General features: G+C 61.0%; 412 protein-coding genes, 2 tRNA genes, 2 pseudogenes and 2 riboswitches (2 of these 418 cut by a window edge). Of the genes and pseudogenes, 187 read left to right on the forward strand and 229 right to left on the reverse strand.

What is annotated here, in order from left to right; genetic code table 11:
* A protein-coding gene (locus tag RLCC275e_RS19950; protein ID WP_171816875.1) for an Lrp/AsnC family transcriptional regulator crosses the window boundary here: on the reverse strand, window positions 1–43 show its 5' end (the start). Its footprint begins 395 nt before the window's first position; only the first 43 of its 438 coding nucleotides appear in the window; it begins with the start codon at window positions 41–43; the stop codon falls past the left edge of the window.
* Between the two features lie 124 nt (window positions 44–167).
* On the opposite strand from RLCC275e_RS19950, the gene rocF reads away from it, so the two are divergent.
* The 4 genes from rocF to RLCC275e_RS19970 all read left to right on the forward strand — a co-directional run bounded on the left by rocF (window position 168) and on the right by RLCC275e_RS19970 (window position 5,219).
* On the forward strand, window positions 168–1,103 hold the full coding sequence (gene rocF / locus RLCC275e_RS19955; protein ID WP_033179374.1) for an arginase: 936 nt from the start codon (window positions 168–170) through the stop codon (window positions 1,101–1,103).
* Window positions 1,104–1,179: 76 nt separating this feature from the next.
* Window positions 1,180–2,379 carry an ornithine--oxo-acid transaminase gene (gene rocD / locus RLCC275e_RS19960; protein WP_033179375.1) on the forward strand — a complete coding sequence of 400 codons (1,200 nt, stop codon included), beginning with the start codon at window positions 1,180–1,182 and terminating at the stop codon, window positions 2,377–2,379.
* 301 nt (window positions 2,380–2,680) lie between these two features.
* A complete protein-coding gene (locus tag RLCC275e_RS19965) occupies window positions 2,681–3,157 on the forward strand; it encodes a chemotaxis protein CheW (RefSeq protein WP_003543427.1) in 477 nt (158 codons plus the stop codon).
* Window positions 3,158–3,458: 301 nt separating this feature from the next.
* Complete coding sequence (locus RLCC275e_RS19970; RefSeq protein WP_033179376.1) at window positions 3,459–5,219, forward strand: methyl-accepting chemotaxis protein; 1,761 nt, start codon at window positions 3,459–3,461, stop codon at window positions 5,217–5,219.
* A gap of 93 nt (window positions 5,220–5,312) precedes the next feature.
* On the opposite strand, the gene RLCC275e_RS19975 is transcribed toward RLCC275e_RS19970, so the two are convergent.
* The 10 genes from RLCC275e_RS19975 to soxR all read right to left on the reverse strand — a co-directional run bounded on the left by RLCC275e_RS19975 (window position 5,313) and on the right by soxR (window position 16,174).
* Window positions 5,313–6,971 carry an OFA family MFS transporter gene (locus RLCC275e_RS19975; RefSeq protein WP_033179377.1) on the reverse strand — a complete coding sequence of 553 codons (1,659 nt, stop codon included), beginning with the start codon at window positions 6,969–6,971 and terminating at the stop codon, window positions 5,313–5,315.
* 135 nt (window positions 6,972–7,106) lie between these two features.
* Window positions 7,107–7,343 (reverse strand): formate dehydrogenase subunit delta, encoded by a 237-nt coding sequence (locus RLCC275e_RS19980; protein WP_018448151.1) that lies wholly within the window; start codon window positions 7,341–7,343, stop codon window positions 7,107–7,109.
* The gene (gene fdhD / locus RLCC275e_RS19985) at window positions 7,333–8,157 is read right to left on the reverse strand and encodes a formate dehydrogenase accessory sulfurtransferase FdhD (protein WP_033179378.1); all 825 of its coding nucleotides are present in this window, start codon (window positions 8,155–8,157) and stop codon (window positions 7,333–7,335) included. Before fdhD ends, RLCC275e_RS19980 begins: the two co-directional genes overlap by 11 nt.
* A gap of 37 nt (window positions 8,158–8,194) precedes the next feature.
* On the reverse strand, window positions 8,195–11,074 hold the full coding sequence (gene fdhF / locus RLCC275e_RS19990) for a formate dehydrogenase subunit alpha (RefSeq protein WP_033179379.1): 2,880 nt from the start codon (window positions 11,072–11,074) through the stop codon (window positions 8,195–8,197).
* 57 nt (window positions 11,075–11,131) lie between these two features.
* On the reverse strand, window positions 11,132–12,688 hold the full coding sequence (locus tag RLCC275e_RS19995) for a formate dehydrogenase beta subunit (RefSeq protein ID WP_033179380.1): 1,557 nt from the start codon (window positions 12,686–12,688) through the stop codon (window positions 11,132–11,134).
* Window positions 12,685–13,164, reverse strand: a complete 480-nt coding sequence (locus RLCC275e_RS20000) for a formate dehydrogenase subunit gamma (protein ID WP_130678444.1) — start codon at window positions 13,162–13,164, stop codon at window positions 12,685–12,687. The genes RLCC275e_RS19995 and RLCC275e_RS20000 overlap by 4 nt, the downstream gene beginning before the upstream one ends.
* 135 nt (window positions 13,165–13,299) lie before the next feature.
* On the reverse strand, window positions 13,300–14,193 hold the full coding sequence (locus tag RLCC275e_RS20005) for a LysR family transcriptional regulator (protein WP_003543441.1): 894 nt from the start codon (window positions 14,191–14,193) through the stop codon (window positions 13,300–13,302).
* 191 nt (window positions 14,194–14,384) lie between these two features.
* Window positions 14,385–14,726, reverse strand: a complete 342-nt coding sequence (locus RLCC275e_RS20010) for an ArsR/SmtB family transcription factor (RefSeq protein ID WP_033179381.1) — start codon at window positions 14,724–14,726, stop codon at window positions 14,385–14,387.
* A 102-nt stretch (window positions 14,727–14,828) separates the two neighbouring features.
* Entirely contained in the window at window positions 14,829–15,599 is a 771-nt protein-coding gene (locus RLCC275e_RS20015; RefSeq protein WP_024323362.1) for an SDR family NAD(P)-dependent oxidoreductase, read from the reverse strand.
* A gap of 110 nt (window positions 15,600–15,709) precedes the next feature.
* Entirely contained in the window at window positions 15,710–16,174 is a 465-nt protein-coding gene (gene soxR, locus RLCC275e_RS20020; RefSeq protein WP_033179382.1) for a redox-sensitive transcriptional activator SoxR, read from the reverse strand.
* Window positions 16,175–16,257: 83 nt separating this feature from the next.
* Between soxR and RLCC275e_RS20025 the strand changes: the two genes are divergently transcribed.
* The 7 genes from RLCC275e_RS20025 to RLCC275e_RS20055 all read left to right on the forward strand — a co-directional run bounded on the left by RLCC275e_RS20025 (window position 16,258) and on the right by RLCC275e_RS20055 (window position 22,825).
* Window positions 16,258–16,854, forward strand: a complete 597-nt coding sequence (locus RLCC275e_RS20025; RefSeq protein ID WP_033179383.1) for an NADPH-dependent FMN reductase — start codon at window positions 16,258–16,260, stop codon at window positions 16,852–16,854.
* Window positions 16,855–17,097: 243 nt separating this feature from the next.
* Window positions 17,098–17,211, forward strand: a riboswitch (TPP riboswitch).
* Window positions 17,202–17,810: a YkoF family thiamine/hydroxymethylpyrimidine-binding protein gene (locus RLCC275e_RS20030; protein ID WP_033179384.1), complete on the forward strand. Its 609-nt coding sequence runs from the start codon at window positions 17,202–17,204 to the stop codon at window positions 17,808–17,810. (Overlaps the previous riboswitch by 10 nt.)
* 12 nt (window positions 17,811–17,822) lie before the next feature.
* A complete protein-coding gene (locus RLCC275e_RS20035; RefSeq protein WP_130707876.1) occupies window positions 17,823–18,629 on the forward strand; it encodes an ABC transporter permease in 807 nt (268 codons plus the stop codon).
* Complete coding sequence (locus RLCC275e_RS20040; protein ID WP_033179386.1) at window positions 18,626–19,438, forward strand: ABC transporter ATP-binding protein; 813 nt, start codon at window positions 18,626–18,628, stop codon at window positions 19,436–19,438. Before RLCC275e_RS20035 ends, RLCC275e_RS20040 begins: the two co-directional genes overlap by 4 nt.
* A gap of 68 nt (window positions 19,439–19,506) precedes the next feature.
* The gene (locus tag RLCC275e_RS20045; RefSeq protein WP_033179387.1) at window positions 19,507–20,517 is read left to right on the forward strand and encodes an ABC transporter substrate-binding protein; all 1,011 of its coding nucleotides are present in this window, start codon (window positions 19,507–19,509) and stop codon (window positions 20,515–20,517) included.
* 182 nt (window positions 20,518–20,699) lie between these two features.
* On the forward strand, window positions 20,700–21,920 hold the full coding sequence (locus RLCC275e_RS20050) for an acyltransferase family protein (RefSeq protein WP_033179388.1): 1,221 nt from the start codon (window positions 20,700–20,702) through the stop codon (window positions 21,918–21,920).
* A 167-nt stretch (window positions 21,921–22,087) separates the two neighbouring features.
* On the forward strand, window positions 22,088–22,825 hold the full coding sequence (locus RLCC275e_RS20055) for a sugar transferase (protein WP_033179389.1): 738 nt from the start codon (window positions 22,088–22,090) through the stop codon (window positions 22,823–22,825).
* A 203-nt stretch (window positions 22,826–23,028) separates the two neighbouring features.
* Here the strand turns inward: RLCC275e_RS20055 and RLCC275e_RS20060 are convergent, their stop codons facing one another.
* The 13 genes from RLCC275e_RS20060 to RLCC275e_RS20120 all read right to left on the reverse strand — a co-directional run bounded on the left by RLCC275e_RS20060 (window position 23,029) and on the right by RLCC275e_RS20120 (window position 36,951).
* Entirely contained in the window at window positions 23,029–23,436 is a 408-nt protein-coding gene (locus tag RLCC275e_RS20060) for a F0F1 ATP synthase subunit epsilon (RefSeq protein WP_033179390.1), read from the reverse strand.
* On the reverse strand, window positions 23,436–23,675 hold the full coding sequence (locus tag RLCC275e_RS20065; RefSeq protein ID WP_033179391.1) for a hypothetical protein: 240 nt from the start codon (window positions 23,673–23,675) through the stop codon (window positions 23,436–23,438). The genes RLCC275e_RS20060 and RLCC275e_RS20065 overlap by 1 nt, the downstream gene beginning before the upstream one ends.
* Window positions 23,675–25,111, reverse strand: coding sequence for a F0F1 ATP synthase subunit beta (atpD, locus tag RLCC275e_RS20070; RefSeq protein ID WP_012759248.1), 1,437 nt, complete (start codon window positions 25,109–25,111; stop codon window positions 23,675–23,677). Before atpD ends, RLCC275e_RS20065 begins: the two co-directional genes overlap by 1 nt.
* Before the next feature lie 23 nt (window positions 25,112–25,134).
* Window positions 25,135–26,019 (reverse strand): F0F1 ATP synthase subunit gamma, encoded by an 885-nt coding sequence (locus RLCC275e_RS20075; RefSeq protein WP_033179392.1) that lies wholly within the window; start codon window positions 26,017–26,019, stop codon window positions 25,135–25,137.
* A gap of 28 nt (window positions 26,020–26,047) precedes the next feature.
* Window positions 26,048–27,577: a F0F1 ATP synthase subunit alpha gene (gene atpA, locus RLCC275e_RS20080; RefSeq protein ID WP_012759250.1), complete on the reverse strand. Its 1,530-nt coding sequence runs from the start codon at window positions 27,575–27,577 to the stop codon at window positions 26,048–26,050.
* Window positions 27,577–28,143, reverse strand: coding sequence for a F0F1 ATP synthase subunit delta (locus tag RLCC275e_RS20085; protein ID WP_012759251.1), 567 nt, complete (start codon window positions 28,141–28,143; stop codon window positions 27,577–27,579). The genes atpA and RLCC275e_RS20085 overlap by 1 nt, the downstream gene beginning before the upstream one ends.
* A gap of 255 nt (window positions 28,144–28,398) precedes the next feature.
* Window positions 28,399–28,788, reverse strand: a complete 390-nt coding sequence (locus RLCC275e_RS20090) for an AGROH133_08824 family phage infection protein (protein WP_033179393.1) — start codon at window positions 28,786–28,788, stop codon at window positions 28,399–28,401.
* Between the two features lie 79 nt (window positions 28,789–28,867).
* A complete protein-coding gene (locus tag RLCC275e_RS20095; protein WP_033179394.1) occupies window positions 28,868–31,084 on the reverse strand; it encodes a primosomal protein N' in 2,217 nt (738 codons plus the stop codon).
* 106 nt (window positions 31,085–31,190) lie between these two features.
* Complete coding sequence (locus tag RLCC275e_RS20100) at window positions 31,191–32,078, reverse strand: ABC transporter ATP-binding protein (protein WP_033179395.1); 888 nt, start codon at window positions 32,076–32,078, stop codon at window positions 31,191–31,193.
* Complete coding sequence (locus RLCC275e_RS20105; protein ID WP_082229701.1) at window positions 32,075–33,109, reverse strand: ABC transporter ATP-binding protein; 1,035 nt, start codon at window positions 33,107–33,109, stop codon at window positions 32,075–32,077. Before RLCC275e_RS20105 ends, RLCC275e_RS20100 begins: the two co-directional genes overlap by 4 nt.
* Window positions 33,110–33,113: 4 nt before the next feature.
* A complete protein-coding gene (locus RLCC275e_RS20110; RefSeq protein WP_017995361.1) occupies window positions 33,114–33,971 on the reverse strand; it encodes an ABC transporter permease in 858 nt (285 codons plus the stop codon).
* Between the two features lie 6 nt (window positions 33,972–33,977).
* A complete protein-coding gene (locus tag RLCC275e_RS20115; protein WP_033179396.1) occupies window positions 33,978–34,982 on the reverse strand; it encodes an ABC transporter permease in 1,005 nt (334 codons plus the stop codon).
* A gap of 67 nt (window positions 34,983–35,049) precedes the next feature.
* Entirely contained in the window at window positions 35,050–36,951 is a 1,902-nt protein-coding gene (locus tag RLCC275e_RS20120; RefSeq protein WP_130712122.1) for an ABC transporter substrate-binding protein, read from the reverse strand.
* A gap of 351 nt (window positions 36,952–37,302) precedes the next feature.
* Between RLCC275e_RS20120 and RLCC275e_RS20125 the strand changes: the two genes are divergently transcribed.
* Window positions 37,303–38,931: a GH39 family glycosyl hydrolase gene (locus RLCC275e_RS20125; RefSeq protein WP_033179397.1), complete on the forward strand. Its 1,629-nt coding sequence runs from the start codon at window positions 37,303–37,305 to the stop codon at window positions 38,929–38,931.
* A gap of 55 nt (window positions 38,932–38,986) precedes the next feature.
* On the opposite strand, the gene RLCC275e_RS20130 is transcribed toward RLCC275e_RS20125, so the two are convergent.
* Both RLCC275e_RS20130 and RLCC275e_RS20135 read right to left on the reverse strand, forming a co-directional pair.
* The gene (locus RLCC275e_RS20130; protein ID WP_033179398.1) at window positions 38,987–39,658 is read right to left on the reverse strand and encodes a GntR family transcriptional regulator; all 672 of its coding nucleotides are present in this window, start codon (window positions 39,656–39,658) and stop codon (window positions 38,987–38,989) included.
* A gap of 131 nt (window positions 39,659–39,789) precedes the next feature.
* Window positions 39,790–40,815 carry a Gfo/Idh/MocA family protein gene (locus tag RLCC275e_RS20135; protein WP_033179399.1) on the reverse strand — a complete coding sequence of 342 codons (1,026 nt, stop codon included), beginning with the start codon at window positions 40,813–40,815 and terminating at the stop codon, window positions 39,790–39,792.
* Window positions 40,816–41,055: 240 nt separating this feature from the next.
* On the opposite strand from RLCC275e_RS20135, the gene RLCC275e_RS20140 reads away from it, so the two are divergent.
* The 3 genes from RLCC275e_RS20140 to RLCC275e_RS20150 are packed head-to-tail and all read left to right on the forward strand — an operon-like array spanning window position 41,056 to window position 44,584.
* Window positions 41,056–42,768, forward strand: coding sequence for an IlvD/Edd family dehydratase (locus RLCC275e_RS20140; protein ID WP_033179400.1), 1,713 nt, complete (start codon window positions 41,056–41,058; stop codon window positions 42,766–42,768).
* Window positions 42,765–43,637, forward strand: coding sequence for an amidohydrolase family protein (locus RLCC275e_RS20145; RefSeq protein ID WP_033179401.1), 873 nt, complete (start codon window positions 42,765–42,767; stop codon window positions 43,635–43,637). Before RLCC275e_RS20140 ends, RLCC275e_RS20145 begins: the two co-directional genes overlap by 4 nt.
* A gap of 14 nt (window positions 43,638–43,651) precedes the next feature.
* Complete coding sequence (locus tag RLCC275e_RS20150) at window positions 43,652–44,584, forward strand: dihydrodipicolinate synthase family protein (RefSeq protein ID WP_033179402.1); 933 nt, start codon at window positions 43,652–43,654, stop codon at window positions 44,582–44,584.
* On the opposite strand, the gene RLCC275e_RS20155 is transcribed toward RLCC275e_RS20150, so the two are convergent.
* Both RLCC275e_RS20155 and RLCC275e_RS20160 read right to left on the reverse strand, forming a co-directional pair.
* The gene (locus RLCC275e_RS20155) at window positions 44,565–45,062 is read right to left on the reverse strand and encodes a GNAT family N-acetyltransferase (RefSeq protein ID WP_082229702.1); all 498 of its coding nucleotides are present in this window, start codon (window positions 45,060–45,062) and stop codon (window positions 44,565–44,567) included. The two genes, RLCC275e_RS20150 and RLCC275e_RS20155, sit on opposite strands and share 20 nt — an antisense overlap.
* A gap of 21 nt (window positions 45,063–45,083) precedes the next feature.
* A complete protein-coding gene (locus tag RLCC275e_RS20160; RefSeq protein ID WP_033179404.1) occupies window positions 45,084–46,034 on the reverse strand; it encodes a GNAT family N-acetyltransferase in 951 nt (316 codons plus the stop codon).
* Between the two features lie 139 nt (window positions 46,035–46,173).
* Here RLCC275e_RS20160 and RLCC275e_RS20165 point away from each other — a divergent pair, with 139 nt between their 5' ends.
* The 3 genes from RLCC275e_RS20165 to RLCC275e_RS20175 all read left to right on the forward strand — a co-directional run bounded on the left by RLCC275e_RS20165 (window position 46,174) and on the right by RLCC275e_RS20175 (window position 49,070).
* Entirely contained in the window at window positions 46,174–47,109 is a 936-nt protein-coding gene (locus tag RLCC275e_RS20165) for a tyrosine recombinase XerC (RefSeq protein ID WP_033179405.1), read from the forward strand.
* A gap of 296 nt (window positions 47,110–47,405) precedes the next feature.
* Window positions 47,406–48,482, forward strand: a complete 1,077-nt coding sequence (locus tag RLCC275e_RS20170) for a TraB/GumN family protein (RefSeq protein ID WP_033179406.1) — start codon at window positions 47,406–47,408, stop codon at window positions 48,480–48,482.
* 30 nt (window positions 48,483–48,512) lie between these two features.
* Window positions 48,513–49,070 (forward strand): hypothetical protein, encoded by a 558-nt coding sequence (locus RLCC275e_RS20175; RefSeq protein WP_033179407.1) that lies wholly within the window; start codon window positions 48,513–48,515, stop codon window positions 49,068–49,070.
* 69 nt (window positions 49,071–49,139) lie between these two features.
* Here RLCC275e_RS20175 and RLCC275e_RS20180 read toward each other — a convergent pair whose 3' ends face one another.
* From RLCC275e_RS20180 to sdhC, 18 genes are all read right to left on the reverse strand, one after another.
* Window positions 49,140–49,640, reverse strand: coding sequence for a cytochrome b (locus RLCC275e_RS20180; RefSeq protein ID WP_033179423.1), 501 nt, complete (start codon window positions 49,638–49,640; stop codon window positions 49,140–49,142).
* A gap of 100 nt (window positions 49,641–49,740) precedes the next feature.
* Complete coding sequence (lpdA, locus tag RLCC275e_RS20185; RefSeq protein ID WP_033179408.1) at window positions 49,741–51,147, reverse strand: dihydrolipoyl dehydrogenase; 1,407 nt, start codon at window positions 51,145–51,147, stop codon at window positions 49,741–49,743.
* Window positions 51,148–51,241: 94 nt separating this feature from the next.
* Window positions 51,242–51,994 (reverse strand): SDR family oxidoreductase, encoded by a 753-nt coding sequence (locus tag RLCC275e_RS20190; protein WP_033179409.1) that lies wholly within the window; start codon window positions 51,992–51,994, stop codon window positions 51,242–51,244.
* A complete protein-coding gene (locus tag RLCC275e_RS20195; RefSeq protein ID WP_033179410.1) occupies window positions 51,991–52,521 on the reverse strand; it encodes a hypothetical protein in 531 nt (176 codons plus the stop codon). The genes RLCC275e_RS20190 and RLCC275e_RS20195 overlap by 4 nt, the downstream gene beginning before the upstream one ends.
* Window positions 52,518–53,267, reverse strand: a complete 750-nt coding sequence (locus RLCC275e_RS20200) for a DUF4241 domain-containing protein (protein WP_033179411.1) — start codon at window positions 53,265–53,267, stop codon at window positions 52,518–52,520. The genes RLCC275e_RS20195 and RLCC275e_RS20200 overlap by 4 nt, the downstream gene beginning before the upstream one ends.
* A gap of 13 nt (window positions 53,268–53,280) precedes the next feature.
* Entirely contained in the window at window positions 53,281–54,558 is a 1,278-nt protein-coding gene (gene odhB / locus RLCC275e_RS20205) for a 2-oxoglutarate dehydrogenase complex dihydrolipoyllysine-residue succinyltransferase (RefSeq protein ID WP_130673212.1), read from the reverse strand.
* Window positions 54,559–54,597: 39 nt separating this feature from the next.
* Complete coding sequence (locus RLCC275e_RS20210; protein WP_033181816.1) at window positions 54,598–54,906, reverse strand: YciI family protein; 309 nt, start codon at window positions 54,904–54,906, stop codon at window positions 54,598–54,600.
* Between the two features lie 16 nt (window positions 54,907–54,922).
* Window positions 54,923–57,907, reverse strand: coding sequence for a 2-oxoglutarate dehydrogenase E1 component (locus RLCC275e_RS20215; RefSeq protein ID WP_026157494.1), 2,985 nt, complete (start codon window positions 57,905–57,907; stop codon window positions 54,923–54,925).
* A gap of 172 nt (window positions 57,908–58,079) precedes the next feature.
* Window positions 58,080–58,982, reverse strand: coding sequence for a succinate--CoA ligase subunit alpha (gene sucD, locus RLCC275e_RS20220; RefSeq protein WP_012759277.1), 903 nt, complete (start codon window positions 58,980–58,982; stop codon window positions 58,080–58,082).
* A 13-nt stretch (window positions 58,983–58,995) separates the two neighbouring features.
* On the reverse strand, window positions 58,996–59,487 hold the full coding sequence (locus RLCC275e_RS20225) for a DUF1579 family protein (protein ID WP_033181817.1): 492 nt from the start codon (window positions 59,485–59,487) through the stop codon (window positions 58,996–58,998).
* Between the two features lie 8 nt (window positions 59,488–59,495).
* Window positions 59,496–60,689: an ADP-forming succinate--CoA ligase subunit beta gene (gene sucC / locus RLCC275e_RS20230; protein WP_033181818.1), complete on the reverse strand. Its 1,194-nt coding sequence runs from the start codon at window positions 60,687–60,689 to the stop codon at window positions 59,496–59,498.
* Between the two features lie 34 nt (window positions 60,690–60,723).
* Window positions 60,724–61,686 (reverse strand): malate dehydrogenase, encoded by a 963-nt coding sequence (mdh, locus tag RLCC275e_RS20235; RefSeq protein ID WP_003543522.1) that lies wholly within the window; start codon window positions 61,684–61,686, stop codon window positions 60,724–60,726.
* 177 nt (window positions 61,687–61,863) lie between these two features.
* Window positions 61,864–63,027, reverse strand: a complete 1,164-nt coding sequence (zapE, locus tag RLCC275e_RS20240; protein WP_033181819.1) for a cell division protein ZapE — start codon at window positions 63,025–63,027, stop codon at window positions 61,864–61,866.
* Window positions 63,028–63,074: 47 nt separating this feature from the next.
* Window positions 63,075–63,590: a protease inhibitor Inh/omp19 family protein gene (locus tag RLCC275e_RS20245; RefSeq protein ID WP_033182110.1), complete on the reverse strand. Its 516-nt coding sequence runs from the start codon at window positions 63,588–63,590 to the stop codon at window positions 63,075–63,077.
* Between the two features lie 374 nt (window positions 63,591–63,964).
* Window positions 63,965–64,744 (reverse strand): succinate dehydrogenase iron-sulfur subunit, encoded by a 780-nt coding sequence (locus RLCC275e_RS20250; protein WP_028743655.1) that lies wholly within the window; start codon window positions 64,742–64,744, stop codon window positions 63,965–63,967.
* Window positions 64,745–64,762: 18 nt separating this feature from the next.
* On the reverse strand, window positions 64,763–66,604 hold the full coding sequence (gene sdhA, locus RLCC275e_RS20255) for a succinate dehydrogenase flavoprotein subunit (RefSeq protein ID WP_028743656.1): 1,842 nt from the start codon (window positions 66,602–66,604) through the stop codon (window positions 64,763–64,765).
* A gap of 6 nt (window positions 66,605–66,610) precedes the next feature.
* Window positions 66,611–66,991 (reverse strand): succinate dehydrogenase, hydrophobic membrane anchor protein, encoded by a 381-nt coding sequence (gene sdhD / locus RLCC275e_RS20260; RefSeq protein WP_028743657.1) that lies wholly within the window; start codon window positions 66,989–66,991, stop codon window positions 66,611–66,613.
* 10 nt (window positions 66,992–67,001) lie between these two features.
* Window positions 67,002–67,397 carry a succinate dehydrogenase, cytochrome b556 subunit gene (gene sdhC, locus RLCC275e_RS20265; RefSeq protein ID WP_012559217.1) on the reverse strand — a complete coding sequence of 132 codons (396 nt, stop codon included), beginning with the start codon at window positions 67,395–67,397 and terminating at the stop codon, window positions 67,002–67,004.
* 315 nt (window positions 67,398–67,712) lie between these two features.
* Here sdhC and RLCC275e_RS20270 point away from each other — a divergent pair, with 315 nt between their 5' ends.
* Window positions 67,713–68,201 (forward strand): hypothetical protein, encoded by a 489-nt coding sequence (locus tag RLCC275e_RS20270; protein ID WP_033181820.1) that lies wholly within the window; start codon window positions 67,713–67,715, stop codon window positions 68,199–68,201.
* Between the two features lie 128 nt (window positions 68,202–68,329).
* On the opposite strand, the gene RLCC275e_RS20275 is transcribed toward RLCC275e_RS20270, so the two are convergent.
* The 6 genes from RLCC275e_RS20275 to RLCC275e_RS20300 all read right to left on the reverse strand — a co-directional run bounded on the left by RLCC275e_RS20275 (window position 68,330) and on the right by RLCC275e_RS20300 (window position 73,822).
* Complete coding sequence (locus tag RLCC275e_RS20275) at window positions 68,330–68,683, reverse strand: RidA family protein (RefSeq protein ID WP_028743659.1); 354 nt, start codon at window positions 68,681–68,683, stop codon at window positions 68,330–68,332.
* A gap of 177 nt (window positions 68,684–68,860) precedes the next feature.
* Window positions 68,861–69,730 (reverse strand): LysR substrate-binding domain-containing protein, encoded by an 870-nt coding sequence (locus RLCC275e_RS20280; protein ID WP_028743660.1) that lies wholly within the window; start codon window positions 69,728–69,730, stop codon window positions 68,861–68,863.
* A 131-nt stretch (window positions 69,731–69,861) separates the two neighbouring features.
* A complete protein-coding gene (locus tag RLCC275e_RS20285) occupies window positions 69,862–70,926 on the reverse strand; it encodes an ABC transporter ATP-binding protein (protein WP_033181821.1) in 1,065 nt (354 codons plus the stop codon).
* 10 nt (window positions 70,927–70,936) lie between these two features.
* Window positions 70,937–71,776 (reverse strand): ABC transporter permease, encoded by an 840-nt coding sequence (locus RLCC275e_RS20290; RefSeq protein WP_130684026.1) that lies wholly within the window; start codon window positions 71,774–71,776, stop codon window positions 70,937–70,939.
* Window positions 71,773–72,657 (reverse strand): ABC transporter permease, encoded by an 885-nt coding sequence (locus RLCC275e_RS20295; RefSeq protein WP_033181823.1) that lies wholly within the window; start codon window positions 72,655–72,657, stop codon window positions 71,773–71,775. The genes RLCC275e_RS20290 and RLCC275e_RS20295 overlap by 4 nt, the downstream gene beginning before the upstream one ends.
* Before the next feature lie 88 nt (window positions 72,658–72,745).
* Window positions 72,746–73,822, reverse strand: a complete 1,077-nt coding sequence (locus tag RLCC275e_RS20300; protein ID WP_033181824.1) for an extracellular solute-binding protein — start codon at window positions 73,820–73,822, stop codon at window positions 72,746–72,748.
* Window positions 73,823–74,080: 258 nt separating this feature from the next.
* Here RLCC275e_RS20300 and speB point away from each other — a divergent pair, with 258 nt between their 5' ends.
* The 18 genes from speB to RLCC275e_RS20390 all read left to right on the forward strand — a co-directional run bounded on the left by speB (window position 74,081) and on the right by RLCC275e_RS20390 (window position 95,198).
* On the forward strand, window positions 74,081–75,142 hold the full coding sequence (speB, locus tag RLCC275e_RS20305) for an agmatinase (protein WP_033181825.1): 1,062 nt from the start codon (window positions 74,081–74,083) through the stop codon (window positions 75,140–75,142).
* Window positions 75,143–75,226: 84 nt separating this feature from the next.
* Complete coding sequence (locus RLCC275e_RS20310) at window positions 75,227–76,024, forward strand: transporter substrate-binding domain-containing protein (RefSeq protein ID WP_033181826.1); 798 nt, start codon at window positions 75,227–75,229, stop codon at window positions 76,022–76,024.
* A gap of 144 nt (window positions 76,025–76,168) precedes the next feature.
* Window positions 76,169–76,837, forward strand: a complete 669-nt coding sequence (locus tag RLCC275e_RS20315) for an amino acid ABC transporter permease (RefSeq protein ID WP_033181827.1) — start codon at window positions 76,169–76,171, stop codon at window positions 76,835–76,837.
* Window positions 76,834–77,481 (forward strand): amino acid ABC transporter permease, encoded by a 648-nt coding sequence (locus tag RLCC275e_RS20320; protein ID WP_033181828.1) that lies wholly within the window; start codon window positions 76,834–76,836, stop codon window positions 77,479–77,481. Before RLCC275e_RS20315 ends, RLCC275e_RS20320 begins: the two co-directional genes overlap by 4 nt.
* 160 nt (window positions 77,482–77,641) lie before the next feature.
* Window positions 77,642–78,613 carry a bifunctional Delta(1)-pyrroline-2-carboxylate/Delta(1)-piperideine-2-carboxylate reductase gene (gene lhpI / locus RLCC275e_RS20325; RefSeq protein WP_033181829.1) on the forward strand — a complete coding sequence of 324 codons (972 nt, stop codon included), beginning with the start codon at window positions 77,642–77,644 and terminating at the stop codon, window positions 78,611–78,613.
* 111 nt (window positions 78,614–78,724) lie between these two features.
* Window positions 78,725–80,575, forward strand: coding sequence for a LysR family transcriptional regulator (locus RLCC275e_RS20330; RefSeq protein ID WP_033181830.1), 1,851 nt, complete (start codon window positions 78,725–78,727; stop codon window positions 80,573–80,575).
* Between the two features lie 152 nt (window positions 80,576–80,727).
* Complete coding sequence (locus RLCC275e_RS20335; RefSeq protein WP_033181831.1) at window positions 80,728–82,170, forward strand: UbiD family decarboxylase; 1,443 nt, start codon at window positions 80,728–80,730, stop codon at window positions 82,168–82,170.
* Window positions 82,167–82,742, forward strand: coding sequence for a UbiX family flavin prenyltransferase (locus tag RLCC275e_RS20340; RefSeq protein WP_003543560.1), 576 nt, complete (start codon window positions 82,167–82,169; stop codon window positions 82,740–82,742). Before RLCC275e_RS20335 ends, RLCC275e_RS20340 begins: the two co-directional genes overlap by 4 nt.
* A gap of 108 nt (window positions 82,743–82,850) precedes the next feature.
* Window positions 82,851–84,461 carry an ABC transporter substrate-binding protein gene (locus tag RLCC275e_RS20345; protein ID WP_033181832.1) on the forward strand — a complete coding sequence of 537 codons (1,611 nt, stop codon included), beginning with the start codon at window positions 82,851–82,853 and terminating at the stop codon, window positions 84,459–84,461.
* A gap of 145 nt (window positions 84,462–84,606) precedes the next feature.
* Entirely contained in the window at window positions 84,607–85,545 is a 939-nt protein-coding gene (locus RLCC275e_RS20350) for an isocitrate lyase/PEP mutase family protein (RefSeq protein ID WP_033181833.1), read from the forward strand.
* Between the two features lie 67 nt (window positions 85,546–85,612).
* Window positions 85,613–86,608: an ABC transporter permease gene (locus RLCC275e_RS20355; protein WP_033181834.1), complete on the forward strand. Its 996-nt coding sequence runs from the start codon at window positions 85,613–85,615 to the stop codon at window positions 86,606–86,608.
* A complete protein-coding gene (locus RLCC275e_RS20360) occupies window positions 86,605–87,528 on the forward strand; it encodes an ABC transporter permease (protein ID WP_033181835.1) in 924 nt (307 codons plus the stop codon). The genes RLCC275e_RS20355 and RLCC275e_RS20360 overlap by 4 nt, the downstream gene beginning before the upstream one ends.
* A 1-nt stretch (window position 87,529) precedes the next feature.
* On the forward strand, window positions 87,530–88,561 hold the full coding sequence (locus RLCC275e_RS20365) for an ABC transporter ATP-binding protein (protein ID WP_033181836.1): 1,032 nt from the start codon (window positions 87,530–87,532) through the stop codon (window positions 88,559–88,561).
* A complete protein-coding gene (locus tag RLCC275e_RS20370; protein ID WP_033181837.1) occupies window positions 88,558–89,625 on the forward strand; it encodes an ABC transporter ATP-binding protein in 1,068 nt (355 codons plus the stop codon). The genes RLCC275e_RS20365 and RLCC275e_RS20370 overlap by 4 nt, the downstream gene beginning before the upstream one ends.
* On the forward strand, window positions 89,625–90,203 hold the full coding sequence (locus RLCC275e_RS20375) for a TIGR02444 family protein (protein ID WP_033181838.1): 579 nt from the start codon (window positions 89,625–89,627) through the stop codon (window positions 90,201–90,203). The genes RLCC275e_RS20370 and RLCC275e_RS20375 overlap by 1 nt, the downstream gene beginning before the upstream one ends.
* 194 nt (window positions 90,204–90,397) lie before the next feature.
* Window positions 90,398–92,011, forward strand: coding sequence for a histidine ammonia-lyase (gene hutH / locus RLCC275e_RS20380; protein WP_033181839.1), 1,614 nt, complete (start codon window positions 90,398–90,400; stop codon window positions 92,009–92,011).
* A gap of 85 nt (window positions 92,012–92,096) precedes the next feature.
* On the forward strand, window positions 92,097–93,287 hold the full coding sequence (locus RLCC275e_RS20385) for an amino acid aminotransferase (protein ID WP_033181840.1): 1,191 nt from the start codon (window positions 92,097–92,099) through the stop codon (window positions 93,285–93,287).
* 108 nt (window positions 93,288–93,395) lie between these two features.
* On the forward strand, window positions 93,396–95,198 hold the full coding sequence (locus RLCC275e_RS20390) for an adenine deaminase (RefSeq protein ID WP_033181841.1): 1,803 nt from the start codon (window positions 93,396–93,398) through the stop codon (window positions 95,196–95,198).
* A 206-nt stretch (window positions 95,199–95,404) separates the two neighbouring features.
* On the opposite strand, the gene RLCC275e_RS20395 is transcribed toward RLCC275e_RS20390, so the two are convergent.
* The gene (locus RLCC275e_RS20395; RefSeq protein ID WP_033181842.1) at window positions 95,405–95,662 is read right to left on the reverse strand and encodes a CrpP-related protein; all 258 of its coding nucleotides are present in this window, start codon (window positions 95,660–95,662) and stop codon (window positions 95,405–95,407) included.
* A 222-nt stretch (window positions 95,663–95,884) separates the two neighbouring features.
* On the opposite strand from RLCC275e_RS20395, the gene RLCC275e_RS20400 reads away from it, so the two are divergent.
* From RLCC275e_RS20400 to aroQ, 5 genes are all read left to right on the forward strand, one after another.
* A complete protein-coding gene (locus RLCC275e_RS20400) occupies window positions 95,885–96,883 on the forward strand; it encodes a TRAP transporter substrate-binding protein (protein ID WP_033181843.1) in 999 nt (332 codons plus the stop codon).
* Window positions 96,884–96,977: 94 nt separating this feature from the next.
* A complete protein-coding gene (locus tag RLCC275e_RS20405; protein WP_033181844.1) occupies window positions 96,978–97,442 on the forward strand; it encodes a TRAP transporter small permease in 465 nt (154 codons plus the stop codon).
* Window positions 97,439–98,725 carry a TRAP transporter large permease gene (locus RLCC275e_RS20410; RefSeq protein ID WP_033181845.1) on the forward strand — a complete coding sequence of 429 codons (1,287 nt, stop codon included), beginning with the start codon at window positions 97,439–97,441 and terminating at the stop codon, window positions 98,723–98,725. Before RLCC275e_RS20405 ends, RLCC275e_RS20410 begins: the two co-directional genes overlap by 4 nt.
* Window positions 98,698–99,996 (forward strand): aspartate aminotransferase family protein, encoded by a 1,299-nt coding sequence (locus RLCC275e_RS20415; RefSeq protein WP_082229777.1) that lies wholly within the window; start codon window positions 98,698–98,700, stop codon window positions 99,994–99,996. The genes RLCC275e_RS20410 and RLCC275e_RS20415 overlap by 28 nt, the downstream gene beginning before the upstream one ends.
* A 66-nt stretch (window positions 99,997–100,062) precedes the next feature.
* The gene (aroQ, locus tag RLCC275e_RS20420; protein ID WP_033181847.1) at window positions 100,063–100,509 is read left to right on the forward strand and encodes a type II 3-dehydroquinate dehydratase; all 447 of its coding nucleotides are present in this window, start codon (window positions 100,063–100,065) and stop codon (window positions 100,507–100,509) included.
* Between the two features lie 2 nt (window positions 100,510–100,511).
* Here aroQ and RLCC275e_RS20425 read toward each other — a convergent pair whose 3' ends face one another.
* The 3 genes and pseudogenes from RLCC275e_RS20425 to RLCC275e_RS20435 all read right to left on the reverse strand — a co-directional run bounded on the left by RLCC275e_RS20425 (window position 100,512) and on the right by RLCC275e_RS20435 (window position 102,369).
* On the reverse strand, window positions 100,512–101,369 hold the full coding sequence (locus tag RLCC275e_RS20425; protein WP_033181848.1) for a LysR substrate-binding domain-containing protein: 858 nt from the start codon (window positions 101,367–101,369) through the stop codon (window positions 100,512–100,514).
* A gap of 151 nt (window positions 101,370–101,520) precedes the next feature.
* Window positions 101,521–101,655, reverse strand: a pseudogene (locus RLCC275e_RS20430) (IS701 family transposase); the annotation flags it as partial.
* A 30-nt stretch (window positions 101,656–101,685) separates the two neighbouring features.
* Window positions 101,686–102,369 carry a GntR family transcriptional regulator gene (locus RLCC275e_RS20435; protein WP_011653845.1) on the reverse strand — a complete coding sequence of 228 codons (684 nt, stop codon included), beginning with the start codon at window positions 102,367–102,369 and terminating at the stop codon, window positions 101,686–101,688.
* 112 nt (window positions 102,370–102,481) lie between these two features.
* Here RLCC275e_RS20435 and RLCC275e_RS20440 point away from each other — a divergent pair, with 112 nt between their 5' ends.
* From RLCC275e_RS20440 to RLCC275e_RS20475, 8 genes and pseudogenes are all read left to right on the forward strand, one after another.
* Window positions 102,482–103,135, forward strand: a complete 654-nt coding sequence (locus tag RLCC275e_RS20440) for a GntR family transcriptional regulator (RefSeq protein ID WP_171816937.1) — start codon at window positions 102,482–102,484, stop codon at window positions 103,133–103,135.
* Window positions 103,136–103,250: 115 nt separating this feature from the next.
* Window positions 103,251–104,087 (forward strand): ABC transporter substrate-binding protein, encoded by an 837-nt coding sequence (locus RLCC275e_RS20445; protein WP_033181850.1) that lies wholly within the window; start codon window positions 103,251–103,253, stop codon window positions 104,085–104,087.
* A gap of 77 nt (window positions 104,088–104,164) precedes the next feature.
* Window positions 104,165–104,857, forward strand: coding sequence for an amino acid ABC transporter permease (locus RLCC275e_RS20450; protein WP_033182113.1), 693 nt, complete (start codon window positions 104,165–104,167; stop codon window positions 104,855–104,857).
* A gap of 15 nt (window positions 104,858–104,872) precedes the next feature.
* A complete protein-coding gene (dapA, locus tag RLCC275e_RS20455; RefSeq protein ID WP_033181851.1) occupies window positions 104,873–105,763 on the forward strand; it encodes a 4-hydroxy-tetrahydrodipicolinate synthase in 891 nt (296 codons plus the stop codon).
* A gap of 8 nt (window positions 105,764–105,771) precedes the next feature.
* A complete protein-coding gene (locus RLCC275e_RS20460) occupies window positions 105,772–108,708 on the forward strand; it encodes an FAD-dependent oxidoreductase (RefSeq protein ID WP_406659954.1) in 2,937 nt (978 codons plus the stop codon).
* Complete coding sequence (locus RLCC275e_RS20465) at window positions 108,705–109,433, forward strand: amino acid ABC transporter ATP-binding protein (RefSeq protein ID WP_130707886.1); 729 nt, start codon at window positions 108,705–108,707, stop codon at window positions 109,431–109,433. Before RLCC275e_RS20460 ends, RLCC275e_RS20465 begins: the two co-directional genes overlap by 4 nt.
* Window positions 109,434–109,444: 11 nt before the next feature.
* Window positions 109,445–109,618: pseudogene (locus RLCC275e_RS34765) on the forward strand (dihydropyrimidinase); the annotation flags it as partial.
* Between the two features lie 258 nt (window positions 109,619–109,876).
* Entirely contained in the window at window positions 109,877–110,290 is a 414-nt protein-coding gene (locus RLCC275e_RS20475) for a DUF3830 family protein (protein WP_018072093.1), read from the forward strand.
* A 608-nt stretch (window positions 110,291–110,898) separates the two neighbouring features.
* Here RLCC275e_RS20475 and RLCC275e_RS20480 read toward each other — a convergent pair.
* The 6 genes from RLCC275e_RS20480 to tsaD form a co-directional block, all read right to left on the reverse strand.
* Window positions 110,899–112,578, reverse strand: a complete 1,680-nt coding sequence (locus RLCC275e_RS20480; protein WP_033181853.1) for a glycoside hydrolase family 3 protein — start codon at window positions 112,576–112,578, stop codon at window positions 110,899–110,901.
* Between the two features lie 80 nt (window positions 112,579–112,658).
* Entirely contained in the window at window positions 112,659–113,339 is a 681-nt protein-coding gene (locus tag RLCC275e_RS20485; protein ID WP_033181854.1) for a class I SAM-dependent methyltransferase, read from the reverse strand.
* On the reverse strand, window positions 113,336–113,767 hold the full coding sequence (locus RLCC275e_RS20490; protein ID WP_027666901.1) for an EVE domain-containing protein: 432 nt from the start codon (window positions 113,765–113,767) through the stop codon (window positions 113,336–113,338). The genes RLCC275e_RS20485 and RLCC275e_RS20490 overlap by 4 nt, the downstream gene beginning before the upstream one ends.
* Window position 113,768: 1 nt before the next feature.
* On the reverse strand, window positions 113,769–114,062 hold the full coding sequence (locus tag RLCC275e_RS20495) for a YciI-like protein (protein WP_033181855.1): 294 nt from the start codon (window positions 114,060–114,062) through the stop codon (window positions 113,769–113,771).
* Between the two features lie 9 nt (window positions 114,063–114,071).
* Window positions 114,072–115,055, reverse strand: a complete 984-nt coding sequence (locus tag RLCC275e_RS20500) for an NAD(P)H-dependent glycerol-3-phosphate dehydrogenase (protein WP_033181856.1) — start codon at window positions 115,053–115,055, stop codon at window positions 114,072–114,074.
* Window positions 115,052–116,173, reverse strand: coding sequence for a tRNA (adenosine(37)-N6)-threonylcarbamoyltransferase complex transferase subunit TsaD (gene tsaD / locus RLCC275e_RS20505; RefSeq protein WP_033181857.1), 1,122 nt, complete (start codon window positions 116,171–116,173; stop codon window positions 115,052–115,054). Before tsaD ends, RLCC275e_RS20500 begins: the two co-directional genes overlap by 4 nt.
* Before the next feature lie 72 nt (window positions 116,174–116,245).
* Here tsaD and hemC point away from each other — a divergent pair, with 72 nt between their 5' ends.
* The 6 genes from hemC (at window position 116,246) to RLCC275e_RS20535 (ending at window position 122,108) form a co-directional block, all read left to right on the forward strand.
* On the forward strand, window positions 116,246–117,175 hold the full coding sequence (gene hemC / locus RLCC275e_RS20510) for a hydroxymethylbilane synthase (protein ID WP_033181858.1): 930 nt from the start codon (window positions 116,246–116,248) through the stop codon (window positions 117,173–117,175).
* Between the two features lie 7 nt (window positions 117,176–117,182).
* Window positions 117,183–117,890, forward strand: a complete 708-nt coding sequence (locus tag RLCC275e_RS20515; RefSeq protein ID WP_033181859.1) for a uroporphyrinogen-III synthase — start codon at window positions 117,183–117,185, stop codon at window positions 117,888–117,890.
* Window positions 117,891–117,958: 68 nt separating this feature from the next.
* Window positions 117,959–119,230 carry a COG4223 family protein gene (locus tag RLCC275e_RS20520; RefSeq protein ID WP_082229779.1) on the forward strand — a complete coding sequence of 424 codons (1,272 nt, stop codon included), beginning with the start codon at window positions 117,959–117,961 and terminating at the stop codon, window positions 119,228–119,230.
* Between the two features lie 4 nt (window positions 119,231–119,234).
* Complete coding sequence (locus RLCC275e_RS20525) at window positions 119,235–120,863, forward strand: heme biosynthesis protein HemY (protein WP_033181861.1); 1,629 nt, start codon at window positions 119,235–119,237, stop codon at window positions 120,861–120,863.
* 17 nt (window positions 120,864–120,880) lie between these two features.
* Complete coding sequence (locus RLCC275e_RS20530; RefSeq protein ID WP_012759325.1) at window positions 120,881–121,366, forward strand: tellurite resistance TerB family protein; 486 nt, start codon at window positions 120,881–120,883, stop codon at window positions 121,364–121,366.
* On the forward strand, window positions 121,335–122,108 hold the full coding sequence (locus RLCC275e_RS20535) for a glutamine amidotransferase (protein ID WP_033181862.1): 774 nt from the start codon (window positions 121,335–121,337) through the stop codon (window positions 122,106–122,108). The genes RLCC275e_RS20530 and RLCC275e_RS20535 overlap by 32 nt, the downstream gene beginning before the upstream one ends.
* Before the next feature lie 6 nt (window positions 122,109–122,114).
* On the opposite strand, the gene RLCC275e_RS20540 is transcribed toward RLCC275e_RS20535, so the two are convergent.
* Entirely contained in the window at window positions 122,115–123,365 is a 1,251-nt protein-coding gene (locus RLCC275e_RS20540) for an MFS transporter (RefSeq protein ID WP_012759327.1), read from the reverse strand.
* A gap of 137 nt (window positions 123,366–123,502) precedes the next feature.
* Between RLCC275e_RS20540 and RLCC275e_RS20545 the strand changes: the two genes are divergently transcribed.
* Both RLCC275e_RS20545 and RLCC275e_RS20550 read left to right on the forward strand, forming a co-directional pair.
* Window positions 123,503–123,802, forward strand: a complete 300-nt coding sequence (locus tag RLCC275e_RS20545) for a YggT family protein (RefSeq protein ID WP_033181863.1) — start codon at window positions 123,503–123,505, stop codon at window positions 123,800–123,802.
* Window positions 123,799–124,110 carry a DUF167 domain-containing protein gene (locus RLCC275e_RS20550; RefSeq protein WP_033181864.1) on the forward strand — a complete coding sequence of 104 codons (312 nt, stop codon included), beginning with the start codon at window positions 123,799–123,801 and terminating at the stop codon, window positions 124,108–124,110. Before RLCC275e_RS20545 ends, RLCC275e_RS20550 begins: the two co-directional genes overlap by 4 nt.
* Before the next feature lie 4 nt (window positions 124,111–124,114).
* On the opposite strand, the gene ppa is transcribed toward RLCC275e_RS20550, so the two are convergent.
* The 4 genes from ppa to RLCC275e_RS20570 all read right to left on the reverse strand — a co-directional run bounded on the left by ppa (window position 124,115) and on the right by RLCC275e_RS20570 (window position 129,669).
* Window positions 124,115–124,648, reverse strand: a complete 534-nt coding sequence (ppa, locus tag RLCC275e_RS20555; protein ID WP_012759330.1) for an inorganic diphosphatase — start codon at window positions 124,646–124,648, stop codon at window positions 124,115–124,117.
* Window positions 124,649–124,849: 201 nt separating this feature from the next.
* Entirely contained in the window at window positions 124,850–125,356 is a 507-nt protein-coding gene (locus tag RLCC275e_RS20560; protein ID WP_003543622.1) for a GNAT family N-acetyltransferase, read from the reverse strand.
* A 247-nt stretch (window positions 125,357–125,603) separates the two neighbouring features.
* On the reverse strand, window positions 125,604–127,424 hold the full coding sequence (gene typA, locus RLCC275e_RS20565; RefSeq protein ID WP_027666911.1) for a translational GTPase TypA: 1,821 nt from the start codon (window positions 127,422–127,424) through the stop codon (window positions 125,604–125,606).
* Window positions 127,425–127,581: 157 nt separating this feature from the next.
* Window positions 127,582–129,669: a M3 family metallopeptidase gene (locus tag RLCC275e_RS20570; RefSeq protein WP_033181865.1), complete on the reverse strand. Its 2,088-nt coding sequence runs from the start codon at window positions 129,667–129,669 to the stop codon at window positions 127,582–127,584.
* Window positions 129,670–129,897: 228 nt separating this feature from the next.
* Between RLCC275e_RS20570 and RLCC275e_RS20575 the strand changes: the two genes are divergently transcribed.
* Window positions 129,898–130,329, forward strand: coding sequence for a hypothetical protein (locus RLCC275e_RS20575; RefSeq protein WP_033181866.1), 432 nt, complete (start codon window positions 129,898–129,900; stop codon window positions 130,327–130,329).
* A gap of 6 nt (window positions 130,330–130,335) precedes the next feature.
* On the opposite strand, the gene RLCC275e_RS20580 is transcribed toward RLCC275e_RS20575, so the two are convergent.
* The 4 genes from RLCC275e_RS20580 to RLCC275e_RS20595 form a co-directional block, all read right to left on the reverse strand.
* On the reverse strand, window positions 130,336–130,977 hold the full coding sequence (locus tag RLCC275e_RS20580) for a LysE family translocator (protein WP_033181867.1): 642 nt from the start codon (window positions 130,975–130,977) through the stop codon (window positions 130,336–130,338).
* Between the two features lie 252 nt (window positions 130,978–131,229).
* Entirely contained in the window at window positions 131,230–134,070 is a 2,841-nt protein-coding gene (locus RLCC275e_RS20585; RefSeq protein WP_033181868.1) for an ATP-binding protein, read from the reverse strand.
* Between the two features lie 87 nt (window positions 134,071–134,157).
* Window positions 134,158–134,577: an Ohr family peroxiredoxin gene (locus RLCC275e_RS20590; protein ID WP_171816938.1), complete on the reverse strand. Its 420-nt coding sequence runs from the start codon at window positions 134,575–134,577 to the stop codon at window positions 134,158–134,160.
* A gap of 51 nt (window positions 134,578–134,628) precedes the next feature.
* Window positions 134,629–135,936 (reverse strand): epoxide hydrolase family protein, encoded by a 1,308-nt coding sequence (locus RLCC275e_RS20595; protein WP_130707887.1) that lies wholly within the window; start codon window positions 135,934–135,936, stop codon window positions 134,629–134,631.
* Between the two features lie 316 nt (window positions 135,937–136,252).
* Here RLCC275e_RS20595 and RLCC275e_RS20600 point away from each other — a divergent pair, with 316 nt between their 5' ends.
* Window positions 136,253–136,648: an Ohr family peroxiredoxin gene (locus tag RLCC275e_RS20600; protein ID WP_012759338.1), complete on the forward strand. Its 396-nt coding sequence runs from the start codon at window positions 136,253–136,255 to the stop codon at window positions 136,646–136,648.
* A gap of 105 nt (window positions 136,649–136,753) precedes the next feature.
* Window positions 136,754–137,764 carry a DUF3095 family protein gene (locus RLCC275e_RS20605; RefSeq protein WP_033181869.1) on the forward strand — a complete coding sequence of 337 codons (1,011 nt, stop codon included), beginning with the start codon at window positions 136,754–136,756 and terminating at the stop codon, window positions 137,762–137,764.
* A gap of 316 nt (window positions 137,765–138,080) precedes the next feature.
* Here RLCC275e_RS20605 and RLCC275e_RS20610 read toward each other — a convergent pair whose 3' ends face one another.
* The 3 genes from RLCC275e_RS20610 to RLCC275e_RS20620 all read right to left on the reverse strand — a co-directional run bounded on the left by RLCC275e_RS20610 (window position 138,081) and on the right by RLCC275e_RS20620 (window position 140,002).
* A complete protein-coding gene (locus RLCC275e_RS20610; protein WP_029870914.1) occupies window positions 138,081–139,304 on the reverse strand; it encodes an argininosuccinate synthase in 1,224 nt (407 codons plus the stop codon).
* Window positions 139,305–139,409: 105 nt separating this feature from the next.
* Window positions 139,410–139,700: a type II toxin-antitoxin system RelE/ParE family toxin gene (locus tag RLCC275e_RS20615; RefSeq protein WP_033181870.1), complete on the reverse strand. Its 291-nt coding sequence runs from the start codon at window positions 139,698–139,700 to the stop codon at window positions 139,410–139,412.
* The gene (locus tag RLCC275e_RS20620; protein WP_406659946.1) at window positions 139,697–140,002 is read right to left on the reverse strand and encodes a type II toxin-antitoxin system ParD family antitoxin; all 306 of its coding nucleotides are present in this window, start codon (window positions 140,000–140,002) and stop codon (window positions 139,697–139,699) included. The genes RLCC275e_RS20615 and RLCC275e_RS20620 overlap by 4 nt, the downstream gene beginning before the upstream one ends.
* A 26-nt stretch (window positions 140,003–140,028) precedes the next feature.
* Between RLCC275e_RS20620 and RLCC275e_RS20625 the strand changes: the two genes are divergently transcribed.
* Together RLCC275e_RS20625 and RLCC275e_RS20630 are read left to right on the forward strand one after the other, a co-directional pair.
* Complete coding sequence (locus RLCC275e_RS20625) at window positions 140,029–140,880, forward strand: SDR family NAD(P)-dependent oxidoreductase (protein ID WP_033181871.1); 852 nt, start codon at window positions 140,029–140,031, stop codon at window positions 140,878–140,880.
* A gap of 85 nt (window positions 140,881–140,965) precedes the next feature.
* Entirely contained in the window at window positions 140,966–141,607 is a 642-nt protein-coding gene (locus RLCC275e_RS20630; RefSeq protein ID WP_033181872.1) for a LysE family translocator, read from the forward strand.
* A gap of 34 nt (window positions 141,608–141,641) precedes the next feature.
* Here RLCC275e_RS20630 and RLCC275e_RS20635 read toward each other — a convergent pair whose 3' ends face one another.
* From RLCC275e_RS20635 to RLCC275e_RS20655, 5 genes are all read right to left on the reverse strand, one after another.
* Window positions 141,642–142,436: an ABC transporter ATP-binding protein gene (locus RLCC275e_RS20635; RefSeq protein ID WP_105007624.1), complete on the reverse strand. Its 795-nt coding sequence runs from the start codon at window positions 142,434–142,436 to the stop codon at window positions 141,642–141,644.
* The gene (locus tag RLCC275e_RS20640; protein ID WP_033181874.1) at window positions 142,433–143,311 is read right to left on the reverse strand and encodes an ABC transporter permease; all 879 of its coding nucleotides are present in this window, start codon (window positions 143,309–143,311) and stop codon (window positions 142,433–142,435) included. The genes RLCC275e_RS20635 and RLCC275e_RS20640 overlap by 4 nt, the downstream gene beginning before the upstream one ends.
* A 130-nt stretch (window positions 143,312–143,441) precedes the next feature.
* Complete coding sequence (locus RLCC275e_RS20645) at window positions 143,442–144,395, reverse strand: ABC transporter substrate-binding protein (protein WP_033181875.1); 954 nt, start codon at window positions 144,393–144,395, stop codon at window positions 143,442–143,444.
* A 93-nt stretch (window positions 144,396–144,488) separates the two neighbouring features.
* Window positions 144,489–145,718 (reverse strand): dual-specificity RNA methyltransferase RlmN, encoded by a 1,230-nt coding sequence (rlmN, locus tag RLCC275e_RS20650; RefSeq protein WP_033181876.1) that lies wholly within the window; start codon window positions 145,716–145,718, stop codon window positions 144,489–144,491.
* Window positions 145,719–145,964: 246 nt separating this feature from the next.
* On the reverse strand, window positions 145,965–146,474 hold the full coding sequence (locus tag RLCC275e_RS20655) for an invasion associated locus B family protein (protein WP_033181877.1): 510 nt from the start codon (window positions 146,472–146,474) through the stop codon (window positions 145,965–145,967).
* A gap of 336 nt (window positions 146,475–146,810) precedes the next feature.
* Here RLCC275e_RS20655 and RLCC275e_RS20660 point away from each other — a divergent pair, with 336 nt between their 5' ends.
* Window positions 146,811–147,371 (forward strand): sigma-70 family RNA polymerase sigma factor, encoded by a 561-nt coding sequence (locus RLCC275e_RS20660; protein WP_029870908.1) that lies wholly within the window; start codon window positions 146,811–146,813, stop codon window positions 147,369–147,371.
* Window positions 147,372–147,427: 56 nt separating this feature from the next.
* On the opposite strand, the gene RLCC275e_RS20665 is transcribed toward RLCC275e_RS20660, so the two are convergent.
* Window positions 147,428–147,820 carry a YkvA family protein gene (locus RLCC275e_RS20665; protein WP_033181878.1) on the reverse strand — a complete coding sequence of 131 codons (393 nt, stop codon included), beginning with the start codon at window positions 147,818–147,820 and terminating at the stop codon, window positions 147,428–147,430.
* Between the two features lie 80 nt (window positions 147,821–147,900).
* Window positions 147,901–148,206: a 4a-hydroxytetrahydrobiopterin dehydratase gene (locus RLCC275e_RS20670; protein ID WP_018497649.1), complete on the reverse strand. Its 306-nt coding sequence runs from the start codon at window positions 148,204–148,206 to the stop codon at window positions 147,901–147,903.
* Between the two features lie 35 nt (window positions 148,207–148,241).
* On the opposite strand from RLCC275e_RS20670, the gene RLCC275e_RS20675 reads away from it, so the two are divergent.
* Window positions 148,242–148,742, forward strand: a complete 501-nt coding sequence (locus tag RLCC275e_RS20675; RefSeq protein WP_082229780.1) for a low molecular weight protein-tyrosine-phosphatase — start codon at window positions 148,242–148,244, stop codon at window positions 148,740–148,742.
* On the opposite strand, the gene thpR is transcribed toward RLCC275e_RS20675, so the two are convergent.
* Entirely contained in the window at window positions 148,649–149,242 is a 594-nt protein-coding gene (gene thpR, locus RLCC275e_RS20680) for an RNA 2',3'-cyclic phosphodiesterase (RefSeq protein WP_026236728.1), read from the reverse strand. The two genes, RLCC275e_RS20675 and thpR, sit on opposite strands and share 94 nt — an antisense overlap.
* 68 nt (window positions 149,243–149,310) lie before the next feature.
* Window positions 149,311–149,955: an arylesterase gene (locus tag RLCC275e_RS20685; RefSeq protein ID WP_033181880.1), complete on the reverse strand. Its 645-nt coding sequence runs from the start codon at window positions 149,953–149,955 to the stop codon at window positions 149,311–149,313.
* A gap of 72 nt (window positions 149,956–150,027) precedes the next feature.
* Between RLCC275e_RS20685 and RLCC275e_RS20690 the strand changes: the two genes are divergently transcribed.
* From RLCC275e_RS20690 to RLCC275e_RS20705, 4 genes are all read left to right on the forward strand, one after another.
* On the forward strand, window positions 150,028–150,735 hold the full coding sequence (locus tag RLCC275e_RS20690; protein ID WP_033181881.1) for an ABC transporter ATP-binding protein: 708 nt from the start codon (window positions 150,028–150,030) through the stop codon (window positions 150,733–150,735).
* Entirely contained in the window at window positions 150,732–153,275 is a 2,544-nt protein-coding gene (locus tag RLCC275e_RS20695; RefSeq protein ID WP_033181882.1) for an ABC transporter permease, read from the forward strand. The genes RLCC275e_RS20690 and RLCC275e_RS20695 overlap by 4 nt, the downstream gene beginning before the upstream one ends.
* 180 nt (window positions 153,276–153,455) lie before the next feature.
* Window positions 153,456–154,184: a Bax inhibitor-1/YccA family protein gene (locus tag RLCC275e_RS20700; RefSeq protein ID WP_033181883.1), complete on the forward strand. Its 729-nt coding sequence runs from the start codon at window positions 153,456–153,458 to the stop codon at window positions 154,182–154,184.
* Between the two features lie 108 nt (window positions 154,185–154,292).
* On the forward strand, window positions 154,293–154,850 hold the full coding sequence (locus RLCC275e_RS20705; protein WP_033182118.1) for a GNAT family N-acetyltransferase: 558 nt from the start codon (window positions 154,293–154,295) through the stop codon (window positions 154,848–154,850).
* A 6-nt stretch (window positions 154,851–154,856) separates the two neighbouring features.
* Here the strand turns inward: RLCC275e_RS20705 and RLCC275e_RS20710 are convergent, their stop codons facing one another.
* From RLCC275e_RS20710 to acnA, 3 genes are all read right to left on the reverse strand, one after another.
* Window positions 154,857–155,258 carry a DUF2794 domain-containing protein gene (locus RLCC275e_RS20710; RefSeq protein WP_026238963.1) on the reverse strand — a complete coding sequence of 134 codons (402 nt, stop codon included), beginning with the start codon at window positions 155,256–155,258 and terminating at the stop codon, window positions 154,857–154,859.
* A gap of 315 nt (window positions 155,259–155,573) precedes the next feature.
* A complete protein-coding gene (locus RLCC275e_RS20715; RefSeq protein WP_003543652.1) occupies window positions 155,574–156,314 on the reverse strand; it encodes a DUF1223 domain-containing protein in 741 nt (246 codons plus the stop codon).
* A 234-nt stretch (window positions 156,315–156,548) separates the two neighbouring features.
* Window positions 156,549–159,239, reverse strand: coding sequence for an aconitate hydratase AcnA (acnA, locus tag RLCC275e_RS20720; protein ID WP_033181884.1), 2,691 nt, complete (start codon window positions 159,237–159,239; stop codon window positions 156,549–156,551).
* Between the two features lie 262 nt (window positions 159,240–159,501).
* Between acnA and ccmA the strand changes: the two genes are divergently transcribed.
* From ccmA to RLCC275e_RS20745, 5 genes are all read left to right on the forward strand, one after another.
* Window positions 159,502–160,149: a heme ABC exporter ATP-binding protein CcmA gene (gene ccmA, locus RLCC275e_RS20725; protein ID WP_033181885.1), complete on the forward strand. Its 648-nt coding sequence runs from the start codon at window positions 159,502–159,504 to the stop codon at window positions 160,147–160,149.
* 226 nt (window positions 160,150–160,375) lie between these two features.
* Window positions 160,376–161,035, forward strand: coding sequence for a heme exporter protein CcmB (gene ccmB, locus RLCC275e_RS20730; protein ID WP_033181886.1), 660 nt, complete (start codon window positions 160,376–160,378; stop codon window positions 161,033–161,035).
* A gap of 47 nt (window positions 161,036–161,082) precedes the next feature.
* Window positions 161,083–161,844 carry a heme ABC transporter permease gene (locus tag RLCC275e_RS20735; RefSeq protein ID WP_017989729.1) on the forward strand — a complete coding sequence of 254 codons (762 nt, stop codon included), beginning with the start codon at window positions 161,083–161,085 and terminating at the stop codon, window positions 161,842–161,844.
* 2 nt (window positions 161,845–161,846) lie between these two features.
* Window positions 161,847–162,026, forward strand: a complete 180-nt coding sequence (gene ccmD / locus RLCC275e_RS20740; RefSeq protein WP_012759361.1) for a heme exporter protein CcmD — start codon at window positions 161,847–161,849, stop codon at window positions 162,024–162,026.
* The gene (locus RLCC275e_RS20745; protein WP_033181887.1) at window positions 162,023–162,631 is read left to right on the forward strand and encodes a DsbE family thiol:disulfide interchange protein; all 609 of its coding nucleotides are present in this window, start codon (window positions 162,023–162,025) and stop codon (window positions 162,629–162,631) included. The genes ccmD and RLCC275e_RS20745 overlap by 4 nt, the downstream gene beginning before the upstream one ends.
* A gap of 19 nt (window positions 162,632–162,650) precedes the next feature.
* Here the strand turns inward: RLCC275e_RS20745 and RLCC275e_RS20750 are convergent, their stop codons facing one another.
* The 6 genes from RLCC275e_RS20750 to RLCC275e_RS20775 all read right to left on the reverse strand — a co-directional run bounded on the left by RLCC275e_RS20750 (window position 162,651) and on the right by RLCC275e_RS20775 (window position 168,109).
* Window positions 162,651–163,238 carry a DUF2585 domain-containing protein gene (locus RLCC275e_RS20750; protein WP_033181888.1) on the reverse strand — a complete coding sequence of 196 codons (588 nt, stop codon included), beginning with the start codon at window positions 163,236–163,238 and terminating at the stop codon, window positions 162,651–162,653.
* Window positions 163,235–163,879, reverse strand: a complete 645-nt coding sequence (locus RLCC275e_RS20755) for a septation protein A (RefSeq protein ID WP_033181889.1) — start codon at window positions 163,877–163,879, stop codon at window positions 163,235–163,237. The genes RLCC275e_RS20750 and RLCC275e_RS20755 overlap by 4 nt, the downstream gene beginning before the upstream one ends.
* Window positions 163,880–163,954: 75 nt before the next feature.
* Window positions 163,955–165,574 (reverse strand): signal recognition particle-docking protein FtsY, encoded by a 1,620-nt coding sequence (gene ftsY / locus RLCC275e_RS20760; protein WP_033181890.1) that lies wholly within the window; start codon window positions 165,572–165,574, stop codon window positions 163,955–163,957.
* A gap of 16 nt (window positions 165,575–165,590) precedes the next feature.
* Window positions 165,591–166,865: a tRNA (N(6)-L-threonylcarbamoyladenosine(37)-C(2))-methylthiotransferase MtaB gene (mtaB, locus tag RLCC275e_RS20765; RefSeq protein ID WP_033181891.1), complete on the reverse strand. Its 1,275-nt coding sequence runs from the start codon at window positions 166,863–166,865 to the stop codon at window positions 165,591–165,593.
* Window positions 166,862–167,767, reverse strand: coding sequence for a diaminopimelate epimerase (gene dapF, locus RLCC275e_RS20770; RefSeq protein ID WP_033181892.1), 906 nt, complete (start codon window positions 167,765–167,767; stop codon window positions 166,862–166,864). The genes mtaB and dapF overlap by 4 nt, the downstream gene beginning before the upstream one ends.
* A gap of 117 nt (window positions 167,768–167,884) precedes the next feature.
* Window positions 167,885–168,109 carry a hypothetical protein gene (locus tag RLCC275e_RS20775; RefSeq protein WP_017962453.1) on the reverse strand — a complete coding sequence of 75 codons (225 nt, stop codon included), beginning with the start codon at window positions 168,107–168,109 and terminating at the stop codon, window positions 167,885–167,887.
* A 469-nt stretch (window positions 168,110–168,578) separates the two neighbouring features.
* On the opposite strand from RLCC275e_RS20775, the gene ffh reads away from it, so the two are divergent.
* From ffh to RLCC275e_RS20835, 12 genes are all read left to right on the forward strand, one after another.
* Window positions 168,579–170,165 (forward strand): signal recognition particle protein, encoded by a 1,587-nt coding sequence (ffh, locus tag RLCC275e_RS20780; RefSeq protein WP_033181893.1) that lies wholly within the window; start codon window positions 168,579–168,581, stop codon window positions 170,163–170,165.
* 16 nt (window positions 170,166–170,181) lie between these two features.
* A complete protein-coding gene (locus tag RLCC275e_RS20785) occupies window positions 170,182–170,502 on the forward strand; it encodes a chorismate mutase (protein ID WP_003543666.1) in 321 nt (106 codons plus the stop codon).
* Between the two features lie 49 nt (window positions 170,503–170,551).
* A complete protein-coding gene (rpsP, locus tag RLCC275e_RS20790) occupies window positions 170,552–170,923 on the forward strand; it encodes a 30S ribosomal protein S16 (protein WP_012759371.1) in 372 nt (123 codons plus the stop codon).
* 113 nt (window positions 170,924–171,036) lie between these two features.
* Window positions 171,037–171,606: a ribosome maturation factor RimM gene (gene rimM / locus RLCC275e_RS20795; protein ID WP_012759372.1), complete on the forward strand. Its 570-nt coding sequence runs from the start codon at window positions 171,037–171,039 to the stop codon at window positions 171,604–171,606.
* Window positions 171,606–172,289 (forward strand): tRNA (guanosine(37)-N1)-methyltransferase TrmD, encoded by a 684-nt coding sequence (gene trmD / locus RLCC275e_RS20800; RefSeq protein WP_033181894.1) that lies wholly within the window; start codon window positions 171,606–171,608, stop codon window positions 172,287–172,289. Before rimM ends, trmD begins: the two co-directional genes overlap by 1 nt.
* 334 nt (window positions 172,290–172,623) lie before the next feature.
* Window positions 172,624–173,178, forward strand: coding sequence for a 50S ribosomal protein L19 (rplS, locus tag RLCC275e_RS20805; protein ID WP_033181895.1), 555 nt, complete (start codon window positions 172,624–172,626; stop codon window positions 173,176–173,178).
* Between the two features lie 144 nt (window positions 173,179–173,322).
* Entirely contained in the window at window positions 173,323–174,120 is a 798-nt protein-coding gene (locus tag RLCC275e_RS20810) for a basic amino acid ABC transporter substrate-binding protein (RefSeq protein WP_033181896.1), read from the forward strand.
* A gap of 9 nt (window positions 174,121–174,129) precedes the next feature.
* A complete protein-coding gene (locus RLCC275e_RS20815; RefSeq protein ID WP_033181897.1) occupies window positions 174,130–174,942 on the forward strand; it encodes an amino acid ABC transporter permease in 813 nt (270 codons plus the stop codon).
* A gap of 70 nt (window positions 174,943–175,012) precedes the next feature.
* On the forward strand, window positions 175,013–175,378 hold the full coding sequence (locus tag RLCC275e_RS20820) for a hypothetical protein (protein WP_033181898.1): 366 nt from the start codon (window positions 175,013–175,015) through the stop codon (window positions 175,376–175,378).
* Entirely contained in the window at window positions 175,375–175,728 is a 354-nt protein-coding gene (locus RLCC275e_RS20825) for a hypothetical protein (protein WP_033181899.1), read from the forward strand. The genes RLCC275e_RS20820 and RLCC275e_RS20825 overlap by 4 nt, the downstream gene beginning before the upstream one ends.
* 302 nt (window positions 175,729–176,030) lie before the next feature.
* A complete protein-coding gene (gene leuC, locus RLCC275e_RS20830; protein WP_033181900.1) occupies window positions 176,031–177,440 on the forward strand; it encodes a 3-isopropylmalate dehydratase large subunit in 1,410 nt (469 codons plus the stop codon).
* A gap of 320 nt (window positions 177,441–177,760) precedes the next feature.
* On the forward strand, window positions 177,761–178,114 hold the full coding sequence (locus RLCC275e_RS20835; RefSeq protein WP_033181901.1) for a hypothetical protein: 354 nt from the start codon (window positions 177,761–177,763) through the stop codon (window positions 178,112–178,114).
* 86 nt (window positions 178,115–178,200) lie between these two features.
* Here RLCC275e_RS20835 and RLCC275e_RS20840 read toward each other — a convergent pair whose 3' ends face one another.
* On the reverse strand, window positions 178,201–179,031 hold the full coding sequence (locus RLCC275e_RS20840) for an aldo/keto reductase (protein ID WP_033181902.1): 831 nt from the start codon (window positions 179,029–179,031) through the stop codon (window positions 178,201–178,203).
* 131 nt (window positions 179,032–179,162) lie between these two features.
* Window positions 179,163–179,684: a L,D-transpeptidase family protein gene (locus RLCC275e_RS20845; RefSeq protein WP_033181903.1), complete on the reverse strand. Its 522-nt coding sequence runs from the start codon at window positions 179,682–179,684 to the stop codon at window positions 179,163–179,165.
* Window positions 179,685–179,851: 167 nt separating this feature from the next.
* Between RLCC275e_RS20845 and RLCC275e_RS20850 the strand changes: the two genes are divergently transcribed.
* Together RLCC275e_RS20850 and RLCC275e_RS20855 are read left to right on the forward strand one after the other, a co-directional pair.
* Complete coding sequence (locus tag RLCC275e_RS20850) at window positions 179,852–180,535, forward strand: response regulator transcription factor (RefSeq protein WP_017995455.1); 684 nt, start codon at window positions 179,852–179,854, stop codon at window positions 180,533–180,535.
* Between the two features lie 114 nt (window positions 180,536–180,649).
* On the forward strand, window positions 180,650–181,105 hold the full coding sequence (locus RLCC275e_RS20855; RefSeq protein ID WP_017995456.1) for a cyclic nucleotide-binding domain-containing protein: 456 nt from the start codon (window positions 180,650–180,652) through the stop codon (window positions 181,103–181,105).
* 49 nt (window positions 181,106–181,154) lie between these two features.
* Here the strand turns inward: RLCC275e_RS20855 and RLCC275e_RS20860 are convergent, their stop codons facing one another.
* The 6 genes from RLCC275e_RS20860 to tesB form a co-directional block, all read right to left on the reverse strand.
* A complete protein-coding gene (locus tag RLCC275e_RS20860) occupies window positions 181,155–181,958 on the reverse strand; it encodes an exodeoxyribonuclease III (protein WP_033182119.1) in 804 nt (267 codons plus the stop codon).
* A gap of 146 nt (window positions 181,959–182,104) precedes the next feature.
* On the reverse strand, window positions 182,105–182,773 hold the full coding sequence (locus tag RLCC275e_RS20865; RefSeq protein WP_033181904.1) for an outer membrane lipoprotein carrier protein LolA: 669 nt from the start codon (window positions 182,771–182,773) through the stop codon (window positions 182,105–182,107).
* Between the two features lie 139 nt (window positions 182,774–182,912).
* Window positions 182,913–185,612, reverse strand: a complete 2,700-nt coding sequence (locus tag RLCC275e_RS20870; RefSeq protein WP_033181905.1) for an FtsK/SpoIIIE family DNA translocase — start codon at window positions 185,610–185,612, stop codon at window positions 182,913–182,915.
* Between the two features lie 250 nt (window positions 185,613–185,862).
* Window positions 185,863–187,293 (reverse strand): ammonium transporter, encoded by a 1,431-nt coding sequence (locus tag RLCC275e_RS20875; RefSeq protein WP_033181906.1) that lies wholly within the window; start codon window positions 187,291–187,293, stop codon window positions 185,863–185,865.
* A 27-nt stretch (window positions 187,294–187,320) separates the two neighbouring features.
* Window positions 187,321–187,671 (reverse strand): P-II family nitrogen regulator, encoded by a 351-nt coding sequence (locus tag RLCC275e_RS20880; protein WP_003543684.1) that lies wholly within the window; start codon window positions 187,669–187,671, stop codon window positions 187,321–187,323.
* 210 nt (window positions 187,672–187,881) lie between these two features.
* Window positions 187,882–188,766 carry an acyl-CoA thioesterase II gene (gene tesB, locus RLCC275e_RS20885; protein WP_033181907.1) on the reverse strand — a complete coding sequence of 295 codons (885 nt, stop codon included), beginning with the start codon at window positions 188,764–188,766 and terminating at the stop codon, window positions 187,882–187,884.
* Window positions 188,767–188,849: 83 nt separating this feature from the next.
* Here tesB and RLCC275e_RS20890 point away from each other — a divergent pair, with 83 nt between their 5' ends.
* Window positions 188,850–190,064: a ubiquinone biosynthesis hydroxylase gene (locus RLCC275e_RS20890; RefSeq protein ID WP_033181908.1), complete on the forward strand. Its 1,215-nt coding sequence runs from the start codon at window positions 188,850–188,852 to the stop codon at window positions 190,062–190,064.
* Window positions 190,065–190,109: 45 nt separating this feature from the next.
* On the opposite strand, the gene RLCC275e_RS20895 is transcribed toward RLCC275e_RS20890, so the two are convergent.
* The 4 genes from RLCC275e_RS20895 to RLCC275e_RS20910 form a co-directional block, all read right to left on the reverse strand.
* Complete coding sequence (locus tag RLCC275e_RS20895) at window positions 190,110–190,298, reverse strand: Trm112 family protein (RefSeq protein WP_012759389.1); 189 nt, start codon at window positions 190,296–190,298, stop codon at window positions 190,110–190,112.
* A 9-nt stretch (window positions 190,299–190,307) separates the two neighbouring features.
* The gene (locus RLCC275e_RS20900; protein ID WP_017995461.1) at window positions 190,308–190,994 is read right to left on the reverse strand and encodes an LON peptidase substrate-binding domain-containing protein; all 687 of its coding nucleotides are present in this window, start codon (window positions 190,992–190,994) and stop codon (window positions 190,308–190,310) included.
* A gap of 176 nt (window positions 190,995–191,170) precedes the next feature.
* Window positions 191,171–192,145, reverse strand: a complete 975-nt coding sequence (trxA, locus tag RLCC275e_RS20905) for a thioredoxin (RefSeq protein ID WP_033181909.1) — start codon at window positions 192,143–192,145, stop codon at window positions 191,171–191,173.
* Between the two features lie 160 nt (window positions 192,146–192,305).
* Entirely contained in the window at window positions 192,306–192,815 is a 510-nt protein-coding gene (locus RLCC275e_RS20910) for a prolyl-tRNA synthetase associated domain-containing protein (protein WP_033181910.1), read from the reverse strand.
* Window positions 192,816–193,071: 256 nt separating this feature from the next.
* Between RLCC275e_RS20910 and RLCC275e_RS20915 the strand changes: the two genes are divergently transcribed.
* The 10 genes from RLCC275e_RS20915 (at window position 193,072) to RLCC275e_RS20960 (ending at window position 205,918) form a co-directional block, all read left to right on the forward strand.
* Window positions 193,072–193,146, forward strand: a tRNA-Gly gene (locus tag RLCC275e_RS20915).
* A 723-nt stretch (window positions 193,147–193,869) separates the two neighbouring features.
* Window positions 193,870–195,312 carry a M81 family metallopeptidase gene (locus tag RLCC275e_RS20920; RefSeq protein ID WP_033181911.1) on the forward strand — a complete coding sequence of 481 codons (1,443 nt, stop codon included), beginning with the start codon at window positions 193,870–193,872 and terminating at the stop codon, window positions 195,310–195,312.
* 209 nt (window positions 195,313–195,521) lie between these two features.
* Window positions 195,522–196,253 (forward strand): FadR/GntR family transcriptional regulator, encoded by a 732-nt coding sequence (locus tag RLCC275e_RS20925; RefSeq protein WP_033181912.1) that lies wholly within the window; start codon window positions 195,522–195,524, stop codon window positions 196,251–196,253.
* Between the two features lie 91 nt (window positions 196,254–196,344).
* On the forward strand, window positions 196,345–197,853 hold the full coding sequence (locus RLCC275e_RS20930) for an ABC transporter substrate-binding protein (protein WP_033181913.1): 1,509 nt from the start codon (window positions 196,345–196,347) through the stop codon (window positions 197,851–197,853).
* A gap of 229 nt (window positions 197,854–198,082) precedes the next feature.
* Window positions 198,083–199,030 (forward strand): ABC transporter permease, encoded by a 948-nt coding sequence (locus tag RLCC275e_RS20935; protein WP_033181914.1) that lies wholly within the window; start codon window positions 198,083–198,085, stop codon window positions 199,028–199,030.
* The gene (locus RLCC275e_RS20940) at window positions 199,027–199,902 is read left to right on the forward strand and encodes an ABC transporter permease (protein ID WP_027689426.1); all 876 of its coding nucleotides are present in this window, start codon (window positions 199,027–199,029) and stop codon (window positions 199,900–199,902) included. The genes RLCC275e_RS20935 and RLCC275e_RS20940 overlap by 4 nt, the downstream gene beginning before the upstream one ends.
* Before the next feature lie 21 nt (window positions 199,903–199,923).
* Window positions 199,924–201,708: a gamma-glutamyltransferase family protein gene (locus RLCC275e_RS20945; RefSeq protein ID WP_033181915.1), complete on the forward strand. Its 1,785-nt coding sequence runs from the start codon at window positions 199,924–199,926 to the stop codon at window positions 201,706–201,708.
* A gap of 2 nt (window positions 201,709–201,710) precedes the next feature.
* Window positions 201,711–202,466 carry a DUF1028 domain-containing protein gene (locus RLCC275e_RS20950; RefSeq protein WP_033181916.1) on the forward strand — a complete coding sequence of 252 codons (756 nt, stop codon included), beginning with the start codon at window positions 201,711–201,713 and terminating at the stop codon, window positions 202,464–202,466.
* Window positions 202,467–202,490: 24 nt separating this feature from the next.
* Window positions 202,491–204,329 (forward strand): ABC transporter ATP-binding protein, encoded by a 1,839-nt coding sequence (locus tag RLCC275e_RS20955; protein WP_130707892.1) that lies wholly within the window; start codon window positions 202,491–202,493, stop codon window positions 204,327–204,329.
* Window positions 204,330–204,583: 254 nt separating this feature from the next.
* Window positions 204,584–205,918, forward strand: a complete 1,335-nt coding sequence (locus tag RLCC275e_RS20960) for a glucoamylase family protein (protein WP_033181917.1) — start codon at window positions 204,584–204,586, stop codon at window positions 205,916–205,918.
* Window positions 205,919–205,986: 68 nt separating this feature from the next.
* Here the strand turns inward: RLCC275e_RS20960 and RLCC275e_RS20965 are convergent, their stop codons facing one another.
* The 6 genes from RLCC275e_RS20965 to hglS all read right to left on the reverse strand — a co-directional run bounded on the left by RLCC275e_RS20965 (window position 205,987) and on the right by hglS (window position 214,430).
* Window positions 205,987–207,024: an ABC transporter ATP-binding protein gene (locus RLCC275e_RS20965; protein WP_033181918.1), complete on the reverse strand. Its 1,038-nt coding sequence runs from the start codon at window positions 207,022–207,024 to the stop codon at window positions 205,987–205,989.
* Complete coding sequence (locus RLCC275e_RS20970) at window positions 207,021–208,688, reverse strand: ABC transporter permease (protein ID WP_033181919.1); 1,668 nt, start codon at window positions 208,686–208,688, stop codon at window positions 207,021–207,023. Before RLCC275e_RS20970 ends, RLCC275e_RS20965 begins: the two co-directional genes overlap by 4 nt.
* Before the next feature lie 149 nt (window positions 208,689–208,837).
* On the reverse strand, window positions 208,838–209,854 hold the full coding sequence (locus RLCC275e_RS20975; RefSeq protein ID WP_033181920.1) for an iron ABC transporter substrate-binding protein: 1,017 nt from the start codon (window positions 209,852–209,854) through the stop codon (window positions 208,838–208,840).
* 209 nt (window positions 209,855–210,063) lie between these two features.
* Window positions 210,064–211,602 (reverse strand): L-piperidine-6-carboxylate dehydrogenase, encoded by a 1,539-nt coding sequence (gene amaB, locus RLCC275e_RS20980; RefSeq protein WP_033181921.1) that lies wholly within the window; start codon window positions 211,600–211,602, stop codon window positions 210,064–210,066.
* A gap of 45 nt (window positions 211,603–211,647) precedes the next feature.
* Complete coding sequence (locus RLCC275e_RS20985) at window positions 211,648–212,931, reverse strand: NAD(P)/FAD-dependent oxidoreductase (RefSeq protein ID WP_033181922.1); 1,284 nt, start codon at window positions 212,929–212,931, stop codon at window positions 211,648–211,650.
* Between the two features lie 68 nt (window positions 212,932–212,999).
* A complete protein-coding gene (gene hglS, locus RLCC275e_RS20990; RefSeq protein ID WP_033181923.1) occupies window positions 213,000–214,430 on the reverse strand; it encodes a 2-oxoadipate dioxygenase/decarboxylase HglS in 1,431 nt (476 codons plus the stop codon).
* 84 nt (window positions 214,431–214,514) lie between these two features.
* On the opposite strand from hglS, the gene RLCC275e_RS20995 reads away from it, so the two are divergent.
* From RLCC275e_RS20995 to RLCC275e_RS21005, 3 genes are all read left to right on the forward strand, one after another.
* On the forward strand, window positions 214,515–215,423 hold the full coding sequence (locus tag RLCC275e_RS20995) for a LysR family transcriptional regulator (RefSeq protein WP_033181924.1): 909 nt from the start codon (window positions 214,515–214,517) through the stop codon (window positions 215,421–215,423).
* A 68-nt stretch (window positions 215,424–215,491) separates the two neighbouring features.
* The gene (locus tag RLCC275e_RS21000) at window positions 215,492–215,728 is read left to right on the forward strand and encodes an Lrp/AsnC ligand binding domain-containing protein (RefSeq protein ID WP_003543721.1); all 237 of its coding nucleotides are present in this window, start codon (window positions 215,492–215,494) and stop codon (window positions 215,726–215,728) included.
* 147 nt (window positions 215,729–215,875) lie between these two features.
* Window positions 215,876–217,054, forward strand: coding sequence for a glycosyltransferase family 4 protein (locus RLCC275e_RS21005; RefSeq protein WP_033181925.1), 1,179 nt, complete (start codon window positions 215,876–215,878; stop codon window positions 217,052–217,054).
* Window positions 217,055–217,128: 74 nt separating this feature from the next.
* Here the strand turns inward: RLCC275e_RS21005 and RLCC275e_RS21010 are convergent, their stop codons facing one another.
* The 9 genes from RLCC275e_RS21010 to epmA form a co-directional block, all read right to left on the reverse strand.
* Window positions 217,129–220,440, reverse strand: coding sequence for an oligosaccharide flippase family protein (locus RLCC275e_RS21010; RefSeq protein WP_033181926.1), 3,312 nt, complete (start codon window positions 220,438–220,440; stop codon window positions 217,129–217,131).
* 190 nt (window positions 220,441–220,630) lie between these two features.
* On the reverse strand, window positions 220,631–221,809 hold the full coding sequence (locus tag RLCC275e_RS21015; RefSeq protein ID WP_033181927.1) for a glycosyltransferase family 4 protein: 1,179 nt from the start codon (window positions 221,807–221,809) through the stop codon (window positions 220,631–220,633).
* A gap of 45 nt (window positions 221,810–221,854) precedes the next feature.
* On the reverse strand, window positions 221,855–224,335 hold the full coding sequence (locus RLCC275e_RS21020) for a glycoside hydrolase family 2 protein (RefSeq protein ID WP_033181928.1): 2,481 nt from the start codon (window positions 224,333–224,335) through the stop codon (window positions 221,855–221,857).
* Between the two features lie 16 nt (window positions 224,336–224,351).
* On the reverse strand, window positions 224,352–225,314 hold the full coding sequence (locus RLCC275e_RS21025; RefSeq protein WP_033182120.1) for a DUF1839 family protein: 963 nt from the start codon (window positions 225,312–225,314) through the stop codon (window positions 224,352–224,354).
* Window positions 225,315–225,322: 8 nt separating this feature from the next.
* Entirely contained in the window at window positions 225,323–226,231 is a 909-nt protein-coding gene (locus tag RLCC275e_RS21030) for an amino acid--[acyl-carrier-protein] ligase (protein ID WP_033181929.1), read from the reverse strand.
* Between the two features lie 5 nt (window positions 226,232–226,236).
* Window positions 226,237–227,418, reverse strand: coding sequence for an acyl-CoA dehydrogenase family protein (locus RLCC275e_RS21035; protein WP_033181930.1), 1,182 nt, complete (start codon window positions 227,416–227,418; stop codon window positions 226,237–226,239).
* Window positions 227,418–227,669 (reverse strand): acyl carrier protein, encoded by a 252-nt coding sequence (locus RLCC275e_RS21040; RefSeq protein WP_012759417.1) that lies wholly within the window; start codon window positions 227,667–227,669, stop codon window positions 227,418–227,420. Before RLCC275e_RS21040 ends, RLCC275e_RS21035 begins: the two co-directional genes overlap by 1 nt.
* A gap of 264 nt (window positions 227,670–227,933) precedes the next feature.
* Entirely contained in the window at window positions 227,934–228,986 is a 1,053-nt protein-coding gene (locus RLCC275e_RS21045; RefSeq protein WP_033181931.1) for a lysine-2,3-aminomutase-like protein, read from the reverse strand.
* A complete protein-coding gene (epmA, locus tag RLCC275e_RS21050) occupies window positions 228,983–230,044 on the reverse strand; it encodes an EF-P lysine aminoacylase EpmA (protein WP_033181932.1) in 1,062 nt (353 codons plus the stop codon). The genes RLCC275e_RS21045 and epmA overlap by 4 nt, the downstream gene beginning before the upstream one ends.
* 148 nt (window positions 230,045–230,192) lie before the next feature.
* Here epmA and efp point away from each other — a divergent pair, with 148 nt between their 5' ends.
* Entirely contained in the window at window positions 230,193–230,762 is a 570-nt protein-coding gene (gene efp, locus RLCC275e_RS21055; RefSeq protein ID WP_003543742.1) for an elongation factor P, read from the forward strand.
* 79 nt (window positions 230,763–230,841) lie between these two features.
* On the opposite strand, the gene RLCC275e_RS21060 is transcribed toward efp, so the two are convergent.
* The 6 genes from RLCC275e_RS21060 to metA form a co-directional block, all read right to left on the reverse strand.
* Window positions 230,842–231,570, reverse strand: coding sequence for an SIS domain-containing protein (locus RLCC275e_RS21060; protein WP_012759421.1), 729 nt, complete (start codon window positions 231,568–231,570; stop codon window positions 230,842–230,844).
* 18 nt (window positions 231,571–231,588) lie between these two features.
* Complete coding sequence (nagA, locus tag RLCC275e_RS21065; RefSeq protein WP_033181933.1) at window positions 231,589–232,740, reverse strand: N-acetylglucosamine-6-phosphate deacetylase; 1,152 nt, start codon at window positions 232,738–232,740, stop codon at window positions 231,589–231,591.
* Window positions 232,740–233,771, reverse strand: coding sequence for an SIS domain-containing protein (locus tag RLCC275e_RS21070; protein ID WP_033181934.1), 1,032 nt, complete (start codon window positions 233,769–233,771; stop codon window positions 232,740–232,742). Before RLCC275e_RS21070 ends, nagA begins: the two co-directional genes overlap by 1 nt.
* Window positions 233,768–234,541: a GntR family transcriptional regulator gene (locus RLCC275e_RS21075; protein WP_033181935.1), complete on the reverse strand. Its 774-nt coding sequence runs from the start codon at window positions 234,539–234,541 to the stop codon at window positions 233,768–233,770. Before RLCC275e_RS21075 ends, RLCC275e_RS21070 begins: the two co-directional genes overlap by 4 nt.
* Window positions 234,542–234,704: 163 nt before the next feature.
* Window positions 234,705–235,727, reverse strand: coding sequence for an aldose epimerase family protein (locus RLCC275e_RS21080; protein ID WP_033181936.1), 1,023 nt, complete (start codon window positions 235,725–235,727; stop codon window positions 234,705–234,707).
* Between the two features lie 225 nt (window positions 235,728–235,952).
* Window positions 235,953–236,876 carry a homoserine O-acetyltransferase MetA gene (gene metA, locus RLCC275e_RS21085; protein WP_027682436.1) on the reverse strand — a complete coding sequence of 308 codons (924 nt, stop codon included), beginning with the start codon at window positions 236,874–236,876 and terminating at the stop codon, window positions 235,953–235,955.
* Window positions 236,877–236,923: 47 nt separating this feature from the next.
* Window positions 236,924–237,001, reverse strand: a riboswitch (SAM riboswitch).
* A gap of 114 nt (window positions 237,002–237,115) precedes the next feature.
* Between metA and RLCC275e_RS21090 the strand changes: the two genes are divergently transcribed.
* Window positions 237,116–239,005, forward strand: coding sequence for an ABC transporter ATP-binding protein/permease (locus RLCC275e_RS21090; protein ID WP_171816940.1), 1,890 nt, complete (start codon window positions 237,116–237,118; stop codon window positions 239,003–239,005).
* Window positions 239,006–239,078: 73 nt separating this feature from the next.
* Here RLCC275e_RS21090 and RLCC275e_RS21095 read toward each other — a convergent pair whose 3' ends face one another.
* The 4 genes from RLCC275e_RS21095 to RLCC275e_RS21110 form a co-directional block, all read right to left on the reverse strand.
* Window positions 239,079–239,708, reverse strand: a complete 630-nt coding sequence (locus RLCC275e_RS21095) for a hypothetical protein (protein ID WP_033181938.1) — start codon at window positions 239,706–239,708, stop codon at window positions 239,079–239,081.
* Between the two features lie 120 nt (window positions 239,709–239,828).
* Window positions 239,829–241,646: an ABC-F family ATP-binding cassette domain-containing protein gene (locus RLCC275e_RS21100; protein WP_033181939.1), complete on the reverse strand. Its 1,818-nt coding sequence runs from the start codon at window positions 241,644–241,646 to the stop codon at window positions 239,829–239,831.
* 3 nt (window positions 241,647–241,649) lie between these two features.
* The gene (locus RLCC275e_RS21105) at window positions 241,650–242,306 is read right to left on the reverse strand and encodes a thiamine diphosphokinase (protein ID WP_171816941.1); all 657 of its coding nucleotides are present in this window, start codon (window positions 242,304–242,306) and stop codon (window positions 241,650–241,652) included.
* Between the two features lie 57 nt (window positions 242,307–242,363).
* Complete coding sequence (locus RLCC275e_RS21110; RefSeq protein ID WP_033181941.1) at window positions 242,364–242,891, reverse strand: MarR family winged helix-turn-helix transcriptional regulator; 528 nt, start codon at window positions 242,889–242,891, stop codon at window positions 242,364–242,366.
* A gap of 116 nt (window positions 242,892–243,007) precedes the next feature.
* Between RLCC275e_RS21110 and RLCC275e_RS21115 the strand changes: the two genes are divergently transcribed.
* Both RLCC275e_RS21115 and RLCC275e_RS21120 read left to right on the forward strand, forming a co-directional pair.
* Window positions 243,008–244,546 (forward strand): MDR family MFS transporter, encoded by a 1,539-nt coding sequence (locus tag RLCC275e_RS21115; protein WP_033181942.1) that lies wholly within the window; start codon window positions 243,008–243,010, stop codon window positions 244,544–244,546.
* Between the two features lie 391 nt (window positions 244,547–244,937).
* Entirely contained in the window at window positions 244,938–246,482 is a 1,545-nt protein-coding gene (locus tag RLCC275e_RS21120; protein WP_033181943.1) for a M48 family metalloprotease, read from the forward strand.
* A gap of 114 nt (window positions 246,483–246,596) precedes the next feature.
* Here the strand turns inward: RLCC275e_RS21120 and RLCC275e_RS21125 are convergent, their stop codons facing one another.
* From RLCC275e_RS21125 to RLCC275e_RS21145, 5 genes are all read right to left on the reverse strand, one after another.
* Complete coding sequence (locus RLCC275e_RS21125; RefSeq protein ID WP_012759432.1) at window positions 246,597–247,460, reverse strand: RNA polymerase factor sigma-32; 864 nt, start codon at window positions 247,458–247,460, stop codon at window positions 246,597–246,599.
* A gap of 377 nt (window positions 247,461–247,837) precedes the next feature.
* Complete coding sequence (locus RLCC275e_RS21130; protein ID WP_003543775.1) at window positions 247,838–248,410, reverse strand: CarD family transcriptional regulator; 573 nt, start codon at window positions 248,408–248,410, stop codon at window positions 247,838–247,840.
* Window positions 248,411–248,803: 393 nt separating this feature from the next.
* On the reverse strand, window positions 248,804–249,142 hold the full coding sequence (gene fdxA, locus RLCC275e_RS21135; RefSeq protein WP_003543777.1) for a ferredoxin FdxA: 339 nt from the start codon (window positions 249,140–249,142) through the stop codon (window positions 248,804–248,806).
* Window positions 249,143–249,336: 194 nt separating this feature from the next.
* Window positions 249,337–249,741, reverse strand: coding sequence for an RNA-binding S4 domain-containing protein (locus RLCC275e_RS21140; RefSeq protein WP_033181944.1), 405 nt, complete (start codon window positions 249,739–249,741; stop codon window positions 249,337–249,339).
* 2 nt (window positions 249,742–249,743) lie between these two features.
* Window positions 249,744–253,007, reverse strand: coding sequence for a helicase-related protein (locus RLCC275e_RS21145; RefSeq protein ID WP_033181945.1), 3,264 nt, complete (start codon window positions 253,005–253,007; stop codon window positions 249,744–249,746).
* 863 nt (window positions 253,008–253,870) lie between these two features.
* Here RLCC275e_RS21145 and RLCC275e_RS21150 point away from each other — a divergent pair.
* The 3 genes from RLCC275e_RS21150 to RLCC275e_RS21160 all read left to right on the forward strand — a co-directional run bounded on the left by RLCC275e_RS21150 (window position 253,871) and on the right by RLCC275e_RS21160 (window position 254,765).
* On the forward strand, window positions 253,871–254,026 hold the full coding sequence (locus RLCC275e_RS21150; protein ID WP_071414346.1) for a DUF3309 family protein: 156 nt from the start codon (window positions 253,871–253,873) through the stop codon (window positions 254,024–254,026).
* A 27-nt stretch (window positions 254,027–254,053) separates the two neighbouring features.
* On the forward strand, window positions 254,054–254,311 hold the full coding sequence (locus tag RLCC275e_RS21155) for a YMGG-like glycine zipper-containing protein (protein WP_003589657.1): 258 nt from the start codon (window positions 254,054–254,056) through the stop codon (window positions 254,309–254,311).
* Window positions 254,312–254,606: 295 nt separating this feature from the next.
* Window positions 254,607–254,765, forward strand: coding sequence for a hypothetical protein (locus RLCC275e_RS21160; protein ID WP_165419076.1), 159 nt, complete (start codon window positions 254,607–254,609; stop codon window positions 254,763–254,765).
* 143 nt (window positions 254,766–254,908) lie between these two features.
* On the opposite strand, the gene RLCC275e_RS21165 is transcribed toward RLCC275e_RS21160, so the two are convergent.
* Window positions 254,909–255,634 carry a beta-ketoacyl-ACP reductase gene (locus RLCC275e_RS21165; protein WP_026230971.1) on the reverse strand — a complete coding sequence of 242 codons (726 nt, stop codon included), beginning with the start codon at window positions 255,632–255,634 and terminating at the stop codon, window positions 254,909–254,911.
* Between the two features lie 71 nt (window positions 255,635–255,705).
* The gene (locus RLCC275e_RS21170; protein WP_033181947.1) at window positions 255,706–256,887 is read right to left on the reverse strand and encodes an acetyl-CoA C-acetyltransferase; all 1,182 of its coding nucleotides are present in this window, start codon (window positions 256,885–256,887) and stop codon (window positions 255,706–255,708) included.
* 237 nt (window positions 256,888–257,124) lie between these two features.
* On the opposite strand from RLCC275e_RS21170, the gene phaR reads away from it, so the two are divergent.
* Window positions 257,125–257,697: a polyhydroxyalkanoate synthesis repressor PhaR gene (gene phaR / locus RLCC275e_RS21175; RefSeq protein ID WP_033181948.1), complete on the forward strand. Its 573-nt coding sequence runs from the start codon at window positions 257,125–257,127 to the stop codon at window positions 257,695–257,697.
* On the opposite strand, the gene RLCC275e_RS21180 is transcribed toward phaR, so the two are convergent.
* The 5 genes from RLCC275e_RS21180 to mtgA all read right to left on the reverse strand — a co-directional run bounded on the left by RLCC275e_RS21180 (window position 257,692) and on the right by mtgA (window position 260,851).
* A complete protein-coding gene (locus RLCC275e_RS21180) occupies window positions 257,692–258,099 on the reverse strand; it encodes a hypothetical protein (protein ID WP_026157508.1) in 408 nt (135 codons plus the stop codon). The genes phaR and RLCC275e_RS21180 overlap by 6 nt on opposite strands.
* A 143-nt stretch (window positions 258,100–258,242) precedes the next feature.
* Entirely contained in the window at window positions 258,243–258,428 is a 186-nt protein-coding gene (gene rpmF / locus RLCC275e_RS21185; RefSeq protein ID WP_003543812.1) for a 50S ribosomal protein L32, read from the reverse strand.
* Window positions 258,429–258,583: 155 nt separating this feature from the next.
* Window positions 258,584–259,231, reverse strand: coding sequence for a glutathione S-transferase family protein (locus tag RLCC275e_RS21190; RefSeq protein ID WP_033181949.1), 648 nt, complete (start codon window positions 259,229–259,231; stop codon window positions 258,584–258,586).
* A 13-nt stretch (window positions 259,232–259,244) separates the two neighbouring features.
* A complete protein-coding gene (locus RLCC275e_RS21195) occupies window positions 259,245–259,967 on the reverse strand; it encodes a DUF1868 domain-containing protein (protein ID WP_017995508.1) in 723 nt (240 codons plus the stop codon).
* Between the two features lie 146 nt (window positions 259,968–260,113).
* On the reverse strand, window positions 260,114–260,851 hold the full coding sequence (gene mtgA / locus RLCC275e_RS21200) for a monofunctional biosynthetic peptidoglycan transglycosylase (protein WP_033181950.1): 738 nt from the start codon (window positions 260,849–260,851) through the stop codon (window positions 260,114–260,116).
* A 135-nt stretch (window positions 260,852–260,986) separates the two neighbouring features.
* On the opposite strand from mtgA, the gene RLCC275e_RS21205 reads away from it, so the two are divergent.
* The gene (locus RLCC275e_RS21205) at window positions 260,987–261,901 is read left to right on the forward strand and encodes a polyprenyl synthetase family protein (RefSeq protein WP_012759443.1); all 915 of its coding nucleotides are present in this window, start codon (window positions 260,987–260,989) and stop codon (window positions 261,899–261,901) included.
* Between the two features lie 9 nt (window positions 261,902–261,910).
* On the opposite strand, the gene hisC is transcribed toward RLCC275e_RS21205, so the two are convergent.
* The 4 genes from hisC to RLCC275e_RS21225 all read right to left on the reverse strand — a co-directional run bounded on the left by hisC (window position 261,911) and on the right by RLCC275e_RS21225 (window position 266,469).
* The gene (gene hisC, locus RLCC275e_RS21210; RefSeq protein WP_012759444.1) at window positions 261,911–262,972 is read right to left on the reverse strand and encodes a histidinol-phosphate transaminase; all 1,062 of its coding nucleotides are present in this window, start codon (window positions 262,970–262,972) and stop codon (window positions 261,911–261,913) included.
* Window positions 262,973–262,988: 16 nt separating this feature from the next.
* A complete protein-coding gene (gene ispG, locus RLCC275e_RS21215; RefSeq protein WP_012759445.1) occupies window positions 262,989–264,239 on the reverse strand; it encodes a flavodoxin-dependent (E)-4-hydroxy-3-methylbut-2-enyl-diphosphate synthase in 1,251 nt (416 codons plus the stop codon).
* Between the two features lie 199 nt (window positions 264,240–264,438).
* Window positions 264,439–265,629, reverse strand: a complete 1,191-nt coding sequence (locus tag RLCC275e_RS21220) for an MFS transporter (RefSeq protein WP_017995513.1) — start codon at window positions 265,627–265,629, stop codon at window positions 264,439–264,441.
* Between the two features lie 63 nt (window positions 265,630–265,692).
* Window positions 265,693–266,469: a DeoR/GlpR family DNA-binding transcription regulator gene (locus tag RLCC275e_RS21225; RefSeq protein WP_033181951.1), complete on the reverse strand. Its 777-nt coding sequence runs from the start codon at window positions 266,467–266,469 to the stop codon at window positions 265,693–265,695.
* A 131-nt stretch (window positions 266,470–266,600) separates the two neighbouring features.
* Between RLCC275e_RS21225 and RLCC275e_RS21230 the strand changes: the two genes are divergently transcribed.
* The 4 genes from RLCC275e_RS21230 to RLCC275e_RS21245 all read left to right on the forward strand — a co-directional run bounded on the left by RLCC275e_RS21230 (window position 266,601) and on the right by RLCC275e_RS21245 (window position 270,126).
* A complete protein-coding gene (locus RLCC275e_RS21230; protein WP_171816942.1) occupies window positions 266,601–267,548 on the forward strand; it encodes a DMT family transporter in 948 nt (315 codons plus the stop codon).
* 152 nt (window positions 267,549–267,700) lie between these two features.
* Window positions 267,701–268,474: an amino acid ABC transporter substrate-binding protein gene (locus RLCC275e_RS21235; protein WP_033181952.1), complete on the forward strand. Its 774-nt coding sequence runs from the start codon at window positions 267,701–267,703 to the stop codon at window positions 268,472–268,474.
* Between the two features lie 213 nt (window positions 268,475–268,687).
* The gene (locus RLCC275e_RS21240; RefSeq protein WP_012759450.1) at window positions 268,688–269,368 is read left to right on the forward strand and encodes an amino acid ABC transporter permease; all 681 of its coding nucleotides are present in this window, start codon (window positions 268,688–268,690) and stop codon (window positions 269,366–269,368) included.
* A complete protein-coding gene (locus RLCC275e_RS21245) occupies window positions 269,365–270,126 on the forward strand; it encodes an amino acid ABC transporter ATP-binding protein (protein ID WP_017995517.1) in 762 nt (253 codons plus the stop codon). The genes RLCC275e_RS21240 and RLCC275e_RS21245 overlap by 4 nt, the downstream gene beginning before the upstream one ends.
* Before the next feature lie 157 nt (window positions 270,127–270,283).
* Here RLCC275e_RS21245 and RLCC275e_RS21250 read toward each other — a convergent pair whose 3' ends face one another.
* From RLCC275e_RS21250 to RLCC275e_RS21260, 3 genes are all read right to left on the reverse strand, one after another.
* On the reverse strand, window positions 270,284–270,856 hold the full coding sequence (locus RLCC275e_RS21250; RefSeq protein WP_012759452.1) for an NADPH-dependent FMN reductase: 573 nt from the start codon (window positions 270,854–270,856) through the stop codon (window positions 270,284–270,286).
* A gap of 190 nt (window positions 270,857–271,046) precedes the next feature.
* On the reverse strand, window positions 271,047–274,511 hold the full coding sequence (gene pyc / locus RLCC275e_RS21255; RefSeq protein WP_033181953.1) for a pyruvate carboxylase: 3,465 nt from the start codon (window positions 274,509–274,511) through the stop codon (window positions 271,047–271,049).
* A 216-nt stretch (window positions 274,512–274,727) separates the two neighbouring features.
* Window positions 274,728–275,483 carry a helix-turn-helix transcriptional regulator gene (locus tag RLCC275e_RS21260; protein ID WP_033181954.1) on the reverse strand — a complete coding sequence of 252 codons (756 nt, stop codon included), beginning with the start codon at window positions 275,481–275,483 and terminating at the stop codon, window positions 274,728–274,730.
* A 318-nt stretch (window positions 275,484–275,801) separates the two neighbouring features.
* Between RLCC275e_RS21260 and RLCC275e_RS21265 the strand changes: the two genes are divergently transcribed.
* The 3 genes from RLCC275e_RS21265 (at window position 275,802) to RLCC275e_RS21275 (ending at window position 278,888) form a co-directional block, all read left to right on the forward strand.
* Window positions 275,802–277,565, forward strand: coding sequence for a glucan ABC transporter ATP-binding protein/ permease (locus tag RLCC275e_RS21265; RefSeq protein WP_012759455.1), 1,764 nt, complete (start codon window positions 275,802–275,804; stop codon window positions 277,563–277,565).
* A gap of 195 nt (window positions 277,566–277,760) precedes the next feature.
* Window positions 277,761–277,952: a transposase gene (locus tag RLCC275e_RS34770; protein ID WP_438269891.1), complete on the forward strand. Its 192-nt coding sequence runs from the start codon at window positions 277,761–277,763 to the stop codon at window positions 277,950–277,952.
* 582 nt (window positions 277,953–278,534) lie between these two features.
* Entirely contained in the window at window positions 278,535–278,888 is a 354-nt protein-coding gene (locus RLCC275e_RS21275; RefSeq protein ID WP_033181955.1) for a VOC family protein, read from the forward strand.
* A 49-nt stretch (window positions 278,889–278,937) separates the two neighbouring features.
* Here RLCC275e_RS21275 and RLCC275e_RS21280 read toward each other — a convergent pair whose 3' ends face one another.
* The 13 genes from RLCC275e_RS21280 to RLCC275e_RS21340 all read right to left on the reverse strand — a co-directional run bounded on the left by RLCC275e_RS21280 (window position 278,938) and on the right by RLCC275e_RS21340 (window position 300,203).
* A complete protein-coding gene (locus RLCC275e_RS21280; RefSeq protein WP_033181956.1) occupies window positions 278,938–280,176 on the reverse strand; it encodes an OpgC family protein in 1,239 nt (412 codons plus the stop codon).
* A gap of 100 nt (window positions 280,177–280,276) precedes the next feature.
* Complete coding sequence (locus RLCC275e_RS21285) at window positions 280,277–288,796, reverse strand: glycoside hydrolase family 94 protein (RefSeq protein ID WP_130707895.1); 8,520 nt, start codon at window positions 288,794–288,796, stop codon at window positions 280,277–280,279.
* 575 nt (window positions 288,797–289,371) lie between these two features.
* Window positions 289,372–289,536 (reverse strand): hypothetical protein, encoded by a 165-nt coding sequence (locus RLCC275e_RS21290; protein WP_165402819.1) that lies wholly within the window; start codon window positions 289,534–289,536, stop codon window positions 289,372–289,374.
* Between the two features lie 127 nt (window positions 289,537–289,663).
* The gene (locus RLCC275e_RS21295; protein WP_033181957.1) at window positions 289,664–289,852 is read right to left on the reverse strand and encodes a hypothetical protein; all 189 of its coding nucleotides are present in this window, start codon (window positions 289,850–289,852) and stop codon (window positions 289,664–289,666) included.
* Window positions 289,853–290,015: 163 nt separating this feature from the next.
* Entirely contained in the window at window positions 290,016–290,765 is a 750-nt protein-coding gene (locus tag RLCC275e_RS21300; protein WP_033182122.1) for an ABC transporter ATP-binding protein, read from the reverse strand.
* On the reverse strand, window positions 290,762–291,595 hold the full coding sequence (locus RLCC275e_RS21305) for an ABC transporter ATP-binding protein (protein WP_018244086.1): 834 nt from the start codon (window positions 291,593–291,595) through the stop codon (window positions 290,762–290,764). Before RLCC275e_RS21305 ends, RLCC275e_RS21300 begins: the two co-directional genes overlap by 4 nt.
* The gene (locus RLCC275e_RS21310; protein WP_033181958.1) at window positions 291,592–292,527 is read right to left on the reverse strand and encodes an ABC transporter permease; all 936 of its coding nucleotides are present in this window, start codon (window positions 292,525–292,527) and stop codon (window positions 291,592–291,594) included. Before RLCC275e_RS21310 ends, RLCC275e_RS21305 begins: the two co-directional genes overlap by 4 nt.
* Window positions 292,524–293,591: an ABC transporter permease gene (locus tag RLCC275e_RS21315; RefSeq protein ID WP_033181959.1), complete on the reverse strand. Its 1,068-nt coding sequence runs from the start codon at window positions 293,589–293,591 to the stop codon at window positions 292,524–292,526. The genes RLCC275e_RS21310 and RLCC275e_RS21315 overlap by 4 nt, the downstream gene beginning before the upstream one ends.
* Window positions 293,592–293,610: 19 nt before the next feature.
* A complete protein-coding gene (locus tag RLCC275e_RS21320) occupies window positions 293,611–295,254 on the reverse strand; it encodes an ABC transporter substrate-binding protein (protein WP_033181960.1) in 1,644 nt (547 codons plus the stop codon).
* A 37-nt stretch (window positions 295,255–295,291) separates the two neighbouring features.
* Window positions 295,292–296,350: a dipeptidase gene (locus tag RLCC275e_RS21325; protein ID WP_033181961.1), complete on the reverse strand. Its 1,059-nt coding sequence runs from the start codon at window positions 296,348–296,350 to the stop codon at window positions 295,292–295,294.
* Between the two features lie 250 nt (window positions 296,351–296,600).
* On the reverse strand, window positions 296,601–297,626 hold the full coding sequence (locus RLCC275e_RS21330; RefSeq protein ID WP_003543867.1) for an ABC transporter permease: 1,026 nt from the start codon (window positions 297,624–297,626) through the stop codon (window positions 296,601–296,603).
* A gap of 34 nt (window positions 297,627–297,660) precedes the next feature.
* Window positions 297,661–299,202, reverse strand: coding sequence for a sugar ABC transporter ATP-binding protein (locus tag RLCC275e_RS21335; RefSeq protein WP_033181962.1), 1,542 nt, complete (start codon window positions 299,200–299,202; stop codon window positions 297,661–297,663).
* Window positions 299,203–299,273: 71 nt separating this feature from the next.
* The gene (locus RLCC275e_RS21340; RefSeq protein ID WP_130712128.1) at window positions 299,274–300,203 is read right to left on the reverse strand and encodes a sugar ABC transporter substrate-binding protein; all 930 of its coding nucleotides are present in this window, start codon (window positions 300,201–300,203) and stop codon (window positions 299,274–299,276) included.
* 375 nt (window positions 300,204–300,578) lie between these two features.
* Between RLCC275e_RS21340 and RLCC275e_RS21345 the strand changes: the two genes are divergently transcribed.
* A complete protein-coding gene (locus RLCC275e_RS21345; RefSeq protein WP_033181975.1) occupies window positions 300,579–301,076 on the forward strand; it encodes a DUF1993 domain-containing protein in 498 nt (165 codons plus the stop codon).
* A gap of 6 nt (window positions 301,077–301,082) precedes the next feature.
* Here the strand turns inward: RLCC275e_RS21345 and RLCC275e_RS21350 are convergent, their stop codons facing one another.
* Together RLCC275e_RS21350 and galE are read right to left on the reverse strand one after the other, a co-directional pair.
* On the reverse strand, window positions 301,083–302,642 hold the full coding sequence (locus RLCC275e_RS21350) for an alkaline phosphatase family protein (protein WP_033181976.1): 1,560 nt from the start codon (window positions 302,640–302,642) through the stop codon (window positions 301,083–301,085).
* Complete coding sequence (galE, locus tag RLCC275e_RS21355) at window positions 302,620–303,603, reverse strand: UDP-glucose 4-epimerase GalE (protein WP_011654001.1); 984 nt, start codon at window positions 303,601–303,603, stop codon at window positions 302,620–302,622. Before galE ends, RLCC275e_RS21350 begins: the two co-directional genes overlap by 23 nt.
* A 266-nt stretch (window positions 303,604–303,869) precedes the next feature.
* On the opposite strand from galE, the gene RLCC275e_RS21360 reads away from it, so the two are divergent.
* Window positions 303,870–304,514, forward strand: a complete 645-nt coding sequence (locus RLCC275e_RS21360) for a ThuA domain-containing protein (RefSeq protein WP_033181977.1) — start codon at window positions 303,870–303,872, stop codon at window positions 304,512–304,514.
* A gap of 139 nt (window positions 304,515–304,653) precedes the next feature.
* Entirely contained in the window at window positions 304,654–305,223 is a 570-nt protein-coding gene (locus tag RLCC275e_RS21365) for a GNAT family N-acetyltransferase (RefSeq protein ID WP_033181978.1), read from the forward strand.
* Between the two features lie 33 nt (window positions 305,224–305,256).
* Here RLCC275e_RS21365 and RLCC275e_RS21370 read toward each other — a convergent pair whose 3' ends face one another.
* Complete coding sequence (locus RLCC275e_RS21370; protein WP_033181979.1) at window positions 305,257–305,511, reverse strand: DUF2934 domain-containing protein; 255 nt, start codon at window positions 305,509–305,511, stop codon at window positions 305,257–305,259.
* A gap of 201 nt (window positions 305,512–305,712) precedes the next feature.
* Here RLCC275e_RS21370 and RLCC275e_RS21375 point away from each other — a divergent pair, with 201 nt between their 5' ends.
* Both RLCC275e_RS21375 and RLCC275e_RS21380 read left to right on the forward strand, forming a co-directional pair.
* Entirely contained in the window at window positions 305,713–307,149 is a 1,437-nt protein-coding gene (locus RLCC275e_RS21375; RefSeq protein WP_033181980.1) for a DUF6880 family protein, read from the forward strand.
* Between the two features lie 36 nt (window positions 307,150–307,185).
* Window positions 307,186–307,746: a DsbA family protein gene (locus RLCC275e_RS21380; RefSeq protein WP_033181981.1), complete on the forward strand. Its 561-nt coding sequence runs from the start codon at window positions 307,186–307,188 to the stop codon at window positions 307,744–307,746.
* Between the two features lie 206 nt (window positions 307,747–307,952).
* On the opposite strand, the gene RLCC275e_RS21385 is transcribed toward RLCC275e_RS21380, so the two are convergent.
* Window positions 307,953–308,042, reverse strand: a tRNA-Ser gene (locus RLCC275e_RS21385).
* Between the two features lie 304 nt (window positions 308,043–308,346).
* On the opposite strand from RLCC275e_RS21385, the gene rplU reads away from it, so the two are divergent.
* The 4 genes from rplU (at window position 308,347) to RLCC275e_RS21405 (ending at window position 310,334) form a co-directional block, all read left to right on the forward strand.
* Window positions 308,347–308,664 carry a 50S ribosomal protein L21 gene (gene rplU, locus RLCC275e_RS21390; RefSeq protein WP_012759478.1) on the forward strand — a complete coding sequence of 106 codons (318 nt, stop codon included), beginning with the start codon at window positions 308,347–308,349 and terminating at the stop codon, window positions 308,662–308,664.
* Between the two features lie 33 nt (window positions 308,665–308,697).
* Window positions 308,698–308,967: a 50S ribosomal protein L27 gene (gene rpmA / locus RLCC275e_RS21395; RefSeq protein WP_003543909.1), complete on the forward strand. Its 270-nt coding sequence runs from the start codon at window positions 308,698–308,700 to the stop codon at window positions 308,965–308,967.
* Between the two features lie 126 nt (window positions 308,968–309,093).
* Window positions 309,094–309,750 carry a GNAT family N-acetyltransferase gene (locus RLCC275e_RS21400; protein WP_033181982.1) on the forward strand — a complete coding sequence of 219 codons (657 nt, stop codon included), beginning with the start codon at window positions 309,094–309,096 and terminating at the stop codon, window positions 309,748–309,750.
* Window positions 309,747–310,334 carry a GNAT family N-acetyltransferase gene (locus tag RLCC275e_RS21405; protein WP_033181983.1) on the forward strand — a complete coding sequence of 196 codons (588 nt, stop codon included), beginning with the start codon at window positions 309,747–309,749 and terminating at the stop codon, window positions 310,332–310,334. The genes RLCC275e_RS21400 and RLCC275e_RS21405 overlap by 4 nt, the downstream gene beginning before the upstream one ends.
* A gap of 190 nt (window positions 310,335–310,524) precedes the next feature.
* Here the strand turns inward: RLCC275e_RS21405 and RLCC275e_RS21410 are convergent, their stop codons facing one another.
* Entirely contained in the window at window positions 310,525–311,391 is an 867-nt protein-coding gene (locus tag RLCC275e_RS21410) for an endonuclease/exonuclease/phosphatase family protein (RefSeq protein WP_033181984.1), read from the reverse strand.
* An 84-nt stretch (window positions 311,392–311,475) separates the two neighbouring features.
* On the opposite strand from RLCC275e_RS21410, the gene obgE reads away from it, so the two are divergent.
* The 7 genes from obgE (at window position 311,476) to modC (ending at window position 318,827) form a co-directional block, all read left to right on the forward strand.
* Window positions 311,476–312,564 (forward strand): GTPase ObgE, encoded by a 1,089-nt coding sequence (obgE, locus tag RLCC275e_RS21415; RefSeq protein WP_033181985.1) that lies wholly within the window; start codon window positions 311,476–311,478, stop codon window positions 312,562–312,564.
* Window positions 312,551–313,720, forward strand: coding sequence for a glutamate 5-kinase (gene proB, locus RLCC275e_RS21420; RefSeq protein ID WP_033181986.1), 1,170 nt, complete (start codon window positions 312,551–312,553; stop codon window positions 313,718–313,720). Before obgE ends, proB begins: the two co-directional genes overlap by 14 nt.
* Window positions 313,713–314,996, forward strand: coding sequence for a glutamate-5-semialdehyde dehydrogenase (locus RLCC275e_RS21425; protein WP_033181987.1), 1,284 nt, complete (start codon window positions 313,713–313,715; stop codon window positions 314,994–314,996). The genes proB and RLCC275e_RS21425 overlap by 8 nt, the downstream gene beginning before the upstream one ends.
* Complete coding sequence (locus RLCC275e_RS21430; RefSeq protein WP_033181988.1) at window positions 314,971–315,651, forward strand: nicotinate-nucleotide adenylyltransferase; 681 nt, start codon at window positions 314,971–314,973, stop codon at window positions 315,649–315,651. Before RLCC275e_RS21425 ends, RLCC275e_RS21430 begins: the two co-directional genes overlap by 26 nt.
* Before the next feature lie 524 nt (window positions 315,652–316,175).
* Window positions 316,176–316,967 carry a molybdate ABC transporter substrate-binding protein gene (gene modA, locus RLCC275e_RS21435; protein ID WP_033181989.1) on the forward strand — a complete coding sequence of 264 codons (792 nt, stop codon included), beginning with the start codon at window positions 316,176–316,178 and terminating at the stop codon, window positions 316,965–316,967.
* Window positions 316,968–317,061: 94 nt separating this feature from the next.
* Complete coding sequence (gene modB / locus RLCC275e_RS21440; RefSeq protein WP_033181990.1) at window positions 317,062–317,763, forward strand: molybdate ABC transporter permease subunit; 702 nt, start codon at window positions 317,062–317,064, stop codon at window positions 317,761–317,763.
* Window positions 317,760–318,827 (forward strand): molybdenum ABC transporter ATP-binding protein, encoded by a 1,068-nt coding sequence (gene modC, locus RLCC275e_RS21445; RefSeq protein ID WP_033181991.1) that lies wholly within the window; start codon window positions 317,760–317,762, stop codon window positions 318,825–318,827. The genes modB and modC overlap by 4 nt, the downstream gene beginning before the upstream one ends.
* Here the strand turns inward: modC and RLCC275e_RS21450 are convergent, their stop codons facing one another.
* Window positions 318,828–319,205, reverse strand: a complete 378-nt coding sequence (locus RLCC275e_RS21450) for a winged helix-turn-helix domain-containing protein (protein WP_033181992.1) — start codon at window positions 319,203–319,205, stop codon at window positions 318,828–318,830.
* A gap of 210 nt (window positions 319,206–319,415) precedes the next feature.
* Here RLCC275e_RS21450 and rsfS point away from each other — a divergent pair, with 210 nt between their 5' ends.
* The 6 genes from rsfS (at window position 319,416) to RLCC275e_RS21480 (ending at window position 325,250) form a co-directional block, all read left to right on the forward strand.
* Window positions 319,416–319,859, forward strand: coding sequence for a ribosome silencing factor (gene rsfS, locus RLCC275e_RS21455; RefSeq protein WP_032984631.1), 444 nt, complete (start codon window positions 319,416–319,418; stop codon window positions 319,857–319,859).
* Between the two features lie 118 nt (window positions 319,860–319,977).
* Window positions 319,978–320,460 (forward strand): 23S rRNA (pseudouridine(1915)-N(3))-methyltransferase RlmH, encoded by a 483-nt coding sequence (gene rlmH, locus RLCC275e_RS21460; protein ID WP_033181993.1) that lies wholly within the window; start codon window positions 319,978–319,980, stop codon window positions 320,458–320,460.
* Window positions 320,461–320,648: 188 nt separating this feature from the next.
* Window positions 320,649–322,067, forward strand: coding sequence for a murein hydrolase activator EnvC family protein (locus tag RLCC275e_RS21465; protein ID WP_033181994.1), 1,419 nt, complete (start codon window positions 320,649–320,651; stop codon window positions 322,065–322,067).
* Entirely contained in the window at window positions 322,057–323,379 is a 1,323-nt protein-coding gene (locus RLCC275e_RS21470) for a S41 family peptidase (protein ID WP_017995549.1), read from the forward strand. The genes RLCC275e_RS21465 and RLCC275e_RS21470 overlap by 11 nt, the downstream gene beginning before the upstream one ends.
* 77 nt (window positions 323,380–323,456) lie before the next feature.
* Complete coding sequence (locus RLCC275e_RS21475; protein ID WP_033181995.1) at window positions 323,457–324,653, forward strand: divergent polysaccharide deacetylase family protein; 1,197 nt, start codon at window positions 323,457–323,459, stop codon at window positions 324,651–324,653.
* Window positions 324,654–324,716: 63 nt separating this feature from the next.
* Window positions 324,717–325,250, forward strand: coding sequence for an RNA pyrophosphohydrolase (locus RLCC275e_RS21480; protein ID WP_033181996.1), 534 nt, complete (start codon window positions 324,717–324,719; stop codon window positions 325,248–325,250).
* 86 nt (window positions 325,251–325,336) lie between these two features.
* Here RLCC275e_RS21480 and bfr read toward each other — a convergent pair whose 3' ends face one another.
* The 5 genes from bfr to RLCC275e_RS34320 all read right to left on the reverse strand — a co-directional run bounded on the left by bfr (window position 325,337) and on the right by RLCC275e_RS34320 (window position 332,180).
* Window positions 325,337–325,822 carry a bacterioferritin gene (bfr, locus tag RLCC275e_RS21485; RefSeq protein ID WP_003543950.1) on the reverse strand — a complete coding sequence of 162 codons (486 nt, stop codon included), beginning with the start codon at window positions 325,820–325,822 and terminating at the stop codon, window positions 325,337–325,339.
* Entirely contained in the window at window positions 325,788–326,186 is a 399-nt protein-coding gene (locus RLCC275e_RS21490) for a (2Fe-2S)-binding protein (protein ID WP_082229788.1), read from the reverse strand. The genes bfr and RLCC275e_RS21490 overlap by 35 nt, the downstream gene beginning before the upstream one ends.
* A 132-nt stretch (window positions 326,187–326,318) precedes the next feature.
* Entirely contained in the window at window positions 326,319–329,783 is a 3,465-nt protein-coding gene (locus tag RLCC275e_RS21495; RefSeq protein WP_033181998.1) for an error-prone DNA polymerase, read from the reverse strand.
* Window positions 329,780–331,195 (reverse strand): Y-family DNA polymerase, encoded by a 1,416-nt coding sequence (locus RLCC275e_RS21500; protein WP_033181999.1) that lies wholly within the window; start codon window positions 331,193–331,195, stop codon window positions 329,780–329,782. The genes RLCC275e_RS21495 and RLCC275e_RS21500 overlap by 4 nt, the downstream gene beginning before the upstream one ends.
* A 40-nt stretch (window positions 331,196–331,235) precedes the next feature.
* Complete coding sequence (locus RLCC275e_RS34320; protein WP_033182000.1) at window positions 331,236–332,180, reverse strand: ImuA family protein; 945 nt, start codon at window positions 332,178–332,180, stop codon at window positions 331,236–331,238.
* Between the two features lie 161 nt (window positions 332,181–332,341).
* On the opposite strand from RLCC275e_RS34320, the gene RLCC275e_RS21505 reads away from it, so the two are divergent.
* Window positions 332,342–332,779 carry a metallopeptidase family protein gene (locus RLCC275e_RS21505; RefSeq protein ID WP_033182001.1) on the forward strand — a complete coding sequence of 146 codons (438 nt, stop codon included), beginning with the start codon at window positions 332,342–332,344 and terminating at the stop codon, window positions 332,777–332,779.
* A 108-nt stretch (window positions 332,780–332,887) separates the two neighbouring features.
* On the opposite strand, the gene RLCC275e_RS21510 is transcribed toward RLCC275e_RS21505, so the two are convergent.
* Entirely contained in the window at window positions 332,888–333,094 is a 207-nt protein-coding gene (locus tag RLCC275e_RS21510) for a DUF1737 domain-containing protein (protein WP_033182002.1), read from the reverse strand.
* Window positions 333,094–334,014: an HpcH/HpaI aldolase/citrate lyase family protein gene (locus RLCC275e_RS21515; RefSeq protein WP_033182003.1), complete on the reverse strand. Its 921-nt coding sequence runs from the start codon at window positions 334,012–334,014 to the stop codon at window positions 333,094–333,096. Before RLCC275e_RS21515 ends, RLCC275e_RS21510 begins: the two co-directional genes overlap by 1 nt.
* 138 nt (window positions 334,015–334,152) lie before the next feature.
* Between RLCC275e_RS21515 and RLCC275e_RS21520 the strand changes: the two genes are divergently transcribed.
* The 3 genes from RLCC275e_RS21520 to leuD all read left to right on the forward strand — a co-directional run bounded on the left by RLCC275e_RS21520 (window position 334,153) and on the right by leuD (window position 335,663).
* On the forward strand, window positions 334,153–334,386 hold the full coding sequence (locus tag RLCC275e_RS21520; protein WP_012759501.1) for a hypothetical protein: 234 nt from the start codon (window positions 334,153–334,155) through the stop codon (window positions 334,384–334,386).
* A 112-nt stretch (window positions 334,387–334,498) separates the two neighbouring features.
* Window positions 334,499–334,921: a VOC family protein gene (locus RLCC275e_RS21525; RefSeq protein ID WP_012759502.1), complete on the forward strand. Its 423-nt coding sequence runs from the start codon at window positions 334,499–334,501 to the stop codon at window positions 334,919–334,921.
* A gap of 133 nt (window positions 334,922–335,054) precedes the next feature.
* Window positions 335,055–335,663: a 3-isopropylmalate dehydratase small subunit gene (leuD, locus tag RLCC275e_RS21530; RefSeq protein ID WP_033182004.1), complete on the forward strand. Its 609-nt coding sequence runs from the start codon at window positions 335,055–335,057 to the stop codon at window positions 335,661–335,663.
* A 60-nt stretch (window positions 335,664–335,723) separates the two neighbouring features.
* Here leuD and RLCC275e_RS21535 read toward each other — a convergent pair whose 3' ends face one another.
* Window positions 335,724–336,656, reverse strand: a complete 933-nt coding sequence (locus RLCC275e_RS21535) for a pyridoxal-phosphate dependent enzyme (RefSeq protein WP_033182005.1) — start codon at window positions 336,654–336,656, stop codon at window positions 335,724–335,726.
* Window positions 336,657–336,821: 165 nt separating this feature from the next.
* Here RLCC275e_RS21535 and leuB point away from each other — a divergent pair, with 165 nt between their 5' ends.
* Together leuB and lpxE are read left to right on the forward strand one after the other, a co-directional pair.
* Entirely contained in the window at window positions 336,822–337,934 is a 1,113-nt protein-coding gene (gene leuB / locus RLCC275e_RS21540; protein WP_012759505.1) for a 3-isopropylmalate dehydrogenase, read from the forward strand.
* A gap of 262 nt (window positions 337,935–338,196) precedes the next feature.
* Window positions 338,197–338,931: a lipid A 1-phosphatase LpxE gene (gene lpxE, locus RLCC275e_RS21545; RefSeq protein WP_082229790.1), complete on the forward strand. Its 735-nt coding sequence runs from the start codon at window positions 338,197–338,199 to the stop codon at window positions 338,929–338,931.
* Between the two features lie 166 nt (window positions 338,932–339,097).
* Here lpxE and RLCC275e_RS21550 read toward each other — a convergent pair whose 3' ends face one another.
* From RLCC275e_RS21550 to RLCC275e_RS21570, 5 genes are all read right to left on the reverse strand, one after another.
* Window positions 339,098–340,984 (reverse strand): MFS transporter, encoded by a 1,887-nt coding sequence (locus tag RLCC275e_RS21550; protein ID WP_033182006.1) that lies wholly within the window; start codon window positions 340,982–340,984, stop codon window positions 339,098–339,100.
* A gap of 246 nt (window positions 340,985–341,230) precedes the next feature.
* Window positions 341,231–342,547 carry an ABC transporter permease gene (locus RLCC275e_RS21555; protein ID WP_033182007.1) on the reverse strand — a complete coding sequence of 439 codons (1,317 nt, stop codon included), beginning with the start codon at window positions 342,545–342,547 and terminating at the stop codon, window positions 341,231–341,233.
* The gene (locus RLCC275e_RS21560; protein ID WP_033182008.1) at window positions 342,544–343,236 is read right to left on the reverse strand and encodes an ABC transporter ATP-binding protein; all 693 of its coding nucleotides are present in this window, start codon (window positions 343,234–343,236) and stop codon (window positions 342,544–342,546) included. Before RLCC275e_RS21560 ends, RLCC275e_RS21555 begins: the two co-directional genes overlap by 4 nt.
* A gap of 6 nt (window positions 343,237–343,242) precedes the next feature.
* On the reverse strand, window positions 343,243–343,710 hold the full coding sequence (locus tag RLCC275e_RS21565; RefSeq protein ID WP_033182009.1) for a hypothetical protein: 468 nt from the start codon (window positions 343,708–343,710) through the stop codon (window positions 343,243–343,245).
* 104 nt (window positions 343,711–343,814) lie between these two features.
* A complete protein-coding gene (locus RLCC275e_RS21570) occupies window positions 343,815–345,569 on the reverse strand; it encodes an alkaline phosphatase (protein ID WP_033182010.1) in 1,755 nt (584 codons plus the stop codon).
* A gap of 87 nt (window positions 345,570–345,656) precedes the next feature.
* Between RLCC275e_RS21570 and RLCC275e_RS34690 the strand changes: the two genes are divergently transcribed.
* The 3 genes from RLCC275e_RS34690 (at window position 345,657) to RLCC275e_RS21585 (ending at window position 348,109) form a co-directional block, all read left to right on the forward strand.
* Complete coding sequence (locus RLCC275e_RS34690; RefSeq protein WP_033182011.1) at window positions 345,657–345,869, forward strand: hypothetical protein; 213 nt, start codon at window positions 345,657–345,659, stop codon at window positions 345,867–345,869.
* A gap of 111 nt (window positions 345,870–345,980) precedes the next feature.
* Window positions 345,981–347,015: an aspartate-semialdehyde dehydrogenase gene (locus tag RLCC275e_RS21580; RefSeq protein ID WP_012759513.1), complete on the forward strand. Its 1,035-nt coding sequence runs from the start codon at window positions 345,981–345,983 to the stop codon at window positions 347,013–347,015.
* 272 nt (window positions 347,016–347,287) lie between these two features.
* Window positions 347,288–348,109: a lytic murein transglycosylase gene (locus tag RLCC275e_RS21585; RefSeq protein WP_033182129.1), complete on the forward strand. Its 822-nt coding sequence runs from the start codon at window positions 347,288–347,290 to the stop codon at window positions 348,107–348,109.
* Window positions 348,110–348,177: 68 nt separating this feature from the next.
* Here RLCC275e_RS21585 and RLCC275e_RS21590 read toward each other — a convergent pair whose 3' ends face one another.
* The 3 genes from RLCC275e_RS21590 to pdxY all read right to left on the reverse strand — a co-directional run bounded on the left by RLCC275e_RS21590 (window position 348,178) and on the right by pdxY (window position 351,482).
* Window positions 348,178–349,797 (reverse strand): GGDEF domain-containing protein, encoded by a 1,620-nt coding sequence (locus RLCC275e_RS21590; protein ID WP_033182012.1) that lies wholly within the window; start codon window positions 349,795–349,797, stop codon window positions 348,178–348,180.
* Window positions 349,798–349,893: 96 nt separating this feature from the next.
* Window positions 349,894–350,535, reverse strand: a complete 642-nt coding sequence (locus tag RLCC275e_RS21595) for a carbonic anhydrase (protein ID WP_033182013.1) — start codon at window positions 350,533–350,535, stop codon at window positions 349,894–349,896.
* Window positions 350,536–350,606: 71 nt separating this feature from the next.
* Window positions 350,607–351,482: a pyridoxal kinase PdxY gene (gene pdxY / locus RLCC275e_RS21600; protein ID WP_033182014.1), complete on the reverse strand. Its 876-nt coding sequence runs from the start codon at window positions 351,480–351,482 to the stop codon at window positions 350,607–350,609.
* On the opposite strand from pdxY, the gene RLCC275e_RS21605 reads away from it, so the two are divergent.
* The 3 genes from RLCC275e_RS21605 to RLCC275e_RS21615 are packed head-to-tail and all read left to right on the forward strand — an operon-like array spanning window position 351,454 to window position 357,951.
* Window positions 351,454–351,747, forward strand: a complete 294-nt coding sequence (locus tag RLCC275e_RS21605; RefSeq protein ID WP_197725678.1) for a hypothetical protein — start codon at window positions 351,454–351,456, stop codon at window positions 351,745–351,747. The genes pdxY and RLCC275e_RS21605 overlap by 29 nt on opposite strands.
* A gap of 12 nt (window positions 351,748–351,759) precedes the next feature.
* A complete protein-coding gene (locus RLCC275e_RS21610) occupies window positions 351,760–356,535 on the forward strand; it encodes an NAD-glutamate dehydrogenase (protein WP_033182015.1) in 4,776 nt (1,591 codons plus the stop codon).
* A gap of 27 nt (window positions 356,536–356,562) precedes the next feature.
* Window positions 356,563–357,951: an MFS transporter gene (locus RLCC275e_RS21615; RefSeq protein WP_050516822.1), complete on the forward strand. Its 1,389-nt coding sequence runs from the start codon at window positions 356,563–356,565 to the stop codon at window positions 357,949–357,951.
* Window positions 357,952–358,003: 52 nt separating this feature from the next.
* Here the strand turns inward: RLCC275e_RS21615 and purH are convergent, their stop codons facing one another.
* The 4 genes from purH to htpX all read right to left on the reverse strand — a co-directional run bounded on the left by purH (window position 358,004) and on the right by htpX (window position 364,057).
* A complete protein-coding gene (gene purH, locus RLCC275e_RS21620) occupies window positions 358,004–359,620 on the reverse strand; it encodes a bifunctional phosphoribosylaminoimidazolecarboxamide formyltransferase/IMP cyclohydrolase (protein WP_033182016.1) in 1,617 nt (538 codons plus the stop codon).
* A gap of 205 nt (window positions 359,621–359,825) precedes the next feature.
* Window positions 359,826–361,499, reverse strand: a complete 1,674-nt coding sequence (locus tag RLCC275e_RS21625; RefSeq protein WP_033182017.1) for a heparinase II/III family protein — start codon at window positions 361,497–361,499, stop codon at window positions 359,826–359,828.
* A gap of 216 nt (window positions 361,500–361,715) precedes the next feature.
* On the reverse strand, window positions 361,716–363,104 hold the full coding sequence (locus tag RLCC275e_RS21630) for an RsmB/NOP family class I SAM-dependent RNA methyltransferase (protein WP_033182018.1): 1,389 nt from the start codon (window positions 363,102–363,104) through the stop codon (window positions 361,716–361,718).
* Window positions 363,095–364,057, reverse strand: a complete 963-nt coding sequence (gene htpX, locus RLCC275e_RS21635) for a zinc metalloprotease HtpX (protein ID WP_033182019.1) — start codon at window positions 364,055–364,057, stop codon at window positions 363,095–363,097. The genes RLCC275e_RS21630 and htpX overlap by 10 nt, the downstream gene beginning before the upstream one ends.
* Before the next feature lie 111 nt (window positions 364,058–364,168).
* Between htpX and RLCC275e_RS21640 the strand changes: the two genes are divergently transcribed.
* On the forward strand, window positions 364,169–364,393 hold the full coding sequence (locus RLCC275e_RS21640; RefSeq protein WP_033182020.1) for a DUF1674 domain-containing protein: 225 nt from the start codon (window positions 364,169–364,171) through the stop codon (window positions 364,391–364,393).
* Between the two features lie 98 nt (window positions 364,394–364,491).
* On the opposite strand, the gene acs is transcribed toward RLCC275e_RS21640, so the two are convergent.
* Window positions 364,492–366,447 carry an acetate--CoA ligase gene (acs, locus tag RLCC275e_RS21645; RefSeq protein WP_033182021.1) on the reverse strand — a complete coding sequence of 652 codons (1,956 nt, stop codon included), beginning with the start codon at window positions 366,445–366,447 and terminating at the stop codon, window positions 364,492–364,494.
* Window positions 366,448–366,679: 232 nt separating this feature from the next.
* Between acs and RLCC275e_RS21650 the strand changes: the two genes are divergently transcribed.
* Window positions 366,680–367,384: a DUF1013 domain-containing protein gene (locus tag RLCC275e_RS21650; RefSeq protein ID WP_007632151.1), complete on the forward strand. Its 705-nt coding sequence runs from the start codon at window positions 366,680–366,682 to the stop codon at window positions 367,382–367,384.
* A 78-nt stretch (window positions 367,385–367,462) separates the two neighbouring features.
* Here RLCC275e_RS21650 and RLCC275e_RS21655 read toward each other — a convergent pair whose 3' ends face one another.
* The 3 genes from RLCC275e_RS21655 to RLCC275e_RS21665 all read right to left on the reverse strand — a co-directional run bounded on the left by RLCC275e_RS21655 (window position 367,463) and on the right by RLCC275e_RS21665 (window position 371,300).
* Window positions 367,463–368,398, reverse strand: coding sequence for a flagellin N-terminal helical domain-containing protein (locus RLCC275e_RS21655; RefSeq protein WP_033182022.1), 936 nt, complete (start codon window positions 368,396–368,398; stop codon window positions 367,463–367,465).
* Between the two features lie 256 nt (window positions 368,399–368,654).
* The gene (locus RLCC275e_RS21660; RefSeq protein ID WP_033182023.1) at window positions 368,655–370,565 is read right to left on the reverse strand and encodes a propionyl-CoA synthetase; all 1,911 of its coding nucleotides are present in this window, start codon (window positions 370,563–370,565) and stop codon (window positions 368,655–368,657) included.
* A gap of 75 nt (window positions 370,566–370,640) precedes the next feature.
* Complete coding sequence (locus RLCC275e_RS21665) at window positions 370,641–371,300, reverse strand: YggS family pyridoxal phosphate-dependent enzyme (RefSeq protein ID WP_033182024.1); 660 nt, start codon at window positions 371,298–371,300, stop codon at window positions 370,641–370,643.
* Between the two features lie 200 nt (window positions 371,301–371,500).
* Between RLCC275e_RS21665 and leuS the strand changes: the two genes are divergently transcribed.
* The 3 genes from leuS to holA are packed head-to-tail and all read left to right on the forward strand — an operon-like array spanning window position 371,501 to window position 375,693.
* Window positions 371,501–374,131, forward strand: a complete 2,631-nt coding sequence (gene leuS, locus RLCC275e_RS21670; protein ID WP_033182025.1) for a leucine--tRNA ligase — start codon at window positions 371,501–371,503, stop codon at window positions 374,129–374,131.
* Entirely contained in the window at window positions 374,121–374,642 is a 522-nt protein-coding gene (gene lptE / locus RLCC275e_RS21675; protein WP_033182026.1) for an LPS assembly lipoprotein LptE, read from the forward strand. Before leuS ends, lptE begins: the two co-directional genes overlap by 11 nt.
* Before the next feature lie 10 nt (window positions 374,643–374,652).
* A complete protein-coding gene (holA, locus tag RLCC275e_RS21680; protein WP_033182027.1) occupies window positions 374,653–375,693 on the forward strand; it encodes a DNA polymerase III subunit delta in 1,041 nt (346 codons plus the stop codon).
* A gap of 180 nt (window positions 375,694–375,873) precedes the next feature.
* Here holA and RLCC275e_RS21685 read toward each other — a convergent pair whose 3' ends face one another.
* The 9 genes from RLCC275e_RS21685 to RLCC275e_RS21725 form a co-directional block, all read right to left on the reverse strand.
* Entirely contained in the window at window positions 375,874–376,755 is an 882-nt protein-coding gene (locus tag RLCC275e_RS21685) for a ParB/RepB/Spo0J family partition protein (protein ID WP_033182028.1), read from the reverse strand.
* A 30-nt stretch (window positions 376,756–376,785) separates the two neighbouring features.
* On the reverse strand, window positions 376,786–377,580 hold the full coding sequence (locus tag RLCC275e_RS21690; protein ID WP_011654065.1) for a ParA family protein: 795 nt from the start codon (window positions 377,578–377,580) through the stop codon (window positions 376,786–376,788).
* Between the two features lie 19 nt (window positions 377,581–377,599).
* Window positions 377,600–378,217 (reverse strand): 16S rRNA (guanine(527)-N(7))-methyltransferase RsmG, encoded by a 618-nt coding sequence (gene rsmG / locus RLCC275e_RS21695; protein WP_033182029.1) that lies wholly within the window; start codon window positions 378,215–378,217, stop codon window positions 377,600–377,602.
* A gap of 25 nt (window positions 378,218–378,242) precedes the next feature.
* Window positions 378,243–380,120: a tRNA uridine-5-carboxymethylaminomethyl(34) synthesis enzyme MnmG gene (mnmG, locus tag RLCC275e_RS21700; protein ID WP_033182030.1), complete on the reverse strand. Its 1,878-nt coding sequence runs from the start codon at window positions 380,118–380,120 to the stop codon at window positions 378,243–378,245.
* A gap of 75 nt (window positions 380,121–380,195) precedes the next feature.
* Window positions 380,196–381,509, reverse strand: coding sequence for a tRNA uridine-5-carboxymethylaminomethyl(34) synthesis GTPase MnmE (gene mnmE, locus RLCC275e_RS21705; protein ID WP_033182031.1), 1,314 nt, complete (start codon window positions 381,507–381,509; stop codon window positions 380,196–380,198).
* 110 nt (window positions 381,510–381,619) lie between these two features.
* Window positions 381,620–382,885, reverse strand: coding sequence for a transcription termination factor Rho (gene rho / locus RLCC275e_RS21710; RefSeq protein WP_012759538.1), 1,266 nt, complete (start codon window positions 382,883–382,885; stop codon window positions 381,620–381,622).
* Window positions 382,886–383,082: 197 nt separating this feature from the next.
* Window positions 383,083–383,619 (reverse strand): protoporphyrinogen oxidase HemJ, encoded by a 537-nt coding sequence (gene hemJ / locus RLCC275e_RS21715; RefSeq protein ID WP_029874613.1) that lies wholly within the window; start codon window positions 383,617–383,619, stop codon window positions 383,083–383,085.
* 2 nt (window positions 383,620–383,621) lie between these two features.
* Entirely contained in the window at window positions 383,622–384,653 is a 1,032-nt protein-coding gene (gene hemE / locus RLCC275e_RS21720) for a uroporphyrinogen decarboxylase (protein ID WP_033182032.1), read from the reverse strand.
* 73 nt (window positions 384,654–384,726) lie between these two features.
* On the reverse strand, window positions 384,727–385,023 hold the full coding sequence (locus RLCC275e_RS21725; RefSeq protein WP_165418933.1) for a hypothetical protein: 297 nt from the start codon (window positions 385,021–385,023) through the stop codon (window positions 384,727–384,729).
* A gap of 31 nt (window positions 385,024–385,054) precedes the next feature.
* On the opposite strand from RLCC275e_RS21725, the gene RLCC275e_RS21730 reads away from it, so the two are divergent.
* Genes RLCC275e_RS21730 through dnaQ form a run of 5 tightly spaced genes read left to right on the forward strand, consistent with a single transcriptional unit; the run spans window position 385,055 to window position 388,685 of the window.
* The gene (locus tag RLCC275e_RS21730; RefSeq protein ID WP_011649834.1) at window positions 385,055–385,876 is read left to right on the forward strand and encodes a pyruvate, water dikinase regulatory protein; all 822 of its coding nucleotides are present in this window, start codon (window positions 385,055–385,057) and stop codon (window positions 385,874–385,876) included.
* A gap of 33 nt (window positions 385,877–385,909) precedes the next feature.
* Complete coding sequence (locus RLCC275e_RS21735; RefSeq protein WP_033182033.1) at window positions 385,910–386,509, forward strand: Maf-like protein; 600 nt, start codon at window positions 385,910–385,912, stop codon at window positions 386,507–386,509.
* The gene (locus tag RLCC275e_RS21740) at window positions 386,502–387,359 is read left to right on the forward strand and encodes a shikimate dehydrogenase (RefSeq protein ID WP_033182034.1); all 858 of its coding nucleotides are present in this window, start codon (window positions 386,502–386,504) and stop codon (window positions 387,357–387,359) included. The genes RLCC275e_RS21735 and RLCC275e_RS21740 overlap by 8 nt, the downstream gene beginning before the upstream one ends.
* Window positions 387,359–387,970 (forward strand): dephospho-CoA kinase, encoded by a 612-nt coding sequence (gene coaE, locus RLCC275e_RS21745; protein ID WP_033182035.1) that lies wholly within the window; start codon window positions 387,359–387,361, stop codon window positions 387,968–387,970. Before RLCC275e_RS21740 ends, coaE begins: the two co-directional genes overlap by 1 nt.
* On the forward strand, window positions 387,963–388,685 hold the full coding sequence (gene dnaQ / locus RLCC275e_RS21750; protein ID WP_033182036.1) for a DNA polymerase III subunit epsilon: 723 nt from the start codon (window positions 387,963–387,965) through the stop codon (window positions 388,683–388,685). Before coaE ends, dnaQ begins: the two co-directional genes overlap by 8 nt.
* Before the next feature lie 67 nt (window positions 388,686–388,752).
* Here dnaQ and secB read toward each other — a convergent pair whose 3' ends face one another.
* Both secB and RLCC275e_RS21760 read right to left on the reverse strand, forming a co-directional pair.
* Entirely contained in the window at window positions 388,753–389,235 is a 483-nt protein-coding gene (gene secB, locus RLCC275e_RS21755) for a protein-export chaperone SecB (protein WP_012759545.1), read from the reverse strand.
* Between the two features lie 100 nt (window positions 389,236–389,335).
* Window positions 389,336–389,842, reverse strand: coding sequence for an FxsA family protein (locus RLCC275e_RS21760; protein WP_033182131.1), 507 nt, complete (start codon window positions 389,840–389,842; stop codon window positions 389,336–389,338).
* A gap of 132 nt (window positions 389,843–389,974) precedes the next feature.
* On the opposite strand from RLCC275e_RS21760, the gene RLCC275e_RS21765 reads away from it, so the two are divergent.
* The 5 genes from RLCC275e_RS21765 to gyrB all read left to right on the forward strand — a co-directional run bounded on the left by RLCC275e_RS21765 (window position 389,975) and on the right by gyrB (window position 395,301).
* Window positions 389,975–390,679, forward strand: coding sequence for a Tim44/TimA family putative adaptor protein (locus tag RLCC275e_RS21765; RefSeq protein ID WP_033182037.1), 705 nt, complete (start codon window positions 389,975–389,977; stop codon window positions 390,677–390,679).
* A complete protein-coding gene (gene mltA / locus RLCC275e_RS21770; protein ID WP_033182038.1) occupies window positions 390,672–391,790 on the forward strand; it encodes a murein transglycosylase A in 1,119 nt (372 codons plus the stop codon). The genes RLCC275e_RS21765 and mltA overlap by 8 nt, the downstream gene beginning before the upstream one ends.
* On the forward strand, window positions 391,790–392,356 hold the full coding sequence (locus RLCC275e_RS21775) for a Smr/MutS family protein (protein ID WP_012759549.1): 567 nt from the start codon (window positions 391,790–391,792) through the stop codon (window positions 392,354–392,356). Before mltA ends, RLCC275e_RS21775 begins: the two co-directional genes overlap by 1 nt.
* Window positions 392,353–392,730 carry a helix-turn-helix domain-containing protein gene (locus tag RLCC275e_RS21780; protein ID WP_003544097.1) on the forward strand — a complete coding sequence of 126 codons (378 nt, stop codon included), beginning with the start codon at window positions 392,353–392,355 and terminating at the stop codon, window positions 392,728–392,730. Before RLCC275e_RS21775 ends, RLCC275e_RS21780 begins: the two co-directional genes overlap by 4 nt.
* A gap of 135 nt (window positions 392,731–392,865) precedes the next feature.
* Complete coding sequence (gyrB, locus tag RLCC275e_RS21785; RefSeq protein ID WP_033182132.1) at window positions 392,866–395,301, forward strand: DNA topoisomerase (ATP-hydrolyzing) subunit B; 2,436 nt, start codon at window positions 392,866–392,868, stop codon at window positions 395,299–395,301.
* Between the two features lie 86 nt (window positions 395,302–395,387).
* Here gyrB and RLCC275e_RS21790 read toward each other — a convergent pair whose 3' ends face one another.
* Window positions 395,388–395,987, reverse strand: a complete 600-nt coding sequence (locus RLCC275e_RS21790) for a nitroreductase family protein (protein ID WP_033182039.1) — start codon at window positions 395,985–395,987, stop codon at window positions 395,388–395,390.
* A gap of 46 nt (window positions 395,988–396,033) precedes the next feature.
* Window positions 396,034–396,318, reverse strand: coding sequence for a DUF2218 domain-containing protein (locus tag RLCC275e_RS21795; RefSeq protein ID WP_033182040.1), 285 nt, complete (start codon window positions 396,316–396,318; stop codon window positions 396,034–396,036).
* 223 nt (window positions 396,319–396,541) lie between these two features.
* Here RLCC275e_RS21795 and RLCC275e_RS21800 point away from each other — a divergent pair, with 223 nt between their 5' ends.
* From RLCC275e_RS21800 to RLCC275e_RS21845, 10 genes are all read left to right on the forward strand, one after another.
* A complete protein-coding gene (locus RLCC275e_RS21800) occupies window positions 396,542–397,501 on the forward strand; it encodes a glutathione S-transferase family protein (protein ID WP_082229791.1) in 960 nt (319 codons plus the stop codon).
* Window positions 397,502–397,644: 143 nt separating this feature from the next.
* Entirely contained in the window at window positions 397,645–398,487 is an 843-nt protein-coding gene (locus tag RLCC275e_RS21805) for a fumarylacetoacetate hydrolase family protein (protein WP_033182042.1), read from the forward strand.
* Between the two features lie 204 nt (window positions 398,488–398,691).
* Window positions 398,692–399,969, forward strand: coding sequence for a polyhydroxyalkanoate depolymerase (locus RLCC275e_RS21810; protein ID WP_033182133.1), 1,278 nt, complete (start codon window positions 398,692–398,694; stop codon window positions 399,967–399,969).
* Between the two features lie 145 nt (window positions 399,970–400,114).
* A complete protein-coding gene (locus tag RLCC275e_RS21815; RefSeq protein ID WP_033182043.1) occupies window positions 400,115–400,549 on the forward strand; it encodes a DUF2852 domain-containing protein in 435 nt (144 codons plus the stop codon).
* 107 nt (window positions 400,550–400,656) lie between these two features.
* On the forward strand, window positions 400,657–401,415 hold the full coding sequence (locus RLCC275e_RS21820) for a M48 family metallopeptidase (protein WP_033182044.1): 759 nt from the start codon (window positions 400,657–400,659) through the stop codon (window positions 401,413–401,415).
* 167 nt (window positions 401,416–401,582) lie between these two features.
* Window positions 401,583–402,251 (forward strand): phosphoribosylanthranilate isomerase, encoded by a 669-nt coding sequence (locus RLCC275e_RS21825; protein WP_033182134.1) that lies wholly within the window; start codon window positions 401,583–401,585, stop codon window positions 402,249–402,251.
* 2 nt (window positions 402,252–402,253) lie between these two features.
* Window positions 402,254–403,474: a tryptophan synthase subunit beta gene (gene trpB / locus RLCC275e_RS21830; RefSeq protein WP_033182045.1), complete on the forward strand. Its 1,221-nt coding sequence runs from the start codon at window positions 402,254–402,256 to the stop codon at window positions 403,472–403,474.
* A 3-nt stretch (window positions 403,475–403,477) separates the two neighbouring features.
* Window positions 403,478–404,317: a tryptophan synthase subunit alpha gene (gene trpA, locus RLCC275e_RS21835; RefSeq protein WP_033182046.1), complete on the forward strand. Its 840-nt coding sequence runs from the start codon at window positions 403,478–403,480 to the stop codon at window positions 404,315–404,317.
* 128 nt (window positions 404,318–404,445) lie between these two features.
* Window positions 404,446–405,351, forward strand: coding sequence for an acetyl-CoA carboxylase, carboxyltransferase subunit beta (accD, locus tag RLCC275e_RS21840; RefSeq protein ID WP_033182047.1), 906 nt, complete (start codon window positions 404,446–404,448; stop codon window positions 405,349–405,351).
* A gap of 27 nt (window positions 405,352–405,378) precedes the next feature.
* Window positions 405,379–406,731 carry a bifunctional folylpolyglutamate synthase/dihydrofolate synthase gene (locus RLCC275e_RS21845; RefSeq protein WP_171816944.1) on the forward strand — a complete coding sequence of 451 codons (1,353 nt, stop codon included), beginning with the start codon at window positions 405,379–405,381 and terminating at the stop codon, window positions 406,729–406,731.
* A 72-nt stretch (window positions 406,732–406,803) separates the two neighbouring features.
* On the opposite strand, the gene trxA (RLCC275e_RS21850) is transcribed toward RLCC275e_RS21845, so the two are convergent.
* From trxA (RLCC275e_RS21850) to RLCC275e_RS21905, 12 genes are all read right to left on the reverse strand, one after another.
* Window positions 406,804–407,124, reverse strand: a complete 321-nt coding sequence (trxA, locus tag RLCC275e_RS21850) for a thioredoxin (protein ID WP_003544118.1) — start codon at window positions 407,122–407,124, stop codon at window positions 406,804–406,806.
* Window positions 407,125–407,199: 75 nt separating this feature from the next.
* Window positions 407,200–410,751: a double-strand break repair helicase AddA gene (gene addA / locus RLCC275e_RS21855; RefSeq protein ID WP_033182049.1), complete on the reverse strand. Its 3,552-nt coding sequence runs from the start codon at window positions 410,749–410,751 to the stop codon at window positions 407,200–407,202.
* Window positions 410,744–413,935, reverse strand: a complete 3,192-nt coding sequence (gene addB / locus RLCC275e_RS21860) for a double-strand break repair protein AddB (RefSeq protein ID WP_033182050.1) — start codon at window positions 413,933–413,935, stop codon at window positions 410,744–410,746. The genes addA and addB overlap by 8 nt, the downstream gene beginning before the upstream one ends.
* A gap of 3 nt (window positions 413,936–413,938) precedes the next feature.
* Window positions 413,939–414,670 (reverse strand): nucleotidyltransferase family protein, encoded by a 732-nt coding sequence (locus RLCC275e_RS21865; protein WP_033182051.1) that lies wholly within the window; start codon window positions 414,668–414,670, stop codon window positions 413,939–413,941.
* Between the two features lie 13 nt (window positions 414,671–414,683).
* Window positions 414,684–416,201 carry a tRNA (adenosine(37)-N6)-threonylcarbamoyltransferase complex ATPase subunit type 1 TsaE gene (tsaE, locus tag RLCC275e_RS21870; protein ID WP_033182052.1) on the reverse strand — a complete coding sequence of 506 codons (1,518 nt, stop codon included), beginning with the start codon at window positions 416,199–416,201 and terminating at the stop codon, window positions 414,684–414,686.
* A complete protein-coding gene (locus RLCC275e_RS21875) occupies window positions 416,198–418,783 on the reverse strand; it encodes a sensor histidine kinase (RefSeq protein ID WP_033182053.1) in 2,586 nt (861 codons plus the stop codon). Before RLCC275e_RS21875 ends, tsaE begins: the two co-directional genes overlap by 4 nt.
* Before the next feature lie 203 nt (window positions 418,784–418,986).
* Complete coding sequence (ahcY, locus tag RLCC275e_RS21880) at window positions 418,987–420,387, reverse strand: adenosylhomocysteinase (RefSeq protein ID WP_003544127.1); 1,401 nt, start codon at window positions 420,385–420,387, stop codon at window positions 418,987–418,989.
* A 157-nt stretch (window positions 420,388–420,544) separates the two neighbouring features.
* On the reverse strand, window positions 420,545–420,820 hold the full coding sequence (locus RLCC275e_RS21885) for an HPr family phosphocarrier protein (RefSeq protein WP_033182054.1): 276 nt from the start codon (window positions 420,818–420,820) through the stop codon (window positions 420,545–420,547).
* Window positions 420,821–420,829: 9 nt separating this feature from the next.
* A complete protein-coding gene (locus RLCC275e_RS21890; RefSeq protein ID WP_033182055.1) occupies window positions 420,830–421,231 on the reverse strand; it encodes a PTS sugar transporter subunit IIA in 402 nt (133 codons plus the stop codon).
* 150 nt (window positions 421,232–421,381) lie between these two features.
* The gene (locus RLCC275e_RS21895; RefSeq protein WP_033182056.1) at window positions 421,382–421,834 is read right to left on the reverse strand and encodes an HPr kinase/phosphorylase; all 453 of its coding nucleotides are present in this window, start codon (window positions 421,832–421,834) and stop codon (window positions 421,382–421,384) included.
* Window positions 421,831–423,621: a sensor histidine kinase gene (locus RLCC275e_RS21900; protein WP_033182057.1), complete on the reverse strand. Its 1,791-nt coding sequence runs from the start codon at window positions 423,619–423,621 to the stop codon at window positions 421,831–421,833. Before RLCC275e_RS21900 ends, RLCC275e_RS21895 begins: the two co-directional genes overlap by 4 nt.
* Before the next feature lie 185 nt (window positions 423,622–423,806).
* A complete protein-coding gene (locus RLCC275e_RS21905) occupies window positions 423,807–424,541 on the reverse strand; it encodes a response regulator transcription factor (RefSeq protein ID WP_197725694.1) in 735 nt (244 codons plus the stop codon).
* Window positions 424,542–424,878: 337 nt separating this feature from the next.
* Between RLCC275e_RS21905 and RLCC275e_RS21910 the strand changes: the two genes are divergently transcribed.
* The 3 genes from RLCC275e_RS21910 to RLCC275e_RS21920 all read left to right on the forward strand — a co-directional run bounded on the left by RLCC275e_RS21910 (window position 424,879) and on the right by RLCC275e_RS21920 (window position 427,651).
* A complete protein-coding gene (locus tag RLCC275e_RS21910; protein WP_033182058.1) occupies window positions 424,879–426,489 on the forward strand; it encodes a phosphoenolpyruvate carboxykinase in 1,611 nt (536 codons plus the stop codon).
* Window positions 426,490–426,597: 108 nt separating this feature from the next.
* Window positions 426,598–427,038: an alternative ribosome rescue aminoacyl-tRNA hydrolase ArfB gene (arfB, locus tag RLCC275e_RS21915; RefSeq protein ID WP_033182059.1), complete on the forward strand. Its 441-nt coding sequence runs from the start codon at window positions 426,598–426,600 to the stop codon at window positions 427,036–427,038.
* A gap of 1 nt (window position 427,039) precedes the next feature.
* On the forward strand, window positions 427,040–427,651 hold the full coding sequence (locus tag RLCC275e_RS21920; RefSeq protein ID WP_033182060.1) for an alpha-ketoglutarate-dependent dioxygenase AlkB family protein: 612 nt from the start codon (window positions 427,040–427,042) through the stop codon (window positions 427,649–427,651).
* A 13-nt stretch (window positions 427,652–427,664) separates the two neighbouring features.
* Here the strand turns inward: RLCC275e_RS21920 and coaA are convergent, their stop codons facing one another.
* The 9 genes from coaA to hisB all read right to left on the reverse strand — a co-directional run bounded on the left by coaA (window position 427,665) and on the right by hisB (window position 433,173).
* On the reverse strand, window positions 427,665–428,660 hold the full coding sequence (gene coaA, locus RLCC275e_RS21925) for a type I pantothenate kinase (RefSeq protein WP_033182061.1): 996 nt from the start codon (window positions 428,658–428,660) through the stop codon (window positions 427,665–427,667).
* Window positions 428,657–428,980: a phosphoribosyl-ATP diphosphatase gene (locus RLCC275e_RS21930; protein WP_017995608.1), complete on the reverse strand. Its 324-nt coding sequence runs from the start codon at window positions 428,978–428,980 to the stop codon at window positions 428,657–428,659. Before RLCC275e_RS21930 ends, coaA begins: the two co-directional genes overlap by 4 nt.
* A 17-nt stretch (window positions 428,981–428,997) precedes the next feature.
* A complete protein-coding gene (gene hisF, locus RLCC275e_RS21935; protein ID WP_011649867.1) occupies window positions 428,998–429,786 on the reverse strand; it encodes an imidazole glycerol phosphate synthase subunit HisF in 789 nt (262 codons plus the stop codon).
* The gene (gene hisA, locus RLCC275e_RS21940) at window positions 429,787–430,533 is read right to left on the reverse strand and encodes a 1-(5-phosphoribosyl)-5-[(5-phosphoribosylamino)methylideneamino]imidazole-4-carboxamide isomerase (RefSeq protein WP_033182062.1); all 747 of its coding nucleotides are present in this window, start codon (window positions 430,531–430,533) and stop codon (window positions 429,787–429,789) included. It lies immediately after the preceding gene.
* Between the two features lie 6 nt (window positions 430,534–430,539).
* Window positions 430,540–431,097: a hypothetical protein gene (locus RLCC275e_RS21945; RefSeq protein ID WP_033182063.1), complete on the reverse strand. Its 558-nt coding sequence runs from the start codon at window positions 431,095–431,097 to the stop codon at window positions 430,540–430,542.
* On the reverse strand, window positions 431,094–431,276 hold the full coding sequence (locus tag RLCC275e_RS21950; protein WP_033182064.1) for a hypothetical protein: 183 nt from the start codon (window positions 431,274–431,276) through the stop codon (window positions 431,094–431,096). The genes RLCC275e_RS21945 and RLCC275e_RS21950 overlap by 4 nt, the downstream gene beginning before the upstream one ends.
* Before the next feature lie 127 nt (window positions 431,277–431,403).
* Window positions 431,404–432,054, reverse strand: a complete 651-nt coding sequence (gene hisH / locus RLCC275e_RS21955) for an imidazole glycerol phosphate synthase subunit HisH (RefSeq protein ID WP_033182065.1) — start codon at window positions 432,052–432,054, stop codon at window positions 431,404–431,406.
* Window positions 432,055–432,056: 2 nt separating this feature from the next.
* Window positions 432,057–432,542 (reverse strand): DUF2628 domain-containing protein, encoded by a 486-nt coding sequence (locus tag RLCC275e_RS21960; RefSeq protein ID WP_033182066.1) that lies wholly within the window; start codon window positions 432,540–432,542, stop codon window positions 432,057–432,059.
* A gap of 22 nt (window positions 432,543–432,564) precedes the next feature.
* On the reverse strand, window positions 432,565–433,173 hold the full coding sequence (hisB, locus tag RLCC275e_RS21965; protein ID WP_033182067.1) for an imidazoleglycerol-phosphate dehydratase HisB: 609 nt from the start codon (window positions 433,171–433,173) through the stop codon (window positions 432,565–432,567).
* Window positions 433,174–433,329: 156 nt separating this feature from the next.
* On the opposite strand from hisB, the gene hslV reads away from it, so the two are divergent.
* The 6 genes from hslV (at window position 433,330) to RLCC275e_RS21995 (ending at window position 440,617) form a co-directional block, all read left to right on the forward strand.
* A complete protein-coding gene (hslV, locus tag RLCC275e_RS21970; RefSeq protein ID WP_012759582.1) occupies window positions 433,330–433,857 on the forward strand; it encodes an ATP-dependent protease subunit HslV in 528 nt (175 codons plus the stop codon).
* Window positions 433,844–434,356 carry a GNAT family N-acetyltransferase gene (locus RLCC275e_RS21975; protein WP_033182068.1) on the forward strand — a complete coding sequence of 171 codons (513 nt, stop codon included), beginning with the start codon at window positions 433,844–433,846 and terminating at the stop codon, window positions 434,354–434,356. The genes hslV and RLCC275e_RS21975 overlap by 14 nt, the downstream gene beginning before the upstream one ends.
* Window positions 434,353–435,660, forward strand: coding sequence for an ATP-dependent protease ATPase subunit HslU (hslU, locus tag RLCC275e_RS21980; protein WP_018481385.1), 1,308 nt, complete (start codon window positions 434,353–434,355; stop codon window positions 435,658–435,660). The genes RLCC275e_RS21975 and hslU overlap by 4 nt, the downstream gene beginning before the upstream one ends.
* Window positions 435,661–435,951: 291 nt before the next feature.
* A complete protein-coding gene (locus tag RLCC275e_RS21985; RefSeq protein WP_033182069.1) occupies window positions 435,952–436,899 on the forward strand; it encodes a DUF1402 family protein in 948 nt (315 codons plus the stop codon).
* Between the two features lie 48 nt (window positions 436,900–436,947).
* Complete coding sequence (locus tag RLCC275e_RS21990; protein WP_033182070.1) at window positions 436,948–438,360, forward strand: cytochrome P450; 1,413 nt, start codon at window positions 436,948–436,950, stop codon at window positions 438,358–438,360.
* Between the two features lie 85 nt (window positions 438,361–438,445).
* Window positions 438,446–440,617, forward strand: coding sequence for a malate synthase G (locus RLCC275e_RS21995; protein ID WP_033182071.1), 2,172 nt, complete (start codon window positions 438,446–438,448; stop codon window positions 440,615–440,617).
* Window positions 440,618–440,694: 77 nt separating this feature from the next.
* Here RLCC275e_RS21995 and RLCC275e_RS22000 read toward each other — a convergent pair whose 3' ends face one another.
* The gene (locus tag RLCC275e_RS22000) at window positions 440,695–441,378 is read right to left on the reverse strand and encodes a L,D-transpeptidase (RefSeq protein WP_012759588.1); all 684 of its coding nucleotides are present in this window, start codon (window positions 441,376–441,378) and stop codon (window positions 440,695–440,697) included.
* A gap of 179 nt (window positions 441,379–441,557) precedes the next feature.
* Between RLCC275e_RS22000 and RLCC275e_RS22005 the strand changes: the two genes are divergently transcribed.
* Complete coding sequence (locus tag RLCC275e_RS22005) at window positions 441,558–442,052, forward strand: MmcB family DNA repair protein (RefSeq protein ID WP_027682292.1); 495 nt, start codon at window positions 441,558–441,560, stop codon at window positions 442,050–442,052.
* Window positions 442,053–442,075: 23 nt separating this feature from the next.
* Here RLCC275e_RS22005 and RLCC275e_RS22010 read toward each other — a convergent pair whose 3' ends face one another.
* The 3 genes from RLCC275e_RS22010 to hrpB all read right to left on the reverse strand — a co-directional run.
* Window positions 442,076–442,654 carry an ActR/PrrA/RegA family redox response regulator transcription factor gene (locus RLCC275e_RS22010; RefSeq protein ID WP_033182135.1) on the reverse strand — a complete coding sequence of 193 codons (579 nt, stop codon included), beginning with the start codon at window positions 442,652–442,654 and terminating at the stop codon, window positions 442,076–442,078.
* A gap of 67 nt (window positions 442,655–442,721) precedes the next feature.
* Entirely contained in the window at window positions 442,722–444,050 is a 1,329-nt protein-coding gene (locus RLCC275e_RS22015; RefSeq protein WP_033182072.1) for an ActS/PrrB/RegB family redox-sensitive histidine kinase, read from the reverse strand.
* Between the two features lie 22 nt (window positions 444,051–444,072).
* Window positions 444,073–446,171: the 3' portion of an ATP-dependent helicase HrpB gene (gene hrpB, locus RLCC275e_RS22020; RefSeq protein ID WP_033182073.1), read on the reverse strand. Its footprint extends 367 nt past the window's final position; the window shows 2,099 of its 2,466 coding nt (coding positions 368–2,466); the start codon falls outside the window, past its right edge; the stop codon is at window positions 444,073–444,075.

A 446,171-nucleotide genomic window follows, 5' to 3' on the forward strand; every position in this document is an offset into this window, starting at 1 on the left:
GTGCACTCAGAAGTTCAGTGTCGAGATCATCCACGCTGATCACTTTGTCAAAATATGTTTATCAATCTGCGCAATCATAATCCATTTCTGACACTTTTCCATCTTTTTGCCGCCAGCCCTTTATCCCACTATCGGTCGAAACAGGCCTCAACACGGAGCCCTCCAAAATGAATACCCACTCGCGATCTGTCACCCTCATCGGCGCGCCGCTGGAAGAAGGCTCCGGCCGCAGAGGGGCTGCCATGGGCCCTGCGGCCCTGCGCATTGCCGGCGTCGACCAGACGCTGATCGAGCTTGGCCATGACGTCGCCGATCTTGGCGATCTCAGGATCGTGCCGGCGATGGACCTGCCGAACCACCCGAAGGCTCACAATCTGAGGATCGTCGGTGCCTTCACCCGCGCACTCGAAAGCAGCGTCCACGACGTCGCCGCCTCCGGGCGTTTTCCGCTGATTCTTGGCGGCGACCACAGCCTTTCCATGGGCAGCGTCTCCGGCATGGCCCGTTATGCCGCCAGCAAAGATCGCCCTCTCTTCGTCCTCTGGCTCGATGCCCATGCCGATTTCAACTCTCCGGCGACATCGCCCTCCGGCAATATTCACGGCATGCCCGTCGCCTTCTTCTGCGGCGAGGCCGAGTTCGCCGAGATCCTGCCGAAGGGCCGTCCGTTCGTCGATCCGAAGAATGTCTTCCAAGTCGGCATCCGTTCGGTCGATGCGCGCGAGCGCGAGGAAATCCACGAACACGGCGTCAACGTCTTCGATATGCGCGCGATCGACGAGCAGGGCATCGGCGCCATCATGCGTGAGATACTCGATGTCGTCACCAAGGCGAACGGCCTGCTGCACGTCAGCCTCGACCTCGATTTCCTCGATCCCGAGATTGCGCCCGGCGTCGGCACGACGGTCCCCGGCGGCGCGACCTTTCGCGAGGCGCATCTGGTGATGGAAATGCTTTCGGACAGCGGCCTCGTCTCGTCGCTCGATCTCGTCGAACTCAATCCGTTTCTCGACGATCGCGGCAAGAGCGCCCGCATCCTGGTGGAGCTGACGGCAAGCCTCTTCGGCCGCCGCATCTTCGATCGTCCGACACGCGCCGCGTAAGAGCATGTCGAGCAAAAGTGTGCAGCGGTTTTGCGATTACGACATGCGTTGAAATAAGATTAGAGGGAGAACGGCCATGAACACTTCGGAAAAACTGATTGCCACGGAACAACGGCTCGGCGCCCATAACTACAAGCCGCTCGACGTGGTGCTGACGCGTGGCGAAGGTGTTTATGTCTGGGATACCGACGGCAACCGGTATCTCGATTGCCTATCGGCCTATTCCGCCGTCAACCAGGGCCATTGTCATCCGAAGATCCTCGCCGCCATGGTCGAGCAGGCGGGCAGGTTGACGCTCACTTCCCGCGCCTTCCGCAACGATCAGCTCGCCTATCTCTACGAAGAGCTTGCGGCTCTCACCGGCTCGCACAAGATCCTGCCGATGAATTCCGGCGCCGAAGCGGTGGAGACCGCCATCAAGGCAGTGCGCAAATGGGGCTACGAGGTCAAGGGCGTGCCGGAGGGCAAGGCGGAGATCATCGTCTGCGCCGATAATTTCCATGGCCGGACGCTGAGCATCATCAGTTTCTCCACAGATCCCGAGGCCCGCACGGGCTTCGGCCCCTATACGTCGGGCTTCCGCATCATTCCCTTCGGCGATGCCGAGGCTTTCGCCGCCGCGATCAATGCCAATACGGTGGCCGCCCTGATCGAGCCGATCCAGGGGGAAGCCGGCGTCATCATTCCGCCGGCGGGTTATTTCACGCGCATCCGCGAGCTCTGCACGGCAAACAACGTCACTCTTATCCTCGATGAGATCCAGACCGGCCTCGGCCGTACCGGCAAGCTGCTGGCGGAGGAACACGAAGGCATCGAGGCCGACGTGACGCTGATCGGCAAGGCGCTGTCCGGCGGTTTCTATCCCGTCTCGGCCGTGCTTTCGAATTCCGAAGTCTTGGGCGTGCTGAAACCCGGCCAGCACGGCTCGACATTCGGCGGCAATCCACTCGCCTGCGCGGTGGCGCGTACCGCACTCAAGGTGCTGACCGAAGAGGGCATGATCGAGAACGCCGCCGTTATGGGCGACTATTTCCTCGAAGGCCTCAGATCGATCCGTTCGAACATCGTCAGGGACGTACGCGGCCGTGGCCTGATGATGGCCGTCGAGCTGGAACCCGAAGCCGGCGGCGCACGGCAATATTGCCATGTGCTGAAAGAGCGCGGCCTTCTCGCCAAGGATACCCACGAGCATACGATTCGCCTCGCTCCTCCACTGGTCATATCAAGAGAGCAGGTGGATTGGGCCGTCTCGCAGATTGAAAGGACGATAGGCTGAGTAAATCGTCGAGATTCTTCTTCACCATCCCGAATAAGCCGGGACGATCCTGAATGCGCAAATTATCGGCTTGAGGAGATCGGCAGCAAAACTGCCTGGCTTTCATTCGAGTTTAAAAACCTTTGTAATATCGTCGCCCAATTTAGATTTGGGCAACACTCTTTCGCTAATGTCGTCGAGATAACCGTAACGATGCTTCGCCGAGCGCAAAGCCATCGCGTGGTATGAAGGCAAAGCTTGGCCGCGCCAATGGTGGCGCATCCGCTTCTGCCCTGGCTTACGACAGTTGGGAAAAATTCTAATGGCCACGATCAATTCGACTAACTTCAGCGGCGATACGCTCGAAATTATTGCCTTCCGCCTGCATGACCAGGAATTCTGCGTCAAGACCACGACCATCCGCGAAATCCGCGGCTGGGCGCCGTCGACACCGATCCCGCATGCCCCGGCCGATGTCATCGGTGTCATGAACCTGCGCGGCTCGGTGATCCCGATCATCGATCTTGCTTTCAAGCTCGGCATGAAGAGCACGGTCGCCAACGAACGCAGCGCCATCGTCGTCGCCGAAGTTCATAGCATGGTCATCGGCATGCTTGTCGACCGCGTTTCGGACATTCTCACCATCTCGTCCAGCCAGGTCCAGCCGGTGCCTGAAGTGACCGCCTCCTTCGACCGCGCCTATTGCGAAGGCATCATCGCTTCGGAAAATGGCATGATCTGCTTCCTGAACCTCGCCAAGATGTTCAAGGAAAACGAGACGGATGAACTGGCCGCCTGATTCGGACAATACAATCGAATGATGGAAACCGCCCGCTTCGGGCGGTTTTTTGTTGCGCCGTCATAAGCAGATTTCAACAGCTCATTTTTTCGGCTCTGATGTTGAATATTAGCGATGCCTTATACCGGATATTAACCATACTTCGTCAGCATGAATTACGAAGCATAAGGACGACACGTTCCCCGATAGACGTGAAAAATAGCCGGTTATCGGCTGTCTTCCCGGCGCCGGTATTTCTCGCCCGACCGGCTTCGCCTTACCAGTCGTAGCAGCATAAGCTGCTCATCTCATGGGGACGAGAATGTTTGGCCTATCTACCGATTCGAAATATGTTCTCAATGCCATTTCCAAATCGCAGGCGATCATCGAATTCGATCTCAAAGGAAATATCCTCAGGGCGAACGAGAATTTCTGCAACGCGCTTGGTTATCGCCTAGACGAGATCGTCGGCAAGCATCACAGCATGTTCTGCGAGACGGCCTATACGGCAACCCCGGAATATCGCGCCTTCTGGGCACGGCTCGGCCGTGGAGAATATGATGCCGGTGTTTATAAGCGCCTTGCCAAGGGCAACAGCGAGATATGGATCCAGGCTTCCTACAATCCTGTTTTCAAAGGCGGAAAGCCATACAAGGTGGTGAAATTCGCCGCCGATATCACTGCCGCCAAGAAGCAGGCGGTCGAGGATTCCGGCAAGCTGCAGGCGATCTCGCGCTCGCAGGCAGTGATTGAATTCACCCCGAAGGGTGAGATCCTGACCGCGAATGAGAATTTCTGCAAAGCCATGGGATATTCGCTGGCCGAGATCACCGGCAAGCATCACAGCATATTCTGCGATCCGGCCTATACGCGCACCGAGGATTACAGCAGCTTCTGGCGGCGTCTTGCCAATGGCGAATTCATCGCCAACGAATTCGTTCGCTTCGGTAAGGGCGGCCGCGAAATCTGGATCCAGGCGGCCTATAACCCGATCGTCGATGCCGACGGCAAGGTCTACAAGGTCGTGAAGTTCGCAACCGATGTCACCCCGCGCATGAGCGCGATTTCTCTGCTCGGCGGCGCGCTGCGTCAGCTGTCCGAAGGTGATCTGACAAGGACGGTGGACACGCCCTTCGTCCCGTCGATGGAACAATTGCGTCACGATTTCAACACCGCGATCAAAGGTCTTGCCGAGACGATGAAGACGATCGGCGAGAATGCCAGTGCGATCGCCAGCGGCTCACACGAGATTGGCTCATCGGCGGATTCCTTCTCCAAGCGGACGGAACAGCAAGCCGCATCGATCGAAGAGACGGCCGCCGCGCTGGAAGAGATCACCACCACCGTCAACGATTCCAGCCGTCGCGCCGATGAGGCCGGGCGCCTCGTCGCCATGACCAAACAGGGCGCCGAACAATCCGGTGTCGTGGTCCGCAATGCCGTCGCCGCCATGGGCCAGATCGAACAGTCCTCCCGCGAGATCACCAACATCATCGGTGTCATCGACGATATCGCCTTCCAGACCAACTTGCTGGCATTGAATGCCGGCGTCGAGGCGGCCCGCGCCGGCGAAGCCGGCAAGGGCTTCGCCGTGGTGGCCCAGGAGGTGCGGGAGCTCGCCCAGCGCTCCGCCACCGCCGCCAAGGAGATCAAGGCGCTGATCAACACGTCGGGCGAGCATGTCAGGAACGGCGTCGGCCTGGTCGGTCAGACGGGCAAGGCGCTCGAGGAGATCGTAACCCAGGTCGGCGATATCGACGGCAACGTCGTCGCCATCGTCGAAGCCTCCAGGGAGCAGGCAACCGGCCTCAAGGAAATCAACCAGGCCGTCAATACGCTGGACCAGGCAACCCAGCAGAATGCCGCGATGGTCGAGGAAAGTACCGCCGCCAGCCATAGCCTTGCCAAGGAAGCCGAAACGCTGCGTGTCCTGCTGACGAGGTTCCGTCTGCCAGGCCAGACCCAGACCGCCGGCAGGCATGAGGCAAGACAGACAGGCTCACCGGCGCTGCATCTCGTTTCACGTGTCGCGAAGGCGCAGGGCGCCGCCGCAGCAACCGCCCAGAGCTGGGAAGAGTTCTGAACCATGCCGGTACAAGGTGGCACCTTGACCGGATTGCGCTGTATACGACGATAAAGCGCGCCGCATGAAACCCATGCGACGCGCTTTGATGGCTTACCCGAACAGCGCGAAAGTCGCCCTCAGCGTCACCCAGACACCCCACAGCAGCGGAATGCCGACGACGGCCCAGGCAAGCATCGCCTTGGCGTCCAGCCCGCCTGTGCCGATGCCGAAGGAACCCGTCGGGCCGGCATTGACGGCCGCCGACTTCGCCTGCAGCGCGGCGACCTCGCCATCGGACATGAACCACTTGTCCGGCAGCGGCCTGATCAGCGCATTGGCGATGAGCCCGAGCGCCAGCATGCCGGCGAGGATATACATGGTGCCGGTATAGAGAGTTGGCCCGGGCGCGACGCCGGCGGCGATCTGCGCTTCGCGGATGTAGTTAACGACGACAGGCCCGACGATGCCGGCCGTTGCCCAGGCTGTCAGCAGCCGGCCATGGATGGCGCCGACGAACTGCGTGCCGAAGATATCGGCAAGATAGGCCGGGATCGTCGCAAAGCCGCCGCCGTACATCGACAGGATGATGCCGAAGGAGAGAACGAACAGCGCCTTGTTGCCCATGCCTGCGAAAGTGGGCGCCAGCGCATAGAGCACGATGCCGAGGACGAAGAAGCAATAATAGGTATTCTTGCGGCCGATCTTGTCGGAAAGCGACGCCCAGAAGAACCTCCCGCCGATATTGAACAGCGACAGCAAACCAGCGAAACCGGCGGCGATCGTGGCGATCGATGCCTTCTGCCCGGCGTCGAGCTGGGCGAAGCCGACATCCGGCAGGCCGATCAGCGAACCGGCAAAGATTTCCTGCAGCATTGGCGAGGCCATGCCGATAACGCCGATACCAGCCGAAACGTTGAGGCAAAGCACCGCCCAGATCAGCCAGAACTGTTTGGTCCTGTGAGCATTGCTGAGGTGCACATGTTTGCTGGTGATCATCGTGCTCTTGGCTGCAGGCGGCGTCCAACCCTCGGGACGCCAGCCGGCCGGCGGAATGCGATAGCCGAAGGCGCCGCCCATCATGAAGACGAAATAGATCACCGCCATGACGATGAAGGTCTGCCAGACGCCGACCGAACTATCGGTCTTGAAACTATTCATCAGAAGGTTGGCCAATGGGGCGCCGATCATCGCCCCGCCGCCGAAGCCCATGATCGCCATGCCAGTCGCCATGCCGCGCCGGTCGGGAAACCACTTGATCAGTGTCGAGACCGGCGAGATGTAACCGAGGCCGAGACCGATGCCGCCAATAACGCCGGCACCGAGCCACATCATCCAGAGCTGATGAGTGATGACGCCGATCGCGGCAAGAATGATGCCGCCGCACCAGCAGCAAGCGGAAACGACGCCCGCCTTGCGCGGACCGGCGCGCTCGAGCCAGCCGCCCCAGATGGCTGCGGACGAGCCCAGCAGAACGAAGAACAACGTATAGATCCAGCCGAGGTCGGCAACGCGCCAGTCGCAGGTCGTGGTGAACAGCGCCGAGGCGAGTGTCAGATCGGGGCAGGCCGTCGAGGCCGTGATCCCGAGCGACTTGGAAAGCGGCAGCCAGAACACGCTGAAACCATAGGCCATGCCAATGCAGAGATGGATGGCGAGCGCTGCCGGCGGCACCAGCCACCGATTGAACCCGGGCCTTGCGACAATCCTTTCACGATCGAGCAGGCCTACCCCCGCCAACGCCCCGTCTGTACGTGTTTCCGCTGCAGTCATGAAAACTCCTCCTTGATTCAAAATCTGGTTTGATTTCAGCTTTTGCGCAGGCAGGTTGCCCCCCCTCGCGCACGGCCGATCCTTGTTTTTTGGACTAAAGCATTGAATAAAGATATAAAGCGCGAGGAACGCGCTTTAGTGTGTTACCGGCTCCGGCTTTCGGATAAGAGGAACGGCCTGAAGCACGAGCGCATCCAGGCCGTTCTCTTCATTTTCCAGAATTTCGAACAATTGCCGTCGCATGCGAGGATCCCAGAATTTATTGATATGGGTGGCCACGCCCTGCGCAGCCTCGCTTTCCGGCTGGCTCTTGAAGAAGGTGGCGATCTGGTTTGCCATATAGACGAGCTTGGTCTTGGTATCATGCGACATCGGCAATGCTTCCGGGCGAGATGCGGTGCGGGTGGGTGAAAATCTCGAAATCCTCGCCACGCACCAGCGCGACGAGCGTCATGCCGGCTTCTTCGGCCGTGCGGATGGCGAGAGCCGTCGGCGCCGAAATGGCGATGAGCACCGGGCTGCCGAGGATCGCCGCCTTCTGCACCATCTCGACGGAGAGCCGGCTGGTGACGACGACGGCGCCGTCCCCTCCTCTTTCACTGGCGCCGATGACGGCGCCGCAGAGTTTGTCCAGCGCATTGTGCCGGCCGACATCTTCGCGCACGGCAATCAGCCCCCTGCCGGGAAGATAGAACCCGGCGCCATGCACCGCCCGCGTCTCGCGATGCAGCGGCTGTGCCTCGTTCAGAAGCGAAACGGCCCGCACGATATCCGCGTGCGACAGTGCCAGCGGCGATGTCGAAACATCAGGCACCGGCCGTACCGCCTGTTCGATCGATTCGATGCCGCAGAGCCCGCAGCCGACCGGTCCCGCCATGCTGCGGCGCCGTGCCCGCAGCCGATCGGCGACATCGTCGACCAGGCTCACCTGCACATCGATCCCCTGCTCACCCTCAATGACCTCGACGCCCGATATCTCCGCCGGCCCGGCAATGATCCCTTCGGTCAGACTGAATCCGACGGCAAAATCCTCGAGATCCGCAGGTGTTGCCATCATCACCGCATGCGAACTGCCGCCATAGGAAAAGGCGATCGGCACCTCTTCCGGCACGATTCGCGAACCCGTCTGGAGGATGCCGTTGCGGCGGGCGGTTTCGGGCGCATGGGCAGTGACGGTGAAGGTCATGATGCGCGTTCCGGTTTACAGAGCCGCCCCCGCATCGTCACTCCGCTGCCTCGAGCTTGCCGGCGATGCGGCGCGATTGCCGCGCCTGCTCGTCATATTCGAGTTGCCATTCGCTCGGCCCGTTGGAGGGCGAGACCTGCACCGCCGTCACCTTGTATTCCGGGCAGTTCGTCGCCCAGTCGGAGAAATCGGTGGTGATGACGTTCGCCTGCGTCGTGGGATGATGGAAGGTCGTATAGACGACACCCGGCGCGACGCGATCGGTGATCAGCGCCCTGAGCGTCGTGTCGCCGGAGCGGCTTCCGAGCTTCACCCAGTCGCCGTCGCGAACGCCGCGCTGCTCGGCATCGTGCGGATGGATTTCCAGCCGGTCTTCAGCGTGCCAGACGATATTCTCGGTCCGCCGCGTCTGCGCTCCGACATTATATTGGCTGAGGATGCGGCCGGTTGTCAGCAGCAGCGGGAAACGCGGACCGGTACGTTCGTCGGTCGCTACATATTCGGTGCGGATGAACTTGCCCTTGCCGCGCACGAAGCCATTGACATGCATGATCGGCGAGCCGAGCGGGTTCTTCTCGTTGCAGGGCCACTGCACCGAGCCCATTTTGTCGAGATAGTCGTAGGAGACCATCGCAAAACTCGGCGTCGTCGCGGCGATCTCGTCCATGATCTCCGACGGATGGGTGTAATGCCAGTCGAGCCCCATCGCCTGAGCAAGCTTCTGCGTCACTTCCCAGTCGCCAAAACCGTTGCGCGGCGACATCACCTTGCGCACACGGTTGATGCGGCGCTCCGCATTGGTGAAGGTGCCGTCCTTCTCGAGGAAGGTCGAGCCCGGCAGGAAGACATGGGCGTAATTGGCGGTCTCGTTGAGGAACAGATCCTGCACGACGACGCATTCCATCGCCGCAAGCCCGGCCGCGACATGTTTGGTATCGGGATCGGACTGGAGGATGTCTTCGCCCTGGATGTAGATGCCTTTGAAAGAGCCATCGACTGCCGCATCCAGCATGTTCGGAATACGCAGGCCTGGCTCGTTGTTGAGCTTCACGCCCCAGAGCTTTTCGAAGATGTCACGCGTCGCGTCGTCGGAAATGTGCCGGTAGCCCGGCAGTTCGTGCGGGAAGGAACCCATGTCGCAGGAGCCCTGCACATTGTTCTGGCCGCGCAGCGGGTTCACGCCGACGCCCGGACGGCCGATATTGCCGGTCGCCATCGCCAGGTTGGCGATCGCGATGACCGTGGTCGAGCCCTGGCTGTGTTCGGTGACGCCGAGGCCGTAATAGATCGCACCGTTGCCACCCTTGGCATAGAGCCTTGCCGCGCCGCGCAGATCCGCCGCCGGCACGCCGGTGAAGATCTCGGTCTCTTCGGGACTGTGCTGCGGTTCGGCGACGAAGGCGGCCCAATCCTCGAACTCCGACCAGTCGCAGCGCTCGCGGATGAACGCCTCGTCAAAGAGGCCTTCGGTGACGATCACATGCGCCAGCGCCGTCATGACCGCGACATTGGTGCCGGGCTTCAGCGGCAGGTGATACGAGGCCTCGATATGCGGCGAGCGGACGATATCGGTGCGGCGCGGATCGATGACGATGAGCTTGGCGCCCTGGCGCAGCCGCTTCTTCAGCCGCGAGCCGAACACCGGATGCCCGTCGGTCGGATTGGCGCCGATGACAACGACGACATCCGAATGCTCGACGCTGTCGAAATCCTGCGTGCCCGCCGACGTGCCGAACGTCTGGCCGAGGCCGTAGCCGGTCGGCGAATGGCAGACGCGGGCGCAGGTATCGACATTGTTGTTGCCGAAGCCGGCGCGGATCAGCTTCTGCACCAGATACGTTTCCTCATTGGTGCAGCGCGACGAGGTGATGCCGCCAATCGCCTCGCGGCCATATTGATACTGGATGCGGCGGAACTCCAGCGCCACATGCGCGAAGGCTTCGTCCCAGCTCACTTCCCGCCAGGGATCGCTGACCTTTTCGCGGATCATCGGATTGAGGATACGGTCCTTGTGGGTGGAATAGCCATAGGCGAAGCGGCCCTTGACGCAGGAATGGCCGCGATTGGCCTGACCGTCCTTCCACGGCACCATGCGCACCAGTTCCTCGCCGCGCATCTCCGCCTTGAAAGAACAGCCGACGCCGCAATAGGCGCAGGTGGTCACGGCCGAATGCTCCGGCTGGCCGATCTGGATCACCGATTTCTCCGTCAGCGTCGCCGTTGGGCAGGCCTGGACGCAGGCGCCGCAGGAAACGCATTCGGAATCGATGAAATGCTCGTGCATGCCAGGCGAAACGCGTGAGCCGAAGCCGCGGCCCTCGATCGTCAGCGCGAAGGTGCCCTGCACTTCCTCGCAGGCGCGCACGCAGCGCGAACAGACGATACACTTGGAGGGATCATAGGTGAAATAGGGATTGGATTCGTCCTTCGGCATCCATTTCAGATTGATGTCGCCATTGCTGCGCGCCTTGACGTGGTTGTCGCCCTCATAGCCGTAGCGCACATCGCGCAGGCCGACGGCGCCCGCCATGTCCTGCAATTCGCAATCGCCGTTGGCCGCGCAGGTGAGACAGTCGAGCGGATGGTCGGAAATATAGAGTTCCATCACGCCGCGGCGGATATCCTTCAGCCGCCCCGTCTGCGTGTGCACCACCATGTTTGCCGCCACCGGCGTCGTGCAGGAGGAGGGCGTGCCGTTGCGGCCCTCGATCTCGACCAGGCAGAGCCGGCAGGAGCCGAAAGCGTCGACCATGTCGGTGGCACAGAGCTTCGGCACCTTGATGCCGGCCTCCATCGAGGCGCGCATGATGGAGGTGCCCTCCGGCACGCTGATCTGCTGTCCGTCGATGGTGAGGGTCACCATGGCCTCGGATTTCGAAGCCGGAGTCCCGTAGTCGATTTCATGGATGAGAGACATGATGGGTCTCCTTGCTTGAGATGGTGAGGTCAGCGCAGGCGTTCCATGAAAAACGCGTCATTCCGCCGCCTCCACCAGAGGTGCCGGCGAAAAATCGTCCGGGAAATGCGTCATGGCGCTCATGACCGGATAGGGCGTGAAACCACCCAGCGCACAGAGCGAGCCGAACTTCATCGTGTTGCAGAGATCGGCAAGCAGCGCCCGGTTCTTCTCCGGTTCGATGCCGTGAGCGATCTTGTCGGCCGTCTCCACGCCGCGCGTCGAGCCGATGCGGCAGGGCGTGCACTTGCCGCAGCTTTCGACGGCGCAGAATTCCATCGCGAAACGCGCCTGCTTCAGCATATCGACTGTGTCGTCGAAGACGACGATGCCGGCATGGCCGATAAGCCCGTCCTTGGAGACAAAGGATTCGTAATCGAACGGCGTGTCGAACAGCGCCCGCGGGAAATAGGCGCCGAGCGGTCCGCCGACCTGCACGGCTTTGACCGGCCGTCCCGTCACCGTACCGCCACCGATCCTGTCGACGATATCTCCGAGCGAAAGACCGAAGGCCGTCTCAAAGAGGCCGCCATATCTGACATTGCCGGCAATCTGCAGCGGGATGGTGCCGCGTGAGCGGCCCATGCCGAAATCGCGGTAGAAGGCCGCACCCTTTTCCATGATGACGGGCACCGAAGCCAACGAGATCACGTTGTTGATGACGGTCGGACAGTTAAACAGCCCCTTATGCGCCGGCAGCGGCGGCTTGGCACGCACGATGCCGCGCTTGCCCTCGAGGCTGTTGAGCAGAGCCGTCTCCTCGCCGCAGACATAGGCGCCGGCGCCGGTGCGCACCTCGATATCGAAGGCGCGGCCGGATCCGAGCACCGATGGTCCGAGAATACCGGCCTGGCGCGCGAGGCCGACGGCCTCGGTCATGACAGCGATTGCATGCGGATATTCCGAACGCGTATAGACAAAACCCTTGGTCGCTCCGGTCGCGAGCCCTGATATCGCCATGCCTTCGATCAATACGAAGGGATCGCCCTCCATGATCATCCGGTCGGCAAAGGTGCCGCTGTCGCCCTCATCGGCATTGCAGACGATATATTTACGTTCGCCGGCGGCATCGAGAACGGTCTTCCACTTGATGCCGGTGGGAAAGCCGGCGCCGCCGCGTCCGCGCAGGCCGGAATCGGTGACTTCCTTGACGATTTCGGCTGATGTCATCGAAATGGCGCGGCGAAGACCGGCAAGACCGCCATGCGCCTCGTAATCGCCTAGCGAAAGCGGATCGGTTACGCCGCAGCGGGCGAAGGTCAGGCGAGTTTGTTCCTTGAGGAACGGGAGGTCTTCAACCTCCCCGAGACAGAGCCGATGCTCGCCTCCATCAATCATCCCGGCATCGAACAGATCAGCCACATCCTTGGACTTCACCGGTCCATAGCCGATGCGCTTGCCGGCAACCTCGATCTCGACTAGCGGTTCTAGCCAGAACATTCCGCGCGAGCCGTTGCGCACGATCTCGGCATCGAAGCCGCGGGCGGCGATCTCCTGGGCAATCGCCTTTGCCACCTTTTCGGCCCCGAGCGCCAGCGCTGCGGCATCGCGCGGAACATATATCCTGACAGTCATCGGCGTGCCTCCGCGACGAGTTCCGCCGCCGTCTGTTCATCGACCCGGCCATAGACCTCGCCGTCGAGCATCGCCGCCGGCGCGCAGGCGCAGAGTCCGAGACAGTAGACCGGCTCCAGCGTCACGCCGCCATCGAGCGTCGTCTGATGAAAATCGATGCCGAGCAGCGTCTTGACGCGTTCGGCCAGCGCATCGCCGCCCATCGACTGACAGGCTTCGGCGCGACAGAGCTTCAGCACGTGCCGGCCGGCGGGATGGTCGCGATAATCGTGATAGAAGGTCACCACGCCATGCACCTCGGCACGCGAGAGGTTCAATTCCTCCGCGATAACAGGCATGGCTTCCTGCGGCACATAGCCGAATTCCTGCTGAACCTCGTGCAGAATGGGAAGCAGCGGCCCTTCGAGAAAGCGAAGATCGGCGACGATGGCTCGGGTGCGCGCTGCAATATCGCCTTCGGCGATATGAATGGTCATAAGGCAGCCCTCCCGGCGGCTTGCTCGTTGCGGAAGAGCAGGCCTCCCCCGGCTGAGTGCTATTCCGCAACCACCATTTCAGGGAAGCAGCCGGTAATCAATAAAGCTATCTCGTTGCTTGATAGTTTTTTTCTATCAGAGTTCTTCATCTTGCACGAGCACCCTCGCCTCGTGCAGCAAGGCAGATACAAGCGGCGTGAAGGGCTCACGATAAGGCGCGACAAGGCCGACCAGATGGTGCGCCTCCGGCTCGACGATCGGGATCATGCGGATTTCCACTGGAAATCCAAAGGATTTGGCCACGTTCCGCGGCATGATGCTCGCCCAGCGTCCAGTCCTGACATGCGAGAACAGCACGATCATCGAGTTGGATTCGAGCGTCGGATGCGCTGTAGCGCCTGCTTCCGTCAGGTGGCGGTTGATGATCCGACGGTTCTGCATGTCGGCAGTCAATAGACAAAGCCGAAGATCGCCGATCTCCCGCCAAGTCACGTTGTCGCGATCGGATAGCGGGCTGCCGGCAGCCGTGATCAGATTATAGCGCTCGGCATAGAGGGGAACGGTCGTGACGCGGCCGAGCGGCTCGTTTTCGAGATAGGTGATGCCGGCATCGATTTCGAGGTTTTCGAGCATGCTCAGCACCTGCAGCGAATTCCGCGAGACGATCGAAAAGGTCACGCCGGGATGCCGCTCCTGAAAAGGCGTGGTGATGCGCGAAAGCATGGCGAGCGCGGTCGGAATGGCGGCGAGGCGAATGTGGCCGGAAAGGCCGCGGCGCGCGGCGCGCATCTCTTCGCGCATGGTGCGGGCATCGCCGACGATGCGCCTGGCCCATTCGAGCACGCGCTGCCCTTCCGGCGTCAGCCCCTGGAATCGCGAACCGCGCTGCACCAGCATGACGCCAAGCTGATCCTCGAGCTGCCGGATGGCAGCCGAAAGCGTCGGCTGCGAGATCCCGCACTCCTCCGCGGCGCGGCCAAAATGCTTTTCATTGGCAAGGGCGATGAAGAATTCCAGCTTGTCGATCATCCGATCTCCCGATCCGGCATGACATCATCCGGGTCAGTTCATCTTTGACGCAGCTGCCGTGCTCCGCAAGGGCGATCTCTAGATCAGGATGATTTTAGGCCCGATCGGCCTAAAATCTGAATCCTGATCTAAATCAAAGAAATAGAGCATGATGTCGTCCGAATACCACGCACACTTTTCGGCATCATGCTCTAACTGTTTTCTGCAGCCGGAAAAAGATCGAACAGCGATTCGAGGAAGGCAAGCACGCTGACATTGCCGATGCTGTAATAGACCAGCCTGCCCTCACGGCGCGTATGGACCAGGCCTTCCAGCCTCAAACGCGCGAGTTGCTGCGAGACCATGGCCTGCTGTATGCCGAGGATATTTTCGATCTCACCCACCGTCCGCTCCTCGTTAGCCAATATACAGAGGATCAGAAGTCGGGTTTGGTGCGCTAGCGCTTTCAGCAGATCGCTCGCTTCGTGGGCTTTACCAGCGAGTGTGTGCAATTCCTGGCCGGTCATCCCCGGCTCGGGTTTGGGCAGCGGCATTCGGTATCTCGGAAGGGAGCAATAAGGTAGATCAGCACAATAGCATATTCGCACAAGCGAATTGGTCAAAAGTGATGAAATGTCAAAAAAAGTCCAAACAAATCAGCAGATAAGCTGACCTCCGTTAATCTCGATCACCTGTCCGGTGATGTAGCCCGAGAGCGAGGGAGCCGCCAGGAATAGGTAGGCCGGCGCACAATCCTCCGCCGTGCCGAGCCGCTGCAGGGGGATGGATTTTCTCGTCTGCTCAAGCTTTTCGCGGGAGGAATAGCGCTCATGGAATTCCGTCTCGATCGTTCCCGGCGACACGCAATTGACGCGGATTCCGTCCGGTGCAAGCTCACGGGCAAGCGCCTTGGAATAGGTCGCAACGAAGGCTTTCGAAGCCGAATAGATCGACGAACCGGGGCTGCCGCCGGTCAGCGCCGAAATCGAAACCGTGTTGACGATGGCAGCGCCCTCGGCCGCCTTCAATGCCGGCAGCAGCGCGCGCGTCAACGCCACAACCGATGTCTGGTTGAGCCGCACGACCGCCTCATATTCTGCGTCGGTGAGCGTGGCAGCGGGAAAACGGCCAAGCATGGTGCCGGCGTTGTTGACGAGTACATGCACCCTGTCGAAGAAGGCGAGAGCATCTTCAGCAAATTGGGCTGCCCCGCCGACTGCTGAGAAATCGGCATGCAGCAGCAGCGCCCGTCTTTCGGATTCGGCCGTCAGCAGGAAATCCGGCAGGTCGCGTCCCGGCTTGCGCCCGGTATGGACGATCACTTTCGCGCCGCAGTCCAGGAACTGCCGGGCCACTTCAAGGCCGATGCCGCGACCGGCGCCAGTCACCACGACATTGCGATTTTCGAACAGTCTGGGATGGAACACGAAGCCGTCCTCCTCGCGGACGATGCCGCCGGTTGCGTCATTCGCCCTTAACATATGACCGCGCCGACTGAAAGAAAGGCGCGCATCGATCTTTCCCGGAGAAGACCGGGTTAGCTTTCGGTCTCCAGAAGCCGCGCTCCTGGCCCCTCCTTGCCCAGCCGGTCGCAGGGATTGCGCAACGGACAGCTTTCGATCGACAGGCAGCCGCATCCGATGCAGCCGGTCAGACGGTCGCGCAGCAGGCTAAGCCGCCTGATTCGCGCGTCGAGATCATCCTTCCAGCGCGCCGACAGCGTCTGCCAGTCGGCGACGGTCGGCGTGCGTCCCTGCGGCAGAGACTCGAACGCCGCCTGGATTTCCGAAAGCGGAATGCCGACACGCTGCGCCACCTTGATGATGCCGAGCCGGCGAAGCACATCGCGCCCATAGCGCCGCTGATTGCCACGGGAGCGAATGCTCGAGATCAGCCCCTTGGTCTCGTAAAAATGCAGCGCCGAGACGGCCAGGCCGCTGCGCTCCGCCACTTCACCGACCGTCAGGAGCTTGCCGAGCGGCACTGCAAGAATTGTATCCATCGCCTCTTGACCTCAATATTAGTTGAGGTTTTATAACCCTTGCTCCTGCAATCGTAAAGTCCAATCGCAATAAGGAGCGACGCATGCAAACACCCACCAGGCTGGCTGTCATCTATGGGAGCACGAGAGAGGGCCGCATCTGCGACCGGGTGGTCAAATGGCTGACGCAGGAGCTCGTCCGCTTCCCGCAATTTGATATGGATATCATCGACCCGCTCGATTTCGCGCTGCCGGTCAACCGTGACACGACGCACCCCGAAATCGACAGGCTCGCCGGCCGGCTTGGCGTGGCCGACGCCTTCATCATCGTCACGCCGGAATACAATCACAGCTTCACCGCCCCGTTGAAGTCGATCATCGATCTCTTCTTCGAGCCCTGGCAGGGCAAGCCGGTCGCCTTCGTTTCCTATGGCGGCATCTCCGGCGGCCTGCGCGCCGTCGAACAGCTGCGGCTCGTCTTTGCCGAACTGCACGCCGTGACGATCCGCGATTCGGTGAGCTTTGCCGCACCTTGGAACCGCTTCGACACGGAGGGACGGCTCGACAATCCCGCCGACACAATCCGCTTGCTCGATCGGATGATGACGAGGCTGGAATGGTGGACACGGGCACTCGTCACTGCCCGCAGCGATCGTCCCTACACTGACACAGAGCGCCGCGCGTCTTTTCAGACGCGCTAAGGACGCTCTATCACTTTGAATCTGCGTATAATCCTTTCCGAAAATCGATTCCGATTTTCGGGGTTATGCGCTAGCCGCCTGAGGCAGAAAGCTCCGGTTCCGTTCCCGGCAGGTACGGAACCATGGGAACACCCGGGTAGGACCTCCGCCCGGGTGTTTCCCGCCACATCAGGCTCATTCCGACCGCGCGGACGGGTTCGCAATTTTGCGGTTGCGGGGAGAAAAGCCCGGTGATAGTTTCCGCGCAAATAACAGGGGAGCTCCGTATCGCCGGGGCTGAGATGTGAGGTGCAAGCCTCTGGACCCTTCAAAGCTGATCTGGGTAATGCCAGCGGAGCGAGGTTCAGATGTTCTCAGGCGCACAAGTGTCACTCTATCCGATGTCCGGCAATTTCGTCGGCATCATTCTCGATGCCGTCAAGGCGCTCGATCCCTATCGCGACCGGCTGCGCATCGAGACCGATGACATCTCCACGCTGCTGGTCGGACCGCCTGACATTCTCTTCGCCGCCATGCACGATCTATTCGTCGCCGCTGCAAAGACCGGCGAGCATTGCGTGCTGTCCGCCGCCGTTTCACGCGGCTGCCCCGGCGAGCCCGACGACGCCATTTGCGGCGTCAACCCTTCCCTCGGTCAGGCGGAGCCGCTTGCCGACCGCATAAGAGCCGCACTTGCCGCCGTTGAAATCACCGCCGAGACCGGACACCCGACCGCTGCGCAATTCTCGCTCTACGTCATGGGCACCGGTACCCATATGGACGAGATCTATGGCTGCATCGACTTCCTGAAGCGCTCCGGCACTTTCGACCGCGCCAAGAATTTTTGCACCAGGCTTTCTGGTGATGCCGGCGCGGTCTTCGCCACCATTCGCGAGGCCTTCTATCGCTTCGGCGACCCCGAGGGACATGTTACCCTCGATGTCACGGTTTCCGCAAACAGCCCGACGAAGGTCTGAAATCGAACGCTGATGACACCGTCAAAACCATCGGATTCGCGCCTTGCCGCGCTCCGCGCCGCTCTCTACCGGGGCATACCCGCCTTGTTCGCCGGCTGCGCCTTCTTGGCGGCATGGGAACTCTATGTCGATCTCTCCGGCATCAAGCCGTCCATCCTGCCGGCGCCGTCGCGTATCGTCGTCCAGGGCTGGCTGAACCGCGAGGCGCTGATCGCTAACACCTGGCCGACGCTCGGCGCGACACTCGGAGGTTTCGCCCTGTCGCTTGCCTTCGCCTTCGCCGCCTCGATCCTCATGGATTTCGTGCCCTTCATGCGCCGGGCATTGCTGCCGATCTTCATCGCCAGCCAGACCCTGCCGCTGGTGGCGATCGCGCCTCTCGTCGTCCTCTGGTTCGGCTTCGGCCTGTTGCCGAAGGTCCTGCTGGTGGCGCTCGTCACCTTCTTCCCGCTGCTCGTCGCCTTGCTGCAGGGCTATGAATCGACCGACCGCGACATCGCCGAATTGCTGAATTCGATGAAGGCGAGCCGCTGGCGCATTTTCCGCCTGGCACGGCTTCCCTCCTCGCTGCCCTATTGCTTCGCCGGCCTGCGGATCTCGATCACCTATGCCGTCGTCGGCGCGATCTTTGCCGAATATGCCGGCGCCGCCCGCGGCCTCGGCATCTATATCCTCAACGCCAAGAACAATTTCCGTCCCGATCTCGTACTCGCCGCCGTCGTCGTCAGCGCCGTGCTGACACTCTGCCTCTTCGGAGCGACGCTGATGGTCCAGCGCCTCGTCATGCCCTGGCAGCCAACCGCGGAGCAGCGCCGATGAACGATGGAATGGTCGAATTGCGCAACATCTCGAAGTCCTTCGACGGTATGAAGGTGCTGGGCGATATTTCGCTCACCGTCGCAGACGGCGAGTTCGTTTCGATCGTCGGTCCCTCCGGCTCCGGAAAATCGACGGTGCTGCGACTGCTGACCCAGGCGCTTCGACCCGATTCCGGCAGCATGCTTTTCAAGGGCGTGCCGCTGGAACAGGCGCCGCATTCCTTCGCCTTCATGCCGCAACGCGATGCGCTGATGCCCTGGCGCCGGATCATCGACAATGCGGCACTCGGTCTCGAGGTGAAAGGCATGAGCCGTCGTGCGGCCCGCACCGCCGTCGCGCCGCTGTTCGAGAGCTTCGGCCTTGCCGGCTTCGAACACCACTATCCCTCCGAACTATCCGGCGGCATGCGCCAGCGCGCCGCGCTGCTGCGTACCGTCGTCCAGACCCAGGACATGCTGCTGCTCGACGAACCTTTCGGCGCGCTCGACGCGCTGACGCGCACGCAGATCCAGGAATGGCTGCAGGGCATGTGGACCGAGCACCGCTGGACGGCGCTGCTGATCACCCATGATGTTCGCGAGGCCGTGTTCCTCTCCGACCGGATCTACGTGCTTTCCGCCCGTCCGGCGCGTATCATCCGTGAATTCCGCGTTCCCCTGCCCCGTCCGAGAAGCATCGCCGATCTCGGCTCGCCGGCGGCCCAGGCGATCGAAACCGAAATCCTGCAAACCCTGCTTCATCCGCTAGAACAGGATGATTTTAGGCCGGTCGGCCTAAAATCTGAATCCTGTTCTAATTTAAAGAGTTAGAGCATGATGTCGTCCGAAAACCGCTCACACTTTTCGGCATCATGCGCGAGAGACCTGAGGAGGTCACCATGCTGCTTCTCACCCGTCGCCAGACAATCTTCGCCGCCATAGCGGCAAGCCTCGCCGGCCGCACCGCCTTCGCCCAATCGGCGCCCGCAAAGGTTCGCATCGCGCTCGACTGGACGCCCAACACCAACCATATCGGCATCTATGTCGCCAAGGCGAAGGGCTTCTATGCCGATGCCGGGCTCGATGTCGAGATTCTTCCCTTCACCGATACCAGCGCCGGAACGCTGGTATCCAACGGCGTTGCCGATTTCGGCATCAGCAGCGAGATCGAGACCCTCACGCAGCGCGCCGGCGGCGGTGACGTGAAGATGGTCTACGGCGTCGTCCAGACGGAAACCGCACGCCTGATCTTCAAGGACGGACGCGACGACATCAAGAGCCCGAAAGACCTCGACGGCAAGACCTATGGCGGCTTTGGCGGCACCTGGGAGAGCGCACTGATCTCCGCGATGATCCGCAATGACGGCGGCAAAGGCGACGTCAAGACCGTCACCCTCGGCACCTCGGCTTACGAGGCGCTGGACAATGGCTCGATCGATTTCACGCTGGAGATCTACACCTGGGAAGGCATCGCCGCCGAACTGGAAAACCGGAAGATCGGCCGCTTCCACTATTCCGATTACGGCATTCCCGACGAGCAGACGACGGTCATCGTTTCCAGCGACGCCTATCTCGCCGCAAGTCGGGACCACGCCCGCGCCTTCATCCAGGCGACACGAAAGGGTTATAGCTACTCCGTCGACCATCCCGACGAAGCCTGCGACCTGCTGATCTCTGGAAGCAACGGCGCACTGATGAATACGGAACTGGTAAAGGCTTCTCAGAAGGCATTGATCGAGGGGCACTTCCTGAAATCCGAGGCCGGCGTAATCGGTGCGCTCGACCCGGCAAAGGCCGAGGCCCTCGGCGGCTTCCTGATGGAGAATGGCATTCTGGTCGATGCGAATGGCGCCGCACTGAAGGAGAAGCCGGACTTTTCCACCTATTATACCAACGAACTTCTCGACTGAGCCGACCCGCTGCCTTGCCCGTCGCGGCTTTCAGCTGCAAAATCCGAGATACTGATTCAGATCTTGGGCCGATCCGGCCTAAGATCCGAATCAGTATCTAAATCAAAGAAGTGGAGCATGATGTCGTCCGAAAACCGCTCACACTTTTCGGCATCATGCTCTGGGCACGGTGGGGAGGCAGGATGCGACAACAGGAGAGACTGGCCGGAGCGGACTTTCTGCGCGCGACGGCCTGTCTGCTGGTGCTCGCCCACCACTTCGCGCTGCGGCTGGATATGCGCAGAATCCCTGACGAACTCGGACCGACCGCACATATTCTCCGCTTCGGCAATTTCGGCGTCGCCATCTTCTTCGTGCTTAGCGGCTTTCTTCTTGCCCATCCCTTCTGGCGCGCGCTCGACGCCGGCGCCGACATGCCGAGCCTCCGCCATTACGCGATCCGCAGGACGGTGCGCATCGCTCCGGGCTTCTGGTTCGCCGCCACCATCGGCTTCGCTCTCAGCCTGACGCTGCTTGACCTGCCGCTGACACCGGAGCTTGTGCTCCGCTACGTCTCCGGGCTGCTATTCATGAGCCAGTGGCATTGGCGCACCTTGTTTCCTGTCGAAGCCGACGGACCGCTCTGGTCCATTGCCTTCGAGGTCACCAGCTACGTGCTCCTGCCGATCTGCTTTCTCCTGCTGTTTCGTTTGCCCGTGCTGAGGCGGCGCCCGTTGCCTGCCCGCTTCGGCTGGCTTTGCGTCATGACAGCTGTGCTTCTCGCCCATGTGCTGATCCTGACCTTCTTTCCGCTCGACGACATCGGACGCGGCTGGCAGTACGGCCTGCAGGGTGGCGCGAAGGAGTGGATGCCGAGATATAATCCGATCGGCTTCTTCGCCGTCTTCGCGCTCGGCGCACTCTCCGCCGGCGTCGAGGTCATGCTCCCCGCAAAGCGCTCCTCCTGGTTCGATGCCGCAGCGGCCCTGGCCATCGCCGTTGCCGGCTACCGCCTCGTCATATCGCCCGGCGGCTCCGACGCGGGTTACGGCTGGCTCGAAATCCCCTATGGTTTTCCCGTCTTTCCGCTGGCGGCCGCAACGGCGCTCGTTTCGCTCAGCCATTCGCAACGCCTTGGCAGGCTGTTCGACAACGCTGCTGTCCGCTACATCGCAAAGATCTCCTTCGGCATCTATATCTGGCAGGAGATCATCTTGATATTGATCCAGAGGCTCGACCCGGGTTCGTTTGGCTTTTCCTCGGAAAATGTCGTCACCGGCTGGCTGCAATCTTGCGGGCTGGCGGCGGCGCTCATCCTTCTGGTCGCGAGCCTCAGCTACTTCCTGCTGGAAAAGCCGGCGATCGATTTCGGCAACCGGCTGACATCTCGCCAACCCAATCGGGCTACTCCTTTCAAAGTATAAATTTCCCGTAAGCGCAACTACAGGCGTTAAGGTTAACGCGAAATACTCCCATTTTTGGCGTCTTTAGGGTTATCAAATTCCTATTTATCCCGATGACAAACGATACGTGACCATGTATCTGTCTCACTGTTGTTCAGTACCGCATCTAAACTTGTGGACCTTGCGTAATGAATGCTTTTACTTCGAAGACGAATTCACGCTTCGATCCGTCTCAGCGTCAGGACAAAACCAAGACCCTGGTTATAGCGAACTCCAACATTCGCCAGCCGGACAGCTTTTCCCCTGTAGAAAGAAAAATGGTGTTGCGGCTGGCCATGAAGCGGTTGATCGACATCGTCGCCTCAGTCAGCGCCCTCCTCGTGCTGGCGCCGCTTTTTCTGGCAATCGCTCTTTTCATCAAACTCGACGATGGCGGTCCGGTGTTTTTCCGCCAGATCCGCTGGGGGCTGAACGGCCGGAAGATTACGGTCTTCAAGTTCCGGTCGATGCGCGCCGAAGCTTGTGATCCGAGCGGCGTTCAACAGACCGTCAAGGGCGACAGCCGGGTGACAGGCATCGGCGCGGTGCTCCGCAAGACCAATATTGACGAGCTGCCGCAGCTTTTCAACGTCCTCAGGGGCGAGATGTCGCTGGTCGGCCCGCGCTGTCACGCCATCAACATGCGGGCAGCCGGCAAGCTCTACGAAGAACTCGTGCCGGACTACCATCAACGCCACATCATGCGCCCCGGCATTACCGGTCTTGCGCAGACACGCGGTTGGCGGGGGCCGACGGCGCGATCGCTGCAAGCCCGCGCCCGCATCGCCTGCGATATCCATTATGTCAGGAATTTCAGCCTGCTGCTCGACCTGAAGATACTGCTCAGGACGGTGGTCATGGAGCTGCGCGGCGGCACGGGCTTCTGAGATGACCCGGCATCACTGCCGGAGGTAGGCGGTCCTACAGCGCCACGCGTCTTTTCAGACGCGCAAAGATCGCATTCGCACTTCGAATTGCTGCTGCCGCTTCTTCATTTCAGCTCATCCGACAGCCGGTCTTTCCGTATACCGACAGATGAAACAAAAAAGCGGCCATCGCGGCCGCTTTTCAATGGTCGTACCGATTGCAATCAATCCTGTTGAACGACGCCGCGCAGATGCGTCAGTTCCATGATAAAGTGCTCGAGCTTCGACTTGTGCTCGTGCAGCTCGGCATGTTCGAGTTCCTGGCGGGCGGCCTCGATACGACGGGTCAGCTCGTCCTTGTTGAGCTCCTCGACCGGAACCGCGGATTCGGCGAGCAATGTGCAGCCGGTCGGCAGGATATCGGCAAAACCGCCGAACACCACGTAGTCCTGCTTCTTGCCGGAGGCCGAACGTACGCTCACGACACCCGGCTTGATCGTCGTCATCGTCGGCGCATGGTTTGCCATGACCGTCATCTCGCCTTCAGTCGCGGGGATGACGACCTCGGTCACCATCTCCGACAGCAGCAGACGCTCCGGCGAAACGAGCTCAAAGTTGAAATTGTCAGCCATCAGTGACTTACCTTCTCGGCTATGGCGTTCGCATCTTGCAATTTAGTCCCGCAGAACGGGCAGTGCATTATCGCTTGGTCGAGATAACCGAGGCCTTCCTCGCTCTGGACCAGCCCCACCACCATCATCAGCACGCTATTATCGGCGCGATAGACGGTCGGCGCTGCTGGTTCCGGAAGATCCTCCACGACCCCTTTCAGGGAGTTGCAGCAGAATATCTCGTCTAGCGCATCGCTCATTAAGCAGCTGCGAGCTTCTTGGCCTTTTCGACCGCTTCTTCCATCGAGCCGACCATGTAGAAGGCAGCTTCCGGCAGATGATCGTATTCGCCGTTGACGAGGCCCTTGAAGCCCTTGATCGTGTCTTCGAGAGCAACCAGCTTGCCCGGCGAGCCGGTGAAGACTTCGGCAACGAAGAACGGCTGCGACAGGAAACGCTCGATCTTGCGGGCGCGGGCAACAGCAATCTTGTCCTCTTCGGACAGTTCGTCCATGCCAAGGATCGCGATGATGTCCTGCAGAGCCTTGTAGCGCTGCAGCGTCGACTGGACCTTACGGGCGACGTCGTAATGTTCTTCGCCGACGACCATCGGGTCGAGCATGCGCGACGTGGAGTCGAGCGGATCGACCGCCGGGTAGATGCCCTTTTCAGCAATCGAGCGCGACAGAACCGTCGTTGCGTCAAGGTGAGCAAACGAGGTTGCCGGTGCCGGGTCGGTCAAGTCGTCGGCCGGAACGTAGATAGCCTGAACCGAGGTGATCGAGCCGGTCGTCGTCGTGGTGATGCGCTCCTGCATCTGACCCATGTCCGTTGCCAGCGTCGGCTGATAACCGACGGCCGACGGGATGCGGCCGAGCAGAGCCGACACTTCGGAACCTGCCTGCGTGAAGCGGAAGATGTTGTCGACGAAGAACAGAACGTCCTGGCCCTGGTCGCGGAAGTGTTCGGCGACCGTCAGGCCGGTCAGGGCGACGCGGGCGCGGGCGCCCGGCGGCTCGTTCATCTGACCGTAAACCAGCGCAGCCTTCGAGCCTTCGCCGCCGCCATGCTTGTTGACGTTCGATTCGATCATTTCGTGGTAGAGGTCGTTGCCTTCGCGGGTACGTTCACCGACGCCTGCGAAAACCGAGTAACCACCATGCGCCTTGGCGACGTTGTTGATCAGTTCCATGATCAGAACGGTCTTGCCGACGCCGGCGCCGCCAAAGAGGCCGATCTTGCCGCCGCGTGCATAGGGAGCCAGAAGATCGACGACCTTGATGCCGGTCACCAGAATCTGCGATTCCGTCGACTGTTCGACATAGGACGGCGCCTCCTGATGGATGGAGCGCTTGTGAGCGGTGACCAGCGGACCGGCTTCGTCGACCGGCTCACCGATCACGTTCATGATGCGGCCGAGCGTCTCGTTGCCGACCGGAACCATGATCGGAGCGCCGGTATCGGCGACTTCCTGGCCGCGAACGAGACCTTCGCTCGAGTCCATCGCGATCGTACGGACGACGTTTTCGCCAAGGTGCTGCGCAACTTCGAGAACCAGGCGGTTGCCGTTGTTGCTGGTTTCCAGCGCGTTCAGGATCTTCGGCAGTTCGCCTTCGAAAGCAACGTCGACGACGGCGCCGATAACCTGGGTGACTCTGCCGACAGAGCCGATCTTGGGGGTAGCTGCCTCAGCCATTTTCTGACCCTCTTTTCCTAGCCTCAGAGCGCTTCCGCGCCCGAAATGATTTCAATGAGTTCCTTGGTGATCTGCGCCTGACGCTGGCGGTTGTAGCTCAGCGTCAGCTTGTTGATCATCTCACCGGCATTACGCGTCGCATTGTCCATAGCGCTCATCTTGGCGCCCATCTCCCCTGCGACGTTCTCAAGGAGCGCGCGGAAGATCTGAACGGAGATGTTGCGCGGGATCAGATCTTCGAGGATCGATGCCGGATCCGGCTCGTATTCGTAGACGGCGCCTGCATGCGCGGCATCTTCGGCCTGCACGGCTCCCGTTGAAGCCGGGATAAGCTGCTGAGCCGTCGGAATCTGGCTGATCACCGACTTGAACTCGGAATAGAACAGCGTGCAGACGTCGAACTCGCCGGCAGCATACATCTCGATGATGCGCTTGCCGATCTGGTCCGCATTCTCGAAGCCGACGCGCTTGACGTCGCGCAATTCCTTGCGCTCGATGATCAGCGAGGCAAATTCGCGGCGAAGGATGTCGTGCCCCTTCTTGCCGACGGTGAAGATCTTCACCGTCTTGCCTTCGGCAAGCAGCTTGCGGACATGTTCGCGTGCAAAGCGTGCGATCTGCGAGTTGAAACCGCCGCAAAGACCACGTTCGGCCGTGCAGACCACCAGCAGATGAACCTTGTCCTGACCGGTGCCGGTCATCAGCGTCGGTGCACCGTCGGCATCGGTGACGGCCTTGGCGATGTTCGCCAAAACCACACCCATGCGCTGCGAATAAGGCCGGGCGGCCTCGGCCGCCTCCTGCGCACGCCGAAGCTTCGCCGCGGCGACCATTTTCATCGCCTTGGTGATCTTCTGCGTCGCCTTGACGGAGGCGATCCGGTTTTTCAGATCCTTAAGTGAAGGCATCCGTGATCCGTCCTAACTTAGGGCCCGATTACGAGAAAGACTTTGCGAAGCTATCGAGAGCAGCGTTGAGCTTGCCCTTGGTATCGTCGCTGATTGCCTTTTCCGTGCGGATCGCGTCGAGGATGGCGGAGCCTTCCGAACGCAGATATGAGAGGAAGCCCTGCTCGAACTTGCCGACCGAAGCGACCGGCAGTTTGTCGAGATAGCCGTTGACGCCTGCAAAGATCACGGCGACCTGCTCTTCCGTCTTCAGCGGCGAGAACTGCGGCTGCTTGAGGAGTTCGGTCAGGCGTGCACCACGGTTCAGCAGGCGCTGCGTCGCAGCGTCAAGGTCCGAACCGAACTGAGCGAAGGCGGCCATTTCGCGATACTGGGCAAGTTCGCCCTTGATCGAGCCGGCAACCTGCTTCATCGCCTTGATCTGTGCCGACGAGCCGACGCGGGAAACCGACAGACCGACGTTCACGGCCGGGCGGATACCCTGGTAGAACAGATCGGTTTCAAGGAAGATCTGGCCGTCGGTGATCGAGATCACGTTGGTCGGAATGAAGGCCGACACGTCGTTGCCCTGCGTTTCGATGACCGGCAGAGCGGTCAGCGAACCGGCGCCCTTGTCGTCGTTCATCTTCGCAGCGCGCTCGAGCAGGCGCGAGTGCAGATAGAAAACGTCGCCCGGATAGGCTTCGCGACCCGGCGGGCGGCGCAGTAGCAGCGACATCTGGCGGTAGGACACGGCCTGCTTGGACAAGTCGTCGTAGCCGATGAGCGCATGCATGCCGTTGTCACGGAAATATTCGCCCATGGCGCAGCCGGCAAACGGTGCCAGGAACTGCATCGGCGCCGGATCGGAAGCGGTGGCGGCAACGATGATCGAATACTTCAGCGCGCCGCGCTCTTCGAGCACCTTGACGAACTGGGCAACGGTCGAACGCTTCTGGCCGACGGCGACGTAGACGCAGTAAAGCTTTTCGCCTTCCGGACCGTTGTCGTGAATGGCCTTCTGGTTGAGGAAGGCATCGAGAAGGATCGCGGTCTTGCCGGTCTGGCGGTCACCGATGACCAGCTCGCGCTGGCCGCGGCCGACCGGGATCAGCGCGTCGATGGCCTTGAGGCCGGTCGACATCGGCTCATGAACCGACTTGCGCGGAATAATGCCCGGAGCCTTGACGTCGACGCGCGAACGGCGCGTCGCGTTGATCGGGCCCTTGCCGTCGATCGGATTGCCGAGCGCGTCGACGACGCGGCCGAGCAGTTCCGGACCAACAGGAACGTCAACGATGGCGCCGGTCCGCTTGACGGTGTCGCCTTCCTTGATATCGCGGTCGGAGCCGAAGATGACGACGCCGACATTGTCGGATTCGAGGTTCAGAGCCATGCCGCGGATGCCGCCCGGGAACTCGACCATTTCACCGGCCTGGACATTGTCCAGACCGTAGACACGAGCGATACCGTCACCGACGGAGAGAACCTGGCCGACTTCCGAGACTTCTGCCTCTTTGCCGAAATTTTTAATCTGGTCTTTGAGAATTGCGGAAATTTCCGCGGCGCGGATATCCATCAGCCAACCTCTTTCAATGCGAGCTTAAGGGTAGAGAGTTTGGTACGAAGAGACGTATCAATCTGACGGGACCCGACCTTCACGATCAGACCACCAAGAATTGACGGATCAACCGTGACGGCAATCGTCACGTCTTTGCCGGTAACGCTCTTGAGTGCCACCTTCAATTCGGTTTCCTGCGCTTGCGAAAGCGCATGCGCCGAGGTGACCTCGGCGGAGATTTCACCGCGATGGTTCGCGGCGATGATGCGGAAGGCCTTGATCATGCCCGGCAGGGCGAACAGGCGGCGGTTGCGCGCCACGACCTTCAGGAAATTGGCGAAGAAGCCGCTGATGCCGGCCTTCTCGCTGATGGCGACGATCGCCTTCAGCTGGTCTTCAGCGGAAAAAACCGGGCTTGCGACGAAGCGCTTCAGATCGGCGCTCTCATCCAGCATAGCCTGGAAATGGTCAAGATCGGCGGTGACGCTGTCGACGGCGCCCTGCTCGAGCGCCAGTTCGAAAAGCGACGAGGCATAGCGTTCGGCAACACCAGAAGTAAGCTGGGACGTGTCTGCCACTGGCACAAATTTCCCTGATTTCAACCCAAAATCCGGCTCTCGGCGGGCGCCGAACCTATGATCTTGAATTCGTTTTGATTTCCCCCAGAAATCACAAGAGAAGCCTCTTGCTTCTTCCGAAATTCGGGGTCCGTCTAACATAGGATGTTCGGACTCGCAACACGCGTAATGCCCGAATACGCCTTTCACATGAATTTCTGTCGGCAAAATCGCGCAATGGCCTGAAAGCAGGCCGAGGAAGCCGCCTGACGGCAGCGAGAGTCACGTCTGGATGAAGCCAAAAACGTAGAGCAGCGGTAGCGCGGCCAAAGCGATCTGCACAACCAGGAGTAAATAGTTGACGAGATTACTCCCCTTATCGGACAGAATCGAGACGATCCGGGCAAAGGCCGCCATCGCGAAGGAGGCGCCGAGCGCCATATAGATCGTGGTCTGGGCGAGCATGATCGCCGACAGCCCGAAGCCGAGATAGAAACCGCCCATCGAGCGCCCCTCGCCGAAGCCTTCCGGCCGCCCCTCCTGCGCCTGCAAACCGAGAAGACGGAAAGTATGGCCCGGCGCAAACATCATGATGAAGCCGGCTAGCGCCGTGAAAGCGGCAGAGCAAAAAGCAAGCTGCTCGCCAAGCTCGGTCGGAAAGTAAAACTCCATGCGTCAGCCCCAAATCACCGGATGAATCAGTGTTTTATGGCATGGGCCGAAAAAGGAGGGAATGGCGGCGCCATTCGATTTAGAGAAAACTCTGCGGATCGATATCCAGCTGCACCTGCACCGATCCGCGCTCCTTGGGAGATTGTGAGAGCATCGCCCGCAGGAACCCCTGCATGTCCGAGTTCCGCCGGCCGTGCACCAAAAGACGGAAGCGGTGGCGGCCGCGCACCAGCGCAAGCGGCGCTTCGGCCGGACCGAGCACCGAGATGCCCGACACCTGCGGTGCGGCGTTGCGCATGCCGCGCGCATGGTTTTCGGCGTCTTGGCGGGTTTCGGCCGAAACGATGATCGAGGCGAGCCTGCCGAAGGGCGGCAATAGGGCGCGTTCGCGTTCGGTGATCTCGCGCTCGTAGAAAGCATCGGAATCGCCGGAAACGATCGCCTGCATGACAGGATGCTGCGGCTGGTAGGTCTGCAGCAACCCATGGCTCTTGAGGCCGGTGCGCCCGGCCCGGCCCGTCACCTGCGACAGGAGCTGGAAGGTACGCTCGGCCGCGCGCGGGTCGCCATTGGCAAGGCCGAGATCGGCATCGACGATGCCGACCAGCGTCATCAGCGGAAAATTGTGCCCCTTGGCGACAAGCTGCGTGCCGATGACGATATCGGCCTCGCCCTTGGCGATCGCTTCCAGCTCCAGCCGTAGCCGCTTCACCCCGCCCATGATATCCGAAGAGAGAACGATCGTCCGCGCCTCCGGGAAATGCCGTTCCACCTCTTCGGCGATGCGCTCGACGCCTGGCCCGCAGGCGACGAGATGATCGAGCGTGCCGCATTCCGGGCAGGCCTCCGGCGTGCGCTCGGCATGGCCGCATTGATGGCATTGCAACTGCTTGCGGAAACGATGCTCCACCAGCCAGCTCGAACATTGCGGGCATTGGAACCGGTGGCCGCAGACCCGGCAGAGCGTCAGCGGCGCATAACCGCGCCGGTTGAGAAAGAGCAGCGCCTGTTCGCGCTTTTCCACCGTCTTGCCGATCGCCCGGATCAGCACCGGCGACAGGAAGCCGCCCCGCTCCGGCGCGTGCCTACGCATATCGACCAGATGCAGGTCCGGCATCGCCGCATCACCGAAACGCGTCGGCAGGTGGACGGTGCTGTAGCGCCCGCTCTGGCCGTTGACCTGGCTTTCCACCGACGGCGTCGCCGACACCAGAATGACCGGAAAATCACCGATGCGGCCGCGCACGACCGCCATGTCGCGAGCATTGTAAAAGACCCGATCCTCCTGCTTGTAGGCGGGATCGTGTTCCTCGTCGACGATGATCAGGCCGAGATCCTCGAAGGGCAGGAAGAGCGCCGAGCGGGCGCCAGCCACCACCCTGACTTCACCGGTCACCGCCTGGCGCCAGACCTTTTCGCGCATGCGCGGCGCAAGATCGGAATGCCATTCGGCCGGCTTTGCCCCGAAGCGGTCCTGGAAGCGCTCCATGAAACTGGCCGTCAGGGCGATCTCCGGCAGCAGGATCAGCACCTGCTTGCCACGTTTCAGTGTCTCGGCAATCGCCTCGAAATAGACCTCGGTCTTGCCGGAGCCGGTCACCCCGTCGATCAGTGACACCGAAAATTCGCCCTTGCGGACATCGGCAACGATCTCTTCGGCCGCTTGCCTCTGCGGCCCTTCGAGACGTGCGGCGGCAAAATCCGGATCGGGCATCGCAACGACCGGCGGCGGCGGCAGGAATATCGCCTCAAAAATGCCGAGCGTGATCAGCCCGTCGACGACACTCGTCGAGACACCCGCTGCATGCGCAAGGCCGCTGCGTGTCCAGGAAAAGCCGTCGGAGGCGGTATCGAGCACCCGGGCGCGCGCCGGCGTCATCCGTTCCGGTTCGCCGCCGACGAGCTTCAACCCCTCCACCATCGGTTCCGGCTCGAAGGCGTTCGGCGCTCGCAGCGCCATGCGGGCGACGAGGCCGGGCGGCGAGACCGTATAGGTCGCCACCCAATCGATGAAATCCCGCATCTCCCTGGCAAGCGGCGGGCAGTCGAAGACATGGCTGATCGGCCGAAGCTTCTTCGGATCGACGCCGTCCTCGCCGCCGTCCCAGACGACGCCGATCACCTGCCGCGGACCGAGCGGCACCTGCACGACCGAGCCGGGCTCGACCGCCATGCCATCCGGCACCGAATAGGAATAGGGTTTCGGCGCCGGCATCGGCACCAGCACGGGAACCGTTCGGTTCGCGGGCGGTGCCTCGAAAAGCGCGCCAAAGAGATCGGACGAATCTGTGCTCATCGCGCGAGACCATGCCCGCAAATCGATGGAATTGGAACCGCAAAGACGGAGCGACGCGTTCGGGTCGTCGCGACCGATTTAAACAGTGAAGCTCAGAAGTTGCGCTTCACCTGGCAAGGCGATCGCTACTGCCGGAAGTGGCTTCATTTGTCTCGGCGTTGCGCTGCCGCAGACGGAGGATCGCCGATGCCTCGCGAGGATTGGGCGGCAGGACAGCGTTCTTCAACGCGATCGAATAGGCGTGCTTCGGATGTTCGAGCACATCCCTGGCATCGCCGCTCTCCACCACCACGCCCTTGCGCATGATCACCACGCGGTCGGAAATGTAATAGGCGGTCGCAAGATCATGGGTGATGTAGACGATCGAAACGTTGAGCGCATCACGCAGATCGCGGAAGAGATTGACGATCGACATGCGAAGCGATGCGTCGACCATCGAGACCGGCTCGTCCGCCACGATCAGCTTCGGCTCGGGTATCAGCGCACGGGCGACGGCGATGCGCTGCAATTGGCCGCCTGAAAGCTCGTGCGAGAAGCGGCCCTTTATCTCCGCCATCGACAGGCCGACGCGTTGGAGGGCAACGTCGGCAAGCACCTCTTTCTCGGCGCGGCTCTTCGCGCCCTTGAAGCGATGAGCGGTGGCAAGCAGATACTCGTCGATCCGGGTCAGCGGATTGAAGGCCTCGAACGGATTTTGGAAGACCGGCTGGACCTTCGCCATGAAAGCCTCGCGATCCCTGCGGGAACGCACCGCCTTCACATCCGTGCCGTCGAAATGAATGCTGCCCCGATCGGCCTTTTCGCTGCCGAGGATCATCTTCGCCAGCGTCGATTTTCCGGAGCCGGATTCGCCGACGATCGTGAATATCTCGGGCTTATCGGCGCTGAGCGCGAAGCTGACATCGTCGACCGCCTTCATCTTTTCACGCGAGAAGAAACCGCCGATCGGAAAGAGCTTGGTCACATGGTCGAGTTCGAGGAGATTGCTGCTCATTGGATCTGGTACTCCCCGGCACGGAAGCACGCGACCCGCCCGCCCGTGGCGCTCGGCAGCATGGCCGGCACTTCACGTGCGCATTTGTCGATCGCGATCGGGCAGCGTGGATGGAAGCGGCATCCCGAAGGCGGATCCGAAAGTGCCGGCGGCTTGCCCTTGAGGCTTTTCCGCGTCGAGACATCGCCGATGCGCGGCAGGCTGCCGATCAGGTGGACGGTGTAGGGATGCTGGGGATTGTCGAAGATCGCCTGCGTCGGCCCCTCCTCCGCCAGCCGTCCCGCATACATGATGGCCAGCCGGTCGGTGATGGCGGCATGCACCGACATGTCGTGGGTCACGAAGATGACTGAGGACTGCAGGCGGGTCTGCACTTCCTTGATCAGCGCCAGCACGTCCTGCTGGACGAGCACGTCGAGCGCCGTCGTCGGCTCGTCGGCGATGATGAATTCCGGCTCGCAGACGGTGGCAAGGGCGATTGTCAGACGCTGGCGCATGCCGCCCGAAAGCTGGTGCGGGAAGGCTTCGAGCACATGCGGATCGAGATGCAGCCTGGCAAGATGCGCCTCGACGCGCGCCCGGAAGGCGGCGGGATCGAGGTTCATATGGCGGGAGGCGAAATCGGTGAAGGCGTGTTTGACCCTTCTGACCGGGTTCAGCACGTTCATCGAGCCCTGCATGATGTAGGAAAGGTGACGCCAGCGTGCCGCCTTCATCTTCGCCGGTTCGCCATAGACGTCGATCGGCCCGTCGGCAAAATTGAATTTCACCGTCCCGCCGACGACGCGCATCGGTGGACGGATGGCGCCGGCAAGCGTCTTGATCAGCGATGTCTTGCCGCTCGAGGATTCGCCGGCAATCCCGTAGATCTCGTTCCTACGGATCGTCAGACTGATATCGTCGACCGCGCGGATCTCCCGCCGCACACCGAAATAATCGTTGACGTAGTAGCATTTCAGCCCGTCGATCGTCAGTGCGTCCATGGCGTTTTCGGCAAGGGTCAAAGGCTGCGTCCTCATCAGGTTCTGCATCTCCTCAAGCTCCCATGCGGGCGAGCCGCGAGCGCGGGTCGATATATTCGTTCACCGACATGGCGAGCATGAACAGTCCGAGGAACAGGATGACGACGAAGAGCATCGGAAAGGCGACCCACCACCATATGCCCGATACCATCGCGGAATGCGCATTGGCCCAGTAGATCATGCCGCCGATCGTCGGCCGGTTGATGTCGGAAAATCCGAGCACCGAGAGCGTTACTTCGAGACCGATTGCCCAGATCATGTTGTTCATCGTCGTGAAGAAGACGATCGGCATGACATAGGGCAGGTGTTCACGGATGAGGATCTGCGGTGTGCGCATGCCCGAGAAGACCGCGTGCCGGGTGAATTCCCGCTGACGCAGAGACAGGGCGACGGAACGGATCAGACGGCTGTCATGCGTCCATCCGAGCAGCGCTGCGGTGATCGCCAGCATGAACCACGTCATCTGGTCGCGGAGCACGAAGACCAGAAGCAGCAGGATCGGAATGTTCGGCAGGGCGCCGAGCGTATCGTTGACCGCCATGATGATCTGGTCGGTTCGGCCGCCGATATAGCCGGAGATCAGCCCGACGGCGATAGCGATGATGCGGCTGACGAAGGCGACGATGATGCCAAAGAACAGCGTATTGCGCATCGAGGCGGCGATCTGCCAGAAAACCTCCTGGCCGCGCGAGGTGGTGCCGAGCCAGAATTCGGCCGAAGGCGGCATGTCGGGCGCGACGACATAGATGGCATTCTCGTCATAGGGCGAGAAGAACGACGCCACGATCAGGGCCAGGATGATTGAGATCAGGATGGTTCCGAGCAGGAACTCCTTGTTGTAGCGCAGCAGGTCTCTGAGGACTTTGAACATCACGGATTACCCCAGTTTCACGCGTGGATCGATCAGCGGATAGATGATGTCGATCACGAAGACCGCGGCGGCAACCGCGATGATGGCGATGGTGGTGACACCGAGCACCAGGCTGTAATCGCCGGAATAAATGCCAGAGATCAGAAGCTTGCCGATCCCTGGATAATTGAAGACGAACTCGACGATGACGGCGCCGCCGAAGACATTGCCGAGACTGAGTGCCAGGCCGGTGACCTGCGGCAGCATGGCGTTGCGCGCCACATATTGCGAAAAGATGCTGCGCGAGCGCACGCCGCCAAGTTCGGCATAGACGACGTGATCGTCGGTGACGATGTTGGAAACCAGCGAGCGCATCGAGATGAACCAGCCGCCGATGCCGACGAGCACGAGGGTCAGGGCCGGCAGGATGCCGTGTTCGATCACCGATCTGATGAAGGCCCAGCTGAAGGCCGGCGCGAGATTGACCTGGGCGCCGTCGCTGATTGGCAGGATCGGCCAGATGAAACCGAATAGGATCACCAGGCTGAGACCGATGATGTAGGTCGGGATCGGCTGCAGCGCCATGATGACGATGCCGGCGACCTTCAGCAGCTTGCCGCTGCGGAAATAGCCGGCAAGCGCGCCCAGAAAATTGCCGATGATCCAGGAAATGATCGTTGCGAGCGTCAGAAGCCCAACGGTCCAGGGCAGTGCACGGCCGATAACGGTCATCACGGGGGTTGGGAAAGAGGAAAGCGACGGGCCGAAATCGCCGGTCAGGACACGGCCCCAGAAGGTGAAATACTGCTCGAGCAGCGGGCCGCCGGTGCCGTAGAGCTCGCGCAGCGATTCGCGGAGGATTTCGACGGCCTGCGGATCGGTGGAGCCGAAGCTCGTCAACAGCGACACGGTCTGCTCGATCGGATCGACCGGCGAAAAATGCGCGATCAGGAAGGCCAGCGTGATGCCGGTGAAGACCACGAAGAGAAATTGCAGAAAGCGTTTTGCCGCATAGATCAGAAAGCCGTTCATGACATCGACCTCTCAATAGCAGAACGGGAACAGCCGGCGGCCGGCTGCTCCCACGATATTGCCTCGATCAAGGCTTCGGCGCGTCCGGATTGGCCTTCAGGCCGACCACCATGTAGCGGATGTTCGACCAGTTCGGACCCGAGGCCGAATAGGGATTGTCCGCGCTCGGATAGTTGGTCCAGTAGGTCGTATCGAGCGGTGCGAACTTGTTGTAGGCCATCAGCGGGATCATCGGCATTTCCTCGACGGCAAGCTTCAGGAAGTCCTGGCCGAGTTTGGCGACATCGGGTGAATCGAATGCGATCGACCGATTGCGCTCGATGATCTGGTCGAGACGCGGATCCTGCCAGCGCTGCAGATTGCGCGGCGGCTGGATCTGCCCGACCGGCTTGATGAACTCCGAATGATAGCTGTCGAGGAAGAAGGAGAGGTCGGGATGACCGCCCCAGGTCTCGATGCTCCAGTAGATCGCCGTTTCGAAATCGCCGGTGCCGAGGCGTTGGCCATTGGTCGGGCCGGCGACATCGACCTTGGTGGCGATGCCGGCTTGCGTCCATTGCTGAGCAATCACCGTACCGGCGCGGGCAAGCGTCGGGATGGCATCGCCTTCCACCTGCAGGCGGATCGTAAAGGGCGTGCCGTCAGGCTTCACCCACTGGCGGCCGCTTTTCTTGAAGCCTGCCTTCTGCAGCAGCTCGGTTGCAGCCTGAACGTCCTTCTTCCACCAGCCGAAGCCGAATGTGCGCTGCAGCTTGGCCGGATCGGTCGGGATCTGATCGGCCCATTGACTACGCACCATATTGGCGATCTGCGTCGAGATGTTCGGATCGTAGGGTTTGATCTTGCGGGATCCGGTGTCGAGCTCGAAATTCGTCAGCCAGTCCTGCATCGGTGCGTAATAATCGTCCGGGGCAGAACCCGTCGGCGGCGTGGCAAGGGCGGCGATATTGGCCGCGCCGCGATAGGAGCCGAGCGCCACTTCGCGGATGTCGATCAGTAGAGCGAGAGCCCAGCGCACGTCTTTGTTGTCGAAGGGCGCCTTCTTCGTATTGAAGAGAACCGAAGGCAGCGTCGGGTCCGGATGCGCGAAAGGAAAGCCCTTCAGCCAGGAAGCCGTGCTTTTGCTGTCGCGCATGATCGAGAACATGCCCTCGGGCGCCATGTCGTTGATCACGTCGAGATTGTGGTTGCGCTGTTCGATGACGCGAGCTTCCGGATTGCCGGCCGCCCGATAGACGACGTATTTAACCTCGGGCGGCTGTGCCGCAGCCAGGCCGATCGACGTGCGCTGCCAGTCGTCGCGCAGTTTCCAGATCGTCCAGTTGCCGCCCTTGTCATAACTCTGCAGCTGGTAAGGCCCGAGCGAAACCGGCGGGTTGTTGTTGAAGGACAGCGGATCTGCGGCCTTCTCGAAGACGTGCTTCGGCATGATCCAGGCGGCATTCCAGCGCACCGTGAACAGCGTATGGAAGCGCGAGTTCGGCTTTTTCAGATGGAAGACGACGGTCTGTGGATCCGGATTTTCGATACTCGCGACATTGACGGTGAAGGGCGCGCTCCAGGCCATGCCGGGATGGTCGATCTGCGTCTGCACGGTATAGACCACGTCGTCGCTGGTGAATTCGACGCCGTCGCTCCAGAAGATCCCTTTGCGCAATTTCACCGTCATCTCGGTGAAATCGGCGTTGTAGCTCGGCGGTTCGCTGGCAAGCGCATTCTGCCAGGCATCCTTGCCGCCCTCGGGATTGATGAACCACAGCGTATCGGTGGTCAGCTGCTGCAGGCCGTTGAGGTTTGCCGCCGCCCCTCCGCCCGGAGCCCAGACGTTGAACCAGTCGGCATTCTGCTGCGGCGTGCCCTGGATGATCAGCGTTTCGTTGCGCGGTATGCCGGCAATGAAATCCTGCGCAAATGCCGGAAGGGCCATGAGAGACAATAAGGCAATGGCTGCATATTTACGGAACTTCATTGGATGTTCCTCCTCCTCAACTCGCCACGGCGAGCGCTTCCCGTAATCAATTGACGATAGCGTCCAGCGAACCCCTGCCTGCACGTGCCGCAGGGACACATGCACTCCTCGGCGGCGGGCGAACTCACGCCGTAGTTATCGACAATTTTTTGAGAAACGGCAACTAATAATTTTGCTGGTCATAAAAAATAGCGCATTTTCAGGCATTTTTGGCGCAGGGCAGCGATGTGCTTTTTTATATTATTGACAAAGTGAGCGTTTGGCTTAGCTTTTGCGGCGAGCGCGGCGCCCTCCCAAGAGGCCGCACTTCATCACCAGACAGGTCAGCTGCTTTCGGGAGGAGGCTTTGGCATGACCGCTCAAGAGGACACCAGGATGAGCAGCCCCTATGACGTGACAATCTCCGTTCACGCCAACCGCCCGACCGGCAAGTACGAACCCTTATGGAACTGGTTCGGATACGACGAGCCGAACTACACTTACTCCCCGCACGGCAGGAAGCTGCTCAAGGAACTGGCAGAGCTCAGCCCCGAGCCGCCCCGCATCCGCGCGCACAATCTTCTGACCAGCGGCGATGGCCTGCCTGCTCTCAAATGGGGTTCGACCAATGCCTATACCGAGGATGCGAACGGCAATCCGGTCTATGACTGGACAATCATCGACAAGATCTTCGACACCTATGTCGAAGCCGGCAACATTCCGCTGATCCAGATCGGCTTCACGCCGGAGGCGCTCTCCGATTTCGACGGTCCTTATCGCCACCAATGGGAACCGGCCGACAAATACGCAACGATCACCACCGGCTGGACGGCCCCGCCGAAAGACCTGAAGAAATGGGGCGACCTGATCGAAGCATGGGCGCGCCATCTGGCCGAAAGATATGGTGAGGACGTCGTTTCAAGCTGGCCGTGGGAAGTGTGGAACGAGCCGGACGGCCACTATTGGACCGGCACCATCCCGCAATTCTGCGAAATGTATGACGTCAGCGCCAAGGCCTTGAAGCGCGCTTTGCCGAAGGCTCGCGTCGGCGGCCCGCACACCTGCGGCGCCTTTGCCAATGAAAAGGCCCAGACCTTCCTGCGCGCCTTCCTCAGGCATGTCGTCGACAACAAGTCGCCGATCGATTTCCTCGCCTTCCACGCCAAGGGCAATCCGGTGATCTATGAGGGTCACGTGCGGATGGGCCTGCACAAGCAGCTCCGCGACATCGAGACGAACCTTGCCATCATCAACGAATTTCCGGAACTCCGGCACCTGCCCGTGGTGATCGGCGAATCTGATCCGGAAGGCTGTGCCGCCTGCTCCGCACGCGTCCATCCACAGAACGGCTATCGCAACGGCCCGCTTTACGGCGTCTATGTCGTCGAAAGCATGATCCGCACCTATGAGCTTGCAAGACGCGCCAACATCCACATCGAAGGCGCAGTCACCTGGGCCTTCCTCTTCGACGACCAGCCCTATTTCGACGGCTTCCGCGATCTTGCCACCAATGGCGTCGACAAGGCTGTTCTCAACGGCTTCCGCATGCTCGGCAAACTCGGCGGCGAATGGCTGGAATCGGAAAGCGATTATCGTCGCCATATCGAAGATATCATGAGCCATGGCGTTCGCGGCAAGCCCGATGTCAATGTCGTGGCAACCCGCGACGACAAGGGCGTTTCCATTCTCCTCTGGCATTACCACGACGATGATGAAGCCGGGCCGTCGGCCGATATCACGGTCAATCTCGACGGCTGGGGCGACAAGTCCGCCTCGCTCAGGCATTTCAGGATGGACGAGGAGCATTCCAACGCCTTCGGCGTTTGGAAAGCGATGGGCAAGCCGCAGAATCCGGTTGGCGAAGACTATGCCAGGCTAGAAGCCTCGGGAAAACTCGCCGAGATCGACGGTCAGACGTCGGTCAAGGTCGATGACGGCAAGATCGCCCTCAGGGTCTCCCTACCGCGTCAAGGCGTGTCTCTCCTGCGCCTCGATTGGTGAGCCGGTAGGCGAAGGGAGCGCAATCGAATGATTGCGCTCCCTTTCAAACGACCGGTCAATTCTCGCTGACATAGGCAAGATAACGTTTCTTGCTCGGCTGCAGATGGTCGACGCAGAGCTGGGCGAGAACCCAGTTATCCCCACCGCGCAACATCTCGATCATCAGCCGGTGGTGTTCGTGCGAGATGCGCAGCGACTCCTTGCTCGACATCGAATTGGCGCGCACCGGCAGGCTGAGCCGCATATAGAGCTCGATCGATTGCACCAGATGTCCATTGCCGCAGGCGCTAAAGAGCGTCAGGTGGAACTTGTCATTGGCCTCGTGCACACCCCTGAGATAGCCGGATTCGATGTGGCGGCCATGCTCTTCGTGCAGCGCCAGCAGTTCCTCGATCAGTGCCTCGGGCGCCGGCAGCTTTATCCAAAGTGCCGCCTGCCGTTGCAGCAACTCACGCACATCGTAGATTTCCTGAACCTGGCGGGCCGTCAGCGAGCGGACGGTCGCCCCCTTGTTGCGCTCCCGAACCACGATGCCCATCGTCTCGAGCTGCACGATCGCCTGCCGGGCGAAATGGCGCGTGACGTGAAAGCGGGCAAGGAGCGTGTCTTCCGTCAGGCGGGTTCCGGGCGCCAGCCGCCCGAAGATGATGTCCTCCTCCAGCGCGCGGGCAATACTTAGATCATCATGCTCGATGCCGTCTTCGCGGCTTTCGTTGAGCGTCTGCAATGTCATCTCCTCTGAAGCATAACCCCGAAAATCGAAGTCGATTTTCGGAAAGGGATTATGCGCCAATTTAGTGTGATAGAGCGTCCTTAGCGCGTCATGTCGGACGCGCGGCGCTCTAACGGCGAGCCATGTTACAGTGGATTGCGTTCCGGGTCGAACCGGCTCAGGCGATAGATATCCTCGACAAGAGCAAGCGTTTTGATGTTATCGCCCGGCGATGTCTCCATCGCCACCCTTCCATCGAGGCTGTCCAGGAAATGCGCAATGGTCGCATCATAGGCGCCCTGGTAGGTCTCGTCAGGATCGAAGCTCTCCTGGCGCTGCTGCGCACCCTCAGCCGAGAGCAGATTGCCGTTCAGTTCGAGCGTGCCGCGCGCCCCGAAGATGCGTAGGTGATCGAGCGGCGCCGGCGGCGCGCCATGCACGGCGAGATTGGCATTGACGGTGACGAGAACGCCATCGCTCGTCCGGCGCAGGACGACGCTTGCGACATCCTCCGCGACGATATCGCGATTGCTCCTCTCAAGCCGGGCATTGACCACCTCCATCTCGCCCAGAAGATATCTCAGCGTATCGAGATGATGGATCATGACCTCCATGACCAGCAATCGCTGCTGCGTCCGGAAGAACGGCTGGCGCATCAGCGCCGATCTCTTTCCCTCCGCATCCGCGATCATGCCGCTGGACAGGAATTCGAACTGCACCTGGCGGATCTCGCCGGCAAGCCCCTCGTCGAGCCACGCCTTCAGCCGTCGATAGTAAGCGCGGAACCGCCAGTTCTCGTGGATCATCAGCCTGCCCCTGCCGGAAAGGCTTGCCAGCAGGTCGACCGCCTCGCCGTAGGAGGGTGCGAGCGGCTTCTGGCAGATGATGTCGAGGCCCTTTGCTGCCGCCAGCCGGACCAGTTCGACATGAAACTCCCGCGGCGCGCAGATGTCGACGGCATCGAGCTGCTCGGCATCCAGCATCGCCCGCGCGCTCGCATAGCTGCGCGCGATATCGAAGGCGGCAAGCCGGGCTTCGACGGCGCTCGGCGACGGGTCGGCAATCGCCACGACCTCGGCTCTTTCCGATTGCCGCATCCATGCAGGCAGATGGTAGGCACTGACCCAGCCGGCACCGATAATGCCGATACGCCGTCGTTCCATCCCCATCATCGCGCCTCCTCTGCATCCAATTCCATTTTATCAATAATCTATCCTGCTTCTTCGCGAAAGCCAATCGGTCGATTGTCGAACGAAAGCGCGAATTTCGAGGATTCCCGTTGTATTTTATGGTGATCGCCGAAGAAATCCAAAAATACGATACAGTGACACCATCTTATTTATTGACAATCCTTCGTATCCCTCTACGCTGACACCACGGCCATGGATCAATTTGGCGAGGGAGGAACAGGTTTGTCGAACGGTCTTCGCCGCAAGCTGACGAGTTATGGCGATCAGGGATTCTCCCTTTTCCTGCGCAAAGCATTCATCAAGGCCATGGGTTATTCGGACGATGCGCTCCGCCGCCCGATCGTCGGCATCGCCAATACCTACAGTGATTTCAATCCCTGTCACGGCAATGTGCCGCAACTCATCGAGGCAACCAAGCGCGGCGTGATGCTGACGGGTGCGATGCCCATGGTGTTTCCGACGATCTCGATTCACGAGAGCTTTGCCTCGCCGACCTCGATGTATCTGCGCAATCTGATGGCGATGGAAACGGAAGAGATGATCCGCGCCCAGCCGATGGATGCCGTCGTCCTGATCGGCGGCTGCGACAAAACCCTGCCGGCCCAGATCATGGCCGCCGCGAGCAGCGAGATACCGGCGATCTTCCTGCCGACCGGGCCGATGGCCGTCGGCCACCACAAGGGCCAGCGGCTTGGCGCCTGCACGGATTGTCGCCGCTTCTGGGGACGCTTCCGCGCTGGAGAGATCGACGAGGCCGAGATCGCCGAGGTCAACAACAAGCTGGCCAGCTCGATCGGCACCTGCACGGTGATGGGCACGGCGAGCACCATGGCGAACCTGACTGAAGTCATGGGGCTCTGCCTTCCCCGCGCCGGTTCGGCGCCCGCGGTCGAATCCGAGCGTGTCCGCCTTGCCGAGGAGACGGGCCGTGTCGCGGCGCGCCTCGCCATGGATGAGGCCGCACCGACGGTGCGCGATATCCTGACGCCACAGGCAATCCGCAACGGCCTCGTCGCGCTTCAGGCGATGGGCGGCTCGACCAATGCCGTCGTTCATCTTGCCGCGATAACCGGCCGCCTCGGCCTGCGCCTCGACATGGCCGAACTCGACCGGCTGGGCCGAAGCATTCCCCTGCTCGTCGACCTGCAGCCCTCCGGCCAGCACTACATGGAGCAGTTCCACGAGGCGGGCGGCGTCCCGGCTCTGTTGAAGGCGGTGCGCCATGAAATTGACGGCAGCGCCCCGACGGTCTACGGCAGAACGATCGGCGAAATCATCGACGATGTCGTCGACGAACCGGGCCAGACCATCATCCGCACCGTCGAGAAACCGTTGAAGCCGATCGGAACGATCGCCGTCCTGTACGGCAATCTTGCGCCGCGCGGCGCCGTCATCAAACAATCGGCTGCCTCCAAGGAACTGCTCCAGCATATCGGACGCGCCGTGGTCTTCGATTCGGTCGAGGATATGACGCTGCGCATCGACAGCGACGATCTCGACGTCCATGCCGATGACGTTTTGGTTCTGCGCAATGCCGGACCAAAGGGTGCGCCCGGCATGCCGGAAGCCGGCTACCTACCCATCCCCCGCAAGCTCGCGCGGCAGGGCGTGAAGGACATGGTGCGGATTTCCGATGCCCGCATGAGCGGCACGGCCTTCGGCACCATCATCCTCCATATCGCGCCTGAAGCCGCCGATGGCGGCCCTCTGGCGATCGTCCGCACCGGCGATCGCATTCGCCTCGACGTCGAGGGCAGGCGCATCGACCTTGACATCGACCAGGCGGAATTCGATCGCCGCATGCTTGATGTCGTCAACCGGCCCTCCCCGGCCCCGGCGCGCGGCTATGCCAAGCTCTATCAGGAGCGCGTGCTCCAGGCTGACGAAGGCGCCGACTTCGACTTCCTGCAAAGCGAGGAGTTCGACGCGCGATGAGCGCCGCTGATATCGAGGCACCGCTTTGCCTGCCCCACCGGCCGCTGACGCGGCTGCCTCGGGCGGCACTGCCGCAAGGCACGGTCGATACGCATTTCCACGTCTTTCGCGCTGGCGCTCGGCTCAATACCCCACGTAGCTACACGCCTGACATTGCGACGATTTCCGACTGGATCGAATTCTCCGGCAGCCTTGGCATCGCCAGAGGCGTTTTGGTGCAGCCAAGCGTCTATGGCCTCGACAACAGGGTGCTGCTGGAGGGACTGGCCGCCTATCCAGATCGTCTGCGCGGCATCGTCGTCATCGATCCCGAAACCGCGGAGACCGAAATCGAGCGGCTCGACCGGCTCGGCGTGCGCGGCGTGCGGATCAACACGCGCAACAAGGGCGGCCTCCCGCTCGCCGCCGCCAGGACATTGGCGGAAAGCATAGCCCCTCTCGGCTGGTCGCTGCAATTGCAGATCAATCCCGAACAACTTCCCGATATCGCGGCAGCCCTGTCCGGCATTCGCCTGCCCATCGTCATCGATCATCTCGGCTTCATTCCGCTTGCCACGGAGACGAGATCACGGCATGTCGATGGGCTGAGAAGGCTGATGGACGCGGCTGATACCTATGTCAAAGTCACCGCACCCTACCGCTTGACGAAGGACATGAACGACCAAGGTTTCGCCGAAGTCGGCCGCGCCCTCGCCGCCACCCACGCAGAAAGGCTGCTCTGGGGCAGCGACTGGCCGCATACCGAATTGTGGGACGGCATGCCCGATGACTCTGAGCTGGTAGAGACCATGCAGGCCGCCATCGACGACCCCGCGGTTGCAGAAAAGATTTTTGTTCGAAATGCCGAAGCGCTGTTCTTCGGCCGCTGAATTGGAGAGCACCAATGGCCAGACTGACCGAGGATGCCAAGGGCGTCTATGTGATCGCCGTAACCCCCTTCACCGATGACGGCGCGCTCGATCTCGCCAGCATCGACAGCATGGTCGATTTCTATGAAGGCGCCGGCGTGACCGGCCTGACGGTGCTCGGCCAGCTTGGCGAGGCTCCGAAGCTGACCGCCGAAGAATCGCGAACCGTGGTCGAGCGCGTATTGAAGCGCCTCGACGGGCGGCTCCCGGTCGTTGTTGGCGTTTCGGCGCCAGGGCTTGCGCCGATGAGCGAGCTCGCCGAAGCCGTCATGCGTGAGGGTGCCGCCGGTGTCATGGTCGCGCCACCCTGGACCGTCAAGACCGACGATCAGGCTTTCGCCTTCTACCAGTCGGTCGGCGAGGCCCTGGGCGATACGCCCTTCGTGCTGCAGGATTATCCGCTCACCACCAATGTGACGATTGCGCCCAAGGTCATCGAGCGCATCGTCAACGAGGTGCCGAACTGCGTCATGCTCAAGCATGAGGATTGGCCGGGTCTTTCGAAAATCTCGGCACTTCGCGCCGCCAGCGAAAAGGGCGCCATGCGGCGTATCTCCATCCTCTGCGGCAATGGCGGGCTTTTCCTGCCCGAAGAAATGGGCCGCGGCGCCGATGGCGCCATGACCGGCTTTTGTTATCCCGAGATGATGGTTGGTGTCGTCGAGGCCTATGCCGCCGGAAATCCCGATCGCGCCCATGCGATCTTCGATGCCTATCTGCCGCTCGCCCGCTACGAACAGCAACAGGGCATCGGTCTTGCCTCGCGTAAATATGTGCTTGCCAAGCGCGGTGTGATCAAGTCCGCCACCCTGCGCAAGCCGGGCGCCAAGCTCTCGGCGCTTGATATTGCCGATGTCGAGCGGCTGCTGGCGCGCCAGGCCATCCGCCTCAAGGAGATCGGGGCGTAGCACACCGGCGCAAATCCGAAGCCGCTGGATCATCGCTATGGCGCTGCAGCGCGAGCAGATGCGTATATCCATCTCGTCCGTGGGGTTGAAACCCGAGCGACTCCCAGAACTTCGCTGCACCATCGTTCCCCGCATGAACGGTGACGACAGTGCAGAAGGAACGCGCATGATCGAGCAGAGCCAGGGCAAGAATCCGGCCGATGCCGCGCCCGCGCGTTGCAGGACGAACGTAGAAACGCCGCATCCGCAACACCCCGGACATGGCCGTTTCGACGGTCATGCTACCGATGCCGGCGAGCGCGTCGTCGACATAGGCTCCAAGCAGCCTTTCACCGTCACGCTGGAACCTGTTGTCGCCGGTCGACCATTCGTCGATAAGACGGGTGATATGGAGATAGCCTTCTTGCCGGGCCTCGCTTTCGAGATCTGCGATCTCCTGTGGCAATCGATCGCGGAGCCGGCGGATATTGATCGTCATGGCAATGCCGGTGGTTAGATGTTAGATTGCAGGAACCGGTATCTCGCGGCGCGTCGGCGCAGCCGGCAGGCCGACCGGCGCGAAACTCGCGTCACCATCTCTAGCCATGTCGTGCACGGTATGTTTCTCCAGCGCCTTGGTCACCTCATTGAGGTCGCCGTCCAGCTGTTCGGCCGGAATGAGATTGCCGATGACGAAATCGAAGCGGTCGCCGCGTTTGTTCAGCAGTTCGTGGAACACAGTCATGTCGCGAAGCTCCGTCGACCATTTCGCCAGCCAGTAGAACAGCCCCGAATTGCGCGCCGTAATATGGACGGGAAGGATCGGCAGATTGTATTTGCGCGCCAGCCCGACGGCCGAGGTCTTCCATGGCCGTTCGTTCAGACGGCCGTTCGCCCAATAGGCGATGCGGCCTGAGGGAAAGAGCACTGTCGCCTTGCCTTCCTTCACCGCATGGTTGGTCAGCTGCAGCGTTTCACGCGCCTTCAGCTTGCTCTTATGCTCCTCCCGCCATTCGACGGGAATGATCATCTCGGCAAAGCGCGGATTGACGCGGATGGCATCGCGATTGGCGAAGAACATCATGTCCGGCCGTCGCGTTTTCAAAAGATCGAACACGGCAACGCCGTCGGCGATGCCGGTCGGATGGTTGCTGACGAGGATGAAGCCGCCCGAGGCTGGAATGCGCTCGCCATTGGTGATGCCGATGTCGAGCCTCAGCACATCGCTCAGATATTCGAACGACTGGAAGCCCGGCATTTTGGCGACCGCATTGGCGAATTCGAGCGCCTTGTTGTAGCGCAGCAGCGTGTAGAGGAACGGCCGCATGAGCGGCCAGAGCGGATTTTTCACGATCCTCTGGCCGCGTTCGGCAATCAGCGTATCGACGATATGACCGGGCTTTCCCTGTGAAACGAGAGCGATCGCTTCCGCGATCTGTCCGAAAGCCGTCATGGAATCGCGCCGTGCCATGAAAGATCCTGTCTATGGGGTATAAGCTATCGCAATAGAATATGATCGAAGGATGACAAAGGCTTGGCCGGCATTATCAATTCCATAACTGTTCCTGCTCCAAATTGGCGGACTTGAAGGCAAAATCAAGGCCCGCAACGTGAACGAACTGCTTGTTATCGCCGATCAGCGCCTGATGGCGGAGCGTGCCGCATGGCTTGAAAACCTCGCCCACGAGCGCCGTCTTTCCGAGCACACGCTCGACGCTTACGAGCGCGACACCCGCCAGTTTCTCACCTTTATGACCGGCCATCTCGCCGGCCCGGTGACGCTTGGCGATATCAGGGAGTTGCGCTCCGCCGATTTCCGCGCCTTCCTGGCGGCCCGGCGCAAGCAGGGCTCCGGCGCCCGCTCGCTCGGCCGCAATCTCGCCGGTCTTCGCTCGCTGCTGCGCCATCTCGAAAAGAAGGGCTTGGTCAACGCCGCCGGTGCTGCCGCGGTGCGCTCGCCGAAACAGCCGAAATCGCTGCCCAAGCCGCTGTCGGACACCCAGGCGATCACCGTCGTCAGCGACGACGCCCAGCTCCATGACGAACCCTGGATTGCGGCGCGCGATGCGGCTGTCATGACGCTGCTCTACGGCTGTGGCCTGCGCATCTCCGAGGCGCTGGATCTTACTCCCACCGACCTGCAGAAGGGCGCGACGACGCTGCGCATCACCGGCAAGGGCAACAAGACGCGGCTGGTGCCGCTGCTCTCTGTGGTTTTCGATGCGGTCGAGAAATATCGCACGCTCTGCCCCTACCATCTCGAAAGCGGCGAACCGTTGTTTCGCGGCGCCCGCGGCGGCAAGCTGCAGGCGGCGATCATCCAACGCACCATGCAGAAGATGCGCAGCGCCTTCGGTCTGCCGGAGACGGCGACACCGCATGCACTGCGCCATTCCTTCGCCACCCACCTGCTTGCCGGCGGCGGCGATCTGCGCACCATCCAGGAGTTGCTCGGCCATGCCAGCCTTTCCACAACACAGGTCTATACCGGCGTCGATGCATCGCGGCTGCTCGAGGTGTATGATCGGGCGCATCCGCGAGCGTAGCGCATCGGCCCGAAAATCGGACCGATTTTCGGAAAAGCACGATGCGTAGATTGAAAGTGTTACAGCGTCCTTTGCGCGTCTGAAAGACGCGCAAAGGACGCTATAATGCATGTCGCCCAAAAGTGCGCAGCGGTTATGAAGCAACGACATGCATAAACGATAGGCTTAAAGCGCATCGCATGGATGCGATTGAATGTGAGGCGCTTTAAGCTCTCGTTAAGGCATTCTCTTAAAGGAATATGCGCAAGCCGGGCGTAGAGCATGAACGCACAAGGCATGTGATCGGAACACCCATCATGACGACATCAATCGGCCGCCGGACGTCTTACCTCGCAGTGCCGGCCAATCTGTTGCTCTGGCTGATCGCAGCCTTTCACATGCTGCTTCTTGCCGCCCTGTTTGGCGCCTTCCTGACGGCAAGGCCGGCAGCGGCCGAAGACGTCGCCTGCACCGGCCGCAATCTGATGGTCGAGCTGCGACAGAACGACCCTGCCCGCTACGCAGAGGCGCTGAAGGAAGCCGACGCCACGCCGAACGGCAAGGGTATCTTCTGGAAGATCGAGAAGCCGGGATTGGCACCGTCGTGGCTGCTCGGCAGCATGCATGTCACCGATCCGCGCGTGCTGGCCCTGCCGCCACGCGCCCAGGCAGCCCACGACGCCGCCGACACGATCATCATCGAATCCGACGAGATCCTCGATGAGCGGAAGGCGACCGCCGCCCTGCTCGCAAAGCCGGAACTGACGATGTTCACCGACGGCACGACGATCGACATGCTGCTTTCCCCCGAGGACTACAAACGTCTCGAAACCGGCCTCAAGCAGCGCGGTATCCCGATCAGCGCCGTTTCCCGGATGCGGCCCTGGATGATTTCGAGCGCCGTCGCCCTGCCGGCCTGCGAAATCGCCCGCAAGGCAAAAGGCGCGCAGTTCCTCGACCAGAAGATCGCCACCGATGCCATTGCCCAGGGCAAGCAGGTCAAGGGGCTGGAAACTCTTGCCGAGCAGATCCAGGCCATGGCCGATCTGCCGGTCGAATTCCATCTGAAATCGCTGATCGAGACGCTGGAACTCGGCGACAAGATGAGCGACGTCGTCGAGACGATGACCGACCTCTACCTCTCCGGTGATATCGGCATGACCATGCCGATGCTGAAAACCGTGACACCAGAGGAAGAAGGCGAAAACAGCGATTATGCCGCTTTCGAGCAGCGCGTCATCCTTGACCGCAACAAGGTGATGGCCGAGCGCGCAGCGCCCATCCTCGACAGCGGCAACGTCTTCATGGCCGTCGGCGCCCTGCACCTGCCCGGCAAGGACGGCGTCATCGAACTGCTGCGCCAGCAGGGCTTCACCGTGACAGCTGTAAATTAAGCATTCAGTGCCAAGATTGACGGATGGGACATGCTTGGCAAAATAGGCCTTGTGCACCGGATGGGCGGCGTGAAAACGAGCTCTGGTTCGGGAAGCGAATTAATTTCGCCGGAGATGGAAACTATAAATCGGCCCAGCTTTTTGCCGCCACCGCGGAAACACAAATTGAAAGCTATTCGCAGTTTACGAACGGTCGCGATTCTTGCCGCTTCCAGCATCCCATGCATCGCCACCGCCACTCAGAGTAATCGACTTCCGCTGGGGAGATATTGCGGGGAGCTCCTGTCGAACGGCATCATGGCAGAGGCGCAGACAACGTTCGGTCCGAGTGTCACAGACGGCAAGATAAGCGGAAGCTACGTATTCTTCGAGGAAGGGCAGACTGTCACGGGCTTGCTGGCTGAGCCGAGCGACGACGGTGATGGAAGTGACTTAACGCGCAATCTCGTTTGGCAGGACAGGTATGGCCACGGGAATCTGGTTATAACCTTCACATCGGATTTCTCCGAATTCCAAGGATACTGGAGTGACGGAGGGAAGGCGTCTTTTCCATGGAACGGGATGCGTTGCGAACCAACGATAAGCTAAATTAAACTCCCAATTGTGCCACCTCATCGATTAACGGGGCAAGGCGCATGTGATCGCTTATGCCGAAGGTCAGCCGAGCGTCATGCGGCGCAGAACATTGCTTTTCCAATAGAACTGATGGACGAGGGCGCCGGCGATATGCGCCGCGATCAGCGCCCAGAGAATGATCTTCAGGACATCCGCGTGGAACGAACCGGCGGGATCGATACCGAAATAGTAGGCGGCGATGCCCGAAAGCGGCATCGCGAAGATCAGGATGTAGAGGCCGGCATGGGCAAGCCTCGCTGCAAGGCGGAAGATCGCCGGCTCCTGCACGACCTCGTCCGGAACGCCCTTGGTAAAACGCAGCCCGAGCCTGAGGACGGCAAGCAGCAGGATGGCGATGCCGACATAGGCATGGATATTCGCCGACGAAATCTGCTCCGGCGTCGGTACCTGGCCTCTGCGCATCAGCCGATGCCAGATATTCATGCCGTCGGGAAACAGCAGATTGAAGAAGATCAGCAGCGCCACGGCCCAGTGAAGAAAACGCTGGCTCAGGCTGTAAGTCACGATGGACGGCTGCTGCATTTCTGGACCTTCGCGGATGCTGAACTCAACGATACGCAACAACTAAACAACCGCTTGCCTTCCGGCAAGCGGCTGTATGCTTTGTTACGAATATGTAAGATTACATATGGATCGGCTTGAAGAAGGTTGCGAGCGCAGCCTCTTTCACCGCTTCCGACATTGTGGGATGCGCGTGGCAGGTACGGCCGAGATCTTCCGAAGAACCGCCGAACTCCATCAGTACGGCGATCTCGTGGATCATCTCGCCGGCGCCGAAGCCGACGATATGGCCGCCGAGCACCCGGTCGGTTTCCTTGTCGGCAAGGATCTTGACGAAGCCGTCCGTTGCCAGCATCGCGCGAGCGCGGCCGTTCGCCGTGAATGGGAACTTGCCGACCTTGTAGGCGACGCCTGCCGCCTTCAGCTCTTCCTCGGTCTTGCCGACGGAAGCGATTTCCGGCTGGGTATAGACGACGCTCGGAATGACCTCGTAGTTCACATGGCCGTGCTGTCCGGCGAGGATTTCGGCAAGCGCCACGCCCTCGTCTTCCGCCTTGTGCGCCAGCATCGGACCCTTGACCACATCGCCGATCGCATAGATGCCGGCGATATTGGTCTTGAAGTGACCGTCGATCTCGACACGGCCGCGATTGTCGAGCGTAACACCGGCCTCTTCGAGGCCGAGGCCGGCCGTATATGGCTTGCGTCCGGTGGCAATCAGCACGACTTCGGCGTCGAGCGTCACCTTGTCGCCGCCCTTGACGGGCTCGAAAGTGACCTTGGCGCCCTTGTCGCCCTTTTCGACGCCTGTGACCTTGGCGCTGAGATTGAAATCGATGCCCTGCTTGGCAAGCATACGCTGGAATTGCTTGGAGACTTCGCCGTCCATGCCGCCAAGGATGGTGTCGAGATATTCGACGACGGTGACCTTGGCGCCGAGGCGCGACCAGACGGAACCGAGTTCGAGGCCGATGACGCCACCGCCGACGACGATCAGCGTTTCCGGCACCTTCTCCAGTGCGATGCCGCCGGTGGAGGAGATGATGGTCTTTTCGTCGATCTCGACCTGCACGCCGGGAATGCCGGCGACGTCGGAGCCGGTGGCGATGACGATGTTCTTGCCTTCGATCTCCTGCACCTTGCCGTCATCTGCGGTGACGGAAACCTTGCCGGCCGAGACGATCTTGCCGGTGCCCTGGAAGGTATCGATCTTGTTCTTCTTGAAGAGGAAGGCGACGCCGTCGACATTCGACTTCACCGTCGCATCCTTGTGGGCCATCATATTGCCGAGATTGAGCGTCGGCGCCGGCACGTCGATACCGAGCGCGCTCATCCCGTGGCCGGCCTGATGGAACATTTCGGAGGCATGCAGCAGCGCCTTCGATGGAATGCAGCCGACGTTCAGGCAGGTGCCGCCATAGGTCGCCCGCTTTTCGACGACGGCGACCTTGAGGCCAAGCTGGGCCGCCTTGACGGCGCACACATAGCCGCCCGGACCAGTTCCGATAATGATCACATCGTAGGACATTGCTTCTTTCCCTTTGGATTTCGTTTAATCGGCCGCGCGCAAGATCAGGCCGAGGAATTCGAGAATATATTGCAGGTTGTTTTTCCCAGTCGTTCTAGCGGCCGCCGCTCACATTGAGGATCGCGCCGGTTATATAGGAGGCCGAAGGTGACAGAAGATAGAGGATCGCATCCGCCACCTCCTCGGGCGTGCCCGCGCGCTGCATCGGGATCGACGGCGCCAGTTCCCGCGGCCGATCCGGCAGGCCGCCGGAGGCATGAAGGTCGGTTTCGATGACGCCGGGCCTTATCGCATTCACGCGGATACCCTCGGCTGCGACCTCGCGCGCCAGCCCGACGGTGAAGGTGTCGATCGCCGCCTTCGAGGCGGCATAATCGACATACTGCGTCGCCGAACCGAGGACCGCCGCCATCGACGAGATGTTGACGATCGCTCCTCCCTGCCCGCCATGCCGGCTCGACATGCGGCGTATGGCCTCTGCGGCGCAGAGTATCGAGCCTGTCACATTGACGCGTAGCATGCGCTCGATCCGCTCCGCCGACATCTCGTCGATGCGCTGGGGATAATCGACGATGCCGGCATTGTTGACGAGCCCGTCGAGCCGGCCGAAATGCCGGTCGACTGCCGTAAACATCGAGACGATATCCGCAGCCTTGCCGACATCGCCCTGGATCGCCACGGCCTCGCCGCCATCCTCGACAATCGCAGCCACGACGGCATCCGCAGCTTGACGGTTGGCGGCGTAGTTCACCGCGACACGCCAGCCCTGGCGCGCGGCAAGCCGTGAAGCCGCAGCGCCGATACCCCGGCTTCCGCCGGTAATGAGAACAACAGGTGTATCGCTCATGTCGCACACTCCTTAAATGTCAGCACATCCCAGGGTGCCACCACGGCCTTGCCCTCGCCCCAGGCGCTGGATTCGCGGATGGCGGGACCAAGGCCGGGAAGCACGAGCTTTTCAGCCGCCTCAGCGCCTTCGGGCTGCAGATTGTCCATCTCACCCTCGGCATCCATGCCATAAACGGCGCCCTGCCAGACCGTGCAGGCATTGAGATCGGCGCCGGTCGCATCACCCTCGGGGCAGTTGAACATCAGGATGCCGATGGCGCGCACCGGATCTTCCGACGGCATGACATAACCTTCCATCACGACTGACGTCTTCAGCGCGCTGACCTTGAACTGGTTGCTGGCGGCGGCCGATGGAGAATTCAGCGGTGCAAAGCGCAATTCATAGGCACCATCGCGATCGACGTAGACGGCCTGCTCCTGCTTGCATGCGGCACCTAAGGTGGAGGCCGGAACGACGAAAAACGCCGCGGTTGCGATTGCAGCCACGCCTGTCCGTCTTGCCGTGATCCCGATCCTTCCGCTCATTGCAGCTTCGGCTCCTTCCGCCCGTCGGCGTTCTCGACAACGCTGAAATCCGTCAGCAGCACCAGCGCGCGGCCATCCCTGTCGAGCCCCCAGAAGGCTGGATAGAAACCGTCGCCCCAGCCGCTCCAGAACACCGCGACATTGCCTCGTCTGCCGGCGACCGGCCGGTGCAGCGCATAAGTGCCCTTGTTGGCCTCAAGGTCCGACGCCAGCACGTCGTCGTAGTAGTTGACGTCGGAATCCGTTTTCTGCGCCTGCACCTGCTCTTCCCGCTCCCCGATCAAATCAAGCGTATCGGCATCCATGTAGCAGCCGAGGCCGGCATCGACAGGATAGCCGAAGATCTCGCCGTCCTTCAGCGTCGCCGGATCCTGCCCCGGCAGGACCGCAAGCTCCCAACGATCCGGCTTGCCCTCGGCAAACCGCATGCTGGCAGCGGCGACGCGTCCGAAGGCCTGGTAGAGCGTTACCGGATACTCGCCCGGCGGAACCGTTCTTGCGAGTGCCGGACGATCGGGCTGGGCGAGCGGATCGGCCGCAACGATGCGCCCTGATATCAACTCGACATTGCCCATATGGATCACGCCGATCGACCGGCCGGAGAGTTCGGCGTCACTGAGAGCCACCAGGTCGAAATTGCTGCTTGCCTTACCGATATCCCAGCCGGCAGCCAATGCGGAGACCGGAATATGCGCGGCGGCAGCGCAAAGAAGAAGGCGCGCCGCTCGCATGATCCCGTTCCGCATCGAAAGCGCTCCCTTAGAGATCGAGAACCAGACGTTCCGGATCTTCCAGGCTTTCCTTGACGCGCACGAGGAAGGTGACCGCTTCCTTGCCGTCGACGATGCGGTGATCGTAGGACAGCGCCAGATACATCATCGGACGGATGACAACCTGGCCGCCGATCGCAACCGGCCGCTCCTGGATCTTGTGCATGCCGAGAATACCGGACTGCGGCGCGTTGAGGATCGGCGAAGACATCAGCGAACCGTAGACGCCGCCATTGGTGATGGTGAAGGTGCCGCCCTGCATGTCGGCCATGGAGAGCGAGCCATCACGAGCTGCCTTGGCAAGACGGCCGAGTTCCTTCTCGATTTCGGCGATCGACATCTGGTCGGCATCGCGGATGACGGGAACGACGAGGCCTTTGTCCGTACCGACGGCCATGCCGACATGGCAGTAGTTCTTGTAGATGACGTCGGTGCCGTCGATTTCGGCATTGACGGCCGGCAGTTCCTTCAGCGCATGAGTCACCGCCTTGGTGAAGAAGCCCATGAAGCCGAGCTTGACGCCGTGCTTCTTCTCGAAAATGTCCTTGTACTTGTTGCGCAGATCCATGACCGCCTTCATGTCCACCTCGTTGTAGGTGGTCAGCATGGCGGCGGTATTCTGCGCGTCCTTGAGGCGCTTGGCGATCGTCTGGCGCAGGCGCGTCATCTTCACGCGCTCTTCGCGCGAGGCATCCTCGACCGTCGACGGGCCGCGCGCGGCGGCAGGCGTTGCCGCGGGTGCGGCGGCCGGAGCGGAAATGCCCTTGGCGACGGCGGCGATGACATCGCCCTTCAGCACCTGGCCGCGCTTGCCGCTACCGTCGACCTGATCGGCGGAAAGGTTGTTTTCGGCAAGCATCTTCGAAGCCGCCGGTGCCGGCGGCATGGTGGAGACGGAGGCGCTCGAGGACGATGCAGCAGCAGCGGCAACCGCCGGCTGGGCCGGAGCGGCAGCGGCCGGTTGGGCCGGAGCCGGAGCAGCAGGCGCGGCGGCCGGTGCAGCGGCAGCCGGCGCGGCGGCAGCGGCAGCACCTTCGGCAATCTGGCCGAGCAGCGCGCCGAGGCCGACGGTCTCGCCGGCGGCAACGACGATTTCTGAAAGCGTGCCGGAGGCGGGTGCCGGAACTTCGATGGTCACCTTGTCGGTTTCAAGCTCGAGAATCGGCTCGTCGGCCTTGATGGCGTCGCCGACCTTCTTGAACCAGGTGCCGACGGTTGCCTCGCTGACGGATTCACCGAGAGTTGGAACGCGGATTTCTGTGGCCATTGTTCAGATCCTGATTTCGTGTGTTTTCGTTTATACGTTTCAGACCGCGGGCGGCCGCGAGATGATCGAGGGCATCGGCAGGATATCGAAGCGGAAACCGAAACCGGAAGCGATGATCGGATCGCCGTCGGCAAGAAGCTGCGCCGCCGCCTGATCCTCGACCTCGACGATCGCCATGCCCCAGGCGCCTTCACCCTCGAAGACGGGGCCGACGATGATCGCCGATCCCGCAAGGGCGTTCCGATGCCAGTATTCGGCATGGCGTTTCATCGCCGCCATTTCCTCCCCGGTCCCGTCATGCGGGAAAGTGGGGCGCGGCGGCTGCAGTCTCAGAAAGAAATAAGCCATTGCGCCCCCCCCTGTTTTAACCGCCCAATGCATCCTCGAGGAATGCGGCGAGCTGCGACAGATGCTTGGACATCAGGCCCGTCGCCGGCGAGGCGGCGGCCGGACGGCCGGTATAGCGGACGCGCTGGTACTTCGCGTCGATATGGGCGAGCACCCATTCGAGGAAGGGGTCGATGAACGACCATGCGCCCATATTCTTCGGCTCTTCCTGGCACCAGACCATCTCGGCGTTGCGGAAGCGCGACAGTTCGTTGATCAGCGCCTTTGCCGGAAACGGGTAAAGCTGCTCGACACGCAAGAGATAGATGTCGTCGATGCCGCGCTTTTCACGCTCTTCGAGAAGATCGTAATAGACCTTGCCGGAGCACATGACGACGCGGCGGATTTTGTTGTCCTTCTGCAGCTTGATCGGGCCGTCCTTGATCACCTCGGCATCGTCCCAGAGCAGACGATGGAAGGCGGATTCGCCGGCCATTTCGGCAAGCGTCGAGACCGCCCGCTTGTGGCGGAGCAGCGACTTCGGCGTCATCAGGACCAACGGCTTGCGGAAGTCGCGCTTCAGCTGCCGGCGCAGGATGTGGAAATAATTTGCCGGCGTCGTGACGTTGGCGACCTGCATGTTGTCTTCGGCGCAAAGCTGCAGGAAACGCTCGAGGCGGGCCGAGGAGTGTTCCGGACCCTGGCCCTCATAGCCGTGCGGCAGCAGGCAGACGAGGCCCGACATGCGCAGCCACTTGCGTTCGCCCGACGAGATGAACTGGTCGAAAACCACCTGCGCGCCGTTGGCGAAATCGCCGAACTGGGCTTCCCAGAGCGTCAGCGCATTCGGGCGGGCGAGTGAGTAGCCATATTCGAAACCGAGCACGGCCTCTTCCGAAAGCATCGAATTGATGACTTCGTAGCGCCCCTGCGTCGGCGAAAGATTGGCGAGCGGGATGTAGCGCTCTTCGGTTTCCTGATCGTAGAGAACCGAGTGGCGCTGCGAGAAGGTGCCGCGCTCGCAATCCTGGCCGGAAAGGCGGATCTTGCTGCCTTCGACGCAGAGCGCGCCGAAGGAGAGCGCTTCGGCCATCGCCCAGTCGATACCCTCGCCGGTGGCGATCATGTTGGCGCGGTTTTCCATGAAGCGCTGGATCGTCCGATGCGCATTGAAGCCTGCCGGGATCTCAGACAGCTTGCGGCCGATCTCCTTCAGCGTCTTCATCGGCACGGCGGTCTTGCCGCGGCGCTGCTCGTCGGCATTGTCGGCCGTGCGCAGGCCCGACCACTCACCATCAAGCCAGTCGGCCTTGTTCGGCTTGTAATGCTGGCCGGCTTCGAACTCCTGCTCGAGATGGGCGCGCCAGTCGGCCTTCATCTTCTCGACTTCACCGTCGGTGAGCAGGCCCTCGGCGACGAGACGGGCCGCATAGAGCTGCAGCACGGTCTTGTGCGCGCGGATCACCTTGTACATCTTCGGCTGCGTGAAGGACGGTTCGTCGCCTTCATTGTGGCCGTAGCGGCGATAGCAGAACAGGTCGAGCACAACAGGCTTGTGGAACTTCATGCGGAATTCGGTGGCGATCTTCGCCCCATAAACCACCGCTTCCGGATCGTCGCCGTTGACGTGCAGGATCGGCGCCTCGATCATCTTGGCGACGTCGGACGGATAAGGCGACGAGCGCGAGAAGGCCGGGTTGGTCGTGAAGCCGATCTGGTTGTTGATGATCACATGCATGGTGCCGGCGACGCGGTGACCGCGCAGACCGGACAGGCCGAGGATTTCGGCAATGACACCCTGGCCGGCAAAGGCCGCGTCGCCATGGATCAGCAGCGGCAGAACCTTGGCGCGTTCGGAAAGCGGGATGATGTCGCCGTCCCAGACGGTGGCGTTCATATCCTGCTTGGCGCGGGCCTTGCCCATGACGACGGGATCGACGATTTCGAGATGCGACGGGTTCGCCGTCAACGAAACGTGGATCTTGTTGCCGTCGAATTCGCGGTCGGAGGAGGCGCCGAGATGGTACTTGACGTCACCCGAGCCCTCGACCTCGTCGGGAGCGGCCGAGCCGCCCTTGAACTCATGGAAGATCGCCCGGTGCGGCTTGCCCATGACCTGGGAGAGCACGTTCAGGCGGCCGCGATGGGCCATGCCGAACACGGCTTCCTTCAGGCCGAGATGGCCGCCACGCTTGAGGATCTGTTCCAGCGCCGGGATCAGCGATTCGCCGCCGTCGAGACCGAAACGCTTCGTGCCCTTGAACTTGACGTCGAGGAACTGTTCGTAGCCTTCGGCTTCGACGAGCTTGGCAAGGATCGCCTTCTTGCCTTCCGGCGTGAAGGCCACACCCTTGTCCGGTCCTTCGATACGCTCCTGGATCCAGGCCTTCTCTTCAGGATTGGAGATATGCATGAATTCGACGCCGAGCGTCGAGCAATAGGTGCGCTCGAGGATTTCGATCATTTCGCGGATGGTCGCGTATTCGAGGCCGAGCACGTTGTCGATGAAGATCTTGCGATCATAATCGGCGGCCGTGAAACCGTAATTCTCCGCTGACAGCTCGTGATAGTCGTCGACGGGAGCGGCGATGCCGAGCGGGTCGAGCTTGGCATGCAGGTGGCCGCGCATGCGGTAGGCGCGGATCATCATGATGGCGCGCACGGAATCGCGCGTCGCCTGCAGCACCTCGGTGCTGTCGGCAGGCTTGCCCTGAGCTTCGGCCTTGGCTTTGACCTTGGTCTCGATCACTTTCTCGACGATGCCCCAGTCGCCATCGAGAGCCGACACCAGATCGCCGCTTGCCTGAAGCGGCCAGTTCTTCTTGCGCCAGGAAGCACCCTTGGCCGCCCTCTTCACATCGCTGGGATCCTCCTCCAGCGCCTTGAAGAAGGACCGCCACTGATCGTCGACCGATGCCGGGTCCTCTTCATACCGCGCGTAGAGCTGCTCGATATAGGCAGCGTTAGCGCCATCCAGAAACGAGGTGATCTGAAACTGCTCGTTGGCTTCTTGCCGTGCCATGGTGTTATGCGGACGCTTCCGTCCGCCTCCTGACTTTGATGAATTTGCCGGCTTGATGGCCGGCTGCCGCATTCCGATTGCCGCCTGTCCGCGGCGCATCTGCTGGTCTCGTGTTGTCGATGCCGGGCGGAAGGCGCAGATGCCGTTCCTCCGCCCGGTCTATATAGGTGGCTTAGCCCTTGAGGACTTCAACCAGCGTCTTGCCGAGGCGGGCCGGAGAGGGCGATACCTTGATGCCCGCCGATTCCATCGCCGCGATCTTCGATTCCGCATCGCCCTTGCCGCCGGAAACCACAGCACCGGCATGGCCCATGGTGCGGCCCTTCGGCGCCGTACGGCCGGCAATGAAGCCAGCCATCGGCTTCTTGCGGCCCTTCTTGGCTTCGTCCTTGAGGAACTGCGCTGCGTCTTCTTCAGCCGCACCACCGATTTCGCCGATCATGATGATCGACTGGGTGGCTTCGTCGGCCAGGAACATTTCCAGGACGTCGATGAACTCGGTGCCCTTGACCGGGTCGCCGCCGATGCCGACGGCCGTCGTCTGGCCGAGACCTTCGTTGGAGGTCTGGAACACCGCTTCATAGGTCAGCGTGCCCGAGCGGGAAACGATACCGACCGACCCCTTGCGGAAGATCGAGCCCGGCATGATGCCGATCTTGCATTCTTCCGGCGTCAGGATACCCGGGCAGTTCGGACCGAGCAGGCGCGACTTGGAGCGGTCGAGGCGAGCCTTGACCCGCACCATGTCCATGACCGGGATGCCTTCGGTGATGCAGGTGATGAACGGGATCTCGGCGTCGATCGCCTCGATGATCGCGTCGGCAGCACCAGCCGGCGGAACATAGATGACGGACGCGTTGGCGCCGGTCTTTTCCTTGCCTTCGGCAACGGTTGCAAAGATCGGCAGGCTTTCGCCCTTCGCGCCGGTCCAGGTTTCGCCACCCTTCTTCGGGTGGATACCACCGACCATCTGGGTGCCGTAGTAAGCGAGCGCCTGTTCGGTGTGGAACGTGCCGGTCTTGCCGGTTAGGCCCTGAACGAGAACCTTGGTGTCTTTGTTGACGAGAATGGACATGCGAGGCCTTTGTTTAGGAGAGGTTGGAAGACGTGGGGGACGCACGACGATAGACGCCGCTGACGACCTCCTGCCAAGTATCGCTGCCTGCAGGCGAAAAGCTGACGCCCATCCGGTAGCAGTCTTCATTTTCAAATGTGAATACGGTGCGCTGGCTGCCGCGCGGCGAAGTCTTCATCAGCACAAGCTCATTGCCGTTCCACTCGCCGGACGCCGGCACGGGCGGCGCAAAACCTGCGGTGTCGAACTGGTAGAGCTTGTAGGTCTTGTCCGAAACATCGAAGCCGAAAACATTTCGCGCCTCGAACGAAACAGCACCATCGCGCGTCTGGCGATAGCGCTGCTCGAGGAAGAACCCGCCGAACAACGCCTCGCCGGAAAACTCAGCACTGGCCTTGCCTTCACTCGTCCACGCCGACGCCGCGACACGCTCATCCCCTTCCCACACGCCGGCGAAGGCGTTGAGGCGGAAATGAGCAGCGGAGGGCGTGGACGGGAAGGCCATGATCGTTCTCAGCCGTTGATCGCCGCGACGATCTTCTTGGCCGCATCGTCCAAGTCGTCGGCAGCCGTGATCGCCAGACCCGACTCGTTCAGGATCTTCTTGCCGAGCTCGACATTGGTGCCTTCAAGGCGCACGACGAGCGGAACCTTGAGACCGACTTCCTTGACCGCAGCAATGACGCCCTCGGCAATGACATCGCACTTCATGATGCCGCCGAAGATGTTGACGAGAATGCCTTCGACCTTGGGATCTGCAGTGATGATCTTGAAAGCCGCAGCAACCTTCTCCTTGCCGGCGCCACCGCCGACGTCGCAGAAGTTAGCCGGCTCCTTGCCGTAGAGCTTGATGATGTCCATCGTCGCCATGGCCAAGCCTGCGCCATTGACCATGCAGCCGATATTGCCGTCGAGCGCGACATAGGCGAGGTCCCACTTCGAAGCCTCGATTTCCTTGGCGTCTTCTTCGGTCTCGTCGCGCAGCGTCTTGACGTCGTCGTGACGGAAGAGCGCATTGCCGTCGAAAGACATCTTGGCATCGAGGACGCGCAGGTGGCCGTCCTTCATGACGATGAGCGGATTGACCTCCAGCAGAGCCATGTCCTTTTCACCAAAGGCCTTGTAGAGCGTCGGGAAAAGCGTCTTGGCGTCTTCGGCGGCAGCACCATCGAGCTGAAGAGCCTTGGAGATCGCAACAACCTCGGCAGCCGTCACGCCGGCTTCCGGATCGATGGCGATCGTGTGGATCTTCTCGGGCGTGTCGTGGGCGACGGCCTCGATGTCCATGCCGCCTTCGGTCGAGACGACGAAGGCCACGCGGCCGACCGAGCGGTCGACAAGGATCGAGCAATAGAGTTCGCGAGAAATGTCGGCGCCGTCTTCGATGTAAAGGCGGTTGACCTGCTTGCCGGCTTCGCCCGTCTGCGCCGTCACCAGCGTGTTGCCGAGCATTTCCTTGGCGTGGGAAACGACTTCCTCGATCGACTTGGCGAGGCGAACGCCGCCCTTGGCGTCAGGGCCGAGTTCCTTGAACTTGCCCTTGCCGCGGCCGCCGGCATGGATCTGGCTCTTGACCACGTAAAGCGGACCGGGAAGCGACTTAGCGGCAGCCTCGGCTTCTTCAACCTTGAGAATAGCCACACCTTCGGCAACCGGCGCGCCATAGCCCTTCAGCAGAGCCTTGGCCTGATATTCATGAATGTTCATGGGTCTATCCCTATTTCGATTACTTCAGCGCCAATCACTTCAGGGCAGGCGCGATGTTGATGCAGGCTTCGCAGAGACCGGCGACGGCGCCGACGGACTTGTCGAAGGCTTCCTTCTCGGTCTTGTTGAGATCGATCTCGATGATGCGCTCGACGCCGCCAGCACCGATGACGGTGGGAACGCCGACATACATGTCCTTGACGCCGTACTGGCCGGAAAGGTGGGCAGCACAAGGCAGAACGCGCTTCTTGTCCTTAAGGTAGGATTCGGCCATCTCAATCGCCGAAGCAGCCGGGGCGTAATAGGCCGAGCCGGTCTTCAGCAGGCCGACGATTTCGGCGCCGCCGTCACGGGTGCGCTGGATGATCTCTTCGAGGCGCTCCTTGGTGACCCAACCCATGGTGACGAGATCGGTGAGCGGAATGCCGCCGACCGTCGAGTAGCGGGCGAGCGGCACCATCGTGTCGCCGTGGCCGCCGAGAACGAAGGCCGTGACGTCCTGAACGGACACGTTGAATTCCTTGGCGAGGAAAAGACGGAAGCGCGAGGAGTCGAGAACACCGGCCATGCCGACGACCTTGTTGGCCGGAAGACCCGAAAACTTTTGCAGCGCCCAGACCATGGCGTCGAGCGGATTGGTGATGCAGATCACGAAGGCGTTGGGGGCATACTTCTTGATGCCGGCGCCGACCTGTTCCATGACCTTGAGGTTGATGCCGAGAAGATCGTCGCGGCTCATGCCGGGCTTGCGGGCGACGCCTGCGGTGACGATGCACACGTCAGCGCCTTCGATCGCGGAATAGTCGCTGGCACCCGTCAGATTGACGTCGAAGCCTTCGACGGGCGACGACTGGGAAATATCGAGACCTTTGCCCTGGGGAATGCCGTCCGCGATGTCGAAGAGAACGATGTCGCCCAGTTCCTTCAGGCCGGCGAGGTGCGCCAGCGTGCCACCAATCATGCCAGAACCAATCAGTGCGATCTTGTTACGCGCCATTTTCGCTGTTTCCTTTGCGATCAAATTCGTCGAACGGACGCGCAAGGCACCGCCCAATGACGCAATCGCATAGACCCAAAGCCAAAAAATGGCAATTCATTATTTTTGATGCAGCGTTTTCAATCGTTTAGATACAAAAATTCTTACGTAAACGTAAGACATTCTGTCACTGAATTGTTACTCTGCGGCGCGTTTCTCATGGTGCAGCGCAAGATATTCCGCACTGCGCATCTCAAACAGGCGCGATGCCGTGCGGTCGAATTCGAAGCCCTCGGTGCCCCGGCGCTGCAACAGCAGTTCCTCCGGCATCGCCGCCGCGGAAATGTAAAGCCGCACGGCATGATCGTAAAACGTATCGACCATAATGATGAACCGTTTGATCTGGTTCCGCTTTTCCGGCCCGAGCAACGGAATGTGATCGACGAAGACCGTATCGAAGCGTTCGGCGATGGCGAGGAAGTCGATCGCGCCTAGCGGTTTGTCGCAAAGATCGGTGAAAGAGAACCGCGCCATGCGGTCGACGGCGAGCGGCACATGGATGTGGCGCCCCTTCATCGGGATATCCAGCGGCTGGGCCTTGCGCCCATGCAGCGCCTGCGTCCAGGACGCGTCCATCGCCATGTCGTTATGCTCGTTGAGCGGCACCAGATAGACCGGTTGGCTGCTCAGCTTCTCCATCCGGTAGTCGGTCGGCGAATCCAGGCTGACGACATCGACATGCTGCTTCAGCAAGGCGACGAAGGGCAGGAAGAGGCCGCGATTGAGACCATCCCGGTAAAGATTGTCGGGCTCGACGTTCGAGGTCGCGACCAGCACGCATCCGCGCGCGAAAAGCTCGGAGAACAGCCGCGACAGGATCATCGCATCGGCGATGTCGGTGACCGTAAACTCGTCGAAGCAGAGCAGTTCGGCCTCACCGTAAAGCGCTGCGGCGACCGGCGGCATCGGATCGGCCTGCTTCGTCTCGCCGTTCTTGAGCTTCAGCCGGTGTGCCGCGATGCGGTTGTGCACATCCGCCATGAATTCGTGGAAATGCGCCCGCCGTTTTTTCCTGCACGGCGCCATCGCGAAGAACATATCCATCAGCATGGTCTTGCCGCGCCCGACGCTGCCGTGGATATAAAGCCCCTTGATGCCGTCGGCGGATTTCTTCCTGGCGGCAAACAGCCAGCCGAGCGCGCTCGATTTTGCCGCCGGCCGCAGCTGCTTCAGGCCGGCAAGCACCCGATCGAGGCTCTTTGCCACGTCCATCTGGGCGGAATCGACCTGAAGGGCGCCCGATGCGGTCAGCGCTTTAAGCTGTTCGCAGACGCTGAGCGCATAATCCGGCATTGGTTGCATGAGGGCATATCCGCCTGTCAGTCAACGGCGGAGACCCGCCGGACCATTTACCGGCTGAGACTGATCGACTGGCCTGTGCTCGTCTGTCCCTGGAAGCGGTTGTCGGCCGTCTTGTAGACGCTGCCGAGCTGGTTGCCCGAGCGGTCCTTGAGCAGCACCTGCTTGCCGGCGACCTCCCAGGAGCCCATCGCCGTCAGCTCGCCGACACAGCCACGCGTTCCACCGCGCGAACCGCTGCCGAGATTGGTGAGCGTCAGGAACATGTCGCAGCTACCGTTGACGCGCCAGCTTCCGACCATCGATTCCTTGGTGATATCGAGCGCATTCGCGGCCATTGCACCAGGCTCAGCGCCCGGCATCGGCGCCGTCGTCGTCGGCGCCGCCGGAAACTGCGAGCTGCCGGTCGGCGGCGGAAGCTGCCCGCCCTGCACCGAGGGCACCGGCTGCGCCGTCAACGGCGCCGGGCCGGTACTGGCGTTGGAGCTGTAATCATATGCCGTACGCTGACAACCGGCTAGCGACAGAACCACCACCAGACCTGTCATCGCATATCGCAACTGCATCATCATACTCCTGAATTCGGCCATCGCCGTAGAGAAACGGGCGTGAGACAAGTCCGATTATCGTAATTCGATTTGGTTAATCAAGTCGTGCTGCATAAATTGCCCGTGACAACAACTAACCGAAAAACGATACAGTTCAACTGTCCCGCTGCAAAACTTCCTGCACATAGAATTTGTCAGCAAGGTGTTGAGCGCGTTCATCTCTGTCAGGATCCCTGTCGAACGCGCGCAATGTCCTGGAATAGTGTCTCACCGCTTCTTGCAGAAGGATTGCACCGGGACCGATGCGGATGCCCTGTTCGCGCACCGCGACCGGATCTCGGTGACGGCTTCGGGATCGAAGCCGTCGATTCCGCCCTCGGTATGCACGCGGATCAAACCCGGCGCTCGACCATCATCTTCTTGATTTCGGCGATCGCCTTGGCCGGGTTGAGGCCCTTCGGGCAGGTCTGCGCACAGTTCATGATCGTGTGGCAGCGATAGAGGCGGAACGGATCCTCGAGATTGTCGAGGCGCTCGCCGGTCGCCTCGTCTCTGGAATCGATCAGCCAGCGATAGGCCTGCAGCAGAACGGCCGGACCGAGATATCGGTCGCCATTCCACCAGTAGCTCGGACAGGAGGTCGAGCAGCAGGCGCAGAGGATGCATTCATAAAGGCCGTCGAGCTTCTGCCGGTCCTCATGGCTCTGCTTCCACTCCTTGGCCGGCGCCGGCGACACCGTCTTCAGCCATGGCTCGATCGAACGATGCTGGGCATAGAAGTTGGTGAGGTCCGGAACCAGATCCTTGACGACGGGCAGATGCGGCAGCGGATAGATCTTCACCGCGCCCTTGATATCGTCGAGCCCCTTGGTGCAGGCGAGCGTGTTCGTGCCGTCGATATTCATCGCGCAGGAGCCGCAGATGCCCTCGCGACAGGAACGGCGCAACGTCAGCGTCGGGTCGATCTTGTTCTTGATGTAGAGCAGACCGTCGAGCACCATCGGCCCGCAATCGTCGACGTCGATATAGAAGGTGTCGATCGACGGGTTTTGACCGTCGTCCGGGCTCCAGCGGTAGACGCGGAACTCGCGGGTGTTTTTGGCACCCGCCGGCTTCGGCCAGACCCTGCCTTCGCGCATCTGAGAATTCTTGGGGAGGGCGAGCTCAACCATATCAGGTTCCTCTTGAGATCAGTACACGCGAGCCTTCGGCTCGATCTTGTGCGGATCGATGCCTTCGGCAATGAGCTCGGTGTGAACAGGACGATAGTCGAGTTTCACATCGCCTGCCTCGTTCACCCAGGCGAGTGTGTGCTTGCGCCAGTTGACGTCGTCGCGGCCGGCGAATGCACCCTCGGTATAGTCTTCGCGGGCATGCGAACCGCGGCTCTCCTTACGGGCCTCGGCGCCGTAGATCGTCGTGATGGCGTTGGCCATCAGGTTCTGCAGCTCAAGCGTTTCCACGAGGTCGGAGTTCCAGATCATCGAGCGGTCGGTGACCTTGATGTCCTTCATCTCGCCCCAGATTGCCGAGATGCGCCGGCAACCCGACTCCAGCGATTCCTGCGTGCGGAACACCGCGGCGTCTTCCTGCATGGCGCGCTGCATCTTCTCGCGCAGTTCCGCCGTCGGCGTGCCGCCGCTGGCATGACGCAGACCGTCGAAGCGGTCCATGATCTTGTCGCAGGCTGCGACGTTGAGATGCGGGATCGGCGCTGCGCGGTCGATCACCTCGCCGGCGCGGATCGCAGCGGCGCGGCCGAAGACCACGAGGTCGATCAGCGAGTTGGAGCCGAGACGGTTGGCGCCGTGCACCGAGGCACAGCCGGCCTCGCCCACAGCCATCAGGCCGGGGATGATCCGTTCCGGATTGGCACCGTCGGCGTTCAGCACTTCGCCCCAATAATTCGTGGGAATGCCGCCCATATTGTAGTGAACGGTCGGCAGAACCGGGATCGGTTCGCGCGTGACGTCGACACCGGCGAAGATTTTGGCGCTCTCGGAAATCCCCGGCAGGCGTTCATGAAGAACGGCCGGATCGAGATGGTCGAGATGCAGGAAGATGTGGTCCTTCGCCTTGCCGACACCGCGGCCTTCGCGGATTTCCAGCGTCATGCAGCGCGAAACGACGTCGCGCGAGGCAAGGTCCTTGGCCGAAGGGGCGTAACGCTCCATGAAGCGCTCGCCCTCGGAGTTGACGAGGTAACCGCCTTCGCCGCGCGCGCCTTCGGTGATCAGACAGCCCGAACCATAGATGCCGGTCGGGTGGAACTGGACGAATTCCATGTCCTGCAGCGGCAGGCCGGCACGCGCCACCATGCCGCCGCCGTCGCCGGTGCAGGTATGGGCAGACGTTGCCGAGAAATAGGCGCGGCCGTAGCCGCCGGTCGCCAGCACCACCATCTTGGCGGCGAAGCGATGGATCGTACCGTCATCGAGGCACCAGGCGATGACGCCGGTGCAGCGGCTGCCATCTTCCGACATGATCAGGTCGAGCGCGAAGTACTCGATGAAGAATTCCGCATTGTTGCGTAGCGACTGGCCGTAGAGCGTATGCAGGATGGCATGGCCGGTCCGGTCGGCAACGGCGCAGGTGCGCTGTACCGGCGGGCCTTCACCGTAATTCTGCATGTGGCCGCCGAACGGGCGCTGATAGATCTTGCCTTCCTCGTTACGCGAGAACGGCACACCGTAATGCTCGAGCTCATAGACCGCCTTTGGCGCTTCCATGGTGAGATACTGCATGGCGTCGACGTCGCCGAGCCAGTCGGAGCCCTTGACGGTGTCGTAGAGGTGCCACTGCCAGCTATCCGGCGTCATGTTGCGCAGCGAAGCGGCGATGCCGCCCTGGGCCGCGACCGTATGCGAGCGGGTCGGGAATACCTTGGTGATGCAGGCCGTGCGGAAACCCTGCTCGGCCATGCCGAGCGTGGCGCGCAGCCCGGCGCCGCCGGCGCCGACGACGATCACGTCGTAGGAGTGATCGACATACTTGTAGGCCTTGCCATTCTGGGCGGGTGAAGTCGGTGCCATATCAGCTTATCCTACGAATGCGATTTTCAGAATGGCGAAGAGACAGAGGCCGGCAATCAGGATCGCAAAGAACGTGTTCAGCATCAGGAGAACGATCTTGCCGAATTCGCCATGCACGTAATCCTCGATGATGACCTGCATGCCGAGTTTCATGTGGATGACACCGGAGATCACCATCAGCCCCATGACCACGGCGACAAAGGGGTTCGACAGCGCGCGAACCACATCCGCATAGGGCGCGCCGGCATAGGCGAGCATGAAGAAGACGAAGAAGAGGATGAGCGGAACATTGGCGACGGCCGTCAGCCGCTGGCGCCAGAAATGATCCGTTCCTTCCTTGGCGGAGCCGAGCCCGCGAACCTTGCCGAGGGGGGTGCGCATATCCATGAGAGGGCCTTCAGAAGCGAATGAGGAAGCCGATCACCCAGACCAGCACGGTCAGACAGAGCGACCCGATGATGTTGGCGATGGCGAGCTTGGTCGAGAACTCTTTCCCGAACCCATAACCGAGATCCCACATGAAGTGGCGGAAGCCGCCGAGCATGTGGTGCAGCAGCGCCCAGGTATAGCCGAGAAGCACGAGCTTGCCGAGAAGGCTGCCGAGCACCCAGTTGGCCCAGTCATAGGAGCCCTGGCCGCTTGCCGCCGCGATCAGCCACCAGGCGACGAGCAGCGTGCCGACATAGAGCGCGCCACCGGTAATGCGGTGGACGATGGACATGACCATGGTGGGAATAGGCTTGTAGATTTGCAGATGCGGCGATAGGGGCCGGTTATTTGTCACGTTCGCCATCAGAACCTCGCGGCGGCTTCTCTGCGCTCCCGGATTTCGGAGCATGCTCAGTCAACCACACGAATGACAAAATTCTCTGTGTGCGTTGCATCAATTGCGACGTTTAATCACCGGGAACGCCGACGACAAGCACAATCGCTGTCTGCTTTTAATTTAATCGATTCGCGTTACCGGGAAGTTTGCAGGCTAACAAAACTGGTCTTTTCCGCTCAAATTTTGAGCCGGTTGTCCGACCTGAATGGACAAGCTCCGGCTTTTGGCGCAATCTGGCGTTAACGATTTGTTAAGGATCGGAATTCCGGAGGCCGGCCACCCATGTTTCGCAGTCTGTCCGCAGTCACCTTGCTTACCCTGTCCGCGCTAGCCGCATTTCCCGCCGAAGCCGGCGACCGCCGTCATGATCGTCGCTTTTCCGACCACCGCCAAGCTTTTCATGGCGGACTGCTTCTCGGCGAACGTGTAAACTGGCGCAATCGCGGCATCCGTTTCGACAATGCCTATCGAAATCGGAACCGCAAAGAACGGATGCCGTTCCTGAAACAGTTTTCATCGCCGGCGACCAATCGCGTCGCCCGCAACAATCTCATCGTCGTCCTACCCCAGGCGCAGGGCGGCGGCGACACCTACGCCGGCACGTCTTACGTCTATCAGGCCGATGGCGGAACCTATGTCGGCGGCGAGCGCTACGGCTTCTATCCTCCCGCGCGGCCTGAGCCGCTAGCCCCGAAAGCAAAGGTCATCGATATCGCAGTACAGGACGATCCCTGCTCCTATGAGGCCAATGTCTGCGTCATCCGTCCTTAGAGCATGTCGCACAAAAGTGTGCCGCGGTTTTGCGACAACGACATGCGTAGAAACAAAGACCTAAAGCGCGGGGAGCGAATCTGAAAGATCGCGACGCGCTTTAGAGCAGGATGACGAATGCAGGCGGCTCAAATTTGCCCGGCCCCACTCTTTCGCGACGCGGCTACGTCGATACGGATGGCGCACATCGGCGGGAGGTTTTTGTCCTCAAACGTCGCCCGCCGTGGCGTTCCGCTATCCGGCATCCAAGCATCCCAGGCTCTGTTCATTTCCTCGAATGAGGCAAGGTCCCTGAGCCAGATGTTGGCGAGAATGATCTCTGACTTGTCGGTACCTTCGCGCAGCAGCATGTCATCGATGCGCTCCAGTATTTCGTTGGTCTGCGCCGTCACGCTCGCTCCCCTCGTCAGGTTTGCGACCTGGCCGGGCAGATAGGCGGCATCTGCGAGGAGAGTTTCGTCAACTTTGGCTTGCCCCATCATCGTATTCGCAGACTTCCATGAAAGCTTGAGATTGGGTCGTCGACCCTTCATGGATCACGATGGGGCTTCGCTCGCCACTCCGGTAGAGGGAATTATATTGACCCGATATAATGGAAGCTGAACGCTCCTAGAACAGGATGTCGTCCGAAAACCGATCACACTTTTCGGCATCATGCTCTAGCTGGACAATATGGCGGTATGCCGCGAAATGAAGTCCACAAGATAGCGCGCGCCTTCGGCCGTCTCGGATTGAGCATACAGGCCGATCTCGATGCGCACCGGACCGGGCAGGTCCGCCGATCGGTCAAGCGTCCGGCAGCCCTCCGGTTTCGTCGTGAGCATCATTGGCGCGATACCGATGCCGACGCGAACCGCGGTCGCCATGGCCACCAGCGTCGATGCGACGCACGCCGTCTTCCACTTGATGTTCCGCTGGGACAGAGCCGCAATCGTCGGAAGCGTCCAGGGACACTCCTCTTCGAACATGATGATGGGAAGCGGTTTTTCCGTATCCGCCACAAAGTCGGATCTGACCGTCCACATCAAATATTCGGTCCAGATCAGGGTCGGCTTTCGCGAAAGGCAGGTGATGTCGCAAACCACGAGATCCAGCTTCCTGTCTTCAAACAGGCTAGCGAGGCGGCGATTCGGCTCGACGATGATATCGATCTCGACCTTCGGGTTCTGGGCTCTGAAGGCACTAAGAATGTCGATCAGGTGACCGGCTGCGAAGTCCTCAACGACGCCGAGGCGAATGCGATCCTCGATCATCTTGCCTGTCAGCCTTTTCCCGACCTCGTCGCTGAGGGCGACCATTTCGCGGGCATATGCCAGCATGATCTGCCCATGGCTCGTCAGCTCGAGGCCCTTTGACGAACGCGAAAACAGCGTAACGCCGACAAGCTCCTCCAGCTTGCGGATCTGCATGCTCACGGCCGCCTGCGTTCTGTTCAGCTTGACGGCTGCTCCATTGACGGTGCCGATCTCCGCGACGGTCAGAAATGCACGAAGCAGATACGAATCAAGATCAAGCATCAGAAGCCGCATTCCATACTTTGTGACGCTCGAGAGCCAAGAGCCTCTCTGCCCGTAAGTGGATATTGGACGAACCATGTCCTTCCGGCAACTGGTGACCCTTAGCCCGGGCGCAGCATAGGCTGCACCCCATCAATGCCAGCCTATCGCGCGAACAGAACGCATGCCTCGGGCGGAATGGAAACGCTGATCTCCTGCCCGCGAGCGAATGCTATGTCCGGACGGTTCGGGCAAGCCGAGATTATCCGGTCGCCACTGACGAGGTCCAGAACGACATGCCTGAAGGCACCGAGTGTCACGACGTCGGCAACGCGTCCGGTCATGGCTCCGGCAGCCGGAGCGCCGGACGATATCTCGACGCTTTCCGGCCTCACGCAAATCTCGGCGGCACCTGAAAGACTTGCCGTGGACACGACCGGAAACTCCCAGCCGGATTCGGAGCGAAATTTCCGGGCCGTTCCGCCCGCGGCCGAAATCGAGCCGTGAATCCAATTCGTCCGACCCATGAAATCGGCGACGAAACGCGAGTCTGGACGCCAATACACATCATCCGGCTTGCCGGATTGCATGATTGCCCCGCGGTTCATCACGAATATACGCTCTCCCAGGCTCATCGCCTCCTCCTGGTCGTGGGTTACCACGATGGCGGTCGAGCCGACTGCGGCGAGCACATCCTTCAATTCGGTGCGCAGCTCATGCCGAAGTTTGGCGTCGAGGGCCGACAGGGGCTCATCCAGAAGAACGAGGCTTGGATGGGTGGCGAGCGCCCGCGCAAGCGCAACACGCTGCTGTTGGCCGCCGCTCAACTGGTGCGGCCGCCGCTGTCCGAAACCGACGAGCCGAACGAGCTCAAGCATCTCCGCAATGCGGCGCGGTATCTGCCCCGGCGGATGGTTGCGATGGCGAAGTCCGTAGCCGATGTTCTGTTCGACGGTCATATGCGGGAAAAGAGCGTAGTGCTGAAACAGCAGCCCGACATTGCGCTCATAGGGTTTCAATCCGGCCATCGGCTCGCCATCGATCAAGATCGAGCCTTTGTCGGGCCGCTCGAATCCGGCAATGAGCCGAAGAATGGTGGTCTTGCCGCAGCCGCTCGGTCCAAGCAGTGCGATTGTTTCACCTGGGTTCACAGAGAAGGAGATATCACCGAGGGCAACAGTTTCGCCGAAGCGCTTGCTGACCCCTCGAAATTCCACGGCAGAAATCATCGTATTGTCCTCATGAACGAAACAGGCCTTGGCCGACGACAGTGTCGAAACCCACGACACGGTCCAGCACGACGATCAGCAACGCAGTGACGGCAATCAGGACCACGGCCGCCGCAGCGATCGTCAGATCGAAAGCCGCGCGCATGTTGCTGACCAGCGTAACAGGCAAGGTCGTTGCGGACGGATCGCTCAGAAACAGACTGATCGATACGTCATCCATCGAAATTGCGAAGGCGAAGATCGCGCCGGTGACGACGCCCGTCCGCATGAGCGGCAGGGTAATGGTCCAGAAGGCCTGGCGCTCGGTGGCGCCGAGAACCATTGCGGCCTCCGTCAATCGTTGGTCGCTGCCGAGAAGGCTGGCGAGACTGGTCCTTATGCAATAGGGCAACGTCACGATCACGTGGCCGAGCAGCAGGCGCGCCATACCATTTGTGATACCGGCCTTGGAAAGGAAAAGCAGCAGACCGAATCCAATGACAACAGGCGGGACGATGAGTGGCGAGAGAAAGGCCGAAGTCAGCGCTGCCTTTCCTGGAAAATTGCCCCGGGCAAGACCGACAGCCGCCGCAGTTCCGATCGTGACGGACAGAACCGTCGTGAATACCGCCAAGATGAGGCTGGTGCGCAGGCTGGTAAGGATATCCGCCTGGGAGACGAGCCGTTCGAACCAGTGAAGCGACAAGGCAGGTGGCGGCATCGGGCCGAGGTAGGTCCTGGCGTCGAAAGCCATGACGCATGTTATCACCAACGGGATGGCGAGGAATGCCAATCCAAGGCCGATGACACCGTAGGCAAGGGATCCGGCGATCCGGTCTCCGGTTCTCGCTGCAAGAGACTGTATGTTCATCGGGAAACCCTCCGCGCCTGCGCAAACGTTATGACAGCGACGACCGCCAACGCCACGGCAAGCATCACGAGCGAGATCGCTGCGCCGCTCGGATAGTTGGCGATATCGCTGAACCGGGTGTAGATGACGTTCGACATGAAAAGCACCCTGCCCCTCCCGAGCACCATCGGAATGACGAAGGCGCTGATCGCGAAAGTCAGCGACACAAGCGTGCTTGAGATCAGAGCCGGGAAGCTCAGGGGAAGCGTGATCGACAGATGGGCTTTCCATCCCGGTGCGCCGAGCGACTGGGCCGCATCGAGCAGACGCGGATCGATCGATTGCATCGCGCCAATCAGCGTCAGCGTTGCGACCGGTATGATCGAGTGAACCAAACCCGCAATAACGACGATATTAATATATTCGCGGCTGTTGGGAGAAAGGCCCAGTGTCAAGAGGAAGGGTCGGAAGATGCCGACCGACCCGAAGGTCAGCTCGATTGCGTACGTCTTGATCAGGACGCTGGAAAGAACAAGCGTAATCAAGAAGCCGAGGGTGAGCGTGCGCATCCGCGGTGAAATGCGCCGCACGATGAAATAGGCCAGCGGGAATGCCACAAGCTGGCCGATGATCGCGGCAACTCCGCCAATCCAGAAGGTCGTCAGCAGGACGCTTGCAAACGCCTGGTTTGCAAGCTCGTAATAGTTTTGAACCGTTGCCGCGGCATTTTCCACGGAGCCGACGCGCCCCGGCGTAAACTCCTTCAAGCTTTCGATTGCCAGATTGATGAGCGGTGACAGAAAACCGAATGCGAACACCAGCAGGGCTGGCCCGAGCGTCAGGGCAGCATCTCGGCGATCCGGAATTGAAATGGCAACGGGTTGCCGCCTTACCTTGGTCATGATGGAACAGCCTTTTCCTCGCCCTTGCGGGCCATGAGAAAGGGAGGTTGTCGAAGCCCGCGCCTACGACAACCTGCCGCGAGGTGTCTTAGAGCAACGGGGCGATATCCTGCTCCCAGCGTTTGGACCAGGCATCCTGCTGTTCGAGAACGACATTGTAGTCCGGCACATAGACGAAGCTCGAAAACTCGTCCGACGTGAAGGACAGATGCTTGAGATTGTCGGGCGTGACCGCCTTGCTGTTCAACGGCGCCTCGCCAGCCACCTTGGCGTAGAGCGAATTCATGTCCGAGCTGATCGCGAAATTGACGAAATCGAGCGTCGCCTTGGTGCTCGGCCTATTCTTCAAGACGCCGAAACCGCTCTGGTAGAGGAAGGCTTTGAAGTTGCTGTCCTTGGTGAACCGCGTAACCGGGAAGTTCTTCGCCACGGCCGCCCAGCCGGGCTCGGCGAAGAAGCCGACGGAGGTCTCGCCCGACGTCAGCGAATTGGTGAAATCGATATCGGTGACGGCAACGCGGCCGATATTGCCGGATTTCGCCAATTCCGTCATGAGCTTCCACCCGGGCTCCATATTCGTTTCACTGCCGCCGCCGTGAAGGGCGAGTGCGACAATCTGGAGCATCATGCTCTGTGTCGGGCCTGGCCAGCAGATCGCGCCCTTGAGATCGGGGCTCAGCAGATCATCGATGGTCTTCACAGCGATCGGAGCCGTGTCGGTTCGGGCACCGAAATACATGCCGCCAACTGCGCGCGGGACCGCCTTGATATTGCCCTTGCCATCCCGAATGATGATTTTCTCGGGAATATTCGCAAGGTTGGGAACATCGGCAGGATTGATGGTCTCGAGCCAATCCTCTTTCACCATGCTGTTGAACGAGCCTTCCCAGCCGGCGACATAGTCGTAGTCGACATTCGGCCAGACGGCCTTGATCTTCGGCAGGATCGCGCCCGCGCCGCCCTGGTGAAGAACCCAGTTGAATGTCGCCGCATTCTGGTCGGCGGCAATCTGCTTCATCGCTTCGACGACATCGCCGCCCCATTCGACAGCGGTGAGATTGCCGCTGCCGGCTGCGGCGGATCTCGCAAACCCGGTCATCGTGCCGGCAATCCCCGCGGCGGCGGCGGATCCGAGGAAGCGGCGGCGTGTCATATCGTGCAACATGGTAGGTTCCCTTTGCTGTCGGCCCTCTGCCGGGCCGTTCGCATCGGAGACTGCTTGGACGTTGCCAGCCGCGGTAGTGGGAAAATTCTCGCCGGGTTATAAAGTTTTCTGAACATCCCAATGAACGCGCTACCCGCATCGCTGAGCCTCGGCGGATCCGAGCTATCAAGAATCGTTATATCCCCTCTCGAATTTTCGCGGTTCCAAGAGAAGCGGGCGGCGCTGATGATGGCAGCATCAATACCGTGGGAGCCTGCCTTGACCATTGACCGGGATTTTCTGGAAGACTTGAGAAAGCGCTTCGGCAGCGCTGCAGGCGGGGAGATGGAAGATCCGCACTTCCGCGCCGTGGCGGCGAGCGTATTCAAGGACGGCGACAGCCGCAAATGGCCCTTCGCCGATCCCGCCACCTTTCTGGATGCCCGTTTCATCGAGAACGGCTTGCAGCCCGAGGTGCTTGAGGCGCTTGACGTGGCTTTGATCGGCGTGCCGATGGACCTCGGCGTCACCAATCGCGCCGGCGCACGGCTGGGGCCGCGGGCCGTCCGGGCGGTCGAGCGTATCGGTCCCTACGAACATGTTCTGCGTGTCGCGCCAATGGGAGGGCTAACGGTCGCCGATGTCGGCGACGTGCCGATGCGCAGCCGGTTCGGCCTGGCCGAGTGCCATGCCGACATCGAGGCCTGCTACCGGATGATCGCGGCAACCGGGGTCATCCCTCTGTCGATCGGCGGCGACCATTCGATCTCCGGCGCCATCCTCAAGGGCCTGGCGGCCAGCCAGCCGGTAGGCATGATCCACATCGACGCTCATTGCGACACCGCCGGCCCCTATGAGGGCTCGAAGTTCCATCACGGCGCGCCCTTCCGCGAGGCGGTTCTGGCGGGCGTGCTCGATCCGAAGCGTACGATCCAGATCGGCATCCGCGGCGGCGGCGAATATCTCTGGGAGTTCTCCTTTGCCTCCGGCATGACCGTCATCCACGCCGAAGAGGTGGCGGAGATGGGGCTCAAAGCGGTGATCGCAAAGGCTCTGGAGGTTGTCGGCGCCGGTCCGACCTATCTCAGTTTCGATGTGGACAGCCTCGATCCGGCCTTCGCTCCGGGAACCGGCACGCCAGAAGTCGGCGGGCTTCAGCCGAGGGAGGCCCTGACCCTGCTGCGCGGCTTCAAGGGCATCAACCTCGTCGGCGGCGACGTCGTGGAAATCGCGCCGCAATACGACAACACCACCAACACCGCGCAGATCGCCGCCCAGGTCCTGTTCGAACTCCTGTGCCTCGCGATGTTCAGTCCCGCGGTCAGGACAAAGCTGACCTGAGAACCAGCTCCACAACGGCAGCGTGCCTCGCGCCCGCTGCCATCCATCACCTGTCGCACAACACGTCTCAAAAAGGGGAACGACATGACTGCTCTTATGAAATTGCGCTACACCGCCACTGCGGCAATTGCCGTGTTCGGCATCCTGGCAGGAGCCGCACAGGCCGACGAACTTGCCGATATCAAGGCCGCAGGCGAGATTAACATCGGCATCTTCTCCGATTTCCCGCCCTTCTCTTCGGCAAGCGCCGATATGAGCATCAAGGGCTATGACGTCGACGTCGCCCAGAAGATCGCCGACGGGCTCGGCGTGAAACTCAATCTCGTCAGCGTTACCGGCCAGAACAGGATCGCCTACCTGAACGACGACCGCGTCGACCTGCTGATGAGCGTCGGCTATTCGAAGGAGCGCGCCGAGGTTATCGATTTTGCCGCCCCGTACGCCCCCTACTATATCGCCGTCATCGGTCCGGCAGCACTGAAGGTGAGCGGCAAGGAAGACCTCGCCGACAAGAGCGTTGCCGTCAATCGTGGGACGCTCGAAGACACGTCGCTGACGGCCGTCGCCCCCGGCTCGGCTGCGATCCAGCGTTTCGAGAACTACAATTCGGTCATTCAGGCCTTCATATCCGGCCAGACCCAGCTGATGGTGGTCGGCAACGATGTCGGCGCACAGGTTCTGGCGCGACAGGACGAGCTGAAGCCGGAGCAGAAGTTCCAGCTCCTCAGCTCCCCCTCGCACATCGCGCTCCGCAAGGGCGAGGAAGGCCTGAAGAAGGCTGTCAATGACAGCGTCGCCGCAATGATCGCCGATGGTTCGCTCGACGCTAGCTCGAAGAGCTGGCTGAAAGCGCCGCTCAACCCTGAAAACCTGAAGGACTGACGAGCACGGCCTCCCGCTCACCAGAGCATGATGCCGAAAACTGCAAGCGATTGCGGTGGCATCATGCTTCAATTCTCTGGTTGAGAGGCGGATCGGGATTTCGGGCCGACCCGGCCCAGGTCATCCGGCTCCAAAGGACAAGCGATGAGATACAGCCTCGATTTCAATTGGCTTTGGGACGGAATGGCAGCTCTGGCTTATGGCGCAGGCACGACGCTTGCACTGACGGTCTCCACATCGGTCCTCGGGATCGTTCTCAGCATTCTCGGCGCGGCTGCGCGCCGGGGACCTTATCCATGGTTGCGCAAGCTCGTCGGCCTGTATGTGGAAATCATGCGCAACACGCCATTCCTGGTGCAGCTTTTCTTCATCTTCTTTGGCTTGCCTAGCCTCGGCATTCGCCTCGATCCGATCACTGCCGCCGTCCTTGCCATGACCCTCAACATGGCGGCCTACACGATCGAGGTGGTCGGGGCCGGGCTCGATGCCATACCGAGAGGCCAGAAAGAGGCGGCGCAGGCACTCGGCCTCAGGCCTCGGCTGGTGTTCTTCAAGATCATCCTGCCGCAGGCGATCGCCATCATTTTTCCGGCGCTGACGAGCCAGATCATCATCATGATGCTGGAATCGGCGGTGGTTTCGCAAATATCCGTCCGCGAGCTGGCGCAGGAGGCCGATCTGCTTCAATCGCGCACCTTCCGCTCCTTCGAGACCTATCTGGTGGCCACGTTGATCTACCTTTCGATGTCCGCCGCACTTCGCCGGCTCCTTTTCGCCGGGAAGCGCCGTTTTCTGGGAGCCGGTCTGGCATGATTGAGTTCACCTTCTGGGACATTCTGCGCAATCTTGTCTTCGCGACACGCTGGACCCTTATGCTTTCGCTCGCAGCTTTTGCCGGCGGCGCCATCGTTGGCCTGGCGATCCTGTCTGCACGGATATCGAAAACACGCTGGCCGCGCAGCTTCGCGTCCGGCTACATTGCCCTGTTTCAGGGAACGCCGCTCCTGATGCAGCTCTTTTTGATGTTCTTCGGCCTGCCGATGCTCGGCTTCCGGATCGAGTCATGGACCGCCGCCGTCTGCGGCCTGACGTTCTACGCCAGCGCTTATCTCGCCGAAATCTGGCGGAGCGGCGTCGAGGCGGTGCCGCGCGGGCAATGGGACGCCGCAGCCAGCCTGGGCTTGCATCGTCTCCTCGAACTTCGCCTTGTCATCCTGCCGCAGGCTTTCCGGATCACGCGCGCGCCGACCGTCGGGTTCTTGGTCCAGTTGATCAAGAGCACCGCACTTGCCTCGATCCTCGGCTTCGACGAACTGCTGAAAACCGCAAACGCCATCAACAACGCGACCTTCGAACCTTTCAAGGTCTACGGTCTCGTCGCGCTGATCTTCTTCGCCCTGTGCTATCCGCTGACGCAATACGCCAGATTTCTGGAGAAGAAAGCGGCGTTTAGCTGAGCGGTGCCGAGTTGCTGCTCCGCATTCCGATCGCAACGGAGTGTCCAAAGGGCCGATGCCGGTTGAAAGCTGGTACGCCGCGCAGCGGCGACGCGGCTCTCGTTCAATCACAGAGAATTCGCTTTATCCAGCAGTCAGAACTTACCGGGAGATCGCTTCAATGACCGACACACAAATCCGTATTCTCGATGCCCGGACAACGGGCGAGCTTCTCCCTTTCGGCGCGCTGGTCGCGACCCTGCGGCAAGCATTTGCCGAAGGCTGTGTCGTGCCGGTACGGCATCACCACACGATAGCCAATAGCGGCGAACCGGATGCGACGCTGCTTCTGATGCCGGCCTGGCATGAAACGCACCGGTCGGAGCGCTACCTTGGCATCAAGATCGTCACCGTCTTTCCCGGCAACACGGTGCGCGGCATTCCCGGTTTGACCTCGACTTACATGCTCTATGATGGTCGGACCGGGATGCAGCTTGCGCTCCTTGACGGAAACACGATCACCACGCGCCGCACGGTCGCAGCATCGGCCCTTGCCGCGGATTATCTTGCTCGAAAGGACGCCCGCCGTCTGCTGGTGATCGGCGCAGGCCGCGTTGCGAGCCTCATACCCGATGCCTATCGCGCCGTCCGGCCGATCGCAGATGTCGATATCTGGGATATCGATCCCGCCAATGCGGAACGGCTGGCGCAGAGCCTCCGGCAACAGGGGCTCCAGGCCACTGCCGTCACCGATCTGGAAGCAGCAGTGCGGCAAGCCGATGTCGTCAGCGCGGCGACGCTGGCGACAGCACCGCTTATCCGGGGCGAATGGCTGCGGCCGGGCACCCATGCCGATCTGATCGGCGGCTTCACCCCGGCGATGCGCGAGGCCGATGACGAGGCGCTTCGGCGCTCCTCGGTCTATATCGACACGCACGAAGCCCTTCACGAAGCGGGCGATCTGGTTCAGCCGATCAGGGCCGGCGTCATTTCCGCAGACGCGGTGCGTGCGACACTTGACGAGCTGTGTCGCCGGGATGTTCCAGCGCGGGCGTCCAACGATGAGATCACTCTCTACAAGGCAGTCGGAACGGCGTTGGCCGATCTTGCCGCCGCGACAATGGTGTATGAGGCAGTCTTGATTGCAGGCTGATGTCTTTGGGGCGAAGGGGAAGCAACGGGCCGGCGCTGATATTCGTGCGATATAACGCTTTGTGTGCCATAGTCGGGTAAGCCCCTTGAGCAAATCCGATATAGACCCGCAGTGATTACAAATCCGCCGCGCATCGAAATCCAGCAACTGGCCCATTTCGTACTGGCCTGTCAGAGCCCGACGCTGGCAGAGACCGCGCGCGAGCTTGGGATTGCTCCTTCGGCGCTGACATCAAGTCTGCGTACTTTGGAAAATGAACTTCAACTCAAGCTCTTCATTCGGAAAAGCGGTCACCTCAGCCCTTTGCCAGCAGCCTTCTGGCTGTTTCAGCAGGCAACGGCCATCCTTCATCGCGAAAGGTTCGTGCGTCGGATGCGGAATGGGGACACGGACCATCTTCGCATCGATATTCGTCTCGATCTCAGTTTCTCCATCGGCCGGTTTTCGAAGGCGATCGGACGTACTGTCGAAGATATGGAACGCGAGCGGCCCGACCTGCTGATCGACGTGATGTTTGCAGACATGCGAGGAAAATCCCTTGTTGACGACGAGGCCGAGGAAATCCCTGGCAATGCGGGTTCGATGGAAATCGAAGTCGGCTATATGACCGGCGTGCCATCTGCGAACCTGCCTGCGATGACGCCCTTTTACGATGAGGTCTGGTTTTCCGTCGGAACGGCGGAGGCCGCGATTGATCTTCGCTCCCCCAATCAGAAATTTGTCGTTTTGAAAATGCGTCAGGCACTTCGCGATGCCGTCACCCGATATGCGGACGAGCATGGCATCCGCGACCGCATGATCCTGATGGATGAGGAGCCGGCAGACCTTCATCGGCTGCTCAACGAGTTTCCGCAGATGCGGTTCCTGATGCCCCGCAGTATGGTCGCCGACCGGCTCGGACTTGCGCGCCTGCATCTGGAGCCCCTCGATCCGCCATTGTCGAGCACCCTGGGCGTGCGCGCAAACGGGCCGGACCAGGAGGTCGTGTCCGCCCTGCTTTGTAACCTCAAGAAAAATCTGGAGGCAACGGAGGCCAATATCGTCTTCCGGCCGCAGTTGACGGCACGTCAATTGCACTACTTCAACCTTGCGCATCTCAGCGGAGGTATTTCGGCGGCGGCGCGCGCGGCGCATATTACGCAACCTTCCGTTTCGACTCAGATTCAGAAGATCGAGGCAGTTGTCGGGCAACCCCTGTTCGAACGGCGGCGCAACGGTGCCGAGAGCACGAAGGCCGGCAAGGCATTGCTTCCCTTCACCCTGGAGATCGAAGAGCGCATCGATAGCCTCCTTCGCGCCAGTCTGGATATTGCCGCCCACACACAGGCGACCATCTCAATCGGCATGCTGCCGAGTTCGGGGCATGACAGCGTCATGACGGACAAGGTGGCGCAGGCACTGACGGCAACCCGCCTTGGCCATCCCGAGTACCGGCTGAGGATCGTCGAAGGTTCCAACGCTGCGCTTCACGACCAGGTGCGCGCGGGAGAGCTCAATCTGGCCATCGTCGGCGTCGTCCAGACGCAGATGACCCGGATCCATCTCGGACCGAGCGAGCGCCTCTCGGTCATTGCCAATCCGGCCTTGAACCTTGCCGGCCGAACGGAAATTCCACTGGCCGAAGTTTGCGGATTTCCGCTGGTTCTCGGAATCAAGCATCTCAGTATCCATCAGGCGTTCATGGCAGCCGCCAGCGCGCGGCATCTGCGTGTCGAGCCCGTCATGGACGTCGGTTCTCTGCCATTGGCCATCGCCATGGTCCGCCGCTTGCCGGTCTGCACGGTCCTTCCGGTGTCCTCGGTCCAGCAGGACATCGGCAGCGGACGCCTCACCGCGGCGTCGATTACGGAAGACGTCATCGCCGGAAACCTCTCGGTGATTTTCTCTGGCGAAAGGACGCTGTCCGAGGCGGAACGGACGATGATCCAGTCACTCGTTGCCGTCTTCGGCCAACAGGCGTGATCTAACGCATGTCGCGTCGGATCGGGATCATGCGCCGAGCATTCTGATTTTCCTATCCTCCAATTCATGATTTTCGAGCTACCCAGCCTCCGGCCTGCGGCTGATACTTGGCGCATCAAACAGCTCGGAAATGACTTTCACAGGATTGCCGGATGAATGATCGCCCTGATCCGCTTGAAGACGCGGCCATGACATCCAAGACGGCCAGCGCTGCAATGCGCGGCAGCGAAAGCGATCAATCCTGTCGAGGCATTCTTCAGGAACTCGACCGACGCGGTCAGCTGCTGGTGATTTCGGAGGAGATCGACCCGATCCACGACGTGTCGGCCATCCTTTCCATCGTCGATGAAAAGGCGGCGGTGCGGCTCGACCGCATCAAAGGTCACGACATGCCGATCTTCGGCAACATCCTGTCGGATCTCGATCGTGTCGCCCTGGCGCTTGGCGTCGCAAAAAGCGAGATCCAGGAAAAGCTGCTGTCCTCGATCGCCTCTCCCATGCCGCCTGTCTTCGTGGACGATGCGCCGGTACAGCAACAGCTCTTCCAGGACGACATCCTGACCCGGCTTCCAGTCCCGACATTCTTTTCCAAGGAGACCGGTCCTTACATTACCGCGGGTCTGATCGTGGCGCGCGACCCCGAAACCGGCTTGGGCAACGCGTCCTATGCCCGTATCAAGATGCTTGGTCCGAACGAGGCGATGATCGGAATTGCACCGAACCATCATCTCGCCATCATGGCCCGCAAGGCGGGCGCCAAAGGCGAGCCGCTCCCCTTCGCCGTCGTCCTCGGCGCGCATCCAGCCATTCAGCTTGCCGCCTGCTTCTATCTGGGGCTTGGTGACGATGAAATGCACTGCGCCGGATCGCTGCTCGGCGAGCCGGTGCGGCTTGCCCGCTGCAAGTCGGTCGATCTTGCCGTGCCTGCAGAGGCGGAGATCGTGCTCGAAGGTCATATTCATATCGACGAGCCGATCCTCGAAGGACTGGTCTCAGAATATCACGGCATGTACGAGGATTACGGTTCCGGAGTGCGCGTCAGATTTGAATGCATGACTTGCCGCTCCGACGCGATGTTGCAGGTGATCGAGCCCGGTTACCACATGGAGCACCTCTATCTCGGCGCGGTGCCGATCGCTGCCAGCCTCAAGGCCGTCATCCGGCGGTCCGTTCTCAATGTCGGCGAGGTTGCCGTCACCGCATCAGGCAGCGGACGGAACAACGTTGTCGTGCAGATCGATACGCCCCGCCCGGGACAGGCACGCCGCATCATGTCGATCTGCTGGGGTGCGGTCAGCATCGTCAAGAACATCACGATCGTCGACAGCGATGTCGATCCTTGGGACCTCGATGCCGTCGAATTGGCAAAGATGACGCGCATGCGCGCGGAGCGCGACATTCTCATCGTCACCGACCTTCCGGCAGACCGGTCCGAGCCTCAGGAATCCGGCGGCGTGATCGCCAAGGTCGGTTACGACGCCACGATGAAGGCGGGCGATCGAAGGGAAGGGTTCGACAAGGCGCTTCCGCCGCCGGATTCCTACGAACGGATGCGCCAGCTGCTGTCGCGCGTCAAGCCGGAGATACTCGTTTGAGGCGGTTGATCATCGGCATATCAGGGGCTTCCGGTGCAATCTACGGCCTGCGTGCGCTGGAGATGCTCCGGGATTTCGACGACGTCGAGACGCATCTCGTCATATCGCCCTCAGCGATCCGCACGGCACTGGCTGAAGGGACGGGAAAGACCGCGGACGAAATCCGTGGCCTCGCCGACCGGGTCTACAGCCACGGGGATATCGGCGCCTCGATCGCCTCCGGCTCCTTCCGGTGCGACGGCATGCTGGTTGCGCCATGCTCGATCAAGACGCTGAGCGGGATCGCGCATTGTTATGCGGACGATCTGATCGTGCGCGCCGCCGATGTCTGCCTGAAGGAACGCCGCCGGCTGGTGCTGATGGTGCGGGAAACGCCGTTGCATGCCGGCCATATCGCACTGATGGACCAGGCAACACGCAACGGCGCGGTCATCATGCCGCCGGTGCCGAGCTTTTACACACTGCCGAAATCAATCGCCGAAATGGTCGACCAGACCGTGGGGCGTGCGCTGGATCAATTCGGGCTTCATCATCCGACGGTCCGGCGCTGGACGGAGGATCATAACGACTGAGCCATGAAGAGCAGTGCTGAAAGCTGCCGGGCCATCATGTCAACCGCATGCAAAACAACGACGCACAATCACTCCCCCAGGGGAACTCAAAAAAAAGGAGATAGAGTGATGTTGTCAGACAATCGTTCCAGAAGCTTGCAGAGCCTGTTCATGCGCGGCGCCGCCGCCTTGCTGTTGTCGCTGACGACGGCCGCACCCGTGATGCTCGCCGCATCTCACGCGGGTGCGCAGACGGAAAAACCCGTCAGCGGCGGCACGATGACCATTATCAACGGTTCGGACATCAAGAGCTGGGATCCGGCGATCACCGCCGGCACCTATCCCGGCGGTCCAATGGATGTGCTCGACGCCGTCTACGGCTTTATCGTCTACGTCAACGACAAGGGCGTCGTGACCGGCGGCATGGCCGAAAGCCTGGCCAGCACCGACGCCGTGACCTGGACCTTGAAGCTTCGCAAGGACATGAAGTTCACCGACGGTACGCCCTATGATGCGGAAGCCGTCAAATACAATTGGGACCGCGCCGCAGATCCGGCCACGCTTTCACCGGCGCAGCCGTTCATATCCTCTTGGAACAAGGCGATCACCGTCGTCGATCCGCAGACGCTGACGATCAAGCTGTCCTCCCCGAACGCCAATTTCGCAGCCCAGGTCGCCGAGCTGTGCCCCTTCATCGCCTCGCCGGCAGCGTTGAAGGCCGCCAAGGAAAAGACCGACATCAAGCCGGTGGGCGCCGGCGCCTTTACGCTGACCGAGTGGAATCAGGGCATATCGATGACCATGGCCCGCAATCCCGGTTATTGGGATCAGCCGCGCCCTTATCTGGATACGATCAAGTTCGCGATCATTCCCGAAACCAACAGCCGCATCGCCACCGTCGTTCAGGGCGGCGCAACGATGATGGCCGGCTATCCCTATCAGTTCGGCTCGAACGCAACGGCGCCGGGGGTTGCGACCCACGAGATCCCGATCCGCGGCATCAACCGCGCCTATCTCAACCAGGCCAAGGGTATCTTCACGGATGTTCGCGCCCGCGAGGCCTTCTATTCCGCCATCGACCGCGCGCGGCTGATGCAGGCCTTCACGCAGATGCCCGGATACAAGGCACCCAGCAATTATTTTGGAGAGAATTCGCCCTATTTCGACAGCGCTTCATCTCTTCCAGCCTATGATCCGAAGAAGGCGCAGGAACTGTTCGATGCTCTGAAGGCGGACGGCAAGCCATTCTCGATCAAGATCGTCACCTATACCAACTCGGACCTGAAGCGTCTTGCCGCCTACATCCAGCAGGTGCTGACCGGCTATGAAGGCGCCTCGGCCGAGATCGTCGAGGTCGACCAGGCCTCGCTGATCCAGCGGTGCAAGACGCAGCTCGACTTCGACATCTGCGTCGAAGGCGGGGTGCTGGTGTCGAACGGTGCCGAGCCGAACATTTCCAACCTGCTCAGTTCCGGCGGTGCTTTCAACTGGGGACAGTACAAGAGCGCCGAGATGGACGCTGCATTGAAGGAGGCCAGCTCCACCCTCGACCCTGCTGCTGTCAAAGCCGCCTATGTCAAGGTTCAGAAGCTCGTTGCAACCGAAATGCCGCTTTACATCTTCGGGGAACAGACGCGCTCGCTGCTGCTGCGCGACAATACCGGCGGCGTCGTTCCTTCGAATGGCGGCATCCTGCAAAAGCAGTTCCTCTACGTCTGCACGGATGCCTGCCAGAAATAGCAGGTTGCAGATCACGACGCGCAGGCTCGCCCGGAAGATCCGGGCGAGCAGCGAAGGGCCGGTCGATGGGCTGGACGACCATACACGCCAGAGACGTTAAGACGACAGAATGAGCCCTGCGATGCGGGGCGATCGGAAAAGGTGGATGACGATGATCGGCAATCGCAAGAAGGTGAAGTTTCGGGACCTGGTTTCCCGCAAGCAGGTGTTCACGCCCTGCGTCTGGGATTGCTACTCCGCCAAGGCGGCGGAAATGGCCGGCTTCGAGGCGATCCTGCTCAGCGGCGCATCGCTGGGATTCAGCATGTCCGGAGTGCCCGATCTTGGCCTGCACAATCAGGAGGAACTGGTCTACGCGACCGACCGCATCGCCGACTACTCGCCTTTGCCGCTGGTCATCGATGCTGATGACGGCTTCGGTGATGTCGTCCAGACCTTCCGCACCTGTTATCGTCTCGCCAAGGCCGGTGCCGGAGCGATCCTGATCGAGGATACACCCAATGAACGCGGCTATGCGCGGTTCGGCCGCGCCATGGAGGCGGCGACGCTGGCCGGCAAGGTCGATGGCAACGTGCCGCATGAGGTCGTCTCGCAGGAACTGTGGCTCGCCAAGATCAAGGCCTCGATCGAGGCCTGTCAAGGCACCGATTGCGTGGTGATAGCGCGCACCGAATCCAAGCTCGAAAAGGGGTTGGACGACGCTATCGAACGCTGCGTGCGCGCCGCAGCACTCGGCGCTGAGATGACCTATGTGCACGGCCTGCGCACGTTGGAGGAATGCCAGAAGGTGGCCAAGGAATTGCCCGGCTGGAAGATGTTCGGCGATGTCGCGACCGTCAACGGCGTGCCCTTCGTGCGGCTCGAGGAAATCGAGGCGCTCGGCTTCAACCTGGTGACCATGCACTATCTCGAGAAGGGATCGATGTATGGCATGATGGATTACGGTCGACATGTCTTCAAGGACCGCAGCACGCGCTATGCGGACGAGCATAGCATGGGCGGCATGACGCCTGCCGAGCAGAAAGCCTCGCTGGAGCGGGACAGCGGCTGGCTCGATGCCGAGGACAGATGGAAGGCGCTCTGATCCCGGAGGCTGGCCGCTCTGCCATCTCGTTTTGCGAAATCCGGATGCCGGTCCAGTCCGGCATTGGATGTTCCACCTAACAATCGGAGTCCGATCGTTGCGAATTGCCAAGCTCTCCTATCTGAAAGCGGTTGGCGTGCGGCTTCTGGCCGGCATTCCGGTCTTCCTGCTGGTGACGTTCTCGGCGACGGCGTTGTCGAGCCTGATGCCGGGGTCGGCGGCGCAGCTGATCCTTGGAGAGAACGCGACGCAGGCGCAGATCGATGCGCTGAACAGCCGCTACGGCTACGATCTGCCGGTCTGGGAACGTTATCTCGGCTGGCTCGGGCGGCTTCTTCAGGGAGATCTCGGGCAGACGATGTTCAGCCAGCAGTCCGTGGCAAAACTCCTGGTCGACCGGGCGGCGGTGACGTTCGAGATTGCGCTGCTTGCGATGTTCGTCTCGCTCCTGATCGGCGTGCCGCTCGCCATGTATACGGCCAGCCGGCCGGGCGGCATCGTCGATACGGTGCTGCGGGCGGTCTCCTCGGTCATGCTGTCGATCCCGACTTTCGTCATCGTGGTTCTGCTCGGCTTCGTCTTCGCAATCGTGCTGCGCTGGCTGCCGGCGACCGGCTGGGTTACCTTCGGCGAAGATCCGATCGGCAATCTCTATTACGTCGCCTTGCCGGTCATGTGCCTCAGCGTGCACCAGGCAGCCTATTTCTACAGGGTGAGCCGCAGCGAATTCGTCGCGATCCTCCAGGAGGACTATGTCCTCGTTGCCAGGGCCAAGGGCCTGCCGACGCGCTATATCCTGATGCGCCACGTGCTGCGCCCGGCCTCTCCCCAGGTGTTGACGGTGATGGGCCTGTCCATGACCTATCTGCTCGGCGGTTCCTTCATCGTCGAGAGCTATTTCGCGGTGCCCGGCATCGGCTGGACCGTTCTCAACGCGGTGAGCAGCCACGACCTGCCCGTCATGCAGGCCATTCTGTCGCTGACGGTGGTGATCTTCGTCGTCATCTTCATCCTGGTCGATCTCGGTTACGCGCTGATCGATCCGCGGGTGGACGTGTCATGAGCCGCCTTAAGCCGACACAAACGGACCTCGTGCCCGGCGAAGCGGCCGCATTGGCGGAGACGTTGAATGCCGCGATGCCGAAGACCGCGCGTTTCCGCATGCCGAGCGGCCATCCGATGGAATGGTTCGCCTTCGTGTTCCTGGCGGTCCTGATCATCTCCTCGGTTTTCGTGGAGTTCATTCCGGGTCTCGTTCGGGCAAGCTTCCCCTATGGCGATTTCTCGCAAGGCCCGGAATGGAGCCTGAACGGCCTGTTCGGAACCGATGCGCTCGGGCGCAGCATCCTGTCCCGGGTGCTCTACGGTGCGCGAACGACGCTCGCCATCGTCTCGGTCGCGACGCTGATCTCGCTGGTGATCGGCATGATCCTCGGAATGCTGGCCGGCTTCTATCGCGGCCCGGTCGAGCGGATCGTCGATCTCTATGCCAATTCCATGGCGTCGCTTCCGCCGATCCTCGTCATCCTGGCGCTGATATCGGTGACCGGAAATTCGGTTTTCACGATGATGCTGGCACTTGGCCTGCTCGATATCGGAACCTATGCACGCATCGCCAAAGGCGGCGTGATTGCCCAGAACGACCGTGATTACGTGCTGGCGGCACGCGCCATGGGCGCGTCGGACATGCGCCTTCTGCTGCGCGAGATCCTGCCTAATCTCGTTCCGGCGCTGACGGCCATCGTTCCGCCGCTGATGGCGGGGCTGATCATCACGGAGGGATCGCTGAGTTTTCTCGGTTACGGCATTCCAGCGCCGGCGCCGAGCTGGGGCGGGATGATCGCCAGCTCGACCGACCTGCTCAGCCGCTTTCCACTGCTGATCTTCGGACCAATCGTCGCCATCGTTCTAACAGTTTACTCGCTCAACACGGTCGGGGATTGTCTGGCCCGTCGCATGAACCATCGCGGCAGGGAACTCTGATATGAACGAGGCAGCGAACACCACCCCGGTCCTCGATTGTCACGAGCTGTCCTGTCATTTCAGGTCGCCGTTCGGGCCGATCCGCGTGCTGCATGACGTGAGCTTCAGCATCCCGCCGCGCACGACGCTCGGCATCGTCGGAGAATCCGGCGCGGGCAAATCCATGCTGGTCAAGACGATCATGGGCATTGCGCCGGAGGGCATGAAAACCAGCGGTCGCATCCTTGTCGACGGGACCGATCTCTCGACGCTTAACGAGACGAAACGCCGCGCCTTTCTCGGCCGCAGGTTCGGGATGGTTTTCCAGAACCCGATGACATCCCTCAACCCGTTCGTACGGGTGGGGCGGCAGATCGAAGAGGCGAGCCGCTTCCATCTGCGGCTTGGAAAGGCGCAGGCAAAGGCACTCGCGATCGAACTGCTGGCAAGCGTCGGCATTCCCGATGCCGCGGAATGTTACGGGCATTATCCGCATCAGTTTTCGGGCGGCATGAAGCAGAGGATCATGATCGCCACGGCACTTGCCTGCCAGCCGGATCTGCTGATCGCCGACGAGGCGACGACCGCGCTCGACGTGACGGTTCAGAAGGAAATTCTCGATCTGCTGCAGCTTATCCAGCAGCAGCGGCAGATGTCGATGATCCTGGTCACGCACAATCTGGGCATCGTCGCGGGACGCACCGACGACATCCTCGTGCTCTATGGCGGGCATGTCGTGGAATACGGCCCGACGGACGCCGTCTTTTCCCATCCGCGCCATCGCTATACCGAGGCTCTGCTTTCGGCGATGCCGCGCATGGACCAGCCGGCTCATACGAAATTGCACACGATCCCGGGCCGTCCGCCCGATCTCGCCGATCCCGCGCCGGGATGCCCGTTCGCACCGCGCTGTCCCGCCGCCGAGGCTCGCTGCCATGTCTCGATGCCGCCGATGACCACCAGTGCGGACGGCAAGCATCGCTTCGCCTGCTATGTGCCTGTTCAAACCGGCGATGCAGCCGACGCTGCGGTCGAAAGGAGGGCATTGTCATGAATGACAAGGCTTCCGGCCGGGCCGTCGATTCAGGTGCCGCAACGCATACCTTCGATGCTTTCCTGCGCGACGACGCGCTTTTGAAAGTACGCGATCTCTCGGTCAGATACCGGCGCGGCGGCAAGATCTTTGTTGCGGTCGACGGCGTCTCCTTCGACGTGGCACCCGGGGAAACGCTCGGTCTCGTCGGAGAGTCGGGCAGCGGCAAGACGACCATCGGCCGTGCCCTTCTGAAGCTGCTGCCGAAGGCGGACACGCGTGTCGACGGCCACGTCGAATATGACGGCCTGAATGTTGCCGACCGGTCTGCTTCCGATCTTCGCGCCATCCGCAGCAAGCTGCAGATGATCTTCCAGGACCCGATTTCTTCCTTCAATCCGCGCCGCAAGGTGCAGGATATCGTCGGAGAAGGCCTTGAGATCCAGGGCATCCGCAAAGCGGAAAGACTGGAAAGGGTCGATCGTGCGCTCAACGATGTCGGCATGAGCCGGACGATGGTGGAGGGCCGCAGGCCGCATCAGTTTTCCGGCGGCCAGTGCCAACGTATTGCGATCGCGCGGGCGCTTGCCGTTGGGCCGGAGCTGATCGTCTGCGACGAGCCGGTTGCATCTCTCGACGTGTCGGTGCAGGCGCATGTGATCAATCTTCTGCAGGATATCCGCCAGAAGCGAAACCTGGCGCTGATCTTCATTTCCCACGATCTCGCCGTCGTGCGCAATGTCAGCGACAGGGTCGCCGTCCTCTACATGGGTAAGATCGTCGAGATCGGAACCGGCGATGCCATCTATCAGCGTCCGGCGCATCCCTATACCCGCATGCTGCTGGAAGCAGTCCCGGTTCCCGATGCCAGCCGGAAGATCGTGCCGAGCGCAACGCCGACTCAGGCCTCCTCGCGGAGCGCGCCGCCGTCCGGATGCCGGTTCCGCCTGCGTTGCCCACGCGCTCAGGCGGTCTGCGCAGCGCAGGAACCGAAGCTTGCAGCGATGCCCTACGGCCAATTCGCGGCCTGTCATTTCCCTCACGACGAACCGGCACCCGGAATGAAGACGGCGGAGCAAGCGTGATGGAAAAAGCCCCTGATGCATTCGACGAAAAAACGCTGGCAAGCGGCACCGCGCGCTCGGAACAGGATGCTGAAGCTGCGAGGCGCGCTACTTTCTGTGCCAATGTGTTCGATGTCATGGTCCAGCTCTACGGCGAGCCCGGCATCGCGTCTTGGTGCCTCGAAGCCCAGAACAGTCATGCGGTGGACGTGCCGTCTCTGCTGTTCTTCGCTCTTGCGGATAGTGACGGACACGGCGCGGATGACGGCGAGATGCAGCGGCTTCTGGAACGTGCCGGCGAATGGCGTTCGCTTTTCGTCCTGCCGTTGCGACATCTTCGGCTAACCCTGCGTCAAGGCCGCAGGAACACGGCAGAGATTGAATTTTACGAGAAGATCAAAGCAGCGGAGCTGGAGGCGGAACGGTTGCAGGTCCGGCGTCTGGCCGACGACTTTCTCCCGCTCGAAGGGCCGGGCGGGCTGGCAGCCCGTTATCTCGAAACGATTTCCATGCCGGAACCCAAGGCAGGGGCGTTGATCGGGCGGCTTCGAGCCGCCGCCAAAGCCGTGTGCTGCGGCCTTCCCCATCATGCGCACTGAGGATCTGAAGACATCATGAGCGATTTCGACGTCCTTTTCACGGGAACCATCGTCATCGAAGAAGGTGTCGCGGAAAACTCCGTCGCCGTCACTGGCGGCATTACCGCTGCGATCGAGACAGGCTGCGCTCCCGGCGCGCGTGTTCGATTTCGGCACTTACCTTCTCACACTTATCGAGCTTCAAGGACATCGAGATGAACACCATAATTTTAGACGGTGACAGCCTGACGATCAAAGATACCGTTCGCATCGCGCGCCAGGGTGCCAAGGTAGCGCTCGCCGATGCAGCGCGCGCCGAAATCATCAAGGTGAGAAACTATATCGAGGAAAACTGGCTGACCGAAAACGCGCCGCCAACCTACGGCTTCAACACCGGCGTCGGCAAGCTCAAGGACTATGCGATCAACCAGGCCGACAACGACCGCTTCCAGCGCAATATCGTCCTCTCTCATTGCTCCGGCATCGGAGTACCGGCGTCGGAAGAAATCGTCCGCGCCATGATGGCCGTCCGTATCAACGCCTTCTGCCTCGGAGTTTCCGGCCTGCGGATCGAGGTGGTTGACCGTCTCGTTGAGATGTTGAACCGCGGCGTTCACCCTGTGGTGCCGATCCAGGGGTCGGTCGGCGCGTCTGGCGATCTGGCGCCGCTCGCGCACATGGTTTCGGTGCTGATCGGCTATGAGGAGGCGGAAGCCTATTACCAGGGCGAACGCATGCCGGCGCCGCAGGCTCTGGAAAAAGCCGGCATCTCCCCGATTGCTTTCGATCTCAAGGCGAAGGACTGCCTTGCCCTCATCAATGGCAACAGCCTCTGCGCGGCCATGGCGGTTCTCAACCTCCACGACGCCGAGATGCTGATGAAGACAGCCGATGCGGCCGGTGCGCTCAGTCTGGAGGCGATCCGCGGCGAGCAGGCGGCGTTCGATCCCCGCATTCATCTCGTGCGCAAGCAGCCCGGGCAGATCGCGACAGCGGAAAATATCCGTCGCATTATCGAGGGTAGCCGTCGGACAACCGAGGCAGCGCGTGCGGTACGCCTCGAGGACGATATTCTGCATCCGAAACACACCGCCCGGGTCCAGGATCAGTATTCCTTCCGTTGCCTGCCGCAGGTGCATGGAAGCTGCCGCGACCAGTTGGAGCACGCCAAGGAGTTGATCACGCGCGAGCTCAACGCCGCGACCGATAATCCGCTCGTCTTCTGGAACGAACTCGGCGCGCTGGAATTCCTGTCCGGCGGCAATTTCCATTGCGAACCTATCGCTTTCGCCATGGACATCCTGACGATCGCTTTGGTGGAAATCGGCAATATTTCCGAGCGACGCCTGTTCTCGCTCTGCGACACGACATTGAACTACGGTCTGCCGCCGAACCTTGCCGGCAAGCCGATCGGCCTCAATTACGGCTATGGCATCATCTCGACGGCTGCGGCGTCCGTCGCATCGGAAAACAAGACGCTGGCTTTTCCCGCCGTTGCCGATAGCATCCCGACCAAGAGCAGCCAGGAAGACCATGTTTCGATGGCGACATGGGCATGCCGCAAGACGCGTCAGGTGGTCGACAACATGCCGAAGATCCTTGGTGTCGAATGCCTGCTTGCGGCCCGCGCCATCTTCCTGACCGAAGAGGCGCTCGGCGGCTACAAGCTCGGAGCCGGCAGCCAGGCGCTCTATGACGCGCTTCGCGACGCGATCCCGTTCCAGCAGGAGGACAGCTACATGCCCAAGCAGACCACACCGGCGCTCGAGATCGTGCGGTCCGGCGCATTTCTCGAGGCCATCGAAAACAAGATCGGCGCGCTGAAATAGGCGGGCCGGCTGATTTCGGCTGCGGCCGCATCATGAGGCGCCGGCGTTTCATCGCCGCCTGCAATTCCCCTGACCGGAGACAACCATGTTCGATGATCTGACAATGCCGCCAGCCGACAAGATCCTGTCGTTGATGCCGATTTTCCGGCAGGACAGTCGTTCGAACAAGATCGATCTCGGCGTCGGAGTCTACCGGGACGCCTCCGGTACGACGCCGATCCCGCGGGCGGTGAGGGAGGCAGAAAAGCGAATCCATACCGCGCAGACGACCAAAGCCTATGTCGGCCCGGCCGGAGATCCTGTTTTCTGCGATCTCATCGGCAGGCTTGTCTTCGGCGAGGCTGCGCCGTGGGAGCGAATTCGCGGCATCCAGACGCCGGGCGGGGCGGGCGCCCTGACGGTGCTCGCCGGCCTGATCTCCCTGGCGCGCCCGGGTGCTGCGGTGCATGTGCCCGACCCGACCTGGGTGAACCATGTGTCGATCCTCGAAGACAATGGGCTTCAGATCGTCACCTACCCGTACCTCGATAGCCGAACAGGCGAGGTGGATTTCGACGCCCTGCTCGATCATTTCTCACGTGCGGAGCGGGGCGACATCGTGTTGCTGCACGGCTGCTGCCACAATCCGACGGGCGCCGACCCGAGCCGTTCGCAATGGCAGGCGCTGGCGGAGATCATAGCTGAACGCGGGCTCGTTCCACTGGTCGATATCGCTTATCAGGGGTTTGGCGACGGTCTCGAGGACGACGCCTTCGTCGTGCGGCTGCTCGCCGGCATGGTTCCGGAAATGCTCGTCTCCGCGTCATGCTCGAAGAATTTCGGAATCTATCGCGAGCGTACAGGTGCTGCATTCATTCTCGCCGCCAACGCGGATCGGGCGGATGCAACCAAGGCGCAACTCACGGTGCGAGCCCGTGTCGTCTATTCGATGCCGCCGGATCATGGCGCGGCTATCGTTCGCACCGTCCTGGAGGACCCGGCACTCGCGGCCGACTGGCGCGCCGAACTGGACGGCATGCGCTCCAACATCCTGTCGCTGCGCCTGGGGCTGGCTGCCTCGTTCCGGCGTTTCACCAATGGCAACGACTACGATTTCCTCGCCAAGAACAAAGGCATGTTTTCTCTGATCGGTCTGACGCCTGGGGAAGCTGTGATGCTGCGCGAGCACCACGCCATCTACATCGTAGAGGACGGACGCATCAATGTCGCCGGGCTGCAGGCCAGCCAGATCGACACCTTTGCGGAAGCGGTTCTGGCAGTTCGCGGAAAACGCTGATTGGCATCCGTTTGAGGCCAGAGACAAGAACTATTCGTGCTTCCCTCCCCTGACGGCGTTCCTTACAATCTCGCCAGTCCTCCCCCGAGCCCTGGAAATGAGGTTTACATGAGCACGCTTACCCGCTTCTCCGTTCAGCCGCTCTCGACCATGACCCGCCGTCTTGCCGATGTCGCCTCCGCTCGTCGCGAACCCGACCTCGTCATCCAAGGCGCACGCGTTTTGTCCACCTATTCGGAGCGCTTTCTCGACGGACGCGAAGTCTGGATTTCGGGGGGCCGCATTGCAGCCGTGAAGCCGGTCGGCAGCTACAGGGGCGGGAGCGCCAAGCTCTACGACGCCAGGGGCGGCATCATCGCCCCGGGCCTGGTCGATCCGCATATCCATATCGAATCGTCGATGGTGACGGCCTGCACCTATGCGGAAGCGGCGCTCCTCAACGGCACGACGACGATCTTCTGCGACAGCCACGAGATCGGCAATGTCATGGACGTCGCCGGCGTCGAGGCCATGCTCGAGGATGCACGGCAGGCGCCGCTGTCGATCTTCCTGACCGTGCCGAGCACCGTGCCGGCGACGACGCCGGATCTGGAAACAGCCGGCGGCGACCTGACGCCGGACAAGATCGCCGCCCTGTTCGACAAGTGGCCGGAAGCCGTGGCTCTCGGTGAGAAAATGGATTTTGTCCCCGTTGCGATGGGCGACGAGCGCAGCCATGCGATCCTGGCTGCAGCACTCGAGCGCGGCAGGCCGGTGTCGGGCCATGTCTACGGACGAGAGTTTGTTGCCGCCTATGCCGCATCCGGCGTTACCGACACGCATGAAGCCATCGATCGCGACATTGCCGACGACCTGCTGGAAGCCGGCGTGTGGATCTTCCTGCGCGGCGGCCCGCCGACAACACCCTGGCATTCGCTGCCGCAGGCGATCAAGACGATCACCGAGCTCGGCGCTTCCCACAAGCGCGTCGCCGTCTGCACCGACGACCGTGATGCCGAAGATCTGCTCGCCTTCGGCCTGGACTGGGTAACGCGCGAAGCCGTGAAATACGGCATGAGGCCGGAACAGGCCTGGGCGATGGGTTCGCTGCACGGCGCGACGCGGTTCGGCATGGAAGGCGAAATCGGCGGTCTGGGCGGCGGGCGCCGCGCCGACCTGGTGCTTCTCAGCGACGACCTTACGCCTGTTAGCACCTGGTATGGTGGCGAGCTCGTCGTCGACGGCAAGAAGATCACGCCGATCCTCGACGAAGCCCTGTCGAAACCATACCGCTATCCGGATGCCGCCTACCACACGGTCAAGCTGCCAAAAAATCTCAAACTGACACCGAACCTGCCGACGGAGACGGTCGTCGCTCATACGATCAAGACGGAGCTGCCTGGCATTACCCTCGGCCATGTCACCGTCACGCTGGAACCGGCCAATGACTGGCAAGCCCATTTCGACAAGCACGACCTCTGCTTCGTGACGGTGGTGGAACGTCACGGCAAGTCTGCCGGCAATGTCGCCCACGGCCTGCTCAACGGCTTCGGGCTCAGACAAGGCGCGGTCGCATCCTCGGTCGGCCACGACAGCCACAACATCATCGTCGCCGGGACCAATGCCGCGGACATGCAGGTGGCGCTCGACGCGATCGAAGAAAAGCAGGGTGGCGTCTGTGTCGTCATGGACGGCAGGGTGACGGCCATGGTGCCACTGCCGATCGCCGGGCTTTTGTCCGACAAGCGCGTGCACCAGGTCGCCGACGAGGTAAAGGCCCTAAAGCTCGAATGGGAAAAGGCAGGCTGCACCATCGCCTATATGGGCTTCAACCTTATCCCGCTATCAGTCATCCCGGAAATCCGGATAACCGACAAGGGCCTGGTGCTGGTGCCGGAAATGGTGATCTCGCCGCTCTTCGAAAAGGCCTGAACGCTGGTAATCCGATGGTGAAAGAGGTGCCGATCCTTCGCCGTGACGAGGCAGGAAAACCGAACTCGTCGTTAGAGCATGATGCCGAAAAGTGTGCGCGGTTTTCGGACGACATCATGCTCTATTTCTTTGATTTGATCAGGATTCAGATTTTAGGCCGATCGGGCCTAAAATCATCCTGATCTAGCGAACCACCATCAATAACGTTAGGCATCGAGCGCACCTCGTTTCGCAATCGAGACCAGCTCCTTGAAGTGCGTAACAATTCTACCTTCGCGGCTAGCGTCCTCCGCTTCCCAACCGAACTTCCACGCGTCGTGACGCGCAAGCCAATCCCCGAGGGCGCTGGTATCACCAGTCGGCATCCTATGGGCGGCGAGGTATGGGTTTTCGTGAGCCTTCAGGCCGAGCACCCGCGCCCTAGAGCCTGCTTCCTGTAAATCAATCAGCTCTTCAATCGTCATACGCGATCCCCCACGATGCCGGCGACGGTAGCATCGCAGTCCACGCATGCAAGTGAATGCTAATTAATGGGTTAATTTGGGACAGTTGCAGTGACAAGCGGCGCAGCATAGCGATCCGATATAGCAACATAACGTTTCCTGATCGAAGACGTTGCTTTACCGATTGTACCCCTGAGAAAGGCCGCACATACTCTTGGTCATAACAATGACAAAGAGGGTAACATGTTAGAATTCAATATCATGCGGGCTCACGCCGGTCGCCTTTCCATGTCCGCCATCGCCGGCATCCTGTTGCTTTGCACCGGCCAAGCGAATGCCGAAACTCTTCGGCTCGCCCATGCGTCAAGCTCGAAGAGCCTCATTCAGGAGGCTGTCGCCATGTTCGCCGACAAGCTCGCCGGCGAAACCAAGGGCGGCCTTACCGTCCAGATTTTTCCAGATGGTCAGTTGGGCGATGAGGGACCGATCGCCGATGGTGTGGGCTCCGGCTCCATCGATATCGGGCTAGGCGGCGTTGCGGATGCGATCGATCCGAAGCTCAACGTCGTCACCTTGCCGTTCTTGTTTTCCGATGCAAAAGCGGCGCACGCCTTTCTTGACGGACCAATCGGGAAAAAGGTCTTCGATACGGGTGCAGACAACGGCTTCAAGATGCTGGGTGCGCTTGATTCCGGTTTCCGTCAATTTGCAACCGTCAGCAAATCAATCGCGACACCGGAGGATATCAAGGGTCTGAAGCTGCGGACGCCGCCGAACCCCGTCATTCTTGCAACCATCGAACAGTTGGGCGCCCTACCGCAATCGATTCCTTTCGGGGAAGTCTATACCTCGCTGCAATCGCATGTGGTCGACGGTGTGGAGCCGGAAATACGCGATTTCGCGGATCAGAAATGGTATGAGAGCGCGAAGTTCCTGTCTGTTTCGAATTATATCTGGACGCCGAACTTCTGGTTTATGAACAAGGAGCGCTTCGACGCTCTGAGCCCGGAAAACCAGGCTGCGGTGACCAAGGCAGTGGAAGAGACGACGATCTGGTACCGCGGAAAACTCGACGAGGTCTATGCCCAGGTCATCGAAGACCTCAAGTCGAAGGGCGTCACCGTAACGACGGTGGATACGACACCCTTCCGTGCGATGGTTGATCCCGTTTACGCGAAATTCGGGGCGGAATGGGGGGGCGATCTGGTGTCGTCCGTGCGCTCGGCAGCAGCCGGAAAATAGGCAATGCCTGCGGTGAAGATGCGATCGGTCCTCCGACCTGTCCTTGCCGCATTCGTCGCCCGTGCAACTACGTCCACCTTTGATGGAAAGCCCCATGAAACGCCTCGCTTCTTCAGCGGTCTTCGTCGTGACGATCGTTGGTGTCCTCGTTGTCGTCGCCCTAATCCTTTCTACCGGGCTTGGCGCCGTGGGCCGGTATCTCGGTCTTTCCGGTATCACTTGGTCATTTGAAATGGTCGGTATCCTGTTCTTGTGGACGACCGCGATCGGCGCTGTTCTGTCGGAGGTCGCCGGGGAGAACGTCTCCATCGACGGCAACACATCCACCAGTGGGCGCAACCGCTGGTTTCGCATCTATCACAATCTCATCCTGCTCACCGTCGCCGCCGCCTTTCTGTGGAGCGGCAAGGCCATGCTTGCGCGCACGGGATTTGTTCCGACCCCCGTCATGCGCGCACCGAGTTGGACCGTTCAGAGCATCATCGTCTTCATGGGCGCCACTCTGGCTGTCATTGCGATTGCGCGCATCGTTTCGGCATTCCGGGAGCGTGGCCAATGACGCTTCTGGTTCTCTTCGGCGTCTTCGCCATCACGCTCTACACTGGTGTGCCGGTCGCGTGGTCGATCGCGTTTTCCACCCTGGCCGTCATTTATTTCGGTCTGGTTCCGCTCCCACCCTCCTGGTTTGCGCAACAGGTCTATATGGGAGCCGATTCCATTTCATTGGCGTCCATCCCGCTGTTTCTCGTGGCCGGCGGTATTATGAACGAGGGTGGCCTGACGCGCCGGATCATCGACCTTGCCAATGACATGGTCGGATGGGTGCGAGGAGGATTGGGTGTCGTCAATGTCGCGACCTGCATGATCTATGGCGGTATCACCGGATCGGCCACGGCCGACACGGGTGCTGTCGGCGCCATCATGATCCCGGCGATGGCCGAACGGGGCTATCCAAGAGACTTCGCCGCAGCAGTTACGGCCGCGGCCGGCACGCTCGGCATCATCCTGCCCCCGAGCGTTGTGATGATCATGTACGGGGTCATAACGGATACATCGATTGGTGGGCTATTTGCAGCAGGCATCATTCCGGGTCTTATGTTGGCGGTCACATTCATGCTCACGGCCTGGTGGGTCGGGGTGAAGGAGAACTTTCCAAAGTCCGAGACCCGTCCGACCATAACAAGCTTCAGCAAGCACCTTTTGCGGGCACTTCCTGCGTTAATGATGCCTATTGCGGTTCTCAGTTCCATGCTGAGTGGGCTTGCGACAACGACGGAGGCTGCTTTCGTGGCAGTGGTCTGGGCTCTTCTGGTCGGAGGCGTCCTCTACCGCGAAATTACCTTGGCCGGCCTTTGGAAGATTGGGGTGGAGACGGTGCGCATGACCGGCGCAATTATGATCATCATGGCTGTCTCGGTTCCATTCTCCTGGATATTGACCGTCGAACAGATACCGCAATGGACCGCCGGGCTCCTCCATGCTTGGGGAGCCGGTCCGACCATCACCATCCTGCTGATTCTGGCGCTTCTGACCTTCGTCGGCACCTGGGCGGACCTTGGGCCTTCGTTGATCATCCTCGCACCGATATTACATCCGATCGGCATCGAAGCCGGATTACAGCCCTATCAGCTTGGTCTGATCTTCACCATGGCGCTGGGTATCGGATTGTTCACCCCACCGGTGGGCACCAACATCTTCGTCGTGTGCAACGTCGCCAAGGTCGGAGTGAACGCGGTTACGCGCAGGCTTATCCCATTCTTCATTACCAGCAACATCTGCCTCCTGCTCGTCGCCTTCATTCCGGAGACGACGGAATGGCTTCCGCGTTACTTCGGGTTCTAGCAACCGTCCGTGGCAGCAACGAATGGACAAATACGATGACGACACATCTGGTTGGGGGAATCTCCAGCGCCGGGCGGGCCTTGCCACCGATGGACGGCAAACCCTTTGTCGCCCGACGGTCCCAAGGTGCCTATATCTGGGACGACAGACAGCGCAAATATATCGATACGGCGCTCGGATTTGGGGCGACGGTGATCGGCCATGCGAATCCTCTGGTTGTCGAGGCCGTCACTGCCGCCCTGCGCAACGGGCCGATGCCGGCCTTTGCCCATGATGGAGAGGAGGAAGCTGCCAGCGTTTTGACCGCGGCGACGCAGCATTTGTCGCGGGCGATCTTTACCAATACCGGTAGCGAGGCTGTTCATCTCGCTTGCCGGCTCGCTCGCGCTGCCACGGGCCGCTCCTATATCGCAAAAATGGCTGCCGGCTATGATGGCTGGTATGACGACGTCACGCTAGGCCAGGCGGGATCCGCCGATGCGGCAATGCTCGCAAACGCAAGGCCGGTGCGCGAGAGAACCACGCTGCTGCGCTTTAACGACTTCAATGACGTCGACCAACTGTTCGCGGAAAACAGCAGCATCGCTGCCGTTATCCTGGAACCCATGCTCGCCAATGCGGGGTGCATTCCAGCAGCGCCCGGGTATCTTGCGCATGTGGAAGCGACGGCGCGGCGCTATGGCGCGCTTGTCATTCTCGACGAAGTGCTGATGGGATTTCGCACGCGTTTCGGGCTGACGGGGCATAGCATGGAGGTGGAAGCCGATCTCGCCACCGTCGGCAAAGCCATCGGCAGTGGCGTCGCAGTTGCCGCTGTCGTCGGTCGACCCGACCTCATGGCGCTTGCAGAAGAGGGTACGGTCAACCGCGCCGGAACTTACAGCGGCAATCCTGTAGCCACGGCCGCCGTCACCGCAACGTTTCAGCTTCTGAGAGACCTCGATTACGCTGCCTTGCTGGCGCGCGGCGAGCGGTTAAGGCATGGCATAAATTCAGCTTTTGCCAGTTATGGCAGGGCGGTTACAACCTCTGGGGAGGGCTCTGTGTTTACAATCTGGTTTGCCGATAGCCCGCCCTCGAACTACGCAGAGACGCTGGACAGGGCAAATGCCGTCATGACCCTCAAACTTCATGAGGCGCTTCGCCGCCGCGGGCTGTTGATCATGCCGTTTGCCTTCGGTCGTCTCTATCTTTCCGATGCCCATACCGATGGCGTCATCGACGACATGATCGGCATCTTTGAAGACGCCGCAAGAGACATGGCGGCTTAGCCAATTTGCTGTTTTGGGATCCTGAAAACCATATGCCTTGCCCGCGACGGAGATTGGAAGGAAAACATGAGCCTGATCTATGTCATCAACGGTCCTAACCTCAATCTCCTTGGCAAGCGCCAGCCCCATATCTACGGTGACGAGACGCTCGTCGATGTGGAGGCAGGTTGCCGTCGAGTTGCGTCTGAACTGGGGCATGAAATCCGGTTCCACCAGAGCAATCGAGAATACGAGATCATCGACTGGATTCACGAGGCTCGAGAGGACGCGTCCGGGATTGTTATCAATCCCGCCGCATTCACTCATACCTCTGTTGCCATCCTCGATGCGTTGAACACGTTCGAGCCGCCGGTCATCGAGGTGCATATATCGAATGTGTACAAGCGCGAGCCGTTCCGCCACCATTCCTTCGTGTCCCAACGCGCAGATGGCGTTATCGCCGGTCTTGGAACCGAGGGCTATCAACTGGCCGTCCGCAGTATCGCCACCCTGATCAGGGCGACCAGCAGATAGCGTCAAAGCTGCTGAAAATGCGAGCGGACGAAGCTGGCGACCGTGCGAACAGCGGCTCGCGCGCCATGTGGAACCAGAAGGGCGATCTCAAGCGGTTTCAGCGACGGCAGGCCGCCGTCTTCCGCGGTCAGACGGCGGTGTCGCGAAGCGACAACCGAGGCCGGCAAAGCTGTAACCGCGGCACCCGCATCCAGCGCCGCCTGAATCGACGGCAGATGTGAGGATGTCCATGCCGCTCGCCATCCGATGCCGGCCTGGGTGAGAGCGTGGACGATATGGGGCCGTGCCCGACAATCTTTCTCTGGAAACAAGGCAAGAGGGAGGGGCCGCTGTCGCTCAATCTGCCCGTCCGGAGGTCCGCACCAGACCAACGGCTCGCGACGCAGCAACTCGCCGACGATTGAATCCGGTGCACGAGTGATGATAGCGAGATTGATGGTGCCATGTTCGACCATCGCCTCGAGCGAGCGGGAGAAGTCGCACTGGATCTCGACCTGGATACGGGGATTGGCACGCGAAAACTCTTCGATCAAAGGCTTGCCGAACAGCTCGATATAGTCGTCCGGCATTCCAAGACGGACATAGCCGCGCATGGCACCTGGATCGAGCGCTGCCAGCGCCTCGTCCTCGATCGCAATGATACGGCGGGCATAGCCAATCAGGATCTCGCCTGTTTCAGTCAGGTGCACGCCGCGTCTTGTCCGGTCAAACAGCTTCCGCCCGATCTGTTCTTCAAACCGGGCGATGATGAGACTGACGGCCGCTTGCGACTTGCCGATCCTCGTCCCTGCTGCAGTAAAGCCACCGGCGTCGGCCACTGCCACGAAGGTCGCGAGCGCATCTGTGTCGAAGTGCTGCATTTTGAACCTTGGAACTCGCTATGGGACGTGCGGCAAGCTGATCGTTCCGACCAAGCGAGCTTTACCAAAAGACCGCCGGACTGCAGATATCATTCTCCCTTTCCTCAAGTGAGTAAAGCGCTGGCCATGATGCGAACACGCCGATCTGGCCAGCCAATGTCTCAAGCGCATGGACACACACCATGTCGCACAAACCAGCCGCGTCCCAATGACCACGCCCCAGAATAGCCGGCTGCCACCACGGGCCGGTGTCGCCCGCCGCCTCCGCCCGCATCCAACCCGTCTTGCCGTGACACACAAAGATGCAACTGCAATACTAAAGGTCAGCGACTTGTAGATGCATTCGCGTAAATGCGATTAGGCTTTCGATGTGTTGGGCGACAGCTCGGCGCGTTTCCTCGACCTCGCCCCGGTCGATCGCCTCGATGATAACGAGATGTTCCGTGGAGTCCGGCTTCAGGCGATCTTTCAGGCGGTCGATTTCGAAGAGACGCGTGGTCGCCCGAAGCTCTCGCAGTACCTTTGCCATGACCGCGTTACCGCAATGATCAATGATCATATTATGAAGATTGTCGTCCGAGAACCAATGCGCGTCTGTGTGATACGCCGTCGCGCCCAAAAGGTCGTGGATTTCCTGCCGGACGCTCATCAAAAGCCGTCGCGGAATGGCGTTGATCGACAATACCGCTGCTTCAGGTTCGATCAACAATCTCAGTTTCAAGCTTTGAAGATACTCGCCGACATCCACCTGTCGCACGACGTAGTTTCGGCCGTCGCCCTTGCGAACCAGGCCTTCGCCCTCCAACCTCTGCAGCGCTTCGCGCAGCGGCGTCCTCGAAATCCCGAGTGTCTCGGCAAGCCTTGCCTCAACGATGACGTGCCCGCCTTTCAGCCGACGATGCCGGATCATGTCGGACACGGCCTTGTAGGTCAGCGATGCAAGATTGTGCTGCCCTTTCTCGGCAATTTTCCGACCCGGGGCCGCCAAAGCGTCTGTCACCGTTTGCCATTTCCTTGTTCTTTAGGGCGCTGGCCGCTCGACGCGGCACCGCGCTTTCCTTACGCGATCACTTGTTACATATGATAGCCGATTTGGAAAAGGACTGGAACGAGTGCAGATGGACGATGGTCTGAATGAAGTTGGCGACTCCAGCCTTGCTGACGAAACCTACCGTTCCCTGCTGGCCGATATTCTATCAGCCAGGCTTGCCGGGGGATCGGTCGTCCAGCAACGCCGCCTGGCGACAAAACATGCTGTTTCGCGTTCTCCCATGCGCCACGCGCTGGGACGTCTCGAAGGAGAGGGACTACTTGTCAGAAACGAAAAAGGTGTTCTCGCGGTCAGGGTCATCAGTCTCAAGGATTACCTTGACAGTCTCACTATGAGGATGCTGCTCGAACCGACTGCGGCAGCGCTCGCCAGTCCCCATGTTTCGCGACGTGAGCTGGACCCTTTGACAAGGATGCTGGACGAGATCGAGGCCGACCCCGAACCTGACCCTGAGGTGGTCTGGGCGTTTGACGATGCGCTTCACAACTATATCGCAAGCGAGAGCCGCAACCCCTTTATGGCAACCACGATCGCGGAGATGCGGCGCTACACAACGATCTTCGAGCGACAGCTGCCTGTCGTGCGCGCAAAGCCGGGCGTGCGAGAACATCGAGCGATCCTGCTTGCCTTGGCCGCCAACGATGCTGAGGCGGCTCGCCGAGCCATGACCGATCATCTCGAAGTCGTCCGTCAGGGCGTCCTTGCAAACTACTGAATCGACGAGCTGAGAATGCACTTGCATCTACGGCGAACTTTTGTATAAAAGTGGGATCCCACTTGAATGCAGGGTCGGGATCCAACGATAAAGAACCGAACTCCAGAGGCTCTCCATGCTCCGTTCACACTTCTCTCGCAGCGTTCTTGCCGCGTCCTTCCTGTCGGTCACAGCGTCTTTTGCGTTCGCTCAATCCTGCGAACCCAAAGTGGCGGCAGGCGAGTTGATCAAGCCCGGCACGCTCGTCATGTCGACCAATCCAACGCTTCCTCCGCTCCAGTTCATCGACTCCACGGGTGACCTGAAGGGCATGCGCATCGACCTCGGCAAAGAGATCGCCAAGCGCCTTTGCCTTGAGCCCGAATATGTCCGCATCGAATTCTCCGCGATGGTTCCGGGCCTGCAGGCCGGCCGCTGGGACATGATCAATACGGGCATTTTCTTCACCGAAGAACGCGCCAAGATCATGCAGATGATCCCCTATGAAGATCAGGCCATCAGCGTCTCCGTGGCACCAGATTCGAAGAAAAACGTCGCCGCAAAAGAGGATCTTGCCGGCATGACGATTGGTGTCGAAATCGGTGGTTTCGAGGAAACAAAGACGCGCCTTCTCGACAAGGAACTGCGTGACGCGGGCAAAGAAGGCTTGACCATCCAGACGTTCGATAATTTTGCCCTCGCCTATCAGGCTCTGCGGGCAGGCCAGGTGCAGGGTGTCGTATCGATCGACGCCGTCGCCAAGGAGTACGATTCTCGCGGGGACTTCAAACGGGCAATCAGCGGCCTTTACCCCGCTCCGGTTTCTGTCGCATTCAAAAGCCCGGCTTTGGCTGATGCGGTGTCTGCGACGTTGAAAGACATGAAGGCGGATGGGTCTCTAAAGGCGCTCTTTGACAAATACGGTCTGCCGATGGTCGCGGGTGACTATTCGGTCAAAGGCCCCGGTCGCTGAACTGATTTCAAAGATCGTCTAGAGATGAGGCGGGGCGCGACCACGTCGCGCCAAACCTCTTGCAGAAAGTCGTCTTCATGTCGCTTTGGAACTGGTCTGGCTTTTTCGGTTATCTGTTCAACCCCTTTATACTTGGCGGGGTGTTCACGACCGTTTGGCTCACCGTCGTCTCGTTGATTGCGGGGCTTATTCTGGGCTTTGCTCTTGCATTGATGCGGCGATCGTCGCGGCGGGTGCCATACTACAGTGCCAAGGCGTATATCTGGCTTTTTCGCGGCACGCCGCTTCTCGTACAGTTGATTGCGATCTACACGGCGCTTCCACTGTTCGGCATCAAGTTCACCGTCATAGAGGCGGCGTTGCTCGGATTGGCTCTCAACGAGGCGGCTTATCTCGCGGAGATCATTCGCGCCGGTATCGAAGCCGTGCCGGAAGGCCAGACCAGGGCAGCGCGCGCGCTCGGCATGACGGAGCGTCAGATCATGCGCTACATCGTCATGCCGCAAGCCTTCAAAGTTATCGTTCCGCCTCTCGGCAATTCGGTGAACGGTCTCTTGAAAACGACCTCTGTCACCTCCGTCATCTCGGTCGAAGAACTCCTTCGCCGGACCCAGGTTCTCATCCAGGAGCGGTTCATGGTGCTCGAACTGTTTGCTGTCGCGGCGATTTATTACCTCCTCCTCACAACACTCTGGGACTTCTTCCAGAGCCATATCGAAAAGCGTCTCGGTCAAGCCGGATCTCGGCTTTCCATTAACGAGAAACGCTAGAACCAGGATTTTCAAATGCAGAAGACGTTCCGCGGTGTCTACACCGTGATGATTACTCCCTTGGATCCCAGCGGCGCGGTCGATCTGAAGGGGCTGGCTTCCTTTACCGACTGGCAGGTCAAGGAAGGTATCCATGGTCTGATCCCTCTTGGATCGACGGGTGAGTTTCTGTCGCTCAGCGAGGAAGAGCGCGATAGTGTGGCGAGGACCGTCATCGAAACTGTCGCGGGACGGGTGCCTGTTCTGATCGGCACGGGAGCGGAAGATACGCGGGAGTCCATTCGCCTTAGCGTCAAGGCCGAGGCAATGGGCGCTGACGGCGTCATGATTATTCCGCCGTTCTATTCCACCCCAACGGATGACGAACTCGTTCACCACTACAAGAGCATTGCGTCTGCCGTGGCCATCCCGATTATGGTCTACAACAATCCCGCGACCGCAAACGTCGATCTGAAGCCGGAGTTGGTTAAGCGCATCGCCGAAATCGACGGCTGCGACTATATCAAGGAGTCCACCCTCGAAGTGACGCGCGTGCGCGATATCATCCGGCTGGCCGGCGACGATATGACTGTGTTCGGGGGTATTCTCGGGTTCGAGTCTTTCGTTATGGGTGCGCAGGGCTGGGTGGCAGTGGCTTCAAATGTTGCGCCAGGACCGATGGCGCGGATCTTCGAACTTGTCGCAAATGAGAAAAAGTTCGATGAGGCAAGAGAGCTTTACCTCAAATGGCTACCTGTCATTCAGGCGGTCGGGGGCCAGGCCTATGTCGCAGGAACGAAGTCACTGCTGACCCACATGGGATTTGGCGCAGGCCTGCCGCGCCCGCCGCGCCTACCGTTGCCGCCCGAGCAGGACGCCGCCATGAAGAAGCTGGTGGCCGATTTCGGTCTGACGTTCAGCGTCTGAGGAATTCCATGATACCCGTCGCTTCCATAAACCAGAGCTTGAGGCCCGACGATACGCGGGTCAGGCTCTCGGTCGACGGTCTGCAGATATTTGCCGAAAAAGGCATGTCTGTTGCCGCCGCCATCGAGGCGACGGGGCGGCATGAATTTTCCCGAGGCATCAAAGGCGACGGCCGTGGCCTCTTCTGTGGAATGGGTGTCTGTCACGATTGCCTCGTGACGATCGACGGAAAAGTCAGCCAGCGGGCCTGCATGACCACTGTCGACGATGACATGCAGGTCCTGCGCCCTGCTGCGCGGCCAGATCTTGCCACTGGTCAGATTGCCGATCTCTGCAGTGTGCCGCAGTCCTTGACGACAAGGACGATGGACGTTCTGATTGTCGGAGCGGGGCCTGCAGGGCTTGCCGCCGCGGAGGTCGTTGCTGCAGCCGGCGCCAAGGTGACTGTCATTGATGAACGGCCGTCTGCCGGCGGGCAGTATTTCAAACAGCCCTCGACACGGAGCGCCGCCGAGCATTTGAGTGGCGACGAGCAGGCTTTATCCGGCGCCGCGCTTATAGGGCAAGTGCGCGACCATGGCGTGATATTTCTAACCGCTACAGTGGTGTGGGGTGCCGCACGTGATAACGACGGTTCGCTTATTATCGCCTGCTATGGATCCGCCCAGGCGTTCTACTGCAAGCCGAAAATGCTCATCATCGCGACGGGGGCCTACGAACGCCCAACGCCGGTGAGGGGTTGGACACTTCCTGGTGCGATGACAACAGGGGCCGCCCAGACGTTGCTGAGGAGCTATGGCACCGTTCCCGGCCGAAGGATCATTGTCGCCGGAAACGGTCCTTTGAATATGCAGGTCGCAAACGAACTTCGAAAGGCAGGAGCCTCCATAGTCGCTTTACTGGAAGCAGCGCCGCCACCCTGGTCTCGGCCGATGGCAGCCCTCGGCCTTCTGACAACGGATCCCGCTCTCGCCCGCCACGGATTGCGCCAGATATCGTCGCTTAGGTCCACGGGCGTCAAGATAGGCTGGAATAGCGTGCTCACCTCGATCAACGGTTCGCAACGTGTCGAGAGCGTCACGTTCGCCGGACCAGGCGGCGAGACCAATCTCGATGCTGACACGGTCCTTATCGGCGGCAATTTCGCATCCTCCAATGAACTGTCCCGGCTACTCGGATGCGGCCATGAGGTCGTTGGCGGCGATCTGCGGGCAGTGCGAGATCTCGACGGTCAGACAACGCTTGCGAACGTGCATATTGTCGGTGAAGCGGCGCGTTTTGGCGGCGCGCATGTTGCGATGGCAGAAGGGCAGATCGCCGCCGCGGCGATTGCGCGAAAACTGGGCCTCCTTGTCCAATCCGACGAGAGCACAGCGAAAAGGCTCGCCCGCCATAGACGGTTTCAGGGGGCGCTTTGGCAGGTCTTTGCGCCGAAGGACGATGCAAAGACAAAGACGGCAAGTCTGCCAGATGATGCATTGATCTGCCGTTGCGAAGGGGTGACTTACGGTGTCTTGAGGACGCTCAGCGCAGATAGTGCGCAGGACGTTTCGACATTAAAGCGCCTGTCGCGTGCAGGCATGGGGCGGTGTCAGAGCCGCTACTGCGGCAAAGCGATCGCTGACGTTGCGAAGGAACGGCACCTCACTGGCGAAACAAGCGGTTTTCTGGCTCCGCAAATGCCACTTCGACCTATTCCGCTGGCGGCGCTTGCGGTCGAAAAGCCGGAATGGGGCGGCCACAAGCGCGCACTTTTGCCGGAAAAACCGCCAGTGGCGAGCCCTCAAGCTTTGCCGGTGGCGGAAACGTCCACGCTGGTAATCGGCGCAGGCATTGCAGGCCTTTCGACGGCGCTCTTCCTGGCTAGGGAAGGCGAGGACGTTGTGGTGGTGGAGCGCGCTTTTGCGAACTCGCTGGCGTCTGGAGGGAATGCAGGAAGCCTTCATGCGCAGCTGCTTTCCTTCGACCACGGTGCCCGAGCCGAAGCTGGCGGCGGAGCGGCCGCACAAACACTTCCCCTCCAGCGTGATTCAATCGCTCTTTGGGCGGCGCTGCAAAGCGAACTCGGACAGGATTTCGAGATGAAGGTCACAGGCGGCCTCATGGTGGCCGAAACCGATGACCACATGCGTTTTCTAGCGGAGAAGGTCGGGGTCGAGTGCGCGGCCGGGATCGATTGCCGCTTGATCGGGCAAGAGGAACTGCGCTCCCTGGAGCCTGCTCTGTCTTCTCACTTCGTCGGCGCTGCCTACTGCTCTCAGGAGGGCAAGATCAATCCTCTCGTCGCTACGCAATATATATTGGAGGCGGCACGGCGAGACGGCGCTCAAGTCTTCGAAAATTGCGAGGTCACCGGAATAAGGACCTCGGACGACGGGTTTGAGGTCAAGACATCGAGGGGCATCTTGCGGACAAAACGGATCGTCAATGCAGCCGGAGCCTTCGCTTCAAGGATCGGCGCGATGCTCGGTTTCGACGTGCCCGTATTCGGTGCTCCGCTGCAGATGGTGGTTACCGAGGCCGCAGCACCTTTGATCTCGTGTCTCGTCGCCCATGCCGACCGCCATTTGACACTCAAGCAGGCGGCAAACGGGAACTTCATCATCGGCGGCGGCTGGACGGCAGGCCTCGATCCCGTCCATCAACATCCACGCCCGCTACTGTCGAGCCTTGAGGGGAACCTTTGGGTTGCCCAGCACGTCGTTCCCGCTCTGCGCAAACTTCACGTCATCCGAAGCTGGGCGGCGATGAACATCAACATCGACGGTGCGCCGATCCTCGGCGAACATCCGTCAATGCCCGGGTTCTTCAACGCCGTCACTTCAAACGGCTATACGCTCGGCCCGATCGTCGGTCAGTTAACATCCCGGCTCGTTCTCGGTCGCGAGACCGCTAGAGCCTTGCAACCCTTTTCTATCGCGCGTTTCCAGAAAGGTCGGGCATGATTGAGATCACTGGCGTTACCAAATATTACGGTCAGTTCGCTGTCCTTAAGAACTGCTCGGTGAACGTCGAGCGCGGTGAGGTCGTGGTTGTCTGCGGCCCCTCGGGGTCGGGCAAATCGACATTGATCAAATGCGTCAACGGGCTCGAGCAGTTTCAGGAAGGTTCGATCCGGGTGCATGGTATCGAAGTCGGCGACCCGAAGACCGACCTGCCGAACCTTCGCACACGGGTAGGCATGGTCTTCCAGAATTTCGAATTGTTTCCACATCTGACGATCATCGACAATATCATGCTGGCGCAGAAGATTGTCATTGGCCGCAGCGAAACGGCAGCCCACGGCAAGGCCATGGCGCTTCTTGATCGCGTCGGGCTGACCGACCACGCGAAAAAATATCCAAGCCAACTCTCCGGCGGGCAGCAGCAGCGCGTGGCGATCGCGCGGGCGCTCGCGATGGATCCGCTTGCCATGCTCTTCGACGAGCCGACATCCGCGCTTGATCCAGAGATGATTTCCGAAGTGCTCGACGTCATGACCGGACTGGCAAAGGACGGCATGACGATGATGGTCGTCACCCATGAGATGGGATTTGCCCGCCGGGTGGCGACACGCGTCATTTTCATCGATCAGGGCGAGATCGTCGAGGATCGTCCGAGCGAGGAGTTTTTCGCGGGAAAACACAATCCGCGGACCGAAGCTTTCCTTGGCAAAATCCTGCAACACTGAAGGTCAGGCTTGTGAGCAACTACGATCTCATCATTCAGAACGGCACGGTGGCAACTGCTGCGGATGTTTTCCAGGCGGATATCGGCATTAAAGACGGCAAGATTGTCCAGATCGGGCAGAACCTGTCGGGTGCTGCGCGCACGATCGACGCCTCGGGCAAATATGTCCTTCCAGGCGGCATCGACATCGCGATCTGGGATCCAGCCATCGAACGGACCATCCATCATGCGGAACCGCATGATGGCGCAGACTATTCGCCTACGAGGGGATCGAGATCACCCTCTACGAGGGGATCGAGATCACCGGCTGGCCGATAACGACAATTGTCGCCGGAAAGCCTGTCGTCGAAACCGGTGTCCTGGTGGGCACCAAGGGCCACGGGCATATCGGAAAGCCGTGGCGAGAAAAATCAACAAGCAGTCAAATCTAACAAGAGCGACATCATGAAACTGAAAATTACAGCAGGGCCATTCATCTTCGACGCTGTTCTGGAAACTGCCAGAGCGCCCAAAACCTGTGAAGCATTCATCAAGCAGATGCCGTTCGATGGTAAAATCGTCCACGTTCGCTGGTCTGGCGAGGGCGTTTGGATCCCGCTTGGCGACCATGATTTCGGCGTCGGTTATGAGAACCATACAAGCCATCCGGCCCCCGGTCATATCATCCTTTACCCGGGAGGCATTAGCGAAACGGAAATCCTGCTTGCCTACGGAGGCGTCGATTTTTCATCGAAAATGGGCCAACTGGCTGGCAATCATTTCATCACAATCACCTCTAATCTCGACCAACTCGCCGAAATAGGGCGCCTCACGCTGTGGGAAGGCGCGCAATCCATTCGATTTGAGGCCGTGTCCTAGAGCATGATGCCGAAAAGTGTGGGCGGTTTTCGGCTGACATCATGCTCTAACTATATAATTTAGAACAGGATTCAGATTTTAGGCCGACCCGGCCTAAAATCATCCTGCTCTAGGCGCAATAGCGCGAGGCGACAGGGTTGACGCCGGCGTGCCGGCACCGCCTGACGCTGCGGTTGGCACGTTTCCTGCATTCTAGTCTTCGAGATTTTCTTCGAGATTTCCAAATGCTGGACGAGGCCCGAAATGTCTTTTGATTTTGACTTCGAACTTGCTAAAAGAGCGGCGCAAGAATTGCCTCCGCCGCAGAAGCAGCCCAAAACGCGTAAGATGTCTCTTCTGCAGAGGCTCATGGCTTCGCCGCCAATTCCTCCTCGCCCGTCTCTCAGCATTCTGCGCCCATATAGAGGTGGTGATGCGCAATGACGCTGTGATACCCCTGTCGAGCAGGTAAGGCGGTGCTGTGCCGACGGTCCTATTCCCGTCGAGGCGGCGTCATTTCTACAGATGCGGTGCGTGCGACACTTGACGAACTGTGTCGCCGGGATAGTCCATTGGAACGCGCCTGTTGCCCCGTTCCAATAGGCCGGCAGCCTCTGCTCCCAGCGACTTCAATAGCGCGCATCTTCAAGGCCACAGAAAGGGTCTACCGGGTTGGTGCCGAGGAAGGGCTTGCGACCGAGCATACAATCAACGACGGCTTCCTGGACGCTGTCCATGGTGGAGTACGCATTGATATAGGCCGGTACGCGCGGCGCATCGTAAAGGTGATAGGGATGCCCAAAGGAGATCATGGCGGAGGGAATATTCGTCCAGGGTCGGTACATCGCCTTGAAAAGGCCTCCACCACCCATCCTATGCCAGTCGACGAATATCCGGCCTCGAACGAGCAGCGACTCGTCGCCTAGCGCGTAGAGGACGAGGTCGAAGTCGTCGGGGGTCGGCACGATGTCCGGTCGGTCGATCGTGACTTCGAAACCTTCCTTCCGCAACAGCGCGGGTAGCAAAAATTTCAGTGGCTGCGGCATGAGCGGATGAATGATGCCGCCGTCGACCAGCAGCACGCGCTTTGTTTTCGCCGGATCGAGCGGAAAGATGCCATTGACGTCCTTCACAAGCGTAGGCGAGCGGCCGATGTATTCCCTTGATGCAGCGACATTGTCTGGATGCGCAAGCAGGTGGCGCGCTTCCGCCGCATCGGGGAGGACGTCTGACGGTTGAAAAAGTTTGAGATGCGCCTTGAGCGCCAGCACGCGGAGAACCGCTTCCTCAAGTCGTTCCGGAGTAATTCGTCCATCTTCGACGGCAGCCTTGACCCCCGCCATATCCTGCTCAGGTGCATCGCTGAAGAGGATCATGTCGCAGCCATTTGCGATGATATCGGGCAGCGTATCGAGGTGGTGGCCCCAGGCGGACAGGCCTCCCATGGGTGTCGCGTCAGAGACGATGATACCGTTGAAGCCGAGCTCGTCTCGGAGAAGATCAACGTTCAGCAACCGGGAAACCGAGGCCGGTCGGAAAGCTTCAAGCCCGGCATCTGGCATCTTCGATCGAATATAGGCCGGAAGCGAAATGTGCCCGCTCATGATTGCCAACACGCCTTCGGTGATCAGCGTTCCATAGAGCCGACCGAAGGTTTCCTTCCACTCGTCCATGGAAAGCGGATTGGTCGTCGTAACGAGGTGCTGATCGCGGTCGTCATATCCCTCGCCCGGCCAGTGCTTTGCGGTGGCGGCAACGCCATTTCGTTGGAGACCGTGGACATGGGCAACCGCGTGCCGCTCGATCTTGTTGACATCGGAACCGTATGACCGTGTACCGACAATCGGCGATCGGAACGCGGCATTTATGTCGATGACTGGCGTGAAGGACCAGCGCACCCCCATCGCGCGGCCCTCGCGCGCCAAGATTTCCGAGCTTTTCTCGGTCGCCTGGACGTCATCGACAGCGGCAAGGCCAAGTTGTCCCAGCACCGGAGTGCCGAAAGCGAAGGAATGACGGCTGCCTTCGAGGTCTGCGCTGATGATGGGCGGGACTTTGCTCTTGGCCACGAGGTCAGAGATGACCCGCCGCTCGAACTCGAGATCGGCCGTGAAGAAGCGGGTTACGCCGCCCGGCCTTAGTGAAGCAATGCGTTTGAAATCCTCTTCATCCGTCCCGATCATGATCAAGGTGAAGAGTTGGCCGATCTTGTCATCGAGATCGAGCGAGGCATAGACGTCGCGGATCCAGGATATCGCAGCGTCGTCGAGGTTGAACGGCGCTTTGCGAAGCTCGTCGTAGATCGTCATAAGTTCCCCCGTTGATCAACGCTCTGCGGATAGCCCCTGTGAATATGCACGCTATCCCGTCATAAGCCAGCGCGGTGATGTCAGGGTAAGTTCGGGAGCATTTTGGATATCTCATGCCGAGCGAAGCGCCACACCGTCGTCTTCTTGATTTCGCTGTCCTCCAGCGCCCGCGTCACCGGCACCTCATAAACCGCGCAGAATTCTAGTCGCTCTCTGGGCACGTAACTGCGTCCGGGGTCTCCGACCAGCACCCGCTTTCCGTCGGCTGCGAGCTTCGCGAACCAGGGAACGAGCGCATCGGCGAAAGCGCGGTCGTAGAAGACGTCGCCGGCAAGCACGATATCCGCATCGACGGCCTGCCCGATCAGATCGGCGCCGGTAAATCCGAGCGAAACGCGATTGGCCTCGGCATTCAGGCGGACTGCCGTCTCCGCCCAGGGATCGATATCGGCAGCCATGACCTCCCGGGCACCGGCCATCACAGCCGCAATGCCGACAAGCCCGGAACCGCTGGCGAAATCCAGCACCCGCTTGCCGCGCACCGTTTCCGGATGATCGAGTACGTAGCGTGCCAGTCCCTGGCCGCCCGCCCAGGCAAAAGCCCAGAAGGGCGGCGGCAGGCCGATCGCCTCCAGCTCCTCCTCCGTCTTCAACCAGAGCTCATGCGCCTCGCTTGCCAGATAGAGCGAAATCTCCGGCACATGCGGCGGCGGCATCAGGCTGGTATTGGCGCGGATGAACGCTTGCGGATCAGTCTTCAACGCGGCGGATTGTCCAGTCCGCCCATGCGGCAGACTTCGAGATATTCTTCCTCGGTGACCGGCTGCACCGAAAGCCGCATCGAGGTGACGAGCGCCATCTTGGCGAGCTTCTCGCTCGCCTTGACATCCTTCAGCGTCACTGGCTTCGGCACGTCGATGACGGCGCGGATATCGACGCAATCCCACTTCGGATCACCCTTGGCGGAAGAATCGGGATGCGACAGGGCGCAGACTTCGACGATGCCGACGATCTCCAGCCCGTCATTGGAATGATAGAAGAACCCTTTGTCGCCGATCTGCATCGCCCGCATGTTGTTGCGCGCCAGGTAGTTGCGGACGCCGGTCCATTCCGTGCCCTTTTCGCCGGCAGCCTTCTGCTGCTCCCAGGACCAGGAGGCGGGTTCTGATTTATAAAGCCAGTGCGCCATGTCACGCCTCCGGTTTGTTGAAGACCCAGTTGTAGGCCTTGACGTCGACGCTTTCGAATAGTCCGGCCTTGGCATAGGGATCGGCATCGGCAAGCGCACGCGCCGCCTCTTTCGAATCCGCTTCGACGATGATCAGGCTGCCGCAGGGCTTGCCGTCGTCATCGAGAAACGGGCCGGCGATCTTCAGCGTGCCCTCGGCATTCAGCTTGTTCAGATGCTCGATATGCGTCGGACGCGTATCCATGCGCACGTTCAGATGTCCCGGTTTGTCCTTGCAGAGAAGGGCGAAAAGCATGTCTGTCTCCTATTCGGTGGTGATCGGACGCGTCATCAGCTGCTCTATCGCCTCTGATATATCGAGCCTGCCGTCGATGATGGCGGAAACGGCATCGGTGATCGGCATGCTGACCTTCAACTCCGCCGCAAGCCGCGAGGCGACGGAGGCTGCAAACGCGCCTTCCACCAGCGCACCCTGCAGGGGATCGGTCTTTTCGCCGCGCCCGAGCGCGATGCCGAAGCGCAGGTTTCGCGATTGATGGCTCGTTGCCGTCAGCACCAGATCGCCGAGGCCGGAAAGTCCGCGCACCGTATCCGCCTGCCCGCCCTTGGCGACGACGAAACGCGACATTTCCGCAAGACCGCGGGCAATCAGCGCCGCACGCGCGGAATCGCCGATGCCACGGCCTTCGACGATGCCGCAGGCGATCGCCAGTACATTCTTCAGCGCGCCGCCGAGCTGCACGCCGATCCGGTCGTTGGAAGCGTAAAGCCGGAAGGTCCGCCCGGAAATCGCCTGAGCGAGCCGCTCCGCGGTCTCCATGTCGGCTGCAGCAATCGCCATCGCCGTCGGCAGGCCCTTGGCGATATCGGCGGCAAAGCCCGGACCGGAAAGCACGGCGATCGGATGGTCCGGCAGTTCCCGTTCCAGCATGTCGGTCAGAAGATTGCCCGTCGTCCGTTCGATACCCTTGGCACAGGTGACGACGACAGCATCCTTGGAGAGATAAGGTCCGTATTGCCGCGCCGCATCGGCCTGCGCCTGCGACGGCATTGCAAAAAGCACGATGGAGGCACCAGTGATCGCATCCGCCTCGGCGGAAAATTCCAACGTGTCGGGCAGGAGAATGCCGGGCAGCACCGCATCATGCAGCCGTTCGGCCTTCAGATCGGCAATCAGCGACGGATCGCGCCCGACGAGTGTCACGGCGCTGCGGCCGGCAAGCGCGATGACAGCGGCAAGCGCCGTGCCGAAAGCCCCGGATCCGACGACGGCGATGTTTTCACTCATGCCTTGGCCCCTCGTTTTCCGAAGCCGATCAGCGTTTCCGCATTGGAATCGAGCGGCCAGCGCGAACGCGGCTGCACGTCGAGCGTATCCGGCGCGGCACCGGTCGCCATTCGTTCCAGTCCTGCCCAGGCGATCATCACGGCATTGTCGGTGCAGAGGTGCAGCGGCGGCGCGACGAAGCGGAAGCCGTTCTTGTCGCACAGCGCCTGCAGCGTGCCGCGCAGTTCGAGATTGGCGGCGACCCCGCCGGCCACGACGAGCGCCGGCTTTTCGCCAGTAGCAGGGCCAGTAGCAGGGAATGTCGCCGGAAATTCCGTCTTGAACCGCAGCAGGCCGCGGCCGATACGGTCCTTCAGCGTCCGCGAAACCGCCTTCTGGAACGAGGCGCAGATATCCGCCACGTCCTGATCGCTGAGCGGCGCGATATCCTGCGCCGCCTGTCGCACCGCTGTCTTCAGGCCGGAGAAGGAGAAGTCGAGCCGTGCCTCGCCGACCAGCGGCCGCGGAAAATCGAAGCGCGCGGGATTGCCGTCCCGCGCCATCCGTTCCACTGCCGGTCCGCCGGGATAGGGCAGGCCGAGCAGTTTTGCCGTCTTGTCGAAGGCTTCGCCGAGCGCATCGTCGATCGTCGTGCCCCAGCGCTCGTATTGTCCGACGCCGCGCACCAGGATGAGCTGGGTATGGCCGCCGGAGACGAGCAGCATCAGATAGGGAAAGGAAAGTCCGTCCGTCAGCCGCGCTGTCAGCGCATGGCCCTCGAGATGGTTGATCGCATAGAGCGGCTTGCCGGCGGCTCTGGCGATCGCCTTGCCGGTCATCAACCCCACCAGCAGCCCGCCGATCAGCCCCGGCCCCGACGTGGCGGCGATGGCGTCGACATCGTTGAGCGACACATTGGCGCGCTTCAGCGCCTCCTCGATCAGCTCGTCCAGCGCCTCGACATGGGCGCGTGCGGCGATCTCCGGCACCACGCCGCCATAGGCGCTATGCTCGTCGAGCTGGGAAAGTACCACGTCCGACAGCACGTTGGAATGCCCCTCTGCATCGCGTTCGACGACCGCCGCGGCGGTCTCGTCGCAGCTCGTTTCGATGCCAAGGATACGCAGAAAGGGAACCATGAAGCCTGTTCGTTGATTGCGATGGGATGGAAACCCGTTTACGAGAACTCCGGTAACAACGGAATAGAACGGATGCAAACAAAACCTTTCCGGATCGGCACGCGGGGCAGCCCGCTGGCGCTTGCCCAGGCGCATGAGGCCCGCGACAGGCTGATGGCGGCGCATCATCTGCCCGAGGACATGTTCGAGATCGTCGTGCTGACGACCAAGGGCGACCGCATCACCGACCGGTCGCTGGCCGAGATCGGCGGCAAGGGGCTGTTCACCGAAGAGCTCGAACAGAAGCTTACCGCCGGCGAGCTCGATTTCGCCGTGCATTCCGCCAAGGATATGGCGACGAAGTTGCCTGAGGGGCTTTATCTGTCCGCCTATCTGCCGCGCGAGGATATCCGCGACGCCGTCATCGGCCGCACCGCGCGCAAACTGATCGACCTGCCGCATGGCGCTACCGTCGGTTCATCCTCGCTCCGCCGCCAGGCGCTGATCCGCCGCATGCGGCCTGACATCAACGTCATCACCTTCCGCGGCCTGGTCGAAACCCGCCTGCGCAAGCTCGAAGAGGGCGAGGTTGATGCCACCCTGCTGGCGCTTGCCGGCCTGAAGCGTCTCGGCAAGGTCGACGTGCTGACCGATATCCTCGATCCCGATACCTTCCCGCCGGCGCCGGCGCAGGGAGCGATCTGCATCGAAAGCCGCATCGGCGATACGAGGGTCGACGATCTGCTGGCGCCAGTTAACGATGGCCCGACTTTCGACACCGTCTCCTGCGAACGTGCCTTCCTCGCCGCGCTCGACGGCTCCTGCCGCACGCCGATCGGCGGTTATGCCGTCTGCGAAGGTGACCTGATCCGGTTCTCCGGCCTCATCATCACCCCCGACGGCCGTGACCAGCATGCGGTGACGACTGACGGCCACCGCCGCGATGCGGCAGCACTCGGCACCCGCGCCGGCCAGGATGTGCGCGCCAGGGCCGGCAGCGCCTTTTTCGACGACTGGCACTGAAGCGGCCATGCGCGTGCTCGTCACCCGCCCCGCGCATTCGGCCGAGCGAACTGCACAACGTTTGCGCGATTTGGGCCATGAGCCCTTGCTGCTGCCGCTGCGTCAGCCGCTGCACGACAGCGCCGCCGCCCTAGCCGCGCTTGCAACCACCAGCGGCGCAATCGCGGTGACCAGCGCCGAGGCCATCAGGGTCCTCTCCGCACTCGGCGAAAAACTTCGTCCGCATCTCGCCCGCCCGCTTTTTGCAGTGGGGGAAACGACAGCAGAAGAAGCGCGCAGCCTCGGCTTCCGATTGGTCGCCTCATCCCAGGGCAACGGCCGCGATCTCGCCGATCTCGTCGCGGCGGAGAAACCGGGCACGCTGTTCTACCTCGCCGGCACCCCGCGCGCCGAAACTTTTGAAGGAAGATTGCGCGAACTCGGCATCCATTTTTCCATCGCCGAATGCTACCGCATGCAGCCGGCCGTCCCCGATCCCGCCGAGATTGACGCGATCTTCGCTAACGGTTACCCGGACGCCATCCTCTTCTATTCCCGGCAGACAGCAGTGGATTTCTTTCGCGTGCCGGAACTGCGATCAGCCATGCCGGAACACAGCGGAATCCGCATTCTCTGCCTTAGCGAGGCCGTGGCCGAGGCCGTTCCGGTGGCTTTGAAAAAAAGCGTCGAGATATCACCGATGGCGGATGAGAAAAGTCTTCTGTCGTTCCTTTGAAGGCTCTAACCGCCCAAATTTGATCTAACCTCTTCCCTTAACTGGCATCACTGTCTAGTTTCGTTGCAATGCAGGATAAAGAGGACCTCATGGTATCGGGAAACCCGCCACGCCATTCGAAGAGCGCCGACGAGCCGGTCACGATCGACCTCGATGCACAGGAATTCGCCGCTGCAGCCGATACCGAAAAACCGGTAGACAATGAAACCGGCGACGCCGACAGCACCGCTGCCGCCGATGCCGGCCTGCCGCCCGAAACCGAGACTGCGTCGCATGCCGAATATGAAGAGAAGCCTGTGATGGATACGCCGGAGGACGAACCGGCAGCTCCGGAACCTTCCTTCACCCCTCCTCCCGAACAGCCTGCGCCGAAGAGCGCTGGCACCTCCGGTCTCATTGCCGCGGGCATCTTCGGCGGCCTCGTGGCGTTGCTTGGCGCCGGCGCCATCCAGTATGCGGGTTACCTCCCGGGCTCCTCCACGCCGCAGACGACATCGCCGGAGACGGCCAATCTTGCCGGCGAGATCGACGGCCTGAAGCAGGCCGTCGCCAACCTTGCCGCCAATCCGGTGAGCGCGGATGACGGCGAGCTTGCGAAACGCGTTGCTGCGTTGGAAACGACTGCCAAGGCCCCCGCAGCGGGCGCCCCGGCCGATTCGGCAAATGTCGAGGCACTCAACCAGAAGATTGCAGAACTGACCGGTCAGGTTGACCAGCTGCGCTCGACCCTTGCCCAGTCATCCGAGCAGCAGACGACGAACGGCGCCGATATCTTCAAGCGCCTCGAAGACGCCGAAAAGAAGCTGAACGAGCCGCGCGAGGACGTCGCCGTTGCCCGAGCGATCGCGGCTGCCGCCCTGAAGGCGGCGATCGATCGCGGTGGCCCGTTCCTGACCGAGCTCGACACTTTCGCCGGCGTCGCCCCCGACGATCCAGCCGTTGCCGACCTTAGAGCCTTTGCCGAAACCGGCATTCCCTCGCGCACCGAGCTGGTGGGCGAGGTTGCCGATGTCGCCACCGCGATCGTCGAAGCCGTCAACCAGCCGGACCCGAACCAGAGCTGGTCGGACCGGCTGATGTCGAGCGCCAAGTCGCTGGTGAGTGTCCGTCCCGTTGGTAATATCGAGGGCGAAAGCGTTGAAGCCATTGCCGCCCGCATGGAGGAAAAGGTGAAGAACGGCGACCTGCCCGGCGCTTCCGCCGAATGGAACAACCTGCCGGCTCTCGGCAAGCAGGCCTCCGCCGCCTTCAAGCAATCGCTCGAAGCGCGCATCCGCGTCGAGGAGCTGGTCGGCGGGGCGCTGTCGAAAGCGGTCTCCGGCACCGGCAAGGAGGGATGAGACCATGCTGATCCGCCTTGTCGTCTTCGCCCTCTTCGTGCTGCTTCTTGCCTATGGCTTCTCCTGGCTCGCCGATCGTCCGGGCGACCTCTCGCTGATCTGGGAGGGCCAGATCTACCAGACGAAACTGATCGTCGCCGCCAGCGCGATCATCGCCCTCGTCGCCGCCGTGATGATCGCCTGGTGGTTTGTCCGTCTCGTCTGGACCTCGCCGCATTCGGTGACGCGGTATTTCCGCGCCCGCAAACGGGATCGCGGTTATCAGGCGCTGTCGACCGGCCTGATTGCCGCCGGCGCCGGCAATGCGCTGCTCGCCCGCAAGATGGCCGCCCGCTCGCGCGGCCTGATCCGCGCCGATCAGGAACCGCTGATCAACCTGCTCGAGGCCCAGGCCGCCCTGATCGAAGGTCGCCATGATGAGGCGCGCGCCAAGTTCGAGGCCATGGCCAACGATCCCGAGACGCGCGAGCTCGGTCTGCGCGGCCTCTATCTGGAAGCCCGCCGTCTCGGGGCCAACGAGGCCGCCCGCCAATATGCCGAAAAGGCTGCCGACAACGCGCCCTATCTTCCCTGGGCCGCACAGGCGACGCTCGAATATCGCAGCCAGGCCGGCCGCTGGGACGATGCGATCCGCTTGCTCGAACAGCAGAAAGCCGCGCGCGTCGTCGAAAAGGCCGAAGCCAACCGTCTGCACGCCGTCCTCCTAACGGCGCGCGCCGGCGAGAAGCTGGAAAGCAATCCGACGGGTGCCCGCGACGACGCCCTGCAGGCGTTGAAGCTTGCCGCCGATTTCATTCCGGCAGCCCTCATTGCCGCAAAGGCGCTGTTCCGCGAAGGCGGCGTGCGCAAGGCCGCCTCGATCCTCGAACAGGCATGGAAGTCGGCACCTCATCCTGAGATCGGACAAGCCTATGTCCGGGCCCGCAGCGGCGATTCCACGCTCGACCGGCTAAAGCGCGCCGAGCGGCTGGAAGGGCAGCGCCCGAACAACGTCGAATCCCTTCTCGTCGTAGCCCAGGCAGCACTCGACGCGCAGGAATTCGCCAAGGCGCGCGCCAAGGCGGAAGCGGCGGCCCGCATGCAGCCGCGTGAGGCCGCCTACCTGCTGTTGGCCGACATCGAAGAAGCCGAAACCGGAGACCAGGGTCGCGTGCGCCATTGGCTGGCCCAGGCGCTCAAGGCGCCGCGCGATCCGGCCTGGGTGGCAGACGGCTTCGTGTCCGACAAGTGGCTGCCGGTATCACCCGTGACCGGCCGTCTCGATGCCTTCGAATGGAAGGCGCCCTTCGGCCAGATCGACGGTGCGCTCGAAGATGGTTCAGCCCCGGCCTCGATCGAAACGGCTTTGAAGACACTGCCGCCGCTGCGTGATGTCAGGCCGGAAAGCCCGGTTAACGACCATCGTATCATTGAGCTGGAACGCGCCGCGACGATTGCCGAGGCTGTGCGTCCCACGCCGGCACCGACCCCGGCACCGACATCGGCAAAACCGAAACCCGTCGAATCGGCCGCGGGCGATAAAGCGCCCGCGCCGAGCGAGACGAAACCTTTCTTTGGCGGACTGCCGGATGATCCGGGCGTTCGCGATCCCAGGGTGGAACCGGAACCCAAGACACGGCTCCGCCTTTTCTGAAATGGAACGAAAACCGCATGTTCGAACGCTTTCAGGCATTCTTCCAGAATCTCACCGCCGACCACCCGAAGAAAGGTTTTGCCCCTGATGATCCGCGCATCGCAGTGGCAGCGCTCTGCATGCAGGTCATGGAGGCCGACGGTCAGATCAAAGCCAGCGAAAAGAAGCGGCTGCGCAAGCTTCTGAAGGAGCAGTATGCACTCGACGGCAAGCAGCTCGATGCTCTGATAGCCGCCGGCCTTGAGGCCGAAAGCTCCGCCGTCGACTATTATCGCTTCACCGCCGACCTGAAACGCCATCTCAATACCGAGCAACGCCTCGAGCTGATCGGCGTCCTCTGGGACATCGTCTATGCCGATGGCGAGCGCAGCGAGATGGAAGACCATGTGATCTGGCGTATCGCCGATCTGCTCGGCGTCTCCTCGCGCGAGCGCATCCAGAAGCGGCAGGAGGCCGCCGCCAGGGTGACAGATGTCCAGGTTGCGCAAGATGATACCGACTGAGCAAAACCCGAACCGCGACGGGCGCCCGATCCTCATCGTCCTGCATCAGGAGGGGTCGAGCCCTGGCCGTGTCGGCCAATTGCTCGTCGAAAAGGGTTACCGCCTCGATATCCGTCGCCCGGTTCTCGGCCAGCCGCTTCCGACAACACTTGAAGACCATGCCGGCGCCGTCGTCTTCGGCGGGCCGATGAGCGCCAATGATCCCGATGATTTCATCAAGAAGGAGATCGACTGGATCGATGTTCCGCTGCGGGAAAAACGCCCCTATCTCGGTATCTGCCTCGGCGCGCAGATGCTGGTGCATCATCTCGGCGGCAAGGTGCAGTCGAATGCCGACGGCTCGACGGAGATCGGCTGGTATCCGCTGGACCCGACCGAGAAGGGTCGCCTGCTGATGCACTGGCCGAAGATGGTCTATCATTTCCACCGCGAGGGCTTCGAGCTGCCGCGTGGCGCCGACCTCTTGGCCGAAGGCGATGCCTATCCGAACCAGGCCTTCCGCTACGACGGCAACGCCTGGGGCCTGCAGTTCCATGCCGAACTGACTCGGGTGATGATGCATCGCTGGGTCGTGCATGGCGCCCATCGCTTCATCCTGCCGAATGCCCAGCAGGGCCGCGAACATCTCGAAGGCCGGATGCTGTTCGACGCGCCGCTGAAAGCCTGGCTGACCGAATTCCTCGATATCGTCTTCGAGGGAAAGACGGCGAAGGCGACGTCTTCTATCGCTCTTCGCGCCTAACCTTCTTTAAATCGATTTCGACGATGCGCTGGGCGCGTCGAGCGTATCGATCCCACGCAGTTTGGGGAAACTCGACGCCCAGATCGCTGCCACGACAAGCGTCCCGATCCCGCCGATGACGACCGCCGGCACAGCGCCGAAGAGCGCCGCCATGGTGCCCGCCCTGAATTCCCCGAGCTCGTTCGAAGCGCCGACGAAGACCATGTTGACCGCATTGACGCGCCCGCGCAGCTGATCCGGCGTCCAGAGCGCAATCAGGCTCTCGCGCACATAGACCGATACCATGTCGGCCGCCCCCATCAGAGCCAGCGCCGCGATCGAGACCTCGGTGTTGGTCGAGATGCCGAAGATGATCGTTCCGACGCCGAACAGGGCGACGCCGATAAACATGTAGATGCCGGCGCGATGTCTGAGCGGATAGGCGGCCAGGAAGATCGCCATGACGATGGCGCCAAGTCCGGGTGCGGCGCGCAGCAGTCCGAGGCCCCAGGGACCGAGGGTGAGGATATCGCGCGCAAAAATCGGCATCAGCGCCGTGGCCCCGCCGAGCAGCACGGCGAACAGATCGAGCGAGATCGCCCCGAGCACCACCTTTTCGGCACGGATGAAACTGAAGCCGCCGAGGATCATCGCCCAGCTCTTGGTCTCGCCGGTCGTCTTCTGCACCGGTTTCGGGATCATGTAGAGAAGGGCCGCACCGAGCACCGAAAAGATCACCGCCACCGTATAGGCCGTCGGCGCACTGACACCATAGAGCAGGCCACCGAGCACCGGCCCGGTGATTGCCGCGAGCTGCCAGGACGACGAATTCCAGGCGATCGCATTGGAGAGTGCCTCCTCCGGCACGAGATTGGGAGCCAGCGACTGTACCGCCGGCGACATGAAGGCGCGCTCGATGCCGAAGATCAAAAGCACCGCGAAGACAGGCAGCGGCGTAAAGCTTCCCATCAAAGTCATGACCAGCAGCGCCAGCGTGCAGAGCGCGCTCACCAGCGAGCAGAGGGCGGCGATCGCCCGGCGATTGTACCGGTCGGCCACCGAACCGGTGACGAGGATGAGCAGTAGCGACGGCAGGAACTGTACGAGACCGATCAAGCCGAGATAGATCGCGCTGCCCGTCTGGTCGTACATCTGCCAGCCGACGGCGACGCTGACGATCTGCTGCGAGAAGGAAAGCAGGAAGCGCGCGAAGAAGAACCGCGTGTAGGACGAATGCCGGAACGCGGCAAAACGGTCTCCGGTGGGCGAAAACGACATGGATGTTGTCCGAGGAAGCGGGCTGCATGGCCGCGAAGCCGCCCGTTAAATATGATCTGCCATGCGTTTCGACACAGCACTTGCCCGTTTAGTCGCCAATGTCTACATGTCTGTCAACAACGAATTTGGAGATGACGATGTATGCGCTGTTGGCAACCATTGATTTAGCTTTGCAAATTTATATTTGGATTTTGATTGCCAGCGCTATTTTCTCGTGGCTCTTCGCATTCAACGTCATCAATTCCAACAACCAGTTCGTCAATCAGATCGGGATGTTCCTGTACAACGTCACCGAGCCTGTTCTACGTCCGATCCGCCGCCTACTGCCCAATCTCGGGGGCATCGATATTTCGCCGATCATTCTGCTGTTGATAATCTTCTTCATCCGAATGCTGCTGGCCACTAGCATCGCGCCGCTCTTCGGCGTTCGCATTTGAACCGTCCCTGGAAGCAATTTGACGACCATGTCCGCCTCGCCATACGGTTGACGCCAAATGGCGGGCGTGACGCAATCGATGGCGTCGAGGCTGACGGTGAAAGCGATCCGCATCTGAAGGTTCGCGTCACCGCCGTGCCCGAGAAGGGCAAGGCCAACAAGGCCCTCATCCTGTTGATCGCCCAATCGCTCCGCATCCCCAAATCCAGCGTCAGCCTTATCTCCGGCGACACGGCACGCAAAAAAATCCTCCGGATCGATGGCGATCCGGAGGACTTGGTAAAAAAGCTCGAGATATTTTTAGGCTGAGCGATCAGCCTTTCTTCTTGGCGCGCTCGACGGCTTCGAGGATGAGTTCGCCGGCTTCCTTGGAGTCGCCCCAGCCGAAGATCTTCACCCACTTGCCAGGTTCCAGATCCTTGTAGTGCTCGAAGAAGTGCTCGATCTGCTTCAGCGTGATCTCGGGAAGATCGGTGTAGTCCTTCACCTTCTCATAGCGCAGCGTCAGCTTCGGCGACGGCACGGCGATGATCTTCTCGTCCTTGCCGGAATTGTCTTCCATCTTCAGGACGCCGATCGGGCGCACATTGATGACGCAGCCGGGAACCAGCGGGCGAGTGCTGGCGATCAGGACGTCGATCGGGTCGCCGTCTTCCGACAGCGTATGCGGCACGAAACCATAATTGCCCGGGTAGGTCATCGGCGTATAGAGGAAACGATCGACCACCAGCGTGCCGGCTTCCTTGTCCATCTCATACTTGATGGGATGACCGCCGACCGGAACCTCGACGATAACGTTGACGTCCTCAGGTGGATTATTACCGATTGCAATGGCGTCGATGCGCATAAGAAGCTCCCGCGAGGTTGAATGTGCTGGCAGCCAGATAATCAGTTTCATGTGGCAACGCAACATCGCACAGCGCCAATGCTTAACTGCACCGGGCCACATTCACATCAAAAGTTTCTAATAGGAGATAGGCGACCGCCGACTTCGGCGCCGCGCGTCTTTTCAGACGCCGAAGGACACCGTGGCACTTTGAATGGCCGTTCAGCTCCAGATGAAGCCGATCTTCTTCAATTGCCTGTGGTCGAAACTTTCCATGCCTTCGCAGAAATCGACGCCGCCATGATTGCGGTAGAAGTGGCTGGCGGTTTCGTTATCCTCGAGGCACCAGACGACCAGCCCGTTGCAGCCGAGCGACTTCAAGAGACGGCGCGCCTCGCCGAACAGCATCCTGCCAAGACCGATGCCCTGATACTCAGGCCGAAGATAAAGCTCGTAAATCTCGCCTTCCTGCGGCAGAGCGCGGGCCCTGTTGAGGCCGAGCGTCGCATAGCCGGCGACTGTCCCGGCAACATCGAGAACCAGCAGCGTCGCCGGTCCGCGCGTTGCCTTGCGCCACCAGCTTTCGCCGCGCCGCTCGATCATCTGCGTCAGTGCGCGATGCGGAATGATGCCTGCATAGGTGTGTTGCCAGGCAAGCCTATGTGTTTCCGATATGGCTCGGGCATCTTGCGGCTCGGCCCGCCGGACATCGATCGACAACGTCTTCATAACGTTTACTCTGGTCCCGCCGAAGGCAACTAACCATATGCACAGAGGCATTGTGATCGATTGCCCACAGACTTGATATGTGGACGACGATCAAAAGTTAACGCTTTTTTAACGATTGTCACAAGACGGAATCGACGCGGCGCACAATAAAAAACCCCGGCGCGACGGCCGGGGTTTTGAAGGATTTCTCTCCAGCGCCGCGCCTCTTTTCGAGAGACCCAAAACGCTGCAGCACTTTGAATGGCGCTCAGAGCGCCGCCTTCGTCTTTTCGAAACGCTTGCGATCGTTTGCGTCGAGATACATCTTGCGCAGACGAATATTCTTCGGTGTCACTTCCATCAGCTCGTCATCCTGAATCCAGGAGAGCGCGCGATCAAGCGTCATGCGGATCGGCGGCGTCAGCTTCACCGCTTCGTCCTTGCCGGCGGCGCGGATGTTGGTGAGCTGCTTGCCCTTCAGGACGTTGACTTCAAGGTCGTTGTCGCGCGAATGGATGCCGATGATCATGCCGGCATAGACCTTTTCGCCCGGCTCGATGATCATCGGGCCGCGATCTTCCAAGTTGAACATCGCATAGGCGACGGCTTCGCCGGGAGCGTTGGCGAGCAGCACGCCGTTGACGCGGCCACCGATCACACCCTTGTAGGGCTGATAGTCGTGGAACAGGCGGTTCATGATCGCCGTGCCGCGCGTATCCGTCAGCAGCTCCGACTGGTAGCCGATCAGGCCACGGGTGGGTGCGTAGAAACGCAGGCGAAGGCGGTTGCCGCCCGACGGACGCAGCTCGACCATTTCGGCCTTGCGCTCGGACATCTTCTGCACGACGACACCGGAATGTTCTTCGTCGACGTCGACGACGACCTCTTCGATCGGCTCCAGAAGCTGGCCGTTTTCATCCTTGTGCATCACGACGCGCGGACGCGACACGGCAAGCTCGAAGCCTTCGCGACGCATGGTTTCGATGAGAACAGCGAGCTGAAGTTCGCCGCGGCCGGACACGTAGAACGAATCCTTGCCTTCGGCTTCTTCGATCTTCAGGGCGACATTGCCTTCCGCTTCCTTGAAGAGACGGTCGCGGATGACGCGTGAAGTCACCTTGTCGCCTTCGGTGCCGGCCAGCGGGCTATCGTTGACGATGAAGGACATGGTGACGGTCGGCGGATCGATCGGCTGCGCCGGCAACGGTATTGTGATCGAAGGATCGCAGAAGGTGTCGGCGACCGTGCCCTTGGAAAGGCCGGCGATCGCGATAATGTCGCCCTGATGCGCTTCGTCGATTGCCGTGCGCTCGATGCCGCGGAAAGCGAGGATTTTCGAAATACGGCCGGTTTCGATCGTCTTGCCGTCGGCGTGGAGAACCTTCACGGCCTGGTTCGGCTTGATGGAACCGGAATTGATACGACCGGTGATGATGCGGCCGAGGAAGGGGTTGGCTTCGAGGATCGTGCCGATCATCGTGAACGGACCTTCGTGGACGGTCGGCTCCGGAACATGCTTGAGCACCAGGTCGAGAAGCGGCGTAAGACCCTGATCCTTCGGACCTTCCGGATTGACGTTCATCCAGCCGTCGCGGCCGGAACCGTAAAGGATCGGGAAGTCGAGCTGCTCGTCGGTCGCGTCGAGGTTCGCAAAGAGGTCGAAGACTTCGTTGATGACTTCTTCGTGGCGGCCATCCGGACGGTCGATCTTGTTGATCGCGACAATCGGACGAAGACCGACCTTCAACGCCTTGGAGACAACGAATTTCGTCTGCGGCATCGGGCCTTCAGAGGAGTCGACGAGAACGATCGCGCCATCCACCATCGAGAGAATGCGCTCGACTTCACCGCCAAAGTCGGCGTGGCCGGGGGTGTCGACAATGTTGATGCGGACACCCTTCCATTCCACCGAGGTCGCCTTGGCGAGAATGGTGATGCCGCGTTCTTTTTCGAGATCGTTCGAGTCCATCACGCGTTCAGCGACACGCTGATTTTCGCGGAACGAGCCGGACTGCTTGAGAAGCTCATCCACCAGGGTCGTTTTGCCATGGTCAACGTGCGCGATGATCGCGATATTGCGAAGTGACATATGTGAAATCTCTGAGGCTGGGGCGCACGCTCTAGAGGACGCGCCTATTAGTTTGGGGCGTCCATACAGTTTTTTTTGCGTTTGCGAAAGGGGGGAACGCGCAAAAGCTGCGGCAAGGCTGTCGCCCCGCCGCATCATAGCGTGTCATCAAATTGTCTTAGGCGTCGCTGCCTGTCAATTCCTCGAAGGTCGAAAGTCCTTTTTTGACAAGCATTGCATCCGGGCTCGGCAGCTTGCCGCGGAAGGCCTTGTAGGCATCTTCAGGATCGACCGAACCGCCAACGGAATAGATATTGTCCTTGAGCTTGCGGGCCATCTCGCTGTTGAAGGCGTCTCCCGTCTCCTCGAAGGCGGCAAAGGCGTCGGCGTCGAGCACTTCCGACCACATGTAGGAGTAATAGCCGGCCGAATAGCCTCCCGAAAAGATGTGCTGGAAGTGCGGCGTCGCATGGCGCATGACGATCGACTTCGGCATGCCGATTTCGGCCAGCACCTCGGCCTGCACCGCCATCGGGTCCTCGACGGCCGTTCTCGTGTGAAACGCCATGTCGACCAGCGCCGACGAGGTGAACTCGACGGTATTGAAGCCGGCATTGAAGGTCCGGGCGGCAAGCACCTTGTCGAGCAGGGCCTGCGGCATCGGCTCGCCGGTTTCGACATGCACGGCGTAACGCTTCAGGATAGCGGGCACCGTCAGCCAATGCTCATAGAGCTGCGACGGCAGCTCGACGAAATCGCGCGAAACGCCGGTGCCCGCAACCGAGGGATAGGTGACGTTCGAAAGCATGCCGTGCAGCGCATGGCCGAATTCGTGAAACAGCGTGCGAGCATCGTCGAGCGACAGCAGCGCCGGCTTGCCTTCCGCAGGCTTGGCGAAGTTGCAGACATTATAGATGATCGGCAATTCGCCATGGCGGCCGTTCTTCAGTTCCAGCCTGTGCTGCGATTGCAGCGAACTCATCCAGGCGCCGGAGCGTTTCGAACTGCGGGCGAAATAATCGCCGAGGAAGAGGGCGACGAGCTTGTCCTCGCGGTCCCTGATTTCGAACACCCTAACGTCAGGGTGATAGGCGGCCACGCCCTTCTTCTCGACGGCCCGGATGCCGAACAGCCGGCCGGCCACGTCGAAGCAGGCTTCGATGATCTTCTCGAGCTGCAAATAAGGCTTGAGCTCGGTTTCGGAGAAGTCGAACTTCCGCGCCCGGATCTTTTCGGCATAGTGGCGCCAGTCCCAGGGCATCACCTCGTGGTTCCGGCCCTCCTCGGCGATCAGTGCCGCGATATCGATCTCCTCCTCGCCGGCGCGTTTCACCGCCCGTTCCCAGACGGCCCTCAGCAGACCGTTCACGGCCTCCGCCGTCTTCGCCATCGTGTTGTCGAGTTTCAGCTCGGCGAAATTGCCGTAGCCAAGCAGCGTCGCCACCTGATGGCGCAGCGCCAAAGTTTCGCGGATGACGGCGCGGTTGTCCGTCTCTCCGTCATTTTCGCCGCGCGCCACCCACGCCTTGAAAGCCTGCTCGCGCAGATCGCGGCGCTCCGAAAAGGTCAGGAACGGCTCGATGATCGAGCGTGACAGCGTCACCGCATATTTGCCCTCCTCACCGCGTTCGCGCGCTGCTGCCGCCATCGCGTCACGCAGGAATTCCGGCAGGCCCGCGAGCTCGGCACTGTCCGAAAGGACCAGTGCCCAGGCCTTTTCGTCGGCCAGCACGTTCTGGCCGAATTGCGTCCCGAGGCCGGCAAGCTTTTCGTTGGTCGCCGCGAGTTTTTCCTGCTCGGCCTTCTCAAGCTTGGCGCCCGATTTGACGAAGCCTTTCCAGTGGCGCTCCAGCACCCGTGTCTGTTCGAGCGTCAGGCCCAGGCTGTCGCGGCTCTCCCAGAGCGTGTCGATGCGGGCAAAAAGTGCTGTATTCATGCCGATCTTCGAATAATGGCGCGACATCTTCGGCGAGATCTCCCGCTCCAGCGCCTGGATCACATCATTGGTATGGGCGCCCGCCTTGTTCCAGAACAGCGCCGAGACACGCGACAGCGCGTCGCCGGCAATCTCCAGCGCCACGACCGTATTGTCGAACGTCGGCGCATCGCCGTTTCCGGCAATCTCGTCGATCTCCTTTTCATGCGCGGCAAGTGCGGCTTCGAAGGCGGCGGCAAAGTCACCGTCATCAACAGCATCGAAACGCGGCAGGCCGTGAAGACCGTCCCAGGTCACCAGCGCCGGATTAAAGTCATGTGGAGAAGGCATCGGAGAATTCCTTTTGGCATGCAGATGGATCGTCAATATAGGAGGACTATCGTAGGATTGGTATGTTGTCGGGAAGGACCTTTTGCCTCGCCTGCCAAATTTGGCGGGCGCCTGCCAAATCTGGTGGACAACAATTGATACGTGAAAATTAACCAATCGTTAACAATTGACGCGAATCACGCGCAGGCGCTAGTTTTCCGATGTTCTTCTTGTAAGGGGACATGCGCCATGGAAATTTTTTCTGTGCGGTCTTCTCAGAGTTTGCTTTTTAAAAACAATCCTAACAACGCAAAAAGTTCGAAGACCCCTGATATTGAAATCGAGACCAGAGCTGTCGCCCCGGCCTCGTTCCAGATCGAAGACGATGTTGGCGAAGGCCCGGATTTCACCGCGGTCAGCCCTGGAGAGCTGCGCAATTACGCACGCCAGAGCTTCGACAGCGGCCTGATCGATCAGAACACCTACGCCGCGATCTCAGAACCCCTGCCGATGCATGCGATCGATCCACTCGGCAACATCGTCGATCTCTCCAGCGTCACCGACGGCACCAGCTTCAATTTCCTCGATTATTACAAGAACCAGCTGCAGATCGCCATGTCGATCGGCGATTCTGACGAGGTCCAGACACTGAAATCGATCGTCAATTTCCTGAATGCCTGATTGCGTTTAAGCCTTGCGCCAACCGAGCAGGCCGGGCGTTGCGTGCCAGAGCGCCTGGGCGGCAAATCCCATGAAAAGCACGCCGGAGCAGCGCACGATCAATCGCTCATGGGCACGATAGAAGCGCCGCACCGTGCCGGCGCCGATGATGCCGATCAGGATGATGTCGGCCGTCACGAAACCGACGAACGACACGCCGAGCAGCACCGGCAACGCCTCGAAATCGAGCGCGCCGGCCGAGCCTGCAACCAGTGCGGTGAAGGTGGCGAGCGCCACCGGATAACCCTTCGGATTGGTGACGCCGAAGATCAGACCGCGGCGAAACGGCCGCTCGACCACAACAAGCGCCTGCCCTTCCGCCTTCGGCTTGGCATTGACGGTGCTCCAGCCGATCCAGGCGAGGTAGAAACCGCAGGCAAGGCCGAGCAGGTCGAAGACGAAGGTTCCGATCGTCTTTACCCCGACGATCGCGATCAGCGCCAGCGACGACCAGATGATATCGCCGACCAGATGCCCCATCATGAAGAAGGCGCCGGCCTTGCGCCCCTGCCCGGCGCCGATGCCGAGCAGCTGCAGGAAGGCAGGTCCTGGAATGAGCACATAAAAGAGCGCCGCCAGAAAGGCGCCGAAGACCAGTGACTGCGTCATGGGAATGCTCCGGAGGATGATGTTGCAGACTAGGCAATCGCGGGCATTCGTCAAGAGTGGTTGCATTAGCACGAAAAGCGGAGCGGCTTTCGGCCCTAAGCGAACTTTTTCGCTTTCGAAGGATAAGGCCGCTTTGCGCGCCCATGTCGACCATAGAGGGCGGCTTCGCAGCTTCCTGAAAGCGGACATCGTCTTGGGCACGGTCTCCGTCCCCCTGTGCACCAAAAGCAGCCACTTCAGTTACTCGCGAGGTTATGACAGGTTTTGTAGTAGTGTCTCTGCGGCCATCACGTCTGTCGTGTCCAAACCCTCTTCAAATCGCTGACACACTGGCGTCAGCAGTACCCGAGCCTCGCGTAACCTACCGTCGCTGGCCATCAGTGCGGCCAGATCGGTTGCTGCCCGCAGCTCCCAGGCATGTGCACCCATGCTGGCACTTCTTTCCAAAGACGAGACCAAGCAAGCCTCGGCGTCGGTTGCGGAATTGATCGACAGCAAACCTGCCTTCACGCGCAGCAGCTCCGGCATATAGCAAAGGTCGCCGTTCCTCTCGACAAGTTCGATGGTCTTGTTGATCCGGGCCATCCCTTCCTCGCGCTCTCCGATCAGTGCCAGTCCTTTTGCAAGGGACAGCTCCAACATCGTCGTGAACACCTCGTAGGTGGATGCATGAAGCTTCTCGATGCATCGTCTGAGTGTCTCGATCCCCAGCTTCACCTGTCCCCGACGGATGGCCAGTTCGCCTTCGAAGCCCCGAGCCACCGACACGTAGGGAGACAGGTTGTGTAGCCCCGCACGGGAGACCAGCCATTCAATGTGTTCCTCGGCACTCGGCACGTCGCCCCGCCATAGGAAGACTGCAATGCCTCCAAGCAGTGCGATGCAGAGTGTCAGCGAGTGATCCAACCTAGCGGCATCGCTGATCGCCTGTCGCGCTTGGACGTCGGCCTGCTCCGGGTAGCCTTGTAGCCAAAGGTTCCGTGCAAGAATTCCGCCAGCGAGATGCTTTCCCTCGAAGCCGACGTAGCTTGCAGGTGTTCGTTGTGGCTGCTGTTCGCTTCTTGTAGCCGCTTCGAGTTCGGTGCGGGCGTGGCGAAGATTACCGGTAAAGTGCAGCGAATTGCCGAGGAAGAAATGCGCCAGTTCGACAGTGGCGGCGTCATCGAGAGTGGCGGCGATTGCCGAACACCGCCGGGCATAATCAAGAGCGGCGTTAAAATCTCCTATCCGAAGGCTGAACATGTGCAACGGACCTAGTATGCGCAACTGGTCGAGCGCGTTCCCCCGGTCCTCGGCAATATGGAGGGCGCGACCAAGAGCGATCTGCGGTGTCTCGCGGCCTCCCTGCAGATACATCCGGGAAATTCCCAGACCGGCTTGTAAGTGCATTTCCTCGACGCCTCCCCTGAACGCCTCATCCAGTGCAAGAACCGCCCGTTCCGACCATCGCTGGCACTCCGGGAAAAGTGACATCACCTGGAACACAGGTACAGCAGCAGCCGCAAGCCTTATGCCGACGTCGATATCGCCATGCTCCCCGAACGCCCATTCCAGTGCCGCCCGCACGTTGTTGATGCTCACGAAATACGGCAATCGCTCAGGCCCCGTAGAAAGCGTCGGCCAATCCGGTCCGAATTGCTCCAGCCAACGCTGATAATAGGTCGCGTGACGCGCATTCAATCCGGCGCGGTCCTCGTCCGTCTGCGCATGGAGCGCGTAGGCACGTGTCGTATCCAGCAAGCGGTAGCGCATCGTCGCCCCTGCCGGCCGCGTTGCGAGCAGAGACTTGGCGACCAGATTGTCCAGTGCCTCGAATATGACCGAGGGCGCCATGTCCGCTGTGGAAATGACCTCCAGCGCAGCGTCGAGGGTGAAGTCGCCGACAAAAACGGCAAGCCGCCGGAGCACCGTGCGCTCCAGGTCTGTTAGAAGTCCAAAGCTCCAGTCGAGCGTCGCCTGTAGGGTCCTTTGTCGCGGCGGTGCGTTTCGCGATCCCGCCCACCCCAATGTCAGATGCTGATCGAGCAGCTTGGCGGTCTGAAGGAGGCCATAGCTTTCGACGCGTCTGGCGGCGAGTTCTAACGCAAGCGCCATACCATCGAGTTTTCGGCAAATACTCGCGACGACGCGGGCATCCTGGTCGCTGAGATTGAGATTGGCACCGCTCGCCGCAGCCCGTTCGACGAACAGCCGAGTCGCCGGAAAGGCAAGTATCGTGTCGGTCGTAAGTTCCAGGTCATCCGGGGGGAAAGCGAGGGTATCTAGCCGGTAGACGCTTTCGGCCTCGATCCTTAACGCCTCGCGACTTGTTGCCAGCAGAAAGACCTGAGGGGCGGCTTCGACAATAGCGGCCACGAGATCGGCAATGGCGTCAATCAGATGCTCGCAGGTGTCGAGTATCAGCATGATTTGCTTGTCGCGGAGGTAGGCAATCAAACTGGGACGTACATCGCTGGAGCTGACGGACAAACCAAGCATCGAGGCGATCCCGGCCGCGACTAGAGCCGGATCGCTCACCATGCCATAATCGGCAAACAGGACCGCTCCCTTGAATGTGGGAGCGAGGTGATGCGCGACTGCCGTGGCGACGGTCGTCTTTCCGACACCACCGACGCCGACAATGGTGACCATTCGCGAGGCCATCAGCTTTTCGGTCAGCGCAAGAACGTCCTGCTCTCGGCCGACCATGCGATCCGGTCGGCCCGGCAGAATAGCGTAACGGAAATCGAGTTCGGCGGAGACTTGTCGAAGGAGACCGGATCGTGAGATTGGCGCGACGAAACAATAGCCCCGTCCGGCAATAGTGGTGATGTACCGTGCTCCATCGTGACCGTCGCCCAGCGCCTTCCTCAGGCCTGTCATGTGGAAACGCAGGCTGCCTTCATCGACGATGACATCAGGCCAGACGCGGGATATCAGGTCTTGCTTGCTGACGATGACATTGGGAGCGAGGGTGAGAGCGACCAGCAAGTCCAGTGCACGCGCCCCGAGGTTTATCGGAACCCCGTCCTTCGCGAGAAGCCGTTGGCCGACACTCAAACGGAACGGACCGAAGGATAACTCCTCCGCTTTAACGTCGCCGCCTATGTTCATGGCTTTGCCCCAGCCGTCCCCACTGGCTGCTTATACTCCAATCGCACTGCTGAGGCTATTGAGGACGAACACTGCCGCAGCGCGCCCTCACCCGATCCTGAATACGACCTCGACATTGCCCCGTGTAGCCCTGGAAAATGGACATATCCGCCGCGACTCTTCGATCAAAGAGGAAGCGACGTCTCTTTCCAGACCGGGAAGTAGAATGGCGAGCCGAACGCCGAAGATTGATTGATCGTCGTCCGATGACAGATCGACTTCGGCATGAATTTTGACGTTGGCGGGAAGGTTCACTCCGGTCTCTCTGGCGACCTTCGCCATGGAGCTTGCGAAGCTCGCCGACCAGGCGGCAGCCATGAGCTGTTCGGGATTGGTGCCGATTCGGGCCGAACCGGGTTCTGAAAGCCTGATGTCGAGCACGCCGTCGGTGCTGCGGGCGATCCCGTTCTGACGCCCACCTGTCGTTTCGGTGATTGCCGTGTAGATCAGATGCATGGTGTTGTTCATGGACATATCCCTTGAGCGGCGAGCGCCGGTTGGGGCGCTCGCCTGATAAGATCAGCCGGACTTCCGCAGGCTGCGAAAGCCGACACGGACCTCGTCTGTGAAGAGCTTCGGCTGCTCCCATGCTGCAAAGTGTCCACCCTTCGGAAGCTTGTTGTAGTGAACCAGGTTTGGATAAGCCTTCTCGGCCCAGGCGCGGGGCGTCTGGTAGAGTTCGTCTGGGAAGACGCTGACTGCGACCGGCACCTTGACGCCCTTCGGAGCGAAGAATACGAGCTTGTTCTCCCAATAGAGCCGCGCGGCGGATACGCCGGTATTTGTCAGCCAAAACAGCGTCACGTTGTCGAGGACATCGTCAGGGCTCACACCCTCATCCTGGCCGTCGAATGATCGTGCGATCATCGCCAGGCTCGCCCTGTCATGATCGAGCATATAGGTCGCGAGTGCGATGGGTGAGTCCGACAAGCCGGTGAGGGTCTGGGGACGCGTGCCCATCAGAAATGCGTAGTAGACATTCTTGTAGAAGGAGACGAGCTGGTCGTAGGAGGCTTTTTCTTCGTCCGACAGCCCTGCTGGAGCAGGGGCTCCGACAAAGGATGCGTTGTTGATGTCGTTGGGGATCGCTCCCGGCATGTTGGTATGGATGCCGAGCAATTCCGGAGGAGCCTGCACACCGATCATATCGGTCACGACTGCGCCCCAATCGCCGCCTTGCGCAACGAATTGCTTGTAGCCCAGACGCCGCATCAGAGTGATCCATGCCGTCGCTATCCGTTCTGGTCCCCAGCCGGTCGCATCAGGCTTTCCGGAAAAGCCATATCCTGGCATCGACGGGATGACGATGTGAAATGCATCCGAGGCACTGCCACCGTAGGCTGTCGGGTCGGTGAGCGGCCCGATGATCTTCAATTGCTCAATGATCGAGCCCGGCCATCCGTGGGTCACGATCAGAGGAAGCGCGTTCTCGTGCTTGGAACGAACATGGATGAAATGGATGTCCAGCCCATCGATCTCGGTGATGAAATTCGGCACGGCATTGATCCGGGCTTCGACCTTGCGCCAGTCGTATTTGTTCTGCCAGTGATCGAGCAACTGCTTGGTGGTTTTGAGCGGTACACCCTGGGAGAAATCGCTGACTGTCTCCTTTTCGGGGAGGCGGGTGTGAGCAAGGCGATAGCGAAGGTCGGCGAGATCAGCCTCTGGAACGTTCACCCGGAACGGGCGGATGGCATCGGATTCCGTTGCGGCAGTCGAACCCGCGGGAAGCAAACTTGCGATGCCCAGGGCAGCAATGCCGGACGCTGCAGCAGCCAGAAGGCGACGGCGATCCTCGTCGATAACGTCAGTCTTGATAGCGGTCATGATCATTCTCCTTGGAAACAGGTTGATCGTCTGCACGACTGTGCTGCTTCAAGGGGTACGCTGGGGACGTGGAGTTCACACGTTAGGTGTTGTGAGATCTTGATAACGGCCCGATGCTTATCGGAAGCAGCGTCCGTTGGCCTGCGAGCCCCCGTGTGGACGGGCTTCTCGCTTATACGGTGCTCGTGTGCCGTTAATCGCAGCTATTAACAGCTAGCAACGCATAACGTGCGATCCCGGTCTCGGCGAGGTAGGTCTTTGGTCAGCACACGGTGCAGACGCTCAATCATCAACAGCTACCAAAAGGAATTTCGCCATGACCTCCAAGGTTCTCTTCACTGGTAAGACACACAACACCAATGGCCGCGATGGCGGTGCTCGCAGCGCCGATGGCTTTCTGGACATCAAGATGAAGCAGCCGCATCCGGCCGCCGAAAACCTGTTCGGAGCCGCCTGGTCCGCCTGCTACATGGGAGCCATCGAACTGGTGGCCTCCAGGAAACAGATCAAGCTCCCTGCCGGGATATCAGTCGACGCTGAAATCGATCTGAACAATGACGATGGCAACTTCTTCCTCAGTGCCCGCCTCAATGTCAGCGTCCCCGGCATCGACCCGGTGATTGCTCGCGAGCTGCTCGATGCCGCCCACGGCATTTGCCCCTATTCGAAGGCAACGCACGGCAATATCGACGTCGTCACCAATCTCATCTAAGCGCGACCTTTTGGGTCTGTCCGGTTTATCGGGCAGACCCAACAACCATCGAGCTGCCGAGCCATCCGCACAAACAGCGACGTCGAAATGTCTGGAGGAAATGCAATGTTCAGATTCAGCACTAAACGTCACGCCTATCATGATTTTGCCGAGTTGCTTGACACGACGATCTACCAGCCATTGCCTGACGAATGGCTTGTCGGGATTACGGATGTCGTGAACTCCACTTCTGCGGTGAATGCGGGACGCTACAAGGACGTCAATTACGCGGGCGCATCGGCCATCGCGGCATTGGGGAACGCCTGGAACAGCTTCGATTTCCCATTCGTGTTTCGAGGCGACGGTGCCGCATTCGCCTTCCATCCCGACAGACTGGAAACAGCGACGGCGGCGCTCCGGCAGACCGTTGGACACGTCCGCGACGTCTTCCAGCTTGATCTCCGGGCTGGCCTGGTCTCGGTGAGAGAAATCCGTGCAGGGGGTAAAGATGTCCGTACTGCTCGATTCTCAGCATCCGAAACTGCTATCTATTCGATGTTTGCTGGCGGCGGACTTAACTGGGCTGATCGGCAAATCAAATTCGGAAAGTATGGGATCGCCGACAACGTCACGGACACCTCCGCGAACCTGAGCGGCCTGACTTGCGAATGGGCACCGATCCCCAGCCGGAGCGGCGAAATACTTTCCCTCCTCCTGGAACCCTGCGACCATTCGAGGTCCACGATGTTCGCGAAGCTTGCGAAGCAAATCGTGGCGGTTTTCGACACAGGAGAGCGACATTCCCACCCGGTACCTAACGACATCGTCATCACGCAGGACGTCGAAGACTATCTCAGCGGCGCAGCATGGGCCGATGTCGTCGCGAATTCGGACTATCGCAGATACGACGACGTTCTCCGTTTGACGCTGGATTGCACGGCCGAACAGATCGGAGTGGTCGAAGCTCTGCTTGTCCGCGCCAGAAATCGTGGTGACATCAGGTTTGGGCTACACCGGCAATCCCACGCGCTCATGACTTGCCTGGTACCTTCCGGCAACAAGGGCTCTCATCTTCATTTCCTCGACGGAATGGGCGGCGGATACACAAAGGCTGCTGAAATGCTGGAGGCTCAGTGACCACAGCAGGCGCTCAACCGAAAGGCTCACATCCAAAATTATTGCCTGCAGAGCAATGATTATCGGCGGCTTTGGGCCAATCCCAGACCTTGGCGCGGAGTGCCCGAATGTCCGTTTTCTCGTCGGGTAAGCTGACAGCGGACGGTCGGCAGTCGGCCCGGTAACAGTCATTCCTTCATCACGGGCCAACGACTGCTCCTTGCGCAATCCGGTCATCCAGACGCTCTAAGAGGTTGCTGGTTTGCTACCTCACTCCACGAAAAAGCCCGCGCGGCAATGCCGGCGGGCTCACATCCGGTTCGAAGGCGAACCGTGATTATTTCACGAGGTTGCGCTTGGCGAGCGTGCGCAGGCGCAGCGCATTGAGCTTGATGAAGCCGGCCGCATCCTTCTGGTCGTAGGCGCCCTGATCGTCCTCGAAGGTGACGAGCTTGTCGGAATAGAGCGACTTATCGCTTTCGCGGCCGATGACCATGACATTGCCCTTGTAGAGCTTCAGCGTCACTTCGCCGTCGACATGCTCCTGGCTCTTGTCGATCAGCGCCTGCAGCATCTCGCGCTCCGGCGAGAACCAGAAGCCGTAATAGATCAGCTCGGCGTAACGCGGCATGATGTCGTCCTTGAGATGGGCGGCACCACGGTCGAGCGTGATCGATTCGATGGCGCGATGCGCCGTAAGCAGGATCGTGCCGCCTGGTGTCTCGTAGACGCCGCGCGACTTCATGCCGACGAAACGATTCTCGACGAGGTCGAGACGGCCGATGCCGTTGTCGCGGCCATAATTGTTGAGCGCAGCCAGCAGCGTCGCCGGGCTCATGCGCACGCCGTTGATCGAAACCGCATCACCCTTTTCGAAGCCGACCTTGATGGTCGTTGCCTTGTCGGGTGCGGCCTCAGGCGAAATGGTGCGCATATGCACATATTCAGGCGCCTCCTGGGAGGGGTCCTCGAGAACCTTACCCTCGGAAGAGGAATGCAGAAGGTTGGCGTCGACGGAGAACGGCGCCTCGCCCATCTTGTCCTTGGCAACAGGGATCTGGTGCTGTTCGGCAAAGGCCAGCAGATCCGTGCGGCTCTTGAAAGCCCAGTCGCGCCACGGCGCGATGATCTTGATGTCGGGGTTCAGGGCATAGGCGGAGAGTTCGAAACGGACCTGGTCGTTGCCCTTGCCGGTCGCGCCGTGGGCAATCGCATCGGCGCCGGTCTTCTTGGCGATATCGATCAGATGCTTGGAAATCAGAGGACGGGCGATCGAGGTGCCGAGCAGGTAGACGCCTTCGTAGACGGCATTGGCGCGGAACATCGGGAAGACGAAATCGCGCACGAATTCCTCGCGCACATCCTCGATGTAGATCTCCTTGATGCCGAGCATCTCGGCCTTCTTGCGTGCCGGCTCCAGCTCTTCGCCCTGGCCGAGATCGGCGGTGAAGGTGACGACTTCGGCGCCGAGCTCCGTCTGCAGCCACTTCAGGATGATCGAGGTGTCGAGGCCGCCGGAATAGGCGAGAACGACTTTCTTCACGTCTTTGTATGATGCCATGATGATGAGGTCCGTTGCATAAAAGGCCGGCAAAACCCGGTGTCGCGGCACTTTTAGCGAGATTGGCGCGTGACGCAAGGGCAAGCCGGACACCACAAGCCTAGTTTAGAGATGGGCCGCGATATTCATGCGCCGATGCAGGATGCGAATAACCGTCAACACTTTTTCGGTCTCAGCGTAGATGACGAAATGCGAGCGAAACGCCAAGGCGGTGTAGCCGCTCCTCAATCCAATGATTTTGCGGCCACGCTTTGTCTGTGCTGCAAGCGCCTGGCAGTCATCCCGGAGCGCAACGATATAGTCCTCCGCTTGACCTTGGCCCCATTTCTCTTCGGTATAGTCATAAATCCTGTCGATATCATCGACAGCGGCTGGCGAGAGAACAAGCGCTTTCATTGGCGACCGTGTCGCGCTCGCTTTCCCTCGATAAAAGCATCAAAATCAAAAGGCCGCGGTTTGCCAGATTTCTCACCTTCGATAATGGCTGCCTCGATTGCCGCAAGCTCTGCCTCGCGCTGCAAAAGCCTCAAGCCGGCGTCGATCACCTCGTCTGCGGAGCCATAGGCTCCCTGATCGAGCTGATTGCCGATAAATTCCTCCATGTGGTCATCGATTCTGATGGACACGACCTTGGCCACGCGCGGGTACCTCGCAGGTTTGACTTGCACTTCGAAACTACCATATTCGGCAGCGTCCAAACAATGCTCCGAGGAGAGGCTGCCCCGTGACGAATATTCAAGACATTTTCAAGAAGACCAATGTTGCCGTCATCACCGGCGGCGCCTCCGGCATCGGTCTTGCCGCGGCGAAATATTTCGCCGGACGCGGCATGAGCGTCGCCATTGCCGATCTCGGCGGCGATCGGCTGGCCGACGCCGCCAATGAACTCAAGGCCATTGCCGGCGAGGAAAATGTGATGGCGGTCGAGACCGACGTCGCCAGCAGAGACTCGCTGGAAGCGCTTGAACGCGCCGTGCTCCAGCGTTTCGGCCGTGTACACGTGCTGATGAACAATGCCGGCATCGGCCCGGAAACCTCGATCTTCAGCCCGCAGGCGAACTGGGACAATATCTTCGCCGTCAACCTGATGGGCGTGATCAACGGCACCCGCACCTTCGGCCCGAAGATGCTGTCGCATGGCGAGCCGGGCCTGATCATCAACACCGGCTCCAAGCAGGGCATCACCACGCCGCCCGGCAACCCCGCCTACAACATCTCCAAATCAGGCGTCAAAGTCTTCACGGAAGCATTGCAGCATGAGCTTCGCAATACCGAAGGCGGAAAGATCTCCGCCCATCTTCTGATCCCCGGCTTCGTCTTCACCGGCCTCACCAAGGGCGACCGCGCGGAAAAACCGGCCGCGGCCTGGACGCCGGAACAGACCGTCGATTTCATGGTCGAAAGCCTCGAACGCGGCGATTTCTATATTCTCTGCCCCGACAATGATGTGGCGCGTCCGGTCGACGAACGCCGGATGGCCTGGGCGGCCGGCGATATCATCGAGAACCGTCCGCCGCTGTCACGCTGGCACAAGGATTATGCCGACAGCTTCAAGGCCTTCCTCGACCAGAAGTAATCGGTACCATCAGAAGGTTTGATTGGTAATTTTCTGAAAGCCGGGTAGGAGATCCCCAGATCCTTTCCGGCTTTCAGAGTGTGTCATGGATTTCCTGCCCAGCCTGCCGACCCTTTTCGCCTTCGCCGCCGCGACGCTGCTGCTTGCGGCAACCCCGGGCCCCGATATGACGCTGTCGATCAGCCGCGCGCTCGCCCAGGGCAAGAAGGCGGCTCTCTTCGTTGTCGTCGGCACCAGCCTCGGCATCGTCGTCCACACCATGCTGGTCGCTTTCGGCATTTCGGCGCTGATCACCGCCTCGCCGACCGCCTTCCTGATCCTGAAGACTGGCGGTGCCGCCTATCTGCTCTGGCTGGCGGTGCAGGCGATCCGTTTCGGTTCGAAGCTCACCGTCGCCAAGGTCGAGGAGCAGAAGGGCACGCCGCTTTCGAACATCTCGTCGGGCTTCTGGGTCAATCTTCTGAACCCCAAAGTCATCATCTTCTTCATGACCTTCCTGCCGCAATTCGTCAGCGCCGGCGATCCGGCCGTCACCCAAAAGTTGCTCTTTCTCGGCTTCTGCTTCATCCTGATCGGCATGCCGGTCAATGCCAGCGTCGTCTTTGCCGCCGACTGGCTGGCCTCCTGGCTGCAGAACAACAAGAAAGTGCTGCGCGGCATGGACTATACCTTCGCCGGCGTCTTCTCGGTCTTCGCTGCGAAGATCCTGCTCACCCAGGCGAAGTAGCCCGCTGTCGCTTAGCGATCAGTAGCTGTCGGCGTTAGCCGATCAGCAACGCATCATCATCCAGCGTCTGGCCGCGCATCTTGCGGAACATCGCGATCAGATCCTCGACCTGCAATGTCTTGCGGCTGTCGCCGGCGACATCGAGCACGATCTCGCCGCCATGCAGCATCACCGTCCGATGGCCATAGTCGAGCGCCTGGCGCATCGAATGCGTCACCATCAGCGTCGTCAGCTTGCGCTCGGAAACGATCTTTTGGGTGAGACCCATGATGAATTCCGCCATGCCGGGGTCGAGCGCCGCCGTATGTTCGTCGAGCAGCAGCACTTCCGAGCCCGCCAGCGTCGCCATGACAAGCGACACCGCCTGCCGCTGGCCGCCGGAAAGCAGGTCCATGCGGTCCTTCATGCGGTTCTCCAGCCCGAGATTGAGCTCGGCGATCCTCTCGCGAAAATGATCGCGCCGTTTTGCGCCAAGCGCCGAAACAAGCCCGCGCCGCTCGCCGCGCCGCGCCGCAAGCGCCAGGTTCTCCTCGATCGACAAGGCACCACAGCTTCCGGTCAGCGGGTCCTGGAAGACACGGGCGACAAGTCCGGCGCGCGCCGCCGTCGTCTTGCGCGTCACGTCGCTATTGCCGATCAGCACCTGCCCTTCGCTTGCCAGCACATCGCCGGCGAGCACGCCGAGCAGCGTCGATTTGCCCGCGCCGTTCGAGCCGATGACGGTGACGAAGGAGCCTTCCTCGATCGTCAGGCTGACGCCCGAAAGCGCCTGCTTCTGCAGCGGCGTACCGCGCCCGAAAACCACCTTGATGTTCTTGAGGTTGATCACGACGCGGCACCTCCGCGCAAACGGGGAAGGATGAGCGCCACGGTCACCAGCACGGCCGTGACGAAATTGAGGTCGGACGCCTGCAGGCCGATGACGTCGCTCGAAAGCGCTAGCTGGATCGCGATGCGGTAGAGGATCGAGCCGAGCACGCATCCAACAAGCGCGATCAGCAGACCGCGGCGCCCGAGCAGCGTCTCGCCGATGATAACGGCAGCGAGACCGACGACGATCGTGCCGACGCCTGAGGTGACGTCGGCAAAACCGTTCGTCTGGGCAAACAGCGCGCCGCCGAGCGCCACCAGCGCATTCGATATCGCCATGCCAAGATAGATCTGCCGGCTGGTATCGACGCCCTGGGCCCGCGCCATCCTTGCATTGGCGCCGGTCGCCCGCATTGCCAGCCCCGCATCACTCTCCAGGAAACGCCAGACCAGAATGAGGGCGATGACGACCAGAACACCGACGAAGAGCGGCCGCACGTAGAAATCGCGAAGGCCATGGCCGAAGAACGGGCTGATCATCGTGTCGGCATTGATGAGGGCGACATTGGGTTTGCCCATCACGCGCAGATTGACGGAAAACAATGCGATCATCGTCAGGATCGAGGCGAGCAGGTTGAGGATCTTGAAGCGCACGTTGAGCAGCGCCGTCACCATGCCGGCGGCGGCACCGGCTGCCATGGCGATCAGAGCCGCAAGCCAGGCATTGATGCCGGCAATGATCAGCACGGCCGTCACCGCCGCGCCAAGTGGAAAGGAGCCATCGACCGTCAGGTCGGGAAAGTCCAGAACACGGAAGGCGAGATAGACCCCAAGGGCGACGAAGGAATAGACCAGTCCGAGTTCGACGGCCCCCCAGAATGCAATTTGGCTCAAGGCTTCCGCCCCTCTTCTGTCCGTTTCCGCTCCGCGCCCTGCGCGAAACATCAGGCTTTTAATACCATCAGCCGCCCCCGTGTGGAACGGGAGCGGCTGCAAACTCGATCAGCGACGGCAGTCGCCTTGTTTATTCGATGACTTTGGTAGCGCGGGAAAGCACGCTCTGCGGCAGCGTGACCCCCATCTTCTCGGCCGCCGCCTTGTTGACGACGAGGTCGCTGCCGGCGGCAGTCTTGACCGCGATGTCGCCCGGGTTCTCGCCCTTCAGCACACGCACGACGATCTCGCCGGTCTGCTTGCCGACATCATAATAGTTGAAGCCGAGGGCGGCGATCGAGCCACGCGAAACCGAATCCGTATCGGCGGTAAAGAGCGGCAGCTTGCTCTCTTCGGCCACCGCGACAGCGCCTTCAAGCGCGGAGATGATCGTATTGTCGGTCGGAATGTAGATCACATCGGCGCGGCCGATGAGCGCACGTGCCGCACCCTGGACCTCGGCCGACTTGGTGGCGGCCGATTCGACTACCTTCAGGCCAGCCTTTTCGGCTTCAGCCTTCAACACGGCGAGCAGCGAAACGGAATTCGCCTCGCCGGAATTGTAGAGATAGCCGATGGTTTTCACATCGGGCAGGATTTCCTTGATCAGCGCGAGGTGCTCGGCGACCGGCGACATATCGGAGAGGCCGGTGACATTGCCGCCGGGCTTGTCCATGTTCTTGACGAGCTGGGCGCCGAGCGGATCGGACACGGCCGTGAAGACGACAGGAATGTCGCGCGTCGAGGAAACGACGGCCTGGGCCGAGGGTGTCGAGATCGGCACGATGACATTGGGCTCGTCACCGGCGAACTGGCGGGCGATCTGGGCTGCCGTCGCCGGATTGCCCTGCGCCGATTCGAACACGAATTTCAGATTCTCGCCTTCCTTGTAGCCGGCGGCCGTCAGCGCATCGAGAACGCCCTTGCGCGCCGCATCCAGCGCCGGATGTTCGACGATCGCCGTCACGGCGACGGTGACATCATCGGCCTTTGCGGGCAGGGAAAGGGCCAAAGTGGCGGCAAGAGCGAGCAAAATCGGGCGCATGGGGATCCTCCTGAATGATTTTGGGGGCACTTTTAGGAAAAGTGCCCCCTGAAATCAATCGCGGAGAATTGTAGCGAGGATCAAACTTGCTGATCAGTCGTCGGCGCCATGATTGGCGATCATCATCGCCTCGAAGGCCAAACGATCGGTCTTGCGCATGCGTTCCGACTCCGATTTTAGCTGGCCGCAGGCGGCAAGAATGTCGCGACCGCGCGGCGTGCGGATCGGCGAGGCATAGCCTGCCGAATTGATGAAATCGGCGAACTTCTCGATCTGCTCCCAGTCCGAACACTGGTAATTGGTGCCGGGCCAGGGATTAAACGGAATGAGGTTGATCTTCGCCGGCACGCCCTTCAGGAGCTTGATCAGCCCCTTGGCGTCTTCCAGGCTGTCGTTGACATCCTTCAGCATCACATATTCGAAGGTGATGCGCCGCGCGTTCGAAAGCCCAGGATAGGACCGGCAGGCCTCGATAAGCTCCTTCAGCGGATACTTCTTGTTGATCGGCACCAGAAGGTCGCGCAGATCGTCGCGCACCGCATGCAGCGAAATCGCCAGCATGACGCCGATTTCCTCGCCGGTGCGGAAGATCTCCGGCACGACGCCGGAGGTGGAAAGCGTAACCCGGCGCCTGGACAGCGACAGGCCGTCACCATCCGTGGCGATCAGCAATGCCTGTTTGACGGCATCGAAGTTATAAAGCGGCTCGCCCATACCCATCATGACGATGTTGCTGACCTTGCGGCCCTCGGCAGGCATGATCGTGCCCTGCGGCGCTTCACGGTCCGGGAAATCCCCAAGCCGGTCGCGGGCAAGCAGCAGCTGCGAAAGAATTTCCTCCGCCGTCAGGTTGCGCACCAGACGCTGTGTCCCGGTATGACAGAAGGAACAGGTGAGCGTGCAGCCGACCTGGCTGGAAAGACAGAGCGTACCGCGGCCCTCTTCCGGAATGTAGACGGCCTCGATCTCGACTGGACGCCCGGCGCCGCGGGCGGGAAAGCGCAGCAGCCATTTGCGCGTGCCGTCGTTGGAGACCTGCTCCTCGACGATCTCGGGACGTTCGATGGTGAAATGCTGCTTCAGCATTTCCCGCATGTCCTTGGCGACATTCGTCATATGGTCGAAGTCGGAGACCCCGCGCACATAGATCCAGTTCCAGAGCTGCGAGACGCGCATCTTGATCTGCTTCTCGGCCACACCCTTTTCCCGGAGTGCCGCCCCCATCTCCTCGCGCGACAGCCCGATCAGGGACGGCTTCTCGACGCCGGAAGCGGCACGAGGCGCCTGAGGCGTGATGACATCAATCGCATCCATGACGGACATAGTCTTTCATCCCGAATTCGAACACGTAACCGCCCCGCAAACCCTGCGAACTTCAGGGCTAAGCCGGAAGACTGGCGGGTGCATGACGGCACATTGGCAGAAATTGAATGGCGGAACGGCGACTGATATCGCGATCTGTCCGCTGTTGCGCGGCCTTTAGCATCATTTTGCCCGCGCGTCACTATAGATGGAAACGACAAGAGCCGGCGCAAGGCCGGCCCTCGAAGCTCTGACAACAAAAAAAGCTTACTTGCAGGTTTCGATCTGCTTCAGCGCAGCCGAGATACCCGAGAGCGAATAGCTGTAGGAGGTGCCGGTGCCCTTGCGCGAAACGGCATTGACCGTCATCGAATGACCGGTCTTCATCGCGGCGACGAGGGCCGGCTCCTGCGCCGCGTTCTCGACCCAGCCGGCCTTGTCCTTGGTGAACATTACGAAGGTCTTGTTGTCGATGACGACGTTGATCTTCGAATTTTCCTTGACCGTGTAGCCCATCATCGCCTGCGGCTCGTAGGAGATGTTCTGGCCCGGACGCTGGGAGACGATGAAGAAATTATCGCCGTGGTCAACGCTTGCCGGCTGCTTTGCCGTCGGAACGGACAGCACGTAGCAGACGGTGCTGCTGCCCGACTTGTAGGAGTAGGCGCCCCATGCCTGGAACTGCTGGATGCGGTTCGGCGCGGCCTGCTGCGCTGTCGCAACTCCGGCCGTAACAAGGGTGAGTGCGAGAGCGGATACGATACTTTTTACAAACATGGATTCCTGCCGGTTCTTGCGATTCAAGGCCCGAAGCGATCATAGCGGGCGCCGCATAATCACGATCTGCTTTATTTTGACTTAATTCAGGTTACCAAATGGTCAACAATAGCTGCGATTTGTATGTGCCTGTGTCATTTCAGCTCGAGTGTCAATTTTCGCCCCTTTGACGGTATCGACCGCGAAACCGTGCCCCAATGGCACTGGTCGTCCGTTCGGCTGAATTTAAGACACAAAGATTCAGGCAAGAGTTTGACCTTTCCCAAATCCGTTGTACCTCAGTAAGACTTGGAAATCCGAGACGAAATTATTGCTGCAGGGGGTTGGTGAGGGGATATGGATGCCGAGGAAAGACAGCGTTTCGCTGCCCTCGCGAAGGCCGTCGCGAACGATCGCGACCAGCAGGCCTTTTCCATCCTGTTCGACTATTTCGCACCCCGCCTGAAGGCCTGGCTGATGCGCCAGAGGATGACATCAGGCGAGGCCGAGGAACTGGTCCAGGAGATCATGATCGTGCTTTGGCACAAGGCAGACCTCTATGATGCCACGCGATCTTCACTTTCGACCTGGCTTTTCCGCATTGCCCGCAACCGCCGCATCGACATGCAACGCCGCGCCAATACCCGCATCTTCGATGAGACCGATCCGGCCCTGCAGCCGCCGGCCGATATCGGCGCGGAAGAAATCATCGCCAATGACGATCGCGACGCTAAGATACGCGCCGCCGTCGGCCAATTGCCGGAGGAACAGCGCGACATGCTGCGCGCCGCCTTCTTCCTCGGTCAATCGCATTCGGAGATCGCCGAATCGACCGGGTTGCCGCTCGGCACGGTGAAGTCACGTATCCGGCTTGCCTTCGGCAAGCTCCGCAAGGTGCTGGAACGCGAAATCGCCTGACGAATGTCGCCCAAAGTGGGCAGCGGTTTTGGAAGGACGAAAGATCGCGACGCGCTTTAGATCGTCTTCATCGCTTCTTCCGGCCGGTCGGCGAGAACGCGGTCGGCCGCTTCGTAGTGGCCCGGCCGGATGTGGCCGCGCACAATGGCGAAGGCGGCCGAGAGCACGGCGATGTCGTCGGAAAAGCCGATGACGGCGAAAATATCCGGGATCATGTCGATCGGCATGACGAAATAGGCGAGTGCGGCAAGCAGCACGCCGCGCACCTTGGTCGGCGTCTGCGGATCGAGCGCGCAATAGAAACCGGCGACGACATCGCGCGAGAAGGGGATCTGCCGCACGGCCCGCCGGAATGTCGGCCAGAATTTCTGCCTGACGGTCTTCTCGCGCCGGCTCTGGGTGTCCTCGTCGCCCGGCAACAGGATTTCCCCGAATTTGACCTCGTCCATCCCTGCATCCCTTTTGTCCATGCGAACATATGGTGACGGCGCCCAGTCTTTCAATCGGCCCCTTTCAATCGGCCCCGCTTTCAAGCAACACGTCGCGCCGCAGCCTTCTCCATGGCTTTGGCGAGCTTGAAATCCAGCTCTGTCAGCCCGCCGGCATCATGCGTGTTCAGCGTCACATCCACCCTGGAATAGACGTTGAACCATTCGGGATGGTGGTTGAGTTTCTCGGCCGCAAGCGCTGCCTGCGTCATGAAGCCGAAAGCCTCGACGAAATTTGCGAACTTGAACGTCTTCGATATCGACGAACCCGCATCGTTGAGCGCCCAGCCCGAAAGCTCGGTCAGTTCAGCCTCAACCGCCGTCCGTTCCAGTCTTTCCATTTTCATGCCATGGTCCTCTTCTCTGTCCGACAGGTTTACCGATGAAACGCATCAGCATCCTTTTCGTTTGCATGGGCAATATATGCCGTTCTCCGCTCGCGGAGGGAATTTTTGGCCATCTTGTCGCCGAGGCGGGCTTGACCGGCGATTTTACGATCGCTTCCGCCGGCACCGGCGGCTGGCACGAAGGCGAGCCGCCCGACCGGCGTTCGATCGCCACCGCGAAAAGCCACGGCATCGATATATCGGGACAGCGCGCCCGCCGCATCCAGCCAAGGGATTTCAGGGATTTCGATCTGATTCTCGCGATGGACCGCGACAACGTGGCGGCGCTCGAAAAGAGCGCGCCGCATGGAACGAATATCCACCTTTTCGGTGATACCGCGCTGGGAACGGGAGAGGATATTCCCGATCCCTATTATGGCGGCCCTGAAGGTTTCGAGCTGGTCTACACCAGGCTCTTGACCGGCTGCAGCAGGCTGCTCGAAACGCTGGGCGCCGAGCGCACCTCGTGCAGCGGGAACACTTCCTCGGTGAGGTAAGGCCCGCCGCCGACCGATTCGCGCGACGACAGCAGCACGAAGCGCGGTGCGGTGAAGGTTGCGGTGTGGAAGTTGCCGCGCCCCGCCAGATATTGCACGACATCGTCGAGCCGCGAGGATTTGAGCCGCGCCAGCGTCACGTGCGGCATGAATTTGCGGGGATCCGGCGGCAGTCCGATGCGCTGGCAGATGCGCTCGATCTCGCCCTGCAGGGCATACATCTCAGGCGATTGCGAGACGCCGGCCCAGACCGAATGCGGTTTCTTCGAGCCGAACGAACCGATGCCTTCCAGCCGGAACTGGAATTCCGGCCGGTCGATCCGGTCGAGGCGTTCAACGATTTCATCGGCCGTGCGGCCGTCGACATCACCGATGAAGCGCAGGGTGATGTGGTAATTCTCCACATCGATCCATCGTGCTCCGGGGAGGCCACCGCGCAGCAATGAAAGACTCATCGCCGCATTGCGCGGAATTTCGAGGGCGGTAAACAGTCTCGGCATCACGAGCACTCCCCGAATCTTTTGCAGGTGCTCACACGGAATCACGCAATCAACAACCGCGCAAGCCCCTATTTCTTCACAGAAGAAATCGTTTCGACGAAATTTGTGACAGCAGGCTCCATCTTTTCGACCATGGCGTCGATCCCTTTCGCATTTGGATGCATGCCGTCGTCAAGCTTCAACCCAGGCTCCAGCGCGACGCCGTCGAGGAAGAAGGCATAGAGTGGAAGCCCATGTTTTTCCGAGAGCTTCTGGTAGATCGGGTTGAATCGTGCGGCATAATCCGCGCCCATGTTCGGCGGCGCTATGATGCCGGCGAGCAGCACGGCAATCCCACGCTCTTTTAGCCGGATAATCATCTGATCGAGATTCTTCGCGCTCTCCTCTGGCGGGATGCCGCGCAACGCATCATTTGCGCCAAGCTCGAGAATGACGCCATCGGTGCCGTCGGGTACCGACCAGTCGATGCGCGCAAGGCCCCCTGTCGTGGTGTCGCCCGAGACCCCGGCATTGGCGATGGCGACGTCGAGGCCCTTCGCCTTCAGGGCCGCCTGCAGCTTTTCAGGAAAGCCGTCGCCGGGCGGTAGCTGATAGCCCGCCATCAAACTGTCCCCAAAACCGACGAGATTGATTGTCCGGGCATTGGCTGCAGTGGCAAGGATCAGCGAGACGGCGATGACGGTGAATTGAAGGGCGGCAACTTTAAATCTCATTCCAGCTTCCCTAGATTGGCGAAGTGCCGTTATGCGGCCATTCGATTACGGACTTATATAGGGCGATTTCTGTTGGCAAAAACCATTATCGAGTTGAAGGGCGCCGATCTGACCCTCGGCAGCGCAGCCGCCTCCGTCCATGTCTTAAAGGGCATCGATCTCGATATCGCGGCCGGTGAATCCGTCGGCATCGTCGGCCCTTCCGGTTCCGGCAAATCGACCCTGCTGATGGTGCTTGCCGGGCTGGAAAAACTCGACAGCGGTGAGATCAACATCAACGATACGCCGCTCCATAGCCTCAGCGAGGACCAGGTCGCCGATTTCCGCGGCCGCAACATCGGCATCGTCTTCCAGTCCTTTCATCTGATCGCCAACATGACGGCCCTGGAAAACGTCGCCGTGCCGCTCGAACTCGCCAATGTTAGCAACGCCTTCGAGATCGCTCATCGCGAGCTGAAATCGGTCGGTCTCGGCGAACGGCTGAACCACTATCCCGGTCAGCTTTCCGGCGGTGAACAGCAGCGCGTGGCGATCGCCAGGGCGCTCGCCCCCTCGCCTGCCCTGCTCATCGCCGACGAGCCGACCGGCAATCTCGACACCGAGACCGGCCGCCAGATCGCCGACCTTCTGTTCTCCAAGCAGGCCGAACGTGGCACGACCCTGCTTCTCGTCACCCATGACGTCTCGCTTGCAAACCGATGCTCGCGCCAGATTCGCGTCCGCTCCGGCCGGATCGAAGGCGACAGCGCCGCCCGCCGCAGCGAAGCGGCGATCGCATGAGGATCATCACGCCACGCGTCTCGCTCGCTTTTCGCCTGGCGCTGCGTGAGCTGCGCGGCGGCATCCGCGGCTTCTACATCTTCCTTGCCTGCATCGCGCTCGGCACCGGCGCGATTGCCGCCGTCAATTCCGTTTCGCAGTCGATCACCGACACGATCGCCTCGCAGGGGCAGGAACTGCTGGCCGGCGACGTCCGCTTCGAACTCAACAACCGCGAAGCCACGCCTGAGGAAATCGGTTTCCTCGAAGGCCTCGGCACCGTTTCGGTGTCAACCGGCCTGCGCTCGATGGCCCGCAAGCCCGACGGTTCCGATCAGGCGCTGGTCGAGGTCAAGGCCGTCGATGACGCCTACCCGCTCTATGGCAAGTTCGTGGCCGAGCCGGACTATTCGCTTGCAGCACTGCTTTCGGGCCAAGGCGGCACCTATGGCGCGGTCGCAGCGCCCCTCCTTCTCGATCGGCTCGGGCTTGCGGTCGGCGACGAATTGCTGCTCGGCAACGTCAAGCTCAGCATCACCGGCACGGTGAAAACCGAGCCGGATGCACTGTCGGAAGGTTTTGGCTTTGCGCCGCGCCTGCTTGTCAGTCGTCAGGCGCTCCAAGCCTCCGGGCTGATCCAGACAGGAAGCCTGGTCGAACATGCCTATAAGATCCGGCTGGACGACAAAAGCGCGATGTCGGGCATCCAGGCGCGCGCCTCGAAGGAATTCCCCTCCGCCGGCTGGGCGATCCGCACCAGCGACCGCGCCGCGCCCTCGCTCACCGAAAACATCACCCGCTTCTCGCAGTTCCTGACGCTGGTCGGCCTCACCGCGCTGATCGTCGGTGGCGTCGGTGTCGCCAATGCGGTGCGCGCCTTCCTCGATTCCAAGCGCACCACCATCGCCACCTTCAAATGTCTCGGCGCCCCGGCGCAGGTCGTCGTTCTGATCTATCTCTTCCAGATCGCCATCATCGCTCTCGGCGGCATCCTGATCGGCCTCGTCATCGGCGCCCTGTCGCCGATGCTTGCCTCGCAGTTCCTGGCGCAATTCCTGCCGGTCTCGACCGCGCCGACCCTCTACCCCGGCGCCCTGCTGCTCGCCACGCTCTTCGGCATCCTGACGACGCTCGCCTTCGCCATCCTGCCGCTCGGCCACGCCCGCGAAGTGCCGGCGACCGCACTTTTCCGCGAGCAGGGCTTCGAGGCCCGCCACCTGCCCTCCTGGCCCTACATCCTGCTTGCCGCCCTGTTCATGGCCGCCCTTGCCGGCCTTGCCATCCTCACCGCCTATGACCGCTTCATCGCCGTCGTCTTCGTCGGCGCGATCGTCTTCGCCTTCGTCGTCTTGCGCCTGGTCGCCGCGCTGATCGCCTGGCTCGCGCGTCGCAGCCCGCGCGTCAATTCGCCGGCGCTGCGGCTTGCGATCGGCAACATCCACCGCCCCGGCGCACTGACACCCTCAGTCGTGCTCTCGCTCGGCCTTGGCCTCGCATTGCTGGTGACCCTGACCCTGATCGACGGGAACCTGCGCCGGCAGCTGACCGGCCGGATGAACGAGGGTGCGCCGAACTTCTTCTTCGTCGATATCCAGAGCGCCGAGGTCGGCGCCTTCCGCGATCTCGTCCAGGGCCAAGCGCCACAGGGCAAGCTCGTCGAAGTGCCGATGCTACGCGGCCGGATCATCGCCTTCAACGGCGAGGACGTCACCAAGATGAACGTGCCGGCTGCCGGCCGCTGGGTGCTGAACGGCGATCGTGGCATCACCTACGCCGAAACCCTGCCGGAGAACGCCGCCCTCACCGAAGGCAAATGGTGGGACAAGGATTACAGCGGCGAGCCGCTCGTCTCCTTCTCCTCGGAAGAGGCACATGAGCTCGGCCTCAAGATCGGCGATAAAGTCACCGTCAACGTGCTCGGCCGCAACATCACGGCGAAGATCGCCAATCTGCGCCGCGTCGAGTGGGAATCGCTGTCGATCAATTTCGTCATGGTCTTCTCGCCGAACACCTTCCGCGGCGCTCCGCATGCGTGGCTCGCGACGCTGACCGATCCCTCTTCGACACCGGCCGAAGATGCGGCGATTCTGAAAACCGTCACCAACACCTATCCGACGATCACCAGTGTGCGCGTCAAGGACGCGATCGATATCGTCAACCAACTGGTCGGGCAGCTTGCAACCGCGATCCGCGCTGCGGCCTCCGTCGCCCTTTTCGCTTCGATCCTCGTCCTTGCCGGGGCGCTTGCCGCCGGAAATCGGGCGCGCACCCACGACGCGGTGGTGCTGAAGACGCTCGGCGCCACCCGCGCCATGCTGATCCGCGCCTTCAGCTACGAATATCTGATCCTCGGGCTTGCGACCGCGATCTTTGCGCTGATCGCCGGCAGCGTCGCCGCCTGGTTCATCGTCGCCCGCATCATGCGCCTGCCCTCGACCTTTCTGCCCGACGTGGCGGGACTGACGCTTGTGACCGCGCTCGTCCTGACCGTCGGCATCGGCCTGATCGGCACCTGGCGCATCCTCGGGCAGAAGGCGGCCCCCGTCTTGCGCGAGCTTTGAGTAGGAAACGGCACTCAAACCCTTCACCTTACGGCGATTTAACCGACCGAGGCTTTGCAAGCCTCTTGTTTGCAAAGGACGAAAGCCTCATATTATCCGCAGGCATGCTGGAGCTCCGCAGCGGCGCCCGGGTCGAAAACCCCGACACCGTATTTCCATCGGAGCTTGTAAGAGGAAACTATGGCTGATCTTCGTAACTATCAAAGCCGCGCTCAGACCGGCGAGATGATTGATCAAGGCCTGCGCGCTTATATGCTCAAGGTCTACAACCTGATGGCGCTGGGTCTGGCGATCACCGGTGTGGCCGCATATCTGTCGTTCCAATTCGCCTTCGCCAATGGCGAGCTGACCGCTTTCGGTCAGGCGATCTATATCAGCCCGCTGAAGTGGGTGGTCATTCTGGCGCCGCTGGCTCTGGTGTTCTTCCTGAGCTTCCGGATCAATACGATGACGGTGGCCGCCGCCCAGACGACCTTTGCGGTCTACGCTGCGCTCGTCGGCCTATCGCTCTCATCGATCTTCCTGATCTACACAGGTCAGAGCGTCGTTCAGACCTTCTTCGTCACCGCCGCCTCCTTTGGCGCGCTGTCGCTTTACGGCTACACGACGAAGCGTAATCTGTCGGCGATGGGTTCGTTCCTGATGATGGGTCTTTTCGGCCTGATCATCGCCTCGATCGTCAACATCTTCCTGGCGTCGTCTGCCGTGCAGTTCGCCATCTCGGTGCTCGGCGTCCTGATCTTCGCAGGCCTCACCGCCTACGATACCCAGCGTATCAAGGAATTGTACCTGGAAGCCGATGACGTCGCCGTCGCCGGTCGCAAGGCGATCATGGGTGCGCTGACGCTCTATCTCGACTTCATCAACCTCTTCATGTTCCTGCTGCAGTTCATGGGCAACCGTAAATAAGCAGGGCAGACTGGGATGGAAAAGGCGGCTTCGGCCGCCTTTTTTGTTGCGCAGGCTTTCGCGGGATGGTTTTACGAAGACATATCCTCCCCAATGGATCCCGCCAACATGTCCTTCCTCCTGCGCGATGCCACGCAAGCCGATATTCCCGCCATTGCCGATATCTATCGCGAATCGGTCCTGAACGGCGTCGCGAGCTATGAGATCGTCCCGCCCTCCGAAGCCGACATGGCACAACGTTTTTCAGCGATCGTCGGCCAGCAATATCCCTATATCGCAGCCATCGGCACGGACGGGGCCTTGTTGGGCTACGCCTACGCCTCGGCCTTCCGCACGCGCCCCGCCTATCGCTGGCTGGTCGAGGATTCGATCTACCTGGCGCCGCAAGCCCGCGGTCGCGGCATCGGCAAGGCGCTGCTTGCCGAACTCATCATCCGCTGCACCACCCTCGGCTTTCGGCAGATGGCCGCCGTCATCGGTGGCGCCAGCCCCGCCTCGATCGCGCTCCATCGCAAGGCTGGCTTCGAGGAGGTCGGCCTGATGAAGGGCACCGGCTACAAGCACGGCCGCTGGCTGGATACGATGTTCATGCAGCGCGCCCTCGGCGAAGGCATGAGCACAGATCCGGACCCATCAGCCTATCCCGGCACGCTGTTTTCCGGCTGATGCGGCTTACTTGTCGACGAGCTTCAGGGCCTTGTCGAACACCTTCAGCACTTGGTTCAGCTCGTGACCGCGCTTCAGGATCGTGCCGTTGACGCTGATCACTGAATAGGCACCCTGCTTGGCGGCGAGCTTCGGGTTTTTCTCGATGCGGAAGAGCGGCATTTCGCCGGAACGCTTGAAAACGGAAAAGACCGCCCTGTCCTTCAGGTGATCGATGGCGTAGTCGCGCCATTCACCATCACCAACCATCCGGCCGTAAATCCAGAGGATCGCGTCCAGTTCGCGCCGGTGGAAGGTCACCGGAAGCGGGTCCTTGCTTTGTCTGTATTCCCTGAGATCGACGACGACTGAGGAACTGTGGTCGACGGAACGGCTTTCGCCGTGTCGCAAATCCGGCTGATCTGTCATCAGTCTCACAAGGCCTCCACATATGACAGGAGAGTGACAGTTTGCCCGAGCTGCCGCAAATTGCAAGAGTGCCGACTGTCACATTCAGCCGCACTACAGCGCCGCGCGTCTCTCGCGCAAGGGCGCTGGGCAGGCCAACGCTTTCTCCGCAGCGCCGCATTTCAGTCAAAACAGCGCCTCATTTGCAGGAGATTTATGAGCTCCAGTTTGGCGCCAACGCGCCAAAGGGCCCGGCGGAGCGTATCGACCTTAACCCCAGCCCCGAATACGCTCGGCCGGGCCGCCCCAGCATTTCATCCGTAACCGGATGAAATTTCAGATATTTTTGCCAGCCATCACCACGGTCGCGCCAAGGATCGCAGCCGGATCGCCGTCTGCGGTCGCCGATTGCAGCAGGATGGCGCAGCCCTCGAGCTGCGGCCGCTGCAGCACGCTGGCGGGCAGCGTCAGACTGGTCGCCTTGCCGTCCCACATGCCGACGGTTTCGACATTGGTGACGCTGTGCAGATAGGAGATCTTCTGGCCGCTGTTCTCGCCCTTTTCGACGTCGATCGTCTTTTCCTTGTCGAAATAGACCATCACGACATTGGCTTTGCCCTGTCCCGCGCCGATCTTGATCTCCAGCTCGTCGCCGCGCATCGCGGCGCTGATCGGAACGGTCAGCCCGTTGCCTTCGCTGCTATAGGTGTCGATCTTGCTGTTGATGCCATTCAGATCGGCGCCGGCCAGATGGTCGCGTCCATTGACGATGGCCTGCGGCGTGTAGACGTTGCTGCGGCCCATCGTCTTGGCATAGCCATACTGCCGCTCGGTGTTTTCCTTGGAGCTCAGCGTATCGGCCCAGCCGAGATAGTTCCAGTAATCGACATGATAGGCGAGCGCGATGACATCACCCTGGTTCACCAACTTACGGAAAGCGGCATCAGCGGGAGGACAGGAGGAGCAGCCCTGCGACGTGAAGAGTTCGACGACACCTTTCGGTGTGCCATCTTCGGCCTGCAACGGGCCTGAGAGAACAACGCCGGCGATCAGCGGAATCAAAAAACGGGGGGACATTCACCTGCACCTCTTTTTCAGCGCCGACGGCATGTTGGAACCGGAGGCCCTGACATATGAACGTACGAATAATCCTTCCGGGTCCAAACGAAAAGTCACGAACGGGTGAGACATAGCTAGACGGGAACTTGCGTAAAACAAATCATCGTGAGCCCCGTTTGAAGACTGTCGCCGCAAAGAAAAACCGCCGGAAACTGCTCTCCGGCGGCCATTATCATGTGAGTGTCTTAAAAATCAGGCAGCGAGGTCGCGCAGAACCGTCTGCAAGATGCCGCCATTGTTGAGGTAGACTACCTCGTCGAGCGTATCGACGCGCGACAGCAGCGGAACCTCCTTCACGGTGCCGTCGCCATAGGTGATCTTGGCGATCTTCTTCTCGCGCGGCTTGATCTTTTCCAGACCTTCGATGGTGACGAGTTCATCGCCCTTGAGGCCGAGGCTCTGCCAGGTCGTGCCCTCTTCGAAGACGAAGGGGATGATGCCCATGCCGACCAGGTTCGAGCGATGGATGCGCTCGAAGGACTGGGCGACCACCGCCTTGACCCCGAGCAGGTTGGTGCCCTTGGCAGCCCAGTCGCGCGAAGAGCCGTTGCCGTATTCGACACCGGCGAAGATGACGAGCGGCACGCCTTCCTGCTTGTACTGCATCGCGGCGTCGTAGATCGAGGTCTCTTCCTTCGACGGGTAATGGATGGTGTAGCCACCTTCCTTGCCGTTCGGGCCGAGCATGTGGTTGCGGATGCGGATATTGGCGAAGGTGCCGCGCATCATTACTTCATGGTTGCCGCGGCGCGTGCCGTACTGGTTGAAGTCGGCAACGGCGACGTCGTGGTCGATGAGGTAGGCGCCGGCCGGCGATGCCGCCTTGATCGAACCGGCCGGCGAGATGTGGTCGGTGGTGATCTTGTCGCCGAACAGGCCGAGAACGCGGGCGCCCTTGATATCGGAGACGCCGGTGCCCTTCTTGCCCATGCCGACGAAGTAGGGCGGGTTCTGAACATAGGTCGAATCGTCGTCCCAGGCATAGGTCTGGCCCGGCGGGACCTGAACGGCCTGCCAGTTGACGTCGCCCTTGAAGACGTCGGCGTACTTGCTTTCGTAAAGCTCGCGGGTCACGTATTTCAGGATGAATTCCTGGACTTCCTTGGAGGTCGGCCAGATGTCCTTGAGATAAACCGGGTTGCCGCTCTGGTCCTCGCCGATCGGCTCCTTGGTCAGATCCGTCTGCACCGTGCCGGCAAGCGCATAAGCGACGACCAGCGGCGGAGATGCGAGGTAGTTCGCCTGCACGTCGGGCGAGATGCGGCCTTCGAAGTTACGGTTGCCGGAAAGAACGCCGGAAACGATAAGGCCCTTGTCGTTGATCGTCTTCGAGATCGGCGCCGGCAGCGGGCCGGAATTGCCGATGCAGGTTGTGCAGCCGAAGCCGACGAGGTTGAAGCCAAGCTTGTCGAGGTCGGCCTGCAGGCCCGACTTGGCGAGATATTCGCCGACGACTTGGCTTCCCGGTGCCAGCGAGGTTTTCACCCACGGCTTCGTCTTCAGGCCCTTGGCAACGGCGTTGCGGGCAAGAAGGCCTGCGGCGATCAGCACTGACGGGTTGGAGGTGTTGGTGCACGACGTGATGGCGGCGATCGCCACGTCGCCGTGGCCGAGATCGAAGTCGGTGCCTTCAACCGCATAGCGGTTGTTCAACTGGCCGGGCTTCTTGTAGTCGGCATCCATGGAGCCGGCAAAACCGGTCGCGATGTTCTCGAGCGAAATGCGGCCTTCCGGGCGCTTCGGGCCGGCCATCGACGGCACGACGTCGTTCAGATCGAGTTCCAGCGTATCGGTGAAGACGAGCTCGGAACCGTCGCCCTCACGCCACATGCCCTGGGCCTTCGAATAGGCTTCGACGAGGGCGATCCGGTCATGCGTGCGGCCGGACATGGTGAGGTAGTTGATGGTTTCGCCGTCGACCGGGAAGAAGCCGCAGGTGGCGCCGTATTCCGGGCCCATGTTGCCGATCGTCGCGCGGTCGGCGAGCGGCATGTTGTCCATGCCGGGGCCGAAGAATTCGACGAACTTCGAAACGACGCCCTTCTTGCGCAGCATCTGCACGACGGTGAGAACGAGGTCGGTCGCAGTGACGCCTTCCTTGAGCTTGCCGGTCAGCTTGAAGCCGATGACTTCGGGCAGCAGCATCGAGACCGGCTGGCCGAGCATCGCAGCTTCCGCTTCGATACCGCCCACACCCCAGCCGAGAACGCCGAGACCGTTGATCATCGTCGTGTGGCTGTCGGTGCCGACGCAAGTATCGGGATAGGCGATCGTCTCGCCGTCCTCTTCCTTGGTCCAGACGGTCTGGCCGAGATATTCGAGATTGACCTGATGACAGATACCGGTGCCGGGAGGCACGACGCGGAAGTTCTTGAAGGCCTGCTGGCCCCACTTCAGGAAACGGTAGCGCTCACCATTGCGCTGGTATTCCAGCTCGACGTTACGGGCGAAAGCCTGCGGCGTGCCGAATTCGTCGACGATGACGGAGTGGTCGATGACGAGATCGACGGGAACGAGCGGGTTGATCTTCTCGGGATCGCCGCCGAGCGACACCATCGCGTCGCGCATCGCGGCAAGATCGACGACGGCGGGAACGCCGGTGAAGTCCTGCATCAGCACGCGCGCCGGGCGATAGGCGATTTCGTTTTCGACCGCACCCTTATTGTTCAGCCATTCGGCGACAGCCAGGATGTGCTCCTTGGTGACCGACTGGCCGTCTTCGAAGCGCAGCAGGTTTTCGAGCAGCACTTTCATCGAATAGGGAAGCTTCGATACGCCGGCCAGACCGTTTGCCTCAGCCTTGGGCAGGCTGTAATAGACATAGTCCTTCCCGTTGACGGAAAGCGTGGAACGACAATTGAAACTGTCAAGAGATTTAGACACGAGAGACCCCGTTTCTGATAGCCAACACAGTCGTGCGAACGCCTATGCACTTAATGCACATCAGGATGCGGGTACGGCCATTTCCGCTGTCCGCACGTGGAACAGACGCTCCAAGTTCGGCGCAAGGATGAAATTCACGCCGACCGCTGGCGTGGTTGCAGGTCTTATAGATAATTTCCTAAAAACTTGCCATACCCGAGCACGGTCAAATTCGGACATTTTTTGACCCCGCCGCGAGCCGAAACCAAGAAAGAGCCGACGCATGCATCTCACCGCCGAAAATCTGGCTGCAAGGCGCGGTGAGGATCTCATTTTCGTTAGCATTTCCTTTCACTTGGCAGCCGGCGATGCGCTTGTGCTCACGGGAAGAAATGGATCGGGAAAGTCCACTTTGTTGCGTGTGGCCGCCGGCCTGCTGAGACCGGAAAAAGGCACTGTCATCTTCCACGGCGAGGAGTGCCCGGAAGGCAGGCAGCCCGGCGAAGTCAGCCACTACCTCGGCCATAGAAATGCGATGAAGAGTGAACTTACGGTTGCAGAAAACCTCGATTTCTGGCGCACCTTTCTCGGCAATATCGGAAGCGGTGCCGGTCTCTCCATCGAGGACGCCGCCGACGCCGTTGGCCTTTCGGAAATCACCCACCTTCCCTTCGGTTATCTCTCCGCCGGCCAGCAGCGCCGGATAGCCTTCGCCAAACTGCTCGTCGCCCACCGCCCCGTCTGGATCCTCGACGAGCCGACCGCGGCACTCGATGCCAACGCCGACGGGCTGCTTGCCGATTTGATCACTGGGTATCTGGCAAAGGGCGGCATCGTGCTGGCGGCGACGCATCAGCCTCTGGGGCTGAAGAATGCGCAGGAATTGAAGATGACGGGCTTTGCCGGTTTGGACGCGGGGGTGTGGGGGTGATGTATCTCCGTATGGCTACCCCCCTCTGCCCTGCCGGGCATCTCCCCCACAAGGGGGGAGATCACAAGCCGCTCAGCTTTCCCGCCTCGCAACCGGATTGCCGACTTGGATGGCCGATTGTTTGGGGAAGCGAGAGCATCCAGCCGATCTCCCCCCTTGTGGGGGAGATGCCCGGCAGGGCAGAGGGGGGTGCCCCGTCCACCGCACATGCAGAGAGCTGCCCCGCATGACCGCCCTCTTCCTCCGCGACCTGAAGCTCTCGATCCGTGCCGGCGGCGGTGCGCTGATCGGCGTGCTGTTCTTCCTGACCATCGTCGCCGTCATTCCCTTCGGCGTTGGTCCCGATCTCAAGCTGCTGTCGCGCATCGGCCCCGCCATCGTCTGGATCGGGGCGCTGCTTGCCGCCCTTCTCGGCCTCGACCGCCTGTTCCAGGCGGAGCGCGATGACGGATCGCTCGACCTGATGCTGATGCAGGAAACGCCGCTTGTCCTCACCGTGCTGGTCAAATGCCTTGCCCATTGGACGGCCACCAGCCTGCCGCTGGTCATCGCCTCGCCGTTGCTCGGCCTCTTCATGAACATGGACGAGACGGCGATCGGCGCGACCATGCTGACGCTGCTGATCGGCTCGCCCGCCATCACCTTCATCGGCGCCGTGGGTGCTGCCGTTGCCGTGGCGCTGCCCCGCGGTGGCCTGCTGGTCTCGATCCTCGTGCTGCCGCTGACCATTCCGGTGCTGATCTTCGGTGTCAGCGCCACCTATGCCGCAGTCGAGGATCCCGCCCCGTTCCTGCCACCCTTTCTGATCCTCATTGCGCTGACACTCTTCTTCGCGGTCATCGGCCCGGCAGCTGCCGCTCTGGCGCTGCGAAACACGACGGATTGATGGGTCATTCGATTGCAGGAAAAACCGGATCAAGGTATGGAAGCGACATGAGCGAAACGAGCCTTGCCATCAGCAAATTCAGCGATCTCGCCAACCCGACGCGATTTCTGGCGCTGGCGGCGCGCGCCATTCCGTGGCTGGCCGGCATCACCGCTCTCTGTTTCGCGGTCGGTCTCTATCTGAGCTTCGCCACCGAAGGCGACTACCAGCAGGGCGAGACCGTGCGCATCATGTATGTGCATGTGCCCTCGGCCTGGCTTTCGATGATGTGCTATACGATCATGAGCCTCTCGGCGATCGGTACGCTGGTCTGGCGCCACCCGCTGGCCGATGTCTCCGCCAAGGCCGCAGCGCCGCTCGGTGCCGCCTTTACCCTGCTTGCCCTCGTCACCGGTTCGCTCTGGGGCAAGCCGATGTGGGGCACCTGGTGGGTCTGGGATGCACGGCTGACCTCCGTCTTCGTTCTCTTCCTGATGTATCTCGGGCTGATTGCGCTCGGTCGCGCCATCGACGATCCGTCGAAGGCCGCGCGCGTCAGCGCCGTGCTCATCCTCGTCGGCTTCGTCAACATCCCGATCATCAAATTCTCGGTCGAGTGGTGGAACACGCTGCACCAATCGGCAAGTGTACTGCGCCTCGACGGCCCGGCGATCGATCCGGAATTCCTGCGGCCGCTATTCGTCATGGCGATCGCCTTCACCCTGCTCTTCTTCACGCTGCACATCATGGCGATGAGGAACGAGATCTGGCGCCGCCGCATTGCCGCCCAGCGCCGTCTTGCCGCCCGCATGGCGAGCCGGGAGGAATAGCCGTGACGCATGCCTTCTACGTCTACGCTTCCTATGGCTTTGCAGCCCTGGTGACGATCGCCGTCACCGCCTGGACCTGGGCCGACGGCCGCGCCCGCCGCAGGGAACTTGCAGCCCTTGAGGCTGCCGGCATCCGCCGCCGTTCGGCGCGCCCCAAGGACAGCGTGGGAGATGGCGAATGAACGACACGCCGGAAAACACCGCCGCCAAGCCGCGCGGGCTGAGCCGCTACGCATTGGCGCTGCTGCCGCTCATCGTCTTCGGCGGCATTGCAGCCACGGCCGCAAAGATGCTCTACGACCAGGATTTCCATGGCAAGAACATCGCCGAAATTCCCTCCGCCCTGATCGGCACCAAGGCGCCGGCGCTGAACCTGCCGCCGCTCGACGGCGCCAACCTGCCGGCGCTGACTGATGCGGCAATCAAGGGCAAGCTGACCCTCGTCAACGTCTTTGCCTCATGGTGCCTCCCCTGCCGGGACGAACATCCGGTATTGAAAGAACTGGCAAAAGACGGACGCCTGAACATCGTCGCCATCAATTACAAGGACCAGAGCGACAACGCCCTGCGTTTCCTCGGCGAACTCGGCAACCCTTTTCGGGCGATCGGCATCGATCCGAACGGCAAGGCAGCGATCGACTGGGGTGTCTACGGCATTCCGGAAAGCTATCTGGTCGGGCCTGACGGCACGATCCTCTACAAGCGCGTCGGCCCCTTCGACGATATCAGCCTGAAGGAAGGGCTTTTTCCAGCGATGGAAAAGGCGCTCGGCAAGCCGGCTTCGTAGTTTCGTCTCCGGAAAAGCCTTAAAGCCCGCTCTGCCAGACCTTGATCGCCTCCACCGGCCAGATCAGCATGACAACGTTGAGCGTCAGGTTGTCGCGGATCACGTAGCCAGTGAAAATCTCGAAGAAGATGGCGATCGCAACCGTGAGCGCCACCGGCGCGCGCCGCGCGAAGAAGAAGCCGACGCACATGAAGACGGTGTCCATCGCCGAATTCAGGATGCTGTCGCCGTAATAATCGAGCGCGATCGTTGCCGTGCGGTAGCGGTCGATGATGAGCGGCGAATTCTCGAGCAGCTCCCAGCCGGATTCGATGACGAGCGCCAGCAGCAGCCTTGCCCCCAACGGCTTGCCGCGCAGGATGAGATGCGCGAGCCCGTAAAACAGGAAGCCGTGGATGATGTGTGACGGCGTATACCAATCCGACAAATGCTGCGAATTGCCGCTGGTATTGACCCCACCCTCCCACAGCTTGACATAACCGCAGGCGCAGATCGGCACGCGGCCCATCATATATTCGGCGGCAATCTGAATGATCAGAACCGCAAGGCAGGCGACAAACCAGAAATACTGGTGTCTTACGCGGTATTCGGCCTCTGCAGCGCTCACTTCTCGCCATCCGTTTCCAGGTTGATGCTATGCTTCAGCACCAGCGGCATCTGCGCCAGCGTGAAGATGATGGTGATCGGCATCGTGCCCCAGACCTTGAAGGCGACCCAGGTACCGTCGGAAAAGTTGCGCCAGACGACTTCGTTCAGCACGGCAAGGAAGAGAAAGAAGATGCCCCAGCGAATGGTGAGCTTGCGCCAGCCCTCGGCATCGAGCTGGAAGGCGGCGTTGAAGACGTAGCCGAGCAGTGACTTGCCGAAAGCCAGTCCGCCGAGCAGCGCCACCCCGAAGAGCGCGTTGACGATGGTCGGCTTCATCTTGATGAAGGTTTCGTTCTGCAGCCAGATCGACAGCGAGCCGAAGATGACGACCACGATGCCGGATACAAAAGGCATGATCGGCAGATGGCCGAGCACGATCTTCGAAACGATCAGCGAGATGATCGTCGCCGCCATGAAGAGGCCGGTCGCGACGAACAGCGGTCCGCCCAATTCGGAAAGAGCGGGAAACGTCTCCACCAGCCACTGGCCACGCAGATTGGCGAAGAAGAAGATCATCAGCGGCCCGAGTTCCAGCGCCAGTTTCAGCAGCGGATGATGCCGGTCGGCAGCAGACGGGGTGATATCGCTTTCGGTGCTCATGCGTTCTTCAAACCTGTTTTCCTGGAAACCTGTCGCGGCCTTGGCCTGCAGGCTTTTGGCGGCATATCTGTGGCATCATTGCCCAAGTCCGGCAATGGCGTGGGCAAAATCCTCGGCCTCGAACGGCTCCAGATCCTCGACGCCCTCGCCGACGCCGATGAAATAGACTGGCAGCTTATGCTTGGCGGAGATGGCGACGAGGATGCCGCCGCGCGCCGTGCCGTCGAGCTTGGTCATGATCAACCCGTTGACGCCGGCGACGTTGCGAAAGATCTCGACCTGGCTGAGCGCGTTCTGCCCGGTCGTGGCATCGAGCGTCTGCAGCACAGTATGCGGCGCATCGGGATCGAGTTTGCCGAGCACGCGCACGATCTTCTCGAGCTCGGCCATCAGCTCTGCCTTGTTCTGCAGGCGGCCGGCGGTATCGACGATCAGCACGTCGCATTTTTTCGCCTTCGCCTGTTCGAAGGCATCATAGGCAAGGCCGGCGGCATCGGCGCCGAGTTTGGTGCCGATGAATTCGGAATTCGTCCGGTCGGCCCAGATTTTCAGCTGCTCGATCGCCGCCGCACGGAAAGTATCGCCGGCGGCCAGCATCACCTTTAGCCCGGCGCCGGAAAGCTTCGCCGCAAGCTTGCCGATCGTCGTGGTCTTGCCCGTGCCGTTGACGCCGACGACGAGGATGACATGCGGCTTGTGCGAGAGGTCGAGCTGCAGCGGCCTGGCGACCGGCTTCAGGACCTTGGCGATTTCGGATGCCATGATCCGGCTGACATCCTCGCCGGTGACATCCTTGCCATAGCGCTCGGAAGAAAGCGTGTCGGTGACGCGCATGGCGGTCTCGACGCCGAGATCGGCCTGGATCAGCAGGTCCTCAAGGTCCTGCAGCGTCTCGTCATCGAGCTTGCGCTTGGTGAAGAGCGCGGCGATCTGGCCGGTCAGCTGCGAGGAGGTGCGCGCAAGACCGTTGCGCAGGCGCTGGAACCAACTGAGTTTTGGCTGCAGGACAACGGGCTCCGGCTCGACGACCTTCGGGCCGGTGGCAAAGCCTCTGGGGAGGATGGGGGAGCCGGTCTCCGGTTCTGCCACGGTCGTTTCGGAGGGCTCGGCGGGTGCGATACCCCCCTCTGCCCTGCCGGGCATCTCCCCCGCAGGTGGGGAGATTGGCTGGTAGGGCGAATCCAGCCCTGCATCATCCTCAGTCGGAATCTCTTCCGGCTCGGTTGGAACCTCTTCCGGAAGCTTTTCGACGATCTCTTCGAGGTCAGCCGGCTGTTCTAGCGCTCCGGTCTCCACAGGATCTGCCGCCTCGTGCGGGAGATGTTTCAGAGGGACAGAAGCGGGTATTTCCGTAACGGTTTCGGCGACCGTCTGGCTTTCAGCCTCCGCCTCCGCTGCTGCCTCGGCTTCCAGCAATGAGAGCGGCACAACACCCATGTCGCTCAGCTGGTCGGCGGCGGGCAGGATTGCGGATTCGACATCATCTTCGGAAACAGTTGCTTCGACCCCGCCCTCGTCAATATCGGCTGCGGGCCCGCCGGCAGTATCCATTTCCTCGGCCAGCACCGGATCGTCAGCAACCGGCAGATCTTCGTCGCGCGAACGCGGCTCCAGCTCCCTTTCCACGGCCGCAGGCACAGGTTCTTCAGCCGGCTTGCCGAAGGTAAAGACCTTTTTGATGAAACTGAGCGCCATGGGGATTCCGTGAAAGTCAGGCCGCTGCTGCGGCCGTCAATTGCATGTCGAGATGCTTGCCATTGTGGCCGGTGATCGTGACCGGCACAAGTTCGCCGGGACGAAGGCCGGGGGCTGCGACCAGCGTGAAGTTCTCCGTATGCGCCAGGCCGTTGTTTTCAACAAGCAGCCATTGCCGGGTTCCGATCATCCGATCGAGATGGGATTGATGCAGCCTAAGTCCAGTGGCGCGCAGCCTTGCGGCGCGATCCTTGACCAGCGACCGGTCGAGCTGCGGCATGCGCGCCGCCGGCGTGCCGGGACGCGGACTGTAGGGGAAGACGTGCAGATGGGCGATACCGGCTTCTTCCGCCAGCCGCACGGCATTCTCGAACATCTCTTCGGTTTCTGTGGGAAAGCCGGCGATCATATCGGCGCCGAAGCTCATCTCGGGGCGCAGCCGGCGCGCATCCTCGATGAAACGCAACGCATCGGCGCGTAAATGCCGGCGCTTCATGCGTTTCAGGATCATGTCGTCGCCATGCTGCAGCGACAGATGCAAATGCGGCATGAAACGGGGCTCGTCGGCGATGAGATCCATCAGATGGGCATCGGCTTCGATGCTGTCGATCGAGGAAAGCCGCAGGCGGCGGATATCGGGGATCTGCTTCAGCAGCGTCTTTGCCAACAGCCCGAGCGTCGGGGCGCCCGGCAGATCGCCGCCATAGCTGGTGGCATCGACGCCGGTCAGCACGATTTCGCGATAACCGCCGTCGACGAGCTTGCGGGCCTGATCGACAACTGCTCCCATCGGTACGGAGCGGGAATTGCCGCGGCCATAGGGAATGATGCAGAAGGTGCAGCGATGGTCGCAACCGTTCTGCACCTGGATGAAGGCACGCACATGGCCGTCGATATGCCTGATCATCTGCGGCGCCGTCGCCTTGACGCTCATGATGTCGTTGACGCGGAGCTTCTCTTCGGCCGAAACGCCGAAGTCCGGCAGGCTGCGATAGGAGGCGCTCGTCAGCTTTTCCTCGTTGCCGAGCACGGCATCGACCTCTGCCATCGCGGCGAAGGTTTGCTTTTCCGTCTGCGCGGCGCAGCCGGTGACGATGATGCGGGCATGCGGATTGTCACGCCGTGCCCGGCGGATCGCCTGGCGGGCCTGGCGCACGGCCTCGCCGGTCACGGCACAGGTGTTGACCAGGATGGCGTGATTGAGCCCGGCCTTTTCAGCCTGCGCCTTCATCACTTCGGATTCATATGTGTTGAGGCGGCAGCCGAAGGTAATGACCTCGATGCCGCTCACTGCGCCTCCGCCTCTCGGGTACCCTCGCGCGACCAAAGACCGGTCGAAGGATCGAGCCTGCCCGACCATTCCCATTCGGCCGGGCCGGTCATGATCACGTGATCGTCGCGCTCGCGCCATTCGATGGAAAGCACGCCCGGCGGCTTGGCGCTTGCCACATTGATCGTCACCTTGCGGCCGGTGCGGCCGGTGCGCGCAGCACTGACGGCAGCCGAACAGGCAGCGGAGCCGCAGGCAAGCGTCAGGCCCGCGCCGCGCTCCCAGGTGCGCGTCGTCACCGATGTCGGAGAGGTCACTTGCGCCAGGGTGATATTGGCGCGCTCGGGAAACATCGGATGGTTTTCGAGCAGCGGTCCGAAACGGGCGAGGTCATAGGACATCACGTCCCTGTCCACCCAGAAGATCGCATGCGGATTGCCCATCGACATTGCCGAAGGCGAATGCAACACCGGCTTGTCGATCGGGCCGATCTGCAGTTCGATGCGGCTGGTGTCGTGGAATTCTTCCGCCAGCGGGATCCTGTCCCAATCGAACACCGGTCGGCCCATATCGACCGAAATCGTCCCGTCCTCGTGCTCGACGGCGTTGAGGATGCCGGCGACCGTCTGGAAGGTAAAGACCTTCCTGCCGGTCTCGGCGGCAAGCGCCTGCACCACGCAGCGCGTACCGTTGCCGCAGGCCTGCGCCTTCGAGCCATCGGAATTCAGGATATCGATGAAGGCATCGGTGCCTTCGGCCTTCGGATCATGGATCGCCATGATCTGATCGAACTCCGTGTGCGGATCGGCATTGAGCGCGACCGCTGCCGCCGGCGTCACTTTGTCCGGCCGGCCGCGCATGTCGACAACCAGGATCTTGTTGCCAAGCCCGTTCATCCTCGCGAATTCGACCGTTGCGCTCATGGGTATCATTCCGTCTGTCTTTCCGGTGTATATGGCGGAAATGCGAAGGAATTACCAGTGGGTGAGTGCCGGGCAGGCGTTGCGGCCCGCTGATCCATTGAGGCAGCAGTTCGGCTTTTACCGCTGTGCACCGTCGGGATCGAAGGACGCAGCATGGGCTTCGACAATAGCTGCGGTAATGACCTTTCTCAGCTCGTAGACCAGCGAGCGGGACCGCTTGCGATCCAGATCCTGTGCCGCCTTTGCAAGATTCAGGCCTTCGTTCAGGACAATATGATGGGCTCGCGCCAGCGCCCAGCTCTCAATATCAGCATTTAACATTCGATATCTCCGCCGATTCATTCGGCATCAAGGATATTCACGAATCATTTTACAGGACGCACTTAAGTAGAAAGTAGAATCATAAGCAGAATAATTTGCAACTGGCGTTGCCAGCGAATTCAGGCCCCGACTGGAATATTTATCGTCAAAACCTGAAACCCTGGGGGATTGCGCGAGCCATTACATCGATTTGCTTGAATATGTACCTTCGCTGCAACCGCTGGGTGACACGGCTACTGAGAAGTCCGCAATGCGGTCATTTGTCCGCATTGCCTTGACTTTCGCCCGACTTTCCTGTTTATCGCGCCCAATCCGCGACGAGCCGCATGACTCCGAGCCGCCGACCGGGACCTGAGATCCCGGAGGTCAACACCCGACAGCGCGATGCGCCCTCGGGTGCTTTTTGGCTTTGCGTCTTGTTTTCGTCAAGGAAAAGCACGACGTTTCCGGGCACATAAAAACCCGCCCGAAACGTATCAAGGAAGAGCCGATGTTTGAAAACCTCCAGGACCGTCTTGGATCCATTCTGAATGGACTGACAGGCCGTGGCGCGCTTTCGGAAGCCGATGTTTCCGCAGCGCTGCGTGAGGTTCGCCGTGCATTGCTGGAGGCCGACGTTGCGCTCGACGTCGTGCGTTCCTTCACCGACCGTGTGCGTGAAAAGGCCGTCGGCGCTGAGATCCTGAAGTCGATCAAGCCCGGCCAGATGGTCGTCAAGATCGTGCATGACGAGCTGATCGAGATGCTGGGCGGCGAAGGCGTCGGCATCGACCTGCATGCAGCGGCCCCGGTCGTCGTCATGATGGTCGGCCTGCAGGGCTCCGGCAAGACGACGACGTCGGCGAAGATCGCCCATCGCCTGTCGACGCGCGAGAAGAAGAAGGTGCTGATGGCATCGCTCGACACGCGCCGTCCGGCAGCCCAGGAGCAGCTTCGCCAGCTCGGCGCCCAGGCCAATATCGACACGCTGCCGATCATATCAGGCCAGTCGCCGACGGATATCGCCGCCCGCGCCGTGCAGGCGGCCAGGCTCGGCGGCCATGATGTCGTCATCCTCGACACCGCCGGCCGTACCCATATCGACGAGCCCTTGATGGTCGAGATGGCCGACATCAAGAAGCGCTCGAACCCGCATGAAATCCTGCTGGTCGCCGACAGCCTCACCGGCCAGGACGCCGTCAACCTCGCCCGCAGTTTCGACGAACGCGTCGGCATCACCGGTCTGGTGCTGACCCGCATGGACGGCGATGGCCGCGGCGGTGCCGCCCTTTCGATGCGCGCCGTCACCGGCAAGCCGATCAAGCTGATCGGCGTCGGCGAGAAGATGAGCGAGCTGGAGGAATTCCATCCCCGCCGCATCGCCGACCGTATTCTCGGCATGGGCGACATCGTCTCGCTCGTCGAGCGCGCAGCGGAAAACATCGACGCCGAGAAGGCGGCCGCCATGGCCGCCAAGATGGCCAAGGGCAAGTTCGATCTCGACGACCTCGCCGACCAGCTGCGCCAGATGCAGAAGATGGGCGGCATGGGCGGCATCATGGGCATGATGCCCGGAATGGCCGGCATGAAGGATAAGATGGCCGCAGCCGGCCTCGACGACAAGCTTTTCGGCCGCCAGATCGCCATCATCCAGTCGATGACCAAAGCCGAGCGCACCAATCCCGACCTGCTCAAGCATTCGCGCAAGAAGCGCATCGCCGCCGGTTCCGGCACCGATGCCGCCGCCATCAACAAGCTTCTGAAGATGCACCGCCAGATGGCGGACATGATGAAGATGATGGGCGGCAAGGGCAAAGGCGGCATGATGAAGCAGATGATGGGCGGCCTTGCCGGCAAGATGGGGCTCGGCGGCGGCATGGGCGGCATGGGTGGCGGCATGCCCGATCTCTCGAATATCGATCCCCGGCAGCTCGAGGCCTTGCAGAAGCAGGCGGAAGCGGCGGGGCTTGGAAAACCGGGTGGGGGCATGCCCGGTCTCGGCGGTCTGCCGGGTGGTTTGTCGGGCCTCGGCGGCGCCAAGCTGCCGGGCCTTGGCGGTGGTTTCCCGGGATTGCCCGGATTGCCGAAGAAGAAGTGAAAGGATCGCTTGCCCCATGATTGATCCAAACGTCAAAGCCCAGCTCGCGAGCTATCGTCAGTCGATCGACAATATCGATGCCGCTCTCGTGCACATGCTGGCCGAACGCTTCCGCTGCACCAAAGAGGTCGGCGTGCTGAAGGCCAAATACAATTTGCCGCCGGCCGACCCGGCGCGCGAGGAATACCAGATCGAACGCCTTCGCCAGCTGGCGAAAGCCGCCAATCTGGACCCGGATTTCGCTGAGAAGTTCCTGAACTTCGTCATCAAGGAAGTCATCCGGCATCATGAGCAGATCGCTGCGGATCACGCTGAACAGAGCGCTGCAGCCCGATAACCCGTACCGCTCAAGATAGCGGTCAAGAAAAGCCCAAGGAGTAAAGAACATGGCACTGAAAATTCGTCTCGCCCGCGGTGGTTCCAAGAAGCGCCCGTACTACCACGTCGTTCTCGCCGATGCGCGCAGCCCGCGTGACGGCCGCTTCCTCGAAAACCTCGGTTCCTGGAACCCGATGCTTGCCAAGGACGATGAGAAGCGCGTTCAGCTGAACGCCGAGCGCATCAAGCATTGGATCGAACACGGCGCTCAGCCGACCGACCGCGTTCTGCGCTTCCTCGATGAGGCAGGCGTTGCCAAGCGCGAAGTCAAGAACAACCCGGTCAAGGCAAAGCCCGGCAAGCGCGCCCAGGAACGCGCCGCCGAAAAGGCTCAGAAGGTCACCGACGCCGCTGCTGCTGCTGCAGACGCCGCGGAATAATCGCGACATTCCCTTCGAGCGGGCGGCATGGCGACATGCCGCCCGTTTTCGTTTCCAATCGCCTGCACTTCGTTTATGAGAAACCTGTCTTTCGGCTTCACATGAAGGAACCCATGACCAAGCTTGAAAACCCCGTTCTGATGGCGACGATCGGTGGCGCGCAAGGCCTCCGGGGCGAGGTGCGCGCCAAGGCCTATACGGCCGATCCCGGCGCGCTTGGCGACTACGGCCATCTGCACAGCATGGACGGCCGCAGCTTCGAAGTCCTCGAAATCCGCGAGATGAAGAATGTCGTCGTCGTCCGTTTCCGCGGCGTCAACGACCGCAATGCCGCCGAGGCTCTGAACGGGCTTGAACTCTATATCGAGCGGGACAACCTGCCGGACGAGGAGCTGGAGGACGACGAGTTCTACTACGCCGACCTCGAGGGGCTCGAGGCGCGCGACGACAAGGGCGTCAGCTATGGCACAGTCACCGGCGTCTTCGATTTCGGCGCCGGCGACCTGCTGGAACTCAAAGGTCCGGGCAAACGTCCGGTGCTGATCCCCTTCTCGGAAGCCTCGGTGCTGGAGATCGACCTCGAGGCCGGCACGCTGCTGATCGATCCGCTGGCGGCGGGGCTGGTCGAAGATCCCGAAGAGCTTTCGAAATTCACTCCCGACAAGCCGAAAAAGAAGAAGTAATGGCTTTCCGGGCGAGCGTGCTGACACTTTATCCGGAAATGTTTCCGGGGCATCTGGGCTTCTCGCTCGCCGGCAAGGCGATGGAGCGGGGGCAATGGTCGCTGGACACGGTTCAGATCCGCGACTTCGCCACCGACAGACACCGCACCGTCGACGACACCCCGGCCGGCGGCGGCGCCGGCATGGTGCTGAAACCAGACATTCTCGCCCGCGCGATCGACAGCGCCTCAGAAAACGATACCCGCCCGCGGCTGCTGATGAGCCCGCGCGGCCGGCCGTTGACGCAGGAGCGTGTGCGCGAGCTCGCGGCGGGTGACGGCGTCATCATCGTCTGCGGCCGCTTCGAGGGCGTCGACCAGCGGGTGATCGAGGCGCGCGGCCTGGAAGAGGTCTCGATCGGCGACTACGTCCTATCAGGCGGCGAGCCGGCGGCGCTGATCGTGCTCGATGCGATCATCCGCATCCTGCCTGGTGTCATGGGCAACGATCTTTCCGGCCTGCACGAAAGCTTCGAAGGCGGACTGCTGGAACATCCGCACTATACCCGGCCGCAGGAATGGGAGGGCAGGGAAATCCCCGCGATCCTCACCTCGGGCAACCACGGCGCGATCGAGAAATGGCGGCATCAGGAAGCGGTGCGGCTGACGCGGCAGCGGCGGCCGGATCTGCTCGAAGAAGACTAGCGCATCGGCCCAAAAATCGGGATCGAATATCGGAAAGCGCGATGCGGAGATTCAAAATGTTACAGCGTCCTTAGCGCGTCTGAAAAGACGATCGGCGCTGTAAAGTGAGAAAAACGGCTGATTTCGCAGCCCTTTTCACAAAAATGCCGCCCAAGGGATGACAAGCCCCGGCCTTTCGTGTATTGGCGCACGCGGAAATGGGGTTTATCCCCGTCTGCCAGCAAACAAAGAATGGCGAATCCGCTCCCGCCCTGACGGGCAAAGTCCTGAGGCAAGTTCCGAAGGATCAGTGTCGAGCGCTCTGGCTGTTTCAGAAGAACCAAAGGTTAAGACGATGAACATCATTCAGCAGCTTGAGGCCGAACAGGCCGCCAAGATCGAAGCCAAGCGCACGCTTCCCGAATTTTCCCCGGGCGACACCGTCCGCGTCAACGTGAAGGTCACGGAAGGCACCCGTACCCGCGTTCAGGCCTATGAAGGCGTCTGCATCGCCCGCTCCGGCGGCGGCCTGCAGGAAAACTTCACGGTCCGCAAGATCTCCTACGGCGAAGGTGTCGAGCGCGTATTCCCGATCTACTCGCCGATGATCGAAAGCGTCGACGTCGTTCGCCGCGGTAAGGTCCGTCGCGCCAAGCTCTATTACCTGCGCGACCGTCGCGGCAAGTCTGCCCGTATCGTTGAAGACACCGGCGTCCGCGCCCGCAAACTCAACGACGCCGAGCGCGCCGCCATTGCCGAGGAAAAGGCACGTATCGAAGCTGAAAAGGTTGCAGCAGCCCAGGCGCTCGCCGCCGAGAAGGCAGCAGCAGAAGCTGCAGAAGCCAAGGCCGCTGCTGAAAAGGCCGCCGCAGAAGCAGCCGCCGCTGCAGCGGAACCGGCAGCAGAATAAGATCTGCGCTAGGCAAAATTCTTTGCTTGGAAAGGCGGCCTTCGGGTCGCCTTTTCTATTTTTTGCCCGGACACGCAGCCGGCGGCCTTGCCTCAGGCCCATCTTCCGTGACAGTTTTTGCCGTTCAATTTGGGAAACCGTTCAATGTTGTTTCGTCGTACCGTTCTTGCGAGCTTCGCCGCCCTTGCTCTTCTGCCCCTCGCCGCATCGGCCGCTGAGCTGCCTGATCTCGGCGGCAAGAGCGTCGTCGTCGTCACCGAGAATGCCTATCCGCCGCTGCAATTCGTCGATCCGAAATCCGGCAAGGCGATCGGCTGGGAATATGATGCGATGAACGAGATCGCCAAGCGGCTGAATTTCAAGGTCGAATACCAGAACACCAGCTGGGACGCGATGATCCAGGCGGTGTCCGACGGCCAGTATAACATCGGCATGACCGGCATCACCATCAAGGAAGACCGCAAGCAGAAGGTGGATTTCTCCGATCCGTACATGCGCTCGCAGCAGTTCATGCTGGTGCGCGGCGACGAGAAGCGCTTCACCGATGCCAAGTCGTTCGGCGAATTCAAGGACGGCCTGGTGGGCGCGCAGGCCGGCACCACGCCTTTCTACACCGCCGTCTACGAAGTGCTTGATGGCAACGAGCAGAACCCGCGCATCAAACTCTTCGAAACCTTCGGCGCCACCGTCCAGGCCTTGAAGGCCGGCGACGTCGACGTCGTGCTGACCGACGGCACCGCCGGCAAGGGTTATGTCGATGCCTCGAACGGTGCCCTGAAGCTGGTCGGCGGACCGCTCGGCACCGAGGATTTCGGCTTCATCTTCCCGAAAGGCTCCGACCTCGTCGCCCCGGTCAATGCCGCGATCGCCGCACTCAAGGCCGACGGCACGCTGGATGCGCTGAACAAGAAGTGGTTCCTCGACTACAAGATGGGCGAATGACGCCGAGCAATGGCCCTGCGACCATCTCCCGACAGATACGTCAAGGATGACTATCCCTGGTGGCTGGTCGCCCTCGTCGCGATCGGCCTCGTCCTTGCCGCCGTCATCGTCGCCAACGATATCTATGCCCAGGTTTTCCGCACCGTCGTCAACGGTGTCGGCATTACCGTCTTCGTCACGCTGGTCGCCTTCGTGCTCGCCACCGTGCTCGGCCTCGGCATCTGCCTGCTCGGCATGGCTGACAGCCAGGTGCTACGGCAGATCGCACGATTCTACATCGAGATCATCCGCGGCATACCCGTCCTCGTGCTGCTGTTCTACGTCGCCTTCGTCGGCGCGCCGGCCCTGGTCGCAGCCTATAATTTCCTGATTTCGCCGCTGGTGACATCAGGTGTGACCGAACCCATTCTGGTGCGCGACCTCTCGCTGATGTGGCGAGCGATCATCGCGCTGACGGTCGGCTATTCCTCCTTCATCGCCGAAATCTTCCGGGCCGGTTTCCAGTCGGTCGATCTCGGCCAGATCGAGGCGGCCAAGGCGCTTGGCCTGTCGCGCTACCGGCGCTTCCGCTCCGTCATCTTCCCACAGGCGATCCGGGTGATCTTCCCGCCGCTCTCCAACGATTTCGTCTCGATGGTGAAGGACAGTTCGCTCGTCTCCGTCCTCGGCGTCGCCGACATCACCCAGATGGGCAAGGTCTATGCCGCCGGCTCTTTCCGCTTCTTCGAGACCTATTCGATCGTCACCTATATCTATCTGATCCTGACGATCGGCCTGTCGCTGGCGCTGCGGCGGACGGAGAAATGGATGAAGTCGCGGTGAACGAAGCCAACTTTTTGCTTGCGTTTTTTCCAGGAGCATTTTCTAGGTTGCAAAGTCTTGGAGTCTTTAGATGAGCGCGCCTATCCCGTTTTTCTTGGCGATCGTTGTTTTTGCCGGCACGATATCATTTCCGGCTGAAGCCACCGAATTTCCCGCGTTTCAAGGGGGATTTTGTACGGAAGTCGCAAAACAGCCGATAAAGCCCGCCGACCGTTTCCTTGCTCTCACACAATGTAATCGCTCCGAAAATCGCTTTAAGGAGCAATTGCAGAAACATTGGTTCCTGGTCACCGACGATGACATGAAATTCTGTATGAAATCTAAGGGAACCATGAATGAGATTAAATCCTATCAGCAGCTCATGGGATGCCTTTCAGTTATCGTTGGTCAAAAATGTTATTCGGGAACGCTGACTTGTCGCGGAAAAACGCTATGAAGATGCCATTCTTAGAATTTTCCGCCGCCACACTTCTTTTGGTAGCCGCTATTGCAGAACCGTATTCTGTGGAAGCAGCAGAGTTGCCTGAATATGACGGCTCATACTGTGTCCAGCTAAACTCAAAGATGCTGAATGCCGATGAAAAAAACGTCGAGACAAACAAGTGCCTTCAGGATGAAGCCGACGCAAAGAAAAAGCTCGCTGAGCACTGGGCGATCGTCTCGGAAAAATCATTTACCTACTGCCGCACTTTAGGCCAGGGATCTTATCGACCACTCCTACGCTGCTTGGCAAGCAATGTCGGCTATCGTTGCTTTCAAGACGAACTAAGCTGTAATTGGAATTGAGGCCGACAGTTCGCCCGAGAAATATTCGACTCTGTCACCCGCTCTATCCACTGGCCCATGTGACTTTGCAGAACATTGCTCAGGCGGTGGAAAGTTGCTATATGCACGCCATGGAATCCAAGTTCAGATGCATTGGTGCGCATATTTTCGTGCTGCAGGACCATTATCGCCTGCCGGCCCGGTTTTTTGCGTGCGTGTCCGGTGCGCTCAACAGCCGACTTCGTTGATCGAATGACGGCCGGCGGAGCCTGATCTGCCATTTCTCGATTTTCCAAAAGCTTTAGAAAAACGGACTTAACGCCATGAGCGCACCGCGTACCCTCTACGACAAGATCTGGGACGATCATCTGGTCGACGAACAGCCGGACGGCACCTGTCTTCTCTACATCGACCGCCACCTGGTCCACGAAGTCACCTCGCCGCAGGCTTTCGAAGGCCTGCGCATGACCGGCCGCAAGGTTCGCGCGCCGGAAAAGACGCTCGCCGTCGTCGACCATAACGTCCCAACCTCGCCCGACCGCCATCTCGGCATCAAGAACGAGGAAAGCCGCATCCAGGTGGAAGCGCTGGCGACCAACGCCGCCGAATTCGGCGTCGAATATTATTCGGCAAGCGACAAGCGCCAGGGGATCGTCCACATTGTCGGTCCGGAACAGGGCTTCACCCTGCCCGGCATGACCATCGTCTGCGGCGACAGCCACACCTCGACGCATGGCGCTTTCGGCGCGCTGGCACACGGCATCGGCACCTCCGAGGTCGAGCATGTGCTGGCGACCCAGACGCTGATCCAGAAGAAGGCAAAGAACATGCTGGTGCGGGTCGACGGCGTGCTTCCGCCGCACGTCACGGCCAAGGACATCATCCTTGCCATCATCGGCGAGATCGGCACGGCCGGCGGCACCGGCCACGTGATCGAATTTGCCGGCGAAGCGATCCGCGCGCTGTCGATGGAAGGCCGGATGACCGTCTGCAACATGACGATCGAAGGCGGCGCCCGCGCCGGCCTGATCGCCCCTGACGAAAAGACCTTCGAGTACATCAAGGGCAAGCCGCGCGCGCCGAAGGGCGAGGCGCTGGAACAGGCGATCGCCTACTGGAAGACGCTGCAGACCGACGAGGGCGCGCATTACGACCGCGTTGTCGTGCTCGATGCCGCCAGCCTGCCGCCGATCGTTTCCTGGGGCTCCTCGCCCGAGGATGTCATCTCCGTCCAGGGCATCGTTCCGAACCCCGATGACATCCAGGACGAAACCAAGCGCACCTCCAAGTGGCGCGCGCTCGACTATATGGGCCTGAAGCCGGGCACGAAGATGACCGACATCACGCTTGACCGCGTCTTCATTGGCTCCTGCACCAACGGCCGCATCGAGGATCTGCGCGAAGTCGCCAAGGTCGTCGAAGGCAAGACGGTTGCCTCAACCGTCGACGCAATGATCGTTCCAGGTTCCGGCCTCGTCAAGGAACAGGCGGAAGCCGAAGGCCTCGACAAGATCTTCAAGGCCGCCGGTTTCGACTGGCGCGAGCCGGGCTGCTCCATGTGCCTTGCGATGAACGACGATCGCCTGAAGCCGGGCGAACGCTGCGCTTCGACCTCGAACCGCAACTTCGAAGGCCGCCAGGGCTTCAAGGGTCGCACGCACCTCGTCTCGCCGGCAATGGCCGCTGCAGCCGCGATCGCCGGGCACTTCGTCGATATCCGCGAGTGGAACTGATCCGTCGAAACGTATGACAATCAAAAGCCCACCGATGCCCCTGCGCATCGGTGGGCTTCTAATTTATGGCACCCCGTGCCTTCGGCACCTGGTGGATAATGCCCCCATGGGCTTGTCAGTGAATGACCCGCATTCTCGATTTCACCCGTTCGGGCAATCGACATCGGAGAGTGCCTGTGGCTTCATCGAGATGGCGCTTTCGGACGCATCTCGCGCGACTTTCGACAGGCACGCTTCCGGGCGTCCACTGCCGGTCCCGGCGATCAACCCGCCTGGTTGTGCCAGCAAAGCTCCGCGTTGTGTGATCTGGGAGAATGGCCATGAGACAGAAAATGGCAGGACGCCTGCCGCAAACCATCCTGGGCCTGTTCGTATCGCTGGCATCGATCGATGCCAGCGCGGCTGCGCCGATCCATCCGACCGTACCGCCGATCACGGTCTCTTCCGGCTTGTGGCAACAGGTCGCGCAAAACAAGGCACCGTCTCTCAATGGCTATCGCGGCTATAGCAACGCCCGGCCCGGCTATATCAAGAGCTCGAATGGCTATTGGTATCCCTCGCGCGCCTTCGCTTCGGACGATTATACCGGTTCGATCGGGCGTCCGCAGCGCTTGAACAATGCCTGCAACTTCGGTTTTACCCCGACCAACGGATCGTCCAAATGTAACTATTGAAGCGGCAGGCCCATCATACAAAGGCCGCCGCGGGTGATCTCTCCCGAGGCGGCCGCTGATTGGCTTGGCAATGATCGGGACGGCGATCAGAAGGTCGCCGTTATCGGATCCGGCCCCATGCGGGCGCCGGCGCTGTCGAGCTTGGCGATCGCGGCCATGTCGTCGGCATCGAGCTTGAAGTCGAACACCTGGAAGTTCTCCTCGATGCGCGACGGCGTCACCGATTTCGGGATGACGACGAGGCCGGTGTCGATGTGCCAGCGAATGATCACCTGGGCCGGCGTCTTCTGATGTTTTTTGGCGATCTCGCCGATAACAGCGTTCGAGATGAACTTGCCTTGACCGAGCGGGCTCCAGGATTCGGTGGCGATATTCAGCTTCTGATGTGCCTCCTGCGCCACCTTCTGCTGGAAATCGGGATGCAGCTCGATCTGGTTGATGACCGGAACGACGCCGGTCTCGCCGATGATACGCTCAAGATGTTCGGGATTGAAATTCGACACGCCGATCGAACGGGCACGGCCCTCTTCCCGGATGCGGGCGAAAGCCTTCCAGGTCTCCGTATAAAGGCCGCGATGCGGTGACGGCCAGTGAATGAGGTAGAGGTCGACATACTCGGAACCGAGCTTCTTCAGGCTGCCGTCGAAGGCGCGCAGCGTATTGTCATAGCCTTGATCGGTATTCCTGAGCTTGGTGGTGACGAAGATGTCCTTGCGGTCGAGGCCGGAAGAGCGGATGCCTTCGCCGACACCCTCTTCGTTGTCGTAGCCGGAAGCGGTATCGATGTGACGATAGCCGGCGGCGATCGCCGTGCGCACGGTGGGAGCGGCAATATCCTGCGGCGTCTGCCAGACGCCGAGGCCGACTTGTGGAATGGAATGTCCGTCATGGAAAGTGATGATAGGTTGAGCGGTCACAATATATCTCCGGGAGTTTGAAGAATTGGACGAGGCATGAATTGCGTCCGCGCTTGCGGGCGTCCCTGAACGCATTTCAGCCGGAGCGTTCGGTCACCGCAAGCATATAGGTGACCGCATCCGGAAGACAATCAGACGACGCGGACAATCGTTCCCTTTCGAAGGTGAGGCAGCAGGCGGCGCATGTCGCGCAGACTTACCGCGACGCAGCCCGCCGTCGGCTCGTAGCCTGGCCGGATGAGGTGGAAGAAGATCGCCGAGCCGCGATTGCGCGCACGCGAGGAAATGTTCCAGTCCATCACCAGGCAGATATCGTAGAGCCCGTCGCTGCGCCGCATTTCCTCGTGACTTGCGCTGAAAGGCGCCCTGACGAGGCGGTTGTAGCTGGCACTGCCGGACTGATCGCACCAGAGCATGTCGGGGCGAATGCGGCGGATGGAAAGCGGAGTGACGAGCCGGCCATTCCGCTCGCCGCGCCGGAAGCCTGATATCAGCCTCATCGAGGCGATCGGCGTGGCGCCGTCGCCCTCGCGTTTCATCACTGTGCGGCCGGAGCGGCCGATCGCGGCGGGCACGGTGATGGTGCCGAGCCGGACGATCGCCCGGCTCTTGCGCCCCGGCGCAGGACGCACCACCATCGCCGACGGCGTCATACCCCGCCTCTGCCTTGCTTTTTCCATTTTTCTCGCATGTCGTGCCTTGTCTGGGGCTTCGATTGAAATCATATCAAAACCGACCCGGCAACAGCCCGCTGCCCGATCCTTGCCAAACCAGGAATTTGGCGTAGGACTAGGGAACTTAACATGAGGACGCAAACGGCATGACCGCACGCACCATTCTTCTGGTGGATGACGACGATGACCTTCGGCAGACGCTGACGGAGCAATTGTCGCTGTATGAGGAATTTACGGTTCTGCAGGAAGCCAACGCCGGCAAAGGTGTCGCGACCGCCCGCGCGACGCCGATCGACCTGCTGATCATGGATGTCGGCCTGCCCGATATGGACGGCCGCGAGGCAGTGAAGCTGCTGCGCAAGGGCGGTTTCAAGGCGCCGATCATCATGCTGACCGGCCACGATACCGATTCCGACACGATCCTCGGCCTCGAAGCCGGCGCCAACGATTATGTCACCAAGCCATTCCGCTTCGCCGTGCTGCTCGCGCGCATCCGCGTGCAACTGCGCCAGCATGAGCAGAGCGAGGACGCGACCTTCACCGTCGGCCCTTACCTCTTCAAGCCGAGCCAGAAGCTCCTGACCACTGATAACGGCCAGAAGATCCGGCTGACAGAAAAGGAAGCGGCGATCATCCGCTATCTCTACCGCGCCGAACAGAAAGTCGTTACCCGCGACGTGCTGCTCGAAGAGGTCTGGGGCTATAATTCCGGCGTGACGACGCATACGCTGGAAACCCACGTCTATCGCCTGCGCCAGAAGATCGAGCGAGATCCCTCCAATGCCGAAATCCTCGTCACGGAAAACGGCGGCTACAAGATCATACCCTAGAGCATTCCCGTTTTTCCGAATCACGGAAGTGCTCTATCTCTTTGTTTTCACGCAATTCCGAACGCAGAATCGCGACGCACTTCTGCTGGAATTGCTCTAAGGCGAAAACTCCGCATGGCGCTGACCGACGACATCCACATGCTCGCGCAGCTTCCTCTGTTCAAGGACATGAACGAGGATCAGCTGCGGTTGATCGCCTTTGGCGCCGACCGGCGCATGATCGCTGCCGGCCAGATGCTGTTTCGCCAGGGCTCACCCGCCGAGAGTGCCTATGTCATCCTCAGCGGCAGCCTGGAGCTGAGCGCGACGAGCAGCGACGGCATGCAGAGGACAGAGGGGATCGCCGGTCCCGGAACCCTGGTTTCCGAGCTGGCGCTGGTAACCCTGGTGGAGCGCAAGTTCACCGCGGTAGCGCGCGAGGACACCAGCATCATCCGCATCACCCGCGCCCTCTTCCACCGGCTGATCGAAGAATATCCGGACGCAGCCCGCCTGATCGAGAACCGCATCCGCGACAATCTCGCCGAACTCGCGGCAAAGGCCGCAAGTCAATTCTATCGCTTCAACTGATCCCTGTTAGAGCGCTTCTGCCCTTTACAAAAAACTGGACCGAATCGCCCTAGAAATCGAAATGCGCCGTCACCGGTACGTGGTCGGAGGGCCGGTCCCAGCCGCGCGCCTCTTTCAGGATTTCGATTCGCTTGAGATGCGGCCCGAGATCCGACGACGACCAGATATGGTCGAGACGGCGGCCGCGATCGGCGGCCTCCCAATCCTTGGCGCGGTAGCTCCACCAGGTGTAGAGTTTCTCGCTGGCAGGCACATGCTGGCGCATCAGATCCAGCCAGGCGCCGCGCTTCATCACCTCGAGCAGCCCCTCGGTTTCGACAGGCGTATGGCTGACGATCTTCAGAAGCTGCTTGTGCGACCAGACGTCATGCTCCAGCGGCGCGATGTTGAGGTCACCGACGAGGATGGCTGAGGTGTTGGCCTCGCCATTGGCTTTCAGCAGCTTCATCTCTTCGATGAAATCGAGCTTGTGGCCGAATTTCGGATTGATCGTGCGATCCGGCTCGTCGCCGCCGGCCGGGACATAGAAATTATGCAGCCGAACGCGACGATTGCCGTGCTCGAAGATCGCCGAGATATGACGCGCATCGCCGACGCCGCAATAATCCTGCCGGTGATCTTCGGTCAACGGAATGCGCGAGGCGATCGCCACGCCGTGATAACCCTTCTGGCCATGGATGATGATGTGACTGTAACCCAAAGCCCTGAGCGGTGCCGCGGGAAACAGGTCGTTCGTCACCTTGGTTTCCTGCAGGCAGAGAATATCGGGCCTGTGCTTGAGAACGAGTTGCTCGACGATCGGCATGCGCAGCCGCACCGAATTGATGTTCCAGGTGGTGATCGAAAAACCCATGCCCATACCCTCTCGCGTCCAATGCCTCGCATGCTGGCCGAACCGCGGCCCTACGCGACGCGCTTTCACGAAAGGGCTTTAAAACAAAGGCGGACGCGAGGGAACCGACCGCGTGCGAAAGCGGCCGGCGATCAACCGAAAAGCTCTCAGTCGCGCGACTGAGGCGTGCCTGGAATGGTCTCATAGGGCACGCGGAAGACGCGATCGTCGAACTGCATGCCGGTTTTGACGTTGAAGATCATCACCGAGGTGTCCTTGCCCTGATTGTCGGTGATCGTCCACTGACGCAGGTCGTAAGTCTTCGGGTCGAACATCATGGTGATGGTCGAGTTTCCAAACACCGTATTGTTGCCCAGCGCGATCGTCGTCAGGTCGGACTCTTCCTTCACACCCTTCACCATGCCGGCCGACAGATCGATATGCTGCGCCAGGAGCAGGCTGAGCGGGGTCTTGGAGAGCGGATAGAGATCCCAGGTCTTCAGCTTCGTATTGCCGATGGCGACGTTCTTGCCGTCAGCGATCACCCGCATTGGCGACGGATCGTCATAGTTGAAGCGCAGCTTGCCGGGGCGCTGGATGAAGAACTTGCCACCGGTCTGCTCGCCGCGCGGGCCGAACTGCACGAATTCGCCCTGCATCGTCGTGACGCCGGAGAAATGATCGGCGATCGCCTGCGCCGTGCCGGAGGCAGGCGCTGCCGCCTGCGCATGAGCGCCGAAGGGAATGGCGCTCGCCATCGCGGCGACGGCGAAGGCGCCGAGAAGGTCGCGGCGCGTTACCGTCAGGCCGGAGAGGAAGGTATCGGAGTGACTCATCTAAATCTCCTTTATGCGATCTGCATGCTGCCGAAAGGCGGCGTCTTCAAGGCGTTGCGATCGGCCTGCGAGAGGTAACGGCTTCGGCGCTATCAGGTTTCCGCAAAAGCGGCTGTATTGGAAATATATGCCTGTTCTGTCAGCGGTCGAGGATGTCGCCTTCTGTGGGAACGAGGATCTCGCGTTTGCCGGCATGGTTGGCCGGTCCGATGATGCCCTCCTTCTCCATGCGCTCGACGAGCGAGGCAGCACGGTTGTAGCCGATGCCCAGGCGGCGCTGGACGTAGGATGTCGATGCCTTGCCGTCGCGCAGCACGATGGCGACCGCCTGGTCGTAGGGATCTTCCGATTCGGAAAGATTGGACGTGCCGGCCGGGCCGCCGCCACCGCCGCCGTAATCGCCATCCTCGTCATCATCGGCGGTGATCGCGTCGAGATATTGCGGCGAGCCCTGGGTTTTCAGGTAGGAGACGATCTCTTCCACCTCTACATCCGAAACGAACGGGCCGTGCACGCGCTGGATACGCCCGCCGCCCGCCATGTAGAGCATGTCGCCCATGCCGAGCAGCTGTTCGGCGCCCTGTTCGCCGAGAATGGTGCGGCTGTCGATCTTCGACGTGACCTGGAAGGAGATGCGGGTTGGGAAGTTCGCCTTGATCGTACCGGTGATGACGTCGACCGACGGACGCTGCGTCGCCATGATTACGTGGATGCCGGCCGCACGAGCCATTTGCGCCAGACGCTGGACGGCGCCTTCGATATCCTTGCCGGCGACCATCATCAGGTCGGCCATCTCGTCGATGATCACGACGATATAGGGCATCGGCCGGAGATCGAATTCCTCGGTCTCGTACATCGCCTCACCGGTATGGCGGTCGAATCCGGTCTGCACCGTGCGCGAGATCGCCTCGCCCTTCGACAGCGCCTGCTCGACACGGGTGTTGAAGCCGTCGATGTTGCGCACGCCGATCTTCGACATCTTCTTGTAGCGCTCTTCCATCTCGCGCACCGTCCATTTGAGCGCGACGACGGCCTTCTTCGGATCGGTGACGACAGGCGAAAGCAGATGCGGGATGCCGTCATAGACGGAGAGTTCGAGCATCTTCGGGTCGATCATGATCAGCCGGCACTGTTCCGGCGTCATGCGGTAGAGCAGCGACAGGATCATCGTGTTGATGGCAACCGACTTACCCGAGCCGGTAGTGCCGGCGACGAGCAGATGCGGCATCTTGGCGAGATCGGCGATCACGGCTTCGCCGCCGATCGTCTTGCCGAGCGCCATGGCGAGCTTCGCCTTGCTGCCCTCGAAATCCCGGGAAGCGATGAGTTCACGCAGATAGACGGTCTCGCGCGTCTGGTTCGGCAATTCGATGCCGATCGCGTTGCGGCCGGGCACGACAGCGACGCGGGCGGCAATGGCGCTCATCGAGCGGGCAATATCGTCGGCAAGGCCGATGACGCGCGACGACTTGATACCGGGCGCCGGCTCCAGTTCGTAGAGCGTGACGACAGGGCCGGGGCGGACATGGATGATTTCGCCCTTGACACCGAAATCTTCGAGCACGCCCTCGAGCATGCGGGCATTCTGTTCCAGCGCATCGGCCGAAAGCGTGGAGTCGCGCACGACATTCTTCGGTTCGGCGAGTAGATGCATCGACGGAAGCTGGAAGCCCTCCGGACGGATGAACGAGCGCTGCGCCTCCCGCTCGATGCGGGCGCTGGGCTTCGGACGCGCGACGACGGGGACGACGCGCGGTTCCGGCTTGCCGGCCGCCTTTGCCGGTGCGCGGATCATCCAGTCGTCGTCCTCATCGTCGTCGGGCAGGATATCGGCCGGGCGCGGCGGCATGTCGTTGTCGAAGGGCAGGTCGTCGTCATTATCGTCATCGTCATCGATGGACATCGACGGCGCGGAGACGATACGCCGCGGCGAAGCCGTTCTTGACCCCATCGATGGCTCCATCGAGGGTTCCATGCGCTCGCCGCGGACGGTCGGCGCCTTGGCGCGGACGGGTTCGTTCAGCGTACCGAACTCGTCATCGTTGAAATCATAAGGTGATTCGTAATCGCCCTGGCGCCGCTTGCGCGGCCCCATGCCGAAGAGCCGGCGCAGTCGGCCCTGGCTCATATACCAGGCATGCGTCACGGCACCGCTGAGAGCGACCCAGCGGGACTCGTCCTCCTCCTCGTCCTCGTCTCCGACGACGCGGGCCTTGCTACTCCGCGTATCGACGTAATCCTCCTCGATCTCCTCGTCCGCGTCGCTGCGGCCGACAAGGCCCGATGCAAACAGCATCATCCAGGCGGTCGGCGCGGCGAAGATGCAACCGACGACCATGGCGAAGGTGCCCGTCGGATAGGCGCCGACGAAGAGTGCGGGAAAACGCAGGATCATGTCGCCGACGACGCCGCCGATGCCGTTCGGAATCGGCCAGGTGAGCGGCGGCGGAAAACAGCCGATGACGGCGCAGGAAAGCACCGAACCGGCCAACCAGGCGCCGCCACGGGCCGGAATACGGCTGAAGCGGCGACCCGAGATCAGCGTCAGCGCCCAGGCGACGATCGGCAGCATCGAAACGACGCTGGCAAGCCCGAGGAACTGCATGACAATATCGGCAAAGGCAGCCCCGCTGTAACCGAGAATATTCGTCGGCAGGTTGGCGGTGGCATAGGAATAGCTCGGATCCGCAACATTCCATGTCGCCAGCGCCGCGACGCAGAAAGCCAGCAGCAGAAAGATCGCAAAGCCGATCAGCGCCTGGATCTGCCGCAGCATGAATGCCGAGAAGGAGAACCGATCCGGACGGCCATCCATTGCCGGCGACGTGCTTCTTGCCATGTGTCTAACCCGTCCAATGCCTGAGGACACGCGAATCGCGAAAGCTTCGCCGTGTCAAAATGCGTCCGCTCCACCTAATCAGAGCCGGGTTAAAGCGATGTTAACCATGCATGGCTGGACGTGCATTCCGAACCGGGAAATGAAAAAAGCCCGAACCTTGAAAGGTCCGGGCCAAATGCGGTCTATGGTTAGATAGGCCGCGACGGGCTGTGCAGCGGCGCCCTTTTGCCAGGCGCCGCAAACCCTGTGATCAGGAAGAGTGGTAAGCGGCTTCGCCGTGGGTCGAAAGGTCGAGCCCTTCGCGCTCGGCTTCGACGGTGACGCGCAGGCCGATGACGACGTCGACGATCTTGTAGAGGATCGCCGAGCCGATGCCCGACCACAGCAGCGTCGTCAGCACGCCCTTGGCCTGAGCCCAGACCTGGGTTGCCGTGCCGGCATAGGAGGCTGCGAAATCGGCCGTCGAATAATCGACGATGCCTGCACCGCCGAGCGCCGGGTTGACGAGGATACCGGTGCCGAGAGCACCGATGATGCCGCCGACGCAATGGACGCCGAAGACATCGAGGCTGTCGTCGTAGTTGAACTTGTTCTTCACGACGTCGACGAAGAAGTAGCAGACCGGCGAGACGATGAGGCCGAGAACGATCGCGCCCATCGGGCCGGCAAAGCCTGCCGCCGGGGTAATGGCGACAAGACCGGCAACCGCGCCGGAAGCGCCACCCAGCATCGAAGCCTTGCCACGAGTGAGGGATTCAACGATGCACCAGGACACAGCGGCGGCAGCCGTTGCGACGAAGGTGTTGATAAAAGCAAGCGAGGCGTAGGCATTGGCTTCGAGGTTGGAGCCGGCATTGAAGCCGAACCAGCCGACCCAGAGCAGCGAGGCGCCGACCATGGTCAGCGTCATCGAATGCGGAGCCATGATTTCTTTCTTATAGCCCGTGCGCTTGCCGAGCATGATGGCGCCGACGAGGCCCGCAATACCGGCATTGATGTGAACGACCGTGCCGCCGGCAAAGTCGATTGCGCCGTAGGAGAAGATCAGGCCGGCCGGCGAAGTGTAGGAGCTCGGACCACCCCAGAACCAGACCATGTGTGCCATCGGGAAGTAGATGAAGGTGACCCAGAGCACGACGAAGAGCATGACGGCCGAGAACTTGATGCGCTCGGCGAATGCGCCGACGATCAGGCCGGGCGTGATGCAGGCGAAGGTCATCTGGAATACGATGAAGGTGTATTCCGGAATGGCGACGCCCTTCGAGAAGGTCTCGGCGAGCGACGAGGTGTTGACGCCGGCGAGGAAGGCCTTGGAGAAGCCGCCGACGAAGCTGTTCAGCGAGCCGCCATCGGTGAAGGCGAGCGAATAGCCGTAGGTCACCCAGATCAGCGCCACGACGGCCGTGATCATGAAGACCTGCATCAGCACCGAGAGCATGTTCTTGGCGCGGACGAGACCGCCGTAGAAAAGCGCAAGGCCGGGGATGGTCATCAAAAGGACGAGCGCCGAGGAGACGAGCATCCAGGTATTGTCACCCTTGTCCATGGTGAAAGCAGGAGCAGCAGCTGCGGTGGCAGCAGCTGGTGCAGCCTCCTGCGCAAAAGCGACGGCCGGCGCCAGAAGGGCGGCCGAAGCTGCGCAAAGCCGCGCAAAGGTGGAAGAAAACTTCGAAATTGACATTGGAAAAAGCTCCTTGATCTGCCGTTCTTACAGCGCTTCTGAATCGGTTTCGCCCGTACGGATGCGCACGGCATGGTCGATCGAATAGACGAAGATCTTGCCGTCGCCGATCTGGCCGGTCTTGGCCGATGCCGCAATCGCCTCGACCGCCCTATCGACGAGTTCCGATGCAACAGCGATTTCGATCTTGAGCTTCGGCAGGAAGCTGACTGCATATTCGGTGCCGCGATAGATCTCGGTGTGCCCCTTCTGGCGCCCGTAGCCCTTCACCTCGGTTACGGTCAGCCCCTGAATACCGATCGCCGTAAGGGCTTCGCGGACCTCATCGAGCTTGAACGGCTTGATAATGGCCATCACAATTTTCATCTGGTTTCCCATCCTTCGTTATCCTCGGCGCGGAGCCGACTCTCCTTGCCGCTGACGTTCCTGAACAGCGACCGGCGATATACATTCAAGGGGCGTGCCAGATTCGAGGCAGATCGTAAGTTATTGAAAAGTAAAGGTTATAATAAAGAATACCAATAAACAGGCAAATGATCGGCCGATAAGCGCACAAATAACGCGCAAATTCGAAAAGATGCACATTATTTATTCATTTGCCTTTTTCCGAATCAGACCTTCCTGTGCGACAGAGGCAATCAGCTCACCCGATCGCGTAAACAAGCTACCCCGGGTTAATCCTCTGGCGCCTGAAGCCGATGGACTGTCCTGCGTATAAAGCAGCCAGTCGTCGAGCTTGCAGGGTCTGTGGAACCACATGGAGTGATCGAGGCTCGCCACCTGCAGGCTCTGGTCGAAGATGGACGTTCCGTGCGCATAGAGCGACGTATCGAGCAGCGTCATGTCCGAAAGATAGGCAAGCACCGCCGCCTGATAGAGCCGGTCGTCGGGAACCGGGCCGGTAGCGCGCACCCAGACGTCCTGCTTCGGATCGAGCTTCCTGTCGGAAAAATAATGCGTCAGCGAGACGGGGCGGATCTCGATCGGCCGCTCGCGCTGCCAGTATTTTCGGATCGCTTCCGGCGCATGCGCGAGATACTGCTCCTTGATCTGCTGCTCGCCGAGCAGCGCCTCCGGCATCTCGACATCGGGCATCGCAATCTGATGTTCGAAGCCCGGCTCCTCCACCTGGAAGGAGGCCGACAGCGCGAAGATCGCCTTGCCGTGCTGGATGGCGACGACACGCCGCGTATTAAAGCTCGATCCGTCGCGAATACGCTCCGCTTGATAGATGATCGGCACCGAGGGATCGCCGGGACGCATGAAATAGGCATGCAGCGAATGGACGAAACGTTCGCCCTCGATGGTGCGTTGCGCCGCCATCAGCGCCTGGCCGATCACCTGGCCGCCGAAGACCCGCTGCCAGCCGACCTTGGGACTGCGGCCGCGGAAGATATCGACCTCGATCGTCTCGAGATCGAGCGTCGAAAGCAGCGTCTCCATCGCCGAAGGCCCCGATGTCTCGCGCGTCATTTCTATGTCTCCCGGCGGTAGGAAGTGAAGTTGCGATGATCTATATAGAGCACATCTGAGGCACAAGGTACGGGAGCGGTGCGATGCTGGACATGCTGGTTGTGGGCGGGGGTTATGTCGGCCTTTCCGCCGCCGTCGCGGTCAAACAGGCAGCACCCCATCTGAATGTCGCGGTCGTCGAGGCGGCCCCCGAACATGTCTGGAAAAACGATACGCGCGCTTCCGCCATCATCGCGGCGGCGGCAAAGATGCTCGAGGTCTTCGGCATCTGGAGCGAGATCGAGCCGGAAGCCCAGCCGATCACCAAGATGATCGTCACCGACTCCAAGACCTCCGATCCGGTGCGTCCGGTTTTTCTGACCTTCGACGGCCAAGTCTCCGAAGGCCGGCCCTTCGCCCACATGATCCCGAATGTCGCGATGGTCGCAGCCCTGCGCGGCGCCTGCGAGAGGCTCGGCATCGATATCCGCCATGGGCTCGGCGCCACGGAGCTGAAGACCCACGACACCCATGTCACCGTCACGCTTTCGGACGGCAGCACGCTGGAAACCAAGCTATTGGTTGCCTGTGACGGCGTACGCTCGAAACTGCGCGATCTCGCCGGCATCAGGACCGTCACCTGGGACTACGGCCAATCCGGCATCGTTGCAACCGTCGAACACGAGCGACCGCATGACGGCTGCGCCGAGGAACATTTCCTGCCGGCCGGTCCCTTCGCCATCCTGCCGCTCAAGAACAACCGCTCCTCGCTCGTCTGGACGGAGCGGACACCGGATGCCAACCGGCTGGTCGCCGCCGACGACCTGATCTTCGAGGAAGAGCTCGAACGCCGCTTCGGCCACAAGCTTGGGAGCCTGAAAGTCATCGGCGACAAGCGCGCCTTCCCGCTCGGTCTCACATTGGCGCGCTCCTTCGTCGCGCCGCGTTTCGCGCTGGCCGGCGACGCCGCCCATGGTATCCACCCGATTTCGGGGCAGGGCCTCAATCTCGGATTCAAGGATGTGGCGGCACTTGCCGAAACCATCGTGGATGCCGATCGCCTCGGCCTCGATATCGGCTCGATTAACATCCTCGAGCGCTACCAGACCTGGCGGCGCTTCGACACGTTCCGCATGGGAGTGACGACCGACGTCTTGAACCGGCTCTTCTCCAACGACGCAACGCCGATCCGCATCGCCCGCGACGTCGGCCTCGGCATCGTTGACCGGCTGCCACGCCTCAAATCCTTCTTCATCGGTCAGGCGGCCGGAACGACGGCAAAGGACAATCCGCGGCTGCTTGCCGGAGAGACGATTTAAAGAGGCGCTTGCGCATAACTCGAAATCGGAAACGCTAAGGACGCTCTATTCATCAAGACGGCGAGCCTCTGACACCAGCATGATCGGAATGCCGTCGCGGATCGGATAGGCAAGCCGCGCCTTTTCCGAGACAAGTTCATTCTGCTCGCGATCATAGGAAAGCCGGCCCTTGGAGAGCGGGCAGACCAGGAGATCGAGCAACTTTGGATCGACGCGGCTGAGTTTTTCGTCCATGGCTGAAGTCTACTGCAGAACCGTGTCGGAGTCACCGAAGACGCGCGCCAGCACGATTTCGGTAATGGCGATCAGCGTCTCGGCTCGCGTCTTCAGGTCGGGCGCCTCCAGCAGCGCTTGCTTTTCCGCCGGCCCGAAGGGCGACATCATCGCCAGCGAGTTGACCAGCGTCAGATTGCTCGCGCGTTCGACGCTCTCCCAGTCGGCCTCGAGCTTGTTGGCATCGAGATACGCCTTGAAGGCGGTCAGAAGCGCTGCGCGATCGACCGCCTCCTCCTCGTTCGCAGCCGAGAGGTCGGCGATAAAAGGGGCGATACGGAAGATGCGGAAGGGATCGCTGGTGGCTTTCTCCTCCAGCAGCCGGAAGCGGCAGACGCCGGTCAGCGATACGATATAGCGCCCGTCGCCGGTCTCGGCGAAGGAGGTGATGCGGCCGAGGCAGCCGACGGCGGCAAGATTGGGCTCGCCGCCCTTGTCCTCGTGTTCGCCGAATGCCGGCTGCACCATGCCGATCAGCCGGTTTCCGGTCAGTGCGGCATCCAGCATCGCCAGATAGCGCGGCTCGAAAATGTTAAGGGGAAGCTGCCCGGCCGGCAGGAGGAGGGCGCCGGTCAGGGGGAAGACAGCGATCGCATCAGGCAGATCGCCCGGCTTCAGGTATCTGGCATTCCCGACTTGCATGAAACCGTCCCGCATTCTTGTAACGGGCTTGCCCGTCCTGACGAGAATGTGGTGCCCTCGTCCGAAAACGCAAGGGCAGATGCTCGAAACTTAACTCGTACGCCGAAAATCGGAATCGGTTCTCGGAAAAGATCCTGCACCGATTCAATGCGATAGACCGACCGTGGCGCGTACTGCGGATGCGCGGCGCCCTACGAAAACAGCATCGCCGAAAGCTTGCGCCGCGCTGTAACCGTCGCTGGATCCTTGAAGCCCCAGACCTCGAAGAACTGCAGCAGCTGGCGGCGGGCGCCGTCATCGTCGAAGGCACGGTCCTTGCGCATGATCAGCAGCAGATGGTCGGCCGCCTCGTCGCGCCGGCCTTCGACATTACGGATCTTGGCAAGCTTGATCCGTGCCTCGTGATCGTCGGGATTGGCGGCCAGTTCACGCTCGAGCGCAACGGGATCACCGAGCTTGCGGGCCTCCTCGATCTGCTCGAGCTTCATCAGCACGGCCTGGATGCCGGCGTCTTTCGCCAGCTCTTCCGGCAATTCCGTGAGGATTTCGCGCGCCCGCTGATGCTGGTTGGCGGCAATCATGCATTCGGCCATGCCGGCAAGCGCCTTGGCATTCTCGGGATCGGCCTGCATCACGGCGCCGTAGAGCTGAGCGGCCTCGTTGATATTGCCGGCGGCAAGCAGTTCCGCCGCTTCAGCAACCACCGCTTCGATTTCGGCCGCCTCGTCGGCGCCGGCCGGACCGGCGATCCGGTCGATGAACTGCTGGATCTGGCTTTCCGGCACGGCGCCCATGAAACCGTCGGCAGGACGGCCGTTGACGAAGGCGATGACGGCGGGGATCGACTGGATGCCGAGCTGGCCGGCGATCGAGGGGTGGTCGTCGATGTTCATCTTGACCAGCCGGACGCGGCCCTTGGCTTCGTTGACCACTTTCTCCAATACCGGCGTCAGCTGTTTGCAGGGACCGCACCAGGGTGCCCAGAAATCGACCAGCACCGGCTGCTTGCGCGATTCCTCGATGACGTCCTTGGCGAAATTCGCGGTCGTCGTATCCGTGATGTAGCTGCCAGCCGCAGCCGCGGGTTCCAGTGCCCCGCCGAAACTTGTCGTCGCCGTCATCTGATTTCCGAAGGAACCGCTATAGGGGTTGTCGCTGCCGCTCATAGGTATCTCCCGCCGCGCCGATCCTTCCGGCGTCTTTGCTAAAGCATGTCGCGCAAAACTGTGTGGCGGTTTTGCGATAAAGACATACGCAAAACCAAAGACTAAAGCGCGGCAGGCGAATCTAAAAGATCGCGACGCGCTTTAGCGCTAAAATCGTATGTCAGGACGTCACTTTCAAGACAAGTGGCTTATGTCCGGTCGCTTCCATGAAACGGATAAGATCGCTGCTCGCAATCGATGTCGTCGCATCATTGGAAAGCGGATGGCAGTTGACGATCTCGTGCGCCATCAGCTCGGCATCGAGCACGAAGGTGACATTCTCCGCAGTATCGTTGATCGCGCCGAACGCCGTCACCGAACCCGGAACGACGCCGAGATACTCCATCAGCTTCTCCGGTCTGCCGAAAGAGACCCGGCCGGAGCCGCCGATGGCATTATGCACCTGCTTGAGGTCAACGGCAGCATTTTCCTCCACGGTCAGCAGAAAATACCTGTCCTTCTTGTCTTTGACGAACAGGTTCTTGGTGTGGCCGCCGGGGATCTCGTCGCGCAGGGCCACCGATTCCGCCACGGTGAAAACAGGCGCATGATCGACCGTCTTATGGGCAATGCCGAGCCCGTCGAGAAAGGCAAACAGTTGTTCTCTTGTCTTCGGGGCGTTTTCGGACATGGGGCAATCCATTGGGCAGGAAGGGAAAAAAGCGAGGCGTCCTGATTAAGTCGGTCCACATCGTTTGGCAATCTTTGCGACCGACGCTTTGCCCCGCATTTGCGGCCTTTCCGCCGGGCGTCTGCGAAAACCGGAATTTTTCTTCGCCTCTCCGTCATTTCCCTGTTGCATTTGAAAACCCGTTAGGCCATATAGCGCCGGTCGCCGCGAGGCGGCGCCCACGGTCCAACAACTACCCCGGACCGATGCGGATTGAGCGGGTGTAGCTCAGGGGTAGAGCACAACCTTGCCAAGGTTGGGGTCGAGGGTTCGAATCCCTTCGCCCGCTCCAGTTTCTCCAATAAAATTAAATGTCTGCTTAGCGCCGGGATAGACGCGCTTGCGCCAACGCACGGCAAGAGCTGATTTGACGCCCTGCGCTACGCCTCCGAGTCATTTTGGCAGGAATCCGTGAGCTGATAGCCATTCTCGAGGAATACGGCGGATAGCCTCTGAGTGGGTAGGCATCGACTTCCAGTTCGGCGACCTGTCGAGCGCTTTACCGACTTCCATCAGCCAGACCCCACCATAATCTATATAGCACTTCGGAATCCCGAAATTGGTTGCAGTATTGAAATCATTGGATGTTTCCCCGCGGCAACACCGCCCAAAACGCCACGAATTTCGGAATCCAGAAGCGGGGGAATTTCGGGATCCCGAAGTGGGATTTTTTCTTTATGCCGACGCGGCCGCGTTTGTCGGCAGCAATCGGCCCGCGGCATCCGACGGAAAAAACCGAGTCGGTCGGGGCTCACCAATTACGGCACCTTCCAGCTCGACGCCGGCCTAGAAGATCAAGATTGTAATTTATTTTGGTTGATTGGTTCGTTTCTAAACTTATTGTCGAGGCAAAAGGACGCGTCTTCGGATCGGATCCCGAATGTTCAGTTTATCGCAGCACAAACTCCGTCGACCGACACAAATCCGCACCCGGCGCGTCGATACTGGCGCTGGAGCCGGGTTGCCAGCATCGCTCATAACTTCCTGACTGCTCCCAACATCATTGAGGTTTCCCATGCGCATCGCCGTCGGTGGCATTCATATCGAATGCAGCACATACAATCCCGTCCTGAACGAGGAGAAGGATTTTCGAGTATTACGCGGCGAGGCCCTGCTGGCAGCGCCCTATTTCGCCTTCCTCAGGGATTATGACGCCGAGTTTCTGCCGACAATTCATGCGCGCGCCATTGCCGGCGGCCCGGTTTCGCGCGCCACCTACGAGGCCTTCAAGGGTGAATTCCTCGAGCGGCTGAAGCCGATGCTGCCGCTCGACGGTCTCTATCTCGCCATGCACGGCGCCATGTATGTCGAGGGCATGGAGGATGCGGAAGGGGACTGGATCAGTGCGGCCCGCGCGCTGGTCGGCAAGGATTGCACGGTTTCGGCCAGCTACGACCTGCACGGCAACGTCACGCAACGCATCATCGATGCGCTCGATATCTATTCCACCTATCGCACCGCGCCGCATATCGATGTCGAGGAGACGATGCGCCGCTCCGTCTCCATGCTGGTGAAGAGCCTGAAAACCGGAGAGCGGCCGCTCGTTCTCTGGGCACCGATTCCGGTCGTGCTGCCCGGCGAGCGCACCAGCACCGTCGATGAGCCGGCAAAGGGCCTCTATGAGATGCTGCCTGGGATGGATGCGATCGACGGCGTCTGGGATGCATCGCTGATGGTCGGCTATGTCTGGGCCGATGAACCACGCGCCACGGCCGCCGCCATCATGACCGGCACCGACCGGGCCGTGCTGGAGCGCGAGGCGAAACGTCTGGCGAGGGCCTATTGGGATGCGCGCGAAGACTTTGTCTTCGGCTGCAAGACCGGCACGCTCGAGGAATGTGTCGAAAGGGCGATCGCAAGCCCGACCGCTCCTGTGGTGCTTGCCGAATCCGGCGACAACCCGACCGGCGGCGGCGTTGGGGACCGGGCTGATGTGCTGGCAGAGCTGATTGCCAGGGGCGCCACCGGCGTCGTCTTTGCCGGCATCGCCGACAAGGCGGTGACCGAGGCCTGTTATGCCGCTGGCATCGGTGCGGAACTGGAGCTCAGTGTCGGCGCCTCGCTCGACACCCAGGGTAGCAAGCCCGTTCACGGCCGCTTCACGGTCAAGTTCCTGCATGAGACATCAGATCCCACAGACCGCCAGGCGGTAGTTTCGGTCAGTGGTATCGATCTCGTGCTCTCCGCCAAGCGTCGGCCCTATCACAACATCGTCGACTTCACCCGGCTCGGCCTCGACCCACACAAGGCCAGCATCATCGTCGTCAAATCGGGCTATCTCTCGCCGGAACTGGCGCCGATCGCCAATCCGAACCTGATGGCGCTATCAACAGGGGTCGTCGATCAGTTCGTCGAGCGCCTGCCGCGGCTGCGCAAGCAGCGTCCGACCTATCCTTTTGACAAGGATTTTGCCTTCGAGCCGCAGGTTTTTCTCTCCGCACGCTCGACGCTGGCCTGAGCTTCAGCTGAACCAATTGCATTTTCTGGATGACATTGTCGATCGCGGCGCCGCCCTGTCCCGCGATCGACTGCTTTCCCGTATGGCGGCAATAGCGGGATTTGAGCAAAAAAAGGGCAGATTTGGATTTGCACAAAAAAGCGCTTGACGGTCGGCGCTATTTGGTTTGGACTGAACCAATAGAAAATTGGTTCGGACCATTTATGCCAATGCCGATGGATGAGACGCAGGGCAATTCGAATTATGCGCTGGAGAGGCTGAGGGCTCTGCTGCGGTCCGACAGTCTCGACGCCGACGGCAAGCTGCCGACCGAGCGCACCCTTTCGGAAATGCTTGGCGTCGGCCGCCGTGCCGTCCGCCGTGCCCTCGAAGTGCTGGAGGCTGAGGGCCGCATCTGGCGCCGCCAAGGCTCCGGCACCTATGCCGGCCCGCGCCCCGACGGCTGGAGCGATCATGTCGGCTCGATCGTTGCCGGCACCGATCTCATGGAAGTCATGGAAGTGCGCCTGCGCATCGAACCGCAGCTCGCCCAGCTTGCCGCCATGCGCGCCAAGGCCGCCGATATCGAGCGCATGTATGATCTGGTGAAGAAGATCTACGAAAGCACCGATGCCGACGGCCGCGAACTCTGGGACGGGGCGCTGCACCGCCAGATCGCCCAATGCGCCGGCAACGGTTTCTTCCTCACCATCTTCGACGTCATCAACCGGGTGCGACAGGACGAGGCCTGGCAGACGATCCGCGAGCGCGCCCGCAGCGCCAGCCGGACGCGGCCCGTAACCTTCGGTCAGCACACGGCGATCGTCGATGCGATCGCCGCTCATGATCCTGCCAAGGCGGGCGAAGCGATGCGCCTGCATCTGCTGACGCTGCAGGAAAGCCTGATCCGCATCACCTCGCTCGATCATAGCGAAACGGAGGTCGACAAGACCCTCGCCTGAACAGCGAGGTGAGCAGGGAGAAGAGAGACGGGCGGGCCATAACCGCCGGAATGGAAGCCAAAACCAAACAAACAGAACAGAGGAGAATGGAATGAAGATCGCCAAATTGCTGACCGCCACCGTTGCCGGCGCGCTGTTTGCGCTTCCTGCCTTCGCCGTCGACCTGAAGATCGGATTGCAGGACGATGCCGACGTGCTCGATCCCGCGCAGTCACGCACCTTCGTCGGCCGCATCGTCTATACTGCGATGTGCGACAAGCTGGTCGACGTCTCACCGGACCTGAAGATCGTGCCGCAGCTTGCCACCGAATGGAGCTGGTCGGCCGACGGCAAAGAGCTCACCATGAAGCTGCGCCAAGGCGTCAAGTTCCATGACGAGACCCCGCTCAACGCCGAAGCCGTCGTCGCCACCATCGAGCGCAACATCACCCTGCCGGAATCACGCCGCAAGAGCGAGCTCAGTTCGGTCGCAAAGGTCGAGGCGACAAGCGAATACGAGGTCAAGTTCAGCCTCAAGGCGCCTGACGTCACCCTTCTTGCCCAGCTTTCCGACCGCGCCGGCATGATCGTCTCGCCGAAGGCCGCCAAGGAACTCGGCGCCAAGTTCGGCGATCACCCGGTCTGCGCCGGCCCGTTCAAGTTCGTCGAGCGCGTGCAGCAGGACCGCATCGTGCTCGAAAAGTTCCAGGACTACTGGAACAAGGACAAGATCTTCATCGACAAGCTCACCTATCTGCCGATCCCGGATACGACAGTGCGCCTCGCCAATCTGCGTTCCGGCGATCTCGACATGATCGAGCGCCTGGCCGCAACCGATGCTGAAGCGGTGAAAGCGGATTCGAGCCTCGTCTATGCCGACGCCGTCGGCACCGGCTACATGGCGCTCTATACCAATATCGGCAACGGTGCGCGTGCCGACAATCCCTTCGGCAAGGACAAGCGCCTGCGCCAGGCCTTCTCGCTGGCGATCGACCGCGATGCCGTGAACCAGATCGTCTATGAGGGCACGGCCGTCTCCGGCAACCAGCCCTTCCCGCCGAGCAGCCCGTGGTTCGACAAGGATATTCCCGTCCCCGCCCGCGATCTCGACAAGGCCAAGGCGCTGATCAAGGAAGCCGGCTTCGACCGCGTGCCGATCGAGCTGCAGATCCCCAACAATCCCGTTGCCATGCAGATGATGCAGATCATCCAGTCGATGGTCGGCGAAGCCGGCTTTGACGTCAGCTTGAAATCGACGGAATTCGCCACGCTGCTGAGCGAACAGACGGCCGGCAACTATCAGCTTAGCCGTTCCGACTGGTCCGGCCGCGTCGATCCCGATGGCAACATCCATCAGTTCATCACCTGCAAGGGCGGCATCAACGACACGAAATACTGCAACGCCGAGGTGGACAAGCTGCTGAACGAAGCCCGTGCATCGACCGACGATGCCGTGCGCAAGCAGAAGTATGATGCCGCCGCCGTCATCCTCAACGATGATCTGCCGATCATCTATCTCGGCCATCAGTCCTGGATCTGGGCGCTGCACAAGAACATCACCGGCTTCGTTCCGTCGCCGGATGGCATGATCCGCCTCGTCGGCGTCAAGAAAGCCGGCTGATCCCTAGAGCATGATGCCGAAAAGTGTGAGCGGTTTTCGGACGACATCATGCTCTACTTTTTGATCCAGCAAATCATGCGGCGGAAACCCTCCGCCGCATGTTTCTAAAAGCGCGTCGCAATCTTTCAGATTCGCTTCACCCGCTTTAGCTTTTTGTTTTACGCATGTCGTTATCGCAAAACCGCTGCACACTTTTGCGCGACATGCTTTAGTCGTGTCAGGACCGCCCATGTACACCTACATCGCCAAACGGCTCTTGGTCGCCATACCGACGCTTTTGATCATTTCGATCTTCGTCTTCTCGCTGCAGAAGCTGCTGCCCGGCGATCCGATCCTCGCCATGGCCGGCGAGGAACGCGACCCGCAGGTTCTCGAATTCCTGCGCGAGAAGTACCGGCTGAACGATCCCGTGCCCTATCAATATGTCCGCTGGCTGGGTGCGGCACTGCAGGGCGACCTCGGCATCTCGCTGCGCACCAACCAGCCGGTTCTGCAGCTCATCGGCGAAAAGCTGCCGGTCACCATCCAGCTTGCCATCATGTCGATGATCTTCGCCTTTGTCATCGGCGTGCCGATGGGCATCCTGGCGGCCGTCAAGAAGAACACGATGATCGACTATCTCGCCAACATCATTGCGCTGACCGGCCTGTCGATCCCGAATTTCTGGCTCGGCATCATGCTGATCCTGCTAGTTTCGGTCAATCTCGGCTGGCTGCCGGCATCCGGCTACGAACCCTTCTTCAGCAACCCGCTGCGTTCGCTGGAAACCATGCTGATGCCTTCCTTCGTGCTCGGCAACGCGCTGGCGGCGACGCTGATGCGGCATACCCGCTCGGCCATGCTGAGCGTGCTTAGTACCGACTACATCCGCACCGCCCGCGCCAAAGGGCTTGCTGAAAGCTCGGTCGTGCTCGAACACGGCTTCCGCAATGCCATGCTGCCGATCGTGACGCTGACCGCCCTGCTCTTCGGCGAACTGCTTGCCGGCGCCGTGCTGACCGAGCAGATCTTCACCATTCCGGGTTTCGGAAAGCTCATCGTCGATGCCGTCTTCAACCGTGACTACGCCGTCGTCCAGGGCGTGGTGATCTGCACGGCGATCGGCTTCATCCTGATGAACCTGTTGGCCGATATTCTCTATGTCCTGCTCAATCCACGCATGAGGGCCGCCCTATGACCGCGATCGGAGAGACCAGCATTCCCTCTGCGGTCGACCGCACGCCGAGCCGTGCCTGGCGCAAGCTGAAGGCCAACAAGGGCGCCCTCGTCGGCCTGGCGATCATCGCCTTCTTCGCGATCCTCGCGCTTGCCGCCCCCCTTCTTCCGATTCCCGATCCGAACGCCACAAGCTGGTCGGCGATCCGCAAGGCGCCCTCCGCCGCCCATTGGCTTGGCACCGACGACATCGGCCGCGACATTCTTTCCCGGATGATCTGGGGCGCGCAGGCTTCGCTGATGGCCGGCGTCTTCTCGGTGGCGATCGCCGTTATCATCGGCGTGCCCTTCGGCCTTATCTCCGGTTATTTCGGCGGCTGGATCGACATGGTGATCTCTCGCATCACCGAAGCATTTCTGGCCATGCCCTTCCTCATCACCGCGATCGCGCTCGCAGCCTTTCTCGGTCCGAGCCTGACCAATGCGATGATTGCGATCGGCCTTTCGGCCATGCCGGTTTTCGTGCGGCTGACGCGCGGCCAGGTGCTCTCGGTCAAGACCGAAGAATATGTCGAGGGCGCCCGCTCGATCGGCCTCCGGTCTTCGAGCATCATCACCCGCTATATCCTGCCGAACGTCTTCGCCCCGATCCTCGTCCAGGCGACGTTGACCATCGCCACCGCGATCATCGCCGAGGCGAGCCTCTCCTTTCTCGGTCTCGGGCAGCAACCGCCGGCGCCGAGCTGGGGCTCGATGCTGAACGTCGCCAAGAATTTCCTCTCCCAGGCGCCATGGATGGCGATGTGGCCGGGTGCCGCGATCTTCCTCGTCGTCATCGGTTTCAATCTTTTAGGCGACGGCCTGCGCGATGCGCTCGATCCGCGCGAAGCATGACTTCTTGAAAGGACATTCGACATGACCGCATTCACGACCCGTCCCGAGATCCTCGGCACATTCGGTGTCGTCACTTCCACGCACTGGATCGCCTCGGCCGTCGGCATGAGCATTCTCGAAAAGGGCGGCAATGCTTTCGACGCGGCAGTGGCGACGGGCTTCGTGCTGCAGATCGTCGAGCCGCATCTTTGCGGTCCGGGCGGCGATATGCCGGCGGTGATCTATTCGAAGAGGAAGGACAAGGTCGAGGTCATCTGCGCGCAGGGCCCCGCCCCCGCCGGTGCGACGATCGAGCACTATACGGCGGAAGGCCTGAGCCTGATCCCCGGCGACGGGCTGCTTGCGACCGTCATCCCCGGCTCCTTCGATGGCTGGATGCTGATGCTGCGCGACTACGGCTCGATGAGCGTGCGCGATGTGCTGGAACCGGCGATCTATTACGCCGAGCACGGCCATCCGATGCTGCCGCGCGTCTCCGCCACGATCAAGGGGCTCGCCGCCTTCTTCGAGAAGGAATGGCCGACCTCGTATGAGACCTGGCTGCCTGGCGGCAGCGCCCCCGAAGCGCATGCGAATTTCAGGAATCCGGTGCTTGCCGAAACCTGGAAGCGCATCATCGCTGAGGCGGAAGTGAAAAGCGGCCGGGAAGCGCAAGTGCAAGCGGCTCGCGACGCCTTCTATCGCGGCTTCGTCGCCGAGAAGATCGATGACTATCTGAAGACCGCCGAGGTGATGGATGCGAGCGGCAACCGCCACAAGGGCGTTTTGAGTGCAAACGACATGGCAAACTGGTCGGCAACGATCGAGGAGCCGCTGACCTATGATTATCATGGCTGGACGATCGCCAAGATCGGCCCCTGGGGCCAGGGCCCGGTTTTCCTGCAGACCCTGTCGATCCTCAAAGGCTTCGATCTCGCCGCGATGGATCCCGCTGGCGCCGATTTCGTCCATACCGTCGTCGAGGCGATGAAGCTCGCCTTCGCCGACCGCGAAGTCTATTACGGCGATCCTAACTTTTCGGAGATCCCTGTCGCGCATCTGTTGTCGGAGACCTATGCCGCCGAGCGCCGCAAGCTCGTCGGCGCGGACGCCTCCTTCGATCTTCGCCCCGGCATCGTGCCGGGCTTCGAAGCGCAGTATGATCTGACGATGAAGATGCTCGGTGCGGATTCCAAGACCGGCGCCGTCTACGAGCCGACCATGGCGCATCTTTCCGAAAAGCGCGGCGATACCGTGCATATCGACGTGATCGACCGCGACGGCAACATGGTCTCCGTCACCCCGTCCGGCGGCTGGTTGCAATCCTCGCCGATCGTGCCCGGCCTCGGCTTCTGCCTCAATTCTCGCGCCCAGATGTTCTGGCTGAAATCAGGCTTGCCGACGTCGCTTGCGCCGGGCAAACGGCCGCGCACCACGCTGACGCCGTCGCTCGGCCTCTACGAGGGCCGCCCGACGCTCGCCTTCGGCACACCCGGCGGCGACCAGCAGGAACAGTGGCAGCTTTCCTTTTTCCTGCGTTATATCAATCATAAGCTGAACCTGCAGGCGGCGATCGACCAGCCGCTGTTCCATACCTCGCATTTTCCAGGCTCCTTCTATCCGCGCACCCGCGAACCCGGCAGCCTGATGGCGGAAGCGAATTTTGGCCTCGATGTCCTTGATGCCCTGCGCCGCAAGGGCCACAAGCTGACGGTCGCCGATCCCTGGACGATCGGCCGGCTGACTGCCGCAAGACGCGATGCCGACGGACTGTTGCGCGCCGCAGCCACCCCGCGCCTGATGCAGGCCTATGCGATCGGGAGGTAGTCATGACCTGGTCCATCGTCGCCCGTGATCCCTTGACCGGTCATCTCGGCATCGCCGTCGCGACCCGCTTCTTCGCCGTCGGCGCCCTTGTGCCGCATATTCGCGGCGGCATCGGCGCCGTTGCCACCCAGGCCTTCGTCAGCCCGCTTTACGGCGTCGACGGCCTGTCGCTGCTTGCCGCCGGCAAGGCGCCGGAGGAGGTCATCGCCGAGCTGACCGCGCGTGACGCCGGCCGCAATCAGCGGCAGCTGCATCTCATCGATGCGAAGGGGCGCAACGCCGCCTTCACCGGTCCCGCATGCATCGACTGGGCGGGACATCTGATCGACGAAAACGTCTCGGTCGCCGGCAACATGCTCGCGGGTCCCGACGTCGTCACTGAGACGCTTGCCACCTACAAAAAGGCGATGGACAAGCCCCTGGCCGAACGCCTGCTGCTGGCGATGCAGGCAGGCGAGGATGCCGGCGGCGACAAACGCGGCAGGCAGTCCGCCGCCCTCGTCATCCACCGCGATCAGGATTATCCCTGGCTCAGCCTCCGCGCCGACGATCATCCCGATCCGCTCGCCGAACTTGTCCGCCTCCATGCCGTGGCGGGTGAACGCTACCTGCATGTCGCCGAGACGATGGCGACGCGGCAAAATCCGAACGGCATGACCGACAGGCGCGAGATCGACGAAAGGATCGCGGCGCTGGAAGCAGCCCGCATCGCTGAAGGCAGGCCTTCCGCCTCCTTCGCCACGCCTTTGAAGACGTGAACCAGATAAAACCAAGGGAACGACATGAGTGATGTTTCTTCAGCCTCCGCCTCCCCGGTTCTCTCCGTCCGGAACCTGACGACCTCCTTCCTCGTCGATGGCGACTGGAAGCCGGTGGTGCGCGACGTCTCCTTCGACGTCATACCAGGCGAGACCGTGGCGATCGTCGGCGAAAGCGGCTCGGGCAAGAGCGTCACCTCCCTTTCGATCATGCGATTGCTCGCCAAGGGATCGAGCCGCATCGACGGCGCCATCACCTTGAACGGCAAGGATGTTCTCACCCTTTCGGAAAAGGAGATGCGCCGGGTGCGCGGCAACGACGCCGCCATGATCTTCCAGGAGCCGATGACATCCCTCAACCCGATCTTCACCATCGGCCGCCAGATCTCCGAAGCGCTCACCTGCCACGGCGAGATCGGCAAGGCCGAGGCGCGGGCCGAGACCGTGCGCCTGCTGGAGAAGGTCCGCATCCCCAACGCCGCTTCGCGCTTCGACGAATATCCGCACCAGTTCTCGGGCGGCATGCGTCAGCGCGTGATGATCGCTATGGCGCTCGCCAGCCGGCCGAAATTGCTGATCGCCGACGAGCCGACGACGGCGCTCGATGTGACGATCCAGGGCCAGATCCTTGACCTGATCAAGATGCTGCAGGAAGAAGAGGGCATGTCGGTGCTCTTCATCACCCACGACATGGGCGTCGTCGCCGAAATCGCCGACCGCACCATCGTCATGTATCGCGGCGAAGCGGTGGAAACCGGCACGACCGACGACATCTTCCATCGCGGCAGGCATCCCTATACCCGCGCTTTGCTCTCGGCCGTGCCGCGCCTCGGCTCGATGGCCGATCGGAAATGGCCGCTGCGTTTCCCCGTCGTCGACACCACGACCGGCGAACGGCGCGAGCCGATCGAAGTGGCCGATACCGTCGACCGCCGCCGGACGCCGATCCTCGAAGTCAAGAACCTCGTTACCCGTTTCGATATCCGCGGCGGCCTGCTTGGCCGCAAGACCGGCGCGATCCATGCGGTCGAGGACGTCTCCTTCGATCTCTTCCAGGGCGAGACGCTGTCGCTCGTCGGCGAATCCGGCTGCGGCAAATCGACCACCGGCCGCTCGATCACCCGCCTCGTCCAGCCGAACGGCGGCAGTGTCAGCCTCGACGGCTATGACGTGCTGAGCCTTGACGCGGCCAGTCTCAGACGGATGCGCCGCAGCATCCAGATGATCTTTCAGGATCCCTTCGCCAGCCTCAACCCGCGCATGACCGTCGGCGCCGCCGTTGCCGAACCGATCACCGAACATGGCCTCGGCACCGGCGCCCAGGCCCGCGACAAGGCGGCCGATCTTCTCGAACGCGTCGGGCTGAAGCCCGATATGATGAAACGCTATCCGCACGAATTCTCCGGCGGTCAGCGCCAGCGCATCTGCATCGCCCGCGCGCTCGCACTCGATCCGAAGGTGATCGTCGCCGACGAAAGCGTTTCCGCCCTCGATGTCTCGATCAAGGCGCAGGTCTGCAATCTGCTGATGGACCTGCAGCAAAGCCTCAACCTCGCCTTCCTGTTCATTTCTCACGATATGGCGGTGGTCGAGCGCGTCAGCCACCGCGTCGCGGTGATGTATCTCGGCGAAATCGTCGAGATCGGCCCACGCGCCGAACTGTTCAGCAACCCGCAGCACGCCTACACCAAGAAGCTGATGGCAGCCGTGCCGGTTCCCGACCCCTCACGTCGCGGCATCAAGCGCAACCTCGGAACCGACGAGCTCAAGAGCCCCGTTCGCCCGGTTGGCTACGTCGCGCCGCCGCGCCGATACCGGGAAGTAACGGCAGGCCATCTGGTGCGGGTCGATGAAGCCGCCTGAGCGGGAAAACCCGCTCTGTAGAGCATCTGATGACACAAGTATTTCAGGAAATAACCTGTGCCAGCGGGGTACGGCCTACCCTTTTTGCTGCACCGCTTATATCACTTATCCTAGATATTATTTCACCCATAATTGTTAACGACCAATTCCGCACATTTGTGTTCTCTTATCCCTACGAATCAAAAAGGTTTGATTTGCCCGGGGACGGCCACCATGTTGAAGCATGGGGCGATGCAACAGTTGGGTAGGAGCCTATGCTGCAACGGATTGAAGACATTGATGCAGCGCTCGTCGACAGGCTGCAGCATTCGGCGTTCAAGTACTTCCTGAAATATTCCAATCCCGAAAACGGCCTGGTGGCGGATACCTCGATCGGCGGGGTCCCGTGCAGCATCGCGGCCGTCGGCTTTGCGCTTTCCTCCTATCCCGTTGGTGTCGAGCGTTGCTGGATTAGCCGCGAGGAAGCGGCCGAGCGTACGGTCAATACGCTGCGTTTCTTCGCCGAGGCGCGTCAGGGCGAGGAACGCCACGCGACCGGCTACCGCGGCTTCTTCTATCACTTCTTGCATATGGATACCGGCCATCGCGCCTGGAACAGCGAGCTTTCGACCATCGATACGGCGCTGCTTGTTGCCGGCATCCTGACATCAGCGCAATATTTCAATCGCGAAGACGACGAGACTGAGACTGAAATCCGTGAACTCGCCACCTTCATCTACGAGCGCGTTGACTGGCGCTGGGCGCTGAACAAGGGTGACACCATTTCCATGGGTTGGAAGCCCTCATCCGGCTTCCTGCGCTGGCGCTATCACGGCTTCGACGAGGCAATCATCCTCTATACGCTGGCGCTCGCTTCGCCGACGCACCCGATCCCGCAATCGAGCTACGACGCCTTTACGTCAAGCTATTCCTGGATGCTGCACGGCGAGCAGTCCTATCTCTATGCCGGGCCGCTCTTCATCCACCTCTTCTCGCATGCCTGGATCGATTTCCGCAGCATTCAGGACAGGCCGATGGCGGAGCGGAACTGGGACTATTTCCGCAACACGCAGGTGATGATCAACGTCCAGCGTGACTATGCCGAGCGCAATCCCGGCCAGTTCGTCGGCTACAACAGGAATATCTGGGGTTTCTCCGCCTGTGACGGCCCGCCGCCGACACGGCGCATGCGCGGCGGCCGCCAGCCGAAGGTTCTGGGTTATGCCGCGCGCGGCGCACCGCTCGGCCCCGATGACGGCACGATCGCACCCTGGGCGGCCCTCGCCTGCCTGCCCTACGACAAGCAGGCGGCTCTCGACGGCACCAAGGCGCTTCTGACCACCTATCCGAACCTGCTCTTGGAAGGCGGCTTTCCCGGCGGCTTCAATCCGACGGTCAAAACCAAGCGGCCGGAAGGCTGGGTCGACGACCGCACCGTCGGCATCGACCAGGGCCTTGTCGTCATGACCATCGAGAACGAGCGCTCCGACTTCATCTGGAAACTAATGCGGCAATCGCCGGTCATCCGCCTCGGGCTTGAGCGCGCCGGCTTTACCGGCGGCTGGCTCGAAGGCATCGAGCCGGAAGAACTGGTACGCAAGGTCGGCTAGCGCATAACCCCAGAAATCGAAATCGATTTTAGAGCCCGCGCGTCCAATAGGAGGTGCGGGCTCTTGGTTTAGTTCTCGAAGACATGCGCCTTGCCGGCGATATCAAGGCGAACGAGGTCGCCTCGCGCCGGCAGCGCGACGCTCGAGGTCTTGATCAGGATCGGCGGCAACGCCACGCCTTCGAGCGAAACAGCGACGGTGCAGACTGCGCCGCCGAATTCCACTTCGACGACACGCCCGCCATAGTTGCGATCGCCTTCATCGGCAACGACGCGAATCTGCTCGGGACGCAGCATGATCTCCGCCTTGCCCTGACGGCTGCCTTCGACGGCGACATGGCCGAGGGCGCAGTCTGCGAGGCCGTTCCGGATGATGGCGGGAAGCAGCACGGCATCGCCGAGAAACAGTGCCGTCTCGCGATCGCGCGGATGCAGGTACAAGGATTGCGGCGATCCGGCCTGGATCAGCCGTCCTTCCCTGAGCACCGCGACCTGATCGGCAAAGGTCAGCGCCTCTTCCTGGTCATGGGTGACGAGGATGGTGGTGATGCCGGCCGCCTGCAGCACGCGCGCAACCGCCTTGCGCATATTTTCCCGCAGGCCGGTATCGAGTGCCGAGAAAGGTTCGTCGAGCAGCATCAGCCGTGGCTTGCGGCCGAGCGCGCGGGCGAGCGCCACACGCTGTTGCTGGCCGCCGGAAAGCTGATGCGGGCGCCGGACCAGCATGCCGCGGTCGAGCTCGACCATGTCGAGCAGCTCAAGCACGCGCTTCTCGCGATCAGCGGCCCCTCGTTCGAAGCCGAAGCCGATATTCTCGGCAACGCTTAAGTGCGGAAACAGCGCGCCGTCCTGCGAGACGATGCCGATGCCGCGCTTGTGTGCCGGTACTGTCGCCGGACCGTCCGCCAGCAGGTCTCCATCCAGCGTCACCCTGCCGACATCGGGTTGCTCGAAGCCGGCAATGATGCGCAGCAGCGTCGTCTTGCCTGAACCGGACGGGCCGACGACGGCCGTGCGGCTGCCGGCCGAGACCTCGAGCGAAATATCCTTCAGCGCCTGGACGGGGCCATAGCGCTTGCTGATGTTTTCGATCGTGAGCAGCGTCATTGGCCGGCGGTCCGTTTCGATTGGGTATAGAGCATCAGGGTGAGCGGCAGCGACAGCACGACCATCATGAAGGCGTAGGGGGCGGCCGACACATAGTCGATCTCGCTGGTCAGCGACCAGAATTTCGTCGCCAGCGTATCGACGCCGTTGGGCGACAGCATCAGTGTCGCCGTGAGTTCATTGGTGATGCCCAGTGCGGCCAGCGCGACGCTGGCGGCCGCTCCCGGTGCGGCAAGCCGCATGGTGATCTGCCGTACCGCTTGGCCCGGGGTGCGGCCGAGGCCCATCGCGGCGCGCTCCAACTCCACCGGGGCCTGGGCGATACTGGCGCGCAGCCCGACCATGGCGCGTGGCAGGAAAAGCATCACGTAGGCGACGAGCAGCGTTGCGAAAGTCTGATAGAGCGGCAGCACAAGACGCACGGTGATCGTCACCAGCGCCAGCGCCACGACGACGCCCGGCAGCGAGCCGACATAATAATGGCAGGCTTCGAGCACGCGCTGGAAACGCCCGGGCGCCCGCACCGAAAGCCAGGCCATCGGTGCTGCGGCAATCGTCGCGAGCACGCCGCCGACAATGGCAAGCACGATCGTCTGCAGGAAGGCGCTGCCGACGTCGATGCGCCAGATATCGGTGCCGCCGAGATAGAGCCAGCGGCCAAGCGTCACCAGCGGCACGCCGAGCGTCAATATCGCGAGGATGACAGGCAGCAAAACCGCCGGCACCACCAACCAGCCCAGCCGGCGGCGGTCCGTCGGACGCGGCGAGCCGGAGCCGACGCGGGCATAACGTTCGTTGCCGCGCACCAGCACCTCGAAGCCGAGCAGAAAAAGACAGCAGGCGACGAGCACGCCGCCGAGCATGTTGGAGGCCGGGCTGTTGTAGGAGGACTGGAACTGGTCGACGATCGCCGTCGCGAACGTGTCGAACCGGATCATGACGAACAGGCCGTACTCCGAAAGCAGATGCAGCGCGATCAGCAGAGAACCGCCGCAGATGGCGAGCCTGAGCTGCGGCAGCACGGCGCGGAAGAAGACGCGCCAGGGATTAAGGCCCAGCGAGGCCGCGGCATCCTCGATAGCCGGATCGAGACGGCGCAGCGCTGCGGCGACCGGCAGGTAGAGGAACGGATAGTAGGCGATGACCGAGACGAAGACACCGCTCTGCAGGCCGCGCATGCCGGGAACCAGGCTGACCCAGGCATAGCTGTGCACGAAGGCAGGCACGGCGAGCGGAGCGATCGCAAGCCAGGCCCAGAGCCGCGCGAAAGGAATGTCTGTCCGTTCCGTCAACCAGGCAAGCGTCACGGCGAGTGCGATCGACACCGGGATGGTGATCGATTCCAGCAGAACCGTATTGACGAGAAGTTCACCGACGCGTGGCCGGAAGACCAGGGTCTTCACCGTTTCCCAGCCGACATCGTAGGTTACCCAGCCGATGAAGCCGAGCGGCACGAGACTGAAGATCGCGACGACGGTTGCAAGCAGGATCACGGAAGCGTGCGGCATGCGTCCGCGCGGCAAAACCATTCGCGTGGCCCTCGGCACGACCGGCGTCTGGTTGCCGGATGCGAGCAATCTGTTGTCCTGCAGCAAGGCCGATGCCTTTACACGCTGAAAAAGGAAGGCAACCGCCTTTGACGGGCGGTTGCCGGATGTCGTCATGCCCTAAGGTTTTCTTGAGCCAAATGCAATAGTTTTGGCCGGAAGACGCCTGCGGCAGAAAGGTCTAAGCATGTCGCGCAAAAGTGTGCCGCGGTTTTGCGACGACGACATGCGGAAAACGAAAGATCTAAAGTGTGTCGCGCCACGCTCTAGATCAAGCCGGCGGCCGTCATCAGCTCGACGACCTTCTTGCTGTCGAGGGTCGAAGCTTCGACCTTCGGAGCATTGAGATCGGCAAGCGGAGTGAGCTTTTCGTTGGAAGGCTCATCCTTGCCGATGGCATATTCATAGGAATCGCCGTCCTTGAGGACTGCCTGGCCAGCCTTGCTGGTAAGGAACTTCAGGAAAGCCTGCGCTTCCTTCATGTGCTGCGTGGACTTCAGGATGCCGCCGCCCGAAACGCTGACGAAAGCACCCGGATCCTGGTTCTTGAAGTAGTGCAGGCCGACATTCTTGCTGTTCTCGCCTGTTTTGGCCTGATCGCCGAACCAATAATAGTGATAGATAACAGCGCCTTCGACTTCGCCTGAATTGACGGCTTTCATCGCGACGCTGTTGCCCTTGTAGGGCGTGGCATTGTCTTTCAGGCCCTTCAGCCATGCCTTGGTGGCGTCTTCGCCCTTGAGCTGCAGCAGGGCGGCGACGATGGCCTGGAAGTCGGCACCGGCGGGGGCCGCACCCCAGCGGCCCTTCCAGGCTGGATCTGCCAGGTCGAGCATCGACTTCGGCAGCTTGTCTTCGGTGAGCTTCGTCTTGTCATAGGCGAAAACGGTGGTGCGGGCGGCAATGCCGGTCCACATGCCGTCAGCCGGGCGATACTGATCCGGAACCTGATCCAGCGTTTCCTTTTCGATCGGGGCAAACAGGCCCGCGCCATCGACCAGCGTCATCGCCGGTGAATTCTCGGTCAGGAATACGTCAGCTGGGGAGGCGTCGCCTTCCTGGATGATCTGGTTGGCGAACTGCATGTCGCTGCCCTGGCGCATGGTGACCTTGATGCCGGTCTCCTTGGTGAAGGCGTCGATCCATTCGCGGCCGAGGCTTTCGTGCTGGGCATTGTAAACAACGAGACCTTCGTCCTGCGCATTGGCGCTACCTGCCAGCGCGGTGGCAAAGAGAAGCGAAGCGGCAAGCGCGAGGGAAAATCGGTTAAGAGCAATGTTCATGATGGCCTCCGTGGCGATGTCACCCGAGCTCTCCAAGGGCGATGAGAGGCGTATATTTTTCCTGACTGCGGATTTCAAGTTTGGCTTGGCCGGAAAAGCCATCACAATATCTTGACTAAATATTTCATATTACAGGGGAATAAATCTCGAATTGGCAAAAAAGGCGGCACTCCCCAGCGCCGCCCTCTTTTGCAGCCTTTGCAGCCGGCCTATTCGACGTCGAACTTGACGCCCTGCGCAAGCGGCAGCGTCCTGCCGTAATTGATGGTGTTGGTGGAACGGCGCATATAGGCCTTCCAGGAATCCGAACCGGATTCACGGCCGCCGCCGGTCTCCTTCTCGCCACCGAAGGCGCCGCCGATCTCGGCGCCCGATGGCCCAAGATTGACGTTGGCGATGCCGCAATCCGAGCCGCGGGCGGAGACGAAGGTTTCGGCCTCGCGCATGTCGTTGGTGAAGATCGACGACGACAGTCCCTGCGGCACGGCATTGTGCAGCGCCAGCACTTCGTCGAAGTCGCTGTACTTCATCACATAGAGGATCGGCGCGAAGGTCTCGTGCTCGACCGGACCGGTCTGATCGGGCATTTCGACAAGCGCCGGGCGAACGTAGAAGGCGTCAGTCGAACCGGTTTCGACCCGGTCGCCTCCGGTCACCGTGCCGCCGGCCGACTTCGCCTCACCAAGCGCTGCCTGCATGTTTTTAAAAGCCTGGCCGTCGATCAGCGGCCCTACAAGCGTGCCGGTCTCAAGCGGGTTGCCGATGGCGACGGAGCCGTAGGCCTTCTGCAGACGCGGCACCAGCTGGTCGTAGACGCTGTCATGGACGAAGAGACGGCGCAGCGTCGTGCAGCGCTGACCGGCCGTGCCCATGGCCGAGAAGGCGACGCCGCGCAGCGTCAAGTCGAGATCGGCGCTCGGGCAGACGATCGCCGCATTGTTGCCGCCGAGCTCGAGAATGGCGCGGGCAAAACGCTGCGACAGGCGCGGACCGACGGCACGACCCATGGCCGTCGAGCCCGTGGCCGAGACGAGTGGGATCTTCGGATGATCGACCAGCACTTCGCCCACCTCGCGGCCGCCGATGATCAGCGTCGACAGATTGGCCGGTGCGCTACCGCCCTCGGCGACGAAACGCTTCAGCGCCTTCTCGAACAGCGCCTGCACGGCAAGCGCCGTCAACGGCGTCTTTTCCGAGGGCTTCCAGACAGTGGAATTGCCGCAGACCATCGCAAGTGCCGCATTCCACGACCAGACGGCAACCGGGAAGTTGAAGGCGGAGATGATGCCGATCACGCCGAGCGGATGCCAGCTTTCCATCATCCGGTGCTCCGAGCGCTCAGTGGCAATCGTCAGGCCGTAGAGCTGACGGGAAAGGCCGACGGCGAAATCGCAGATGTCGATCATCTCCTGCACTTCGCCCAGACCTTCCGAAGTGATCTTGCCAACCTCGATCGAAACGAGACGGCCAAGCGCCGCCTTGGAGGCGCGCAGTTCCTCGCCCAGCAGGCGGACCAGTTCGCCGCGCTTCGGCGCCGGCACGGCACGCCATTCGAGGAAGGCCTGGTGCGCCGCTTCGATCGCTGCTTTCGTCTCGGAAACGGAATGTTCCCTGAGTTTGCCGATTTCCTTGCCGGTGACTGGCGAGGTGACGGAAAGCGCGCCGCCGTGATAGCGGCCGGCATCGACGCCGAGTTCGGCAAGCAGTTTGGCGGTTTCGGTGGCGAGATCGAGGACGGCGATGGTCATTGTCGTGTTTCCAATCTTATTATTCTCAGAAGCGTGCATCGCTTTTCAGAAGCGGGCATCGGCGAAATGGGCGACCTGAGCACCGGCTTCGTACCATATTTCCTTGAGTGCACGGAAGCTCGGCTCGGTGGGCGAAGTCAGCGGCAGCGGCAGATCGGCTTCCGGAAGCCGGCCGAGGATATGCTCCGCCAGCGTCCGGCCGAAGACCGTACCGGGGGCAATGCCGCGGCCATTGTAACCTGAGAAACCGACGACACCAGGTGCGAATTTGTGGAAGCGCGGCAGCGCATTGTCGGTCATGCCGATCTGGCCATACCATTCAAACTCGAATTCGACATCGCCGATATCGGGGAAAAGCCGCTTCAATGCGCGTTTGGCCCAGCCCTTGTGTACGGCCAACCCGGTATTGCGCAACGCCCCGACACTGCCGAAAACGAGCCGGCCGGCCTGGTCCATGCGGAAGGAGGAAAGGATTTCCTTGGTATCCCATGCGCCTTCCCGCCCCGGCAGGATCGACTGACGCAGATTGTGGCCGAGCGGCACGGTGGCGAAATTGAAATAGGGCAGATGCACCTGTTCGCTGCGCACCTGCTCCCACGGACCGGTGCTGTAGGCATCCGTTGCGACAATGATCCACTCGGCGCTGACTTCGCCGCTTGATGTCTTCACGGTCCAGCGGCTGCCATTGCGCTCCGTTGCGATGACCGGGCTGGACGTATGAATGGCGACGCCGGCTTTGACGGCGGCATGGGCAAGGCCGCGCGCATAGGCAAGTGGCTGCAGCGTGCCGGCGCGTTTGTCGAGCAGCGAACCTGTATAGGCATCGCTGCCGATGCGTTTTGTCGTTTCCGCCGCGTCGAGTAGCGTCACGGCTGCACCGCGGGCAGACCATTGCGCCGCGCGATCCTCGATCTCCTTCAGCCCGTCCGCGCCGACCGCGCAATGCAGCGTGCCGTTCCGTTCGAGTTCGCAGGCAATCTGATGTTTGTCGATCAGCTCCATGACGAGCTTCGGCGCATTGCCGAGCAGATCGAGCAGACGTTCGCCATGCACCGGGCCGAGCACGCCAGGCAGATCGTTCGGCATCACCCACATGCCGGCATTGATCAGCCCGACATTGCGCCCAGCACCGCCGAAGCCGATTTCCTTCGCCTCCAGCAGCACCACCTTTGACCCGGCTTCGGCAAGATGCAGGGCGGAAGAGAGGCCGGTGTAGCCACCGCCGACGATGACGACATCGGCCGATACCGCGCCTTCGAGAGGCGAGGTCGTCGGCGCTTCGGGCGCTGTCTTTTCCCAGAGGCCGTGGGAGCGCGGATCATTCAGCATGGCTCAGTCCGATCAGAGCGAAATCGCGGATACTCTAATGCATAAAAGAAAGTGTTGAACCTGCCATTTCACGCAACGGTCTTCAGCGGCAGGCCCGCAAGGCCGAGCGCGGCCAGCGCCGAATCCAGCGATGCAGACTGGCGTTCGGCGTAAAGTGCCAACTCGTCCTGAACGGTAGCACCCAGTGCTGCCTCGAAGGCGTCACGGTTCGAGCGGGTCGCGTAGTTCTGCTGCTGGTCGGTGCCGAGGTTCGACTGGAAGATGCCGGCCGCGCTGACGGGCAGGAAGTCTTCGTAGACGATCGGGGTGAAGGCGAGGTAACCCTTGGCGATCAGCGCCTCCGGATCGCTGGACAGCCTGCTGCCGGCCGCGGCGGCAATGCCCGCAGGCGTCGCGGCATAACGGAAGAAGGCCAGACCCTCGTCGCGCAACTCACCCCAGCTGTCCGGCAGTGCCTTGAAACGCGCGGCAAGTTCATCGTCGTAGGCGCCGGCCTTGGCGCCGCCGGCGCCGACCTGCACCTCGCCGCGAACCGAGGCGAGCAGCTGGTCGTAGAGCGCCCGGCCCTTTGCCGTCAGCGCCACGCCGCGCTGTTCGATTTCCCCGAAGCGGGCGGTATGCGTCCCTTGAATCCCACTGTCATCACCGGAAAAGGCGATCGTTTCCTCCAGCGCCTTGAAACTCGTCTGTCGCAGCAGGATATCGCAATGACGGCGCGGCGGCCCTTCGATGACAGCCTTCGGCGTGATGCCGCGTTCCGGCATGCGGGCCTGGACCGCGTCGATATCGAGCGTGCGCGGCGTCAGATGGTTGATGTGCGGTCCCTTGAAGCTGACGACGTCGGCGATCAGCCGATGCGCATCGTGCAGCCGCTTGTAGGTTTCGGCGCTGACCGTCGCTTCGCCATGCCAGCGGAAGGTTTCCAGCGCCTCGGCGACGAATTCCGTCGCCTCTGCATCGGTCAGGCCGCCGTTCTGCTCGTGGCGCTCGATCAGCGTGACGGCGCGCGGCGTATAGATCCGCCGTTTCGCCAGAATGGCTTCGGCTTCGCCGCGCAACCCCTCGTCCTCGATCAGCTCCAATCGCAGCAGCGAGGTGAAGACCCGGAATGGATTGACGTTGAGCGCTGCCTCGTCGATCGGCCGGAAGCTGGTGGAATGAACCGGCACACCGGCGACCGAAAGATCGTAATAGCCGACCGGGCGCATGCCCATGACCGCAAACAGCCGGCGGATGGTGAAAAGCTCGTCTGCCGTACCGAGCCGGATGGCGCCGTGACGCTCGACATCGATGCGCTCCAGCTCGCCGGCTTGGGCCAGGCGATCGCGCAGATTGGGATCGTTTTCGAGGCAGCCGGCATTCACATCCGCCACCAGTTCGATCAGCGTGCCGTATTGCGGCACCTCCGCCCGGTACATCTGCGACATCGCCTCGGTGAACAGCGATCGGATGCGGTCTGGGGAAACGAAGGCTTGCGGCATTGGGAAACTCCGGATCATTCCGTTTTTGCAGGATGAACCTCTTTACACGCGCGACAAACCCGCAAATATCGCTATTTCGGAAATAGCCCATTCTGAAACGGAATGACCATGCTGACGTCTAGACGTTTTCTGCCATCGATTTCGCATCTCGCCGCCTTCGAGGCGGTTGCCCGCACCGGCAGCGTGACCGCAGCGGCGCGCGAACTCGATCTGACGCAGAGCGCCGTCAGCCGCCAGGTGAGCGCGCTGGAGGAGCAGCTCGGCGTCGAGCTCTTCCTGCGCGAACGCCAGACCATGCGGCTGACGCTTGCCGGCGACGGATATGCCCGCGAGATTCGCGAGGCGCTGCGGCGGATATCGAGCGCCTCGCTGAACCTGCGCGCCAATCCGCATGGCGGCACGCTCAATCTCGCCATCCTGCCGACCTTCGGCACGCGCTGGCTGGCGCCGCGCCTGGGGCGCTTTCTCGCCGCCAATGCCGGCGTGACCATCAATCTGGTGACCCGGCTTTCCCCGTTCGATTTCCGCCTCGATTCGATCGACGCCGCCATCCATTTCGGCCACCCGCACTGGCCGGGCGCCGAACTCGCGCTTCTGATGTCGGAGCGCACGGTGCCGGCCTGCAGTCCGAATTTTCTCAAGCGATACGCGATCAAAGCGTCGGAGGATCTGCTCGCCGTTCCGCTTCTGCACCTGACGACGCGTCCTGACGCCTGGGAGCAATGGTTCGCCGGCAATGGCGTTTCCTTCGAAAGCGTGCACGGCATGCTCTTCGACCAGTTCGCCACGGCCGCGCAGGCGGCAATCGCCGGTCTCGGCGTCGCCCTGTTGCCGACATTCCTGATGCAGGAGGAGATCAGGCGCGGCGATCTCGTCGCCGCTGTCGACCGTGAAATGGAAAGCCGCGAGCGCTATTATCTCGCGTTTCCGCCCGAGCGCGCCGATTATGCGCCACTTGCCGCCTTTCGCGACTGGATCGTCGCCGAAGCGACCGCCAATCCGACTGCGTGACGAACGGCTTGCATCGGCAGGGCGCTTTCGACCATTATGCGATCCAAACAACTTTGCAGGAAATCTCCATGAAGCCGATCTTCGTCCAGCTCCAATGCGCACCCGGCAAGACCTATGATGTCGCCGACGCCATCTACCAGACCGAACTGGTCTCGGAGCTCTATTCGACCAGCGGCGACTACGATCTGCTGCTGAAGGTCTATATCGAGGAAGGCCAGGATATCGGCAAATTCATCAACGACAACATCGCCAATATTCCCGGCATCGTCCGCTCGCTGACGACGCTGACCTTCAAGGCCTTCTGAATTCCCGTCAGACGCGGTTAACCTTTTTCGCGAAGAATACGCTTTGCCGGGTGCTGCCTAAACCGCACCTTAACGCGAGACATGTCTGGTCGTTGTTATCACGGGCTCGCGTCAGCGCGGGCCGGCATGTGCAACGATAGGTGGAAAATGTCGATCGTCGAGGCAGAGAGGGTGCGCGCGAAGCCGCAGTTGGAAACGGCCCCGCTGATCGTCCATGTCGTGCGCCAGTTCCTGCCCAATCGCGGCGGCCTGGAAGACGTGGTCGCCAATCTCGCCCGCCAGACCGTGCGCCGCGGTTATCGCGTGCGTGTCGTCACGCTGGATTCGCTCTTCACCGCGCCTGAAGACAAGCTGCCGCTTCGCGAAGATATCGACGGCATCGAGGTGGTGCGCATTCCCTGGTTCGGCACCAGCCGTTATCCGCTGGCACCGCAGGTTTTCCGCCATCTCGCCGATGCCGACCTCGTCCATGTCCATGCCATCGACTTCTTCTTCGACGCGCTCGCCTGGGGCCGGCTGCTGCACGGCAAGCCGATGATCGTCACCACCCATGGCGGCTTTTTCCACACGCGGAAATACGCGACGATCAAGAAGATCTGGTTCCGGACATTGACCCGTACTTCGGCGATGGCCTACCGCCGCGTCGTCTGCTGCAGCGCCTCCGACCTCAAGCAGTTTTCCGAGATCGTGCCCGACAGCCTCCTGATCGAAAACGGCGCCGATATCGGCAAGTTTGCCGACACCGCTTCACGCCGGGCAAAGCGCCGCATCGTCACGATCGGCCGGTTCTCGGTGAACAAGCGCATCGACCATCTGCTCGATGCGATGGCCGCGCTGAAGACCCGCGACCCGGAATGGCATCTCGACATCGTCGGCGCCGAATCCGACCTGAACCGGGCGGATGTCGAAGGCGCAATCGAAAGCCGCCAACTTTCCGGGCGCGTCACTGTGCATGTGTCGCCGGAAAACGACACCATCCGGCGCATCATCGCAGAAGCCTCGATTTTCGCCTCCGCCTCGGAATATGAAGGTTTCGGCCTGGTGGCGCTGGAGGCGATGAGCGCCGGCCTCCTGCCGGTGCTGAACGCCAACGATGCCTTTGCGACGCTTGCCGCCCGCCATCCCGTTCTCATGCTTGCCGATTTCACCAATCCTGAGAGCGCCGCCACGGCGATCGAAACTGCCTATGAAGGCCTTTCGCGCCAGCCGGAGACCGTTCGCACCGAGCTTCTCGACGCCGCCCGCGGCTATTCCTGGGATATCGTCGCCGGACGTTATATCGATCTCTACAGATCGCTTGATGTCAGCGCCGCAGAAAGCATCTGATCCTGTCTTCCTGCCGCATAAGCGCTACAGCATTGCGCGGTGTGAAAAGACGCGCGGCGCTGTAAAATCCCCAGTCACGCTCTCGCCAGACGGATGATCTCGTCGAGCACGAATTTGCGCGATTGCGGCGGCGTCAGATTGTGGTCGGCATCCGGCAGCATCAGCAGGCGTACGTTCGGATAGCGGGAAAGCCTGGCGCCGCGCGGCCCGAAGTGGAAGTAGACGTGGTCGAGCCCGACATCGCCCTCGCTGTAGATCAGCGTCAGCGGCACCTTGCGCTTGCCGAACAGCGCGAAGGAGTGCCGGACCTCGCGGGCGATATGGCGCCGGTCGGGAAGCAGCTCGAGCACCGGCGCGATCCACGGCGACAGCCGGCGGCCGGCGGCGATGACGATATTCTGCAGCGCCGAAACAACATCCACCTGGCCGCGCAGCAGCCGCTTCAATGTGTCGAGCCGCGCCAGGCGCTGGCTGTAATCATCCAGGCTGCGGGGGACGGAGACGACATGCTCTCTCCGCACCGGCATGTCAGGATCCCAGTAATAGACGAAGGGATTGATCGACACGACAGCCTTCAAGCGCTCGTCGGCGACGCCGGCGCGGAAGGCGACGTAGCCGCCGCTGCATCGGCCGGCGACCATGACGGGGCCGGCGACGACGCCTTCGAGCAGATCGAGCGCTGCGACCGCATCTCCGGTCTGCGTATCCGAATAAAGTACCTGTTCTGGTGCATCCGGCCGCGGCGGGCTGTCGCCGACATTGGCGGAGTCGAAACGCAGCGAAACGACGCCTTGGCGGGCGAGCTCGCGCGCCATATCCACCGTCGTCCGTCCCCAGCCGGCATGCCGGTCATAGGCTGTCGACAGGAAGAGCACGGCGTTGCCCTTGATCTCGCCGAGCGGCCGGCTGACGACGCCGATCAGATGATTATGGCTTCCGAAACGCACCGGCGTTTCGGCAAAATCATCGCCCGCAAGCGGCGGGTTGTCGATCGCCGCCGGCGAATGGGCGGCGGATGTCTCTGTCGTCGTAGCCTCCAGCCACGTCGTCAGCAGCGCGACGACAGCCATCGGCGTCTTGGCAAACAGCGGATTGGTGGCGAGTTCGTCATAGCCTTCGAAAGCCGTCTGCTCGACATCGGCGCCAAGCGCCTTCAGCGCATCGGCAAAGCCGGTATCGTCGGCCTTGGCAGGGCGTTCGAGGATCAGATAGCGGGAGGCTGCGAGCCCCTGCGGCGAGGCGATGTTGAGCTTGCCGAGCTCTGCAGCGATTTCCTCGGGCATGACGAGCCCGGCGATCTGCACCTTGGCGGTCTGGACATGCTCCTTGCCGAGGCCGAGATCGGCATCGATGATCTTGGACCACATATTGAGTTCGCGCAGATAGGCCCTGCCGCTCAGCACCGGCGCCAGCATGACGAGGCGGTCGACGCCTTCGATCGAGGAACCGACGCGATGAGCAAGCGTCGCACCGAGGCCCTGCGCGATGAGGATGATACGGTCGCAGCCGCTCAGCGACTTCAGCTTGGCGGCGGCCGCACGGATCGAGTTTTCCCAGGTTTCCAGCCTTGCCGGCAGCGCCCCGAAATCGAGCGCATCGCCAGTGCCGCGATAGTCGAAGCGCAGGCTCGGCACGCCGATATCCGAGAAATGCTCGGCCGCGACGCGGAAGAATTTACGGCTGCACATCTCCTCGAAACCCCAGGGGCTGACGAAGAGCACCGCGGCCGAACGTTTCTTCGCGAGCGGATTCTCAGGCATGAACAGCCCGATCGTGCCGTCGAAGACGACAGGCAGGGCAGCGCTGCGCCCCGCACCCTCGGCCGGTTCCAGCGAGAATTCGCCGGGCGCGACCTTGGCGCGATCGGGATCGCCGGGAAGCCGCGGCGCGATGAAATTGATCGCATGGCCAACCGGCCGCCGCAGCAGGGACGGCATCTTGTCGAGAATGGAGCGCATGACTTCGACATCCTCGCCCGGCACGGCGCGCAGCACCCGGAGCGCTGCGAAATAGGCGAATGCGCCGGCGATGATCGCGCCGACCAATCCGGCCGGACCCTGGACGAATTCCAGCACGGAAATTGCTCCGCAAGCACAGAGGACGGAGGCAAGCGTCACCTTCGTCAGGCTTGTGTAGAGACCCGAAAGCTGGGATCCGAATCCTGTCTGTCTGATCATCATCACCGACATCGCAACGAATACGAGGATGCGCACGAGTGCGGCACCCTCGGCCGCAAGCCTAGGTACGATCAGTAAACAACCCGCTACCATCAGTAGGCCACCTATCACACTGATGTTCAGGCGGGAGCGGGCCCTGTCCATCGACAGCAGGTAGAGGCTGAGGATCTGCATGAAGGTATAGGCGGGAGCGACGAGCGCAAGCAGCGCCACAACCGTCCCGCTGCGGCGGAACGCTTCGCCGAACACCACCAGCACCAGTTCGCTGGAGATCGCGGCAAGCCCGAGGCTCATCGGCAGCACGATATAGGCCATGCTGCGGGTGACGGCTGCGAAGACCTCGACCGGCAATGTCGAATCGTCGCTGTTGTGGCGCCGCTCGGAATAATAGGGCAGCAGGCTGCCGGTCATCTGGATCGGCAGTTGCAGCGCGATATTCGCGATCGACAGCCCGACGGCATAATAGCCGACCATCTCCACCGACCAGAACTGCTGCAGGAAGAGCAGTTCCAGCCGGTTGAGGAAAATGGAATCGATGATGAACTGGATCGACAGGATGACGGAGGAGGAGGCGAGATATTTCAGCGAGACCCCGCACCAGTCGCGCCGCGCCAGAAGAATCGGCAACGTGGCGAAAAACAGCACCAGCTGGCCGAGCGCATAACCGACGAGAACGCCCTCGACACCGTAGAAAACGGCGCCGACGGCAACGCCGGCAAGCTGCACGATCGAGACGGCGACCGTCAGCTTAAAGAAGGCGCCAAGATTCTTTTCGCCGATCAGGTAGAATTTGACGAAGGATCCGATCGCCTGGACGAAGAACAGCACGCCCGTGACCAGGGCGACGGATGGCGCGGTGTCGGCCCAGTGCATCCTTTCGGAGGTCAGGAAGAACAGCGCGTAGAGCGCCAGCAGCACGACGGTCGAGAACATCATGAAGCTGACGAGGATGGCGGCAAAACCCCGCCGGCGGCGCGCATCGAAGCCCTCCGCCGAAAGTTGCGGCAACGTCTTCAAGAGCGTGATGCTGGAGCCGAGCTCGGCGATCGAGGCGCCGGTCACCACCAGCCAGAGCGAAAAGGCGACGATGCCGTTGGCTTCCGGCCCAAGCAACCGTGCGGTTATGATCGAGGAAACGAAGCCCGTCAGAAGCAGCAGCATACCTGCCGCCGCGTTCATCACCGAGTTTGCGATAATACCCTTCGACATCTGTCCATCCGTCAGGATCGGCCTAAAGCGCGTCGCGATCTTCAGATCGCTCCTCGCACTTTAGGTTTCTGTTTTTACGCATGTCGTTATCGCAAGACCGCTGCACACTTTTGCGCGACATGCTCTAAAGCCGCATACCCGCCATCTCTAATGCGAAAATGTTAAAATAAAGCGGAGTGACGACCTCAGCTTAGCTCGCCTGCATCGCCTTCAGCGTCTGAAGCGCCTTCTCGTAGCTGTTTTCTGCGAGGTAACGCAGCAGGAACTCCCGTGCCTTCTCGGCCTTCTCTCGCGCACGCTCGGGTGTGCGGAAGATATCTTGCAGGTGCGCGGCCGCCGCCTCGGGTGAGGGATCGGCCCAGACCGCGCCTTCGAGCCCGGCAAATTCGGGATGGGTATCGACCACGGGAATGAGGGGAGAGGCAACCAGCCAGCTATTGTCGGGATCGCAGAAATCCACCGTGCCCGACCATGCCGTGGAAATGACGGGCGTACGCTGCATGATCGCCTCGGCAACCGTCAGCCCGAAACCTTCGGAACGATGCAGCGAAAGATAGGCGTCGGAACAGCGGATGAGGCCGTTGATCTCGGCGTTCGACAGCCTGTCGGTGACAATCCTGATCCGGCTGTTGCCCTTAACCGAAGCGACCAGTTCGCGCAGGCCCTCATCCTTGCCGATATCGCCGCTGGCCTTCATCAACAGGAAGGCGCTGGGGCATTCGGCGGCAAATATCCGGAAGGCCTCGATGACGGCCTGCGGATTCTTCCGGTTGATCGAGGAGCCGGCGCTGAAGATGAAGCTGACGAGAAAGGCGTCTTCGTCGATGCCGAATTTCTGGCGCATGCCTTCGGTCGCCGGCTTCTCGGTGACAGGATGCGGAACCACGATGACCGGAGCCGTGGTGAGAGGCGCAATCGCCCGCCTGGTGAATTCCGACGGCACGAAGACGGCATTCATGTAATGCATCGCATTGCGCCACTCGGCCGGCACGACTTCGAGCTCCCAGGCGAAATAGCCGATGTTGAAGGCGCGGGTGAAATTCGCAACGCCCTTCTTCAGGATGGCGCGCGGCAGCATCGGCGGATTGAGATGCCAGATCCGGCTCCCCGCGGGTTCGGTAGAGAGATGCGACGGCATCCATCCGGCGAAGGAATTCTCGTCAGGATGCGTGCTGACGTCGGAGAGCGAAATCGCCCGCCCCGCCTGCGACAATGCGTCGGCGCAGAGCCTTGCCGACTCGCCGACACCGACCGCCATCGAGAGATAGCCGACGACTTCCACCGGCCGGCGTGGGTTGAAGGCAAGACGCGACCGCGGGATCAGCCGCTGCAGGACATGGGCGCGCAGAAGGCGGTATATCGTTCTCAAATCACGGTCTTTCCCAATGGATCGGCATCATCCTTCGCAGGGGCATCAGCCCTCGATTGCGACGCGATGCGAACTGCCTAGACTTCTGATTTCGCCCGCAGGCGGAATATCGCCCTCCGCGCCGGACAGCGCGTGGAGCTTCACGCGCCGCGTCGCACCCGGGGCAAGGTGGAACCAGTCGTCGTCGGCCCGATAGCCTTCGACATCGATATGCACCGATTGCGCCAGCCGGTCGGTCCTGAGATCGACGAACCAGCCGTCGTTGTCTCTGCCGAATGATGCTTCGATCCCTGCGTCATGCAGCGCCTTCCCCCGTCCGCAGGGGAAGTGGAAGCTCTCGGCGAGAATAGCGCCGTCCGCCAGCGATCGCATACGCGCGACACTGGCATCATGCGCCGGCGGCCCGAAACGGAAGGCATAGGTCGTATCGAAGAAGGCGCCGAACAGCGCCGTGCAGGCGAGGCGCTCCGTGTCCCTTGCCGCCAGCTTGAAGGCCCTGCTGCCGCTGACGACCTGCTGTTTTCCCCCGCGCAGGCAGACGACCTCGAGCTCGACGTCGAGCGCGGCATCCGTCTCGTTGACGACATGCACGTCGAGACCGTTCGTTCCCTCGTCGGTGAAGACCACTTGCACCGGCCGGAATGCACGGCGCATTGCATACCAGACAGGCTTCGGCTCTCCGGTGGAATCGATCACTCCCCACCCGGGGCCGGGCAACAGGTCCTGCAGCGTCCAGACGAGCGCGCCATTGCAGGCCGAGCCCTTGCGCCGCCATTCGGCAAAAGTCTCTTCGATCACCTCGCCGGTAACCGCGCGGGAGAGATCGAGATAGCGTTCCGGATCTTCGCGGCGCAGCTCAGCCGGATCGAAACCGTAGAGAAGCTGCAGGTAGAAGTCGCGAACATCCTCGAAATCCCATGATGCGCTGCGGTCGCGGGGCACACGGGCCTTCCATAGCGGGCTGTGGACGGCGGGCACGTCGAGATGACGTTGCAGCGTCCTTTGCTGCGGCACATGCGCGAAGGCGAGGCTTTCGGAGGCAAACCGCACATCGGCGCGGCGCGCATCGGCAATCGGCAGCATATAGGCGCCGACGCCGTAATAATGGGCGACACCGGCATTCGGCGAAAAGGGCATCGCTCCGCCATAGGGCGAGTTCGGGACATAGGGCACGTCGGGGCGCATGCGCGCGACGACCGCCGGAATGATTTCATCGGTGACCGGCCCGCTCCAGAATTCCACCGGCAGACCGAGCATTGCCGCCTGCTGGTGAATTTCGCTGCCGCCGCAGAGCACGGCCAGCGAAGGCGACGCCTGCACGCCGTGCAGGAATTCCTCAACCTCTGCATGCACGTGGCCTAGAAAAGCCTTGTCGTTGCGCGGATAGTCGAAATTGGCGAACATGAAATCCTGCCAGACGAGCAGACCGAGCTCGTCGCAGAGCGCGAAGAAATCAGGCGTTTCGTAGGCCATGGTGCCGCCGATGCGGATCATGTTCATGCCGGCTCCGGCGGCAAGCCGCAGGAACGGCTCATAATCCGCCCGCCCACCCGGCAATCGCGCGATGTCGGCCGTCGTCCACACCGCACCACGGCAGAAGATCCGTTCACCATTGACGAGGAGCGCGAAGTCATCGCCATCCGCACCGCGGTCGATGTCGATGCGGCGAAAGCCGGTCCTGCCGAGCGGATATTCCAGACCATCGGAAACCAGCGTCGGCTCATAGAGACGCGGAGCGCCATGCGTATGCGGCCACCAGGCCTCGATGTCGGAAAGCTTGAGGATAGCCGAGTAATGACTGTCGCCGACCTTCTCGAAGGGCTGCTCCATTCCGCCGCAGCGCAGCAGCATTGCCGGATCCTCGGCATTGCTATGCAGGGACACGCTGAGGCGGCCGACGCCACTCTCCTCCAATACGGCGCGGATGGAGACATTGTCGATCGAGACGGGATGACGCCGCACCATCGAAATCGGCCGCCATGGCCCGACGGCATGGATATCGGGGCACCAGCCCGGCATATGACCAAGCAGCGTCGTGCGGAAATTCTTCAAGCCCGCCGGCGTGATCATCTGCGGCCGCCAACGCGCGCGCGGCCCCGGCTCCGACAAGCGGGGGCCGAGCGCCCGGAAGCACAGTGCCAGTTCATCACCGCCCGAAAGCGTCACCGGAATCTCGTGCGCCGTGAACATGCTCTCCGAAAACAGGATTTCCTGGCCGTTCAGGAAGACATGGCAAAGCGTCGCCAGCCCTGCGAAACGCAGGATCGCGTCGCCGGGCTCGGCATCGAAAAGCCGGCAGAGATACCAGGCATCCCGCGTGTTCAGCGGCTCGGGATTTTCCCGGTCGAAGAGCCCGGCTTTTTCAAGCGCTGCGGCGACGGTGCCGGGAACGGGTGCGGGAATGAACTGTGCGGAGAGCGGGATGTCGTGCGGCACGGCGCAGGCGCCCGGCTCCGTCAGGATCAGGTTCCAACCTTCGGAAAGTAGACTTTCCTCGGCACCGATGCTCGCCAAACGCCCCCGCATGGTCAGATCTCCGGCCTCAGATTCGCCCCGCAAGCGACGCCATCATGGCATCCCATGCATCGGCGGCCGGATCAAGTGCTGCCTGCAACGGCTCGAACTTCTTGCGGGTGACAGCGCGGGCAAGCTGGAACTGCACCGATTTCGCCACCTCCGAAATACGCCTGGCATGCTCGGTGCCAGCCGCGAATTCACCAGGGGAGAGCCAGGTGAGATGATCGGCCGCCAGCTCGAAATTGGCGCCCACCTGGCGAAGCGTGTTGAAGGCGTATTTGTGGAAGAAGCCGAACGGCCGTTCCGCCACCGCCTCGACCTGTTGCGGAAAGATACTTGCAAAGGCGCGGATCGGGTTTTCACGGGGACGCCGGGCAAAATGAAAACCGGCAAGCCGCCGCGCGGTCGAACGTAGATGCGCTTCGTCTGCCGGCTTTTCCGGGAATCGTGCAAATTCCGTGTAGGGTAGGAACGGCGGCTCGTTTTCCGTCAGCTGCAGCTGGAACAGTCCGTCGAAATCCTCGCCTTCGAGACGGAAATAGCCGGCATTGTGGAAATAATCGACGCGCTTGGCCGCAACGTCCAGCCGGTTGATCGCAACCGTCGTCTTGCCGTGCTCCTGCCGGTAGGCGGTGCCACGGGTATCCGGCATGTAGAAGGAATCCATTTCGATCAGGCAGAGACGGCCCCGCGCGATCTGAACCTCGACATGGCGTTCGACACGGTCGTAGATGGCAAGCTCGGTCGCACGAATGCCGTAGAGCGCTTCGAGATCCTCGAGCGGCACCTTGAAGAAGGTGAACTGGTCGCCCTCGAAATCCTGCGTCAAGGTAAAACCCAGCATTGCCTCCGGCGCAACGCCTGATGTCGCCAGAACCTCGATCCAGAGATCGACATAGCAATTGGTTTCCGGCCAGGCGCGCTCGCCGGAATGCAGCGCATGCGCCCGGTAGGTTTCCGGGTCGATTCCCGAAAATAGCGATGTCATCGATTTGCTCAGCCCCACAGCGCTTTCCGTACGCTGGCCGGCCATTGCTTCACATCGAGTCCGTGATGATGGAAGAGGGCAAGGGCGATGCGCTCCAGTCCGAAGCCGACGCAGGCGGTGTGCGCGACACTGCCGTCTTCGAGATTGAGGCCCCATTTCGTGCCGAAGGCATCCTGATGGTAGTTGAAGCTCATGCAGGCGGTCGGGTTGGCAGCCGAGGTGATCGGGATCAGCAGCTCGAACTTCAGGTTCTGATCGCGCTGATTATTGGCGAGCATCTTGCCGGCGCGGCCGAAGAACGGATCATTGGCAACGTCGATCGTCACATCGAGGCCGACGGCCTTCATCATCTCGACGCCGCGATCCATCCAGCGCTGGCGGAAATCGGTGACGTGCAGCTCTGTGCCCATGCAGACATATTCGCGCATGCGGAACAGCTGCTGGCGGGCCGGATCTTTCGACGGCTCATGGCGGAAGCAATAGGATTGCAGGTCGAAGAGGCCGCCCGTCTTCGGCAGGTTGCCGCGCTTGGCGACCGTCGGATAGAGCGGATAGCAGGCAGCCGGCGTCAGCACGATGTCGGTCGCCTCCTGCCCCTTGGTCCAGTCTTCGCCGACTTCCATGCATTGCAGCAGGCTGACATGATCGAGCTCGCTGCCGCAGAAGCTGTGCACCGTGCCGGCGAGCTGCGGAAAGCTCTTCATGTAGCCGCTCTTCTCGAAGAAGGCGCGGTTCATGCCGGGCGGAAAGCGCATGGCTTCGGCACCATCGGCGCCGCCGAACGTGTCGATCAGGCGCTCGAAGGCAGCGATCACGTCTTCGAACTGGCCGCTGCGGCCGTAGAGCCCGTCGATGCCGGTATCGATCAGCAGACCGGATTCGAAAAGCCGGTCCAGAAACGAGGTCTGCATATCCATGACTGTCACCCCAGTAGGCTAGTGTCCTGCTTATGGACAAGAAGCATGCTCGACGTGTTGCCGAGGATGCGGTCATTCGAAATCATGAGCTGTGCGGAATGCGCGTCGCGCAGATGGCGTCCGAGGCTGAAGGGCGTGCCGTTCTTGTAGCCCATGATGCCGCAGATCAGCATGGCATGGTTGACGATCTCCAGGATCGTCTCGGACGAGGCGATTTTGACATTGTTCATCGCCACCGCAAATCCCATCGAAGACAGCCTGTCGGCATCGGCCTTGGCATCCTCATAGGCCTTGAGGCCGGCAACCACGTTGGATTTCACCATCTGCAGCAGGTTCGAAACCTCGGCAAGGCGCAGCGCGCCCGGCGGCTGGGCATCCGGCGCCTTGCGGGCGGCAGCGCGCACGAAAGCCTGGGCGCGCACAACGGCATCGACGGCGATGCCGTACCAGACGCCGCTCCACAAGAGGTGCGAGGAGGCAAGCATGGATTGGGCCGCGATCTCCGCGAAAGGCTTCGGCAGGATCTGATGCGCCGGCGCTTCACCCTTGAACAGGAAGCCGTCGGAGCAGGTTCCGCGCATGCCGAGCGTATTCCAGACATGCGTTTTCTCGAGCGTGTACTGGTCCTTGAGGAAGGCCGTCAGCACCTGATCGGAGGAAGCCGCCTGCGCGTGGGCACGCGAGGTGATGAGAATGGCGTCGGCATGCGAACCATAGGAAATGACGGTCGCATCCTTTTCGAGGCGGCACGTCTCGCCATCGACCTCGACAGCACAGATGCTGTTGCGCAGGTTTCCGCCGATACCGCCTTCGGTGGTGGCGGATGCGATCAGCAGCTGCTCGGCAGCGATGCGGCGCATGAAACCGCGATGCCATTCGCTGTCGGCGCCGTGTTCAACGAGGCTCGACAGCTTGATGTGGTGCATGGCGAAGACCATCGCGCTGGCGGCGCAAACCTGGCCGAGCAGCGAGCACAATTCAGCGATCTCGGTGATCGAGGCGGATTCGCCGCCGAGATGGCGCGGCACCTGGATGCCGAGCAGCCTTTCGGCCTTCATCGCGTCCACGGCTTCTCGGGGGAAACGGGCTTCAGCGTCGACGGCATCGGCGTGTTTCGCCGCGATTTCAGCGACGCGGGCCACCCTTGCAACAAGACCGTCCTGCATGATCTTGACGGGGAAATTCATCAGGCGACCTTCCGGCTGTCCCGGATGAGATCGACGGTCCTGGCGATGGCCGAGATACTCGCGAAGGATTTGCGGTTCAGGAGATTGTCGGGAAATTCGATGTCGAAGGCCTCTTCGATGCCAAGCATCAACTGCACAGAAGCAAAGGACGTCAAACCTGCCGCATAAAGATCGGCGTCGTCGGCGACCTGGTCGATCGACCCAGGAAGCTTGCCGAATTTGGCTACGAGGTCGCGGATTGCCTTATTCATCCCATCACTCCAAGATTCTCATGATCCCGAACCGGCGTTCATCGCCTTCTCATGAGCGTTCTTTTAGTGCGGAAAACAGAACATTCCGCTAATTTATTGAGTTAAATATGACTAAGGCTCATAGTTAGGATTTTAGCGACCATCCCCGCATCGCTGTAAACAACCACATTATATCAATGGCTTAATGTAATGTTGACGCTGCGACACACTCTGGTTTCTGGCGCAGCACGTACAGAAATGACACGCAAAGCGCCGCGTTTTGTCTCAATCGGCCGGCGGATAGGAATGCTCGCCGCCGCGATAATCGGTGACGGAATAACATCCGTCGCCTGTTGCCCGGATCGCGCTTGCGCTGACGACGGCCTTGCCGTGACCGCCGGGGATATCGAGGATGTAGGCCGGCTGGCAGAGACCGGAAATCCGCCCGCGCAACGCCGCGACGATCTCCTGCCCCTCCTCGATCGTCATTCTGAAATGACTGGTGCCGGGCGCCAGATCCGGGTGATGCAGGTAATAGGGTTTGACGCGGATCTCGACGAAGGCCTTCATCAGCTTCGCAAGCACGTCGGGATCGTCGTTGACACCCTTGAGTAGCACCGACTGGCTGACCATCGCGATGCCGGCATCGACGAGGCGGGCGCAGGCCGCCCGCGCTTCCGGCGTCAGTTCGCGCGGATGATTGGCGTGCAGCGCCACATAGACCGTCTTGCCGCTCGCCTTCAGCGCGCCAATTAGCGCCGCATCGATCTTCTCAGGATCGACGACCGGAACACGCGTATGGAAACGCACGATCTTCACATGCGTGATCCTGGCAAGCGCCTCCATGATGTCGCGGAGCCGGCGCGGCGAAAGCACCAGCGGATCGCCGCCGGTGAGGATGACCTCCCAGATCTCCTCATGACCGCCGATATAATCGAAAGCGGCCTGCATCGCCGCCGCATCGAGCGTGCCGAGGCCCTGCGGCCCGACCATTTCGCGCCGGAAGCAGAAGCGGCAATAGACCGGGCAGACATGCACGGCCTTGAGCAAGACACGATCGGGATAGCGGTGAACGATACCTTCGACGGGGCTGTGGGCATGATCGCCGATCGGATCAGCGCGTTCTTCCGGGGCGATCGTAAGTTCGGCTGCATCTGGCACGAATTGCCGAGCGATCGGATCATCGGGGTCGGCTCGATCTATGAGCTCGCTGATCGCAGGCGTCAGCGCAATCGCGTAACGCGCCGCAACCTCCTCGAGCCTCGCACGATCGGCAGGGGCGACCAGCCCCGCCTTCAGAAGATCGTCGACGCTCTTGATCGGTTTGACGACATTCATCGCCCGCACTCCGCCACCGGCGCCCAGAGCACCTGGTCGATGCGTGATGCTCCCGTCGCCAGCATCACCAACCGGTCGAAGCCGAGCGCGATACCGCTTGCCTCAGGCATCAGCGACAGCGCGGCGAGGAAATCCTCGTCAATCGGATAGGTCTCGCCGTAGACCCGCGCCTTCTCGGCCATCTCGATCTCGAACCGTCGCCGCTGTTCGGCAGCATTGGTGAGTTCGCCGAAGCCGTTCGCAAGCTCGACGCCGCAGGCATAGAGCTCGAAACGCTCGGCAACCCTGGGGTCGCGTGCCGAGGGACGCGCAAGGGCCGCCTCCGAGATCGGATATTCGTCGAGGATGGTGATGCGGCCGAAACCGAGATGCGGCTCGATCTTTTCGACCAGCACCCGGCTGAAGAGATCGGCCCAGCCGTCGTCATCGGCAACACGCATGCCGACGCGCTTCGTCTCGGCCGCCAGATGGTCGCGGTCGGTCGAACCATCGGTTGCGACCGAGGCGAGAAGATCGATGCCGGCATGACGCTCGAATGCTTCGGCAACGCTGATCCGCTCCGGCCCGGCGAAGGGATCGCTCTCGGCGCCGCGATAGGCAAGCTTCCCGGTCTTTACCGTCTCAGTCGCAAGCGCCAGGATCCGCACGCAATCCATCATCAGGCTCTCGTAGCTTTCGCCGGCCCGATACCATTCGAGCATGGTGAACTCAGGATGATGCAGCGGCCCGCGCTCGCGGTTGCGATAGACATGGGCAAAACACGAGATGCGCTCCTCGCCCGCCGCAAGCAGCTTCTTGCAGGCAAATTCCGGCGAGGTGTGCAGGTAGAACGGCGCCTTTTGCCCATCCGTCGCCAGTGCTTCCGTGGCGAAGGCATGCAGATGCGCCTCATTGCCGGGAGAGACCTGCAGCACCGCCGTATCCACCTCGATGAAATCCTCGCGCGCGAAAAACCCGCGCAAGGCCGCCTGGATCGCATTGCGCCCGATCAGGAACGGACGGCGATCGGCATGCACGGACGGGGTCCACCAGGGAGACGCTTTCGCCGAAGAGTTCATTCCAAGCTTTCTTCGCCGGAGAAGCCGGTATGGGGGGTGGCTATTTCCCGGATTTTAGGTTAGTTGCGCCCCAAAGAAAAATATTTGCGTCTTCGGGGCGTCTCGACAGTCATCTACGACGCCGAAAGCCGAGTTACAAGGAAGTCTTATGGTCAAGGTCATCGCCTCTTCGGTCCGCAAGGGCAACGTTCTCGATGTCGACGGCAAGCTCTACGTCGTTCTCACCGCCCAGAACTTTCATCCGGGCAAGGGCACGCCGGTCACCCAGGTCGACATGCGCCGCATCGTCGACGGCGTGAAGGTTTCCGAGCGTTGGCGCACCACCGAACAGGTCGAGCGCGCCTTCGTCGAAGACGTCTCCTTCCAGTTTCTCTATGAAGACGGCGAAGGCTTTCACTTCATGAACCCGGCGAGCTACGATCAGGTCGTCGTCGATGTCGACACGATGGGTGACGACAAGGCTTACCTGCAGGAAGGCATGTCCTGCATCCTCTCGATGCATGAAGGTATTGCGCTGGCGCTCCAACTGCCGCGCCACGTCACGCTCGAAATCATGGAGACGGAACCGGTCGTCAAGGGCCAGACGGCATCGTCCTCCTACAAGCCGGCGATACTGTCGAACGGCGTGCGCGCCATGGTGCCGCCGCACATCAATGCCGGCACCCGCGTCGTCATCGCCACCGAAGACAATTCCTACGTCGAACGCGCCAAGGACTGATCCTGGTTTCAGCCTATCGAAGAGGCCGGCTCGCGCCGGCCTTTTTTGTATCCGCCGCCACACTATTCGGCATCGTGCTCTAGAGATGCGGGTTGCGCGGACGGTATTTCTTGACGAGCTTCTGGTTGATCTCGGCGGCACCCGGCATGTTGGCGCTGAGATAAATTGGCGCATCGCCGGATTTCGAAAGCTCCGAGGCGACTTCGGCGAAGATCGCATTGATGACGGTCACCCCGACGGCCGTCGAGACTGGCCCAACCCGGAGCCCCGTGCCTTCGAGATCGACAACGGCGTCACCCGGCGGCAGCCCGTTGTCGAGCACCACATCGGCCACGTCGGCAAGCCGCCGGCGGCCATTGGCGATCGCTGAGGAATAGGCGATCGACGTGATGGCAATCACCTTTGCGCCGATTTCGCGCGCATAGTCGGCGGCCTCGATCGGCGCGGCGTTCACGCCCGAATTGGAGGCGATGATGATGACATCGCCCGGCTGCATGCCGTAACGCTCCAGCATCGGCCGCACCAGCCCTTGCGTGCGCTCATAAACCGAACTGATGACCGCGCCCTCATGCAACATGGCCGAGCCGACGAGCACCGGCACGGTGAAGGCGAGCCCGCCGGCACGATAGTGCACCTCTTCCGCCAGCATATGCGAATGGCCGGTGCCGAAGACATAGACACGCTTGTCGCCTCGGGCAGCATCGAGGATGACGGCTGCTGCCTGCGCCATCGGCTGGGCAAGCGTCTGCTTCAGTTCCTCCAGCCGGCCGATGAGGTTGGAGAAATAGGCATCGGTAATGTCGGTCATCCCACTTCTCCTTGATTTTTAGGCCGCTTCGCCGCTGAGCCAGGTGGCGGTGACGGCAAGCGCATCGGTGAGATGCACGAGATCGGCACGCGCGCCCGGCGAGAGACGGCCGCGATCGCCAAGCCGGAGGAACCGGGCCGGATAAAGGGTCGCCATGCGCAAGGCCTCGGCGAGCGTCAGGTCGAGATAGGTGACGCCGTAACGGATCGTCGAGATCATGTCGACATCGGAACCGGCCAGCGTGCCGTCGGACAGCACCAGCTTCGAGCAAAAGCCGCCCCTTTCACGCCGGACGGTGCGCCCGTTCAGCGTGAACGAATCCTTCTCCGACCCGACGAGCGACATCGCGTCGGTGACGAAGAACAGCTTGCCTTCGCCGCGTTTGGCGCGCAGCGCCGTGCGCAGGGCCTTCGGATCGACATGATGGCCGTCGGCGATGATGCCGCACCAGGTCGAGGGATGATCGATCGCCGCGCCGACGAGACCGGGCGTGCGGTGTCCCAACTGGCTCATGGCGTTGAAGAGGTGCGTGACGCCCCGCGCACCGGCATCGAAACGCTCTTCCGCCGCCTCGCTCGAACAATCGGAATGGCCGATGCTGACGGTGACACCGGCTTCCGCAAGCTCGCGCACCTGGGCAACCGTCACCTGCTCGGCGGCCATGGTGACGAGCAGCGTGCCGATCGCCTCGCGCGCCCGGATGAAAGCCTTAACGTCGCGGTCCTCCACCGGCCGCATCAATTCGGCCAGATGCGCGCCCTTCCTCGCAGGCGCCAGATGTGGGCCTTCCAGATGCAGGCCGGCGACGCCGCAGTTCATATTCACTGCTTCCTTGGCCGCCTCGATGGCGGCAATGGAGGCCTCTGAAGTATCGGTGATCAGCGTCGGCAACAGCGACGTCGTGCCATAGGGCCGGTGCCCGCCGGCAATAATGTCCATCGAGGCAACGGAAGGCTCGTCGTTCAGCATCCGCCCGGCGCCGCCATTGACCTGCGCATCGATGAAGCCGGCCGACAGAACACCGCCGGGGAGCGTCACCACCTCACCGTCCGGCAGATCATTTCTGGCAGCGATCGCTTCGACGCGGCCGCCGGCAACGATGAGGGCTTTGTCGTCATGGAAGCGCTCACCGTCGAAGATGCGCGCGCCGAGAAAGATCTTGCGGGCCATCAGACCGTCTCCGTCACCTTGAGCAGGTTTGCCGGCTTGTCGGGATCGAAGCCCTTGCGGCGAGTCACCGACTCGATCAGCCGGTAATAGACGAGCAGCGACACCAGCGGATCGACGAGGCCGTTGCCCGTCGTCGGTACGCGCAGATGGACACCGGAGAGCGGCTGCGTCGAGAAGCCGACGGTGGTGGCGCCGAGCTTCTGCAGGCGTTCCAGCGCCTGCACATTGTTGGCGAAGGCCGCATCGTCGGGCGCAAAGGCGACGATCGGGAAGCCCGGCTGCACCAGGCGCATCGGACCGTGCATCAGTTCCGCCAGCGAGAAGGCCTCGGCATGCAGGCCGGAGGTTTCCTTGGCCTTCAACGCCGCTTCGAGCGCGATCGCGAAAGCCGGGCCGCGGCCGGCGGTATAGAGCGAGGTCGCGTTGAAGAGCACCTCCTCGGCTGCCGCGGTGTCGATGCCGTTAGTTGACGAAAGCGCCTCCGGCAGCTTGTCGAGTGCAGCCTGCAGGTCGGACGCACCGCCGATCGCAGCCGTCACGCCGGCAAGGGCGGCGACCGAGGCGATGAAGGATTTTGTCGCCGCGACGCTCTTTTCCGCACCGGCATTGAGGCCGAGAACGATATCGGCCTGTTTCGCAAGCGGGCTATCGGTGACGTTGACGACGGCGATCGTCGTCGCTCCGCCCTTCTTCGCGGCATCCTGCAACGCGACGATATCGGGGCTGGCACCCGACTGCGAGACGGTGAAATGGACGCCGCCCTTCAGATGCAGCGCCGCACCATAGACGGAAGCGATCGACGGACCGACCGAGGCGACCGGAACGCCGCAGGTAATCTCGAAGAGATATTTGAAGAAGGTGGCGGCGTGGTCCGACGAGCCGCGCGCCGCCGTCGTCACCACGCTCGGGCGTGCGGACGAAAACAACCGGGCGATCTCGGCAAAGACCGGTTTTTCCTTTTCGAGCAGCGTCGCCACCACCTCGGGCGATTGGCCGGCTTCTTGCAGCATCAGTGACTGGTTGTCATTCATAGGTCATCTCCGATTCTCAATTCGGCTACGAAATCATAGGCATCGCCGCGATAATGCGAGCGGGTGTATTCGACGACGCGCTGGTCTTCCAGGCGCGAGACACGTTCGATCAGGAGCGCCGGCGCGCCCGATTTGACGTTCAGGATTGCGGCGGAGGACGGGTCGAGCGTGACCGCCGTCAGCCGCTGCAGCGCGCGCACCGGCCTGTGGCCGCTGGCCGTCAGCGCATCGTAGAGCGATCCCTCGCCACCGGCATCGTGCCCGAGGAACTTGATCGGCACCACGGCGCGTTCGATCGCCAGCGGCAGGCCGTCGGCAAGGCGCAAGCGGTCGAGTCTCAGCACCGGCTCGTCGCCGCCGAGGCCGAGCAGGAAGGATTCCTCCGGCGACGGCGTATTGACCGCCCGCGACAATATCCGTGCGGCGGGCAGACGCCCGCGCGAACGCATGTCGGCGGAGAAGGAGGAAAGCCGCCAGAGCGACTGCTCCATGCGCTCCACTCTGCTCGACACGAAAGTACCGCTTCCGTGGCGCGATTCCAGTGTGCCGGATGCCATCAGATCGCGATAGGCGGTGCGCACGGTGACACGGCCGAGCTTCAGAGCCTCGGCAAGGTCGCGCTCGCCCGGGAGTGCGGTGCCGGGCTTCAGCAACCCTTCCTGAATGAGGCCGGTCAGCGTCTGCGCCAGCCGCTTGTAGAGCGGCCCGGTCAGTGCCTCGTCGCGCAGGCCGCGGCTGTTTAGTTCCACTATCAGACTGGTTCTATCCATAGGCACATAATAGAACCTATATAGAACCAATCGGCAAGACAGAATCGAGTGCCGAAAGAAAAAACCCTCGTCGGCGGGCCGTCGAGGGTTTCATAGCGATCAAATTTGACAGTCGTGCGTCGACAGCGCCGCGCGTTTAGAAACGCGCGGCGCTGGAGGATGCTCAGTTCTTGGTGAAGATATAATCCGTCTCCTGGCGCAGCACTTCGCCGGGGCGCAGAACCGCATTCGGAAAACCTTGGTGATTGATCGCATCCGGCCAGACCTGTGTCTCCAGGCAGAAGCCGGCGAATGGACCGTATTTGCGCCCGCCGATGCCGGGAGCCCCAGTATCGAGCTTGAAGCCCGCATAGAACTGGACGCCTGGCTCGGTGCTGCGCACTTCCAGCGACACACCCGAATACAGGCTGCGGGCGAGCGCGACACTCCGCTTGGCGGTGCGCTCGCCCGACAGGCAGAAATTATGGTCGTAGAACATCTGTTCGCTGCCGACGAAACGCTTCATCGGCGCCATCTCCCGGAAATCGAATTCGGTGCCCTCGACGGAACGGGTCTCGCCGGTCGGCACCTGCTTCTCATCGGTCGGCAGATAATGATCGGCGGCAATCATGATATCGTGGCCAAGCGCATCTTCGCGACCGTCGAGATTGAAATAGGCGTGCTGGCAGACACTGGCGAGCGTCGGCTGGTCGCTGGTCGATTCATAGGTGATCGACAGTTCACCGTTGCCATGCACCCAGAAAGTCGCCTGGATGGTGCAATTGCCGGGATAGCCGGCGCGGCCATCGGGATCGACGATCTTCAGCACCACGCGGTCGACGTCATGCTCGACGATCGTCCAGTTGCGTTTGGCGATATTGTCGCTGCCGCCATGCAGATGCGTCACGCCGTTTTCATTCAGTTCGAGCTGATAGTCCTTGTCGTCAAGCGTAAACCTGCCGCCGCCGACGCGGTTGGCGCAGCGGCCCGGTGTCGCGCCGAAATAGGATGAATAGAGGGGATAGCTATCGAAATCATCAAAGCCGAGCTGCAGCGGCGCGTCATGGCCCTCGAGACGCAGATCCTGGATGACCGCGCCCCAGCTTATGATCTTGGCCGTCAGCCCGCCGCCCTTGATCTCGACGCGATAGACGGTCTCACCCGCCTTCGTCTGCCCGAAAACGTCCCGCTCCAACTTATCCGACATATCGACCGTCCATTCTATCCCTGCTGCAAATTCCTCAATTCGGAATCGATTTGAGGAATTTGCAGCGATTCAAAGTGTGCCTTGCACGTCCGATGAAGACGCGCGGTGTGGTAGGGTTCAGGACAGGAACCTGCCCGCATTTGTTTCAATCCGCAACCGGCCGATCGGAAAGAAATGCCGCAGCGGTGATGCAGCGGCACCAGCTCGCGGCGCGATCGGCAACGGTCAGAGGTCCGTGCCGATCTCTTCCACATCAAAGGGCGTCGTCTGGTAGATTTCGTTGATCCAGTTGCCGAACAAGAGATGCGCATGGCTGCGCCAGCGGTTCTGCGGCGCAAGCGCCGGATCGTTATGCGGGAAGTAATTGTGCGGCATCTTGATCGGCACGCCGGTATTGACGTCGCGGAAATACTCGTCGGAAAGCGAGGTGGAATCATATTCGACATGGTTGAACATGTAGAGCCGCCGGCCTCTCTTCTCGTGCACGAGGCAGACGCCCATTTCGGCTGATTCCATCAGGATCTCCAGGCTTTCGGATTTCTCGATATCGGCGCGGCGCACTTCGGTCCAGCGCGACACCGGCACTTCGAAATTGTCGGAAAAGCCGTTGAGATAGATCGAGGAAGGCTTCAGGTTCCGGTGGCGGTAGACGCCGAAGGCCTTCTCTTTCAGCTCGTATTTCGGAACGCCGTGAAAATGATAGATCGCCGCCATCGCGCCCCAGCAGACGTTCATCGTCGAATGGACGTTCGTTTCTGTCCAGTCGAGAATCTCCTGCATCTCCGGCCAATAAGTGACGTCCTCATAGGGCAAAAGCTCGATCGGCGCCCCGGTGATGATGAAGCCGTCGAACTTGCGGTGCTTTACCTCCTCCCAGGTCTGGTAGAAGGCAAGCAGATGATCCTCGGACGTGTTCTTCGCCTTGTGGCCGCCGATGCGAATGAGCGACAGTTCCACCTGCAGCGGCGAGGCGCCGACGAGGCGGGCCATCTGCAGCTCGGTCTTGATCTTGTTCGGCATGAGGTTGAGCAGCCCGATCTGCAACGGTCGGATATCCTGACGGATCGCCAACGTCTCGGTCATCACCCGCACACCCTCCTGAACCAGGGTTTCGAAGGCGGGCAGCGTATCGGGGATCTTGATGGGCATTGCGGTCACTCGATCAAAAACAAAAACCGGCGGCGACAAAAATCGCTACCGGTCCGCACGCGGCCCTTTAGCGACTTTTTTAACGTGGCTGCAAGCCGGCCGGCCAAATCACCACGGAGGCCTTAATTAGACCCAGTCTGATTGCGAATCAACTGGCGAATGCATGCAGGAGAGACCCATGCAAGCATCATCACACTTTAATGACTGATAGAATCTGTTGATAGACCCGTAACGCCACCATGTTATTTATAAGGGTATGGGCGATTTGGAAAAGCGTAATGGCAGATAAAATCGAGGGGAGGCCGGGCATCGTAAGGCAGGATAGGGTAGGGTATGATTTCAGCCTGACATATCGCCTCGGCGTCATGTTCTCAGCATTCTGGAATTCGGAAGTGCGTGGCAGGGTGCTGTTTCTGGCGACCGTGCTGATCCTCGTTATCCTGGCGACATCCTACGGCCAGGTGATTTTGAACGAGTGGAATGCGCCCTTCTACGACTCTCTGGAGCGCCGCGACCTCGGCGAATTCTTCCACCAACTCGAAATCTTCGCGATGATCGCCGGCACACTGCTGCTGCTCAACGTGCTGCAGGCCTGGCTGAACCAGATGACGGCGCTCTATATGCGCGAAGGCTTGTCACGCGATCTTGTTGACCAGTGGCTGAAGCGCAAGCGGGCGCTGCGGCTTGCCTCCAGCGGCCTGATCGGCGTCAATCCGGACCAGCGTCTGCACGAGGATTCCCGCAACCTTGCCGAAAGCACGACAGGGCTGGTTCTCGGCCTGCTGCAATCGACCATTCTTCTGGTGAGCTTCATCGGCGTGCTCTGGGAGCTTTCGAGCGGCTTCATCTTCCGCATCAGCGGCCATAGCTTCTCCATTCCGGGCTACATGGTCTGGGCGGCGATTTTCTATGCCGCTTCCGCCTCGGTGCTGAGCCAGGTCGTCGGCCGCAAGCTGGTGAAGCTCAATGCCGATCGTTTTTCGAAAGAGGCCGAGCTTCGCTTCACGCTGATGCATGCCAATGAGAACATGCCGGCGATCACCGTTGCCCGCGGCGAGGAGAACGAACGCCGGCGCATCAACGCCGATATCAGCTCGGTCCTGACAGTCGTCAAGCGGCTTGCCATGGCCAATACCAATCTCACCTGGGTTTCGGCCGGCTATGGCTGGCTGGTGATCGTCATCCCGATCATCGTTGCCGCCCCCGCCTATTTCTCCGGCGGCCTCACCCTCGGCCAGTTGATGATGTCGGTCGGTGCCTTCAACCAGGTCAACACGGCGCTGCGCTGGTATGTCTCCAATTTCGGCCCGATCGCCGAATGGCGCGCCACGCTGATGCGCGTCACCGATTTCCGCCAGGCGTTGCTCGACATGGAGGAGGACTTCGACCTGAAGGACAGCATCGCCTATGAAAACACCGCGCCCGACACGCTGACGTTGAAGGATGTGGTGATCGTCGCCAAGGTCGGCGAAGACATCGAGGAATGCGGCGGTTTCCGCCTGCGTGAAACCAATGTCGTGATCAAGGCCGGAGAAAAGATCATGATCAACGGCGATCACAGCGTCAACCGCAAGCTGCTCTTCCAGGCGATGGCCGGCCTCTGGCCGTGCGGCAGCGGCACGATAGGCCTGCCGCCAATCGACGACATGCTCTTCGTTCCGCAGGTTGCCTATGTTCCTGGCGGCACGCTGCGCGAGGCGCTGGCCTTTCCCGAACGTCCCGAAGCCTACGAGAAAGCCGCCGTCGAGGCGGCCCTCGACAAGGTTGGTCTCCATTCGCTGATCGCAAGGCTCGATACCCGCGCCCGCTGGGACAAGATGCTCGACGGCGACCAGCAGAAAGCGATCGGATTTGCCCGGCTGCTTCTCGTACGCCCGCGCTGGATCATTTTCGACGAAGTGCTGGAAGGCATGGAGCCGGAATTGCAGGAAACAATGGCCAAACTGCTTACCTCGATGCCTGAAAGCGGCATGATCTATATCGGCCGCTCCGAGGCCTATCTCGAGGCGCTGAAGCCGCGCGTGCTGCATCTGCAGGCGCTGCCGTCAGCATCCGAGGAGCCGCCTGCCGTCCAGACCGGCCCCAGCGCCAGTGCGGGCGCTGCCGCCGTGCCCGCGCCGGCGCTTTGATGCATGCCGCCCAAAACTGGGCAGCAGTTTTGGGATAACGATGTGCGTGAGGCAGAGATTTGAAGGCCGCCGGTCACATCGGCGGCACGATACCGTTGAGGCCAACGGCGATCTGGCTGGCCGAGATGCTGCCGTCCGCCGCCTTCTCGCCGGTGATGACGACGCCGGCGCCGGGTTTCAGATCATCCTTGGTCGCAGGCGCCAGCGTCACGATCGGCGTGCCATCGGCAATCGTGATGGTCTTTTCTTTGCCCTGATAGGTCAGCGTGATCGTGTGGCCGTCCACGGATTTGACGGCATTGCTGACGGTCGCATTGGTCATCTGGCTGTTCGGCTGCGCATCCCAGGGACGGTTGCCCTCACCGGTTCCCTTCATCGACGCCGGAAAGATCAGCACCTCGATCGCCCCGTCCGGGCCCGTGCCCTTTGGAAGTGAAGCAACGCCGACAAAATCGCCGGGCTTGATATCCTCGACCGAGGCTTTCTTGATGCCGCCGACCTTCCAGCCGGATTTCAGCGCGATCGTCGCATCGCTGCCCTCGCGCGTCTTGACGACGAGCGTATCGCCGCTGAGGGTTTCGATTGCGCCGCGAACACGAATGCGCTGGGCATCCTGCGCCTGTGCGGCTTGCGACAGGGCAAGCGTCACGAGGCTACCGGCGACAAACGCCGTGAAAATTCCGGAATAGGGCTTGCGAGACATATGACTGTTCCTTGTCGCCATTGCGATCGGCAATATCCCCGGCTGCCGGACGGCACCTTATGCCGCAGGACGATACACTGACGAATCAAGGAAAAGTGAGCCTTCAGCCTTGAGAAAATCTCAGCCTTCCAGCTCTTCCCGCAGCATTTCGAGCTCCAGCCACTCCTCTTCCATGTCAGTCAGGCTGGCGCGCAGTTTTTCCATCTCGCCGGCAAGCCGGTTGAAGGTTGCGGGATCGCGCGTGAAAAGATTGGGATCTGCCATCACCTGTTCGCGCTTGGCGATTTCGGCTTCGGCCTTCGCCATTTCCTTTGGCAGGTTTTCCAGTGCGAATTTCTGCTTGAAGGAGAGCTTGACCTTCGAGCTGCCTGACGCTGTTGCCTGCTGCGTCTTCGGCTTCTCCGCCGCCTTCTCGGCTTTTCTGCGCTCCTCGAGCGCGCCCTTGCGCTGTACAAGCATGTCCGAGTAGCCGCCGGCATATTCGATCCAGCGACCATCAGGCGCATCCGGTACGGCCGGTGCGATCGTCGAGGTCACGGTGCGGTCGAGGAAATCGCGGTCGTGGCTGACGAGAATGACGGTGCCGGGAAAGCCGGCGACAATCTCCTGCAGGAGATCGAGCGTTTCGATATCGAGATCGTTGGTCGGCTCGTCGAGGATCAAGAGGTTCGTCGGGCGTGAAAGGATGCGCGCCAGCATCAGCCGGGCGCGTTCGCCGCCGGAGAGGTTTCTGATCGGCGTACGCGCTTGTTCCGGCTGGAACAGAAATTCCTTCATGTAGCCGGTGACATGGCGCTGCTCGCCGTTGACGAGCAGGTTTTCGCCGCGCCCATCCGTCAGATAGTTGGCAAGCGTATCCTCGGGATCGAGATCCTCGCGTTTCTGGTCGAGCGTCGCAATCTCCAGATTGGTGCCGAGCTTGACGATGCCGCTATCGGGTGAAAGCTGCCCGGTCAGCATCTTCAGCAGCGTCGTCTTGCCGGCGCCATTCGGCCCGACCAGACCAATGCAGTCGCCGCGATGCACGCGGATCGAAAACGGCGTGACGATTGCCCGCTCGCCGAAGCTCTTGGTGATCTTGTCGGCCTCGATCACCAGCTTGCCGGATTCCTGCGCGTCCGAAACCGTCGCCTGCACCGTGCCCTGCGGCCCCTTGTGGCCGCGATAGTTCGAGCGCATCGTCTGCAGCTCGCCAAGACGGCGCATGTTACGTTTGCGCCGCGCCGTGACGCCGTAGCGCAGCCAGTGCTCCTCGCGCTCGATCGACTTGCCGAGCTTGTGCTGCTCCAGCTCCTCGGCCTCCAGCACCTGATCGCGCCAGGCTTCGAAATGCGCAAAGCCTCTGTCGAGCCGGCGCGAGGTGCCGCGGTCGAGCCAGACGGTTGCCGTCGAGACCTTTTCGAGGAAACGTCGGTCGTGCGAGATCAGCACCAAAGCGCTGCGCGTCTTTTGCAGCTCGCCTTCCAGCCATTCGATGGTCGGCAGGTCGAGATGGTTGGTCGGTTCGTCGAGCAGAAGAATGTCCGGCTCCGGTGCCATAACCCGGGCAAGGGCTGCGCGCCGCGATTCGCCACCGGACAGCATCCTCGGGTCTTCATCGCCGGTCAGCCCGAGGTGCGACAGCAGATAGGTGACACGATAGGGGTCATCACCCGGCCCGAGGCCGGCCTCGGCATAGGCCTGCACCGTGTTGAAGCCGGCAAAATCCGGCGCCTGTTCGAGATAGCGCACCGTCGAGGACGGATGGCGGAAGACCTCGCCGGATTGTGCCTCGACCAGGCCGGCGGCAATCTTCAGCAGCGTCGATTTTCCCGAGCCGTTGCGCCCGACGAGACAGATTTTGTCACCGGGCTCGATCTGCAGGTTAGCACCCGCCAGCAGCGGTGCACCGCCAAAGCTCAGGAAGATATCGTCGAGTTTCAGCATGGGAGGGGCCAAAAATCAGACTCCGGAAAGATCATGGGGCCGGGCGAGCACGATTGCCCGGCCGCTGCGGAGCGAAAAGCGAACCCTGCCTTCCGCAACATTGGAAATCGTGCGCGACGAGCCGAAAGGCAGGTGGAAATCTGCCAGCGGATAACGCGCATTCTCGATGGAAAGCCCTCTCAGCTCGCTGAATCCGGGCACGGAAAACAGGCTGCCTTTGGGAAGATCCAGTTCGATCGTGCCGGCAACCAGCGGCACGGCCTCTTCCTTGCCCGAGGTCAGCAGCAGGTCGAAACCCTCTTCCGCCAGGCTGACGGCCGACAGCAGATGCTGAAGCGCATGGTCGGAGCGTTCGCCGCCGAGCGCGCCGGCGAGGATCAGTCGCCGCGCGCCCCGCGCGATTGCTTCCGCCACGGCGATTTCACCGTCCGTCGCCGCCTTCGCTGCCGGATAGGGCTGTTTTGGCACATTGGGAAATGCATCCGCGAGATCATCAGGCGTCGAATCGAAATCGCCGACCCAGAGCTCCGGCGTAATGCCGAGTGCTGCCGCATGCCGCATGCCGCCATCGGCCGCAATGAAGCGGCTGTCTTCGATGGCATCGCGCAGGCGCGCCGTCAGGCTGAGTTCGCCGCCAAGGAGAATGGTGAAGGTGGATTGGCTCATGGGCATTGCCCTTAGCGCAAACGAGGGGTCGAGGGGAAGGGCCGGCGAACGACCGCGTCTGCCTCAGCCCGGCGTATCCTTGTCGCGCGACAGGAAAACCGCCTCGTAGCCGCCGATGAAGCGCTCGAAAAGCGCTGCGAAGCGCTCGACATCTTCCTGCGGCCAGTCGGAAACGATCCCGGAAATGATCGCAAGCTTCTGCGCGACGATCTCGGCAAGCAGGTCCTGGCCGACCTCGGTCATGACGACGACGATCCGCCGCGCATCGGCCTGCGAGGCCTCACGGCGCAGCACGTTGCGCCCGACCATGTCGGCCACCACCCGGCTTGCCCGTGACGGATCGATGCGCAGCATCTCCGCGATCATGCCGACTGTGACCTCGCCGGCAGGCTGCGCCCTCCGCACAGCATCGAGCACGTCGAGATGCGAAAGCTCGAGGCCCGGTGCAGCACTCTGGATCGCCAGCCGGCCGATCAGCCGCCGCCCGGTCATCAGCCGCATGCGCGCCATGCTCCGGCCGATACGCGGCACGATTTCACGATCCGGCTCGGCCGGCTCCACGGAAAGGGTCTTGGTCAGGACGTCGCTCATCACAGGACCATAACAGAGCCGATTCAAAAATTGAATATGCCGATGTCATTAATGTGCCATTGACAATTATATGCTGTTGGCACATAAAAACGCGTCAACCCGGAACGATGCCTCCCATGGACATGCAACTCGCGTCTGCGCCGCTCGTGACGGATCCTCGTCGCCGGCTTATCCTCTTCTTCTTCCTGATGACCGCCATGTTCATGGCGACGCTTGATAATCAGATCGTCTCCACGGCGCTGCCGACGATCGTCGGCGAGTTCGGCCATCTCGAGCGCTTCGGCTGGATCGGTTCGGCCTATCTCCTCTCACTCAGCGCCGTCATGCCGGTCTACGGCAAGCTCGGCGACCTGTTCGGCCGCAAATACGTGATGATGACGGCAATCATGATCTTCACCGTCGGATCGACCGTCTGCGGCCTTGCGGTCTCGATGAATACGCTGATCGCCGCCCGCGTGCTGCAGGGCCTTGGCGGCGGCGGCATCATGGTGTCGATCTTCGCCGTCAACGCCGACCTGTTCGAGCCGCGTGAGCGGGCGCGCTACCAGAGCTATTCCAGCCTCGTACTGATGGCATCGGGCGCGATCGGCCCGGTGCTTGGCGGCACGATGAGCGATCTCTTCGGCTGGCGCTCGATCTTCCTCGTCAACGTGCCGATCGGCTTCATCGTGCTCGCCGGCCTTGCCTTCATGCTGCCGTACCGCAAACCGCATCGCCGTCCCAAGATCGATTATGCCGGTGCGCTTCTGCTTGCTATGACGACGACAAGCATCGTACTTGCCACCGACAGCAGCGAACTGTTCGGTGCATTGATCTCGCCTGAGAGTATCGGCATCGTCGTCTTCGGCGTCGTCTGTGCCGTCACCTGGGTGTTCGTCGAGCGCCGCGCGCCCGAGCCGATCGTTCCCCTGCAGCTGTTTCGCAATTCGACCTTCAGCCTGCTCCTGGTGATCTCGATCATGGGCGGCGCCATCGCCATCGGCATGGTCAATTATCTTGCTCTCTTCCTGCAGACCACGACCGGCCTTTCGCCGTCTGCCGCCGGCCTGCTCTTCATCCTTCTGACCGGCGGCCTCGTCTGCGGGTCGCTTTCCGCAGGCCGCATCATCTCGAAGACGGGGCGCTACAAGCCCTTCGCCATCGCCAGCCTCACCTGCAGCGCAATCGCCTTTGCGCTGATGTCGCAGATCCACGCCGGAACGCCGATCGCCTTCATCGGCGCGGTCATGATGCTGCACGGCATCGGCATCGGCCTTGCCCAGCAGGTTCCCGTCATCGGCGTACAGAATGCAGCACCCGCCCGCGACGTCGGCGCCGCCACCGGCTCGGTGACGCTGTCACGCATGGGCGGCGCCTCGATCGCCATTTCCATCTATGGCGCCATCATCGCATCCGAGCTCGGCAAGGTCGGCGTCTCCATTCCCGGCGTCGCCGATATCAAGCAGCTGACGCCGAAAATGATGGCCGCCCTTCCCGAAGCGAGCCGCCAGGCCGTCGCCGATACCTATGCCGCCGCGTTCTCGCCGCTCTTCATGACTTCCTGCGCCATTGCGCTGATCGGCCTTGCCGCCGCCATCATGCTGAAACCCGTGCAGCTGCCCCGCGCAGGCGAGACGACGAAGCCGCAACCGGCGACGGCGGAAGCCGCCGAATAGTCGAATCGTTACCTGCGAGAGAATGCTTCATCAGGAGGCGTTCCCTCTCGATGCCTGTATCAAGGGTTGCAATTTTCTCGCAGGACTTTCGCTATCGAGCCGGTTGCTTCAATCGGGCCGTTCTTTTTCCGCACCGTCGACGAATCTGCGCTTTGTGACGGAACTTTCGCCATAATTTCATCCGAGCGAAAGGAAGCCTTAATGCCTGAGGCTTGCTAAAATGCAACGGCGCCACATTTAAACAGAGTCTCGCTATGCAACCGATGCGTAAATCAGCTACAGCAACGACTTGTATCGGCCGATTGTGCAGCGCGAGATCAGGGGTGCGCACCTGTTGAGTTCCCCTTGCCACGGTCGGTCCGAATCTGCGGCAAACCGGCAAAACAGCGACATGATGCGGAGAATCAGACTGGACAGCTTGACGACGTGGAAATCCCCCGCGCTTTCCAGTGATGCCATCTCCGCGCCGCGGCGCTTCGCGCGTCGCCTGATGCTGCTTTCGGCCATCGCAATGGCGCTGAATGGCTGCCAAACGCTGATCGACCAATCCTATCAGCCCAGTGTTTCGCCGTCTTCCAATCCACAGATCGTCGACGAGGTGCAGAAGAACGATCCGCGCGCGGCGATGGGCGCCCGCGAGCATCCCCGCATCGTGGCAAGCTACGGCGGCGAATACAAGGACGCCAAAACCGAGCGCCTCGTCGCCCGCATCGCCGGCGCGCTGACCGCGGTCTCGGAAAATCCGAGCCAGTCCTACCGCATCACCATCCTGAATTCGCCGGCGATCAACGCCTTCGCGCTGCCGGGCGGTTATCTCTACGTCACCCGCGGCCTGCTCGCCCTTGCAAACGACGCCTCGGAAGTCGCCGCCGTGCTGTCGCACGAAATGGGCCATGTGACCGCAAACCACGGCATCGAGCGGCAGAAGCGCGAAGAGGCCGAAGTCATCGCCAGCCGCGTCGTCGCCGAGGTCCTCTCCAGCGACATCGCCGGCAAGCAGGCACTTGCCCGCGGCAAGCTGCGGCTCGCCGCCTTCTCCCGCCAGCAGGAGCTGCAGGCCGATGTCATCGGCGTGCGCATGCTCGGCGAAGCCGGCTACGACCCCTATGCCGCCGCCCGTTTCCTCGATTCGATGGCGGCTTACAGTCGCTTCATGTCGGTTGATCCCGAAGCCGACCAGAGCCTTGACTTCCTGTCGAGCCATCCGAATTCGGCGCAACGCATCGAGCTTGCCCGCACCCACGCCCGCGCCTTCGGCCAGGAAGGCTCGGTTGGCGACAAAGGTCGCAATTATTATCTCGACGGCATAGACGGACTGCTCTACGGCGACAGCCCGGAAGAAGGCTATGTGCGCGGCCAGACCTTCCTGCATGGCGGTCTCGGCATCCGTTTCGACGTGCCGCCGGATTTCCACATCGACAACAAGGTCGAGGCGGTGATGGCCACCGGCCCGAACGACATCGCCGTCCGCTTCGATGGCGTCGCCGACAATCAGAACCAGAGCCTCACCAACTATATCTCCAGCGGCTGGGTAACCGGCCTCGACCCGTCGACCATCCAGCCGATCACCATCAACGGCATGGAAGCAGCCACCGCGCGCGCCAGCGCCGACCGCTGGGATTTCGATGTCACCGTGATCCGCAACAATTCGCAGATCTTCCGTTTCCTGACCGCCGTGCCGAAAGGCAGCGACGCCCTTGAGCCAACGGCCAATGTCTTGCGCGCGAGTTTCCGCCGCATGACGCCGGCAGAGGCAGCCTCACTGAAACCGCTGCGCATCCGCGTCGTCACCGTCCGGCCGGGTGAGAACATCTCGACGCTCGCCGCCCGCATGATGGGCACAGACCGCAAGCTCGATCTCTTCAAGCTCATCAATGCCCTGCCCACAGGTGCAGCCGTTTCTACAGGCGATCGCGTCAAGATCATCGCCGAATAAAAAAGGCCCGGCTTATGCCGGGCCAGTCTGTGCTGCTGGAGGGGACAAAACATCTCGCGCAAAACTGTGCGGCGGTTTTGCGACAATGACCTAAATCGGCGACGCGCCTCAGGTTCAGGCGTAGGCCGCCATATGCGGATCGGCGCTGACGAGAGCGCTGCGAAGCTTCTCCATCGCCCGGCTTTCGATCTGACGCACGCGCTCCTTGGAAATGCCGAGATCGGCACCTAGCTCTTCGAGCGTGGCACCGTCTTCCGCCAGACGCCGGGCGCTGATGATCTTCATCTCGCGTTCGTTGAGATGTTTCAGCGCCGAGGCGAGCCAGACGCGGCGGCGCTCGCCGTCGATCATGTTGGACACCTGCTCGTCCGGCAGGGGATCGTCGCTGACGAGGAAGTCCATCTTCTCCGCGCTCTCGGCATCGCCGGAGACCGAGGGCGCCTGCAGCGAAGCGTCGTTGCCGGAAAGCCTTGCATCCATCGTTTGCACATCGGAGAGGCTGACGCCGAGGGCCGCGGCGATTTCCTGGTGAATGGATTGCAGCGTCAGCTGCGTGTCACCCTTGGCGAGCTTGGCGCGCAGACGGCGCAGATTGAAGAACAGCGCCTTCTGCGCCGAACTCGTACCGCCGCGCACGATCGACCAGTTGCGCAGAATATAGTCCTGGATCGAAGCCCTGATCCACCAGCTTGCATAAGTCGAAAAGCGCACGTCGCGTTCCGGCTCGAAGCGGGCGGCGGCCTCGAGCAGACCGACATAGCCTTCCTGCACCAGATCGCTCATCGGCAGGCCGAAATTGCGGAATTTGCCGGCCATGGATATGACGAGGCGCATATGGGCCATGGCGATCTGGTTGCGCGCGCCGCGGTCGTCGTGATCCTTCCAACGGGTGGCGAGATCGTGCTCTTCCTGACGGGCGAGATAAGGGGCGGCCATCGCGATTTTGATCATGCGCCGATCTGCAGACATGTTCTTCATTTCGATCTCCCAAAACAGGCCTCTCGCCCTGAAATGAACAATAAAACTCTTCTTCCGGAACATCGATGCCCGGATTGAATGGCGTTCTGAATGCATAAAAGCCTCGCCCCTGGACTTTTCAGGGGGAGGCTCTATTTCTCATCATGTGCCGGTAAGACGGCTGGGCTGGACCTGTTTCTTGACCTTGCCAGATGGGCAATACAGAAAAGGCATGATCCGCTCCTCATCGAACATTGACGGAATAGCAGTTCGCCCGTGAGGCCAGTGCCCGACGAGCAGTCCGCAATTACGTGTGATAAACGCGGCAATCGGGAAAAAGTTCCAATAAAAAAACCCGGCGCGAAGGCCGGGTTTTTTGACAGAACAACAGGGTCGCTTTATGCGGCTTCGTCCTGTGAATCGTCTTCTTCGATCGCCTTGCCGCGCTTCGGACCCTTGTTGAGATTGGTCTCGACGAGGCGGACGGCTTCGGTTTCCGACATCTTGTTGACGGCGGCGATCTCGCGCGCCATGCGGTCGAGCGCAGCCTCATAAAGCTGGCGCTCGGAATACGACTGTTCGGGCTGGTTCTCGGCACGATAGAGATCGCGCACGACTTCAGCGATGGAAATCAGGTCCCCGGAATTGATCTTGGCATCATATTCCTGGGCGCGGCGGGACCACATGGTGCGCTTGACGCGCGCCTTGCCCTGCACGACCTTCAAAGCACGCTCGACGAAATCCGTTTCCGAAAGCTTGCGCATCCCAATGCTCATCGCCTTCGCGACCGGAACCTTCAGACGCATCTTATCCTTCTCGAAATCAATAACGAAAAGTTCGAGCTTCATGCCGGCAACTTCTTGCTCTTCGATAGCGGTGATGGTACCGACGCCATGAGCGGGGTAGACGATCGATTCACCGGTCTTGAAGCCGTGACGTGCTGTAGAAGGTTTTTTCTGCTGAGTCGTCATTCTATTCAAAAACTCCCTGTTACGCTTCCGGCGGCGGCCGGAGCCGGGTCAGTCAGGCCCGGGTGAGACGGTAGTATCCGTCGGGTGACTTCACTCTGGTCCCATCGGGCAAAAGCAAAGACTTCTTGCGCACGATCTTGGGACCCGGCGCTCAAAGCGTTGATATGTCACGGAAACCGTGTACGGATTTGTTTTGCTTTCGTGATGGTTTTGGGCATGCGTCATGCCACAAATGGAACAGTAGACGAAACCTATCATAAAAATATGAGGAAATCAATAATTTGCTTCGCTTGAGTCATGCGGGCAACACATGTCACCCATATGCCGCACGCAGCTTTTAAAACGTTTCATCCTACGCTCGCCCGCATCCGGCGACCGAATGTGGACACTGTCTCAATCGCCGGAACCGGGCTTCTCCGAAAAATACTTCTCGAATTTTCCGGTCTCGCCATCCATGTCCTTGGCCTCCGGCAAAGGGTCCTTCTTGACCGTGATATTCGGCCAGATCGTGGCATATTCGGTATTGATCTTCAGCCATTTGTCGAGGCCCGGCTCGGTATCGGGCTTGATCGCCTCGGCGGGACATTCCGGCTCGCAGACGCCGCAATCGATGCATTCGTCGGGATGGATGACGAGGAAATTCTCGCCCTCATAGAAGCAGTCGACAGGGCAGACTTCCACGCAATCGGTGTATTTGCACTTGATGCAATTGTCGGTCACGACATAGGTCATGAAGAACTCCAGGATTTCCATGCGGATGGGGCCGGGCAACCTGGAACGTCGCGCCTATCCCCGTGCCGGAGGAAAAACGTGAGCAGGCTTGGGAGGCAAGCACGCTTCCGGCAGGTTGTCAGTGACGTATCGGCTTTGGCGCCGGATTTCAAGGATAAACGATCTGCAAAAGCCGCCGCCGCAGACAGAGTTTTCTAATCCTCGTCCGACATCAGCCTGTCGATTGCACGTCTTTCCTTTTTGGTCGGACGGCCGGTGCCGGTCTCCCGGATCGCCTGCTCGTAGGGCGTGAGACGTTTTGCCTCATCCGGCGGCGGAGACTGATCGTCGTAGAGCAGGCGCGCCTCCTCGTAAGGACCGCGCCGCTCGCCGGCAAGGCGCATGACGAGAACGATATGGCGCCGCTCCAGCGTCAGCTCGATACGGTCGCCCGGCTTGACCATCTGGCTAGGGTGGCTGCAGCGCTCACCGTTGATGCGCACATGGCCCGATTGGATATGGCTTTGCGCCAACGAGCGCGACTTCACCATGCGCGCGAAGAACAGCCACTTGTCGATGCGCTGGCGCGAACCGCTTGTCGGCTGTGTCTCCCCGCTCATGACTACTTCTTCATCTGCTCCTTGAGGGCTGCGAGCTTGGCGAAAGGCGAATCCGGATCGATCGGCTTCTCCTTGCGCGGCGGCTTGGCCTCGAAGCGCAGCGGCTGCGAGCCGCCGCGATTGTTGTTGCGGTCGTTGCGATCACCGCGATCCTTGCGATCGCCACGGTCCTGCCGGTCGCCACGCGGCTGATCGCCCCGTGGTTGGTTGTTGCGGTCGCCCCTTGCCTGCTGCGGCCGGCCGCCGTCGCGACCGCCGCCCTCCTTGCCGCGGTTCTGGCGATTGTTGTCACGGCCTTCGCCGCCGCGATTGCCCTCGCCGCCTTCACCGCCGCCGGGCCGGCGATTGCGGTCGCCGCGTTCCTGGTTCTGACCGCGCGGCTCGCCCTGGCCGCCACGGCGTTCGCCATGCCCGCCGCGCGCCTGGCGCTGATTGTCGTTGCGACCCCCAAGACGCCACAGAAGAACCGGCTTCGGTTCCGCCGGCTCGCCGGCTTCCCCAGGAACAGATCCTGCTTCCTCGGAAGCCGATACCGCTTCCGCAGGAGCGGAGGTTTCTTCGGCAGCTGAAGCTTCCGCCGGAGCGGGTGTCTCGATCGCTTCGGCCGGAGCGGGGCTTTCGACCGCTTCCGTCACCGGCGCGTCGGCAACCGCCGAAGCCGCCTCGGCTGCGGATGGCTCGGCGGCAGCCTCTTCCGCCGCGCCATCGGCATCGTCGTGATCGGCCTTCTCGGCTGTCTCTTCCGCAGGCGTTTGTGCGCCGGCGGCAGGCACCGAGGCCACATCCTGCGCTGCAAGATGGAGTGATGCCTCTTCCGCCTTCACGGCATCGGCGCGATAGCCGAGACCCTTGAGGATTTCTTCCATGTCCTCGAGCGTCGCACCGAGGATCGACAGCATCGCCGTCGTCGTCGTGAAGCGGCGGCCGTCATAGGCGCCTTCCGGACGGTTGTTTTGACCGGGCTTCCATTGCAGCAGCGGCCGGATGATATCGGCAAGCCGTTCCAGAATGTCGATGCGCACGGCACGCTTGCCAAGGAAACGGAAGCCGGCGAGCTTGTAGAACATCCGCTCGAAGCTCGGATCGGTGACGACGGAGGTGCGGCCGGCGGCGAGCACCGGAATGAGATCGCCATAACCCGCCTTGTCGAGACCGTCATTCTTCAGCGCCCAGAGCAGCGTGATGAGCTCGGCCGGGGCCGGCTTCAGAAGTGCGGGAACGAAGATATGATAGGCGCCGAAACGCACGCCATAGCGGCGCATGGAGGCGCGGGCCTCCTGGTCCAGCGACTTCACCTCCTCGGTCACGTCGCGACGGAACAGCACCCCGAGATTCTCGACGAGCTGGAAGGCAAGCCCCTTGGCGAGTCCCTGCAGGTCCTCGGCGCGCGACAGATCATCGAGCGGCTTCAGCACCGTGCTGATATGATGATTGACGAAGCGCTCGATGCGGGCGGCGACGTGATCACGGGCATTGCCCGTCAGTTGTTCGTCGGCCAGCAGGATCACGCGCGGACGCATGATGTGATCGCTGCCCGAAAGCCGCGCCACCGGGTCGCCCAGCCAACGGATCAACCCATCCGAACCGATCACCAGATCGCTATTGCCGGCGGCATGCATCCGGGCCGCGCGGGCTTCGAACTCGAGCCCGAGCGCCTTCTGCGACGCAGCCTGAACCGCCTTGGCATCCGGTCCGTCCGTTCCCGCCACCGGCGTGAAACGGAATCCGCTCAACTGCCCTACATGATGTCCTTCAACGAAGACATCGCCATTCACACTGATTTCAGCTTCCAGCATCGCATTCTCTCTCAGGCGCTTCATGAGCACAGATGTCCTGCGATCAACAAAGCGTTTCGTCAACCTTTCATGTAACGCGTCGGACAATCGATCTTCGATTTCCCGCGTCTTTTCCTGCCAGTGTGTCGGATCGGCAAGCCAACCGGGCCGATTCGAAACGTAGGTCCAGGTCCTTATCTGCGCGATTCGCGCCGAAAGCGTGTCAATTTCACCATCTGTTCGATCGGAGCGATGAACCTGCTCCGCAAGAAACTGCTCATTCACCGTGCCATAGCGGACAAGATCGGAAAAGAGGGTCGCGATAAGATCGGCATGTTGTGCTGGGGTGATACGCCGATAATCGGGAAGCGCGCAAGCCTCCCAGAGTTTTTCGACGCGCGCCGGCCTGTCGGCGAGATCGATGACCTCGGGATAACGCGAAAGCTGTTCCAGCGCCTGCTGGTCGACCGCAGGCAATGCCCGCGTCAGCCCCGGCACGCGCGGTCCCACCTCAAGGCTGGCGCGCAGCGATGCGATTGAGGAGAAGTCCATCTCCGTCGTCCGCCATTGCAAAACCTTGACGTTGTCGAATTCGTGCCCCTCGATGCGCTGCACCAGCTCATCGTCGAAGGGCGAGACCTGTCCGGTGACGCCGAAGGTCCCGTCCCGGACGTGCCGCCCGGCGCGCCCGGCGACCTGGCCGAGTTCGCCTGGATTGAGATTGCGGAACTGGTAACCGTCGAACTTCCGATCCTGGGCAAAGGCAACGTGATCAACATCGAGGTTGAGGCCCATGCCGATCGCATCGGTCGCCACCAGATATTCGACGTCGCCTGCCTGATAGAGTGCCACCTGCGCATTGCGGGTGCGCGGGCTGAGCGCGCCAAGCACGACCGCCGCGCCGCCGCGCTGCCGGCGGATGAGCTCGGCGATGGCATAGACTTCGTCGGCGGAGAAGGCGACGATGGCCGAACGCTGCGGCAGCCGGGTGATCTTCTTCTGCCCGGCGTAGAAAAGATACGAAAGCCGCGGCCGCTCGACGATAGTGATGCCGGGCAGGAGCTGCTGCAGGATCGGCCGCATCGTCGCCGCACCGAGCAGCAGCGTTTCTTCGCGGCCGCGAAGATGCAGTATGCGGTCGGTGAAGATATGGCCGCGCTCGAGATCGCCGGCGAGCTGCACCTCGTCGATCGCGACGAAGGCGGCCTTGGTCTCGCGCGGCATCGCTTCGACGGTGCAGACGGAAAAACGCGCATTGGGCGGCGAAATCTTTTCTTCGCCGGTGACCAGCGCCACATTCTGCGCGCCGACCTTCTCGACCACCCGCGTATAGACCTCGCGCGCCAGCAGCCGGAGCGGCAGGCCGATCACGCCCGTCCCGTGCGCGACCATGCGCTCGATGGCATAATGGGTCTTGCCGGTATTGGTCGGCCCGAGCACCGCGGTCACGCCGCGCCCACTCAGAATCATCGGCTGCGAAGTCAGAGTCATGAGTCCATGCAAATGAGGCGGGTGCCCCAGGAAAATCTCGGCTCCTCGATGGAAGCCAGAGAACACATGGACAGCTGCCGCCGCAAACGCAAGGGCAGATTTCAAAATGCCTCGGGGATTACGACCTTTGCGAGTCCCGAGGAACGCCCGAATTTCCGATTCGGAACAGCGTGAGAACGAATCAGCGACGAATCGGTGACTCCAGCTGATTCAGCTTTTGTTCACGGCTAAGTATTGATTTTGAATCACTTTTTCCCACTAGATGCTGAATCATGAAACTCTCTCTTGTTCGCATTTTCGCCATCGCGAGTGACCGATTCCCGCCCGATCTTGAACAGGCGAAAATCCGCCCGAAATTAACCTCTCGATCAAAGCCGGAACGAATCGGAGACGAATCGCTGGCTCCGCCGTTTTCGCCTTTCGTTCGCGGCCACATCTGGTAGCGGCTTCGGGTCCGGGCGCTAGATGCGGATCGGCGGCAGGGGCCTTCATTCCACCTCGCCGCACCGGCATTAATCTTTCGGGAGCCGGATTCAGATCGCGTTAAACAGCGGCAGCCGATACGGGTGCCGAGCGCAGGCGCCGATCAAAGAGGGAACGAATCGCTGACGAATCGGTGACATCACGATTTTCCCGCTTTGTTCACCGCAACATATTGTATTTAAACGAGTTTTTAACCATACGGTGATTTCCCGGAATGGTCGAATTCGACCGATGCTGCCGACCGTTTGCGAAATCGGCCATGCTCCTCAGAAAACTGCAAACAAGGTTTCGTCACATTTCGAGAGCTTAGCCGGGAACAAAAATCGCCAATAAGTGTTTCTGGTCCATTCGAATTGCAGATGAAATGAAGGGAACGCACCATGCTCGGCACGATACTTCTTATTATCCTTATTCTGCTTCTGATCGGAGCCCTGCCGAATTGGGGTTACAGCCGTGGCTGGGGCTATGGACCTTCTGGCGGTTTGGGGCTAGTTCTCGTCATTATCATTATCCTTGTACTCATGGGCCGCGTCTAAAGGCCAACTAACCTGGGGAGTTACGACATGATGAAGAAGATTGTTCTTATTGGTGCGCTCGTCGGCGCACTCGCATCCTGCACGGCGACCGAGCAAGGTACGGCGATCGGCGCCGGCACCGGCGCTGTTATCGGCGGTGTCGTCACCAACAGCTGGGGTGGTGCCGCCGTCGGCGCCGTTGCCGGTGGCCTGACCGGCGCCCTCATCGGCCAGTCGGTCGAGCGCCGAGGCTACTGCGTCTATCGCGACCGCTACGGCCGCCGCTACGAGGCTCGTTGCCGCTAATCGGCAAAAGCATATCGGACTCCCAACGGGCGCTTCGGCGCCCGTTTTCTTTGCCGGTCGCATCCGTCAACGAGACATTGACAATCGGTTGGAAAGTCAAATCTACCGCCGCCCAACGGGCATATTTCCTTCACGAGCATGATGCCGAAAAGTGTGAGCGGTTTTCGGACGACATCATTCTCTCACTATAAATGTAGAACAGGATGATCTTAGGCCGACCCGGCCTAAGATCATCCTGTTCTGGAGAGCAACGGACAGGCAGAGCCGCCCGGCGCACCGGAAAGGAAACGCTTCCATGATTCAGATTTTGGTGAATTCCTTCGTCGCCGTTCTCATCGCGTCGGCTTTCCTGACGACCGCGATATCAGCCCTCAGCACCGATGATCTTTCGCTGCGTAAAGTGCCGGCCAGAGTTCGGCCACAGCGACGTCCGAACACAGACCGTCGCTCTTGATCTTCCCGAAACAGCGCCACTCGGCCACAAGATCGCGCCAGCATCACACAGAGAGACACGCCATAGACAACGATGGCGCGATCCTGCCGGACGCGCCATCGCTTTGAATCTAATCCCTACTGTCGACGTGAAGACAGAAATGCCTAGGCGAAATACTGCCCACCATTGGCCGTCAGCGTCGAACCGGTGATGAAGCCGGCATCGTCGGAGACGAGGAAGGTGACGCAGCGCGCGATCTCTTCCGGTTCGCCGAGACGACCGACGGGGATCTGCGGAATGATGCGTTCATTCAGCACCTTCTCCGGCACGGCAAGCACCATTTCCGTTCCGATATAACCGGGGCAAATGGCGTTGACGGTGATGTTCTTGTTCGCACCTTCCTGGGCCAGCGCCTTGGTGAAGCCGAGATCGCCCGCCTTGGCGGCCGAATAATTCACCTGGCCCATCTGGCCCTTCTGCCCGTTGATCGACGAAATATTGACGATACGGCCGAAGTTGCGGTCGCGCATACCGGTCCAGACCTGATGTGTCATGTTGAACAGGCCGGTGAGGTTGGTATTGATCACCTCGTGCCACTGCTGCTGTGTCATCTTGTGGAACATCGCGTCGCGCGTGATGCCGGCATTGTTGACGAGGATTTCGACCGGGCCGATCTCGCTTTCGATCCTGGCAATTCCCTCGCCGCAGGCGAGGTAATCCGAAACATCCCATTTGAACACTGGAACGCCGGTGACATCATGGAAGGCTTTGGCCTTCTCGTCGTTGCCCGCATAGCTGGCCGCGACCCTGTATCCGGCGTTTTTCAGTGCCATGGATATTGCCGCGCCGATCCCGCGTGTACCCCCGGTGACCACAGCCACTCTGCTCATGCTCCGCTCCCCTTTTGTTTTTCGCCCCGCCTCATGACGGGATTTTCAATCGTTTATGGATCGTATGCTATTTAAAGCGCTTCAAAGCACATGGCCACACCCATGCCACCCCCGATGCAAAGCGTGGCGAGACCCTTCTTTGCGCCGCGGCGCTTCATTTCGAACAGCAGCGTGTTGAGAACGCGCGCACCGGAGGCGCCGATCGGATGGCCGATCGCGATCGCTCCACCATTGACGTTGACGATCGACGGATCCCACCCGAGATCCTTGGTGACGGCACAGGCTTGCGCCGCGAAGGCCTCATTGGCTTCGACGAGATCGAGATCGTTGACCGACCAGCCGGCCTTCTCGAGCGCCTTGCGCGAAGCCGGGATCGGTCCGGTGCCCATGATCTGCGGATCGACACCCGCCGTTGCCCAGGAAACGATGCGGGCGAGCGGCTGGATGCCGCGCCGGACCGCCTCCGCTTCGCTCATCAGCACCGCCACGGCGGCACCGTCGTTGAGGCCGGATGCGTTCGCGGCCGTGACCGTGCCGTCCTTGTCGAAGGCCGGGCGCAATTTCCCCATCGCCTCTATCGTCGCGCCGTGACGGATATATTCGTCGGCATCGACCGTAACGTCGCCCTTACGTGTCTTGATGACGTAGGGGATGATCTCATCGACAAAGCGACCGGCCTTCTGCGCTGCCTCCGCCTTGTTCTGCGAACTAACGGCGAACTGATCCTGGTCGTCGCGCGAAAGCTGCCACTGGCGCGCAACATTCTCGGCGGTGATGCCCATGTGGTAGCCGTGGAAAGCGTCGGTCAAGCCGTCCTTGATCATCGTGTCGATCATCTTCATGTCGCCCATCTTGACGCCGCCGCGCAGATGCGCGGCATGCGGAGCCATCGACATGGATTCCTGGCCGCCGGCAACGATGATCTTGGCATCGCCGGTGGCGATCTGCTGCATGCCGAGCGCGACCGCGCGCAAGCCCGAGCCGCAGAGCTGGTTGACGCCCCAGGCTGTCGCTTCCTGCGGAATGCCGGCCTTCATCGCCGCCTGGCGGGCCGGGTTCTGGCCCTCGCCGGCGGCAAGCACCTGGCCGAGGATCACCTCATCCACTTCGCCGGCATCGACGCCGGCGCGCTCGAGCGCGCCCTTGATGACGGCCGCCCCGAGCTCATGCGCGAGGACCGTCGCGAAAGCACCGTTGAAGGCGCCGACTGCTGTTCGCCCTGCACTGGCGATGACGATGGATGGATTGCTCATGGGGACGCTCCTCGTTTTCGTCTCACTTACATAAGTGGAAACTGGCAAAGCTTGGAGCACAAGTCAAACGCGAAGACCGGCCGCCGTCATTTTAGGTAAAGCCCGTCGAAGCCCGATTCATCTGCTCTGTTAAAGGTTTGCCGCATCGCACAAAGAGATTGTCACCGGCCTTCTTTTGCGTTTACAGTCTCAAGTGGAGGAATATCCATAAATCAGACGGGGGTTCAGGAGACTGATATGGCGAAGCATGAGGGTCAGATCGTTATCAAGAAATACGCCAATCGCCGCCTATACAACACAGGCACCAGCACCTACGTGACGCTGGAAGACCTGGCGGAGATGGTGAAGAAGGGCGAAGAATTCAACGTACAAGATGCAAAAAGCGGAGATGACATCACCCATTCGGTGCTGACCCAGATCATCTTCGAACAGGAATCGAAGACCGGCAACACATTGCTTCCGATCTCCTTCCTGCGCCAGCTCATTACCTATTACGGCGATCAGATGCAGATGGTCGTGCCGAGCTTTCTCGAACATTCGATGCGCTCCTTCACCGAACAGCAGGTCCAGATGCGCGAGCAAGTAAACCGCGCCTTCGGCGAGACGCCGCTCGGCAAGAACCTGCAGTTGCCGATGCAGATGGTCGAAGACCATGTTCGCCGCAACACTGAACTGTTTCAGCAGGCGATGCAGATGTTCTCGCCCTTCATGACGCCACCTGCCAAGGAAAGCCGCAAGGCCGAGGCCAAGGATATCGACGAGCTGAAGGAACAGCTCCGCGCCCTTCAGAACAAACTCGACAACCTATAGTCCGATCGAGACATCCCGCCCAGCGCTTCGGATCGACACGGCAAAACCGCCGATGACATCAATCAGAGCGATCGTCATCAAAATGAAGAAGACCTGCGTCGCAGCATCCCGGACGAGCAGAAACTCGACCAGGAAGGCGATGAACACCAGCATCGACAGCATGTGGTTGACGAGATTGCCGGGGCCGGTTCTGGTCGCTTTGAGGATTTCGAAGAACAGCACGACAAGTGCGATGACGATGAAAAGATCGCCGAGCGCCATGCTCCAGATTGCGCCCGAGATCATCGACAGCACGATGATATCATGTTGCAGTGCTGGAATGCCGCCATCGCCCATCAGGCCCAGCATCGCCAGATTGTAGAGAATAAACGGAATAATCATCAGGGGCATGGCATTTATCATCGGCAAATCTCCTCGGCGCCGAAAGAATACTGCCGTAAGTCGCCGCCCCACTGCAAGTCATTGCAAATATTATATTGCCGAAATGCAAAAGGCCGGCGTGACGCCGGCCTTGAAACTTCGATCGGACAAGCCGGATCGGGAAATTATGCGCTTTCCTTCGGCGTCAGAACCTGGCGTCCGCGATACATACCGGTCTTCAGATCGATATGATGCGGGCGGCGCAGTTCGCCGGAATTCTTATCTTCGACGTAGGTCGGAGCCTTCAGGGCGTCTGCCGAACGGCGCATACCGCGCTTGGACGGGCTTGTTTTTCTCTTCGGTACAGCCATTTCACTTACTCCACTTGCGGGCAAAACATTCCCACGGCCACACCGGCGGCCGAAACGGACATGTCGCGATTTCGGAATTTGGCGCGCTTATACATGCAAGGGGTGACCTTGACCAGTCCCCATGCGTATTTTTTGCAAAGCCGATGATTCCAGGCTCAGACTTCGTCTTCCGGCACGATCCAAGGCTCGGCGCGGGCCGCCTCTTCCCATTTCCGCCAGGCCGGATGCGCCTTCATGGTCTCCATATAGGCCAGCGTATCGTTTTGGCTGACGAGATCATAGATTTCGAACCGGTTGACGACAGGCGCAAACATCGCATCCGCCCCGCTGAACGCGCCAAACAGAAACGGTCCGCCGGATTGCTGCAGGAGGTCGCGCCAGATCGTCTCGATGCGGCTGATATCGGCGTCGACACCATCCGGCAACGCGATCTTGCCCTTCGGCCGGCGGATATTCATCGGGCAGGCACTGCGTAGCGCCCGGAAGCCTGAGAGCATTTCCATCGAAACCGAACGGGCGAGCGCCCGCTCGGCGCGATCCCTCGGTAGAAGGCCGGCGTCCGGATAAAGCTCGGCGACATATTCGATGATCGCAAGCGATTCCCAGATCTTCAATGCACCGTGCTTGAGAAGTGGTACTCGCCCGGTCGGTGAGACCGCCTTGATATCGGGATTGCCACCAGGATAGTCGAAGGGGATCAGGACTTCCTCGAAATCGACGCCGGCGCCCGTCAGCGCCATCCACGGCCGGAACGACCAGGAGGAATAATTCTTGTTGGCGATGTAGAGCGTCGGTCTATCCATGGGCTTCTCCCGTTCAGGCTTCAAAATCGAAGATCAACAATTCGTGGAAATGGTTCATGTCCTCGAACACGCAGAATGCCGGCGGGGTCAGCTCGAAAACAGGGGCCTTGCGGCGGACATCGTCGGCGACGTTGTCGAGCATTGCCTGCCAGCGCGGCAAGGCTTCGTCTTCCAACCGTTCGATCGCATAGGCGAAGGTCATGTGGAACTTATAGTCCTCATGGTTCGGCTGGCGATAGCCCAGAAGCTCGGCCAGCGCATTGCGCCAGGCGCGCATGACCTTGCGGTCTCTCTCCGTCGCCCCGTCGACGAGCAGGCCCGACGGGCGAGCTTCGACGATGGCGACCTTGAAGGGATCGGCCATCGAGAAACCTTCGAGCAGGGCCGCCATCAGCGCTATCATGTCGTCGATCGGCGTATCGAGAGGTAGATCGCCCGGCCAGCAATCCTGGCGGCGCCTGGTCTCGATGACACCTTCGAAAAGTGTCATGTGAATGCTTGATATCGGCGTGAAGAGGAACTGCGGGGCTTCGGGCATCGCCAGATATTTCTCACGCGCCTCGATCAGCACCGCCTGCGTTTGCGAACCCTTCTCGATATGGCAAACGATGGTGTTGCCGGCTTCCGGCAGAAAGCCGCCGACCTTGCGATAACGGCTGCCGAGATGGGCGGGCGGGGTTGGATTGTGCCTCTTCGAATAAAAGAGAAGCTCGGGCGAAAATGTCGTGATGGTCATGGGCGACTCGGGGGCTCTGGTTGGACTGCATTCGCCCATATGGCAGAACCAAGAATGCCAGATGACACTTGCCACGTCTCGAGCACGATACCGAAAAGTGTGAGCGGTTTTCGAACGAGATCCTGTTCTAACGATAAGTTCTGATCTCAATCATAGATGCACCTGATGTAATCGCCCGAACCTTGTGCGCGTCTCTCGATCACGCCGGCGAGCCGGCGAAGACCTCGTCCGGGCTTGCCGGCATTGCGGTCGATCGGGTTCGGCAGCGAGACGGCCAGCAGCGATGCCTGGCGCCGCGTCAGCTTCGAGGCCGGCACCTTGAAATGATGCTGGGCCGCCGCCTCGATGCCGTAGATGCCGGGACCCCATTCGGCGATATTGAGATAGATTTCCATCAGCCGCCGTTTCGACAGGACAAAATCCGTGCTCACCGCGAGCGGAAGTTCCAGCGCCTTGCGCACGAAGGAGCGGCCGTTCCAGAGGAAGAGGTTTTTCGCCGTCTGCATCGGAATGGTGCTGCCGCCACGTGTCGCCTGACCTTTCAGCGTATCCTCGACCAGCATGCGCATTTCCGCCCAGTCGACACCGCCGTGAAAGCAATATTGCCCGTCCTCCGACATCATCACCGACTGCACCACAACCGGGGCAATGTTATCAAGCGACACCCATTGCCTGTCGTAACCCCGCAGCAGCACGAGATCGCGCAGCATCAGCGTCGAGACGGGATGAATGAAAGGCAGCAGATAGAAAAAGATCAGCGCATAGGGAAGAATCAGCAAGACCAGCACGGCCAGAATAATGCGTTTCAACACACGCCCGTCTCCGAACCATCGCCGACGAGCCGGCATGTCGACGCTGTCCTCTCTCTCCGGCGCTATATCCAATGTCCCCAGTCCGATTTCGCTCCTGTCGTTCTCATAACGCCTGCGCAGAGCTTATGCCAGAGTGCGCGGCGAATCTTGCTGCCGCCATCGACAATTCCGTTGCAAGCCCGGGGGCGCTCATGCCAAACAGCGCCCATGGACGCGAACCGGGACACTTTCGAGACGAGGCTGAAGAACAACGCCCGCGACATCGAGGCGCTGCTCGACGCATTGCTTTCACCGAGTGCCCTTTCCGATGAAATCGCCAGGCCCGAGACGCTGCGCGATGCCATGCATTATGCCGTGCTGAACGGCGGCAAGCGGCTGCGCCCGTTTCTCGTCGTCGAAAGTGCAGCCCTGCTCGGCGGCGACGCCGAGGCGGCACTTCGCGTCGGCGCCGCCCTCGAATGCGTCCACTGCTATTCCCTCGTGCATGACGATCTGCCGGCCATGGACGATGACGACCTGCGCCGCGGCAAACCAACGGTACATATCAAGTTCGACGAAGCGACGGCGATCCTCGCCGGCGACAGCCTGCTGACCTACGCCTTCGACATCATCGCCGCGCCGGAAACGACCCTTGCCGATACGAGCAAGGCATCGCTGGTGCTGGCCCTTGCCCGCGCAGCCGGTCTCGGCGGCATGGCCGGCGGCCAGGCGCTCGACCTCGCGGCGGAAAAGCAGGCCCCCGACGAGGCCGGCATCATCCGCCTGCAGGCGATGAAAACAGGCGCGCTGATCCGCTTCGCCTGTGAAGCCGGCGCCGTCATCGCGGCAAGCCGGCCGGAGGATCGCCGTCGCCTGCGCGCCTTCGGCGAAAAGATCGGCCTTGCCTTCCAACTGGCCGACGACATTCTCGACCTGACCTCGGATGCGGCGACCATGGGCAAGGCGACCGGCAAGGATGCGGCCCGCGGCAAGGGAACGCTTGTGGCCCTGCGCGGCATGGAATGGGCCGAAGCCCAGCTCCGCGAGCATGTCCGCGATGCAGAGGCGTTGCTTGCCCCCTACGGCCCCCGTGCCTCGACCCTCATTGCTGCGGCGCATTTCATCGCCGACCGGAAGAGCTGAAGCGGCAGGTCAGGCTGTCAGTATTTCTTTGAGGGCGGAAACCAGACGGGCACACTCCTCGCCCGTGCCGATGCTGATCCGCAGGAAGTCCGAAATACGCGGTTTGGCGAAATGCCGGACGAGAATGCCGCGCTCCCGCAGAGCGGCTTGAAGCGCTGCCCCGGAACGGCTTTGGTGCCTCGCGAAAACGAAGTTCGCCTGGGACGGCAAGACCTCGAAACCCAAAACTTCAAGTTCAGAGTCGAGGCTTTCGCGGCTGGCGATGATGTTCCTCCGGCATGTCTCAAACCACGCCTCGTCCTTGATCGCCGCCGTCGCGGCAAGCTGCGCCAGACGATCGAGCGGATAGGAATTGAAACTGTCCTTGACCCGCTCCAGCGCCTCAATCAGCGGCCGCTGCCCCAGCGCGAAGCCGATGCGCAGACCGGCAAGCGAACGGGACTTCGACAGGGTCTGGATCACCAGTAGGTTGGGATAGGTTGAAACGAGCCCGGCAGCGCTCTCGCCGCCGAAATCGATATAGGCCTCGTCTATGACAACGACCGCATCCGGATGGGCGGCAAGAAGTGCTTCGATACTGGCAAGTGGCAAGCCGATGCCGGTCGGCGCATTCGGATTGGGGATGATGATCGCGCCGCAGGGCCTGTCGTAATCTTCCAGCCCGATCCGAAACCCATCGTCAACAGGCACCTCGATCGCTTCGACGCCGTATAGCAGGCTATAGGTCGAATAGAAGGCGTAGGTCACATCGGGGTAGAGAAGCGGCCGCTCGTGTTTCAGCAGCGCCTGGAACGTATGCGCGAGAACCTCGTCGGAGCCGTTGCCGACGAATATTTCTTCTGCGGTCAGGCCGAAATGGGCCGCGATCGTCTCGCGCAATTCCGCAGCAGTCGGATCGGGATAGAGCCGCAGACGATCGTCCGCCGCATCCCGGATCGCCTCAAGCGCCTTCGGGGACGGACCGTAAGGGCTCTCGTTGGTATTGAGCTTGACCATGTTCGCGATACGGGGCTGCTCGCCCGCGACATAGGGCCGAAGCTTACTGACGATAGGCGACCAGTACCGGCTCATCCGAACTTGCGGGCGCTCATTCCGCCGCCGTCCGTTGGCCGAAACGCTTCTCGATATAGTCGACAACCAGCGCCTCGAAATCGGCGGCGATATTGGCACCGCGCAGAGTCAGCGCCTTCCGGCCGTCGATGAAGACGGGGGCGGCCGGCGTTTCGCCAGTGCCCGGAAGCGAAATGCCGATATCGGCATGTTTGCTTTCGCCCGGCCCGTTGACGATGCAGCCCATGACGGCGACGTTCAGCGCCTCGACCCCAGGATATTTCTCGCGCCAGACAGGCATGTTCTTGCGGATGTCGTTCTGGATATTCTGGGCAAGTTCCTGGAACACCGTCGACGTCGTGCGTCCACAGCCCGGACAGGCCGCAACGACGGGTATGAACTGGCGAAAGCCCATGACCTGCAGGATTTCCTGCGCCACCTGGACTTCGCGCGTGCGGTCGCCGTTCGGCTCCGGCGTCAGCGACACGCGGATCGTATCGCCGATGCCGTGCTGCAGCACGAAGCCCATCGCCGCAGACGAGGCGACGATGCCCTTGGTGCCCATGCCGGCTTCGGTCAGGCCGAGATGCAGCGCATGATTGGAGCGTTCGGCAAGCATGGAATTGACGGCGATCAGGTCCTGCACCTGGCTGACCTTGGCCGACAGGATGATGCGGTTGCGCGGCAGGCCGATCTCTTCGGCAAGGGCTGCCGAAAGCAGCGCCGACTGCACGATCGCCTCGCGCGTCACCTGCCGGGCCGAAAGCGGCGATCCGGCTTCGGCGTTCCGGTCCATCAGCGCCGTCAGCAGATCCTGATCGAGCGAGCCCCAGTTGACGCCGATGCGCACCGGCTTGTCATAGCGGATCGCCATCTCGATGATCTCGGCGAACTGCTTGTCCTTCTTGTCCTTGAAGCCGACATTGCCGGGGTTGATGCGGTATTTCGCCAGCGCTTCGGCGCAATCCGGATGATCGGCGAGCAGCTTGTGGCCGATATAGTGGAAGTCGCCGATCAAAGGCACGTCCATGCCGAGGCGCAGAAGCCGCTCGCGGATCTTCGGCACGGCGGCTGCACTCTCGTCGCGGTCGACGGTAATGCGCACCAGTTCCGACCCCGCCCGGTGGAGAGCGGCGACCTGCGCGACGGTGGAATCGATATCGGCCGTATCGGTGTTCGTCATGGACTGCACGACGACCGGCGCCCCGCCGCCGACGATGACGCCGCCGACATCGACGGCAACGGAAGCGCGGCGCGGTTTCGGATCAAAATCGGCGGCTGACAACATGGAGAGTTCTTGCACCCCTAAAGCATGTCGCGCAAAAGTGTGCAGCGGTTTTGCGATAACGACATGCGAAAAATAAAAACCTAAAGCGTGAGGAGCAAATCTGAAAGATTGCGACGCGCTTTAGAAACGGTGCTTTTCAGGTGGATCAAGGCCGGCTGCTTGTCAACCGCCCCTGATATCACTTTTGTTGGGAGGCGGCTCAGTGACCGCCTCCGGAGGTCTCATCGGCATAATGGGCCAGGTTGGAGAGCAGCAGAACGACGATGAGCAGCACCGGCAGCGCCATGAAAACGACGGCAAAACCGATATGCTCGGCGACGAAGCCGATCAACGATGGCGCAACCAGCATGCCGGAATAGCCCATGGTCGTGACCACCGAGATGCCGATGCCGGGCTTGAGTCCGGGAATATTGCCCGCCGCCGAGAAAGCGATCGGCACCATGTTGGAAATGCCGATACCGCAAAACGCAAAGCCCAGGATGGCAAGCTCGGCATTGGGCGCCAGGCCGGCAAGCAGCATGCCGACAATGGCAAACAAAGTGCAGATGCGTAGCGTCTTGACGCCGCCCAGGCGGTCGCGCACCAGGTCGCCGGCAAAGCGCATGATTGCCATGGTGGCCGAAAAGGCTGCGAAACCAAGGCCGGAAAGCGCCACGGATGCACCCATTTCCTGCCGGAGATAGAGCGCGCCCCAGTCGAGAACAGCGCCTTCAGGCACCATGCTGAACAGCGCCATCAATCCGAGCAGCCACGGCAGCGGCACCATCGGCAGCTTCGTCTTTTCCTTCTTGGCGTCGGGATGCGGCGGATCCGCAAGGATCATCGGCCAGGCGACGGCAAGGAAGATCGCCGCCAGCACCGTCGCCAGTTGCGCATGGCCGAGAATACCGAGCTTGGAGATCACGATGCCGCCGAGACCTGAGCCGATCAGTCCGCCAAGGCTCCAGAAAGCGTGGCAGGACGACATGATGGCGCGGCGCATGGATTTCTCGACCGAGACCGCATTGGCATTCATCGCCACATCCATTGCACCGATGAAGCCGCCGAACAGGAAGAGCGTGATCGCTCCAGTCAGCACATTTGGCGCCAGCGTCAATGCCAACAGCAACGGTAGCACGCAGACGGCCAGTATCTGAACGACGATACGCGAACCGTGTTTGGCGATCTGTGCACCGGCGATCGGCATCATGACCAGCGAGCCGACGCCGAAAACCAGGATCATCAGCCCAAGCTCGAACTTGGTCAGCGCCAGACGCTCGGCAAAATCAGGGATCTTCGGCGCCCAGCAGCCGACGACAAAACCGTTCATGAGAAAGAGCAGGGAAACCGCCGCTCTGCTTCTGGTAATGAAGCCGCTCCGGGCTCCCGGCGTACTCACATGACTATCCATTTCCGGTCTTTCCTCATTGCCGGGCTTGCTTGGCCCGGTTTCCCTAAACTCTATGACGTCGCCTCAGTTCGTTTTCTCGGCGAGAACAGTCCTGCATCCGCGCTCGCGGTAACGGGCGAGAATGGCCGGATCGGCATCGTGCTCGACGACCAGGCATTCGCAATGCGCAACCGGCAGGATGCTATGGGGGGCAGCGGTGCCGAATTTCTCCGAGGTTGCAGCCACCAACACCCTTTTGCTCCTGGATGTCGCAAACCGCTTGAACTCCGCATCCTCGAAGCCGAACACCGTGATGCCGGCCTCGAGATCGACGCCGCAGGCGCCGAGAATGCAGAGATCGGGCGAAATCTGCTCCATATCCCGCAAGGCCTTGGCGCCGAGCGAGCCGCCCGTCTGCCGATCCACCATCCCGCCGATCAGAATGACGTTGACGGCAGGCTTGTCGATCAGAGCTGCGGCAATCGCCGGCGCATTGGTCGCAGCCGTCAGTGCAAGTTCGACCGGTAATGCGTGGGCAATCGCCAGATTGGTGCTGCCGGCATCGAAGAACACAGTCGAACCGCCGGCAATCTGCTTTGTCGCAGCGCGCGCCAGCGCCTGTTTTCGGTCAGCGGCAAAGCCGATGCGCTGCGTCAGGCTTCCGTGCGCCGGCGAGACCGGCAATGCGCCGCCGTAGACCCGCTCACAGAGCCCTGCCGCCGCCATCTCCCGCAGATCCCGCCGCACCGTATCCTCGGAGACGCCGAATTCGAGCGCAAGCTCCGTCGCCAGCACGCGGCCATTCAGCCGCAGCCTCTCGGAAATCACGCCTTGGCGCTCTCGCAACAGAAAATCCTGCATGTTCCTACCGGATCGAGACCTCACAAACCGAAAACGTGCATAAACGCTTACGATCATGCAGGCAATATGCACGGTCACACGTTTTCTGACGTTCGGAAATAAAGCTCCACCACCAGAGCGAATATGCCCTATTGACCGGCCCGGGAGGCGGGAATATCGATTGGTCATTCCCGATTCCCGCCGGCATATCCGCCACCTGGTCCGTTCTCCCCGTGAAAAACTCCGTCAGCCTGGGCATCCTGCTCACGAGCCTCGCCTATATGGCGTTCACCTTCCATGACGCGATCATCAAGATCCTGGCTTCAAGCATTCCCGTCTGGCAGATCCTGTTTTTCCGCAGTCTCACCATCCTCGTCGGTTGTCTCGCCTATGGTCGCGGCAAGCTCGTCCACCAGACGATGACATCGCCGATCAAGCCGATGATTGCCCGCAGCATCCTTCTTCTCTGCGCCTGGCTTTCCTACTATTCCGCCGCAAGCCGCCTGCAGCTTGCCGAAGTGACCACGCTCTATTACGCCGCACCTGTTGTCGGCACCTTGCTTGCCTGGTTCATCCTGAAGGAGAAGGTCACGCCGGCGCGTTGGCTGGCGGTCGGCGTCGGCTTCGTCGGCGTCCTCATCGCCTGCAATCCGGTCGGCCTCACCATCTCCTGGCCGGTCTATCTGGCGCTGCAGGCGGCCGTGCTCTGGGCCTCTGCCATGGTGCTGCTGCGCAAGACCTCGCTGCATGAGAAGACGATTATCCAGCTCACCGTTTCCAACGTCTTTTTCCTTGCCATGACCGGCGTTGCGGTGATCTGGACATGGCAGACCCCCGATATGACGCAGCTCGCGCTCCTCATCGCCACCGGCATCGTTGCCGGCTGCGCCCAGTTCGCCCTTTTCGAGGGCATGCGTCAGGCGCCCGTCTCCGTGCTTGCGCCATTCGAATACAGCTCTCTCATCTGGGCCTTCCTCTTGGGCTATCTGATCTGGGCCGACATCCCCACGCACAATGTGGTCGTCGGCGCGGCGATGATCCTCGGCGCCGGATTGATCATCATCGTCAGCGAAAAACTGCGCCGGCGCATCACCGCCTGATGCCTGATTCTGCGGGATTCATGGTTCGAGCGGCCGTTTGAGAAAAATATTTGCAGTTGCTGCTTTTATTCGCAGTTTTCTACGCTTCCGGCGCCGTAATTTTCTGCCAACTATCCCCATCCGATAACAACCTCCCAAGGATGGATGAAACAATGAACTGGTTGAAAACCGTCGCCGCCGCCGCCCTCATTCAAGCCGCGGCCCTCCTGCCTGCCCATGCCGGTGAAAACCTCGCCGCCATCAAATCGGCCGGCGTCTTCAAGATCGGCACCGAAGGCACTTATGCGCCCTTCACCTATCATGACGAAAGCGGCAAGCTCGTTGGCTTCGATGTCGAGATCGGCGAAGCGATCGCCGCCAAGCTCGGTGTCAAAGCCGAGTTCGTCGAAGGCAAGTGGGATGGCCTGATCGCCGGCCTCGATGCCAAGCGCTACGATACCGTCATCAACCAGGTCGGCATCACCGAAACCCGCAAGCAGAAATACGATTTCTCCGAGCCTTATATCGCCTCCAAGGCCGTACTGATCGCCCGCGACGGCGACGACAGCATCAAGTCTTTCGCCGACCTGAAGGGCAAGAAGGCCGCCCAGTCGCTGACCAGCAACTTCGGCAAGCTCGCAACCGAAGCCGGTGCCGAGCTCGTCGGCACCGACGGTTTCGATCAGTCGATCCAGCTGGTGCTGACCAAGCGCGCCGACGCCACGATCAACGACAGCCTCTCCTTCCTCGATTTCAAGAAGCACAAGCCGGACGCGCCGGTGAAGATCGTGGCCGAGCAGGAAAACGCCGATTACTCCGGCGTCATCATCCGCAAGCACGAGCCGGAGCTTCTCGCCGAAATCAACAAGGCGCTTGCCGATATCAAGGCCGACGGCACCTATAAGAAGATCGCCGACAAGTATTTCGGCCAGGATGTTTCCAAGTAAGTTCAACTGAAGAAAAGTCCCTTCCCAAACTCCTCCCCACAAGGGGGAGGGGCTTAGCCGGCGGGCCGTCTCATCTTCAAATAAACGTTTCGGCCTGCCGCTCGGTCGCTATTTCGTGTGAGCCGGCACCTGGATAAGTCCCTCCCCCTTGTGGGGAGGGGTGGGGGAGGGGTATTTCGGATATCACGACCCAACTGACGAGAGGCAACTCCCTTGGCGCACTGGCTCCAACTGATGGCGGAATCGCTACCCTCGCTCCTGTGGGCGGGGCTGATCTTCACCATTCCGCTGACCCTGCTATCCTTCGTCTTTGGCCTGGCCCTCGGGCTCGCCACCGCAATCGCCCGGCTCTTCGGGCCGATGCCGCTTTCGGCCGTCGCGCGCTTCTATGTCTGGGTCATCCGCGGCACGCCGCTGCTGGTGCAGCTCTTCGTGATCTTCTACGGCCTGCCGAGCCTCGGCATCCTGCTCGATGCCTTTCCGGCCGCCCTCATCGGCTTCACGCTGAATATCGGCGCCTACAGCTCCGAGATCATCCGCGCCGTCATTTCTTCGGTGCCGAAGGGCCAATGGGAAGCCGCCTATTCGATCGGCATGAGCTGGCGCCAGGCGATGAGCCGCACCATCCTGCCGCAGGCCGCCCGCGTCGCCGTGCCGCCTTTGTCGAACACCTTCATCTCGCTGGTCAAAGACACCTCGCTTGCCGCCGCCATCACCGTGCCCGAGCTCTTCCAGGCGGCGCAGCGCATCGTCGCCACCACCTACGAGCCGTTGATCCTCTATATCGAGGCGGCGCTGATCTATCTCGTCCTGAGCTCCGTCCTCTCGCAGTTGCAGGTGCGGCTGGAACGCCGCTTCGCGCGTTATGGCGGCATGCTGGAGGCAAATGCATGATCGAGCTTTCCAACATCGAAAAGCGCTTCGGCGACGCCGTCATCCTCAAGGATATCAGCATCCGTATTCCCGAAAGCAGCGTCACCGCGCTGGTCGGGCCTTCGGGCGGCGGCAAGAGCACACTGCTGCGCTGCATCAACCTACTCGAAATTCCGACCGCCGGCTCCATCCGCCTCGGAGAGGAGAAGCTGGCCTTTGCACCGGGCAAACGAACGAGCTGGCCGGCGATCCAGAAGATCCGCCGCCAGACCGGCATGGTCTTCCAGAATTTCCAGCTCTTCCCGCATCAGACCGCGATCGAGAATGTCATGGAAGGCCTGGTGACGGTACTGCGATGGCCGAGGGAAAAGGCCCGCGAGCGTGCGATGGAATTGCTGACAAAGGTCGGCATGACCCACAAGGCCGATGCATGGCCTTCGACGCTGTCGGGCGGCCAGCAGCAGCGCGTCGCGATCGCCCGCGCGCTGGCGCCGTCGCCGCGCGTGCTTCTCTGTGACGAGCCGACATCCGCCCTCGATCCCGAGCTTTCGGCCGAAGTGGTCGATGTACTCGGCAAGCTGGCCAGCGAAGGCACGACGATGGTGATGGCGACCCACGATCTCCGGCTCGCCTCGAAGATCGCCAATGACGTGGTTTTCCTGGAAGCCGGGAGCGTCGTGGAAACGGGCAGCGCCAGAGCGATCTTCAGCGCGCCGGAGCGCGAACGCACCAAACGTTTCATCTCGACGATCAACGCCGCCCATACTTACGATATCTGAGCTAGAGATGATGCCGAAAAGTGTGAGCGGTTTTCGGACGACATCATGCTCTATTTCTTTGATTTAGATCCGGATGCAGATTTTTAGGCCGACCTGGCCTAAAATCATCCGGATCTAATGCCGGGATGCGAAGATCCCGGCATGGCTGGAACTCCAATCAGGAGGCCGTGACGACGGCACGCGCCGCCTTCAGCGCATTACCCCACCAGATGAGCTGATCGAGCTGGTTCTTCGCCGCTTCGTTGAGATGGGCGTAATCGCTGAGGCTCTTGCCTTCCTTGAGGACGCCGAGATATTCGCCAAGCGCGATATGCACGCCCGTTTTCACCGAAGCCGCCCCCATTTCCACGAAGATCAGGCGAAGATGCTCGACCGCACGTGCGCCGCCAACGCCGCCGTAACCGACGAAACCGACCGGCTTGTGGATGAACTCGCCGAGGTCGATGGCGTTCTTCAAAACCGCAGTCGGCGCGTGATTGTACTCGGCAACTGTGAAAATGAAGCCATCGAATTCACGCAGCTTCTTTTTCCAGCGCTCTGCCGTTTCGCTTTCAGCGGTCGTGGCACGCTGCTCACCGAAAAAATGCATGGGGTAGTCGAGCAGGTCGAGAACCTCGACCTCAATGTCCTGCCGTTCGGCGGCGATAGCGGCAATCCACTTGGCCGGATGCTCGGAAAAACGGCCAATACGCGTGCTGCCGACGATAACGGCAATCTTCAACTTGCTCATTGATATCATTTCCTGATTGGTCTTGGGGGCGGATGGTGGGAGCGCAAGCTTATGAGAAAGCCTCCGCGCCGGGCAAGGCGCGAAGGCTTCGAAAAATCAGCTTTTTGACAGGCCGATCGTACACAATCGAGTGAATGGAGCCCGCTCGAAAAGCCGGCCGATGGGCGCCTTTGCCAAGGATGGCAGCGCTTCAGCCTGCGTAGACGACGAGCAGGTCCTTGGCATCGATCTGATCGCCGGCCCGTACCAGCACTTCGGAAATCGTGCCATCCTTTTCCGCATGCAGCGCCGTTTCCATCTTCATCGCCTCGATCGAGACGAGCACGTCGCCGGCATTGACGGCCTGGCCGGGCGAGACGAAGACACGGCTGATGACACCCGGCATCGGCGCGCCGACATGAACGGCATTGCCCGGTTCGGCCTTGCGGCGGACGGCCGCACCCGTCGCCCCATGGGCCCGGTCCGGCACCTTGATGCGGCGCGGCTGGCCATTGAGCTCGAAGAAGATGGTCACCATGCCCTGGCTGTCGGTGGCGCTCATCGCCTGGTTGACGATGACGAGCGTCTTGCCGCGCTCGATATCGGCAAACAGTTCCTCGCCGTCCTTGAGACCGTAGAAATAGGCGGGCGTCGGCAGCACCGAGACCGGGCCGTAGGTATCGGAGGCGAGCGCGAAGTCGGTGAAGACCTTCGGATACATCAGGTAGGAGGCAAATTCGAAGTCGCTGACCTCGCGCTCGAGTTTCGTCTCGATAACTTTGCGCTCCGCATCGAGATTAGCCTCCTTGAGCAGCGAGCCGGGGCGCACGGTATAGGGCTTGTCGCCCTTCAGCGCCTTCTTCTGCAGCGCTTCGGGCCATCCCGACGGCGGCTGGCCGAGATCGCCCTTCAGCATCGAGACCACCGATTCCGGGAAGGAGACTTCCTTGTCAGGGCTGACGACGTCGGCAACCGTCAGGTCCTGGGACACCATCATCAGCGCCATGTCGCCGACGACCTTGGAAGACGGCGTCACCTTGACGATATCACCGAACATCTGGTTGGCGTCGGCATAGGCTTGCGCCACCTGATGCCAGCGGGTCTCGAGGCCGAGCGAGCGGGCCTGTTCCTTGAGGTTGGTGAACTGGCCGCCCGGCATTTCGTGCAGATAGACTTCGGATGCCGGACCCTTCAGATCGCTTTCGAAGGCGGCATATTGGTTACGCGCCGCTTCCCAATAGAAGGAGATACGGCGGATCCATTCCGGATCGAGGCCCGGATCACGCTCCGTACCGCGCAGCGCCTCGACGATCGAACCGAGACAGGGCTGCGAGGTATTGCCGGAAAGCGCGTCCATGGCCGCGTCGACGGCATCGACGCCGGCATCGACGGCGGCAAGAACGGTCGCGGCCGCGATACCCGATGTATCATGCGTGTGGAAGTGGATCGGCAGGCTGGTCGCCTCGCGCAGCGCCTTGAACAGAACCTTCGCAGCCGCAGGCTTGAGGAGCCCCGCCATATCCTTGAGCGCGATGATATGCGCGCCCGCCTTTTCGAGCTCGACCGCAAGGTCGGTGTAGTATTTCAGATCGTATTTCGGACGGGCCGAGTTGAGGATATCGCCGGTATAGCAGATCGCCGCCTCGCAGAGCTTGTTTTCCTCGGCAATGGCATCCATCGAGACACGCATGTTCTCCACCCAGTTCAGGCAATCGAACACGCGGAACAGATCAATGCCGCCTCTGGCCGCCTGGCGGACGAAATATTTGACGACATTATCGGGATAATTGGTATAGCCGACGCCGTTGGCACCGCGCAGCAGCATCTGCAGCAGAAGGTTAGGCGCGCCCTCGCGGATCAGCGCCAGGCGCTCCCACGGGTCCTCGGTCAGAAAGCGCATGGAGACGTCAAAGGTCGCGCCGCCCCAGCATTCGAGCGACAAAAGGTTCGGCAGCGCATGCGCATAGGTATCGGCAATACGGGCGATGTCATAGGTGCGCATGCGGGTGGCGAGCAGCGACTGGTGGCCGTCGCGCATCGTCGTGTCGGTCAAAAGCACGCGCTTCTCGTTGCGCATCCATTCGCCGAATTTATTCGGGCCGAGCGTGTCGAGGAGCTGCTTCGTACCATCCTTGACCGTATTGCCGTTGGCGTAGGGAACCACCGGCTCGGCAGCGTTTTCCAGCGGCCTCGGCCTATCCTTGGCCTCGGGATGGCCATTGACGGTGACGTCGGCGAGATAGGTCAGGAGCTTCGTGGCACGATCCTGGCGCTTGACCTGCTGGAAGAGTTCCGGCGTCGTGTCGATGAAGCGGGTCGTGTAGCTGTTGTCCCTGAACTTGGGATGGCCGATGATCGCTTCGAGGAAGGTCAGGTTGGTTGCCACGCCGCGAATACGGAATTCGCGCAGCGCCCGGTCCATGCGGGCGATCGCTTCGGACGGATTGGGCGCCCATGCCGTGACCTTGACGAGAAGCGGATCATAAAAGCGGGTGATGATCGCACCTGAATAGGAGGTACCGCCATCGAGGCGGATGCCGAAACCGGACGCCGAGCGATAGGCGGTGATGCGACCGTAATCCGGAATGAAGTTATGCTCCGGATCTTCCGTGGTGATGCGGCACTGCAGCGCATGGCCGTTGAGACGGATATCTTCCTGGCGCGGCACGCCCGATTCCGGCGTGCCGATCGCAAAGCCGTCGAGGATGTGGATCTGCGCCTTGACGATGTCGATGCCGGTGACGACTTCGGTCACCGTATGCTCGACCTGGATGCGTGGATTGACCTCGATGAAGTAGAATTTGCCGGTGTCGGCATCCATCAGATATTCGACGGTGCCGGCGCCGATATAATTGGTCGCGGCCGCGATCTTCAGCGAATAGGCGGCGAGTTCCTGGCGTTGCGCCTCCGAGAGATAGGGCGCCGGCGCGCGCTCGACGACTTTCTGGTTGCGGCGCTGGATCGAGCAGTCACGCTCGAAGAGATGCACGACATTGCCGTGCGTATCGCCGAGAACCTGGCTTTCGACATGGCGGGCGCGCTCAACGAGCTTTTCCAGATAGACCTCGTCCTTGCCGAAGGCCGCCATCGCCTCGCGTTTGGCTTCCGTCACCTCGCGGGCGAGATCCTTTGGATCGCGGATCGCGCGCATGCCGCGCCCGCCGCCGCCCCAGGAGGCCTTCAGCATGACGGGGTAGCCGATCCCCTCCGCCATCTTCGCCACTTCGGCCATGTCCTCCGGCAACGGCCCGGTGGCCGGCACCACGGGAACGCCGACCGAGATCGCCAGGTTGCGCGCCGCAACCTTGTTGCCGAGCTGGCGCATCGTATCGGCCCTCGGGCCGATGAAGATGATGCCGGCCTTGTTGCAGGCATCGACGAATTCGGGGCTTTCCGACAGCAGGCCGTAGCCGGGATGGATGGCATCGGCGCCGGAGAGTTTCGCAACGCGGATCACCTCCTCGATCGACAGATAGCTTTCGATCGGACCCATATCCTTGGAAAGATGCGGGCCGCGGCCGACCTGATAGCTCTCGTCCGCCTTGAAGCGGTGCAGCGCCAGCTTGTCCTCTTCCGCCCAGATCGCCACGGTTTTTATTCCAAGCTCGTTGGCCGCGCGGAACACGCGGATGGCAATTTCAGAGCGATTGGCAACGAGAATCTTGGAAATGGGCAAAACGGTCTCCTCGGACGTTCAGACGCGGGAATGCTGCACCCGCGAAGGAAATTCTTAACTTCTTGTCACAGAAAGTTCAATTTATCTTGCGACTGCGAAATGCAATTTTTCGACATGCTGGAGCAACTCCAGGAAAGTGCGAAGCGGTTTTCCGTCCGGAGTTGCGCAAAAATAAAAAACCAGAGCAACTCCGCTTCGATGAGAAGCGGAATTTCTCTAACTTATCAGGCCATGACGGAAGGCAAGCGCCACCGCCTGCTGCCTGTTTTTCGCCTTCAGCTTGTCCTGCAAGCCGTTCATATACCAGTCTACGGTGTGATTTGAGATCTTCAGCATCTTACTGATCTCCATCGAAGTCATGCCTTCGGCGAGATAATGCAGGATTTCCATCTCGCGCCGTGTCAGCGGCGTGTCGGCCGGCAGCACGGTTTCCAGTGCCTGCGCCTCGTCTTTCAGATCGAGCAACCGCCAGAAGGCCTTGCGCGCCACCGCCTCCAGCAATGCGATTTCCACCGGCGACAGCTCGATCGGCTTGCCCGCGAGACTAAGGCTGGCGAGAATGCCGCTACGTCCGTGGATGGGAAAGATATAGCCATCCTCCAACCCGTGCCCGAAGGCATCGACCATCATCTGCTCCATGCGGCGATGATAGGCGTCCTTGCGGAAGGCGGCCATCGCCTCCCGCCAGCGGAAAGGGCGCTGCGCATGGGCGAGATAGCGCACCATCGGATCGATCAGCGCATATTTTTTCGCGGTGTATATCTGCGGCCATTGTTCCGGCCAGCCGCCGGCAAGCGCCGAAGCCCAGGGCTCTGGACTCTGCTGCACCGGGCTCTGCGGCAAATGGCGCAGCAGGCCGTAATATTCGAAGCCGCAACCGTGGAGGATCTGCTCCAGCTCGGTGACGACAGCTTCAGGATTTGAGCATTCTTCCAGAATTACAAGTAATTGAATTAACGAATTAATATTCACAAAAATGCCCCTTGCCCGGACCTGATGCCCGTATGAGGCCGTCGGCGGCTGGTCAAACTGGTCGCGAAACGGTCTTCAATAAATGCAGTCTGTAATTTAATGCTGCGCTAAACATTTAATAAAATGCAAGCGCAAATTGTTGCGAGATATCGCCGAACGGCAATTTCAGCGCCATGGCCATCTCGTCGCATTCTGCCATAATACGATCGCGGCGATAATCACATCGATCGAACCCTGAATACTCCGTTAATCGCCCGTTCAGGTAGCCTTTTGTAGCATCGCATCATCCCGTTTTCGCAGATGCACAAGAGGTTCGACGTGACGTTATTCAAGGTCTATGCAAGGGCTCTGCGCTATCTTGGCGCCTACAAGCTGCGCGTATCCCTGGTCGTTGTCGCAAACATTGTTCTTGCGACGATCACCATCGCGGAGCCGATCCTGTTCGGTCGCATCATCGATGCGATTTCGGGCAAGGGTGAGGTCAAGCCCATCCTCTTCATGTGGGCGACTTTCGCCGTCTTCAACACCATTGCCTTCGTTCTGGTGGCCCGCGAGGCCGACAGGCTGGCCCATGGCCGGCGAGCGACGCTGTTGACGGAAGCCTTCGGCCGCATCATTTCCATGCCGCTCGGCTGGCACCATCAGCGCGGCACCTCCAACGCGCTGCATACATTGCTGCGCGCCTGCGAGACACTGTTCGGCCTCTGGCTGGAATTCATGCGCAACCACCTGTCGACGGTCATCGCGCTTGCCCTTCTGATACCGACCGCAATGTCGATGGATCTGCGCCTTTCCGCCGTACTCATGGTGCTCGCCATCGCCTACTGGCTGATCGGCCGCGTCGTCATGAGCCGCACCAAGGATGGCCAGGCTTCGGTCGAGAACCATTATCACACCGTCTTCTCGCATGTCAGCGACTCGATCAGCAACGTTTCTGTCCTGCACAGCTACAACCGCATCGAGGCCGAAACCAGGGCGCTGAAATCCTTCGCCGACCGTTTGCTCGAAGCCCAGTATCCGGTGCTCGACTGGTGGGCGATCGCCGGCGCACTGAACCGCATGGCGTCAACCATCGCGATGATGGTGGTTTTGATCATCGGCACCATGCTCGTCCAGGCCGGCCAGCTGCGCGTCGGCGAGGTCATCGCCTTCATCGGCTTTGCCAACCTGTTGATCGGCCGTCTCGACCTGATGCGCCAGTTCGCTACGCAGATTTTCGAGGCCCGTTCCAAGCTTGAGGAATTCTATGCGCTGGAAGACTCGGTGCGTGAACGTGAAGAGCCGGCCGGCAACGGCGAGATCAAGGACGTCAAGGGTGCGATCGAATTCCGCGACGTCTCCTTCGGCTTCGGCAACAGCTCACAGGGCCTGCACAACGTCTCCTTCTCGGTGAAGGCAGGCCAGACGGTCGCGATCGTCGGCCCGACCGGCGCCGGCAAAACGACGCTCGTCAACCTGCTGCAGCGTGTCTACGATGCCCAGGGCGGCAAGATTCTCGTCGACGGCACCGATATCACCAAGGTGACCCGCAAGTCGCTGCGTCGCCACATCGCCACCGTCTTCCAGGATGCGGGCCTGCTGAACCGTTCGATCAGTGACAATATCCGCCTTGGCCGCGAGGGCGCCAGTGAAGAGGAAATGCGCCGTGCGGCCGAAGCCGCCGCCGCTGCCGACTTCATCGAGACCCGCGAGGATCGCTACGATACGCATGTCGGTGAACGCGGCAACAAGCTCTCCGGCGGCGAGCGCCAGCGCATCGCGATTGCCCGCGCCATCCTCAAGGACGCGCCGATCCTAGTGCTCGACGAGGCGACCTCGGCGCTCGACGTCGAAACCGAAAACCGCGTCAAGGCCGCAATCGACAATCTGCGCCAGAACCGCACCACCTTCATCATCGCCCACCGCCTGTCGACGGTCCGCGAAGCCGATATGGTGCTCTTCCTGGATGACGGCCGTGTAGTCGAACAGGGCAGCTTCGACGAACTCAGCCACAGCAACGGCCGCTTCGCCGCCCTGCTGCGCGCCAGCGGCATCCTGACGGACGAAGAGGTCCGCAAGGCCCATACCACCGAAGCCGCCTGATCGGTTTGGGTTCAAGATAAAGGCCGGAAGGGTAACTCCTTCTGGCCTTTTTGTTTGCGCTGGGACTGAGGACCGATCGACATTCAGGATTCCCAAATCGATTGATCACTGATTTATAGGGTACCGTGTGCAGCACGGAGACCTTTGGTGGGCGTGAAGCGATACGAGTTGAACGAGGCGCAATGGTCGAGAATTGTGCCTTTATTGCCAGACAAATCCAGCGATCCGGGTCGAACGGGAGTAGACAACCGGACGTTTGTGAACGGGTGTTTGTGGATACTGCGCTCGGGCGCACACTGGCAGGACCTGCCGGAGCGCTACGGGGAAGACGGTCCACCGCCAGTTCAGTCGCTGGTGCCATGCCGGCGTATGGGAGCAAGTCTTTGATGCCCTCATTGCTGACCGGGACAATCGGTACCTAATGATCGACAGCACCATCATGCGTGCCCATCAACAGGCTGCGAGCGGAAAAGAGGGGCAAAGGATCAGGCGCTGGGGCGTTCCACAGGTGGACTGACGACCAAGGCCCATATGCCGGTCGATACGCTCGGGCGTCCCATGCTCTTTATCGCGATGGCCGGCCAGGTCGCAACATCGCTCAAGCTCAATAACCAGACAGCTCAAGCCATCTGGGCGATAAAGCGTATGACAGCAACGCCTTGCGCGCAACGATCGCAAAGACGGAGGCCGAGGCGGTCATAGCCTCAAGCCGTTCCCGAAAAACCGAGAGACGGTGTCGCGCCCTGCCGGGCATCTCTCCGCCAAACCATGCCGACCTCCCGACAAATCATATCTCCGAACATTTGTCAGCAGTTATGTATCCGGGCTTTACACCTGTGGGGGAGATGCCCGGCAGGACAGAGCGGGGGTACCGCACGGCACAACATCTCCGCTCCAACCCACACGATTGATCACCCCGCCGATCTCCCCTAACCTTCACCAGTCAAACGGAGCATAGGGAGAAAACCCATGAAGGTCCTGCGCATCGTCGCCAATATCCAGGGAGCTGATATCACCCCGGCCCGGCGCTTCTATCAGGATATCCTCGGTCTTGACGTCATCATGGACCACGGCTGGATCACGACGTTCGGCGCCGCGCGCTCGATGAACGTTCAGCTCAGCATCGCGAGTGAAGGCGGTTCCGGAGCGGAGGTGCCGGACCTCTCGATCGAGGTTGATGATCTCGATGCCGCTTTCGAGGCGATGTCTGCCTCAGGCTTCCCGATCGAGTACGGCCCGGCCGACGAGCCTTGGGGCGTCAGACGCTTCTATGTCCGAGATCCCTTCGGCAAGCTGGTGAACATCCTCATGCATAAAAATTGAGCCGACGGCCATCGGCCACCGGCTCTTTCATGTCCGGCAAATCCGAGCCCTATTTCCGATCGTTCTGGCGATAGGCATTTGCCGTTCTGCCAATGCGGACGGGAACGGGGATAGAGGCGGTATCGGTGACAAGTTTCCCCTTGAGCCTGCCCTGCTGGCGCTTGCGTTCGAGATAATAGGCATAGGCGAATTGTATCGCGATCCCTGTAATCACGAAGAGCGGACCGACCAGTTGGTCCTTGTTGGTAATGTAGAGCACCACCTGGCCGATCATGGCGAGGATCGTGCCGGCGACGAAGATGTTCAGCGAATGGCGGCCGAGGATCGTCAGCGGATGGTCCGCAGGACGGCGCAGGATACGCGAGAGGGCCGGGATACTGATGACGAGATAGGTCAGCGCCAGCACGTGCAGCAGCCGCGGCAGCGACAGGAAGGTCTTGTCGAAACCAGTGATAACAGGCGGCAGGCCGAGTGCTGCCAGCGAGTTGCCGAAAATCCAGAGATGGCCGGTCACCCAAATGAAGGACAGCACGACGTAACCGGCAGCGGCCGTCAGCAGCAGCGGATGCTGCGGGATGGTGCCGCCACGCTTGATATGCAGCATCGAGACGATGCCGATCGCAAACAGGAACTGCCAGGAGAGCGGATTGAGGAACCAGTAGCCCTCGATCAACATGTTGTGCGGCGCCACTTCATAGATGCCCGCAAGCAGCCAGACCGTGGCCGATACGCCGAGCGCCAGCCAGGGGCTGCGCGCATTCAACAGCAGGATGATCGGCACGGTCAGCATCAGCGCGCCATACATCGGCAGGATATTGTTGTAGCCGATCTGGTGGCCGAGCAGCAGCAGCGCCGGAATGCCTTCCTTCAGGTTCATCAGAACCGCCAGGATATTGATTTCGACCAGCAAGCCCGGCCGATGGAACAGCCAGGCACCGCAGATGAAGAGCGCCAGCGTCATGAAGGTGGTGATCATATGGGCGAGATAGAGCGTGAAGGCGCGCTTTACCGCCTTGATCGCCACTGTGAGCCGGTTGCCCGGCTGGAAGCGGGATCCATAGGCAAGGCCGACGGCGATGCCCGAGATCAGCACGAAGGCTTCGGCGGCATCGGAGAAACCGAAATTCTTCGTCGTCACATATTCAAAGATTTGTCCGGGAACATGATTGATGAAGATCATGATCAGCGCCACGCCGCGCAAGACGTCGAGCCTCGTGTCACGCACTGGCGCAGCTGCGGATAGGGAGCTGCGCCCCGTGACGATGGCTTGGGTCGGCGTGCTTGCCATTGGTCTCTCCTTATTATCCGATTTGCAAACGCGACGACGGCCAAAAGGGTTCCCTTTTGGCCGTCGCGAATCGCCGTGTTTTTCAGCGTGGAGAACGCTGTTATCCGAGCGGATATCCCTCTTCGGGATCGGTGACTTCGCGACCGTTGATCGACAGAGTGTAGCCGCTGTCATTGGACGCTTTTGAGACCGAAATGCGGTATTTCCCGCCGCCTTGCTCCACCTCTGCCGCAAAACCGTCCCATTCCGACGGGAGCGACGGGCGCACATAGAGCCGACCGTCCTTCAGTCGGATACCGAGGATGCCCTCGACGGCGGCGCGGTAGAGCCAGCCGGCTGACCCGGTATACCAGGTCCAGCCGCCGCGTGACGTATAAGGCTCGTTTCCGTAGACGTCGGCCGCCACGACATAGGGTTCGACGCGGTATTGCTCCGCTGAAGCCTTGTCGAGCGCATGGGTGATCGGATTGAGGATCTGGAAGCAGCGGAAGGCATCGTCGCCCCGCTTCAGCTCCGCCAGCGCCATCACCACCCAGGTCGCCGCATGGGTATATTGCCCGCCATTTTCACGCACACCCGGCGGATAGGCCTTGATATAGCCGGGATCCCTGGCGGAATTGACGAAAGGCGGCGTGAACAGCCGGATGATGCGGGCATCCTCGTCAACCAGCTGATCGAGCACCGCATCCATCGCCGTGACGGCGCGGGCCGGATCGCCCTCGCCCGACAGCACGCTCCAGGACTGCGCGATCGAATCGATCCGGCATTCCGGGCTTTCCCTGGAGCCGAGCAGTGCACCGTCGTCGAACGTGCCGCGGCGATAGTAGCCGCCATCCCAGGCCGCGGTTTCGAGTGCCTTCTTCAGCTCGGTGAGATGCGCCGACCAGCGCTCTGCGCGGGCCGTGTCGCCGCGCTCTTCGGCATAGGGAATGAAGGAGCGCAATGCCCCCGCCAGGAACCAGCCGAGCCAGACGCTGGTGCCACGCCCGCCGATGCCGACGCGGTTCATGCCGTCGTTCCAGTCGCCGCCGAGGAACAGCGGCAGGCCGTTTGCCCCCTTGCGGACGATAGCGAGATCGAGCGCCAGCGCCGCATGTTCGTAGACGCTCGCCTTGTCCTCGGAAATCTCCGGCTTGTAGAACGAGTCGTGCTGGCCTTCGAGCAGTGCCGGCCCTTCCAGGAAGGCGATCTCCTCGTCGAGCACGTTTTTGTCGCCGGTGACACTGCAGTAGTGATGGATCGCGTAAGCGAGCCAGACGACATCGTCCGAGATCAGCGTGCGCACGCCGGCACCCGTTCCGGGCAGCCACCAATGCTGTACATCGCCTTCACGGAATTGCCGCGAAGCGGCATTCAGGATCTGCCGGCGGGCAAGCGAGGGTTCGTGCAGCACGAAGGCCAGCGTGTCCTGCAGCTGGTCGCGGAAGCCGAAGGCGCCGCTTGCCTGGTAGAAGGCGGTGCGGGCCATGATGCGGCAGCCGAGGCTCTGATAGGGCAGCCAGGTGTTGACGAGATTGTTCATCCCGCGATCCGGAGTCGATATCTGCAGCCTGCCGGTGAAATCCCGCCAGAAGGCGCGGTTTGCCTCGACGGTCTCGTCGAACGAAGCCTTGCGGATATCGGCGATAACAGTCCGCGCTTCTTCTTCCGTCGGGGTATCGCCGAGGAAGAAGGTGAAGTCGCGCTCCTCGCCGGCACCGAGCTCGATGTCGATAGCAAGCGCCGCGGCCGGATCACCGTCAAGTTCGGTCGCGCCGGAAAGGGCGGCGGCGGAAATGACGGCCTGCGGTGCCTGGATCGTCCCCGCCTTGCCGATGAATTCGCGCCGGCTTGCCGAGAAACTCGAAAGCGTCTCGCTCGCCGCGAAGAAGGCAGTACGGTTGGAAAAATCGATGCTGTAGGGATTGGTGGCAAATAGCGCCCCCGTCTCCTCATCATGGCTCGACAGGATGAAAGGCACCGTGCGTCCCGGATTGCTGCCGAGGATCCATTCGACATAGCCGTAGAGACGCAGCTTGCGACTGGTCGAACCGGTGTTGCGCAGGCGCAGGCGTTGCAGTTTCACCGGCTTTTCGCGGTCGATCGTCTGCGTCAGCTCGAGCGCGATATCGTGCTGAACGCTGGAGAAGACGGAATAGCCGAGCCCGTGGCGGGCTTCGAAACGGATGTCCGGACGGCGGGAAAGCGCTGCGAACGGCGTCATGACAGCACCGCTGTCCAGATCGGTGAGATAGAACGCCTCGCCCGAACGGTTGACCACTGCATCGTTCGACCAGGAGGTCAGCTGATAGTCGCGCGAATTGACGCTCCAGGTGAAGCCCGAGCCCTCGGCCGACACGTGGAAGCCGAAGCTGTCGTTGGAAATGACATTGATCCAGGGCTGCGGCGTCGCATGACCTCCCGGCAGCCGAACGACATATTCGCGTCCGTCGCGGGCAAAGCCGCCGATGCCGTTCCAGAAGTCGAGATCGCCTTCCTCCTCGATGACGACGGCGGGCACGACAGGTGGCGGCACCGGCGCAATACGCTTGACGGGGGCCTTGTTGCGCTCGGCCCGTTCCATCTCCTGCAGTTCCTCCTTCGAGGGTGCAAACAGCGCGACGGCGCGGTTGATCTGGTCGACCACCTTGCCGTTCTTGGTGTGCAGCGTGACGCGGGAAGCCGCGATCAGCGCATGATAAGTGGCTTCCTCCATCAGGTCCTTGCGAACCGCAAAGATATGCTGGCGCAACCCGTCGGCCTGGCCCATGCGACGTACGTTTTCGCACATGGCGTCAAGCGCATGCTGCATGTCCTGCGCATAGGACGAAGCGCGTTCGTTCATGATGACGAGATCGGCGGTGACGCCGCGCGAGCGCAGATATTCCTGCGCCAGCAGCGCCTCGCGGGCGATGTCGAGATCCATGTCGTCGTTAATGCGCAGCGTGAAGATCGGGAAGTCACCGGAGATTGCCAGCGGCCAGAGCGCTGATTGCGACTGCAGGCCAGCCTCGACGGTCGCCTCGTCCTTGCGCAGTTGCATGTCGGGATAGACGAGATAGCGTCCAAGATGCTGGAAGGCCGCCGCCTGCTGGGAGGTGACGCCGACATGGCGCATCTGTACCTGCGTGCGTGTCCAGGCCTGGACGAGCTCGTGGGTGAAGGCGTCGGGATGACGGTAGCGATTGACCGCCTTGTCGACTTCCTCGCGGCTTGGCGCCGCAATCGTCCAGAAGATCACGCTGACTTTCTTGCCGGCCGGTACGCGGACGGTGCGACGCAGCGACATCACGGCATCGAGCATGAAGCCGTCGCTGCCGGAAAGCGTAGCGCCCGGGTCGAAGGCGGCCGCATCGGCAAGACTGCGGCCACGGCCGATGAACTTGCGCCGGTCGGTCTCGAATTCGGTATGGCGGGTGTCGCCGGCATTGTCGACGATCAGATGTGCGATGCTGATGTTCGGCTCGTTCGGATCGCGCTTGTTGCGTTCGGCACGGATGACGTCGCCGCGCTTGCCGATCTCTGTCTTGACGAACATGCGGGCAAATGCCGGATGCGCATTGTCGGTATCGTCGGAGGTGATCACCGGCTCGAGATAGGAAGTGACCTCGATGAAACGGTCTTCCGTGCCCATGTTGAGCAGCGTAACACGACGGGCCTCGGCATCATGCTCGGTGGCGACGATGCACTCCACCTCGCTTGTGAGGTCGCCGACAATCTTGGTGAACTGCGCCTTCTCGTCGGCGAATTCGACCATGGTCTTTTCGCCTTCGACGCCCTTCGGCTCTGATGTCGCCGACCACCATTCGTTGGTGGCGGTATCACGCAGGAAGATGAAACTGCCCCAGCGGTCTTCAGTCGGATCAGGCTTCCAACGGGAAACGGAAAGATTGTTCCAGCGGGAATAACCTGCGCCCGTCGCCGTCAGCATCACCGAATAATGGCCGTTCGACAGGAAGACGAGTTCGCGGTCGCGCGAAGCCGGATCGCTGATCTTCCTGAGTTCCGGCCGCAGGAGATCGTCCTGGATGCTGGCGGGCGTATCGGATTCGTGCTTGCCGCTCATGACGGGAATGTCGCGCGGCGCCTTTTCCTGCAGCAGCAGTTCCGCCGCCTCGATGACAGGATCGGCGTGGAAGAGTTCGCGCAGATGACCGTTGAAGGCGACATTGGCAACCGCCGCGATCGACATGCCGTGATGGTGGGCATAATAATTGTAGACCACCGCGCATTTCTTGCCTTCCGGCACGCGCGTCGGCGTGAAGTCGACGGCGTCGTGGAAGCCGAACTTGCCGAGTGCGCCAAGCTTGCGCAGCCTCTGCAGGTTTTCCAGCGCAGCCGGCGGATCGTACTGGCTGGCAAGCAGCGAGGCATAGGGCGCGATAACGGCATTGTGGCCGAGACCGCGCTTCAGGCCGAGCGTCGGCACGCCGAAATTCGTGTACTGATAATTGAGGTTATGGTCGCGGGCATTGAAGGCCGCTTCCGAAATGCCCCAGGGAATGCCGAGCTTGCGAGCGTAATTCATCTGCTCGACGACAACCAGATTGTTGGTCTGGTTGAGAATACCCCCGCCGCGCTCCTGCATGACGAGTGGCGGCATCAGATATTCGAACATCGAGCCGGACCAGGAGACCAGCGCACCGCGCGAGCCGACGGGCACGACCTGGCGGCCGAGGCGGTACCAGTGTTCCGTCGGCAGGTCGCCCTTGGCGATGCCGAAGAGGCTGGTCAGGCGGCATTCCGAGGCGAGAAGGTCATAGCAGGCCTGATCGAGTTCACCGCTTTCGACGCGATAGCCGATCGACAGCAGACGCCGCTCCGGCCGGAACAGGAAGCCGAAATCCATCGAGAAGGCGAGGTCGCGCGCCTTGTCGCGCAGCGCCACCAGACGCGGCCTTAGTGCATCGACTTTGGAAAGGTCGAAGGTGCTGTCGGAAATATGCGCCTCGCAGACCTTCACCAGCGATGCCGCCCATTGGGTGACCTCTTCGCTCTGCTTCGACTTGACCTCATGGTCGAGATTGGCGGCGAGCTTCTCGATGTCGCGCGCGAGAACCGCAAGGTTGATGATTCGGATCGAGGCAAATTCGTGCTCGCGTTTGACGGCGGCAAGCGCGTTCTGGAAGCCAACGATGCGCTCCTCCAGGCGGCGGCGCAGCGGGCGCACGGTCTTGCGGTCATCGGGCAGGTCCGCCAGCACTTCGCGGAGAATGCCGGCCGTGTCGCCGACGCCGTCGAGATTGCCCTGCATATGAGCGGACGGCGCCTCGGCCCAGTTGCGGCAGGCCGACGAAATGGCGATCAGATGGCCGGCGAGATTGCCGCTGTCGACGGCCGAGACGTAACGGGGCCCAAGCGTCTGCAGCGTATCGGTGTGGTACCAGTTGAACAGGTGACCGCGGAATTTCTCCATTTTGTCGATCGTCGCGATCGTCTGCTCCAGCCGCTCGAGCGTCTCCTCGAAGGAGAACCAGCCGAAATGCCGGCCGGAAACGACGGAAAGCAGATAGACGCCGATATTGGTCGGCGAGGTGCGCGCCGCGACGATCACATGCGGCGTTTCCTGGATATTGTCCGGGGGCAGATAGTTCTGCTCGGCCGTCGTGAAGGTCTCGAAATAACGCCAGGTGCGCCGGGCGATCTTGCGCAGTTCGCTCGACACGGAATCGGCGACCTCGAGCCGGTCCTCGGTCTCCGCCGACTGGCTGACATACCAGGCGACAACAGGCGACAGGATCCACAGCAGCGCGAAGGGAATGCCGACGAGGAAGGCGTTGTCGCCGGGAAGAGCGGCAAAACCGAGCGCCAGCAGCGCCAGCGCCGGTGCATGCCACATCGCCTTGTAATAGGAAATCAGCGTGCCCTGGCCGCCGGCCTGAACGCTGGCGGCGGTCCGCCACTGCAGCATCAGCTTGCGGCTGAAGAACAAGCGGTAAAGCGAACGGCCGATCGCATCTGCCATCATGCAAGCCGAATCGGCGATGAAGACGATGCGCAGTGCTACCTGAGCATTGGCGGCGGTGATATCGGACCAGACCGTATAGAGATGGGCGCGGGCGATGATGTCGCTCGTGCGCGGGATGATGCCGTTGATGAGCGACAGCGTCGGCGCGACGAAGAGGCAGAAGATCAGCAGAATCTGCCAGATCAGCGCGCCGAGCGGACCCATGAAATACCAGCCGAGCACGGAGGCGAAGAACCAGGCGATCGGCGTCAGCGAGCGGCGCAGATTGTCGAACATCTTCCAGCGGCCGAGTGCCGTGACGCCGTATTTCGGATTGAACATGTAGGGGAGAAGCTGCCAGTCGCCGCGCGCCCAGCGATGCTGGCGCGAGGTTTCCACCTCGTAGCGGATCGGGAAATCCTCCACCAGTTCGAGATCGGTGACGAGCGCGCAACGCGCCATCGAGCCTTCGAGAAGATCGTGGCTGAGCACGGAGTTCTCGTCGATCCGGCCCTTCAACGACGCTTCGAAGGCATCGACATGGTAAAGGCCCTTGCCGGTGAAGGTGCCTTCGCCGGCGAGATCCTGATAGACGTCGGAAACGGTGAAGACGTAAGGATCGAGGCCACGGTTGATGGAAAAGACGCGCTGGAAGACCGACGCGTCCTTGCCCGTCGTCAGCGACGGGGTGACCCGCGGCTGCAGCACGCCATAGCCGCTTTCGACGCGGCCGGTTTTCGGATTGATGACCGGGCGGTTGATTGGATGATAGAGCTTGCCGACGAGCTTGGTGACGGCATCGCGCATCAGGCGCGTATCGGCATCGAGCGTCATGACATATTGCACATTGGCCGGCACGGTATTGGCGCCCGGCAGATAGGTCGTGTCGCGGTCGCCGCGCAGAAGCATGTTCAGCTCGTGCAGCTTGCCGCGCTTGCGCTCCCAGCCCATCCAGACGCCTTCCGAGGGATTGTAGAGGCGGCGGCGATGCAACAGATAGAAACGCGTCTTGCCGTCATAGGCATAACGGGCGGAAAGATTGGCGATCTCGCGCCTGGCATAATCGAGAACCTCGAGATCGGCGGGCGTTTCCTCGACCTCGCTGTCCGGCCAGTCGCTGAGCATCGCGAAATAGATCTCGCCGCGGGGATTGGCGAGATAGTGGACCTCGAGATTGCGCACGTGGTCGTCGACGCTGTCGCGGTTCGAGATCAGGCAGGGCACGACGAGCAGTGTCCGCGCATCTTCCGGAATGCCGTCCTTGAACTCGTAACCGACGAGGCGCGCCGGCGTCACGAAGAAGGATAGCAAGGTGTTGAAGAGACCTGTCGCCCCCTCCGACGCCGGCACCGAGAACATGATCAGCAGCAGTGCGATTTCAAACGCACCCATGCCGGCATTGGCCATGAATTTGCCGACGATCGCCATGGCAATGACCGTCAGCAGCATGACGGGAACGGCAATCGCCAGCCAGTTGAACCGGCGCACGGCGCGCACGAAATGCTGGATGATCGTCGGGCGATAGTTCGCCCGCGCCTCGAGCTTCGGCCGCTGCGCGCCCGACAGGAAGCCGCCGACATTCGGTTCATGCGGCTGCGGCTCGTCGGAGGCCTTGGCGGCATCGGTCATATCGAGCGCCAGCTGGGCGATTTCCATTTCCGACAGCGGCGAGCGCTTGGCCAGCTTCTCGATCTGTTTGCGATATTTGTTGCGCGAGCCGGAATCGAGGATGCCGTAATCCGAATGCTCCCAGAGCAGCTTGTCGACATGGCTGACCTGCTCGACCCAGACCGACCATTCGGCATCGTCGATCTCGCGAAGGCTGCGGATGATGTTGCCCATCGTCACGTTGCCGGAAGAGAGCCGGCTGTGTTCGGCCGCCGTCGTCTCTTCGGTGTTGCGGCCGAGCTCTTCCAGCCGCGCGTCGAGCCAGGTGATCGCCAGGCTCGACGTCTGCGAGCCGTCGCGCAGGCGATAGAGGAACTGCGTCGAGAAGGTATTGTCTTCGGCAAGCGGTTCCAGCGTCTTCAGATAGGCGGTCGCCCCGGCTGGATCGGTCAGGCGCACCAATTCGTCGGCCGCCTCGTTGGCGCGGCGGCGCAGCCGGCGGCTGGCTTCGACACGGCTCGAAATGCGGCGAAGATTTTCCACGAGCACGTAGCGCACCAGAGAGGGCAACGCCCACAGTTCGCCGATCCTGAGCGTTTCGCTGGCCTGGAAGCCGTCGACCAGCGCCGTCAGGCTTTCCTGCGAGATCGTGCTATGGGTATGAGCGACATAGAGCCAGGCAAGCACGAGGGTGCGCGGCACCTCGACGCCGCCGACGACCATGGTCGGCAATTCGCGATAGAAGCGCCGGGGGAAGTCGCGCCGCACCTCCTGGATCGCCTCTTCGACAATATAGTGATTGTCCAGAAGCCATTCTGCCGCCGGCGTGATCGTCTCGCCGGCCTCGACGTCGGTCGCCGTGGTCCGGTAGACGCGCAGGATTTCCTTCTCGTTTTCCTTATGGCGCGCGAAGAAATCGAAGGGGGCGAAAGCCGGTAGCTGATCGACGCCGTTGCGGGCGACCGCATCGCCCATCGCCTTGATGTCTTCGATCGACAGATAGGTCGAACGGATCGAACCATTGTGATCGATCTGCTTCATATCGGGTTCGCGCGGAAGGCTCGGAGAAAGATGAGAAATAGACATGGGTTCGGTTCTGGATCCAAACGAAGTTACGGCTGTTTTGCTCAGCCTTTTGCACTGCTTATCATGACTGCTACATGAACGGAGCCCTATTCTTCAAAGATCGATGAAGCCGGGGTGAACGACACTCGGGCCAAGCGATGCAAACAGGCTAAGCCCTGGTTCAGGACGTGGCCCGAAGGGATCGAGACCATCGATACCCTCTCCGCCAAAGCTATGTCGGAAATTTGGACACTATCGGGATAATTCAAGTCAAGAAGCGTTCGCCACTCGCCCGGCGAGCTTGTCTGGGCGGTGGGAATGACGAAAATGCCGGCACCTTGTCCCGGCGATCAACAGCTTCGATTTCAGAAAAAGGAAGGAAGAATCGCCAGATCCTGCGCCTGGCAGCGAAATGGGTGGGCCGCCGCCGCACGCATGAACAAGTTCGCCGTGGCGCACTTTAGGATGGCGTGAAAAAGTACAGAAGAATGATGATGAAGAGTATTGAAAAGCCGAGACAAATTAATGTTCCGGAATTCAATAAAAGCGGAAACCGCCGCAGCGCCGGCACCTGCCGACGCCAATCATCCGCCGGATTACCCGACGACGCCGCAAACCATGGCTACGACGAACAGGAATGCTGCGGTGAAGATCGCGCCATGCAGCATCGTCTGAAGCCTGTGGCGCGCCGTGAGCGGCTTCTTGGTCGGTACGGAACCATATTGGTTCACGTGAGCATGCGAAATACCCAGATCTGCCATATGTCGCCTCCGTTGTTCTCGTGCGGCCGGTTGTGCGGCTCGCGCTTATATTCTTATTTTCTCTATCAAGTAGGTAGAGATAAATTTCCGTCCAGAGCGAGCGGAAGAGAAAATTCAACCAGCCCTTTTAGCAGAGCGTGCGCCATGCCCAGATCAACGAGCGCTCGACAGCGTTCTCGGTCTGGGGCGGGTTGGAGGAAGTCACGATCAGCCGACGGTCCTTTTCCGCAGGAATGGATGCCGAAATCTGTTCCCGGCGATCGGCTTTAACAGGAGGATCGAGGTAACCCATGGTCATCCCACCGAGAAAGAACATGCAATCAACCTCCATCGATCACGAAAGCTAACAAACGTTAACAGGATCATGACAGAAGCAAGGCAGCTGTCAATAGTCTAGTTGAATGGTCGTCTTTTAGGAAAACATTATCCTTAACACCGCCGCCGGTCTTTTCTTTTCAAAGGTTTGAAAAGATTGGCTTTCACGCTTTGACGAAACCCTTGCTCGCGATCATCAAATTTCTCGTATAGTCCTCGTGAACCGCACCCGTTGCCAGTTCCTGCGAGCTCAACCGCTCGACGACGGCGCCGTTGCGCATCACGGCGAGCCTTTCACACATATGGGTGACGACCCCGAGATCATGACTGACCATCACAAAGGTGAGCTTGCGGTCGCGTCGGATCTCTTCCAGCAGGTTCAGCACCTCGGCCTGCACCGAGGCGTCGAGCGCCGATGTCGGCTCGTCGAGCAGCAGGATCGACGGTTCCACGATCAGCGCCCGGGCGATCGCGACGCGCTGGCGCTGGCCGCCGGAGAGCTGGTGCGGGTAGCGGAAACGGAAACCATTGCCGAGGCCGACCTCGTCGAGCGCGCGGGCGATGCGCTTCTCGCCGTCGGCGATGCCGTGGATTGCAAGCGGTTCGAGCAGAAGCCGGTCAATCGTCTGGCGCGGATGCAGCGAACCATAAGGATCCTGGAAGACCATTTGCACGCGCCGGTAGAAGGCTTTGCTGCGCTTCGAACCCTTGAGCGGCTCACCGTCGATATTGATCGCGCCGCCGCTGATCGGCGCAAGTCCAGCAACGGCCCGCAGCAAGGTCGATTTTCCCGAGCCGGATTCACCGACGAGACCGAAGGATTCGCCGCTTTCGATGGCGATGCTGACATCCTTCAGCGCATGAAAATGGTCGTAGACGACGCTGAGATCGTCGATCTCGAGAGCTGCGCTCATGCCGCCCACTCCGGTTTGCGGTCGAGCACCGGCAGCGGATGGCGGTTTGCACCGATCTCGGGCATGCAATTCAGCAATCCCTGCGTATAGGGATGCTGCGCATGTTTGAGATCGGCCGCCGCCAGCTCCTCGACGATCTTTCCGGCATACATGACGATGACGCGGTCGCAAAAGGAAGAGACCAGCCTCAGATCGTGTGAGACGAAGATCAGCCCCATGCCGCGCTCGGACACCAGCTTGTCCATGATCCTCAGCACATCGAGTTGCACCGTCACGTCAAGCGCCGAGGTCGGCTCGTCGGCAATCAGCAGCTCAGGCCCGGCAATCAGCATCATGGCGATCATCGCACGCTGCCCCATGCCGCCCGAAACCTCGTGCGGATGCAGGTCGAAGACGCGTTTCGGGTCGCGGATCTGCACCGCTTCCAACATGGCGAGCGCGCGCTCGCGCGCCTCCGCCTTGCCGACCTTCTCATGCGTCCGCAGCGTTTCGCAGATCTGCCGTCCGATCGACATGACGGGATCGAGCGAATATTTCGGATCCTGCAGGATCATGGCGATACGCTTGCCGCGCAGCCTGCGTCTTTCGCCCGCGGAGGCGTTGATCAGATCGATGCCGTTGAAATTAAGCCTGTCGGCCGTGACGATGCCGTGTTTCGGCGTCAGGCCCATGATCGCCCGTCCAGTCTGCGACTTGCCGGAACCGGATTCGCCGACGATGCCGAGCCTTTCCTTGCCGAGCGTGAAGGAGACGCCGCGCACGGCCTCGATCACGCCGGTGCGCGTGGGGTAGCTGACCTTGAGCTTGTCCACGGTCAGAAGTGTCGTCATTGGCCGCTCTCCTTCGGATCGAGCGCGTCGCGCAGGCCGTCGCCAAGGAGATTGAAGCCGAGGCTGACGATGAGGATGGCGATGCCGGGCATCGCTGCGACCCACCATTGATCGAGGATGAAGCGCCGTCCCGAGGCGATCATCGCACCCCATTCCGGCAGTGGCGGCTGCGCACCGAGACCGAGGAAACCAAGACCGGCCGCCGTCAGGATGATGCCCGCCATATCGAGCGTCACGCGCACGATCAGCGAGGAAATGCAGAGCGGCATGACATGGCGCACGACAATGCGAAGCGGCGAGGCGCCCATCAGCTTCACCGCCGAAATATAGTCGGAACGCCGGACCGCCAGCGTCTCGGCGCGGGCGATGCGCGCATAGGGCGGCCAGGAGGTGATGGCGATGGCGATGATCGCATTCTGGATGCCGGGCCCGAGGGCTGCGACGAAGGCGAGCGCCAGCACCAGCTTCGGAAAAGCGAGAAAAATATCGGTGATACGCATCAGCGTCGCATCCACCCAGCCTCCGGCATAACCGGAGACCGTACCGACGATCAACCCGATCGGCGCCGAGATGACGGCGACGAGCGCAACGACAAGGAGCGTCAATCGCGATCCGTAGATCAGCCGCGAATAGATATCACGGCCCTGGTCATCCGAACCGAGCCAGAATTCCCCCGTGCCGGGCGGCAGCAGGCGAGCATTGCGCAGATCGCCGATCACCGGATTATGCGTTGCGAGCACATCGGCAAAGGCGGCGATGAAAAGCAGCGCCACGATGATGAGCAGACCAAGGACGGCAAGTCGGTTTGCCGTGAACTGCCGCCAGGTAACATAGGTGCGGCCCAGGCGGGCCTGCAGGCGCGATTGCGGCCGGTCGGAGAGCAGCCATTCGCGGCGGCTCATCGGCTGGGATGGGCTGGCGGTCACCGTCATCGGTTTCGCGTCCTCGGGTCGAGCGTCCGGTAGAGAAGATCGGACAGAAGGTTGATGCCGATGAAGACCGTACCGATGACGATCGTGCCGCCGAGCACGGCATTCATGTCGGCATTCTGCAGCGAATTGGTGATGTAGAGCCCGATGCCCGGCCAGGAAAAGACAGTCTCGGTCAGCACCGATCCTTCCAGCAGGCCGGCATAGGAAAGCGCAATGACGGTAACGAGCGGCACGGCGGCATTGCGCAGCGCATGGCCCCAGATCACCCGCGTTTCCGAAAGCCCCTTGGCACGCACGGCGACGATATATTCCTGGGAAAGCTCGTTCAGCATGAAGCTGCGCGTCATGCGGCTGATATAGGCGAGCGAGAAGTAGCCGAGCAGTGAAGCGGGCAGGATGATGTGGCGGAACACGTCGTAGAAGACATCCCATTGCCCCTGCCAGGCACTGTCCAGCAGATAGAAGCCCGTGATCGGCGTGAACGTATATTCGAAGACGATATCGATGCGGCCGGGAAAGGCCACCCAGCGCAATTGCGCATAGAAGATGACGAGCGAGATCAGCGCCAGCCAGAAGATCGGCACTGAATAACCGATCAGACCGATGACGCGCACCACCTGGTCGACGATGCTCCCGCGACGCACCGCGGCGAGAACACCGAGCGGCACGCCGACGAAAGCGCCAATCAGCGTTCCGAGCGTCGCAAGCTCGACCGTCGCCGGAAATGCACGGCGAATATCGACCATGACGGGATTGGTCGTCAGGACCGAATTACCGAAATCGCCGGACAGGATGCCTTTGATATAGATGAAGAACTGCTGATAGAGCGGCAGGTTGAAGCCCATTTCCTGGCGTACACGCTCGACGACATGGTTGGGCGCGCGGTCGCCAAGGATGGCGAGCACGGGATCGATCGGCACGACGCGGCCGATGAAGAAGGTGACGGCCAGCAGGCCGAGATAGGTGGTGACGGCGGCAAACAGAAACCGCCCTAACGCCTTCGCAAAGGCCCTAGCACGGCCCTTCCGGGGCCGCGCCTCCTGCGTTGTTTCGACGGTGCTCAAGTCACTCAATCCTGCCGGACTATTCCTTGGCGATCGGACCGACGAAATTGGTGTCGAAGCTCGGACCCAGTTTGAAGTCCTTCAGGCTCTTGCGGTAGCCGGCCACCTCGATCTGCTGGAAAATGAAGACGAAGGGGCTGTTTGCCAGGTACTTCTTCTGGATATCCTGGTACATGGCGGCGCGCTTGGCGCCATCGCGTTCCAGAAGTGCGGCCTTGGCCTGCTTGTCGAGTTCCGGCGCTTCCCAGGTGTTGCGCCATGCGAGCGTCTTCACCGTGCCGGCATCGGAATTGTCGGGGTTGCCGGTAAAGGTGTCGGCATTGGAATTCGGGTCGAAATAATCAGAGCCCCAGTTGCCGATATACATATCGTGGGTGCGGGCACGATATTTGGTCAGCGTCTGCTTGCCGTCGCCGGGGATGATTTCCATCTTGACGCCGGCCTGCGCCAGCGTCTGCTGCATGGATTCGGCAATGCCCGTCACCGGCTGCGTGTTGCGCACATCCATGGTGATCGAGAACCCATCGGGTACGCCGGCCTTGGCCAGCAGTTCCTTGGCCTTGGCGACATCGAGCTTGTAGGGATTTTCGTCGAGCTCACCGAGCTGCCCCTTCGGCAGGAAAGTCTGGTGGATTTCGCCAATCCCCTTGATCAGCGTTGCGCCGATCGCATCGTAGTCGACCAGATACTTGAAGGCTTCCTGGACTTCCGGCTTCTTCAGGTTCTCGTTCTTGTTGTTCAGGCTGACATAATAGATCGTGCTCTTCGGTGCACTCGTCGTCGCCAGATCGGCATTCTTCGACACCGCATCGAGGTCGCCCGGCTCAAGGTTGCGGGCGATATCGATGTCGCCAGCTTCGAGCGCCAGGCGCTGCGCCGAACTTTCCTTCATGTAGCGGTAGATGACGCGGTTGAGCTTCGGCTTGTCGCCGTAATAATTGTCATTGCGCTCCAGCACGACGACTTCGTTGGCGCGCCATTCGCGCATCTTGTAGGCGCCGGAGCCGGCATAGCCCGTCTTCAGCCACTCATTGCCGAAATCATTGTCGTATTTGTGCTCGGCATCTGGCGTCACCGCCTTCGTATGCTCCAGCACCAGCTTCTTGTCGACGACGGAAGCGACGGTTGCCGTCAGGCAGTTGAGCACGAAGCTCGGCGCGTAGGCCTTGTCGACCGTGAAGACGAAAGTGCCGGCATCGGCGGCCTTGGCCTTTTCCGTGACGTTGTCGCCGGTCAGGCCGAACTGGGTGAGGATGAAGGCCGGGCTCTTGTCGAGCTTGACGGCACGCTCGAACGACCAGGCAACGTCTTCGGCCGTGATCGGGTTGCCGGAGGCGAATTTCAGGCCTGACTTCAGCTTGAACGTATAGGTGAGGCCATCATCGGAAACGCTCCAGCTCTCGGCCAGATCGCCCTTCACCTTCGACGTATCGTCCATGTCGAGACGAACAAGCAGGCTGTAGCTGTTGGTGGTGATTTCAGCCGTCGAAAGCTCGAAAGCCTCGCCCGGATCCATCGTGATGATATCGTCGATGGCGAAGCCTTCGACCAGCGTATCCTTCGGCGTCTCGGCGAAAGCGGAGGGTGCCGCCATCATCAGGAGCGAAAGAGCGGCTCCCGCGGAAAGCATGCGAAAATTGCGGCTGAGTTTGGTCATCATCATGGTCTGTTCCCCTGTTTTTTGATTGGATACGAAAGGCTTAGGCGTGGTCCTCCCGCCAAGCTTGGGCCAGAATGCGAAGCCAGTTTTCACGGGCAAGTTTTGCCAGGTCGGCGTCAGCATAGCCAACCTCTCTGAGAGCGGCAATCAGCTTCTGATTACCCGCCGCATCACCGATTTCCTCCGGAATGGTGGCCCCGTCGAAGTCCGATCCGAGCGCCACGCAGTCGATGCCGATGCGGTTCACAAGATAGTCGATGTGGCGGATCATGTCGGCAAGCGGCGTATCGCTGTCCGAGCGGCCGTCGGCACGCAGCATGGCGGTGGCATAATTGATGCCGACGAGCCCGCGGCTTTCGCGGATCGCATCGAGCTGCCTGTCCGTCAGGTTGCGCGCGACCGGCGTCAGGGCGTGAGCATTGGAATGGCTGGCGACCAGCGGCTGGTCCGTCTTCTTCGCCACGTCCCAGAAACCCTTCTCGGTGATATGGGCAAGGTCGATCAGGATACCGAGACGATTGCATTCCCTGACCAGCGCGAAGCCGGCATCGGTGAGGCCCGGCGCCGTGTCCGGCGACATCGGGAAGGCGAAGGGCACGCCGTGACCGAAGACATTGTGCCGGCTCCAGACCGGACCGAGCGACCGCAGCCCTGCCGCGTAGAATACCTCGAGCGCCGAGAGATCAGCGCCGATCGCCTCGCAGCCTTCCATATGCATGACGGCGGCAAAAATGTTATCCGCCATGGCGCCGCGGATATCCTTCACCGTCCGGCAGAGCCGCCAGGCGCCCGCCTGATCGAGCCGCAGCGCGATCGCCGCCATTTCATTGGCGATGGCAAGGGACGGCAACGGATCGAGAGGGGCCGCCATCGGCGTGATATAGCGACCGTCGGCATCCGGATCGGCGAAGACGAGATCGCCCGAGGGAATATAGATGGCGCACAGACCGCCCGAAAGACCGCCCTCTCTGGCGCGATGCGCATCGATATGGCCGACCGTCGTGCCGTCTGCGAATTCCGCGATCGGGTCGCTGCCGTCTTTTGAATGTGTCCAGAGTCGAAGGAGAACGTCGTTGTGACCGTCAAATACGAATTGCATCTGTCTTCCTGCGCTGCCCTACTGCATAATTCCTTAAATCGGAATCGATTTAAGGATAAAATTATGCAGCATTCAAATTGCTACAGCGTCCTTTGCGCGTCTTTTCAGACGCGCGGCGCTGTAGAGGGCGAATGAAGCGGCAGAATAGAAAAGCTGACGGAATTCGCCACCTCTTTTTTTTAAAAATCCGTCGATGCTTAAAATGAAACGGGAGCCGAAGCCCCCGTAAAAAATCATCGCATGCCAGAGATCAGTGCTTGCGGCGTTTCTTCTGTCTGTAGACGTCGATGACGACAGCCGCGATGATAATGAGACCCTTGACGATCTCCTGGTAATAGGCGTCGATCCTGAGGAACGTGAAGCCGGAGGTCATGACGCCGAGAATGATGGTGCCGATGACGGTGCCGGTGATGCGCCCGACGCCGCCCGTGAGCGAGGTGCCGCCGATGACGGTCGCGGCGATCGCGTCGAGTTCATATCCGACACCCATGCTGGCCTGTGCGGTTTCCGCACGGGCCGCCGTGACGATTCCGGCAAGGCCGGCAAGCAATCCCGCAATCACATAGACCTTGACGAGATGCGCCTCGATGTTGATGCCGGAAACACGCGCAGCCTGCGGGTTGGCGCCGATGGCATAGGTGAACTTTCCATAACGTGTATAGCGCAGCGCAATATGAAAGATCAGTGCCACGACCAGGAAGACGACAACGGGCCAGGCTTTGGTTCCGATGAAATGAAACTGCTCGGTGATACCGGAAACCGGCTGTCCCTTCGTATACCACTTCGCGACACCCCTGGCCGAAACGAACATACCAAGCGTGGCAATGAACGGCGGGATCTTCGTGTAGGCGATGAGCGCGCCGTTCGCGAGACCGGCGGCGGCCCCGATCAGCAGACCAACGACGATGGGCACGAAAGCCGGCAGGTCGGTCAGCGAGGGAAAGACGGCCCGTCCCCAGGTCGAGGACTGGGCGAAGCTTGTTGCGATCATCGCCGTCATGCCGACGACCGACCCTGATGAAAGGTCGATGCCGCCGGTGATGATGACCTGCGTGACGCCGACGGCGATGATGCCGATGACGGAGACCTGCAGGATCATGATCGTCAGACGCTGCCAATTCATCAGGAAGCTTTGGCCGATGAACATCCAGCCAAGCACTTCGTAAATGAGCGCGATGCCGACGAGCACGAGGAAAATGCTGAGTTCCGTCGGTATGCGCCGCCGCCTTTGCCGGGTTGCGAGCGGAGCCGCGCCCTCTGCTGCCTTGGTAGTCATGTCAAACCTCCCTTGGGCGATCGCCGTCAACGCATCACTGCGCAGCCAGCTCCATCACCTTGATCTGCGTTGCTTCGTCGCGATTGAGGAAACCGGTCACGCGTCCCTCGTGCATGACCATGATGCGGTCGCTCATCCCGAGAACCTCGGGCATTTCGGACGAGATCATCACCACCGCCACACCGTCTCGCGCCATCTCCGTGACCAGCCGGTGGATTTCCGCCTTGGCGCCGACATCGATGCCACGCGTTGGCTCGTCGAGGATGAGTATCCGTGGATTGGTGAGCAGCCAACGCCCGATCAGCACCTTCTGCTGATTGCCGCCCGAAAGATTTTCTACCCGCTCGTAGAGGTTGGGCGTTTTCACCCGCAATTTTTTTGCCATGTCTTCGCAGGTTGCCTCGACTGCGCCCTGCTGCACGAAGCCACCCTTGACATATCTGTCCTGCAGAACGGCGATCTGCATATTCTCGAGAATATCGAGGATCAGCAGGCAGCCGGTATCTTTCCGGTCCTCGGTCAGGAACGCCATCCGATTGCGGATGGCCTCGGTCGGCGAAGAAATGGTCACCGGCTTGCCGTAGAGCTCGATAGAGCCGGAGCTTGCCGGCGTCACCCCAAACAGCGTTTCGGCAACATTCGACCGGCCGGAGCCGACCAGGCCGGCCACGCCGAGGATTTCGCCGGCCCTGACCTCGAAGGAGACGTTGTTGAATACGCCCTTAAGACAAAGATCCTTGACGGAGAGCACGACCTCGCCGATCGGCACCTCTTCCTTGGGAAACATCTGGGTGATCTCGCGCCCGACCATCATGCGGATGATGTCGTCGCGGGTGACGTCGGTCGAGGCATGCGTGCCGATATATCGGCCGTCACGGAAAACGGAGAACTCGTCGGCGATCTCGAAAAGCTCGTTCATCTTGTGGGTGATGTAGACGATGCCGATACCCTGGGCCTTGAGGTCGCGGATAATACGGAAAAGATGCTCGACCTCGCGCTCCGTCAGCGCCGAAGTTGGCTCGTCCATGATCAGCACGTCGGAATTATAGGAAACCGCCTTGGCGATCTCGACCATTTGCCGGTTAGCGACCGACAGGAACCGGACCTCGATATCGGGATCGATTGCGATATTGAGCCGAGTAAACAATTCCTCGGTCATGCGGTGCATCACGCCGTGATCGATGAAACCGAGGCGGTTCTTCGGTTCGCGGCGAATCCAGATATTTTCGGCAACCGTCATGAACGGCATCAGGTTCAGCTCCTGATGGATCATGGCAATGCCGTTTTCGAGTGCGTCGAGCGGAGATTTCAGCTGGATCTCGATCCCCTTCAGGCGAATATCGCCCTTATCCGGCGTGTAGATGCCAGCGAGGATCTTCATCAATGTCGATTTGCCGGCGCCGTTTTCGCCCATCAGCGCATGTACGGAGGCGCGCTTCAGCCGGAACTGCACGTCGTCAAGTGCGACGACGCCAGGAAATTCCTTGCGGACACCCTCAGCGCTCAAGAGATATTCCGCATTCGGGACTGCACCGCTCGCGCGCACGGCGGCCATGGTTGTCGGGCTGACGGCCATATCATCTCCTCCGGATACGGGTAGGCGAAAAGGATGCGGGCAAAGAGCCCGCATCCTGTGTGGCGTTCGCCTCAGTTCTTGGTGACGAAGTCCTTGACGTTGGCAGGCGTCACGAGCTGGAAGGGAATGTAGACCTTCTTGTCGATCTTCTCGCCCTTGGCGAGCTTGAGCGCTGCATCGAGCGAGCCCTTGCCCTGGCCGGCGGCATCCTGGAACACCGTGACGTCGAGATCGCCCGCCTGCATGGCGGCAAGCGCGTCCTGCGTGGCGTCGACACCGCCGACGACAACCTTGGTCATATCCTTGCCGGCTGCCTTCAGCGCCTGGATGGCGCCGATTGCCATTTCGTCGTTGTTGGCGATCACGGCATCGAATTCGATGCCGCTGGAGAGCCAGTTGGTCATCAGGTCGGCGCCCTGGGTGCGGTCCCAGTTGGCCGTCTGCTCTTCGACGATTTCCAGGCCCTTGCATTCATCTGTCTTGATGACGTCGTGAACGTCCTGGGTCCGCATGCGCGCAGCCTGGTTGGAGAGCTCGCCCATGATGACGACGGCCTTGCCCTTGCCGCCGAGAATGCGGCAGATTTCCTTGGTTTCCAGCGTGCCGGATTCCTGCTCGTTGGAAGCGACGAAGGCCTGATTGTCCGGCAGTGTGTCGACGTTGACCGGCTGACGGTTGACGTAAACCAGCGGAATGCCGGCATCGGCCGCGAGTTTCGACATTGCCGTGGTCGCATCGGTATCGACAGGGTTGACGATGATTGCATCGACCTTGGAGGCGATGAAATTCTGGATCTGGCTCTGCTGCTTGGAAACGTCGTTCTGTGCGTCTTCGACCTGCAGCGTCACACCGCTCAGTGTCTTTGCATAATCGGTCATGCCGTTGCGCAGAACCGTCAGGAAATTGTCGTCGAATTTCGCCATCGAGACGCCGACAGTTTCCGCGTGAGCCGCCGTCGACATGACGAGCGCCATCGCAGTGCCCAGGATAAACTTTTTCATTTTACTTCCTCCACAAAGCGGTGCCCGGCTGCACCCTCCTCACGCCGGAGCTCCAGGCATTTGCTCTGAAGCCGCAATTCCCCGCGCCACCTCTCCCGCGGCGCTCCACAAAAACGGAACAAACAAACCGTCAAATCCGTTCTGCGGAATATTCATTCCATTTTCTGGGAACGGCGTCAAGTCTCTTTAGCGGCGACAGGATATGGATGAGAGCGCAATGCCATGCGGGCTTCAGGACCAACGCCCGCATTGTCGGTGTTGTGAAAGGCGAAACGAGCATCCATCTATGAGAGGGTCGAAGACAGGCTCACGGCCGCAGGCGCCTTCGACCTCTCGCTGCGACCCAATCATTTGAAGATTTTGGAGACAGGACACATGTCCATTTCGATGTATCGCCTCACCGTACCGATGTTCCAGCGCGGCCTCGCCAGCCTGAAAACCTACCTTGACAAGGCCGAAGCCTATGCGAAGGAAAAGAATATCGATCCTGCCATATTGGTCGCCGCTCGCCTCGCGCCCGATATGCTGCCGCTCTCCGGCCAGTATCAGCGCGCCAGCGACACCGCCAAATTTGCGCTCGCCCGCCTGACGGCAACCGACGCCCCGAAGTTCGAGGATAACGAAACGACGTTCGACGACCTGCGCGAGCGCCTGGCAAAGACCGACGCCTATCTCGCCGGCTTCTCCACGCAAGCACTGGAAGGCACAGAAACCCGCCAGATCACCCTGCCGGGGAAGAGTGGTATCGTGCTGCCGGGTGACGAATATATCGCCACCTTCGCCCTGCCGAACTTTTATTTCCACGTCGCGACGGCCCACGCCATCCTGCGTAGCCAGGGTGCGCCGATCGGCAAGCGCGATTATCTCGGCTAAGTGATATCAGGGCCGGTGCGTCACCGGCCCTCTTTCCGTCAGTTCGGTATAGGCGAGCGTCTGATCGAGATGGCGTGCTCGGAGCGACAGCAGCTTCTCGGCATAGTCGAGCCGTATCGCCGCATAGGCCGGATCCGCCGCGACATTGTCGAGCTCCATCGGATCGTCGGCAAGATTGAAGAGCAGCGGCGGCAATGCCGTAAAATGCACATATTTGAACCGCGCGTCGCGGATCACCGCGAGATTGCATTCGTTGGACCGCAGCCGGAAATGCTGCTCGGCCTCGCCATGCGCAATGTCGCGGAAATCGAATTCCCAGAATGCCGCGTCCCGCCAGCCCTGTCCGCTGCCACCCCTGACAAACGGCATGAGCGACCGGCCATCGAGCCCGTTCTTCGCGTCGATGCCGAGCCTTTGGCAAAGTGTCGGAAAAATATCGGCAGCGCTGGTGAATTTGTCGACGACCCCACCCGCAGCACTGCTTGCGGGATCGCGGATCACCAGCGGAATATGATAGCTGCCGTCGAAGAAACCGCCCTTGCCAAGAGTCCAGTGGTCGCCCGCCATTTCGGCGTGATCAGAGGTGAAGACAACAACCGTATCGTCCCAGGCGCCCGCATTCTTGAGGGCCTGCCAGATGCGGCCGAGCTGCGCATCGACCTCTGATATCATGCCGTAATAGATCGCCCGGATCGCGGCGAAATCCTCGGCGTTCCAGCCGCTGAGCGGCCCCGTTGCGCCGTGGATAAAGCTGCCCTTGTCAGCGCGCGGCATGGCATAGGCGAGGTAGGGATGGCCGACCTGTTCCGCTTCGCGGTTTGTCGCGCGGGCAAAAGCCGGTCCCTCGCCCGGCTTGAACATCCGGTTGAACGGCTCCGGCACAGAGAACGGCGGATGCGGACGCAAGAAAGAGACATGCGCAAACCACGGCCCGTCCTGTTCGCCCACCCAGCGAATGAACTCGCTGGCCAGGAAAGCCGTCTGGGTCTCGTCGCGCGAATAGGCCGGCGCCGCATTTGAAATTTCTCCGGCTCTGGCACCGACGGGAATATGGATATCGCGGCTGACGGCATCGGCATGGCCGCGAGACCTGAGCCAGGAGAGCCACTGTCTTTCGTGCTCCGGCAGAAGCTGGCGGGCCGTAAAGCCCGGCAGCACGCCTTCGTAGCTCGTCAGATGCGGATCGCCGGCATCCATCCCGCGCGGATCGGGCGCCGTATCCGTGTAGCCGAACAGCGTCGGGTCGTATCCCGCCCGCCGGGCGGCCAGGGCCAGATTGTCGAAGCGGGCATCGAGCGGCGAACCGTTGCGGCAGACGCGGTGGTTCATCTGATAGAGACCGGTATAGAGCGTGGCCCGCGCCGGCGAGCAGGGTGCCGCGCCGGCATAGTGCCGTCGGAAGAGGGTGCCGTCGCGCGCCAGCGCATCGACACCCGGCGTCTTTACGCAAGCATGACCGACAGCCGACAGGCAATCGCCGCGCCACTGATCCGCCGTGATCAGCAGGATGTTCGGCCGGCGCGCTTTCACGATGCTGGTTGGCTCAATGCTGGTTGGATTTTGCATGCCAGTCCCAGGCGGAGCGGATGATCTCGGACAGATCATACTGCGGCACCCAGCCGAGCACGTCACGCGCCTTGTCGTTATTGGCGACCAGCGTATGCGAATCGCCTTCGCGACGGCCGATATATTCGACCGGGAAGGGCCGGTTCGACACGTCCTCGATCGCGCCGAGCAATTCCTTGACTGTCGTGCCGGTGCCGGTGCCGAGGTTGAGCGCGACGGAATCGCCGCCCTTCAGCAGATATTCGACGGCGCGCACATGTGCATCGGCAAGATCCAGCACATGGATATAGTCGCGCACGCAGGTGCCGTCGCGGGTCTCGTAGTCGCTGCCGAACACCTTGAAACCCTGGCGGCGGCCGAGCGCCGCGTCGATCGCCAGGGGTATCGCATGCGTTTCTGGCTGATGCCATTCGCCGATCCGGCCCTCGAAATCGGCGCCGGCCGCATTGAAATAGCGCAGCACCACCGAGCGCAGGCTCCTGTACTGGTCGTAATCGGCAAGCGCCTGCTCGACGATATATTTCGTTCGCCCGTAGGGATTGATCGGCACCTGCCGGTGCGTCTCGTCGAGCGGCACGCTCTGCGGCAGGCCGTAGGTCGCGCAGGTGGAGGAGAAGACGAAGGCATTGATGCCGGCCGCCTGTGCCGCCGAAAGCAGCGTCAACGTGCCGATCACATTGTTTTCGTAAAAGGAAACCGGATCCTTGACCGATTCGCCGACCTCGATCAGCGCCGCGAAATGCAGGATCGCCGCCGGCTTGTGTTTCGCCAGCACCTCGTCCAGCCGGGCGCGATCGCGAATATCGCCCTCCTCGGCCGGCCCCCATTTGACGAACTCGCGATGGCCGTTCGAAAAATTGTCGAAGACGACAGGCGTATAGCCCTTGTTCGCCAGGTCGAGGCACGTATGCGAGCCGATATAGCCGGCGCCGCCGACGACAAGAACCGTTTCACCTGCCATGCACCACCCTTATTCTTCACGAGAGATGGGAGAAACCTAGACGAGATACACGTCAATAAAAAGAAGGAACTGCGATCGCCGTCAACGGACAATACGTCAAATGCCGAAGCCACGCTCGACCGGGTGCGATCCGCCGCCTGCGCATTTGTGCCGGATCAGAAAGAAACAGGAATTATTCGCGTGATTTGCATAACGGCCCGATCTAATGCGCTTGCACCACCATGTGATGATCAACGGTCCGCAGCCATCAGCCAGGGAGAGCGCGAATGAGGAAGGCATTGGTCGTTTGGGGCGGCTGGCAAGGTCACGAACCGGAGCAATGCGCCGATATCGTCGCCGATCTCTTACGCGAGGACGATTTTACCGTCGAGGTGACCGGCGATCTCGGCGTGTTCGGATCTTCGACGCTGGCGAAAGCCGATCTGCTGGTGCCCATCATTACCGGCGAAACGCTCGAAAAGCCTCATGCCGCTGCCCTGGTCGAAGCCGTGCGCGGCGGTCTCGGACTTGCCGGCCATCACGGCGCACTCGCCACGTCCTTCAAGGAAAGCGCCCCTTTCCGTTATGTCTCTGGCGTCACCTGGGTCGCCCATCCCGGCAACATCATCGACTTCCGCGTCGCCGTCACCCGCCAGGACGATCCCGTCATGGAGGGCATTCCCGATTTCGACTATCGTTCGGAGCAATATTATCTCCATTATGATCCGACCGTCGAAATCCTCGCGACCACCACCTTCACCGGCGCCTACGATCCGGCGGCCCGCAATGTGGTGATGCCCGTCGTCTTCAAGCGCCATTTCGGCGCCGGCCGCATCTTCTATTCCGCCCTCGGCCATGTCGCGGCCGAATTCGACCATCCCTACATGCCCCTCATCCTGCGGCGTGGCCTGAGCTGGGCCGCACGCCAGTAGCGCCAGGACGATGCCCGCGGATGAGAATTGGCAGCGACATCCGGACGGCGGCGGCGGTTAAAGAACGGGCAGCCCCGCCTGATCGGCCGGCATGGGGCCGGCCGCTTGCCGATCGTCGCCCGCGCCATAACTTGCCCGGATGCCGGATCGCTTCACTTTCTCCCCCGCCACCGCCACCCGCCTGACCGACATAGAAGCGGTCTTCGACGATTGCGCCGACGGCCGGAATTGTCGCTGCGCCTACTGGTATCTCCCGAATGCCGACTACAAGGCAGGATGGGGCGAGGGAAATCGCAACTGGTTCCGAAGCCTGCTCACCGAACCGCGCCCGCCCGGCATTCTGGGCTATCATGAAAACGAGCCGGCCGGATGGTGCGGTGTCGCGCCGCGCATCGTTTTCGACCGGCTGCGCCGTTCAAAACCCTTTGCGCCGGTCGATGACAGGCCGGTCTGGTCGATCAATTGCTTCATCGTCCGCAAGCCGTTCCGGCGGCAGGGATTATCGCAACTATTGCTGAAAAATGCCGTCGAATTTGCGACGGCAAACGGAGCCGAATGTCTCGAGGCCTATCCCGTCGACCAAGCAGCCCGCGCTTCGAACGTAGCCGAGCTTTATCCGGGAACGCTCTCGATGTTTCTGGATGCCGGTTTCACCGAAGTGGCAAGACGCCTGCCGGCAAGACCGGTCGTTCGCCTGGAATGCCGCTGAATATTTCGGCAACCCAGGGATTGATAATATGGCTTAGCGGGCCGCCTTGATCTGCCGGTCGTTCTCCAAGGTGGGAGCCGCCTCGTCATAGACCCGCATCAGCCGCCCGGCTGCCTTCAGCTTCTCGATGAGATCGTTTCCATCGGGTGAGGCCTTCGTCAGCTCCAGCTGCACGAACTCCCTCATCGCCTGCGCCCAATGGCTTTCCCCACGCCCATCCGGCCTGCCTTCCGATTCCCATAGTGAATAAGCGCGCTGGCTGACCCAGGCGTCTTTATTATGGCTCATAATCAACCCCAGCGAGAAATTTGGAAGCAATATTCGACAAGCAACAAGGTGCCAAAACCGGCTTTAGGAGTCGTTACGAGGCAGCGTTAGTTTTTAGCTAATCCGAGGTGCCCGAGGGATTATCCCGTGCACACATTCCGGGACCTTGGCCTCGTATCGCCTGCAGGGTAGGGTCACCCGCAGAAACGACAGCGATGACCGATGGCAGCCAAGACGACACTCAATGCGAAGAATCTCGAATCCCTTGGTGCGCAGCGCCTTGCCGAGCTGCTGATCGAGGTCAGCATGGGCAGCGCTGCCCACAAGCGACGGCTTCGAATGGAGCTTGCCGGCAATCACGGCGGCGCCGAGGTGGCGCGTGAGGTGCGAAAGCGGCTTACCAGCATTGCCCGCGCCCGCACCATCATCAACTGGCGCAAAGTGAAAGCGCTGAAGAGCGATCTGGAAACACAGCGCAAGACGATCGCAGAGATCGTTGCCGCCGATGATCCCCAGGAGGCGTTCGAACTGATATGGCAGTTCCTGGCACTGGCGAATTCGATCTTTGAGAGATCCAACGAGAGCAGCGGCTCTGTCATCCAAAGTTTTCATCAGGCTTGCGAGGATGCTGCCGCAATCGCCGCGTCCGCCAGGATCGACTCCAATGTCCTGGCCGAGAAGGTGTTCAAAGCCGTGCAAGACGATGGTTACGGCCAGTACGACAACCTGATTGCGGCGATGGCGCCGGCTCTCGGCAAGGATGGTCTCGATTGCCTGAAAAGGCTCTTCGTCCAATGGTCCAAGGAGCCGAAAGACAAGCCGGCTAAGGATGAGCGCAAGGTCATCGGCTGGGGTAGCGCAGGCCCCCTTTACGAAGATGAGATCTACGGCACGCACCGGGATCTGACGGTGCGCATAGCCTTGCAGGAAATTGCCGACGCCCAGGGTGATGTTGATGCCTACATCGCTCAGCAACCCGAGAAAGCGCGCAGGATGCCGATGATTGCGGCCGACATCGCCAATCGCCTGGTCTCGGCCGGCCGGGCGAGGGAAGCCCTTGAGGTGCTGAATGAGGTCGATGCGACAGGCCGGGCCGACATGCCATTCGAATGGCAGCTCGCGCGCGTCGAGACGCTCGAGGCCCTGGGGCGGCGAGAGGAGGCTCAAGCCTATAGATGGACGTGCTTCGAGCAGTCGCTGCACGATCAGCATCTCCGCGCCTTCCTCAAGCGACTGCCGGATTTCGACGATCTCGAGGCCGAGGAGAAAGCATTCGGCCATGCCCAGGCTTTCCCGGACGTCCATCAGGCACTTGGATTTTTCCTGAATTGGCCGGCACCTGCCGAGGCAGCGAAACTCGTGATGAGGCGGAAGGCGGAACTGGATGGCAATCTCTATGAGCTGATGCCGCCGGCGGCCGAAGTTCTGGCGGAGAAACATCCGCTTGCGGCAACCATCCTCTTGCGCTCCATGATCGATTTCGCGCTCGATAGCGGCCGGTCCAGCCGCTATAAGCATGCGGCGAGGCATCTTGCGGACTGCGCATCGCTTGCGCCTCATATCAATGACTTCGGCAACACGAGATCCCATGACATCTATGTCGCAGAACTTAAGCGTCGACACGGCAAGAGGCATGGCTTCTGGAGCCTGGTGACCTAAGTCGCTGCGGATGCTTTACCTTCAGAGAGGAATCCCATGACGACCACTTCCTGGCACGCCGATCCACTGACCTGGGGCAATGGACCCCGCATCTTCGAAGCCTTTTTGGAGCCGACTTGCCCCTATTCGGTCAGAGCGTTCAACAAGCTTGACGACCTGCTCGGCCAGGCCGGCGAAGACAAGATCACCGTGAAGATCCGGCTGCAGTCGCAACCTTGGCATATGTATTCGGGCGTCCTCGTCCGCTGCATCATCGCAGCCTCAACGTTGGAAGGCGGCAAGCAGACTGCAAAGAAGGTGATATCAGCCATTGCAGCCCATCGCGAAGAATTCGAATTCGAGCGTCATGCCGGCGGCGCGAATATGGATGTGACGCCGAACCAGATCATCGAGCGCCTGGAAGGCTACAGCGGCGTCAAGCTGAAAGAGGCCTTCGCCATCCCGGATCTCGACCGGGAAATCAAATGGCACTGCAAATATGCCCGGCAGAACGGCATCCACGTCTCGCCGACCTTCATGATCGACGGGCTGGTGCAGCCCGACATGAGCAGCGGTGATGAGGTTGGCGCTTGGGTGAAGAAGGCGCTGGGCAATTGACGCCGGCCGTGTGCCAGAGACGGTCGCACCTGCTTATTTGTCTCCTGCCGTGAATACCATGCAGGAATCAGTGCAAGCAGTAGGCATTTTCCAACTTTGGACTTCAGGAAACACCGCGGGTGTGGCCCTGGGGTGGATGCGATCCTACCGGCCAGCCACGGAAGTATCCCGGCAATCACAAAGCGCTGATAATCCCGGGAAGCTTATGGCGGAGAGGGTGGGATTTGAACCCACGATACCCTTGCAGGTATGCCGCATTTCGAGTGCGGTGCATTCGACCACTCTGCCACCTCTCCGCGGTCTGGTCGGCGCTTGTTCGGCGCGGGCGTTCTCATAACGGGCAAATGACAGGCTGGCAAGCCGAAAAGTCGAAGCATTCCATCCTTTTGCCTTGACACCTTTTTGTCACTCGCGTATCCCGGCTGCGCAATAGGTTTGGAGAAATCCGCGCCTTGGCAATCCCGCGCTCGCGCGGGGCTTCACCGGCAGGACGAGTTCGAGGATTAGACCTCTGAAATCCCTGCTTAACTTCGACTGATAAAAAGACAGCCACCTGCTCAATTAGCGGGGAGCGCTGGAACGAACATGAAAGGATAAAAAATGTTCGCAGTCATCAAGACCGGCGGTAAACAGTACCGTGTGGCAGCCAACGACGTGCTGACCATCGAAAAGCTGGAAGCCACCGCTGGCGACTCCATTGAATTCACCGAAGTGCTCGTGATCGGCGAAGGCGCCGACGCTGCGATCGGTGCGCCCTTCGTAACCGGCGCCTCTGTCAAGGCAGAAGTCGTCGAACAGAACCGCGGCAGGAAGGTCATCGCCTTCAAGAAGCGCCGTCGTCAGAATTCGAAGCGTTCGCGCGGCCATCGTCAGCATCACACGGTCGTCCGTATCACGGACATCGTGGCTGCCAAGTAAGATCAACGGGACAAGGTTTAAAGGAGAACTCCAATGGCACACAAAAAAGCTGGCGGTTCATCGCGCAACGGTCGCGATTCTCAGTCCAAGCGCCTTGGCGTGAAGAAGTTCGGCGGCGAAGCCGTCATCGCAGGCAACATCATCGTGCGTCAGCGCGGTACTGAGTGGCATCCGGGTTCCAACGTCGGCCTCGGCAAGGATCACACGATTTTTGCGCTTACCGCCGGCAATGTGAACTACCGAACCAAGGCCAACGGTCGCGTCTACGTGTCTGTCATGCCGAAAGCCGAAGCAGCGGAATAAGCCGGTAGCGCTCAAAAACAGCCGGCGTCTCATCGACCCGGCTGGCCGTATCAGGTTCAGTCTAGAAAACAGGGGAGATGGGGCGCCATCTCCCCTTTTTCTTTACCCCTCAAGGAGGACTGAACCATGCAAGGCGAATTGTTAAGGGTAGACCAATCACGGTCTCCCCGGGAAGACCAGCGGTCTTCCGAAGAACGGCTGAGGCCGGAACGGTTAAGGACCGATTGCCCTGTCTTGTTATCGGAAAGGCTCGTCATGCGCGCGCCCCACGAAGAAGACATCGACGCCCTTGCCCATCTCGCCAATAACGCCAAAGTCGCCACCATGGTATCGCGTATGCCGCACCCTTATACCGCCGATGATGCTGCCGACTTCGTGCGTCGCACGAAAAATGGCGAGATTGGCAAGTGCGTCTATGCGATCACCAAGGCTGAAAATGGCGCCTTTATCGGCTGCTGCGGTGTGGAGCCGCAGACCGACGGCAAGACCGTCGAGATCGGCTACTGGTTGGGCGAGCCCTATTGGAACAAGGGTTATATGACCGAGGCCTGCCATGCCCTGGTCGATATGGTGTTCAGAACCCGTCAGGACGTCGATCAGATCGACGCCCGTTGCCGGGTCATGAACGTCGCCTCGCGCCGCGTCATCCAGAAGTGCGGCTTCCAGTTCCAGGGTTCGGGGCTCGCAGCCTCGCTGGCGCTCGGCAGCAACGTGCCGGTCGAATGGTACAGGCTCGACCGCAAGACCTGGATGTCCCTCCGAAGCTGGGGGAACATCGCATGAGCACGACTGCGCTGCAAAGGCCGGAGGCCAGGCCGATGATGCCCGGCCCCGCGCCGGTTATCTCGACCGCCCGGCTGACGCTCCGCCCCCACAGGCTGAGCGATGCGCCTGCGATCGCGGAATCGCTTTCCGATTTCGCGGTCACGCGCATGCTGTCCCGCGTACCCGCGCCGTTCGACCGGCAGGATGCGCTGGACTGGCTGATCCCGGTCACCTCGGGCACCCTGCCCGACTGGCCGCTGGCGATCACCGATAAGGACGACGTCCATATCGGCAACGTCTCGATCGAGCTGCGCCACGGTCGCTGGCACCTCGGCTACTGGCTGAACCGCTATTACTGGCGGCGCGGCTATATGAGCGAGGCGGTGGCAGCGATCATCGAGCGCTTCTCGCGCCGCATGCCGGAGACGCCGGTTCATTCCGGCGTCTTCGCCGACAACCCGGCCTCGCTGCGACTGCAGGAGAAGCTCGGTTTCCGCATGACGGGTTGCGGCGAAATCTATTGTTTCGCCCGCAACACGATGGTGTCGCACATCGAAACCGTGCTGCAGCCGGGCATGCTGCAGCCGCGGAAGGTCGCCTGACTGCATAATTCCTTAAATCGGAATCGATTTGAGGATAAATTATGCAGCATTCAAAGTGTTACAGCGTCCTTTGCGCGTCTGAAAAGACGCGCGGCGCTGTAAGCATGATGCCGAAAAGTGTATGCGGTTTTCGGACAACATCATGCTCCAGGTCTAGAAAGCAGACGTCGCCGCACCGGCGGCGTCTCCATCAATCGCCGATCTCGACCCATAGGGGAAAGTGATCGGAACCCTCGGATTGCGTATCGATCCGGGCGGATTTCAACCGGCTCTGCAGGCCGCAACTGACGAAGCAATAATCGAGATGCATGCGTTTGCCGTGATCTTCGGGATCCATCCAGCTGTAGCTCTTCGGAGAGTAAGCCTTCAGCGCCGCAAAGGCGTCGACCGGCGTGCCGATCCTCGCCACCCGGCCGTAATATCCGCCGCCGGCACCGGCAAGCGCGCAATATTCCGGCGATTCCGGCTCCAAATTGAAATCGCCCATGATGACGTAATCCTCCGGCAGCGGCGGCTCCGGCAGATCAAATTCACCACCCCCCGTCAGCGACCCACCCTCCTGGACGAAGGCATTGATATGCGCGTTCAAGAATTCCAATTGGCGGATGCGCTCGTCGGCGGAGACGTGGTCGAGATGCACGGAGTAGACGCGGATCGCACCGCCGGGTGCGGCAATCACAGCCTCGGTTGCGCCGCGCTGCAGGTTGATCTTGCCGATCGTGCGGCTGCGCGGCAGAAGCAGCGTCCGGGTCGAGACAACAGGCCAGCGCGACAGCACCATGTTGCCGAACTGGAAACGGGTCCCGCGCACCGGCTGGAGCCCGCCTTCATCAGCTTCGACATGCATGTCGCAGGCCGGCCCATACACCCAGAAATAGTCGGGAAAAAAGGCTGCAACATCGGCTGCCATGTCGGCAAAACCGTTGCGGGAGAAGCCTCGGGTCACCTCCTGCAGCGCGATGACATCGGCACCCTCGAGACTCCGGGCAATGCGCGCCAGATCGTATCTGCCGTCGAGACCGAAGCCGTACTGTATGTTATAGCTCGCAAAATTCACGATAATCTTTGACCTCCGTCGGAACCGCCTATATCGAATGGGCCAAGACGGGCCGTCCAACTGCCACTGAATATTGGAAGTAAAATGAAATTTCTCGACGAAGCAAAGGTCTATATCAAGTCCGGGGACGGCGGCGGCGGCAGCGTTTCCTTCCGACGCGAGAAATTCATTGAGTTCGGCGGCCCTGACGGAGGCGACGGCGGACGCGGCGGTGACGTCTGGGTCGAGACCGTCAACGGCCTGAACACGCTGATCGATTTCCGCTTTCAGCAGCATTTCAAGGCGACGATCGGCACCCATGGCATGGGCCGGAACCGCACCGGCGCCAACGGCAGCGACGTGACGCTGAAGGTTCCGGTCGGCACCCAGATCTTCGAGGAAGACCAGGAAACGCTGATCTGCGACCTGACTGTCGAAGGCCAGCGTTACTGTCTTGCCCATGGCGGCAATGGCGGCTTCGGCAACGCCCATTTCAAAACCTCGACCAACCAGGCGCCGGATTGGGCCAATCCCGGCCTGCCCGGCGAGGAAAAGACCATCTGGCTGCGCCTGAAGCTGATCGCCGATGCCGGCCTCGTCGGCATGCCGAATGCCGGCAAGTCGACCTTCCTGGCATCAGTCACCCGGGCTCGGCCGAAGATCGCCAACTATCCCTTCACGACGCTGCATCCCAATCTCGGCGTCGCCACCATCGACGAGCGCGAATTCATCCTTGCCGACATTCCGGGCCTGATTGAAGGCGCCCATGAAGGTGTCGGCATCGGCGACCGTTTCCTCGGCCATGTCGAGCGCACCCGCGTGCTGCTCCACCTCATTTCCGCCCAGGAGGAAAAGGTCGGCAAGGCGTATAAGACGGTCAAGCACGAGCTCGAAGCCTATGGAAACGATCTGACCGACAAGGCTGAAATCGTGGCGCTATCACAAATCGACGTGCTCGATGATGCCGAATTGAAGAAGAAGACCAAGGAATTGGCCAAGGCCTGCGGCAAGACGCCGTTCCAGATTTCGGCCGTCACCGGCAAGGGCATGACCGAAGTGCTGCGCGCACTCCGCGACATCATCGTCGAAGCCAATACCGAGGAGAAGCCGGCCAAGGTGCCGAAGCTGCGCCATCGCGACATGGTCGTCACCGATGAGGGCGAGGACAAGGACGAGGACGATGACCAGCCGTAAGCCGCTTGGCCGCTACCGCCGCATCGTCATCAAGATCGGCTCTGCGCTTCTGGTCGACCGCAAGGCCGGGCTGAAGAAAGCCTGGCTCGACGCCATGTGCGCCGATATCTCAGGCCTGAAGGCCAAGGGCATCGACGTGCTCGTCGTCTCCTCGGGCGCAATCGCGCTCGGCCGCTCGGTGCTCGACCTGCCCTCGGGCGCGCTGAAGCTGGAGGAAAGCCAGGCGGCGGCGGCCGTCGGCCAGATCGCGCTGGCGCGCGCCTGGTCGGAGAGCCTGTCACGCGACGAGATCGTCGCCGGTCAGATCCTGCTGACGCTCGGCGATACCGAGGAGCGCCGCCGCTATCTCAATGCGCGCGCCACCATCAATCAGCTTTTGAAGATCGGCGCCGTGCCGATCATCAATGAAAACGACACCGTCGCCACCAGCGAGATCCGCTATGGCGACAACGACCGGTTGGCCGCCCGCGTCGCGACGATGACCGGCGCCGATCTGCTCATCCTTCTCTCCGACATCGACGGCCTCTACACCGCGCCTCCGCATCTCGATCCGAACGCGACGTTCCTGGAAACGATTGCCGAAATCACCCCCGAGATCGAGGCGATGGCCGGCGGTGCGGCCTCCGAGCTTTCGCGCGGCGGCATGCGCACCAAGATCGATGCCGGCAAGATTGCGACGGCATCAGGCTGCGCCATGATCATCGCCTCCGGCAAGACCGACAATCCTCTGTCGGCAATCGAAAACGGCGCGCGTTCCTCGTGGTTCGCGCCGTCGGGCACACCCGTTACCGCCCGCAAGACCTGGATTGCCGGCCAGCTGCAGCCGGCCGGCGAACTGCATGTCGATGACGGCGCCGTCACAGCCCTCGGGGCCGGCAAGAGCCTGCTTCCCGCCGGCGTGCGCAGCGTTTCCGGCCTCTTCAGCCGCGGCGATACGGTGGCGGTCATCGGCCCGGCCGGCCGCGAGATCGCCCGCGGCCTTGTAAGCTACGATGCCGACGATGCCCGTCGGATTGCCGGCCGCAAGTCGGCGGAGATCGAGGCCATTCTCGGTTATGCCGGACGCGCCGCCATGGTCCATCGCGACGACATGGTGATGACCGCGCAGGTCGGTTCGAAATCGGAAAGGCAGAAGAAGGACGCGAGCTATGCTTGATACCGTTGCGCCAGGCCCTGACATTGCCGTGCTGATGAACGATATCGGCCGCAAGGCAAAGGCCGCCGCACGACCGCTGGGCTTTGCGTCCACCGAGGCCAAGAACAGCGCGCTGAATGCCATGGCCGATGCGATCTTGGCGAACAAGGCGCATATTCTTGCCGAGAACGCCAAAGACCTGAAGGACATCGAAGGCACCGAGATGCTTGCCTCCTTCGTTGACCGGCTGACGTTGAACGACAAACGCATAGCCGAAATGGCCGAGGGAATCCGCGCCATCGCCGCTCTTGCCGATCCGGTCGGCGAAGTCATCGCCGCCTGGGACCGGCCAAACGGGCTGAAGATCGAGCGTGTCCGTACGCCACTCGGCGTCATCGGCGTGATCTTCGAAAGCCGGCCGAACGTCACCGCAGATGCCGGCGCCCTCTGCCTCAAGGCGGGCAATGCCGTCATCCTGCGCTGCGGCTCGGATTCGCGCCGTTCATCGCAGGCTATCCATGCCTGCCTGGTCGAGGGCCTGAAGGCGGCGGGACTTCCAGAGCATGCTATCCAGCTCGTGCCGGTCACCGATCGTGCCGCCGTCGGCGCCATGTTGCGTGGCCTCGACGGCGCCATCGACGTCATCGTGCCGCGCGGCGGCAAGAGCCTGGTTGCCCGGGTGCAGAGCGAGGCCCGCGTGCCGGTTTTTGCCCATCTCGAAGGCCTCTGCCATATCTATGTCGATGCCTCGGCCGATATCGAGATGGCCAAGAAGATCATCGTCAACGCCAAGATGCGCCGCACCGGTATTTGCGGTGCGGCCGAAACCCTGCTCGTCGATGGTGCTGCGATCGGCACGCATCTGACGCCGCTGCTCGAGGTTCTGACGGAGGCCGGCTGCGAAATCCGCGCTTCGCCAACAGTGCTGAAGGCCGCACCGGGTTTGAAGCCCGCGACCGAGGAGGACTGGTCGACGGAATATCTCGACGCGATCATCTCGGTTGCCGTCGTCGACGGCATATCAGGCGCCATCGCCCATATCCAGACATATTCCTCGAACCACACCGAGGCGGTCATCGCCGAGGACCCCGCCGTCGTCGCGCGTTTCTTCACCGAAGTCGATTCGGCGATCCTGCTGCACAATGCCTCGACGCAGTTTGCCGACGGCGGCGAGTTCGGCATGGGTGCGGAAATCGGCATCGCCACCGGCAAGATGCACGCCCGCGGCCCTGTCGGCGTCGAACAGCTCACCTCTTTCAAATATCGGGTGCATGGTGCCGGACAGACGCGGCCCTGACGTGACGACCGAGCCTGACGTGGCGATCGAGAAACTGGACCGGCACTATCTCCGCATGCCGCACAGCGAGCGCGGCATGGTCGTCGGTCTGTTCGGCGGCTCGTTCAATCCGCCGCATCAGGGCCACGCGCTCGTCGCTGAAATCGCCATCAAGCGGCTCGGCCTAGACCAGCTCTGGTGGATGGTCACCCCGGGCAATCCGCTGAAGAGCCGCAACCAGCTCGCCCCGCTTGCCGAGCGCATTGCCGAAAGCGAGCGTGTTGCCGCCAATCCGCGCGTCAAGGTCACCGCCTTCGAACAGACGCTCGGCACCAGCTACACCGCCAACACCCTTGCCCGCGTCAAGGCCCGCAATCCGCATGTGCATTTCATCTGGATTATGGGCGCAGACAGCCTGCAGACCTTTCACAAATGGCAGAAATGGCAGGAAATTGCCCGCACCTTCCCGATCGCGGTGATCGATCGGCCGGGCGCGACGCTGTCCTTCCTGTCATCGAAAATGGCCAGGACCTTCGATTTCGCCCGTGTCGACGAGGATGATGCGCGTGTTCTCTGGAAGAAACGTGCGCCGGCCTGGACCTTCATCCACGGACCACGCTCCGGCCTGAGCTCGACGGCAATCCGCAACGGCTCGTCGCACGGCGACGCCGAATAGAGCGCCGCGCGCCCAGCAAGACGCATGCGCCGGCCTGATTTCAGAAGATCCCGAAAACGAGAAAGCCCGACGGGGGAGGATCCGTCGGGCTTATAAACTCGATCGACAACTGGGAGGAGGAGTGTTGTCGACCCTATCGAACGGCTATGGGAGGAGGAGAAGCCGTTTCGATGAGTATGTTCTACCATATTCGACAAAAAGGAGAATATCGATTGGTGCATTGCAGCAATGCATCAGATGCAAATCTCGAGGTGAATTTGGCTTTCCCATTGCCGTTTTTATTAGCAAAAATTAAAGAACCAGTCCCGGTCGCCGGGAGTCCTTGCCGTTTGCAAACTGACTCCCAGGTATTTTCGAACTGCTGATCTCACTTTCGGCGGAAGCCATGCACCTCACGAATGCGTGAACATTGCCCGCTGCGAACGCGAGCGCCCGATAGGGTTATATTTTCCTGGATATATCCCTAGCCAAGGCGAGCGGCTCGTTATATTCGTCGCAATATTTCGAACCCTGGGGAATAAGTCATGCAAAACCGCCGCCAATGGATGAAACTGGCAACCGCCGCGATCGCGGCCCTCTGGCTTGGCGCGACAGTGCTTTCGACGCCTGCCGCCGCCGCCGAAAAGCTCACCGTCTTTGCCGCGGCGAGCCTTAAGGATGCGCTCGACGCTGCCAATGCCGCGTGGGCAAAGGAAAGCGGCAAGGAAGCCGTCGCCTCCTATGCGGCGAGCGGGGCGCTGGCCAAGCAGATCGAAAACGCGGCACCCGCCGATATCTTCATCTCGGCCGACCTCGACTGGATGGACTATGTCGCCAAGAAGAACCTGATCAAGGCCGATACCCGCTCCAACCTGCTCGGCAACAAGATTGTGCTCGTTGCCGAAAAGGCCAAGGCAAAACCAGTCGAGATCAAGCAAGGCTTCGATCTCGCCGGGCTTTTGGGTGACGGCAAGCTTGCCATGGGTGAACCGAAATCCGTTCCGGCCGGCAAATACGGCATGGCGGCGCTCGAAAAGCTCGGCGTCTGGAAATCGGTCGAAACCAAGGTCGCCGGCGCCGAAAGCGTCCGCGCCGCCCTTGCCCTCGTCTCGCGCGGCGAAGCGCCCTTTGGCATCGTCTATCAGACGGATGCCGCAGCCGATAAGGGTGTCGCCATCGTCGGCACTTTCCCCGCCGATTCCCACCCGCCGATCGTCTATCCGGTCGCAATCCTTGCCGAGAGCAAGAACCCGGATGCGTCAGCCTATCTCGATTTCCTGAAATCCGACGAGGCCGCCGCTTTCTTCACGGCGCAGGGTTTCACCATCCTGAAATAGTCGGGAGCCTGAAATGATTGCGGAATCGACTGCCGCAGCTTAGCGTGAAGGCTCGCCTTGGCCAGCTTTCAATTTTCTGAGGAGACGGCTGAATTTGGATATGTTGGGCTTGAGCAATGAGGAATGGACGGCGATCCTGCTCAGCCTGCGCGTCTCGATTGTCGCCATGTTGGCGAGCCTGCCTTTCGGCATCCTCGTCGCCCTCCTGCTTGCCCGCGGCCGCTTCTGGGGCAAGTCGGTGCTGAATGGCGTCGTTCATCTGCCGTTGATCCTGCCTCCAGTCGTCACCGGTTTTCTTCTCCTCATCCTGTTTGGCCGCCGCGGTCCGATCGGCAGCCCACTCGACCAGTATTTCGGCATTGTTCTCTCCTTCCGCTGGACGGGCGCGGCCTTGGCCTGCGCCATCATGGCCTTTCCGCTGATGGTGCGCAGCATCCGCCTGTCGATCGAGGCGGTCGATCGCAAGCTGGAAGAGGCGGCCGGAACCCTCGGCGCCGGCCCTGTCTGGATCTTCCTGACGATCACCCTGCCGCTGACCCTGCCCGGCATCATCGCCGGCATGATCCTTTCTTTTGCCAAGGCGATGGGCGAATTCGGCGCGACGATCACCTTCGTCTCCAACATTCCCGGCGAAACCCAGACGCTGTCGGCGGCGATCTACACCTTCACCCAGGTGCCGGGCGGCGATGCCGGCGCGCTCCGCCTGACGCTTGTCGCCGTCGTCATTTCGATGGCCGCCCTGCTCGCCTCCGAATTCCTCGCCCGTCTCGCCGGCCGGAGGATCGATCCCGAATGACGCTGATCGTCGAGGCAAAACAGAGGCTCGGCGCCTTTTCGCTCGATGCCGCCTTCATCTCCGAGCGTGGCGTCACCGCGCTGTTCGGCCGCTCCGGCTCCGGCAAGACCTCGATGATCCGCATCATCGCCGGCCTCGCCCGCCCGGACGAAGGCCGCGTCGTCCTCGACGGCGAGCCCCTGACCGAAACCGCAACCGGTATCTTCGTCCCGAAACATCGCCGCCGCTTCGGTTACGTCTTCCAGGAGGCCCGGCTTTTCCCGCATCTGAGCATTCGCGCCAATCTCTCCTATGGCCGCTGGTTCGCAGCAAGACCGGCACACGGCGAGAGCTTCGACCGCATCGTCGACCTGCTCGGCATCGAGACGCTGCTGGAGCGCAGCCCCTCGAAACTTTCCGGTGGCGAGAAGCAGCGCGTCGCCATCGGCCGCGCGCTTCTCTCCTCGCCCCGCCTGCTGTTGATGGACGAGCCGCTCGCCGCCCTCGATGAGGCGCGTAAGGCCGAGATTCTGCCTTATCTCGAGCGATTGCGCGACGAAACCGACATCCCGATCGTCTATGTCAGTCACTCGATCGCCGAGGTGGCGCGGCTGGCAAACCAGGTCGTCGTCATGCGTGACGGCAAGGTGGAAGCGACAGGCCCCGCCATCGACATATTGAGCCGCCCCTCCACCGCCTCCGACCGGCGCGAGGCCGGCGCACTGCTGGAAGGCACGGTGAAAAGCTTCGATGCGCGACACCGTCTATCGACGGTCGCGCTGAAATCGTGCCAGCTCCATATTCCGGGCGCGACCCTTGCGCCCGGCAAATCGGTCCGCATCCGCATTCCCTCCCGCGATGTCATGCTGGCGACCGCAAGGCCCGAGGGGCTGAGCGCGCTGAATATCCTGGAAGCAAGGATAGACGGGATGTCCTCGACCGAGGACGGAACGGTGGAAATCCGGCTCGATTGCGGCGGCGATATCATTCTTTCCCGGATCACCACATTGTCCTGCGAGCGTCTCGATCTTCGACCGGGAAGGGCGGTCTTCGCCGTCATCAAGACAGTTGCCCTGGAGGCCTGATCAGCCGCGCTCGCCCTGCTGCAGGTTGCGCTTGCCCTCGAGCCAGGCGAGATCGTCGGCAAGGCTCATGCGCATCGTCCTTTCCATCCGGCGGAAACGCCCGAGCAATTCCTCGCCGAACGGCGTCAGCGCCGCGCCGCCGCCCTTCTGCCCGCCGCGCTGCGATTCCACCACCTGTTCGTTAAACATCCGGTTCATCTCGCTGACCAGCAGCCACGCCCGCCGATAGGACATGTCCATCGCCCGCCCCGCCGCCGAGATCGATCCGGTCTGGCGGATATGCTCCAGCAGTTCCATCTTGCCGTGGCCAAGACGATCCTCGTCCGGGAAGCTGATTCGCAGGACAGGCACGAGTGTTTTTGCGGCTGAGTCGGTCATTGAATCTGGAGATCGTGGAATTTCCCGCACTTTACGCTGCGGCATGGAAACTGTACACCGCCCGCACGAGGCCGCCCCGAGCAGCCAAATACTTCAATTCGAACGGCAGATCGGATTTTCGGCCGTTCCGTACCTTAGCATGTCTTGAAACATTAATGGTTTGATGCCTATCTTAACCATGATCCGGTCGTGATCGGATCTGTGTTGTGCATAGTTTGTCATTCCAGGAAAGGGAAAGCACTGACAACAGTACACGCCAAGGGAAAGACGCTCGCCGTTATCCCGAAGAGTGCGGAACGTGGCGCCGATGCCGCCGCCCGTGCCCTAGAAACCGTCCTCGCCAGCCTCGAGGACTCCAAAGCTGAAGATATCGTCACCATCGACATTGCCGGAAAATCGGCGCTGGGAGACTACATGATCGTCGTCTCCGGCCGCTCGAACAGGCATGTCATGGCGATCTCGGATCACCTGCTCACCGATCTTAAGGACGACGGCCTCGGTACGGCCCGCGTCGAAGGTCAAGAAGGCGGCGATTGGGTCCTGATCGACACCGGTGACATTATCGTGCATGTGTTTCGTCCCGAAATCCGCGAGTTCTACAACATCGAAAAGATGTGGGCGGCTCCGGATATGGATGAAGAAACACGGCACTGACAGGCGAGCCGGCATTCTGTCCGGCGCCTGAGACGTGGCATTGGCTGGCCGGCAGACATCTTAAGCCGGCCGGTGGCGTAGTGTGCGCCCGATGTGCCGCATGAGCGGGAGCGGATGAATGCGAATAGGTCTTTTTACGGTGGGGCGGCTGAAGTCCGGCCCAGAAAAGGATCTTGCCGCCCGTTATTTCGACCGTTTCGCCAAGGCCGGCCCTGCCGTCGGCCTCGAATTGACCCGCGTTGCCGAAGTTGCCGAAAGCCGGGCCTCCAATGCGGAGACCCGCAAGCGCGAAGAGGCGGCGATGCTTCTGAAATCGCTTGCCGATGGCAGCATCCTCATTCTTCTCGATGAACGCGGCAAAGCGCTCGACAGCGAAGCCTTCGCAAACCTGCTCGGCTCCTATCGCGACCAGGGCAAACGCGAGCTGACCATCGCGATCGGCGGTGCCGACGGCCTCGATCCCTCCCTTTACGACCGTGCCGACGCCACGTTGTGCCTGGGTAAGATGACCTGGCCGCACCAACTCGTGCGCACGCTGATCGCCGAGCAGCTCTATCGTGCCGTCACCATCCTGTCCGGTCATCCCTATCACCGCGTCTGATACTGCATCAGCCTGATGCGTCGGCCCGATACCCCGGCAATGCGTCGCAATGTCACGCAGCCGTGTTTGCTTGGCCACCCGTTCTCCCGCAATCCTTATGGCAAAGTGCACCAAATCAGCTTAGTCTCCGCGCGATTTGAGAAAGTGCCCCAACACGCATGACGAGAGCATCCACCAGGCGACACCGCATGATCCTGCCGGCTATCGCGGCCGGCTTCGGTGTGGCGGTGATTGTGGTGTCGGCAAATCCGTTCATCGTCCGGGCGCAGGATGCCGCGCCCGAGGCGGCACAGCCTTCGACCGAGCTGGCCGCACCTCCGCCGGCAGCCGAGCCGGCGCCGCCGCTCGATCCGGCGGCCGAACTTGCCGCCAAGCGTGATCAGACCCGTGCCGAACTCGAAACCCTGTCGAAAACGATCAACCTCTCCACCGACAAGGTGAGCGCGCTTCAGCAGAGCATCGCCAATCTGGAAAAGAGCACGGAAAGCGTCCGCCAGGCACTGATCGATTCCGCAGCCCGCCGCAAAGCGCTCGAAAAGCAGATCCTCGAAAGCGAGAAGAAACTTGCCGATCTCGGCGTCAAGGAGGATGGCATCCGCCGTTCCCTGCATGAGCGCCGCGGATTGTTGGCCGAGGTGCTGGCAGCACTCCAGCGCATGGGCCGCAACCCGCCGCCGGCTTTGCTCGTCACCCCTGATGACGCGCTCGCCTCCGTGCGCAGCGCCATTCTGCTCGGCGCCGTCGTGCCCGGCATCCGCAAAGAGACCGACAAGCTTGCCGCAGACCTCGCAAGCCTTGCCGCATTGCAGACCGCAAGTGCTGCCGAGAAGGCCTCGCTGACCGGGACGATGACTGATGGCATCGAGGAAGAGCGGCGCATGGACCTGCTGCTTGCCGAAAACGACAAGCTCAGCCGCAGCAACGCCGCCGAGCTCGGGGCCGAAAGGAAACGTTCCGAGGAGCTTGCCGGCAAGGCGACCAGCCTCGAAGGCCTGGTCGCCTCGATGGAATCCGAGATCGCTTCGGTGCGGGATGCTGCCGCTGCCGCCCGCCAGGCGGAGGAGAACCGCAAGCTTATGACGGACGAGCAGCGCGCCCAGGCCAAGGCGCTTGCCGACAGCGGCGTGCCCGATAAAAACCGCATTGCGCCCGCATATCCGTTCGGAGAATTGAAGGCGAAATTGGAGGTGCCCGTTACGGGTGATATCCTGCGCCAGTTCGGCGATGCCGACGGCACCGGGCACGAGGCCATGGGAATGACGGTCGCCACCAATCCAGAGACAGTGGTGACGGCGCCTGCGGATGGTCTGGTGGTTTTCGCCGGCGCATTCCGCAGTTACGGCCAGATGATCATCCTCGACACGGGCGATGGATACCACCTGGTTCTCTCGGGAATGGATACGATCAATACCCGTCAGGGAAAATTCGTTTTCTCCGGCGAGCCGCTTGCCGTGATGGGCGCGAAAAGAGTGGCAAGCGCAACTGCATTGGCGCTGGAAACGAACCGGCCAACGCTTTACATTGAATTTCGAAAGGACGGTAAACCGGTCGATTCCCGACCGTGGTGGACCGCCAAAGACACTGGAAAGGCACGCAATGATTCGTAGGGCTTCTCTTGTTCTGGTCGGCGCATTGATGGGTGCGACCGCAATGAGCGTCATTTACTCGGCGGGTGTGCCGGCAGAAGCGGCCGGATCCTCGACCTACAAGGAACTTTCGGTTTTCGGGGATGTCTTCGAGCGTGTGCGTGCGCAATATGTGACGCCGCCTGCGGAAGACAAGCTGATCGAGAACGCCATCAACGGCATGCTCTCCTCGCTCGATCCGCATTCGAGCTACATGAATGCGAAGGACGCCGAGGACATGCGCACCCAGACCAAGGGTGAGTTCGGCGGCCTCGGCATCGAAGTCACGATGGAAGACGAACTCGTCAAGGTCATCACCCCGATCGACGATACGCCCGCCGCCAAGGCCGGTGTTCTCGCCGGCGACTACATCTCCGAGATCGACGGCCAGTCCGTGCGCGGCCTGAAGCTGGAAGACGCCGTCGAGAAGATGCGCGGCGCCGTCAACACGCCGATCAAACTAACGCTGATCCGCAAGGGTGCCGACAAGCCGATCGAGCTGACGATCGTCCGTGACGTCGTCGCCGTCCAGGCAGTCAAGTCGCGTGTCGAGGACGATGTCGGCTATCTCCGCATCATCTCCTTCACCGAGAAGACCTATCCCGACATGGAAAAGGCGATCAAGAAGATCAAGGACACCGTTCCGGCCGACAAGCTGAAGGGTTATGTTCTCGACCTGCGCCTCAATCCGGGCGGTCTGCTCGACCAGGCGATCAACGTCTCCGATGCCCTGCTGCAGCGTGGCGAAGTCGTTTCGACCCGCGGCCGCAATCCGGATGAAACCCGCCGCTTCAATGCCGGCCCGGGCGACCTGACGGATGGCAAGCCGGTGATCGTGCTGATCAACGGCGGTTCGGCTTCCGCATCGGAAATCGTCGCCGGCGCTCTTCAGGATCTGCGCCGTGCCACCGTTCTCGGCACGCGCTCCTTCGGCAAGGGTTCTGTCCAGACGATCATCCCGCTCGGCGAAAACGGCGCGCTGCGCCTGACCACGGCGCTCTACTACACGCCGTCGGGCCGCTCGATCCAGGGTACCGGCATCACCCCCGACATCAAGGTCGAGGAGCCGCTGCCGCAGGAACTGCAGGGCAAGATGGTGACCGAAGGCGAATCCAGCCTGCGCGGTCACATCAAGGGTCAGAGCGAGACCGACGAAGGTTCGGGCTCCGTTGCCTACGTCCCGCCGGACCCGAAGGACGACGTTCAGCTGAACTACGCGCTCGACCTTCTGCGCGGCAAGAAGACCGATCCGGCCTTCCCGCCGAATCCGGACAAGGCCGTCGTCGCCAAGTAATTGATCCCCTCAAGGCCGGGCACCTCGCCCGGCCTTGACCCTTTCTGCTGTTTCCCGGTTTTGGAGCGGGCGAAAAATTGGGAACGGACCTGCATACGCCTCTAGGCCGCAACCGCAAAACCGGCCGCAAGCGTCCGGGTTTTTTGCGCCTGGGCCGTATGGCCGCCAGTCTTTGCCTTTTCGCGATAGGCGGCTTTTCCCTCTATACGGCATTTCGCGGCGATGGGCTGGAACGCACCAAACCGCCGGCGGCCGAACAAGCCGCAACACCCCCTGCCAATACGCCTCAGCCACCGACGGCCACCACGGGCCAAGCTGCCGACGGCATGCCCCGCGCCGATCCGCGCTCGGGCGCCAATGTCGAGCAGATGGTCACCGGCGACGGCTCGGTCGTCACCAAATACAGTCCCCGCCCTCGTGACGGCGGCGGGCCGGTGCTGGTCGACGCCATGCAGATCGGCCAGGATCCGCGCATGGCAGCCCAACCCAATGATGCGCTGCTCGAAGAGACGCCTTTTGGCAGGCTGCCGATCATCGGCCCCGATGGCCGGCGGCCGATGGATCAATATGCGCGTCCCTCACCTGGCGCGCGCGGCGTCCGCATCGCCATCGTCGTCAGCGGCCTCGGGCTCAGCCAGACCGGAACGCAGCGCGCCATCGCGGAGCTTCCGGAGGAGATCACCTTCGCTTTTGCCGCAAGCGGCAACAGCCTGCAGCGCTGGATGCAGGAGGCCCGCCGCGGCGGTCACGAGATCCTTCTCCAGGTGCCGCTCGAACCCTTTGATTATCCGGCGAACGATCCGGGGCCCGAAACGCTACTGACCACGAAACCTGCCGCCCGCAACATCGAGAACCTGCACAAGGCGATGGGCGAGATCACCAACTATACCGGCGTCATGAATTATCTCGGCGGCCGTTTCCTGTCCGATCCCGCCGCCATGGAACCTGTCATGCGCGACATCGGCAAGCGCGGGTTGCTGTTTCTCGACGATGGCACCTCAGCGCAGTCGAAGACGGCGGCAATCGCCAAGGGAACCGAACTGCCCTATGCCTTCGCCGACCTGCAGCTCGACGGCCAGCTTGATATCAACGCTGTCCTGAAGAAGCTCGACGAACTTGAGCGCATCGCCCGCAAGAACGGCCAGGCAATCGGCGTCGCCTCGGCTTTCGATGAGAGCGTTGACGCCATCGCCAAATGGAGCGAGGAGGCCGCGATGCGCGGTATCGAGATTGTCGGCGTTGCCGCCCTTTCCAACGACCCCCGGAATCCTTGAGAGTATCCTTGAGACGGATCCTTGAGAGATATCCCTGAGAAGAATTCCTGAACGGAGAAGAAGATGAGTCAGGCGACCGTGAAAGCCGAGGATCTGCCCTACCGCCCCTGCGTCGGCGTGATGATCCTGAACCGCGATGGCCTCGTCTGGGCCGGGCGGCGCATCTCCGACGGCAATTCCGAATATGATGGCTCGCCGCAGCTCTGGCAGATGCCGCAGGGGGGCATCGACAAGGGCGAGGATCCATTGGACGCTGCCTACCGCGAGCTCTACGAGGAGACCGGTATGAAGACGGTGACCCTGCTTGCCGAAGCGAGAGACTGGATCAACTATGATTTGCCGCCGGCACTGATAGGCATCGGGCTCAGGGGGAAATTCCGCGGCCAGACGCAGCGCTGGTTCGCCTTCCGCTTCGACGGTGACGCCAGCGAGATCGCCATCAATCCGCCGCCTGGCGGCCACGAGCCAGAATTCGATGCCTGGGAATGGAAGCCGATGAAGCAACTGCCGGAGCTGATCGTGCCCTTCAAGCGCGCCGTCTATGACCAGGTGGTGGCTGAGTTCCAGCACTTGGAAACACTTCAATCGGAAGACTGATCACGGCAGGATGACTGCCTCCGTTTGTCTCGGCGGCGGGAATAGGATAACCGGCCGCCATGGGCGGCCGGCATCTCGCTCGAATATTATTCGGCTTCGTTGGCGGAATCGGCGTTGAGCTGGCCGTATTTGCTCTCGCCGATTTTCTCAAGCAGGTCGATCTGTGTTTCGAGGAAGTCGATATGACCTTCCTCGTCCGCCAGCAGCTCCTCGAAAAGTTTCATGGAAACGTAGTCGCCGGCGTCATGACAGATGTCGCGCGACTTTTTGTAGGCCGCGCGAGCGTCGTACTCGCCGGCAAGATCGGCTTCCAGAACTTCCTTGACGTTCTGGCCGATGCGCAGAGGTGCAAGGGTCTGCAGATTGGGATGGCCTTCGAGGAAGATGATGCGGGCAACAAGCCGGTCGGCATGGTGCATCTCTTCGATGGATTCGGCGCGCTCCTTCTTGGCGAGCTTGGTGTAGCCCCAGTCCTCAAGAAGACGATAATGAACCCAGTATTGGTTGACCGCACCGAGTTCGAGGAACAATGCCTCGTTAAGCCGCTCGATGACCTTTTTGTCGCCTTTCAATGTCCGCTCTCCTGTTTTCCTCATGGAATTGTTTCAAGCGGGACATGAAATCAAATATTTCGGTATCCGTCGAGTGGCGACGGGCGTGATATTCCTCGGTCGTCTGGATAATGATGTCGACGACGTTGGGGAAGCAGCCGCAGCAGCGGCCGCGTTTTTCCATGGCGTGGTAGACCTTCGCAGGCACGATAAGCTGCCAACAGTCTTCATCGAGAAGGTTGGTGATAACCTCCCGGATTTCTTTATCGGTTATATAATTGCAGCTACAGACGAGCACGTCTTCATTCCAAACATGACACTGACTATCGTGTTTTCTGCTAAAGAAGATGGTGGCTGTCAAGAAAAAATTCGAGCCCCATGTCATCGAGTCGCAGCGGCTACGTAACGTTCAAGATCCGAGTGGATCCCGGGCAGAATTGGCCTGAAATCCGAATCCTTATCTAAATCAAGAGGTAGGGCACACCGATGCCGTACAAAACACTTATGTTTTCCGGCATCAATGGAAATTCCGCCCACGCGGCATAACCTGGGCAGTTTCCGCCGCGCCCGTATGACCGCCTGCGGCAACCACCCGTTTTTCCAACTCCGCCTTCTCCTGCACATGCGCAAGCTTTCGCTGCCGCTGATCGACGCCCGGCCTCAGCACCTCATCCGCCCGCTCGCAGACGCCGAAACGCCGGGCCTCGCGCTGCAGAATACCAAGCGCCGGCGTCATATCCTCGATATGTTCGACGACGGTATGGATCACCCCGCTTTGGCTTTGCAGCCTGCCCCGGATTTTGACGAGCCGGGCACCCATGACGACCGAGCGGTATTTGTCGAATACCTTATTCCAGACGATGGCATTGGCGACCCCGGTCTCATCCTCCAACGTCATGAAGATCACCCCCTTGGCCGAACCCGGGCGCTGCCGCACCAGAACCAGTCCAGCGATCGTGACCCTTTTTCCGTTCGGTACTGTCAGAAGATCGACATTGCGCGTGATGCCCATCTTCTGAAGCTCCTCACGCAGGAAAGCGACCGGATGCCCCTTGAGCGACAGGGAGAGATAACGGTAATCCTCGATCACCTGTTCGCCCGGCAGCATGTCTGGCAGCTTCGTCGTAGGCTCAACCTGGAGGTCGACATGACGCACCTGCTCGAAAAGCGGCAGCTCCTCGGTCGAGCTCTTCACATCCAGCGCCCGCACCGCCCAGAGCGCTTCGCGTCGTGATAGATTGAGGGATTGGAACGCATCGGCGTCCGCCAGTCGCTCGATGACCGATTTCTGCAGACCGGACCGTAGCCAGAGATCGCGCACCGAGCTGTAGCCTTCGCCTCGATGGCTGACGAGCTGTTCCATATCGTCTGTCGAAAGGCCCTTGATCTGCCGGAAGCCGAGCCGCACCGCATGCCGTGTCTTGATGATCTCGCGCATCTCATGATGCCGAAAATCGATAGCATTCCGATCGAAAGCAGCTTCTTCCAGACCGCAATCCCAGTTCGAGTCATTGATATCGACCGGCAGGATCTTTACCCCGTGCTCGCGTGCATCCCGCACCAGCTGCGCCGGCGCATAAAAGCCCATCGGCTGGGAATTCAGCATCGCCGTGCAGAAGACGTCGGGATAATAGGCCTTGAGCCATGAGGAGGCATAGACGAGCAGTGCGAAGGAGGCGGCATGGCTTTCCGGGAAACCGTATTCGCCGAAGCCTTTGATCTGGTTGAAACATTGCTTCGCGAACTCCGGATCATAGTCCTTTGAGACCATTCCCTCGATAAACCGCTTTTCGAAGTTGCCGATCGTACCCGTTCTCTTGAATGTCGCCATCGCTCTGCGAAGCTTGTCGGCTTCCGCCGGTTTGAAGCCTGCGGCGGTAATGGCGATCTGCATGGCCTGTTCCTGGAACAAGGGCACGCCGAGGGTTCTTTCCAGAACCGTTTCCAACTCCTTGCTCGGATATTTGATCGGAATGTTCTTGGCCCGCTGCTCCCGGCGCTTCAGATAGGGATGCACCATGTCGCCCTGGATCGGTCCTGGTCGCACGATCGCCACCTCGATGACGAGATCGTAGAACACCTTCGGCTTCAGACGCGGCAGCATGCTCATCTGCGCCCGGCTTTCGATCTGGAAGACGCCGAGCGTATCGGCCCGGCCCATCATGTCATAAACCGGTTCGCCTTCGTCCCCATGCTCCTTGTTGCCGAGGTCTGCGAGCGTCTTCTTCACGTCGTAATGCAATTCAAGCAGCGAGAAGGCCTTCCGCAGGCAGGTCAGCATGCCGAGCGCCAGCACATCCACCTTGAGGATCTTGACGTTATCGAGGTCGTCCTTGTCCCACTCGATCATGTAGCGATCCGGCATCGCCGTCTTCATGATCGGCACCACCTCATCCAGCCTATCGCGCGTGATGACGAAGCCGCCGACATGCTGGGTGAGGTGGCGCGGGAACCCGAGAAGTTCGGACGCATACTGAAGAACGTTTCGGGTCACCGGATCCTTGACGTCGAGACCCGCCGCCTTCGCGTCCCGCTCCGAGAGATTATCCTCCGACCAGCCCCAGACGAGGCTGCTGATCGCCGACTGGACATCCTCCGATAGCCCGAAGGCCTTGGAGACCTCGCGGCCCGCCGAGCGCGTACGGTAGGTCGTCACCCCCGCCGTCAGCCCAGCATGTTCTATGCCGTATCTCTCATAGATGAACTTGATGACCTCTTCACGCCGGTCATGCTCGAAATCGACATCGATATCCGGTGGTTCGTCCCGATCCATTGAAATGAAGCGGTCGAAAAGCAGTGTGCTTTTTTGAGGATCGACTTCCGTTATCTCGAGGCAATAGCAGATAACCGAATTTGCCGCCGATCCGCGCCCCTGGCACAAGACCTTAAGTTCATAGCGGGCGTGCTGTATAATCCTGTGAACCGTCAGGAAATAGGAAGCATATTTCTTCCTTCCAATCAGATCGAGTTCATATTCGATCTGCGGCGCAACCTTCGGCGGAATACCCTGGGGATAGCGTCTTGCTGCTCCCGCTCTCGTCAGCCTTTCGAGAGTCTCCTGCGGCGTTTCGCCGGGATCGTTTTCAAGCGGATAATTGTGCTCCAGCTCCTTCAGCGAAAAGGTCAGTTTGCTGAAGAAGCCTTGCGTATTCTCGATCGCATCAGGATAGTCCCGGAAGATCCGGACCATTTCACGTGAATCCTTGAGGTAACGCTCGGCATTCGGCGCCAGCAAGAATCCGGCTTGCGCTATCTGCACATGCTCCCGGATCGCGATCACGACATCCGAAAGCGGCCGGCGGTCGGGATGATGATAAAGCGGCTGGTTGGTCGCAATCAGCGGCACGCGGTTTTTGGTACCAAGCATGGCAAGCACCGCAAAGACCTGCCTGTCGCGGCCGTCATAGGCTGGCGCCAGCACCATAAAAAAAGCCTTGCGGAAGCGTTTGCGAAACCGTTCCAGGTAATCTTCCAGCGTCGACTGACTCGTCTGATGATCGACAAGGGTGCGATCGGGAACAAGGGCAAGCATCATCTCGTCCCCCCATTCCATAAGTTCCGCTTCCGTGAGAATGCAGCTTCCCTTGACCGCTTCTTTCTTCAGATTGCCGGCGGTGAGAAGACGGCAAAGGTTCGCCCAGCCCCGCCTGTTGCTGGGATAGGCGAGGATATCGGGAGTTCCGTCGGAGAAAACGAGACGGGCACCCGGCTGAATCCGGATGGGATCGAGGATCTCCTCCTTTTTTCCTTCCTTCTTCGCCTGGACCAGAATCTCATCCCTGTTCTTGTATCTCTCCTCAAGCTGTTCTGCCTGCGCATGCGCCCGCACCACGCCGGCAACCGAATTCCGGTCCGCAATCCCGAGACCGCCGAGCCGTAGACGAGCAGCCTGCACGACCATCTCCTCCGGGCCAGAGGCGCCTTCAAGAAACGAGAAATTCGTCCTTGTGCCGATCTCGAAAAATGCGCGCGCGATTGTCATGCGAACACGCCATGCATGAACCAACGAGGATCAAGCGCCTGACCATAAAAGCCCCGCCGATAGATCCAGAAGCGATGTCCGGTCTCATCCTCGATGCGGAAATAGTCACGCGCCTCGGCGTCATTCCCATCGATCCACCATTCCATGGCAATCCGTTCCGGCCCTTCGCTTCTTGCCACCTGATGCTGCATGCGCCGCCAGCGGAAGATCTGCGGCGGACCATCGGGCACTTCGGCAAGTATGGTCTCGACGGGCTCCGGCGTTGCAAAGAGCCGCAGCGGGCGCTCTTCGCGAAAAGGAAGCTGGATGTCCTGGGCTGCCTTCCGCCTGGGAAGGCTCTCCATCACAGGAACCGTGATGACGGCGCGTTCCGGAACATGGCTCTCGCGGAGCTGAAAGCTTTGCAGGCAATCCGCACCAAGCCGGGCCGAGACCCGGTCGACGAAGGCCGAAAGCGAGATCTCTCCTTGCCGGTCGCCCTCGAAATCACCTTGTGCCTCGTTGAAGGGATCGTGCCGCAACACATTCAACCGCAGGATCTCGAAACCATAGCCGGCATCGAGATCGTCATAGACCGCCTGCAATCGCTCGGAAAAAAGCCCTGCAATGAACTTGGGTTCGCGAAGCGGCTGCGAAGCGCCGACGGAAATACGGAAGACCCTGCCGTCGACGCGGAACAGGACCAGTTCGAACACGCGCCCACCGGCTCCCCGCGCCTCAAGCGACGGCTGCAGCGACATGGCCACCTGCCTGGTGACGGCAAGGATCTGTTCTTCCGTCCCGATGGGCTCGATCAGGCGGCTTTCGGCCGAGAGGCTGGCAACAGGACGCCGGGGCGAGACCGGCTCCTCTTCACGTCCCAGCGCCTGGTCGAGACGCAGAAGCAGCTCCGGGCCGAACCGGCGGGTCAGCGGCGCTCGCGGCGCATCGATGACGTCGCCGATATATTTCAGACCGAGCTTCTTCAGGGCATCGACGGTTCGTCCTTCCAGCCGCAAGGCTGCAACCGGCAAGGACACCAGCACATGTTCCGTCTCTTCATCCTCGATCACGCCGCCTGGCCCGAAGCGGGACGCGGCCCAGGAAAGGCCGGGAGACGATGAGATCGCGCCGCGGGCATCGAACCCCATATGGAAAAGCCGCGACAGCACATCCCGAAGAAGCGCCTTTTCACCACCGAAGAGATGGGCGCAGCCGCTAATGTCGAGAAACAGGCCGTCCTTGCCGTCGAACGCCACCAGCGGCGTATAGCGGTCGCACCAGTCGGCAATTGCCTCCAGCAACCGGCGGTCGGCCGCCGGATCCTCTTCCGCGACCTCGAGCATCGGGTACATGGCGCGCGCTTCGGCAACGCCCAACTCCTTCCTCAACCCCAGCCTCTCGGCCAACTCGTCCAGTGCCGTCAGCCGCATGGCATTGTTGAGCTTGCCGGAACAGACGATAGGCGGCGTCTCAGGACGCCCTTTCGAACGCCAGGAGAGCCCCCATCGCTTGCGGGCGATGCGGTCCGTTGGCAGATGCGGAAAGCTGAGCGCCAGAATGCGCTGACTGTTCGCCTGGAGGGCGAACGAGGTTTGGTTCGGCGACAGGGAGAAATTCGCGTTCATGGGGATTCCACTCCAGAAGAAAGGAGAGCGGGGCCGGATTACGGCTCTTCTCCAGCGTCAGACGAAAAATCGGATTGCCGATGCTGCCGGAAAGTGTCGATCCATCCGGCAACGGCCGCAGAGCGGACGGGGCCGGTTCGACATGCAAACGCAAGGCCGCACTGCTTGCCTCCTCCGCCCCGGCCTGACGGACAAGAAAGAGCGGACGGCGGGCAGCATGCGCCCTGAGACTAAGCCGGCGGCTTTCGGTCAGGCCGAAATGGGCGGGATTGCCCCGGACTTCGAAGATGACGGCCGAGAAGGCAGCACTTTCCACCGCCACCTCCGCCAGCCAGAGCGCCTCGTCCAGCTTGCGCGGCGCGGCATGGAGAAACCGCTCCGGGCTCAACCCGAAATCCCGAAGCCCGGGAGCATAGGGACGGCCGGCCTCCAGTGTGCCGACGGCATCGCCGATCCAGAGCAACGGCAGAAGGCGGCCGCCATCCGCCTCCTGTTTTTGCAACCGCGCGGCAACAGCCATCGCCAGCCCGCTTGCAGCACCGGCATCGCGAGACAGAGCGGAACGGAATTCGGTGATCGCATCGAGCGGCAGACCGCCTTCCAGCGCCCTGTCGAGAAACTCCACCCCAAACGCCAGGGGCGGCAGTGTGCGCTCCTGGTGGGTCTTACGTCCTTCCGCCAGGGCTTCCCGTTCCGCGGCGGCAAGCGCCGGCGCGAGTCTTCCCTCCAGTCTGGCGATGGTTTCGCGGAGCGCAAAAAGCCGCTCGCGCGCCAGGGCGTGCTGCGCCATGGCGTTCTCCGATCCGTCTTGTTCCTGTTATGTTCTTATAGATTCCAGAGAGCTAATGAAGAGTCAACGGCCATTTTCTATGAATTTATTCCTGCCTTTGATTCCGCACTCGAAAATAGGCAATAAAGGTTCTATATGGGCCCGCAAAGGAAGGAATATTCATGGCCCGCATAGACCAGAGCGATGATTGGCGGGACCGCCATGCGCCGACGATCAGCGCCTTCGAGTCGCTGGCGATGGATGCCTATAGCCATCTGCCGGATGAATTCCGCCAGCTGACGACCAACCTCACGATCGAGATCGAAGATTTCCCCGATGACGACGTTTTCGAGGACATGGCGCTGGAAACCCCTTTCGATCTGCTCGGCCTTTTCGAGGGCAGGGGCATTTCCGAACGTTTCACGGTGGAAACCGGCGAGATGCCGAACCGCATCCGCCTCTACCGCCGCCCCATCCTCGATTACTGGGCTGAGAACGACGAGACGCTCGGCGATATCATCACCCACGTCCTGATCCACGAGATCGGCCACCATTTCGGGCTGAGCGACGATGACATGGAGCGGATCGAGGCAAGCGCCGAGGAAGCCGCTGAGCGATAGAGCGCCGCGCGTCCAAGGACGCGCTAAGGACGCTCTATCACTTTCAATCACGCATAATCCTTTCCGAAAATCGATTACGATTTCCGGAAAGGATTATGCGTTAAAACCTCACTGCTCGGAGAGTTTCATCTCAGGATCGTATTCCTTGCCTTCGACCTGCTTGACGACGGCCTGGCCGCACTGCATCGCGCCGGTTGCGGCATTGAAGGCATAGGTCGGGGAGCCCTCCAGCGACCAGCCCTTGTTGAGGGCGGCGGTGACCTTATGGCAGAAGGAAGCATCGTCGGGACCGGTCAGAAAGCGGTAGAGTTTCATCACATCGTCTTTCGTGCTGCAGCCTGGCGGGCTGCGATCAGGTGGGCTTTATGGACCAGACTTTCCGCCTGGACAAGATGCAGCCGCTCGACCATCCGCCCGCCTGCATTGATGACGTTCAGCCCGTCGGAAGCGGGGTCGGCAAAGGCTGATATGATCGCCTCCGCTTCCGCAATCGCTGCCGGATCCGGACCGAAATGCCGGTTGGCGGGCTCGATCTGCGCCGGATGGATCAGCATCTTGCCGGCAAAGCCCATGGCCCGGCCCTGCAGACATTCGGCATCAAAACCCTGTTCGTCCCTGAAATCGTTGAAGACGCTGTCGATTGCATCGAGCCCGTAGGCGCTGACCGCAAGGACGACCTGCATCAGCCACGGCACGAGATAGTTCCGCCCCGGCTGTGGAAGCACGCCTGTTTCCTTGCGCAGGTCGTTGAGCCCGACGACGAGGCAATCGAGCCGCGAGCCCGGCGTGCGCCCGGCTTCAGCGATAACAGCCGCATTGAGGATACCGCGCGGTGTCTCGATCATCGCCCAGATGCGCAGATCATCAGGTGCATCCGCCTCGGAGAGAAGGTCACCGAGCGCCATGACATCCTGCGGTTCATCGACCTTCGGCAACAGCACGGCGTCGGGATTGAGCGCGATTACCAGTTCCATGTCCGCCAGGCCGAAATTGGTCGACAGGTCATTGATGCGGATGATCCGTTCCTTGCCTTGGAGCGGCCGAGCCGAAAAGAAATTCCACAGATTTTCCCGCGCTTCCGCCTTCTTTTCCGGCGCCACGGAATCCTCGAGATCGAAGATCACCGCATCGCAATCGACCGCGTGAGTTTTTTCGAGGGCGCGGAGATTGATGGCAGGCACACTCAGCACCGAACGGCGCAGGCGGACGGAGCGGGGCGTGGGGTTTCGGCTCATGGCGAATTAGTGCCAAGCTTTGAAAGCCGAAGCAAGCAGCCCACCCCAGAACATCTAGCAGAACAACAAAAAGCCATGCTTGCCTTGCAGAGAGGAAGGAGAAGGACCACATTCCTTTCCGAAGAAAGGTCTCTAACCATGCAGAACATTCGCTCCATCTTCCTCATGCTTGCCGGCGCCACCGTTTTCGTGGCCATGCTGCTTTTCACCTTTTCGGTGACGCTCGCCGTCGGCGGCATCCTGACCGTGCTCATGGTCGGACGTGCGCTTTCGATGAAGATGAAGCCCGTTCCGGTCCGCGCCAAGGCAAACAACGGTAAGCGTGAGATGCGCGTGTGGAACGACGGCCGCGGCACGATCATCGATCTCTGATCACCGGATTTTCCAAAAATTTTGACCGACACTGTCGGCTCCAGGTTCCATCATGCGTCCTTGAAACAGCCAGGCATTCCGCCGGCTCGTGAAAAACGTATGGAGGACGAGCATGGATACAACGACAGAGAGCAACTCGACCAAGATGCCGCCGGTCAAGAATGGCCTGCTGCCCTATCTGACGGTCGATGGCGCAGTGAAAGCTGCGGAATTCTACAAGAAGGCTTTCGGCGCCGAAGAGGCATATCTCGTGCCGGTCGACGAGAGCGGCAGAACGATGCATGTGCATCTCTACATCAACGGCAGTTCCCTCATGCTGTCGGACGCCTATCCCGAATACGGCCATGCCTTCAAAGGCCATGAAGGCTTCGCCATCCAACTGGTGATCGACGATATCGATTTCTGGTGGGATCGCGCGGTTGCTGCCGGCGCCGAGGTCGTCATGCCGGTCGAACTGATGTTCTGGGGCGATCGCTATGGCCAGCTTCGTGATCCGTTCGGCGTCCTCTGGGGCCTGAACGCACCGTCCAAATAAGGGACAGCCGCAATCGGTGGACCGCGCGAAACGTCGCGTGGCCGCCGTCTGTGAAAGATTCTCCTTCATTTCGGCAAAAAACTGGACTAGATGCAAATTCAGAAAGTAGATTTGCTGAAATGGAGCATGGATCATGGATAAATTCGTGAAGCTCACGGGCGTTGCAGCGCCCCTGCCGGTCGTCAACGTCGACACCGACATGATTATTCCGAAGGATTATCTGAAGACGATCAAGCGCACCGGCCTCGGCACCGGCCTCTTCGCGGAGGCTCGTTATAACGAAGACGGCTCAGAAAACCCGGATTTCGTGCTGAACAAGCCGGCCTATCGCGCTGCCAAGATCCTCGTTGCCGGCGACAATTTCGGCTGCGGCTCCTCGCGCGAGCACGCGCCCTGGGCGCTTCTCGATTTCGGCATCCGCTGCGTCATCTCGACCAGCTTCGCCGATATTTTCTACAACAACTGTTTCAAGAACGGCATCCTGCCGATCAAGGTCAGCCAGGAAGACCTCGACAAGCTGATGGACGACGCCTCGCGCGGCTCCAACGCCGTCTTGACCGTCGACCTTGAGAACCTCGAGATCACCGGCCCCGATGGTGGTTTGATCAAGTTCGATCTCGACGAGTTCAAGCGTCACTGCCTGCTGAACGGCCTCGATGATATCGGCCTGACGCTGGAAAAGGGCAAGGCGATCGACAGCTTCGAAAAGAAGAACGCCGCTTCGCACCCCTGGGCAGCCTGAGCCTATCCAATCGGTTGCCGATCAAGCCGGGCTTTCGCCCGGCTTTTTCTTTGGCGTAGATCAAAGAAACTTTTCTTTCCAGCCCCTGAGTTTATCGAGCGACACGCCGATGCCGCCGCAGACTTCGATAAGCGGATTATCGAAGCGCTGAAGCAGCCCGGCATGTACATCGGCAACCGCAAGGGCCGCACCGCAAGCCGGCTCGACCAGAATGCGCTGCGCATCGGCAAATTTCAGGCAGGCGGCAACGGCATCAGCGTCGCTGACGACAACACTTTCGATCGGATGCTGCTTCGGCAAGTCGAAGACATGCTGCGCCACCTGCCGCGCGCCGAGCGAATTGGCAATCGAAGTAATGGCGGGAAGGGTGATACGCTCATTCGCCTTGAGGCTGGCGTTCAGCGAGGCCGCCCCTTCCGTTTCGACGGCGATAACAGGCACATCGGAAAGCCCGTTGCGCTTCAATCCCTCGACAATGCCGGCAAGCAGCCCGCCGCCACCGACGCTGGTGATGACGCAATCGAATTTTGCCCCTTTGGCCACAACCTCGTCGATCAGCGTGGCATGGCCATCCCACAGAAGCGGATGGTCGAAGGGGTGAACATAGGTTGCCTTGCGGCTCCGGGCGAGTTCGACTGCATGAGCATTGGCCTCATCGAAAACCGAACCATGAACGAGGACATTCGCACCCGTTGCGGCAATCGTCTGCCGGACATCGGCCGCCGTCGTCTCCGGCACGACGATCGTGACCGGCACACCGAGCGCCCGGCCGGCATAAGCCGCGGCAATGCCGGCATTGCCGCCGGAAGCGCAGAAGATCTCGCGCGCCCCATTTTCCACCTCGTGCTGGCAAAGCCGGCCGACGCCGCGCAGCTTGAAGCTGCCGGAAGGCTGCAGAGCATCGAGCTTCAGCCAGAGCGGTTTGCCGCTGGCGCTATAGCCAGGTGCCGTCTGAACCAAGGGCGTGTCGAGATGGAGAGGTACGAAAGGCATGGGAACCATCCAGGATAAAGATAGGGTCACCGTTTAATCCGTTTGCGGACGCAGGAGCAACCGTCACTGCTCAAAGTGAAGCGTACCGATTCACCGCTTCTGTCGCTTGAAATGCCCAATTCCGGGGTCTAAGAAACCGCAACTTGTTTTTCCCAGGAGGGTTTCATGACAGCGCGCAATCTTTTCCTGCTGCCGGGTGACGGCATCGGTCCCGAAGCCATGGGCGAGGTCCGCAAGATCATCGCCTATATGAACGAGGCGATGAATGCCGGTTTCGTCACCGACGAAGGCCTTGTTGGCGGGTGCGCCTATGATGCGCATGGCGCTGCGATCTCGGAAGCCGACATGCAGAAGGCGATTGCCGCCGATGCCGTTCTGTTCGGCGCCGTCGGCGGTCCGAAATGGGATAGCGTGCCTTATGAAGTGCGCCCGGAAGCCGGCCTGCTGCGCCTGCGCAAGGATCTGCAGCTCTTTGCTAACCTGCGCCCCGCCATTTGCTATCCGGCCCTTGCTGCGGCCTCGTCGCTGAAGCCGGAGCTGGTCGAAGGCCTCGATATCCTGATCATCCGCGAGCTGACGGGCGGCGTCTATTTCGGCGAGCCGAAGGAAATCATCGACCTCGGCAACGGCCAGAAGCGCGGCATCGACACGCAGGTCTACGATACCTACGAGATCGAGCGCATCGCCGGCGTCGCCTTCGAAATGGCCCGCACGCGGCAGAATCGCGTCTGCTCTATGGAAAAGCGCAACGTCATGAAGTCGGGCGTGCTGTGGAACCAGGTGGTGACCGAAACGCATAAGGCGAAATATTCCGACGTCCAGCTCGAACACATGCTGGCCGATGCCGGCGGCATGCAGCTGGTGCGCCAGCCCAAACAATTCGACGTCATCGTCACCGACAACCTCTTCGGCGATATGCTCTCCGACGTCGCCGCCATGCTGACCGGCTCGCTCGGCATGCTGCCATCGGCCTCGCTCGGCGCGCCTGACGGCAAGACCGGCAAGCGCAAGGCGCTTTACGAGCCGGTGCACGGCTCGGCCCCTGACATCGCCGGCAAGGGCATTGCCAATCCGATCGCCATGATCGCCTCCTTCGCCATGTGCCTGCGTTACTCCTTCAATCTGGTGAAGGAAGCCGACGATCTGGAAAAGGCGATCGCCAACGTGCTCGACAAGGGCATCCGCACCGGCGACATCATGGCCGATGGCGCAAGGCAGGTCGGCACCATCGAGATGGGCGATGCGATCCTCGCCGAGTTCAAGACGCTTTCCGCCTGATATTTCACGTGAAACAGTTCCGGCCCTTCGCATCATGCTTGCGGGGGCTTTTTCCTCCTGAACGCGAGCCGCATCGGCTTGGTCGAATTATCCCAAACGGACTATTCTCGGCCACAATCTCGTGTATTTTTGCGCCGGATTTTAACGAGCGCATAACCTCGACATTGGAAACGATTTTCCAATGGACTACGCGCCAATTCAAAATAATAGAGCGTCCTTAGCGCGTCGTGGCACTTTAGGGCAAATTTGAACGGACGACGGAATGCGGGCATTTTGGGCTTCCTTGGACAGGCGCTGGCGCCGGAGCAGCGCTGGCATACCGCCTTTGCGTTGGCAGGCCTGCCTCTTCATCACGCTGAATGCCGTGATTCTCTCCATGCTGCTCTTCGATGCACCGATCGGCGCCAGCGAGGCTCCTGCACCGGTGAAGCACCTCGGCGAAATGCTGACCGGCTTCGGCGATTCCGCCTGGCTGATCTATACCAGCATCCTGCTGTTCTTTCAGGGCCGGGCCGGCTACAAGCTTGTGAAGACGGCGCGCTCCAAGGCGCAAGCGCTTTATGTCAGCTGGATCGGCGCTTATCTCTTCATCACGGTTGTCTTCTCCGGGCTGCTCGCCAATCTGCTAAAGCGGGCGATCGGCAGGGCGCGTCCCGATCATTTTCATGACTACGGCATGTTTTCCTTCACGCCCTTTTCAGGCCATGCCGCTTTCGAAAGTTTTCCGTCCGGCCATTCCACCACGGTCGGCGCCTTCTTTGCTGCCTTCGCGCTGCTGTTTCCGCGCTATCGCGTTGCCTTCATCGCTTGCGCCATCTGGCTCGGCATGACGCGTGTCATGGTCGGCGCCCATTATCCGAGCGACGTCATCGCCGGCCTTGCCTTCGGTGCCTGGTTCTCGCTGCTGACGGCGATCGTCTTTGCGCGCTGCGGCTTGCTCTTCAAGCTGGCGCCGGATGGCTGGCCACTCTCGAAGCGCCTGTTTCGCACTGCATAATTCCTTCAATCGGAATCGATTTAAGGATAAAATTATGCAGCAATTCAATATGTTACAGCGTCCTTTGCGCGTCCGAAAAGACGCGCGGCGCTGTAATATGGAAAAGCCCGGCGCCTTGTGAGCGCCGGGCCTTTTTCTCAAGCGCGGATTGGTCTCAATCCGCCGCTCAATCCATGGCGTGGATATCCCTGTTCTTCGTTTCCGGCAGGAAGATCAGGCCGATCACCAGCGTGATCGACGCAAAGACGATCGGGTACCAGAGACCGTAATAGATATCACCCGCGGCAGCGCTCATCGCGAAGGCTGTCGCCGGCAGCAGGCCGCCGAACCAGCCGTTGCCGATGTGATAGGGCAGCGACATGCCGGTATAGCGGATGCGGGTCGGGAAGAGCTCGACCAGCAGTGCCGCAATCGGGCCGTAGACCATCGTCACATAGAGGACGAGGACGAACAGCACCGCGATCGTGCCGATCCAGTTGACACGGGCGGGATCAGCAACCATGGCGAAGGCGCCGCCATTGGCGACGTTGTAGACCGCCATGTCGGTGACGCCATTGGCCTCATCCGCGGTCAGCAGCTTGGTCTCGACCAGCTTGGCCGCCGGTACGGTTTCCTTCTCGCCGGCGCGCACGGCTTCGGCGTTGAGCGACAGTTCCGGATTGGCTGCAATGAAGGCATCAAGCTTGGAATCCGGCACCTTGATGGCGCCGCGGTTCAGCGGGTAGCCGGCATCATGGAGCGCGATGTTGACGCTCTTTTCGAAGGCGGCGGTCATGCCCTTGGCCTTGTCGCCGGCAGCGACGACGTCGAAGCTTGGGATCGTCGCGTTGCCGACCTTGACCGTTGCCGGCTGTCCGGCGGTACCGGGCACGACGTCGTAAGGCACCGAGTTCCTGGTCAGGAACGCCGTCGCCACGTCGCAGGAACTGGTGAACTTCGCCGTGCCGGTCGGGTTGAACTGGAACCTGCAGTCGGCCGGATCGGACGTCACCGTTGCCCGAATCGAAGCCTGCGCTTCGGCAAGCGCCGGGTTCGCCGTCCAGGTCATCGCCTTGAAAAGCGGATTGTAGGTCAACGCCGCAATGAGAAGGCCTGCCATGATGATAGGCTTGCGACCGATCTTGTCGGAGAGGCCGCCGAAGATGACGAAGAACGGCGTGCCGAGGAGAAGAGCGATGGCGACCATCACATTGGCCGAGAACAGGTCCACCTTCAGCACGTTCTGCAGGAAGAACAGCGCATAGAACTGGCCGCCGTACCAGACGACCGCCTGGCCCATGGTGGCGCCGAGCAGCGCGATGATCGCGATCTTGGCATTTTTCCATGTCCCGAATGCTTCGGTCAGCGGCGCCTTCGAGCCCTTGCCTTCCGCCTTCATGCGCTGGAATGCCGGCGATTCGTTCATCTTCAGGCGGATCCAGACCGATACGCCGAGCAGGATGACCGAGACCAGGAACGGGATGCGCCAGCCCCAGGCGGCAAACTGAGCCGCACCCATCAGATATTGAACAAAGACGATGACTATCAGCGACAGGAACAGGCCGAGCGTCGCCGTCGTCTGGATCCATGAAGTGAAGTACCCGCGGCGCCCATTCGGCGCATGTTCAGCGACGTAGGTTGCCGCACCGCCATATTCACCGCCCAGCGCCAGACCCTGGAGCAGGCGCAGCCCAATCAGGATGATCGGGGCTGCGATGCCGATCGTAGCGGCACCCGGCAGGACGCCGACGAGGAAGGTCGACAGACCCATGATCAGGATCGTCACCAGGAAGGTGTATTTGCGGCCGACGAGGTCGCCGAGACGGCCGAACACCAGGGCGCCGAAGGGGCGCACCAGGAAGCCGGCAGCAAAGGCGAGCAGCGTGAAAATGTTGCGCGTCGCCTCAGGATATTGGGTGAAGTAGGTCGCGCCGATATAGGTGGCGAGCGAACCGTAAAGATAGAAATCGTACCATTCGAAAACGGTGCCAAGCGAAGAGGCGAAGATTACCTTCTTCTCCTCGCCGGTCATCGGAGCGGCCTTCGCGCCGTCGATGCTTGCGACATTTGCCATTGTCTGTCCTCCACAGAGTGATGAGCACGCGCGCGGCCTACTTCTCCTCAAAGCATACCCCTGGCCGCGACACGCCTGACGGGAGTGTGCCAGAAACGACAGATCAAAAAGAGAGAGGCTTTCGGATTATGACTTTAGTCTAATAATGACGCGCGGTTCTCACGCACATCAGGCCCGCCGCCACCCGTGAGGATTGTGCTGCCGGAGGTTTCGAAGCAGGTTTCACGCGGTTGTAATGTGGACCCGTTACGCTCTCAGCGCCTGCGCCGGCGATTGCCGATAGGCAAGCACTGCCGGCAGCGCAGCGAGAAGTGTGGCAAAGGCAAGCAGCACTGCCGCAAGCCCGGCATCTTCACGGGCGAAGCCGACCGGCATGGCAACCCCGCTTGTTTGCGAGAACATGCCGGATAAGATGAGGGCTGCGGCATAACCGAGCGCGAATCCGAGTGCGATGCCAGTTGCCACCAGGAAGAAGAATTCCAGCCAGACGATGCCGAAAATCGCGCCGCGTGGGGCGCCGAAGGCCCTCAGTGCGCCGATCTGACGGCGGCGCTGGCCGATATGGATGACCGTGACCAGCACCAGCGAGGCTGCGACGAGAGCTTGCGCGCCGGAGGCGACGGCGACCAGGATCTGTTTGGCGTCGCCGAGCGTGGCGTAGAGATTGGTCAGCACCTCGCCGGGAAAGACAGCGACGGTATCGCCGCTGCGATAGTCCTGCCGCAGCTTATAGGCATCGGCGATCGTCTTCGGCTTGACGAGAATGGCGGGAAGGCCAGGAGCGCCCGCAGTCCAGCTCTCATCAAGCGCGGCATCCGGATCGGCTTTCCCGTGATGCCCATGCCCATCATGATCAGCGCCGGCTTTCTCGTGCTCATGGCCATGTTCAGCGCTGTCCGTGCCGGACGCCGCTTCATGATCGTGCTCGGCTTCGGCACCATCTTCCAAATGCTCTTCCGCCTCCATGCCATGGATGTGCCAGACAGCCTGGATCGGAACGAGAATGGCCCGGTCCCAGGCGGTGCCGGTCGGCCGCAAACGGCCGGCGATATGATAGACGAGCTCGGTATGAGTCTCGCCGCCCTCTTCCAGCGACCCGTGCATCGGCTTGATCTCGCCGCCGAGCGACAGCTTGACGGCGGCGCCGATCACTGCCTCGCCCTCGCGTGCGAAAATCTTGCCTTCGCCCAAACCGCCGGACAGGTTCTGCGCCAGCATGGTCGTTGTGCCGATGATCGGATAGCCGGAGAAGGAATCGCCGAAGCCGATCGGGGCTGCCCAATCGACCCGCGGATCCGCGGCAAGCTTGCCCAGCACTTCGCCCGGCATCAGTGGCAGCGGCGAGGGCTGCAGGAAGACGGAGGACAGCACGAGCTGCGTCTCGCTGCCGCCGGCGCCGATGACAAGATCGAACTTGTCGGCGGCGCGTGCGCTGCCGAGACGAAGCGCCCGCTCCTGCAGGACGACAGAAACGCCGAGCGCGATCGCAAGCGCCACCAAGAGCACGACCACCAGCGACCCCGCCCAGAGGCGACGAAGGTCGGAAAGGATGAAGCGGATCATGCAGCCTCTCCCGCCGTTGCCGCGGAATCATCGCCGATCCGGCCGGAACCGAAGGTGATGCACCTGTCGAGGCGGCCCACCAAGCGCTGGTCGTGTGAAACGACAATCAGCGTGCTGCCTTCGGCAATGGCCAGATCGAGGATGAGATCGCCAACCGCCTCGCCGCTTTCGGCATCGAGGCTTGCAGTCGGCTCGTCTGCGATGATGACGCCGGGCTTGCGCAGCAGCGCCCGGCCGATCGCCACGCGCTGCATCTCGCCGCGCGACATGGTTTCGATTTTCTGGCCGGGGCGCGAAAGACCGACCGTGCCCAAAAGCGCATGCGCCCGCTCGATGACATCAGCCGTGGCGGCGCCGGCAAGCCGCGCCGGCAGGAGTACGTTCTCCAGTGCAGACAGGCCGGGAAAGAGATGGAACTCCTGCATGACCAGGCCGATATTGGCGGCACGGAACCGGTCGCGCCGGCTTTCTGAAAAACCCGCGATATCCTCGCCGTTCCAGCAGATGCGGCCTTGCCGCGTCCGCTCCAGCCCGGCAACGATATTGACGAAGGTACTCTTGCCGGATCCGGACGCGCCTGTGACGGCGACCTTGCTGCCTGCCTCGATCGACAGGCGGCCGATCGCCAGTGCCGGCGAGGACAGGCCCGGAAAGGCAACGGTCAGGTTTTCGATATCGAGAGCGAGCATACCGGTTCAGACGGCGGAATATTCGGCCTGGCGGATCCGCAGCAGGCTGACGAAGCCTGTGTCCGGATCCGTCCACGAACCGTATTCAAGCGTCCCGCGCACTTCTATCGTCTGGCGCGGCTGCACGAAGGTCTGCTTCTCGCCGAGATAGACGACGACGATATTGTCCGGCCAGTCCGCATCCGAGGAACAGAAGGGGCAGAGCGACATCGGCACCTCGGTGAGCACGAAGAACTGGGCCTCGGCCTTCAATGGCGGTGCCATGAAACCTTTCATGCTGACGTCTTTGCCGGCAAGGCGCTTCACCTTGTCGGAGAATTCGAGGCCGAGCACGCCGAACTTGCCGTAAAGCTCATCGAAGCTGATCAAGGAATCCGCAGCAAAACTCGGGCGAGCAATAGCGGCGAAGGCCAGCGTGCCGATGGCGCCGATCAGGCTGCGGCGGCTGAGATGCAGCAAAGGGAGCTTTTCCATGGCGATCTCCAAGAATGAAATCCCGGCCGCTGAACAGCCGGGACCATGATCGGTGAAAGAGGCAAGGCCGGCAAGCGGCCTAGCCGGATCAGATAGGCTTCAGATCAGTTCGTCTGCTTGGCGCCGAGAGCGAAGGTGTCGGCGAGCACGCGATAGACGTCGCTCTGTTCCATGTAACCATGGAAGCCTTCAGCGCCAGGACCTGCCGACTGCAGGACGACGTCGTCGACGGCGTGGACGCCACTATCGCCGGCCTTCGGGATATTGCCCTGAACGAAGACCGCGCCGGGAACATCCTTATACTGCTCGTTGGCGACATATTCCTTCTTTTCGTTCTGGACAGCCGGAACGAACGGGCCATCGAGCTTCGGACGGAAGGTCTCGTAGTGATCGGGGCCATTGTTGGCACTCAGGAACAGGCGGCGGCTGACGTCGACCTTATCGGGATAGCCGTCGCCGTTTTCGTCCTTGTAGTTCGGGAAGCCGGCTTCGGCATAGGTCCCGACCTTTTCGCGCATTTCCGTGCCGGGCTTTTCATCATCGACGGTACCGATGATGGATACGCCATGCGTGTGGTCGCCGGTGACGACGATCAGCGTGTCCGGATGGGCCTTCTGGAATTCGCGGGCAACGCCGATGGCCTGGTCGAATTCGATGGTTTCGTAGACGGCACGATCCCAATCGAGCGGATGAGACATTTTGTCGATCGAGGAGCCTTCGACCATCAGGAAGAAGCCATCAGGATTCTTCGAGAGGCGGTCGAGCGCAACCTTGGTCATGGCGACGAGGCCCGGCTGGTTCGGGAACTTGTCGACGGTGCCCTTCTTCAGGAACTCGCGATCAAGCGTCACGTCCATATTGCCGGTGTGGAAGAGACCGAGGAGATTGCCTTCCGCCGATGCATTGGCTGCGAGCTCGTTCTTGTCGGTCGCAAGCTTGTAACCGGCATCCTGGAACTGCTTGATGTAGTCCTGATTGTCCTTGCGCTTGGAGCCGGCGACTTCCTTGCCGAGGAAATAGGCCGAGCCACCGCCGAGGAGGACTTCCGGCTTGACGTCGAGCAGCATGCCGACAACGTCGGCCTTGTCGTTGCGGTTGCGGGTGTGGGAAACGACCGCGGCCGGCGTAGCATCTTCGACCTCGGCCGTTGCAACGATGCCGATCGACTTCTTGGTCAGGCGGCGAACGGCTTCTGCGAAGGTTTCAACACGCGGATCATCGAGGGAGGCCGGCGTACGGTCCGCATAAACGCCGATCGCGTTGACGGCCGTCTTGTGACCCGTCATGTAGGCCGACATGGTGTTGGCCGAGTCCGTATCGACGGCATTCGTCGCCGACGTGCCGATAAACGCCATACGCTCGAGATCGTCCATATTCAGGCGGCCATTCGCCTTCCCTTCGGTCATGCCCTTGGACATGATGCGGGCAGCGGTGCGATGCGCAACGGAAAGGCCGTCACCCAGCAGGAAGATGATGTTCTTTGCCTTCGGCTGGGCCGCTGTTTCATAAACATTCCAGATGACAGACTTCGTTTCGTCGCCGGCAGCGACTTCGATCTTGTAGTCGCCAGGAGCGGAAATCTTCAGGTCGCGCAGCAGGATAGCGGAGCCGAGAGCCTTGTCGTCCTTGCCCTTTTCCAATTCGACGAACTGCGCTTCTCCTCCGAGGACGGTCTTGTAGTCCTGGCCGTTGACGGTGATCTTCACGTCTTCGGGCTTGACCTGCTTGTTGAGCTCGACCTTGAAATCGAACGGCGAACCGGCAAGGATCGTCGCGCGATCAAGCGGATAGACCGTCGTCGCCTGAGCGGCGCCCGCAAGGATGGTGGTGGCCGCAAAGGCGGCAAGAAGCGTACGCATGGAAAACCCCCGTTTTCGTTGCAGACATTAACAACCGGGCCGGGATACCTCCCGAGGATGACAGCGGCATGACAAAACGTCGCAGCATTGCGGCAGCCGCTTTCGCCTGCGAGCTCCAAGCGCAAAAACCTTGACTCCTGTGGAAAACCTTCTAAGAGCAACATCGGAAAAGGAATATCCATGGTTCGCGACGAACACGCCATTGCCGAATGCAATGACCGGGCACGGGTTGCCGGGGTGGACATTGCCGTTCCGGTTTCTGCCAAAACCAAGGCCAAAACGACGACGAAAACCGTCTGACGTCTCTGGCCTGCCGCTCTCTCCCCGGCTCGGCTGGGGACAGGAAGACGCGATTAATCGCGCCTTTCCCCTCACCGGACAAGAGGAGAGAAGAGAAAGAGAGCTTGAGAAATGGGTTTCAAAGTAGCAGTTGCGGGAGCGACCGGTAATGTCGGCCGGGAGATGCTCAACATCCTCTCTGAGCGAGGCTTCCCCGCCGATGAGGTCGTGGCACTCGCCTCCTCGCGTTCGCAGGGCACCGAAGTTTCCTACGGTGACCGGACGCTGAAGGTCTCCAATCTGGAGAATTACGATTTCTCCGATACCGACATCTGCCTGATGTCGGCCGGCGGCGAGGTCTCCAAGAAGTTCTCGCCGAAGATCGGCCAGCAGGGCTGCATCGTCATCGACAATTCCTCGGCTTGGCGCTATGACGCCGACGTGCCGCTGATCGTGCCGGAAGTGAACCCGGATGCGATCAGTCAGTTCACCAAGCGCAACATCATCGCCAATCCGAATTGCTCGACCGCCCAGTTGGTGGTGGCGCTGAAGCCGTTGCACGACTTCGCCAAGATCAAGCGTGTCGTCATCTCGACCTACCAGTCGGTTTCCGGCGCCGGCAAGGACGGCATGGACGAGCTCTTCAACCAGACGCGCGCCGTCTTCGTCGCCGATCCGATCGAGAACAAGAAGTTCACCAAGCGTATCGCCTTCAACGTCATCCCGCACATCGACGTCTTCATGGAGGACGGCTACACCAAGGAAGAGTGGAAGGTGCTGGCCGAGACGAAGAAGATGCTCGACCCGAAGATCAAGGTGACCTGCACGGCGGTGCGCGTGCCGGTTTTCATCGGTCATTCGGAATCGGTCAACATCGAATTCGAAAACGAGATCACTGCCGACCAGGCCCGCGACATCCTGCGCGATGCACCAGGCTGCCTCGTCATAGACAAGCGCGAGGACGGCGGCTACATCACGCCATATGAATCCGCGGGCGAGGATGCGACTTACATCTCGCGCATTCGCGAGGATGCAACTGTCGAAAACGGCCTCAACATCTGGGTGGTCTCCGACAACCTGCGCAAGGGTGCTGCCTTGAACGCCATCCAGATCGCCGAGCTGCTCGTCAATCGCGGCCTTGTCAAGCCGCGCAAGCAGGCCGCCTGATACCATTTGTAAACCATAATATGCTAAAGCCCTGCTGATGAAGGCAGGGCTTTTTGCCGAGCCGTGGGCGCCCTCTATCCATAAGCGCTTACTAAAAGGTGATCGTGACAAAATCGCCTTCGGCTGGCATTCTGCCCGGCGTCAGCCAAGCTATGCCGCCCGAGACCGTGTAGCGGTTTGGGGCAAGGACATGAACAGAACGAAGATTTAAGGCGCGTCTCATGGTCCCGATCGGCCGCGGCGCGCTTCAGCAGACCGGAGCGGGGTTCCTCATGCGCATGACAACATTCCTTCTGGCGGCGTTTACGGCAGCCGGCGTTCTCCACGCGCTGCCGGCAGCGGCCCAGGGCGCCCAATGCGGCAATAATAGCAGCGGTTTCACTGCCTGGGTCGCCGACTTCAAGCAGGAAGCAGCGGCAAACGGCGTCAGCCGCTCGGTCCTCGACCGCGCCTTCGCCAACGTCAATTACAACAAGCCGACGATCGCCGCCGACCGCGGCCAGAAAAGCTTCAAGCTCTCCTTCGACGCTTTCATGCAGAAACGCGGCGGTGCCACGGTCATCTCCCGCGGCCGCAGCATGAAGGCCGCCAACCAGGCGCTTTTTGCCTCGATCGAGCGCCGTTACGGCGTTCCGGCCGGCCCGCTGATTGCGATCTGGGGCATGGAGACCGGTTTTGGCAGCTATATGGGCAACCAGCATACGCTGTCGGCTGTTTCGACCCTTGCCTATGACTGCCGTCGCTCGGACTATTTCACCGACCAGCTCTATGCAGCACTCCAGCTCGTCTCCGAGGGTTATCTGAGCCCGCAGGCCAAGGGCGCTGCCCATGGTGAAATCGGCCAGACGCAGTTTCTGCCGCGCAATGTCGTGCGCTTCGGCGCCGACGGCGACGGCGACGGCCGCGTCGACATGGTCGGTTCCCGCGCCGATGCACTGGCCTCGACGGCGAATTTCCTCAAGGGCCATGGCTGGCGCGCCGGCTCCGGCTATCAGCCGGGAGAGCCGAATTTCGTCGCCATCCAGGGCTGGAACGCCGCCAGCGTCTACCAGCAGGCGATCGCCTATATCGGCCAGCAGATCGACGGCAAATAGGCCTTTACGGCGGATAAGCCTTCATCGACACCAATACCCGAAAACGCCGCTGCGATATGCGGCGTTTTTCACATGCGGGAATCAAAGCCGCCGCCGGACGCCGCCTTGCGTCGCTCCTCCTGCACCGGGGCCGGCAGGGTCGGTCCCGAGAAGACGCAGTTGCGGCCGGAGGCCTTGGCTGCGTAAAGCGCCAGATCGGCGCGTTTGACCAGATCCTCGAAGTTCCGGTTGGTGGCTTCATTTGCCCGTCCGGCGCATCCGAAACTCGCAGTCACCTTGAGAACATCGCCGCTCGTCAGGGGGATTTCCGCCCCCTCGATTGCCAGCCGCACGCGCTCGGCAACGATTGCGGCATCATCAGGCGTCGAATCCGGTAGAAGCGCCAGGAACTCCTCGCCACCATGGCGCACCAGCAGATCGAAGGAACGAAAATTCTGGCGCGCAACGCCCGCGACATGCCGGAGCACGGCATCGCCGGCGTCATGCCCGTGAATGTCGTTGATCTTCTTGAAATGATCGAGGTCGAAGAGCACGACGGAAATCCAGCGTGATCCATGCTCGGCCTGAGTGAGAAGCGCGGATGCGGCGACCTCAAAGCCGCGCCTGTTGTAAAGACCGGTCAGAAGATCGGTCTGCGCGGCGCTGCGCAACTCGCCGACCAGCGTCTCCCGATCCTGGGTCAGCCGGTCGATCAGGCGCAGGCCCTTTGCCGCCAGCACCAGCACCAATGTGGCGAGTATCAGCAGGCCGGCACACAGCGCCAGGATCCGCGTCAGGTGTATGTGCGAGCGCGTCGACAGGTTTTCGCCGGTCGCGTGAATATCCTGTGCGGCCTCGATCATCTTCTGCTGCAGGAAGCCCATGCGCTCGCTCTGCGCGGCCGCCCAGACGTCATGCACGGCCCGTGTCGGCCGCGATCCGGCGAGAATGGCATCGGTGATCGCATTCGCCTTCACCTGGCTGCTGCGGCCGAGATAAGCGACGATGTTGCGCACGATCGGCGCGGAGGAATGGAAAACCATGTGATCCATGCCCTCGCCGAGCATGACCTTGCCCTGCACGAAGAGCTCCACCGGCAATCTGGCGGAAACCCCTTGGTTGAGATAACGGGTGCCGATCCCGGTGATCAGCCTTTCGCCGTAATAGGTCAGCAGGATGCCCATCAGCTGGTTGGATTTCTCAAGCAGCACCGGATCGCTGATCAGCGGTGAAAGCGCATCGACGACGGCAAGCTGCTTGAGAGCCGCATACCAGTAGATGGAACCAGGATCGCTGCCGGCATAGCGGCCCTGGTCGACGGCGCTGCGCGCAGCGACGATGCGGCTGTAGGCAAGGCTGAGAATCGATAATTCGCCGACGAGCCCTTCGTCGAGCGCATCGCGGGAGGGCAGGCTGGCATAAAAAGCGCGGCGTTCGCGATCGAGCGTCACCCGGCTTTGCTGCATGTCGACGGCATTCCTGTCGCTGGGATCTGCGAGGTAGCGGCGGGTGGCGTCAATTTCAGTCAGAATCTCCGTAGCGGCGATCGACCCGCCACGGGCAAGCACATCGGCGAATTGCCGGTCCTTTTCGAGGTTCCAGTATTGATTGACCGAAGAACGTATGACGACGACGCCTTCAATGAGCATGAAGACGAAGGGCAGCATGATAGCGGCCAGGATAACCTTTTTAATGGTTTCGAACTTCATCGCCAATCGCCACGGTGATCAAAACGTCGGTCGTGCGCGACCAATTGGCGGCGAGCTTAACAACAATCCTTAAAAAACTGATAAACCGGCATGTCCCTAGATTTCGGGACGAATGAAGTCGCGTGTCTCGGCGTCCATGACCCAGAGTTCACCGGTCGAAATGTCGAACCAGGCGCCGTGGAGATGCAGGTTTCCCGCTTCCTCGAGCGCCTTGATGTCGGGAAAGCTTCTGAGATTGTTGATCGAATTGCGGATGGAGACACGCTCCAGCGCCGTCTGCCGCTCGGCGGCCGTCATCACGTCGTTGCTCTGGATCTGCTCGGCGGCGGGTTTGACCAGCGACATCCAGCGGCCGATGAAATCGCCGGGCGACAATGGCTCGGCATTCGGATCGAGTGCTGAACGGATGCCACCGCAGCGGCCGTGACCCATCACGACGATATCCGAGACCTTCAGAACCTGTACGGCAAATTCGAGTGCGGCCGACGTCGAATGAAAATGGCCATCCGGCTCGTAGGGCGGGACCATGTTGGCAACGTTGCGAATGACGAAGAGCTCGCCCGGGCCAGCATCGAAGATCAGCTCCGGGGCCGCGCGAGAATCCGAACAGGCAATGACAAGCGTATGGGGACTTTGGCCGTTTTCGGCAAGCTGCCGATACCTGTCGCGGGCGTCGGCATAACGCCCGTTCATAAAGTTGCGATAGCCGTCCAGAAGGGGGTTTGGAAAACGCTGCATGCTTCTGGATTAGCGCGCGCGGACGACAAGATCAACTGCTGCACCGCAAAATGAACATATTTGCAGATGCGTCATTTTTTCCGCCGCTGCGCCGGGTGCACGAGTCGGCGCATCTGCACCATGGCCATCGGCGTCGAAAGACTGGAAGCATCGCTGGCCAGCATCAACTCGTTGCTGCCGCGCTTGACGGCACGCGCAAGCACCTCGAAGACGCTGGCGGTGGCAAGCTGCAGCGCCTTTTCGTCCTCGATCCCGGAAAGCAGGCGCGACAGGAAGACAGCGGCGATGAGGTCGCCGAGACCATTCGGCGGGTTTTCGACGACGCGATGCTCGGCAAGAAGGGCGTGACGGCCGGAAAGATAGAGATTGCCGGTACCGCCCGCCATCATCGGCACCGCCGAAGTGACGAGCATGCGCGATGGTCCGAGCGCGAGCGCCGCCTCCATGATCGCGCTGTTGTCTTCGAGGGCTGCCCCCGAAAGCCATGCGAGTTCGTAGCGGTTCGGCGTCGCGAGCGAGGCAAGCGGAATGAGATGATCGCGAATGGCCTCTGCGGTCGCTTCCGGCACGTAAAGGCCGCCGAGATCGCCCATGACGGGATCGCAGACATAGAGCAGATCGGGATTGTTTTGCCTGAGCGCACCTATCAGCCGGGCGACGGAGCGAGCCTGGGCGGCATTGCCGAAATAGCCCGAAAGCACCGCCTTGACTTCGCCGATCCAAGGCGCGCGGATCAGATCGTCGATCGCCGCATCGAAATCCGTTTCCGCAAAAGTCAGCCGCGTCGAGCGGCCGTGGCCGGGATGCCAGGGCAGCACGATGGTCGGCAGGGCCCAGACCGGATGACCGAGCGTCTCCAATGCAAAGACGGCGGCCCGGTTTCCGACCGAACCACGCACCACATGGCTGGAAATGACGATGACTGCGCCCGCTGCATTTTCCGACATGATATCCAAGATCCAAATGATGACCGCGTTTGATGATCTTTTTGACGCCACGCTGTCAACCATTCTTCATGCGGGCGTGGAAATGTGCGGCGGAACAAAAAAACCGGAAGACGGGGCTTTCGCTTTCGTTTGGCGAAGAAAGCGGAAAATCTCTTACAATTTCTCGTTTCCAGCGCCAAAAAGCGTCAAAACAATCCTTCGGACCGCTCTTTTAGAGATTTTTTCGAAGAATCTTCTGCTAGCTTGCGGAAAATCAGACCATTGAGGGAGGCGATCCATGGCTGCCAGAAACAATCCGAAACGGGAAAAGCAGATCGAGAGCGCGCGCAAGATCGCCAAGGCGACAGGCGAGGCGCATCTCGATCCGGAAATTCTCTTCGGCCGGGCAAGCAATGACGATCTCGAACTCTATACACCGGAAATGCTGGCACTCTCTGCCGTGCGTTCGGCAAAGGAACTCGACGCCTGGAACGGCAAGGCGCCTCGCGTCAGCATCGACACCATTGCCGATGTGACGCCCGGTGGCATCGCCGTCTCGGTGCTGTCAGTCACCGACCAGAACATGCCTTTTCTGTTTGAATCGGTCATGGGCGAAGTGACGAGCACCTATCGCGACCTGTTCATGGCCGTGCATCCCATCCTGATCGTGGAAAAGGGCAAGGCGCCGGTGATTTATTCCGCCGATCACCCGAGCGACGCGGCCAACCGCGTCAGCCATATCCAGCTTCATATTGCGCCCCTCAACTCCAACCAAGCCGCCGATCTCGCCAAACGCATCGAAAAAGTCCTCGAACAGGTCCGCCTGTCGGTTTCCGACTGGAAGCCGATGCTCTCCAAGATCGACGGAGTGATCGCCGAGCTTGCGGCCAATAGCGCCAGCCGGAAGAAGGCCGATCGCGACGAAGCCGTCGCTTTCCTGACCTGGCTGCGCGATGAGAATTTCACGTTCCTCGGCATGCGGGAATATGTCTATTCAGGCAAGGGGATCGATGCCAAGGTCGAACGCGACAAGGGTGCTGGCCTCGGCATCCTCTCCAATCCCGATGTTCTGGTGCTGCGCACCGGCAAGGACGCCGTCACGACAACGCCTGAGATCCTTGCCTTCCTCGACGGCCCCGACTTCCTGATCGTCACCAAGGCGAATGTGAAATCGATCGTCCATCGCCGCGCCTATATGGATTATGTCGGCGTCAAGCGCTTCGACGCTGAGGGCAACGTCACCGGCGAACTGCGCATCGTCGGCCTTTTCACCTCGACGGCCTACACCTCGCTCGCCTCCGAAATCCCGCTGCTGCGTTCCAAGATCGAGAAAGTGAAGGAACATTTCGGCTTCGACCCGATGAGCCATTCCGGCCGCATGCTCGACAACACGCTGGAATCCTATCCGCGCGACGACCTTTTCCAGATCGACACGACGCTGCTTGCAAGTTTTGCCGAACAGATCAACGACCTGGCCGATCGGCCGCGCGTGCGCGTCCTGCCGCGCATCGACCATTTCGACCGCTTCGTCTCGGTGATCGTCTACGTGCCGCGCGAGGAATATGACTCGATCGTACGCGAACGGATCGGCACCTATCTGAAGACTGTCTATGACGGCCGTGTCTCTGCCTATTACCCGGCTTTCCCGGAAGGCGGCGTGGCGCGCGTGCATTTCATCATCGGCCGCTCGGGCGGCAAGACGCCACGCATTCCGCAGGCAAAGCTCGAGCAGGTGATCCGCGAAATCACCGCCCGCTGGGACGACCGTTTCGAGGCGCTGGCAGGCGCCAAGGCGCCGAAGATATCCGTCGACCAAGCCTTCCAGGATTCCTTCACTCCGGAGGAAACCGTGGCTGACCTCGCCGATATCGGCGCCTGCGCCGCCGGCGAGCCGCTTCGTATTCAGTTCTACCATCGTCGGGAAGAATACGGCCGCACCCTTTCCTTGAAGATCTTCCACGCCGGCGGCCAGCTGGCGCTGTCGCGCCGCGTGCCGCTTCTCGAGAATCTCGGCTTCAATGTCGTCAGTGAACGCACTTTCGACATCGGGGTGCCTGCCGCCGATGGAGAAAAGAAACTCGTCGTGCTGCACGATATGGAGCTCGAGGCCCGCAATGGCGGCGAGATCGATCTGCAGCGTTACGGCGCCGCCCTCGAGGAAGGCTTCGTTGCCGCCTTCGCCGGCACGATCGACAATGACAGCTTCAACCGGCTGATCCTTTCGGCCGGGCTCTCGGCGCGCGAGACGAACGTCCTGCGCGCCTACGCGCGTTATCTCCGCCAGGCCGGCATCGCCTATTCGCAGGATTATATCGCCACGACGCTCGACAAATATCCCGGTGTCGCCGCCGCTATCTTTCGTCTCTTCCATGACACGCTCGACACCAGGCTTTCGGAGAAGATCCGCGTCAAGAAGCTTGCCGAACTGCACCAGGCGATCGAGGCCGAGCTTGCCAACGTGCCGAGCCTCGACGACGACCGTATCCTGCGCCGCTACGTCAACATCGTCGATGCGACGCTGCGCACCAATTATTTCCAGAAGAACCCGGATGGTTTGCCGAAAGCGATGCTGGCCTTCAAGCTTGATCCGCATCTGGTCGACGGGCTGCCGCAGCCGAAACCCTTCCGCGAGATGTTCGTCTACGGCGTCGAGGTGGAAGGCGTGCATCTGCGCTTCGGCAAGGTGGCGCGCGGTGGCCTGCGCTGGTCGGATCGCGCCGAGGATTACCGCACTGAGGTGCTCGGCCTCGTCAAGGCGCAGCAGGTCAAGAACGCAGTCATCGTGCCGGTCGGCGCCAAGGGTGGCTTCTATCCGAAGAAGCTCCCTGTCGGCGGCAGCCGCGACGAGATCTTCAATGCCGGTCGCGAAGCCTACAAGACCTATATCCGCACGCTGCTTTCCATCACCGACAATATAGTAGGCGCCGATATCGTCCCGCCAAAGGATACCGTCAGGCTCGACAGTGACGATCCCTATTTCGTTGTCGCCGCCGACAAGGGCACCGCGACCTTCTCCGATACCGCCAATGCACTGGCGCAGGAAGCTGGCTTCTGGCTGGACGACGCCTTTGCCTCCGGCGGCTCGGCCGGTTACGACCACAAGAAGATGGGCATCACTGCCCGCGGCGCCTGGGAAACCGTGAAACGCCATTTCCGGGAAATGGACATCGACATCCAGACGACGCCTTTCACCGTCGCCGGCGTCGGCGACATGTCGGGCGACGTCTTCGGCAACGGCATGCTGCTCTCTCCGAAGATCCGACTCATTGCCGCCTTCGATCACCGCGACATCGTCATCGATCCCGACCCCGATATGGAAAAGACGCTGGCTGAGCGCCAGCGGCTCTTCGACCTGCCGCGTTCAAGCTGGCAGGATTTCGACAAGAGCTTACTGTCGAAGGGTGCAATGATCATTTCGCGCGCAGCGAAATCGGTCACGCTGACGCCGGAAGCGGTTGCCGCGATCGGCATCGACAAGGCCGTGGCCACGCCCCTCGAGATCATGACGGCGATCCTGAAAAGCCCGGTCGACCTGCTCTGGTTCGGCGGCATCGGCACCTATGTGAAAGCGCCGTCCGAAACCGATGCCGAAGTCGGCGACCGCGCCAACGACCCGATTCGCGTCGCGGCGACAGAGGTGCGCGCCAAGGTGATCGGCGAGGGCGCAAACCTCGGCGTCACCCAGAAGGGCCGCATCGCCTATGGTCTCAAGGGCGGGCACTGCAATTCCGACGCCATCGACAACTCGGCCGGCGTCAACACCTCGGACGTCGAGGTCAATATCAAGATCGCGTTGGCAGCCGCCATGCATGACGGACGCCTGACGCGTGCGAAGCGCGACCAGCTTCTTTCTTCGATGACCGGCGAAGTGGCGACCTTGGTGCTGCGCAACAACTACCTGCAGTCGCTGGCGATCTCACTGACAGAACGCAAGGGCACGGCAAACGGTCTGCAGCTTGGCCGCTTCATGACTGTGCTTGAGGGCGCCGGCCAGCTGAACCGCAAGGTCGAGACACTGCCGGACGACCAGACCCTGGCCGAACGCTATACAGCCGGCAAGCCGCTGACGCGGCCGGAAATCGGCGTGCTGTTATCCTATGCCAAGATCGTACTCTTCGACGCGCTGGCCGCAAGCGATCTGCCGGACGATCCCTATTTCATCGCGACGCTTTTGAATTATTTCCCTGTGAAGATGCAGAAGTCGAACGCCGGCGATATCACCAGTCACCGCCTGAAGCGCGAAATCGTCGCGACCGTGCTTGCCAACGAAGCGATCAACCGTGGCGGACCAAGCTTCACCGTCGCCATGATGGACGCGACGGCAGCTTCGGCACCGGAGGTGGTGCGCGCCGCAATCGTTGCGCGCGACGGTTTCGACCTGACCCGCCTCTGGGCCGAGACGGACGCCCTGGACGGCAGGATATCAGGCGAGATGCAGAACCGCATCTACGAGGAGATCGGCCACAGCTTTGTCGTGCTGACGCGCCTGCTGCTGAAGACGGGCATGACCAAGGCCGATATGGCGGAAGTGATTAGCCGGCTGCAGGCGGCCCTGAAGAAGCTGAAAACCGCCTTCGCCGGACAGGTGGCCGGCGAGGTCGCCGTGCGCCAGGCGGAGTACAGCCAGGCGGGCCTGCCCGAAAAACTTGCGGCCGAGATTGCCAGCCTCCCGATCTTCGCACTGGTGCCGGAGATCATGCAGATCGCTGAACGCACCGGCGAACCGCTGGTGCGCGCCGCCGAGAACTACATCGCTGTGTCGCAGACCTTCCGTATCGGCAGGCTGCTGGCGGCGGGCGGGCGGATCCTCACCTCAGACCATTACGAGAATCTGGCGCTTGCCCGCAGCATCGACCAAATCGCCAGCGCAAGGCGCGACATCGTCATCTCGGCCCTTTCCGATCACGGCAAGGAAAAGCTTCCCGTTCAAGCCTGGCATGCGCAGGATCGCATCCGCATCAACCGCATCCTCGAGGAGCTTTCAAGCCTCAGCGACGGCGGCGATCCCAATCTCGCGCGTATTACCGTTGCTGCAGGTATCCTGACCGATCTTGCGCGCGACCGGGCGAGGTGAGACAGTCCGCGTCAAAACAAGGAGCGGATGTTGAATCGCATTGACTGGACAGGAACGCAACCGCCGAAGGCCACGGAGAAGGGCATCTGGGGGTGGATGTTCTTCGACTGGGCAGCACAGCCCTTCTTTACCGTGGTCACAACCTTTATCTTCGGCCCCTATTTCGTTTCCCGCCTGACCGATGACCCGGTTTCCGCGCAGACGACGTGGAGCAACATGGCGACGATCTCCTCTGTGATCATCGCCCTGCTCTCACCCGTTCTCGGTTCGATCGCCGACCAGTCCGGCGCACGCAAACCCTGGATCGGCTTCTTCGCGATCATCAAGATCGCCAGCCTCTCCTGCCTGTGGTTTGCCGCACCCGGTTCGCCTATTGTCTATCCCGTCATTTTCATGATCCTCGCCTCGATCTCGGCCGAGTTTTCGATCGTCTTCAATGATTCGATGATGCCGCGCCTGGTCGGCAAGCACGAAGTCGGCAAGCTTTCCAACACCGCCTGGGGGCTCGGTTACCTCGGCGGCATCATTGTGCTCATTGCCGTCGTGACGCTCTTGGCGGCGAGCCCCGAGACCGGCAAGACCATCCTCGGTCTCGATCCGCTATTCGGCCTCGATCCTCGGACCGGTCAGGATGCACGCATCACCGGGCCGATCTCGGCCGTCTGGTATCTGATCTTCATCCTGCCGATGTTCTTCTTCACGCCGGATGTCGGCAGGGGGCTTCCCTTCGGCACTGCCGTCCGCTCCGGCTTGCGTGAACTCAGAAACACGCTTGACGAACTCACGGAACGCCGCGGCATCCTGACATTCCTCATCGCCCGCATGATTTATCAGGACGGCGTCAACGGCCTGCTGATCCTTGGCGGTATCTTCGCGGCCGGCATGTTCGGCTGGGCGACGATCGAGATCGGCATCTACGGCATCATCCTGAATGTTGTCGCGATATTCGGCTGCCTGATCGCCGGCCGCGTCGACAAGAGCGTCGGTTCGAAGGTGACCGTCGTCATCAGCCTCACGATGCTGCTTCTCGCCACCATCGGCATCATCTCGACAGGACCTGGTTACACCCTGTTCGGACTGATGCCGCTGCCGACGGCCGATTCCGGCGGCCTTTTCGGTACTGCGGCGGAAAGGGCCTACATCCTCTACGGCCTGCTGATCGGGCTCGCCTTCGGGCCGGTGCAGGCCTCGTCGCGCTCCTATCTCGCCCGCAGCGTCAGCCCGGAGGAAGCCGGCCGCTACTTCGGCATCTACGCGCTTTCGGGCCGCGCCACCAGTTTCATGGCGACGCTGCTCTTCTCTCTGGTGACCTATATGAGCGGATCACCGCGGCTCGGGATGGCAACGCTGATCCTGTTTCTTGCCGGCGGACTGGTGCTCTTGTTCCGTACACCCTATCCAGCCGACCGGGCATAGGAACGAGCCCGATCAAGCCGGAGATGAGCGCGTGACCGCGCCCAATCCTCATTCAGTGCCGGAAATGGCGCATGCCGGTAAAGACCATTGCGACGCCGTGTTCGTTGGCGGCATCGATGACTTCCTGGTCGCGCATCGAGCCGCCCGGCTGGATAACTGCCGTCGCCCCTGCGGCGATCATCGACAGAAGACCGTCGGCAAAAGGCAGGAAGGCTTCGGAGGCGACCGCCGAGCCATGCGTCATCGGCACTGCGAGGCCGAGCGCCTTGGCAGCCTCTTCGGCCTTCAGCGCGGCAATGCGGGCGGAATCGACCCGGCTCATCTGGCCGGCGCCGATGCCAGCGGTCTGGCCGTCCTTGGCATAGACCACGGCATTCGATTTCACATGTTTGCCGACCTTGAAGGCGAACTTCATGTCATCAAGTTCCTGCGCCGTCGGCGCACGCCTGGTGACGACCTTGAGTTCCAGATCCTCGACCATGCCGTTGTCGCGGCTCTGGACGAGCAGGCCCCCGGAAACGGTCTTTGCCGTCAGGCCCGCGGCACGCGGATCGGGCAGGCCACCTGCAGACAACAGTCGCAGGTTCGGTTTGCGGGCGACGATCGCCTTTGCCTCCTCCGTGACATCCGGCGCGATGATCACTTCGGTGAAGAGCTTGACGATCTCTTCGGCCGTTTCGGCATCCAGCGTCTGGTTGAGCGCGATGATACCGCCGAAGGCGGAAACGGAATCGCAGGCGAGCGCCCGCCGATAGGCCTCGACCAGGCTCGATCCGGTGGCGACGCCGCAGGGATTGGCATGCTTGATGATCGCGCAGGCCGGCGCCTTCTCAGGCAGGAACTCGGCGACCAGCTCGTAGGCCGCATCCGTATCGTTGATATTGTTGTAGGAGAGCTGCTTGCCCTGGAGAAGAGCGGCCGTCGAAACACCCGGACGCTTCTCGCCGGTCACGTAGAAGGCAGCCTTCTGGTGCGGGTTTTCGCCGTAGCGCATCTCTTCCTTCAGCGCGCCGCCGATGACCCGGTGGCGCGGCGTGTTGATCGACAGCGCCTCGGCGAACCAGTTGGAGATCATTGCATCATAGGCGGCCGTGCGGGCATAGGCCTTGGCGGCCATACGCTGGCGGAAGGCATAGGCGGTCTTGCCGTCATCTGCGGAAAGCTGCTCCAGCAGCTCGGCATAATCAGCCGGATCGGTCATGGTCGTCACATAGGCATGGTTCTTGGCCGATGCGCGGATCATCGCCGGACCGCCGATGTCGATATTCTCGACCGTCGTCGGATAGTCGCCGCCGGCGGCGCGCACCTCCTCGAAGGGGTAAAGGTTGATGACGGCGAGGTCGATGCCCTCGATGCCATGCGTTTTCATCGCTTCCTGGTGTTCGCTGTCGTCACGGATCGCCAGCAGGCCGCCATGCACCGTCGGATGCAGCGTCTTCACACGCCCATCCATGATCTCCGGAAAACCGGTGATTTCGGAGACATCGGTGACGGCAAGACCGGCAGCAGTGATCGCTTTATAGGTGCCGCCGGTCGAAAGCAGGCGCACACCTCTGGCAGACAAGGCGTGGGCGAGGTCGACGATCCCGGTCTTGTCGAAGACGGAGATGAGCGCGGTCTTGATTTCGACCTTGTCGGGGGCGGGGATCTTCTTGGAAATGACGGCCATGAAACCTTCTCCGTTCGGGCTTCGGGAGGACATCCGCAAGGGATGCTCGCATGCTGGCGTCGCGTTAGCACAGGTTTGCCGCCGCGCAAACAGGCCTCAGAGCAGATGTCGAAAGCACGCGCCATTTTTGGTCGGCATCGTACTCTACTCACTTGATGTGGATGCGATCCCATTCTCGGGCCACTCGGCCCAAGATCATCCACCCCTAGCTTTTGCGGGACAAAAACCAGCGGATTTCCATCTTCTCGGCAAGATCGAAATCGATCTCGATCTGGTCCGAGCCGCAAATGCCGGAGCTGTCGGCAAAGAAGATGTCCTCGGTGATCAGCACTTCATTGCCAGGTGCGGAAAACAGCCAGCTTTCGCCGTCCGGCGCCGTCAGCAGCACGGACTCGCCATCACTCTGATGCAGGACGATCGAAGGATGAATATGAAAGCGGGCGACCGCCTTCAACGGTTCGTCATGCTCATATCCTTCGCGGACGACGAGCCGGTCGCGGCCGGTCACGATCGAGCCTGCAGCATTGAGTGTCAGCTCACGCTCGTGCAGCACCCCGAACACCCTGAGATAACCGTCATGGCTGAGCTTGATGCCGTCGCGTCCGTCCTCTGTTTCGGCACGCTCCACGGTAATTGTCCTCACCGGTTCGGTGATTGCGTGGTTAAGGAAGGGCGAGGGCGAAAAACGGCTGGACGAGGTGTCGTTGAGGATGACGGTCGAATGCGCCGCCGTCGTGCGCGCCATCTGGACATAACGGTGCCCGGCAAATTTCGGCGAACCGGAATTGACGATGAAGCGATGGCGGCCGGACGACATCTCGAAGGAGAGGCTGCCCGCATGCGCGGTCCGAAGCGCGCCTCCCGAAGGCGGCGTGCCGGTATCGGCAATGATCACCGTCTTGCCCCCCGAAAGCCGCTGATAACGCGAATGCGGTAAAGCCTTGAACGGCTGACCGGCGGTTTCGTCATATCGCAGCACCGACATCAGCTCGTTTGCGAGCGTCGAGGTCGCGCCGTTGAAGAGCGCCAGGTCCCCGTCCTGATGGCGAAAGAACCGCAATGCCGGGTAGATGCGATCTATACCGGAGATCAGCTTCTGCGGCAGGTCATGGCCGAGATTGACATAGGTCTGTCGGAGCGGCAACAGATCGAGCAGCAATTCCAGCCCGACGCGCGGATTGCGCGACACATGGCCCCCATCCGGCAGAATCTGGCTATCGAATTCGCGGTCGAGCGCTTGTGCCGCCCTTCTCAGCGTAGCGGCGCGGGTCGGCATGGCGACGGAGGCCATGGCGAGCGCGATACGCAACCGAAACAGCTCCAAGCCGCCGAGGGTGAACGGCGCCATACGGCGCAGGAACCTCACCTGGAACGCCAGCGACTTCATGAAGCGGCGATAGAAGCCGCGGTCGGCATTCTGCAGCACCACCGGCGAATGCGACAACCAGGCGATAACGCGCTGGGCGGTGACGTCGGTCTCCCAGGCAATCCCCTCCATGCGACCGGCATGGATGGAAAGCCAGCTGTCGACGATCGCGCGGGCGGCAGCCGAACTGCGCTCCGTCTTGTTCGCCCGCATATGCCGCAGCCAGCCGAAGCTATGAAGACGGATCGCAAAGGGGCGCGAGGGCAGGGTGAAGGTGAAAGGCGACTTCTCGTTGGTTTCCAGCATGCGCCCGGCCAGGAGAAACCGTCCGTTGAGGATCTCGTCGGCCACATGCGGATCGATGCTGCGGAGATCGGTCGGCGCGACGATCAAACGCTCGGGCACCTTGATCGAATGACGAAAGAGCTTCAGGCGCAGCAACGCAACGCGGCGCAAGGCGCGCCGCCAAGCCTCCCGAACATACATGCTCGCAAAACGCCGACCGGACTGCATATTCTATTGTCTATTGACCCTCGTGGTTAAGAATAGGTGAAAAGTGGCCTATTTCATCGTCCACAATGAATTAATTCGTGACAAGGTTCGAATATACGCAAATTAACGCGTTTCACCTGAAATCATGCGGGCGGTTTTGGAGCACGGCATGCGTGACACGAGGCTATGAAGCAACTCGTTTAGTGCAAGCGTGCCGCGAGCGCTCAAGTCTTGCAATCAGGCCACGCGCCGCAGCACAGCCGCATAGAAGCCGTCGAGGCCGGATCCGATGCCAACAGGCATTTTCAGCATGGTGGGAAGCGTGCGGAATTCGCCGAGCGGCGTGATCGCCGCCTCAAGACCGGGCCAGTCACCGGCGCCGATCGGAACGCGCTCGACTGCATCCGTATCGGAAAGAACACGGGCGACGACTTCCTCACCCTCGACAGGATCGAGCGAACAATTCGAAAAAACCAGTGTGCCGCCAGGCTGCAGCAATGTCAGCGCATGCCGCAGCAGCCGTTCCTGCAGCGCCGCCAGCCTGGCGATATCCTCAGGCCCTTTGGTCCACAACACGTCAGGGTGCCGGCGTGTCGTGCCGGTAGAAGAGCAGGGAGCATCGAGCAGAATCGCGTCGAAACGCTCCGCCGGCTCGAATGTCGTCAGATCTGCCGCGATCGTCTCCGCCTTGAGGCCGAGCCGGTCGAGATTCGACCGCAGCCGTCTCAGCCGATTTTCCGACTGGTCGAGGGCGGTGACTGCGCCGCCAGCAAGGATGAGCTGCGCCGTCTTGCCGCCAGGCGCAGCACAGAGATCGGCGGTGCGTTTGCCCGAGAGATCACCGAAAAGCTTGGCCGGTATGCTTGCCGCCGCATCCTGCACCCACCACGCGCCCTCGTCGAAGCCTTCGACCGAAGGGATGCCGCCGTCGAAAGCCGCGAGCCGCACGCCGCCGGTGGGCAAAACAACGCCGTTCAGCCGCTTCGCCCAACCTTCAGGGTCGGACTTGACGGTCAGATCGATTGCGGCCGGTTCGAGCTGGGATTCCGAAATCGCCAGCGCCGCGTCCCGGCCATAGGCCTTTTCCAGCCTGGCGATGAACCAGGCCGGCATCGGCGCGACCTTGCCGATCTCATCAAGCACCTGCTCCTTCTCGCGGCCGAGCCGGCGGAGGATAGCGTTGACCAGCTTGGCGAAACGGCGATTGCGTGGATCCTGATTGGCCTGCTCAACGGCAAGATCGACAGCCGAATGATCCGGCACGTCGAGATAGAGGATCTGCGCCGCCCCGATTGCGAGCACGTGATGCAGCGCCCTTGCGCCCTCCGGTAACGGCGAATCCAGCAGCCCGGCAATCGCGGCATCGATGCGCGGCAGGTGACGCAGCGTCGTGTTCAGGATGGCGCGGACGAGCGCCCGGTCGCTTTCGCCGAGCGCCCTATAGGCCGGATTGCCGTGTTCATGATCGAGAGCGCCGTCGAGCGGCAGCTTGCGGTCGACTACGGCGGCGAGAATTTTTGCCGCCGCGGCCCGGGCCTGCAGGCCGGGCTTATCAGGCGCAGATCGCTCAGTGGAGGGCTTACGCTTGCGGAATGGTTTCTTCGTGCCGTCTGAATTCAAGACCACGGACCTTTTGGCGGTTGCGAACCACCGCGACCAAGACCCGTATCCGGAACAGAGCGCGATTTGCGCGACGGATTAGCAGCACGAGCCGGCGACGTCGAGACATTCATGCCGCTTTGCGCCATGTCGTGCAGCGCCGCGATGCGGTTTTCCGTGTTCGGATGTGTGGAAAACAGATTGTCCATACGCTCGCCGGAGAGCGGATTGATGATGAACATATGCGCCGTCGCCGGGTTACGCTCGGCGTCCGCGTTCGGCACGTGGGCGGCACCCCGCGCGATCTTGCCGAGCGCCGAAGCGAGCCAGAGCGGATTGCCGCAGATCTCGGCGCCGCGGCGGTCCGCCGAATATTCGCGCGTGCGGCTGATTGCCATCTGCACCAGCATGGCGGCCAGCGGCGCCACGATCATCGCGACGAGGACGCCGACGAAGCCGAGGGGATTGTTGTTGTTCTCGCGGTTGCCGCCGAAAAAGAAGGCGAAGTTGCCGAGCATGGAGATCGCGCCGGCAAGCGTTGCCGTGATCGTCATCGTCAGCGTATCGCGGTTCTGAATGTGGGCCAGTTCATGCGCCATGACGCCTGCGACCTCCTCGGGAGACAAGGCGCTGAGCAGGCCGGTCGAGGCGGCGACGGCGGCATTATCGGGATTGCGGCCGGTGGCGAAGGCATTCGGCTGCGGACTGTCGTAGAGATAGACCTTCGGCATCGGCAGGCCGGCATTGCGGGCCAGATCGCGCACGATCCGGAAGAATTCCGGCGCATTGCGCTCGTCGACCTCCTGGGCGCGATAAGCCGAAAGCACCATGCGGTCGGAATTCCAGTAGGAGAAGAAATTCATGCCGGCGGCAATGACGAACGCGATCATCATGCCGGCCCGACCGCCGATCAGGAAGCCGACAAACATGAAAAGCGCCGTCATGAAGGCAAGCAACATGGCAGTGCGAACGAGGTTCATGGCGGATCTCCATCTCCGATTTCGGCGTCACAAGCTTTCAATCCCGACACCGGCGCATTATGATTTGGTTATTCACCAGCCATTTTCAATATTTTCCGGCAGGAGACGGCCATGCAGGACGCCGATAATGACAATAGCGAAACGCCGAGGGCCGAGGGAACAGAGCCGCCGCGCAAGATACTGTCCCCGGCTGCCAGACGCGCCCTTGCCGAAGCCGAAGAGCGGCGAAAGAAACAGAAACCGCTGGAGTTGTCGCCAGAGATCGGCGGCCGCGGCGGAGCCGAGCCGGCGCGCTTCGGCGATTATGAAATCAATGGCCGAGCGATTGATTTCTAAGTCGATATTCCTATTGGCGTCTTACGGTCGGAATAGCCAAGAATCCGGCTAACGAAAGAGCCGCTCCGGAACCGAACGGACGGGAGCGGCTCGATATGTCAGGTGGTTGCCTTGTTCTGCCGGTTGGCGATCAGGTCGTCGACGACTGCCGGATCGGCAAGCGTCGAAGTGTCGCCGAGAGCGCCGAAATCATCCTCGGCAATCTTGCGCAGGATGCGGCGCATGATCTTGCCGGAGCGGGTCTTCGGCAGGCCGGGCGCAAACTGGATCTTGTCGGGCGCAGCGATCGGGCCGATTTCGGTACGAACATGTTTCACCAGATCTTGGCGAAGCGTATCCGATCCCTCGTGGCCGGCCATCAGCGTCACATAGCAATAGATGCCCTGGCCCTTGATCGGATGCGGATAACCGACGACCGCGGCTTCCGAGACCAGATTGTGCGAGACGAGAGCGGATTCCACCTCCGCCGTGCCGAGCCGGTGGCCGGAGACGTTCAGCACGTCGTCGACGCGGCCGGTGATCCAGTAATAACCGTCCGCGTCGCGCCGGCAGCCGTCGCCGGTGAAATACTTGCCCTTGTAGGTGGAGAAATAGGTCTGAATGAAGCGCTCGTGATCACCATAGACCGTGCGCATCTGACCTGGCCAGCTGTCGGTGATGCAGAGATTGCCATCGGCGGCGCCTTCCAGCACCTTGCCCTCATTGTCAACAAGCTGCGGCTTGATACCGAAGAACGGGGTCGTCGCCGAACCGGGTTTCAGATCGGTGGCGCCAGGCAGCGGCGTGATCATATGGCCGCCAGTTTCCGTCTGCCACCACGTATCGATGACAGGGCAGCGCTTGTCGCCGACGACATTATAATACCATTCCCAGGCCTCGGGATTGATCGGCTCGCCGACCGTGCCGAGCAGGCGCAGCGAAGAGCGCGAGGAGCGCGTGACGAATTCGTCACCGGCACCCATCAGCGAGCGGATCGCCGTCGGCGCCGTATAAAAGATGTTGACCTTGTGCTTGTCGATGACTTCCCAGAAACGCCCCTGGTCCGGGAAATTCGGCACGCCCTCGAACATCAGCGTCGTCGCGCAGTTCGCAAGCGGCCCGTAGACGATATAGGAGTGGCCGGTCACCCAACCGACATCGGCCGTACACCAGTAGACGTCGCCGTGGTGATAATCGAAGACATATTCATGCGTCATCGCCGCATAGACGAGATAACCGCCGGTCGTGTGCAACACGCCCTTCGGCTTGCCGGTTGATCCTGACGTATAAAGAATGAAGAGCGGATCTTCCGCCTTCATCTTCACCGGCGGGCATTCCGCCTTCACCGTGGCAATTTCTTGGTGATGCCAGAGGTCGCGGCCGGGCGCCCAGCCGGTCTTGCCGCCGGTGCGGCGAACGACCAGAACCTTGTCCACGATTACGTGCTGGCGCGCTGCAATGTGAATTGCGGTATCGGTATTGTCCTTCAATGGCACCGGCTTGCCGCCGCGCAGGCCTTCGTCGCAGGTGATGACGAAGGTGGATTCGCAGTCGACGATGCGCCCGGCCAGCGCCTCGGGCGAGAAACCGCCGAAGACGACCGAATGCACCGCGCCGATGCGGGCGCAGGCAAGCATCGCATAGGCCGATTCCGGGATCATCGGCATATAGATGGTGACGCGATCGCCCTTCTTGACGCCGTGCTTCTTCAACACGTTCGCCATCCGGCAGACATGCTCGTAGAGTTCGTTATAGGTGACCTTGTTGTCGATATAGGGGTTGTCGCCCTCCCAGATGATCGCCACCTGGTCGCCATTCGTTTTCAGATGGCGGTCGATGCAGTTGTAGGAGACATTTGTCTGACCGTCCTCGAACCACTTGATCGAAACCTTGCCGGTAAAGGAAGTGTTCTTGACCTTGGTATAGGGCTTGAACCAGTCGATCCGCTTGCCGTGCTTGCCCCAGAACTTGTCCGGGTTCTCAACGCTTTCCTCGTACCATTTCAGGTACTTTTCCTTATCGATCAGGGCGCGCGCCTTCACCGGCTTCGTGACCGGATAGATCTTCTCCGACATGCAACTCCTCCTCATGGGACATGCGACGGGCCGCGTGAGCTAGGAAGGGCCCGGATTTGAAATCACGGCAATTCATAGCAGTTCGCATCGCCACGGCAATTAGACAAAGGTCATTTCATTTCGGAAGAATTGCAATTATGCGACAGTGCGGTTATATAGCGGCATATTTCCCGGACATTGTGGTGACAATCCACGGACCGCGACCGGCGCGGACGATAGAAGGACTATATCCATGGCTCAAACACTGCTCATGCCGAAGGCGACCGCCATCTGGCTCGTCGACAATACGGCACTGTCTTTCGATCAGATCGCGCAGTTCTGCAAACTGCATCCGCTCGAAGTCAAGGCGATCGCTGACGGCGAAGCGGCGCAGGGCATCAAGGGCCTCGACCCGATCTCGACAGGACAGCTTTCCCGCGACGAGATTGCCCGCGCCGAGGCCAATCCGAACCACAAGCTGAAGCTTTCCGAACCGAAGGTGCGCGTGCCGGAATCCAAGCGCCGCGGTCCGCGTTATACGCCGGTTTCCAAGCGTCAGGACCGCCCGAACGCCATTCTTTGGCTCGTTCGCAACCATCCGGAGCTGAAGGACGCGCAGATTTCCCGCCTGGTCGGCACGACGAAGTCGACCATCGAGCAAATCCGCGAGCGCACGCACTGGAACTCTGCCAACCTGGCGCCGATGGATCCGGTGACGCTCGGCCTCTGCAGCCAGATCGATCTCGACATGGAAGTGGAAAAGGCCTCCAAGGGCCGTCCGCTGCCGACCGCCGCCGAGCTTGGCGCGACGCTGCAATCGGCTCAGGAAACCGAGCGCCTGACCCCGAGCTACGAGCGCGAGGAGGAAAAGGAAAAGGAAATCGACGCCGATGCCGTCTTCCGCAAGCTGAGCTCTCTGCGCTCGGCCCCGAAGGACGAGGACGACGATCAGTACTGAGATATCAGCGATTTCACGAAAAACCCCGCCGGTATGAGCTGCCCGCGGGGTTTTTTATTGCGAATGGCCTGTTTCGAATTAGCTACGGAATAGGGTAAGAATGTTCTGCGCCGAACTATTGGCGATCGAGAGCGACTGGACGGCGAGCTGCTGCTGCGTTTGCAACGCCGAGAGCTTGCTTGATTCCTCTTCCATATCGGCATCGACCAGGCGCCCGACGCCGGAGTCGATCGAATCGTGCAGACCGCTGACGAATGTTTCCTGCAGCTGAATACGGGTCGAGATCGAGCCCAATGCCGAGCCGGCGGCGGTCATGGCGCCGAGAACCAGTTCGACACCGGTCAGGGCTGCGTCAAGCTGGCCCTGGGTGAAACCGGTGATGTCGAGATCATATATTGACGCCATGACGATCACGGTGCCGCCGTAGGTTCCGTTGAAGGCCGTGCCGATGATACCGCTTGATGTCTCGATCGCACCGGTGCTCGTCATGCCGAAAAGCACGTTTCCAAGCGAGCCCGAATCGAGCACATAGTCCGTCATCTTGACGGAGACGGCATTGCTGCCGTCGCGGACGAAGGACGAAACGACGCTCTTCGTGCCGGAAGCGCCGGCAACCCAGTTTTCGCCGGAGAAGGACGCCGATTGAGCAATGCTCAGCAGTTGCTCCTGCAACTGGTCGAGTTCTTGCTGGATCTTCGTCTTGTCGACGCCCTTTTCGGTGGCGGCGACGATCTTGGCCTTGATGTCGCTGACGACATCGAGCGCGCTGTCCATAGCCGAATAGGCCGTGTCGACCTTGGCCGCGCCGAGACCGAGCGCGTCGGAGACGGCCGAAAGCGCCTGGTTGTCAGAACGCATGGTCGTAGCAATCGACCAGTAAGCGGCATTGTCAGCTGCCTTTTCGACACGATAACCCGATGAAACGCGACCCTGGGTGTCCTTGAGGCTATCGTTTACGCCGCGCAAAGTCTGCAGCGCTGCCATAGCAGCGTTGTTGGTAAGGATGCTTGTCATGATCCGTTCCACAATCGTTGAGAAAGAGGCAATCCGGACTACAGCGCCGCGCGTCTTTCAGACGCGCAAAGGACGCTGTAGCACTTCTACTGCTGCATAATTTTGCCCTTAAATCGATTCCGATTTAAGCAATTATGCAGTAGGCCGGTAACGGCGACCGCGTCATGCAAAGCCTGCTATGCAAGCCATTGCCGTTAACAAATGCTTGCATCAACATGGTTAACAATTCCTCAATTAGCTTTACCGAAAGTTTAATTCACATCGGCAAGGAGCCTAAACCGCGCCCACGCAGCGCCTCGGCAATTTCCTCTAAAATCGTTGGATCATCAATGGTTGCGGGCATTTTCCAGGGTATGCCGTCGGCGATCTTCTGCATCGTACCGCGCAGGATTTTGCCGGAGCGCGTCTTCGGCAACCGGTTAACAGTGATGGCCGTCTTGAAGGCAGCAACAGGCCCGATCGAATCACGAATCATCGCCACGACCTCTGATTCGATCGCCGTTGCGTCACGGGAAACATGTCGTTTCAGCACCAGGAAACCGCAGGGCGCCTGACCCTTCAGCACATCGATCACGCCGATAACAGCGCATTCGGCGACATCGGGATGACGCGCGCAAACCTCCTCCATCGCCCCCGTCGAGAGCCGATGACCGGCGCAATTGATGATGTCGTCGGTGCGCGACATGATGAAGAGATAGCCATCCTCATCGACGTAGCCGGCATCGGCCGTCTTATAGTAACCGGGAAACTCATCGAGATAGGCGGATCGAAAACGTTCGTCCGCGTTCCAGAGGGTCGGCAGGCAGCCGGGCGGCAAGGGCAGCTTGACGACGATATTGCCGAGCGTTCCCGCCTCGATCGCATGCCCGGCATCGTCAAGAACCGCAATATCATAGCCGGGCATCGGCAGCGCCGGCGAACCGTGCTTGACGTGAAGGGCGCCGAGACCGAGCGGATTTGCGGCGATCGGCCAGCCGGTTTCCGTCTGCCACCAATGATCGATGACGGGTATGCCAAGCATACGCTCCGCCCATTTCAGCGTCTCCGGATCCGCTCTCTCGCCGGCCAGAAACAGCGCCCGTAGATCGGGCATGGGATACTCGTGCATCAATTCACCGTCACCATCCTCCCGCCGGATGGCTCGGAATGCCGTCGGCGCCGTGAACAGCACCCGTACCTTATGCTGCGAAACGATGCGCCAGAATGTGCCGGCATCCGGAGTGCCGACCGGTTTGCCCTCGAAGATCAGAGTGGTTACACCGGATAGCAACGGGGCATAGACGATATAGGAATGTCCGACGACCCAGCCGATATCCGAAGCCGTCCAGAAGACTTCGCCCGGCTTCAAGCCGTAGATATTCCGCATCGACCAGTTGAGCGCGACCATATGGCCGCCATTGTCGCGCACGACGCCCTTCGGCTGGCCCGTCGTGCCCGAGGTATAGAGGATGTACAGCGGATCGGTTGCCTTGACGGAGACACAGGCGATCTCGGCGCCACGATGCTGCGCCACAGCCGCCTCGAAATCTTGATCGCGGCCGCTGACGAGATCTGCCCGAAGCTCCGGCCGCTGCAGCACCAGGCAGCGCTCCGGCTTCGAGCGCGCGATCTCGATCGCCTGGTCGACCAGGGGCTTATAGGCGACAATGCGACCAGGTTCGAGCCCGCAGCTCGCGGTGATCACCAGCTTCGCACCGCAATCGTCGATGCGCGCCGCAAGTTCGCTGGCGGCAAACCCGCCGAAAACGACGGAGTGAACCGCACCGATGCGGGCGCAGGCGAGCATGGAAAAGACCGCCTGCGGCACCATCGGCATATAAAGGATGACGCGATCGCCTTTGCCGATGCCGCGTTCCAACAACGCTGCTGCGATGGCCATCACCTCCCGAAGCACCTCATCATAGGTGAAATGGCGCTTCTCGCCGTTCATTGCGCTGTCGAAGATGACCGCTGTCTCGCCGCCGCGGCCGGCAGCCACATGCCGGTCCAGGCAATTGTGGCAGGTATTGGTTTCCGCTCCGGAGAACCAGCGGCCGTAGACGCCCTCATTGGGCGAAAAAATCCGCTCCGGCGGCTTGAACCAGTCTATGTCGACCGCCGCTTCGCGCCAGAAGGCTTCGGGATCACTTTTCCAGGCCGCATAGGCCTGATGATAGCCGTTCTGCATCTGCTCCTCCCCAGGACATGCAAACCTAATCTAGGCGGCATTGAGGGGAACAGGAAGCCCGACCAAAGCAGCGTTTCAGCGCGTGCCGAATATCGCTGATCCCACACGCACGCTGGTGGCGCCGAAGGCGATTGCCGTCTCGTAGTCGCTCGACATGCCCATGGAAAGTTTTCCGACGCCGCATTTGAATGCAAGCTTTGCCAGCAGGGCAAAATGCGGCCCGGGATTTTCATCGGCCGGCGGAATGCACATCAAACCTTCGATGGAAAGGCCGAGCTCATCGCGGCAAAGGGCAATGAAGGCCGGCGTGTCGTCAGGAACGATACCGGCCTTCTGCGGTTCGAGCCCGGTATTGACCTGAACGTAGAACCGCGTCGTCTTGCCCTGCCGCTTCATCTCTTCGGCAAGCGCGCGGGCGATCTTTTCCCGGTCCACCGTCTCGATGACGTCGAAAAGCGCTACCGCATCCGCCGCCTTATTCGATTGCAGCGGTCCGATCAGATGCAGTTCGATATCCGGATGCTCGGCCTTCAGCGCCGGCCACTTGCCCTGGCTTTCCTGCACCCGGTTCTCGCCGAAGACACGCTGCCCGGCTTCGATGGCCGGGCGGATCGCGTCCGCCTCGAAGGTCTTCGACACCGCGACGAGCTGAACGGAACCGGCCGGACGACCTGCTTCGCGTTCCGCAGCGGCGATCCGCGACCGCACGTCGTTCAAGCGCTCTTGAAGTTCCATCAATCTGCCTCGGCATATCCGCATGAAAGGATCGGCAATGCCTAACGAGCCAATCTGTGCTTGCCAAGTCCCGCCTTGGCGAAATCGCTTGGTCACGATCAAGATCGGACGCTTGCAGCGCCTGCAAAACTTGACGCTACGGTGGTTTCATGGTGAAGGTCTCGACCAACCTCCCCTGATGTTCCGGAAATACGAATACCATGGCCACCGAACGTTATAATCCGCGCGATGCCGAGCCCCGCTGGCAGCAGAAATGGAATGAAGACAAGGTCTTTGAGACCGACAATGCCGATCCGCGCGAAAAATATTACGTCCTCGAAATGTTCCCCTACCCCTCGGGGCGCATCCACATGGGTCATGTCCGCAATTACGCCATGGGCGATGTCGTCGCCCGGTACAAACGCGCCCGCGGCTACAACGTGCTGCATCCGATGGGCTGGGATGCTTTCGGCATGCCGGCGGAGAATGCCGCGATGGAGCGCGGCGTGCATCCGGCCTCCTGGACCTACCAGAATATCGGCTCGATGAAGGCGCAGCTGAAGGCTATGGGGCTTTCGCTGGACTGGAGCCGCGAATTCGCCACCTGCGACGTCGAATACTACCAGCACCAGCAGCATCTCTTCTTGGATTTCCTGGAGAAGGGCCTGGTCTATCGCAAGCAGTCGAAGGTCAACTGGGATCCTGTCGATAACACCGTACTCGCCAACGAACAGGTGATCGATGGCCGCGGCTGGCGTTCCGGTGCGCTGGTCGAGCAGCGCGAACTGACGCAATGGTTCTTCAAGATCACCGACTTCAGCCAGGATCTGCTGGACGCGCTGGATACGCTCGACCAGTGGCCGGAAAAAGTGCGGCTGATGCAGAAGAACTGGATCGGCCGTTCGGAAGGCCTGACGATCCGCTGGGAGATCGTGCCGGAAACGGCGCCTGCCGGCGAGAGCGAAGTCACGGTCTATACCACCCGGCCGGACACGCTGTTCGGCGCCTCCTTCCTGGCGATCGCCGCCGATCATCCGCTGGCGAAGGATGCTGCCGCGAAGAACGCCGATATCGAAGCCTTCTGCGAGGAGTGCCGCCGTGCCGGCACGTCGCTCGCAGCACTCGAGACCGCCGAAAAGAAGGGCATGGATACCGGTATCCGCGTCAGGCATCCGCTTGATCCCTCCTGGGAGCTGCCTGTCTATATCGCCAATTTCGTCCTGATGGATTACGGCACGGGCGCGATCTTCGGCTGCCCATCAGGCGATCAGCGCGACCTCGATTTTGCCCGCAAATATGGCCTTCCGGTCGTGGCCGTCGTCATGCCGAAAGATGGCGATGCTGCAAGCTTTGCCGTCGGCGACACCGCCTATGACGGCGATGGCGTGATGATCAACTCCCGCTTCCTCGACGGCAAGACCACCGAGGAAGCCTTCAACATCGTCGCCGACCGGCTGTCGGCTGCTTCGCTCGGCAATGCGCCGCAAGGCGAACGCAAGGTCAATTTCCGTCTGCGCGATTGGGGCATTTCCCGTCAGCGTTATTGGGGCTGCCCGATCCCGGTCATCCATTGCGATGATTGTGGTGTCGTGCCGGTGCCGAAGAAGGACCTGCCGGTCAAGCTGCCCGACGACGTCACCTTCGACCAGCCGGGCAATCCGCTCGACCGTCATCCGACATGGCGTCACGTCTCCTGCCCGAACTGCGGCAAGGATGCCCGCCGCGAGACGGATACGATGGACACCTTCGTCGATTCGAGCTGGTATTTCACCCGCTTTACCGCGCCCTGGGAAGAAAAGCCGACCGATTCGGAGGCGGCGAACCGCTGGCTGCCGGTCGACCAGTATATCGGCGGCATCGAGCACGCGATCCTGCACCTGCTCTATTCCCGCTTCTTTACCCGCGCCATGCGCGAGACCGGTCACGTCGCGGCCACCGAACCTTTCAAGGGTCTCTTCACCCAGGGCATGGTGGTCCACGAAACCTATAGCCGTAGTGCCGGCGCCAGCCGCGAATGGGTGGCACCCGCCGATATCCGCATCGACGAACTCGACGGCAAACGCCGGGCTTTCCTGCTGACGTCGGGCGAAGAAGTCGCGATCGGCTCGATCGAGAAAATGTCGAAATCGAAGAAGAATGTCGTCGATCCCGACGATATCATCGCCTCCTACGGCGCCGATACCGCCCGTTTCTTCGTTCTCTCCGACTCCCCGCCCGAGCGTGACGTCATCTGGTCCGAAGCAGGCGTCGAGGGCGCCCATCGCTTTACCCAGCGCCTGTGGCGCCTGATTTCCGAAGCCGCGGACGCGCTCTCGGCCGTGGCACCGGTGCCGGCGACCGATGGGGAAGCGTTGCCAATCTCGCAGGCCGCCCACAAGACGCTGAAGGCTGTCGAGAACGACTACGACAAGCTCTGGTTCAACAAGGCCGTTGCCCGAATTTATGAACTCGTGAACGCGCTGGCCGCACCAATGACGAGGGTTGCGGCAGGCGAAGGTGATGCCACCTATCGCGCGGCGGTGCGCGATGCCGCCGAGATCCTGATTCAGCTCGTCTCTCCGATGACGCCGCATCTGGCTGAGGAATGCTGGGCCGCGCTCGGCAATGAAGGCCTGCTCGCCCGGGCAAACTGGCCACGCTACGACGAAACACTCGTCATCGAAAACGATGTCGTCCTGCCGGTACAGATCAACGGCAAGAAGCGCGCTGAATTGACAATTTCTCGCGATGCAGATCAGAATGCCGTCACCGACGCCGTGCTGGATCTGGATGCGGTGAAGAACGCGTTGAACGGACAGGCACCGAAGAAGATCATCGTGGTTCCCCAAAGGATTGTAAACATTGTCGTCTGATATCGCTTGCAAGCTGGCCCGCAATGCCGGCATCGCCATGATCCTTGCCTCCGCGGCTTTTCTCTCCGCCTGCCAAGTCCGTCCGCTCTATTCGGAGAGTTCAGGTGTGGTTGAAAAACTTTCCTCGGTCGGCTTTTCCGAGGCAGGCAGCCGGGTCGAGCAGCAGGTTCGCAATCGCCTAATCTTCCTGGCGTCACGTGGTGCAGGCGAAGCGGTAAACCCGCAATATCAGGTCGAAATACACGCGACGTCGGCCGTTGCCGATACGCTGCTGGCCGAATCCTCCGACACGTCGAAGGCCGGCCGTGTGACCATCAACGTCAGCTACACGCTGCGTGCCACTGCCGACAATCATGTCATCAAGGCCGGCAGCCGCCAGGCCACGGCGCTGGTGGATTTCTCCGAGCAGGAATTCGCCAAGCAGCGGGCGATCCGCGATGCCGAGAACCGCGCGGCGGACCAGACGGCGGAATTCGTGGGAGCCGATATCGCCGCTGCCCTCAGCCGCTGAGGGCGGAGATGTGGCAGAGATAAAATCCCACGAATTCGAGAATTTTCTGCAAGAATCGGCGCGGAACTATCGGATTTTCGTCATCTACGGGCCTGATCGCGGCCTTGTTTCCGAACGGGCAAGCCTGCTCGCCGGTAAGAGCGGTGTTGCTCTCGATGATCCCTTCTCGCTGACGAAACTCGATATCGGCGACCTGCAGAAAGACCCGGGTCGGTTGGTCGACGAGGTCCAATCCATCGGGCTGTTCGGCGGTGAGAAGCTGATCTGGATCCGCGGCGCCGCCAACGAGAAATACCTCGTTGATTCCCTGGCGCTGCTGGCCGAAAAACCACTCGAAGCCGCCTATCTGATCGTCGAGGCCGGCGACCTGAAGAAGGGTTCTCTGCTGCGCAAGACCGCGGAGGCCGCACGATCTGTCATGACGATCCCCTCCTACGCCGATGACAGCCGCGCCCTGAATGCCTTGATCGATACCGAGCTCGGTGCAGAGAAGCTCGGCATTACACCGGCCGCGCGCCATGCGCTGATGGCTTTGATCGGCGGCGATCGGATCGCTTCCCGCAACGAAGTGCGCAAGCTTGCTCTTTACTGCCGCGGCTTCGATACGGTCGAAGAACATCACGTTACCGAAATAATTGGTGACGCCAGCGCCATCTCGGTTGACGACGCCGTCGATGCCATCCTCGGCGGCGATCTCAACGCCTTTCTGCACGCCATGCAAAAAATCAGCAGCTCGAAAACCGCGATCTTTCTCGTTCTGCAAGCATGCCTGAAGCAATTCCAGCTTCTGGATTCGATGCGCGCCGAAATGGACGAAAAGCGGCTGCAGCCGCCTCAGATCATGCAGACCATGGGGCGGCATTTGCATTTCCGCCGCAAGCCGATTATCGAACAGGCGTTACGTCAATGGACCGCGGAAAGCATCGCCCGTGAATCCAATCGGCTGCAGGCCGCTATTCTGCAAAGCAGACGACGGCAGGTTCTGGAAGACAGCGTTGCAATGCAAACGCTTCTGTCTACCACCCTTCAATCTGGCCGGAAATCCGCCTGATCAGCGCATCGGCCCAATCAGAATCGATTTCGAAAGCACGATGCGTTGTTTCAAGGAAATAGCGCGTCCTACCGCGCTCTAGAGAAATTCCAGCAAAAGTGCGGAGCGGTTTTGCGTCGGGAATTGCGTGAAAACAAAGAGATAGAGCATTTCCGTGATTCGGAGAAAAACGGAAACGCTCTAGCGCCTCTCAAGCAAACGGCAGATTTCCTCGAGCTGCTCTAATGACTTATAGGAAATTTTGATCTGGCCGCCGCTTGCCTTGTGATTGATCGCAACATCAAGGCCGAGTGCATCGGAAAGTGTCCGTTCCAGCGCCAGCGTGTCAGAATCTTTCTGATCTCGCCGCAACGTCGTTTGCGGCGGCTCCGATTGGGCCTTGATATTGTTTTGCGCCAGCTTTTCCGCATCACGCACCGACATGCCCTTGGCAACGATCGTGCGGGCAAGACTTGCCGGATCAGATGTCGAAACCAGTGCGCGTGCGTGCCCAGCTGATAGGCTGCCGGCGGCAAGCAGATCGCGAACCGGATCAGGCAATTTCAACAGACGCAACGAATTGGCAACATGGCTGCGGCTTTTGCCGATGATTTCGCCGAGGTCGTTCTGGGTGTAGCCGTATTCCGCGATAAGCTGCTCGTACCCCAAGGCCTCTTCGAGGGCATTGAGATCCGCGCGCTGCACGTTTTCGACAATAGCGATTTCCAGCGCCGTCTTATCATCCACATCACGGATAATGACGGCAATCTCGATCAGCCCGGCAAGCTGAGCTGCGCGCCAACGTCGTTCGCCGGCGATGATCTCATATCGATCCCGCGACATCGTCCGCACAACAATCGGCTGAACGATACCATGTTGACGAATGGAGCTTGCGAGATCGTGCAGCTCCGAGTCATCGAAGAACCGACGAGGATTGCGAGGATTGCGGCTGACGAACTCTATCGGGATCATTCTGTCGGCGCTGATAGTCCGCTCAGCTTCCACCGGGACAGGCTGATCCATTTCACCAATCAGCGCCGCGAGACCACGACCCAATCGCCTCTTTGATACATCGTCATTCATGATCTACACTCACCTACTCCTAAAATGATATCACGCGGCCAGTCTTTGGCGTTCTCGCTGGATCACCTCGGAGGCCAGCTGCAGATAGGCCTGACTGCCCGCGCACTTCAAGTCATAAAGAATAGCCGGCTTACCGTAGGACGGAGCCTCGGAAACCCGGACGTTGCGCGGAATTAACGTGTGGTAAACCTTGTCCCCGAGATGAGTACGCACGTCATTAACAACCTGCTGGGCAAGATTGTTGCGCGCATCGAACATCGTCAAGACGATACCTTGAATATCCAGACGCGGGTTAACTGTCCGCCGAACCTGGCTGACGGTCTCAAGCAACTGGCTCAATCCCTCCAGCGCAAAGAATTCACATTGCAGCGGCACCAGGACCGAATGCGCTGCCGCCATGGCATTCATCGTCAGCAGATTGAACGACGGCGGGCAATCCAGAAGAATATAAGAAAACGCCATCGCCTCGGGCGAAGATAGCGCTTTCCGCAATTTGAACACCCGATCGCTCTGCTGCGAGATTTCCATCTCGATGCCAAGAAGATCCATCGTTGATGGGACAATAAACAGATTAGGAACTGCTGTTTCGAGAGTCACTTCGGGGATCCCACGATCACCAACCATCAGATCGTAGGAGGACAGCTTGCGATCACGACGATCGATACCGAGGCCTGTGCTGGCATTGCCCTGTGGGTCGAGATCGACGATCAAGACGCGCTCGCCGATAGCAGCAAGCGCCGTTGCCAGATTAATTGCTGTGGTCGTCTTGCCAACGCCACCCTTCTGATTTGCGATGGTGATAATCCGATGTCGTTCGCCAGCCATTGCCGCAATATCCGATCTGTTAAACCAAGCGCCGGAGATTTGATACTTCCAAAATAACAGATTCCTGCTCGACGGCGCTCTTATGTTCTAACAGATCGAATTCCCACCGACCACGTGCTTTGTTGACTTCCCTCAAGTAATCCCGGCCTTTGTGAAAAAAGCCGCGACAATTTTCCTTGCCAAGCATCCAAGGGGCTGAATACTCGATGAGCCCGTCAAGATCAGCAAGAGCGCGCGCTGAAATCGCACCACATTCGCCAATCTCCGCATAAGAATCTTCGATTCGAAGGATATGAACGCTGCCGCGCGCACTTGTCTCGCGCAACGCCGTCCGTAGAAACGCCGCCTTTTTATGGTTGCTTTCGACCAGATGGACCCATCCACCTCTCATCTCAGCCAGAAAAATCGCCGTGATAACGCCGGGAAAACCGCCTCCACTGCCGAGGTCAACCCAGCTTGCTGGTTGAGGATGGATTTGAAACACCTGGCTGCTATCGGCGATGTGCCGATGCCATAGATCATCGAGCGTCGACGGCGCCACTAGATTAATCGCTTTTGCCCACTTCTGAAACAACGCTGCAAAGTGCTGCAGCCGTTCCTGTGTTTCACGTGAAACACGCAAACCGTTCAATTCCATTCTGAAAGACTCTCAAATCTTGCAATCAAGCGCTATGACGCTCGGCAGAGGATCGGCGACGCAAATGCACAAGCAGCAATGCCACCGCTGCGGGCGTCATTCCTTCGACGATTGCAGCCTGAGCAATGTTGAACGGGCGAGCAGCGCTGAGTTTCGCCTTGATTTCATTCGAGAGACCGGACAGTGCGTCATAATTAAAGTCAAGCGGTATCTGCCGTTCCTCGTCGCGTTGCTGGTCGGCAATCGCCGCGGCTTGCCGATCTAGATAAACCGAATACCCGGCCTCAATTTCCAACGCTTCCGCGATCTTCGGTCCAATCACGCTGAGCCTCTCCGGCCAAACATGCCGGAGCGCGGCGAAATTATAATTCGGATAGGACAACAAATCATACGCCGTTCGGCGCTGGCCATCGAGATTGATATTCAAGCCAGCGCGGCGCGCCTCATTCGGCGTAACCGCTAGCGACTGCAACAGCGCCCGACTGGTTTCGATCTCCGCCTGGTAGGATGTAAATCGCTGCACTCGCGCGCCACTAACGCACCCGAGCCGCATCGCCAGCGGCGTCAAGCGCATATCGGCGTTGTCAGCCCGCAAAGTCAGCCGATACTCCGCACGCGATGTAAACATTCGATACGGCTCCGTAACGCCTCGCGAGGTGAGATCGTCGATCATGACGCCAATATAAGAATTCGTCCGGCTGAAATGGAACGGATCCGAATCGCTGCTTCGCAATGCAGCATTCAACCCGGCCGCCAATCCCTGCGCGGCCGCCTCTTCGTAGCCGGTGGTGCCATTGATCTGGCCTGCGAGAAAGAGGCCTCTCAGCCGTTTGACCTCAAGCGATGGAGTCAGCTCTCTCGGATCGACATGATCATATTCGATCGCATAGCCCGGTTGCAGTATTCTTGCCGCTTCCAGGCCGGGAATGGTTTTGATGAAGTCTGCCTGCACTTCCGACGGCAGGGAGGTGGAAATCCCGTTCGGATAAACCGTGTCATCGTCCAGTCCCTCTGGCTCAAGAAAGACCTGATGTCCATCCCGCTCTCCGAATTTCACCAGCTTGTCTTCGATCGACGGGCAATAACGAGGTCCGACCCCTTCGATCTGCCCGGAATACATTGCCGAGCGCATTATGTTGTCGACAATGATCCGGTGGGTCGCTTCAGTCGTCCTGGTGACCCCGCATTCGATCTGTGGCGTGGTAATCGTGTCTGTCATAAAGGAGAAGGGGACAAGCTCCTCGTCAGCCCCCTGTCGACCGACGGATTGCCAGTCGATCGTTTTTCCGTCCAGCCGAGCGGGGGTGCCGGTCTTCAGACGTCCCAGCCGCAGTCCCAGCCGGCCGAGGGTCGCAGACAATCCGATCGACGGCGCTTCACCAACACGCCCGGCCGGAGTCTTTTCCGACCCTATATGAATAAGACCGCGCAGAAATGTTCCAGTGGTCAAAACCACGGCCGGCGCTTTTAGGGTTCGACCATCCTTCATAATCACGCCAGCGACACAGCCATCGACAACGTCCAGATCGAACGCATCGCCTTCGATGATATCCAGGTCCGGCGTCGCTTCGATCGCCGCCAACATTGCCAGGCGATACAGCTTTCGATCGGCCTGCGTCCGCGGTCCTCGGACAGCCGCACCTTTCTTCTTGTTGAGTATCCTGAATTGAATGCCTGCAACATCGGCGACGCGACCCATCAGGCCATCCATCGCATCGATCTCCCGAACAAGATGGCCCTTGCCCAGGCCGCCAATCGCCGGATTACAGGACATGACCCCGATCGTGTCCCGCCTATGCGTAATGAGCGCGGTTTTTGCTCCAAGGCGCGCAGCTGCGCTGGCAGCCTCCGAGCCCGCATGGCCGCCGCCTATCACAATTACATCGAAAACATTATCCGTCATTCAGGGACTCCACATCCGGCAGACGTTTCACGTGAAACCACGCAGGCGTCTTGTCGCCCCAAGGTTTCACGTGAATCATTTGCCGATACAAAACTCAGAGAAGATCACGCCGAGCAACTGCTCGACATCGACTCGTCCAGTAATTCTGCCCAAATACTCAGCGGCAATTCGCATCTGCTCAGTCCGCAGTTCGAGATTCACATCTGACTGCGATATCGCCGCATCAAGCGCCGCTAAACATTTCGCAAGCGAATCCTTATGCCGTTGCCGGCTGGGGATTGCCATAGACAGACCCCCAAAACGTTTTTCGATGATGTCGCCGATCAATCGTCGCAATTCCGGCAGACCGTCACCCGTCGTTGTCGAAATCTGCAAGTCGTACCGATCCTCGGCAATGCCGATGAGATCCTTCTTTGTCCCGACAGTAACATGTGGAGAGGTCTGCTCCAAGCCGTCGGGAATCAGAGGATCCGTCATATCAACCAGCAACAGGACAAGATCGGCATCACGAAGCGCCACGCGCGCGCGCCGCACCCCTTCTATTTCGACCCTGTCTTCCGCCTCGCGAAGCCCCGCAGTGTCATAGAGCTTGATCAGGTATCCATCAATATCGAGATCAACCTGTAGGACATCGCGGGTGGTTCCGGCGATCTCTGTCACGATTGCCACGTCGCGACGCGCCAAAGTGTTCAACAGGCTCGATTTTCCAGCATTCGGAGCGCCGCCGATGACCACCTTGAAGCCGTCTCTGATAATCTCCCCGGCCGAAGCTGTCGCCAGGTGATGCTCGATATCGCTGCGAAGCTTCGCCATATCGGCCCAGACCATATCCGATACCGAGCCTGGAACATCATCCTCATCCGGGAAATCAAGCTCGGCCTCGATCAGCGCCCGGGCGCGCGTTAATCGTTCCGCCCACGAATCGTAAATTGCGGAAAGCCCGCCTGCGCTATGTTCGACTGCAAGGCGTCTCTGCATTTCAGTCTCGGCGCCGATGAGGTCGGCCAGACCCTCAACCTCGAGGAGATCAAGTTTGCCGTTCTCAAAAGCCCGGCGGGAGAACTCACCCTCGGCCGCCATCCGCACACCCGGAATATCCCCAAGTGCGTGAAACAGCGCCGCCAGCACGGCTCTGCTGCCGTGGATCTGCAACTCGGCAACATCCTCGCCGGTAAACGAATTCGGAGCAGGGAAAAATAGCACCAGGCCGCTATCGATCGGCTCATTGTTACGAGTCCGAATCGTTCGGTGAGATGCATGCCGAGCTGCCGGGACGGATCCGGCAAGCCTCACCAAAACGTCTCTGGTCAGCGGGCCGCTGATTCGAACGACCGAAACACCCGACGGCGGGCCACCGCTCGATAGCGCATATATGGTATCATTCAACATGCCATATCGCCTGGTTCATCGGGTGGAATCGAAATCGATTCCTCGCAAATAGAAAAGCTGGAGGCATCGTGACAATGCCTCCAGCTTAAAGGGGTGAATCCGGCTAAGGATTATGTGTTCATCGATTCGAAGAAGTCGGAATTGTTCTTCGTCTGCTTGAGCTTGTCGATCAGGAATTCGACCGCGTCGGTCGTGCCCATCGGAGCGAGGATGCGGCGAAGCACGAAGATCTTCTGCAGATCCTGACGCGGAACGAGAAGGTCCTCCTTGCGCGTGCCGGACTTCAGGATGTCCATGGCCGGGAAAATGCGCTTATCGGCGACCTTGCGATCGAGGACGATTTCCGAGTTGCCCGTGCCCTTGAATTCTTCGAAGATCACTTCGTCCATGCGGCTGCCGGTATCGATCAGCGCGGTCGCGATGATCGTCAAAGAGCCGCCTTCCTCAATGTTACGCGCCGCGCCGAAGAAGCGCTTCGGCCGCTGCAAAGCGTTGGCGTCCACACCGCCGGTCAGCACCTTGCCTGACGAGGGAACGACCGTGTTATAGGCACGGCCCAAGCGGGTGATCGAATCGAGCAGGATGACAACGTCGCGTCCGTGTTCGACAAGGCGCTTGGCTTTCTCGATGACCATCTCGGCCACCTGCACGTGACGGACGGCTGGTTCGTCGAAGGTCGAGGAGATAACCTCGCCGCGAACCGAGCGCTGCATGTCGGTCACTTCTTCGGGGCGTTCATCGATCAGCAGGACGATCAGATAGCACTCCGGATGGTTGGCGGTGATCGAATGCGCGATGTTCTGCAGCAACACAGTTTTACCGGTACGCGGCGGCGCGACGATCAATCCACGCTGGCCCTTGCCGAGCGGCGCCACCAGGTCGATCACACGTGGCGACAGATCCTTGGTGGTCGGAATATCGAGTTCCATCTTGAAGCGCTCGTTCGGATAGAGCGGCGTCAGATTGTCGAAATGGACCTTGTGCCGGATCTGTTCCGGATCGTCGAAATTGATGGTGTTGACCTTGAGCAGCGCGAAATAGCGCTCGCCTTCCTTCGGTCCACGGATCGGACCTTCGACGGTATCGCCGGTTTTCAGCGAGAAACGGCGGATCTGCGACGGGGAGATATAAATATCATCCGGGCCCGGCAGGTAGTTCGCATTGGGCGACCGCAGGAAGCCGAAACCGTCCTGCAGCACTTCGACGACGCCTTCGCCGATGATTTCGACATCCTGGCTGGCAAGCATCTTAAGGATCGCAAACATCAGCTCCTGCTTGCGCATCGTGCTTGCGTTCTCGACCTCGAGCGATTCGGCAAATGCCAGCAGATCCGTCGGGGATTTACTCTTAAGTTCCTGAAGCTTCATTTCAGCCATGAAGTGACCAATACTCTTTTTAATTTCAAAGGGGAAAGGCGATGTTGGGTCGTATTCGGTACCGCGAAAGGGCTCGCAGACGACTGAACTCTACACACATGCCACGTAGATGAGATGCGCGGAAAATAGCGACTCGCAATCGCTGCCGCAAGAGGGCTGCTTAAAATGAAGCAAATTTAACCTGAGGACGATTTTCCTCAGAACGGCTTCACCACGACGAGGATGACGATCAGGATCATCAGCACTGTCGGGGCCTCGTTCATGAACCGCCAATAACGCGCCGAGCGGCGATTTTCATCCCGCTCGAACGCTCCGACGGCGCGGCTGAAGAACATATGAACAGCGGTCAGCAATACAACGAGACCGATCTTGGCATGCAGCCAGCCGCCCTGGAATCCATAAACCGACCAGGCGAGATAGAGGCCGAAAATCCACGTCAACATCATCGCCGGCGTCATGATGATTCGAAGCAGCCGGCGCTCCATCACCTTGAAGGTTTCCGATTGCACCGAACCCGGCTCCGCATCAGTGTGATAGATGAACAGCCGCGGCATATAAAACAGCCCGGCCATCCACGAAATGACCGCGATGATGTGCAGCGCCTTGATCCAGAGGTAGAGATTGTCGGGGTTCCAAGCAAAAAGCCCGATCGCCATCAGCGCAAAGAAGGCCAGCGCAAAATGAGCCCGGCGCCGGGCGTAAGCGCCAGATCTGCGATCGGTCTGTTTTTCCATCGTCACGCCCCGCCTCGCACACGATCCACCAGCAGACGCACATGCTCGGGGTTGGCCTGCGGTGTAATGCCGTGACCGAGATTGAAGATCAGCGGACCATTGCCGAGATGCTGCAGAATATCGTCGATGCCGTCTTCCAGCGCCCGGCCGCCGGCAACGACGCGCATCGGATCGAGGTTGCCCTGAACAGGTCCATCCTTTTGAAGTTCCGCGGCAAAGGCCAGCGGGACAGACCAGTCGAGGCCGATTGCATCTGCGCCCGTCTTCTGGCGATAGGTTTTCAGCTGATAGCCGGCGCCCTTCGCAAAAGCGATGATACGCGCATGCGGCCGTTGTGATTTGACCGAAGCGATCATCCGCGCAACCGGCCTGATCGCAAACGCCTCGAACTCCTTCTCGCCGAGAACACCTGCCCAGGAATCGAAGATCTGCACGGCATCGGCGCCGGCATCGATCTGGGCGACGAGATAGTCGGCTGAAACGTCAGCAAGCAGCATCAGCAGATGCTCGAAAGCGCGGGGGTGCCTGTAGGCGAAGAGACGGGCAGGCGCCTGATCCGGCGTGCCGTGACCGGCGATCATGTAGGTCGCAACCGTCCATGGCGCGCCGCAGAAGCCGAGCAGCGTCGTCTCGACCGGCAACTGCTCGCGCAGCCGCCGCACCGTTTCCAGAACCGGCCTGAGATAATCGACAACCTCTTCGCCATTCAATCTGCCGATACCGGCTTCATCGATCGGATCCATCTGCGGACCGTGGCCCTCGGTGAACCGGACATTCCGCTTCATTGCATCGGGAATGACCAGGATATCGGAAAATAGAATGGCCGCATCGAAGCCATAGCGGCGGATCGGCTGCAATGTCACTTCGACGGCATGGTCAGGCGTATAGCAGAGATCGAGAAAACTCCCTGCCTTTGCCCGCGTCTCCCGATATTCCGGGAGATAACGTCCTGCCTGTCTCATCAACCAGAGGGGAGGAGGGGACAGGCTTTCGCCACCCAAAACCCTCATGATCTTTCGGCGCGTATCGCTCAAGCGCTTTTTCCCTATAAAATAACAAAGATATTTTAAAAGGTTTCTATTTCTTAGAGTCGGTGACTATCAAGGATTAAAATCCATCCACCGCCGATGCCATTTGTCGCGCGGTTGCAAAACAAAATCGGGAAGATTTGTCGATCTCGTCCAAATTTCGGGGAGAAGCCGAATCCGGAAATGATTTCAAATCCTTCCAGAGCGGCGATTTTTCTCGTAGCTGTGGACGGGCTGTGGACGAGCTTTCAAGAAGCCCAGCCCTTCCCCACCGTCCACAGGGCCAACCGAAACCGTTCGGCAAAATCCGAAATGTGGATAAAGAGGCATGTTTTCCCTTGCCGGAGACTGCCTCGCCGCCGTAGCTCTGTTTCATCCAGTGTTTTCAACAGGCAGCGGAAAATAGCGTGGAGAACAGAACGAACTTCTTTCATCTGCATCTGATTTCTGACTCAACGGGAGAGACTCTGATCTCCGCCGGGCGCGCCGCGTCGGCGCAGTTCAGATCGGCGCAGCCGATCGAACATGTCTATCCGCTGATCCGCAATCGCAAGCAGCTGCTGCCGGTTCTGCAGGCGATCGATGACGCCCCCGGCATCGTGCTTTACACCATTGTCGACCGCGAGCTTGCAAGCCTCATCGATGAGCGCTGCATCGAGATGGGTGTCGCTTCGGTGAATGTGCTGGAGCCGGTGATGAATGCCTTCCAGATCTATCTCGGCGCTCCGTCGCGCCGTCGGGTCGGAGCTCAGCATGTGATGAATGCCGGCTACTTCGCGCGCATCGAAGCGCTGAATTTCACCATGGATCACGATGACGGCCAAATGCCTGATGATTACAACGACGCCGATGTCGTGATCATCGGCATCAGCCGTACATCGAAAACACCGACCAGCATCTACCTCGCCAACCGAGGCATCAAGACGGCGAACATTCCGATCGTCTATGGCGTGCCATTGCCGGAGAGCCTCTTCGTCGCGAGCAAACCGCTGATTGTCTGCTTGATCGCCACCACCGATCGTATTTCCCAGGTGCGGGAAAATCGTGTGCTCGGGGTGACGCAGGGCTTCGATCGCGAACACTACACCGATCGCGCCGCGATTTCCGAGGAACTGAAATATGCCCGCTCGCTTTGCGCTCGTCATAACTGGCCGCTGATCGACGTTACCCGCCGCTCAATCGAGGAAACAGCCGCGGCAATCGTTGCCCTGCGGCCGAAGCTGCGCTAAGCGCTGGCGAAAAGCCGGCACTCTGAGGAACCCATGACGCCGAAACTCATCCTTGCATCGTCGAGCCCCTTTCGCCGGATGCTGATGGAAAATGCTGGTCTGTCCTTCGAGGCACATGCCGCAAGGATCGATGAACGGGCCGTCGAAGCGCCGCTGGAAAAAGCCGGCGCCAAGCCGGATGCCGTGGCCCTCGTCCTGGCCAGGGCCAAGGCCGAGGAAGTCAGCAGCCGTTTTCCGGAAAGCCTGGTCATCGGTTCGGATCAAACGATGTCGCTCGGCGACAGCGTCTTCCATAAGCCGAAGGACCTGGCCGACGCGGCTAGCCATCTTCAAGCCCTTTCGGGGGTCACCCATCGATTGAACAGCGCCGTTGCGATTGTGAGCGCCGGCGTGGTCTTATGGGAGCATCTTGCGCATGCGGAGCTGACGATGCGGCCGCTGACGGTGGAGTTCATCGCCAGACATCTGGCGCGGGTTGGCGAACGGGCGCTTTCCAGCGTCGGCGCCTATCAATTGGAGGGGGAGGGCATCCAGCTCTTCGAAAAGATCGAGGGTGATTATTTCACCATTCTCGGCTTGCCGATGCTGCCGCTCTTAAAAAAATTGCGAGAACTCGGAGCAGTCGATGGGTGATTCACGTGAAACATTGGGGCCGAGAGCGTTTGTCACCGGCTTTCCCGTCAAGCATTCGCGCTCGCCCTTGATCCACGGATATTGGCTGAAGACGCTCGGCCTGCCAGGCAGCTACCGCGCTCATGAAGTGGCACCCGAGGCTTTTGCCGATTTCATTCACTCGTTGAAGGATGGCAGTTCCGGCTTTACCGGAGGCAATGTCACCATTCCCCACAAGGAATTGGCGTTCCGGCTCGCCGACAAGCCGGACGCGCTGTCGCGCGAACTCGGCGCCTCGAACACCCTCTGGCTGGAGGATGGTGTTCTGCATGCGACGAATACCGACGGTCGTGGCTTCATCGCCAATCTTGACGAACGCCATCCGGGCTGGGACCGGCATGGCACGGCCATCGTCCTCGGCGCCGGCGGCGCCAGCCGGGCGATCATCCAGGCGGTCCGTGATCGCGGTTTCAAGGAAATCCACGTCGTCAACCGCACCGTCGATCGCGCGCGTGAACTCGCGGATCGTTTTGGCCCGCGTGTCCAGGCCCATCCGGCCGGAGCGCTTGCCGAAGTCATGAAGGGTGCTGGCCTCTTCATCAATACCACCTCGCTCGGCATGGACGGGGAGCCGGCGCCGCAACTCGATTTCTCGCCTCTTGCAGCCGATGCCGTCGTCACCGACATCGTCTATGTGCCCTTGAAGACGCCGATCCTGACGCAGGCGGAAGAGCAAGGATTTCCCATCGTCGATGGTCTGGGGATGCTCTTGCACCAGGCCGTGCCCGGATTCGAGAAATGGTTCGGCCAGCGTCCCATCGTCGACGCTGCACTGCGCGCGCTCATCATCGCGGATATGGACGCACACTGATGCTGAAGATCGGCCTCACCGGCTCCATCGGAATGGGAAAATCGACGGCGGCAAAGCTCTTCGCCGATGCAGGAATCCCGGTGAACGATTCGGATGCCGTGGTCCATGATCTCTATGCCGGCGAGGCTGCACCCCTGGTGAATGCCGCCTTCCCCGGCACGATGAAGGATGGAGCCGTCGACCGGCGTGAACTCGGCCGCCAGCTCGCTCTTGATCCTGACGGCTTCAAACGCCTGGAAGCGATCGTCCATCCGCTGGTTCGCAAACGCGAGACGGAATTTCTGAAGCGACAACGCGCCGCCGGCGCCGACATGGTATTGCTCGATATTCCATTACTTTTCGAAACCGGCGCTGCGGCTAGAGTGAACGTCATCGTCGTCGTCAGCACTGATCCACAGATTCAGCGCCAAAGGGTGCTTGCGCGCAAAGGCATGACCGAGGAAAAATTCGACATGATTCTCTCACGCCAGACGCCGGACACGGAAAAACGGCGGCGGGCCGATTATCTCGTCGACACCAGTCACAGTATCGCGGCGACGAGGAAACGGGTACTCGAGATCGTCGCCGACTTGAAAACGCGGATTGCCAAGGGAGATTTCCGGAATGCGTGAGATCATCTTCGATACGGAAACGACCGGTCTCGACAACCGCGCCGACCGCATCATCGAAATCGGCGGCATCGAACTCTTCAATCATTTCCCCACCGGCAATACGATCCATATCTTCATCAATCCCGGAGATCAGAAGGTTCATCCGGATGCGCTCGCCGTGCACGGCATCACCGATGAATTCCTGAAGGACAAGCAGCCTTTTGGGGAGGTTGCCGAACAAATCCTGACCTTCTTCGGCGATGCGAAGTGGATTGCCCATAACGCCACCTTCGATATGGGCTTCATCAACGCGGAATTAGCACGGATCGGTTTGCCGCCAATCCTGCCGGAACGGGTGCTCGATACCTTGTCGATGGCGCGGCGCAAACACCCGATGGGACCGAATTCGCTCGATGCGCTCTGCCGGCGCTACGGCATCGATAATTCGCACCGCACCAAACACGGCGCGCTGCTCGACTCCGAATTGCTCGCCGAAGTCTATATCGAGATGATCGGCGGCAGACAGGCAGCCCTCGGCCTCGGCATGGCCGGCAAGTCCAACCAGGCAGCCCGCGGTGACATGGCGATGGAAGACGACGGGGTGATTGCCGCAGTGCTCGAGCGGCCTCGGCCCCTCGCCCCGCGCCTCAGCCAAATCGAGGAGCAGGCACATGAGGCGCTCGTCGCCAAGCTCGGTGAAAAAAGCGTCTGGGCGAAATACGCCAACGTCGATTAAACTGGTCCTCAATTGAAAATGCCCGGGACCAGCCCGGGCATCCGCATTTCAGACAAGCAAGACCTGGTCAGTTCGGAACGGCCTGAACCTTGGCGCGGGCCTGTTCCTCGGCGACGCGCTGAGCGAACATCTGCGTGAAGTCGATCGGGTCGATCATCAGCGGCGGGAAACCGCCGTTGCGGGTGACGTCGGCGATGATCTGACGAGCGAAGGGGAAAAGCATGCGCGGGCACTCGATGAAAAGAACCGGCAGCATGTGTTCTTGCGGGAACCCGGCAACGCGGAAGACGCCGCCATAGGTGAGTTCGGTATGAAAAACCGTCTTGTCGCCGTCCTTGGCCTCGGCATTCAGCGACAGCACGACATCGAAATCCGTATCGGAAAGCGGGTTGGCGTTGACGTTCACATTGATGTTGATCGTCGGCGCCTTGTCGCGGGCCTGCAGCGAACGCGGCGCACCTGGATTTTCGAAGGACAGATCCTTGGTATATTGCGCAAGGATCGAAAGGGTGGGGTTGGCCGCACCGTTGCTGTTGTTATCGTCTGCCATTGGCTTTTCCTCGAGGGGCATGGGAATGGTGCCGCCATCTAACATTTCAGGGAAGGGCTTACAACCCTGGGCGCTTGGCGCGGTTGATCAGCCGCAGGCCTCAATCGCCGAGATGTTTGCCCGACCACGGCGAGTTGCGATCCGGCTCTCTATGATAGTCCTCTTCGTCGAGATCGACCACCTTCGCGTTCGGCTTGCGGTCGCGGAAATCGGGTTGCGGGCCTGAGGAAGAGCCGGCCTTGGCATTGACGACGACGAATCGGTTGGCGATCGCCCGCCAGACGAGATCGCGCACCGGCGGAATAAGAATGAGGATAGCGATGATATCCGTGAGGAAGCCGGGAATGATCAGCAGCAGCGAGGCTATGACGTTCATCGCCGGCCGCAGCAGGTCGCGGCCCGGCATCACGCCATTTCGTCCTTCGCTCGACATGCGGCGCAAAATACCGATGCCCTGCCGGCGCAGCAGAATCACGCCGAGGACGAAACCCAGCATGACAAGCGCCAGCGTCAGCCACAATCCGATAGCCCGGCCGACGACGACGAAACCGGCAATTTCGGCGAGCGGCAGCAGCAGAATGAAGGCTGGCAGGATCGAAAAACGCATGTCGGTCATGTCCCGGGCTCGCCGGTCTCCTCTTGGCGCCGGCGAAGATGCCAGCCATCATTTGAATCATCTGTATAGGCAGACTATATGGGAGTACAAATCAGAGATGTTAACGGGCGGCTGCGATACGATATGAGTTCGAACGACTTCATCACATTATTTTTCCTGGTGGCGGCTGTGCTGATTTTCTTTCAGCTCCGCTCCGTGCTCGGGCGCCGTACAGGAAATGAGAAGCCGCCGCGCGATCTCTATACGCCGCGGGATGCGGCTCCGGCCGAAGCCGCCGATGCCGGCAAGGTCGTGACACTGCCGCGGCGTGATGCGACGACGGAGGAGGAGGATCGCTTTGCTGCCATCGATGCTTTCGCGGCACCCGGAACGCCGCTCAACGAATCGCTGCGCGCGCTGAACAAGGCCGATCCCGCCTTCACCCCGAAGGAGTTTCTGAACGGCGCCCGCATGGCTTACGAGATGATCGTCATGGCCTATGCCGACGGCGACCGGAAAACGCTGAAGAACTTGCTGTCTCGCGAAGTCTATGACGGCTTCGATGCGGCGATCGGCGAGCGCGAAGCCCGGGGCGAGAAGGTGAAGTCCACTTTCGTCGGCATCGACAAGGCCGAAATCACCCATGCGGAGACGAAGGGCAGCGAAGCGCAGATCACCGTGCGCATCTCCAGCCAGCTGATATCGGCCACCTACGACAAGGCGGATGTGCTGATCGAAGGCGACGCCGAAAACGTCGCCGAGGTCAACGACGTCTGGACCTTTGCTCGCGACACTCGTTCGCGCGATCCGAACTGGAAACTCGTGGCGACCGAATCGGAACATGAGTGACCACGCATCGGACTTCGTCCTGCAGGCCATAAGCTTCGACACTTTGGAAGGCTGGAAGGATGATGATCCCTCCGGCCTTTTTGAAGTGATGCGAAGCTGCCGGCGGCAGATCACCGATGTCAAACCTTACCGCACCGGATCACTTGGCCTGAGTTCGGAAGACCTGCTTCCGCTTCTCGCCGCTGCCGAAGATTTCACGCCGTCATCTCCGGCATCGGCGCGCGCTTTTTTCGAGACGCACTGTCGGCCCTTTCTGATTCGCCGCACGGACGGCAATTCCGGCTTCGTCACCGCCTTCTACGAACCCGATATCGACGTGTCGGAGCAGCCGGACGAAATTTTCCGTTTTCCGTTCTACCGGCGTCCGGACGATCTGATTGATCTCGATGACGCCAATCGCCCCGCCGAGCTCGACAAGGCCTATGTTTTCGGCCGTCTGCATGACGACCGCGTCGCTGCCTATCCGGACCGCCGCGCCATCGATCAGGGTTTTCTCGAAGGCCGCGGCCTCGAAATCGCCTGGGCGAAGTCGAAGGTCGATGTCTTCTTCGTGCATGTGCAAGGTGCTGCCCGCCTGCGTTATGAGGATGGTCGTATCGGCCGCATCACCTATGCCGCGAAGGCCGGCCATGCTTTCTCGGCGATCGGCAAGCTACTCATCGAGCGCGGCGAGATCGATCGGGCGGAGATTTCGATGCAGGCGATCCGTGCCTGGCTGGCGCGCAATCCCGAGCGCGTCGACGAAGTATTATGGCATAACCGCTCTTATATTTTCTTCCGTGATGCACCGGTTGCCGACCCGCAGGCAGGTCCGATCGCGGCTGCCAAGGTGCCGCTTCTCGCTGGGCGAGCGCTTGCGGTCGACCGGATGATTCATACTTTCGGCTTTCCTTTTTTCATTCGCGCCGAAAGCCTCACCCATCTCGACCAGGGTCGCCCGTTCCGCCGGCTGATGCTGGCGCTCGATACCGGCTCGGCGATTATCGGGCCGGCGCGGGGTGATATCTTCACCGGCTCGGGAGACATGGCCGGGGAAAGCGCCGGCACCGTCCGCAACGAGGCCGATTTCACCATCCTCATTCCCAATGCCGCCGCCGGAAGATTCGACTGATGGCCAGGGACCGCAAGCTGAGCGCGGATGAGAGGATCCTCTGGGGGAAGGTTGCCCGCAGCACGCGGCCGATGCCCGGCAAGGCGGGGGCGTTGACCGAACTCGACGCCTTTCTTGCCGAGGCCGAGGCGGCGGCCGAACGGGAACAGGAAAAGCAGACGCCCGCCACACCCACGCCGCTGCAGGCGACAGCACCGTCAACGGCGAAGCCATCGGCCGGGGTGCATCATCCGCTGGAGAAGCCGGTCAAGCGGAAGATCGCCAAGGGCCGGCTGGCGCTCGAAGCGCGGATCGACCTGCACGGGTTGGTGCAGAGCCAGGCTCATGCCATCCTTCTCGATTTCCTGATCCGCGCCCATGAGCGCGGCATGCGCCATGTGCTGGTCATTACGGGCAAGGGCAGCTCGATGGGCAGCGAGGGCGCACTGAAGCGGGCCGTGCCTCTCTGGTTTTCGAAGCCGGAATTCCGCTACCTGATCTCCTCCTATGAGTCGGCCGCACAGCATCATGGCGGTGAGGGCGCGCTCTACATTCGCCTATCGCGGCGGCATGGGGAAAGGCCATGACACCCTTCGGAGAGGCGGTTCGCAGGCTGAGAGCGCGCAAGGGCGTCTCGCAAAAGGAGATGGCGGAAGCACTGAATGTCTCCCCCGCCTATCTCTCGGCGCTCGAACATGGAAAGCGTGGTTTGCCGACATTCGATCTGCTGCAGCGCATCGCCGGCTATTTCAACATCATCTGGGATGAGGCCGAGGAACTGTTCTTGCTCGCCCGCTCGTCCGACCCGCGCGTCGTGATTGATACCTCCGGACTGCCCCCCGAATATACCGAATTTGCCAACCGGCTGGCTCGGCGGATTCGCAACCTTGACAGCGCGGAGATAGGCCGGCTATCGGCTCTTCTTGAAAATGGCGGCAAAGGCGACGGAAAAGCGTCATAATCCCCTGTTTTATGCCTTGTTTTAGGGGCTTGCCATTGGGAAGTGGGTTCAAAAAACCTATATACGAGAGTGAAGAAAGCCGGTGATTCGCAAGGCGCGCCGCAGCTTTACGACAACAGGGAAAATCTCGACAGAATGAGCGATACATCCGCGACGGAAAACGGCGTAAGCACCGAATATGGCGCAGATTCCATCAAGGTTCTGAAGGGCCTCGATGCCGTGCGCAAACGCCCCGGCATGTATATCGGCGATACCGACGACGGCTCCGGCCTGCATCACATGGTCTATGAAGTCGTCGATAACGCGATCGACGAAGCGCTTGCCGGCCATGCTGACATCGTCACGGTGACCCTCAATTCGGATGGCTCGGTGACCGTCACCGACAATGGTCGCGGCATCCCGACGGACATCCACACCGGCGAAGGCGTGTCGGCCGCCGAAGTCATCATGACGCAGCTTCATGCCGGCGGTAAGTTCGACCAGAATTCCTACAAGGTTTCCGGTGGCCTGCACGGCGTCGGCGTCTCCGTCGTCAACGCGCTGTCCGTCTGGTTGAAGTTGAAGATCCGCCGTCACGACAAGATCCATGAAATGAGCTTCACCCATGGCGTGGCCGATGCTCCGCTGAAGGTTACGGGCGACGCGCCGAATGAAACCGGCACGGAAGTGAGCTTCATGCCGAGCACCGGCACCTTCACCATGACGGAGTTCGACTACGGCACGCTGGAGCATCGCCTTCGTGAGCTCGCCTTCCTGAATTCAGGCGTCCGCATCCTGCTGACCGACAAGCGCCATTCCGATATCAAGCAGGAAGAGCTGCGTTATGACGGTGGCCTCGAGGCTTTCGTCGCTTATCTGGACCGCGCCAAGAAGTCGCTCGTCGACAAGCCGGTTGCCATCCACGGCGAAAAGGACGGCATCACCGTCGAAGTCGCGATGTGGTGGAACGACAGCTATCATGAGAACGTGCTCTGCTTCACCAACAACATCCCTCAGCGCGACGGCGGCACGCATATGGCCGGCTTCCGCGCGGCGCTGACGCGCCAGGTCGTTTCCTATGCCGACAGTTCCGGCATCACCAAAAGGGAAAAGGTAACGCTGCAGGGCGAAGATTGCCGCGAAGGCTTGACGGCGGTTCTGTCGGTCAAAGTGCCGGATCCGAAATTCTCCTCGCAGACCAAGGATAAGCTCGTTTCCTCGGAAGTCCGTCCTGTTGTCGAAAGTCTCGTCAACGAGGCGTTGAGCACCTGGTTCGAAGAACATCCGAGCGAAGCCAAAATCCTCGTGGGTAAGGTCGTCGAGGCAGCCGCCGCACGCGAAGCGGCCCGCAAGGCACGCGAGTTGACCCGCCGCAAGGGCGCACTCGATATCGCTTCGCTGCCGGGCAAGCTTGCTGACTGCTCCGAGCGCGATCCGACAAAATCCGAAGTCTTCCTCGTCGAGGGCGATTCTGCCGGCGGTTCGGCCAAGCAGGGCCGCTCGCGCGAGAACCAGGCGATCCTGCCGCTGCGCGGCAAGATCCTGAACGTCGAACGTGCCCGTTTCGACAAGATGCTGTCGAGCCAGGAAATCGGCACATTGATCACAGCGCTCGGTACCGGCATCGGCAAGGACGAGTTCAATGTCGAAAAGCTGCGCTACCACAAGATCATCATCATGACCGACGCCGATGTCGACGGCGCCCATATCCGCACCCTGCTGCTGACCTTCTTCTTCCGCCAGATGCCGCAACTGATCGAGCGCGGTCATCTCTATATCGCCCAGCCGCCGCTCTATAAGGTCTCGCGCGGCAAGTCGGTGCAGTATCTGAAGGACGAGAAGGCGCTGGAAGAATATCTCATCAGCCAGGGCCTGGAAGATGCTTCGCTGAGGCTCGGCAGCGGCGAAGTTCGCGCCGGCCAGGATCTGCGCGAGGTCATCCTCGATGCTCTGCGTATGCGCGCGCTGCTCGACAATCTCCATTCGCGCTACAATCGTTCCGCCGTCGAACAAGCGGCCATTGCCGGCGCCCTCAATGCCGAGCTCGCCAGCGACCCGGCCAGAGCGCTGGCGCTGGCAAACGAAGTGGCTGGGCGCCTCGACATCATCGCCGAGGAAACCGAGCGCGGCTGGCGGGGCGATGTGACAACCGATGGCGGTCTGCGCCTCGAGCGCATGGTCCGCGGCGTCAAGGAACTCGTCGTGCTCGACATGGCCCTGATCGGTTCCTCGGATGCCCGTCACATCGACCAGCTGACGGCACGCCTCAAGGAAATCTATCAGACGCCGCCGTCGCTGCATCGCCGCGAAGGCGACGTCGAAATCTCCGGCCCGCGTGCCCTGCTCGACGCGATCTTCGCAAGCGGGCGCAAGGGTCTCACCATGCAGCGCTACAAGGGTCTTGGCGAGATGAATGCCGAGCAGCTCTGGGAAACGACGCTCGATCCGAACGTTCGCTCGCTGCTGCAGGTCAGGGTCAACGACGCCACTGACGCCGATGGTCTCTTCGCCCGCCTGATGGGTGACGAAGTCGAGCCGCGGCGCGAATTCATCCAGGAGAATGCGCTGAGCGTTGCAAACCTCGATATCTAATTGATATTTCAAAAATAAATGGCCCCGCTATCTTTAGGATGGCGGGGCATTCGTTTGCCCGATATCTGCTTGGCCTTTGGCTTCGCTCAATTCGCGACGAAGCGGCCGTTGAAGGCGACCTCGGAGAGCGGCTTGCGCTGGCTGGGGAATTCGCGGGCCTGATTGCGTTCGGAAAGAACGCTCTTATCGGCCAGCCGGCCGACGGCGACGCCTGCTTCGACCCGGTAGCCCTCGGGAATGGCGAAAGCCTGCCTGATCTCCTCATGCTTGATGCCGCCCATGCCATGGGCATAAAGGCCGGAGAGGCGCGCCTGGATTGCCAGATGCCCCCATGCCGCACCGGCATCGAAGGAATGGGTGTAGCTCGGCTTTTCCTCAGCCGAGCCGGCAGCCCCGGTGAAGGCGCGCGACACGACGAAGATCAGCGCCGATGCATGCTTGGCCCATTCCTGGTTGGAATCGTTGAGCAAAGCGACGAATTTCTCCCAATGCTCCGAACCCTTGAGGCCATAGACGAAGCGCCAGGGCTGGTGGTTGGCCGAGGACGGCGCCCAATGGGCGGCATCGAGCAGACTGAGCAGCTGCGCTTCCTCGATGATTTCGCCGGTGAAGGCGCGCGGCGACCAGCGGTCGAGAAACATCGAATCGATGGGATATTCCGATTCGCGACTATTGCTCTTCGTCATGCTTGTTCCATGGTTTGGGGGAGAAAATTTGGATCGGGGGCTGGGCTTAGTCCGTCCAGACGATGTCGAGTTCTTCGCGGAAGGCGAAGCGCTTCAGATGATCGTCGATGACGTGCTGCATCCTTTCCTGTTGCGAGGAATCGGCGACGGAAAGTGTCATGGTCAGCGCCGCATCGTCGGCCGCAAACGTCACCTCGGCCGTATCGCTGAACGGCACCCGGCCCTTCAGACGATCAAAATCGACGCTGAACTTGTGGCTCCAGTGTTTGCAGAGCTGCTGCAGATAGCGGCTTGCATGTTCGGTCCGTACGACGGCCTTCGAGAGATGCATTTTGAACTCCACGTCATCTTGCCTAAAGCATGTCGCGCAAAAGTGTGCAGCGGTTTTGAAAGATTGCGACGCGCTTCAGCGGAGTCATATTTCCTGCTTCACCGGCTTGGCAAGCGCAGCATCGTCGCAGTTGGGGTGTACAGACTGTCTCCATAAAAGCGGCCTCACGCCGGCGTCGAAGCAGGATAATAAACCGTTTAGTCAATCGTTCGGGGAGTTGCGCATGCTGGTGAACGGAAAATGGACGGAAGACTGGCAGCCCGTCCAGGCAAAGGACGAAAAGGGCGGCTTCGTCCGCCAGACCTCAAGTTTCCGCAATTGGGTGACCCCGGATGGCAGCGCCGGGCCGACGGGCGAAGGCGGCTTTGCAGCCAGCGCCGGCCGTTACCATCTCTATGTCGCCTATATCTGTCCCTGGGCCTCACGTACCCTGATCGGTCGCAAGCTCAAGGGCTTGGAAGACGTCATCTCGGTCTCGGTCGTCGAGCCGCTGCTGGGCAAGCAGGGCTGGCGCTTCGGCGATTATCCCGGCGCGACGGAGGATCACGTCAACGGCGTAACCTATATGCATGAAATCTATACCGGGGCAGCACCCGATTTCACCGGCCGGGCGACCGTGCCAGTGCTCTGGGACAAGCAGAAAAAGACCATCGTCAACAATGAATCCGCCGATATCTTGCGTATGCTGAACAGCGGCTTCGGCGGTCTGGCAAAAAATCCGATCGATCTTTACCCGGCGGAGAGACGCACCGAGATCGATGCTTTCAACGACCGCATCTATCCTGATCTCAACAATGGCGTCTACCGCGCCGGTTTCGCCACCACACAGGTCGCTTACGAAGAAGCCTTTGCCGATGTCTTTTCCTGCCTCGACTGGGTCGAGCAGCAGTTCGAGGGCCGGTCGTTTCTCTTCGCCGATCATCCCACCGAGAGCGATATCCGGCTTTTCGTAACGCTGGTGCGCTTCGACGTCGCCTATCACGGCATCTTCAAATGCAATCTGCGCCGGCTTTCCGACTATGCCAAGCTGCGCGCCTTCTGCCGCCGCATGCTGGATTGGCCGGGCATCGCCGAAACGGTGAACCTCGATCACATCAAGCGTGGCTACTATTCGATCGAAAGGCTCAACCCGACGAAGATCGTTCCCGTCGGCCCTGATCTGGCGGAAATTTTTAGAGCATGATGCCGAAAGATACGGACGGTTTTCGGCAGAAAATCATCCGAATCGCGGCAGAGCCGTACCGCTTCCCGGCAAAGCCGTAATGACACCGATGAATAATTCGTTCATAGGTGGTTGCAAATCCGTTTTCGATGAGGAGGAATTCCATGAAGCTGATGCGTGTTGGCGAAGCGGGCAGTGAAAAACCCGCGCTTTTCGATGCCGATGGCAAGATCCGCGATCTCTCCGGTCATGTCGCCGATATCGGCGGCGAAGCGATCACACCGGCAGGCCTTGCAAAGATAGCGGCGATCGATCCGAAGAGCCTTCCGGAAATCGCACCCGGCCGTATCGGCGCCTGCGTCGCGGGCACCGGCAAGTTCATCTGCATCGGCTTGAATTATTCGGATCATGCTGCCGAAACCGGTGCGGCCGTGCCGCCCGAGCCGATCATCTTCATGAAAGCAACATCCGCAATCGTCGGACCGAATGACAATGTCATCATTCCTCGCGGCTCGGAAAAGACCGATTGGGAAGTCGAGCTCGGCGTCGTCATCGGCAAAACTGCCAAATATGTGACGGAAGCCGAAGCGCTGGATTATGTCGCCGGTTATTGCGTCTCCAACGACGTTTCCGAGCGCGCTTTCCAGACCGAGCGGTCCGGTCAGTGGACCAAGGGCAAATCCTGCGACACCTTTGGCCCGATCGGCCCCTGGCTCGTGACCAAGGATGAAATTCCGCAACCGCAGAACCTCGGCATGTGGCTGACGGTCAACGGCCAGAAGATGCAGAACGGCTCATCGAAGACGATGGTTTACGGGGTTGCGTTCCTTGTCTCCTATCTCAGCCAGTTCATGTCGCTGCATCCCGGTGACGTGATCTCGACCGGCACGCCTCCGGGCGTTGGCATGGGCCTCAAGCCGCCGCGTTATCTCAAAGCCGGCGACGTGGTCGAACTCGGCATCGAAGGTCTCGGCACGCAGAAGCAGACCTTCGTTGCGGATCGTTAACGACGCTTCCTGCTGAGAAACTTAAGTTTTCAGGTCGATTATGATGCCGGGGATCAATTCTCCGGCATTTCTTGTGTGGGTTTGGTTCGTCAATGTTGCTGTGCAACAAAAACCTGTTAGTCTGCGCGACGTGCCCGCGTTACGAAAAGAGTCGATGCCTTTCAATCGGCGTCATCTTTTCGATAGAGAAAGGTGGCGCCTTCCGTGTTTTATCAGCTTTATGAATTGAACCATGCCGCCATGGCGCCGTTTCGTGCCGCGGCAGATATCATGCGATTTGCCTATGCCAATCCGCTGAATCCGTTCTCCCATACGCCTTTCGGCCGGACGATGGCGGCAAGTCTCGAAATGTTCGAACGCACGACGCGCCGCTATGGCAAGCCGGAATTCGGATTGAAGCAGACGACGATCGGTGAAAAGACGGTTTCCGTCCGCGAAGAGGTCGTCTGGTCGCGACCCTTCTGCAATCTTCTGCATTTCGCCCGCAGTATTCCAGCCGCCCGCGGCAATGACCCACGCATCCTGATCGTCGCGCCGATGTCCGGCCACTATGCCACGCTGCTGCGCGGCACGGTCGAGGCGCTGTTGCCGAGTGCCGATATATACATCACCGACTGGATCGACGCCCGCATGGTGCCGATGACGGAAGGCAGCTTCGATTTCGACGATTACGTCGACTACGTCATCGAGATGCTGCATTTCCTCGGTCAGGACACGCATGTCATCGCCGTCTGTCAGCCTTCCGTTCCGGTGCTGGCAGCCGCTGCCGTGATGGAAGAAGCCAGGGACCCGCTTTCGCCGGCGTCGATGACGCTGATGGGCGGCCCGATCGACACGCGCATCAACCCGACGGCGGTCAATAAGCTCGCCCAGGAGCGGTCGCTGCAGTGGTTCTCCGACAACGTCATCATGAACGTGCCCTGGCCGCAACCGGGCTTCATGCGCCCGGTCTATCCGGGATTCCTGCAGCTCTCGGGCTTCATGTCGATGAATCTTGATCGCCACCTCGTCGCGCACAAGGAATTCTTCATGCATCTCGTGAAGAACGACGGCGAGCCGGAAAGACATCGCGATTTCTACGACGAATATCTCGCTGTCATGGATCTGACCGCCGAATTCTATCTGCAGACGGTGGAGGAGGTCTTCATCAAGCATTCGCTGCCGAAGGGCGAACTGATGCATCGCGGCAAACGCGTCGACCCGGCGGCGATTCGCAACGTGGCGCTGCTGACCGTTGAAGGTGAGAATGACGATATCTCAGGGGTCGGCCAGACAAAGGCGGCGCAGACCATCTGCGTGAACATTCCCGAAGATATGCGCATGCACTATCTCCAGCCGGATGTCGGCCATTATGGTGTTTTCAATGGCTCGCGTTTCCGCCGCGAGATCGCGCCGCGCATCATCGATTTCGTCCGAAAGCATTCCCGTTCCGCCGTCAAGCCTCCGATCCGGCGTGTCATCAAGGGCGGCCGGACGGGCTGATTCAGGGATAGCTGAATTAGCAAAACGGATTCAAGGCCTTGTCCGATTTCGCGGGCAATCGTCTTGAAGGCGGTTATTGCGGTAACCACATCGATTTCAGCGTTCGGTATCCTGCCGGGCGCGGAAAGCGAGGGATACCCGCACGATGAACCAGTCAGCATTGCTTCGACCGGATTGGACTCCGGCTACCATTGCCCTGATGATTCTCGGCTTCATGGTTTTCTGGCCTCTGGGTCTTGCCATGCTTGCCTACATCATCTTCGGCGACCGTCTGCGCGGCTTCAAGCGTGACGTCAACCAGGCGACCGATGGCTTCTTTGCCTCCTGCCGCCGCCCGCATGGTCGTCACCGCCCACACTTCTCGACCGGCAACGTCGCCTTCGACGACTGGCGCAAGGCCGAACTCGACCGGATGGAGGAAGAGCGCCGCAAGCTTGACGAAATGCGCGAGGACTTCGACTCCTATCTGCGCGAGCTCCGCCGCGCCAAGGATCAGGAAGAGTTCGACCGCTTCATGCGCGACCGCAGGAACGCCAAGCGCGATGACAACGGCCCGGTGGCTGAATATCAGACGCCGTAAACGCCTGAATAATGAAATGATGACCGGCATCTCTCGATGCCGGTTTTTCCATGTCTGCCCTTCCGGCGATCATTTAGATTTGCCGGCGAATCGTATAGAAAACACGCATGTTCTCGCTTCTGAAAACAAGGTCGAAGGCGCGAAAGCCGGCTCCGCCCGAAATGCGGACGCTCGATGTCGCCGGCCGGCTCATGCCGCTGACGATCAAGCAGCATGACCGGGCGACACGCATCACGCTGCGCATCGAGCCGGGTGGCCGCGCCTTGAAGATGACGGTGCCGAAAGGCCTCGCCGCGCGTGAGGTCAATGCCTTCCTCGATCGTCACCAGGGTTGGCTGCTCACCAAGCTTGCCAAGTTTTCGACCGATACCGGCCTGCGTGACGGCGGCGAAATCCTCCTTCGCGGCGTTTCCCATCGCATCCAGCATAGCGGCAGCTTGCGCGGGCTGACGGAGGCGGTTTCCATAGACGGCAGGCCGGTGCTGCGCGTCAGCGGCATGCCGGAACATGTCGGACGGCGCATTGCCGCCTTTCTCAAGAAAGAGGCGCGCGCCGATCTCGCAAGACTGGCGACGATGCATGCCGCAGCGATCCGGGCGCCGATCCGCTCGATCTCGATGAAGGATACTCGCAGCCGCTGGGGTTCCTGTTCGTCGGAGGGAAATCTGAGCTTTTCCTGGCGTATCGTCATGGCGCCGCCGTTGGTGATCGATTATCTCGCCGCCCATGAGGTCGCCCATCTCAAGGAAATGAACCACGGCCCGCACTTCTGGGCCCTCTGCGGCAAACTTTGCCCCGGCATGGACGAGGCGAAATCCTGGCTCAAGCGGCATGGCAGCCAGTTGCATGCCATTGATTTCGACTAGCGCATAACCCCGAAAATCGGAATCGATTTTTCGAAAGGGATTATGCGCAGATTTAAAGTGATAGAGCGTCATTTGGACGCGCGGCGCTCTAGCCGAGAGCCATGCTAAATTCAGCGTCCGTCGCAAATTGGCTCGACTCTTTCTGCATTTCGTGTCACTTCGCTGCCATGAGACCGGATATCAAGATCTGTGGCTTGAAGACGCCTGACGCTGTCGATCGCGCGCTGAAACGCGGCGCGACCCATATCGGTTTTATCTTCTTCGAAAAGAGTCCGCGCTATATCGAGCCGGACCTGGCGGCAAAACTGGCAGAACCTGCGCGTGGCAAGGCGAAAATCGTCGCCGTCGTCGTCGATCCGACCAATGACGAACTGGACGAGATCGTGTCGATATTGAAGCCGGATATGCTCCAGCTTCACGGCAACGAGAGCCCCGAACATGTGCTGACCATAAAGGCGCTCTATGGTCTGCCTGTAATGAAGGTTTTTTCGGTCCGCACGGCAGACGACCTGAAGCGCGTCGAGGCCTATATCGGCATCGCCGACCGTTTCCTCTTCGACGCCAAAGCGCCGAAGGGTTCGGAACTGCCTGGCGGCAACGGTATTTCCTTCGATTGGAGCCTTCTCAGCTGGCTTGACGGCAGCGTCGACTACATGCTTTCGGGCGGGCTGAACAAGGACAATGTCGCCGAGGCGCTTTTCGTCACCAACGCACCGGGTATCGACGTCTCCTCGGGAGTCGAAACTGCGCCTGGCGTGAAGAGCGTCGCGAAGATCGATGAATTTTTTGACGCGGTCGAAAAGGCAAATGCGCCGATGATGGCCTCAGGGAGTTGAGAGTGAACGAGACGCCTAAACTGAATTCCTTCCGTTCCGGCCCCGATGAAGATGGCCGTTTCGGCATTTATGGCGGTCGTTTCGTCGCCGAAACGCTCATGCCGCTGATCCTCGACCTGCAGGACGAGTGGAACAGGGCAAAGAACGATCCGGCATTCCAGGCCGAATTGAAGCATCTCGGCGCGCATTATATCGGCCGCCCGAGCCCCCTCTATTTCGCCGAACGGCTGACGGCCGAACTCGGCGGCGCGAAGATCTATTTCAAGCGCGAGGAGCTGAACCATACCGGTTCGCACAAGATCAACAACTGCATCGGCCAGATCCTGCTCGCCAAGCGCATGGGCAAGACCCGCATCATCGCCGAAACCGGCGCCGGCCAGCACGGCGTTGCCTCCGCAACCGTTGCCGCCCGTTTTGGCCTTCCCTGCGTCGTCTATATGGGCGCCACCGACGTCGAGCGTCAGGCGCCGAACGTTTTCCGCATGAAGCTGCTCGGCGCGGAAGTCAAACCGGTCACGGCAGGCAGCGGCACGCTGAAGGATGCCATGAACGAGGCGCTTCGCGACTGGGTCACCAATGTCGAGGATACCTACTATCTGATCGGAACGGCAGCCGGTCCGCATCCCTATCCGGAGATGGTCCGCGATTTCCAGTCGGTGATCGGTATCGAAGCGAAAGAGCAGATGCTGGCAGCCGAAGGCCGCCTTCCGGACCTGGTCATCGCTGCCGTCGGCGGCGGCTCGAACGCCATCGGCATTTTCCATCCTTTCCTCGATGATCCCTCGGTCAAGATCGTCGGCGTCGAAGCCGGTGGCAAGGGCCTGCAGGGCGACGAACATTGCGCATCGATCACCGCCGGTTCGCCGGGCGTGCTGCACGGCAACCGCACCTACCTGCTGCAGGATGGTGACGGTCAGATCAAGGAAGGCCATTCGATTTCGGCGGGTCTCGATTATCCCGGCATCGGCCCCGAACATTCCTGGCTGAACGATACCGGCCGCGTCGACTATGTGCCGATCATGGACCACGAAGCGCTCGAGGCTTTCCAGACCCTGACCCGCCTCGAAGGCATCATCCCGGCGCTCGAGCCCTCGCATGCCATTGCCGAGGTGATCAAGCGCGCACCGACGATGGGCAAGGACGAGATCATCCTGATGAACCTCTCCGGCCGCGGCGACAAGGATATCTTCACCGTCGGCAAGATTCTGGGAATGGGGCTGTAAGACATGACCGCACGCATGGACAAACGCTTTGCCGAGCTGAAGGCCGAGGGCCGTCCGGCGCTTGTGACCTATTTCATGGGCGGCGATCCCGACTACGACACCTCGCTCGGCATCATGAAGGCGCTGCCGGAGGCGGGCTCCGACATTATCGAGCTCGGCATGCCCTTTTCCGATCCGATGGCCGACGGCCCGGCGATCCAGCTGGCCGGCCAGCGCGCCCTGAAAGGCGGCCAGACGCTGAAGAAGACGCTGCAGCTGGCGGCTGATTTCCGCAAGACGAACGATGCGACGCCGATTGTGATGATGGGTTACTACAACCCGATTTATATTTACGGCGTCGAGAAATTCCTCGACGACGCGCTCACCGCCGGCATCGACGGCCTGATCGTCGTCGACCTGCCGCCCGAGATGGATGACGAACTCTGCATTCCGGCGATCCGCAAAGGCATCAATTTCATCCGCCTGGCGACGCCGACGACGGATGAGAAGCGCCTGCCGAAGGTACTGAAGAACACCTCCGGCTTCGTCTACTACGTCTCCATGAACGGCATCACTGGTTCGGCGCTGCCCGATCCGTCGCTGGTGTCAGGCGCGGTCGCGCGTATCAAGCAGCATACCAAGCTGCCCGTCTGCGTCGGCTTCGGCGTCAAGACGGCGGAACATGCAAAGGTCATTGGCGGTTCGGCCGACGGCGTCGTCGTCGGCACCGCGATCGTCAATCAGGTCGCGACCAGCTTGACGCATGACGGAAAGGCAACGGCGGACACGGTTCAAGCCGTTGCCACGCTGGTGCGCGGCCTTTCCACGGGAACACGTTCGGCGCGCCTTGTTGCTGCCGAATAGTTTGCGCACATTGGCACAAAGCATGTCGCGCAAAAGTGTGCAGCGGTTTTGCGGCAACGACGTGCGGGAAACTAGGACCTAAAGCGCGGCAGATCGCGACGCGCCTTAGACTATCAGGAGTATTCGAGTTGAACTGGATCACCAACTACGTTCGCCCGCGGATCAATTCCATGCTGGGCCGTCGCGAAGTGCCGGAGAACCTCTGGATCAAGTGCCCGGAAACGGGCGAGATGGTCTTCCATAAGGACCTGGAAGGCAACAAATGGGTCATTCCGGCGTCTGGTTATCACATGAAGATGCCGGCCAAGGCGCGCCTGGCCGATCTTTTCGACAATGGCGAATTCGAATCGCTGCCGCAGCCGAAGGTCGCGCAGGATCCGCTGAAGTTCCGCGATTCGAAGAAATATAGCGATCGCCTGCGCGACAGCCGCCTGAAGACCGAACAGGAAGATACGATCCTCGCCGGTGTCGGAAAGGTGCAGGGACTGAAACTCGTGGCCGTCGTGCACGAATTCAACTTTATCGGCGGTTCGCTCGGCATGGCCGCCGGCGAGGCGATCGTCAAGGCTTTCGAGCGTGCGACATCTGAAAAGTGCCCGCTGGTGATGTTCCCAGCTTCCGGCGGGGCGCGCATGCAGGAAGGCATCCTGTCGCTGATGCAGCTACCGCGCACGACGGTTGCCGTCGACATGCTCAAGGAATCCGGCCAGCCCTATATCGTCGTGCTGACCAACCCGACGACCGGCGGCGTCACGGCCTCCTATGCCATGCTTGGCGATATTCATCTGGCCGAGCCCGGCGCCGAAATCGGCTTTGCCGGCAAACGCGTGATCGAGCAGACGCTGCGTGAAAAGCTGCCCGAAGGCTTCCAGACCGCCGAATATCTGCTGGAGCATGGTATGGTCGATATGGTTGTCAAACGTCACGATATTCCGGAAACGCTGGCGCGCCTCTTGAAGATCCTGACGAAGAAGCCGGTTTCTGCGGCGAACGACATGAATGGCGGCGCGATTGCTCTGGCGGCAAGCGCCTGATAACCGACAAGCAGGCGGGGTGCCGAATTGATACCCAGAGGCCAAACCGCGGTGAGTGAGGCAGCACAGGAGATCGACAAGCTCATGGGATTGCATCCCAAGGGTTTTGATCTGTCTCTCGACCGCATCACTCGTCTTCTCGATGTGCTCGGCAATCCGCACAGGAAACTGCCGCCGGTGATCCATGTCGCCGGCACCAATGGCAAGGGGTCGGTCACCGCCTTCTGCCGCGCCCTGCTCGAAGCCGGCGGCTACAGCGCTCATGTCCACACCTCGCCGCATCTCGTCAATTGGCACGAGCGTTATCGCATTGGTGTCAAGGGCGGACGCGGGCAGCTTGTCGACGACGCCGTTTTCGCCGAGGCCGTGCGCCGCGTGGCCGATGCCAATGCAGGACAGCACATTACCGTCTTCGAAATCCTGACGGCAGTCACTTTCATTCTGTTTTCCGAACAGCCGGCCGATGCTGCGATCCTCGAAGTCGGTCTCGGAGGCCGGTTCGACGCCACCAATGTCATTTCCGATCCGGCCGTTTCGGTGATCATGCCGATCTCGCTGGATCACCAGCCCTATCTCGGCGACAGGGTCGAGCTGATCGCGGCCGAAAAGGCCGGCATCATGAAGCCGGGATTTCCCGTTGTCATCGGTCATCAGGAATATGACGCAGCTCTCGACGTGCTGATGTCGACGGCCGAGCGGCTGCATTGCCCGAGCGCCGTCTTCGGTCAGGATTTCATGGCGCATGAGGAATACGGCCGCCTCGTCTACCAGGACGAATTCGGTCTTGCCGACCTTCCGCTGCCGCGCCTCCCCGGCCGGCATCAATATGCCAATGCCGCCGCCGCCATTCGTGCCGTCAAGGCGGCGGGTTTCACGGTCACCGAGACGATGATGGAAACGGCGATGAGTTCGGTCGAATGGCCGGGTCGGCTGCAGCGCCTGAGCGAGGGCCGGCTGCTGTCACATGCGCCCGCCGGCGCCGAGATCTGGATCGATGGCGGGCATAATCCGGGTGCCGGCGAAGTGATCGCCGAAGCCATGGCCAATTTCGAGGAGCGCCAATCTCGGCCGCTTTTCCTGATTACCGGCATGATCAACACCAAGGATCCGGTCGGCTATTTCAAGGCCTTTACCGGCCTGGTCGAGAAGGTTTTCTGCGTGCCGATCCGCGGCAGCGACGCGATGATCGACCCGGTAATATTGTCAAATGCGGCTTATGATGCCGGTTTGGTTGCCGAACCGATGTTGACGGTCGGCGATGCGTTGGAAGCGATCAAAGCCGTTCTCGATCCAGAGGCATTGCCGCCGCGCATCCTGGTCGGCGGCTCTCTCTATCTCGTCGGCGACGTGCTTGCCGATAACGGCACGCCCCCGAAATGAAGGCTGCGAAATGAAAAAAGCCCGGTCGAACCGGGCTTTTTCGTCAATGTAATCTGAATTGGCCGAAATCAATCAGGCAGCGCTCGAAATCCAGTTCGAAAGAGCCGTCTTCGGCTTTGCGCCGACAGAGATATCGGCAACTTCGCCGCCCTTGAAGATTGCAAGGGTCGGAATGGAGCGCACACCGAACTGTGCAGCGAGTTCCGGGTTCTCATCGATATTCAGCTTGGCGACCTTGACCTTGCCTTCCATCTCGACGGCGATTTCTTCGAGGCTCGGAGCAATCATCTTGCACGGGCCGCACCATTCGGCCCAGAAATCGACGACGACGGGTTCTGCGGATTCCAGAACTTCCGACTGGAAGTTATTGATATCGACTTTCACGGTAGCCATGGGCTTCTCCTTTAACGGAATTGGGTGTTGAACCACATGTGATGGTGCGGTGCCGAATTTTCAATGTCCGGTATTTCACTTTGTCTTGACCGCTGCAAGCGCCAAACCGAGCGCCTTTTCGCTCAGCGTGAAGAGCGAGGCGTTCTCGGTATAGACAAGCATGCAATCGATACGCTTATCAGGATAGAGCGGCGTCAGGATCTCGCGATAGATCGCCAGCTGCGCCCGGTGCGCGAAGGGGATAGCCTCCTCTGATGCCGGCGGCACCCGATTGGTCTTGTAGTCGAGAATGACGACGCGATCGGCAAGGACGGCAAGCCGGTCGATGCGCCCGGAGACGGCATAGCGCCGATCTTCGAGCGTCAATGTTCCCATGATCGAAACCTCTGGCTGGGCCTGCGCACCGAGGACAGCCTGCAGGCCTTCCTCGTCCAATAGTTTCAGAACCGAATCGACAAGCTTGCGCCGCTCGGCTTCCGGCCAGAATCGAGCCGCCCGTTCGGCATAGCGGCTCGCCGCATCAGGTCGCTCGGTAAGCGGAATTTCGGGAAGCGCCTGCAGCATGCGATGGATCAGTCTGCCCTTTTCCAGTGAGTGATCGCTGCGCACCCTCTCACCGAACAGCGGCGAGACCACCAGCAGGCCGCCCTCGTCTTCATCGACGATCGTCCCGGCGCCGGAAGGGCTGAGCGGCCGAGGAAGCTCAGCCTGCGGCGGCAATGGCCGCAACAGGCCGTCCGGCAGGGTCTGGTCGCTGCCGCGCTCTTCGCTGCGATCGACACGCTCGAAGCTTCGTTCCACCTGCGGCACACGCCATTTGATGCCTGGCCATTCCCCATCGGGACCGGAGAATGTGGTCGCCTCCACATGCGGATGGTCGTCGCGCAGTGCTGTCGAAATCATCATATGCCAGGTGTCGTTGTTCACGCGCACGCCACGATAGCCGCAGACGACCAGCCGGTCGGCGGCGCGCGTCATGGCGACATAGAGCAACCGGCGGTATTCTTCTTCCGCCAGCATCTGGATACGCGTCGCATCGTCCTGCGTCAGCGAATTGGCGAGATCGGAGACAGGAACCCAGACGGGCATCGGCGGCTCGTCGAGGCCGGTCTCGATCAGGCGAAGCTTCGGCAGATGGGTATGGGTGAAGGCCTTCGAACCGCCGTCGACGAGAAAAACGATCGGTGCTTCCAGACCCTTGGAGGCATGCACCGTCATGATCCGCACCTCGTTGCGTCCCTTGTCCTGCTCGCGCTTCATTACTGGGGCTTCGAGCTCCAGCGTCGAGATGAAGGATTGCAGCCCGGGAAGGCCGGAGCTCTCATGGTCGAGCGTGAAGGTCAGGAATTCGTCGAGGATATCGCTGACCTCGGTGCCGAGACGGGCAAGGAATTGCCGCCGCCCGCCGTAGCTGCCCAGCACGCGCGCATAGAAATCGTGAACCGAAAGGCTCCTGGACTGCCGGAGAAACAGCTCCAGCCTCTCGACGGCAGCGCGGAAACGCTCGATGCCGTCGGCGGCGAAGCTTTTGAGATGGCTCCAGACGCTCTGATTGTCGCCGCGCAACGCGGCGATCGCAAAGATGTCATCCTCCGAGAGATCGAAAAGCGGGCTCTTGAGCACGGCGGTGAGCGAAAGATCGTCTTCCGGCAGAAGCAGGAAACGGCCGAGCGCCAGCAGATCCTGCACGGCGATATGGCTGGTCAGCACCAGCCTGTCCGCACCGGCGACGGGAATATCGCCGCGCCGCTTCAACGCGCGCGTCAACGCGTTAACGAAGGCGTCGCGCTTGCGCACCAGCACCAGGATGTCGCCGGCCTCGATCAGGCGCTCCTTGCCTTTGTCGACGATCGTTTCGCGGCCGACGAGCGTGCCGATCGCATGGGCGATCCGCCGTGCGAGGATTGCGGCCGGCGCGCTTTCCGGCGTCGCGTCGAAGGGCGCCGTCCAGTCCTCCTCCTTCACCACCGCTTCCGGCGCAACCATCTCCCAGAGATCGACGGCGCCGGGATGTCCGATGCGGCTGGAACGATGCACGACCGGTTCGCCGAGCGCGCTGAGGCCGCGCGCGTTCTCGGGTGTCTTGAAAATGTGGTCGACGGCCTCGAGAACGTCGGCGGTCGAACGGAACGACAGCGGCAGCCGCACGGAGGAAAAACTCTGCCCGCTGTCGGAAACGCGCCGCCGCGTCCGGTCGCTCTCCTCGGAAAAACGCTCAGGGCGCGCCCCCTGGAAGGAATAGATCGACTGCTTTTCGTCGCCGACGGCAAATAGCGTGCGCACGATCGGCCGGGCGCTTTCGCCGGAGAAGAAATCTTCGGCGAGCGACTGGATGACGCTCCACTGGATCGGGCTGGTATCCTGGGCTTCGTCGACGAGGATATGATCGATGCCGCGATCGAGCTTGTAATGGATCCAGGGGCCGACGCCACTTTTCGTCAGCAGGTCGGCGGTGCGGGTGATCAGGTCCTCGAAGTCGAGCTGGCTGCGCTGCTTCTTCAGCTCCTCATAGTCGTGATTCAGCCGGTCGGCGAGCACGAGCGCTGCATGCGTGGCGCCGTACATCCGCATCAGCTTCAGCCGGTCGCGGCTTGCTGCGACATGCGCGCGGGCAATGGCGATGGCCTCCGCCAGCTGCGGTGCCTCGGTAAGCATGGCCTTGACGAGGAATTGCGAGTCCGCCTTGGGCTCGCCCTTGACGGTCAGAAAGATTTTCTCGAGGATCTCAGCGCGCCTTGCGTCATCGCGCTCCCGCCCGGCGAGCCTGAGGCCATAGGCAACCTCTTGCGCCTTCGCGCCGCCTTTCTTGTCGGCGAGCGAGAGATAAAGCTCCAGCGTGCCGCCCGAAAGCGCGGGCAATGGCCAATATTGCGCCGCGATCCGGTCTTCCGTATCGCCGACAGTTAGGCCAAGTCTTTTGCGCAGAACCATTTCCACGCCGCCTTGCTGTTCGGCTGTCGCCGTGAAACGACGAATGGCATTGCGGTTGGCGACGATGTCGCCGAGCAGATTCTCCAGTCCGGATTCGTCGCCGAGATTGAGCACGTAGGCGAACGCCTCGGCAAGGGCGTTGTCTTCCTCCGGCGCCGTTGCCGTCAGCAGCGCCCGGCGCGCATCGGAAAGCAGCGCCACCGCCGCGCGATCGTCGAGAACAGAGAAATGCCCGGCAACGTTGGCCTCCAACGGGAATTGATGCAGCAGTGCCTCGCAAAAGGCATGGATCGTCTGGATTTTCAGTCCACCGGGGGTCTCCAGCGCCTTGGCAAACAGCCGGCGGGCCTCGGCAAGCTTCAGTCCGTCGGGAGCCGTACCCTCGATCTGTGTGATCCGCCGGCTGAGGTCTTCATCGTCAAGCACCACCCATTCCGCCAGTCGTTCGAAGACGCGGTTCGACATTTCCGACGCCGCAGCCTTGGTGTAGGTGAGGCACAAAATGGCGGAAGGCCGCGCACCTGATAGCAGCAGCCGGATGACGCGCTGTGTCAGCACATGTGTCTTGCCGGAACCGGCATTGGCCGAGACCCATGCTGAACGCAGTGGATCCGAGGCAATGGCCTGCTGGATGGTCGTCCAGCCGATCCAGGCGCCCGGATCGTCGTCGTTGGGAAGGGCGGTCACATCACTCATCACCGCCCTCTTCGGTTTCGGCCGTCGACCATTCGGAGACGCGGGCGAGATGATCGTAGTCGCCGCCGAAATCGAATTGCTGGGCCGGGATCAGCCGCGAGGTAAAGCCTCTTTCGTTGGATTGCAGCAACCCCACGAATTTGACCAGCTGGTCGATCGATTCGGCGGCGAGGTCCATCGCCGATTTCGCCTTGTCGCTACGGGCCGAGCTCTCGTTGTTGACAGTATCGACTTGGAAGCGGCTTCCGGGTCGCAGACGCACGTAGAGAAGGTCCTGCGGCACGAGGCTGCCGGCATCGCGGAAGGCACCGGCGCTCAAGGCGGCCGCTTCAAGCGCAAGCTGCGGATCGAGCAGCACGCGGGCCTGCGCCGGTGAGGGATTGTAGCCGGTCTTGTAGTCGATGATGTCGGCCGAGTGTGGTCCTGTGACGTCGATCCGGTCTGCGACGCCGGTAAGCCGGATATTGATCGGCTCCAGCTCCATACCGCCCCGTACCTCCGTCAGGGTTTTCAGGATGCCATGCCGGCGTCCAGCTTCCCATTCGAGGAAGGCGCGGGCCACCGCGCGAAAGCGCGGCCGCCACACGGCATCGATATGCGGCGGCAACTTTTCCATGTCGAAAAGCTCGGAAAGGACGTGCTCCATCGCCGCTGCCGCATCCGGCGTGCCGGCGATGTGAGGCTCGCGGATGAAACGGTCGATGATCTTGTGGTAGAGCGTTCCGCGTTCGGCCGCCCCTGGATCGCGATTGAACGGGTCGACGGGGTCGAGCCGCAAGACACGGCGGGCATAGATGGCATAGGGATCTCGGCGCAGCCGGCCGACTTCACTAAAGGAATAGGATTTCGGCTGCAGCTTCAGCGGCGGTTTCGGCGAGGGGCGCTGCGCCGGCGCCTGAGCATCTCCCCGATCGATGAGAGCGGCCCATTGGAGGAACCGGTTGCCGCGTCCCTTCAATTCCGCTTCGAATGCCTCTCCGCCGAGCGCCAGCAGCCGCTGCAGCCAACGCGAGGCAACGGTCGGCGTCGAGCCCTGGCGCAGCGCGCGCGAATAGATCAGATGGCGCGTGCCGTTTGCCATCTCGAAATCATGCGCCAGCTGGCCGATGCGCCGCTCCGGCGGCTCGAGCCCGATCTCCGTCTTCATCATGCGCGGAATGAAGGGGTTGTTGGCGGTCTGTCCCGGCCAGGTGCCTTCGTTCAGGCCGCCGAGGATCAACGTATCGACGCTCTGCAGGCGGGCTTCCAGCGTGCCGAAGATGAAGAGCCTCGGATGGCTGAGCGCTCGCGGCTTCACCGCATGACCGGCGGCGAGCGCCGCCATGATGTCGATCCATTGCGGTCCGTCGGCCTCCATCTGGCCGTCCGTGTCGATCACTTCACTGAGCAGGGCGGCGAGGGCGTCTCCTGCTTCGTTCGACCAGAGATCGGCGAGATTGCCTTGTGGATCGACCGCGACCGCTTCAAGCGAACGGCCGGTGCGCTCCGCCCATTCCGACAATGTGAAGCGCACCGTTCTTCCGCGATCTTCCGGCCGGTGCCGCATCAGCGCCGAAGCCAGTGGCTCGGTCGCTTGTGCGACCCGCCGGACGAGGTCGAATGCGGCCTCGGCGGCCTCAGGCGAAAGCGCTTTTCGCCATTGCGGCGCGTGCCTGTCCAGGGCCTGTTCGGCAAGTTGGTGAGTGAGCAGCGATTCAAGCGTACTGATATCCACCTCTGCCACCCCGCCGCGCAGTGCCAGCAGCTCGAGAGCCTCTGTGGCGGAAATCAAGGCGTCGCGTTCCAGGCCGAAGCGGGCAAGCGGATGTTTGAGCAGCGAGACGATCGCCACCGGATCGCCCGGCCGCAGCGCCGCCTCCAGCAGCAATTGCAGCAAGGTGCCCTGCGGCATGGCCGAAAGCGGCGTACCCGCCGAATCGTCGGCGAGGATGCCGAAGCGGGAAAGCTCGGCCATCACCCGCCGAGCGAGATTGCGGTCCGGAGTGATGAGTGCTGCCCGGCTCTCGCTGTCCTGTCCCGGTCTTTCCAGCGCAAGGCGGAGCGCGATGGCAATTGCGGTCGCTTCCTCGCGCTCATTGGCCGCTTCGATTAGCGAAATATCAGAGAAGGCCGAAGTCAGCGCGCCGGCCGGCAGGCCGTTCTTCCACGCCCCCCAGTCGCTGGTCGCCTCCGCCGGGGCAAGGGCCCGCGACAGGATTTCGGCGCGCCGCTCAAGATCGGCCTCCGGTCTGTCGAGGAGCGTGACATCGGCGCGTGTCAGCTTTAGCCGCTTGAGCAGCACCGACAGACCATATTGCGGATGGCTCCGGCTTGCGGGACTGGCGTGTTGGCCGGGCGCCGGTTCTGGCGCGACCATCTGCCAGTGCCCTTCGGGCATGGAGAGATCGAGACCCGGAAGCACGATCACACCTTCCGGTAGATGGGCGACGGCGGCAATGAGATCGGCGGTGGCGGGAACGGACCCTGTCGAACCGGCGATGATGATCGGTCCGGCCGGTTTCGTCGCAGAAAGCCGGCTTGCTTCAGCCCGGAGAATGGCGTTTCTGTGCCGCGCCGGCGAGGATTTGCCGAGTTCGGACAGCCGCTCCGGCCAGAATGCGCTGGCGATCTGCAGGAACTCCGCCGTCAGCTGCCACCAGGCGGCATAGTCGCCGGTGTCGAGTTTCGACAATTCCGACCAGTCGAGATCCTCCGTCTCGATGGAATCGATCAATTCCGCCAGGTTACGGGCGAGCCAGATCGCATCCGCCGGGCTTGCCGGCGCAACGAGCGGCGAGTCCGAGTGGATGTGGCGGACGATCTCCGGCAGCTTGTTTCGCCAGGCGAGGATCAGGCGCGCAAGCTCCAGCAGACGGGCGATATTCGACAGCGGCTGGGCGAGATCGATCGTTGCCGGCAGCGCCTCGTCGAAATAGCCGCTATCGTCGTCGGTTTCGCCCAGCGGACGGATGACGGGGAGGATCGCCGAGCGGCCGCCGAGCAGGTCGACGAATTCCGACCGCAGCACACGCACGGCGCGCCGGGTCGGCAGGTAGATCGTCACTTTGGCAAGCGATAGCGGATCATCGGCGTCATGCCGGAAAATCGGCGTCAATCGGCCGTCGCACAGTGTCGTCGCCAGCGTTTTCAGGAAGGAGAGGCCTGCGGGGATCGTGGTGATGCGTGGCTGGTGCCGCTCCGCCATGGCTTACGCAAACGTCCGCAGTCGCCGGATCGTTTCCTCCGCCTCGCCGATCGCCTCCGGCGTGCCGACAGTCAGCCAATGGCCTTCGAGCACCGTGCCGAAAAGTCGTCCGCGCGCGATCGCCTTGTCGAAATAGATATTGAGGTTGAAGGCATCCTTCGGTGCATCGTCGAACAGCGACGGGTTCATAGCGATTGCCCCGGCATAGACGACGGGATTGGATGGATCGTCGCGATAACGCGTCAGCCGGCCATCGGCCGCAAGACTGAAGTCGTTCTTGCCGTTGTGCCCCGTCGTATCCTCGATCCCAACGCAAAGCAGCGCCATATCCATGCGTTCGGCATCGAAGAATCCGGCTAAGCGTTGTAGATTCGTCGGCCGCCCCTGCTGTTCGCCGATCCAGAAGAGATCGGCATTCATAACGAAGATATTGTCGCGGCTAAGCAGCATCAGCCCCTTGGCCAGGCCGCCGCCGGAATTCATCAGTGCGTCCCGCTCGTCCGATATGATGATGTCGAGGCCGTGATAATTCTTCAGATGGTCGAGCATCTGGTCGGCGTGGTGGTGAACGTTGACGACGGCGCGTTCGACGCCGGCCGCCACCAGCGAATCCAGCGAGTAGTCGATCATCGGCTTGCCGTCGATCTTCACCAGCGGCTTTGGGATCGTATCGGTGATCGGGCGCATGCGGGTTCCGAGACCCGCGGCCAGTACCATGGCTTGTCTGATGGTCATTCTGATCCGGAACTTATGATTCGTTCTGGCCTATTCCAGCCCTTGCGCACCAATCGCGCAAGGGGGCAAGCGTTTCATGCTTGAGCGCGACGTTCAGATAGGAAAGCGTGCGCGGCATATGTTTCAGATAACCCGGCTTGCCGTCGCGCTGCAACAGGCGCACCCAGAGGCCGGCAAGCTTGCAATTGCGCTGAGCAGACATGATCGCCCAGGCCTTCATAAATCCGGCTTCGTCGAAACCGCCCTGCGCGCGGCGAAGCGTTAGATAATCGTCCATCAGCTGCCGGAAGAGGTCCGGCTCGATCGTTACGCGCGCATCCTGGACGATCGAGGCAAGGTCATAAGCCGTGGGGCCGATCATCGCGTCTTGGAAATCGATGAGGCCGATCTTGCGAATACCGCTTTCATGTTCGCGCCAGATGATGTTTGGCGAATGGAAGTCGCGCAGCAGCAGGTTCTTCTCGGCCGTTGCGAGCTCGTCGATGAGCGCGTCCCAGATCGCCAGATATTCCGCCCGTTCGGCCTCCGTTGCGGGCACACCCTGACGTTTCCAGGGCAGGTGCCAGTCGAGCACCAGCCGCACCTCCATCTTCATCGCCGTACGGTCGAAATCAGGAATATGATGGACATGTCCCTTTCCAACGGGGATGTCGTGCGGAAGTTTCAGAGCGTGCAGTCTGGCGAGGCACGCAACGCTTGCGCGATAGCGTTCGATAATAGGCTGTCCGTGGGCATCCAGCACGCCGTCACTGCCGAGATCTTCGATCAGCAGGATACCCTTGTTATAATCCACCCTGTAGACTTCGGGCGCCGCAAAACCATCCTTGCGCAGCGTATCGGCGATCGCCACGAACGGATAAGCGTTTTCGGCAAGATGCGCGACTTTGGGATAGGGTTTGCCGTCCAGAACCGGGGGGCCTTCAGCAAGCGGCGGCCAGTCCATCAGGATGATGCGTTGGCTGCCGGCCTTCGGATAGATCGCCTCATAGGCGCGAAGCGAGGCATCACCGGTCAGGAATCGGCGTTTCGCTGCGGGATAACCGGAATCATCAAGGAAATCGCGGATCGCCAGGACGCGCCGGATGCGCAAGAATTGCATGCCGGAGGCCATAATCGTTGCCCGGCGGCCTTTGCCCTCATGTTCCAGCGTCAGTGCGATACGCTGAGTGGGCAGCTCGCTCTCGGCCATCTCAGGCCATTCGACGAGACAGATACCGTTCTGCAGGGCCTCGTCGAAGCCAAGCTCCGTCAGTTCGGCGGGGTCGCCGAGCCGGTAGAGATCGAAATGCGAAATGGGAATGCGCAGGTCGTAGGATTGCACCAGCGTGAAGGTCGGGCTCGGAACCTCGAGCCCCTCGTCATCGGCCATGGCGCGGAGGATCGCCCGGGCGAGCGAGGATTTCCCCGCGCCGAGATCGCCGGAAAGTGCAAGGCAATCGCCGGCCTTCAGGGCCAGCGCCAGATCTTCGCCGAGGCGGATGGTGGCCGCCTCGTCTTTCAGGAAAAGCGAGATCGCATCGCTGGTCGTCATTCGGCGGCGGCGGAATGCGGTACATCGACCGAGGGGATACGGCAGACGACAGTCGTGCCCTTGCCCGGCTCGCTGTCGATCGTCACATCGCCATGATGCAGACTGACGAAGCTGTCGACGATCGAGAGGCCGAGGCCGGCGCCGCCGCGTTTGCCGCTTTTTGCCCCCGTGGCAAACCGGTCGAAGACGGTCGCGATCATATCGGGTGAGATGCCGGGGCCGCGATCGCTGACGGAAAAGACGAAATCCGTGCCTTCGCGATGGCATTCCAGCGAGATCGAAGTGCCTTCGGGCGAGAAATTCGCCGCATTGGACAGAAGCTTCAGAAGGATTTGCTTCAGCCGCTGTGGATCGGCAACGATCGAGCCGAGATAGGCGGGTGCGGTGATTTCAAGCGCGACACCGCTTTCATGCAGGCGATCTGCGATCTGCATCGAGACGTCGTCGAGCAGATCGTTGAGATCGATATCCGCATAGTTGAGGCGCATGATGCCGGCGTCGACGGTCGCAAGGTCGAGGATATCGTTGACGAGCGTCAACAGAACAGAGGACGAGGTCGAGATGTGGTCGATATATTCGGCCTGCCGGTCATTCAGCGGCCCGACACCCGGTGTGCGCAGGAGATCGGTGAAGCCGATGATGTTGGTCAGTGGCGAACGAAGTTCATAGGAAACGTGCTGGACGAAGTCGTTTTTCAGCTCGTCGGCCTTGCGTAACGCTTCGTTCTTCTCGGTCAGCGCGCGCTCGGCACGCACGCTGTCCGTCATGTTGACGAAGGTCAGCATGGTCTGCGCGTTCGGCAGCGGGATGACGGCGTAGTCGAGCACCAGGCCGGAGAAGAGTTCCAGCGTTCCCTGGCCTGAGCGGCGTTCGTCGTCGAAGCTGGTGATCAGCTCCGCGAAGGTCTTCCAGCCATCCGGCCGATCATAGGACGGCGCGCAGGCCTCGCCGAGCGCACGGATATGGGTGCCGGGCTTGGCTTCGGTTTCGGTGATCCCCCAGAGCGCGCGGAAGGCCGGGTTGGAAAGGCGGATGCGTCCATCAGGACCGAACACCGCCACACCTTCGGAAAGATGGTCGATCGTTTCGCCCTGCACCTTGACCAGTGTGTTGTAGCGCGTTTCGAGATCGACCTGCTCGGTCAGGTTTTCGAACACCCAGGTGGCGCCGCCCTGCGGATGGGCGGTCGCAAAGACGCGCAACGTCTGCCCGTTCGGCAGGTGCCAGAGATCGGATTGCGTGTCGAGCGCGCGATAGACGGAAAGTGCGGCTTCCTTCCAGCTTTTCCAGTTGAGCTGGTCCGGCAGTTTCTTGGCCGCCCGTAGCCGCTCGAGCAGCTCGCTATTGTCAGGCCGGCCCTCGAGGAAGGCGATATCAAGCTCCCAGAGCGCAACGAAGGCCTGATTGTAGAATTGCAGCCGGCGGTCGCCGTCGAAGATGGCAACCGGCGTGGCGAGATGGTCGAGCGTTTCGGCATGGCTCTTCAGCGTCCGTTCCAGCTCGGCGCGCACGGCCTCTATGTCGGACACATCGATTGCGATGCCGGCCGAGCCGCCGGGAACCCTGACGTCGACGACGTCGAAGAATGTGCGGTTGCCGCGCACGACCGTCGAGATCTTGTCATGGAAGGGCGATTCCGGCGTCGTCGTGGCGCGAATGCGTTCGCGCGCAACGGTCGTCAGCATCTCGCGGCCTTCATTGATCGCCTGCTGCGGCGATCGCGCTTCGACCGCCTCGCCATAAGCCTGGTTGACCCAGGTGAGGCGGCCCACCGGATCGCGCTGCCAGGCCGGCATATCGATCGCGTCGAGCATGGTCTGGAAGGCAGAGATCGAGGTCATCAGCCGGTCGCGCTCGATCCTGAGCTCTGCGAGCTCGGCGCGCAGATTGTTGAGCGCCACGAAACGGACGAAGGCACGCCCGCCGGAAACCCGGCCCTGCGCCTCGAGGATTTCGTCGCGGATGGTTTCGACCACCATGTCGAAGCTCTGCGCCTCGTCGCGCAGCCGGTCGATCGCCTTTTCCAGCTCGGAAGCCGAACGTGATTTCAGCCACAGGCCGAAGGCCAGGAATTCGCCGTCCTGCGGCGCGCCGGTCTCAGGCGGAAGCTGGCCGAGCAGTTCGGGACGCGCATTGCCGTCCCAGATGACGATCCGCCGGTTCTTGTCGGCGATCAGAGCCTGGTATTGCGAAATGCGCTGCTGGGCATCGGAGAGCGCCGAGCGGATTTCCCGGCTCTCGTTTTCCAGGTTGCCGCGCTGACGCACGAGCCACAGCGTCGACAGCAGGGCTGCCGATATGACGCCGATGACGACGGAAACACCGATCACCTGCGAGGATGTGAAGAGGTGAGCCGAGGCCGCCGCCTGCTGCTCCGCCTGTGCCAGAGCCGGCCGCGCCAGGGCGGCAAGCGCCGTGCCGGCCGCGCAGCTTTTCAGGAAGCGCGCCAATGGTCCGTGCTCTTGCTTTGCGGCCTCGTGTGCCGTTGCAGATTTATATCCTTGACCTGCCATCAGCGGGCGGCGATGGGCGCGAGCGCCATCATCCGCCTGACCGGGCAGGCTGCTTTTTATTTCCGACATCCGCGGTATGTCTCCGTCCTTCAATGTGCCGCATTACGACAAGACATCCCATTTTCGCAGCTGCCGGACAGCGTCCGGCGCCACGAATCAAGTCCTAAAACAATACTTCGGAAGGGAATCGGCGGGAAGGGAGCGTCCAAAAAATAAGCCGCGGCATTTGTCAATGCCGCGGCTTCTACATCTTGTGGATATTAACGATCAGATCAATATCTGTAGTGGTCGGACTTGAACGGGCCCTTCGGCGAGACGCCGATATAGGCAGCCTGTTCCGCAGAAAGCTCAGTCAGCTTCACGCCGAGCTTGTCGAGATGCAGGCGTGCGACCTTTTCATCGAGATGCTTCGGCAGAATATAGACCTGGTTGGAATACTGGTCGGGCTTGGTGAAGAGTTCGATCTGCGCCAGCGTCTGGTTGGTGAACGAAGCCGACATCACGAAGGACGGATGGCCGGTGGCGTTGCCGAGGTTGAGCAGACGGCCTTCGGAAAGGAGGATGATGCGGTTGCCCTTGGGGAATTCGATCAGGTCGACCTGCGGCTTGACGTTGGTCCACTTGAGATTGCGCAGCGCAGCGACTTCGATTTCGTTGTCGAAGTGACCGATATTGCCGACAATCGCCATATCCTTCATCGCCCGCATATGGTCAATGCGGATGACATCCTTGTTGCCGGTGGTGGTGATGAAGATATCGGCCGAGGAAACGACGTCCTCAAGGAGAACGACTTCATAACCGTCCATCGCAGCCTGCAATGCGCAGATCGGATCGGCTTCAGTCACCTTGACGCGGGCGCCGGCGCCGGAGAGCGAAGCGGCAGAACCCTTGCCGACGTCGCCGTATCCGCAGACGACGGCAACCTTGCCGGCCATCATGACGTCGGTGCCGCGACGGATGCCGTCGACCAGCGATTCCTTGCAGCCATATTTGTTGTCGAACTTCGACTTGGTGACCGAGTCGTTGACGTTGATCGCCGGGAAGGGCAACAGGCCCTTCTGGCTGAGCTGGTAAAGGCGGTTGACGCCGGTCGTCGTTTCCTCGGTGACGCCCTTGATCGCGTCGCGCTGCTTGGTGAACCAGCCAGGCGAAGCGGCAAGGCGCTTCTTGATCTGTGCGAAGAGGATTTCCTCTTCTTCGGAATGCGGATGAGACAGCACGTCCTCGCCGGCTTCCGCGCGGGCGCCGAGCAGGATGTACATGGTGGCGTCGCCGCCGTCATCGAGGATCATGTTGGAAAGGCCGCCATCGGCCCATTGGAAGATCTTGTCGGTGTAGACCCAGTAATCCTCGAGCGACTCGCCCTTGATGGCGAAGACAGGCACGCCGGAAGCGGCGATCGCGGCAGCGGCATGATCCTGCGTCGAGAAGATGTTACACGAGGCCCAGCGGACTTCGGCGCCGAGCGCGACCAGCGTTTCGATGAGCACGGCCGTCTGGATGGTCATGTGCAGCGAGCCGGTAATGCGCGCGCCCTTCAGCGGCTTTGTCTGGCCGAATTCGGTGCGGCAGGACATCAGTCCCGGCATTTCGGTTTCGGCGATCGTAATTTCCTTGCGGCCGAAATCCGCAAGACCGATATCGGCGACGACATAATCTTTTTCAGTGCTCATAGAGGCCTCCAGGCTGAAAAACGTCTCAAAATTGGCGCAGGCGCGAAGATGACCCGCGTGCAAGCGCACGGCATGTCCGCCGTTTAGCAGGCTTCGCCGGTGATGGCAATAAGGATATAAAGAAGTCTTTATATGTTTATATGAGCTCGATCGGAGCTCACATCTCCTCGCCGAACCTGTTCTGGATCAGCTGGTCCAGGGCCTCCAGCGCTTCTTCGGCCTGGCTGCCGCTCGCCGAGACGACGACGCTCGAGCCGGGGCTTGCCGCAAGCATCATCAAGCCCATGATGGAGGTTCCGCCGACCGTCATTCCATCCTTGGTAACGGTGATGGCGGCATCGAAGGTCTCGACCATCTGCACGAATTTGGCGGAAGCGCGCGCGTGAAGACCGCGCTTGTTGATGATAAGAAGTTCCCGGGAGAGCGATGTCATGAAGGCCCGTTATTTTCCGCTAAGCACACGGCTCGCGACATTGATATATTTCCGCCCGGCTTCGGATGCCTCCACCAGCGCCTTCTCCATGTTGTTCTCGCCGCGCACCCCGGCAAGTTTGATCAACATCGGCAGGTTGACGCCGGCAATGACTTCGGTATAGCCGCTGCTCATGACTGATATGGCGAGATTGGACGGCGTGCCGCCGAACATGTCGGTCAGGATGACGACGCCATGGCCATCATCGGCACCGGAAACCGCTTCCAGAATGTCCTGCCGTCTCTGGTCCATGTCGTCTTCGGGGCCGATACAGACCGTCTCGATGAATTTCTGAGGACCGACGACGTGCTCGACAGCATGACGAAACTCTTCAGCCAGCTTGCCATGCGTGACAAGCACAAGTCCGATCATGATATTACTGCTCCCATAGACGCAAACGGTGGACCCAATATCGCAATGCAGCAATTACGTCCACCGGTGGGGGCACATCTTGGCTATGAAAAGCCGAAGTGCAAGATAAAAATGCGAATATATAAGGCAGATTGACCAATCCGGAAGACCTCAGCGCCCGATATCCGGCACTTTTGCCATCAGGATCGCAAGGGGTGAGCAGACGCCTGTGAGCAACCGCAATGCGGGAAGCGAAAAATCGGCGGCAAGGCTCACCATTTCGCTCTCGGGAGGCACCCGGTTTTCACCCGTAGCGCTGCCTGGAAGCACGGCATAATGCATGGTCGCCCTGGGAATATGGTCCTGATGAACGATGCCGGTGCCGCGAAGCTCGATCAGCCCGGTGATCGACGGCGGGCACGTGGCAATCACCGCGCCGGCCTCTGCTGAGAGAAGAACCTGGTCGTCGGCGACCAGCGCCGTGAACAGTCCGAGGCGGCGCGCCTCGGTCATGCAGGTGAAGGCCAGCATCGATTTGCCCCAGCCGGAGGGGCCGCTGAACAGCAGCCCCGTCTTACCGACGACGATCGCCGTGGCATGGATGTTGAAGGCTGCTTCGGTCATGCTGCGGCGCCGACTGGCAAAGAGAGGATGAAGCGCGCGCCGAGCACATGCCCGCTCTCGGCATCGATGATGTTTTCGGCTCTCAGGGAACCGCCATGCGCTTCGGCTATCTGCCGGCTGATCGAAAGGCCGAGCCCCGAATTCTGGCCGAAACCTTCCGCCTCCGGCCGGTCCGTATAGAAGCGCTCGAAGATGCGGTCGATATTTTCCGCCTGGATGCCGGGGCCGTTGTCTTCGATCGTGGTGACGCAGCGCGAGCGTGTCCGCACCAGCCGCACGACAATCTTGCCGCCCTTTTCCGGCACGAACGAGCGGGCATTCTCGATCAGGTTGGCGATGATCTGGCCGATGCGTAGATCGTGGCCGTTGACGACGAAGCGTGTCTTGACGTTCGGCTTGCGTTCGATCGCATATTCGATTTCCACCTGCTTCTTGGTGCTCCTCACCTGGCGCGAAACCTCGATGAGGTCGCGCAGCAGCACCTCCATATCGACGGAGCCGGCATCGACGCGTGCGAGTTCGGCGTCGAGACGGGAGGCGTCGGAAATATCGCTGATCAGCCGGTCGAGGCGGCGGACATCGTGCTGGATGACGTCCATCAGCCGCTTCTTGGAATCGTCGGATTTGGCAAGCGGCAGCGTTTCGACGGCGCTGCGCAGCGAGGTCAGTGGGTTCTTCAGCTCGTGGCTGACATCGGCCGCGAAACTCTCGATCGCATCGATGCGGTCGTAGAGCGCCGTCGTCATCTCGCGCAATGCGATGGAAAGGTTACCGATTTCATCCTGACGGGCAGAGAAATCGGGGATCTCTTCGCGCGTCTTGGCGCCACGGCGGACGCGGATGGCCGCCGCCGAAAGACGGCGCAGCGGATTGGCGATGGTCGATGACAGCACCAGTGAAAGCAGCACGTTGACGAGTGTCGCCACGCCGAAGACGCGCATGATGGCAAGTCGCTCGGCATGGACGATATTGTCGATGTCGCCCGCCTGCGTCGACAACAACAGCACGCCGAGCACGGCGCGGAAGCGCTGGATCGGCACGGCGACGGAAACGATGAGTTCACCTTTTTCAGTGGTGCGCACGACTGCGCCGCGCACGCCGGTGAGCGCGTTCATCACTTCGGGATAGATCGAGCCGTCGCCGCCCGGCGCTTCCTTATAGAGCGGCAGATTGCCGGGCTGCAGCGCCTTGTTGAACAGGGTGGCGAACCACTCGCTCCAGGTCTGTTTCTCTTCCTCCACCGGCGGCAGGTCGAAGCGCAGCACCTGGCCGCGCGAATAGAGATGGCGCGAATCGAGCAGCAGGTTGGCATCGGCATCGAAGATGCGGGCGCGCGTGCGCGTCGGAGAGATCAGCCGGCGCAGGACCGGCGCGACCTTTTCGGGATCGATCGGGAATTCAAGGTCCTCGTCGTTCGGCACCGGGGTGATGCTCTGGCCGGCCTGCAGCTCGAGCAGCTTCTGCGGATCGATGGTAATCGAGTTGGTATCGACCGACGCCGAGGCCGAAACGGCGCCGGCGATGATTTCACCCTGCGTCAACAGGCTTTCGGCGCGGGCGTCGATCAACCCCTCGCGAAACTGGTTGAGATAGAGGATGCCGCCGACGAGCACCACCAGTGCGACCAGATTGAAGAACAGGATGCGCCGCGTCAGGCTCGAAAAGACGGCATTGCCGAAGATGCGGCGGATCAGGGTGAAGGGATGCGACCAACGGCGGCCTCGAACGCGACGGGTGCTCACGCCCTCCGCATCGTCCAGATCCCTTTCCTGCACCAACTGTGCCAATGACAGGCCCTTTCGAAGGGCGGGGCCGGATGGACCGGCCCGCAGCCCTCAATATTTCCGACAGCGCCGCGCGTCTTTTCAGACGCGCAAAGGACGCTGTGACATTTTGAACTGCTGCATAATTTAATCCTTAAATCGATGCCGATTTAGGAAATTATGCAGGAGCGCGCTGCGCCGCTCGGGGCTCAGGCTGCTTCGCGGAAGCGGTATCCCACTCCGTAGAGTGTTTCAATCATATCAAAGTCGTTGTCGACCATCTTGAATTTCTTGCGCAGCCGCTTGATGTGGCTGTCGATGGTCCGGTCGTCGACATAGACCTGTTCGTCATAGGCTGCGTCCATCAGCGCGTCGCGGCTTTTGACAACGCCGGGGCGCTGCGCCAGCGAATGCAGGATCAGGAATTCGGTCACCGTCAGCGTCACGGCCTCGCCTTTCCAGGTGCAGGTATGGCGTTCCTGGTCCATGACCAGCTGCCCGCGCTCCAGCGAGCGGGCCTGCTGCACTGCGCCGGTCTTCGGCGCGCCGGTGGGGCTGGTGCCGGCGGCGGCGGCTTCGCGGCTTGACGCGCGGCGCAGGACGGCGCGCACGCGCTCCACCAGCAGACGCTGCGAAAACGGTTTGGTGATGAAATCGTCGGCGCCCATCTTCAGGCCGAAGAGTTCATCGATCTCCTCATCCTTGGAGGTGAGGAAGATGACAGGAATGTCCGACTTCTGCCGCAGGCGGCGCAGCAGTTCCATGCCGTCCATACGCGGCATCTTGATGTCGAAGATCGCCAGCTGCGGCGGTCGCGCCAGCAGGCCGTCGAGCGCCGAGGCACCGTCCGTATACGTCTCGACCTTATATCCTTCAGCCTCAAGTGCGATCGACACCGAGGTGAGGATGTTGCGGTCGTCATCAACGAGCGCGATTGTCGGCATGGTGTTGGTCTCCGTCATCAGTGCGCAATCTCCCGGATTTGCTCTCCCCAGGCGGTCTCAGTGACCGGATGCGCTTATGGAGGATAAAGGTGGAACAAATTGTGGCAAAGATAAAGGGGAAGATTGCCGTAAAATTTGTCAGCAATTTTAAGTAGCACGTCAAAGTGTTTAAACGCGGTCGATTCAAACGATTTAAAATTGTGGCAATAAATTTAAATCGATTAATTGTTTGATATCACTGCATTTTTCCCAGTTTTCCATCTTGTGTTTTAAAATTTCTGCCCGTATTTTCACGTTCAGTTTTAACGGCAACGAGCCTGAGCGAAGGGAACTAGCCATGGAAATGTTCGGAGTTCATAACCCGGCAATAGAGCTGGCAACGGTTGGATTGGGCGGCGCAGCCAGCGTTCGCTACAACTTTTCCGCCGCCGCGCTCTATGAAGAAGCGATCCGCCGGGGCGAAGCCGAACTGACCGCTCAAGGCGCATTGCGGGCTATTACCGGCCAGCACACGGGCCGTTCGCCGCGCGACAAGTTCGTCGTTCGCGATATCAATACCGATGGCGAAATCTGGTGGGACAACAACAAGCCGATCTCGCCGGAGCATTTCGCCGTGCTGCGCGACGATATGCTGGCGCATGCCGCGGGCAAGGAGCTTTTCGTCCAGGATCTCGTCGGCGGCGCCGAGGAAGGCCATGCTCTGCCGACGCGCGTTGTGACCGAATTCGCCTGGCACTCGCTGTTCATCCGCAATCTGCTGATCCGTCCCGAAGCCGCAACGCTTTCCACATTCGTGCCGAAGCTGACGATCATCGATCTGCCGAGCTTCAAGGCCGATCCGGCCCGCCACGGCTGCCGTTCGGAAACGGTGATCGCCTGCGATCTCACCAACGGTATCGTCCTCATCGGCGGCACCTCCTATGCCGGCGAAATGAAGAAATCGGTCTTCACCGTGCTCAACTACCTGCTGCCGGCCAAGGGCGTGATGCCGATGCACTGCTCGGCCAATGTCGGCCCGGACGGTGACGCGGCGGTCTTCTTCGGCCTTTCCGGCACCGGCAAGACGACGCTTTCGGCCGATCCGGCCAGGACGCTGATCGGCGATGACGAACACGGCTGGAGCGAAAACGGTATCTTCAACTTCGAAGGCGGCTGCTACGCCAAGACCATCCGCCTCTCGGCCGAAGCCGAGCCGGAGATCTACGCGACGACGCAGCGCTTCGGCACCGTCCTCGAAAACGTCGTTCTGAACGAAGCCCGCGAGCCGGATTTCAATGATGGATCGCTGACCGAGAATACCCGTTGCGCCTACCCGATGGATTTCATCCCGAACGCATCGGAAACCGGTATCGCCGGCCATCCGAAGACGATCATCATGCTGACTGCCGACGCCTTCGGCGTGATGCCGCCGATCGCCCGGCTGACGCCCGACCAGGCGATGTATCACTTCCTCTCCGGCTACACTGCCAAAGTGGCCGGCACCGAAAAGGGTGTCGTCGAGCCTGAGGCGACCTTTTCCACCTGCTTCGGTGCACCTTTCATGCCGCGGCATCCGGCTGAATACGGCAATCTGCTCAAGGAGCTGATCGGCCGCCACGGCGTCGAATGCTGGCTTGTCAATACCGGCTGGACTGGCGGCGCTTACGGCACCGGCAAGCGCATGCCGATCAAGGCGACGCGCGCGCTTCTTGCTGCCGCCTTGGCTGGCGAACTCGGCAATGTCGAATTCCGTGCGGATCCGAACTTCGGCTTCGCCGTGCCTGTCGCGGTCAATGGCGTCGACGGCGGCATTCTCGATCCGCGTTCGACCTGGGCCGACAAGACAGCCTATGACGCCCAGGCCGAAAAGCTGGTCTCGATGTTCATCGCGAATTTCGCCAAATTCGAGGATCACGTCGACGGCGGCGTCCGTGATGCGGCCCCCGGCGTAAAGGTCGCTGCCGAATAAGCAGATCAAACCTCTGACTCACGTGAAACCCGGCATCGCAAGATCGCCGGGTTTTCCATGTCACAGCCGATATTTTCAATTCGCCGCCGATGTGAGATAGAACGCCGCATGGCCAGCGACGCGCTCTATATCGATGACAGGATCACCATCGCCGGATGGGAGCTGACGGAACAATTCGTTCTGGCAGGCGGCCCTGGCGGGCAGAACGTCAACAAGGTCTCGACGGCCGTCCAGCTGTTCTTCAACATTCCGAATTCGCCCTCGCTCAACGATCGGGTCAAGGCCAATGCGACCAAGCTCGCCGGCCGGCGTCTATCGAAGGACGGCGTGCTGATGATCGAAGCGAGCCGGTTTCGCAGCCAGGACCGCAACCGCGAGGATGCGCGTGACCGGCTGAAGGAACTGATCCTCGAGGCCGCCAAGCCGCCGCCGCCGCCGCGCAAGAAGACCAGGCCGACCAAGGGTTCGGTCGAACGCCGCCTGAAGGAAAAGTCCGGTCGCTCGGAAGTCAAGAAAATGCGCGGCCGCCCCGGCGGCAGCGGTGAATGATATGCCGGAACTCTTGAGCGGCATCCGCCATCTCCCCGGTTACCTCGACCGAGCGCGTCAGGAGGCATTGGTCGAGGTGATCCGTGCCGTCGTCGCCGAAGCGCCGCTTTATATGCCCGCCATGCCCGGCACCGGCAAGCCGATGTCCGTGCGCATGACCAATTGCGGGCCGCTCGGCTGGGTGACGGACAAAGAGCGCGGCTATCGCTACCAGCCGACGCACCCGGCAACCGGCCGCCCTTGGCCTGATATGCCGCAGCAATTGCTCGATATCTGGAATGATGTTTCAGGTTACGACAGGCCGCCGGAAGCCTGCCTCGTCAATTTCTACTCCGACGAAGCGCGCATGGGCTTGCATCAGGACAAGGACGAACAGGATCTCAAAGCCCCGGTCGTCTCGATCTCGCTCGGCAACAGCTGCCTCTTTCGCGTCGGCGGCCTCAGCCGCAATGATCGCACGCTATCTTTCAAGCTTTCGAGCGGTGACCTGGTCGTGCTGGGTGGCGAGGGGAGGCTTTGTTTCCATGGCGTCGACCGCATCCATCCGGCGACGCCGACGCTGCTGAAGAATGGCGGCCGCATCAATCTGACGCTCCGCCGCGTCAATCCCTAAAATATAGGCGTCGCTATAGTTTTCGCAGCGCGACCTGTTCGATCAGGTGATCCTTGCCCTTTTTCAGAATGAGATCGGCGCGCGGACGAGTCGGCAGAATGTTCTGGCGCAAGTTCTTCAGGTTGATGTTTGCCCAAAGATCCTCGGCGATTTCGAGCGCTTCCGCGTCGCTGATCGACGCATAGCGATGGAAATAGGAATTCGGATCGCGGAAGGCGGTCTCGCGCAGCCGCATGAAGCGCGTGACATACCAGTTGTGGATCTCGTCTTCCGCGGCATCGATATAGATCGAGAAGTCGAAGAAGTCGGAGACCATCGGCACGATCCTGCCGCCCGCAGGCAAGTCGCGCGACTGCAGCACGTTGATGCCTTCGAAGATAAGGATGTCGGGCCGGTCGACGATCTTGTATTCGTCCGGCAGCACGTCGTAGACGAGGTGTGAATAGCTGGGCGCCTTCACATCCGGCCGCCCGGCCTTGATCGCCGAGAGGAAGCGCAGGATCGCAGCCGTGTCGTAGCTTTCCGGAAAGCCCTTGCGCTGCATCAGCTTTTCCCGCTGCAGTACGGCGTTCGGATGGAGGAAGCCGTCGGTGGTGACGAGATCGACCTTCGGGCTGGAAGGCCAACGGCCCAGGAGCTCCTTGAGGATACGGGCGGTGGTCGATTTTCCCACCGCGACCGAGCCGGCGATGCCGATGACGAAGGGCGTCTTCGTCACATCGGACAGGCTGAGGAAGCGGTTGCGCTGTTCAAACAGCATCTGCGAGGATTCGACATGTGCCGAAAGCAGTCGCGACAGCGACAGATAGATGCGCCGGACCTCGTCGAGATCAATGGGATCGCCCATCGAACGCAGCCGTTTGACCTCGTCGCTCGTCAGCGTCAACGGCGTATCGGCGCGGAATTTCGCCCATTGTTCGGAAGAGAAGAAGTGGTAGGGCGAATAGGATTCCGACTGGAAGTGATCCAATGTTTCCGGCACCCCGATAATCTCAGTCGCGATACTCATGAACTCTGCCGGCTGGCCTTTTCCTTGAGGCCGGACTGCGCGGTTCTGCGCTCGAGCTCGGCCATGACATTCTCTAACGGTATTTCAGCAATCTTCAATACGACCAATAGGTGATAGAGCACATCGGCGGCCTCGTAGGTCAGGTTGTCGCGGTCGCCGGTCACCGCCGCCATCACGGCTTCGATCGCCTCTTCGCCGAGCTTCTTTGCCGCTTTCGGCTGGCCGGCAGCCACGAGCTTGGCTGTCCAGGATTGCTCCGGCGAGGCTTTCGATCGTTCTTCGACGATGCTCTCGAGATCGGAAAGGGAAAATCCGCTCATGGGTCTGCTTTCAAGGTTCAGTCGAGACGCATGTCGATGCCGCACTTCGACATATAGTGCTTCGCCTCGCTGACGGAATAGGTTCCGAAGTGGAAGATCGACGCGGCGAGGACGGCATTCGCATGCCCCTCCTTCACCCCGGCGACGAGATCGTCGAGATCGCCGACGCCGCCGGACGCGATGACCGGCACACGCACCGCATCGGCGATCGCCCGCGTCAGCTCCAGATCGTAGCCGACCTTGGTGCCGTCGCGGTCCATCGAGGTGACCAAGAGCTCGCCGGCGCCGCGCGCCACCATTTTCTGGGCAAATTCGACGGCATCGATGCCGGTCGCGTTGCGGCCACCATGCGTATAGATTTCCCAGGCGCTGAGATTGTCGCCGCCGACCGCCTGGGTGCGCCGGCGCTTGGCGTCGATCGAGACGACGATGCACTGGTCGCCGAACTTGTCGGCCGCCTCAGTGACAAAGTCGGGATTGCTGACGGCCGCCGAATTGATCGAGACCTTGTCGGCACCGCACAGCAGCAGCTTGCGGATATCGGCGATGGTACGCACCCCGCCGCCGACCGTCAGCGGCATGAAGCATTGGTCTGCCGTGCGCGACACGACATCGAAGATCGTCTCGCGATTGTCCGAGGAAGCGGTGATGTCGAGGAAGCAGAGTTCGTCGGCGCCGGCCGCATCATAGGCCTTCGCGGCTTCGACGGGATCGCCGGCATCGACGAGATTGAGGAAGTTGACACCCTTGACGACGCGGCCGTCCTTGACGTCGAGGCAGGGAATGACACGGGCCTTGAGGGTCATTTATGCGGTCTCCTTGGTCCGGGCCGCCTGGATCAGCGCCAGCGCTTCCTTGGGATCGATACGGCCGTCATAAAGCGCACGGCCTGAAATCGCCCCTTCCAGCTTCCGAGCATCGGGCTCCAGCATGCGGCGGATATCGTCGAGAGAGGCAAGGCCGCCCGAGGCGATGACGGGAATGGAAACCGCGTCGGCAAGTTCCAGCGTCGACGTCCAGTTGATGCCGGCCAGGATGCCGTCACGGTCGATATCGGTGTAGATGATCGCGGCGACGCCGGCGCCCTCGAATTTTCTGGCGAGCTCGATGATACCGAGTTCGGAGGCCTCCGCCCAACCCTCGACGGCCACCTTGCCGCCCTTGGCATCGATGCCGACGGCGACATGGCCGGGAAATTTCCGGCAGGCCTCGATGACCAGCGCCGGATTTCTGACCGCGACGGTGCCGAGAATGACGCGCCGCAGCCCGCGCGACAGCCAGGCCTCGATATGATCGAGCGTGCGAATGCCGCCGCCGAGCTGCACCGGATTGTCAGTTGCCTTGAGGATCGTTTCGACGGCATCGCCATTGGCCGAATGTCCCGCAAAGGCGCCGTCTAGATCGACCACATGCAGCCATTCGAAACCCTGGTCTTCGAAGGATCGCGCCTGGGCGGCCGGGTCGGTGTTGTAGACCGTTGCCTGTTGCATGTCGCCGAGCTTCAGGCGGACGCATTGGCCGCCTTTCAGGTCGATCGCGGGAAAAAGGATCATCTCGTCTTACGTCCGTAAAGTGGTCGGTACCATCAGCGCATTCCACGCATCTACGATATCCGAGCGGAAAAAGACAGCGGCAATGGTAGCCGCGCCGAAAAGCAGAAGGAGCAGCAGCGTGACGGCAAAACCGGCCCGGACCTGACGCCAGAAGCCCAGGCGCCTCTTGATCGATTTCTCGATGTTTCGCACCTGGCGCAGGGCATCGCTGTTGACGGCGGTCAGCCGGATCTGCGGCTCCATCGCCTCGACATAGGTTTCGGCATAACTCGAAAGGATCTGCGAGGCGCGGTCGCGCAGCGTATTGCGCAGGTCGGTCGAGAGATAGTTGCTATTGACGGCGGCAAGCTCAGCCTCATCGGGCGAACGCCCGGCGTTCCGCTTGCGATGGCTGAGAACGAAATCGCGCTTTTGCCGCTCGTAGAGTGCGTAGGCGAGCAGGCCGATCAGATCGTCCTCGCCATCGATATAGAATTCCAGCACGGCCTCGGCGATGTCGCCGGCGCTGACCCCGTTTTGCCGCCGGCTCGAACCGTCGTTTGCGGGGAAAGAGTCATGGATCATCGGTCCAGCCTTTCTTTCAGCGCCTTGGCTGCATTGGAAAGCGCCTTCCTGTGGATGGCTTCGTCGACACGGCGGATGATCGTGCCGCCGGGAAGCTTGATATCAGAAAAGGGTGGCAAGCCTTCCCTGGAGGGCCGCAACGTGTAGAACACCTTGGCTGATTTCCGTGAAGCCGGCATCGAGCTCACTCCTGTTCCGCCGTTTCCATACAGAGGAAATACGGCGGCTGTATTAAAGGCCAGCCCTTGGAGCAATTCCAGCAAAACTGTGTAGCGGTTTTGTCTCCGGAATTGGGTGAACAATGCTCTACGGGTTCCAGCGCAGGAAATTGGCGATCAGGGCCAGGCCGAGCTTCTGACTCTTTTCCGGGTGAAACTGTGCTCCGACCATGTTGTCGCGCCCGACGAAAGCGGTCATCGGACCGCCATAGTCGGTCGTCGCAATAACATCCTCGGCGTTTTCGGCGGCAAGATGGTAGGAATGCACGAAATAGGCATGCAGCCCGTGCGACCCCGTCGGAATTCCTTCGAAGAGCGGATGTTCGCGCTTCAGGTCGAGCGTGTTCCAGCCGATCTGCGGGATCTTGAGTGTCGGATCATCCGGCGTCATCTCGACGACATTGCCGGGAATCCAGCCGAAACCGTGCGTCACGGTCTTCTCGAGACCGCGCGAGGACATGAGCTGCATGCCGACGCAGATGCCGAGGAACGGCCGCGCCTTCTTCTCGACAGCTTCGATCAGCACCTCAGCCATCCCAGGCACGGCATCGAGGCCGCGCCGGCAATCGGCATAGGCGCCGACACCGGGAAGCACGATACGATCGGCCGCGGCAACATCCTCCGCCCTGTCGGTGAGATCGATATGGGCATCGATGCCAGCTTCGCGGGCGGCACGCTCGAAAGCCTTGGTCGCCGAGCGCAGGTTACCGGAGCCATAGTCGATAATCGCGACGCGCATCGTCAGCGTCCTCCATCAAAACCAAAGAGACCAAGCGATGTTGCATGGCCGTGCGGGCTGTTCGGACCGGCTTTGTTCTGCCAGTCCGGTGCCGCGGCGTCGTCACTAGCTGCGATGGCCGCCCTGTCCGAGAAATAGATCTGCTCAGCAACGCCGATCGTATCGGCGGCAATGAGCGCGTCTTCGTTCCAGCCCTTGGCAGCAAGGTTGCGGACACGGAAATTCTGGCCCTCGAGACCGACCAGAATATTCACGCCCAGCAGGATTGCCGCCCCCGCCGGCCCGAGGCCCGGTTCGTCCATCAGCGCACCGCCAATCCCCTGTAGCAGAAAGGCGGCGGCCGCATGCAGCCAAAGCCGATGGGCCAGCAGCCAAACCCATGGAAACAGGAAGCCGAGCAGCGTGAAGCCATCGCGGATGGTTCGCGTCTCATCGGCCGTGGCGCTCGTGCCGCCGGGCGGTGTCAGAAAGATATAGCTGGATGTCATTGCCGCCGCTCCCTTGAAGGGCTCAGACGAGCGTGCCCTTGGTCGAGGGAACACGGCCCGCCTGTCTCCGATCGATCTCTGTCGCCGTGCGCAACGCGCGGGCAACGGCCTTGAAGCATGTCTCTGCAATATGGTGATTGTTGGCGCCATAATGGTTGAGAATATGCAAGGTGATGCCGGCATTCTGGGCGAGCGCATGGAAGAACTCGCGAACGAGCTCGGTATCGAAAGTGCCGATCTTCGGAGCGCTGAAGGCGACATTCCAGACGAGGAACGGCCGGCCGGAAAGATCGACCGCAGCCTTGGTCATCGTCTCGTCCATGGCGAGATCGATCGAAGCGTAGCGGGTGATGCCGCGCCGGTCGCCGAGTGCCTTGGAGATCGCCTGGCCGATGGCGATGCCGGTATCTTCGACCGTATGATGGTCGTCGATATGCAGGTCGCCCTTGGCATCGATCTCCATGTCGAAGAGGGAATGTCGCGAAAGCTGGTCGAGCATATGGTCGAAGAAGCCGACGCCCGTCGAGATCGTCGATTTGCCGGTGCCGTCGAGATTGACGGAAACGGAAATCGAGGTTTCGTTGGTCTTGCGGGAAACGCTGCCCGTGCGGCTTGCTGCGGTCTCGGCCATATGGCCCTCCATCGGGAATAAGGCCGTTCCTTATCAGGCGCATCGGGAAATATCCAGAAGCCGGGGAAGAGAAAAGCCGGCCCATTTGCAATCCGCTCCGGCCAACTTACATAGGGCTCAACAGGGCCGGTATGCGGCCCGGCAGACAGGTGTTTTATGACAACAATCATTACAGTTCGAAAAGGCGGCAAGGTGGTGATGGCGGGCGACGGCCAGGTGAGCCTCGGCCAGACCGTCATGAAAGGCAATGCCCGCAAGGTGCGCCGCATCGGCAAGGGCGAAGTCATCGCCGGTTTTGCCGGCGCCACCGCCGATGCCTTCACCTTGCTCGAAAGGCTCGAAAAGAAGCTGGAGCAATATCCCGGTCAGCTGATGCGCGCCGCTGTCGAGCTCGCCAAGGACTGGCGCACCGACAAATACCTGCGCAATCTCGAAGCCATGATGCTCGTCGCCGACAAGTCGATCACGCTGGCGATCACCGGCAATGGTGACGTTCTGGAGCCGGAGCATGGCACGACGGCGATCGGTTCCGGCGGCAATTTTGCCCTCGCGGCCGCCCTCGCACTCATGGATACCGACAAATCGGCCGAGGAGATCGCCCGCCGCGCCCTCGATATCGCCGCCGACATCTGCGTCTACACGAACCATAATGTCGTGGTGGAATCGCTGGATGCCGAAGGCTGAACCCTATGCCTTCCGGCCGCTTGCCGCGACTGACCTGCCGCTTCTCGCCCAATGGCTGGAAAGCCGGCATGTCAGGCGCTGGTGGAGCGATCCGGCCAAGGCGCTGGCTTCGATGGAAAAGCATATCGATGCGGCCTCCGTCTCGTGCTTCATCGTCACGCTTGACGGAAAGGACTTCGCCTTTATCCAGGCGGCCGATCTCGACGACGTGGACGATGAAGCGCTCGCCGGTCAGCCCAAGGGCACCTGCGGCATCGACCAGTTTATCGGCATCGAGGAACTCGCGGGCAAGGGTCACGGACCGGCCTTTATGGTAGGGTTCTGCAATATGCTCTTTGCAAAGGGCGCGCAGCGCATCCTCGTCGATCCGCATCCTGACAATGCATTCGCAATCAGAGCCTATACCAAGGCGGGCTTTCAAGGACTTGGCGAAACAACGACTAATTACGGCCGGGCGCTGTTGATGGCCCTGGACCGCCAGGAGAATGAGACGCAATGACCACTTTTTCCCCCCGCGAGATCGTTTCCGAGCTCGATCGCTATATCATCGGCCAGCATGATGCCAAGCGCGCCGTTGCGATTGCGCTACGCAATCGCTGGCGCCGCCAGCAGCTCGACCCGAGCCTGCGCGATGAAGTCATGCCCAAGAATATTCTGATGATCGGCCCGACCGGCGTCGGCAAGACGGAGATCTCTCGCCGCCTGGCAAAACTTGCCGGCGCACCCTTCATCAAGGTGGAAGCCACCAAGTTCACCGAAGTCGGCTATGTCGGCCGTGATGTCGAACAGATCATCCGTGACCTCGTCGAGGTCGGCATCGGCCTGGTGCGCGAGAAGAAGCGGGCCGAAGTGCAGGCCAAGGCGCATGTGAGTGCCGAGGAGCGTGTTCTCGATGCGCTGGTCGGCACGACAGCATCGCCTGCCACGCGCGAAAACTTCCGCAAGAAGCTCCGGGACGGCGACCTTGACGATAAGGAAATCGATATCGAGGTGGCCGATGCCGGTTCCGGCATGGGTGGCTTCGAAATTCCCGGCATGCCGGGCGCCAATATCGGCGTGCTGAACCTTTCGGAAATGTTCGGCAAGGCGATGGGCGGGCGCACCAAAAAAGTCCGCACCACAGTCAAGGCCTCCTATAGTGACCTGATCCGCGACGAATCCGACAAGCTAATCGACAACGAAGTGATCCAGCGCGAGGCCGTTCGCTCCACCGAGAATGACGGCATCGTCTTCCTTGACGAAATCGACAAGATTGCAGCCCGCGATGGCGGCATGGGTGCCGGCGTTTCTCGCGAAGGCGTCCAGCGCGATCTCCTGCCGCTCGTCGAAGGCACGACGGTCTCGACCAAATACGGGCCGGTCAAGACGGACCATATCCTCTTCATCGCCTCTGGCGCCTTCCATGTCTCCAAGCCATCGGATCTTCTGCCGGAACTGCAGGGCCGCCTGCCGATCCGTGTCGAATTGCGTCCGCTGAACAAGGAGGATTTCCGTAGAATCTTGACCGAGACGGAAGCGAGCCTCATCCGCCAGTACCGCGCGCTGATGGAAACCGAGAGCCTGAGCCTCGAATTCACCGAGGACGCGATCGACGCGCTTGCCGATGTCGCCGTGCATCTGAACTCCTCCGTCGAGAATATTGGCGCACGCCGGCTGCAGACGGTGATGGAGCGGGTCCTCGACGATATTTCCTACAACGCGCCGGATCGGGGCGGGACGGCCGTGACGATCGATGCCGCCTATGTCCGCGAACATGTCGGCGATCTCGCACAGAATACCGACCTGTCGCGCTTCATTCTGTGATATCGGCGCACCGCTTCATGTCTTTCCCGGTATGAATGACGGATTGTGACGAACGCCACTCTCGACAACGGGCCTTTTACTTTCTACTGCATAATTCCCTAAATCGGGATCGATTTAGGGATAAAATTATGCAGCAATTCAAAGTTCTACAGCGTCCTTTGCGCGTCTGAAAAGACGCGCGGCGCTGTAGTGAAGGCCCGTTTTGTTTTCTGCTCGGCTTTATTCGGCCAAGATTCTGGTCCAGGCAGCCGCATCGCAAACAGGACGATGGAACGGACGGGATAACGGATCGTGCGACGCCTTTTGACAAGCCTTATGATTGCCGTTGCCCTGGTGAATTCGGCGCCTGCCTTCGCAATGCAGACGGTGCCGGCCGGCAATCGTCACGCCGAGCAGCCCGATATTCCGGGCGCTTCCATCAGGCGCACCAAGGGCACCAAGAGCAGCTTCGATCTGAAATACGAAAAGGTTCATGAGCTTCTGGCGACCGATCGCGAGCTGATGAGCAAGATCCGCAAGATCTCCAGCGCCTACGGCATCAATCCCATCCATGTCGTCGGCGCGATCGTCGGCGAACACACCTATAATGTCGACGCCTACGACCGGCTGCAGGCCTATTATGTCAAGGCTGCCTCCTATGCCGGAGAAAGCTTCCGCTTCGCCTATGACGGCGAAAACGTCGACGAATTCGTGGCGCGGCCGCAATTTGCCGAATGCAAAAGCAAGAGCGATTCCTACACGCTCTGGTCCTGCCGCGAAGATGTCTGGGAAACCGATTTCCGCGGCAAGACGGTGGGTGGTACGAGCTTCCCCAACAACCGCTTCAGCGCAGTCTTCTTCCAGCCCTTCTATGCCGGTCAAACCTTCGGCCTCGGCCAGGTCAATCCGCTGACGGCGCTGATGCTCTCCGATCTCGTGACCCGCGTGTCGGGTTATCCGAAGCTGAACGAGAAGAATGCCGGCGCCGTCTACAAGGCCATCATGGATCCCGATATCTCGCTCGCCTTCGTCGCGGCCTCGATCCGCAGGTCGATCGACGATTACAAGGAGATCGCCGGCATGGATATCTCGGGCAATCCCGGCCTGACGGCGACGCTCTATAATGTCGGCAATTCGCGCCAGCGCGCCGCTGCCCTTGCTGCGAAGAACCGCGGCGCCGGTGCGACGGTTTGGCCGGAAGAGAATTATTACGGCTGGCTGATCAACGACAAGCTGGACGAACTTAAGGGCCTGCTCTAGCTTCAAGCTTGCCGGGAAGGCGTAGATCTTCCCCGAAAGGCTTTTACGATGGACATGCGTCCGGACCCCTTCGTCCCGCCAGCACCGCTGCCGCGTACCGTGCCGCCGAGCCGGCTTGAAATCATCCGCATCATCCTGCGCAATCCGCTCGAACTCTGGGGCGAGCCGTCCTACACGCTGCCTTGGATCCGCACCAGTTTCTTTGGCCAGAGGACGCTGATCGTCAACGATCCCGGCCTGATCAAGCATGTGCTGGTCGACAATGCCAATAACTACCGCATGTCGGATGTGCGCCAGCTCGTCCTGCGTCCGATCCTCCGCGACGGCCTTCTGACCGCCGAAGGTCCCGTCTGGAAAAGATCGCGCAAGGCAGTGGCGCCCGTTTTCACGCCTCGTCATGCCCAAGGCTTCGCCGGGCAGATGCTGCGCCAGTCCGAAGACTATGCCCGTAAATATGAGAGCGCAGGCAAGACAGGCGCAATTTTCGATGTCAGCACCGACATGACCGAGCTGACCTTCGCGATTCTGGCTGACACGTTGTTCTCCGGCGAAATCGTCACCTCGAGCGGCCATTTCGCCGATGATGTCAATGAACTCCTGCATCGCATGGGCCGCGTCGATCCGATGGATCTGATGCGCGCTCCGTCCTGGGTTCCACGTGTGACACGCATCGGCGGCCAGAAAGTGCTGGAGAAATTCCGCGCTATCGTGCGCAACACGATGGATATGCGGCTCGCAAAGATGAAGGCAGACCGCAGCAGCGCGCCGGAGGATTTCCTGACCCTGCTCCTCGAACAGGCAGGCCCTGAGGGGCTGACGAAGGAGGAGATCGAAGACAATATTCTGACCTTCATCGGCGCGGGTCATGAGACCACAGCCCGGGCATTGGCCTGGACGCTGTATTGCGTCTCGAACAGCCCGCATATCCGCCAGGCGATGGAAGAAGAAATCGACGCGGTGCTCGCCAATGGGGCCGAACCAGTGGAATGGCTGGATATGATGCCGCAGACGCGCGCAGCCTTCGAGGAGGCTTTGCGCCTCTATCCGCCGGCACCGTCAATCAATCGCGCCGCCATATCGGATGATTCCTGGACAAGCCCCAAGGGTGAGCGGGTCGAGATCGAGGCCGGTGTCACGGTGCTGATCATGCCCTGGACGTTGCATCGCCACGAACTTTACTGGGACAGGCCGCGCGCCTATATGCCCGAACGCTTCCTGCCGGAAAATCGCGGCTCTATCGGCCGTTTCCAGTTCCTGCCTTTCGGCGCCGGTCCGCGCGTCTGCATCGGTGCAACATTTGCACTTCAGGAGGCGGTGATCGCCCTTGCCGTCCTGATGCATCGTTATCGTTTCGATTCCACCGATCAGACCAACCCTTGGCCGGTGCAGAAGCTGACGACGCAGCCGCAGAACGGGCTGCCGATGCGCGTGACACCGCGCATAATTTCCACGAGGGCATAAATCTTTCGAATTGTTGCAGAATTGACTATGAATGAAAGCCGGGCAAAGTGGCAGCATTCAAAGTCGTTGCCAGGGAGAATGTCGCATGAGCCGCGTTGATAAGAACGGTCTTGCCATCGAAACCGTCCTTCATGATTTCCTCGTCAAGGAGGTGCTGCCGGGTCTGGCGGTCGATGCGGACAAGTTCTTTGCCGATTTTTCGGCCATCGTCCACGATCTCGCCCCGAAAAATCGTGCGCTGTTGGCAAAACGCGACGACCTGCAGGTAAAGATCGACGACTGGTACCGCCGGCATGGCGCCCCCACGGATATGGACGACTACCAGTCCTTCCTCCGCGAAATCGGCTATCTCCTGCCTGAGGGTTCGGACTTCCAGGTTTCGACCGAAAATGTCGATCCGGAGATCGCCTCGATCGCCGGCCCGCAGCTCGTCGTTCCCGTCATGAATGCCCGCTATGCCCTGAACGCCGCCAATGCCCGCTGGGGTTCGCTCTATGATGCGCTCTACGGCACGGACGCGATTCCCGAGAGCGACGGCGCCGAAAAGGGCAAGGGCTACAATCCGAAACGCGGCGAGAAGGTCATCGCCTGGGTGCGCGATTTCCTCGATACATCAGTGCCGCTGCAGGACTGCCGCTGGAAGGACGTCGGAAGCTTCGCCGTCAAGGATGGAGCGCTGGTCGTCAGATCGATCGATGGCGAGCAGGCAATGCTGACGGACGGCAAACATTTTGCCGGCTATCGCGGTGACGCCGCCGCTCCGACGCATATTCTCCTGAAGAATAACGGCATTCACATCGAAATCGTCATCGATGCGGCGACGACGATCGGGAAAGCCGATCCGGCTTATATTTCCGATGTCTGGCTGGAATCGGCAATTACGACGATCATGGACTGCGAGGATTCGATTGCCGCTGTCGATGCCGAGGACAAGGTCGTCGTCTATCGCAACTGGCTCGGCCTGATGAAGGGCGACCTGCAGGAAGAGGTGGCAAAGGGCGGAACGAGCTTCATCCGCAAGCTCAACCCGGATCTGCAATATGCCGGCCCAGATGGTGCCGCCTTCGAGGTGCACCGCCGCTCGCTGATGCTGGTGCGCAATGTCGGCCACCTCATGACCAACCCGGCGATCCTCGACCGCGACGGCAACGAAGTGCCTGAAGGCATCATGGATGCTATGATCACCGGCCTGATCGCGCTTTACGATATCGGCCCCTCCGGCCGGCGGAAGAATTCCCGCACCGGCTCCATGTATGTGGTCAAACCCAAGATGCATGGGCCGGAAGAGGTGGCCTTCGCCGTCGAAATCTTCTCGCGGGTCGAAGATGCGCTTGGCCTGCCGCGCAATGCCATCAAGATGGGCATCATGGACGAGGAGCGCCGCACGACCGTCAACCTCAAGGAATGCATCCGTGCCGCCCGTGAGCGCGTCGTCTTCATCAATACCGGCTTCCTCGATCGCACCGGCGACGAGATCCACACGTCGATGGAAGCCGGCCCGATGATTCGCAAGGGCGACATGCGCCAGGCGGCGTGGATTTCCGCCTATGAGAACTGGAACGTCGACATCGGCCTCGAATGCGGCCTTGCCGGCCACGCCCAGATCGGCAAGGGCATGTGGGCGATGCCGGATCTGATGGCGGCGATGCTCGAACAGAAGATCGCCCACCCGAAGGCCGGCGCCAACACCGCCTGGGTGCCGTCGCCGACGGCCGCAACCCTGCACGCCACCCATTATCACCGGGTCAATGTCGCCCGTGTTCAGCAGGGACTGAAGGATCGCGCCCGCGCCAAGCTCTCCGACATTCTCTCCGTGCCGGTCGCGGTGCGGCCGAACTGGACGCCGGAGGAAATCCAGCGCGAACTCGACAACAATGCCCAGGGCATCCTCGGCTACGTCGTGCGCTGGGTTGACCAGGGCGTCGGCTGCTCGAAGGTGCCCGACATCAACAATGTCGGCCTGATGGAAGATCGCGCGACGCTGCGCATTTCGGCCCAGCATATGGCGAACTGGCTCTATCACAAGGTCGTCACCGAAGCTCAGATCGTCGAGACGATGAAACGCATGGCGGCCGTCGTCGACGGGCAGAATGCGTCGGATCCCGCCTATCAGCCGATGGCCGGCAATTTCGATGATTCGATCGCCTTCCAGGCCGCCCTCGATCTCGTCTTGAAGGGTAGGGAACAGCCGAACGGATACACCGAGCCGGTGCTTCACCGCCGCCGCCTCGAGCTCAAGGCGAAACAGGCCGCGTGAAGGCTTGACGGAGAATGCAAAAAAGCCGCCGGGACGACAGTCCGGCGGCCTTTTTTATACCGAATTCGGCAATTAGCTTACTGAATGACCACGACCTTGGACGTGCCCTTGCCGGGACGGACGCGGCTGTACAGGTCGATGACATCCTGGTTCATCAGGCGAATGCAGCCCGAGGAAGCGGCGGTGCCAATCGAGGCCCATTCCGGCGTGCCGTGCAGGCGGAAGAGCGTGTCCTTGCCGTCCTCGTTGAAGAGATACATGGCGCGCGCGCCGAGCGGATTGGTGAGGCCCGGGCCCATGCCGTCTTCGACGTACTTGGCGAGATCAGGCCGGCGGACGGCCATTTCCTTTGGCGGGTGCCAGTTCGGCCATTCCTGCTTCCAGGCGACGTAGGCTGTGCCGGCCCATGCGAAGCCCTGCTTGCCGACGCCGATGCCGTAGCGCATCGCCTTGCCGTTGGCCAGGATGTAATAGAGGAAGCGTTCGCGCGTGTTGACGATGATCGTACCGGGACGCTCGGTGGTCTGGTAGCTGACGACCTGGCGGCGGAACTGCGGCTTGACCCTGTCGATCGGGATCGCCGGCAGGGAGTATCCGGCATCCTTCGTCACGCCGTAGGCGTCGTTGAAGATCTGTGCTGTCTGTACCGTCGGGCCTGCGCCCTTGTCGTCGACGGATGCGCTGTCTGATGTCGTAGAGCAACCGGCCAGAGCGAGCGTCGCCAGCAGGCCAAATACAGGGAATGCATTGCAGATGCGCATGGATGACTCTTGAAGTTTTGGGGCAAGGAGAATGGTCTTTCGACCATCGTTGATTATGGTTTATTTTCGATTAACTTGCGCTTTGCAAGGCTACTGCAGCGCGACAAATCCGTCTGCCGCGCAAATTAGAAGCGCATGGTTTTTTTGCAACAACACGCCAGCCCCTCTGATGGTTATCCATGACGATTTTGAGCGTTTACAATAACAATCCGTTAATCGATGGCCGGCAATCGGACAGGGCCATGATGGTACGGCGCGGAACGCAGATATTGCTGCATGAAATGCGCCACGCCGTGCTGCCCGAATTGCCGCTGGCCAGCGGCCGCCGTGCCGATCTGATCACTCTTTCGGAAAAGGGCGAGGTCTGGATCATCGAAATCAAGACGTCTATCGAGGATTTCAGGGTGGATCGGAAATGGCCGGAATACAGGCTGCATTGCGACCGTCTATTCTTTGCGACTCACAAGGATGTGCCGCTGGAGATCTTTCCCGAGGAATGCGGACTGTTCCTGTCGGATGGTTATGGCGCCCATATGATTCGCGAGGCGCCGGAACACCGCATGGCGCCGGCCACGCGCAAATCCGTCACGCTCAACTTCTCGCGTGCTGCCGCACAAAGGCTGATGATGGCCGAATGGGCGAGCGGAAAACCGTTCACCGTGGACGACGTCTAATTATAAGCGCGCGATGCGCAGGTCTATTTCGGCGCGCGTTTGGCAAGGATACGCTGCAGCGTCCGCCGGTGCATGTTGAGCCGGCGCGCCGTTTCGGAAACATTGCGCTCGCACATTTCATAGACCCGCTGGATGTGCTCCCAGCGCACGCGGTCGGCTGACATCGGATTTTCGGGCAGCTCGGCCTTTTCGCCCGGCCGCTGCGTCAGCGCCGAAAACACGTCGTCGGCATCCGCAGGCTTTGCCAGGTAATCGACGGCGCCGAGCTTCACGGCCGTGACCGCCGTTGCGATATTGCCGTAGCCAGTCAGCACGATGATCCTGGTGTCGTCGCGCCGCTGGCGGATAGCCTCGATGACGTCGAGCCCATTGCCGTCGCCGAGCCGAAGGTCGACCACCGCATATTTCGGCGGCCTGCCTCTCGATTTCGCAACACCCTCCGCAACTGACTCGGCCGTCTCCACTTGGAAACCGCGCGTCTCCATCGCCCGTGCCAGGCGGCGCAGGAACGGCCCGTCGTCGTCGACGATCAGCAGGCTGGCGTCGGGACCGATATGGTCTTCGTTCGACGCGGCGAAATTGTCATGATTCTGTTCTGTCATCGTCTCGGTCCCGGCGGTTGAGCGCCCGATCTGCGTCAACCGCTATATCCTGTTTATGCCGACAAAGTCATTTTGTCGAATTTGCGTCGATCAGCATGCGCGGCCATTCGATTCGGATACGCGCGCCCGCACTTTCCGGATCGCGGTTCTCGAAAATCAGCGATGCGCCCGAGCGCTCCAGCAGCGTCTTGGCGATGAAAAGCCCGAGCCCGAGCCCGCCCGCCGTATCCTCTTTCTGCCGCTTGGTCACATAGGGCTCGCCGATCCGCGTCAGAATATCGGGCGCATAACCGTTGCCATCGTCCTCGATGACGATCAGCACTTTGTCGTGATCGTGCTCGACAGTGACGATCACTTTCTCCCGCGCATAATCGACGGCGTTTTCGATTAGGTTGCCGAGCCCGTACATGATGCCGGCATTGCGGTCGGTGACCGGCTCACCCTTGCGCGGGCTCTTTTCGATGAGCTCGAGGGCGATACCGAATTCCCGGTGCGGGGCGACGATCTCCTCGATCATCGATGAAAGCGGCAGGCGGCGCATATGCGCCTCGCCTTCCGAGGAAAGCGTCGTCAGCCGCCGCAGGATGTCGCGGCAGCGTTCGCTCTGGCTGCGCAGCAGCATCACGTCCTCGCGGAAACGATCGTCATCCTTGAGTTCCCGCTCCATTTCCTTGGCGACGACGCTGATCGTCGCAAGCGGGGTACCGAGCTCATGGGCCGCCGCAGCCGCCAGCCCATCGAGTTGCGAGAGATGCTTTTCCCGCTGCAGCACCAGTTCGGTCGCAGCCAGCGCATCGGCAAGCTGGCTCGCTTCCATCGAGACCCGATAGGCATAGAAGGCGGCAAACGCCATCGTCGAGGCGATCGAGCACCAGACACCGAACTGCATGACGTTGTGCACATTGATCTCGACCCCGTCGAACCAGGGCAGCGGGAAGGGCGAAAAGGCCAGCACCGTGATGCAGACCATCGCAAAGCCGATCAGCGCGGTGCTGTAGCGGATCGGCTGCGAGGCAAAGGAAATGATAACGGGCACGCAGACGAGCGCTGCGAAAGGATTGGCAAGGCCGCCGGTGATGAACAGCAGCGCGCAGAGCTGCAAAAGGTCGAAGCCGAGCAGCGCAAAGGCGGCTGGCGGCTCCAGCCGATGCGTCGGTGGATAACGGATCGTCAGGTAGAAATTCACCCAGGCAAGAGCGGCGATCAGCGAAGAGCTGGCAATCAGCGGCAAGGGAAAGTTCAGCCAGAAGGCAACGATGAAAACCGTCAGCGCCTGTCCGCCGACGGCAAGCCAGCGCAGCCGCACCAATGTCTGCAGGCGCAGCCTGCGGCTGTTGTGCCGGTCCTCCAGCGTATAGCCTTCCTTGTTGTCGATCATGCCAGGCTTGTCGATCATGCCGAGGGCTCCTTGAACGGCCTCATGTACCACGCGGTTTTGACCGTGTCGTCGGCAACGCATCCTCTGGCCGCTCCGGCCAGGGATGCCGGGGATAGCGCCCGCGCATATCAGCACGCACATCCCTCCACGAGCCGGCCCAGAAGCCCGGCAGGTCGCGTGTCGTCTGGATCGGCCGGTGCGCCGGCGAGGTGAGCTCGAGCAACAGCGGCAGCCGGCCACCGGCAATGGCTGGATGCTGCTTCAGCCCAAACAGCTCCTGCACGCGGATCGTCAGCACCGGCTCCTCGCCCTCATACTGGATCGGATGCCTTTGGCCGGTCGGCGCTTCGAAATGGGTCGGCGCAAGCCGGCTAAGGTCGCGTTGCAATTCGTGCGGTACCAGCGACATCAGTCCGTTCGAAAGCCCGGCTGCGGAAATCTCCGAAAGGCCGCGGGCCTCCGTCTGGAAGGGTGCGAACCAGTCGTCGAGCCGGGAAAGCAGGGCATTATCGCTGACATCGGGCCAGGGCTCGCCGATCGTCCGATGAAGAAATCCGATCCGCTCGCGAAGCTGCACGGCCTCCTTCGAGAAGGCAAGCTGATCGACCCCCAGCTCACGCACTGCCTCCACCAGTGCCTGGGTGACCGCTGGCCCGGAAGGTCGCGGCAACGGCATCTCTTCGAAGACGATGGCGCCGAGCCGCGTTGCCCGCCGCGCCCGGATTTGCCGGCTCTGTCGGTCGAAGAATATCTGGTCGCCGGTTTTGATCTCACCGGGCAACTCGGCTTCGATGTCGCCGCGTGTCACCTCGGCTGCCGCCAGAACCCGCGCCTGCGCCGCCCGTCCGGTCAGGTCGGCAATCACCAGCATCTGGCTGCCGGCCAGCCTCTCGGTTTCCGGCAGCTCCGCTCCGCGCCCGTTCGCCATCACGAATCGGCCGCGGCCGCCGCGCTGAAGTGCAATTCGATCTGGGAACGCATGCAGCAGCAGTTGGCCTGCAAGCGTCGGCGCCGTTGCGGCAACGCTGTCGAGGCCACTTGCCAGCCGTCCTGCCAGCCGCCTTGAAGCCTCGGCTCTCTCGCCCCGCTCGGCCTTGAAGCGTCGCAACCGCTCCTCGATATCGATACTCGTTCCGCCAAGCCCCTGTTCGGTGAGAAGCACGGCGATCATCGCCGCATCCCGAGCGTGTCCCGCTTCTCCCGCCAATACGACCATGGCGGCAAGTCGCGGCGGCAAAGCGAGATCGCGCATAACCTTACCCCGCGCTGTCAGCGCTCCGTCCTTGTCGAGCGCTCCGAGCTGGCCAAGCAGAACCCGCGCCTCCCTCAGCGTCGTTTCCGGCGGTTGATCGACGAAGGCAAGCGATGCCGGATCCTGAACGCCCCAATGCGCGAGATCGAGCACCAGCCCTGAGAGATCGCTGGAAAGGATCTGCGGTGGTGTGAAGGCCGGCAGTGCTGCCGTCTGTCCCTGGTGCCATAGCCTTATGGCGATACCCGGCTCCGTTCGTCCGGCACGGCCGGCCCGCTGATCGGCGGAAGCCCGCGATACGCGCACTGTCTCCAGCCGCGTGATGCCCGTCGACGCCTCGAACACCGGCAGGCGCTGCAGCCCGCTGTCGATCACGATCCTGACACCGTCGATGGTGATCGATGTTTCGGCGATCGATGTCGCAAGCACGATCTTGCGCGTCCCCAGGGATGCCGGCCGGATCGCTGCATCCTGCTCCTTCTGGCTGAGATTGCCGTAAAGGGGCGCAATGAGCGTCTCGGCTCCGAATCGCCCCTGCAAGCGTTCCACGGTCCGGGTGATTTCCGCCTGGCCGGGCAGGAAAGCGAGGATCGAGCCGGTCTCATTGGCATGCGCATCGAGTATCGCCCGCGTCACCGCATCCTCGATACGCTCGCCGCCCGGCCGATCCTGGTAGCGGATATCGATCGGAAAGCTGCGTCCCAGGCTTTCGATAACAGGTGGATGGTCGAGCAAGCCGGCCACGCGTTCGACATCGAGGGTCGCCGACATCACCAGGATGCGCAGATCCTCGCGCAGCGCCGACTGGACGTCGAGCGCCAGCGCGAGTCCGAAGTCTGCATCCAGCGAACGCTCGTGGAACTCGTCGAAGATCACCACGGAGACAA

The organism is Rhizobium brockwellii (assembly GCF_000769405.2).
GTDB classification, from domain to species: Bacteria; Pseudomonadota; Alphaproteobacteria; order Rhizobiales; family Rhizobiaceae; genus Rhizobium; species Rhizobium brockwellii.

Coding starts and splice junctions, on each gene's coding strand:
- rocF (WP_033179374.1), top strand. CDS start 168: ATGAATACCCACTCGCGATCTGTCACCCTCATCGGCGCGCCGCTGGAA.
- rocD (WP_033179375.1), top strand. CDS start 1,180: ATGAACACTTCGGAAAAACTGATTGCCACGGAACAACGGCTCGGCGCC.
- RLCC275e_RS19965 (WP_003543427.1), top strand. CDS start 2,681: ATGGCCACGATCAATTCGACTAACTTCAGCGGCGATACGCTCGAAATT.
- RLCC275e_RS19970 (WP_033179376.1), top strand. CDS start 3,459: ATGTTTGGCCTATCTACCGATTCGAAATATGTTCTCAATGCCATTTCC.
- RLCC275e_RS19975 (WP_033179377.1), bottom strand. CDS start 6,971: ATGACTGCAGCGGAAACACGTACAGACGGGGCGTTGGCGGGGGTAGGC.
- RLCC275e_RS19980 (WP_018448151.1), bottom strand. CDS start 7,343: ATGTCGCATGATACCAAGACCAAGCTCGTCTATATGGCAAACCAGATC.
- fdhD (WP_033179378.1), bottom strand. CDS start 8,157: ATGACCTTCACCGTCACTGCCCATGCGCCCGAAACCGCCCGCCGCAAC.
- fdhF (WP_033179379.1), bottom strand. CDS start 11,074: ATGTCTCTCATCCATGAAATCGACTACGGGACTCCGGCTTCGAAATCC.
- RLCC275e_RS19995 (WP_033179380.1), bottom strand. CDS start 12,688: ATGACTGTCAGGATATATGTTCCGCGCGATGCCGCAGCGCTGGCGCTC.
- RLCC275e_RS20000 (WP_130678444.1), bottom strand. CDS start 13,164: ATGACCATTCATATCGCCGAAGGCGATATTGCAGCGCGCACCCGAGCC.
- RLCC275e_RS20005 (WP_003543441.1), bottom strand. CDS start 14,193: ATGATCGACAAGCTGGAATTCTTCATCGCCCTTGCCAATGAAAAGCAT.
- RLCC275e_RS20010 (WP_033179381.1), bottom strand. CDS start 14,726: ATGCCGCTGCCCAAACCCGAGCCGGGGATGACCGGCCAGGAATTGCAC.
- soxR (WP_033179382.1), bottom strand. CDS start 16,174: ATGGATACAATTCTTGCAGTGCCGCTCGGCAAGCTCCTGACGGTCGGT.
- RLCC275e_RS20025 (WP_033179383.1), top strand. CDS start 16,258: ATGCAAACACCCACCAGGCTGGCTGTCATCTATGGGAGCACGAGAGAG.
- RLCC275e_RS20030 (WP_033179384.1), top strand. CDS start 17,202: ATGTTCTCAGGCGCACAAGTGTCACTCTATCCGATGTCCGGCAATTTC.
- RLCC275e_RS20035 (WP_130707876.1), top strand. CDS start 17,823: ATGACACCGTCAAAACCATCGGATTCGCGCCTTGCCGCGCTCCGCGCC.
- RLCC275e_RS20040 (WP_033179386.1), top strand. CDS start 18,626: ATGAACGATGGAATGGTCGAATTGCGCAACATCTCGAAGTCCTTCGAC.
- RLCC275e_RS20045 (WP_033179387.1), top strand. CDS start 19,507: ATGCTGCTTCTCACCCGTCGCCAGACAATCTTCGCCGCCATAGCGGCA.
- RLCC275e_RS20050 (WP_033179388.1), top strand. CDS start 20,700: ATGCGACAACAGGAGAGACTGGCCGGAGCGGACTTTCTGCGCGCGACG.
- RLCC275e_RS20055 (WP_033179389.1), top strand. CDS start 22,088: ATGAATGCTTTTACTTCGAAGACGAATTCACGCTTCGATCCGTCTCAG.
- RLCC275e_RS20060 (WP_033179390.1), bottom strand. CDS start 23,436: ATGGCTGACAATTTCAACTTTGAGCTCGTTTCGCCGGAGCGTCTGCTG.
- RLCC275e_RS20065 (WP_033179391.1), bottom strand. CDS start 23,675: ATGAGCGATGCGCTAGACGAGATATTCTGCTGCAACTCCCTGAAAGGG.
- atpD (WP_012759248.1), bottom strand. CDS start 25,111: ATGGCTGAGGCAGCTACCCCCAAGATCGGCTCTGTCGGCAGAGTCACC.
- RLCC275e_RS20075 (WP_033179392.1), bottom strand. CDS start 26,019: ATGCCTTCACTTAAGGATCTGAAAAACCGGATCGCCTCCGTCAAGGCG.
- atpA (WP_012759250.1), bottom strand. CDS start 27,577: ATGGATATCCGCGCCGCGGAAATTTCCGCAATTCTCAAAGACCAGATT.
- RLCC275e_RS20090 (WP_033179393.1), bottom strand. CDS start 28,788: ATGGAGTTTTACTTTCCGACCGAGCTTGGCGAGCAGCTTGCTTTTTGC.
- RLCC275e_RS20095 (WP_033179394.1), bottom strand. CDS start 31,084: ATGAGCACAGATTCGTCCGATCTCTTTGGCGCGCTTTTCGAGGCACCG.
- RLCC275e_RS20100 (WP_033179395.1), bottom strand. CDS start 32,078: ATGAGCAGCAATCTCCTCGAACTCGACCATGTGACCAAGCTCTTTCCG.
- RLCC275e_RS20105 (WP_082229701.1), bottom strand. CDS start 33,109: ATGCAGAACCTGATGAGGACGCAGCCTTTGACCCTTGCCGAAAACGCC.
- RLCC275e_RS20110 (WP_017995361.1), bottom strand. CDS start 33,971: ATGTTCAAAGTCCTCAGAGACCTGCTGCGCTACAACAAGGAGTTCCTG.
- RLCC275e_RS20115 (WP_033179396.1), bottom strand. CDS start 34,982: ATGAACGGCTTTCTGATCTATGCGGCAAAACGCTTTCTGCAATTTCTC.
- RLCC275e_RS20120 (WP_130712122.1), bottom strand. CDS start 36,951: ATGAAGTTCCGTAAATATGCAGCCATTGCCTTATTGTCTCTCATGGCC.
- RLCC275e_RS20125 (WP_033179397.1), top strand. CDS start 37,303: ATGACCGCTCAAGAGGACACCAGGATGAGCAGCCCCTATGACGTGACA.
- RLCC275e_RS20135 (WP_033179399.1), bottom strand. CDS start 40,815: ATGATGGGGATGGAACGACGGCGTATCGGCATTATCGGTGCCGGCTGG.
- RLCC275e_RS20145 (WP_033179401.1), top strand. CDS start 42,765: ATGAGCGCCGCTGATATCGAGGCACCGCTTTGCCTGCCCCACCGGCCG.
- RLCC275e_RS20150 (WP_033179402.1), top strand. CDS start 43,652: ATGGCCAGACTGACCGAGGATGCCAAGGGCGTCTATGTGATCGCCGTA.
- RLCC275e_RS20155 (WP_082229702.1), bottom strand. CDS start 45,062: ATGACGATCAATATCCGCCGGCTCCGCGATCGATTGCCACAGGAGATC.
- RLCC275e_RS20160 (WP_033179404.1), bottom strand. CDS start 46,034: ATGGCACGGCGCGATTCCATGACGGCTTTCGGACAGATCGCGGAAGCG.
- RLCC275e_RS20170 (WP_033179406.1), top strand. CDS start 47,406: ATGACGACATCAATCGGCCGCCGGACGTCTTACCTCGCAGTGCCGGCC.
- RLCC275e_RS20175 (WP_033179407.1), top strand. CDS start 48,513: ATGCTTGGCAAAATAGGCCTTGTGCACCGGATGGGCGGCGTGAAAACG.
- RLCC275e_RS20180 (WP_033179423.1), bottom strand. CDS start 49,640: ATGCAGCAGCCGTCCATCGTGACTTACAGCCTGAGCCAGCGTTTTCTT.
- lpdA (WP_033179408.1), bottom strand. CDS start 51,147: ATGTCCTACGATGTGATCATTATCGGAACTGGTCCGGGCGGCTATGTG.
- RLCC275e_RS20190 (WP_033179409.1), bottom strand. CDS start 51,994: ATGAGCGATACACCTGTTGTTCTCATTACCGGCGGAAGCCGGGGTATC.
- RLCC275e_RS20195 (WP_033179410.1), bottom strand. CDS start 52,521: ATGAGCGGAAGGATCGGGATCACGGCAAGACGGACAGGCGTGGCTGCA.
- RLCC275e_RS20200 (WP_033179411.1), bottom strand. CDS start 53,267: ATGCGGAACGGGATCATGCGAGCGGCGCGCCTTCTTCTTTGCGCTGCC.
- odhB (WP_130673212.1), bottom strand. CDS start 54,558: ATGGCCACAGAAATCCGCGTTCCAACTCTCGGTGAATCCGTCAGCGAG.
- RLCC275e_RS20210 (WP_033181816.1), bottom strand. CDS start 54,906: ATGGCTTATTTCTTTCTGAGACTGCAGCCGCCGCGCCCCACTTTCCCG.
- RLCC275e_RS20215 (WP_026157494.1), bottom strand. CDS start 57,907: ATGGCACGGCAAGAAGCCAACGAGCAGTTTCAGATCACCTCGTTTCTG.
- sucD (WP_012759277.1), bottom strand. CDS start 58,982: ATGTCCATTCTCGTCAACAAAGACACCAAGGTTCTCGTTCAGGGCCTA.
- RLCC275e_RS20225 (WP_033181817.1), bottom strand. CDS start 59,487: ATGGCCTTCCCGTCCACGCCCTCCGCTGCTCATTTCCGCCTCAACGCC.
- sucC (WP_033181818.1), bottom strand. CDS start 60,689: ATGAACATTCATGAATATCAGGCCAAGGCTCTGCTGAAGGGCTATGGC.
- mdh (WP_003543522.1), bottom strand. CDS start 61,686: ATGGCGCGTAACAAGATCGCACTGATTGGTTCTGGCATGATTGGTGGC.
- zapE (WP_033181819.1), bottom strand. CDS start 63,027: ATGCAACCAATGCCGGATTATGCGCTCAGCGTCTGCGAACAGCTTAAA.
- RLCC275e_RS20245 (WP_033182110.1), bottom strand. CDS start 63,590: ATGCAGTTGCGATATGCGATGACAGGTCTGGTGGTGGTTCTGTCGCTA.
- RLCC275e_RS20250 (WP_028743655.1), bottom strand. CDS start 64,744: ATGGTTGAGCTCGCCCTCCCCAAGAATTCTCAGATGCGCGAAGGCAGG.
- sdhA (WP_028743656.1), bottom strand. CDS start 66,604: ATGGCACCGACTTCACCCGCCCAGAATGGCAAGGCCTACAAGTATGTC.
- sdhD (WP_028743657.1), bottom strand. CDS start 66,991: ATGGATATGCGCACCCCCCTCGGCAAGGTTCGCGGGCTCGGCTCCGCC.
- sdhC (WP_012559217.1), bottom strand. CDS start 67,397: ATGGCGAACGTGACAAATAACCGGCCCCTATCGCCGCATCTGCAAATC.
- RLCC275e_RS20270 (WP_033181820.1), top strand. CDS start 67,713: ATGTTTCGCAGTCTGTCCGCAGTCACCTTGCTTACCCTGTCCGCGCTA.
- RLCC275e_RS20275 (WP_028743659.1), bottom strand. CDS start 68,683: ATGATGGGGCAAGCCAAAGTTGACGAAACTCTCCTCGCAGATGCCGCC.
- RLCC275e_RS20280 (WP_028743660.1), bottom strand. CDS start 69,730: ATGCGGCTTCTGATGCTTGATCTTGATTCGTATCTGCTTCGTGCATTT.
- RLCC275e_RS20285 (WP_033181821.1), bottom strand. CDS start 70,926: ATGATTTCTGCCGTGGAATTTCGAGGGGTCAGCAAGCGCTTCGGCGAA.
- RLCC275e_RS20290 (WP_130684026.1), bottom strand. CDS start 71,776: ATGAACATACAGTCTCTTGCAGCGAGAACCGGAGACCGGATCGCCGGA.
- RLCC275e_RS20295 (WP_033181823.1), bottom strand. CDS start 72,657: ATGACCAAGGTAAGGCGGCAACCCGTTGCCATTTCAATTCCGGATCGC.
- RLCC275e_RS20300 (WP_033181824.1), bottom strand. CDS start 73,822: ATGTTGCACGATATGACACGCCGCCGCTTCCTCGGATCCGCCGCCGCC.
- RLCC275e_RS20310 (WP_033181826.1), top strand. CDS start 75,227: ATGACTGCTCTTATGAAATTGCGCTACACCGCCACTGCGGCAATTGCC.
- RLCC275e_RS20315 (WP_033181827.1), top strand. CDS start 76,169: ATGAGATACAGCCTCGATTTCAATTGGCTTTGGGACGGAATGGCAGCT.
- RLCC275e_RS20320 (WP_033181828.1), top strand. CDS start 76,834: ATGATTGAGTTCACCTTCTGGGACATTCTGCGCAATCTTGTCTTCGCG.
- lhpI (WP_033181829.1), top strand. CDS start 77,642: ATGACCGACACACAAATCCGTATTCTCGATGCCCGGACAACGGGCGAG.
- RLCC275e_RS20335 (WP_033181831.1), top strand. CDS start 80,728: ATGAATGATCGCCCTGATCCGCTTGAAGACGCGGCCATGACATCCAAG.
- RLCC275e_RS20345 (WP_033181832.1), top strand. CDS start 82,851: ATGTTGTCAGACAATCGTTCCAGAAGCTTGCAGAGCCTGTTCATGCGC.
- RLCC275e_RS20350 (WP_033181833.1), top strand. CDS start 84,607: ATGACGATGATCGGCAATCGCAAGAAGGTGAAGTTTCGGGACCTGGTT.
- RLCC275e_RS20355 (WP_033181834.1), top strand. CDS start 85,613: ATGTTCCACCTAACAATCGGAGTCCGATCGTTGCGAATTGCCAAGCTC.
- RLCC275e_RS20360 (WP_033181835.1), top strand. CDS start 86,605: ATGAGCCGCCTTAAGCCGACACAAACGGACCTCGTGCCCGGCGAAGCG.
- RLCC275e_RS20365 (WP_033181836.1), top strand. CDS start 87,530: ATGAACGAGGCAGCGAACACCACCCCGGTCCTCGATTGTCACGAGCTG.
- RLCC275e_RS20370 (WP_033181837.1), top strand. CDS start 88,558: ATGAATGACAAGGCTTCCGGCCGGGCCGTCGATTCAGGTGCCGCAACG.
- RLCC275e_RS20375 (WP_033181838.1), top strand. CDS start 89,625: ATGGAAAAAGCCCCTGATGCATTCGACGAAAAAACGCTGGCAAGCGGC.
- hutH (WP_033181839.1), top strand. CDS start 90,398: ATGAACACCATAATTTTAGACGGTGACAGCCTGACGATCAAAGATACC.
- RLCC275e_RS20385 (WP_033181840.1), top strand. CDS start 92,097: ATGTTCGATGATCTGACAATGCCGCCAGCCGACAAGATCCTGTCGTTG.
- RLCC275e_RS20390 (WP_033181841.1), top strand. CDS start 93,396: ATGAGCACGCTTACCCGCTTCTCCGTTCAGCCGCTCTCGACCATGACC.
- RLCC275e_RS20395 (WP_033181842.1), bottom strand. CDS start 95,662: ATGACGATTGAAGAGCTGATTGATTTACAGGAAGCAGGCTCTAGGGCG.
- RLCC275e_RS20400 (WP_033181843.1), top strand. CDS start 95,885: ATGTTAGAATTCAATATCATGCGGGCTCACGCCGGTCGCCTTTCCATG.
- RLCC275e_RS20405 (WP_033181844.1), top strand. CDS start 96,978: ATGAAACGCCTCGCTTCTTCAGCGGTCTTCGTCGTGACGATCGTTGGT.
- RLCC275e_RS20410 (WP_033181845.1), top strand. CDS start 97,439: ATGACGCTTCTGGTTCTCTTCGGCGTCTTCGCCATCACGCTCTACACT.
- RLCC275e_RS20415 (WP_082229777.1), top strand. CDS start 98,698: ATGGCTTCCGCGTTACTTCGGGTTCTAGCAACCGTCCGTGGCAGCAAC.
- aroQ (WP_033181847.1), top strand. CDS start 100,063: ATGAGCCTGATCTATGTCATCAACGGTCCTAACCTCAATCTCCTTGGC.
- RLCC275e_RS20425 (WP_033181848.1), bottom strand. CDS start 101,369: ATGCAGCACTTCGACACAGATGCGCTCGCGACCTTCGTGGCAGTGGCC.
- RLCC275e_RS20445 (WP_033181850.1), top strand. CDS start 103,251: ATGCTCCGTTCACACTTCTCTCGCAGCGTTCTTGCCGCGTCCTTCCTG.
- RLCC275e_RS20450 (WP_033182113.1), top strand. CDS start 104,165: ATGTCGCTTTGGAACTGGTCTGGCTTTTTCGGTTATCTGTTCAACCCC.
- dapA (WP_033181851.1), top strand. CDS start 104,873: ATGCAGAAGACGTTCCGCGGTGTCTACACCGTGATGATTACTCCCTTG.
- RLCC275e_RS20460 (WP_406659954.1), top strand. CDS start 105,772: ATGATACCCGTCGCTTCCATAAACCAGAGCTTGAGGCCCGACGATACG.
- RLCC275e_RS20465 (WP_130707886.1), top strand. CDS start 108,705: ATGATTGAGATCACTGGCGTTACCAAATATTACGGTCAGTTCGCTGTC.
- RLCC275e_RS20475 (WP_018072093.1), top strand. CDS start 109,877: ATGAAACTGAAAATTACAGCAGGGCCATTCATCTTCGACGCTGTTCTG.
- RLCC275e_RS20480 (WP_033181853.1), bottom strand. CDS start 112,578: ATGACGATCTACGACGAGCTTCGCAAAGCGCCGTTCAACCTCGACGAC.
- RLCC275e_RS20490 (WP_027666901.1), bottom strand. CDS start 113,767: ATGGCGCACTGGCTTTATAAATCAGAACCCGCCTCCTGGTCCTGGGAG.
- RLCC275e_RS20495 (WP_033181855.1), bottom strand. CDS start 114,062: ATGCTTTTCGCCCTTCTCTGCAAGGACAAACCGGGACATCTGAACGTG.
- RLCC275e_RS20500 (WP_033181856.1), bottom strand. CDS start 115,055: ATGAGTGAAAACATCGCCGTCGTCGGATCCGGGGCTTTCGGCACGGCG.
- tsaD (WP_033181857.1), bottom strand. CDS start 116,173: ATGGTTCCCTTTCTGCGTATCCTTGGCATCGAAACGAGCTGCGACGAG.
- hemC (WP_033181858.1), top strand. CDS start 116,246: ATGCAAACAAAACCTTTCCGGATCGGCACGCGGGGCAGCCCGCTGGCG.
- RLCC275e_RS20515 (WP_033181859.1), top strand. CDS start 117,183: ATGCGCGTGCTCGTCACCCGCCCCGCGCATTCGGCCGAGCGAACTGCA.
- RLCC275e_RS20520 (WP_082229779.1), top strand. CDS start 117,959: ATGCAGGATAAAGAGGACCTCATGGTATCGGGAAACCCGCCACGCCAT.
- RLCC275e_RS20525 (WP_033181861.1), top strand. CDS start 119,235: ATGCTGATCCGCCTTGTCGTCTTCGCCCTCTTCGTGCTGCTTCTTGCC.
- RLCC275e_RS20530 (WP_012759325.1), top strand. CDS start 120,881: ATGTTCGAACGCTTTCAGGCATTCTTCCAGAATCTCACCGCCGACCAC.
- RLCC275e_RS20535 (WP_033181862.1), top strand. CDS start 121,335: ATGTCCAGGTTGCGCAAGATGATACCGACTGAGCAAAACCCGAACCGC.
- RLCC275e_RS20540 (WP_012759327.1), bottom strand. CDS start 123,365: ATGTCGTTTTCGCCCACCGGAGACCGTTTTGCCGCGTTCCGGCATTCG.
- RLCC275e_RS20545 (WP_033181863.1), top strand. CDS start 123,503: ATGTATGCGCTGTTGGCAACCATTGATTTAGCTTTGCAAATTTATATT.
- ppa (WP_012759330.1), bottom strand. CDS start 124,648: ATGCGCATCGACGCCATTGCAATCGGTAATAATCCACCTGAGGACGTC.
- RLCC275e_RS20560 (WP_003543622.1), bottom strand. CDS start 125,356: ATGAAGACGTTGTCGATCGATGTCCGGCGGGCCGAGCCGCAAGATGCC.
- typA (WP_027666911.1), bottom strand. CDS start 127,424: ATGTCACTTCGCAATATCGCGATCATCGCGCACGTTGACCATGGCAAA.
- RLCC275e_RS20570 (WP_033181865.1), bottom strand. CDS start 129,669: ATGCCTTCTCCACATGACTTTAATCCGGCGCTGGTGACCTGGGACGGT.
- RLCC275e_RS20575 (WP_033181866.1), top strand. CDS start 129,898: ATGGAAATTTTTTCTGTGCGGTCTTCTCAGAGTTTGCTTTTTAAAAAC.
- RLCC275e_RS20580 (WP_033181867.1), bottom strand. CDS start 130,977: ATGACGCAGTCACTGGTCTTCGGCGCCTTTCTGGCGGCGCTCTTTTAT.
- RLCC275e_RS20585 (WP_033181868.1), bottom strand. CDS start 134,070: ATGAACATAGGCGGCGACGTTAAAGCGGAGGAGTTATCCTTCGGTCCG.
- RLCC275e_RS20590 (WP_171816938.1), bottom strand. CDS start 134,577: ATGAACAACACCATGCATCTGATCTACACGGCAATCACCGAAACGACA.
- RLCC275e_RS20595 (WP_130707887.1), bottom strand. CDS start 135,936: ATGACCGCTATCAAGACTGACGTTATCGACGAGGATCGCCGTCGCCTT.
- RLCC275e_RS20600 (WP_012759338.1), top strand. CDS start 136,253: ATGACCTCCAAGGTTCTCTTCACTGGTAAGACACACAACACCAATGGC.
- RLCC275e_RS20605 (WP_033181869.1), top strand. CDS start 136,754: ATGTTCAGATTCAGCACTAAACGTCACGCCTATCATGATTTTGCCGAG.
- RLCC275e_RS20610 (WP_029870914.1), bottom strand. CDS start 139,304: ATGGCATCATACAAAGACGTGAAGAAAGTCGTTCTCGCCTATTCCGGC.
- RLCC275e_RS20615 (WP_033181870.1), bottom strand. CDS start 139,700: ATGAAAGCGCTTGTTCTCTCGCCAGCCGCTGTCGATGATATCGACAGG.
- RLCC275e_RS20630 (WP_033181872.1), top strand. CDS start 140,966: ATGGATTTCCTGCCCAGCCTGCCGACCCTTTTCGCCTTCGCCGCCGCG.
- RLCC275e_RS20645 (WP_033181875.1), bottom strand. CDS start 144,395: ATGCGCCCGATTTTGCTCGCTCTTGCCGCCACTTTGGCCCTTTCCCTG.
- rlmN (WP_033181876.1), bottom strand. CDS start 145,718: ATGTCCGTCATGGATGCGATTGATGTCATCACGCCTCAGGCGCCTCGT.
- RLCC275e_RS20655 (WP_033181877.1), bottom strand. CDS start 146,474: ATGTTTGTAAAAAGTATCGTATCCGCTCTCGCACTCACCCTTGTTACG.
- RLCC275e_RS20660 (WP_029870908.1), top strand. CDS start 146,811: ATGGATGCCGAGGAAAGACAGCGTTTCGCTGCCCTCGCGAAGGCCGTC.
- RLCC275e_RS20665 (WP_033181878.1), bottom strand. CDS start 147,820: ATGGACGAGGTCAAATTCGGGGAAATCCTGTTGCCGGGCGACGAGGAC.
- RLCC275e_RS20670 (WP_018497649.1), bottom strand. CDS start 148,206: ATGAAAATGGAAAGACTGGAACGGACGGCGGTTGAGGCTGAACTGACC.
- RLCC275e_RS20675 (WP_082229780.1), top strand. CDS start 148,242: ATGAAACGCATCAGCATCCTTTTCGTTTGCATGGGCAATATATGCCGT.
- thpR (WP_026236728.1), bottom strand. CDS start 149,242: ATGCCGAGACTGTTTACCGCCCTCGAAATTCCGCGCAATGCGGCGATG.
- RLCC275e_RS20685 (WP_033181880.1), bottom strand. CDS start 149,955: ATGAGATTTAAAGTTGCCGCCCTTCAATTCACCGTCATCGCCGTCTCG.
- RLCC275e_RS20695 (WP_033181882.1), top strand. CDS start 150,732: ATGAGGATCATCACGCCACGCGTCTCGCTCGCTTTTCGCCTGGCGCTG.
- RLCC275e_RS20700 (WP_033181883.1), top strand. CDS start 153,456: ATGGCTGATCTTCGTAACTATCAAAGCCGCGCTCAGACCGGCGAGATG.
- RLCC275e_RS20705 (WP_033182118.1), top strand. CDS start 154,293: ATGTCCTTCCTCCTGCGCGATGCCACGCAAGCCGATATTCCCGCCATT.
- RLCC275e_RS20710 (WP_026238963.1), bottom strand. CDS start 155,258: ATGACAGATCAGCCGGATTTGCGACACGGCGAAAGCCGTTCCGTCGAC.
- RLCC275e_RS20715 (WP_003543652.1), bottom strand. CDS start 156,314: ATGTCCCCCCGTTTTTTGATTCCGCTGATCGCCGGCGTTGTTCTCTCA.
- ccmA (WP_033181885.1), top strand. CDS start 159,502: ATGCATCTCACCGCCGAAAATCTGGCTGCAAGGCGCGGTGAGGATCTC.
- ccmB (WP_033181886.1), top strand. CDS start 160,376: ATGACCGCCCTCTTCCTCCGCGACCTGAAGCTCTCGATCCGTGCCGGC.
- RLCC275e_RS20735 (WP_017989729.1), top strand. CDS start 161,083: ATGAGCGAAACGAGCCTTGCCATCAGCAAATTCAGCGATCTCGCCAAC.
- RLCC275e_RS20745 (WP_033181887.1), top strand. CDS start 162,023: ATGAACGACACGCCGGAAAACACCGCCGCCAAGCCGCGCGGGCTGAGC.
- RLCC275e_RS20755 (WP_033181889.1), bottom strand. CDS start 163,879: ATGAGCACCGAAAGCGATATCACCCCGTCTGCTGCCGACCGGCATCAT.
- ftsY (WP_033181890.1), bottom strand. CDS start 165,574: ATGGCGCTCAGTTTCATCAAAAAGGTCTTTACCTTCGGCAAGCCGGCT.
- dapF (WP_033181892.1), bottom strand. CDS start 167,767: ATGAGCGCAACGGTCGAATTCGCGAGGATGAACGGGCTTGGCAACAAG.
- RLCC275e_RS20775 (WP_017962453.1), bottom strand. CDS start 168,109: ATGAATCGGCGGAGATATCGAATGTTAAATGCTGATATTGAGAGCTGG.
- ffh (WP_033181893.1), top strand. CDS start 168,579: ATGTTTGAAAACCTCCAGGACCGTCTTGGATCCATTCTGAATGGACTG.
- RLCC275e_RS20785 (WP_003543666.1), top strand. CDS start 170,182: ATGATTGATCCAAACGTCAAAGCCCAGCTCGCGAGCTATCGTCAGTCG.
- rpsP (WP_012759371.1), top strand. CDS start 170,552: ATGGCACTGAAAATTCGTCTCGCCCGCGGTGGTTCCAAGAAGCGCCCG.
- rimM (WP_012759372.1), top strand. CDS start 171,037: ATGACCAAGCTTGAAAACCCCGTTCTGATGGCGACGATCGGTGGCGCG.
- trmD (WP_033181894.1), top strand. CDS start 171,606: ATGGCTTTCCGGGCGAGCGTGCTGACACTTTATCCGGAAATGTTTCCG.
- rplS (WP_033181895.1), top strand. CDS start 172,624: ATGAACATCATTCAGCAGCTTGAGGCCGAACAGGCCGCCAAGATCGAA.
- RLCC275e_RS20810 (WP_033181896.1), top strand. CDS start 173,323: ATGTTGTTTCGTCGTACCGTTCTTGCGAGCTTCGCCGCCCTTGCTCTT.
- RLCC275e_RS20815 (WP_033181897.1), top strand. CDS start 174,130: ATGGCCCTGCGACCATCTCCCGACAGATACGTCAAGGATGACTATCCC.
- RLCC275e_RS20820 (WP_033181898.1), top strand. CDS start 175,013: ATGAGCGCGCCTATCCCGTTTTTCTTGGCGATCGTTGTTTTTGCCGGC.
- RLCC275e_RS20825 (WP_033181899.1), top strand. CDS start 175,375: ATGAAGATGCCATTCTTAGAATTTTCCGCCGCCACACTTCTTTTGGTA.
- leuC (WP_033181900.1), top strand. CDS start 176,031: ATGAGCGCACCGCGTACCCTCTACGACAAGATCTGGGACGATCATCTG.
- RLCC275e_RS20835 (WP_033181901.1), top strand. CDS start 177,761: ATGAGACAGAAAATGGCAGGACGCCTGCCGCAAACCATCCTGGGCCTG.
- RLCC275e_RS20845 (WP_033181903.1), bottom strand. CDS start 179,684: ATGACGCCGTCGGCGATGGTGGTGCGTCCTGCGCCGGGGCGCAAGAGC.
- RLCC275e_RS20850 (WP_017995455.1), top strand. CDS start 179,852: ATGACCGCACGCACCATTCTTCTGGTGGATGACGACGATGACCTTCGG.
- RLCC275e_RS20855 (WP_017995456.1), top strand. CDS start 180,650: ATGGCGCTGACCGACGACATCCACATGCTCGCGCAGCTTCCTCTGTTC.
- RLCC275e_RS20860 (WP_033182119.1), bottom strand. CDS start 181,958: ATGGGTTTTTCGATCACCACCTGGAACATCAATTCGGTGCGGCTGCGC.
- RLCC275e_RS20865 (WP_033181904.1), bottom strand. CDS start 182,773: ATGAGTCACTCCGATACCTTCCTCTCCGGCCTGACGGTAACGCGCCGC.
- RLCC275e_RS20870 (WP_033181905.1), bottom strand. CDS start 185,612: ATGGCAAGAAGCACGTCGCCGGCAATGGATGGCCGTCCGGATCGGTTC.
- RLCC275e_RS20875 (WP_033181906.1), bottom strand. CDS start 187,293: ATGTCAATTTCGAAGTTTTCTTCCACCTTTGCGCGGCTTTGCGCAGCT.
- RLCC275e_RS20880 (WP_003543684.1), bottom strand. CDS start 187,671: ATGGGAAACCAGATGAAAATTGTGATGGCCATTATCAAGCCGTTCAAG.
- tesB (WP_033181907.1), bottom strand. CDS start 188,766: ATGACGCGCGAGACATCGGGGCCTTCGGCGATGGAGACGCTGCTTTCG.
- RLCC275e_RS20890 (WP_033181908.1), top strand. CDS start 188,850: ATGCTGGACATGCTGGTTGTGGGCGGGGGTTATGTCGGCCTTTCCGCC.
- RLCC275e_RS20895 (WP_012759389.1), bottom strand. CDS start 190,298: ATGGACGAAAAACTCAGCCGCGTCGATCCAAAGTTGCTCGATCTCCTG.
- RLCC275e_RS20900 (WP_017995461.1), bottom strand. CDS start 190,994: ATGCGGGACGGTTTCATGCAAGTCGGGAATGCCAGATACCTGAAGCCG.
- trxA (WP_033181909.1), bottom strand. CDS start 192,145: ATGAGCGGCAGCGACAACCCCTATAGCGGTTCCTTCGGAAATCAGATG.
- RLCC275e_RS20910 (WP_033181910.1), bottom strand. CDS start 192,815: ATGTCCGAAAACGCCCCGAAGACAAGAGAACAACTGTTTGCCTTTCTC.
- RLCC275e_RS20920 (WP_033181911.1), top strand. CDS start 193,870: ATGCGCATCGCCGTCGGTGGCATTCATATCGAATGCAGCACATACAAT.
- RLCC275e_RS20925 (WP_033181912.1), top strand. CDS start 195,522: ATGCCGATGGATGAGACGCAGGGCAATTCGAATTATGCGCTGGAGAGG.
- RLCC275e_RS20930 (WP_033181913.1), top strand. CDS start 196,345: ATGAAGATCGCCAAATTGCTGACCGCCACCGTTGCCGGCGCGCTGTTT.
- RLCC275e_RS20935 (WP_033181914.1), top strand. CDS start 198,083: ATGTACACCTACATCGCCAAACGGCTCTTGGTCGCCATACCGACGCTT.
- RLCC275e_RS20940 (WP_027689426.1), top strand. CDS start 199,027: ATGACCGCGATCGGAGAGACCAGCATTCCCTCTGCGGTCGACCGCACG.
- RLCC275e_RS20945 (WP_033181915.1), top strand. CDS start 199,924: ATGACCGCATTCACGACCCGTCCCGAGATCCTCGGCACATTCGGTGTC.
- RLCC275e_RS20950 (WP_033181916.1), top strand. CDS start 201,711: ATGACCTGGTCCATCGTCGCCCGTGATCCCTTGACCGGTCATCTCGGC.
- RLCC275e_RS20955 (WP_130707892.1), top strand. CDS start 202,491: ATGAGTGATGTTTCTTCAGCCTCCGCCTCCCCGGTTCTCTCCGTCCGG.
- RLCC275e_RS20960 (WP_033181917.1), top strand. CDS start 204,584: ATGCTGCAACGGATTGAAGACATTGATGCAGCGCTCGTCGACAGGCTG.
- RLCC275e_RS20965 (WP_033181918.1), bottom strand. CDS start 207,024: ATGACGCTGCTCACGATCGAAAACATCAGCAAGCGCTATGGCCCCGTC.
- RLCC275e_RS20970 (WP_033181919.1), bottom strand. CDS start 208,688: ATGACGACATCCGGCAACCGCCCGTCAAAGGCGGTTGCCTTCCTTTTT.
- RLCC275e_RS20975 (WP_033181920.1), bottom strand. CDS start 209,854: ATGAACATTGCTCTTAACCGATTTTCCCTCGCGCTTGCCGCTTCGCTT.
- amaB (WP_033181921.1), bottom strand. CDS start 211,602: ATGACCATCGCCGTCCTCGATCTCGCCACCGAAACCGCCAAACTGCTT.
- RLCC275e_RS20985 (WP_033181922.1), bottom strand. CDS start 212,931: ATGCTGAATGATCCGCGCTCCCACGGCCTCTGGGAAAAGACAGCGCCC.
- hglS (WP_033181923.1), bottom strand. CDS start 214,430: ATGATCCGGAGTTTCCCAATGCCGCAAGCCTTCGTTTCCCCAGACCGC.
- RLCC275e_RS20995 (WP_033181924.1), top strand. CDS start 214,515: ATGACCATGCTGACGTCTAGACGTTTTCTGCCATCGATTTCGCATCTC.
- RLCC275e_RS21000 (WP_003543721.1), top strand. CDS start 215,492: ATGAAGCCGATCTTCGTCCAGCTCCAATGCGCACCCGGCAAGACCTAT.
- RLCC275e_RS21005 (WP_033181925.1), top strand. CDS start 215,876: ATGTCGATCGTCGAGGCAGAGAGGGTGCGCGCGAAGCCGCAGTTGGAA.
- RLCC275e_RS21010 (WP_033181926.1), bottom strand. CDS start 220,440: ATGTCGAAGGGTATTATCGCAAACTCGGTGATGAACGCGGCGGCAGGT.
- RLCC275e_RS21020 (WP_033181928.1), bottom strand. CDS start 224,335: ATGCGGGGGCGTTTGGCGAGCATCGGTGCCGAGGAAAGTCTACTTTCC.
- RLCC275e_RS21025 (WP_033182120.1), bottom strand. CDS start 225,314: ATGACATCGCTATTTTCGGGAATCGACCCGGAAACCTACCGGGCGCAT.
- RLCC275e_RS21030 (WP_033181929.1), bottom strand. CDS start 226,231: ATGGATATGCAGACCTCGTTTCTGGACCGGCTTTTCGAATCCGGTCTG.
- RLCC275e_RS21035 (WP_033181930.1), bottom strand. CDS start 227,418: ATGAATTTCCCCGTCAAGATCATGCAGGACGGTCTTGTTGCAAGGGTG.
- RLCC275e_RS21040 (WP_012759417.1), bottom strand. CDS start 227,669: ATGAATAAGGCAATCCGCGACCTCGTAGCCAAATTCGGCAAGCTTCCT.
- RLCC275e_RS21045 (WP_033181931.1), bottom strand. CDS start 228,986: ATGAATGTCGTCAAACCGATCAAGAGCGTCGACGATCTTCTGAAGGCG.
- epmA (WP_033181932.1), bottom strand. CDS start 230,044: ATGAACTCTTCGGCGAAAGCGTCTCCCTGGTGGACCCCGTCCGTGCAT.
- efp (WP_003543742.1), top strand. CDS start 230,193: ATGGTCAAGGTCATCGCCTCTTCGGTCCGCAAGGGCAACGTTCTCGAT.
- RLCC275e_RS21060 (WP_012759421.1), bottom strand. CDS start 231,570: ATGACCGACATTACCGATGCCTATTTCTCCAACCTCATCGGCCGGCTG.
- nagA (WP_033181933.1), bottom strand. CDS start 232,740: ATGGCCCGCAAGATCTTTCTCGGCGCGCGCATCTTCGACGGTGAGCGC.
- RLCC275e_RS21070 (WP_033181934.1), bottom strand. CDS start 233,771: ATGAATGACAACCAGTCACTGATGCTGCAAGAAGCCGGCCAATCGCCC.
- RLCC275e_RS21075 (WP_033181935.1), bottom strand. CDS start 234,541: ATGGATAGAACCAGTCTGATAGTGGAACTAAACAGCCGCGGCCTGCGC.
- RLCC275e_RS21080 (WP_033181936.1), bottom strand. CDS start 235,727: ATGTCGGATAAGTTGGAGCGGGACGTTTTCGGGCAGACGAAGGCGGGT.
- metA (WP_027682436.1), bottom strand. CDS start 236,876: ATGCCCATCAAGATCCCCGATACGCTGCCCGCCTTCGAAACCCTGGTT.
- RLCC275e_RS21090 (WP_171816940.1), top strand. CDS start 237,116: ATGTTATTTATAAGGGTATGGGCGATTTGGAAAAGCGTAATGGCAGAT.
- RLCC275e_RS21095 (WP_033181938.1), bottom strand. CDS start 239,708: ATGTCTCGCAAGCCCTATTCCGGAATTTTCACGGCGTTTGTCGCCGGT.
- RLCC275e_RS21105 (WP_171816941.1), bottom strand. CDS start 242,306: ATGCCCATGAGCCAATCCACCTTCACCATTCTCCTTGGCGGCGAACTC.
- RLCC275e_RS21110 (WP_033181941.1), bottom strand. CDS start 242,891: ATGAGCGACGTCCTGACCAAGACCCTTTCCGTGGAGCCGGCCGAGCCG.
- RLCC275e_RS21115 (WP_033181942.1), top strand. CDS start 243,008: ATGGACATGCAACTCGCGTCTGCGCCGCTCGTGACGGATCCTCGTCGC.
- RLCC275e_RS21120 (WP_033181943.1), top strand. CDS start 244,938: ATGATGCGGAGAATCAGACTGGACAGCTTGACGACGTGGAAATCCCCC.
- RLCC275e_RS21125 (WP_012759432.1), bottom strand. CDS start 247,460: ATGAAGAACATGTCTGCAGATCGGCGCATGATCAAAATCGCGATGGCC.
- RLCC275e_RS21130 (WP_003543775.1), bottom strand. CDS start 248,410: ATGACGACTCAGCAGAAAAAACCTTCTACAGCACGTCACGGCTTCAAG.
- fdxA (WP_003543777.1), bottom strand. CDS start 249,142: ATGACCTATGTCGTGACCGACAATTGCATCAAGTGCAAATACACCGAT.
- RLCC275e_RS21140 (WP_033181944.1), bottom strand. CDS start 249,741: ATGAGCGGGGAGACACAGCCGACAAGCGGTTCGCGCCAGCGCATCGAC.
- RLCC275e_RS21145 (WP_033181945.1), bottom strand. CDS start 253,007: ATGACTCTGACTTCGCAGCCGATGATTCTGAGTGGGCGCGGCGTGACC.
- RLCC275e_RS21150 (WP_071414346.1), top strand. CDS start 253,871: ATGCTCGGCACGATACTTCTTATTATCCTTATTCTGCTTCTGATCGGA.
- RLCC275e_RS21155 (WP_003589657.1), top strand. CDS start 254,054: ATGATGAAGAAGATTGTTCTTATTGGTGCGCTCGTCGGCGCACTCGCA.
- RLCC275e_RS21160 (WP_165419076.1), top strand. CDS start 254,607: ATGATTCAGATTTTGGTGAATTCCTTCGTCGCCGTTCTCATCGCGTCG.
- RLCC275e_RS21165 (WP_026230971.1), bottom strand. CDS start 255,634: ATGAGCAGAGTGGCTGTGGTCACCGGGGGTACACGCGGGATCGGCGCG.
- RLCC275e_RS21170 (WP_033181947.1), bottom strand. CDS start 256,887: ATGAGCAATCCATCCATCGTCATCGCCAGTGCAGGGCGAACAGCAGTC.
- phaR (WP_033181948.1), top strand. CDS start 257,125: ATGGCGAAGCATGAGGGTCAGATCGTTATCAAGAAATACGCCAATCGC.
- RLCC275e_RS21180 (WP_026157508.1), bottom strand. CDS start 258,099: ATGATAAATGCCATGCCCCTGATGATTATTCCGTTTATTCTCTACAAT.
- rpmF (WP_003543812.1), bottom strand. CDS start 258,428: ATGGCTGTACCGAAGAGAAAAACAAGCCCGTCCAAGCGCGGTATGCGC.
- RLCC275e_RS21190 (WP_033181949.1), bottom strand. CDS start 259,231: ATGGATAGACCGACGCTCTACATCGCCAACAAGAATTATTCCTCCTGG.
- RLCC275e_RS21195 (WP_017995508.1), bottom strand. CDS start 259,967: ATGACCATCACGACATTTTCGCCCGAGCTTCTCTTTTATTCGAAGAGG.
- RLCC275e_RS21205 (WP_012759443.1), top strand. CDS start 260,987: ATGGACGCGAACCGGGACACTTTCGAGACGAGGCTGAAGAACAACGCC.
- hisC (WP_012759444.1), bottom strand. CDS start 262,972: ATGAGCCGGTACTGGTCGCCTATCGTCAGTAAGCTTCGGCCCTATGTC.
- ispG (WP_012759445.1), bottom strand. CDS start 264,239: ATGTTGTCAGCCGCCGATTTTGATCCGAAACCGCGCCGCGCTTCCGTT.
- RLCC275e_RS21220 (WP_017995513.1), bottom strand. CDS start 265,629: ATGGATAGTCATGTGAGTACGCCGGGAGCCCGGAGCGGCTTCATTACC.
- RLCC275e_RS21225 (WP_033181951.1), bottom strand. CDS start 266,469: ATGCAGGATTTTCTGTTGCGAGAGCGCCAAGGCGTGATTTCCGAGAGG.
- RLCC275e_RS21235 (WP_033181952.1), top strand. CDS start 267,701: ATGAACTGGTTGAAAACCGTCGCCGCCGCCGCCCTCATTCAAGCCGCG.
- RLCC275e_RS21245 (WP_017995517.1), top strand. CDS start 269,365: ATGATCGAGCTTTCCAACATCGAAAAGCGCTTCGGCGACGCCGTCATC.
- RLCC275e_RS21250 (WP_012759452.1), bottom strand. CDS start 270,856: ATGAGCAAGTTGAAGATTGCCGTTATCGTCGGCAGCACGCGTATTGGC.
- RLCC275e_RS21275 (WP_033181955.1), top strand. CDS start 278,535: ATGAAGGTCCTGCGCATCGTCGCCAATATCCAGGGAGCTGATATCACC.
- RLCC275e_RS21280 (WP_033181956.1), bottom strand. CDS start 280,176: ATGGCAAGCACGCCGACCCAAGCCATCGTCACGGGGCGCAGCTCCCTA.
- RLCC275e_RS21285 (WP_130707895.1), bottom strand. CDS start 288,796: ATGTCTATTTCTCATCTTTCTCCGAGCCTTCCGCGCGAACCCGATATG.
- RLCC275e_RS21290 (WP_165402819.1), bottom strand. CDS start 289,536: ATGGCAGATCTGGGTATTTCGCATGCTCACGTGAACCAATATGGTTCC.
- RLCC275e_RS21295 (WP_033181957.1), bottom strand. CDS start 289,852: ATGTTCTTTCTCGGTGGGATGACCATGGGTTACCTCGATCCTCCTGTT.
- RLCC275e_RS21300 (WP_033182122.1), bottom strand. CDS start 290,765: ATGAGCGCAGCTCTCGAGATCGACGATCTCAGCGTCGTCTACGACCAT.
- RLCC275e_RS21305 (WP_018244086.1), bottom strand. CDS start 291,595: ATGACGACACTTCTGACCGTGGACAAGCTCAAGGTCAGCTACCCCACG.
- RLCC275e_RS21310 (WP_033181958.1), bottom strand. CDS start 292,527: ATGACGGTGACCGCCAGCCCATCCCAGCCGATGAGCCGCCGCGAATGG.
- RLCC275e_RS21320 (WP_033181960.1), bottom strand. CDS start 295,254: ATGATGATGACCAAACTCAGCCGCAATTTTCGCATGCTTTCCGCGGGA.
- RLCC275e_RS21325 (WP_033181961.1), bottom strand. CDS start 296,350: ATGCAATTCGTATTTGACGGTCACAACGACGTTCTCCTTCGACTCTGG.
- RLCC275e_RS21330 (WP_003543867.1), bottom strand. CDS start 297,626: ATGACTACCAAGGCAGCAGAGGGCGCGGCTCCGCTCGCAACCCGGCAA.
- RLCC275e_RS21335 (WP_033181962.1), bottom strand. CDS start 299,202: ATGGCCGTCAGCCCGACAACCATGGCCGCCGTGCGCGCGAGCGGTGCA.
- RLCC275e_RS21340 (WP_130712128.1), bottom strand. CDS start 300,203: ATGAAAAAGTTTATCCTGGGCACTGCGATGGCGCTCGTCATGTCGACG.
- RLCC275e_RS21345 (WP_033181975.1), top strand. CDS start 300,579: ATGTCCATTTCGATGTATCGCCTCACCGTACCGATGTTCCAGCGCGGC.
- RLCC275e_RS21350 (WP_033181976.1), bottom strand. CDS start 302,642: ATGCAAAATCCAACCAGCATTGAGCCAACCAGCATCGTGAAAGCGCGC.
- galE (WP_011654001.1), bottom strand. CDS start 303,603: ATGGCAGGTGAAACGGTTCTTGTCGTCGGCGGCGCCGGCTATATCGGC.
- RLCC275e_RS21360 (WP_033181977.1), top strand. CDS start 303,870: ATGAGGAAGGCATTGGTCGTTTGGGGCGGCTGGCAAGGTCACGAACCG.
- RLCC275e_RS21365 (WP_033181978.1), top strand. CDS start 304,654: ATGCCGGATCGCTTCACTTTCTCCCCCGCCACCGCCACCCGCCTGACC.
- RLCC275e_RS21370 (WP_033181979.1), bottom strand. CDS start 305,511: ATGAGCCATAATAAAGACGCCTGGGTCAGCCAGCGCGCTTATTCACTA.
- RLCC275e_RS21375 (WP_033181980.1), top strand. CDS start 305,713: ATGGCAGCCAAGACGACACTCAATGCGAAGAATCTCGAATCCCTTGGT.
- RLCC275e_RS21380 (WP_033181981.1), top strand. CDS start 307,186: ATGACGACCACTTCCTGGCACGCCGATCCACTGACCTGGGGCAATGGA.
- rplU (WP_012759478.1), top strand. CDS start 308,347: ATGTTCGCAGTCATCAAGACCGGCGGTAAACAGTACCGTGTGGCAGCC.
- rpmA (WP_003543909.1), top strand. CDS start 308,698: ATGGCACACAAAAAAGCTGGCGGTTCATCGCGCAACGGTCGCGATTCT.
- RLCC275e_RS21400 (WP_033181982.1), top strand. CDS start 309,094: ATGCAAGGCGAATTGTTAAGGGTAGACCAATCACGGTCTCCCCGGGAA.
- RLCC275e_RS21405 (WP_033181983.1), top strand. CDS start 309,747: ATGAGCACGACTGCGCTGCAAAGGCCGGAGGCCAGGCCGATGATGCCC.
- obgE (WP_033181985.1), top strand. CDS start 311,476: ATGAAATTTCTCGACGAAGCAAAGGTCTATATCAAGTCCGGGGACGGC.
- proB (WP_033181986.1), top strand. CDS start 312,551: ATGACCAGCCGTAAGCCGCTTGGCCGCTACCGCCGCATCGTCATCAAG.
- RLCC275e_RS21425 (WP_033181987.1), top strand. CDS start 313,713: ATGCTTGATACCGTTGCGCCAGGCCCTGACATTGCCGTGCTGATGAAC.
- RLCC275e_RS21430 (WP_033181988.1), top strand. CDS start 314,971: ATGGTGCCGGACAGACGCGGCCCTGACGTGACGACCGAGCCTGACGTG.
- modA (WP_033181989.1), top strand. CDS start 316,176: ATGCAAAACCGCCGCCAATGGATGAAACTGGCAACCGCCGCGATCGCG.
- modC (WP_033181991.1), top strand. CDS start 317,760: ATGACGCTGATCGTCGAGGCAAAACAGAGGCTCGGCGCCTTTTCGCTC.
- RLCC275e_RS21450 (WP_033181992.1), bottom strand. CDS start 319,205: ATGACCGACTCAGCCGCAAAAACACTCGTGCCTGTCCTGCGAATCAGC.
- rlmH (WP_033181993.1), top strand. CDS start 319,978: ATGCGAATAGGTCTTTTTACGGTGGGGCGGCTGAAGTCCGGCCCAGAA.
- RLCC275e_RS21465 (WP_033181994.1), top strand. CDS start 320,649: ATGATCCTGCCGGCTATCGCGGCCGGCTTCGGTGTGGCGGTGATTGTG.
- RLCC275e_RS21470 (WP_017995549.1), top strand. CDS start 322,057: ATGATTCGTAGGGCTTCTCTTGTTCTGGTCGGCGCATTGATGGGTGCG.
- RLCC275e_RS21480 (WP_033181996.1), top strand. CDS start 324,717: ATGAGTCAGGCGACCGTGAAAGCCGAGGATCTGCCCTACCGCCCCTGC.
- RLCC275e_RS21490 (WP_082229788.1), bottom strand. CDS start 326,186: ATGACATGGGGCTCGAATTTTTTCTTGACAGCCACCATCTTCTTTAGC.
- RLCC275e_RS21495 (WP_033181998.1), bottom strand. CDS start 329,783: ATGACAATCGCGCGCGCATTTTTCGAGATCGGCACAAGGACGAATTTC.
- RLCC275e_RS21500 (WP_033181999.1), bottom strand. CDS start 331,195: ATGCGGCTGACGGCACTGGACGAGTTGGCCGAGAGGCTGGGGTTGAGG.
- RLCC275e_RS34320 (WP_033182000.1), bottom strand. CDS start 332,180: ATGGCGCAGCACGCCCTGGCGCGCGAGCGGCTTTTTGCGCTCCGCGAA.
- RLCC275e_RS21505 (WP_033182001.1), top strand. CDS start 332,342: ATGGCCCGCATAGACCAGAGCGATGATTGGCGGGACCGCCATGCGCCG.
- RLCC275e_RS21510 (WP_033182002.1), bottom strand. CDS start 333,094: ATGAAACTCTACCGCTTTCTGACCGGTCCCGACGATGCTTCCTTCTGC.
- RLCC275e_RS21515 (WP_033182003.1), bottom strand. CDS start 334,014: ATGAGCCGAAACCCCACGCCCCGCTCCGTCCGCCTGCGCCGTTCGGTG.
- RLCC275e_RS21520 (WP_012759501.1), top strand. CDS start 334,153: ATGCAGAACATTCGCTCCATCTTCCTCATGCTTGCCGGCGCCACCGTT.
- RLCC275e_RS21525 (WP_012759502.1), top strand. CDS start 334,499: ATGGATACAACGACAGAGAGCAACTCGACCAAGATGCCGCCGGTCAAG.
- leuD (WP_033182004.1), top strand. CDS start 335,055: ATGGATAAATTCGTGAAGCTCACGGGCGTTGCAGCGCCCCTGCCGGTC.
- RLCC275e_RS21535 (WP_033182005.1), bottom strand. CDS start 336,656: ATGCCTTTCGTACCTCTCCATCTCGACACGCCCTTGGTTCAGACGGCA.
- leuB (WP_012759505.1), top strand. CDS start 336,822: ATGACAGCGCGCAATCTTTTCCTGCTGCCGGGTGACGGCATCGGTCCC.
- lpxE (WP_082229790.1), top strand. CDS start 338,197: ATGCGGGCATTTTGGGCTTCCTTGGACAGGCGCTGGCGCCGGAGCAGC.
- RLCC275e_RS21550 (WP_033182006.1), bottom strand. CDS start 340,984: ATGGCAAATGTCGCAAGCATCGACGGCGCGAAGGCCGCTCCGATGACC.
- RLCC275e_RS21555 (WP_033182007.1), bottom strand. CDS start 342,547: ATGATCCGCTTCATCCTTTCCGACCTTCGTCGCCTCTGGGCGGGGTCG.
- RLCC275e_RS21560 (WP_033182008.1), bottom strand. CDS start 343,236: ATGCTCGCTCTCGATATCGAAAACCTGACCGTTGCCTTTCCGGGCCTG.
- RLCC275e_RS21565 (WP_033182009.1), bottom strand. CDS start 343,710: ATGGAAAAGCTCCCTTTGCTGCATCTCAGCCGCCGCAGCCTGATCGGC.
- RLCC275e_RS21570 (WP_033182010.1), bottom strand. CDS start 345,569: ATGCGTACGCTTCTTGCCGCCTTTGCGGCCACCACCATCCTTGCGGGC.
- RLCC275e_RS21580 (WP_012759513.1), top strand. CDS start 345,981: ATGGGTTTCAAAGTAGCAGTTGCGGGAGCGACCGGTAATGTCGGCCGG.
- RLCC275e_RS21585 (WP_033182129.1), top strand. CDS start 347,288: ATGCGCATGACAACATTCCTTCTGGCGGCGTTTACGGCAGCCGGCGTT.
- RLCC275e_RS21590 (WP_033182012.1), bottom strand. CDS start 349,797: ATGAAGTTCGAAACCATTAAAAAGGTTATCCTGGCCGCTATCATGCTG.
- RLCC275e_RS21595 (WP_033182013.1), bottom strand. CDS start 350,535: ATGCAGCGTTTTCCAAACCCCCTTCTGGACGGCTATCGCAACTTTATG.
- RLCC275e_RS21605 (WP_197725678.1), top strand. CDS start 351,454: ATGACTGCGCCCGCTGCATTTTCCGACATGATATCCAAGATCCAAATG.
- pdxY (WP_033182014.1), bottom strand. CDS start 351,482: ATGTCGGAAAATGCAGCGGGCGCAGTCATCGTCATTTCCAGCCATGTG.
- RLCC275e_RS21610 (WP_033182015.1), top strand. CDS start 351,760: ATGGCTGCCAGAAACAATCCGAAACGGGAAAAGCAGATCGAGAGCGCG.
- RLCC275e_RS21615 (WP_050516822.1), top strand. CDS start 356,563: ATGTTGAATCGCATTGACTGGACAGGAACGCAACCGCCGAAGGCCACG.
- purH (WP_033182016.1), bottom strand. CDS start 359,620: ATGGCCGTCATTTCCAAGAAGATCCCCGCCCCCGACAAGGTCGAAATC.
- RLCC275e_RS21625 (WP_033182017.1), bottom strand. CDS start 361,499: ATGCAGTCCGGTCGGCGTTTTGCGAGCATGTATGTTCGGGAGGCTTGG.
- htpX (WP_033182019.1), bottom strand. CDS start 364,057: ATGAACCTCGTTCGCACTGCCATGTTGCTTGCCTTCATGACGGCGCTT.
- RLCC275e_RS21640 (WP_033182020.1), top strand. CDS start 364,169: ATGCAGGACGCCGATAATGACAATAGCGAAACGCCGAGGGCCGAGGGA.
- acs (WP_033182021.1), bottom strand. CDS start 366,447: ATGTCGGAGAAGATCTATCCGGTCACGAAGCCGGTGAAGGCGCGCGCC.
- RLCC275e_RS21650 (WP_007632151.1), top strand. CDS start 366,680: ATGGCTCAAACACTGCTCATGCCGAAGGCGACCGCCATCTGGCTCGTC.
- RLCC275e_RS21655 (WP_033182022.1), bottom strand. CDS start 368,398: ATGACAAGCATCCTTACCAACAACGCTGCTATGGCAGCGCTGCAGACT.
- RLCC275e_RS21660 (WP_033182023.1), bottom strand. CDS start 370,565: ATGCAGAACGGCTATCATCAGGCCTATGCGGCCTGGAAAAGTGATCCC.
- RLCC275e_RS21665 (WP_033182024.1), bottom strand. CDS start 371,300: ATGGAACTTCAAGAGCGCTTGAACGACGTGCGGTCGCGGATCGCCGCT.
- leuS (WP_033182025.1), top strand. CDS start 371,501: ATGGCCACCGAACGTTATAATCCGCGCGATGCCGAGCCCCGCTGGCAG.
- RLCC275e_RS21685 (WP_033182028.1), bottom strand. CDS start 376,755: ATGAATGACGATGTATCAAAGAGGCGATTGGGTCGTGGTCTCGCGGCG.
- RLCC275e_RS21690 (WP_011654065.1), bottom strand. CDS start 377,580: ATGGCTGGCGAACGACATCGGATTATCACCATCGCAAATCAGAAGGGT.
- rsmG (WP_033182029.1), bottom strand. CDS start 378,217: ATGGAATTGAACGGTTTGCGTGTTTCACGTGAAACACAGGAACGGCTG.
- mnmG (WP_033182030.1), bottom strand. CDS start 380,120: ATGACGGATAATGTTTTCGATGTAATTGTGATAGGCGGCGGCCATGCG.
- mnmE (WP_033182031.1), bottom strand. CDS start 381,509: ATGTTGAATGATACCATATATGCGCTATCGAGCGGTGGCCCGCCGTCG.
- rho (WP_012759538.1), bottom strand. CDS start 382,885: ATGGCTGAAATGAAGCTTCAGGAACTTAAGAGTAAATCCCCGACGGAT.
- hemJ (WP_029874613.1), bottom strand. CDS start 383,619: ATGGAAAAACAGACCGATCGCAGATCTGGCGCTTACGCCCGGCGCCGG.
- RLCC275e_RS21725 (WP_165418933.1), bottom strand. CDS start 385,023: ATGAAACAGAGCTACGGCGGCGAGGCAGTCTCCGGCAAGGGAAAACAT.
- RLCC275e_RS21735 (WP_033182033.1), top strand. CDS start 385,910: ATGACGCCGAAACTCATCCTTGCATCGTCGAGCCCCTTTCGCCGGATG.
- RLCC275e_RS21740 (WP_033182034.1), top strand. CDS start 386,502: ATGGGTGATTCACGTGAAACATTGGGGCCGAGAGCGTTTGTCACCGGC.
- coaE (WP_033182035.1), top strand. CDS start 387,359: ATGCTGAAGATCGGCCTCACCGGCTCCATCGGAATGGGAAAATCGACG.
- dnaQ (WP_033182036.1), top strand. CDS start 387,963: ATGCGTGAGATCATCTTCGATACGGAAACGACCGGTCTCGACAACCGC.
- secB (WP_012759545.1), bottom strand. CDS start 389,235: ATGGCAGACGATAACAACAGCAACGGTGCGGCCAACCCCACCCTTTCG.
- RLCC275e_RS21760 (WP_033182131.1), bottom strand. CDS start 389,842: ATGCGTTTTTCGATCCTGCCAGCCTTCATTCTGCTGCTGCCGCTCGCC.
- RLCC275e_RS21765 (WP_033182037.1), top strand. CDS start 389,975: ATGAGTTCGAACGACTTCATCACATTATTTTTCCTGGTGGCGGCTGTG.
- mltA (WP_033182038.1), top strand. CDS start 390,672: ATGAGTGACCACGCATCGGACTTCGTCCTGCAGGCCATAAGCTTCGAC.
- RLCC275e_RS21775 (WP_012759549.1), top strand. CDS start 391,790: ATGGCCAGGGACCGCAAGCTGAGCGCGGATGAGAGGATCCTCTGGGGG.
- RLCC275e_RS21780 (WP_003544097.1), top strand. CDS start 392,353: ATGACACCCTTCGGAGAGGCGGTTCGCAGGCTGAGAGCGCGCAAGGGC.
- gyrB (WP_033182132.1), top strand. CDS start 392,866: ATGAGCGATACATCCGCGACGGAAAACGGCGTAAGCACCGAATATGGC.
- RLCC275e_RS21790 (WP_033182039.1), bottom strand. CDS start 395,987: ATGACGAAGAGCAATAGTCGCGAATCGGAATATCCCATCGATTCGATG.
- RLCC275e_RS21795 (WP_033182040.1), bottom strand. CDS start 396,318: ATGCATCTCTCGAAGGCCGTCGTACGGACCGAACATGCAAGCCGCTAT.
- RLCC275e_RS21800 (WP_082229791.1), top strand. CDS start 396,542: ATGCTGGTGAACGGAAAATGGACGGAAGACTGGCAGCCCGTCCAGGCA.
- RLCC275e_RS21805 (WP_033182042.1), top strand. CDS start 397,645: ATGAAGCTGATGCGTGTTGGCGAAGCGGGCAGTGAAAAACCCGCGCTT.
- RLCC275e_RS21815 (WP_033182043.1), top strand. CDS start 400,115: ATGAACCAGTCAGCATTGCTTCGACCGGATTGGACTCCGGCTACCATT.
- RLCC275e_RS21820 (WP_033182044.1), top strand. CDS start 400,657: ATGTTCTCGCTTCTGAAAACAAGGTCGAAGGCGCGAAAGCCGGCTCCG.
- RLCC275e_RS21825 (WP_033182134.1), top strand. CDS start 401,583: ATGAGACCGGATATCAAGATCTGTGGCTTGAAGACGCCTGACGCTGTC.
- trpA (WP_033182046.1), top strand. CDS start 403,478: ATGACCGCACGCATGGACAAACGCTTTGCCGAGCTGAAGGCCGAGGGC.
- trxA (WP_003544118.1), bottom strand. CDS start 407,124: ATGGCTACCGTGAAAGTCGATATCAATAACTTCCAGTCGGAAGTTCTG.
- addA (WP_033182049.1), bottom strand. CDS start 410,751: ATGAGTGATGTGACCGCCCTTCCCAACGACGACGATCCGGGCGCCTGG.
- addB (WP_033182050.1), bottom strand. CDS start 413,935: ATGGCGGAGCGGCACCAGCCACGCATCACCACGATCCCCGCAGGCCTC.
- RLCC275e_RS21865 (WP_033182051.1), bottom strand. CDS start 414,670: ATGACCATCAGACAAGCCATGGTACTGGCCGCGGGTCTCGGAACCCGC.
- tsaE (WP_033182052.1), bottom strand. CDS start 416,201: ATGACGACCAGCGATGCGATCTCGCTTTTCCTGAAAGACGAGGCGGCC.
- RLCC275e_RS21875 (WP_033182053.1), bottom strand. CDS start 418,783: ATGTCGGAAATAAAAAGCAGCCTGCCCGGTCAGGCGGATGATGGCGCT.
- ahcY (WP_003544127.1), bottom strand. CDS start 420,387: ATGAGCACTGAAAAAGATTATGTCGTCGCCGATATCGGTCTTGCGGAT.
- RLCC275e_RS21885 (WP_033182054.1), bottom strand. CDS start 420,820: ATGACATCGCTCTCCCGGGAACTTCTTATCATCAACAAGCGCGGTCTT.
- RLCC275e_RS21890 (WP_033182055.1), bottom strand. CDS start 421,231: ATGATCGGACTTGTGCTTGTCACGCATGGCAAGCTGGCTGAAGAGTTT.
- RLCC275e_RS21895 (WP_033182056.1), bottom strand. CDS start 421,834: ATGACCGAAGCAGCCTTCAACATCCATGCCACGGCGATCGTCGTCGGT.
- RLCC275e_RS21905 (WP_197725694.1), bottom strand. CDS start 424,541: ATGCCGACAATCGCGCTCGTTGATGACGACCGCAACATCCTCACCTCG.
- RLCC275e_RS21910 (WP_033182058.1), top strand. CDS start 424,879: ATGGAAATGTTCGGAGTTCATAACCCGGCAATAGAGCTGGCAACGGTT.
- arfB (WP_033182059.1), top strand. CDS start 426,598: ATGGCCAGCGACGCGCTCTATATCGATGACAGGATCACCATCGCCGGA.
- RLCC275e_RS21920 (WP_033182060.1), top strand. CDS start 427,040: ATGCCGGAACTCTTGAGCGGCATCCGCCATCTCCCCGGTTACCTCGAC.
- coaA (WP_033182061.1), bottom strand. CDS start 428,660: ATGAGTATCGCGACTGAGATTATCGGGGTGCCGGAAACATTGGATCAC.
- RLCC275e_RS21930 (WP_017995608.1), bottom strand. CDS start 428,980: ATGAGCGGATTTTCCCTTTCCGATCTCGAGAGCATCGTCGAAGAACGA.
- hisF (WP_011649867.1), bottom strand. CDS start 429,786: ATGACCCTCAAGGCCCGTGTCATTCCCTGCCTCGACGTCAAGGACGGC.
- hisA (WP_033182062.1), bottom strand. CDS start 430,533: ATGATCCTTTTTCCCGCGATCGACCTGAAAGGCGGCCAATGCGTCCGC.
- RLCC275e_RS21945 (WP_033182063.1), bottom strand. CDS start 431,097: ATGATCCATGACTCTTTCCCCGCAAACGACGGTTCGAGCCGGCGGCAA.
- RLCC275e_RS21950 (WP_033182064.1), bottom strand. CDS start 431,276: ATGCCGGCTTCACGGAAATCAGCCAAGGTGTTCTACACGTTGCGGCCC.
- hisH (WP_033182065.1), bottom strand. CDS start 432,054: ATGCGCGTCGCGATTATCGACTATGGCTCCGGTAACCTGCGCTCGGCG.
- RLCC275e_RS21960 (WP_033182066.1), bottom strand. CDS start 432,542: ATGACATCCAGCTATATCTTTCTGACACCGCCCGGCGGCACGAGCGCC.
- hisB (WP_033182067.1), bottom strand. CDS start 433,173: ATGGCCGAGACCGCAGCAAGCCGCACGGGCAGCGTTTCCCGCAAGACC.
- hslV (WP_012759582.1), top strand. CDS start 433,330: ATGACAACAATCATTACAGTTCGAAAAGGCGGCAAGGTGGTGATGGCG.
- RLCC275e_RS21975 (WP_033182068.1), top strand. CDS start 433,844: ATGCCGAAGGCTGAACCCTATGCCTTCCGGCCGCTTGCCGCGACTGAC.
- hslU (WP_018481385.1), top strand. CDS start 434,353: ATGACCACTTTTTCCCCCCGCGAGATCGTTTCCGAGCTCGATCGCTAT.
- RLCC275e_RS21990 (WP_033182070.1), top strand. CDS start 436,948: ATGGACATGCGTCCGGACCCCTTCGTCCCGCCAGCACCGCTGCCGCGT.
- RLCC275e_RS21995 (WP_033182071.1), top strand. CDS start 438,446: ATGAGCCGCGTTGATAAGAACGGTCTTGCCATCGAAACCGTCCTTCAT.
- RLCC275e_RS22000 (WP_012759588.1), bottom strand. CDS start 441,378: ATGCGCATCTGCAATGCATTCCCTGTATTTGGCCTGCTGGCGACGCTC.
- RLCC275e_RS22005 (WP_027682292.1), top strand. CDS start 441,558: ATGACGATTTTGAGCGTTTACAATAACAATCCGTTAATCGATGGCCGG.
- RLCC275e_RS22010 (WP_033182135.1), bottom strand. CDS start 442,654: ATGACAGAACAGAATCATGACAATTTCGCCGCGTCGAACGAAGACCAT.
- RLCC275e_RS22015 (WP_033182072.1), bottom strand. CDS start 444,050: ATGATCGACAAGCCTGGCATGATCGACAACAAGGAAGGCTATACGCTG.